Raw genomic sequence first — 456,920 nt, forward strand, 5'->3', positions numbered from 1 at the left:
TCGAAAGACGACTCGGCACACCGAATTTCTTGACGACCATAGAGCATTGGAACCACCTGATCCCATCCCGAACTCAGAAGTGAAACGATGCATCGCCGATGGTAGTGTGGGGTTTCCCCATGTGAGAGTAGGTCATCGTCAAGATTAAATTCCGAAACCCCAATTGCGAAAGCAATTGGGGTTTTGTTTTTGCGCGACAAAAAATGCCTCATTCCTCGCAACACTCACGTTGGTCCTCTCAGCTGTCACCGCTGCGTGACAGTGCTAAGGTTCGGACCTAGCTTTTGCATTTTCCAAGGAAGCCCTTATGCCGGACGCCACGTCCCTCAGCGCTGGTTTTATGGTGGTTCACGGTAACCGCCTGGACGAGTTGCGCAGCCTGGTGGTCAGCTGGATGCGGCGTTACCCCTTGGCGCCGCTGGAGAATGAGATCGCCCTGGTCCAGAGCAACGGCATTGCCCAATGGCTGAAGCTGGCCTTGGCTGAGGATCCTGAGGATGACGACATGGGCGGCTGTGGCATCGCTGCTGCCATTGATGTGCAGCTCCCCGGCAGTTTCATGTGGCAGCTTTATCGCATGGTGCTGGGACGCGATGAGATCCCGCCCAAATCCCTGCTGGATAAAGCGCCGCTGACCTGGCGCCTGATGCGGCTTTTGCCCGAACTGATCGATCAGCCGCATTTCGAGCCCCTACGCCGTTTCCTTACTCACGACACGGATTTGCGCAAGCGCTATCAATTGGCCGAGCGCCTGGCTGACCTGTTCGACCAATATCAGGTCTATCGCGCCGACTGGCTGGAGGACTGGGCTGCAGGCAGGCATCAACTACGCAGCGCTCGAGGCGAAGCCAAGGCCCTGACCCCCGCCAACTGCTGGCAAGCCGAACTGTGGCGGGCGTTGTTGCTGGATGTGGGAGAGGCGGGCATGGCGCAAAGTCGCGCCGGCGTTCACCAACGTTTCATCGAACGTATTCTCAACCTGGAAACGGCGCCCCAGGGACTACCCTCGCGAGTGATCGTTTTCGGGATTTCCTCCCTGCCGGCGCAAGCCCTGGAAGCCCTGGCCGGACTGGCCCGCTTCAGCCAGGTACTGCTGTGTGTACACAACCCTTGTCGTCACCATTGGGCGGATATCGTCGCCGACAAGGACCTGCTGCGCCATCAATACAAGCGTCAGGCGCGCAAGACGGGAATGCCGGCGGTGCTCGATCCGCAGACCCTGCATCAACATGCCCATCCGCTGCTCGCCGCCTGGGGTAAACAGGGCCGCGACTACATCAACCTGCTCGACAGCTACGACGATCCCAACAGCTATCGTTCGGCTTTTCGCGACGGCCGTATCGACCTGTTCAGCGAGAGTCAGCCGCAGACCCTGCTGAATCAGTTGCAGGACGATATCCTCGAATTGCGCCCGCTGGAGGAGACCCGCCAGTTGTGGCCGGCGGTCGATCTGCACCAGGACAAGTCGATCCGTTTTCACATTGCCCACAGTGCCCAGCGCGAAGTGGAGATCCTCCATGACCAGCTGCTTGCGCGCTTCAGTGAGGACCCTGAATTGCGTCCGCGGGATGTGATCGTGATGGTCCCGGATATCGACAGTTACGCACCGCATATTCGCGCGGTCTTCGGCCAGTTGGAGCGTGACGATCGGCGTTTTATTCCGTTCACCCTGACGGACCAGGGCCAACGTGGCCGCGACCCACTGCTGATTGCCGTGGAGCATCTGCTCAAGCTGCCGGACAGCCGGTTCCCCGTCAGCGAAATCCTCGACCTGCTGGATGTTCCGGCATTACGCGCACGTTTTGGCGTTGATGAGGCCGATCTGCCGACCCTGCATCGCTGGATCGAAGGTGCCGGCATCCGCTGGGGTATGAACGCCGAACAACGGGCCGACCTGGGATTGCCGGAGGAACTGGAGCAGAACAGCTGGCGTTTCGGCCTGCGCCGCATGTTGCTGGGTTACGCCGTGGGACGCTCCGATGCTTGCGAGGGGATCGAGCCTTACGATGAGATCGGCGGCCTGGATGCGGCATTGATCGGACCGTTGGTGGCCTTGCTCGATGCCCTGGAGATGGCGTATCAGAACCTCACTTTGCCGGCTTCGCCGCCGCAGTGGGGCGAGCGCCTGCAAGCACTCACGCAGCAGTTCTTCCTGGCCAGTACCGAACATGACGACTACCTGCTGAGCCAACTCGAAGACTTGCGCGAAACCTGGCTGGAAACCTGCGAGTCGGTTGGCCTGCATGATGAGCTGCCGCTGACCGTGGTCCGCGAAGCCTGGCTGGCTGGCCTGGACCAGGGGCGCTTGTCCCAGCGTTTCCTGGCCGGTGCGGTGAACTTCTGCACACTGATGCCGATGCGCGCTATTCCCTTCAAGCTGGTGTGCCTGCTGGGGATGAACGACGGCGACTACCCGCGGGCGCAACCGCCGCTGGATTTCGACCTGATGGGCAGCGACTACCGGCCCGGTGACCGTTCGCGGCGCGAAGACGACCGTTACCTGCTGCTGGAGGCGCTGCTTTCGGCGCGGGATCAGCTGTACGTCAGTTGGGTCGGTCGCAGCATTCGCGACAACAGCGAACGCCCGGCCTCGGTGCTTATCGGCCAGTTGCGCGATCACCTGGCCAGTGGCTGGAAGCTGGCGAATGACCAGGACGATCTGCTCGACGCCATGACCCAGGAGCATCCACTGCAACCTTTCAGTGCCCGCTATTTCCATGAAGGCCATGGGCTGTTCAGCTATGCCCGTGAGTGGCAGCTGTTGCACCAGAACCAAGCGGCCACTCAAGCGCTCGAGCTTCTGACGCCCTATGTCCAGGAAGAGCCTTTGAGCTTGGGGCAGTTGCAGGACTTCCTGCGTAACCCGGTGCGGCATTTCTTCAGTCAGCGCCTCAAGGTGTTCTTCGAGGCGGCCGACGCGCCGTTGGCCGACGAAGAGCCTTTTGTGCTCGACGCGCTGCAACGCTACAGCCTGAGCGACAGCCTGCTGGAGGCGGCGTTGAACTGCGCCGATGATCCGGAGCAGGCCCTGCAGGCCCAGGCGCAACGGCTACAGGCCAGCGGCTTGTTGCCCATGGCCGGTTTTGGCGAGAGCCTGCAACGAGAGCTGATCGAGCCCTTGCCGGATCTGTTGATGCGCTATCGGCAATTGCTGGAGTTATGGCCAACGCCGGTCACCAGCGCCTTGCCGATTACCCTTGAACTCAAGGACGTGAAGCTCGAAGGCTGGCTGAGTGGGCTGCACCAACGTAGCGACGGCGGGCTGCTGTCGGTCACCACCATCCCCAATAGCATCGGCTCGCCCAAGACCCGCAAATGGCACCGCCTGACCCGGCCCTGGGTCAATCATCTGGTGGCCTGTGCCAGCGGCTATACCTTGACCACCGCGCTGGTGGCCAGCGACGACACCTTGTTGCTGCCGCCTCTGGACCGCGATGCGGCGCTGCAAATCCTGGGCGATCTGCTGCTGGCCTGGCAGGCGGGCATGTGCCAGCCGCTGCCGGTAGCCGTGAAAACCGCCTTTGCCTGGCTGGGCCAGAGCGATCCGGGCAAGGCCGAAGCGGCGGCGCGCAAAGCTTATGAAGGCGACGGCCAGACCAGCGATGGCGAACGTCGGGAAAGCCCGGCCCTGGCGCGCCAGTACCCGGACTACAACGCGTTGATCGCCGACGAAACCTTCAGCGGCTGGGTTGATGCGCTGTACCGCCCACTCTTACAGGCGCCCTGGCGCTCCGCGGCCAATGGGGAGGCTGACGTATGACCCGGCAAGCACCTTTGGCCCTGGCGTTCCCGCTGCGGGGCAGCCAACTGATCGAAGCCAGCGCCGGCACGGGCAAGACCTTTACCATCTCGGCGCTTTACCTGCGCCTGGTGCTGGGGCACGGCGGCGAGCCGGCCGGGTTCGGTCGCGAGTTGCTGCCACCGCAGATTCTGGTGGTGACCTTCACTGATGCGGCGACCAAGGAACTGCGCGAGCGGATCCGCACCCGCCTGGCTGAAGCCGCACGCTTCTTCCGCGATGAAACCGCCGCGCCCGACGCGCTGATCGCCGAGTTGCGCGATCAGTTCGCCGCCGAACAATGGCCGGGTTGCGCCAGCCGCCTGGACATCGCCGCGCAATGGATGGACGAGGCCGCGGTCTCGACCATCCACAGTTGGTGCCAGCGCATGCTGCGCGAGCATGCGTTCGACAGTGGCAGCCTGTTTACCCAGACCCTGGAAACCGACCACAGCGATCTGCTGGGCGAAGTGCTGCGCGACTACTGGCGGCTGTTTTGCTACCCGATGCAGGGTGATGCGCTGAACTGGGTGCGGGCCAACTGGGGTGGGCCCGCGGCCTTGCTGCCCAGGGTACGTGCGCTGTTTGGCAGCGAACGTGAAGTGGACCAGGAACAGACACCGGTGCAGTTGATCGAGTCCTGCTTGCTGGAGCGTCGCGCGGCGTTGGTGCAGCTCAAGGCGCCTTGGCGGCAATGGGCTGAGCAACTGCGGGAGATCTGCTTGCAAGGCGTCGCCAGCAAGGCCGTCGATGGCCGCAAGATGCAGGCGCGCTACTTCGAGCCCTGGTTCGAAAAGATCACCGCCTGGGCCGAAGACGAGTCCATAGAACAACTGGATATCGGTACCGGCTTCAGCCGCCTGACCCCCGAAGGCATGGCCGAGGCCTGGAAAGGCGATGCGCCGGATCATCCCGCGCTGGACGCCATGGCCGGGCTCAAGGTCGCGCTCGATGCCCTGCCGAGCCCCGACGCCGCGGTGTTGCAACACGCCGCGCGTTGGGTCGGCGCGCGCTTCGAGGAGGAGAAGCGCCGCCGTGCCGAGATGGGCTTCGACGACATGCTGCTGCGCCTCGACGCCGCGTTGCAGGCCGAGGGTGGCGAGCGCCTGGCGACGCTGATTCGCGAGCAGTTCCCGGTGGCCCTGATCGACGAATTCCAGGACACCGACCCGGTGCAGTACCGGATATTCGAAAGCATCTACCGCATCGAGGACAACAACCCCGAGACCGGGCTGTTCCTGATCGGCGACCCCAAGCAGGCGATTTACGCCTTCCGTGGGGCGGACATTTACACCTATCTGCGCGCTCGCCAGGCCACCAGCGGCCGCTTGCATACCCTGGGCACCAACTTCCGTTCCAGCCACGCCATGGTCAAGGCGGTGAACCACGTATTCGAGCGTGCCGAGTCCCGTGAACAGGGGCGCGGCGCGTTCCTGTTCCGGGAAAAGAACGGAGAGAACCCGGTGCCGTTCCTGTCGGTGGCCTCCCAGGGGCGCAAGGAGCAGCTACACAGAGAAGGGCAGGTGGTGCCGGCGCTGAATATCTGGCACCTGTCCTCGGAGCAAGCCATTTCCGGGGCGCTGTACCGGCAGCAACTGGCGGCGGCCTGCGCCAGCGAAATCGTCGCCTTGCTCAACGGCGGGCAGCAGGCCAGCGCCGGCTTCGCCCGTGACGGCCAGCCCTTCAAGGGCCTGCTGCCGGCGGACATCGCCATCCTGGTGCGCGATGGCAAAGAGGCCCAGGCCGTGCGCGGCGAACTGGCCGCGCGCGGGGTGCGCAGCGTGTACCTGTCGGACAAGGACTCGGTGTTCGCCGCCCAGGAGGCCCACGACCTGCTGGCCTGGCTCAAGGCCTGTGCCGAACCGGATATCGAGCGCCCGCTGCGCGCCGCGCTGGCCTCCATCACCCTGAACCTGCCGCTGGTTGAGCTGGAGCGCCTGAACCAGGACGAGCTGGCCTGGGAGAGTCGGGTCATGCAGTTCCGCGGTTATCGCCTGATCTGGCGTACCCAGGGTGTGCTGCCGATGTTGCGACGCCTGCTGCATGACTTCCAGTTGCCCCAGGCCCTGATCGCCCGCAGCGATGGCGAGCGGGTGCTGACCAACCTGCTGCACCTGTCCGAACTGTTGCAGCAGGCGGCTGCCGAACTGGATGGCGAACAAGCGCTGATCCGCCATCTGGCCGAGCACCTGGCCTTGTCCGGGCAGGCTGGCGAAGAACAGATCCTGCGTCTGGAAAGCGACGAACAACTGGTCAAGGTGGTGACCATCCACAAATCCAAGGGCCTGGAGTACCCGCTGGTGTTCCTGCCGTTCATCTGTTCGGCCAAGCCGGTGGATGGCAGTCGCCTGCCGCTGCACTACCACGACGAGTCGGGCAAGGCCCAGGTGACGCTACGGCCAACCCCGGAGCTGATTGCCCAGGCCGACGACGAACGCCTGGCCGAAGACCTGCGCTTGCTCTATGTGGCGCTGACCCGTGCCCAGCATGCCTGCTGGCTGGGTGTCGCCGACCTCAAGCGCGGCAACCACAACAGCTCGGTGCTGCACCTCTCGGCCTTGGGTTATCTGTTGGGCGGCGGTGCGTTGTTGAACGAGTCCAGCGGCCTGGCGCGCTGGCTGCAAGACCTGCAGCAAGGCTGCGAGGCCATGAGTGTCAGCGAAATGCCCAGCGTCTCCGACAGCCGCTTCCATCCGCCGCGCAACGACGCCACCCTGCTGGCACCCCTGGCTCCCAAGCGGCGAGCCGCGGAGAACTGGTGGATCGCGTCCTATAGCGCCCTGCGCATCAGCGACAGCCTGGGCGCCGGCAGTACCGAGGCGCCGGAAAGCCCGCAGGCGCAGAAACTCTTCGACGATGAACGCCTCGACCCCGATGCCCCGCGTGAAGTCGTGGCCAGCGGCGCGGACATCCATCGCTTCCCCCGTGGGCCGAATCCGGGGACCTTCCTCCACGGCCTGCTGGAGTGGGCCGGTGACGAGGGGTTCGCCGCCGACCCCGTCGCTATCGAGGACGCCATCGCTCGGCGCTGTAATCGCCGCGGTTGGCAAGGCTGGATCAAGACCCTGAGCGACTGGTTGCGGCACCTGTTGCAACTGCCTTTGCCAGCCGGGGCGGGGCGATCGCCGGTGGTGCTCGCGCAGTTGAGCCAATACCGGGTCGAGATGGAATTCTGGTTCGCCAGCCACAAGGTCGATGTGCTCAAGCTCGACGAGCTGGTGCGCCAGTACACCCATCAAGGCGTGCCTCGGGTGACCGCCGAACCAGTACTGCTCAATGGCATGTTCAAGGGCTTCATCGACCTGACCTTCGAGCATCAAGGGCGCTATTACGTGGCCGACTACAAATCCAACTGGCTGGGCGTGGATGACGCCGCCTATACCGAGCAGGCCATGGAACAATCGATTCTCGACAACCGTTACGACCTGCAATACGTGCTGTACCTGCTGGCCCTGCATCGCCAGTTGCGGGCGCGCCTGGCGGACTACGATTACGACCGGCATATGGGCGGTGCCCTGTACCTGTTCTTGCGTGGTACGGGCTCGGCCAGCCGCGGCGTGTTTTTCACCCGGCCACCCCGTGAGCTGATCGAACGCCTGGACCGTTTGTTCCAGGGCAAACCCGAGCAGCCCAGGGCCGAGCCGGCGTGGGAACAGGGAGTATTGCTGTGATCGAGGATCTGCTGACGCCGCTGGAACCCCAGCCCGACCTGGCGCCCCTGGTTCGGGCCGGCGATTTGCTGCTGTTGCTCGATCGTTGGGTTGAGCGCGGATGGTTGCGCGCCCTGGACAAGGCTTTCGTAGGCTTCCTCCATGAACTGGAGCCACAAGGCGATCCACTGGTGCTGATGGCCGCGGCGTTGACCAGCCATCAACTGGGCCACGGGCATGTTTGCCTGGACCTGTTCGAAACCCTCAAGGAGCCGGACTTCGCCCTGTCCCTGCCGCCGGAAGGCGACCTGCAAAGCACGGCGGCGGTACTGCCGTCGCAGGTGCTGGCGACGCTGGACGGCGCGCACTGGTGCAAGGCCCTGGCGGCCAGTCGCCTGGTGGCGCTGGCGGCCGACCAGAGCGAGCAGGCCCGCCAGCGGCCGCTGGTGTTGTCGGGCAAGCGCCTGTATCTGCGCCGTTACTGGGCCTATGAGCGGCGCATCGACAATGCCTTGCGCCAGCGCCTGGCGGTGCAGGAGGAAACCCCCGCGGATTTGGCCGAGCGCCTCGGCGGCCTGTTCGGCGCGGCCAAGGCGGCGGGGCCGGTGGACTGGCAGAAGCTTGCCTGTGCGCTGGCCACCCGAGGCGCCTTCAGCATCATTACCGGCGGGCCGGGAACCGGTAAAACCACCACCGTGGTGCGCCTGCTGGCCTTGCTCCAGGCCCCGGCTGTCGAAGCCGGCAAGCCTTTGCGCATCCGCCTCGCGGCTCCCACCGGCAAGGCGGCGGCGCGCCTCACCGAGTCCATCAGCCTGCAAGTGCGCTCCCTGTCGGTCGACGACAGTGTGCGCGAGAAGATCCCCAGCGACGTGACCACGGTGCACCGCCTGCTGGGCAATCGTCCGGGAACCCGGCACTTTCGCCATCACGCCGGCAACCGCTTGCCCCTGGATGTGCTGGTGGTCGACGAAGCCTCGATGATCGACCTGGAGATGATGGCCAATCTGCTCGATGCGCTGCCGGTGCACGCGCGCCTGGTGTTGCTCGGGGACAAGGATCAACTGGCCTCGGTGGAAGCCGGCGCGGTGCTTGGCGATCTGTGCCGCGATGCCGAGGCCGGCTGGTACAGCCCGCAGACCCGCAGCTGGCTGGAGGCCGTCAGCGGCGAGCAACTGGCGGACAGCGGTCTGCAGGAAGACAGCGCCGGCGCTCATCCGCTGGCCCAGCAGGTGGTGATGCTGCGCCACTCCCGGCGCTTCGGCGAAGGCAGCGGTATCGGCCAGCTGGCGCGCTGGGTCAACCAGCAGCAGGCCGAGGAAGCGCGCCGCCTGCTGGCCGCCCGCAGCCACGCCGACCTGTATGGCTTGAGCCTCAAGGGCGAGCAGGACCGCGCCCTGGAGCGCTTGCTGCTGGAAGGCCACGGCGACGGGCCGCAGGGTTACCGGCATTACCTGAGCCTGTTGCGCGGCCAGCGCCCGCCTGCCGATACAGCGCTGGAAGATCCGCGCTGGACCGCCTGGGCCCGCGATGTGCTGCTGGCCTTCGACCAGTTCCAGTTGCTCTGCGCGGTGCGCAAGGGGCCTTGGGGTGTCGAGGGGTTGAACCAGCGGATCACCGCCGCGCTGTTCAAGGCGCGGCTGATCGAAAGCGATCAGCAGTGGTACGAAGGTCGTCCGGTGCTGATGACCCGCAACGATTACGGCCTGGGCCTGATGAACGGCGATATCGGCATTGCCTTGAAGTTGCCCGAGCACGAAGGCACGCAAGACGGGCGCCTGGTACTGCGGGTGGCCTTCCCGCGCAACGACGGCCAAGGTGGCGTGCGTTTCGTGCTGCCGAGCCGGCTCAACGATGTGGAAACCGTGTACGCCATGACCGTGCACAAATCCCAGGGCTCGGAGTTCGCCCACACCGCGCTGATCCTGCCCGAGGCGCTGAACCCGGTGCTGACCAAGGAACTGATCTACACCGGTATCACCCGGGCCAAGGACTGGTTCAGCCTGATCGAGCCGCGGGCCGGGGTGTTCGAAGAGGCGGTGCGGCGCAAGGTCAAGCGCCTGAGCGGGTTGATGCTTGACCTGGGTTGAACGCCGAGGCACTGGCGTTCGGCACTCGATCAGAGCGCCGCTGCCAGTGCCGTCGCGCTTGGCTGCTCCAGCCCCATGAAGCGTCTGACCCGTTCCCCCGCCGCTTCTTCGCGGATCGCTTGCGGGCTGGCGTCCAGCTGGATATTGCCGCCCTCCATGAAGATCACCCGATCGGAAATCGACAGGGCGAAGTCCATCTCGTGGGTGACGATCAACATGGTCATGCCCTCTCGGGCCAGGTCGCGAATCACGTTCAACACATCGCCCACCAGCTCGGGATCGAGGGCCGAGGTCGGCTCGTCGAAAAGCATGATCTGCGGCTCCATCGCCAGGGCCCGGGCAATCGCCACGCGCTGCTGCTGGCCGCCGGACAGCTGGTGCGGGTACTTGTGGGCGTGGGCCAGCAGGCCGACCTTGTCCAGCAAGGCGTAGGCCTGCTGCTCGCTCAAGGCTTTGCTGCTGCCGTGGTAACGCGGCGCCAGGCAGATATTGTCGAGGATGCTGCGATGGGGGAACAGGTTGAAGTTCTGAAAGACCATGCCGATGTGCCGCACCCCCTCGCGCACCTGCGGGCTGTTGAGGTTGTCGCCGGCGCTGATGAAGCTGTTGCCGAACAGCACGATTTCGCCCTGGTCGATGCGCTCCAGGCCGTTGATGGTGCGGATCAGCGAGGTCTTGCCCGAGCCGGACGGACCGATGATGGAAATCACCTGGCCACTGGCGACGTTCAGGTCGACGCCCTTGAGCACCTGATGATCGCCGTAGCGCTTGTGGATGTTTTGCAGTTGCAGGGCCGGGGCGCTACCGGCTACCGGTCGTGGGCGAGGTCGGCTGTGCTGCGGTTGTGCCTGTTGCCGGAGCTGCTCGGTGCCGGCGTCATCCAGGGTTTGCGGGGTGCGCAGGTTCAGGTCCAAGTGGCGTTCCAGGCGCTGCAACAGCCAGGCGAACAGGGTGACGATCAGCACGTAGTACACCGCCACCGCGGCCAGGGTCTCCATCACCAGGAAGTTCTGCGCATACAGGCGCTGGCCGACGGTGAGCAGTTCGGTCAGGGAGATTACCGAGATCAGCGAAGTCAGCTTGACCACGGTGATGTACTCGTTGATCAGGGTCGGCAGGGAAATGCGGAAGGCCTGGGGGATGACGATCAGCCGTTGCAGACCGATCAGGCCGATGCCCAGCGCGCGGCCGGCTTCCTTCTGCCCCTTGGCCACCGAGATCAGCCCGCCGCGATGGATTTCCGCCATGTACGCCGCTTCGGTCACCACCAGGGCGAGCAGCCCCGAGTAGAAGGGGTTGGACAGCACCGAACCGGTGGCCGGAAACAGCTGGGGCAGGTTGTAGACGAAGACCACCAGCACCAGCAGCGGAATGCTGCGAAAGAACCAGATGTACAGCGCTGCCGGGGTTCTGATCCAGGCGGCCGTGGAGAGTTTGGCCGAGGCCAGGAGAAAGCCCAGCAGCATGCCGATGAACCAGGCCAGCGCGCTGAGCTGGACCACGGTGACGCAGGCGTGCCAGAAGCTGGGCAGGGAAAACAGGGAGATGAAGTAGGACCAGTCGAATTGCATAAACACCTCGGGCGGCTTCGGATCGCAGGCATCAGGACGGGCGCTGCGCGCTCGATCGGGGGCCGGTCACGGGCGCATCCCTGCGCCGCAGTGGCTTGTCAGTCAGTCACCGGTTCCAGGTTGTATTTGCCGAGGATCGCGGCGTACTCGCCGTTCTTGCGGCTCTCGGCGAAGGCTTCCTGCAGCGCCTTGTAGGTGGCGTCGTTGCCTTTCTTGACGAAGATGCCGAGGGTTTGCTGATAGATCAGGTGCTGGCTGGTGACCACCACCCGACCCTGGGTGCGTTCGGCGATCATCTTCGCCGCGCCGGCGATTTCCACCTGGGCCTGGATGTTCTTCGACAGCAGGGCCTGGGTCACCTCAGGTGCCGAGGGGTATTCGCTGACACTGATCGCGCCCTTGTTGTTCGGCACGCAGTAGTCGCTGGAGAGCTTCTGCAACTGGCTGACCCAGGTGGTGCCCTGTTCCAGCCCGACCTTCAGGCCGCACAGGTCTTCAGGGGTTTGCGGGTTCAGGCCGCTGTCCTTGGACGTCATGATCGCCGCGCCGGTTTTCGCATAGGCGATGGTCATGGCCTGGGTCTGCCGTTCCGGAGTGATGTACATGCCGGAAATGATCGCGTCGTAGCGACCGGCGTTGAGGCCGAGGATCAGGCTGGGAAACTTGGTGTCGACGAACTCGGCCTTGGCGTTCATGTGCCTGGCCAGGGCGTGGGCCAGTTCCGGATCGGAGCCGACCACGTTCTTCTCGCTGTCATAGGACTCGAACGGTGGGTAGGTGATTTCCATGCCGATCTTCAGCTGTCCGGGTGTCGCGGTCGAGGCCAGGCCTGCGGTGGCGCACAACAGGCCGGCGGTGAGCAGGGTCAGGCGAGCAACGTTGTTTTTGTTAAGCATCGTGGGTCTCTCCAGGGGATGGAAGCAAAGGGCAAAAGGGTGGTCAGGACGCTTGCGACTGGTGTTTCAGGTGGCCGAAGCTCGAAGGCTTGCGGGCTTTTTCCGGCAGGCGGATCTCGCCGTTCTCCACGCGCTTGCGCAGGTACTGGTAGGTCTGCAGGGCCTGGCCATACATGTGCTCGCCGATGGTGATCTGCTCATAGTCGTCCGAGGCCTTGGCGAACTGTGGCAAAGGCTTGATCTGGGTATGGAAGTCGCAGGCGTAGAACAGCGGGAACGAGTAGCGCTCCTCGCTGACGCTGCGCACCCGGTGGGCGGTGGCGACAAAGGCGCCGGCGGTCATCACCTCCAGCATGTCGCCGATGTTCACCACAAAGGCGTCGGCCAGCGGCGGGGCGTCGATCCACTGGCCCAGGTTGTTCATCACCTCCAGGCCCGGCTTGTCGGCCAGCAGGATGGTGAAGCACTCGTAGTCGGTGTGGGCGCCGATGCCGGGGGCATCCTGGGCTGCGTCGTCGAACGGGTAGTGGATCAGGCGCAGCTTGGAAGGCGGGCGGGTGACCAGGGCGTCGAAATAGTTTTCCTCCAGGCCCAGGGCCAGGGCGAACCCGCCGAACAGGCGCCTGCCGAGGGCGAAGACGGCCGCGTAATAGGCTTGCACCGCCTCCTTGAAGCCGGGCAGTTCTGGCCACTCGTTCGGCCCCAGCAGCGGCGTGTTGGCCAGGACCAGGGGATCGTCGGCCGCGACTTCGAAGCCGATGTCGAAGGCTTCCTTGTGATCCGGCTTGCCCTTGGAATACACCTCCTCGCCCTCGGGGACGAAACCCTTGTGGCTTTTCGAGGTGCCGATGTAGTGCTGCATCTTGCTGTCCAGGGGCTGGGCGAAATAGTCCCTGGCGGCCTGGCGCAGGCCGGCGATCAACTGCGGGTCGATGCCATGGCTGGTGATGTAGAGAAAGCCCACTTCGCTGGCGGCCGCTCCCAGCTGCTCGGCGACGGCCAGCCGGTGCTCCAGCTCGATGCTGAACAGGCCGGCGATGTCCACCACCGGAATGTGCTTGAAGTTGGCCTTGGCCGGGGTTTTATCGATTTTATCGGGCATGACGCAAGAACCTCACGGACGGGTTGAGTGGGTGACGCGGTCGAAGTGTTCGCGCTCGGTCCTGGCCATCCACTGGTTCAGCGACCAGAGGTCGGCCACCGGCACGTTGGTGAAGGGCAGGTGATGCAGGTAGCCGTCGGCGCCGAACTCCGGGGTCAGGGTGCTGACCTGGTAGCCCCGGGCCTTTTGCGAATGCCAGATGGCTTCCCAGTGCTGCTGGTGGAACGCCAGTTCACGGGCATATTCCGGGGCGGCGGGGTGCGGGACTTGCGGCCCCTGGTCATAGCCGACCCGGGCCTGGATATGGTGAACGCGCTCGACGAAGGCGCTCAGGTCATCGAAGGGGTCATCCAGCAGGCGTTCGCAGGTGACGACCCAGTGGCTGATATCGCTGGTGAAACGCAGGTCGGGCAATTGCCGGATCAGCTCCAGGGTGACCCAGGGATTGAACAGCGAACGGGCGCGGTGGGTCTCGAAGCTGCAGAACTGGCCATGCTTGCGCGCCAGCTCCATGGCCTGGCCGAAGAACTCGACTTGCTGGGCCAGGGGCCAGCGGTCGTTGCCGGCCAGCACATTGACGAAGCGCGGCGCCAGTTCGGCGGCCCAGGCGAGCTTGCGCTCCAGGTCCAGCAGGTGTTCCTGGAACGCGGCCGACTGTTTTGGCAGGACGTCGTAGGCGGTGAAAACCGTGCAGATGTAGGCGAGGCGATTGTCCCGCAGGAAAGTGCCGAATTCGCCGCGTTCGCGGGCTTGCAAAGGCAGGCGGGCTTCCATACCGTCGAAGCCGGCGGCCAGCAGCTCGTCGAGGGCCTGGGCCGGGCTGGCGGTATAGCCCCAGAGTGTGCGGAATATTTCCAGTTGCATCGGCTAACCTCAAAGATGTCTTGGGCTACTCATGGCACCGCAAAGGCACTGGGCCGAAGCGGCGATACTGGGCAGTAGCAAAAGACATTCCTTGAGCCGGGTCTCTGCGGATCCGGTCTCACCGAGGGCGGTCTGGACGGCTCGCTCTCTGGCGCCGATCTTAAGCAGGCGATGCAGGCATGAAGAATAGGAAGGTTCAAATCGTTACTTCATTTTTTTCTAAACCAATAGCCTGCTACCCATGCCTGGGAACCTCGCGGCGGTTTCACCGGCTGTGCTATCGTTGCGGCATCATTGTATGAAGATCAAAGAGAATCCCTGCATGAACGTGGCTGTCTCGGCGACAGAGCGCTTTTCGGGCTGGAGGCAGATACTGCTGTCCGCCCTGGTCTGTCTGCTGAGCACTTTTGCCGTCGCGCAACCCGAGCCTGCTGCCACCAGCCTGGCAGACCAGCGCGCCAAGGCGGTGACTCAAGTGGTGCTGGGGATTCTCAGTTATGCGCGCTGGCCGGTGGAGCCGGCGCAATTGCGTCTGTGCGTGGTGGGGCCGACCGAATACACCGACGACCTGGTCAAGGGCACGACCCAGGCCACGGGCCGCCCGGTTCTGGTGCGGCGCTTGCTGGCCGACAACCCGGCCATCGTCAACGAGTGCGATGCGGTGTACATCGGCAAGCTGACCGACGACCAGCGCGCCCGCCTGTTCACTTCCCTGGTCGGTCATCCGGTATTGAGCATCAGCGAGGGCGGCGACCAGTGCACGGTCGGTAGCCTGTTCTGCCTGCGCGTCAGTGACAATCAGGTGTCATTCGAGGTCAACCTGGATTCGGTGGCGCGCAGTGGCGTGCGGATTCATCCAAGCGTGCTGCAACTCTCCCGTCGTCGACCGGCGGCGCCATGAGCTTCTTCAAATCTCCTGCTCGCCCTACATTGCGTTCGGTCATTGGCCGCGGGCATCTGATTGTCGCCCTGCTGGCCATTTCCATGGCCAGCCTGTCCCTGACATTGCTCGGGGTGCTGGCGTTGCGGGTGTATGCCGATCACAACCTGCATCTGATCGCGCGTTCGATCAATTACACGGTCGAAGCGGCGGTGGTGTTCAACGACAGCGCCGCGGCGACCGAAGCCCTGGCCCTGATTGCCTCCACCGAAGAGGTGGCCGATGCCCAGGTACTCGATGCACGGGGGCGCGTGCTGGCCCATTGGGAGCGGCCGGAAATCGGTTTGCTGACCGATCTGGAAATGCAGATCGCCCGGGCCTTTCTCGAAAAGCCCATCACCGTGCCGATCATGCATCAGGGCCAGGAAATCGGCAGCATCGCCCTGACCGGGCACGGCGGCAGCCTGCTGCGCTTCCTGCTCAGTGGGCTGGTGGGGATTGTCCTGTGTATCGCGGTGAGCGCCTGGGTGGCGCTGTACCTGGCGCGCCGGCAGTTGCGCGGCATTACCGGGCCGCTGCGCAGCCTGGCCGATGTGGCCCATGCCGCGCGCCGCGAGCGGGCATTCGACGTCCGGGTGCCGCCGGCGGAAATTGCCGAGCTGGACAACCTGGGCAACGACTTCAATGCTCTGCTCGATGAGCTGGAAGCCTGGCAAACCCACTTGCAGAGCGAAAACGAAACCCTGGCCCACCAGGCCAGCCATGACAGCCTGACCGGGTTGCCGAACCGGGCGTTTTTCGAGGGCCGGCTGATTCGCGCGCTGCGCAGCGCCAGCAAGCTCAACGAACGGGTGGCGGTGTTGTTTCTCGACAGTGACCGTTTCAAGGGCATCAACGACAACTTCGGTCACGCCGCCGGCGACGCGGTGCTGATGGCGGTGGCGTCGCGGGTGCGTGCGCAGTTGCGCGAGGAAGACCTGGTGGCGCGCCTGGGGGGCGACGAGTTCGCCATTCTGCTGACCCCGCTGCACCGCATCGAGGATGCCGAGCGTATCGCGGAAAAAATCATCGCCAGCATGGAGATGCCAATTGCCTTGCCAGGCAGTACTTCGGTACTGACTTCACTCAGTATCGGTATTGCCGTCTACCCTGATCATGGCACCACCCCGGGTGCTCTGCTCAATGCCGCCGATGCGGCGATGTATCAGGCCAAGCGTGTCTCTCGAGGCGGGCAACACACCGCGGGGTCGGAGCCCCCCGTCGTTCACGTTCAATCCAGGAGCTAATTCTTTGTTTTCACTGACTCGACCTTTCTTGCGACTTTTCACCACCGGCCTGTTGCTGGCGCTGCTTTCATTGACCGGTTGCCAGAGCGTGCCGCCCAAGGGGCTGACCCCGCAGCAAGTAGCGGTGCTCAAGCAGGAGGGCTTTGAGCTGACGGACGAGGGCTGGGCCTTCGGCCTGTCCGGCAAGGTGCTGTTCGGCAGCGACATCGATAGGTTGAATGCCGCCAGCACCGGCATCGTTGAGCATATCGGCAAGGCGCTGGTCAGCGTGCACATCGACAAGGTCCGGGTCGATGGCCACACCGATGGCTCCGGCAGGGAAAGCTACAACCAGCAACTGTCCCTGCGCCGGGCGAAAAGCGTGAGCAAGGTACTGGTGGCCACGGGCATGCGCGAAGAAAACATCCAGCTGCGTGGCCTGGGTAGCAGCGAACCGGTGGCCTCCAACAGCACGGTGGCCGGACGCACCGAAAACCGTCGCGTCTCGATCGTGGTCATTGCCGACTGATGGGCGAAGACCATCACCGGGTCTGTCTTGCCAGTAGGCCCTGATTCTTCCTTTACACTGCGGTTCCCACAGTGGGGTGATCCGCTAGGTCTTCGCGATAGCAGGACCAGGCTGTGCCGAGTGGATTTTGCAGTGCTGCTGGCAGGTGACCTCATAGTGGTGATGCTTGGAGTTCTTAAGGATCAGCAGGGTCCGTAGTGCACTTCTTCAAGCGATCCGTATCCGTGCCGCTCTCTGGGCTGGTATCAATATTGCCATTTAGGTCGAGGTAAATATCCGTTCTTCGCCATTTAGGGGTGATATTGACGCAATGATTACGGCCCGTATCACTCCACCAATAGAACTCCATGAAGAACCCGGCATCTGGAAAAATGTGGCCAAAGTCAGATGTCGCCTCGCCTGGAAATAGGCCCCCGCGTCCACTCCGATAAATTCGGTGTTCGGTATTCCAGGTCACAGAAAGCTTCTCTTTTCCCTCCTTGGAGTAGTGAACCGTGACCACTGGGGTCGCTACCCTCCAAAACACAAAGGGGGACAGCAGTAGCAGAAAGAGAATGCCCAAAATGTACCTGTATTTAATGGGCCTTACATTTGTGGACACGGATACCTTCCCCCCATTCCTTCGGTTGTACTGCAAGAACTTCGTCCATGATCATCTTTGCCGTTATGCCTCCGTTGGGGCGTTGTCGATAGAGCTTCACGCCGATACTAATGGATATTCGGTCAGGTGCATCATCCCAGGCCCTCATGCCCTCGATATCAGCAGAGCGATGCGGACCGGGCCGTTCCCATTCTGCTTTAGGTTTTTCAAAAATCTCTTCAACCTTCCGAGCAGCGTCCGACCCTATCTGCTCTATACCTGCGCCGTCCAAGAGGACGCTTTCAGAGAGTCCACCAGCCAGTCCAACATAGCCATAGTGGATGTTCGACCAGATGTCATAGAAGTAGTCGTAGCCCCCTTGTTTGTTCCAAACATCCTTGAACATCGCTTGCAGCTTCGGCTTGTGGTCCCAGGGCCGGCCCTGACCGACTCGCTCAGTCCAGATAGCCAAAGCCTTCGCTCTCTTCCCCAGCGCTAAGTTGTAGAAGTCAGGGCTTTGACCAAGACGAAGATAGAAAGGAAGTTCCTTATACTTCTTCATTTCAGCTGTTGGGCTAAAGCTATTCAAATCCTGCATCTGTCGCACAGACGGGCTGTTGATATTGGTATTCATCTCGCCCGCAATGTAGCTCGCCAGTTCTTCCATCTGGTCAGGGTCATTACAGACCTTTTCTTCTGGATTCTCTTCAGGAGCCTTAGAGGCCTCATTGGGATCGACTAAAGCATTTGCAGCGGCGGCCTTCTCGGTCAGCTTCGGATCAGCCAACAAGGTCGCCATCTTTTCATCGTCTACAGAGCCATCTGAGCGGAACACTCCGAGCGTTGCGAAGTTGATGATTGCGGCCCCCTCCATAGGCCCCATGACAAAGCCACCGAAGGTATCGCCTGATCCTGTGATGATCGTCCCGCCGTGACTGGTAGGACTCCCTAAGTGGGCCATGGGGCGACCATTCAGGATGATCGAAGGAAACCCTGTGGTAATGACTGCGCCACAGCCGCAAGTGTCACCGACTCGGGCTGCTCCCATGAAGTTGATGTTGATGTCACCAGAAGCGGAAGCAATAGGTGTCGTACCGTGACCGGGAAGCGGGCAGAGGTGTTTATCGCCCAGGCGAGCAGAAGAAAGCATTGATCGTCCTTGTGTGTTGGCGGGTCCGTGAGGCTCTTTGTCGAGCTTCGCGAACCTAGCAAGTGACGATGGACAAGGCTTTAGGACGATTCTGAACTTGGATGAAGCCCGCTCTCATTGCGATCGGCTTTCGCTATTCCGTACAGGCTATGAGTCGGCAAACACCATCTCCCGGCTCTGCCCCATCAGCAGGCCCTGATTCTGTTCGGTCACGCTGCGGATGTAATCCCACAACAGGGTGATCCGCTTGAGCTTGCGCAGGTCCTCGCGGCAGTACATCCAGAACTGCCGGGTGATGTCTATTTCCTCCGGCAGCACTGGCAGCAGGCGCGGGTCCTGGGCGGCCAGGAAGCAGGGCAGGATCGCCAGCGAGCGTCCTTGCTGGGCCGCTACGTATTGGGCGATGACGCTGGTGCTGCGCAGGTTGGCGCTGGCGCCGGGCAGCACGTTGGCCAGGTACAACAGCTCCGAGCTGAACGCCAGGTCGTCCACGTAGCTGATGAATTGATGCTCGCTCAAGTCCGCCGGGCGGCGGATCGGTGGGTGCTGGTCGAGGTATTCCTGGGTCGCATAGAGCTGCAGGCGGTAGTCGCAGAGCTTGCAGCAGACGTAGGGGCCATGCTCCGGGCGTTCCAGGGCGATGACGATATCGGCCTCGCGCTTGGACAGGCTGATGAAGTGCGGCAGCGGCAGGATATCCACCGAGATCGCCGGGTAAGCGTCGACGAAATGGCTCAGCTGTGGAGTGATGAAAAAGCTGCCGAAACCTTCGGTACAGCCCATGCGCACATGCCCGGACAGGGCCACGCCCGAGCCCGAGACCTGTTCGCAGGCCATGTGCAGAGTGCTTTCGATCGACTCGGCATAACCCAGCAGGCGCTGGCCCTCGGCGGTCAGGACAAAGCCATTGGTCCGGGACTTTTCGAACAGCAGGGTGCCCAGCGCGCCCTCCAGCGAACCGATGCGCCGCGACACCGTGGTGTAGTCCACCGCCAGGCGCTTGGCCGCGCTGCTGGCCTTGCGGGTGCGCGCCACTTCGAGGAAAAACTTCAGGTCGTCCCAGTTCAGCGAGCCGAGGGAGGTGATGTTTTTTTGCATGATGGACCGGCTTTTATGTGCGTTCTTATTAGAAGTTTGCACATCTATACTCCAAAAACAGTCCGACAACCAACTCGCGACGCACGCCTCATTTCAAGGCGGTCCCACGCCTTGGCTCCCTGCATAAGAACCTCAAGAAGTCAGGAGACCCGTATGAACGCATCCCTCAAGTCCGACGGCACTACCTTGCAGCAGGTCAAGCTGCTGATCGACGGCCAGTGGGTCGAATCCCAGACCCGCGAGTGGCACGACATCACCAACCCGGCCACCCAGCAGGTGCTGGCCAAGGTACCTTTCGCCACGGCGGATGAAGTCGACGCCGCCATCGAAGCCGCGCATCGCGCCTTCCAGACCTGGAAGCTGACCCCGATCGGCGCGCGGATGCGCATCATGCTCAAGCTGCAGGCGCTGATCCGCGAACACTCCAAGCGTATTGCCCAGGTGCTCAGCGCCGAACAGGGCAAGACCATCGCCGATGCCGAAGGCGACATTTTCCGCGGCCTGGAAGTGGTCGAGCATGCCTGTTCGATCGGCAGCCTGCAGATGGGCGAGTTCGCCGAGAACGTCGCCGGTGGCGTCGATACCTACACCCTGCGCCAGCCGATCGGTGTCTGCGCCGGGATCACCCCGTTCAACTTCCCGGCGATGATTCCGCTGTGGATGTTCCCGATGGCCATCGCCTGCGGCAACACCTTCGTCCTCAAGCCTTCGGAACAGGACCCGCTGTCGACCATGCTGCTGGTGGAGCTGGCGCTGGAAGCCGGGGTTCCGTCTGGCGTGCTCAACGTGGTGCATGGCGGCAAGGACGTGGTGGACAAGCTGTGCACCCACCCCCACATCAAGGCGGTGTCGTTCGTCGGCTCCACCGCGGTGGGCACCCACGTCTATGACCTGGCGGGCAAACACGGCAAGCGCGTGCAGTCGATGATGGGCGCGAAGAACCACGCCGTGGTGCTGCCCGACGCCAACCGCGAACAGGCGCTCAATGCCCTGGTCGGTGCCGGGTTCGGCGCGGCCGGCCAGCGTTGCATGGCCACCTCGGTGGTGGTCCTGGTGGGCGCGGCGAAACAATGGCTGCCGGACCTCAAGGCGCTGGCGCAGAAACTCAAGGTGAATGCCGGCAGCGAGCCGGGCACCGATGTCGGGCCGCTGATTTCCAAGCGCGCCAAGGAGCGTGTGCTGAGCCTGATCGAAAGCGGCATCAAGGAAGGCGCCAAGCTGGAGCTGGACGGTCGCGACGTCAAGGTGCCGGGGTTCGAGCAGGGCAACTTCGTCGGCCCGACCCTGTTCTCCGGGGTGACCACCGACATGCAGATCTACACCCAGGAAATCTTCGGCCCGGTGCTGGTGGTGCTGGAAGTGGACACCCTCGACCAGGCCATCGCCCTGGTCAATAGCAACCCCTTCGGCAACGGCACCGGCCTGTTCACCCAGAGCGGCGCGGCGGCCCGCAAGTTCCAGACTGAAATCGATGTCGGTCAGGTCGGGATCAACATCCCGATCCCGGTGCCTGTACCGTTCTTCAGCTTCACCGGTTCCCGTGGTTCCAAGCTGGGCGATCTGGGGCCCTATGGCAAACAAGTGGTGCAGTTCTATACCCAGACCAAGACCGTCACCAGTCGCTGGTTCGACGATGACAGCGTCAACGATGGCGTGAACACCACCATCCATTTGCGTTGAGGAGTCCGCTCATGAAAATCGCATTCATCGGTCTGGGCAACATGGGCGCGCCCATGGCGCGCAACCTGCTCAAGGCCGGGCATCAGTTGAACCTGTTCGACCTGAACCAGGCCGTGCTCAAGGAACTGGCCGAACTGGGTGGCAGCATCAGTACCTCGCCGCGCGCTGCCGCCGCAGACAGCGAGCTGGTGATCACCATGCTGCCGGCCGCGCCCCATGTGCGTAGCGTCTGGCTGGGTGACGACGGGGTGCTGGCCGGCATCGCCCGTGGCACGCCGGCGGTGGATTGCAGCACCATCGACCCGCAGACCGCCCGCGACGTCGCCGCGGCGGCCGCCAAGCAAGGCGTGGCCGTGGCCGATGCGCCGGTATCCGGCGGTACCGGCGGCGCGGCGGCGGGCACCCTGACCTTCATGGTCGGTGCCAGCGCCGAACTGTTCGCCACCCTGCAGCCGGTGCTGGCGCAGATGGGCCGCAATATCGTGCACTGCGGTGAAGTGGGTACCGGGCAGATCGCCAAGATCTGCAACAACCTGCTGCTGGGCATTTCGATGATCGGTGTCAGCGAAGCCATGGCCCTGGGCGATGCCCTGGGGATCGACACCAAGGTGCTGGCGGGCATCATCAACAGCTCCACCGGGCGTTGCTGGAGTTCCGACACCTACAACCCCTGGCCCGGCGTGATCGAAACCGCGCCGGCTGCCCGCGGCTACACCGGCGGCTTCGGCGCCGAGCTGATGCTCAAGGACCTGGGCCTGGCCACCGAGGCCGCCCGCCAGGCGCACCAGCCGGTGGTGCTGGGTGCCGTGGCGCAGCAGCTGTACCAGGCCATGAGCCAGCGCGGGGAAGGGGGCATGGACTTCTCAGCTATCGTCAACAGCTATCGCAAGCCCCAATAGGGGATTTTTCCGGGAGCCCGCGTCGGGCGGGCTCCCGGTTTTTTGCCATCTCTCTTACCTCAATGGACCTCGCTCCCCTGTAGCCGCTGGCACGGGCCAGGATCGAGTGCGCCGTCCTCGGCAATCGCGCTTGTGCAGAAAAATCACATCGGTTTATGACCGTTCTTTACGGTCGAATATCGTCCGTAATATTGGCAAAGCAGGCGATGAAGATTCGCCAGTGGCTTTATCGCGACAATGTATAAGGCATGCTCTGGCAGTATCGGGATTGATAGCTAAGGTGACTTGTGTCGACAGCGTCTCTGTCGAATGACGACATGTCATGGATATGGCATGTATATGAGGTTTTATCAGGGAGATAGACCATGGCAGATGTCCTGAGATACGGAGACAAAGTTCATATCAAGAATGGTTACAATAGTTGGGATGGCGGTTATCTCGATACTTGTAACCATGCCACCGCCCCGAACAGTCTTTACGGCGTAGTCACCGCAACCACTCCTCATCGCGGCCCGGGTACTGGTACCTGGATCATCGAGTCCGCGACAGGCAAGGCAGTAGGAACCGAGGTTGAAAGTTGCGATGTGATTCTGCTGTGGAACCTCTACAACAACGAGGGTGGCTATCTGGACACCAATGGCCACGCGACAAAACCGTCGATCTACAACGTGGTCACAGCCCTCAAGGAATCGCGGCCGGCGGATACCCTGCACTGGCGAATTTTCGCCGATACCTCAGATCCCAAGGATTTCAAGGTGAGAGAGGGGGATGTCGTGCACTTCCTGAATGGCTACAACGATGTGCGCGGCGGGTTCCTGGATACCTGTGGGCATGCCAGTGGCGAGGGTGTCAAATATGCGGTATCGACGACCCCCTATCTGAATCGGGACGGCAATACCGGCTCATGGAAAATCTCGAAAGCCAACGATTAAGTGTCAGGTGCATCACCATCAAGCACTTTAATGTGCAAAAGGGGACGTTGAAATCGTCCCCTTTTTAGTCGTTGTATTAATAGACTTTCTAAAGTTTTAAATGCGGGTTGTCTGCTTGGTTTTTTTGTTTAAGCAAGCTTGCTGGAAGTTTAAATGGGCTGTCTGTATTCGCTGGGCTGAGATGGGTGAACTTCTGGTTGGCCAATATCATTAGGCCGGGAAGTGTATGACGGGGCGTCTGCCTTATTGCTGTGACTTTATAAAAAGAGGCGCTCCTCAATGATATGAGCGCCTCTTGATGTTTCGCGGAAAGTTCTTCGCCGGGCCGATCAGGCAGTTTGCAAAACTGCGGCCCGCATTTTCGGGTGTCAGGCGAACACGAAATACTTGCGCACGGTCTCGACCACTTCCCAGGTGCCTTTCATCCCCGGCTCGACCACGAAGATATCGCCGGCGCGCAGGTGGATCGGGTCCATGCCGTCCGGGGTGATCACGCAGTAGCCTTCCTGGAAATGGCAGTACTCCCATTTCACGTAGTCCACGCGCCATTTTCCGGGCGTGCAGATCCAGGTACCCATGATCTTGCTGCCGTCTTCGCTGGTGTAGGCGTTGAGGTTGACGGTGTGCGGGTCGCCTTCGAGTTTTTCCCATTTGCAGGCATCGAGCACCGGCAGCGGGTGAGTGTCGCGCAGAACGGTGATGGGGGCAGTCGCGGTCATGAGGACTCCGGGGTGTTGGCTGAGAACTGAAGTCGCACCCTATAGCGCCCGGCGCCCGGTCAGTTGTCTGTACTCGACATCGGGGTGCCCAGAAACGCAGTACCCGCCCGTGAAGTGTTGCCGCGGTTTGCATTGAAATTTCCGAGCGTGAATCAGTGATTTCCTGGCAGTTCATGCGAAAGATTTCGCGGTCGCTGGAGCATTTCGCAAGAATCTTCACGGGCATCGCTCGTATGATTCAGGTCGAAATGGCCGAGAGCAACGCTATGAGCACAACCCCAAGCTGGTGGGACATCAGCCCGCCCCTGAGTACCGCGACCCCGACCTGGCCCGGCGATACGCCATTCCAGGAAGAGCGGGTCTGGCAATACGGGCCCGAGTGCCCGGTGAACGTCGGGCGCATCACCCTGTCGCCGCACACCGGTGCCCATGTCGATGCGCCGCTGCACTACAGCGCCGATGGCGCGCCGATCGGCGAGGTGCCGCTGGATGTCTACCTCGGCCCGTGCCGGGTCGTGCATTGCCTGGGTTGTGGCCCGCTGGTCTTGCCCCGGCACCTGGAGGGGCACCTGGACAACCTGCCCGAGCGGGTGCTGTTGCGTACCTATCGACAGGCGCCCTTGAGCACCTGGGACCCGGATTTCAGCGCCGTGGCCAAGGAGACTGTCGAACTGCTGGCCAGCCACGGTGTGCGCCTGATCGGCATCGACACCCCGTCCCTCGACCCGCAGCAATCGAAAACCATGGAGGCCCATAACGCCGTGGCCCGCCATGGCCTGGCGATTCTCGAGGGCATCGTGCTCGACGAGGTGGCTGAAGGCGACTACGAACTGATCGCGCTGCCCCTGCGTTTCGCTCATTTGGATGCGAGCCCGGTGCGCGCCATCCTGCGGCCTTTGCCGCGATAATTCCTACAATAGTATTTACAACAACGAAGCTTCGACCCCGCGCGCCCTCGATCAAGGCCCGCGCCGGGTGATCGACCGGCCGCGACCTGACATGAGGAGCCCACGCGATGAGTCAATGTCCCTATTCGAACAACCCGCCGCCCGACAACTGGCATAACGCCGAGCTGAATTTTTCCGACTCCATGAGCTACGGCGACTACCTGGACCTGGGGCGCATCCTCAATGCCCAGCACCCCTTGTCGCCGGACCACAACGAAATGCTCTTCATCATCCAGCACCAGACTTCGGAGCTGTGGATGAAACTGATGCTGCACGAGCTCAAGGCGGCTCGCGAGCACGTGCACCAGGGGCAGCTGCCACCGGCATTCAAGATGCTGGCGCGGGTGTCGCGGATCTTCGACCAGCTGGTGCATGCCTGGGCGGTGCTGGCGACCATGACCCCGTCCGAGTACAAGTCGATCCGCCCGTACCTGGGACATTCGTCGGGCTTCCAGTCGTTCCAGTACCGCGAGATCGAGTTCATCCTCGGCAACAAGAGCGCGACCCTGCTGCGCCCCCATGCCCATCGGCCGGAACTGCTCAAGGAACTGGAGCTGGCGATCGCCACGCCGTCGCTGTACGACGAAGCCATCGGCCTGATGGCCAAGGCCGGGCTGGCCATCGACCCCGAGCGCCTGGCCCTGAACAGCCAGGCGCCGACCCAGCATGACCCGTCGGTGGAAGCCGCCTGGCGCGAGGTCTACACCGACCCGTCGCGCTACTGGGACCTGTACCAGTTGGCGGAGAAGTTCATCGACCTGGAAGACTCCTTCCGCCAATGGCGCTTCCGCCATGTGACCACGGTGGAACGTATCATCGGCTTCCAGCCCGGCACCGGCGGCACCGAAGGCGTCGGTTACCTGCGCAAGATGCTCGACACCGTCCTGTTCCCCGAGCTGTGGCGCGTACGTTCGACGCTGTAAGCGGCAGGCCAACAAAAAGGCCCGGCATTCATCGAATGCCGGGCCTTTTTGTTTATGCCAATCCCTGTAGCCGCTGCCGCAGGCTGCGATAGGTCCGCAGGACCTCCGGCGTCCTGCGACCGTACCGGTCGATCGCAGCCTGCGGCAGCGGCTACAGGGTCATGTGCCGCCGTTGTCAGGCCACCGCGCGAGCGCCGGACCTGGCCACCCGCAGGCGGTAGAACACCCAGATCAGCGCAACCCACACCGGGATCGCGTAGACCGAAACCCGGATCCCGGGAATCATCAGCATCACGCTGACGATCATCAGCATGAAGGCCAGGCACAGGTAGTTGCTGAACGGAAACCAGAAGGTCTTGAACGACGGCACTATGCCTTGCTGGCCCATGGACTTGCGGAACTTCAGGTGGGTCAGGCTGATCAGCGCCCAGTTGATCATCAGGGACGCGACGACCAGCGCCATCAACAGTTCCAGCGCTTCCTGCGGCGCCAGGTAGTTGACCACCACGCAGAGTAGGGTGATCAGCGCCGAGACGCCCAGGGCCAGCAATGGCACGCCCTGCTTGTTCAGCTTCATCATCGCCCTGGGCGCGTCGCCCTGTTCGGCCAGGCCGTAGAGCATGCGGCTGTTGCAGTACACGCCGCTGTTGTACACCGAGAGCGCCGCGGTCAGGACCACGAAGTTGAGGATGTGCGCCGCGGTGTCGCTGCCGATCAGGGCAAAGATCTGCACGAACGGGCTGCCGCTGTAGGAGTCGCCAGAAGCGTTGAGGGTCTGCAGCAACTGGTCCCAGGGGTACAGCGACAGCAGCACGGTGAGGGCGCCGACGTAGAAGATCAGCACCCGGTACACCACCTGGTTGATCGCCTTGGGGATTACCTTGCGCGGCTCGCTGGCCTCGGCGGCGGTGATGCCCACCAGTTCCAGGCCGCCGAAGGAGAACATGATGAAGGCCATGGCCATCAGCAGGCCGGTGCCACCATTGGGGAAGAACCCGCCGTGGCTCCACAGGTTGCTCACCGCCGCCTGTGGGCCGCCGCTACCGCTGGCCAGCATGTAGCAGCCCAGGGCGATCATGCCGATGATGGCCACCACCTTGATGATGGCGAACCAGAACTCGGCTTCGCCGAAGAACTTCACGTTCATCATGTTGATCAGGTTGACCAGCACGAAGAACACCGCCGCGCTGACCCAGGACGGGATTTCCGGCCACCAGAACTGCACGTACTTGCCCACGGCCGTGAGTTCGGCCATGCCCACCAGCACGTACAGCACCCAGTAATTCCAGCCGGCGAGAAAGCCGAAGTAACCGCCCCAGTATTTGTGCGCGAAGTGGCTGAAGGACCCGGCCACCGGTTCCTCGACGATCATTTCGCCGAGCTGGCGCATGATCAGGAAGGCGATGAACCCGGCTATCGCATAACCGAGGATCATCGAAGGGCCGGCGGACTTGAGCACGCCGGCGGAGCCCAGGAACAGTCCGGTGCCGATCGCCCCGCCCAGGGCAATCAGCTGAATATGGCGGTTCTTCAAGCCACGCTTGAGTTCGCCGGGTTTCAGGATGTCATCCACTAATCACGCTCTCTTCTCATTGTTATCGGATCTGTCCGTATTCGCGGCCAGATCGCGGCTGACGGCGGACGGATCAGATATTACTCTCGGTGAACTTCTCGTAATACAGCTGAACGCTCTCAAGTTGCTGATCTTGCAACCAGTTCCTGATCGACTCGACCATCGGTGGCGGTCCGCAGACGTACATGTCCACCGGAGCATCGCGCAATTCGCTGCAATCGAAATGCTCAGCGATATAACCGCGCTTGCCCGGCCAGTCCGCCGTCGGCTCGCTGATCACCGGAGTGTAGCGAAAGCCCGGCAGTTGGCCGGCATAAGCCTCGATACGCGCGGTTTCGCACAGGTCGGCGACGTTGCGCACCCCGTAGTACAGGTGCACCGGCTGGGTGCAGCCGTCGGCGACCAGTTGCTCGAGCATGGCCAGCAGCGCCGACAACCCGGTGCCGCCGGCCACCAGCACCAGCGGCCGGACGATATGGCGCAGGTAAAAGGCGCCCAGCGGCGCCTCCAGCTCGATGCGGTCGCCGACCTGGCAGCGTTCGCGGATGTAATTGCTCATCGCCCCGTCGGGCAGCAGGCGCAGGAGGAATTGCAGCTGCTGGCTGCCCGAGCGGTTGGCGAACGAGTAGGAGCGCTTGCTCGACGTGCCGGGGACCGACAGCCGGGCGTATTGCCCCGGCAGGAAGTCCAGCGCCGCCTGATCCTCGTCGAGCTGCAGTTGCAGGATCGCCGTGCTGTCGGAGACCTGACGTACCTCGCTAACGGTGCCGCCCAGCTGTGCAGGCCCCGCGGCGCTGCACAGGCTGGAGTCGAAGTCGAAGTAGAAGGTGGCATCGGACTGCACCCGGGTCTGGCAACTGAGCATCTTGCGCTGCTCCAGGTCGGCGCTGGAGAGGGCTTCCTCGTCCACGTAGTCCTGGCTGTAGTTGCCCGATTCGCAACGGCCCTGGCAGGTGCCGCAGACGCCCTCGCGGCAGTCGAGGGGGATCTTGATGCCGTTGCGCAGGGCGGCGTCGAGCAGTATTTCGTTGGCGTTTACAGGGAAGAACAGCGTCTTGCCGTCGGCAAAGCTGAACGCGACCTTGTGATTCATGCCCGGTCTCCGTCAGAGGTGGTAGAAATCGAGCACCGAATTGATGGTGTCGTTGAGCAGCAGCACATGCTTGCGAGTGATCAGCCAGCTGTCGCCGTGGGCCTTGAGGCTGTAGGTGGCATGGCCGAAGAATTGCTCGGCGGTGGCCAGGCGATAGAACAGCGTGTGCCAGTTCAGCCGTACTTGCAGGCTGCCGTCGGCCTGCTCGGCGATCCGCACGTTGCTGATGTTGTGCAGGGTGCGCGGCATCGGAATGGTCGAGGCGGCCTTGCCGGTGCGGATACGGAACACCCGATCTTCCAGGCCCGAGCGGTTGGCGTAGTAGATCAGCGACATGCCGCGTTTCGGGTCGGTGGTGTAGACATGCTCGGAGTCCCACTGCGGCAGGTGGAACTCGCTCTGCGGGTCGAAGAGTTCGAGGTAGGCGTCCCAGTCCTGGGCGTCGCACAGCTCGGACTTGCGGTAGAAAAACTGCTCGATACGGTATTGCAGTTGCGCACTCATGTTCACACCTCACGCAGTTTCAGGGATTGCCGGGCCAGCCCGTCGAGGAGGAATTTCTGCCAGTTGCGGTGCTGGTTGACGTACAGCCCTTCGTGGGTGAATTCGGTGCCGGTCATGGCCGGCTGGATACCGATGGCTTCGCTGTTGCGGGTCGGCCCGGTTGCCCAGCGGTGGCTGCCGCGGGAGATGTCGCTCCAGCGTTCCAGGCGGCCCTGGAAACCGCGCTGGGCTTCGCGGAATTCCACCAGGTCGTCGGGGGTGCCCATGCCCGAGACGTTGAAGAAGTCCTCGAACTGGCGGATGCGGTTTTCCCGGTCGGCGTCGGACTCGCCCTTGACCCCGATGCACTGGCTGATGATCTCGGTCTTGTTCCAGGCCAGCGGGCGGATGATCCGCAACTGCGAACTGATCTGGTCGAGGAAGAACAGGCTCGGGTAGACGTTGAGGTTGCGCAGGCGGTGCATCATCCATTCGGCCTTTTCCTGGCCGTATTCCTCCACCAGCCGCGGCATGATGGTGGCGTAGCCGGAGCGCACCGCAGGGTTGGGCATGTCGCTGAACAGCACGCTGTGGCCGTTGTTGAAGGCGAACCAGCCGTCGTCGGTGTTGGCGTCGCCGGCGCCGAGCTTGCTGTAGTCGAGGGTGGCGCTGGCGCCGCCGTTCTCGCTGTTGACCTGCTGGCGGTGCTGCACCGTGGCCACGTAGTTGTAGTGCACGGTGCTCACGTGATAACCGTCGAGGCCGTTCTCGTTCTGCAGTTTCCAGTTGCCGTCGTAGGTGTAGGCGGACTTGCCGGGCAGGACTTCCAGTTCACCGGTGGGCGACTGGGCGACCATCATGTCGAAGAACACCTTGGCGTCGCCGAGGAAGTCCTCCAGGGAGTTGTCGGCGTGGACATCGAGGCTGATGAAGACGAAGCCCTTGTAGCTGTCGATGCGGGCCTTCTTCAGGCCGCGGGTGGCCTTGTCGAAGCCTTCGGGGTATTCCCCCGGCGCCTTGACCTTCACCAGGCGTCCGTCGCTCTTGTAGCACCAGGCGTGGAACGGGCAGGTGAAGGTGGACTGGTTGCCCTTGCCGACCCGGGTCAGGGTGGTGCCGCGGTGCTGGCAGGCGTTGATCAGCGCGTTGAGCCGGCCTTCGCCGTCGCGGGTGATGATCATCGGCTGGCGCCCGGCGCGCATGGTGACGAAGTCGTGGTTGTTGGCCAGCTCGCTTTCGTGGCAGGCGTAGATCCAGTTCTTCTCGAAGATCAGTTCCATCTCCAGGTCGAACAGCTCGGGCTCGGTGAACATGTCCCGGGCGATGCGGAATACGCCGTCGTCCGGACGAAAATCCAGGCAGCCGTCGATGAAGCTTTTCCATTGTTCTGTGTTTCTTGCACCACTCATGAGTGAGTACCTTTCTTGTTCAGGCCAATCGGTGCATGCATTAGAGAGAGTGCGGGGCAGGGGTGGCTATCCGCTTAGTCGGCCAAGGCCATCCACAAAATTGCCCGGCCACCTGTAGCCGCTGCCGCAGGCTGCGATCGGCGACGCAGTCGCCGCAAAATCAGAACACACGATCTGACAGGAACACCGCGATAGGCGGTTTTACGCCTGCTGCGCCCGAACGCGGACCGAGCCGATCGCAGCCTGCGGCAGCGGCTACGGGGGCGGCGTTCGGGTGTGGTGGAAATACCCAGGTCCTGGGTGGCAGGCGATCAACGGCTGCACCGCGATGTCGCGATGAGCTACTGTTTGGCGCAGTCTTGCGTGGGTTTTGCGCACCGGGTGGACGGGTTCTATCCACTTAGTCGGCGATTGCTATCCAGTCGGTTGGCAGTGCCGGACGGTGGCGCAAAACTTGCTGTTGGCTGTTGCAAGCAAGCCAGTACTTCAAGCCAGACGCGCCGTCAGAGCGCGCAAAAAAATATTGCCGTGGGTGCGCCGTGATGAATAGCAAGGCTGATTCGCAGTTTCGCGATATTCGTATCGATCGCTACGACCTCGAGGGGGCGAGAAGCTGGATGTCTGGCATTTGCGGGCCGCATCGGCTCGAGACCGCGACCCCCGAGCGCATCCGCTTTCACCACAGCGCCAACGTGTTCAAGTCGCGGGCCACGACCCTGGGCACCATCGAATACGGCACCGACGTCACCATCGATATCGAAGACGCCGAGCGCTTCAGCAGCTACAGCCTGAGCCTGCCGCTGAGCGGCGATCAGGAACTGAGCAAGGACGGCCGGCTGCTGCGCTCCAACCGCGACCAGGGGGTGATCATCGCGCCCAATGAAAGTCAGATGCTGGCGATCTCCGGCGACTGCCGCAAAGTCCAGGTGGTGATTACCCGGGCGGCCATGAGCGAGGCCCTCGAAGCCTTGCTGCAACGCCCGCCACAAGAGCCGCTGCGCTTCGAGGCGGTGATGGATGCGGTGGAGGGGGCGTCGGCGTCCTGGTGGCGCATGGCGCGGTATTTCATCGCCGAGCTGGAGCGCAGCAGCGAGCTGTACGAACAGCTGGCCTTCACCCGGGACCTGGAAAACTCCTTGATCAAGGGCCTGATCCTGGCCCAGCCGAATAACTACTCGGCGGAGTTGCGCGAGGTGCTGGAGGTCAAGTTGCCCCACTACCTGGTCCGCGCCCGCCAGTACATTCACGCCAACGCCCGCGAACCGCTGGGCCTGGAAGACCTGGAAGCCGCCGCCGGAGTTTCGCGCTTCAAGCTGTTCGAGGCCTTCAAGAAGTACTTCGCCCTGTCGCCGATGGTCTACCTGAAGAAGTACCGGCTCAACGCGGTGCGCCAGGAGATCCTCGAACACGGCTCGGCGCGGACCATTTCCGAGATCGCCCTGGGCTGGGGCTTCAGCCATCTAGGGCGGTTCTCCGCCGAATACCGCAAGCTGTTCGGCGAGTCGCCCAGCGTCACCCTGCAGCGCCACGATGCGCGGCGCCTGGGTGGTTTCTAGCAGTTACTTGCGCAATACCAGGTCCAGCAGGCCGTCCTGCTCCTTGATTTTCTGCAGGACGATTTCCGAGCGGATGTCGGTGACCCCGGACGTGCGGTTCAGGTGATTGACGATGAAATCCGAGAAGTGCTTGAGGTTGCGCGCCTGGACCCGCAGCACATAGTTGCTGGCGCCGGTGACCACATAGGCGGTCACCACTTCCGGCCACTGCTGGACCTTCTTGATAAAGGTCTCGTGCCAGTCCGCCACGTCCTGGCGCAGCGACACATGAACGATGGCCTCCAACTCGATCCCCAAACGCTCGGCATTCAATACCGCGCGATAGCCGCTGATGATGCCTTCGCCCTCCAGCAGGCGCAGGCGACGCAGGCAGGCCGAGGGCGAGAGGGCGACTTTCTCCGCCAGCTCCTGGTTGCTGATACGGCCGTCCTGTTGCAGGAAGTGCAGGATTCGCAGGTCTGTCGAGTCGAGAATCATGGTTGGCATTTATCCGCGTTTTTTTAAGTTGTAGTCGAATAATCTTCGAGACTGTGCCGCTCTCATAGCGCATTTTGCACGAAAATTCTCCAGGGCTTCGTTCATTATTTCTTCACCGCGCAGCCGTCGATGCCGCCCCTGGCATGGCGTGTGCCGCCGCATGCCTTAGTGAAAACAGGACTTCCCATGACAACAAGAAACCACTGCCTGGCCCTCGATGCACAGGACCCGCTGGCACCGCTGCGCAACCAGTTCGCGCTGCCCGACGGGGTGATCTATCTCGACGGCAACTCCCTCGGCGCCCGCCCGGTCGCGGCCCTGCAACGGGCGCAGCAAGTGATTGCCGAGGAATGGGGCAATGGCCTGATCCGCAGTTGGAACACTGCCGGCTGGCGCGACCTGTCGCAGCGCCTGGGCGACCGCCTGGCCAAACTGATCGGCGCCGATGCCAACGAAGTGGTGATCACCGACACCACCTCGATCAATCTGTTCAAGGTGCTCAGCGCCGCCTTGCGGGTGCAGGCGCTCAAGGCGCCGCAGCGGCGGGTGATCGTCAGCGAGAGCAGCAACTTTCCCAGCGACCTGTACATCGCCGAAGGCCTGACCGAGATGCTGCAGCAGGGTTATTCCCTGCGCCTGGTGGACAGCCCCGAGGAGTTGCCCCAGGCCATTGGCGAAGACACCGCGGTGGTCATGCTGACCCACGTCAACTACAAGACCGGCTACATGCACGACATGCAGGCGGTGACCGCGCTGACCCACGAATGCGGCGCGCTGAGCCTGTGGGACCTGGCCCACTCCGCCGGCGCGGTGCCGGTGGACCTGAAGCAGGCCGGCGCCGACTACGCCATCGGCTGCACCTACAAATACCTCAACGGCGGCCCGGGCTCGCAAGCCTTCGCCTGGGTCTCGCCGGCCGTCTGCGACCTGGTCAGGCAGCCGTTGGCCGGCTGGTTCGGCCATGCGCGGCAGTTCGACATGGACGTGCAATACCAGCCGAGCAGCGGCATCGCCCGCTACCTGTGCGGCACCCAGCCGATTACGTCGCTGGCCATGGTCGAGTGCGGCCTGGAGATCTTCGAGCAGACCGACATGGCCAGCCTGCGGCGCAAGTCCCTGGCCTTGACCGACCTGTTCATCGAACTGGTGGAACAGCGCTGCGCGGCCCATGGCCTGAAGCTGGTCACCCCGCGCGAACACGACAAGCGCGGCAGCCATGTCAGCTTCGAACACCCTGAAGGTTATGCGGTGATCCAGGCCCTGATCGCCCGGGGGGTGATCGGCGACTACCGCGAACCGCGGATCATGCGCTTCGGCTTCACGCCGCTGTACACCCGCTTCAGCGAAGTCTGGGACGCGGTGCAGGTCCTCGGTGAAATCCTCGACCAGAAAACCTGGTCCCAAGCGCAGTTCCAGGTGCGCCACAGCGTCACCTGATACCCCTGGCCTCGTTGTCCTGCCGTGGCGATTTTTTCGGCGGCGGGGCTTCGGTCGCCTCCAATAAAGCGTTCTGAGAAAACATAATAATAAGGAACATGCAGAATGAAACCGCCCCTCTGGTCAGCCTTGCCGCTTGCCATCAGTACCTGTCTCGGCCAACTGGCGTATGCCGCCTCCGACCATGGATTCGTCGAAGACAGCCGCCTGACCCTGACTAACCGCAACTTCTATTTCTATCGCAACAACCTCAACAACCCCGGCGCCCAGAATTATCGGAACGAGTGGGCTCATGGGGTCCTGCTGGATTACCGATCCGGCTATACCCAGGGAACCGTGGGCTTCGGCATCGACGCCTTCGCGCAGGTGGGGATTAAACTCGACAGCGGCAAGGGGCGTAGCGGTACGGGTTTGTTGCCACTCGACTCCGACGGTCGCGCCGAGGATGAATACTCCGAAGCGGGCGGTGCGCTCAAGATGCGGATCTCGAAAACCGAACTCAAATACGGCAACCTGACACCGCTCAACCCGGTGTTCGGCACGGGCAACGCGCGACTGTTCACCCAACAGGCTAACGGCTTTCAACTGACCAGCAACGAGTTGAACGGCCTGCTGCTCGACGCCGGGCACTTCACTTCAGGCAACGACAGTGCATCGACCAATGACGACGGCGCCCTCAAAGCCTTGTATGCCGGCGTGGAAACCCGCAGCGTCGATTACCTGGGTGGCGTCTATAGCCTGAACGACCAGTTACGCGTCAGCCTGTACGGCTCGCAGTTCACCGATATCTGGCGGCAGTACTATGCCAATGCCAGCTACACCTACCCAGTAAGCGCAAGCCAGTCGCTGAACCTTGACTTCAATATCTATCGCACCAACGACACCGGCCAGAGCCTGGCCGGGAAGATCGACAATACCACCTGGTCGCTGGCCGGTTCCTACAAGGTCGGCGCACATCGCTTGACCCTGGCCTATCAACGCGTCGATGGCGATGAACCGTTCGATTATCTGGGTTTCGATCAGCAGCCGGGCACCTCGATTTTTCTCGCCAACTCAATACAGATCGTTGATTTCAATGCACCCAACGAACGTTCCTGGCAATTGCGATATGACTTGGACATGGCGCCTTTCGGTGTGCCGGGGCTGAGTTTCATGTCGCGGTATGTCAGCGGCGATCATATCGACGACAGCCACTATGACGGTGGCGTCAATGGCGCCTATGGACGTTACGGTAGCGACGGAAAGCGCTGGGAACGGGACATTGAAGCGCGCTACATCGTGCAGTCCGGCAAGGCCAAGGACCTGTCGGTGCGAGTGCGCCAGGGCTCGCTGCGTTCAACCAGCCAGGTGGCTCGAGCGGATACCACCGACAACAATGAAGTTCGACTCATTATCGAATATCCGCTGAGTATTTTCTGATCCATTCGCTGCCGTATATGACGGCCCCAGGCATCACCCCCAACGATGTGCTCTCTTCAAGAAAGACAATATTCAGAGGACAGAAACATGAACGATAACACCGGCTTTGAAGCCATATCCAAGCGTGAGCATGGCCTCAGGCGCCAGCTCACAGCCGGGCAGATGAGCATGATTGCCATCGGCGGGGCGATCGGCACCGGCCTGTTCATGGGTAGCGCCTACGCCATCGGTTACGCCGGGCCCAGCGTGCTGCTCAGCTACGCCATCGGCGCGCTGATCACCCTGCTGCTGATGGGCTGCCTGGCGGAAATGACCGTGGCCCATTCCACCTCCGGCTCCTTCGGTGCCTACGCCGAGTTCTACATCAGCCCGCTGGCCGGGTTCCTGGTGCGCTATGCCTATTGGGCGGCCATCGTGCTGGCGGTCGGCGCCGAGGTCACGGCCATCGCCATGTACATGAAGTACTGGTTCGCCCACGTGCCGGAATGGGTGTGGATCGTCTCGTTCTCCAGCGTGCTGATCCTGCTCAACGCCATCAGCGTGAAAACCTTCGGCAACTTCGAGTACTGGTTCTCCACCATCAAGATCGCCGCCATCGTCGGCTTCATCATCCTCGCGGTGTACGTGGTGTTCGGCTCCGGCAATGCCGACTACGGCCTGCACAATTACACCGCCCACGGCGGCTTTTTCCCCCACGGTGTGCAGGGCATGTGGATCGCGGTGATCGTCTCGATCTTCAGCTACCTGAGCGTGGAGATGATCGCGGTGGCCGCCGGCGAAGCCGAGGATCCGCAGCGGGCGGTGAAAAAGGCCTTTCGCGCGACCATGGTGCGGCTGGTGGTGTTCTACCTGCTGACCCTGGCTTTGATGCTGGCCATCGTGCCCTGGGTCCAGGCCGGCAAGGCGCAGAGCCCGTTCGTCACGGTGATGCAGACCATCGGCATTCCCGGCGCCACCGGGGTGATGAACTTCGTGATCCTGATCGCCGCGCTGTCGGCGATGAACAGCCAGCTGTACATCACCACGCGCATGATGTTCAGCCTGTCCCGCGGCGGTTATGCGCCCAAGTCCATGGGCGCCCTGAGCAAGAGCGGCATCCCGTTGAACGCCTTGCTGCTGTCCAGCTCGGGCATCGGCCTGGCGACGCTGATCAACGTGCTGTACCCGGAAAGCTCGTTCACCCTGATGATGGCGATCTCGATGTTCGGCGCGATCTTCACCTGGTTCATGATCTTCCTCACGCACTACTGCTTCCGCCGCTACCACCAGCGCCATGGCGAGCAACCGCTGTCGTTCCGCATGCGCCTGTTCCCCTGGAGCACGTTGCTGGGCCTGGTGCTGATGGGCGCGGTGATGATCACCACCTACTTCACCGAGGCCTTCAAGATGACCCTGGTGTTCGGCGTGCCGTTCCTGCTGATCCTGACGGCGGTTTACTTCGCCTGCTTCAGAAAACCCCGGGCCGCCGCCGAGCTGAACCCGTCCAAGGTCTGACCCCAAACCTGTAGGAGCGAAGCTTGCTCGCGATCCGCGCAGCGACCATTCACCGCAGCGTCGCGACGAACGCTATTCGCGAGCAATCGAGCGTCGACCGGCTGCTCCTACAGGTGGCCCAGGGTTTCCAGGAGGGCCTTGGCGTAGGGCGGCAGGGCGTTGAAGTCGCGGGCGCAGAGCAGCAACTTGCGTTGCGCCCAGGCCTCCACCAGCGGCAGCACGTTGAGCGATGCATCCGGCCCCCGGCGTTCGATGGCGGCCCGGGGCACCACGGCCAATCCGGCGCCCCGGGCGACCATGCGCATCACCCCGTCGAAGCCGTCGGCGCGGATGCGGATCGGCATCCGCAGCCCCAGGTGCAAGGCCTGTTCTTCCAGGTACACGGCCAGGGCGCTGTGGGCGGCGAGGCCGACATAATCGTGGTGCAGGCTGTCGCTGAAACTCACCGCCCGGCCGTCCGCCAGCGGGTGGTGGGCAGGCAGGACCAGCACCAGCGGGTCGTCGCGAAACACCAGGGTCTGCAGGTCCTGGGTATCCACCGCGTCGGAGACTATCCCCAGGTCCGCCGCGCCCTGGCGCAGGGCGTGGGTGATGCGCAGGCTGGGCAGTTCCTGCAGGTCGATGTCGAGGTTGGGGTGGGCGCAGAGAAAGTCCGCCAGCGGCTCCGGCAGGTATTCGGTGATCGCCGTGGTGTTGCACAACAGGCGCACCTGGCCTTTGACGCCCCGGGCGTATTCGGCCAGGTCCTGGCGCAGGTGCTCGGCCTGTTGCAGCAGGCCGCGCGCGTGCTGGGCCAGGGCCTGGCCGGCGGGCGTCGGGGTCACGCCTCGGCGGCCGCGCTGCAGGAACTCGGTGCCCAGGGACGCCTCCATGGCGCGGATTCGTGCGCTGGCCGCGGCCAGGGACAAATGGCTGCGGCTGGCGCCGGCGGTGATATTGCCGGCGTCGAGGATGTTCAAGTACAGGCGCAGGTCGGTCAGGTCGAAGTGCATGGGGTGTCCTTGATAACGCCGCTGTGCGGCTATCGCGGGCAAGCCTCGCTCCTACAGATGATGGTCTTCTGTAGGAGCGAGGCTTGCCCGCGATAGGGCCATCACAGCCACTGAAAATCTACAGCCTCTCGTCAAACAAGAGGCTGCCTCAGTATATGGCAGATTTTCAGCCCACCGCCGAGGGCGCAGGATAGCGCCATGAACACTTCTCTCGCGTTTTACCAGAACCTCGGTTTGCTCCTGTCCCTGCTGGTGATCGGCACCTTTGTCCTGGCCGGCATGATCAAGGGTGTGATCGGCCTCGGCCTGCCGACCATCGCCATGGGCCTGCTCGGCCTGGCTATGGCGCCAACGCAGGCTGCGGCCCTGTTGATCATCCCGGCGACCCTGACCAATGTCTGGCAGCTGGCATTCGGTGGGTATCTGTGGACGTTGCTCAAGCGCTTGTGGCCGCTGCTGCTGGCGATATTCATCGGCACCGGCCTGGGCAGCCTGTGGCTGGGGATCGACGGTGGGCATTGGGTGGTGCGGGCGCTGGGGGCGGCGTTATTGCTCTATGCCCTGAGCGGGTTGCTGCTGCCGACCCTGCGGCTGCGGCCGCGAATGGAAACCTGGCTGGGCCCGGCCTGTGGCCTGGTGACGGGCGTTATCACCTCGGCCACCGGGGTGTTCGTGATTCCGGCGGTGCCTTATCTACAGGCGTTGGGGCTGCACAAGGACGAACTGGTGCAGGCCCTGGGGCTGTCGTTCACCGTCTCGACCCTGGCCCTGGCGGCCGGCCTGTACTGGCGCGGCGCCCTGGGCGGCGGCGAACTCAGCGCCTCGCTGCTGGCCCTGATCCCCGCCCTGCTCGGCATGTGGCTGGGCCAGGCACTGCGCCAGCGCATCAGCGCCGTGTTGTTCAAGCGGGTGTTTTTCAGCGGCCTGGTCCTGCTTGGTGCCCATCTACTAATCAGCGGCTAGCGGACGACGGGCTGAGCATGTCGATGCGGCGGATATCGAAGTCGCGCTCCAGGTAATCCATGCGCTTGTCGAAGAACGCCTTCATGTGCGGCAGGTTGGAGTGCACGTCCAGGTGCGCCTGGGATTCCCAGATCTCATAGAAGATGAACAGGCTCGGGTCCTGCTGGTCGCGCAGCATGTGGTATTCGATGCAGCCGGGTTCGGCGCGGCTCGGCTCGACATAGGCGCGAAACAGCGCCTCGAAGGCCTCGGCCATTTCCGGGCGGGTCTTGGCGTGAAGGATAAAACCGTGCTGTTCGGACATGCTGCGTTCCTGGGTAAAGGGAGTTTTAAAAATTCTACGACACGAATCCGCCGCCTATTCGTGCGTATTGGTCAAATGCTTTTTGCCTGGATCGCGCTTATTCATATCGTCTTTCAACGATATTCTCCGCCCCATCGTTTTTTAATCTTCTCGACCCGGCCCTGCAGCGCAGCGCCAAAGGGTTGTTCCTGATGAGGCTGGATCATGAAAAAAGTACTGTTGCTCAACGGTGGCAAGAAGTTCGCCCACTCCGACGGCCGCTACAACGCGACCCTGCATGAAGCCGCGGTGGCGGTGCTGGACCGTGGCGGCGTGGACGTCAAAGTCACCCACATCGACGAGGGCTACGACATCCAGGAAGAAGTGGCCAAGTTCCTCTGGGCCGACGTGATCGTCTACCAGATGCCGGGCTGGTGGATGGGCGCGCCGTGGATCGTGAAAAAGTACATCGACGAAGTCTTCACCGAGGGCCACGGCAGCCTCTACGCCAGCGATGGCCGCACCCGTTCCGATGCCTCGCAGAAGTACGGCAGCGGCGGCCTGATCCACGACAAGCAGTACATGCTGTCGCTGACTTGGAACGCTCCACAGCAAGCCTTCGACGACCCGAGCGATTTCTTCGAAGCCAAGGGCGTGGACGCGGTGTACTTCCCGTTCCACAAGGCCAACCAGTTCCTTGGCATGCGCGGCCTGCCGACCTTCCTCTGCGTCGACGTGATGAAGCGCCCGAACATCGAAGCCGACGTGCAGCGCTACGAAGAACACCTCAAGGCGGTGTTCAACCTCCCCGCGTAAATCCGGCTACTATCGGTGGCGTGCCACAAGCCTGACACAGGATGTAGCCGCTGCCGCAGGCTGCGATCGCCACCGAAGGGGGCGCAAGGGCGTGAGATCGCTGAAGGCCTTCGGCCTTATCGCAGCCTGCGGCAGCGGCTACAGGCGCCCAACCGAGATAGAGGACTTACGTGAAAGCCAGATCCGACGAACTCCAGATCTTCGTCTGCGTCATCGAGTGCGGTTCGATTTCCGCGGCGGCCGAGCAGGTCGGGCAGACGCCGTCGGCGGTCAGCCGCACCCTGTCGCGCCTGGAAGCCAAGCTCGACACCACGCTGATCAACCGCACCACGCGGCGCATGGACCTGACCGAGGAGGGCAAGTATTTCTTCGAGCAGGCCAAGCTGATCCTCGACCAGATGGACGAGCTCGAAGAGCGCCTGTCGTCCCGCCAGCAGACGCCGTCCGGGCGCCTGCGCATCAACGCCGCCTCGCCGTTCATGCTGCATGCCATCGTGCCCTACATCGCTGAGTTCCGAAGCCTGTACCCGGACATCCAGCTGGAGCTCAACAGCAACGACCTGATCATCGACCTGCTGGAACAGAGCACCGATATCGCGATCCGCATCGGCACCCTGGCGGACTCGACCCTGCACGCGCGTTCGCTCGGTTGCAGCCCGCTGCACATCCTCGCCAGCCCCGACTACCTGAAGCGGCACGGCACACCCGCCAGCGTGGCCGAGCTGAGCGACCATACCCTGCTGGGTTTCACCCAGACCGAAACCCTCAACCACTGGCCGCTGCGCCATGTGCACGGCGACCGCTGGCCGATCCAGCCGGGCATCAGCGCCTCCAGCGGCGAGACGGTTCGCCACCTGGCGCTGGCAGGGCAGGGCATCGCCTGCCTGTCGCACTTCATGACTATCGACGACATCCGCGCCGGGCGCCTCACGCCGCTCCTCGCCCAGTTCAACAGCGGCTATCGCCAGCCGATCAACGCCGTGTACTACCGCAACTCGCAGCTGGCCCTGCGCATCCAGTGCTTCCTCGACTTTATCCAGGGCAAGCTGGCCGAGTACGCCAACCCGCAGTTCGAAGGCTGAGGCCTTTCTGCTGTAGGAACCGGCTCGCCTTGCACCGCCCGGGCAGGCACTATCGCTGGCAAGCCGGCTCCTACGGCGGTCAATCTCGGTGGGAAGACCGATCCCTGATTCGTGATCCCTGCGCAAGAGTGATTTGGGCCAACCTGCCTGTTTCGGCAGGAGTCGCCCGTCGATACTGGCGCCATCACTTATCCACCCAGGGAGTTTCTCCATGAATGTATTCGTCACCGGCGCCGCGGGTTTTATCGGCGGCTCCATTGCCACCGGCCTGGTCCGGGCCGGCCATCAAGTCACCGGCCTGGTGCGCAGCGCCGAACAGGCCGCCGAACTCAGCGCCCTGGGCATCCAGCCGGTACTCGGCAGCCTGGACGACAGCGCCGTGCTGACCGAACAGGCCCGCGCCGCCGACGCGGTGATCAACGCGGCCAGCAGCGACCATCGTGGAGCGGTGGAAGTCCTGCTCGCGGCCCTCAAGGGCTCCAATAAAGTCTTCTTGCACACCAGCGGTTCGAGCATCGTCGGAGACGCTTCGGGCGGCAAGGTCAGCGACGTCGTCTATCAGGAAAACAACCTGCCAGAGCCCACCGTCGACAAGGCCGCGCGCGTGGCCATCGACAACCTGGTGCTGGCCGCGGCCAAGGATGGGGTGAACTCGGCGGTGCTCTGCAACACCCTGATCTACGGCCACAGCCTCGGCGTGAAACGCGACAGCGTGCAGCTGCCGCGGCTGCTCAAGCAGGCGCGCAACAGTGGCGTGGTGCGGCATGTCGGGCCGGGGCAGAACATCTGGTCCAACGTGCATATCGAAGACGTGGTGGCGCTGTACCTGCTGGCGCTGACCCGCAACATCCCGGGCACCTTCTACTTCGTCGAAAGCGGTGAAGCCTCCTTCATCGACATGACCACCGCCATGGCCCAGGCCCTGCACCTCGGCGCGCCGCAGGACTGGCCGCTGGCCCAGGCCGAAGCCGAATGGGGCTATGAAATGGCCAACTACGGCCTGGGTTCCAACAGCCGCGTGCGGGGCAAGAACGCCCGCGAATTGCTGGGCTGGGTACCGCGGCGCACCTCGGTGCTGGAGTGGATTCGCCACGAGATGGTCTGAGCCGCTATCCCTGTAGCCGCTGTCGAGCGCCAGCGAGGCTGCGCTCGGCGGCGTAGCCGTCGTAAACCGGCTGGCGCGTTTTTCCAGGCAGTTCGTGGATTCAGGTTTTGCGGCAACTGCGTTGCCGATCGCAGCCTCGCAGGCTCGGCAGCGGCTACACGGGCAGCGTGATCCTGTAGCCGCTGCTGCAGGCTCGGGTCGCGTTCGGACGATCGACCGGTACGGTCGTGACGGCCTCAAGCGCGGCACCGTAGCCACCGTCACTCGTCCCCTCGCCAGACGGCCGCTTCAAGCGGCCGTTTTTATTTGCCGATTGCTCCGCCCCCGATCTTGCCCCTATCGTTCGACCTGCCAAAAAACAATAAAAGGACGGACCTTATGCGCATTGTTCTATTTAAGACCTTGGCTCTGACAGCGGCCATCGCCGCCAGCTCGCCGACCTTCGCCGCGTTGCTGGAAGGTGGCGCGGTCGCCGCGCCGAACCAGTATGGCGCCGATGTCGCGGCGCAGGTTCTGAAGAAGGGCGGCAACGCGGTGGACGCCGCGGTCGCCACCGCGTTCACCCTGGCAGTGACCTACCCCGAGGCCGGCAACATTGGCGGCGGCGGTTTCATGACCCTGTTCATCGACGGCAAACCTTATTTCCTCGACTACCGCGAAACCGCGCCCAAGGCCGCGACCCGCGACATGTACCTGAATGACAAAGGCGAGGTGATCGAGAACCTCAGCCTGGTCGGCGCGCGCGCCGCCGGGGTGCCGGGCACGGTGATGGGCCTGTGGGAGGTGCACAAGAAGTTCGGCAAGTTGCCCTGGAGCGAACTGATCACCCCGGCGGTGGGCTATGCGAAAAACGGTTTCAAGGTCGCCGACAAGCAGTACCAGTACCGCGAGGACGCGCTGAAGCTGTTCAAGGACAGCACCAATTTCGGCGACTATTTCGGCAGCATGAAAGTCGGCGAAACCTTCCGCCAGCCGGAGCTGGCCGCGACCCTGGAACGCATCGCCGACCAGGGCGTCAAGGAGTTCTACGAGGGCAAGACCGCCGACCTGCTGGTGGCGCAGATGCAGGCCGACAAAGGCCTGATCACCAAGCAGGACCTGCAGGACTACAAGGTCGCCTGGCGTGAGCCGCTGCAGGTCAACTGGCGCGGCAATACCCTGTACACCGCGCCGCCGCCCAGCTCCGGCGGCGTCGCCCTGGCACAACTGATGACCATCAAGGAAGAACGCACGGCGGACTTCAAGGGCGTCGAGCTGAACTCGGCCAAGTACATCCACCTGCTGGCGGAAATCGAAAAACGCGTGTTCGCCGACCGCGCCGATTACCTTGGCGACCCGGCGTTCTCCGAGGTGCCGGTCAAGCAGCTGATCGACCCGGCCTACCTGAAAAAACGCGCCGCCGAGATCAACCCGACGGCCATCTCGCCCACCGAAAAAGTCCGCCCGGGCCTGGAGCGGCACCAGACCACCCACTTCTCCATCGTCGATGCCGACGGCAACGCGGTGAGCAATACCTACACCCTCAACTGGGACTACGGCAGCGGCGTGGTGGTCAAGGGCGCGGGCTTCCTGCTCAACGACGAAATGGACGACTTCAGCGCCAAGCCCGGGGTAGCCAACGCCTTTGGCGTGGTCGGCGGCGACGCCAACGCCATCGCGCCGGGCAAGCGCATGCTGTCGTCCATGAGCCCGAGCCTGGTGACCCGCGATGGCAAGGTCACCCTGGTGCTGGGCACGCCGGGCGGGTCGCGGATCTTCACCTCAATCTTCCAGGTGCTGAACAACCTCTACGACTTCAACCTGCCGCTGGAAAAAGCCGTGGCCGCGCAGCGCGTGCATCACCAGTTGCTGCCCAAGGACACCATTTACTACGACGCCTACGCGCCGCTCACCGGCAAGGTCGCCGACGAGCTGAAAGCCTTGGGCTACACCCTGGAAGACCAGGGCTGGGAGATGGGTGATATCCAGGCGATCCGGGTCACCGGCAGCCAGCTGGAAACGGCCTCCGACCCACGCGGACGTGGCGTGGGCAAAGTCGTCAAATAACCTGTCCCTGTAGGAGCGAGCTTGCTCGCGATGGCGTCCTGCCTGACCCACCGCGTGGTCCTGATCGCGAGCAAGCTTCGCTCCTACAGAAAGCCATTCCTCCCCGTGGCCACTGGCTGCGGGGTTCTGCTCCTTGCGCTACAGCGGATGAAAATACCCCTCGCCGATTTTCATTATTCGCGACACGACTTGTCTGTTCGCGACAAAGCGTGTCTCTGTGCGAAAGTTACTTTCATGTGGTTTGAAAATCCGGTCACGAAATGATTTATGAGTTTCACAAGCATTCGACGTGACCCTTTTTCGAGGAGTACCGCATGACACCTGCATCGGGCTACTGGCTGCTGGGCTATGCCGCCATCGCCATCATCGCGCTGATCGTCCTGATCGCGCGTTACCGGATCAATCCGTTCATTGTCATCACCCTGGTCTCGGTGGGCCTGGCGCTGATGGCCGGGATGCCGCCGTCCGGCGTGGTCGGGGCCTACGAGGCGGGTGTCGGCAAGACCCTCGGGCATATCGCCCTGGTGGTGGCGCTGGGCACCATGCTCGGCAAGATGATGGCCGAGTCCGGTGGCGCGGAGCAGGTGGCGCGAACCCTGATCGACCGTTTCGGCGAGCGCAACGCGCACTGGGCGATGGTCTGCATCGCCTTCCTGGTGGGCCTGCCGCTGTTCTTCGAGGTCGGTTTCGTGTTGCTGGTGCCGATCGCCTTTACCGTGGCGAAGCGTGTCGGCGTGTCGATCCTGATGGTCGGCCTGCCGATGGTCGCCGGCCTGTCGGTGGTGCATGCCCTGGTGCCGCCGCACCCGGCGGCGATGCTGGCGGTGCAGGCCTACCAGGCGTCGGTGGGGCAGACCCTGCTGTACGCGATCCTGATCGGCATTCCCACGGCGATCATCGCCGGCCCCCTGTACGCCAAATTCATCGTGCCGCGCATCCAACAGCCGGCGGAAAACCCGCTGGCGCGCCAGTTCATCGAGCGTGAGCCGCGCACCCGGTTGCCCAGTTTTGCGGTCACCATGGCCACCATTCTGTTGCCGGTGGTGCTGATGCTGATCGGCGGCTGGGCCAACCTGATTTCCACCCCGGGCAGCGGCCTCAACCAGTTCCTGCTGTTTATCGGCAACTCGGTGATCGCCCTGTTGCTGGCGACCCTGCTGAGCTTCTGGACCCTCGGCCTGGCCCAGGGCTTCAACCGCGAATCGATCCTCAGGTTTACCAACGAATGCCTGGCGCCGACCGCCAGCATTACCCTGCTGGTGGGCGCCGGCGGCGGCCTCAACCGGATCCTGGTGGATGCCGGGGTCACCGACCAGATCGTCGGCCTGGCCCATGAATTCCAGCTGTCGCCGCTGCTGATGGGCTGGCTGTTCGCCGCGTTGATGCGCATCGCCACCGGCTCGGCCACCGTGGCCATGACCACCGCCTCGGGCGTGGTGGCGCCGGTGGCCATCGGCCTGGGCTATCCGCACCCGGAACTGCTGGTGCTGGCCACCGGCGCCGGCTCGGTGATCTTCTCCCACGTCAACGACGGCGGCTTTTGGCTGATCAAGGAATACTTCAATATGACCGTCACCCAGACCTTCAAGACCTGGACGGTGCTGGAGACCCTGATCTCGGTGGTCGCCTTTGCCCTGACCGTCGGTCTTGCCCAACTGCTTTGAGCCCAGGTGCCGTCCATGGACATCCTCTACCAGATCCGTTCCCGCCAGGATTCCTTCAGCGCCGGCGAAGGCCGCATCGCGCGCTTGATGCTCGATGACGTCGGTTTCGCCGCCTCGGCCAGCCTGGAACAGCTGGCGCAGCAGGCGGAGGTCAGCGCCGCCACCCTGTCGCGGTTTGCCCGCAGCGTGGGTTGTCGCGACCTGCGCGACCTGCGCCTGCAACTGGCCCAGGCCAGCGGCGTCGGCAGCCGTTTTCTCGACCCGGCGGGCACCCCGGAGCAGTCGGGTTTCTACCGGCAGATCGTTGGCGATATCGAGTCGACCCTGCACCAGCACCTGGCGGGGTTCGACGAGTCGCGCTTCAGCGATGCGGTGCGCTTGCTGGGCAAGGCGCAGATGATTCACGCCTTCGGCATGGGCGGCTGTTCTACCTTGTGCAGCGACGAATTGCAGGTGCGCCTGGTGCGCCTCGGCTACCCCATCGCCGCCTGCCACGACCCGGTGATGATGCGGGTGACCGCCGCGGCCCTGGGCCCGCAACACGCGCTGATCACCTGCTCCCTGACCGGCATCACCCCCGAATTGCTGGAGACCGTCGAACTGGCCCGCAGCTACGGCGCCAGGGTGCTCGCCATCACCCTGGCCGACTCGCCGCTGGCGGAACTGGCCGACGTGCTCCTGCCGCTGCAGAACGCCGAAACCTCCTTTATCTACAAACCCACGGCCGCGCGCTACGGCATGCTGCTGGCCATCGATGTGCTGGCCACCGAGCTGGCGCTGGCCCTGCCCGAAGACAACCAGGAACGCCTGCGCCGGATCAAACTGGCCCTGGACGATTACCGCGGCGGCGACGATTGCCTGCCGCTGGGAGACTGACATGCGCTACGACACCCTGATCCGCAACGCCCTGGTGATTGACGGCAGCGACCGCCCGGCTTACCCCGCCGATGTCGCCCTGCTCGAGGGCCGCATCGCCCGCATCGGCGACTTGCAAGGCGCCCGGGCCAGCGAAGAAGTCGACGCCGCCGGGCGGGTGCTGGCCCCCGGTTTTATCGACGTGCACACCCACGACGACACCGTGGTGATCCGCCAGCCGCAGATGCTGCCCAAGCTCAGCCAGGGCGTGACCACGGTGATCGTCGGCAACTGCGGTATCAGTGCCTCGCCGGTGAGTTTGCGCGGCGAGCCAGCGGACCCGATGAACCTGCTGGGCAGCCAGGCGGCCTTCGTCTACCCGCGTTTTCGCGACTACCGCGCGGCGGTGGACGCCGCGCAGCCGGCCGTCAATGTGGCGGCGCTGATCGGCCACACAGCGCTGCGCAGCAACCATCTGGACGACCTGTATCGCACCGCCACGGCCGAGGAAATCGCCGCCATGCGCGAGCAGTTGCGGGCCAGCCTGGAAGACGGTGCCCTCGGCTTATCCACAGGCCTGGCCTACGCCAGCGCCTTCTCGGCCGAGACCGACGAGGTGCTGCAACTGGCTGCGGAACTGAGCGCCTTCGGCGCGGTGTACACCACCCACCTGCGCAGTGAATTCGAGCCGGTGCTGGAGGCCATGGACGAAGCCTTCCTGATCGGCCGCCAGGCCAAGGCGCCGGTGATCATTTCCCACCTCAAATGCGCGGGCGCGGGCAATTGGGGCCGCAGTCCGCAATTGCTGGCGTCCCTGGAGCAGGCGGCGAAAGACCATCCGGTAGGCTGCGACTGCTACCCCTACGCGGCCAGTTCCTCGACCCTCGACCTCAAGCAGGTCACCGATGCCTTTCGCATCACCATCACTTGGTCCACCCCGCACCCGGAACTGGGCGGCCGCGACCTGATGGACATCGCCGCCGAGTGGGGCACGACTCTGCTGGAGGCCGCGCGGCGCCTGCAACCGGCCGGTGCGGTGTACTACGGCATGGACGAAGCCGATGTGCGGCGCATTCTTGCCCACCCGCTGTCGATGATCGGTTCCGACGGCTTGCCGGAAGACCCGTTCCCCCATCCACGGCTGTGGGGCGCTTTCCCGCGGGTGCTCGGGCACTTCAGCCGCGACCTCGGCCTGTTCCCGCTGCACACCGCGGTGCACAAGATGACCGGGCTGTCGGCGGCGCGTTTCGGCCTCAAGCAGCGTGGCGAAATCCGCGAAGGGCACTGGGCCGACCTGGTGCTGTTCGATCCGGCGCGGGTCCGCGATGTGGCCGACTTCAAAAGCCCGCAACAGGCGGCCGAGGGGATCGACGGCGTGTGGGTCAACGGCGTGCGCAGCTATGCCGAAGGCCAGGCCAATGGCCGCCGGCAAGGGCGCTTCCTGGCACGGCAAGGGGATTTGCGCGAAGGGTTCAACGGCTGAAGGCGTGCGGCGTCGAATAGGTGAACGCCGTCACAGTGATGGCCTGATGATATTAAAGAAAGCCTTGGCCTAGCCGAAGTGCTGACATCCACCTGCTATACCGTGGACATCTTTCATCAGGGAGTCGCGCAATGAGCTTTGGCAAAACCACCCCCATCCTGCGGATCTTCGACGAGGCCAAGGCGCGGGAGTTTTATATCGACTTCCTGGGCTTCACGCTCGACTGGCAGCACCGCTTCGAAGACAACTTCCCGCTGTATATGCAGGTGTCGCGTGGGGAGTGCGTGCTGCACCTGTCGGAGCACCATGGCGACAGCACGCCGGGCTCCGCGTTGCGCATCGAGACCGACGAGCTGGAAGTCTTCCAGCAGCAGTTGCTGGCCAAGGATTATCGCTTCGCCCACCCACAGATCCAGGCCATGCCCTGGGGTAGCCAGGACCTGACGGTGCTCGATCCGTTCGGCAATCGGCTGGTGTTTACCAACGCCATTTGCGTCTGAGCCAGCGCTTCGCATCTTGCGCCTGGACCTTGTAGCCGCTGCCGAGCGCAGCGAGGCTGCGACAGGACCGCAGGTCCTCCAGCGGTCTCAAGAACCTTGCGCCCCCTGCGGGGACGATCGCAGCCTCGCAGGCTCGGCAGCGGCTACAGGGAATGGGGCGATGCACCTCGCCTTGCGCCTGGACCTTGTAGCCGCTGCCGAGCGCAGCGAGGCTGCGACAGGACCGCAGGTCCTCCAGCTGTCTCAAGAACCTTGCGCCCCCTGCGGGGACGATCGCAGCCTCGCGGGCTCGGCAGCGGCTACAGGGAATGGGGCGATGCACCTCGCCTTGCGCCTGGCACCTTGTAGCCGCTGCCGAGCGCAGCGAGGCTGCGACAGGACCGCAGGTCCTCCAGCGGTCCCAGAAGCTTGCGCCCCCTGCGGGGACGATCGCAGCCTCGCAGGCTTGGCAGCGGCTACAGGGTTAGGGGGTTCGCTGGGTGTGGCGGAATTCTCCCGGGGTCATGCCGGTGCGGCTTTTGAAGGTCCGGTGAAAGGAGCGCTGTTCGGTAAAGCCTAGGTATTGGGAAATATCGTGAATCGCCAGATCGCTGTGCAGCAGGTAATGCTCGGCGAGCTCCTGGCGCAGGTCATCGAGAATCTGCTGGTAGCCGGTGCCGGCCTGTTGCAGTTGGCGCTGCAGGGTGCGCACGGAGGTGGCCAGTTGTTTCGCCACCTGCTCCTTGCGTGGCAGGCCTTCCTTGAGCAACTGGCGCAGGACGTTTTTCACCTGCTGCGGCAGCGGCGCATCGCTTAGCGAGGCCATCAGGCCCAGGGCATGTTCCTCCAGGGTACGCAGCAACTGGGCGTCGGCCTGGCGCAGGGGCAACTGCATGTATTGCGCAGGCGCGATCAGCGCCGAATAGGCTTGGTCGAACAGCACCGGGCTACCGAAAAATGCCTCGTACTGGGCCAGCTCGGCCCCCGCCGGCAGCGAATGCTCGAACCACACGGCGATGGGGCTCAACCGGGTATCGGCGATCCACTGTGCGTACAACAGCCACGACGCCAGCACGTTCTCCACCATGTGCCGGCGCGAGGTGGGGCGCTGGTGGCGGCAGCTCCAGGTCAAGTGGATTTGCCCGTCGACCTGCTCGGCGCGGCTGACGCCCATGTCGCCCACCAGCTTCTCGAACGGCATGATCCGGTTCATCGCGTCGCCCAGGGTCGCGCAGTTCATGGTGATGTAGCCCAGCACGTTCCACGAGTTGGGCAGTACGAACCGCGCCGAGTTGAGCCCGAACAACGGGTCTGCCGAATGCTCGCAGAAATAGTCCAGCAAACGCTCATGGGCCTCGCCGGGCAGGCGCAGGCTGTTGTCGCTCAATTGCCCGGCCTGCAAGCCCGCGGCCGCCAGCGCAGGTTCGATGGCGATACCCAGCTGCTCGGCATAGCGCAGGTACTTGAGCAGCGGTGGGACCGAGGTGTAGCCGAGGCTGTGCATGGTGGGTTTCCTGGCGCCGGAACGTGGATGGACGCGCGCGGGAACCGAGTGGGAGGCTGTTCCAGCAGGCGTCGGCGCCCTGAAAGGTAATTTGAAAGCGGGACTAAAGTAAATGCTTCGGGCCCCTTGTCCCCGGCTGACCCAATTGGCTACTCGAACTGGCCTGATACGACCGTGACACCCATGCGCCGCGAACTAGTATGGAGGCCTTGCAAACCAACACTTACAAGCACGACACAAGGGGCACAGGCATGCGACGCTGGAACGGCTGGGGCGAACAAAGCACGGTGGTCGAATTGCCCGCCCAGGGTGCGGGGTTTCTTGCGCAGCGTATCGGCGCGGGGAGCCGGCTGGCGGATGCTTCGCTGGAAACCGCGTTGGCCCGGGTGCCGCCGTCGCGGCTGAGGCCCCATGCGCTGTACAGCATCGAGGCCCCTGACCGGCTGCTGCATGCCCGCGGCCAGAGCCTGCCGGACTGGCTGGCCCTGCGCGAAGGCACGCTGGAGCGCTACCCGGACGGCGTGGCCTTTCCCGACAGCGCCGAGCAGGTTCGCCAGCTGCTGGCCCTGGCCGAACAGCAGGACCTGTGCCTGATCCCCTACGGCGGCGGCACCTCGGTGGCCGGCCACATCAACCCGCCCGTTTCGACGCGGCCGGTACTGACCGTGTCCATGGCGCGGATGAATCGCCTGCTGGAGCTGGACGAAAGCAGCCTGATCGCCACCTTCGGCCCCGGCGCCAGCGGCCCGCAGGTGGAAAGCCAGTTGCGCGCCCGCGGCTATACCCTGGGGCACTTCCCGCAGTCCTGGGAGCTGTCGACCCTGGGCGGCTGGGTCGCCAGCCGCTCCAGCGGCCAGCAGTCCCTGCGCTACGGGCGCATCGAGCAGTTGTTCGCCGGCGGCACCCTGGAAACCTTCGCCGGCCCCTTGCAGATTCCCGCCTTCCCGGCGTCGGCCGCGGGGCCGGACCTGCGCGAGGTGGTGCTGGGCTGCGAGGGCCGCTTCGGGATCATTTCCACGGTCAAGGTGCGGGTCAGCGCGCTGGTCGAGGACGAGCGCTTCTATGGCGTGTTCCTGCCGGACTGGCCCAAGGCGCTGCAGGCCATCCGCCAACTGGCCCAGGCCCGGGTGCCGCTGTCCATGCTGCGGCTGTCGAACGCGGTGGAAACCGAGACCCAGCTGGCCCTGGCCGGCCATCCGCGGCAGATCGCCTGGCTGGAGAAATACCTGAAGCTGCGCGGGGCGGGGCAGGGCAAGTGCCTGCTGACCTTCGGCGTGACCGGCAACCGCCAGCAGAACGCCCTGTCCCTGCGCCAGGCCAGGCAGCACCTGAAGGCCTTCGGCGGGGTGTTCACCGGCACCTTGCTGGGCAACAAGTGGGCGCATAACCGCTTTCGTTTTCCCTACCTGCGCGAGAGCCTCTGGCATGCCGGCTATGTGGCCGACACTCTGGAGACCGCCACCGACTGGAGCAATGTCGACAACCTGTTGCAGCGCATCGAGGCCAGCCTGCGCGATTGCCTGGCGGCCGAAGGCGAACAGGTCCATGTCTTCACCCACCTGTCGCATGTCTACGGCGAAGGCTCGAGCATCTACACCAGCTACGTGTTCCGCCCGGCCGCGGATTACCCGGCCACCCTGGCCCGCTGGAAGGCGCTCAAGCATGCGGCCAGCCAGACCATCGTCGAGCACGGCGGCACCATCAGCCACCAGCACGGCGTGGGCAAGGACCACGCGCCCTACCTAGTGCACGAAAAAGGCGAACTGGCGATCGCCGCCCTGCGCAGCCTCAGCCGGCACTTCGACCCTGCCGGGCGTCTCAACCCCGGCACCCTGCTGGAGGAATAAGGCCCATGAGCACGGATTGGAATGCGCAATGGCGCCAGGCACAGCTGCCGACCCTGGCGGGCCAGAGCTGGGACCTGATCGTGATCGGCGGCGGTATCAGCGGGGCCGGGATCCTGCGTGAGGCGGCGCGGCGCGGCTGGCGCTGCCTGCTGCTGGAGCAGCGCGATTTTGCCTGGGGCACTTCCAGCCGTTCCTCGAAAATGGTCCATGGCGGCCTGCGCTACATCGCCAAGGGCCAATGGCGCCTGACCCGCGATTCGGTGCGCGAACGCCAGCGCCTGCTCGACGAAGCGCCCGGGCTGGTGGAGCCCATGAGCTTTCTGATGCCGCACTATCGCGGTGTATTTCCCGGGCCGCGGGTGTTCGGTGGCCTGCTGGCGGTGTACGACGCCCTGGCCGGGCGGCGCAACCATCGTTTCCACGACGTCGAGCAGATGCGTTACCTGGCGCCTGGTATCAAGGCCGAAGGCTTACTGGGCGGCTCGTGTTTTCTCGATGCCCTGACCGACGATGCCCGGCTGGTGATGCGGGTGCTGGCCGAGGCGCGGGCCGATGGCGCCCAAGCGTTCAATGGCCTGCGTGTGCAGCAGGTGCTGCGCGAACGGGGGCGAGTGTGCGGAGTGTCGGTCGAGGACGTGGAAAGCGGCCAGTCGCTGACCCTGCGTTGCGCGGTGCTGGCGGTGGCGAGTGGGGCCTGGGCCGGGCGTTTCGCGCCGCCTGGCGAGAACCGCCACTTGCGGCCCCTGCGCGGCAGCCACCTGTTGCTGCCCGGCTGGCGCTTGCCGGTGGCCCAGGCATTCAGCTTCCTGCATGACAGCGATCGGCGCCCGGTGTTCGTGTTTCCCTGGGAAGGCGCCACCGTGGTCGGCACCACCGACCTCGATCACCGCGAAGACCTCGACCAGAGCGCGCGCATCAGTGTCGAGGAGCTGGCCTATCTGCTGGCGGCCTGCGAGCAGCAATTTCCCGAGGCGCGTATCGGCGCTGCCGATGTGCTGTCGACCTGGTCCGGGGTGCGCCCGGTGGTGGGCAGCGCCGACGCGGCGGGCAAGCCTTCCAATGAAACCCGCGAGCATGCGCTGTGGTGCGAGCCGGGCTGCGTGACCCTGGCCGGCGGCAAGCTGACCACCTTTCGTACCCAGGCCATCGAGGTGTTGCAGGCCTGTGCGGCGATGCTCGGGCGCCCTCTGGACGATGCCGACGCGGCGGTGTTCGCGGCCGTGCCGGCGGTGGAGGTCGCGGGCCTGAGCAGCGGCCAGCTGCGCCGCCTGGCCGGGCGCCATGGGCGCGACCTGCCGCGACTGGCGCAATGGCTGGCGCAGCTGGGATGCGGCTGCGTCGCCAGCAGCGACACCTTGTGGGCCGAGCTGGCGTTTGCCGCCCAAAGCGAGATGGTCCTGCACCTGGACGACCTGCTACTGCGCCGCACCCGCCTGGGCCTGTTGCTGGCCAACGGCGCGGCGGCCGAGCTGCCGGCGATCCGCGCCCTGTGCCAGCCCCTGCTCGGTTGGGACGACGCGCGCTGGGAACAGGAACAACAGCGTTATAACGACCTGTGGCTGCGTTATCACAGCCTGCCCGAGGTTGCCTATAGAAGCCTAGCCAAGAGCCATCCATGAACAACGACAAGCCCTATCTGCTGGCGATCGACAATGGCACCCAGAGCGTGCGGGCCCTGTTGTTCGACCTGCAAGGCAACCTGCTGGGCAAGGGCAAGGTCGAGTTGCAGGCCTACTATTCCAGCCAGCCCGGCTGGGCCGAACAGGACCCCGATTACTACTGGCGCAAACTCGGCGAGGCCTGCCAGCAGTTGTGGCAGCAGACCGGCATCGATCGCCGGCAGATCCGCGGCGTGTCACTGACGACCCAGCGCGGCACCCTGATCAACGTCGATGCCGACGGCAAGCCCTTGCGTCCGGCGATCCTCTGGCTCGACCAGCGCCAGACCGAAGTCGAGGGCGACATCAAGGGCCCCTGGAGCTGGCTGTTCAAGCTGATCGGGGCCCAGGCCACGGTGGATTACTTTCGCGCCCAGGCCGAGGTCAACTGGATCGCCCGGCACCAGCCCGAGGTCTGGGCGGCCACCGACAAGCTGTTGCTGCTGTCGGGCTTTCTCACCCATCGGCTGACCGGAAACTTTGTCGACTCGGTCGGCTGTTGCGTGGCCTTTTTGCCCTTCGACTACAAGCGCCTGCGCTGGGCCGCGCCCCATGACTGGAAATGGCAGGCCCTGGCGGTGCGCCCCGAGCAGCTGCCGAGCCTGCGCAAGCCGGGCGAGGTCCTGGGGCATATCAGCGCCGCGGCCAGCCAGCTGACCGGGATTCCCGAAGGCCTGCCGCTGATTGCCGCGGGGGCCGACAAGGCCTGTGAAGTGCTGGGTTCCGGGGTGCAGGACAGCAGCACTGCCTGCCTGTCCTACGGCACCACGGCGACCATCACCACCACCCGGTCCCGCTACCGGGAAATCATCCCGCTGATCCCGCCTTACCCCTCGGCGATGCCCGACCATTACAACTGCGAAGTGATGATCTATCGCGGCTACTGGATGGTCAGCTGGTTCAAGCAGGAGTTCGGCCTGCGGGAAATGCAGCAGGCCCGCGAGCAGGGGCTGGAGCCGGAGGTGCTGTTCGATGCGTTGGTCAACGCGGTGCCGCCCGGCTCCATGGGGCTGATGCTGCAACCTTACTGGTCGCCCGGAATCCGCGAGCCGGGCGTCGAGGCCAAGGGCGCGATGATCGGCTTTGGCGATGTGCACACCCGGGCGCATATCTACCGGGCGATTCTCGAGGGCCTGGCCTACGCCCTGCGCCAGGGCAAGGAACGCATCGAGCAGCGCACCCGCACCCCGATTACCTGCTTGCGGGTGGCCGGCGGCGGTTCCCAGAGCGACGCGGCCATGCAATTGACGGCGGACATTTTTGGCCTGCCCGCCGAGCGTCCGCATGTGTACGAAGCCTCCGGGCTCGGCGCGGCGATTGCCTGTGCGGTCGGGCTGGGCCTGTACCCGGATTTCCCCACGGCCATTGCCGGCATGACCCGCGTCGCCGAGGTCTTCCAGCCGCAACCCCAGGCGCAGCAGCTCTATCAGCGGCTGTACCGCGAGGTGTATGTGCGCATGTACCGCCAGCTCAGCCCGCTGTACCGCAGTATTCGCGAGATCACCGGTTACCCGGCCTGAACCTGGCCGCACGCCAGCGGTGGTCGCGCCCGGGTTTTGCCGGCGCGCGCCGAACCTGGCGTACGACACGCCGATCGCGGCGTCCGACGGTTTGCGCACGGCCGACGACATGCCGTCGGCGTTGCGCTTGCGCGGGACCCGGTAAGGGGCGGCTTCGTCTTGCCTCGGGCTGGCTGGCGCGGCGGCGCAGGGTTCAAGACGCTGCCGTGGGTGCCGATACGCAAGAGGCAGGCACGCGTTGGGGGGCGTGAAAGCTCCCCTGACCCTTTCAGGAACGGAGTCCAAAAAAATGAACACAGCCATTGCATGGCCGGAGGTTTTTCTCGGGGCGTTTGATGCGATCAGCGAGCGCATGGCGCAGGTGCTGGAGCTGAGCGATTGCCGGGAACACTGGATTCAGGCCGAGCTCAGCCTGTATGCCTGGCAGCACGATTATCCGGATATCTGGACCAGCGGTAAGGCCGGAGGACGTACGAAAGTCGACCTGTACACGGAAGATCTCGACATGGCGGCCGAGGTGAAATGCCTGGGGGATGTGTCTTTTGCCAGGTGCCTGATGGGCAAGGGGATGGGCGAGACCCGATCGGTGTTGCGAGAGGATGGCGATGGCCGGCTCTGGTTTCCTCAAGTCGATCCGGGTGAGTCTCTGGTCTGGTCGGTGTTTGCCGATCTGCATCGGTTGCGACGGATGGAGGGGGTTCGGAATAAGTTTCTGATTCTGGTGATTGCCAAGGATTATGTGGCTGAGACGGAGATGGGGGAGACGCTGCGGCGGCTTCGTTTGTCGCAAGAGGAGTGGTCGTTGGAGTTAAAGAATGCCACGGTGCGGATTTGGCGGGTCGAGTAATTCGGGCATCTGTAGGAGCGGCCGGTCGACGTTTGATTGGCCGCGATGGCGTCTGTTCTGGCGCTGCATTTTTTGGACGGGGTACATATCCGTTTCTGCGGTCACGGCTGCTGGCGGTTTCGCCCTTACGGCGACTCACTTTTTACAGACGCCTAAAAAGTAAGCAAAAACGCTTGCCCCTGCGTACGGCCTTCGCTGCGCTCAGGTTCCCTCGCTCCGGCGTCCATCAGGGGGCATCGACTCCGGTCGGCTTCGCTTCGACCTCCATACGATGTCCTCGACTGCGTCGAGGGGCGCTGCGCGCCATCCCCCTGATGAACACCGGAACGAAGCCTCCCGATGGGGCGGGTAGATCAAAAGCCAAAGCTGCACCATGCGCGACCTACCGGTCGGCGCTAACCCTTGTAGCCGCTGCCGAGCCCGCGAGGCTGCGATCGGCCGCGCAGCGGACGCAGGGTCTTGAGACCGCTGGAGGACCTTCGGTCCTATCGCAGCCTGCGGCAGCGGCTACAGGGGTTGTGAGCGTTAGTTCGTGTATGGAGCTGTCTGAGAGTGAGGTTCTTCCCGATAGGGCGGCTGGATCAAGATCAAAAGCTGCGCCATGCGCGACCTACCGGTCGGCGCTAGCCCTGTAGCCGCTGCCGAGCCCGCGAGGCTGCGATCGGCCGCGAAGCGGACGCAGGGTCTTGAGATCGCTGGAGGACCTTCGGTCCTATCGCAGCCTGCGGCAGCGGCTACAGGGACCGCGGTTATATCGGGGCCTTTTGTAGGAGCGAGCTTGCTCGCGATCAGGTCCCGCGGCTGACAGGTTTGTCGTGTAGGGCGCTGTCTGAAAGTGAGGCGCTTCGCTTTCTTTTGTAAGGCTTTTCCGAGAAACTCCGGGGCGCTTGCGTCTGGGAAGGGCGCTGTCTAGCCTCGGGTTCGTCACCGGTTTTTCGGTGATCGGGTTTAGCAGCTCGAGGAAAATCCAGACGTACAAGCTCCCTATCTAACTCGTTGGCATCTCTTGTCGACTTGTCTGTTATGGCAGCTGTGCGCGGGGCACCCTTGGGTGCGCTGGGTCTCTGGAGTCCTGGTCTGCTAACCCGCGTATAGCTGCCACCCTATTTTCGTTTAGCAGCGACGGGTGATGGCTCCACTACTCCGGAGTTACGTCATGAAAAAGCTCTTCCCCGATCCACCTGTTTCCCTTCCGTGCTCGCGTAGAAATCCTGAGCATGATCGTGCCAACGAAAGCATTCTTCAGGCGCTGTGCCGGCATCGTGGTGATGGTTCGCCGATGGATGCGCTCAAGCCAACCGTGGGCACTGTCGTTGGCCAGGATTCGTTGTTTTGTGTACGTGAAGGCATCAGCGCCGAGGAGGCGTTGCTTCACGTTTCGATCCTGCTCAAGGCGGCCGAAGAGGTGTCCGATGAGATCACCGAGCGGGCCAGCGGTGTGGAGCGTGGCCTGATCTGGTCGTTGATCCATAACGTGGAGATGGCGCGGGGTGTGGTGGACGCGTTGCTCGACGGCAGCCGCCCGCCAACGCAGGCCTGAACCCGGACCCCGAACCTTGGAATCTGGAACCCGAACCCGAACCCGAACCCTGTAGCCGCTGCCGAGCCCGCGAGGCTGCGATCGGCCTGGGCGGCATTCCGACGAAGCGGACGCAGGGTCTTGAGACCGCTGGAGGACCTTCGGTCCTATCGCAGCCTGCGGCAGCGGCTACAGGGATTGGGGAGGGTGGGCGGCCTATCGCGAGCGAGGTTGCTCGCGACAGGGCCTTGAGGGTCAGACGCGGAAGTGGCTGACCATCATTTGCAGCTGGTTGCCCAGGCGCGCCAGTTCGACGCTGGAGGCGGCGGTTTCATCGCTGGCGGCGGCGGTCTGTTCCGAGACGTCGCGCACGTTGATGATGCTGCGGCTGATTTCCTCGGCCACGGCGCTCTGCTCCTCGGCAGCGGCGGCGATCTGCTGGTTCATCGACTGGATGTTCGACACCGTGCGGGTGATGTTCTCCAGGGAGACACCGGCCTTGCGGGTCAGGTCGACGCTGCTGTCGGTCAGGCTGCGGCTGTTGTTCATCACGTTGGCCACTTGCTGGGTGCCGTTCTGCAGGCCGGCCACCAGGCCTTCGATTTCCTCGGTGGATTTCTGCGTGCGTTGCGCCAGGGCGCGGACTTCGTCGGCGACCACGGCGAAACCACGACCGGCTTCACCGGCGCGGGCGGCTTCGATGGCGGCGTTCAGCGCCAGCAGGTTGGTCTGTTCGGCCACGGCCTTGATCACGTCCATGACGCTGCCGATCTTCTGGCTTTCCTGTTGCAGCACGCTCATGGCGTCGGTGGAACGCACCACTTCGCTGGCCAGGCGTTCGATCTGGGCGATGGCTTCGGCCACCACCTTGTCGCCTTCGCGGGCTTCGCCGTCGGCGGCTGCCGCGGCTTGCGAGGCTTCTTCGGCGTTGCGCGCGACTTCCTGCACGGTGGCGGTCATCTCGTGCATGGCGGTGGCCACCTGGTCGGTCTCGACCTTCTGGCTGTTGACCCCGGCGCTGGTTTCTTCGGTCACCGCCGACAGCTCTTCGGCGGCGCTGGCGATCTGGGTCACGCCGTCGCGGATGCCCGTGATCAGTTCGCGCAGGGTCACGCCCATGCGGCCGATGCCTTGTTGCAGCACGCCGAGTTCGTCGCGGCGGGTGACGCGCACATCCTGGGTCAGGTCGCCGGACGCGATGCGCTCGACCACGGTCATGGTTTCACGCAGTGGACGGGTGATCTGGCGGGTGATGATCACCGCGGCCAGGATGCCCACCAGCAGCGCCAGCAGGGTGCTGATCAGTTGCAGGCTGCGGGCCTGGACGCTTTCTTCGTCGCGGCGGTCGAGCTGGAACTGGTACAGCTCTTCGCTCTGGCTGACGATCAGGGCGCCCTGTTCGGTCATTTCCTTGCGCGCCTGGCCGGCTTCGCTGACCGCGGCCTTGAAGGTCAGCAGGGAGGTGCGGTAGTCATCCAGCGCTGTTTTCAACTGGCGCAGGGCATCGCCCTGGGTGCTGCTGAAATGGCTGTCCAGGCCACCCAGCGCGGCAATCGCCGCGTTCATCTGGGCGGCGGCATTGCGTTCGGCTTCCGCGGTGCTGTTGTAGATGTATTCACGGACTTCGAAGCGCGCCAGCAGGAACTCCTCACGGGCCTTGGTGATGGCCTGGAACTGTTCGAAGCGCTGGTCGCTCAGGGGCATTTGCTGAACGCGCGTGGTGATGCTGTTGATCAGGTTGCGCGCCGTTTCCGAGTTGCCGTTCATCACCGCGCGGGCGGCATTGGCGTTGCGGTAGGCGTTGCGCATCTTGTTCAGGGACGCCTGGTAGGCGCTGATGGTGGTGCCCTGTTCCTTGAGCAGCTTGATGTTGGCCGGGTTCTTGAAGCTGTTCTGCAGCTTCTGTTGCTGGGCCGAGAAGTCGTCCAGGGAGGCCTGCACATTCTGCGCGGCGGTTTCGTCGCCGTTGGTCAGCATGTATTGCAGGCGGGTCACGCGCAGCTTGGTCAGCCCGGCGTTCAATTGGGTGATGTCGCTCATCCAGTTGCTGCGGTCGATCAGACCGCCCAGGCTGGTCCAGCCCGTGATGGCGAGGATGGTAGTCAGGGCCAGGACCAGGCCGAAGCCCAGGCCCAGCTTGAGATTGACGCTGATGTTGCCGAACCAGCTATTCATGCAATTCCTCCAGGAACGTTGTGCTGCTTGATCATGTATCGCTGGAAGATTGTTGTTATTGGTGGCCAGCAAGGATTTGTTCGCAGGTGTGTATCGGCGGCAAGGGCAATAGCTGAAACGATTTCGTCGCATTAGTTTTTTGCACCATTTTGGGGCTTTCCAAGGGCCTGATTTCGCTCCAGAAACCGCCTGGCCGATTGAGCTTTTTTTCACATCCGTTTCACTGGGCGGCCACGCCTCGCTGCCTAAAGTCCGACCCTCGATCGGGTGCCTCGCACTCGATTTGTCATGAGCGGCGGTTAGCGTCTGCTGCGCTGCTCAACTCAATGTCTGGTGGTCATATAGGGGCGGCTCGCACGTGGCGTCAGGACTCAGTCTTCCGGTGGCAAAGCCCGCGCTCGTCGCGAGCCGTTTTGCCCGTTATCGCAATAGCCTGGTGATCGCCCTGGTGGCCTTGCTGGTGCTGCCGCTGGTGTTCTTTGTGCTCAAGCCCGCGGCGGTGCCGGACCTGGCCCATGGCAACCTGGCCGGCGCCAGGGCCTTGAGCGCCGGCTGGGCCAAGGGCCAGATGATTGTGCTGATTCGTCACGTCGAGCGTTGCGACCATTCCAGGGCCGCCTGCCTGAACGTGCCCGACGGCATCACCGACCGTGCCCGTGACGTGGCGGTGGGGGTCGGCGCGCAGTTCGAGCACCTGGGGCTGGACCAGGCCGACATCTACCACAGCCCGCTGACCCGCGCGGTACAGACCTCGAGTTATATGTTCAGCAAGGCCGGCAGTGGCGAAGACTGGCTGTTCGACTGCAAACGCAGCCTGTTGCGCGATGCCCTGGCGCACAAGGTGGCCGGGCGCAACCTGGTGCTGGTGACCCACAGCGAATGCATGGCCGCGCTGGAGAAGGCGCTGAAGCTGCCGTCTTCGACCCTGGGCTACGGCGCCTCGTTGTTCGTCTCCACCGATACCCTCGACGGGCGTCCGCACATGCTCGGCTTCATCGAAGCCAGCGACTGGCGTTCCGTCGCCTTCAATCGCCCCTGACCGTCCCTTGTCCGAGACTCTGCATATGCCGGCGTTTTCCCGTTCCCGCTTTACGGCCTGGAGCTTTTATAAATGGAACCTCGGCCTGCCGCTGCTGTGCGCGGCGCTGGTGTTCCTGATGTTCGACATGACCCGGATCGACATCGCCTTCAGCGACCTGTTCTTCGATCCGCTGAGCCAGACCTTCCCGCTGGATCACTCCCATCTGTTCGAGAAGATCACCCACAAGTGGGCGCGGATCATCCCCAACTGGACCGGCGAGCTGGCGCTGATCGGGCTGCTGCTGTCGTTTGTCTGGCCGCTGTTCAAGGGCGCAAGGTTCGGCCGCGGCAAGGCCCTGTTGGAGAAGCTCCGCGTGGCGCCGGTATTGCGTTTTACCGCGCGCCATCGCCGGGACCTGCTGTTCGTGGTGGTGGCCTTCGCCCTCTGCACCGGGGCGATTCACTACCTCAAGGGCCACACCAGCGTGTACTGCCCGGTGGAAACCACCCAGTACGCCGGCAAGATCGAGCACAAGGAGTGGTATGAGAACTTCGAGCTGTTGAAGACTGCCGGTGACGGCCGCTGCTGGCCGGGCGGCCATGCCTCGGGCGGTTTCACCCTGCTGGCGCTGTACTTCGTGGCCCGGCGTTATCGCTGGCGCCACGCCAAGGCGCTGCTGTACGGCTCGCTGCTGCTGGGTTTCGTCTATGGCACCACCCGGGTGCTGCAGGGCTGGCACTACATGTCCCATACCTTCTGGGCGGGGATCGTGGTGTGGCTCACCTGCTTGCTGACGGCGCTGCTGTTTTATGGCCGCGCCCGTCTGGAACAACCGGTGCTGGCGCACACTGAACCGGGGGCCGAGCAGTCCGCGGCGCTGATCGATAACGGCGCTTCAGTAGCTGACTGAATCGTCAGTGCGAGGCGCCTGGCGGGAGAGGGCCCCGGCGCAATTATTGGCGCTTGCCGATGTTTTTTGGGTGACCAGAACTGTTAGGGTGCGCGCCCCCGGAGAAAAGAGTTCCCGGGTTCCTGGTTTATGGAGTCATGCATGAAACACTTGAGCAAAATCGCCGCCTCGGCGCTGGTTGTCCTGGTTCTGGCCGGCTGCACCGGCACCGCGATGAAAACTCAGCAACTGGATAGTAGCCAGTACACCGTGGTCGGTCACAGCGAAGCAACGGCTACCGGCATCATGCTGTTCGGGGTCATTCCAATCCGGCAGAACAACCGCTTCGTCCGCGCCCAGACCGCGGCCATCCAGGCCAAGGGCGGTGACGCAATGATCAACACCCAGATCCAGGAAAACTGGTTCTGGGCCTGGGTATTGAGCGGTTACACCACCAAGGTCTCCGGCGATGTGGTCAAGCTGAAAACCGTTCAGTGAGCCATGCCGGCGCCGGTGCGAAAGCCTGGCGACGAGATAAAAAAAGGCACCCATGAGGGTGCCTTTTTTATGGGCGCTCACTGTGCCGGTCAGTGGCCGACAAAGTAGTAGGCCTGGCGACTGACCGTGACCTTCTTCAGTACCTTGAGCGGTGGCTTGGGGGCTTCCTGCAGGGCCATGACCGCAACGTTGTTCGGCGAGGTGCCGAGGAACTCATTCAGTTGGGCTTCGGTCTGCACATCCTTGAGCAGGCTCTGGGTGTAGAACACGCTGGCGCCGGCCGCGCGTTCGTTGGCCTGATACAGCGCCACCTGCTGCCCGGCGGCCTGCAGCGTCTGGATCTCGCTGATCAGCGGCACAAAGGACAGCTGGCGATCGGCGCGTGGCGCGGCCCACTGCGCGGCCACCAGGTAACTGCACACCACCAGCGTCAGCACGCCAATGGCCAGGCCGCGGCGCCGACGCCCCACGACGCTCCAGAACCCATCGCCCGCGGCGCGTTGGCGCAGGCGTTCGTACAGCACTGCCGCGTATTCGGCCGCCAGCACCGCCGCGGCCGGGGTCAGCGACATCAGGTACACGGTGCGCTTGCTCGACGCCAGGCACAGCAGGGTGAACTGGGCTACGAGCCACAGGCTGAAAAACAGCAGGTAGCGGTTTTTCACCAGGCTTTTGCGAAAGTGCCACAGGCCCAGGTAGACCAGGATGTTCCACGGCAGGAAGGCCTGCGGCAGCTTGGCCAGGTAGTAATAGAAGGGCTCGTAGTGCCCGGCCTCGACAAAGGAGCCATCGAAGCGCCCGACGCTGTTGGTCCACAGCACTTCGCCCAGGGCTTGCAGGCCCCCGCGCTGGTACAGGAAGTACAGCCAGATCAGCAGCGGCACCAGGCCGAGCAGGGTCAGCAGGGCGGGTTTGAGCCAGTGGCCGAGGGCGAAGCGCTTTTCGATCAGGCTGTCGGCCAGCAGCCAGGCGAAGATCACCACGCCCGGCATCGCCAGGCCCAGCACGCCCTTGCTCAGGGTGGCGATGGCGATGCCGAGGGCGAACAGCAGCCAGCCCAGGGGGGCCGGCTGGCGTTCGGCCTGGCGCCGTTGGGTGTGGAAAAACGCCAGCAGCGCCAGGGTCACGCCGAGGCTGAGCAGGGCGTCTTCACCGACCCCGCGCACATTGCCCCAGTAACTGGCCATGGTCGCCAGCATGGCGCCGGCCACCCAGGCCACTACCTTCGGGCGGCCGAAGCGGCGCAGCATGGCGTACAGCAGCATCACGCTGAACAGCCCGGCGAAGGCCGAGGCCAGGCGCACCGCCCACGGCGTGCCTCCGAATACGCGGATGGCGCTGGCATCGAGCCACAGGCTCAGCGGCGGTTTTTCCAGGAAGGGTTGGCCGAACAGGCGCGGCGTCACCCAGTCATCGTCCAGGTGCATCTGCATGGCGATCCCGGCGACCCGGGCTTCGGTGGAGCCCTGCAACTGGTGGTTGCCCAGGGCGAAGAAGAACAGCAGGGCGGCAAGCAGAAACAACAGCGGTGCGGGTCGCGACATGAGGGGACTGCCGAAGAGGTTGCGCCGGGGAGGATCAGGCGGTCCGAGTATACGGAGGCGATTCTTAACAAATCGTGAACGAGGGAGGATTGGGTAACAGCAGGTTCCTACCTGTTTTCCTTGTTGAACGGGGTGTACCGCATGGGGTTGAACGACCGCAAGCAGGTTGTCGCAATCGTCACTACGCTGGGAGGTGCGCCCGGCGGGTGATTGATCTTTGAAAACGCCCTGGGCGTCTTTCTTTCCTGCGGCTGAACAGGTGCCTTGAACATGCGCAAACTGTGGCGAAAGTATCTGGACCTGCTGGACGGCGACCTGAACACGCGGGTCTTCGACAACGTCAAGAACCTGCTGGTCTGCGCCTTGCTGTTCGCCGCCGGGACCAATGCGCTGCACAGCGACCACCACCTGTTCCTGGGCCTGTTCGGCTCCGGCCTGACCGGCTGGGGGCTGATCGGGGTGTCGGCGCTGCTGATGCTGCTCAATGTCAGCGACGGCCTGCGCCGCTTGGCCAGGCTGCCCTATCACCGGCTGCTGCAGGTCGCGCTGTTTCTGGTGTACCTGATATTGGCGGTGCGGGTGGTGGAGATCGTCTGGAACTTCCGGGCCGAGTAGCGCCAGTCATACCAGGGCGTCGTTGACCCGCGCGGTGAGCACATGATCCTGCCAGCGCCCGGCGATTTGCAGGTAGGCCCTGGCATAACCTTCGCGCTCGAACCCCAGGCGTTCCAGCAATGCGGCACTGCTCTGGTTGTCGGGGATGTAGTTGGCCATGATCCGGTGCAGCTTCAGTTCGTCGAACATATGGCCGATGGCGGTCTGCAGCGCCTCGTGCATCAATCCCCGGCCCTGATGGGTCGCGGCAAGGGAATAACCCAGGTAACAGGCCTGGAACGCCCCGCGCATGATCCCGGTGAAATTGCACGTGCCGATCATCTGGCCGCTGGCCTTTTCCAGCAGGGCGAAATGCACGGCATTGCCAAAACCATAGGCGACCGCCTGCTGTTCCAGGCGCAGGCGTACCTGTTCGGTGCTGTAGTAGTGGGCCGGTCGTAACGGCGACCAGGGCGCCAGGTGCTGCTGGTTGTCCAGGTGGTAGGCGCTTTCGAGTTCGGCCTGGGCCTGGGCCGGGGCCAGCACCACCAGGTCGAGGCGGGCGCTGTGGAGTTCAAGGAGGGCCATGGATGCATCTCGAATAAGGAGGACAAAGGCTTGCCGGGGTGTCATCGCGACAACACACACACAAACTCTACAAAAAACGCGTGTCGACCACCCCGGAAATACCCTATACAGAGAGCGGCTCGCAATCGTCCATGGCGTTCGCGGGCGCCCGTACCACCCACCACGCAGGAGATGGACATGTTCAGGTTCCTCACGGTCACTGAATTAGAGCAAACCCCTCGGCATCGTCATGGCGGCTCCGTCAGCGGAGCCATTGCTGCCTGGGAGCTGAAAAATCTGGCTCTCAATACCAAGGGGTTTGTCATATGTCCAAAGAATTACTCGGAGTTTCTGCTGTAGGGTTGATGGTGCTGGGCGAGTTCTGCGCGATCTACAGCGAAGTGGTCGCCGCCCGCCTGGCGCAGACGGGCAACACGTCATGGCCGGACCTGGCCTTTCCCGTACTGATCATGTGTTTCGCCGGTATCTGCCTGATTGGCGCCTATTGGCTGGGCTATTTGGCGGTCGGCGATATCTGGATGATCACGGTGGTGTCGGTGACCTCGCTGTTGCTGCTCGAACCGCTGGTGATCTGGTCGGTGTTCCGTGAGTTGCCGGGGCGCGGCACGCTGATCGGTTGTTGCCTGGGCGCGCTGGGCATGCTCTCGGCGGTCTTTCTGTAACTCGCGCAATGACTCGAATACGGCCTGGCGGCGATCCCGCCGGGCCGTTTTTTTGTCCGCGATTGGCTGCTCGCAAGTGTTAAGTGGCCGCTTCGGTTTGCGCATCGAAAGCCGCCATGGCCATGGGAATCATCGCTAATAGGCGCGGCTTGCCGATGCCATCACGGGCCTGCACCGACAGCCCATGCAGCACCGTGGCATAGCAGTCCCCGAGGGACATCACGTCGGTGCGCTTGGGCAGCTCGCCAGAGCGCACGGCCTGCTCCAGGCGCTCGATGATGGAGCGGGTCCTGTCGCGACGGTGCTCGGCCAGCCATTCTCTGATGCCGTCGTTGTCCGCCGAGCAATTGGTGGCGGAGGACACCACCATGCAGCCCAGTGGCCGGTCGGGCTGGGTATAGAGTTCGACGGCTTCCCTGAGCATGCGCTCGATGGCATCGCGGGCACTGATGTCGTCGCCCAGGGCGGCGTCGGCAAAGGCGCCGTCGCCTGATTCGTAGACTTCGATGGCCTCGCGAAACAACGCTTCCTTGGAGCCAAAGGCCGCATAGATGCGCGCCGAGGCGATGCCCAGTGCGTCCACCAGATCGGACATGGACGTGGCCTCGAAGCCGCGCTGCCAGAACACATCGCGCGCCTTGTACAGGGCCTGCTTTCGGTCGAATTCGCGGGGTCTGCCTGCCATGTCCAGTTCTCGATGCAAAGGGAGTGGTGCTAATTATTGGTCGATCGACAAAAAAATCAAGCCATCGTATTGACGGGGTGTTGAGGGCAGCCCTATTGTTTGTCGAACGACAAATAATAGGGCGTTAACCATGAAAACCCTCAAGGGACCGAGCCTGCACCTGGCTCAATTCAGTGATGCGGCACCGCCATTCAATACCCTGCCCGCCATTGCCGCCTGGGCGGCGGGGCTGGGGTTCAAGGCGCTGCAAGTACCGGCCTGGGATGAGCGCCTGTTCGATGTCCGCCTGGCGGCCAGCAGCCAGGATTATTGCGATGAGGTCAGCGGCACCCTGGCCGAACACGGGCTGGTGATCAGCGAACTGACCACCCACCTGTTCGGCCAGTTGGTGGCGGTGCATCCCGCCTACGACAGCCTGTGCGATGGCTTCGCCCCGGCGGCTCTGCGGGGCGACAGTGGCGCCAGGACCCAGTGGGCCCTCGAACAGCTGAAACTGTCCGCCAAGGCTTCGCGCCGGTTGGGCCTCAGCGATATGGGGAGCTTTTCTGGCTCGTTCGCCTGGCCCTATTTCTTTCCCTTTCCACAACGCCCGGAAGGCCTGGTCGACTCGGCGTTCAATGAGCTGGCCAAGCGCTGGCTGCCGATTCTCGACGCCTGTGACGAGCAGGGGGTGAACCTGTGCTACGAGATCCACCCGGGCGAGGACCTGCATGACGGCGTGAGCTTCGAGATGTTCCTGGAGCGGGTCGGCAACCACCCGCGCTGCAAGATGCTCTTCGACCCCAGCCATTTCGTCCTGCAGCAACTCAATTACCTGGACTACCTGGATATCTACCACGAGTTCATTCGCATGTTTCATGTGAAGGACGCCGAGTTCAATCCCACCGGTCGCCAGGGCATTTACGGCGGTTATCAGCCCTGGGCCGAGCGGGCCGGGCGGTTCCGGTCGCTGGGCGACGGGCAGGTGGATTTCAAGGGGATCTTTTCCAAGCTGGCGCTTTATGACTATGCCGGCTGGGCGACTCTGGAATGGGAGTGCTGCCTGAAAGATCAGGAGCAGGGTGCGCGCGAAGGCGTGGCCTTTATCAACGAACACATCATCCAGGTGACGGACAAAGTCTTCGACGACTTCGCCGGCGCGCCGCTGGACCAGGCCCAGATCAACCGACTGCTGGGCATTGCCCAGCCCTCCCATCAAGGACGCTGAGCATGGATCTTTTCGAGCAGCAGGCTTTTGCCGGGCGTGACTACCGCCATGGCTACGTACAGGTGGACGGCGGGCGCATTCACTATGTCAGTGAGGGCCAGGGCAAGCCTGTGCTGTTGATCCCCGGGTGGCCGCAGACCTGGTTCACCTGGCGCCATGTCATGCAGGCGCTGGCCGGGCAGGGTTACCGGGCGATCGCGGTCGACCTGCCCGGCATGGGCTTGTCCGATCGCCCCGAGCAGGGCTATGACACCGGCACCACGGCGTCTCGCCTGCAGGCCTTGATGCTGGCGCTCGGTTACAGCCAGTACTCGGTGGTGGGGCACGATGTCGGCATGTGGGTGGCCTATGCCCTGGCCTGTGACTATCCGCAGGCGGTGGAGAAACTGGCCCTGACGGAGGCGGTGATTCCCGGTCTGGCGGAGGCGCCGGCGATCTTCGCGCCTGCGGGGCAGAACATCTTTCTCTGGCACTTCATGTTCAACCAGTTGCAGGACCTGCCGGAGATGCTGATCGCCGGGCGAGAGGCGCAGTACCTGGCTTACATGTTCGAAAAGTGGTCGGTGCATCAGGAGCGGGTCGCGGTCCAGACCTATGTCAAAGCCTACTCGGTGCCCGGTGGGCTGCGGGGCGGGTTCGCCTATTACCGGGCCATCCCCGAGAGCATCCGGCAGAACCGCGAGCGTGCCAGCCGCCCACTGGCAATGCCGGTCCTGGCGATTGGCGCCGAACACGCCACTAACGATGCGCCGCTGCTGACGATGAAGGGCAATGCCCTGAGACTTCAGGGGGCGATAGTGCCGGGGTGTGGTCACTTCATTACCGAGGAGGCGCCCGAGGCCTTTATTACTCATCTGCTGCCATTTCTGCGGCAGGAGAACTGAGTACGCCAGGCTGAGCGATCAGGAGGGAGTGGGACGCCAGCCTGTCTTTGCGAGTAGGGCTGATGGAAGGGCCGGGATTTTTTGCGGCCTGTTCAGGGATGGTTCAGGGCCTGCGGCTGCAACATGGCAGCCGGCATGCCCAAGCCTTCGGGCAACGCACCCTCTGACGGATCATCCATGGACCACCACCGCATTCGCATCGAGATGTTGGGCGTCTTTCTGCTCGCTTTGTTCCTGTTCACTTTCGGCATCTGGGACCAGCCAGCGCAAGGCTTCGACGGGCGCTGGTGGTTGTTCCTGCAGGAGATGTTCCGCCACGGCGCGAGCCTGTTTCCCACCACCTACGGCGAGCCTTACCCGGACTATCCGGGCACCGCCACCTTGTTCAGCTATGGCTTTGCCCAGCTGTTCGGCGCCCCTAACGAATTGGCCAATATCCTGCCCACGGCGCTGGCCTCGGCCGGGGTGCTGGCGCTGCTGTACCGCCTGCTGGCGCCGTTCGACCGCACCTGGGCGCTGCTGGCAGTGCTGCTCACGGCGCTGACCACCCAGTGGCTGGAGAAGTCGCGCTCGGTATGCCTGGACCAGATGGTCTCGCTGCTGTGCCTGGGCTGTTTTTACCTGCTGCACAGCGGCGAGCAGCTGGGTTCCAAATGGCGCCAGTACGCGATTTTTCCGCTGTTCGTCATCGCCTTCGCCATCCGCGGCCCCCTGGGGCTGATCGAGGTCTGCGGCGTGGCCTGTACCTACTGGGCATTGAGTATTTGCCGGGCACCGGGCGACGGCTGGCGACTGTTGAGCAAGGTACTCGCCCATGGGCTGATCGGCCTGATCCTGCTGGCCGCCTGCTGGTGGGTGTTGATGCAACTGGCGCAGTTCAGTGGCGGCGAAGCCTTCGCCCGGCAGGTCTACCAGATGCAGGTCGGCGGGCGCCTCGATGAAAGCGGCGAGCCGCTGTATTTCTACTTTCAGCTCAGCCTCTACCGGTACTTCCCGGTGGTGCCGCTGGCGCTGGCGACCCTGTTTGTCCTGCGTCGGCAATGGGGCGCGCGGCATGCGGACGATCAACTGCAACTGCTGGTGCGCTTGGGCGCCTGCGGACTGATGATCCTGCTCGGCTTGTCGGTGCCGCACTTCAAGCGTGCGTATTACATCCTGCCCATGGTGCCGATGTTCGCGGCGGTCGCGGCTTACGGCCTGCTCCATCCGCAGCGCTGGCTGCTCAGGGTGCGCTGGTTTTATCTCGGCCTGGTGGTGCTGTTGCCGGGCTTGTGCGCCGTGGTGCTGCTGGTCTGCCGGCACAGTTGGCAGAAGCACGGTTACTGGCCGGCGCTGTCATTGCCGCTGATGATGGCGGTGTTTTTCGGCCTGCAGGTGCTGGCGCTGCATGCCTGGCAAACCACTCGCAATGCGCCGGGGCGGCGCCTGGTGCTGCTCAGCTTGTTGGCCCTGGCGGCGCAGTGGTGGCTGCTGGTGAAGGTGATCGAGCCGGCCAAGGACCTGCAATTCGCCACCCGGGGTTTTGTCGGGCAGGTCGAGCAACTGCGTGGGGAGGACCGCGGCATCCTGGTGTTTCTCAACCTGGGCAAAGACACCTGGGCGGTGCGCTACATGATGAACCTGGACCACGACGAGCAGCCGCGGTTTATCGGCAAGGACGACCTGTCGCCGCTGGCGTCGCTGCCGCGTCCGGCCTGGGTGATCCTGGCGCGCAAGGATCGGGCATTGTTGGCGGGAACTGCACTGGAACAGGCGACCCCGGTGTTCGAGGGGCGCTTGAATGACAATCCCTGCCTGGTGTTCGAGCTGAAGTGAAGGCCAGGCAGCCCCAGGGCGGGGCTGCCTGAGGGCGGATTATTTATCCGACTTGATGCTGGTCCAGACCCGGGTCCGCACGCGCTCCAGCTTTTGCGGCAGCGGTTGCACCACATAGAGCTTCTTCAGGGCTTCGGGGGTTGGCGTCAGGTCGGTATTGCCGGTGATCTCCTTGTTGATCAACGCAATCGAATCCTTGTTGGCGTTGGGGTAACCGAGGAAATCACTGATGGGCGCGATGACTTTCGGGTCCAGCAGGGTGTTGAGGAACTCATGGGCCTCGGCGACATTCTTCGCGCTCTTGGGAATGGCGAAGGTGTCGAACCAGATCGGCGCGCCTTCCTTGGGCAGGCGCCAGTCCACCACCACCCCGTTGCCGGCCTCTTTGGCGCGATTGCCGAACTGGTAGAAGCTGCCGGAGTAGCCGATGGCCACGCAGATGTCGCCATTGGCGATATCGGTCATGTATTTGGCCGAGTTGAAGTAGGTGACGTAGGGGCGGATCTTCAGCATCAGATCCTTGGCTTTTTCATAGTCCTGCGGGTTCTGGCTGTTGGGGTCCAGGCCCAGGTAATGCAGGGCCAGCGGCAGGATTTCCGACGGCGAGTCGAGCATGGCCACGCCGCAGGACTTGAGCTTCTCCATGTTCTCTGGCTTGAACACCAGGTCCCAGCTGTCCACCGGCGCGTTGTCGCCCAGCGCGGCCTTGACCTTGGCAGGGTTGAAGCCGATCAGCACCGTGCCGTACATGTAGGGCACGCCGTACTGGTTGCCCGGGTCGTTGCTGTCCAGCAGCTTGAGCAGCTCGGGGTCCTGGTGCTTCCAGTTGGGCAGCTTGGACTTGTCGAGCTTCTGGAACACCCCGGCCTTGATCTGGGTGTCGAGGAACTGGTTCGACGGCACCACCAGGTCGTAGCCCGAGTTGCCGGTCAGCAGCTTGGCTTCGAGGGATTCGTTGGTGTCGAAGGTGTCCCAGGTGACCTTGATGCCGCTGTTCTTGGCGAAGTCCTTGGGCACCGACGGCAGGATGTAGTCGGCCCAGTTGTACACCCGCAGCTCACGCTGCTCGGCCTGTGCCGCGCCGGCCAGCAGCGACAGCCCACAAACGGTGGCACTCAGTATGCGTTTCATAGTGGCCATGAATGGTTTCCCCAGCGTGGCGATGGTTTTTATGTTCTGTACGCGGCAGGCGGTCCTTGAAAGGGCAAAGGACAAAGAGGGTCAAGGTTCACAAGGGCGGTTCTGGTGACAGCCTGGGCCACCGAGTCAGTGGTCCGGGTTCGATTCTTGCCGACGGCCCCTGGGATTCACAGCACGGGGTTGGCCAAAAGGGGATCGTAATGGCCATTGATCGTGTCCATGGCAGGCAACGCGCTGGCCCTGGGTTCAGGGAGTGAAGCCCGGTAACCGCGCCACCCGCTCGGCCAGGTACTCCATGAGCAAGCGCACGCGCAGGGGCCGGTAGCGGCGCTCGGGGTAGATCAGGAATGCCTCGTTGGCTGGCCCGCTCCAGTCGGGCAGGACCCGCATCAGCTGGCCGCTGTCCAGCAGGTCGCTGACCAGCCAGGCCGGGGTGATGCAGAGCCCGGCGCCCTGCAGCACGCCGTCACGGATGGCCAACGAGCTGTTGCTCCGGTAGCGCCCTTGGGGGGTGACGCTGACCTTCTCGCCGCTCGGGCCGCTCAGCTCCAGGCGGTCGCCCGCCGCCAGCCAGGCGAAGCGCAGGAAGTTGTGTGCGCCCAGGTCGGCCGGGCTGTTCAAGGGCGCATGCTGGCGCAGGTACTCGGGTGCCGCCACCAGGTAGCGCGGCGACGTGGCGATGCGCCGGGCGATGGCGTTGGGCGGCAGGTCCCCGCCCAGGCGCAGGGCCAGGTCGACGTTCTCCTCGGTGAGGTCGACGAAGCGATCGTTGAAGATCAGCTCCACCTCGATGTCCGGGTATTGCGCCATGAATGCCAGCAGCAAGGCATTGAGGTGCAACAGCCCCAGGCTCACTGGCACGTTAACCCGCAGCACGCCCTCGGGGCGCTCGGTCAGGCCGCGCACCTCGGCCACCGCTTCGCTGTATTCCTCCAGCACGGCTTTCGCCCGCTCGTAGAAACGCTTGCCCTGTTCGGTGGGCGTCAGCCCGCTGGTGCCGCGGATGAGCAGGCGGGTGCCCAACTGCTGTTCCAGGGCCGCCACCAGCTTGCTGACGGTGGGTTGCGTGCTGCCCAGCTCCCGGGCGGCCGATGACAGGCTGCCCAACTCGACGGCGCGGACGAAGCAATGCATCGCTTTGAGGCTGTCCATGGGTATTCGATATCGGAATGGGCTGTATGAGGTTATGCCTTCTATCACGGTTATTTCGAATGGAGCAATCTGGCTCGCCTCAGCCTTACGGCCTCAAGGAGCTACCCGGATGAAAGCCCTGCACTCAAGATTTTCCCTGCCGCTGATAGTCACGGCCCTGCTTGCCGCAGGTCCTGCCCTGGCCCAGGACAACTGGCTCACCACTTGGATGGCCAGCCCGCAACCGACCTGGGGCAACGAGCTGCCGCTGCCCACGCGGATTCCCGAGGCCCTGGCCGACAGCACCGTCCAGCAGAAGCTGCGCGTCAGCGTCGGTGGCAGCCGGGTACGGGTGGTGGTGTCCAACGAATACGGCCAGCAGCCTCTGCTGATTGGCGCGGCGCGGGTCGCGGCCGTGGAGGAGGGCGAGTCCGTTCGTGCAGGTTCCGGGCACATCCTGACGTTTGGCGGCAAGGAACAGGTCAGCATTGCACCAGGTGAAACCCGCACCAGTGACCCGGTCGCGTTGGCGGTGCCGGCCCTCGGCGAGCTGCGGGTCTCGCTGTACCTTCCACAGCCCACGCCGTTGACCACCTTCCACTGGGACGGCAAGCAAACCGCCTTTATCGCTGCGGGCAACCACGTCGACACTCAGCAGTTAGCGGGTGAGCGGCAAGTGGAAGCGCGGCTGTTACTCAGCGACATCCTGGTGGACGCCCCGCCCGACAGCCGGGCGCTGGTGGTGCTCGGCGACTCCATTACCGACGGCAACGGCTCGACCCTGGACAGCAACCGCCGCTGGCCCGACTTCCTCGCCCAGCGCCTGGCCGCCGAAAACATCGCCGTGCTCAACGGCGGCATATCCGGCGCGCGCCTGCTCGAAGATGGTATGGGCGCCAGCGCACGGGCACGTTTTGAACGCGACGTGCTGAGCAAACCCGGGGTGAAAAGCGTGGTCGTCATGCTGGGAATCAACGACATCAGCTGGCCCGGAACCGCCTTCGCGCCCAACGCACCCTTGCCTGCACTGGACAAGCTAATCGCCGGCTATCGACAACTGATCGACCAGGCGCACCGCCACAACCTGCGCATCATCGGCACCACGCTGCTGCCCTTCGAAGGCGCCCTGGAAGGCAGCAGCATCGAGCACTACCACAGCCCACAAAAGGAACAACTGCGCCAGGCGCTCAACCAGTGGATACGCACCGGCCAGGCATTCGACGCGGTGATCGACTTCGACCGGATGACCCGTGATCCGCGGCATCCGACCCGGTTGTTGCCACTTATGGATTCGGGCGATCACCTGCATCCGGGGGATGCGGGGAATAGGGCGATGGCGGAGGGGGTGGATTTGAAGGTGTTTTTTTGAGTGTTTGGCGAGGGCGTTGAATTCGAATGCGGCCAGCATTCCAGGCCCGTTCAGGCCGTGTCTGTTTTCCACATGCGCAGGTGATGTCATTAAGGAACAGCGCGGCAGGTCATGCTGCCGCGCCGTGCGTTCGCGGGGTGTTCTACTTCAGCGATGGCGTGTGGCGACAGCCATCGAGCAAGGCGTCTACCACGGCCCGTGCCATCTCCACCGAGTGCACCAGGGACCAGATCAAACCGCGCTCGATGCCACTGCCGCGCTCAGTGATTTCATCGGAAACCTCCTCGGCGCTTTTCAGCAGCAGGGAGACATGGAGCAGGGCTTCTTCGGCGTTGATGCCTTCCCGGACCGAGAACAAGGAATCGCGGCTCACCGGGATACTGACGGTTTTTTTGAGCGACTGAATCAGAGACACATCAGCAGGCTGAACTGACAGTTTCTGCCGGATGTGCTGATTGGCCTGGTCGTGTTCGAGGTTCCTGACGCGGTGGGTAGCAGTACGGGGCGGATCAGGGACGAGCTTTTTCATGGTGTAACTCCTAGTACAGAGATAGGAGCCATCACCGTCGCTGCTAAACGATAGGGTGGCGGCCGTTCGCAGGTTAGCAGACCGGTGACTAGGACCCCGGCGCACCCGAAGGTGCCCTGCGCACGGCCGCCATAAAGCGGAGCCAAAAAAAGCGCCACGTAATGGGGGCGCCATGCGCCTAGTTACACGTCGAGCTGCTAAACCCGGTCACTGAATTTGCAGTGACGAATCGAGGCTAGCCAGTGCAGGGCGGTAGGCGCAAGCGGCTGGGAGTTTCTAGGAAAATTCGCACAATAGAAAGAGACTTAACGCTGCTTCAGGGGAAGGAAGGCTCGGCACTGTGAGTGCGGGGAGGGGGCGGTGGGCGATGGTGGCGGAACGTTAAGGCCAGAAACAACAAAGCCCGCACAAGGCGGGCTTTGTTGGTGCTTCGTTTGGTGGAGCCGGGGGGATTTGAACCCCCGTCCGCCAGTACTCCGCTGTCGGTACTACATGCGTAGCCGTGTCTATTGAGTTAACCCTCAGCGACCCGACGGGCAGGGTGCTTTGGGCGAGTTGTGTAAGTTTTAGCCGCTTCGTCCACAACGTACTGCACGGCGATTCTGTTCTGTATGACAATCATTTCGGGTTTACAGACATCCCCTGATGATTGCTGGACCCGAAGGTACCAGAAGGAAGGCTAGCGCCGCTTACGCAGCGAGAGCGTATTCCCCGTAGGTTTCGTCATTGGCAACTATAGGAAGTTGCAACAGTGGATTTACGAGTTCTGTTACCAACTCGGCATGCACCTAAAGTTTCGCAACCGGCGTCGAATCCTAAACGGCCCCGAACCTGCTGTGCATTACCAGCAGGTTTGTAGAGTCTACGCCAAAATGGCCCGCAAGGCCATCCCGAAGGCGGGGCCCGTTAGCCGCCGCCTTCACCCTTGGCGCTGTTCTGGATGCTCTGGATCGCGCGGGTGGTTAGGGCGATGCATTCCTTGGTGCCTTCCTCGGTGTTTTTCGCCTGGGCCGCCTGGGCTTGTTGCACGGTGGCGTCGATGTTGGCCTGCAGGTCCGCGGCCTGGATGGTGGTCCGTGCATCACGGATGGTTTGCAGGTTCACCTGGCACAGGTCTTCCTGGTTCCCGGCGAAGCCGGGGGAAGCCAGGATCGAAGCGGTGACGAACAGGCCTAACAGTACAGAGCGTTTCATAGGCGTCTCCTTGAACTGAAGGGCCAAGCACTGCTGGCCATCAGCACGAACTGCCGAGATTTCAGGAAGCTCCCGTTTTCGGGAGCTTGATCGGTGGACTGCGGTGGTTCGCCAGGGTTCTATTTTTCTGCCCAGGGTCGCGACCACTGAGCCTGCGGGCGCAAAAAAAGGGGCGAAACACCTAATGCCTGTGTAGGAGCGAAGCTTGCTCGCGATGGTCGTTAACGGTAGCGCGTATTGACTGGGTAAATGCAGTGCTCTCACGTCCATCGCGAGCAAGCTCGCTCCTACAGTTGGTACATGGCGATCAAGCCGTTCTAGCCTGGGTCACCCGGTCCACCAGATAGACCAGCCCGTGATAATCGATCCCGCCATGCTGGCTCAGGCCGATTTCACAGGTGCGGCTGGTGGAGATGCCTTCGCTGCAGTACTGCACCGCATCCTTGAGACTACGCAGGGAATGAGCGTTGAGCTCTGGTGTGGTGAACCCTTTATCGCCCGCGAAGCCGCAGCAATGGATGCCTTCCGGGATCACCACATTGTTGCTGCAACGCCGCGCCAGGTCGATCAGCGCCTGGCTTTCGCCCAGGTGTTGGGTGCTGCAGGTGACGTGCACGGCGACCGGCGCTTCCTGCGGGGTGAACTCGAGCTTGTCCATCAGGTGGGTGCGGATGAAGCGCACCGGGTCGTACAGGTCCAGGCGCACGTCGCCCAGGTCCTGCACCAGACGCAGGGTGCAGGGGCTGGTGTCGCAGTAGATCGGGTCGAGGCCGCCGCGGCTGGCGTGGAGCAGGGCGCCGATCAGTTCCTGGCGCTTGTGCTCGGCCTGTTCCGCGTAGCCCTTGGAGGCGAACGGCTGGCCGCAGCACAGGCTTTCGACGTTGTCCGGAATCACCACCTGGTAACCGGCTTTTTCCAGCAGGCCGCGGGTCTTGTCGTAGAGCGAGCTTTGCTCTTTGTCCCCGGCCGCCGGGCCCATGACCCGCGATACACAGGCCGCCAGGTAGACCACCCGTGGCCGCTGATCGCTGACGGCCGGGCTGAAGCGAATGGCCCGTTCCGGCTGCGGCATGGCGCTGGTCCATTGCGGCACCTGGCCCTTGGACAGTTTGCTCAGCGCCGCGGAAACCCTGGCCAGGCGTGGTGCCCCCAGCAGCATCCGCGCGCCGTTGGCCACGTGCAGGGTGAACCGCGCGCCCTGCAGGGTGGTGGCGAAGTGCGAGCCGAGCCAATCGGCCGCCTTGGCGTGAGTGGCGTGCTGGCTGCGCAGCTTCTTCACCAGCTCGCCGGTGTTGATGCCCACCGGGCAGCGCTGGGCGCACAGGCCGGTGGCGGCGCAGGTGTCGATGCCCTGGTACTGATAGGCCGCTTCCAGTTCCGTGGTGTCGACGCCGGCGCGCTTGCGGGCCTGGATATCACGCCAGATCACAATGCGCTGGCGCGGGCTCAGGGTCAGCCCCTTGGACGGGCACACCGGTTCGCAGAAACCACACTCGATGCACTTATCCACAATCTCGTCGGCCGCCGGCAGCGGCTTGAGGTGCTTGAGGTGGATCTGCGGGTCTTCGCTGAGCACCACGTCCGGGTTGAGGATGCCGTTGGGGTCGAGCAGGCGCTTGAGTTGCCACATCAACTGGTAGGCATCGCTGCCCCATTCCAGCTCGACGAAGGGCGCCATATTGCGCCCGGTGCCGTGTTCGGCCTTGAGCGAGCCGCCGAACTCCACCGCCACCAGTTGCGCCACGTCATCCATGAAGGCCTGGTAACGCGCCACTTCCTCGGCGCTGTTGAAGCCCTGGGTGAAGACGAAATGCAGGTTGCCCTCCAGCGCATGGCCGAACAGGATCGCTTCGTCGTAGCGGTGTTTGTCGAACAGCGCGATCAGGCGATTGACGCCGATCGCCAGTTGCTCCACCGGGAAGGTCACGTCTTCGATGATTACCGTGGTGCCGGTCTTGCGCACCGCGCCGACGGCGGGGAAGGTGTCTTTGCGGATCGCCCAGAGCCGGGCGTTTTCCTTCGGGTCTTCGGTGAAATCGACCTGTTTTTCCACCGGGAAGGAGGCGAGGGACGCCATGATCTGCGCCAGTTGTTCCTGGAGTAGCGCGGAAGATGCGGCGCGGGATTCGATCAGCAGCGCACAGGCATTGGCGGACAGTTGCTGGACGAAGGCCGGCATCCCGGGTTTGTCCTGCACCGAGCGCAGGCTGCGGCGGTCCAGCAGTTCCACAGCGGATACCGGCTGGTTTTTCAGCACGGTTACCGCGTTGCAGCAGGTTTCCACATCCGGGAAGACGATCAGCGCTGAGGCTTTGTGCGGGTGGTCGATCACCGTGTCGTAGGTCACCGCGCTGATAAAACCCAGGGTGCCTTCGGAGCCCACCAGCAGGTGGCTGAGGATGTCCAGCGGCTCATCGAAATCCACCAGGGCATTGAGCGACAGGCCTGTGGTGTTTTTCAGCCGGTACTTGTGGCGGATCTTCGCCGCCAGTTCACTGTTGGCGCGGGTCTCGCGGCCGAGGCTGGCCAAGCGTTCCAGCAGCTCGCCGTGGCTGCTGCGGAAGGCCGCGACGCTGGCGGCGTCTTCGGTGTCCAGGCGAGTGCCGTCGGCCAACACCAGGCGCAGGCCGGCCAGGGTGTGGTAGGTGTTTTGCGCGGTGCCGCAGCACATGCCGCTGGCATTGTTGGCGACGATGCCGCCGATCTTGCAGGCGTTGATCGAGGCCGGATCGGGGCCGATCTTGCGTCCGAACGGCGCCAGCCAGGCGTTGGCCTGGGCGCCGATCACCCCCGGTTGCAGGCGGATCTGCTGGCCCTGGTCGCGGATCTCGCGGGCATTCCAGTTATCGCCGAGCACCAGCAGCACCGAATCGCTGATGGCCTGCCCCGACAGGCTGGTGCCGGCGGCGCGGAAGGTCACCGGTACGCGGTCGCGCTGGGCCAGCTTGAGCAGGGCCACCACCTCGTCTTCGGACTCGACACGGATCACCAGTTGCGGAATCAACCGATAAAAGCTCGCATCGGTGCCGAAGGCCAGGGTGGAGAGCGGGTCGTCGAAACGCCGTTCCTGGGGGATCAGTTGTTGGGCATCACGCAGAAAAGCCGTCGGTAGACTCATTGGTCCTCCAGGATCAGCACCACCAGGTCTTTCGGGCCATGGGCGCCGTAGGCCAGGACTTGCTCGATATCGGCGGTCTTCGACGGGCCGGACACCAGCAGCGCGTTGGTCGGCATGCCCTGGGCCCAGGCGTATTCCTGCTGGACCTGATAGAAGTTGTCGCGGATCTCGCTGGCCTTGAGCAGGGCGAAATGCACCGGCGGCACCAGGCTCATCAGCCGCGGTTCTTCGCGGGTCGGCCAGAGGATCAGGCTGCCGGTGGCGGCGATGGCGCCGAGGGTGGTGGTGAGGCTGGCCGGGGTGTCGTTGAACAGCTCGGCTTTCCATTCCTCGACGGGCCGATCATAGGCCTTCAACGTCGGCAGCCCGGGATGCTCGGCCCAGTATTGGCTGACGCGCTGGCCGTGGGGCGTGGTCGGTGCGATCAGCAGGCTCGGCAACTGGCGTTCGCCTAGCAGGCGGGCGAGCAGCGCCGGCCAGTCCTGGGCGGTGGTCTGATGAATCTCGGTGTGCACCGCTTCCATCTGCTTGCGCAGTTGCGGGATGCGTTGTTCCGGTGTGTAGGTGTAAGGCTCGGTGACCAGGGCCTCATCGAAGTTATCCACAAGCGGCGTGGTGCCGGTCAGGCTGGTGCGCAGCTTGGCGAGGATGTTCTGTTTGGCGCTCATCAACGTTCTCCCTGTTTGGCCAGATGCTCGCGGGCCAGGTCGTGCAAGGACCGGGCGGCGGGTTTCGGTGCGCTGTGGTTTTGCGTCCAGGGGCCGACGTTGTTCGGGGTCAGCGCGCGCAGGCGGGTGGCCGCCAGGCTGAACAGGCGATACAGGGTCGGCGAACTGTTGAGCCTGGCCCAGGCGTTCCAGATAAAACGTTCCTTGCGCGAGTACTTGCTGCCCTGGCCGCGCATCACCTGATGGGGGCCGTCCGGAGCCTTGACGTTCTCTTCGCGCAGGCGACGCAGCAGGCTCGGGATCGGGATCTTCACCGGACACACTTCGCCGCAGGCGCCACACAGCGAAGACGCGCTCGGATGGTCCGGCACCTTGGCCAGGCCGACCATGTGCGGGGTGATGATCTTGCCGATGGGGCCGGGGTAGACCTCGCCGTAGGCGTGGCCGCCGATGCGGGTGTAGACCGGGCAATGGTTCATGCAAGCGCCGCAGCGGATGCAGTTCAGGGTCTGGCGCAATTCGCTGTCGGCGAAGGCCTGGCTGCGACCGTTGTCGAGCAGCACCAGGTGCACTTGCTGCGGGCCGTCCAGCTCATGCTCCTTGCGCGGGCCGGAGATCATGTTGACGTAGGTGGTGATCGGCTGGCCCAGCGCCGAGCGGGTCAGCAGCGACAGCAGCGGCACCACGTCGCGCAGGTTCTCGACGACTTTCTCGATGCCGGTGACGGCGATGTGCACGGGCGGCACCGTGGTCGACATGCGGCCGTTGCCTTCGTTTTCCACCAGCAGCAGGGTGCCGGTCTCGGCCACGGCGAAGTTGACGCCGGAGACGCCGATGTCCGCTTCGAAGAATTTCTGCCGCAGGACCCTGCGACCGATCTGAATGAGTTGGTCAACGTCCTTGGTGTACTCCACGCCGAGTTTGTCGTGGAACAAGGACGCGACCTGACCGGCGTTCTTGTGGATCGCCGGCATGATTATGTGTGAAGGCTTTTCAAAGTCGAGCTGGACGATGAACTCGCCCATGTCCGACTCAAGGCATTCAATGCCTTGTTCAGCGAGGACATGGTTCATCTCCATCTCTTCGCTGACCATCGATTTGCCCTTGATCACTTGCCGCGCCTCGTGAGCCCGGATGATCGAGAGGACGATGCCATTGGCCTCGTCCACCGTTTCCGCCCAGTGCACTGTCACACCGTTGCGGGTCAGGTTCTGTTCAAGCTGCTCGAGCAGGTCGGGCAGCTTGGATAACGCACGGGCCTTGATCGCATTGCCCAGGGCCCGCAGGTGTTCGCGCTCGTGGGCATCGCTGAACGACGCCGCACGTTTGGCCATGAGGGAATCCATGGCGCTGCGAAAGTTGTTTCGCAGTTGTCGGTCGCCCAGGGCCTGGTGAGCCCGGGTGCGAAAATCGTCCGACACGGTCAGGGTCGGAATAAGCTCCGGGGCGCTCATCGGGCACCTCCGGTACGCTGCCAGAGGAAGCTGGCCAGGTGTTGGCCGCGCAGCGCTTCCCGTTGTTTCTCCAGCGAACCGTTGATGTTCATCAAGCAGCCGCAGTCGGCGCTCAGCACCTGGTGGGCGCCGGATTCCTTCAGCGCGCGGGTCTTGTCCGCGACCATCGCGCCGGAGATGTCCGGCATTCGGACGCTGAAAGTCCCACCAAAGCCACAGCATTCGCTTTCGTGGTCGTGTTCTACCCGCTCCACGTTGCCCAGTTGTGCCAGCAGCTCACGACCGTGCAGGTGGGTGTTCATCTCACGCCGTGCCGAGCAGGAGGTGTGCAGCGCCACCTTGATCGGCTCGCCACTGTCCTTGAGCTGCACCTTGCATACGTGCAACAGGAACTCCGCCAGCTCGTAGGTGCGTTCGGCCAGGGCCTGCACCTGCTTCAAGGTCTGCGGCTCGTCCTTGAACAAGTCCGCGTAGTGCTCGCGCAGCATGCCCGCGCAGGAACCCGACGGCACCACCACCGGATAGTCGCCGGCGAACAGCGCCAGTTGCGAGCGGGCCACGGTGCGCGCCTGCTCGGTGTAACCCGAGGTGTAGGCCGGTTGTCCGCAGCAGCTTTGCCCTTGCGGGTACTCCACGCGAATGCCTTCGCGTTCGAGCAAGTGAATCGCATCCATCCCGGCTTCGGGATAGAACAGGTCGACCACACAGGTGCCGAACAGGTAGACCCGCGACGGTTTCTCACTGGGGTACTGGCGCGGTTCGGCCAAGGGCGGTGCGACACGGGTCGCGTTAGGCACGGCGTTGTAAAAAAGCTCGCTCATCAGGCGTGTCTCCGGGTGGGCCCGGTTATCCGTCTGCGGCGGCTGCTGAATATAGAGAGACAAGCTTTCAGCAGCCTTGCAGACCGGGTTGTGAGTTGCAGGCGCCGGGTGGGTGCTCCGGCGCCGGTTCTTTCGGTGTCGCGATCAGTGCACCAGCATGCCGGTGAACCAGTAGGCCTGGGCCAGGGTGATCAGGCCGACGATGGTGGCAAAGAATAGGCTGTGCTTGAGGGTGAAGCGGAACAGGTCCGATTCCTTGCCTACCAGGCCGGTGGCGGCGCAGGCCACGGCGATCGATTGTGGCGAGATCATCTTGCCGGTCACGCCGCCGCTGGTGTTGGCCGCCACCAGCAGGGTGTCGTTGACGCCGATCTGGTGCGCGGTGGTGGCTTGCAGCGAGCTGAACAGGGCGTTGGACGAAGTGTCCGAACCGGTCAGGAACACCCCCAGCCAGCCGAGGAACGGCGAGAAGAAGGGGAACGCTGCGCCGGTGCCGGCCAGCACCAGGGCCATGGTCGAGGACATGCCGGAATAGTTGGTGACAAAGGCGAAGGCCAGCACCATGCCGATGGACAGGATCGGCCAGCGCAGTTCGTAGAAGGTCTCTTTCAAAGTGGTCAGACCAGTTTTGAAATTGATCTTCAGCACCAGCATCGAGATCAGCGCGGAGAAGAAAATCGCTGTGCCGGTGGCGGAAATCGGGTCGAGCTTGAACACCGCCGGAATCGCGGTCGGAGTGGCGACGATTGGCGCGCTCTTGATCACCAGCTGATCCAGGTGCGGAATCGCGAAGTTGAATACCCAGCTGTACATCGAGCCGCCGGCGGCGAACATCGCCTTGAACGGCTTGAGGGTCCAGATGGTGACCAGCACGGTGAGAATCAGGAATGGCGACCAGGCCTTGAAGATTTCACCGAAGCTGTAGGGTGAAGGCTGAGTGGTGCGCGGCTGGCCGAAACCGCCGTTGCGCACGGCAGCGGCGCCGACGCTGGCGGTGGCCGCGGCGAACGAACGCTTGGGTTGCCAGACCTTGAGGAACAGCGTCAGGGAAACCAGGCTGGCCAGGGCCGAGGTGATGTCCGGCAGCTCCGGGCCGATGAAGTTCGAGGTGAAGTACTGGGTCACGGCAAAGCTCAGGCCGGCCACCAGCGCCGCGGGCCAGGTCTCTTTGACGCCACGCAGGCCGTCCATCATGAACACCAGCCAGAACGGCACGAACAGCGACAGCAGCGGCAGCTGGCGGCCGGTCATGGCGCCGATCTTGAACGCGTCGATGCCGGTTACCTGGCCCGCCACGATGATCGGGATGCCCAGGGCGCCAAAGGCCACCGGGGCGGTGTTGGCGATCAGGCACAGGCCGGCGGCGTACAGCGGATTGAATCCCAGGCCCACCAGCAGCGCGGCGGTAATGGCGACCGGCGCGCCGAACCCGGCGGCACCTTCGAGAAAGGCCCCGAAGCAGAAACCGATCAGCAGCACCTGCAGGCGCTGGTCGTCGGTGATCGACAGCACGGAGCTGCGGATGACCTCGAATTGGCCGCTCTTGACCGTCAGTTTGTAGAGGAACACGGCGGCGACGATGATCCAGGCGATGGGCCACAGACCGTAGGCAAATCCATAGCCAGCGGCGGCAAGCGCCATGTCGGCGGGCATTTGGAAGGCGAAGATCGCCACCAGAATCGATAGCCCCAGGGTGATGCTGCCGGCGACGTGTCCTTTGAGGCGGAACACGGCCAGAGCCAGGAAGAAGAAGACGATCGGGATGACGGCGGCGAGGGCGGACAGGCCGAGGCTGCCGAGCGGGCTGTAAAGCTGTTGCCAGGTTTGCATATGGGGTGGCCCCTAATTGTTGTTGGTCAGGCACTGGTCAGCGTATTTGGTTAATTGGTAAGACCAATTTACAATCGCTGTTGGCTAGGGTAAAAGCCTTGTGAGCGGTGTGTCAATTTGCCGCCCTAAAACTTTTGTCGAAGGTGCGGTGCAGATGGCATCTGATCCGCTCGCCGACATGCGTTCTGATAGGTGCTGGCGCAGCCCCGATAGGCCAGAATAGAGAGCCCGGCGCGCGGTCGGGATCGTGGAGAGTGAGTTATGGGGTTTGATCAGATTCGTCAGCGCCGTTTGTCTGACGATATTGTCGAGCGGCTCGAGGGGATGATCCTCGAGGGCACGCTGAAGTCCGGTGAGCGCCTGCCGGCGGAGCGTGCGTTGGCGGAGCAGTTCGGTGTCTCGCGACCGTCGTTGCGCGAGGCGATCCAGAAACTCACGGCCAAGGGCTTGCTGGTCAGTCGCCAGGGCGGCGGTAACTATGTGGTGGAGTCGCTGGGCTCGACCTTCAGCGATCCGCTGCTGCAGTTGTTGGAAAGCAACCCTGAAGCCCAGCGTGACTTGCTGGAGTTTCGCCACACCCTGGAAGCCTCATGTGCCTATTACGCAGCATTGCGTGCCACCGAGGTGGATCGTGAACGGCTCACCGCGGCCTTCGAGGAGCTGCAGGATTGCTATTCCCGGGCCGGGGATGTGAGCCGGGCGGAAGAGGGTGCGGCAGACGCGCAATTTCACCTGGCGATTGCCGAGGCCAGTCACAACGCTGTCTTGCTGCACACCATTTGCGGGCTGTTCGATCTGCTCAAGCGCAACGTGGTGACCAACATTGGCGGCATGTACAAGCAGCGCACCGAAACCCGCGACATGCTGATCAGCCAGCACCGCGATCTGTACCAGGCGATTATCGAAGGACGTGCCGAGCAGGCGCGCGAAGTCTCCAGCCGGCACATTCTGTATGTGCAGGAAGTGCTGGAAGAGGTGCGTCAGGAAGTGCAGCGCATGGCCCGGGCGGAGCGGCGCAAGGGGATTTAGTTGGGAGATTCATCGCTGGCCAGCTCGCTCCTGGTAGGAGCGAGATGGTTCGCGATCATGGCATCAAGGCAGAAGAGCGTTACTCTTCCTTGCCCTTGTTGCGCACCGCGCGATGCAGCTCACGATCGGAGTCGCGCTCGCGTTCGGTATGACGCTTGTCGTATTCCTTCTTGCCCTTGCCGAGTGCGATCTCGCACTTGACCATGTGCTTGCTCCAGTAGAGCGACAGGCACACGCAGGCATAACCCTTCTGCTGCACGGCAGCGAACAGCTTCTCCAGCTCGCGCTTGTTGAGCAGCAGTTTGCGCGAGCGCACGGGGTCGGCGATCACATGGGTGCTGGCGGTGGTCAGTGGCGTGAAGTGGCTGCCCAGCAGCCAGGCTTCGCCGTCCTTGAGCAGCACGTAACTGTCGACCAGTTGTGCCTTGCCCGCACGCAGACTCTTTACTTCCCAGCCGGCCAGGACCATGCCAGCCTCGAACCGATGTTCGATGAAGTAATCGTGACGCGCCTTTTTATTTTGCGCGATGGTCCCTGTTGGGTGTTTCTTCTGTTTAGCCATAGGGGCGGCATTATAGGCAGTTGCACGCGTGTCGGCTACGGTGAAGCTGCGTGCTTGAGCAGGTTGAGTGAATCCCGGACAATGCGCCCTCTTTTTTCTCGGTTGGGCGCGTTTTTGATGTCGACGGACAAGGTTTCTGTCCACGGCGGCTGGGCCAGTCGCTGGGTTTTCATACTCGCTGCGACTGGTTCTGCCGTGGGCCTGGGAAGTATCTGGAAATTCCCCTATATGGTCGGCGTCTACGGTGGCGGCGCCTTTGTCCTGGTATTTCTCGCCTGCATCGCGCTGATCGGTGTGCCGGTGATGCTGGCGGAAACCCTGATCGGCCGTCGCGCCCGGCAAAGCCCGGCCAATGCCTTGAAGGCGCTGGCCCTGGAGGCCGGGCATTCGGCCAAGTGGTCCTGGGGCGCGTTCGCCGGGATGATCACGGCCTTGTTGATTCTTTCCTTCTACAGCGTCGTGGGTGGTTGGTCGCTGGACTACATCATCGATATGGGCCGTGGTGATTTCCAGGGCGTGACGGCGGATCAGGTCGGCGCCTATTTCGGCACGGTGATTGCCGACCCCTGGCGGCTGACGCTGTGGCACACGCTGTTCATGCTGTTGTCGGCGGCGGTCATCGCCAAGGGCGTGGTGGCCGGGCTTGAGCGCAGCCTACGGATCATGATGCCGCTGTTGTTCGTGATGCTGCTGATCCTGCTGGGTTACAGCCTGACCACCGGGCATTTCATGGAAGGCGTGCATTTCATGTTCGACTTCAGCACCGACAAGCTGCTCGACGGCCTGTTGCCGGCCATGGGGCATGCGTTCTTTTCCCTGAGCGTCGGTGTCGGTTCCATCATGATCTACGGCGCTTACATGCCGAAGCATTCGTCCATTTCCGGCACTATTGTCGGCGTGGCGCTGCTGGACACCTTCGTTTCGCTGCTGGCGGGGCTGGCGCTGTTCCCGATCGTATTTGCCGCGGGGCTGAACCCGAGTGAAGGTCCAGGGCTGATGTTTGTCAGTTTGCCTTTTGCCTTTGGTAATGTGGCGTTCGGCCAGCTGATGGGCGTGGTGTTTTTTGTCCTGGTGGCCATTGCCGCCTGGAGCTCGGCGATCTCGCTGCTGGAGCCGATGGTGGCTTACCTGGTGGAGCGGACTCGAATCCGTCGCGGCTGGGTGACATTCTGGCTGGCGTTTACCTGCTGGTTCGTCGGATTGGGAACGGTGTTCTCCTTCAATATCTGGCAGCAGGCCAAGTTTTTCGTGAACGAAGGTGGGGCTTTCCACCTCTACCAATGGGGGGCGGCGGGTGGTCTGGATTTCTTCGGGGTGATCGATTTCTTCACCTCGCGGATCATGTTGCCCTTGGGTGGCCTCTGCTTTGTGGTGTTCGCGGGTTGGGTGATGGGGCGCGAGGCGGTTCGTGATGAGCTGTCGATCCGCAGTCCGCTGCTTTTTGCCCTGACCCTGTTTTTGATGCGCTATGTGGCGCCCATCGGCATTCTTATAGTGTTTGCCGCCCAGTTGTGGAAATGACGCTGACATGACGACACATATTCAACGCTCGGCCCTGTTGCCTTATCCGGCGCAGTTTTTGTACGACCTGGTCAACGACGTGGCGCGCTACCCGGAGTTTTTACCCTGGTGCTCGTCGGCCGAGGTGCTGGAGAGCAGTGAGGTGCAGATGCGCGCCAGCCTGGCCGTTGCCAAGGGCGGGCTCAGCCAGCATTTCGTGACGCGCAATACCCTGGTGCCGGGCCAGTCGATCGAGATGAACCTGGAGGAAGGGCCGTTCAACCAGTTGCACGGCGTGTGGATTTTCAAACCGCTGGGCGAGAAGGCCTGCAAGATCAGCCTGGATTTGTCGTTCGACTACGCCGGTCCACTGGTTCGCGCGACCTTGGGGCCTTTGTTCAACCAGGCGGCCAACACCCTGGTCGATGCGTTTTGTCAGCGGGCCAAGCAGTTGCATGCTTGAGCCAATGATCGAAGTCGAGGTGGTGTATGCCGCGGTCGACCGGCAGGTATTGCTCAGTGTTGCGGTGCCAACGGGGACTACTGTTCGTGCGGCAGTGAAAGGCTGTGGGATAGGCGCGCAATTTCCAGAATTGGATCTGGACAATTGTCCGCTGGGGATCTTTGGCAAAGCGGTTGCGGACCCAGGGAAGCAGCCGGTTCGGGCGGACGACCGCATCGAAATCTACCGCCCGCTGCTGGCTGACCCTAAAGAGGTCCGACGTCTGCGCGCGGCAAAGGCGGCGCAGGCCCGGGCTCGTAATTCAGAGTCCTGAGCAAATTGACAGGCAACAAAAAGCCCGGACTCGCCGGGCTTTTTTATTCCACCACAAATTATTGCGGCGAGGTGTCCAGAGGTTCTGGTGTTGGCACCGGAACGGTCTCGACGTTGTCGACGTCCTTCTGGATCTGATCGAGCAGAGAGCCAGGCTTGGCCGGTTTTTCCGGTTTTGGCTGTTCGGCGTTTTCAGTCGGGGCGGTCACGGTGGTGCCACTGTCCTTGCCCAGGATGGCTTCGTCGCGGCTTACGCCAGGCATGAAGTCACCGGAAAGGCTGACCAGTTGGTCGTTACCGTTGAAGATAACGCTGACGCGCTCCTGCTGGCGTTCACCGCCACCTGGTTGCAGGCTGTACAGATAATCCCAGCGATCGGCGTGGAACGTGTCGGTCAACAGAGGGTTGCCCATGATAAACCGTACTTGCCGGCGGGTCATTCCCGGGCGTAACTGGTCTATCATGTCCTGCGTGACGACATTGCCCTGCTGGATGTCGATTTTGTAAACCCCGGGGAATGAACAACCGGCGAGTGCGAGCAGTCCCACGAAGGTGAAACTGGTTAGCAAGAGCTTGGTGTTTTGCATCGGTGGGCGACTTCCACTATCTTGGCTGGGACAACGTAAACCCCGATCATACCCGCATTAAGAGAAGCTGCGAAGCAGCATCCGCGAGAAAGCTGACCATGGTTGAAAATAGCGAACTACGTAAAGCCGGCCTTAAAGTGACTCTGCCACGGGTCAAAATTCTACAAATGCTCGATTCCGCCGAGCAGCGACACATGAGCGCCGAGGATGTTTACAAGGCGCTGATGGAAGCTGGCGAGGATGTCGGTCTGGCCACGGTTTACCGTGTTCTGACCCAGTTTGAAGCAGCAGGCCTTGTGGTACGCCACAACTTTGATGGCGGTCATGCTGTATTCGAACTGGCTGACGGCGGTCACCACGACCACATGGTCAACGTGGATTCCGGTGAGGTGATCGAATTCTTCGACGAAGAAATCGAGAAGCTTCAGAAGGCGATTGTCGAGAAGCATGGCTTCGAGTTGGTGGATCACAACTTGGTGCTGTACGTACGCACGAAGAAATAAGCATGTCACGCGGACATAGTCCGCGAAACGATCGAAGGCGACCCAAGGGTCGCCTTCGTGCTTTCTGCTCTTTATTAAAGTGGCAGGGACTCAAGCCTTGGCGGTAACCACCATTTTTTTCGCGTGAGCCAGCGACTCCTTGGTCAGGTCGATGCCGCCCAGCATCCGCGCTACCTCTTCGATCCGCTCGGTCTTGCCCAGTTTGGAAACCGCGGTGTGAGTCGCATCGCTGCCGCGCACCTTGTGCACAAAAAGATGTTGATGGCCCTGGGCTGCCACCTGCGGCAAGTGGGTGACCGTCAATACCTGGCCGCGCTCGCCGAGGCGACGTAGCAGTTGGCCGACGATCTCCGCGGTCGGGCCGCCGATGCCGACGTCCACTTCGTCGAATACCAGGGTCGGGACACGAGAGGTCTGCGCGGTAATCACCTGGATTGCCAGGCTGATCCGCGACAGTTCGCCCCCGGATGCGACTTTAGCCAGGGCCTTGAGCGGCTGGCCGGGGTTGGCGCTGACCAGCAGCTCGACCTGCTCGAGGCCGTTGGGCTGTAGTTCATCGCCGCTGTTGGCGTGCAGTTCGATGGTGAAGCGGCCGCCAGGCATGCCCAGGCGCTGGATTTCCTGTTCGACGGCGCTGGCCAGGCTGGTTGCGGCCTGCTGGCGCAGCTCGCTCAGCTCCCTGGCTTTTTCGTGATAGTGCCGGGCAAAGGATTTCAGCTCATCGCCCAGGCGCTCAATGGATTCGTCATTGGCATCCAGAGTTTCGATTTCCTCCAGCAGTTTCTGCTGCATGGCTGCCACCTCGGTGGGCTGGATCCGGTGTTTGCGGGCCAGGGTATAGATGGCGTCCAGCCGCTCCTCCAGTTGTTGCAGGCGCGCCGGGTCCGCATCGAAATGGTCGACGAAGCGATTCAGTTCGCCGACGGCTTCTTCGACCTGGATTTGCGCGCTGGCCAGCAGGTTGGTGGCTTCCGCCAGGGCGCCGGAGGTGTTGCCGATGCTCGACAGGCGATTGAGGCTCGCTGTCAGGGCGCTGAGGACGTTGCCCGAATCACTTTCGCTGCAATGCTCGACGACCTGCCGGCAGATGCCCAGCAGGCTTTCGGCATTGGTCAGGTTCTTGTGTTCGAGTTCCAGTTGTTCGAGTTCGTTTTCACCCAGGGCCAGGTTTTCCAGTTCCTCCAGCTGATAGCTGAGGAGCTGGTGGCGAGCCCGCTGCTCGTCCCCGGAGTTGGACAGGCGCTCCAGTTCCTGGCGGGTCTGGCGCCAGCGCTGGGCTGCCAGCGATACCTGGCGAGCCAGGTCGGTGGCGCCGGCGTACTCGTCGAGCAGGCGGCGGTGGGTGTCGGTTTTCAGCAGCGACTGGTGTTCATGCTGGCTGTGGATGTCGATCAGCAGTTCGCCGAGGGCCTTGAGGTCTCCTAGCGGGCAGGGGGAGCCGTTGATGTAGCCTCGGGAACGGCCTTCGGCGGTGATGACCCGGCGCAGGATGCATGGGCTGTCGTTGTCCAGGTCGCGTTCGGCGAGCCAGGTGCGGGCCTCGGGAATGTCTTCCAGGTCGAAGGTGGCGAGAATGTCGGCCTTGTCGGCACCTGGGCGTACTACGCCACTGTCGGCGCGATCACCCAGGGTCAGTCCCAGGGCGTCGAGCATGATCGATTTGCCGGCGCCGGTTTCACCCGTGATGACGCTCATCCCGCGATCCAGTTCCAGATCGAGATGTTCAACGATGGCGTAGTTGTGTACGGACAGGTGCACCAGCATAAAGGCCGCTCCCAAGCTTTAGGTCTGGTTATTTATACAGTGTTTTGTTTTCGGCTGACAATGCCCGCCCTTAGCTCGATTCGCTTGCTTGGCGGATTTTTTTATCGTGTGCGGGAATAGTTAGCGACCGGCGTTTGGGGGCGTCCAATGATTTTTGCCGAGGGCACGGCCCTTGAACCTGGAAAATGCGACCCCATATATCGGGGCAGAAGCGTGAGTTGAGCTCGCGGACGATATTGAAAGGAGAATTTTATGGCTGACGAACAGACGCTGGATACGCAAAATCTCGACGCCAATCAGGCCCCCGAGACTTCGGGCGAAGATCTGGCGGCTCGTGTGCAAGTGCTCGAAGAGCAGTTGGCTGGCGCTCAGGATCAGGCATTGCGTGTTGCGGCTGATCTGCAGAACGTCCGCCGCCGTGCCGAGCAGGATGTAGAAAAAGCTCACAAATTCGCCCTCGAGCGTTTTGCTGGCGACCTGCTGCCAGTAATCGACAGTCTCGAGCGCGGTCTTGAGTTGTCCAGCCCGGACGACGAAAGCATTCGCCCGATGCGTGAAGGTATCGAACTGACCCTGAAGATGTTCCAGGACACCCTGAAGCGTTATCAGCTGGAAGCGATCGATCCGCATGGCGAACCGTTCAACGCTGAACAGCACCAGGCGATGGCCATGCAGGAAAGTGCCGACGTCGAGCCGAACAGCGTTCTCAAGGTGTTCCAGAAGGGCTATCAGCTCAACGGTCGCCTGCTGCGCCCGGCCATGGTCGTGGTCAGCAAGGCACCCGCACCGGTTTCGCCTTCGATTGACGAGAAGGCTTGAAATCGCGCGCAGGGCCCCCATTTATAGGTCAAGCGTTTAAGTGCTACCGCAGTCGGCCACCACTGCTGCGGCAACAAAATCTAAAGTTTCGGGAGAGTTAACATGGGCAAAATTATCGGTATCGACCTGGGGACTACCAACTCCTGCGTCTCCATTCTTGAAAACGGCAACGTAAAAGTTATCGAAAACGCTGAAGGCGCGCGTACCACGCCGTCCATCATCGCTTACGCCAACGATGGCGAAATCCTGGTTGGCCAGTCGGCCAAGCGTCAGGCCGTGACCAACCCGCACAACACCCTGTACGCGGTGAAGCGTCTGATCGGTCGCCGTTTCGACGAAGAAGTCGTACAGAAAGACATCCAGATGGTCCCTTACAAGATCGTCAAGGCTGACAACAACGACGCCTGGGTTGAAGTGAACGGCCAGAAAATGGCTCCGCCACAGATCTCGGCTGAAATCCTCAAGAAAATGAAGAAGACCGCCGAAGACTACCTCGGCGAGGCTGTGACCGAAGCTGTGATCACCGTTCCGGCCTACTTCAACGACAGCCAGCGCCAGGCGACCAAAGACGCCGGCCGCATCGCGGGTCTGGACGTAAAACGTATTATCAACGAACCGACCGCGGCCGCTCTGGCTTACGGCATGGACAAGGCCAAGGGCGATCACACCGTGATCGTTTATGACCTGGGTGGCGGTACCTTCGACGTATCCGTGATCGAAATCGCTGAAGTCGATGGCGAGCATCAGTTCGAAGTACTGGCAACCAACGGTGACACCTTCCTCGGTGGTGAAGACTTCGACATCCGTCTGATCGACTACCTCGTGGACGAGTTCAAGAAAGAAAGCGGCATGAACCTCAAGGGTGACCCGCTGGCCATGCAGCGCCTGAAAGAGGCCGCTGAAAAAGCCAAGATCGAGCTGTCCTCGAGCCAGCAGACCGACGTCAACCTGCCGTACATCACTGCAGACGCCACCGGTCCTAAGCACCTGAACGTGAAGATCTCCCGCGCCAAGCTGGAGTCGCTGGTTGAAGACCTGGTTCAGCGCACCATCGAGCCTTGCCGCATCGCCATGAAGGACGCCGGTATCGACGTCAGCAAGATCGACGACGTGATCCTGGTCGGCGGTCAGACCCGCATGCCGCTGGTGCAGAAGCTGGTGACCGATTTCTTCGGTAAAGAAGCACGCAAGGACGTGAACCCGGACGAAGCCGTTGCCATGGGCGCAGCCATCCAGGGCGCGGTATTGGCCGGTGACGTGAAAGACGTACTGCTGCTGGACGTCAGCCCGCTGACCCTGGGTATCGAAACCATGGGCGGCGTGATGACCGCGCTGATCGAGAAAAACACCACGATTCCTACCAAGAAATCGCAAGTGTTCTCGACTGCCGACGACAATCAGGGCGCAGTGACCATTCACGTGCTGCAGGGCGAGCGTAAGCAAGCCGCGCAGAACAAGTCCCTGGGCAAGTTCGATCTGGCCGAGATTCCACCAGCTCCACGTGGCGTGCCGCAAATCGAAGTGACCTTCGACATCGACGCCAACGGCATCCTGCACGTAGGTGCGAAAGACAAGGCGACCGGCAAGACCCAGTCGATCGTGATCAAGGCCAACTCCGGTCTGTCCGAGGAAGAAATTCAGCAGATGGTTCGTGATGCTGAAGTCAACGCCGAAGAAGACCGCAAGTTCGAAGAGCTGGCCAGCGCGCGTAACCAAGGCGATGCCCTGGTTCACTCGACTCGCAAGATGATCGCTGATGCGGGCGACAAAGTGACTGCTGAAGAGAAGGCTGCGATCGAAGCTGCCGTGGTTGCCCTTGAAGCCGCTATCAAGGGCGATGACAAGGCTGCCATCGACGCCAAGGTCGAAGAGCTGTCGAAGGTGTCGGCTCCGGTCGCTCAGAAGATGTACGCCGAGCAGGCTCAGCCGGCAGAAGGCGCAGCTTCGCAGGCCGAGTCGGCCGAGAAAGCCGATGACGTCGTCGACGCCGAGTTCGAAGAAGTAAAAGACCACAAGTAAGACTGCTTGTTGGTCGGCCGGTTGACTGCCTTTGTGCGGTGACTGGTAGGATGTCGCCGCGCGGGAGCTTGCTCCCGCGTTGGCGTGTCTGGAGCAAGCGAATTTTTTACGGTGTGCGATTCTTTTCGCGCGCCGGCGGTACGGTCGGAAATGCTCCTGCTTTCCGTTCGGGATTACCGCAGTTGTCGGCCAGTCTGTTGGTCGTCTATCCAAGACCAGGATCGTTGAATTGACGTGAGTTGGGTCCGGGCCTGTATTGGGGCTCAACGAGTTTGGCGAGGCTCAGGAGAGCATTGTCGAACGTCCTCAAGAGTGTGAAGACTTATGGCAAAGCGTGACTATTACGAAGTATTGGGTGTGGAGCGAGGCTCGAGCGAAGCCGACCTGAAAAAGGCTTACCGCCGCCTGGCGATGAAGCACCACCCGGACCGTAATCCCGGCGACAAAGCGTCGGAAGATATGTTCAAGGAGGCCAACGAGGCCTACGAAGTATTGTCTGACTCGAGCAAGCGCGCGGCTTATGACCAATATGGTCATGCCGGTGTCGATCCGAGCATGGGTGGCGGTGGCGCCGGTTTCGGTGGCCAGAATTTCTCCGACATCTTTGGCGACGTCTTCAGTGATTTCTTTGGTGGCGGTCGCGGCGGCTCCCGTGGCGGGGCTCAGCGTGGCAGCGACTTGCGCTACACCCTGGAGCTGAACCTGGAAGAGGCGGTGCGCGGCACCACCGTGAATATCCGCGTTCCGACGCTGGTCAACTGCAAGCCTTGCGACGGCTCGGGCGCCAAGAAAGGCTCCTCGCCTGTGACCTGTCCGACCTGTGGCGGTATCGGCCAGGTGCGCATGCAACAGGGCTTCTTCTCGGTGCAGCAGACCTGCCCGCGTTGCCATGGCCAGGGCAAGATCATTTCCGATCCGTGCGATTCCTGTCATGGCGAAGGTCGCGTCGAAGAGTACAAGACGCTGTCGGTGAAGGTGCCGGCGGGTGTCGATACCGGCGACCGCATTCGTCTGTCCGGCGAAGGAGAGGCGGGGACCCAGGGCGGCCCTACGGGCGACCTGTATGTGGTGATCAATGTGCGTGAGCACTCGATCTTCCAGCGCGACGGCAAGCACCTGTTCTGTGAAGTGCCTATCAGCTTCGTTGACGCGGCGCTGGGCGGCGAGCTGGAAATCCCGACGCTGGATGGCCGGGTCAAGCTGAAGATCCCTGAGGGCACCCAGACCGGCAAGCAGTTCCGTGTGCGTGGCAAGGGTGTGGCTCCGGTGCGTGGCGGCGGTGCTGGCGACTTGATGTGCCGGGTTGCGGTGGAAACGCCGGTGAACCTGAGTCGTCGTCAGCGTGAATTGCTCGAAGAGTTGCGTGGTTCCCTGGCGGACGACAATACCCACTCGCCGAAAACCACTGGCTGGTTCGAAGGCGTGAAGCGCTTCTTCGGCGACCTGTAAGGAGCGAAGCATGCGACGTATAGCTGTGATGGGCGCCGCAGGGCGCATGGGTAAGAACCTGGTGGAGGCCGTGCAACAGCGCTCGCCGCTCTCCGGACTTACCGCGGCGATCGTGCGGCCTGGCAGTTCGTTGGTCGGTGCCGATGCTGGCGAGCTGGCATCGCTGGGGCGCATCGGTGTGCCGATGTCCGACAGCCTGGAAAAGGTTGTCGATGAATTCGATGTGTTGATCGATTTCACGCTGCCGGAAGTGATGCTGAAGAACCTGGCGTTCTGCCGCAAGGCGGGCAAGGCCATGGTGATCGGTACCACGGGCTTGGGCGCCAAGGAAAAGCAGGTGCTGGCCGAGGCAGGCAAGGATATTCCGATCGTGTTCGCCGCCAACTTCAGCGTTGGCGTCAATCTGTCGCTGAAGCTGCTCGACATGGCAGCCCGTGTGCTGGGCGATGATGCAGACATCGAAATCATCGAGGCGCATCACCGGCACAAGATCGACGCACCTTCGGGAACCGCTCTGCGCATGGGTGAGGTGATTGCCGATGCGCTGGGGCGTGATCTGCAGAAGGTCGCGGTGTATGGCCGTGAAGGCCATACCGGCGCTCGTGAGCGTGAAACCATTGGTTTCGCCACGGTCCGGGGTGGTGATGTGGTGGGCGATCACACGGTGTTGTTCGCTGCTGAGGGTGAGCGTCTGGAGATTACCCATAAGGCTTCCAGTCGCATGACTTTCGCCAAGGGTGCAGTACGTGCTGCGTTGTGGCTGGACGGTCGTCCGGCGGGTCTTTATGACATGCAGGATGTGCTGGATCTGCGTTGAGATGCATCCAAAACAGGGCCAGGCTTCGCGCTTGAGCCCTGTTTTACCCCGCTAAGCGATGTTCTGTCGCATTCCTCTGCCTTTAAGGCTCTTTAGCGGTGGACCAAAAAAGCCTTTTTCTGTAAGCTACAGCTTTAGTGTGTCCACTAAAAGCGCGCAGAATAATTCAGTGAAGAAGCGGGGTGACGTGTCCATACGTCACTCCGCTTTTTTACAACCTGCGATCGCCCTTTCAGGCTTTATTTACGGGAGGTCTTCTTGACTAAGCCAGCCATACTCGCCCTTGCTGATGGCAGCATTTTTCGCGGCGAAGCCATTGGAGCCGACGGTCAAACCGTTGGTGAGGTGGTGTTTAACACCGCAATGACCGGCTATCAGGAAATCCTTACCGATCCTTCCTACGCCCAACAGATCGTTACCCTGACTTACCCGCATATCGGCAATACCGGCACCACGCCGGAAGACGCCGAGTCCGATCGTGTCTGGTCGGCCGGTCTGGTGATTCGCGACCTGCCACTGGTTGCGAGCAACTGGCGTAACACCCTGTCCCTGTCCGACTACCTGAAAGCCAACAACGTTGTGGCGATCGCCGGTATCGACACCCGTCGCCTGACGCGCATCCTGCGCGAGAAAGGTGCGCAGAACGGCTGCATCATGGCCGGTGACAATATCTCCGACGAAGCGGCGATTGCCGCAGCGCGCGGCTTCCCTGGCCTGAAAGGCATGGATCTGGCGAAGGTCGTCAGCACCAAGGAAAGCTACGAGTGGCGCTCCAGCGTCTGGAGCCTGAAGACCGACAGTCATCCGACCATCGAGGCTTCCGAGCTGCCGTACCACGTGGTTGCCTACGACTACGGCGTCAAGCTGAACATCCTGCGCATGCTGGTCGAGCGCGGTTGCCGCGTGACCGTAGTGCCTGCGCAAACTCCGGCCAGCGACGTCCTGGCACTCAAGCCTGACGGCGTGTTCCTGTCTAACGGCCCTGGCGACCCCGAGCCTTGCGATTACGCCATCCAGGCGATCAAGGACGTGCTGGAAACCGAGATCCCGGTCTTCGGTATCTGCCTGGGCCACCAACTGCTGGCACTGGCCTCCGGCGCCAAGACGGTGAAGATGGGCCACGGCCACCACGGTGCCAACCACCCGGTCCAGGACCTGGACAGCGGTGTAGTGATGATCACCAGCCAGAACCACGGTTTTGCGGTGGACGAAGCCACCCTGCCAGGCAACGTGCGGGCGATCCACAAATCGCTGTTCGACGGTACCCTGCAAGGCATCGAACGTACCGACAAGAGCGCGTTCAGCTTCCAGGGTCACCCTGAAGCGAGCCCGGGCCCGAACGATGTGGCGCCGCTGTTCGATCGTTTCATCAACGAGATGGCCAAGCGACGCTGAGTGCTCGCCCCTGAAGGTGGCCCCGGCCTCGGCGGCCCCTTCAGCGCTTCAGAGATTTGATCAAGACGGCTTGCCGACTGACCTGCGGATTTGAGTGACAACCCATGCCAAAACGTACAGACATTAAAAGCATCCTGATTCTCGGCGCTGGCCCGATCGTGATCGGCCAGGCTTGCGAATTCGACTACTCCGGCGCCCAGGCCTGCAAGGCCCTGCGCGAAGAGGGTTACCGGGTCATCCTGGTGAACTCCAACCCGGCGACCATCATGACCGACCCGGCCATGGCCGACGCCACCTACATCGAGCCGATCAAGTGGCAGACCGTTGCCAAGATCATCGAGAAAGAACGTCCGGACGCTCTGCTGCCGACCATGGGTGGCCAGACTGCGTTGAACTGCGCCCTGGACCTGGAGCGTGAAGGCGTTCTGGAGAAGTTCGGCGTGGAAATGATCGGCGCCAATGCCGACACCATCGACAAGGCCGAAGACCGTTCGCGCTTCGACACCGCGATGAAGGCGATCGGCCTGGAGTGCCCGCGCTCCGGTATCGCCCACAGCATGGACGAGGCCAATGCGGTCCTCGAGAAACTGGGCTTCCCGTGCATCATCCGCCCGTCCTTCACCATGGGCGGCACCGGTGGTGGCATTGCCTACAACCGTGAAGAGTTCGAAGAGATCTGCGCCCGCGGCCTGGACCTGTCGCCGACCAAGGAACTGCTGATCGACGAATCGCTGATCGGCTGGAAAGAATACGAGATGGAGGTGGTCCGCGATAAGAAGGACAACTGCATCATCGTTTGCTCGATCGAAAACTTCGACCCGATGGGCGTGCACACCGGTGACTCGATCACCGTGGCTCCGGCACAGACCCTGACCGACAAGGAATACCAGATCCTGCGCAACGCCTCCCTGGCGGTACTGCGTGAGATCGGCGTGGAAACCGGTGGCTCCAACGTCCAGTTCGGCATCTGCCCGAACACTGGCCGCATGGTGGTGATCGAGATGAACCCGCGGGTATCCCGTTCTTCGGCCCTGGCTTCGAAAGCCACCGGCTTCCCGATCGCCAAGGTCGCCGCCAAGCTGGCCGTGGGTTACACCCTGGACGAGCTGTCGAACGACATCACCGGTGGCAAGACCCCAGCGTCCTTCGAGCCGTCCATCGACTACGTCGTGACCAAGCTGCCACGCTTCGCCTTCGAGAAATTCGCCAAGGCCGATGCCCGCCTGACCACTCAGATGAAGTCGGTGGGTGAAGTGATGGCCATCGGCCGGACCTTCCAGGAATCCCTGCAGAAAGCGCTGCGTGGCCTGGAAGTGGGTGTCTGCGGTCTGGATCCGAAGCTCGACCTGAGCAACCCGGAAAGCATGAACGTGCTCAAGCGCGAGCTGACCGTGCCGGGCGCCGAGCGTATCTGGTACGTGGCTGATGCGTTCCGTGCCGGCATGACCGTCGAGCAGATCTTCGGCATGAACATGATCGACCCTTGGTTCCTGGTGCAGATCGAAGATCTGATCAAGGAAGAGGAGAAGGTCAAGACTCTGGGCCTGTCGGCCATCGACCGCGACCTGATGTTCCGCCTCAAGCGCAAAGGCTTCTCCGACCAGCGTCTGGCCAAGCTGCTGGGCGTGACCGAGAAGAACCTGCGTACCCACCGCCACAAGCTGGAAGTGTTCCCGGTCTACAAGCGCGTCGACACCTGCGCGGCCGAGTTCGCCACCGATACCGCCTACCTGTACTCGACCTATGAGGAAGAGTGCGAGGCTGCACCTTCGGGTCGCGACAAGATCATGATCCTGGGTGGCGGCCCGAACCGTATCGGCCAGGGCATCGAGTTCGACTACTGCTGCGTGCACGCGGCACTGGCGCTGCGTGACGATGGTTACGAAACCATCATGGTCAACTGCAACCCGGAAACCGTTTCCACTGACTACGACACCTCCGATCGCCTGTACTTCGAGCCAGTGACCCTGGAAGACGTACTGGAAATCGTCCGCGTCGAGAAGCCAAAAGGCGTGATTGTCCAGTACGGCGGCCAGACTCCGCTGAAACTGGCGCGTGCCCTGGAAGCGGCCGGCGTGCCGATTATCGGTACCAGTCCTGACGCCATCGACCGTGCCGAAGACCGCGAACGCTTCCAGCAGATGGTCGAGCGCCTGAACCTGCGTCAGCCGCCAAACGCCACCGTGCGCAGCGAAGACGAAGCGATTCGTGCTGCGGCCAAGATCGGCTACCCGCTGGTGGTGCGTCCGTCCTATGTACTGGGCGGCCGGGCGATGGAAATCGTTTACGAAGAAGAAGAGCTCAAGCGCTACCTGCGTGAAGCGGTGCAAGTGTCCAACGACAGCCCGGTGCTGCTGGACCACTTCCTCAACTGCGCCATCGAGATGGACGTGGACGCGGTCTGCGACGGCAAGGATGTGGTGATCGGCGCGATCATGCAGCACATCGAACAGGCTGGCGTGCACTCCGGTGACTCCGCTTGCTCGCTGCCGCCGTACTCGCTGCCTGCGCACATCCAGGACGAGATGCGCGAACAGGTCAAGAAGATGGCCCTGGAGCTGGGCGTGGTCGGCCTGATGAACGTGCAGTTGGCCTTGCAGGGCGAGCAGATCTACGTCATCGAAGTGAACCCGCGTGCTTCCCGTACCGTGCCGTTCGTTTCCAAGTGCATCGGTGTCTCCCTGGCGATGATCGCCGCGCGCGTCATGGCGGGTAAGACCCTGAAAGAGCTGGGCTTCACCAAGGAAATCATTCCTAACTTCTACAGCGTCAAGGAAGCGGTGTTCCCGTTCGCCAAATTCCCGGGTGTCGACCCGATCCTCGGCCCGGAGATGAAGTCGACCGGCGAAGTGATGGGTGTCGGTGACACCTTCGGCGAAGCCTTCGCCAAGGCCCAGATGGGCGCTAGCGAAGTGCTGCCGACTGGTGGTACCGCGTTCATCAGCGTGCGTGACGACGACAAGCCGTTGGTTGCGGGCGTGGCTCGTGATCTGATCAACTTGGGCTTCGAAGTGGTCGCTACTGCTGGTACTGCCAAGCTGATCGAGGCGGCAGGCCTGAAGGTGCGCCGTGTGAACAAGGTGACTGAAGGTCGTCCGCACGTGGTCGACATGATCAAGAATGACGAAGTCACGCTGATCATCAACACCACCGAAGGTCGTCAGTCGATCGCTGACTCTTATTCCATTCGTCGTAACGCCTTGCAGCACAAGATCTACTGCACCACCACCATTGCTGCGGGCGAGGCCATCTGTGAAGCGCTCAAGTTCGGTCCGGAAAAGACCGTGCGCCGCTTGCAGGATCTACATGCAGGATTGAAGGCATGAATAAATACCCAATGACCGTCCAGGGCTCCAAGGCCCTGGAAGAAGAGTTGACGTTCCTAAGCAAGGTCGAGCGGCCACGCTTGAGCCAGGCCATCGGTGAGGCTCGAGAACTCGGTGACCTCAAGGAAAACGCTGAATACCATGCTGCCCGCGAGGAGCAGGGAATGGTTGAAGCGCGCATCCGTGATATTGAAGGCCGCCTGCAAAACTCGGTTGTCATCGATGTGACGAGCATTCCTCATACAGGCAAGGTGATTTTCGGCACTACCGTCGAAATCGCCAACGTCGAAACCGATGAGAGCGTCACTTACCAGATCGTTGGTGAGGATGAGGCTGATATCAAGCTCGGAAAGATCTCTGTAGGTTCGCCCATTGCCCGTGCCTTGATCGCCAAGGAAGAGGGTGATGTGGTTGCCGTTAAAACGCCTAGCGGCGTGATCGAGTATGAGATTGTCGAAGTCCGCCACGTCTGAACGAGGGCGCCTGCTGAATGCAGGCGCTATGCTTTGGCAACTGACTCAGATGTTGTGGGTCGGTGGTGTGTGGTTGTTGCATGTCGGCTTGTTGCCGGTGCTGGGCCAGATTGGCCTGGCGCCGCTGCTGATCGAAGAGATCGGTAATGCGCTGAGTGCGCTGCTGGTTGGTTTTTCAGCGGTATGCATCGTTCTTCAGGTGCTGGTATTGGTGCGTGCTGAAGGGCTGGCGAGCCTGTGGCGGGATATGCGAGGGCAGCTGCTGTTGGTGGCGTTATGTGCGTGCACGATGTATTTCGTGGTGCGTTTCGGGCTGTCGGATGTCGAGCGCTGGCAGCTGTTCAGCTATCTTGTCTTGGCTTTTTCCGGTCTGGTGCTGGTATTGCAGCCGGTGCCTGGGTGGAGTGGCAGGGCGCGCGAAGCACGCCCTTGACCCCTGTCGACGTCAGTGGAAGCGATGGACGTTGGACAGTTGCTTGTTTACCTTGGCGTTCTTGCGATAAATCAGCGCCATTTTGCCGATGACCTGCACCAGATCCGCTTTGCCGGCCTTGCACAGTTCGGCAATGGCTTCCAGGCGGGACTCGCGTTCGAGGATGTTGAGCTTGATCTTGATCAGCTCATGATCGCTCAAGGCGCGTTCAAGTTCGGCCAACACACCTTCGGTCAAACCGTTGTCAGCCACAGTCAATACTGGTTTCAGATGGTGGCCAATGGATTTGTACTGTTTCTTCTGCTCTTGAGTGAGCGGCATAATCTGACCCCTGCGTCTGATCTTGTAAAAAGCGGCGGCCAGTTTACCCGAGCGCGTCCGGGACCGCCCAGTTAATCACGACCCGTTTTATTTTTTGAGGTGGCCCGTGGCCCGTTCCAAGACAAGCCATAACTGGCTGAAAGAGCACTTCAACGACCCATTCGTCAAAATGGCGCAAAAAGATGGGTACCGTTCGCGTGCCAGCTACAAGCTGCTGGAAATCCAGGAAAAGGATCGCTTGATCCGTCCTGGAATGAGTGTTATCGATCTGGGCGCGGCGCCAGGGGGCTGGTCGCAGGTGACCAGTCGTCTGATCGGCGGGCAGGGGCGACTGATCGCTTCCGACATTCTGGAAATGGATAGCATCCCTGATGTCACCTTCATTCAGGGCGACTTCACCGAAGATGCAGTGTTGGCTCAAATCCTCGAGGCGGTCGGAAATTCCCAGGTGGACCTTGTGATTTCCGATATGGCCCCCAATATGAGTGGTACGCCTGCCGTAGATATGCCGCGGGCGATGTTTCTGTGCGAGTTGGCACTTGATTTGGCGGGGCGGGTTCTGCGTCCCGGTGGCGACTTCCTGATAAAGATTTTCCAGGGAGAAGGTTTCGACGAATACCACAAGAACGTTCGCAAGATGTTCGACAAGGTGGTGATGCGCAAACCGAGTTCTTCCCGTGATCGTTCTCGCGAGCAGTATCTGCTGGGACGTGGCTTTCGCGGGCGTATCGAGTAAAGGTTGTTTTTGACCGGGTTGATAGTTTTTTCGTATTTCGCCCCGGGGGCTTAAGCGAATATTGTGTAATCTGGGTTTCACAAAGGGTTACAGACAGCGCCTGCCAGAGCTGTAGGTAATGTAGTAAGTTAGGTCGGTGAATATCATGCGAAGCGCGCGCCAGCAGCGGAGCTTGCTTCAGAGGGTAGTTAATTGAACGATATGGCAAAGAATCTGATCCTGTGGTTGATCATCGCGGCTGTCCTGGTGACGGTGATGAACAACTTCTCCAGCCCTAACGAGCCGCAGACCCTCAACTATTCCGACTTTATCCAGCAAGTTAAGGATGGCAAGGTCGAGCGCGTAGCCGTTGATGGTTATGTGATTACCGGCAAGCGCAACGATGGCGATAGCTTCAAGACCATTCGTCCTGCGATTCAGGACAACGGCCTGATCGGTGACCTGGTAGATAATCACGTGGTCGTCGAAGGCAAGCAGCCTGAGCAGCAAAGCATCTGGACCCAACTGCTGGTCGCCAGCTTCCCGATCCTGGTGATCATCGCCGTCTTCATGTTCTTCATGCGGCAGATGCAGGGCGGTGCTGGTGGCAAGGGCGGGCCGATGAGCTTCGGTAAGAGCAAGGCGCGCCTGTTGTCCGAAGATCAAGTGAAAACCACATTGGCGGATGTCGCGGGTTGCGACGAGGCCAAGGAAGAAGTGGGTGAGCTGGTCGAGTTTCTCCGCGATCCGGGCAAGTTCCAGCGCCTGGGCGGTCGTATTCCTCGCGGCGTGCTGATGGTTGGCCCTCCTGGTACCGGTAAGACCTTGCTGGCCAAGGCCATCGCCGGTGAAGCCAAGGTTCCGTTCTTCACCATCTCCGGTTCCGACTTCGTCGAAATGTTCGTTGGTGTGGGTGCCAGCCGCGTTCGCGATATGTTCGAGCAGGCCAAGAAACATGCTCCGTGCATCATTTTCATCGACGAGATCGATGCCGTTGGTCGCCATCGTGGTGCCGGCATGGGTGGTGGTCATGATGAGCGCGAACAGACTCTCAACCAGCTGCTGGTAGAGATGGATGGCTTTGAAATGAACGACGGCATCATTGTTATTGCCGCCACCAACCGTCCTGATGTGCTGGACCCGGCGCTGCTGCGTCCAGGCCGCTTTGACCGTCAGGTTGTGGTTGGTTTGCCGGATATCCGTGGCCGTGAGCAGATTCTGAAAGTTCACATGCGTAAAGTGCCGATGGGTGAAGATGTCGCACCGGCCGTGATTGCCCGTGGTACGCCCGGCTTCTCTGGTGCCGACCTGGCCAACCTGGTGAACGAGGCGTCGCTTTTCGCTGCCCGTAGCGGCAAGCGCATCGTCGAAATGAAAGAGTTCGAGCTGGCAAAAGACAAGATCATGATGGGCGCGGAGCGCAAATCCATGGTCATGTCCGAGAAGGAAAAGCAGAACACGGCTTATCACGAAGCGGGTCACGCCATTGTCGGTCGCGTAGTGCCTGAGCATGATCCGGTCTACAAGGTTTCGATCATCCCGCGTGGTCGGGCTCTGGGTGTAACCATGTTCCTGCCGGAAGAGGATCGCTACAGCCTGTCCAAGCGTGCGCTGATCAGTCAGATCTGCTCGCTCTACGGCGGTCGTATCGCTGAAGAAATGACATTGGGCTTCGATGGTGTAACTACCGGTGCTTCCAACGACATCATGCGCGCGAGCCAGATTGCGCGGAACATGGTGACCAAATGGGGGCTTTCCGAAAAACTGGGTCCGTTGATGTACGCCGAAGAAGAGGGTGAGGTCTTTCTGGGGCGCAGTGCTGGCAGTCAGCATGCAAGCCTGTCTGCGGAAACCGCCAAGCTGATCGACTCCGAAGTTCGTAGCATCATCGACCAGTGCTATGGCACCGCCAAGCAGATCCTCACGGATAACCGCGACAAGCTGGATGCGATGGCCGATGCCTTGATGAAGTATGAAACCATCGATGCCGAGCAGATCGACGACATCATGGCTGGTCGTACCCCTCGCGAGCCTCGCGATTGGGAGGGCGGCTCGGGTACCACGCCTCCGGTGGTGCAGAACGAACGTCCAGAGACACCGATCGGCGGCCCGGCTGCTGACCACTAAGGTTTGAAATGACTTCTATGTCGTCCTCGACCCGGTTGCCTTGCGGCAACCGGGTTCTTGATTTGGCCCATACGCATGTCATGGGCATTCTTAATGTAACTCCCGACTCCTTCTCTGATGGTGGCCGTTTCAGTCAGCTTGATGCTGCCTTGCGCCATGCCGAAGGTATGGTGCTGGCGGGCGCGACGCTCATCGATGTGGGGGGCGAGTCCACTCGTCCTGGTGCACGGGCAGTATCGCCGCTTGAAGAGCTTGAGCGGGTAGCACCTATCGTCGAACGTATCCATCGTGAACTGGATGTCATTATTTCGGTCGATACATCCACGCCTGCGGTCATGCGTGAAACTGCGCGTCTAGGCGCTGGATTGATCAATGATGTCCGCTCGTTGCGGCGGGATGGCGCGCTGGATGCTGCAGCAGCTACAGGTTTACCGGTCTGCCTTATGCATATGCTCGGCGAGCCTGGCGATATGCAGGACAATCCGCAGTATCGGGATGTAACCAAAGAAGTGGGGGAATTCCTGGCTGACCGTATGGCTCAGTGTGCAGCATTGGGTATCGGATCGGAACGGATCATTCTGGATCCGGGTTTTGGCTTCGCGAAGACCCTGCAGCACAACTTGAGCCTGTTCAAGCATATGGATGCCCTGCATGCCCTTGGTCGACCTCTGCTGGTCGGAGTTTCACGAAAGAGCATGATAGGTCAGGCATTGAGTCGCCCCGTCGGCGAGCGGCTGTATGGCGGACTGGCTCTTGCCGCTCTGGCAATGTCCAAAGGGGCAAGGATCCTGCGGGTCCATGATGTGGCCGAGACGGTGGATGTCGTGCGGATGATTACAGCTGTGGAATCAGCCGAATAAGAATGATGGAGCACTTATGAGCAAGAAATACTTTGGCACTGACGGCATTCGCGGTCGTGTGGGTGTATACCCGATTACCCCTGATTTCATGCTCAGACTTGGTTGGGCTGCAGGAATGGCCTTCCGCAGTATGGGTGCCTGTCGTGTGTTGGTGGGCAAAGACACGCGCATTTCCGGTTACATGTTCGAGTCTGCGCTTGAGGCGGGCCTGTCCGCTGCCGGTGCGGATGTAATGCTGCTGGGTCCGATGCCTACTCCTGCCATCGCCTACCTGACCCGCACTTTCCATGCCGAGGCGGGGATCGTGATCAGCGCGTCGCATAATCCTCACGATGACAACGGCATCAAGTTCTTCTCGGGTGAAGGCACCAAGCTCCCGGATGAAGTCGAGTTGATGATCGAAGAGTTGTTGGACACGCCGATGGCTGTGGTGGAGTCCAGCAAGCTGGGTAAGGTATCGCGCATCAATGACGCCTCGGGCCGTTACATTGAGTTCTGTAAGAGCAGCGTTCCTTCCGGTACCAGCTTTGCGAGTCTGAAGATTGTTGTCGATTGTGCCCATGGTGCGACCTACAAGGTAGCGCCAAGTGTTTTCCGTGAGTTGGGCGCCGAGGTGGTGGTGCTCTCCGCACAGCCTAACGGTCTGAATATCAACGACAATTGCGGCTCGACCCACATGGGGCAGTTACAGGCTGCGGTATTGGCCGAGCACGCCGATTTGGGTATCGCCTTCGATGGTGATGGCGACCGGGTGTTGATGGTTGACCATACAGGCGCCATTGTCGATGGTGACGAACTGTTGTTCATCATTGCCCGGGATCTGCACGCGCGTAACAAGCTGCAGGGCGGTGTGGTCGGTACCTTGATGAGCAATCTGGGTCTCGAGCTGGCCTTGGCTGATCTGGGTATTCCATTCGTGCGCGCCAATGTCGGTGATCGTTATGTCATTGCCGAGCTGCTTGAGCGCCAATGGCTGGTAGGCGGTGAAAACTCCGGCCATATCGTGTGCTTCCAGCACACCACCACGGGTGATGCGATCATTGCCGCCCTGCAGGTGCTGATGGCACTGAAGCGGCGTGATGAAGGCTTGGCACAGTCGCGTCAGGCGCTGCGCAAATGTCCGCAGATTCTGGTCAATGTCCGTTTTGGCGGTGGTGCCAATCCTGTCGAACATCCGGCTGTGAAAGAGGCCTGCGCGCGTGTCACTACCGCGATGGCTGGGCGTGGGCGGGTGTTGCTGCGCAAGTCGGGCACCGAGCCTTTGGTTCGCGTCATGGTCGAAGGTGATGATGAAGCCCAGGTCCGTGGCTATGCTGACGAACTGGCAAAACTGGTTGCGGAAGTTTCTGCCTGATTTCGGCTTGCCAGTGTTGATGCGGTTGGGTAACATCTGCGCCCACTTTGACCGACGAGGTACAGCATGCGTCGCCCTATGGTAGCTGGTAACTGGAAAATGCACGGTACCCGCGCCAGCGTCGCTGAGCTGATCAATGGCCTGCGTCATCTGGCCTTGCCTAGCGGTGTTGATGTCGCGGTATTCCCGCCTTGCTTGTATATCAATCAGGTGATTGATGGCTTGAAAGGCAAGTCGATTTCGGTCGGCGCGCAGAATTCTGCGGTGGAGCCCATGCAAGGTGCGCTGACAGGAGAGATTGCTCCAAGTCAGCTGGTGGATGCAGGTTGTTCCCTGGTGTTGGTTGGGCATTCCGAGCGGCGCCTGATGATGGGTGAGCGTGACGGTACGCTGAATCGCAAATTCGCAGCAGCACAGGCCTGTGGCTTGAAGCCGGTCTTGTGTGTAGGGGAAACCCTCGAGCAGCGCGAGGCCGGGAAGACTCTTGAAGTTGTCGGGCGTCAGCTGGGCAGCATTATCGAAGAGTTGGGTGTTGGTGCTTTTGCCAATGCCGTTATCGCTTACGAGCCGGTCTGGGCCATTGGTACCGGGCTGACTGCTTCGCCGCAACAGGCCCAGGATGTGCACGCAGCCATCCGGGCGCAGTTGGCGGCAGAGAATTCTGAAGTGGCACGAGGTGTGCGGCTTCTATACGGCGGCAGCGTGAAGGCGGCCAATGCGGTCGAACTGTTCGGCATGCCGGATATCGATGGGGGGCTCATTGGTGGAGCTTCCCTGAATGCAGATGAGTTCGGTGCGATTTGTCGCGCCGCGGGAAACTGAAAAAATGCTGGAAACAGTCGTAGTCGTTTTTCATCTGCTGGGTGCGCTGGGCGTAGTAGCCCTGGTATTGCTGCAGCAGGGTAAAGGTGCGGACGCTGGCGCGTCTTTCGGAGCAGGTGCTTCAAATACTGTGTTCGGAAGCCAAGGTTCCTCTACCTTTCTTAGTAAGTTTACTGCTATACTTGCCGCAGGTTTTTTCATAACCAGCTTAGGGTTAGGTTACTTTGCTAAAGAGAAAGCTCATGAGCTGACTCAAGTAGGTTTGCCAGATCCAGCAGTGCTTGAAGCGCCAAAGCAAAAACCGGCTTCTGATGATGTCCCGGTGCTCCAAGAGCAAAAGTCGGCAACCAATGCGACTGACGTACCTCCAGCTCAAGAGCAGAAGTAAGAAGAGTTTCACGCAGTAACGTAGTCTATGCCGAGGTGGTGGAATTGGTAGACACGCAACCTTGAGGTGGTTGTGCCCATAGGGTGTAGGGGTTCGAGTCCCCTTCTCGGTACCAATTATCAGGAGAGCCCGCTGTTGCGGGCTTTCTTGTAGGTGGAAGGTTACATTGACCCAAAAAGGGATCGGTCGTATACTTCCGCCCCAGCTTTGTCGCGGGGTGGAGCAGTCTGGTAGCTCGTCGGGCTCATAACCCGAAGGTCGTCGGTTCAAATCCGGCCCCCGCAACCAGTTTTAGCGGAGCCCCTTTTCAGGGGCTTTTTGTTAGCTGGACACTTTATAACGCCGCTATTCAACGGCGTTTCCGGGATGGGCGCTTCGCCCATTTTTTATTTGCACAAGCATGCACGAGGGGGTTCAGGTGTCGAGCAAGCTAGAACAGTTGCAGGCCTTGTTGGCCCCGGTGGTCGTGGCCCTTGGCTATGAATGCTGGGGTATCGAGTTTTCGGCTCAAGGTCGCCACTCGCTGTTGCGCGTTTATATCGATAAAGAAGGCGGTGTGCTGGTGGACGACTGTGCCATCGTCAGCCGTCAGATCAGCGGCGTTCTGGATGTCGAAGATCCGATCTCCGTTGAATACACCCTTGAAGTTTCCTCTCCTGGCATGGAACGCCCGCTGTTCACCCTTGAACAGTTTGCCAAGTATGTCGGTGAACAAGTGAAGATCAAGCTGCGCTCGCCTTTTGAAGGCCGGCGTAATTTTCAGGGCCTTCTCCGCGGGGTGGAGGAGCAGGACGTCGTGGTGCAGGTGGAAGACCACGAGTTCCTGTTGCCGATCGACATGATCGACAAGGCCCACATAATTCCCAGTTTTGACTGAGACGCGGATCCCGCGGATCCAATGGCTTGCGAAAGGCGAGGCGTACGATGAGCAAAGAAGTACTGCTGGTTGTTGAGTCGGTATCCAATGAAAAGGGTGTACCGGCAAGCGTAATTTTTGAAGCGCTGGAGCTGGCTCTGGCCACTGCTACCAAAAAGCGTTTCGAGGACGAAGTTGATCTGCGTGTGGAAATCAATCGCCACACCGGTGCTTACGAGACTTTCCGTCGCTGGACGGTAGTCGAGGAAGCCGATCTGGACGATCCGGCTGTGGAAACCTGGCCGAGCAAGGTCCAGGAAACCCATCCGGGCGCGAAAGTCGGTGATGTCGTCGAGGAAAAGATCGAGTCGATCGAATTCGGTCGCATTGCTGCGCAGACCGCCAAACAGGTCATCGTGCAGAAAGTCCGCGAAGCCGAGCGCGCTCAAGTCGTTGACGCTTACCGCGAGCGCTTGGGTGAAATCATCTCCGGCACCGTGAAAAAAGTGACCCGCGACAACGTGATCGTCGATCTGGGTAACAACGCTGAAGCGCTGTTGGCCCGTGAAGACATCATTTCCCGCGAGACTTTCCGTGTTGGCGTGCGTCTTCGTGCGCTGCTCAAGGAAATCCGCACCGAGAACCGCGGCCCTCAGCTGATCCTGTCGCGCACCGCGCCGGAAATGCTGATCGAGCTGTTCCGTATCGAAGTGCCGGAAATCGCCGAAGGCCTGATCGAAGTCATGGCTGCCTCCCGTGATCCGGGGTCGCGCGCCAAGATTGCGGTCCGTTCCAAAGACAAGCGCATTGACCCTCAGGGCGCGTGCATTGGCATGCGCGGTTCGCGCGTCCAGGCCGTTTCCGGTGAGTTGGGCGGTGAGCGAGTGGATATCGTCCTGTGGGACGACAACCCGGCGCAGTTCGTGATCAACGCCATGTCGCCGGCTGAAGTCGCGGCAATTATCGTCGACGAAGATGCCCATGCCATGGACATCGCCGTTGGCGCAGACAATCTGGCTCAGGCCATCGGTCGCGGTGGTCAGAACGTGCGTCTGGCCAGCCAGTTGACTGGCTGGACCCTGAACGTGATGACCGAATCGGACATCCAGGCTAAGCAGCAAGCTGAAACCGGCGACATCCTGCGCAACTTTATCGACGAGCTGGAAGTCGACGAAGAGCTGGCACAGGTGCTGGTTGATGAAGGCTTCACCAGCCTGGAAGAGATTGCCTACGTACCGTTGGAAGAAATGCTCAACATCGACGGCTTTGACGAAGACATCGTCAACGAGCTCCGCGCTCGTGCCAAGGATCGCTTGTTGACTAAAGCCATCGCTACTGAGGAAAAGCTGGCAGACGCCCATCCGGCCGAAGACCTGCTCTCGCTTGAGGGTATGGACAAGGATTTGGCGATGGAACTGGCGGTGCGCGGCGTAATTACCCGCGAAGACCTGGCCGAGCAGTCTATTGACGACCTGCTCGACATCGACGGCATTGACGATGATCGTGCCGGCAAGTTGATCATGGCCGCCCGAGCCCATTGGTTCGAGTAATAGGCGCGGCCTGAGGAGAGAAGTGCATGACGCAAGTCACGGTGAAACAACTGGCCGATGAGGTCAAAACACCGGTAGAGCGCCTGTTGCAGCAGATGCGTGAGGCAGGTCTGCCGCACACCGCCGCCGAGGAACATGTGACCGACAGTGAGAAGCAATCGTTGCTGACTCACTTGAAGAGCAGCCACAAGGCGAAAGTGGAAGAACCGCGCAAGATCACGTTGCAGCGTAAAACCACCAGCACCCTGCGTGTGGCTGGCAGCAAAAGCATCAGCGTTGAAGTACGCAAGAAGAAAGTCTTCGTACAGCGCAGCCCGGAAGAAATCGAAGCCGAGCGCCAGCGTGAACTGGAAGAACGTCGCGCAGTAGAAAATGCTGCACGTCAGAAGGCTGAAGAAGAAGCCAAGCGTCGCGCCGAAGAAGAAGCGCGTCGCCAGCCTGCTGCTGCGCAACCTGCTGCCGTTGAAGCGGTTGCCGCACCTGCGGTGGTTGTCGAGCCGATTGTTGAAGATGTCCCTGTTGTCGCTCCAGCGCCGGTCGCTGAAGTGCGCAAGAAGGACGAGCAGCGTCGCCCGGACAAGAGCCGTAACGACGACAACCGTCGTGGTGGCGATGGCGAGCGTAAAAACGCTCCGCATCGTGCTTCCGTCAAGGAAAAAGCTCCGGCTCCACGTGTTGCCCCACGTACCACCGACGAAGAAAGCGATGGCTTCCGTCGTGGTGGTCGCGGCAAGGCCAAGCTGAAGAAACGCAATGCTCACGGTTTCCAGAGCCCAACCGGCCCGGTCGTGCGTGAAGTGAAGATCGGCGAAACCATCACTGTTGGCGATCTCGCCCAGCAGATGTCGGTCAAGGCTGCCGAAATCATCAAGTTCATGTTCAAGCTGGGCACACCGGCCACCATCAACCAGGTACTGGACCAGGAAACTGCCCAGCTGGTTGCTGAAGAACTGGGCCACAAAGTGACCCTGATCAGCGACACCGCCCTGGAAGATTCCCTGGCCGAGTCCCTGAAGTTCGAAGGTGAAGCGGTTCCTCGTGCGCCAGTCGTGACCGTAATGGGTCACGTTGACCACGGTAAGACCTCGCTGCTCGACTACATCCGTCGTGCCAAGGTAGCGGCTGGCGAAGCCGGCGGCATCACCCAGCACATCGGTGCGTACCACGTTGAAACCGAACGTGGCATGGTCACCTTCCTCGATACCCCGGGTCACGCCGCGTTTACCGCCATGCGTGCTCGTGGTGCCAAGGCGACCGACATCGTGATCCTGGTGGTTGCAGCGGACGACGGTGTGATGCCGCAGACCGTTGAGGCCGTTCAGCACGCTCAGGCGGCTGGCGTACCTCTGGTGGTCGCGGTGAACAAGATCGACAAGCCGGGTGCCGACCTCGATCGCATCCGTAGCGAACTGTCGGTTCACGGCGTGACTTCCGAAGACTGGGGTGGCGATACCCCATTCGTTCCGGTTTCCGCGAAGATGGGTACTGGTGTCGACGAATTGCTCGAAGCCGTACTGCTGCAGGCCGAAGTGCTCGAACTGACCGCCACTCCTTCGGCTCCTGGCCGTGGTGTCGTGGTTGAATCGCGTCTCGACAAGGGCCGTGGCCCGGTCGCGACCGTACTGGTTCAGGACGGTACCCTGCGTCAAGGCGACATGGTGCTGGTCGGCTCGAACTATGGCCGCGTGCGCGCCATGCTCGACGAGAACGGCAAGCCGATCAAGGAAGCAGGTCCGGCCATACCGGTCGAGATCCTCGGCCTGGACGGTACCCCGGACGCTGGCGACGAGATGAGCGTGGTTGCTGACGAGAAGAAAGCCCGTGAAGTGGCTTTGTTCCGTCAAGGCAAGTTCCGCGAAGTCAAACTGGCTCGCGCTCACGCCGGCAAGCTGGAAAACATCTTCGAAAGCATGGGCCAGGAAGAGAAGAAGACGCTCAACATCGTCCTCAAATCCGACGTCCGTGGTTCGCTGGAAGCTCTGCAAGGCGCTCTGAACGGCCTGGGCAACGACGAAGTGCAAGTGCGCGTAGTCGGCGGCGGCGTCGGTGGTATCACCGAAAGCGACGCCAACCTGGCCCTGGCTTCCAACGCTGTACTGTTCGGCTTCAACGTGCGTGCCGATGCCGGCGCTCGCAAGATCGTCGAGCAGGAAGGTCTGGATATGCGTTACTACAACGTGATCTACGACATCATCGAAGACGTCAAGAAAGCCCTGACCGGTATGCTGGGCAGCGACGTTCGGGAGAACATCCTGGGTGTTGCCGAGGTTCGTGACGTGTTCCGTTCGCCGAAGTTCGGCGCGATCGCCGGTTGCATGGTGATCGAGGGTGTCGTTCACCGTAACCGTCCAATCCGTGTACTGCGTGAAGACATCGTTATCTTCGAAGGCGAGCTGGAATCCCTGCGCCGCTTCAAGGATGACGCTTCCGAAGTGCGTGCCGGCATGGAATGCGGTATCGGCGTGAAGAGCTACAACGACGTCAAAGTCGGCGACAAGATCGAAGTCTTCGAGAAGGTTCAGGTTGCTCGCAGCCTCTAACTCGCGCACTTCAAGAGCCATGATGGCCAGTTGTATGCAAATGCACGGCGCATCGTCAGGACTCTAAACGCAACGCCCGGTCTGGCTTCTGTCAGGCCGGGCGTTTGCCGCTTTCAGACCTTGCGGGTTTCACCGCGAGGCAGCAACAGGTAACAAGACATGGCAAAAGAATACAGCCGCACCCAACGTATCGGCGACCAGATGCAGCGTGAGCTCGCTCAGCTGATCCGTCGTGAAGTCAAAGATCCGCGCGTCGGCCTGGTCACCATCACCGCCGTTGAAGTCAGCCGTGACGTCGGTCACGCCAAGATCTTCATTACCGTGATGGGTCAGGACAACGCTGACGATATTGCTCAGAGCATCAAGGTGCTCAATTCGGCCGCCGGCTTCCTGCGTATGCAACTGGCTCGCGAGATGAAGTTGCGCAGCGTTCCACAGCTGCACTTCCACTACGACGAAAGCGTCGTGCGGGGTGCGCATCTGTCGGCCCTGATCGAGCGCGCCGTGGCCGAAGACAGCCAGCACGCCGCTACACCCGAAGACGCCAAGGAGTAAGCGGTGGCTCAGGTCAAGCGTATCCGTCGTAACGTCAGCGGTATCATCCTGCTCGACAAGCCGCTGGGGTTCACCTCCAACGCGGCGCTGCAGAAAGTCCGCTGGTTGCTCAACGCCGAAAAGGCCGGGCATACCGGCAGCCTCGATCCCCTGGCCACCGGCGTGTTGCCGTTGTGCTTTGGCGAGGCGACCAAGTTCTCGCAATACCTGCTCGATTCCGACAAGGGTTACGAAACCCTGATGCAGTTGGGCAAGACCACCACCACGGCCGATGCCGAGGGTGAAGTCCTGCAGACTCGCGAAGTGACCGTTGGTCGCGCCGATATTGAAGCGGTGCTGCCGGAATTTCGTGGGCAAATCAGCCAGATACCGCCGATGTACTCGGCCCTCAAGCGTGATGGCCAGCCACTTTACAAGCTGGCCCGTGCGGGCGAAGTGGTGGAGCGCGAAGCGCGTTCTGTTACTATTGCGCGCTTGGAATTACTGGCCTTTGAAGGCGATACTGCGCGGCTAGCGGTGGACTGCAGTAAAGGCACCTATATCCGGACCCTGGTGGAGGATATCGGTGAGAAGCTGGGTTGTGGTGCATACGTCGCGGAACTGCGTCGCACCCAGGCCGGCCCTTTCAGTCTGGCCCAGACCGTCACGCTGGAAGAGCTTGAAGCGGTACATGCCGAAGGCGGCAACGAAGCGGTGGATCGCTTCCTGATGCCATCGGACAGCGGCCTGCTGGATTGGCCGCTGCTGCAGTTCTCCGAACACAGCGCGTTCTACTGGCTCAACGGCCAGCCGGTACGGGCTCCCGATGCACCGAAGTTCGGCATGGTGCGGGTACAGGATCATAACGGTCGCTTTATCGGTATCGGTGAAGTGAGCGAAGACGGGCGCATCGCGCCGCGTCGACTGATTCGGTCGGAATGACCGAAACCAGCCTGTGTAACAGCAGGCTGGAGAGGGTGGCTGTTAACAGGCACGGTCACAGCTCATTTATAGATACGGGGATTTGTCCCTGGCCTGTTGGTGGCGTTTCTCGGAACGCTGCCTTTTGAGAGGAAAGCCAAATGGCACTCAGCGTTGAAGAAAAAGCTCAAATCGTAACCGACTACCAGCAAGCTGTTGGTGACACTGGTTCGCCAGAAGTGCAAGTTGCACTGCTGACCGCCAACATCAACAAACTGCAAGGTCACTTCAAGGCCAACGGTAAAGACCACCACTCCCGTCGTGGTCTGATCCGCATGGTTAACCAGCGTCGTAAGCTGCTGGACTACCTGAAAGGCAAAGACCTGAGCCGTTACAGCGCTCTGATCGGTCGCCTGGGTCTGCGTCGCTAATCAGCGATTGCGCTAGAGGTTGGTTGTTTGCCGTGCGTCAGTGGGTTTCCCGCAGGCGCATGGCAGGCTCCCAGCCTCAAGTTTTATCTGGACCGTAGTTTTACCTGGACAATAAAGGCCGGGCCGATTCCCGGGATTGCCCAAGAATTTCGCAAGAAACCAGTTCCCCCAAGAGCCACAAAGAAGGTAGGACACCGTGAACCCGGTAATCAAAAAATTCCAGTTCGGTCAGTCGACCGTTACCCTCGAGACTGGCCGTATCGCCCGTCAGGCCTCCGGCGCAGTATTGGTCACCGTTGACGACGACGTCAGCGTATTGGTGACCGTGGTTGGCGCCAAGCAAGCCGATCCAGGCAAGGGTTTCTTCCCTCTGTCTGTTCACTACCAGGAAAAGACTTACGCTGCCGGTAAGATCCCTGGCGGTTTCTTCAAGCGTGAAGGCCGTCCTTCCGAGAAAGAAACCCTGACTTCGCGTCTGATCGACCGCCCGATCCGCCCTCTGTTCCCAGAAGGCTTCATGAACGAAGTGCAGGTTGTCTGCACCGTGGTTTCCACCAGCAAGAAGACCGATCCGGACATCGCTGCGATGATCGGTACCTCGGCTGCGCTGGCGATTTCCGGCATTCCTTTCGATGGTCCGATCGGTGCTGCCCGCGTTGCTTTCCACGAAAGCACCGGCTACCTGCTGAACCCGACTTACGAGCAGCTTCAGGCATCTAGTCTGGACATGGTCGTAGCCGGTACCGAAGAAGCGGTACTGATGGTTGAATCGGAAGCCAAAGAGCTGACCGAAGACCAGATGCTGGGCGCCGTACTGTTCGCCCACGACGAATTCCAGGCCGTTATCCAGGCCGTCAAAGAGCTGGCTGCCGAAGCCGCCAAGCCAACCTGGGACTGGGCTCCGGCTCCAGAAGCCACCGACCTGCTGGGTGCTATCCGCTCCGAGTTCGGCGAAGCGATCTCCCAGGCTTACACCATCACCGTCAAGGCCGACCGTTATGCACGCCTGGGCGAGCTGAAAGACCAGGTCGTCGCCAAGCTGTCCGGCGAAGAAGGCCAGCCTTCCGCTGCCGACGTCAAAGCCGCTTTCGGTGAAATCGAATACCGCACCGTTCGCGAAAACATCGTCAACGGCAAGCCACGTATCGACGGCCGCGACACCCGCACCGTACGTCCGCTGAACATCGAAGTCGGCGTTCTGCCGAAGACCCACGGTTCGGCCCTGTTCACCCGTGGCGAGACTCAGGCCCTGGTCGTCGCGACCCTGGGTACCGCCCGTGACGCACAGCTGCTGGACACCCTGGAAGGCGAGAAGAAAGACCCCTTCATGCTGCACTACAACTTCCCTCCGTTCTCGGTGGGCGAGTGTGGTCGCATGGGTGGCGCTGGTCGTCGTGAAATCGGTCACGGCCGTCTGGCCCGTCGTTCGGTTCAGGCCATGCTGCCAGCCGCCGACGTGTTCCCCTACACCATCCGCGTGGTATCGGAAATCACCGAGTCCAACGGTTCCAGCTCCATGGCTTCCGTGTGCGGCGCTTCCCTGGCACTGATGGACGCTGGCGTGCCGATGAAGGCACCGGTTGCCGGTATCGCCATGGGCCTGGTTAAAGAAGGCGAGAAATTCGCCGTCCTGACCGACATCCTGGGTGACGAAGACCACCTGGGCGACATGGACTTCAAGGTAGCCGGTACCGCCAAAGGCGTCACCGCGCTGCAGATGGACATCAAGATCAAGGGCATCACCGAAGAAATCATGGAGATCGCCCTGGGCCAGGCCCTGGAAGCTCGCCTGAACATCCTCGGCCAGATGAACCAGATCATTGGCCAGTCGCGTACCGAACTGTCGGCCAACGCTCCGACCATGATCGCGATGAAGATCGACACCGACAAAATCCGTGATGTCATCGGTAAAGGCGGCGCGACCATCCGTGCGATCTGCGAAGAGACCAAGGCTTCGATCGACATCGAAGACGACGGCTCGATCAAGATCTTCGGTGAAACCAAGGAAGCCGCAGAAGCTGCGCGTCAGCGCGTTCTGGGTATCACTGCGGAAGCCGAGATCGGCAAGATCTACGTTGGCAAGGTTGAGCGCATCGTCGACTTCGGCGCATTCGTCAACATCCTGCCTGGCAAGGACGGTCTGGTTCACATCTCCATGTTGAGCGATGCTCGCGTCGAGAAAGTGACCGACATCCTGAAAGAAGGTCAGGAAGTGGAAGTGCTGGTGCTGGACGTGGACAACCGCGGCCGTATCAAGCTGTCCATCAAAGACGTGGCAGCAGCCAAGGCTTCGGGCGTTTAAGACCCCTGACGCTGTAAGCTGAACAAGCAAGCGCCCCGACTGGTTCGGGGCGTTTTGCTATCTGCCGTTTGGGCTTTGCTCCCTACCGGGCAGGCGATATGGCAAAACCCCGGTCCCGGTGCTAGGTTTAGCCCAGCGCCCGTGTAGCTCAGCAGGTAGAGCAGCGCACTCGTAACGCGAAGGTCGCAGGTTCGATTCCTGTCTCGGGCACCAGTTGGCAGTTCAAGACGTATAAACAACAAAGCCCGCATCGAGCGGGCTTTGTCGTGTTTATTGGCCTTGAATCACTTCACCTTGCTTCTCAGGTCCTCGAGGCTGCGTTTGAGTTGGTCCAGGTTCTGGCCCTGATTGCTGACCTCGCTCTTGAGGCTGGACAGCTCGCTGGAGCTCGAACTGGAGCTTGAGCTTGAGCTGCTGCCACGCTTGAGGTCATCGATCTGATTCGCCAGCTTGTCCAGAGTGCTGGCCTGGCTGCTGACTGTGCTCTTGAGGTTGGACAGCTCGCTGGAGCTCGAACTGGAGCTTGAGCTGCTGCCGCGCTTGAGCTCCTCGATCTGCTTGCCGAGCTTGTCCAATTCACTGGCCTGGCTACTGACCGTGCTCTTGAGGCTGTTCAGCTCGCTGGAGCTCGAACTGGAGCTTGAACTGCTGCCACGCTTGAGCTCCTCGATCTGTTTGCCGAGCTTGTCCAGTTCGCTGGCCTGGTCGCTGGTAACGCGCTTGAGGTTGTTCACTTCACTGGTGCTCGAACTGGAGCTTGTGCCGCTGTTGCGCTTGAACTCTTCAAGCTGGGTTTCCAGCTTTTTCAGCTGGTTGGCTTGCTCGCCGGTGGTTTTCTTGAGGTTGCTCACCTCACTGGCAGTGGAGCTGGAGCTGCTGCCGGTGTTGCGTTTGAGCTCTTCGATCAGGCGCGCCTGGCTGTTGACGATGTCCTTGAGCTTTTCCAGTTCGGCGCTGCTGCTCTTGAGGCTGTCCTGCAGCTTTTGCAGGTCGTCCACGGTGAAGCCGCTGGGGCGGACGGTGTACTTGAGGTCTACTTCCTGGTGCAGGGCCGAGATCCTGTCCGAGTACGAGGCGCTGCTGGAGTTGAATTCGACGGCCTGGGCGGAGAGTGACAGGCTGCTGAGGATCAGGGTGGAGAGGCTGGTGGCGAGGAAGGCGGACGAACGCTGAGTGCGGCTGAACATCACTGGGTTTCCTTGTGAAGTGCCGATATGGCACATCGCTATGACTGCGTCCTTGCCTTCTTGTTCCAGGGGCAAGAAGGTGGCTCGGGGAGTGGAATGTAACAACGTATTTTTCGTGAAAGTGCCTTGAGCGAACGGACAGGTTTTTTGTCGGTGCGCTGTAAGGATTCGTATGCATCCGCAGACAAAGGCCCTATATTCGCAGCCTGTCTGAATGGTTTTCAGATGATCCCGAATGGTTCACGGCCAGATAAATCGGCTTTCACAGCGCTTTTTTGCGGCAAAGAGATCCCAACGATCCAGATCCATCTTCCATTCCCATGATCAGAGAGAACGAGATGATTCCTAAAGAAGCCAGAATTGACGTAGCCCTTGAAAAGTACCTGGCTGCCACGCCTTCCTTGCAGGAAGAAATCAGCGCCCTGAGCCCGCAGGAGCAGAAGCAGCAGGCCCAGTGGGCGTTCGAGGACGAAGCGGAGTCGCGCGGCATCGAGCCGTGGGAGCTTGTGCTGGAGTTGGTGGCCGAGTCGCCCGAGGAGCTCAAGGCCATGCGCCTGGAGGTCCATCAGGAGGTCGCCGAGGCCCTGGGCATGGACCTTCAGGACTACCTGGAACTCAACGAAATCGACGACTGATGCAAAAACGCCAGCCTTTCAGGGGCTGGCGTTTTTCTTTGGGGGTATCGCGCAGGCTTTTGAAAATCAGAGGCTCAAGCGCATCGACAGGTCGACCGCCTTCACATCCTTGGTCATCGCCCCGATCGAAATGTAATCGACGCCGGTCTCGGCGATCGGGCGCAAGGTGCTTTCATTGATCCCGCCGCTGGCTTCCAGCTTGGCCTTGCCGGCATTCAGGCGAACCGCTTCACGCATGTCGTCCAGGCTCAACTCGTCGAGCATGATGATGTCCGCGCCCGCCGCCAGGGCTTCCTTGAGTTCTTCCAGGCTTTCCACTTCGACTTCCACCGGCTTGCCCGGGGCGATCCTGTGGGCGGCGCTGATCGCCTGGGCGATACCGCCGCACGCGGCAATATGGTTTTCCTTGATCAGGAAGGCGTCGTACAGGCCGATGCGGTGGTTGTGGCAGCCACCGCAGGTCACCGCGTACTTCTGCGCCAGGCGCAGCCCTGGCAGGGTCTTGCGGGTATCCAGCAACTTGACCTGGGTATCGGCGACGAAGTCGGCGTAATACTGCGCGCGGGTGGCCACGCCGGACAGCAGTTGCAGGAAGTTCAAGGCGCAACGTTCGCCGCTGAGCAGCGAACGGGCCGGACCTTCGAGGTGGAACAGGGCCTGGTTGGGGCTGACGCGCTCGCCGTCATGCACCTGCCAATGCACGGCGACCCGCGGGTCAAGCTGGCGGAACACCGCGTCGACCCAGGCCGTGCCACTGATGATCGCCGCTTCGCGGGTAATGATGGTGGCTTTGGCCAGGCGTTCGGCCGGGATCAGTTGCGCGGTGATATCGCCGCTGCCGATGTCTTCCAGCAACGCACGGCGCACGTTGGCTTCGATTTCGGCGGTCAGGTCGGCGAGGCGTAGATTCGGCATAGCGGGCTCCACAAACAAAGTGGCCCGATTATAGGGCCATGGCGCAAGCGAACCCAAGGCGGCGCCCCTCCAGTACCTGCATTTGGTCGCCTGGCATGAGCCGTTTGCGAGAAAGGGCGGTCGCTATATGAGCGCTATTTCAAAGCCCGCGCAGAGTCTGCTGGCACAAGAAGGGGCTTTTGCCAGATAATCCGACTTCTAATTGACGTCATAGCTTTGACGTTTGCTTGGCTCCCCACTATTTGAAATGCAGCGGTGCGTATCGATGCCCGCTGGGACTCGACTGTGAGCGTCGACCGATCTTTTCTTGCGCGGCAGAGAAAAACCTTTCAGGAGGCTTGGATGCACAACGACGGGAATGTAGTGCCTTTGCACAAGGCAGCTACGGATCAGGCGAACCCTTCGCCGCTCGCCCGCCTGCCTGTGATTCTGCTTCAGGTCCGTGACAAGGCCGCCCAGCAACTGCGCCATGGCCTGCAGGAACTGTTCGATAACGCCGACGACACCTTGTTCGAGATGGCCGACCGGGCCCAGAACAATGTCGACCAGAACACCTTTTTCGAAGCCATGCGCGACCTGCGCCTGAAACGCAAAAGCATCGAGCGCGGCTTCCTGGAAAAACTCTTCGAGGCCTTTGTCGACCTGGTCCAGTACGACCCTGCGCCGGCGATCGCCCAGGCCGCCGCCTACGTCCCACCCGCTGACACCTGCCAGGATGACCTGGAGCGCACCGTGGCCCTCGAGGCGATGGTCGCCAAGGCCGGCAACCGTGACGGCTTTGCCCTTGGCCAGCTCACCGCGCGCCTGAACGCGCTGCTGGGCAAGCGCCTGGATGACCGCAGCAACCCCTTGGGCCCGGCCATGCTCTGCGAGTATTTCCTCGAGTCTGGGCGCAGCCTGGGGGTGGAGATCAAGGTCAAGCTGATCATTCTCAAGCTGTTCGAGCGTTATGTGCTCAGCGAAGCCGACCAGCTGTACGCCGAAGCCAATCAGCTGTTGGCCGCCACGGGCGTGTTGCCGGAGCTCAAGCCTGCGCCGGCGCGCCGGTCTATCGACCAGGCGGCCGCGAGTATCCAGGCCACGCCGGAGTCCGGCGAGGCGCAGATGGACGAAAGCGTTCAGCAAGTGTTCGCCGCCTTGCAGGAGCTGCTGTTGCATGTCCGCGGCAGCGTGGTGCCGACCCTCGAGGCGAGCGCCGAAACCCAGCCTATTTCCACCCGTGACCTGCTGCGCCTGCTGTCTCACCTGCAGCACTACGTGCCGGCGGGCACCCAGGACGATTTCGACCTGCGCAACCACTTGGAACAGCTGCTGACCCGGGTCAGCGTGAAAAGCGGCAAGTCGCGGGTGGTCGGGGTGGCCGACGAGGATGTGATCAACCTGGTGGCCATGCTCTTCGAATTCATCCTGGCCGATCGCAACCTGCCGGAATCCTTGAAGACTTTGATCGGCCGCTTGCAGATCCCCATGCTCAAGGTCGCGGTGCTGGACAAGAGTTTCTTCAGCCGCAGCAGCCATCCCGCGCGCCGCCTGCTCAATGAAATTGCCGCCGCGGCCATGGGCTGGGGCAGCTGCGACGATTATCAGCGCGACAGCCTGTACCTGCGTATCGAGCAGGTGGTGCAGCGGTTGTTGAGTGACTTCGTCGACGACCCGGCGATCTTTTCCGAGCTACTCGCCGAGTTTCTCGCCTTCACCAGTGACGAGCGGCGCCGCAGCGAGCTGCTGGAACAGCGCACCCGTGACGCCGAAGAGGGCCGGGCCAAGGCTGAACTGGCGCGCCGTCGCGTCGAGCAGGCGTTGAACGAGGGGCTGGTGGGCAAGGTCCTGCCGCTGACAGTCGTCGGGTTCGTGCAACAGGCCTGGAGCAAGGTCTTGCTGCTGACCTGTCTCAAGCATGGCGAGCAGTCCAGCGAATGGCGCCAGGGGGTGCAGACCATGGAGCAACTGATCTGGAGCGTGCAGCGTCACACCGATCCGGAGGCCACCATGCAGCTGCTGGCGCTGGTGCCGGACCTGCTCAAGGCGCTGCGCGACGGCTTGAACAGCGCGGCGTTCGATCCGTTCGCCACCAGCGAGTTCTTCAGCCAGTTGGAAGCCTTGCACCTGCAGGCGTTCGAGCACTTTGCTCAGAACGCCGGGCCGCATCGGCCGGGCGTGGCGGACGAGCAGCCGGCGATGGTCGCGGTCGAGGAGCACATCATCCTGCCCTGTGCCGAAGAGGGCCCGCTGGAGGCCGCGCCCCTGGCGCTGGCGGCCAACGATCCCGGGTTGCTGCGGGTCGAACAGCTGCGGCTGGGGGCCTGGGTCGAATTCCTCGAGGACGAGGACAACAGCGTGCGCTGCAAGCTGGCGGCCATGGTTCAACCCGGCGACAAGTACATTTTCGTCAACCGCACCGGCATGAAGGTCCTGGAGCGCACCCGGGTCGGCCTGGCCCTGGAATTTCAGCGCGGGGCCGTGCGTGAGCTGGACGACACCTTGCTGTTCGATCGGGCGCTGGAGTCGGTGATCGGCAGTTTGCAGCGACTCAATCGCGGCAAGTGATCGCAACCTGGGTGTGGAACGCGGCATACTGAGCCGTCACAGGCTTCGTTGAAGGAATCGGTATGCAGTTGGACCCCGCAAGCGGCTGGTGTCACGGCGTTCGCCATTGCCCGTCACCCAATTTCAACGCACGCCCCGCGGATGAAATTTCCCTGCTGGTGATCCACAACATCAGCCTGCCGCCGGCCCAGTTTGCGACGGGCAAAGTGCAGGAATTCTTCCAGAACCGTCTCGATGTCACAGAGCACCCCTATTTTGCCGGGATCGCCGACTTGCGCGTGTCCGCACATTTCCTGATCGAACGTGACGGAACCGTGACTCAGTTTGTCTCCTGTCTGGACCGCGCCTGGCACGCTGGCGTGTCGTGGTTCGACGGGCGCGAAAGCTGCAATGATTTTTCCCTGGGGATCGAACTGGAAGGCACCGACGAGCTGCCATTCACCGATGCCCAGTACGACGCGCTGGTTGCCTTGACCCGGCAGTTGCAGCAGGCCTTCAAGGCCATTACCCCACAGAGGATTTGTGGGCACAGCGATATCGCTCCGGGGCGCAAGACCGATCCGGGGCCCGGATTCGACTGGGTACGCTATCGCGCGGCCCTGAACGAAGGGGAAGGACAATGAGTTTTCTGGTGTTGTTGCTGGCGGTCTGGATCGAGAAGTTCTCGGCCTTGCGCCAGCGCGTTCAGCATGACGAGCCGTGGCTGCGCCAACTGCTTGGGCAGGAAGCCAGCCCGCGTCTGGCCAAGCGTCCCTGGTGGGTGCTGGCGCTGCTGGTGCTGCTGCCGGCAGTGCTGCTGGGGTTGCTGTTGCTGGTACTGGAGCCGCTGGCCTACGGCCTGCTGGCGTTGCCGGTGCATCTGCTGGTGGTGATCTACAGCCTGGGGCGGGGCGACCTGCTGGGCGAACTCGGACCGTTCCGCGATGCCTGGCGCCGCGAGGACCTGCAAGCCGCGGCACATGTCGCCAAGCGCGACCTGGATATCTGCGCCGACAGTGGCGAGCAGTTGCTCGAGCGGGTTCAGGGGCACCTGCTGTGGCAGGCCTACCAGAGCTTTTTCGCGGTGATCTTCTGGTACTTCCTGCTGGGCCCGGTGGCCGCATTGAGCTATCGCCTGCTGGCGCTGGCCGCCGAGCACAGCAAGAACCCGGCGGTCGCCGAGCGCGCCGGGCAGCTGCGGCATGCCTTCGACTGGTTGCCGGTACGCCTGCTGGCGGCCAGCTTTGCCCTGGTGGGCAACTTCGTCGCGGTCAGCCGCGTGATGCTCCACGAACTGCTGAACTGGAACATCAGCGCCGCGCAGCTGGTGGAAAAGGTCGGCCTGGTCGCCGCAGAAATCCCCGCGCCGATCACCGGGCCGGACGGCATTCTCAGCCTGGACCGGATCTGGGAACTGTTGCTGCGGGCCGCGGTGCTCTGGTACGCCGGTTTCGCCCTGTGGACCGTGCTGCCCTGACGACGAGCAGCGAGTGAGCGCTGGCGAGCCCCGGTCTCGCCAGCGCAACTGAAGCCTTCCATCCGTCCGCCGTCCCCGCGGTTAACCTTAAGTTACAAACCCTTTTGCCGATTTGAGCTATACAGAAGCAGCGCCAAATAGTGGCTATCTGCCGTCTTCGCGCACCTGCCAATAAAAATAAAAGCAAAAAGGGAGACTTCTTGTGAAGAGCTTGCTCTATCCCGCCATTGCCCTGATGAACCGCCTGAGCTTCGGCATGAAGTTCAGCCTGATCAGCGTGCTGTTTTTCCTGCCGATGCTGGTCACCAACTTTTATCTGGTGCGCGATTCCTACCGTGAATTCCAGGGCACCCAGGTCGAGCTGCAAAGCCTGGACCTGTTGGGCAGCAGCCTGACCTTGCGCCGCGACCTGGAAACCCTGAACAACATGGTGCAGATCAACGCGACCCTGGGGCAGTCCGGCAAGGCCGGGGATATCGAGAGCAAGATAGGCACCCTGGAAAAGTCCGTGCTTGAGCGCTTGCAGGGCTTGGCTGCGGTCACCGTGGACCCCGAGCAGATCGGCGTGTTCGACGGCAAGCGCGATGAAATGATCGCCGCCTTCAAGGCGCAACAGGCGGAAAGCTCGCTGCAAAGCAAAAGCGCGCTGATCGGCAAGCTCCTGGGCAGTGCGCAGATTTTCAGCCAGATCATCGCCAGCCAGTCGGGCCTGAGCCGCGACACCCAGAGCGATGTGCGGCAGTTGAGCGAACTGCTGACCAGCGTCACGCCCCAGGTGACCCAGGTCCTCGGCGATGGGCGGGCGATGGGCGCGTATTCCCTGGGCCAGGGCTTTCTCAACTCATCCGCCAGCACCCGTTTCGACGAGTTGCTGGTGCAGATCGAAAAGCTCCAGGCCGAATACGGCCTGAAACTGCAGGATGCGCTGGGATCGAGCAAGGCCGCCCAGGGCGCGCTGGACGCCCAGGCCAGCGCCAGCAAGGGCAGCCTCAAGCAAGCCAGCGAGCTGTTCGAAGAACAGGTGGTGATGGCCGATACCCTGGATGCGCCCTGGCAGGGCTTTTACGACCAGGTCAGCGGGCTGATGGCGCAGACCTACCAGCTCAACGAGGCGACCCTGAAGTTCCTCGGCGAGGAACTGCAACAACGGCTGGGGCAGAACCGCACGCACATGGTGCTGCTGGTGGTGGCGCTGGCGGCGGTGTTCCTGCTGATCTTCTATCTCTACGGCGCGTTCTATGTCTCGACCCGCACCACCCTCAAACGCCTGGGTGCGATGATGGACAAGGTGGCGGCCGGCGACATGACCGTCACCTTCGATGCCCAGAGCCGCGATGAACTGGGGGAACTGGGCACTGTGTTCAATGGCACCGTGGCGAAGATCCACGACCTGATCGAGCTAGTGGGCAAGACCGTCGGCGAAGTCGAGCACCAGGCCGGGCAGGTGGAAGCCGTGTCGGCCCAGAGCAACCAGGCGGTGGCCGGGCAGCGCAGCCAGATCGAGCAGGTGGCGACGGCGATGAACCAGATGTCCGCCACTTCCCAGGAAGTCGCGCGCAGCGCCGCGGCCGCGGTCAGCAGCGCCCACAGCGTCAACGACGAGACCATCAGCGGGCGCGGGCTGGTGGAATCCCAGCAAGGCAGCATTGCCCAGTTGGCCAGCGAGATCGACCAGTCGGTGTTGGTGATCAATCAACTGGCCAGCGACAGCCAGGCCATCAGCCGAGTGCTGGAGGTGATCAAGAGCATCGCCGAGCAGACCAACCTGCTGGCCCTCAACGCCGCCATCGAAGCGGCCCGCGCTGGCGAGCAAGGCCGAGGCTTTGCGGTGGTGGCCGACGAAGTGCGGACCCTGGCCAAGCGCACCCAGCAATCGACCGAGGAAATCGAGCAGATGATCGTCAAGCTCCACGGCGGCGTGGGGGCTGCGGTCAAGGCCATGGGCATCAGCCACCAGATGGCCAATGGCACGGTCGGGCAGTCGGAAAAGGTCCAGCAGGCGCTGGAGAACATCCTCGGGGCGGTGGGCATGATCGTCGACCAGAACCAGCAGATCGCCGCGGCGGTGGAGCAGCAGACCGCGGTGGCCCACGACATCGATCAGAACATCGTCGAGATCAACCGCGCCGGCGAGCGCACCGCCGAAGGCGCGTACCAGACTGAAAACGCCAGCCGCCAGCTGTCCGCGCAGGTGGTGCAGTTGAAGCAGTTGATCAGCGCGTTCCGGGTCTGATTCAGGCGCGGTGGGGCCAGCCGAACAGCGCGCAAGCGTTGGCGGTACTGGCCGCCGCCAACTGTTCGGGGCTGATGGCCATGAGCTCGGCCAGGGCCGCGCAGATGTCGGGCAGGTGCTGTGGGCTGTTGCGCTGGCCGGGGTACATGGCCGGCGCCATGTCCGGCGAGTCGGTTTCCAGCACCACCGCGTCCAGCGGCAAGTCGGCGATGACCTTGCGCAGGCGCAGCGCTTGCGGCCAGGTTGCGGCGCCCCCCAGGCCCAGTTTGAACCCCAGCTTGAGGTACTCGCGGGCTTCCTCGCGGCTGCCGGCGAAGGCGTGGATGATGCCGGCGCGCTTGAGCTTGAAGCGCTTGAGGGTGGCAATCACCGCGGCATGGCTGCGTCGTACGTGGAGCAGGGCCGGTAGCTGGAAGTCCGCGGCCAGTTGCAGTTGTGCTTCGAACAGTTGCTGCTGGCGCTGGCGATCCAGCTGCTCGAGAAAATAATCCAGGCCGATCTCGCCCACCGCGCACAGCTGCGGGTGGCCCGCCAGGCGGCTCAGCCAGTCGCCCAGCTCAATCAGGTCGGCTGGGCTGTGCTCGTCGAGATAAACCGGGTGCAGGCCGAAGGCGGCGTGCAGGTTGGCATCGCTCTGCACCAGCTCCCAGAGCCGCTGCCAATTGCGCTGATAAACCCCCAGCACCACCATCCGCCGCACGCCGAGGGCGCGGCTGGCAGCCAGCAGCGCCTGACGATCCGCGTCGAAATCCGGAAAATCCAGATGGGTGTGGCTGTCGATCAGTTCCACGTTCAAGCCTCGTGAATGCGCTGCTTGAAGGTCCGGGCGATGGCGTTCACGCCGGGTTGGTAATGGGCTTCTTCAATGGCGGCCAGGGCCAGTTGCAGGGCCTTGTCGGCGATCAGCTGGTGCTGCTGGGCCATGGCATTGACCGGCAGCGGCAAAAAGTCCAGAAGCTGGGTATCGCCGAAGGTGCCCAGGCGCAGCGGCCGCGACTTGAGCGGAAAGTCATGCAGCGCGTCGAACACCCCTTGCAGCAACACATAGGAGGTGGTCACCAGGGCATCCGGCAGATGGCCCAGGCGCTCCAGCAGCGCTACCATCAACTGGCGCCCGCAGTCACGGCTGAAGGCTTCGCCCTGTTCGATCAGCACCTGGCCGTCGAAACCTTCCAGCGCCTGTTTGAAGCCGGCGGCGCGTTCGCGGCTGATGCCCAGCTCGGGGCGGGCGCCGATCAGGGCGATCTGCCGCGGCTGGGGCTGTAGCAGGCTGCGGGTCAATTGCAGACTGGCTTGCTGGTCGTCGCTGATCACCGAGCAGAAAAACTCCGGCTCCATCACCCGATCGATGGCGATGATCGGCAGGCCCTGGGCCTGCAACAGGCGATAGGTGTCATCCTCCGGCGGCAGGCAACTGGCGACGAACAGCGCATCGCAGCGGCGCGCGCGGAACAGTTGCAGCAACTGCCGCTCGCTGTCCGGGGCATCGTCGGAGCTGGCGATCAGCAACTGGTAGCCACGGGCGCGGGCGCCTTGCTCGAGCAACTTGGCAATGCGCGCGTAACTGGGGTTTTCCAGGTCCGGCAGGATGAAACCCAGGGTCCGGGTCCGCCGGCTGCGTAGCCCGGCGGCTTGAGGGTTGGGCGTGAAGCCATGTTCCTCGACCACCGCCCGGACCCGTTCGACGGTCGCGTTGCTGATGCGTTGCTGTTCGGCCTTGCCGTTGATGACGTAGCTGGCGGTGGTGACGGACACACCGGCCAGTCTGGCGATATCGCTGAGTTTCAACCCGGGTTTTCCTTGTTTTCTGGAGCTTGCCCCGACATTTTCGCCAATCCTAACCGATATGGGCAGGCGACCAATGTCGGAACGTGCAACCGACAGGTAGGACTTCAAGGATGATTGATTATCGAGTAACGTGCCCGTCATTGTAGATTAAACGTTTCAGCACGCGTATTTTCTAGGAATATGAGCAAACGGAAACAGGGCCTTGCCAAGCCGACGGTCCCGTTTGTGGCATTAACGCCGCCTGACTGATTCACTCAAAACAATACCTAGCGCCCCAGCGCTAAATAGGAGAAAGCATGCTCGAGCTCACTATTGAGCAGATATCCATGGGCCAGTCGGCTGTGGATAAGTCCGCCGCACTGCACCTGCTCGCCGACAAACTGGTGGCCGACGGCCTGGTCGCCGAAGGTTACCTGGCTGGCCTGCAGGCCCGCGAAGCCCAGGGCTCGACCTTTCTCGGTCAAGGTATTGCCATTCCCCACGGCACCCCGGAAACCCGCGACCAGGTGTTCGCCACTGGCGTGCGCCTGCTGCAATTTCCCGAGGGCGTGGACTGGGGCGATGGCCAGATCGTCTATCTGGCGATCGGCATCGCCGCCAAATCCGACGAACACCTGCGCCTGCTGCAACTCTTGACCCGCGCCCTCGGCGAAACCGACCTGGGCCAGGCCCTGCGTCGCGCCAGCTCGCCCGAAGCCCTGCTGAAACTGCTGCAAGGCGCGCCGCAGGAGCTGGCGCTGGATGCGCAGATGATCGGCCTGGGCGTGGCCGCCGAAGATTTCGAAGAACTGGTATGGCGCGGCGCCCGCCTGCTTCGCCAGGCCGATTGCGTCAGCAACGGTTTTGCCGCGGTGCTGCAACAGGTCGAGGCACTGCCCCTGGGCGATGGCCTGTGGTGGCTGCACAGTGAGCAGACCGTCAAGCGCCCGGGCCTGGCCTTCGTCACCCCGGACAAACCAATTCGTTACCTCGGCCAGCCCCTGGCCGGGCTGTTCTGCCTGGCCAGCCTGGGCGAGGCCCACCAGGCCCTGCTTGAGCGCCTGTGCGCGCTGCTGATCGAAGGCCGTGGCCATGAACTGGGCCGGGCGACCAGCAGCCGTGCGGTGCTGGAAGTACTGGGCGGCGAACTGCCGGCCGACTGGCCGAGCGCGCGCATCGTGCTGGCCAACGCCCACGGTTTGCATGCGCGCCCGGCGAAGATCCTGGCGCAGTTGGCGAAAAGCTTCGAGGGCGAGATCCGCGTGCGCATCCTCGACACACCGGGCTCCGCCGTCTCGGTGAAGAGCCTGAGCAAGCTGCTGAGCCTCGGCGCCCGCCGTGGCCAGACCCTGGAGCTGATCGCCGAACCGAACATCGCCGCCGACGCCCTGCCAGCCTTGCTGGCGGCCATCGCCGAAGGGCTGGGGGAAGAAGTCGAGCCGGTGGCGCAAGCCAGCGCGCCCCAGGAAGTGCCGGAAGAAATCGAGGTGCCCATCAGCGCGCCGGCTTCCGGCAGCCTGGTCCAGGCCATCCCGGCGGCGCCCGGCATCGCCATCGGCCCGGCGCATATCCAGGTGATCCAGCCATTCGACTACCCGTTGCGCGGCGAATCCACCGCCAGCGAGCGCGAGCGTCTGCAACAGGCCCTGGCCGAGGTCCGTCATGACATCGACGGCCTGATCCAGCGCAGCAAGGCCAAGGCGATTCGCGAGATTTTCGTGACCCACCAGGAAATGCTCGACGACCCGGAACTGACCGACGAAGTCGACACCCGCCTCAAGCAGGGCGAAAGCGCCGCAGCGGCCTGGATGACGGTGATCGAAGCCGCCGCCCGGCAACAGGAAGCCTTGCACGATGCGCTGCTGGCCGAACGTGCCGCCGACCTGCGGGACATCGGCCGCCGGGTGCTGGCCCAGCTGTGCGGAGTGCAGACCCCGGTCGAGCCGGATGAACCCTACATCCTGGTGATGGATGAGGTTGGCCCGTCGGACGTGGCGCGCCTCGATCCGGCGCGGGTGGCCGGCATTCTTACCGCCCGTGGCGGTGCCACCGCCCACAGCGCGATCGTCGCCCGCGCCCTGGGGATTCCGGCGCTGGTCGGCGCCGGGGCTGGCGTGCTGCTGCTCAAGCCGGGCACGCCGCTGCTGCTCGATGGTCAGCGCGGTCGCCTGCATGTGGACGCCGATGCCGGCACCCTGCAACGGGCCACCGAAGAGCGCGATACCCGCGAGCAACGGCTCAAGGCCGCCGCCGAACAGCGCCATCAACTGGCGCACACCACCGATGGCCATCACGTCGAGGTCTTCGCCAATATCGGTGAAAGCGCGGGCGTGACCAGCGCCGTGGACAACGGCGCCGAAGGCATTGGCCTGCTGCGCACCGAGCTGATTTTCATGGCCCACCCACAAGCGCCGGACGAAGCCACCCAGGAAGCCGAATACCGCCGCGTGCTCGATGGCCTGGCCGGGCGGCCGCTGGTGGTGCGCACCCTGGATGTCGGCGGCGACAAACCGCTGCCGTACTGGCCGATCGCCAAGGAAGAAAACCCCTTCCTCGGCGTGCGCGGCATCCGCCTGACCCTGCAACGTCCGCAGATCATGGAAGCCCAGCTGCGCGCGCTGCTGCGCTCGGCGGACAACCGCCCGCTGCGGATCATGTTCCCCATGGTCGGCAGCGTCGACGAATGGCGCGCCGCCCGCGACATGACCGAGCGCCTGCGCCTGGAGATCCCGGTGGCCGACCTGCAACTGGGGATCATGATCGAAGTGCCGTCCGCCGCCTTGCTGGCGCCGGTGCTGGCCAAGGAAGTGGACTTCTTCAGCGTCGGCACCAACGACCTGACCCAATACACCCTGGCCATCGACCGTGGTCACCCGACCCTGTCGGCCCAGGCCGACGGCCTGCACCCGGCGGTGCTGCAACTGATCGACATCACCGTGCGCGCGGCCCATGCCCACGGCAAGTGGGTCGGTGTGTGCGGCGAGCTGGCGGCCGATCCGCTGGCGGTGCCGGTGCTGGTCGGCCTGGGTGTGGACGAACTGAGCGTCTCCGGACGCAGCATCGCCGAGGTCAAGGCACGCATTCGCGAACTCAGCCTGACCCAGGCGCAAACCCTTGCTGAACAGGCCCTGGCCGTCGGCAGCGCGAACGATGTGCGCGCCCTTGTGGAGGCCATGTAATGGCAAAGATTCTTACCCTGACCCTGAACCCGGCGCTGGACCTCACCGTCCAGCTGACGCGCCTGGAACCGGGGCAGGTCAACCGCAGCGAAGCCATGCACACTCACGCCGCCGGCAAGGGTGTGAACGTGGCCCAGGTGCTGGCCGACCTTGGCCATCAGCTGACCGTCAGCGGCTTTCTTGGTGCAGACAATCCCCAGGCCTTCGAGGCGTTGTTCGCCCGGCGCGGTTTTGTCGACGCCTTTATTCGCGTGCCCGGGGAAACCCGCAGCAACATCAAGCTGGCCGAACAGGATGGGCGCATCACCGATCTCAACGGCCCCGGCCCGGAGGTCGACGCGGCGGCGCAACAGGCGCTGCTCGAGCGCCTGGAACAGATCGCCCCGGGGCATGACGCGGTGGTGGTGGCCGGCAGCCTGCCGCGCGGCGTCAGCCCGCAATGGCTGCACGCCTTGCTGACCCGTCTCAAGGCACTGGGGTTGAAAGTGGCGCTGGACACCAGCGGCGAAGCCCTGCGCGCCGGCCTGGACGCCGGGCCCTGGCTGGTCAAGCCGAACACCGAGGAACTGGCCGAGGCCCTGGGCAGCCCGCTGCTGTCGCTGGCGACCCAGGCCGCAGCCGCCAGGCGCCTGCACGCCCAGGGCGTCGAGCATGTGGTGATTTCCCATGGCGCCGAAGGCGTGAACTGGTTCAGTGCCGCGCCGGCCCTGCAGGCGTTGCCGCCGAAGGTCAGCGTGGCCAGCACCGTCGGTGCCGGCGACTCGTTGCTGGCCGGCATGCTCCACGGCCTGCTCAGCGCCCACGCTTTTGAACAGACCCTGCGCACCGCCACGGCCATCGCCGCCATGGCCGTGACCCAGATTGGTTTCGGCATCACCGATGCCGCGCAGTTGGCACAGCTTGAACAGGGGGTGCGCGTTCATCCCCTCATAGAACAATAAGAGGGTTGGTCATGAAGTTAGCCATTGTTACCGCCTGCCCGAACGGCATGGTCACCAGTGTGCTGTGCGCCCGGTTGCTGGACGCCGCGGCCCAGCGCCAGGGCTGGAGCACCAGTGTCGAAGTGCATGACGAGGCGCACCCGGAACGGCAGTTGTCGGCCGCCACCCTCGAAGCGGCCGAGTGGGTGCTGGTGGTCAGCACCGGGCCTTTGGACATGTCGCGTTTCGTTGGCAAGCGGGTGTTCCAGAGCTCGCCCTCCGTGGCCCTGCAGGACGTCGACGGCGTGCTGCGCCGTGGCGCCGAGGAGGCCCAGGTGTATGTCGCGGCCGAAGCCGTGGCCGAGCCGGCGCCGGCCAGCAAGAACGCCCCCCGGCTGGTGGCGGTCACCGCCTGCCCGACCGGCGTGGCCCACACCTTTATGGCAGCCGAGGCCTTGCAGCAGACCGCCAAGCGCCTGGGTTATGAGCTGCAAGTGGAAACCCAGGGCTCGGTGGGCGCGCGCAACCCGTTGAGCGCCGAGGCCATCGCCGCGGCGGACGTGGTGCTGCTGGCCGCGGACATCGAAGTGCCCACCGAGCGCTTCGCCGGCAAGAAGATCTACCGCTGCGGCACCGGCATCGCCCTCAAACAATCGGAGGCGACCCTGAACAAGGCCCTGGCCGAAGGCCAGGTGGAATCGGCAGCGGCGGGCGCTGGCGCGGCGCCGGCCAAGCAAGAGAAAACCGGGGTCTACAAGCACCTGCTGACTGGTGTGTCGTTCATGCTGCCGATGGTGGTGGCGGGGGGCTTGATGATCGCCCTGTCCTTCGTCTTCGGCATCACCGCGTTCAAGGAGGAGGGGACCCTGGCCGCGGCGCTGATGCAAATCGGCGGCGACACCGCGTTCAAGCTGATGGTGCCGCTGCTGGCCGGTTACATCGCCTATTCCATCGCCGACCGCCCGGGCCTGGCGCCGGGGATGATCGGCGGCATGCTTGCCAGCACCCTGGGCGCGGGCTTTATCGGCGGGATCATTGCCGGTTTCATCGCCGGCTATGCGGCCAAGGCCATCAGTAAATACGCGCGCTTGCCCCAGAGCCTGGAGGCCTTGAAGCCGATCCTGATCATCCCGTTGCTGGCCAGCCTGTTCACCGGCCTGGTGATGATCTATGTGGTGGGCAAGCCGGTGGCGGGAATGCTCGCCGGCCTGACCCACTTCCTCGACAGCATGGGCACCACCAACGCGATCCTGCTGGGGGTGTTGCTCGGCGGCATGATGTGCGTCGACCTTGGCGGGCCGATCAACAAGGCGGCCTATGCCTTCTCCGTGGGGCTGCTGGCGTCGCAGAGTTATGCACCGATGGCGGCGACCATGGCCGCCGGCATGGTGCCGCCGATCGGCCTGGGTATCGCGACCTTTATCGCCCGGCGCAAGTTCGCCCAGAGCGAGCGGGAAGCCGGCAAGGCGGCCTTGGTGCTGGGGCTGTGCTTTATCTCGGAAGGGGCGATTCCGTTCGCCGCCAAGGACCCGTTGCGGGTGATCCCGGCGAGCATCGCCGGCGGCGCGCTGACCGGGGCGCTGTCGATGTATTTTGGCTGCAAGCTGATGGCGCCCCATGGTGGGTTGTTTGTGATGTTGATTCCGAATGCGATCAATCATGCGTTGTTGTATTTGCTGGCGATTGTGGCGGGGAGTTTGTTGACGGCGGTGGTGTATGCGCTGGTGAAGCGGCCGGAGGCGGCTGAGCTGGCGCTGGAGCCGGTCAAGGCTTGACGGCTGTTCTGCGTTGACTTCGATGGCGCCCGGGTGGCGCCATTGTTGTTTCTGGTGATTGCTGACTCTGTAGGAGCGAGGCTTGCCCGCGATGGCGCCCGCTCCGGCGCTGCATTTTTTGGACGGGGTACATATCCGTTTCTGCGGTAACGGCTGCTGGCGGTTTCGCCCTTACGGCGACTCACTTTTTTCAGACGCCGGAATGCCGGCCCAGCAAAAAGTAACCAAAAAACGCTTGCCCCTGCGTACGGCCTTCGCTGCGCTCAGGTTCCCTCGCTCCGGCGTCCATCAGGGGGCATCGACTCCGGTCGGCTTCGCTTCGACCTCCATACGATGTCCTCGACTGCGTCGAGGGGCGCTGCGCGCCATCCCCCTGATGAACACCTCCACTCGGCCTCCCGATGGGGCGGGTAGATCAAGATCAAAAGCTAAAGCCTGGCGCGACCTACCGGTCGGCGCTAACTCCTGTAGCCGCTGCCGAGCCCGCGAGGCTGCGATCGGCCGCGCAGCGGACGCAGGGTCTTGAAACCGCTGGAGGACCTTCGGTCCTATCGCAGCCTGCGGCAGCGGCTACAGGGATCGCGGTTATATCGGAGCCTTTTGTAGGTGCGAGCTTGCTCGCGATCAGGTCCCGCGGCTGACAGGTTTGTTGTGTAAGACGCTGTCTGAAAGTGAGGCGCTTCGCTTTCCTTTGTAAGGCTTTTCCGAGAAACTCCGGGCCGCTTGCGTCTGGTAACGGCGCTATCTAGCCTCGGGTTCGTCACTGACTTTTCGGTGATCGGGTCTAGCAGCCCGGGTCAAGACGCAAGTCGCACCATCAGCACTGCATTTTCCATTTGCAGTGTTCTGTTATGGCGACTGTGCGTGGGAGCGCCTTCGGGCGCGCCGGTTTCCTTGACCCGGTCTGCTAGCCCGCGTACAGCCGCCACCTTTCTATGCCGTCTAGCAGCGGTGGGTGGTGGCTTCATGTCGAGGAGCCACACCATGAAAAAACTCGTCCCCGATCCACCCGTTTCCCTGTCGTTCTCACGCCGCAATCCAGACCACGACCAGGCCAATGAGCAGGTCCGTCAGGCGCTGGCCAACCATCCGGTGGAAGGTTCGTTGCTCGCAGCCTTGAAACCCACCGCGGCGGGGCCTGCGGGTAACGACTCGCTCTTCACCGTCCGTCCTGGCATCAGCGCCGAAGAGGCGTTGCTTCACGTTTCGATCCTGCTCAAGGCAGCCGAAGATGTGTCCGATGAGATCACCGAGCGGGCCAGTGGCGTGGAGCGTGGCCTGATCTGGTCGCTGATCCATAACGTGGAGATGGCGCGAGGTGTGGTGGATGCGTTGCTCGACGGCAGCCGCCCGCCAACGCAAGCCTGAACCCTGAACCCTGAACCCTGAACCCTGAACCCTGAACCCTGAACCCTGTAGCCGCTGCCGAGCCCGCGAGGCTGCGATCGGCCTGGGCGGCATTCCGACGAAGCGGACGCAAAAGTCTTGAGACCGCAGGAGGACCTTCGGTCCTGTCGCAGCCTGCGGCAGCGGCTACAGGGCGTGCCGTCTTTGGGGCAGTGTCATACGGAGTTCATTGCCGCTGGCTAAAGTTGCCTTTTCACTTTGGGTCGGAGGGATCCACGATGAGCGATTTCACTCTCGGTCGGCGGCGTTTGATTCAGGTGGCGGGGGCGGGGTTGTTGCTGCCGGGGCTGGCGCCGGCGGTGATCGCGTCGCCCAAGGACCGGCCGAAGATGGTCGATGGCGTGCAGTCCGGGGACTTGCTTGGCGACCGGGCGATGGTCTGGAGCCGTACCGACCGGCCGGCGCGGATGGTGGTGGAGTGGGATACCCGCAGCCTGTTCAGCAACCCGCGCAAGTTTGTCTCGCCGCTGGCCGATGCCCGCACCGACTTCACCGCGCGGGTCGAGCTGGGCGGGCTGCCCACCGATCAGGCGATTTTTTATCGGGTGTATTTCGAGGACGCGCAGACCGGCGTGCGCAGCAAGCCCTGGTTCGGCCATTTGCGCAGCGTGCCGCAGACTCGCCGCGATATCCGTTTTGTGTGGAGCGGCGACACCGTCGGCCAGGGTTTTGGCATCAACCCGGACATTGGCGGCATGCGTATCTACGAGGCCATGCGCCGGCGCCTGCCGGACTTTTTTATCCACAGCGGCGACACCATTTACGCCGACGGCCCGGTGCCGGCGCAGCTGACCACCGAGAACGGCCGGGTATGGCGCAATATCACCACCGAGGCCAAAAGCAAGGTCGCCGAGACCCTCGACGAATACCGCGGCAACTACCGCTATAACCTGCTGGACGAGAACGTGCGGCGCTTCAACGCCGAGGTGCCGCAGATCTGGCAGTGGGACGACCATGAGGTGGTCAACAACTGGTCGCCGAGCAAGGTGCTGGATGAGCGCTACACCAGCAAAGATATCCACACCCTGGTGGGGCGCGCGCGGCAGGCCTGGCTGGAATACGCTCCGATGCGCTTGCAGAGCGCCGACCAGGGCGGGCGCATCTATCGCAAGTTGAGCTACGGGCCGCTGCTGGATGTGTTCGTGCTGGACATGCGCAGTTATCGCGGCGGCAACGACGACAACCTTGGCGCGGCCAAGCCGTTTCTTGGCCGCGAACAGCTGGACTGGCTCAAGCAGGGGCTCAAGCACTCCAAGGCGCAGTGGAAGGTGGTGGCGGCCGACATGCCCATCGGCCTTGGCGTGCCGGACGGCGAGGTCAGCCCCGGCGTGCCGCGCTGGGAGGCGATCGCCAACGGCGACCCGGGCCCGGCCCAGGGCCGCGAGTTGGAGATCGCCGAGTTGCTGGCGTTCCTGCGCAAGCACAAGGTGCGCAACCATGTGTGGCTGACGGCGGATGTGCACTACTGCGCGGCGCACCATTACCACCCGGACCGCGCGGCGTTCCAGGATTTCGAACCGTTCTGGGAATTCGTCGCCGGGCCTTTGAATGCCGGCAGTTTCGGGCCCAACGCGCTGGACCAGACCTTCGGCCCGGAGGTGGTGTTCCAGAAGGCGCCGCCGGCGCAGAACACCTCGCCGTTCGCCGGGTTCCAGTTCTTCGGCGAGGTGCAGATCGAAGGGCAGAGCGGGGAGTTGAAGGTGACGCTGCGGGACTTGGACGGGGTGGCGGTGTTCGAGCGCAAGTTGCAGCCGGTGTAGTCATGTAGGAGCGAGGCTTGCCCGCGATGGCGGTATCAAGGCCGCTACCGGCCTTTGGCCTATCGCGAGCAAGCTTCGCTCCTACAGAAGCGTGGAGTGGGTCAGTAGACGTCGCGGCGATAGCGGCCTTGCTCGATCAGCCGTTCGACGACCTCGGCGCCCAGCACTTCGTTGAGCATCTGGTCCACGCCCGAGGCCATGCCTTGCAGGCTGCCGCAGATGTAGATCGCGGCGCCGTCGGCCAGCCATTGCTTGAGGCGTTCGGCCTGTTGGCGCAGGCGATCCTGGACGTAGATTTTCTCGACCTGGTCGCGGGAGAACGCCAGGTCCAGGCGGCGCAGGTCGCCGGCGGTCAGCCATTCCTGCAGCTCGTCCTTGCAGTAGAAGTCATGCTCGGCGTTGCGCTCGCCGAAGATCAGCCAGTTGTCTTGCTGGCCGTCGGCGATGCGCGCCTTGAGCAGGCTGCGCAAGCCGGCCAGGCCCGTGCCGTTGCCCAGCAGGATCAGCGGGCAAGGCTCGGCCGGCAGATGGAAGCCGCTGTTGCGCCGCACCCGCAGGCTGATGACCGAACCGACCGGCGCATGCTCGGTGAGCCAGCCGGAGCCGATGCCCAGGCTGCCGTCGGGGTGACGTTCCTGGCGCACCAGCAACTCCAGCTGGCCATCGCTGGCAATCGAGGCGATGGAGTATTCGCGCATGGCCAGCGGCACCAGGGCATCCACCAGCGCCTGGGCATGCAGGCCCACCAGATGGGCACGGTTTTCCGGGAGCTGGCGGCTGGCCAGGGCCTGGGTCAGGGTTTCCGTCAGGCCGTCGAGCTGTACCGTGGCGCTGCCGTCCAGGCCGAGGCCGTCGAGGAAGAACTCGATGGCCCATGCGCAATTGCGCGGCAGCACTTCTACCAGGTCGCCGGCCAGCCAGCTGTTTGGCTGCGGTGGGGTGAGGCCCAGCAGGTAGACGCCCGAACCGCTGCTGTCCGGGTTTAACAGCTCGCGTTGGTTCAGGGTCCAGTTGTCGTAGGCGGGCGCCTGCCACAGGTCCACCGGCGCCTGGCCGATCAACTGGCCCAGTTGCTGCTGCCAGTGGCGCAAGGCGTAGCTGTCGCCGCTGTCGACTTCCACCGGGGCGAACAGGGTGTTGCCGCCATGTTCGGCCAGCCAGCCATGCAGGCGCTTGGCAAAACCGCAGAAGTGCGGGTATTGCCGGTCGCCCAGGCCCAGTACGGCGTACTTGAGGTTGTCCAGGGACAGGGCGCGGCCCAATACCTTGCGCTCGAAGCCCCGGGCGCTGTCCGGCGCTTCGCCGTCGCCGAAGGTGCTGACCACGAACAATGCGTTCTGGGTATTGAGCAGGTCCTGCTCGCTGACGCTGGCCAGCGGCTGGACCTTGGTCGGTACGCCGGCGGCCTGCAATTGCCCGGCGGTCTGCCAGGCCAGTTGTTCGGCGAAACCGCTCTGGCTGGCGAAGCCGATCAGCCAGGCCGAGGCATCGCCGGTGTCGGTGCTCAGGCCCTGGCGCGCGTCCTTGATCTGGCGTTTCTTGCGCCGGCGATCCAGGTACAGCAGCCAGCCGGTGATAAAGAACAGCGGCATGGTCAGCGAAGCAATGGTCACCAGAATCCGCCCGACAATGCCGAAGTAGCTGCCCACGTGCAGGGCATAAATGCTGGTCAGCAACTGTGCCTTGAGGCTCTTGTCGCTATAGCGGTCATGGCGGCTGACTACGCCGCTGTTGGGGTCGATGGTGATCTGGTTCAGCGCCCGGTCATGGGGCGAATTCTTCAGCAGGTAGAACACGGTCGCCGGCTGGCCGGCCACCGCCGGCATGCGGATGTTGTAGGAGCTCAGGTCCTTGCCAGCGGTGCTGTAGATGCCCAGCCACATGGCGTTGTAGTCGGCGGTCGGCGCCGGGCCCTGGGGCGGCGCGCCTCGGCCGCCCTTCATGCGTTGGCTCTGTGGCGAGTCGGCCAGCAGCTTGTTCAGGCCCTTGTTGTACCACTCGTAGGACCAGGACAAGCCAGTCAGCGCCGCCAGTAGATAGAACAGCAGGCACCAGGTCCCGGCCACGGCGTGCAGGTCCCAGTTGAAGCCGCGGCCTTTTTTCGCCCAGTCCAGGGTCAGCCAGGCACGCCAGCTCGCCACCTGGCGCGGCCAGCGCAGGTAGAGGCCGGACAGGCAGAAGAAAATCAGGATCAGGGTGCAGGCGCCGGTGATCTGCCGGCCGCTGTCGCCCATGGCCAGGAAACGGTGCAGTTGCAGCATCAGGCCGAAGAAGTCCTGGCCCAGGGCGGCGCCCATGAATTCGCCGGTGTAGGGGTCGAAATAACGCATTTCGCCACGGCGCTGGCCCGGTGGCGGGGTGAACCAGACGCGGGCGGCGTTGCCGCTGTCGGCTTCCACGGTGAGCATCGACACGGTCTTGCCCGAGGCCGCCTGGATTTTTTCCACCAGCTCGGCGGGCGGCAGGACCCCGGCCGGCTGCTTTTCCACCTGCAGTGTGGAGGGGTTGAGGGCACGCAGGATTTCATCCTGGAACGACACGGTCGCTCCGGTAATGCCCATCAAGGCCAGGACCAGGCCGGCGCTGATGCCGAAAAACCAGTGCAACTGGAACAGGGTTTTCTTCAACACATCGACCGCCTCGTTGGTTCTTAAGTCTGTGCCACGGCGCGCATTATGCCGTGAGTTGTCGAGAAACATTCTTTCTTACGCACAAAAGCCCCACTTGCCGAAACAGGTGGGGCTCATGCGTTTGTAGCCGCTGCCGAAGGCTGCGATAGGACCGCAGGTCCTCCAGCGATCTTGAGATCCTGCGCCTCCTGCGGCAGTGGCTACAGGTCCACCGTGTAGCCGCTGCCGAGCCCTGGCGAGGCTGCGATCGGCTTGGGCGGCATTCCGACGCAGCAGTCGCCAAACCCGACGCCCGTACAGGTCAGGCATACCGCAGCGCCAGCTTTGCGGGGCTGCGCCCCGATCGCAGCCTGCGGCAGCGGCTACAGGTGAAACCCGCCGCGTTCCACCTCGTCAGAAGTGGAAGTTGGTGGTGAACAAGGCGGTACGGCCGGCTGCCTGGTTGGCAAAGTGCGCCGAGTAGGCTTTGTCGTAGTAGGTCTTGTCGGTCAGGTTCTGCACGTTCAGCTGCAGGTCGACGTTCTTGCTCAGCTTGTAGCTGGCCATGGCGTCGTAGCGGGTGTAGGACGGCACATACACGGTGTTGCCGGCATCGCCATACACTTCATCGACATAGAACGCACCGCCACCGACGGTCAGCTTCGGTAGCACTTCATAAGTGGTCCACAGGCTGAAGCTGTTTTTCGGTGTGTTCGGCATTTCATTGCCTTTGTTCGAACCGGCGCTGACGACCCCGTTACGCCCGTTGAGGCCGGCGTCCACCAGCTCGCTTTTCAGGTAGCTGTAGCCGGCGAAGACTTGCCACTTGTCGGTGATCTTGCCGCTGGCCGACAGCTCCAGGCCGTCGACGCGGGACTCACCGGCGTTCTGGTAGGTCAGGGCATCGACCAGGATGCGGGTGTTTTTCTTCTCGGTACGGAACACCGCGGCGGTCAGGGACAGGCGATCGTTGAACACGTCCCACTTGGTGCCCAGCTCGTAGTTGACGGTTTCTTCCGGTTGCAGATCGCTGACGCTGGCGCCGGCGGACAGCGGGTTGCCGTCCGCGCCTTCACCCACCAGGCCGCCCGCTGGCGAGGCCGAGGTGGCGTAGGAGGCATAAACGCTGCCGTTGTCCGTCGGTTTCCACACCAGGCCGGCCTGCCAGTTCCAGAACTGGCTGTCGTCCTTGATCTTGGTGCGCCCAGTGGCGGTGTCGGTATTGGCCACGGTGTCGAAAGTGTCGTAGCGCAGGCCGACGTTGAGCAGCCATTGCGGATCGAGCTCGATGGTGTCGAACACATAGGCCGCGCGGCTGGTGGCTTTGGTGTTGGTGCCGTAGTAGTTGCGGCTGATCGCGCCGGTCCAGGCATCGTCCGGGTTCGGGTTGCTCAGCGAGGTGCAGCTGGGGATGCTGCCCGGGTTACAGACCTTGGCGGTGTTGCCGGCGATGTTGTAGCTGCTGACGCGAGTCTCTTCGCCAGTGAACTCAAGGCCGGTGGAGTAGGTGTGCTTGAAGCCCAGGGCCTGGAATTCGCCGAACAGGTCGGTCTGGTTGGTGGTGGTTTCGGTGGTGGACACCCGCGAGTTGGCGCGACGCCACACGGTGCCGTACTTGTTGACGTTGAACTTGCTGTCGTCCGGCTGGGTGAGGATGTAGTCCTGGCCGGTGTTGCCATGACGCAGGGTGTTTTTCAGCGTCATGTTGTCGTTCAGGTCGTGCTCGATGGAGACGGTGCTGATGTCCGCGCGGGTCTTGCGGAAGTCCCGATCCTTCAAGCCATAGAAGTTGTCGCTGTCGCCGCCGTCGGTGGGTTTGTCGTGCTTGTGGGCGGTGGCGCTGGCCGAGCTGTAGCCGTAGGGAATGCCCGAATCCGGCAGGTCGTCGCTTTCCATGTGGTAGTAGCTGAAGTTGACGCGGGTCGGGGTGCCCAGGCCGAAGGTCAGGGACGGTGCCACGCCCCAGCGGTCGTAGTTGACGGCGTCGCGACCGGCCACGTTCTGCTCGTGGCTCATCAGGTTCAGGCGGAAGGCGGCGCTGTCGAGGAACTGGCGGTTGACGTCCAGCACATAACGGCGGGTCTGGTCGGAGCCATAGGTGAAGCCGCCGTTGAGGAAGTCTTGCTGCTTGGGCGTCTTGCTCACCAGGTTGAGGCTGCCGCCGGCCGAGCCGCGACCGCCGAAGGAGGAGTTGGGCCCCTTGCTGACTTCGATCGATTCGATGTCGAAGATCTCGCGGCTCTGGCCGCCGGTATCGCGCACGCCATCGAGGTAGGTGTCGCCCTGGGCATCGAAGCCACGGATGAACGGACGGTCGCCTTGCGGGTTGCCGCCTTCGCCGGCGCCGAAGGTAATGCCCGGCACGGTGCGCAGCGCATCCTGCAGCGAGGTGGCGGCGGTGTCCTTGAGCACTTGTTGAGGCACCACGGTGACCGAGCGCGGCGTGTTGACCAGCGGCGCGGTGTACTTCTGCGACGAGGCTTTTTCGACCTGGTAGGACGTCTGGTCCTGGGCTTCGCCGGTGATGCTGGTGGCGTCCAGGGAAATGGCATTGCCGGCGGCTTTCTTCTCGGTGTTTTCCGCGGCAAAAGCCATATGGGCTGCGGAGCCGGCGGTGATTGCCACGCCAATCGCAGACGCCAGCAGGCGTGGTGAACCGAGCGGTAATTGTGGTGGTTGGCGCGACATGGTGATTCCCCTCCCCAAGGATTTGAGGCGGCGGAATATAAGGCGAACAAGTCTATGTATCAATTGCGAAATATTGCTATTCGCACGGAATTTACATTCTTTACAATTTCGCTTTACGGTTTTTACGCTTTCATTCGTCTGCGCATTTTACATTTGCAATAAGAATCAATATCATTTGCACCCCCTTTGCTTTCAGGTATTGCCTCATGCTCCTGCATATTCCCGGCCTGTTCTCCCGTGAAGAAGTGCTGCGTATCCGTGAGGCCCTGGAGCAGGCGGACTGGGCCGACGGCAAGATCACCGCCGGTTACCAGTCGGCCAAGGCCAAGCACAACCTGCAACTGCCCGAAGGCCACCCGCTGGCCCAGGAGATTGGCGCGGCGATGCTCGAGCGCCTGTGGCAGCACCCGCGCTTCATGTCGGCGGCGCTGCCGCACAAGGTTTTCCCGCCGCTGCTCAACTGCTACACCGCCGGTGGCAGTTTCGACTTTCATATCGACAACGCCGTGCGCCAGCCCAAGGGCAGCGTCGAGCGGGTGCGGACCGACCTGTCGTCGACCCTGTTTTTCAGCGACCCGGAGGACTACGACGGCGGCGAGCTGGAAATCCAGGACACCTTCGGCACCCAGCGGGTGAAGCTGCCGGCCGGCGACATGGTGCTGTACCCGGGCACCAGCCTGCACAAAGTCAACGCGGTCACCCGCGGCACCCGTTACGCGTCGTTCTTCTGGACCCAGAGCCTGGTGCGCGAAGACAGCCAGCGCGCCCTGCTGTTCGAGATGGACGAGGCGATCCAGCAACTGACCCGCGACATGCCGGAGCATCCGTCGTTGATCCGCCTGACCGGCACCTACCACAACCTATTGCGTCGCTGGGTCGAGGTGTAAGCCGTGAGTTTCCAGTTACGCCGCGAGGAAGTCCTCGACGGCGAGCAACTGCGCGCCATGCTCGAACAGAGCCCGGCCCGGGCCGCCCAGGCGATCCTGCTGGCAGCCGGGGAGGGCGTGCCGGATGCCCAGGCGCTGCTCGGGCAGATCCTGCTCGACGGCCTGGGCATCGAGCGCGACCAGGCGCTGGCGCTGCGCTGGTTTGCGATCGCCGCCAAGGGCGGGCAGCTGATGGCGCGCAACATGCTGGGGCGTTGCCACGAGCATGGCTGGGGCTGCGAGGCCGATGCCCAGGCCGCCGCCGGGCATTATCGCCAGGCCGCCGAAGCCGGGCTGGACTGGGCGCTGTACAACTACGCCAACCTGCTGGCCACCGGTCGCGGGGTCGCTGAAAACCAGGCCCTGGCCTTGAGCTGCTACCAGCGGGCGGCCACTATGGGGCACGCCAAATCCATGAACCTGTTGGGCCGTTATCTGGAGGAGGGGCGTCACTGCCCCAGGGATGTCGCGGCGGCCTGTGACTGGTATCGCCGTTCCGCCGAAGGCGGGGATTTTCGTGGGCAGTTCAGCCATGCCGCGGTGCTCGCCGATGCCGGGCGTATCGACGAGGCGCTGGGTTGGCTAAACAAGGCCCTGGAAGGCGGCAACTTGAACTTCTTGCGGGTCGCCCGCGGCGCCTTGTTGCAGGCTGCCCATCCACAGATTCGTGGCCTGGCCCTGGCGTATCACCAGCGTGCGGCGCAGTTGGGGGATGAAACCGACCGCGAGGCATTAGCCCGGCTGTAGCTTCTGTAGGAGCGAGGCTTGCCCGCGAAGGCGGCATCAAGGCCACCACCGGCCTTCGGCCTATCGCGAGCAAGCTTCGCTCCTACGGAGGCATTTTTTCAGCGTTTATCGCGCAGGCATAAAAAAAAGCCCATGACTGGTCATGGGCTTTTTCGTTGCGGCGTATCGCTTACACGTAGAAGGATTTCAGGGGCGGGAAGCCGTTGAATTCCACGGCGCTGTAGCTGGTGGTGTAGGCACCGGTGGACAGCCAGTACAGGCGGTCGCCGATGGCCAGGTTCAGCGGCAGGCCGTACTTGTAGTTCTCGTACATGATGTCGGCGCTGTCGCAGGTCGGGCCGGCGATTACCACTTCTTCCGTCTCGCCTTTCTTCTCGGTCCAGATCGGGAACTTGATGGCTTCGTCCATGGTTTCGATCAGGCCGGAGAACTTGCCCACGTCGGTGTAGATCCAGCGTTCCACGGCGGTCCGGGATTTACGCGCCACCAGCACCACTTCGCTGACCAGGATGCCGGCGTTGGCGATCAGCGAACGGCCTGGCTCGAGGATGATTTCCGGCAGCTCGTCGCCGAAGTCTTCCTTGAGGAAGCGAATGATTTCCTCGGCGTAGGTTTCCAGGCTGTTGGTGCGGGTGATGTAGTTGGCCGGGAAGCCGCCACCCATGTTGATCAGCTTGAGGTGGATGCCGTCTTCTTCCTTCAGGCGTTCGAAGATCACCTTGACCTTGGCGATCGCCGCATCCCAGACGCTAATGTCGCGCTGTTGCGAACCCACGTGGAACGACACGCCGTAAGGCACCAGGCCCAGGTCGCGAGCCAGAATCAGCAAGTCCATGGCCATGTCGGTCTGGCAGCCGAACTTGCGCGACAGCGGCCAGTCAGCGGTGGTCGAGCCTTCGGTGAGGATGCGCACATAGACTTTCGAGCCCGGCGCGGCCTTGGCGATGTTGCGCAGGTCGGCTTCGGAGTCGGTGGCATACAGACGCACGCCCTTCTCGTAGAAGTAGCGGATGTCCTTGGATTTCTTGATGGTGTTGCCGTAGCTGATCTGGTCCGGGCTGACGCCGCGGCCCAGCACCTTGTCCAGCTCGTAGATCGAGGCGATGTCGAAGTTCGAACCTTTTTCCCGCAGCAGGTCGATGATTTCGACGGCCGGGTTGGCCTTTACCGCGTAGTAGACCTTGGCGAACTCGAAACCGGCACGCAGGTCATCGTAGGCCTGGGCGATCATCTGGGTGTCGATGACCACGAACGGGGTTTCTTGCTTGTCGGCGAACGCCTTCATTTTCTGAAAGGTTTCGCGCGCGAAATAGTCTTCGACCTGAATCGACATACCTGGGAGCTCCTAATGGCAAACGGGTAAAAACAATGGGTGCAAATGAACGTCCTCCGTATCCCCACTTTGGTTCGCCTACTTCCCAAGGCATTGCCGCCGAAAGCAAAAAGGCCACCCAGATCGTTTGAGAGCTACTGCGTGCTGTGCGCCTTCGGCGCTACGCGAGCAATACTGTGTTGGGAAGAGGCTCGGAATGCTCATTTACAACCAGTAAATTCCGCTTCCTCGCCTCTTCCCGCCTTGTCTTGCCTGCGCTCGCTACGCTCTCAAACGATCTGCAAAAGGTTTCCCTATGGCCTTGCTGTCTCGTCGTCAGTACTTGAGCCGGATGGATCGTTTCCAGCATGGACGTTCGGCGCGAACTTTAGGGCGTGAGGGGCCTGAGATCAACAAAAAATGTCGCGTTTTTGCACGCGTTCGTCGCGTGGTCCGAGCCAGTCATTTATGTAACCGACCCAGATGACAGGCTGATGTTCCCCAGGGTGGGGAATCCGTGGCGTGAGGGGCCCAGTGCGGGCTGGTGTCGCGAGGCACTGTAGCCGCTGCCGAGGCACGAGGCTGCGATCGACTGCGAAGCAGGCGCAGACCCGGCACCTCGGTATATCAGGGCACCGAGGGCAGGGCGGCACGGCCGCTTTGCGGCCGATCGCAGCCTCATTCTTCGGCAGCGGCTACAAGATCCGGCCGATGCGGCAGGTCAGGCCAGTGCAGTCTCGGCCGGCGAGACGATGTTGGTCTTCATGCCGCGCGAGCGCCCGGAGCTGAGGTAGGCGGCAATCGATTCCTGGGTCACTTCGCCGAGGAACACCCGCTCGGCATCCAGCACCGGCAGCCACGAACGGTTGAATTCGTACATCCGCGACAGCAGGATCCGCAGGTGTTCGTCGTAGGCCGCGGTGGCGTTGAATTCGCGCAGGTACTGGGCGCAGGTGCCGGCCTGGCGGTGCAGGTCGCGGCGGCGCACATACCCCAGGGCCTTGTTGTCGGCGCAGGTCACCACCAGGTAGCGGCGGTCGTGTTCGTCCATCAGTTCCAGGGCGTCGGCCACCGGGGTGTCCGGGCTCACCGACGGCGCGTTGTCGGCGGCGTCCTCGGCCTTCACCAGCAGCAGGCGCTTGAGGGTGCTGTCCTGGCCGACGAAGTTGCTGACGAACTCGTCCGCCGGATGGGCCAGCAGGGTGTCCGGATGGTCGATCTGCAATAGCTTGCCGGCGCGGAAGATGGCGATCTTGTCGCCGAGCTTGATGGCTTCATCGATGTCGTGGCTGACCATGATCACGGTCTTGTTCAGCGCCCGCTGCATTTCGAAGAACTCGTTCTGGATCATCTCGCGGTTGATCGGGTCGACCGCGCCGAAAGGTTCGTCCATCAACAGCAGCGGCGCATCGGCCGCCAGCGCGCGGATCACCCCGATCCGCTGTTGCTGGCCTCCCGACAGTTCCCGTGGGTAGCGATGCAGATATTGCTTGGGTTCGAGCTTGATCATGCTCATCAGCTCGCGGGCGCGGTCATGGCATTTCTGCTTGTCCCAACCCAGCAGCTTGGGCACCACCACAATGTTTTCCTCGATGGTCATGTTGGGGAACAGGCCGATCTGCTGGATCACGTAGCCGATGTTGCGGCGCAGGGTCACTTCGTCGAGGCCAGTGGTGTCTTCGCCATTGATCAGCACCTTGCCCGAGGTCGGCATGATCAGGCGGTTGATCATCTTCAGCGTGGTGCTCTTGCCGCAGCCCGATGGACCAAGGAACACACAGATTTCGCCTTCATTGACGGTCAGGCTTACGGAGTCAACGGCGGTGATGGTCTTGCCGTTGCTTTGGAAGGTCTTGGTCAGGTTTTGAAGTTCGATCATTTGAGCAGTCCTTTTGGAGTCAAGGAGCGTTGCAGCCATTGCAGAAGCAGGTCGGCGAAGATGGCCAGGAGGCTGACCAGCACCGCGCCGACGATCAGCATCGACATGTCGCTGCGGCTGATGGAAGCAAGAATGAGCACACCCAGGCCGCCGGCGCCGATGGTGGCGGCGATGGTCATGACACCGATGTTCATCACCACCGCGGTACGCACGCCGGCGAGGATCACTGGCACGGCGATCGGCAGCTCGACCATGCGCAGGCGCTGGCCGAAGGTCATGCCGATGCCGCGGGCGGCTTCGCGAATCCCCGGCTCGACGCCGGTCAGCGCCAGGTAGGTGTTACGCATGATCGGCAACAGGGAGTAGAGAAACACCGCGGTGATCGCCGGCAGCGGCCCCAGGCCCTGGCCGAACCTGGAGTAGAACGGCAGCAGCAGGCCGAACAGGGCAATCGACGGAATGGTCAGCAGCACGGTGGCGCTGGCTTGCAGCGGGCCGGCGAGGGTCGGGAAGCGGGTCATCAGGATGCCCAGGGGCACGCCGAAGAGGATCGCCAGGGTCACGGCGATGCCCACCAGGGTGATGTGCTGCCAGGTCAGCTGGATGACTTGCTGCCAGTCGAGATGGGAAAAGGCGTTGAGAAATTCCATGGCTCTTTCCTCCCTCAATTCAGTGGGTGCTGGCGCAGGAAATCTGCGGCAACGGCGGATGGGCTTTCATGGTCGACGTCGACCCGGGCGTTGAGCTGGCGCATGGTTTCGTCGTCGAACAGTTCGGCCAGCGGCTTGAGGTCGGCGGCCAGTTGCGGGTGGGCGTCGAGGTAGGCCTGGCGTACCACGGGGGCCGCGGTGTAGTCGGGGAAGTAATGCAGGTCGTCGTTGAGCAATTTCAGGTTGAAGGCATTGAGCCGGCCGTCGGTGGTGTACACCAGGCCGGCGAACACCTGGCCGTTGCGCAGGGCGGTGTAGACCAGCCCTGCGTCCATCTGCCGGATGTTCTTGCGGGTCAGGTCCATGCCGTACAGCTTGACCATGCCTTGCAGACCGTCAGAGCGGTTGGCGAACTCGGTGTCCAGGGCGATCAGGTGGTGGTCCTGGCGTTCGGCGTCGAGGACGTGTTTCAGGTCGCTGACGCTGTTGATCTGCGGGTATGCGTCCGCGACGTTTTTCGGCAGGGCCAGGGCGTAGGTATTGCTGAATTTCGACGGGGTCAGCCAGACCAGGCCTTTTTTCCCGTCGAGTTCCTTGACCCGGTCGTAGGACTGTTGGCTGTCGAGTTTTTCCGTCACGTGGTTGTAGGCCACCAGGGACACCCCGGTGTATTCCCAGAGCATGTCCAGCTGCCCGCTTTCGTGGGCGCTGCGTGCCAGGTTGCTGCCCAGGCCGCCGGTGACCCGGGTGTCGTAACCCTTGCTACGCAGGTACTGCGAGGTGATTTCCGCCAGCAGCGTCTGCTCGGTGAAGACCCGGGCGCCGATGCGGATCACCGGCTTTTGCGCGGCCTGGGCAATTCCCGCGCACAGCAGGACGCAGCCTATGATCAAAGCTATTTTTTTCATGTGAATTCCTTCGCGCAGGCTTAAGACGGGCGCAGGCCGCGTTCCAGCCAGAGGCGGCTGGCCAGTGTCACCAGGCCGTCGAGCAGCAGCGCCAGCAAGGCGGTGCAGGCCGCGCCGAGCAGCAGTTGCGGCTGATTGTTCAGGGCGATGCCGGGGAAGATCAGGCTGCCAAGGCTGTTGGCGCCGATCAGGAAGGCCAGCGGCGCGGTACCGACGTTGATCGCCAGGGCCACGCGCACGCCACCGATGATGATCGGCACGGCGTTGGGCAGCTCGACTTTCCACAGCACCTGGCGCGGCGTCATGCCGATGCCGACGGCGGCTTCCTTGAGGGAACCCTGGACGTTTTTCAGGCCTTCGTAGGTGTTGCGCACGATGGGCAGCAAGGAGGCGAGGAACAAGGCGAAGATGGCCGGCCCGCTGCCGATGCCGAGGATCCCCAGAGCGATGGCCAGGACGGCCAGGGGAGGGACGGTGTTACCGATGTTGAACACCTGCATGAAGCGCTCGGCACGCCCGACCATTTGCGGTCGGCTGAGGAAGATGCCGGCGGGTATCCCCACCACGAGGGCGGCGAATATTGAAGCGAGTACCAGGTATAGATGGGCTTGCAGGTAAAACAACAGATCGTCGCGGTAGTGTTCGATCGTACTGATGCCGATCCAGTGGACCAGCAGGGCCAGGAGAGCGATGACCGCCGCGCCTCCTATCAGCCCTTTGCCATAGCGAATAGCCACAGGCGGACTCCTTTTTCATGTCGGCGAGCATTCTTTCGTGTGGCAAGGCCATACCTGGCTGCCAAAAGAACGGTCGCGAGAAGCAGCTCGTCGATGCGCTGGAAACAGCGCGGGATCGAGCCATACGCATAGCCTCGTCAGGCTAACTTGCTGATTTTTCTACCCCTGACGAAAGCCCGTAACAGGGGAGTGGACGCCTCCACCTTTTAAAAGGTTCCATATTTGGCAGCGTTTGGCCACCCTCAATCCCATAACTCCGATATCTCTGATGCCTGGCTGCCCGTAGCCGCTGCCGAGCGCAGCGAGGCTGCGATCGGCGGCGCAGCCGTCGCAGAACCTGCCTCCTCGGCATACCTGACAGAGCAACATCGCAATGCCGCCCAGCCTGATCGCAGCCTCGCGCTGCTCGGCAGCGGCCACAGGGGCAAGGGTTGCAGGGGCGAGGGCCGAACGGTGGTCCGTGGAGCTTGCTTTGCGCTATACTCGCCGCCCTTTTTTTGAATCACCTGCCAGGCGATTTCCCATGACCAAACAGGCCGCCGAAGTCGCGAAACGCCGCACTTTCGCCATTATTTCCCACCCGGATGCGGGTAAAACCACCATCACCGAGAAGCTCTTGCTGATGGGCAAGGCGATTGCCGTTGCCGGTACGGTGAAGTCCCGCAAGTCCGACCGCCACGCCACCTCCGACTGGATGGAGATGGAGAAGCAGCGCGGTATTTCCATTACCACGTCGGTCATGCAGTTCCCTTATCGCGAACACATGATCAACCTGCTCGACACCCCGGGCCACGAAGACTTCTCGGAAGACACCTACCGCACCCTGACCGCGGTGGACTCGGCGCTGATGGTGCTCGACGGCGGTAAGGGCGTAGAGCCACGGACCATCGCCCTGATGGACGTCTGCCGTCTGCGCGACACGCCGATCGTCAGCTTCATCAACAAGCTCGACCGTGACATCCGCGACCCGATCGAACTGCTCGACGAAATCGAAGCGGTCCTGAAGATCAAGGCGGCGCCCATCACCTGGCCGATCGGTTGCTACCGCGACTTCAAGGGTGTGTACCACCTGGCGGGCGACTACATCATCGTCTACACCCCTGGCCACGGTCACGAGCGCACCGAAACCAAGATCATCGAGAAGCTCGATTCCGATGAAGCCCGCGCCCACCTGGGCGACGAGTACGAGCGCTTCATCGAGCAGCTGGAGCTGGTGCAGGGCGCCTGCCATGAGTTCGACCAGCAGGCGTTCATGGACGGCCAGCTGACCCCGGTGTTTTTCGGTACCGCCCTGGGCAACTTTGGTGTGGACCACGTGCTCGACGCCGTCGTCGACTGGGCGCCGCTGCCGCTGGCGCGCGTGGCCAACGAGCGTACCGTGGAGCCGCAGGAAGAGAAGTTCACAGGCTTCGTGTTCAAGATCCAGGCGAACATGGACCCCAAGCACCGCGACCGTATCGCCTTCATGCGCATCTGCTCGGGCAAGTACGAGAAAGGCATGAAGATGCGCCACGTGCGCACCGGCAAGGACGTGCGCATCGGCGATGCGCTGACCTTCTTCTCCTCCGAGCGTGAACAGCTCGAAGAAGCCTACGCCGGCGACATCATCGGCTTGCACAACCACGGCACCATCCAGATCGGCGACACCTTCACCGAAGGCGAAGCCCTGGGCTTCACCGGTATCCCGCACTTCGCCCCGGAACTGTTCCGCCGCGTGCGCCTGAAGGACCCGCTGAAATCCAAGCAACTGCGCCAGGGCCTGCAACAGCTGGCCGAAGAAGGCGCGACCCAGGTGTTCTTCCCCGAGCGCAGCAACGACATCATCCTCGGCGCCGTCGGTGTGCTGCAGTTCGATGTGGTCGCCAGCCGCCTGAAAGAGGAATACAAGGTCGAGTGCTCCTACGAGCCGATCACCGTGTGGTCCGCGCGCTGGATCGATTGCAGCGACAAGAAGAAACTCGAGGAATTCTCCAACAAGGCCGTGGAAAACCTGGCACTGGACGGTGGCGGTCACCTGACCTACCTGGCCCCGACCCGAGTCAACCTGGCGCTGATGGAAGAGCGCTGGCCCGACGTGAAATTCCGCGCGACCCGCGAGCATCACTAAGGTCTGAGCCAAGCCTCACAAAAAAGCCCCGCTGTGCAAACAGCGGGGCTTTTTTATATCCGTGGATAGGTGATGCACGCACACCTGTGGGGCATAACCCGAGGTTTTAGGGGCTAGTCGAAAGCGGTCTATCCAATGGCGGAATCGCTAGCTTCCTATCTGGAAAAGCGCCAGCTTCGGGGCTAGGTTTCAGGGGCAAGGTTTCATACGAAAGCGCGCCTTGCAGGTCAGGGTCTGTGGCCATCATTGATTCACCTACATAAAGGGACGGAATCAACATGAATGTCTTCCAACGGGGTGTGCTGTTGCTCAAGGTGCTGGTGCTGTTGTCGCTGGGCATATCCGCGGCCTGGGCCGGCGACCAGGCCGCACGGGTGCCGGGTTTCTGGGGGCCGGGGCATTTGCAGAACGGGGTGCAGATGATCGCCAAGTCGGAATCCGAGCCGGGCGACCAGGGGCAGGGTGGTAGCGAGGGCGATGACGATTCGACCACCGACGAGCCGGATCCCGACAGCGACGACGAGGCTAGCCAGGGCTGAGCCAGGCTGGCGGAAAAAGAAACCCCTCCTGCCGGACTGATGCGCAATCCGGCAGAAGGGGTTTGGTCAACACAGATGAGGCGCCGCGGGTCACCGCGGCGCCTTTTTTTGCCGGCTCAGCCGAGGAACTGTTCGGCGTAGTGGCAGGCCACCTGGCGGGTGTCGAGCAGGCGCAGGGCCGGCTCTTCGCTGCTGCAACGCTCGGTGGCGTATGGGCAGCGCTTGTGGAACGCACAGCCGGATGGCGGGTTCAGCGGGTTGGGCAATTCGCCGACGATCTTGATCTTCGGTTTGTCCGGGTCCGGGTGAATGGTCGGCGTGGCCGACAACAACGCCTGGGTGTAAGGGTGCAGCGGACGGGTGTAGATGTCCTCTTTCGGGCCCATTTCCACCGGCCGGCCGAGGTACATCACCATCACGTGGTCGGCGACGTGACGCACCACCGCCAGGTTGTGGGAGATGAACACATAGGCGGTGTTGAACTCCTGCTGCAGGTCCATGAACAGGTTCAGCACCTGGGCCTGGATCGACACGTCGAGGGCCGAGGTCGGTTCGTCCGCCACCAGCACTTTCGGTTGCAGCATCATCGCCCGCGCCAGGGCGATACGCTGGCGCTGGCCGCCGGAGAACATGTGCGGGTAGCGCTGATAATGCTCGGGGCGCAGGCCCACCTGCTTCATCATCGCCTGGACCTTTTCCCGTCGCTCGCTGGCCGACAGCCGGGTGTTGATCAGCAGCGGCTCGGCCAGTTGATCGCCGATCTTCTGCCGTGGGTTGAGCGAGGCGTAGGGGCTCTGGAACACCATCTGCACGTCTTTGCGCAGTTGCTTGCGCTGGGCCTTGTCGGCGCCGGCGACTTCCTGGCCGGCGATTTTCAAGGAGCCGGAAGACGGTTCTTCGATCAGGGTCAGGGCCCGGGCCAGGGTGGATTTGCCGCAGCCGGACTCGCCGACCACGGCAAGGGTCTTGCCGGCTTCCAGCTCGAACGACACGCCGTTGAGGGCGCGCACGGTGGCGTGGCCCTTGAACAGGCCGCGGGACACTTCGTAGTGACGGGTCAGGTTGCGGGCGGTAAGAACGACGGCCATTACGCCACCTCCTGATTCAGCGGGTAGAAGCAGCGGGCGAGGCTGGCGGCTTTCGGATCGAGGCCTGGACGCTGCTGGCGGCAGTTTTCCTGCACGTACGGGCAGCGCGGCGAGAGCAGGCAACCTTGCGGACGGTCGTAGCGACCGGGAACGATGCCCGGCAACGTCGACAGGCGCGCGGCGCCCATGCTGTGCTCGGGAATCGCTGCCAGCAGCGCTTCGGTGTAGGGATGGGCGGGGATGTCGAACAACTCCGGCACCTGGCCCACTTCCACCGCTTGCCCGGCGTACATCACGCACACGCGCTGGGCGGTCTCGGCGACCACCGCCAGGTCGTGGGTGATCAGCACCAGGCCCATGTTCTGCTCGCGTTGCAGGTTGAGCAGCAGCTCCATGATCTGCGCCTGGATGGTCACGTCCAGGGCGGTGGTCGGTTCGTCGGCGATCAGCAGCTTCGGCTCGCCGGCAATCGCCATGGCAATCGCCACGCGCTGGCTCATGCCGCCGGACAGTTGGTGCGGGTAGGCGTCCATGCGGCTGGCGGCGCCCGGGATCTCGACTTTTTCCAGCAGTTCGATGGCGCGCTTGCGGGCCGCCTTGCCGGACATCTTCAGGTGCAGGCGCAGCACTTCCTCGATCTGGAAGCCCACGGTGTAGCTCGGGTTCAGCGCGGTCATCGGGTCCTGGAACACCATGGCCAGGTCCTTGCCGACGATCTGCCGGCGTTGCCGGGCGCTGAGCTTGAGCATGTCCTTGCCGTCGAAGCTGAGGGCGTCGGCGGTGACGATGCCGGGATGCTCGATCAGCCCCATCAGCGCCATCATGGTCACGGACTTGCCGGAGCCGGATTCGCCGACGATGGCCAGGACTTCGCCCTTGTCCACGTTCAGGTCCAGGCCATCCACCACGGGAACGGCCTGGGCGTCGCCGAAGCGCACGTTGAGATTCTTGATTTCTAGCAGTGACATGGGAATCTCCTCAGGCGGCGTTCTTGAGTTTCGGGTCCAGCGCGTCGCGCAGGCCGTCGCCCATCAGGTTGATTGCCAGCACGCTGAGCAAAATGGTCAGGCCGGGCAGGCTCACCACCCACCAGGCGCGTTCGATGTAGTCGCGGGCCGAGGCCAGCATGGTGCCCCACTCAGGGGTGGGCGGCTGGACGCCAAGGCCGAGGAAGCCCAGGGCCGCGGCATCGAGAATCGCCGAGGAGAAGCTCAGGGTCGCCTGGACGATCAGCGGCGCCATGCAGTTGGGCAGCACGGTGATGAACATCAGGCGCGGCAGGCCGGCACCGGCCAGGCGCGCGGCGGTCACGTAGTCGCGGTTGAGCTCGCCCATCACCGCGGCGCGGGTCAGGCGCACGTAGGAGGGCAGGGACACCACGGCGATGGCGATCACGGTGTTGATCAGGCCTGGGCCGAGGATGGCGACGATCGCCACGGCCAGCAGCAGGGACGGCAGGGCCAGCATGATGTCCATCAGACGCATGATGGTCGGGCCGAGCAGGCGTGGGAAGAAGCCGGCGAACAGGCCCAGGAGGATGCCCGGGATCAGCGACATGACCACCGACGACAGGCCGATCAGCAGCGACAGGCGCGAACCGGTGATCAGGCGCGACAGCAGGTCGCGGCCCAGTTCGTCGGTGCCGAGGATGAACTGCCATTGGCCGCCTTCGAGCCAGACCGGCGGGGTCAGCAGGAAGTCGCGGTATTGCTCGCTCGGGTTATGCGGGGCGACCCAGGGTGCGAAGATCGCGCAGAAAATCACCAGCAGCATGAACAGCAGGCCGGCCACCGCGCCCTTGTTGCGCGAGAAGGCCTGCCAGAATTCCTTGTACGGCGACGGGTACAGCAGGCTTTGATCCACGGCCACGGCGGATACGGCTACTGAGGAGGTTGGAGTGCTCATGAGTATTGTCCTCAGCGCTGGTGGCGAATGCGTGGGTTGGCAAAGCCGTAGAGGATGTCCACCACGAAGTTGACCAGGATCACCAGGCAGGCGATCAACAGGATGCCGTTCTGCACCACGGGGTAGTCCCGGGCGCCGATGGCTTCGATCAGCCATTTGCCGATGCCGGGCCAGGAGAAGATGGTTTCGGTCAGGACCGCGCCGGCCAGCAGGGTGCCGACTTGCAGGCCGACCACGGTCAGCACCGGGATCAGCGCGTTGCGCAGGCCGTGCACGAACACCACGCGCGCCGGCGACAGACCCTTGGCCTTGGCGGTGCGGATGTAGTCTTCGCGCAGCACTTCGAGCATCGAGGAACGGGTCATCCGCGCGATCACCGCCAGCGGAATGGTGCCGAGCACGATGGCCGGCAGGATCAGGTGGTGCAGGGCGTCGAAGAAGGCGCCGGTGTCATCGGCCAGCAGGGTGTCGATGAGCATGAAGCCGGTTTTCGGCTCGATGTCGTAGAGCAGGTCGAGCCGCCCGGAAACCGGGGTCCAGCCCAGGCTTACGGAGAAGAACATGATCAGGATCAGGCCCCACCAGAAGATCGGCATCGAATAGCCGGCGAGGGAGATGCCCATCACCCCGTGGTCGAACAGGGATCCTCGTTTCAGCGCGGCGATCACCCCGGCCAGCAGGCCGATCACGGCAGCGAACAGCATCGCGGCCGAGGCCAGTTCCAGGGTTGCCGGGAACAGGGAGCTGAACTCGCTCCACACACTCTCGCGAGTCCGCAGAGATTCACCCAGGTCGCCCTGGGCGAGTTTGCCGATGTAGTCCAGGTACTGGGCATACAGCGGTTTGTTCAGACCAAGGCGTTCCATTGCCTGGGCATGCATCTCAGGGTCGACCCGGCGCTCGCCCATCATGACTTCCACGGGATCGCCGGGAATCATGCGAATCAATGCGAACGTCAGCAAGGTGATGCCGAAGAATGTGGGAATCAACAACCCCACACGGCGGGCAATAAAACTAAACATCTTCTGGTGTACCTCATCAGCCGGTTAGGCGTGTCCGGCATCCCTGGGGTCAGGGATGCCGGGCGTTTCTTATCTACTTCACCTGGGTGGTAGCGAAGTTGTTGGTGGTCAGGGGGCTCTGGTGGTAGCCCTCGACGTTCTTGCGCATTGCCGTGAACATTTTCGGATAGGCCATGGGGATCCAGGGTTGTTCCTTGTCGAAAATGTCCTGGGCCTGTTCATAGAGTGCGGTCCGTTTGGCCGGCTCGGATTCGGCGCGGGCCTGATCGATCAGGCTCTGGAACGCTTTATTGCACCAGCGAGCGTAGTTTTCGCCGTTTTTGGCGGCCTCGCAACTGAGGTTGGGGGTCAGGAAGTTGTCCGGGTCCCCGTTATCCCCCGCCCAGCCGGCGGAAACCATGTCGTGCTCGCCGTTCTTGGCGCGCTTGAGCATCTCGCCCCATTCCATGACGCGGATATCGATCTTGAGGCCGATCTTCGCCAGGTCGGACTGCATCATCTGTGCGCCGAGCAGCGGGTTGGGGTTGGTCGGGCCACCGCCGTTGCGGGTGAACAGGGTGAAGACCGTGCCTTCCGGCACGCCGGCTTCCTTGATCAGGGCGCGGGCCTTGTCCAGGTCGCGGGCCGGGTTGCCCAGGCTGGTGTTGAAGCCCAGCAGGGTCGGCGGGTAGGGGCCGGTACCGACCACCGCGTTGCCCTTGCCGTACAGGCTATTGACGTAGGCTTCCTTGTCGAAGGCGATGTTGATGGCCTGACGGACACGCGGGTCGCTCATGTACTTCTTGGTGGTGTTCAGGGCCACGTAGCCCACGGTCATGGCGGCCAGGTCGTCGACCTTCAGGTTGGTGTCGGCCTTGATGCTCGGGATGTCGTCCGGCTTCGGATACAGGGCGACCTGGCACTCATTGGCCTTGAGCTTCTGCAGGCGCACGTTGTTATCAGTGGTGATCGCCAGGATCAGTGCGTCGGCCGGTGGCTTGCCACGGAAGTAGTCCGGGTTGGCCTTGAACCGCACCTGGGCATCCTTGGCGTAGCGCTGGAAGATGAACGGGCCGGTGCCGATCGGCTTGCTGTTGAGGTCGCCGGGCTTGCCGGCCTTGAGCAGCTGGTCGGCGTATTCGGCCGGGAAGATCGAGGCGAAGGCCATGGCCACGTCGGCCAGGAACGGTGCTTCGCGCCGGGTCAGGGTGAAGACCACGGTGTGATCGTCGGTTTTCTCGACGCTTTTGAGCAGTTCCTTGAAGCCCATGCTCTCGAAATAGGGGAAGCCCACGCTGGACTTGTCATGCCACGGGTGTTTCGGGTCCAGCTGACGCTGGAAGCTCCAGAGCACGTCGTCGGCGTTCATCTCGCGAGTCGGCTTGAAGTAATCGGTGCTGTGGAACTTGACGCCTTTGCGCAGGTGGAAGGTGTAGGTCAGGCCGTCCGGGCTGATCTCCCAGGACTCGGCCAGGGCCGGCTCGATGTCCGTGGTGCCGGGCTTGAAGTCCACCAGGCGGTTGAAGATGGTTTCCGCCACCGCGTCGGCAGTGACTGCAGTCGTGTACTGGACCATATCGAAGCCTTCCGGGCTGGCTTCGGTACAGACCACCAAGGGCTTGGCCGAGACGCCTGCGACGACGCTCAGCAGTGCGGCGGCGATGGCCGCTTTCAGGGGAAGCATTTTCATCTAGAACCCTCTGCAATCGGTTGAACCAGAGTAGCTGGAATGGCGAATTCGTCATGAATTCGCCAACCAGCCGATGTGTTTTTAGAGAATCTTGAACGGGATGGTGGTAACCAGGCGGAACTCGTTGATGTTGCCGTCGGCCTGGTTTTCGCTGGCCCGGTGCGTGGTGTAGGTCGCACGAATGGCGGTGGCCTTGAGCGGACCACTCTGAACTGCATAAGACGCGCCAATACCGTATTCGTAGTGGGTTTCGCCATCCATCAGGCTCAGGTCGCCGCGTTGGGCGCCTGGGTCGGTGTAAGCGGTGCCGCGGTAGTGGGTACCGTCGATGCCCCAGCCGCGTGCCGAGTAGATGTTGAACTTCAGGCCTGGCACGCCGTATTCGGCCATGTTCAGACCGTAGGCGATCTGGAAGGACTTCTCGTTCGGGCCGTTGAAGTCCGAGAGCAGGGAGTTGGCCAGGTAGATACCGTTGGTTTCATGCAGGTAGTCGAAGTACTCGTTACCGTTCACTTGCTGGTAGGAGAAGGTCAGGCTGTGGGCCTGGTGAGCCAGGCCGAGCGACAGCGAGTAGGTGTCGTTGTCGATCTCGCCCATCAACTTCTTACCTTCGTCGACGGTCTTGTAGTAGTTCAGGCCGGTGGTCAGGCTCAGTACCTGGCTGTCACCCAGCTCGTGGGTGGCGCCGAAGTAGTACTGGTTCCAGAAGTCTTTGACGTTGGCGCCATACAGGCTGGTTTTCAGGCTCTTGAACGGCTGGTAGTTCACACCTGCGGTGTAGACCTTGTCGGTTTCCACGCCGGTGGCGGAGTACTCGGTGCGGAATTTCGACAGGCTCTGTTCGGTACGCGGCGAAACGCGATCGAAACCGGCCAGATCGAACGACAGGTTGTTGAACTCTTCGCTGTGCAGGCTCACACCTTCGAAACTTGAAGGCAGGGCACGGTTGCCGATGACGTCGACGATCGGCGTGCTGAAGTTCTGGCGACCGGCGGTCAGGGTGGTGTTGGAGACGCGGAACTTGACGTTGGCCAGGCCCAGTTTGCTCCACTGGCCGACAGCGTCGCCGTCGGAGTGGGTCAGGGTACGGTTGTTCTTGCCGGCGATGTCCTTGCGGTCACGATCCAGCGCGATGGCGTTGTAGGCGGCCACCTCGGTGCTGACCCCGACAGTACCTTCGGTGAAGCCCGAGCTGTAGTTGAGGATGGTGCCCTGGACCCAGTTGATCCGGCGTGGGGTCGAAGTCGGCTGGCCGTTGTGGTTGTAGGAGAAGCGGTCGTCACGACGCTTCAGCTCGTTGGCGTACCAGTTGCGGGTCGTGCCCGACAGGCTCTGGCCTTCGACGAAGCCCTTGGCCTCCGCCTGGGCGCTGGTGCCGTTCAGTTCGGTCGGGACGAATTCCTGGCTCACGCTTTCCGCATGGGCCATGGCCGTGATGCTGCTGATGGCCAGGGCCAGTAACGCGGTGTTGCTCGGTTTCATGGGTGAAGCTCCTTTGCTTTCTTTATTTTTATGCCGGTCTTTTTGGGTTGACCGGCTTTTGCTTTACAACTCATTCAAGGCATCGCAAACGTTTGCATGAGGCTTGATCGCCGAATTCAGGCAACAGATTTGCGTGGGGGCGAATATCGCCCCCAGCGGCCTGGCTAATCATTTATTGGTCGATGCTGACGCCCGAGAACACGTTGCGGCCGAAGGGGCTGACCTTGAATCCTTCGACTTTGGCGCTCAACGGCTGGTTGACCGTCGAGTGGGCGACCGGGGTGATCGGTACCTGCTGCTTGAGCAACTGCTGGGCCTGTTGGTAGAGCACCGTGCGCTGTTCGCGATCGGTGACGATCTTGGCCTGCTTGATCAGCTTGTCGTACTGCGGGTCGCACCACATGGAGTAGTTGTTGCCGCCAATGGCGTCGCAGCTGTACAGGGTGCCGAGCCAGTTGTCCGGGTCACCGTTGTCGCCGGTCCAGCCGATCAGGCTGATGTCGTGCTCGCCATTCTTGGTGCGCTTGATGTACTCGCCCCACTCGTAGCTGACGATCTTCACTTTCAGGCCGATCTTGCCCCAGTCGGACTGGAGCATTTCGGCCATCAGCTTGGCGTTGGGGTTGTAGGGACGTTGCACCGGCATGGCCCAGAGGGTGATTTCCGTGCCTTCCTTGACCCCGGCGGCCTTGAGCAGCTCACGGGCCTTTTGCGGGTTGTAGGCGGCGTCCTTGATGCTGGTGTCGTAGGACCACTGGGTTGGCGGCATGGCGTTGACCGCCAGCTGGCCGGCGCCCTGGTACACGGCGTTGAGGATGCCCTGCTTGTTCACCGCCATGTCCAGCGCCTGGCGCACTTCGAGCTGGTCGAAGGGCTTGTGGCGAACGTTGTAGGCGATGTAGCCGAGGTTGAAGCCGGGCTTTTCGATCAGTTGCAGTTTCGGGTCTTTTTTCAGCGCTTCGACATCGGCTGGCCGCGGGTGCAGGGTGACCTGGCATTCGCCGGCCTTGAGTTTCTGCACGCGCACCGAGGCATCGGTATTGATGGCGAAAATCAGCTGGTCGAGCTTGACCCGGCTCGGGTCCCAGTACTGCTTGTTGGCGGTGTAGCGGATGTTCGAGTCTTTCTGGTAACTCTTGAACACGAACGGCCCGGTGCCGATCGGCTTCTGGTTGATGTCGCTGGGTTTGCCGGCCTTGAGCAACTGGTCGGCATATTCGGCCGAGAGAATCGCGGCGAAGCTCATGGCGATGTTCTGGATGAACGCGGCGTCCACCGAGTTCAGGGTCATCACCACGGTCAACGGCCCGGTCTTCTCGACCTTGGCGATGTTCTTGTTCAGGCTCATCCCGTTGAAGTAGGGAAACTCGGTGGGGTAGGCCTTGCGGAAGGGCTGCTCGGGATCGAGCATGCGGTTGAAGGTGAAGAGCACGTCGTCGGCGTTGAAATCACGCGTCGGCTTGAAGTACGGCGTGGTATGGAACTTCACCCCCTCGCGCAGATGGAAGGTGTACTGCAGGCCGTCCGCGGAAATATCCCAGCGGGTGGCCAGGCCCGGCACCACATTGGTCGCGCCTTTTTCGAACTCCGCCAGGCGGTTGTACAGCGGCTCTGCCGCGTCGTTGTCGGTGGCGGTGGTGTATTGCGCGGTGTCGAAACCGGCCGGGCTGCCTTCGGAGCAGAACACCAGGCTGTTGCCGGCCGCCAGGCTGGCGGAGGTTGCGGTCAACAGACCGGTGCCCAGCAGGGCGGATAAAACCAGGGAATGACGCATGACGATCCCTCTTCCTTTTTATTGTTTTGATCGATGAGCAGTCGCCCCATCCGGAGGCGGTCATGCCATTGATCCCAAGTCTCGCTTGCAGCAAATGCCGGGCAATGGATGCACCACTCCATGCTTTGACGGTAGGGGTCGCCGCATGGGTAGTAAATGCCAAAGAGCCTGAAAGACATGTAAGGAACTTCCGAAATGCCCGTACTCACCACGATGGGGCGCAGCAAGAGGAAGAGCGTTCGAGTTCCGGCAGTCCTGGCAGGTAAGGCAACGGCGACGTCAGCTGACGTCGCCGTTGCAGACCCTTATTTGCTGATGCTGACGCCGTAGAACGAGTTCAGGCCAAAGGGGCTGATCTTGAAGTCCTGCACGTTGGCGCGCATGGGTTGGAACACCGTCGAGTGGGCGATAGGTGTCATCGGGACCTGGTCTTTGAGGAGGTGTTGCGCCTGCTTGTACAGCTCGGTGCGTTTGGCCACGTCCGGGGTGGCCTTGGCTTGCTTGATCAGTGCGTCGTACGGCTTGTCGCACCATTTGGAGAAGTTGTTGCCGTTCATGGCGTCGCAGCCGAACAGGGTGCCGAGCCAGTTGTCCGGGTCACCATTGTCGCCGCTCCAGCCGATGATCATCGCCTGGTTCTCGCCACCCTTGGAGCGCTTGATGTACTCGCCCCATTCGTAGCTGACGATGTTGACCTTCAGGCCGATCTTCGCCCAGTCGGACTGCAGCATTTCAGCCATCAGCTTGGCGTTCGGGTTGTACGGACGCTGCACCGGCATGGCCCACAGGGTGATCTGGGTGCCTTCCTTGATGCCGGCTTCCTTGAGCAGCGCCTTGGCTTTCTCGGGGTCGTACTTGGCATCCTTGATGGTGTCGTCATAGGACCACTGGGTCGGTGGCATGGCGTTGACCGCCAGCTGGCCCGCACCCTGGTAGACCGAGTCGATGATCTGCTGCTTGTTCACCGCCATGTCCAGCGCCTGGCGGACCTTGAGGTCGGCCAGCGGGTTGGCGTCGGTGCGGCCCTTGAGCACAGGCATCACGTTGTAGGCGATGTAGCCGAGGTTGAAGCCGGCCTGCTGCGGCAGCTTGAGGGTCTTGTCCTCGCCCAGGGCCTTGAGGTCGGCCGGGCGCGGGAACAGGGTGACCTGGCATTCGTTCTTTTTCAGCTTCTGGATGCGTACCGACGGGTCGGTGGTGATGGCGAAGATCAGGTTGTCGATCTTCACGTCCTCAGGCTTCCAGTACTCCTTGTTGCCGGTGTAACGGATGTTGGAGTCTTTCTGGTAGCTCTTGAACACGAACGGGCCAGTGCCGATTGGCTTCTGGTTGATGTCGCCCGGCTTGCCTTCCTTGAGCAGCTGGTCGGCGTACTCGGCGGACTGGATGGAGGCGAAGCTCATCGCCAGGTTCTGGATGAACGCGGCGTCTACGGTTTTCAGGGTGAACTTGACGGTCTTGTCGTCGACTTTCTCGACCTTGGTGATGTTGGTGTCCATCCCCATGTCGGTGAAGTAAGGGAATTCGGTGGGGTACGCCTTGCGGAACGGCATGTCCTTGTCGAGCATGCGGTTGAACGTGAAGAGCACGTCGTCGGCGTTGAAATCACGAGTCGGCTTGAAATACGGCGTGGTGTGGAACTTCACCCCATCGCGCAGATGGAAGGTGTAAGTCAGGCCATCGTCGGCAATGTCCCAACTGGTCGCCAGGCCAGGAACGACGGCGGTGCCGCCACGCTCGAACTGGCTGAGGCGGTTGAAGATGGTTTCTGCTGAGGCGTCGAAGTCGGTTCCGGTGGTGTACTGGCCTGGATCGAAACCGGCCGGGCTCCCTTCGGAGCAGAACACCAGGTTAGTCGCCGCCTGGGCGAAGGGTGCGCTGGCGAGCAAGCCGGCGCTGACTAAAAGCGGAATGACTGCTTGTTTGAACATGGTTGCCTCATGATTTGTTGTCATTTTTGGTGTAGAGGGCGACCTTATGAGTCGACCCGCCGATACTTATGCAGGCCCCATACCCAATGCAAGATGCGGGGCCGTCACAAGTATCAAGGAGTGGAACGAACGTACAGGAATGACGCATTTGTATAAATATTGGCGCATTTGACCGTGTGCGCTGGTTTTTTCTGGTGCATGGGTTGCCTTCTTTCGGGGCATCCGGAGCGAGTCGTGCCTCCGCTTGGTGCGTCGCTGGGGCGGGTGTCGACCGGCTTCTGGTTGAGCCGCCTGTCCTTGCCTGCCTGGCGCAAGTGTTTGGCGCATTGGGTTGACCGGATGAAGTAGGACGGCTTGGTGAGGGAGGCCGTGGAGAACGGATGCCCGGGATCTTGCAGGCGATGGCGGATGCACAGCACATCGTCGGCGGCGTTGACATTGTGGCTCGCAGTGAAGTTGTCACTGTGGAGGTTGCGGGTGGCGTGCGACAGTGGGATGCCGAGGATCAGCCTCGCTGTCTGCCAAACCTGGAGCGGAAAGGTCTTACGCATGCAAACCTCATTTTTTCTTTTTCTAGGGCATATCTGAGGATTGGCCTTGTGGGCCGGGGCAACTCGCCTTCTATGGGGAGTGGATGCAGCCCCATGGACCCTGTGCGGCGATGGCGATCGCTTTGTTGTGGGGGTGATTGACGATTCGCCGATGCCGAAATTAAGTCATGCTGAAATCGTGGTCAACGAAAATTAAGCGTGACTAACATTTCTCTTGCGCGCGGGGTGTCTGTGAGGTTGCGCAGGCGGCCACGGGGCGGGTTCAGGCCGCTGAATGGTCGTCGAACAGGCCCATGGTCGTGACGGTCAATACTTCTGCCGGGCCGTTGCCGGCGTTAGCCAGGTAGTGCGGTTTGGTCGAGTCGAAGTGCACCGAGTCGCCGGCGCCGAGGGGATACTGCTGCCCCTCGATGGTGTAGACAATTTGCCCCGAAAGAACGTAGGAGAACTCGGCGCCATCATGGGAAATCAGTTCCGACTGGTAGCCCACCGGTATGTTCATCTTCACCGCGTTGATCAGGTTGCCGGGAAAGGAACTGGACAGCCGCTCGTAGGCCAGGGGCTGGCCTTCGATGGTGTAGCGCACCCGCTTGCCGTCGTGGGAGTCGGGTTGTGCCTGGGTCGGCTGGTCGAATAGGGCGTTTAGCGGAACGTTCAGAGACTTGGCAATGTTGACCAGGGAGGAGATCGAGACGCCGGTGAGATTGCGTTCCGCCTGGGAGAGGAAACTGGCGGTCAGACCGGATTCGCTGGCGATCTGGCGCAGGGTTTTCTTGGCGGCGCGGCGATAGCGACGCAGGCGTTCGCCGATGCGGTCTGCGGTCATTGGAGAGACTCTTATAGGAAAGGCGCAGTATACCCGGTGGACGTCAATGGCGTCTGATAGGCGCCATACCGGGGCTGTAACTTTAGCATCACCGATGTGGCCGAGTTCACCCCCTCCACCCCAAAAAAAGGCGAGTCCCTCGGGCTGGGTTGAAACAGTGGGTAGCAAAAAAAACGCGGTAACCTCATTGGTGCTGGAGGTCACCGCCGTTTTTTTGGGGACGGGCAGGGAAACGTTACGGCATCAGGACTTCGATCGAGCCGTCGGCGGTCATGCTGACCTGGCTGGTGCCGGCCTCGACTTCCGGAGTGACCGGCGCCGCATCCATGCCCGCGGCTTTCATCATCACCGGCCCGCGCAGATACGGTTGTGGATAACCGTTGCTGTTGAGGTTCAGGTTGACGATCTTGTAGCCCTTGCCGCCCAGCGCTTCGGTGGTCAGCTGCGCACGAGCCTTGAAGGCATCGACCGCTTCCTTGAGCAGCTTGTCTTCGCTGGCCTTGCGGGTCGGGTCGGCGATGGCGAAATCCATCCCGCCCATCTTCAGATCGGTCAGCAGTTCGCCGGTGAGCTTGGACAGCGCGGCGAAGTCCGAGCTTTCCAGGCGCAGTTCGGCGCGCTCGCGCCAGCCGGTGATCTTCTGGCCCTTGGTGTCGTAGATCGGGTAGCTGTTGCGGCTGCCCTGGCGCAAGGTGATGTCCTTGACCTGGCGTGCCTGGCCCAGGGCCTTGTTCATGGTGGTGGTGATTTCCGCGGCGAGCTTGGCCGGGTCGGCGTTCTGCAATTCGCTGTAGAGGGTGACGATCATCAGGTCGCGGGCCACTTCCTGACTGACTTCGGCGCGCAGGGAGATCTGGTTGTAATGAAGCTCATCGGCGGCCAGGGCCGGCAGGCTGGCAAGGGTGCCGGCGCTGAGGGCGAGAAGGGCGGCGCTGCGACTGAATGTATGCATGAAAACTCCTTGAGTGCGGTCCGCAGGTATTGGGTCCCAGCCTGCGTGAAACCATCAGACTCTAGCTTTTATTGTCTGGTTCGACCCGTTAACAACTTCTATACATCTATTACCCAACACCAACTGCGGGGGGGCTTTGGTAGCCGCTGGCGAAGCCTGCGCCCGACTGCGCAGCAGTCGTAATCTGTTCTCGAGCCGGACTCTGAGATGGGGATGGCGAGCGCTTTGCGCTCTATCGCGGGCAAGCCTCGCTCCTGCAGGCCGGTGGTGTTTTTGCAGGCAAGGCTTGCCCGCGATTGGCCATTGCCCAAGACTGTGGCGGTTTGCCGCAGTTTTGCCTGTCTGGGCCGCTGCTTGGTTATACTCGTCGCGATCCGCCTGGAGCGCTCATCAGGAGAGCTCATGCTCGCCCCCGTACAACTGCTTTCCGCCACTCGCCAGAACCTCTGGCGTCTGACTTTCATCCGCATCCTGGTTCTGGCCGCTCAGGCCGGCTCGGTGGGGCTCGCCTACTGGTTCGACCTGCTACCGCTGCCCTGGCTGCAACTGGCCGTCACCCTGGGCCTGTCGCTGATCCTCTGCGCCTTCACCGCCATTCGCCTGCGCACCTCGTGGCCGGTCACCGAGCTGGAATATGCCGTGCAACTGGCTTGTGATTTGTTTATCCACAGCGCCCTGTTGTATTTCTCCGGCGGCTCGACCAATCCCTTCGTCTCCTATTACCTGGTGCCGCTGACCATCGCCGCCGTGACCTTGCCATGGCGCTATTCGGTGGTTCTTTCCGGTATCGCGCTGACCATGTACACCTTGCTGCTGGCGCAGTTCTACCCGCTGCAGACTTTTCCCATCGCCCGGGAGAACCTGCAGATCTACGGGATGTGGCTGAGCTTCGCCCTGGCCGCGGCGGTGATCACCTTCTTCGCCGCGAGAATGGCCGAGGAACTGCGGCGGCAGGAGGAGCTGCGTGCGATCCGCCGCGAAGAGGGCCTGCGCGACCAGCAGTTGCTGGCTGTCGCGACCCAGGCCGCTGGCGCCGCCCACGAGTTGGGAACGCCCCTGGCGACCATGAGCGTGCTGCTCAAGGAAATGCGCCAGGACCACCTCGACCCAATGCTGCAAGATGACCTGGGCGTGCTCCAGGACCAGGTCAAACTGTGCAAGGAAACCCTGCAACAGTTGGTGCGCGCCGCCGAGGCCAACCGCCGGCTGGCGGTGGAGATGCAGGATGTCACCGTCTGGCTCGACGAAGCGCTGAACCGCTGGCACCTGATGCGCCCCGAAGCCAGCTACCGCTTCCAATTGCTGGGCAAGGGCACGATGCCGCGGCTGGCGCCGCCGCCGGACCTGACCCAGGCGTTGCTCAACCTGCTGAACAATGCAGCCGATGCTTGTCCGGAAGGGCTGGAAGTCCAGTTGGATTGGGACGCCGAGAACCTGACCATCAGTATTCGTGACCACGGCGCCGGTGTGCCGCTGGCCATCGCCGAGCAGATCGGCAAACCGTTTTTTACCACCAAGGGCAAAGGTTTCGGCCTGGGCCTGTTTTTGAGCAAAGCCAGCGTGACACGCGCCGGCGGCTCAGTGAAACTCTACAGTCATGAGGAAGGCGGCACGCTCACCGAGCTGCGCCTGCCCCACGGCGCCCGAGGAGACCAACATGAGTGACGAAATCCAAGTCGAAGGCGAAGAACTGCCGCATCTGTTGCTGGTGGATGACGACGCCACCTTCACCCGGGTGATGGCGCGGGCCATGAGCCGTCGCGGCTTTCGCGTCAGCACCGCGGGTTCCGCCGAGGAAGGCCTGGCCCTCGCCCAGCAGGACCTGCCGGACTTCGCCGCGCTGGACCTGAAGATGGACGGCGACTCCGGCCTGGTGCTGCTGCCCAAGCTGCTTGAGCTCGATCCGGAAATGCGCGTGGTGATCCTCACCGGTTATTCGAGCATCGCCACCGCGGTCGAAGCGATCAAGCGCGGCGCCTGCAACTACCTGTGCAAACCGGCGGACGCCGACGACGTACTGGCCGCGCTGCTCTCCGAGCACGCCGACCTCGACACCCTGGTGCCGGAAAACCCGATGTCGGTGGACCGCCTGCAATGGGAGCACATCCAGCGGGTGCTGACCGAACACGAAGGCAACATCTCCGCCACTGCCCGCGCCCTGGGCATGCACCGTCGAACGCTGCAACGCAAGTTGCAGAAGCGCCCGGTTCGTCGCTGAACCGCGACTGAACGAATGTCCTCAGGACAAGTGAAAAAACGAGCCGATCCTCTATGATCGGCTCGATGCTTGTCCCTATCCCAATCGAGCCTTGATGATGAATCAGAACGCTGAGTATTCCGCGGTCAACGATGCTGTGCGCGGGCAGTTTTTCCGTCGTGTCTGGGAAATGACTACGCCTTACTGGCGCAGTGAGGAGAAGGGCAAGGCCTGGTTGCTGCTGTTCGCGGTGGTGGCCCTGACCCTGTTCAGCGTGGCGATCTCGGTGTGGATCAACAGCTGGTACAAGGATTTCTACAACGCCCTGCAAAAGAAGGACGAGGCGGCGTTCTGGCAGCTGATCCTGTATTTCTGCGGAATTGCCGCGGTGGCCATCCTGGCCGCGGTCTACCGGCTCTACCTGACCCAGATGCTGACCATTCGCTGGCGCGCCTGGCTCACGGAAAAACACTTCGCCCGCTGGCTGGGCCACAAGAACTACTACCAGCTGGAGCAGGGCGGCTACACCGATAACCCGGACCAGCGGATTTCCGAAGACCTCAACAGCTTCACCAGCAATACCCTGGGGCTCGCCCTGGGCCTGCTGCGTACCGTGGTCAGCCTGGTGTCGTTCTCGATCATCCTGTGGGGCGTGTCGGGCAGTATCGAAGTCTTCGGCTACACCATTCCCGGCTACATGTTCTGGTGCGCCCTGGTGTACGCCGCCGTCGGCAGCTGGCTGACCCACTTGATCGGTCGACGCCTGATCGGCTTGAACAACAACCAGCAACGTTTCGAGGCAGACCTGCGTTTTTCCATGGTGCGGGTGCGGGAGAACGCCGAGAGCATTGCCCTGTATGACGGCGAACCGAATGAGAACAAACGCCTCAGCGCTCGCTTCGGCATGGTCTGGCACAACTTCTGGGACATCATGAAAGTGTCCAAGCGCCTGACCTTCTTCACCTCGGGCTACGGCCAGATCGCGATCATTTTCCCCTTCATCGTCGCGGCCCCGCGTTACCTGACGGGCAAGATCGAACTGGGCGAGCTGATGCAGATCAACTCGGCATTCGGCAACGTCCAGGAGAACTTCAGCTGGTTCATCACCGCCTATTCCGAGCTCGCGGCATGGCGCGCCACCTGCGACCGGCTGCTGAGCTTCCGCCAGGCCATGAGCGAAAACGAAGAGCGCGCGCCAGCCATCGACGTGCAGAGCCAGGGTGAAACCCTGCAGGTGCATAACCTTGGCCTGGACCTGGCGGACGGCCGGCACCTGCTGGTCGGTGCCGAGATGACCGTGACTCCCGGTGAGCGCCTGATGCTCAGCGGCCGTTCCGGCAGTGGCAAAAGTACCCTGCTGCGGGCGATGGGGCGGCTCTGGCCGGCCGGTCACGGCAGCATTCGCATGCCAGCCGAGCGTTATCTGTTCCTGCCGCAAAAGCCTTACCTGCCGATCGGCAGCCTGCGCGAAGCCTTGAGTTATCCACAGTCGGGCGACACCTACCCGCAGGAGCATTACGTGCAGGTGCTGGAAACCTGCCGACTGCCGCACCTGGTGTCTCGCCTGGACGAGAGCAACCACTGGCAGCGCATGTTGTCCCCGGGCGAGCAGCAGCGCCTGGCCTTTGCCCGTGCGTTGCTCTATGCGCCGCAATGGCTGTACATGGATGAGGCCACCTCGGCCATGGACGAAGAAGACGAGGCGACCCTGTACCAGGCGCTGATCGACCAGTTGCCGGGGCTGAGCATTGTCAGCGTCGGGCATCGCAGCAGTCTCAAGCGTTTCCACCCGCGGCACATCCGCATCGAGCGCGGGCATCTGGTCGACCAGGCGGTGACGGTGTAGTCAACAGTGATCGTACAACCCGGCTGAGCTATGATGCGTCATCAGTTTTCGGAGAAAGAACTTCACCATGGACAACCAGAACACGGCGCCCCGCCTTCCACGCAAGCGCCGTAGCCTCGCCCAGGAACTGGTGACCGTGCTGTCGGAGCAGATTCGCGACGGTCAGCTCAAACGCGGTGACAAGTTGCCCACCGAGTCGGCGATCATGGAGGCCCATGGCGTCAGCCGGACCGTGGTGCGCGAAGCCATTTCCCGCTTGCAGGCCGCCGGCCAGGTGGAAACCCGCCACGGTATCGGCACCTTTGTGCTCGACACGCCGAGCCCGAGCGGCTTCAGGATCGATCCGGCGACCGTGGTGACCTTGCGCGATGTGCTGGCGATCCTGGAACTGCGCATCAGCCTGGAAGTGGAGTCGGCCGGGCTGGCCGCGCAGCGGCGCAGCACCGAGCAACTGGCGGCGATGCGGGCGGCGCTGGATGCCCTCAATGAAAGCGCGGCCCACGACAGCGATGCGGTGGCCTCGGATTTCCAGTTCCACCTGCAGATTGCCCTGGCCACGGGTAACCGCTATTTCACCGACATCATGACCCACCTGGGGACCAGCATCATTCCGCGCACCCGCCTGAATTCGGCACGTCTGGCTCACGACGATCAGCAGCACTACATGAGCCGCCTGAGCCGCGAGCATGAAGAAATCTATGAAGCCATTGCCCGCCAGGATTCGGACGCGGCCCGGGCGGCCATGCGTCTGCACCTGACCAACAGCCGCGAACGGCTGCGCCATGCCCATGAAGAGGCAGAGGCGCAGCGCGGATAAGCGCAACAGGCGCCAGACCGGGGAGGTTGGGCGCCTGTCGTTACGTTATCGCGGCAAGTCGGATCGCCGCCCGCTCGCTCCTACAGAAACACTGCCTGGCTTCGGTAGGAGCGAAGCTTGCCCGCGATGCTTTTAGCGGTTTTTGAGAATCGAGCGATCCACCCTCACGGCCAGTTGCCCGGCGCCGGGTTTGGCATTGAAGGTCACATGCCCTTGCTGGTCGACGGTTGCCCGTGCGACGGGAGCGCCGTTGACCAGCAGTTCCAGGGGCGCGCCCTGCAGGGATTGGCCCGAGGCCAGTTCTAGAGTCAGATTGATAGCCATGTCGATGTCCTTATCAGGCATTGCGGTCGATGTAAGTGGTGGCGGCCTTGTCGATCGAGGCGATCAGCTCCGGCGAGCCACCGCGGAACTGGCGGAAAATGTTGCGCCCGCTGGAACCGCCGCTGGTGTCCACCGGCACATTCAGGGTCGGCTGGAAGCGCTCGCTCAGTTCGGCGTAGGCGGACCACGGGCCGATGTACGACTCGTTCAAACCGTTGGTGTAGCTGAAGGCATAACGCACGGCATTGCCGGGCAGCCAGTTGGGTTCGCTGGGTGTCTGGCTCTGCCAGCCATCGGCCTGGATGCTCGGGGCAAGCGTCGGTGCTTCCAGGTAGCCCGCCGGTTTGTTGGGCTTGTAGTCCTTGAGCAGCAGGTAGGTGCTCCAGCCCCACCAGTTGTCGATGGTCTTGGTGTCGTTCAGGTTGTTCACGTCGCTGCGTCGCAGCACCTTGTCGCCCTGCATCACGAACAGTGGTGAAAAGTTGCCGCTCTTCGCCGCGTTCAGGTCCGGCAACAGCTTCAGCGCCGTGAAGTTGCCGGGCGTCGGGGCCGCACCGCTGAGGTAGCTTTCGAAGATTTCGTCCGCCGAGCGTTGCACGGCCAACTTGACCTGCTTGCGGTTGTTGCTGTCGAGGGTGTCGAAATAACGCTTGTCGCCATAGGCATGCCAACGGTCGCCCTGGGCGTTGCTGACGTTGAGGCCGAACTTGCTGTCCTCGTCGTGCATGAAGCGGGTGATCAGCGAACCCAGGTCGCTCGGCGTGACCACTGCCGCCAGTTGCTTGCGCGGTACCCGTACATGGCCGGCGGAGAACAGGTCGGTGAGGAAGTGATCGGCGAAGGCGTTCATGGCGTAGGCCAGTTCCAACTGCTTCTCGTCGGCGTTCTTGTGCGCCAGCACCGCCTGCTGCAGGGCCGCGGTGTGCCCGGCGATATAGGCCAGCAGCGCCCACTCGCCGAAATGGTCGGCATTGTTGGCCGCCAGCTTCAGGTAGCGGCCCAGGGGGAACAGCGCCGAGGCGAAGCTGCCGCCGCCGGTGATCTTGTTCCACTCTTCGGACAACGTATCTCCCAGGGCGTCATAGGCCTCGTGAGGTTGCCTGCCGTCCTTGAGCGCCTGGTTGGCGGCGGCGATTTCCTTCTGCATTACCGCGAGAATCTGTTTCGCCTCGTCCTTGGCCGCCGGCAACACGGCGAGCGAGTTGAACGCGGCGGTAAAACGCTGCAAACGATCCACTGGCGTCGCGCCTTCGCAGATCGGCTGGTCGGGGATGCCATAGAAATCGCCGCCCAGTGCCACCACCTGGCCGTAGGTCAGGGCCAGGCCATTGGGCAGGTGCAATTCGACCTGCCAGGCTGGAACGCCGGGGGCGTCCTTGACGAAACGCAGCAGGGTGGCATCGCCGATGGCGGTGTGCTCGCCACCCTCGAAACGCAGCTGGGGCAGGGCCTTGAGGTTTTTGCCAGGGGCCGCGGGGAGAAGCCCGGGCTGGTGATACTTGATGGTGTGATGACCGTCGGCGATCAGCACCAGGTGGTCGCCATCACCGGAAATGGCAATGCCGCGTTCGCTGAAAAGGCTGTCCAGATCGGAAACGACCTGGCTTTTGTGCTGCAGCTGTTCCCGCTGCTGAGTGTGTAGACCTGACATTTCTAGCTCCTTGATATGTCATAGGTATTTCAAGAAATTAACTGTATGTATATACAGTTGATTGCGAGCATAAAGCAAAATCCTGACTCGTCAAGCAGGTATTTTTTGCCGCGTATTTTGGCGATGGCTGACGAATTGCTGTTGACGATTGTTTTTTAAGTTGTACGATGACTTACAACTTCGGCCAAGGCTGATGTGTTTTTCATCACAATGTGCGTCCCAGGGTGTTCGAATAATGAATCCACAAGAACTGAAGTCCATCCTCTCCTCCGGCCTGCTGTCTTTCCCGGTGACCGATTTCAACGCCCAGGGCGATTTCCATCGCGCGGGCTATATCAAGCGCCTGGAATGGCTGGCCCCATACGGCGCCTCGGCGCTGTTCGCGGCAGGCGGCACCGGTGAGTTTTTCTCCCTGGCGGCCAGCGAATATTCGGAAATCATCAAGACTGCGGTCGACACCTGCGCCACCAGCGTGCCGATCCTGGCCGGCGTCGGCGGCTCGACCCGCCAGGCCATTGAATACGCCCAGGAGGCCGAACGCCTGGGTGCCAAGGGCCTGTTGCTGCTGCCGCACTACCTGACCGAAGCCAGCCAGGATGGGGTCGCCGCTCATGTGGAGGCGGTGTGCAAATCGGTGAAGATCGGTGTGGTGGTCTACAACCGCAACGTCTGCCGCCTGACCGCGCCGCTGCTGGAGCGCCTGGCCGAGCGCTGTCCGAACCTGATCGGCTACAAGGACGGCCTGGGCGATATCGAGCTGATGGTGTCGATCCGTCGCCGTCTCGGCGATCGCTTCAGCTACCTGGGCGGCCTGCCGACCGCCGAAGTCTACGCCGCGGCCTACAAGGCCTTGGGCGTGCCGGTGTATTCCTCGGCAGTGTTCAACTTCATCCCGAAAACCGCGATGGATTTCTACCACGCCATTGCCCGGGAAGATCACGCCACGGTCGGCAAGATCATCGATGACTTCTTCCTGCCTTACCTGGATATCCGCAACCGCAAGGCCGGTTATGCCGTGAGCATCGTCAAGGCCGGAGCCCGCATCGTCGGCCATGACGCAGGCCCGGTGCGGGCGCCGTTGACCGACCTGTTGCCGGAAGAATATGAAGCGCTGGCGGCGTTGATCGACGCCCAGGGCGCGCAGTAATCCATCCCCGGGGCCGCTGAGCAATCAGCGGCCTTTTGCGTAAGGCTTTTGTGTAAGGAGAGGGCGCGTGGCAGAGGTAAAACGCTTCGATAACTACATCGGTGGCCAATGGCTTGCCGGTGCCGACTACTCGACCAATATCAACCCGTCCGAGTTGTCCGATGTCATTGGCGAATACGCCAAGGCCGACCTGGCTCAGGTGCATGCGGCGATCGATGCGGCGCGCGATGCATTCCCGGCCTGGTCGACTTCCGGTATCCAGGCGCGCAGCGATGCCCTGGACAAGGTCGGCAGCGAGATCCTCGCCCGCCGCGAAGAGCTCGGCACCCTGTTGGCCCGGGAGGAGGGCAAGACCCTGACCGAAGCTATCGGCGAGGTGACCCGCGCCGGCAACATCTTCAAGTTCTTTGCCGGCGAGTGCCTGCGCCTGTCGGGGGATTACCTGCCGTCGGTGCGTCCGGGGGTCAACGTCGAAGTGACCCGCGAAGCCTTGGGCGTGGTCGGCCTGATCACCCCGTGGAACTTCCCGATCGCCATCCCGGCGTGGAAGATCGCCCCGGCCCTGGCCTACGGCAACTGCGTGGTGCTCAAGCCCGCCGAGCTGGTGCCGGGCTGTGCCTGGGCCCTGGCGGAAATCATCTCCCGCGCCGGCTTCCCGGCCGGGGTGTTCAACCTGGTGATGGGCAGCGGCCGGCTGGTCGGCGATGCCCTGGTCAACAGCCCGAAAGTCGACGGCATCAGCTTCACCGGTTCCGTGGGCGTGGGCCGGCAGATCGCCGTCAGCTGCGTCTCGCGCCAGGCCAAGGTGCAACTGGAGATGGGCGGCAAGAACCCACAGATCATCCTCGACGATGCCGACCTCAAGCAGGCGGTGGAGCTGGCGGTACAAAGTGCCTTCTATTCCACCGGGCAGCGTTGCACCGCTTCCAGCCGGCTGATCGTCACTGCGGGCATCCACGACCGGTTCGTCGCGGCGATGGCCGAACGCATGGGGTCGATCAAGGTCGGCCATGCGCTGCGGGCCGGCACCGATATCGGTCCGGTGGTGTCCCAGGCGCAGCTCGAACAGGACTTGAAATACATCGATATCGGCCAGTCCGAAGGGGCGCGGCTGGTCAGCGGTGGTGGCCTGGTGACCTGCGATACCGAAGGTTATTTCCTCGCGCCGACCCTGTTCGCCGACAGCCAGGCCTCGATGCGCATCAGCCGCGAAGAGATCTTCGGCCCGGTGGCCAACGTGGTACGGGTGGCTGATTACGAGGCGGCGCTGGCCATGGCCAACGACACCGAGTTCGGCCTGTCGGCGGGCATCGCCACCACGTCGCTGAAATACGCCAACCACTTCAAGCGCCATTCCCAGGCCGGGATGGTCATGGTCAACCTGCCGACGGCCGGCGTCGATTACCACGTACCTTTTGGTGGCCGCAAAGGTTCATCCTATGGTTCCCGCGAGCAAGGTCGCTACGCGCAGGAGTTCTACACCGTGGTGAAGACTTCCTACATCGGATCCTAAGCCCCGCCGTACCCCCGCCGGCCGTTGCCTGAGGCTCGGCGGGGTCGATGAAACGCATGTTTACCCGCATAAAAATAACTAGTGGGAGTACATCCATATGCAAGCGACCAAGCCGACTCGCGTCCGCTACCTGATCCTGTTCATGCTGTTTTTGGTGACCACGATCAACTATGCCGACCGCGCCACCATCGCCATCGCGGGTTCCAGCCTGCAAAAAGACCTCGGCATCGACGCCGTCACCCTCGGTTATATCTTCTCCGCATTCGGTTGGGCTTATGTAGCGGGGCAGATCCCCGGCGGCTGGCTGCTCGACCGCTTCGGCTCGAAAAAAATCTATGCCCTGAGCATCTTCACCTGGTCGCTGTTCACCGTGCTGCAGGGTTATGTCGGTGAGTTCGGCGTCTCCACCGCGGTGGTGGCGCTGTTCATGCTGCGCTTCCTGGTGGGGCTGGCTGAGGCACCGTCCTTCCCCGGCAACGCGCGGATTGTCGCGGCCTGGTTCCCCACCGCCGAGCGCGGTACGGCTTCGGCGATCTTCAACTCGGCGCAGTATTTCGCCACGGTGCTGTTCGCCCCGCTGATGGGCTGGATCGTCTATCACTTCGGCTGGCAGCACGTGTTCATCGTGATGGGGGTGATCGGCATCGTCTTCTCGCTGGTCTGGCTCAAGGTGATCTACAGCCCGCGCCAGCACCCGCTGATCAACGAGGCCGAGTTCAAGCACATCGCCGACAACGGCGGCATGGTCGACATGGACCAGGACGGCAAAGGCAAGCGCAGCGACGGCCCGAAATGGGACTACCTGCGCCAGTTGCTGACCAACCGCATGATGCTCGGCGTGTACCTGGGCCAGTACTGCATCAACGGCATCACTTACTTCTTCCTGACCTGGTTCCCGGTGTACCTGGTGCAGGAGCGTGGCATGACCATTCTCAAGGCTGGCTTCATCGCCTCCTTGCCGGCCATCTGCGGCTTTATCGGTGGGGTGCTGGGCGGGGTGATTTCCGACTACCTGCTACGCAAGGGGCATTCCCTGACCTTCGCCCGCAAGGCGCCGATCATCGCCGGCCTGCTGGTCTCCAGCAGCATCGTGGCCTGCAACTATGTGGACATCGAATGGATGGTGGTGGGCTTCATGGCCCTGGCGTTCTTCGGCAAAGGCGTGGGCGCGCTCGGCTGGGCGGTGGTGTCCGACACTTCGCCGAAGCAGATCGCCGGCTTGAGCGGCGGCCTGTTCAACACCTTCGGCAACCTGGCGTCGATCACCACGCCGATCGTCATCGGCTACATCATCAGTTCCACCGGCTCGTTCAAATGGGCGTTGGTGTTCGTCGGCTGCAACGCGCTGCTGGCAGTGTTCAGCTACCTGGTGATCGTCGGTCCGATCAAGCGCGTGGTGCTCAAGGATCCACCGAGCAACGGCCCCGAGCTGAGCCAACTTTCCCAAGCGCATTCCTGAAGGGGCGGCGTCATGCAGTTGATTGAACATTCCGATTCGCCGCGCTACATCCGCCTGCACGAGCGGGACAACGTGGTGGTTGTGGTCAATGACCAGGGCGTACCGGCAGGCACGGCGTTCGCCGACGGCCTGGTGACCCTGGACTTCGTCCCCCAGAGCCACAAGGTGGCGCTGGAGGATATCGCCGAAGGTGGCCCGGTGATCCGCTACGGCCAGACTATCGGTTATGCCTTGCAGCCGATCCTGCGCGGCAGCTGGGTCAGGGAAGAGCAGTTGCGCATGCCCAGCGCGCCGCCGCTGGACAGCCTGCCGCTGTCCACCGAGGTGCCGGCGGCCCAGGCGCCCCTGGAGGGTTTCACCTTCGAGGGTTATCGCAATGCCGACGGCACGGTCGGCACGCGCAACATTCTGGGGATCACCACCACCGTGCAATGCGTGGCCGGGGTGCTCGATCATGCGGTCAAGCGCATCAAGGACGAACTGCTGCCCAGGTATCCCCATGTCGACGATGTGGTGGCGCTGACCCACAGCTATGGCTGCGGCGTGGCGATCACCGCCACCGATGCCTATATCCCGATCCGCACTGTGCGCAACCTGGCGCGCAACCCGAACCTGGGGGGCGAAGCCCTGGTGATCAGCCTGGGCTGCGAGAAGTTGCAGGCCGGGCAGGTGATGCACGAAGGCGACAGCTCGGTGGACCTCAGCGAGCCCTGGCTGTACCGCCTGCAGGACGCCAGCCACGGTTTTACCGAGATGATCGAGCAGATCATGCAGTTGGCCGAAGTGCGTTTGCAGAAGCTCGACCAGCGGCGCCGGGAAACCGTGCCGGCCTCGGAGCTGGTCCTTGGTATGCAATGTGGTGGCAGTGATGCCTTTTCCGGAATCACCGCCAACCCGGCCCTGGGCTATGCCTCGGACCTGTTGCTGCGGGCCGGCGCGACAGTGATGTTTTCCGAAGTCACCGAGGTGCGCGATGCCATCTACCTGCTGACTTCCCGCGCCGAATCCACAGAAGTGGCCCGGGAGCTGGTGCGCGAGATGGACTGGTACGACCGCTACCTGGCCAAGGGCGAGGCCGACCGCAGCGCCAATACCACGCCGGGCAACAAGAAGGGCGGGTTGTCGAACATCGTCGAGAAGTCCCTGGGGTCCATCGTCAAGTCCGGCAGCAGTGCGATCAATGGCGTGCTGGGGCCGGGCGAGCGCTTTACCCGCAAGGGCCTGATCTTCTGCGCGACGCCGGCCAGCGACTTTGTCTGCGGCACCTTGCAGCTGGCGGCGGGGATGAACCTGCATGTGTTCACCACCGGGCGTGGCACGCCTTACGGGCTGGCGATGGCGCCGGTGGTCAAGGTCTCGACCCGCTCCGAACTGGCCCAGCGCTGGCCGGACCTGATCGACATCGACGCCGGGCGCATCGCCACCGGGCGGGCGAGTATCGAAGAGCTGGGCTGGGAGCTGTTCCACTTCTACCTGGACGTGGCCAGTGGCAGGCAGCAGACCTGGGCCGAACGGCACAAGCTGCACAACGACATCACCTTGTTCAATCCGGCGCCGATCACCTGAGCCGTAATGGCTGCTGCAGGAGGCGATATTCAGCGTGGCTGAGTACGCCAGCGCCCCTTCGGGTCGATCGCAGCCTGCGGCAGCGGCTACCCGGATTGCGACCTGCCAATCAACCGAGCCCGACACAAACCCTGTAGCCGCTGCCGCAGGCTGCGATCGACCGCGTCGCGGGCGTGGCCTTTGATGGCCGCGAGCGCCTGCGGCCCGATGGATCTGCTTATGGTTAGGGCAAATCCATCGGGCTTAAGCGCGCGGGCTGGCTTATCATTAGCCGCCTAACGACAGGTTCAAGGTTGACCCGGCATGCTGGCCATTTTTCTCGAAACGCTGAATATCACCGCGCCGGTATTCACCATGTTGTTTCTCGGTGTGCTGCTCAAGCGCATCGGCTGGATCAACGACGGTTTTATCCACACAGCGTCGGCCCTGGTGTTCAACGTCACCATGCCGGCGCTGCTGTTTCTCGGGATTCTCCATGCCGACCTGCATTCGGCGCTCAAGCCCGGGCTGCTGATCTATTTCGCCGTGGCCACCCTGGCCAGCTTTGCCTTCGCCTGGGGCTGGGCGATCTGGCGCTGCCCGCGGGAAGACCGCGGCATCTACACCCAGGGCGCCTTTCGCGGCAACAACGGGGTCATCGGCCTGGCGCTCGCGGCCAGCATGTATGGCGACTACGGTATCTCCCTCGGGGCGATTCTCGCGGCGCTGGTGATCCTGTTCTACAACACCCTGTCGACCATCGTCCTGGCGGTGTACAGCCCGGTGATCAAGTCCGATCCGTGGAGCATCTGCAAAAGCGTGGTCAGCAACCCGTTGATCATCAGCGTCCTGGCGGCAGCGCCTTTCGCCGTGTTCCAGATCGGCCTGCCGACCTGGCTGGAGACGTCTGGCCAGTACCTGGCGCAGATGACCCTGCCGCTGGCCTTGATCTGCATTGGTGGCACCTTGTCCCTGGCGGCGCTGCGCGAGAGCGGCGACCTGGCCTTGAGTTCGAGCCTGGTGAAAATGGTCGGCCTGCCGATCCTAGCCACCCTGGGGGCCTGGCTCTGCGGATTCCGCGGGGCGGAACTGGGGATTCTGTTCCTGTATTTCGGCAGCCCGACCGCGGCGGCGAGTTTTGTCATGGCCCGGGCGGCCAATGGCAATCATCAGCTGGCGGCGGCAATCATCGTCATCACCACGCTGATGGCGGCGGTGACCACCAATATCGGGATCTTTCTGCTGCAGTGGGGCGGGTGGATCTGATCGGGGTTCTGTAGGAGCGAGCGGGCGGCGATCCGACTTGCCCGCGATAGCGACCCGCCTGACACACCACCATCGCGGGCAATCGAGCGTCGACCGGCCGCTCCTGCAAGGGAATCATTCCGCTTTCTGGTAAGTGTCGATCACTTCCTGGGCGGCGCGGAACGCGTCGATCGCCGCCGGTACGCCGGCATACACCGCGCAATGCAGCAGCGCCTCGCGAATCTCTTCCACGGTGCAGCCGTTATTCAGGGCGCCGCGGACATGACCCTTGAGTTCCTGCGGGCACTTGAGCGCGGTCAGGGCGGCGAGGGTGATCAGGCTGCGGGTTTTCAGCGGCAGGCCTTCGCGGTTCCAGACGCTGCCCCAGGCATGTTCGTTGACGAAATCCTGCAGTGGCTGGCTGAACTCGGTGGCATTGCCCAGGGCGCGATCGACGAAGGCGTCGCCCATCACCTGGCGGCGCATTTCCACGCCCTGCTTTTTATTCTCGGTCATTGCGCTTCCCCTTTTTTATGTTGGCGGCGCCAGGCCCGCAGCGAACTGAACAGCAGGAACGCCACCAGCACTGGCAGGACAAAAAACAGCATCAAGTCTTCCAGCTTGCCGGCCAGCGGCATGCCGGTGGTGAAAGACACCACGTGCAGCCCATAGGCCAGGTACAGGCCGAGAAACAGCAGGCCTTCGGCGCGGGTGACCCGATAACCCGAATAGAACACCGGCAGGCACAGCACCGCGACGCCAAGCATTACCGGCAGGTCGAAGTCCACGGCATTGGGCGATACCGACAAGGGCGTCGGCGCCACCAGGGCGGTGAAACCCAGGACCCCCAGCAGATTGAACAGGTTGCTGCCGATGACGTTGCCCACGGCAATGTCGCGCTGGCCACGCAAGGCCGCGATCAGCGAGGTGGCCAGGGCCGGCAGAGAGGTGCCGACGGCGACTATGGTCAGGCCGATGATGCGCTCGGACAGCCCCAGGTCGGTGGCGACTTCCACCGCCGCCTCGACCAGCAGATGGCCGGCGAACACCAGCAGGAGCAGGCCGCCGATCATCCACAGCAGGCTGCTCAGCCAGTGCGCGCGGGGTGCGTCGGAACCTTGCTGGGACTGTGGGCGCGCCGAGTGCCGCGACTGGCGCAGCAGTAATCCCAGGTAGAGGATCAGGGTCGCCAGCAGGATCAGGCCGTCGAGGGGCGTCAGTTCTTTGTTGTAGGCCAGGGCGAACACCAGCAGGCTGGCGAGGATCATCAACGGGATATCCAGCCGCACCAGCTGGCGCGATACCCGCAGCGGAATGATCAGGGCGGACAGGCCGAGGGTCACCAGGATGTTGAAGATGCCGCTGCCGATCACACTGCCGACGGCGATATCGGTGTTTTCCGCCAGGGTGGCTTGCAGGCTGACGGCCATCTGCGGGGCGCTGCTGCCGAAGGCGACGATGCTCAGGCCGATGATCAGTGCCCGTACACGCAGGCGGGCGGCGAGGCGGACCGCGCCGCGTACCAGCAATTCGGCGCCGGCGACCAGCAGGACCAGGCCGCTGAACAATTGAAGGACGCTGAGCAGCGGTAAATCGGTTAATCCGAAAATGATCAGGGCTCCGTGGGTCAGTCGCTGATGGCTTGCACGCGCACCTTGGCGGTGCCGCTTCTGATCATACCCAACTGTTGCGCGGCGGCACGCGACAAATCGATCAGGCGGCCACGGGTATGCGGGCCGCGGTCGTTGATCCGGACCACGACGCTCTTGTCGTTATTGAGGTTGGTGACTTTGACCCGGGTGCCGAATGGCAGCTCGCGGTGCGCGGCGGTCATGCCGTGCTGGTTGAAGGGTTCGCCGCTGGCGGTGCGTTTGCCATGGTGCTTGGCGCCGTAATAGGAAGCGACGCCGGTCTTGTCGTAACCCCGCGGGTCGATGACATGACTGGCGCAGCCGGCCAGGAGTGAGAAAAGGGCCAGGCAGCCCAGCAAGCGTTTCATCAATACGGGACCCCAGATACAAGAGTAGGAGCGAGCGTGCTCGCGATAGCGTCCTGTCTGAGACAACGCAATCGCGAGCACGCTCGCTCCTACAGGGGCGGAATATTCGAACTCCGCCATCAACACTGCAGTCAGCCTTCGAGTTTGCTTTTCAGCAATTCGTTCACTTGCTGCGGGTTGGCCTTGCCTTTGGAAGCCTTCATCGCCTGGCCGACGAAGAAGCCGAACATCTTGCCGCGCTTGGCTTCATCGGCGGCGCGATACTGTTCGACCTGCTCGGCGTTGGCCGCCAGCATTTCGTCAAGCACGGCGGAGATGGCGCCGGTGTCGGTGACCTGCTTGAGGCCGCGCTTGTCGATGATTTCGTCGGCGCTGCCTTCGCCATTGGCCATGGCTTCGAACACGGTCTTGGCGATCTTGCCGGAGATGGTGTTGTCCTTGATCCGCAGCAGCATGCCGCCCAGCTGTTCGGCCGAGACCGGCGCCTCGTCGATTTCCAGGCCCTGCTTGTTCAGCAGGCTGCCCAACTCGACCATGACCCAGTTGGCGGCGAGCTTGGCATCACCGGCGATGCTCGCGACCTTCTCGAAGTAGTCCGCCTGTTCGCGGCTGGTGGCCAGCACGCTGGCGTCGTAGACCGACAGGCCGAACTGCGCCTGGAAGCGCTCGCGTTTCTGCGGTGGCAGCTCGGGCAGGGTGGCGCGTACCTGGTCGAGGAACGAGTCCTCGATGACCACTGGCAGCAGGTCCGGGTCGGGGAAGTAACGGTAGTCGTTGGCTTCTTCCTTGCTGCGCATCGGACGGGTCTCGTCCTTGTTCGGGTCGTACAGGCGGGTCTGCTGGATCACCTTGCCGCCGTCCTCGATCAGTTCGATCTGACGCTGGACTTCCGAGTTGATGGCTTTCTCGATGAAGCGGAACGAGTTGACGTTCTTGATCTCGCAGCGAGTGCCGAACTCGGCCTGGCCTTTGGGGCGTACCGAGACGTTGCAGTCGCAACGCAGGGAGCCTTCGGCCATGTTGCCGTCGCAGATTCCCAGGTAGCGCACCAGGGCGTGGATCGACTTGACGTAGGCCACGGCTTCCTTGGCGCTGCGCATGTCCGGCTCGGAAACGATTTCCAGCAGCGGGGTGCCGGCGCGGTTCAGGTCGATGCCGCTGGCGCCGTTGAACTCTTCGTGCAGGCTCTTGCCAGCGTCTTCTTCCAGGTGCGCGCGGGTGATGCCGACGCGTTTGACCGTGCCGTCTTCCAGCGGGATGTCCAGGTGGCCCTTGCCGACGATCGGCAGTTCCATCTGGCTGATCTGATAGCCCTTGGGCAGGTCGGGGTAGAAGTAGTTCTTGCGGGCGAACACGTTGTGCTGGCCGATCTCGGCGTCGATGGCCAGGCCGAACATGACCGCCATGCGCACTGCTTCCTGGTTCAGCACCGGCAGTACGCCGGGCATGCCCAGGTCCACCAGGCTGGCCTGGGTGTTGGGCTCGGCACCGAAGGCGGTGGAGCTACCGGAGAAAATCTTCGATTTGGTGGTGAGCTGGGTGTGAATCTCCAGCCCGATCACGACTTCCCATTGCATGTGTTTCTCCTCAGAAGCCGGTTGGTGTGCGGGTGTGCCAGTCAGTGTTCAACTGATACTGGTGGGCAACGTTCAACAGACGGCCTTCCTGGAAATACGGGGCGAGCAGTTGCACGCCGACCGGCAAGCCGTCGACGAAGCCGGCGGGCATGGACAAGCCCGGCAGACCCGCGAGGTTGGCGGTGATGGTGTAAACGTCTTCCAGATACGCAGCGACCGGGTCGCTGCTCTTGTCGCCGATTTTCCAGGCCGGGTTCGGCGTGGTCGGGCCAAGGATGATGTCGACTTCATTAAAGGCAGCCATGAAGTCGTTCTTGATCAGGCGACGGATCTTCTGCGCCTTCAGGTAGTAGGCGTCGTAGTAACCGGCCGACAGGGCATAGGCACCGACCATGATCCGGCGCTGCACTTCGCTGCCGAAACCTTCGCCACGGGAGCGCTTGTACAGGTCTTCCAGGTTTGCCGGGTTCTCGCAGCGGTAGCCGAAGCGCACACCGTCGAAACGCGACAGGTTGGAGGAGGCTTCCGCCGGCGCGATCACGTAGTACGCCGGGATGGCGTGCTGCATGTTCGGCAGGCTGATTTCCTTGATCACGGCGCCGAGCTTTTCCAGCTCCTTGACGCTGTTGTGGATCAGCTCGGCGATGCGTGGGTCGAGGCCGGCGCTGAAGTATTCCTTGGGTACGCCGATGCGCAGGCCCTGCAGCGAGCCGTTGAGGCTGGCGCTGTAGTCCGGTACCGGTTCGTCGATGCTGGTGGAGTCCTGCGGGTCGAAGCCGGCCATGCCTTGCAGCAGGATCGCGCAGTCCTCGGCGGTGCGCGCCAGAGGGCCGCCCTGATCGAGGCTGGAGGCGTAGGCGATCATGCCCCAGCGCGAAACGCGACCATAGGTCGGTTTCAGGCCGGTGAGGTTGGTCAATGCAGCCGGCTGGCGGATCGAGCCGCCGGTGTCGGTGCCGGTGGCGGCAGGCAGCAGGCGCGCAGCGACCGCGGCCGCCGAACCGCCGGACGAACCGCCCGGAACGCGTTCCAGGTTCCACGGGTTTTTCGCCGCGCCGTAATAGCTGGTCTCGTTGCCCGAGCCCATGGCGAATTCGTCCATGTTGGTCTTGCCCAGGGTCACGGTCCCGGCGGCGGCCAGCTTGGCGACCACGGTGGCGTCGTAGGGCGCCTTGAAATTGTCGAGCATCTTCGAGCCGCAGCTGGTGCGGATGCCCTGGGTGCAGAACAGGTCCTTGTGGGCGATCGGCGCGCCGAGCAGGGCGCCGCTCTCACCGTTCGCGCGACGGGCGTCAGCGGCCTTGGCCTGCTGCAGCGCGAGATCTTCGGTGAGGCTGATGAAGCTGTTGAGCTGCGGGTCGAGCTGGGTGATGCGCGCCAGCAGGGTCTTGGTCAGCTCTTCGGAGGAAAACTTCTTGTCGGCGAGTCCGCGGGCGATCTCGGCCAGGGTCATGTGATGCATTGCAGGCTCTTTCCCTTTAGTCGATGACTTTCGGAACCAGGTACAGGCCGTTTTCGACCGCTGGTGCGATGGACTGATAGGCCTCGCGATGATTGGACTCGGTCACAACGTCTGCGCGCAGGCGCTGGCTGGCTTCCAGCGGGTGGGCCAGGGGCTCGATACCGTCGGTATCGACTGCCTGCATTGCATCCACCAGCCCGAGAATGCTGTTCAGGTCGCAGGTGATATGTGGAAGATCGGCTTCATTGAGGCCAAGGCTGGCCAGATGAGCGATTTTTTCCACGTCGGAGCGTTCAAGCGCCATGGGATTCTCCAGTGGAAAACAGAACGGATCTCGTCCGTGTGTTAGATTGTCGGAACACTACCGCATTTCTACGGTCATAAGGCCGCGATTGTGGGGGTTGGTGCACAGAAAAGCGGTCAATTTAACATATTGGCGCCTTGCCCAAAATCCCTGTCGTTGTTAGAGTTTGCCGCACTTTTTTACCCACGCGTTGCCTAGGGTCCCTTTCCCATGTTCAAGAAACTGCGTGGCATGTTTTCCAGCGATCTTTCCATTGACCTGGGCACTGCCAACACCCTTATTTACGTGCGCGAGCGCGGTATTGTCCTGAATGAACCATCGGTTGTGGCCATTCGGACCCACGGTAATCAGAAAAGTGTCGTGGCTGTCGGTACCGAAGCCAAGCGCATGCTCGGTCGTACTCCGGGCAACATTGCTGCCATTCGTCCGATGAAGGACGGCGTGATCGCCGACTTCAGTGTCTGCGAAAAGATGCTGCAATACTTTATCAACAAGGTTCACGAAAACAGTTTTCTGCAGCCCAGCCCTCGTGTGCTGATCTGCGTTCCATGCAAGTCCACCCAGGTCGAGCGTCGTGCCATCCGTGAATCGGCCCTCGGTGCCGGTGCCCGTGAAGTGTTCCTGATCGAAGAGCCGATGGCGGCCGCGATCGGTGCCGGCCTGCCGGTCGAAGAAGCCCGCGGTTCGATGGTCGTGGATATCGGTGGCGGTACCACCGAGATTGCCCTGATTTCCCTGAACGGTGTGGTTTACGCCGAATCCGTACGTGTCGGCGGCGACCGTTTCGACGAAGCGATCATCACCTACGTGCGTCGCAACTACGGCAGCCTGATCGGCGAATCCACCGCCGAGCGCATCAAGCAGGAAATCGGTACTGCCTACCCGGGTGGCGAAGTCCGTGAAGTCGACGTTCGTGGCCGTAACCTGGCCGAAGGCGTGCCACGCGCATTCACCCTGAACTCCAATGAAGTGCTGGAAGCTCTGCAAGAGTCCCTGGCAACCATCGTTCAGGCCGTGAAAAGCGCGCTGGAGCAATCGCCTCCGGAACTGGCTTCGGACATCGCCGAGCGCGGTCTGGTGCTGACCGGTGGTGGCGCCCTGCTGCGTGACCTGGACAAGTTGCTGGCCCAGGAAACCGGTCTGCCGGTGATCGTCGCCGAAGACCCGCTGACCTGCGTAGCCCGCGGCGGTGGCCGTGCATTGGAAATGATGGACAAACACACCATGGACCTGCTCTCCAGCGAATAATCGCGCCGGGTGCATCCATGTGTTCCGCTCGCAGGCAGCACTTTGCAGTGCTGCCTGTTGGCGTTTATCTTCTGTCATTCTGCTCCAGGCCGGTTTGAAGCCGTATGAATAAAGAGAACATTTGCCTGGGAGGAGCGGCTTATTAAACCGCTTTTCGCCAAAGGCCCCTCATTGGGCGTACGCCTGTTGGTGCTGGTCGTGCTATCGGTCGCGCTGATGGTGGTCGATGCCCGCTTCACACTGCTCAAGCCAGTGCGTAGCCAAATGTCGCTGGTGCTGATGCAGTCCTACTGGATCACCGACCTGCCACAACGGCTATGGCAGGGTGTGGCCAGCCAGTTTGGCAGCCGCACCGAACTGGTCGCCGAAAACGAAAAACTCAAGACCGAAAACCTGTTGCTCCAGGGCCGCATGCAAAAGCTCGCCGCCTTGACCGAGCAGAACGTTCGCCTGCGCGAGTTGCTCAACTCCTCCGCGCTGGTCAACGAGAAGGTCGAAGTGGCCGAGCTGATCGGCATGGACCCCAACCCCTTCACTCATCGCATCATCATCAACAAGGGTGAGCGCGACGGCGTGGTGCTCGGGCAACCGGTACTCGATGCCCGTGGCCTGATGGGGCAGGTGGTCGAGCTGATGCCTTACACCTCTCGCGTGCTGCTGCTCACCGACACCACTCACAGCATTCCTGTCCAGGTGAACCGCAACGGTCTGCGGGCGATTGCCAGCGGTACCGGCAATCCGGAACGCCTTGAGTTGCGTCATGTGGCCGACACCGCGGACATCAAGGAAGGCGACCTGCTGGTCAGTTCCGGCCTGGGCCAGCGTTTCCCGGCGGGTTACCCGGTGGCGACGGTCAAGGAAGTGATCCATGACTCCGGCCAGCCGTTTGCCATCGTGCGCGCCGTGCCGACGGCCGCCTTGAACCGCAGCCGTTACCTGTTGCTGGTGTTCAGCGATAACCGCACCGCCGAAGAGCGTGCCAACGATGCCGCCCAGGCTCAGGAAGCGCAGGACCAGCAGGGCGGCACCGCCACGCCGGTGGTCCCGGCGACCGTGCCCAAGCCTGTCGTGCCCACGACGCCGGCCACCGCGACCGCTCCTGCCGCACCGGCCGCTGCACCCGCGACGCCAGCCGCCACGACGCCGGTCAAACCCGTGGCCCATCCGGCTCCGGTCAAGCCTGCCGCCACCAGACCCGCCGCGCCCAAGCCGCCTGCAGCGGCCCCGGCCCCCACGGGAGGAAGAGAATAATGTCCCGAAACGGCTGGATGGTCTGGCTGACCTTCGCCATCGGCATGCTGCTTAGCGTGTCGCCTTTGCCACAATTCATGGAAATCCTGCGCCCACTCTGGCTGGCCTTGCTGCTGGCGTTCTGGGCCCTGGCCCTGCCACATAAAGTCGGCATGGTCACGGCCTGGTGCCTGGGGCTGGCCGAGGATGTGCTGTACGGCACGTTGCTGGGGCAGAACGCGCTGATCCTGACCCTGATCACCTTCCTGGTGCTGTCGTTGCAACAGCGCTTGCGCATGTTCCCGATGTGGCAGCAAAGCCTGGTGATCCTGGTGATTTTCGGCCTGGCGCAACTGGTCCAGCTGTGGCTCAGCGCCTTGACCGGCAACCGTCAACCGACCCTTGCACTGGTGCTGCCGGCATTGGTCAGTGCCTTGCTCTGGCCTTGGGTCAGCTTCGGTTTGCGCGGGTTGCGCCGACGTTTCAAAATCAACTGATTCGGTCAGGCATTTGCCCGTACCTCGACAGGGAGATGTCTTGATGAAATCGCTTTACCTCGCCTCAGGCTCGCCGCGTCGACGGGAACTGCTCACGCAGATCGGCGTGTCTTTTACCGCCATCAGCGCGGATATCGATGAAACCCCTCTCCCTGATGAAAACCCAGCGGCCTATGTCGAGCGCCTGGCGCGCGACAAGGCGGCGGCCGGGTATGCGCTGATCGCCGATGGCCAGTCTGCGGCCTGTGTCCTGGGCGCCGACACCGCGGTGGTCCTTGATGGGCAGATCCTGGGCAAACCGCTGGACCAGGCCGATGCGCAGTCGATGCTCATGGCCCTGTCGGGGCGCGAACATGAAGTGCTGACCGCCATTGCCGTGCTCGATGGCCAGCGCTGCGAGTCGCGGGTGGTCCGCAGCCTGGTGCGCTTCCGGGCGATCGGCGATGACGAGGCGGCCCGCTACTGGGCCAGCGGCGAGCCCCGCGACAAGGCTGGCGGCTATGGCATCCAGGGGCTTGCGGCGGTATTCGTGGCAGGGCTCAATGGCAGTTATTCCGCTGTCGTCGGCTTGCCGGTATGCGAAACCGCAGAATTACTTGACCATTTCGGCATACCCTGTTGGCAAAACCTTGCAGTGCGCTAAGCGCCGTACCTACCGATGCGGCCATCCATAGTGAATATGCCTGAACGAGACCCTGCCATGAGTGAAGAGATTCTGATCAACATCACGCCGATGGAGTCGCGCGTGGCGGTGGTCGAAAACGGTGTGCTGCAAGAAGTCCATGTCGAGCGGACCCAGCGTCGCGGGATTGTCGGCAATATCTATAAAGGCAAGGTGGTCCGGGTTCTGCCCGGCATGCAGGCGGCGTTCGTCGATATCGGCCTGGATCGCGCGGCATTCATTCATGCCTCGGAAATCTCCCTGCGCGAAGGGCCGGCGGTGGAAAGCATCGGCGCCCTGGTCCATGAAGGGCAGAGCCTGGTGGTGCAGGTGACCAAGGACCCGATCGGCTCCAAGGGCGCGCGCCTGACCACCCAGCTGTCGATCCCTTCGCGCTACCTGGTGTACATGCCGCGCACCGCCCATGTCGGCATCTCTTTGAAGATCGAGGACGAAGCCGAGCGCGAGCGCCTGAAACAGGTGGTCAGCGATTGCGTGGCCCAGGAAGGCATCAAGGAAGCCGGTGGTTTCATCCTGCGTACCGCCGCCGAGGGCGCGGGCGCCGACGAAATCATGATGGACATCCGTTACCTGCGCCGCTTGTGGGATCAGATCGGCGCGCAGATCAAGACCATCGGCGCCCCCAGTGTCATTTACGAAGACCTGGGCCTGGCCCTGCGTACCCTGCGTGACCTGGTCAGCCCGAAGATCGAGAAGATCCGCATCGATTCCCGGGAAACCTTCCAGAAAACCACGCAGTTCGTCGCCGAACTGATGCCGGAAATCGCCGATCGCCTGGAACACTATCCGGGCGAGCGACCGATCTTCGACCTGTATGGCGTCGAAGACGAAATCCAGAAAGCCCTGGAACGCAAGGTACCGCTCAAGTCCGGCGGTTACCTGGTGGTCGACCCGGCGGAAGCCATGAGCACCATCGACGTCAACACCGGTGCTTTCGTCGGTCACCGCAACCTCGAAGAAACCATCTTCAAGACCAATCTCGAAGCGGCGACCGCTATTGCCCGCCAGCTGCGCCTGCGCAACCTGGGCGGGATCATCATCATCGACTTCATCGACATGGAAGATGAAGAACACCAGCGCCAGGTGCTGCGCACTCTGGAAAAACAGCTGGAGCGCGATCACGCCAAGACCAACATCATTGGCATTACCGAGTTGGGCCTGGTGCAGATGACCCGCAAGCGTACCCGGGAAAGTCTTGAGCAGGTGCTCTGCGAGCCCTGCAGCAGCTGCCAGGGCCGCGGCAAGCTGAAAACCCCGGAAACCATCTGCTACGAAATCTTCCGGGAAATCCTGCGTGAGGCGCGGGCCTATCAGGCCGAAGGTTATCGGGTCCTGGCGAACCAGAAAGTGGTCGACCGGCTGCTCGACGAAGAGTCGGGCAACGTCGCGGAGCTGGAGGCCTTTATCGGCCGGACCATCCGTTTTCAGGTCGAAACCATGTATTCCCAGGAACAATACGACGTGGTGCTGCTCTGAGTCCGCGTACCCTACATTTACCGGATACAGCTGGCCCCGGTTTTCACATGACTCTTGCCACGGGGGCCAACTGACATGGAGCGTCTGATGCGCTTTCTCGCTGCTCTGACCCGCTGGGGGCTGGGGCTTTGTGCGTTACTGCTGGTGCTGACGGCCTTGTACGTCAGCCTGGGTCGGGAGCTGACCCCGCTGGTGGCTGAATATCGGGCCGAGGTCCAGGCCAAGGCTCAGGAAGCCTTGGGCATGCCGGTGCAGATCGGCCGGCTGGAAGGCAGCTGGAGCGGTTTCTCGCCCATCCTGCTGGCCCACGATGTGACAGTCGGCGAGGGCGCCAACGCCTTGCGCCTGGATCAGGTGCGGGTGGCGCCCGACCTGCCTGGCAGCGCCCTGGCGCGCCAACTGCGGGTCAAACACCTTGAGTTCAGCGGCCTCAACCTGAGCCTGAAGGAAGGTCCGGATGGGCGCTGGGCGCTCGAAGGCCTGCCGGTGCAGGATAACCAGCCTCTCGACCCCGAGCAGTTGCTCAACCGCATGCAGATGGTCAGTGAGCTGTCGGTGCTCGACAGCCAGGTGACCCTGCAACCGCTCGATCATCCCGCGATTGCCTTGACTTACGTCGGCCTCAATCTGCGTGTCGGCTCCGGCCGTCAACGCCTGGATGCACGCCTGACCCTGCCGGACGGTCAGCCCCTGGCTGTCAGCTTGCGCACGCGAATTCGCGCCAACGCCTGGCGCGAAGGGCAGGCCGACGCCTACCTGAGCCTGCCGCAAAGCGACTGGGCGAAATGGCTGCCGCCGCGCGTGACCCAACAGTGGACGTTCTCCGAACTCAAGGCTGGTGGCGAGTTCTGGCTCAGTTGGGGCGATGGCCTGCTGCAGAGCATGGTCGCACGCCTGAACGCGCCGCAGGTCAGCGGGGCCTATGACGAGCGCAAACCGGTCACAGTGAAGAACCTGGCGCTCAATGCCTATTTCCAGCGCAACGAGCAGGGCCTCAGCGTCGCCTTCGACTCGCTGGCCATGAACATCGGCGAGACGCGCTGGGAGTCCCGCCTGCACCTGCAGCAGACCGGTACCGTCAACAGTGCCGAAGAGCTCTGGCACTTGCAGGCCGACCGCCTCGACCTGACGCCGATCACGCCGGTCCTGGATGCCTGGGCGCCGTTGCCGGAAAAGGCCGCGACCCTCATCGACAACCTCAAGGTCACGGGCGCGCTGCGCAATATCCTGTTCGACTTCCGGCCGCAGGTCAGCGGCGATCAGCGCCTGAGTTTTGCCGCCAACCTGGAGCAGGTCGGGTTCAACGCCTATCGCGGCGCGCCGGCGGCCCGTAACGTCAGCGGCAGCATCAGCGGCGACCTGGGGCAGGGCGAGCTGCGCATGGACAGCAAGGACTTTGCCTTGCACCTGGACCCGATCTTCGCCAAGCCCTGGCAATACCTGCAGGCCAATGCCCGGCTGACCTGGAAGCTCGATCAGCAGGGGTTCACCCTGATCGCGCCGTACCTCAAGGTCCTGGGCGAGGAGGGCAAGATCGCTGGCGACTTCCTGATCCGCCTGCATTTCGACCACACCCAGGAAGACTATATGGACCTGCGGGTCGGTCTGGTCGATGGCGACGGTCGTTATACCGCCAAGTACCTGCCCGAGGTGCTCAGCCCGGCCCTGGACGAATGGCTGCGCACGGCAATCCTCAAGGGCGCGGTGGATGAAGGTTTCTTCCAGTACCAGGGTTCGCTGAACCATGGTGCAGCCGACACCGCGCGCAGCATCAGCCTGTTCTTCAAGGTGCACGATGCCGAGCTGGCCTTCCAGCCGGGCTGGCCGCACATTGGTAAGGTCAGCGGCGATGTGTTCATCGAAGACAGCGGTGTGCGCATCCTGGCCAGCCAGGGTCAGTTGCTCGACACCCAGGTGAAGGATGTCTACGTCAATATTCCCCATGTGCCCGCCGGGCAAAGCCCCCACATGTTTATCGACGGCGAGTTCGCCGGCGGCCTGGGCGATGGCTTGAAGATCCTTCAGGAAGCGCCGATCGGCACGGGCCCGACCTTTGCCGGCTGGCAGGGCGATGGCGACCTGCAGGGCAAGCTGAAACTGGATATCCCGCTGGTCAAGGGCGAAGAACCGAAGGTGCTGGTGGACTTCAAGACCAGCAAGGCACGGCTCAAGTTGAGTGAGCCGGAGCTGGAGTTGAGCCAGCTCAAGGGCGATTTCCGCTTCGACAGCAGCAAAGGGCTGAGCGGCCAGGGCATCAGCGCCCAGGCCTTCGAGCGCCCGGTGACCGCGCAGATTTTTGCCGACGGTCGCCCCGGCAAGCTCGATACCCGGGTCGTCGCCAAGGGCCAGGTGTCGGTCAATAAGCTCACGGAGTGGCTGAAATACAACCAGCCACTGCCGGTTTCCGGTGACATTCCCTACCAGTTGCAGCTCAACCTCGATGGCGCGGACAGCCAACTGATGGTCAGCTCCAGCCTCAAGGGGGTTGCCGTCGACTTGCCAGCGCCTTTCGGCATGACGGCCAGCCAGGGACGTGACAGCGTATTGCGCATGACCTTGCAGGGCGCCGAGCGGCGTTACTGGTTCGATTACGGCGATCTGGCCAACTTTACCTTCGCCGCGCCGAGCGGCAATTTTGCCGATGGCCGTGGCGAGTTGTTCCTCGGCGAGGGCGATGCCGTGCTGCCGGGGGCCAAGGGCCTGCGGGTACGCGGCGTACTGTCGGAACTGGACGTGGAGCCGTGGAAGGCGCTGGTCGATCGGTATGCCGGGCAGGACGCGGGCGGTAGCGCCAAGCAGCTGCTCAGCGGCGCCGACTTCCGGGTCGGCAAGCTCAGCGGTTTCGGCACGACCCTGGACGAGGCCCGTGTGCAGTTGACGCGCAAGCCGTCCTCCTGGGCCCTGCAGCTCGACAGCCTGCAAGCCAAGGGTAACGTGGCGATTCCCGATGCCAAGGCGGCGCCGATGGCAATCAATCTGCAGTATGTGCGCCTGCCGGCCGCCGATCCGACGGTGCAGGCCGACGAGAATGCACCGGACCCGCTGGCCTCGGTCGACCCGAAGAAAGTCCCGGCGCTGGATCTCTCTATCAATCAGCTGTACCAGGGCAACGACCTGATCGGCGGCTGGTCGCTGAAGGTGCGCCCGACCGCCAAGGGCATGGCTTTCAACAGTCTCGACCTGGGCCTCAAGGGCATGGTCCTGCAAGGCTCCGGCGGCTGGGAAGGCGAACCCGGCGCGGCCACCAGCTGGTACAAAGGCCGCCTGGGCGGCAAGAACCTGGCGGACGTGCTCAAGGGCTGGGGCTTTGCGCCGACCGTGACCAGTGAAGAGTTCCACCTGGATGTGGACGGGCGCTGGCCTGGCTCGCCGGCCTGGGTCGGGCCCAAGCGGTTCTCGGGCAGCCTGGATGCGACCCTGCGCAAGGGCCAGTTCGTGGAAGTCGAAGGCGGGGCGCAGGCCTTGCGGGTATTCGGCCTGCTGAACTTCAATTCCATCGGCCGGCGCCTGCGCCTGGACTTCTCCGACCTGTTCGGCAAGGGCCTGAGCTACGACCGGGTCAAGGGGTTGCTGGTGGCCAGCAACGGTGTCTACGTGACCCGCGAACCCATCACCCTGACCGGGCCGTCGAGCAACCTGGAGCTCAATGGCACCCTGGACCTGGTGGCCGACCAGGTGGATTCGAAGCTGCTGGTGACGCTGCCGGTGACCAACAACCTGCCGATCGCCGCGCTGATCGTCGGTGCGCCGGCGGTCGGCGGGGCGCTGTTCCTGATCGACAAGCTGATCGGCGACCGGGTGTCGCGCTTCGCCAGCGTCCAGTACAGCGTCAAGGGGCCCTGGAAGGACCCGAAAATCACCTTCGACAAACCTTTTTGAAAAACCGCGGCCCGGGCCTATGGAGTAGCATGGCCACATATCCAACCTGGAGTGCGCCATGTCCCTTGCGGTGATTCAGATGGTCAGCCAGAGCGACGTGCTAGCCAATTTGCAGCAGGCGCGAAACCTGCTGGAGCAGGCTGCTGCCGGCGGTGCGCGACTGGCCGTGCTGCCGGAGAACTTCGCCGCCATGGGCCGCCGCGACGCGGCGGCCATCGGTCGGGCGGAGGCCCGGGGCGAAGGCCCGATCCTGCCCTGGTTGAAACAGGCCGCCCGCGACCTCAAGTTATGGATAGTCGCCGGTACCTTGCCGCTGCCTCCGGTGGACCAGCCGGAGACCAAGGCCCGGGCCTGCTCGCTGCTGATCGACGAGCACGGCGAGCAAGTGGCGCGCTACGACAAGCTGCATCTGTTCGACGTCGACGTGGCCGACAATCGCGGCCGTTACCGGGAGTCGAATGACTATGCTCATGGAGAACAGGTGGTGGTGGCTGATACACCGGTGGGCCGGGTTGGCCTGACCGTGTGCTACGACCTGCGTTTTCCGGAGCTGTACAGCGAATTGCGAGCCGCCGGGGCGGAGCTGATCAGCGCTCCTTCGGCGTTTACCGCCGTGACCGGCGCGGCGCATTGGGACGTATTGATCCGCGCCCGGGCCATCGAAACCCAGTGCTACCTGCTGGCAGCGGCGCAAGGCGGCATTCATCCGGGACCCCGGGAGACCTTCGGCCATGCGGCCATCGTCGACCCCTGGGGCCGGGTGCTGGCGCAGCAGGATCAAGGCGAGGCCGTGCTGCTGGCCGAGCGCGACAGCAGCGAACAGGCGTCCATCCGGGCGCGCATGCCGGTGGCCAGTCACCGGCGCTTTTTCTCGCAAGGCGCGCAGCGACTTGCTTAAGAACGACGAATTTAAGGCGTAAAGCATATGAGCGGGTTGTTATCTTCAGTCAGTGAACACCTTCTGGCGCCCGGTGGCGTGACCCTGGAAAGCCTGCAGGGCGTGCTCGGCGATCTGGCCGGCCCGGGTATCGATGCCGCCGACCTGTATTTCCAGGGGCAGATTTCCGAGTCCTGGTCGCTGGAAGACGGCATCGTCAAGGAAGGCAGCTTCAATCTGGACCAGGGCGTTGGCGTGCGGGCGCAGTCGGGTGAGAAAACCGGTTTTGCCTACAGCAATGCCATCACCCTCGAAGCGCTTGGGCTGGCTGCCCGAGCCGCACGCTCGATTTCCCGCGCCGGGCAGAACGGTACCGTGCAGGCCTTTACCACCCAGGACGTGGCCCAGCTGTATGCGCCGGACAACCCCCTGGAAGTCATCAGCCGCGCGGAAAAGGTCGAGCTGCTCAAGCGAGTCGACGCCGCGACCCGTGCTCTCGATCCACGTATCCAGCAGGTCAGCGTCAGCATGGCCGGGGTCTGGGAGCGCATTCTCGTAGCCTCCACCGATGGCGGCCTGGCGGCGGATGTGCGGCCTTTGGTGCGCTTCAACGTCAGCGTGATCGTCGAGCAGAATGGCCGTCGCGAGCGTGGCGGTCATGGCGGCGGCGGGCGTACCGACTACCGTTATTTCCTCAGTGAAGACCGCGCCATGGGCTACGCCCGTGAGGCATTGCGCCAGGCCCTGGTCAACCTGGAAGCCATCCCCGCGCCAGCCGGCACCTTGCCGGTGGTACTGGGTTCCGGCTGGTCCGGCGTGCTGTTGCACGAAGCAGTGGGGCATGGCCTGGAAGGCGATTTCAACCGCAAGGGCAGCTCGGCCTACAGCGGCCGCATGGGCGAAATGGTGGCCTCGAAACTCTGCACCATCGTCGACGACGGCACCCTGGCCGGGCGGCGCGGCTCGCTGAGCATCGACGACGAAGGCACCCCGACCGAGTGCACCACCCTGATCGAGAACGGTGTGCTCAAGGGCTACATGCAGGACAAACTCAATGCCCGCCTGATGGGCGTGGCCCGCACCGGCAACGGTCGTCGCGAGTCTTATGCGCACCTGCCGATGCCGCGCATGACCAACACCTACATGCTGGGTGGCGAAAGCGATCCGGCGGAAATCATTGCTTCGGTGAAAAAGGGCATCTATTGCGCCAACCTGGGTGGCGGTCAGGTGGACATCACCAGTGGCAAGTTCGTGTTCTCCACCAGCGAGGCGTATCTGATCGAAGACGGCAAGATCACCGCGCCAGTCAAGGGCGCGACCCTGATCGGCAACGGGCCGGAAGCCATGAGCCGGGTGTCGATGGTCGGTAACGACCTGGCGCTGGACAGTGGTGTGGGGACCTGTGGCAAGGATGGGCAGTCGGTGCCGGTAGGTGTCGGCCAGCCGACCTTGAAGATCGATGCGATCACCGTGGGTGGCACGGGCGCTTAAGAAGTGAAGCGGCGGGTGAGTTGCCGGGCAACCCACCCGAGTCGAGGCTCAGCGCAGGCCGCGTTGAGTCTCGTCCAGCTCGCGGATGTATTTGAAGATTTTACGGCTGGAGGCAGGCGGCTTGTTATGGGCCACCTCATGCTGGGCCTGACGGATCAGGGAACGAAGCTGCTGACGATCCGCTTGCGGATAGTCGGTGACGAACTTTTCCAGGACCGCGTCATCGCCCGCGATCAAGCGATCACGCCAGCGCTCCAGGCCATGGAAACGTTCGTTGTACTGGCGAGTCGAGGCGTCGAGTTGGTCCAGCAGCACCAGGATCGCGCTGGTGTCCTGATCGCGCATCAGCTTGCCGATGAATTGCAGGTGGCGTTTGCGCGCGATATGGGCGACATGCTTGGGCGCATCCGCCAGGGCCCGGCGCAGAGCGTCGGTCAACGGCAGTTTGTTCAGCAAGTCGGGCTTGAGTGTTGTAAGGCGCTCGCCGAGGTCAACCAGAGCATGCAGCTCGCGTTTGACCTGGGATTTGCTTTTCTCCCCATCGAGGGAGTCGTCGTAAGAATCAACCATGGTGGCAGTCCGCAAAGAAACGCCGCCATGATAACCAGTCGGGGGCCGCTTGTCCGGCCCGGTCGCTCGAAGGCCTTAACCGAAAGCAGAATTTGAGTGGAGAAAACCATGAGTGCAGCACAAAGCGTCGGCCCGCAGGCTTTGCCGGCACTGCAGGAACAAGTCGAGCAGATCATCGCCGAGGCCAAGCGCCAGGGCGCCAGTGCCTGCGAAGTGGCGGTTTCTCTGGAGCAGGGCCTATCGACTTCGGTTCGCCAGCGGGAAGTGGAAACCGTCGAGTTCAATCGCGACCAGGGGTTTGGCATCACGTTGTATGTCGGCCAGCGCAAGGGCTCGGCCAGCACCTCGGCCAGTGGTCCCGAGGCGATTCGCGAAACCGTCGCCGCGGCCCTGGCCATCGCCAAACACACCTCGGAAGACGAAAGCTCGGGGTTGGCCGATGCCGCCCTGATGGCCCGGGACGTGCCGGACTTCGACCTGTTCCACGCCTGGGACATTACCCCGGAGCAAGCCATCGAGCAGGCGCTGGCCTGTGAGGCTGCGGCCTTTGCCGCCGACAGCCGGATCAAGAACGCTGACGGCACCACCCTGAGCACCCACCAGGGCTGCCGTGTGTACGGCAACAGCCACGGTTTTATCGGCGGTTATGCTTCGACTCGGCACAGCTTGAGTTGCGTGATGATCGCCGAGGCCGACGGCCAGATGCAGCGTGACTATTGGTATGACGTCAATCGCCAGGGCCATCTGTTGACGGACCCGGTGACCATCGGCCAGCGCGCTGCGCAACGTGCTGCGAGCCGCCTGGGCGCCCGCCCGGTGCCGACCTGCGAAGTGCCGGTGCTGTTTTCCGCGGAACTGGCCGGCGGCCTGTTCGGCAGCTTCCTGGGGGCGATTTCCGGCGGCAACCTGTACCGCAAATCGTCCTTCCTCGAGGGCGCGCTGGGGCAGCGACTGTTCCCCGAGTGGCTGACCATCGATGAGCGTCCGCACTTGATGCGCGCCCTGGGCAGTTCGGCGTTCGACGGCGATGGCCTGGCCACTTACGCCAAGCCTTTCGTCGAGAACGGCGAACTGGTGTCCTACGTGCTGGGGACTTATTCCGGGCGCAAGCTCGGCCTGCCCAGCACCGCCAACGCCGGTGGCGTGCACAACCTGTTCGTGACCCATGGCGAGGAAGACCAGGCGGCCTTGCTGCGCCGCATGGGCCGGGGCCTGCTGGTCACCGAACTGATGGGCCACGGGCTGAACATGGTCACCGGCGATTACTCCCGGGGCGCGGCCGGTTTCTGGGTGGAAAATGGCGAAATCCAGTTCGCTGTCCAGGAGGTGACCATTGCCGGCAACATGCGTGACATGTTCAAGCAGATCATCGCCGTCGGTAACGACCTGGAGTTGCGCAGCAACATCCGCACCGGTTCGGTATTGATCGAACGCATGACGGTCGCTGGCAGCTAAGTCGTAACGGCGTCAGCTAAAGCGCGCGTCCCGCCCGGGGCGCGCGCTTTTTTATTGCCCGGCTTTTGAACATTGACCAACCCTAGCCACCTGTGCAGGGACGCTTGGTCTTGAGCTTGTTTTGATTCTCAATATCATATAATAATAAATCTCATTATCGAATGAGCCCAGGTCATGAGTTCTGCCTTGCACGAGCAGCCTTATCTCGAAAGCTGGCGTTGGATGAGTCGCCAGATCCGTTGTGCCCTCGATCCGGACGAGCCGCGCCTGATCGAGCATTACCTGGCCGAAGGGCGCTATCTGGCGTGTTGCACCGCCACCTCGCCCTGGCTGATCGCTGAAACTTCATTCCGCCTGCTGCTCGACACCGCCACCGATACCGCGCTGCCCTGGCATTGGCGCAGCCAGTGCCTGGACCAGGCCTGGCGCCCGTTGCGTGACCTGGAACGCCTGTCTTTCTGCAAATGCCGGCTCAAACGCTGGCAAAGCCATGCCTGGCAACTGGCGACTTGCTCGTTGCTGCCATCCATTCCCCTTATCGAACTGGTGCAAGGATTTCCCGATGAGTAATACCCGTATCGAACGCGACAGCATGGGCGAACTGCATGTTCCGGAGCAGGCGCTGTATGGCGCGCAAACCCAGCGCGCGGTGGATAACTTTCCCATCAGCCACCAGCGCATGCCGGCGCAGTTCATCCGTGCGCTGATCCTGGCCAAGGCGGCCGCGGCCAAGGCCAACGTCGAACTCAAGCAACTGAGCGAATCCCAGGGCAAGGCCATAGTCGATGCTGCCCAGGGCCTGCTGGAAGGCGACTTCATGCAGCATTTCCCGGTGGATATCTTCCAGACCGGGTCCGGCACCAGTTCCAACATGAACGCCAACGAAGTCATTGCCACCCTGGCCAGCCGTTTGCTCGGCGAACCGGTCAACCCCAACGACCATGTGAACTGCGGGCAGAGCAGCAACGACATCATTCCGACCACCATCCACGTCAGCGCCGCGCTGGGCTTGCACGAACAACTGCTGCCGGCGCTGGTGCATCTGGTGCAAGTCATCGAGCGCAAGGCGGTCGAGGTCCATCCCTTCATCAAGACCGGCCGCACTCACTTGATGGACGCGATGCCAGTGCGTATGAGCCAGGTGCTGGAAGGCTGGGCGCAGCAGCTCAAGGCCAATATCGGTCACCTGCAGGATCTGCTGCCGAGCCTGCAATCCCTGGCGCAGGGTGGCACGGCCGTGGGCACCGGGATCAACGCTCACCCGCAATTCGCCGCGGGTTTCAGCCGGCAGTTGAGCAGCCTGACCCAGGTGCAGTTCACCCCGGGCAAGAACCTGTTCGCCCTGATCGGCTCCCAGGACACCGCGGTGGCGGTCTCGGGCCAGCTCAAGGCTATCGCGGTCACCTTGATGAAGATCGCCAACGACCTGCGCTGGATGAACTCCGGGCCGTTGGCCGGCCTCGGCGAAATCGAGCTGGAAGGGCTGCAACCGGGGTCTTCGATCATGCCCGGCAAGGTCAACCCGGTGATTCCGGAGGCTACGGCGATGGTGGCGGCCCAGGTGATCGGCAACGACACCACGATCACGGTGGCGGGGCAGTCGGGCAACTTCGAGCTGAACGTCATGCTGCCGATCATCGCCCAGAACCTGTTGAGCAGCATCGAGTTGCTGGCCAATTCCAGCCGCCTGCTGGCGGACAAGGCGATTGCCAGCTTCAAGGTCAACGAGCCCAAGCTCAAGGAGGCGCTGTCGCGCAACCCGATCCTGGTCACGGCGCTCAACCCGATCATCGGCTACCAGAAGGCCGCTGAAATCGCCAAGACCGCCTACAAGCAGGGGCGCCCGGTGATCGATGTCGCCCTTGAACACACTGATCTGTCACGCAGCCAGCTGGAGATCCTGCTCGACCCGGAAAAACTCACCGCGGGCGGCGTGTAAATCCCGACATTGCTTTGGAGGTTCACCATGGAGCACTGGAAACGCACGATCGAAAGGGCAAACCGTTTCTTCATGCAGGGCGACCTGGTGGATGCCCGCGAGTATTACTTGCAGGCCCTGGCCCTGGCGCAGGTGTTGTTCGAGCGCTGGAGCGATGCCGACGAAGCGGTGGCGGCTTGTGTCATCTCCCATCACAACCTGGCGGACCTGCACCTGCGCCTGAATCAGCCGGAGGAGAGCGCGGAGTACCTCTGCGCCATCCATCAGCGGTTGTTGCAGACCATGCAGGACAGCCGCCTGGCGCCGGCGCTGCGGGAAGCCGCGCTGCGCCAGAGCAGCAAGACCTATGTCGAGTTGCTCAACTTCATCAGTGAGCACGGTGAATACCCCCGTACGCATCGCCTGCTGGAGAGCAATGTCGCGCAATCGACTGCCGGCACCGCGACCCCGAATGCCCCTCATTACGGAGCACATTGAGATGTCCTTTACCTTGCCTGCATTGCCCTACGCCTACGACGCCCTGGAACCGCACATCGATGCGCAGACCATGGAAATTCACTACACCAAGCATCACCAGACCTATATCAACAACCTCAACGCGGCCGTGGAAGGCACCGAATGGGCCGACTGGTCGGTGGAAAAGCTGGTGGCCGGGGTCCAGCAATTGCCGGAGAAGCTGCGTGCAGCGGTGATCAACCAGGGCGGTGGTCACGCCAACCATTCGTTGTTCTGGGCGGTGATGGCGCCGAGCGGCGGAGGCAAGCCGAACGGTGCGCTGGGCCAGGCGATCGACGAGCAGCTGGGCGGTTTCGAGAGTTTCAAGGAGGCCTTCACCAAGGCCGCGCTCACGCGTTTCGGCAGCGGTTGGGCCTGGCTCAGCGTGACCCCGCAAAAGACCCTGGTCGTCGAGAGCAGCGGCAACCAGGACAGCCCATTGATGAACGGCAATACCCCGATTCTCGGTCTGGACGTGTGGGAGCACGCCTATTACCTGCGTTACCAGAACCGGCGGCCGGAATACATCAATGCGTTCTACAACGTGATCAATTGGCCTGAAGTAGCCCAGCGCTATCAGGTCGCAATGGTTTGAGCTCCCTCCTATAAAAAGACCTAAGGCTGACTATGGGCACTGAAACACTGACGATCAGCAGCGGGCGTATGTTTCGTTACGCATTCGGTTCGCTGTTGCTGTTGGCGGGTACTGCATTGCTGGTTGCCCAGGGCTTGTCCTGGTTGGACCTGGAGCCGCGTTTGTTGCGTGCGTTGCAGGGTGGGGCGGTCTGTGCCCTGGGAACCGCGCTGGGGGCAGTGCCAGTGTTGGTCATTCGCAAGATGCCGCTGGCGCTGAGTGACACCCTGTTGGGATTCGGTGCCGGGGTGATGCTGGCGGCTACGGCCTTTTCGTTGATCGTGCCCGGGATCGCCGCGGCGGAAAAGCTCGGACTGTCGCCCTGGGCATCGAGTGGCCTGATCAGCTTCGGCATCATGCTCGGTGCCTTGGGGTTGTTTCTGGTGGACCGCAAAGTCTCGGGGGGCAACCCGGAGAAACTGGTGGGTACCCTTGAGCACCCGGTCATCCCGCCGCGAATCTGGCTGTTTGTGTTTGCCATCATCGCCCACAACATTCCCGAAGGAATGGCCGTGGGTGTTTCCGCGGGTGGTGGCATGCCGGAGGCGGACAGCCTGGCCATGGGCATCGCCTTGCAGGATGTGCCGGAAGGGCTGGTGATTGCTTTGGTGCTGGCTGGCGCCGGCATGTCCAGGGTCAAGGCATTCCTGATCGGCGCCGCTTCAGGCTTGGTGGAGCCGGTGTTCGCGTTGCTTTGTGCGTGGCTGGTGAGCCTGGCCGAGATGCTGTTGCCGCTCGGGCTGGCGTTGGCGGCGGGGGCGATGCTGCTGGTGGTGACCCACGAAGTGATTCCCGAATCACGACGCAACGGTCATGAGAAGCTGGCCAGCCTGGGTTTGTGTGTCGGCTTTTGCCTGATGATGGTCATGGATACGGCACTCGCTTGAGTGCCTTTGCGGCAGGTTTGCCCTGCCGACCTTACTCGCCTTCGTCGAAGAAGTTGTTGATCAGTGCCACCAGCGCTTCCAGCGCCTCCTGCTCCTGTTCGCCTTCGGTCTTCAGATGAATCCTGGTGCCCTTGCCGGCGGCCAGCATCATCATTGCCATGATGCTCTTGCCGTCGACCATCGACTCCGGCGTTCTCCCAGCGCGGATCTGGCAAGGAAACTGACCGGCCACGCCGACGAACTTTGCCGAAGCACGGGCATGCAGGCCCAGTTTGTTGATGATTTCAATTTCCAGAGCAGGCATCGCGGGGTAGATCCTTTCAGCTAAGGTCGCGGTGGCGAACCTGGACGTTCTTCAGGGACTTTTGCAGGACTTGGCCCAAGCGTTCGGTCAGGTAGACCGAGCGATGGTGGCCGCCCGTGCAGCCAATGGCAATAGTGACGTAGGCGCGGTTGCTGGCGGCGAAACGGGGCAACCATTTCAGCAGGTAGCTGGAGATGTCCTGGAACATTTCCTCGACGTCCGGCTGGGCGGCCAGGTATTCGGCAACCGGCTGGTCGAGCCCGGACTGGGCACGCAACTCGGGTTTCCAGTACGGGTTGGGCAGGCAGCGCACATCGAACACCAGGTCGGCATCGACCGGCATGCCACGCTTGAATCCGAAAGACTCCACCAAAAAGGCGGTGCCCGGTTCCGGTTGGTTCAACAGGCGCAACTTGATGGTATCGCGCAGTTGATAGAGGTTCAGGTTGGTGGTGTTGATCTTGAGATCGGCCAGGTCGGCGATCGGTCCCAGCAGATGGCTTTCGTCCTGGATCGCCTCGGCCAGCGAGCGATTGTTGCTGCTCAAGGGATGGCGGCGTCGCGTTTCGGAAAAGCGCTTGAGCAGGGTTTCTTCGTCAGCGTCCAGGTACAGCACATCGCACTGGATATGCCGGCTGCGGACTTCCTCGAGCAGTTCGGGGAAGCGCGACAGGTGGCTGGGCAGGTTGCGGGCGTCGATCGACACGGCGACCAGTGGCTGTGTCAGTTCGGTATGGATCAGCGCCCGTTCGGCCAGCTCGGGCAGCAGCCCGGCCGGCAGGTTGTCGATGCAGTAATAGCCATTGTCCTCGAGTACATCGAGGGCGGTGCTTTTACCTGAGCCGGACCGGCCGCTGACGATGATCAAGCGCATGATTACTGACCGTTCTGTTCGTCCAGGACAACCTTGTACAAGGCTTCGTTGCTGGTGGCGCTGCGCAGTTTGTCGCGCACCTCTTTGCGGTCCAGCATGCTGGCAATCTGCCGGAGCAGTTCCAGGTGCGCATCGGTAGCGGCTTCCGGGACCAGCAGTACGAACAGCAGGTCGACCGGTGCGCCGTCGATGGCGTCGAAATCGATGGGAGCGTCCAGGTGCATCAGGGCACTGATGGGCGACTCACAGCCTTTGAGGCGGCAGTGTGGAATGGCGATGCCGTTGCCAAAACCGGTAGAGCCCAGTTTTTCACGGGCAATCAGGCTTTCGAAGACATCTTGCATCTCCAGATCAGGCACTTCGCGGCTGATCAGGTTGGCAATTTGTTCGAGGGCACGTTTTTTACTGCCGCCCGGCACGTTCACCAGGGAACGGCCGGGGGTCAGGATGCTTTCAAGTCGGATCATGGGAGGGGAGTGTTAGCGACCCGTGCCTTGGAGAAGGTGGAGTTGCTTTTCCTTATGCTTTTTCAGTTGGCGGTCAAGCTTGTCCGTGAGCAAGTCGATTGCGGCATACATGTCGTCATGTTCTGCATTGGCGACGACTTCCCCACCATGGATGTGCAGCGTGGCCTCGATTTTCTGCTTCAGTTTTTCGACGGCCAGCGTTACCTGCACATTGGTAATCTTGTCAAAGTGCCGCTCAAGTCGGTCGAGTTTTTCGCCGATGTAAGCGCGCAGAGGTTCGGTCACTTCCAGTTGGTGTCCACTGATGTTGACTTGCATACAGCTTCTCCTTCGTTGCCAGTGCATAAAGCGGCAGGTCGATTGACCTGCCACTGGAACGCTGTGGCGAGCCCGGCGGCTACATCAACCGCTTCCGTTCGCTGGAAGGCGCGATCCCCAGGGATTCACGGTACTTGGCGACGGTACGACGGGCTACCTGAATGCCTTGTGCCTCCAGTAAACCAGCGATCTTGCTGTCACTCAACGGCTTTTTCTGATTTTCCGCGGCGACCAGTTTTTTGATGATCGCGCGGATCGCCGTGGACGAGCATTCACCGCCTTCGGAGGTACTTACGTGGCTGGAGAAAAAGTATTTCAGTTCATAAATGCCCCGTGGGGTATGCATGAATTTTTGCGTGGTCACCCGTGAAATCGTCGACTCGTGCATGCCGACTGCTTCGGCGATGTCATGCAGGACCAACGGTTTCATCGCCTCATCGCCGTACTCGAGGAAGCCGCGCTGATGCTCGACGATCTGGGTGGCGACTTTCATCAGGGTTTCGTTACGGCTCTGCAGGCTCTTGATGAACCAGCGGGCTTCCTGCAGCTGGTTGCGCATGAAGGTGTTGTCGGCGCTGGTGTCGGCGCGCCGCACGAAGCCGGCGTACTGTGGGTTGACGCGCAGGCGCGGCACGGACTCCTGGTTCAACTCCACCAGCCAGCGTTCGTTGTCCTTGCGCACTATGACGTCGGGGACCACGTATTCGGCTTCGGTGGATTCGATTTGCGAGCCCGGCCGTGGGTTGAGGCTCTGTACCAGTTCGATGACTTGGCGCAGTTCGTCTTCCTTGAGCTTCATGCGGCGCATCAGCTGGCTGTAGTCGCGGCTGCCGAGCAGGTCGATGAAGTCGCTGACCAGGCGCTTGGCTTCAGTCAGCCAAGGGGTCTTGGCAGGCAGCTGGCGCAGTTGCAGCAGCAGGCATTCGCCCAGGTTGCGGGCGCCGATGCCGGCGGGCTCGAATTGCTGGATACGGTGCAGGACGGCCTCGATTTCGTCGAGTTCGATGTCCAGTTCCGGATCGAAGGCTTCGAGGATTTCCTCGAGGGTTTCGTCCAGATAGCCCTGATTGTTGATGCAGTCGATCAGGGTCACGGCGATCAGGCGATCGGTGTCGGACATGGGCGCCAGGTTCAACTGCCAGAGCAGATGGCTCTGCAGGCTTTCGCCGGCCGAGGTGCGGGTGGTGAAATCCCACTCGTCGTCATCGTTGCTGGGCAGGCTGCTGGCGCTGGTCTGGTAGACGTCTTCCCAGGCGGTGTCGACCGGCAGGTCGTTGGGAATGCGTTCGTTCCATTCGCCGTCCTCGAGGTTGTCCACCGTCGGGGCGGTTTCCTGGTAGGAGGGTTCCTGGATATCGGTATTGGGTTTCTGCTCGGCGTTGTCGGCCAGCGGATCGGTGTTATCGAAGTCGTCGCCTTCTTCCTGGCGCTCGAGCATCGGGTTGGACTCCAGGGCCTCCTGGATTTCCTGTTGCAGGTCCAGGGTCGACAATTGGAGCAGGCGGATGGCCTGTTGCAGCTGCGGTGTCATCGTCAGCTGCTGGCCCATTCTGAGGACTAGCGATGGTTTCATGGCAGGGGCTTAACACCTTATTCGCCGGCGCACATGCGCCATCCACTACAGGGCGCGTGAGCGCCAAACATAAGCAAATTATATGCCTGAAACTGAAGTGTTTGCCTAGAGCGCTGTAACAATAAAAACAGCAGGGTTTTATTGGGGCGGGCGCTCTGGCGACCAGCCAAACACCTCAGGGCTTACAGGCGGAACTCATGGCCCAGGTAAACTTCCTTGACCAGCTCGTTGGCGAGGATGGTTTCGGCGTCGCCTTCGGCGATCAGTTGACCGTCGTTGACGATGTAGGCGGTTTCGCAGATATCCAGGGTTTCACGGACGTTGTGGTCGGTGATGAGCACGCCGATACCCTTGGCCTTCAGGTGATGAATGATCTGCTTGATGTCGCCTACCGAGATCGGGTCCACGCCGGCGAAAGGTTCGTCGAGCAGGATGAACTTGGGGGCGGTGGCCAGGGCGCGAGCGATTTCCACGCGGCGACGTTCGCCGCCGGAAAGGCTCATGCCCAGGTTGTCGCGAATGTGGTTGATGTGGAACTCCTGCAGCAGGCTTTCCAGCTCCTGGCGACGGCCGGCCTTGTCGAGCTCCTTGCGGGTCTCGAGGATGGCCATGATGTTGTCGGCCACCGAAAGCTTGCGGAAGATCGAGGCTTCCTGCGGCAAGTAGCCGATCCCGGCGCGGGCGCGGCCGTGCATTGGCTGGTGGCTGACATCTAGGTCGTCGATCAGGATGCGACCCTGATCGGCCTGGACCAGGCCGACGATCATGTAGAAGCAGGTGGTCTTGCCGGCGCCGTTGGGGCCGAGCAGGCCGACGATCTGGCCGCTGTCGATGGACAGGCTGACGTCACGCACGACCTGGCGGCTCTTGTAGCTCTTGGCCAGGTGCTGAGCTTTCAGAGTTGCCATTACTGGGCCTTTTGCTCGTCAGTTTTCTTTTTCGGCTGGATGACCATGTCGATCCGTGGGCGCGACTCGGTGACCTTGCTGCCGGTGGCGCGACCGGCGCTGGCCAGCTTCTTGTTGGTGTCGTAGACGATTTTCTCGCCCTGGGTGATGTTGCCGTCCTTGTCGACGACTTTGGCGCGGTCGATCAGTACGACGCGGTTCTGCGCGGCGTGGTACTGGATGGTCACACCGTAGCCCTGGACCGGCTTGGTGTCGCCCTGGGTTTGAATCTGCTCGAAGTAGGCCAGGTTGCCCACCGAGGTCACCACGTCGATATCACCGGTCTGGGTGCGGGTGATGGTCACGGTATTGCCGGTGACCTTCATCGAGCCCTGGGTGATGATCACGTCGCCTCTGTAGGTGGCTACGCCATTCTTGTCGTCCAGTTGAGCGTCGTCGGCCTGGATGCGGATCGGTTGCTGGCTATCGTTCGGCAGAGCCCAGGCGCTCACGCTTCCCAGTGCTGCGCCCAGACCGAGCAAAATAGGGAGGGTTTTAACGAGCCTCATACTGTCCTCTTACGTTCGATAGCAGGTTCATCCTGCCGTCTTTCAAATACGCTTTCATTCCCTTGCCAGTCGTCACGCCGCCGGCGCCGTCGATTCTAACGTCTTGATCGGTCTGCGCATATTGCTTCTGCGGGAATACTGTCATGCGGGTCGTGGTGATCAGCAGGTTGCGATTTTTCTCGTCGGTGCGCGAAACCCGTACCGAATCGATCAACTCGACCTCGGTGCCGTCCGGGTTGACTTCGCCACGCTCGCTCTGGACATGCCAGGGGAAGGTGGTACCGCGATACATCTGCAGGTCCGGCTTGGTCAGCAGGGTCACCTCGGTGGCCTTGAGGTGCTCGACCTTGTCGGAAGTCATTTCGTACTGCAGCTTGCCGTCGGGCAGGTACTGCACGCTACGGGCGTTGATGGCGTAGTAGTCGATGGCGCTTTCGTCGACCTGCGCGACCGGCTTGTCGAGGAAGCGTTCCGGGCTGATGTTCCAGTACCCCACCGCCAGGAACAGCACGGTGATGATGCCGAAGATCAGTATGTTGCGAATCTTTTTGCTCAGCATGGGAGGCTCTATAAGTAGGCGGCGTGGGCTGCTTCAAGGCTGCCTTGGGCGCGCAGGATCAACTCGCAGAACTCGCGGGCGGCGCCTTCGCCGCCACGGGCCTGGGTGACGCCATGGGCGTGTTCACGGACAAAACTGGCGGCATTGGCGACGGCCATGCCCAGGCCGACCCGGCGGATCACTGGCAGGTCGGGCAAGTCGTCGCCCAGGTAGGCGACCTGCTCATAGCTTAGGCCCAGTTGGGCAAGAAGCCCGTCCAGCACCACCAGTTTGTCTTCGCGACCCTGAAACAGGTGGGGAATCCCCAGGTTTTTCGCCCGACGCTCGACCACCGGCGTCTTGCGGCCGCTGATGATCGCCGTCTGCACGCCCGTGGCCATCAGCATCTTGATGCCCTGGCCGTCGAGGGTGTTGAAGGTCTTGAATTCGCTGCCGTCTTCGAGGAAGTACAGGCGACCGTCGGTCAGTACGCCGTCGACGTCGAATACCGCCAGCTTGATGTTCTTGCCGCGTTGCAGCAGATCCGTGCTCATTACATGACTCCCGCGCGCAGCAGGTCGGACAGGTTGAAGGCGCCGATCGGGCGATCGTCCTTGTCCACCACGACCAGTGCGTTGATTCGATTGTCCTCCATGATCTTCAGGGCTTCGGCCGCGAGCATTTCGGCGCGGGCGGTCTTGCCGTGAACGGTCATGACTTCATCGATAGTGGTGTGGTGGATGTCGATGGTGCGGTCCAGGGTGCGGCGCAGGTCGCCATCGGTGAAGACCCCCGCCAGACGCCCGTCGGCCTCGACAATGACGGTCATGCCCAGGCCCTTGCGGGTCATTTCCATCAAGGCGTCCTTGAGCAACGTGCCACGCTGGACCTGCGGCAGTTGCTCGCCGGCATGCATGACGTTCTCGACTTTCAGCAGCAGGCGCCGGCCCAGCGCGCCGCCCGGATGGGAGAAGGCGAAGTCTTCGGCGGTAAAGCCGCGGGCTTCCAGCAGCGCCACGGCCAGGGCGTCGCCCATGACCAGGGCGGCGGTGGTCGAGGAGGTCGGAGCCAGGTTCAGCGGGCAGGCCTCTTGCTCGACCTGGACGTTGAGGTTGACCTCGGCGGCCTTGGCCAGTGGCGAATCAGGGTTGCCGGTGATGCTGATTAACTGGATGCCCAGGCGCTTGATCAGCGGCAACAGGGTCACGATTTCATTGGTCGAGCCGGAGTTGGACAGGGCCAGGATCACGTCGTCCCGGGTAATCATGCCCATGTCGCCATGGCTGGCTTCGGCCGGATGGACAAAAAACGCGGTGGTGCCGGTGCTGGCCAGGGTGGCGGCGATCTTGTTGCCGATGTGCCCGGACTTGCCCATGCCGACCACTACTACGCGGCCTTTGCTGGCCAGAATCATCTCGCAAGCGCGTACGAAATCTGCGTCGATATGTGGCAGCAAGCCTTGTACGGCTTCTATCTCGAGGCGGATGGTGCGTTGTGCCGATTGAATCAGGTCGCTGGATTGGCTCATGTCAGAAATCGTATAGCCTGATGAAAAGGCGGCGATTATAGCGGTAATGATCGATTCCCTCACGCAAGTTCGTCAGCCTTTGTCCTTCTATAGGTAGGAATTGTCCTGTAAAGCCTGTTTTAGGCTGTCGTGATCCTGAATGCGGATGGCTTCGGCCTTGGGGGCTCCGTATCAGCAGTGATATAGTTCGCCGCCAGTTCGGCCTGCCCTGGGTGCATGTACTCCCGGCAGGGAGCCAAGCGTCCGAGTGAGAGGCTGCATCGCAAGGAGTTTAGATGAGTGCCGATAACGCCTACGCGGTCGAGCTGAAGGGACTGTCCTTCAAGCGCGGTGCGCGCAGCATCTTCAATAATGTCGATATCCGTATTCCGCGGGGCAAGGTCACCGGCATCATGGGGCCTTCCGGTTGCGGCAAGACCACGCTCCTGCGGTTGATGGGCGCGCAATTGCGTCCCAGCAGCGGTGAAGTCTGGGTCAATGGCCAGAACCTGCCCAAATTGTCGCGCGGCGATCTGTTCGACGCCCGCAAGCAGATGGGCGTGCTGTTCCAGAGCGGCGCGCTGTTCACCGATCTCGATGTGTTCGAGAACGTTGCCTTTCCGCTGCGTGTTCATACCCAGCTACCGGATGAAATGATCCGCGATATCGTCCTGCTCAAGTTGCAGGCGGTCGGGTTGCGCGGTGCCATCGACCTGATGCCCGACGAGCTGTCCGGTGGCATGAAGCGTCGCGTGGCCCTGGCCCGGGCCATCGCCCTGGACCCGCAGATCCTCATGTACGACGAGCCGTTCGTAGGCCAGGACCCCATTGCCATGGGCGTGCTGGTGCGCCTGATCCGTCTGCTCAATGACGCGCTGGGTATCACCAGCATCGTGGTTTCCCATGACCTGGCGGAAACCGCGAGCATCGCCGACTACATCTATGTGGTGGGCGATGGCCAGGTGCTGGGGCAGGGCACGCCCGACGAGCTGATGGATTCCGATAACCCGCGGATCCGCCAGTTCATGAAAGGCGACCCCGACGGTCCGGTACCCTTTCACTTTCCAGCGCCGGACTACCGCGCAGATCTTCTGGGGAAGCGCTGATGCGCAAAGTATCTTTATTGGAGCGAATTCGTCTGTTCGGCCACTCGGGCATCGACGTTCTCGCGGTGCTCGGGCGTTCGAGCCTGATGCTGTTTCATGTGTTGTTCGGCCGCGGCAGTATCGGCGGCGGCTTCGGCCTGTTGGTCAAGCAGCTGCATTCGGTGGGCGTGATGTCCCTGGTGATCATCGTGGTCTCCGGGATATTCATCGGCATGGTACTGGCGCTGCAGGGCTTCAATATCCTGTCCAGCTACGGTTCGGAGCAAGCGGTGGGGCAGATGGTGGCCCTGACCTTGTTGCGTGAGTTGGGGCCGGTGGTCACGGCATTGCTCTTCGCCGGCCGGGCCGGCTCGGCGCTGACCGCGGAAATCGGCAACATGAAAGCCACCGAGCAGCTCTCCAGCCTGGAGATGATCGGTGTCGACCCGCTCAAATACATTATCGCGCCACGGCTGTGGGCCGGTTTCATTTCCCTGCCGTTGCTGGCGATCATTTTCAGCGTGGTGGGCATCTGGGGCGGTTCGTGGGTGGCCGTCGACTGGCTGGGAGTCTATGAAGGTTCCTACTGGTCGAACATGCAAAACAGCGTGACGTTCAGCGATGACGTGCTCAATGGCATCATCAAGAGCATCGTTTTCGCCTTTGTCGTGACCTGGATCGCCGTATTCCAAGGCTATGACTGCGAGCCCACTTCAGAGGGGATCAGTCGTGCCACTACCAAGACCGTTGTGTACGCCTCGTTGGCCGTACTCGGCCTGGACTTTATTCTGACCGCCTTGATGTTTGGAGATTTCTGATGCAAAACCGCACCCTGGAAATCGGTGTCGGCCTTTTCCTGCTGGCTGGCATCCTGGCTTTGCTGTTGCTTGCCTTGCGGGTCAGTGGCTTGTCCCCGACCTCGAGCACCGATACTTATAAACTTTACGCATATTTCGACAATATCGCCGGTTTGACGGTCAGAGCTAAAGTGACCATGGCCGGTGTGACCATCGGCAAGGTCACGGCTATCGATCTGGACCGCGACAGTTTCACCGGTCGGGTCACGCTGCAGTTGGAAAAACGCGTCGATAACCTGCCGACCGACTCCACTGCATCTATCCTGACCGCTGGGTTGCTCGGCGAGAAATACATTGGTATCAGCGTCGGCGGCGAAGACACGTTGCTCAAGGATGGCGGGACCATCCATGACACCCAGTCTTCACTGGTGCTTGAGGACCTGATCGGTAAATTCCTGCTCAATACCGTTAGCAAAGACGCCAAATGAGGATTTTTTCATGATCTCTACCTTGCGACGTAGCCTGTTGGTATTACTGGCGGCGTTGCCGTTGATGGCTCACGCCGTGGCGGCGCCTTCCGCGCATGATCTGGTACAGGACACCACCAACCGTCTGCTGGCCGACCTGGCCGCCAACAAAGAAAAGTACAAGCAGGACCCGCAGGACTTTTATGCGGCGCTGAACAGCATCGTGGGGCCGGTCGTGGATGCCGAAGGCATTTCCAAGAGCATCATGACGGTCAAGTACTCGCGTAAAGCCACGCCGGAACAGATGCGCACCTTTGAAGAGAACTTCAAGAAGGGCCTGTTCCAGTTCTATGGCAACGCCTTGCTGGAGTACAACAACCAGGGCATCGTCGTTGACCCTGCCAGGGACGAGTCGGGTGACCGTACCAGCGTCGGCATGACGGTCAAGGGCAGCAACGGTGCGATCTATCCTGTGTCGTACACGCTGGAGAAGATCAGCGGTGAGTGGAAGCTGCGCAACGTGATCATCAACGGCATCAATATCGGCAAGCTGTTCCGCGATCAGTTCGCCGATGCCATGCAGCGCAACGGCAATGATCTGGACAAGACCATCAACAACTGGGCTGGCGAAGTGGCCAAGGCCAAGGAATCGACCGAAAACTCTCCAGAGAAGGTCGTGAAATGAGTGAGTCGGCCGTCCGTCTGGGTGAAGCCGGCGAACTGCTGATCAGCGGTGTGCTGGACTATCGTTCCGGCCCGGGCCTGCGCAAGCAGGGGCAGACCCTGATCGCCTCCAGCACTGCGGCGGCGCTGGTGCTCGACTGTTCGGCGGTGGAGAAGTCCAGCAGCGTCGGCTTGTCGTTGCTGCTGGCCTTCATGCGTGATGCCGCGGCAGCCGGCAAGGCCGTCAGCATCCGTGCGTTACCTGAAGACATGCGCGAAATCGCCGAGGTTTCCGGTTTGACCGAGCTGCTGGCGCAGCCTTAGTAACCCATCGACAAGCAAGCCCCCCGTCAGAGTCCTGCTATGCGGGGTTCGCAGGCGCGGGGCTTTTTTGTATGATGTCCGACCCGCGCGCACAGGGCGCCGATTGAGGTTGAGCATGCAGGCCAACGAAGTGAAGAGCTTCCTTGAAGGAAAGCTGTCCGAGACTCTTTCATCCGTTCAGGTAGAAGTTGAGGGCGAAGGCTGCAACTTTCAGCTGAACGTGATCAGTGACGAACTGGTGGCCTTGAGTCCGGTCAAGCGTCAGCAGAGCATCTATGCCCATTTGAACCCGTGGATCGCCGATGGCAGCATCCATGCGGTCACTATGAAATTTTTCAGCAGCGCGGCTTGGGCCGAGCGCACCTGAGCCCAAGGGCGTCGAGATTCTTATGGATAAATTGATTATTACCGGCGGCGTTCGTCTTGATGGCGAAATCCGCATTTCCGGGGCAAAGAACTCTGCCCTGCCGATTCTGGCTGCAACCCTGCTGTGCGATGGCCCGGTCACGGTCGCCAACCTGCCGCACCTGCACGACATCACCACCATGATCGAGCTGTTCGGTCGCATGGGCATTGAGCCTGTGATCGACGAGAAACTCAGCGTCGAAATCGACCCACGCACCATCAAGACCCTGGTTGCGCCGTATGAGCTGGTCAAGACCATGCGTGCCTCGATCCTGGTGCTGGGCCCGATGGTTGCCCGTTTCGGCGAAGCCGAAGTCGCGCTGCCTGGCGGTTGCGCCATCGGTTCGCGTCCGGTCGACCTGCACATCCGCGGCCTGGAAGCCATGGGCGCGGTGATCGACGTCGAAGGCGGCTACATCAAGGCCAAGGCGCCTGAAGGCGGCCTGCGCGGCGCGCACTTCTTCTTTGATACCGTGAGTGTGACCGGTACCGAGAACATTATGATGGCAGCGGCCCTGGCCAAGGGGCGCAGCGTGCTGCAGAACGCCGCCCGCGAACCGGAAGTGGTCGACCTGGCAAACTTCCTCAACGCCATGGGCGCCAAGGTTTCCGGCGCCGGTACCGACACCATCACCATCGACGGTGTCGAGCGCCTGCACTCGGCGACCTACAAGGTCATGCCGGACCGTATCGAGACCGGGACCTACCTGGTCGCCGCTGCCGTGACCGGTGGCCGCGTGAAGGTCAAGGACACCGATCCGACCATCCTCGAGGCCGTCCTGGAAAAACTCAAGGAATCCGGCGCCGAAGTCACCACCGGCGAGGACTGGATCGAGCTGAATATGCACGGCAAGCGTCCGAAGGCGGTCAACGTGCGTACCGCGCCGTACCCGGCGTTCCCGACCGACATGCAGGCCCAGTTCATTTCCCTCAACGCCATTGCCGAAGGCACTGGCGCGGTGATCGAGACTATCTTCGAAAACCGCTTCATGCACGTTTACGAACTGCACCGCATGGGCGCGAAGATCCAGGTCGAAGGCAACACTGCCATTGTCACCGGTACCGAAATCCTCAAGGGCGCCCCTGTCATGGCCACCGACCTGCGGGCTTCGGCCAGCCTGGTGATCTCGGCCCTGATGGCCGAAGGCGACACCCTGATCGATCGCATCTACCACATCGACCGTGGTTACGAGTGCATCGAAGAGAAGCTGCAGATGCTCGGCGCCAAGATCCGCCGCGTACCGGGCTAGTTTGCGTGATGGGCACAGGGACGTGCCCCAAGGTTTCGTTCCAAGTCGAGCCTGTGTTCAGGCTCGATGCGTGTCTGGCGCCATTTGCGACCGGGCATGAGTATCCTGATAAGGACTTACGTTTCCCATGTTGACCATCGCACTGTCCAAGGGCCGCATCCTTGATGACACCTTGCCGCTTCTGGCTGAAGCCGGCATCGTGCCCACCGAGAATCCGGACAAGAGCCGCAAGCTGATCATCCCCACGACCCAGGCCGACGTGCGCTTGCTGATCGTGCGCGCCACCGACGTGCCGACCTATGTCGAACATGGTGCCGCCGACCTCGGCGTTGCCGGCAAAGATGTGCTGATGGAATACGGCGGCCAGGGCCTGTACGAGCCGCTGGACCTGCAGATCGCCCAGTGCAAGCTGATGACCGCCGGTGCCATCGGCGCGGTCGAGCCCAAGGGCCGACTGCGTGTCGCCACCAAGTTCGTCAACGTTGCCAAGCGTTACTACGCCGAGCAGGGTCGTCAGGTCGACATCATCAAGCTGTACGGCTCGATGGAACTGGCGCCGCTGATCGGCCTGGCGGACAAGATCATCGACGTGGTCGACACCGGCAACACCCTGCGGGCCAACGGCCTGGAGCCCCAGGAGCTGATTTCCATGATCAGTTCCCGTCTGGTGGTCAACAAGGCCTCCATGAAAATGCAGCACGCCCGCATCCAGGCACTGATCGATACCCTGCGCAAAGCAGTGGAGTCGCGACACCGCGGTTGATTCACTCGCGCGGCGCGAGCCGCGCCCGTCTATCCGTGTCATAGCCAATTTTCTCAGGTGCCCGCGCGAATGGACTGGTAGCTTAGGGTGCCTGAGCATTAGCCATTCAATGAGGCCCTCGCTATGACCGCTCCCACTGCAATTCGCCGACTCAACGCTGCTGACCCGGATTTCGCGCATCATCTGGATCATCTGCTGAGCTGGGAAAGTGTGTCTGACGACTCGGTCAATCAGCGGGTGCTGGACATCATCAAGGCGGTGCGCGAGCGCGGCGACGCGGCGCTGGTGGAATTCACCCAGCGTTTCGACGGCCTGCAAGTGGCATCCATGGCCGACCTGATCCTGCCGCGCGAGCGCCTGGAACTGGCCCTGACCCGGATCACCCTGGCCCAGCGCGAAGCCCTGGAAAAAGCCGCGGCGCGGGTGCGCAGCTACCACGAAAAACAGAAGCAGGACTCCTGGAGCTACACCGAGGCCGACGGCACGGTGCTGGGCCAGAAGGTCACGCCGCTGGACCGCGCCGGCCTGTATGTGCCGGGTGGCAAGGCGTCTTATCCCTCCTCGGTGTTGATGAATGCCATCCCGGCCAAAGTGGCGGGCGTCACCGAGGTGGTGATGGTGGTGCCGACCCCGCGCGGCGAGGTCAACGAACTGGTGCTGGCCGCGGCCTGCATCGCCGGCGTCGACCGGGTGTTCACCATCGGTGGCGCCCAGGCCGTTGCCGCCCTGGCCTACGGTACCGAGAGCGTGCCGCAGGTGGACAAGGTGGTCGGCCCGGGCAACATCTATGTGGCCACCGCCAAGCGTCACGTGTTCGGCCAGGTGGGTATCGACATGATCGCCGGCCCTTCGGAGATCCTGGTGGTGTGCGACGGCCAGACCGATCCGGACTGGATCGCCATGGACCTGTTTTCCCAGGCCGAGCACGACGAAGACGCCCAGGCGATCCTGGTCAGCCCGGACGCCGCGTTCCTCGACCAGGTCGCCGCCAGCATCGCCAAGCTGCTGCCGACCATGGAGCGCGCGCAAATCATCAATACCTCGATCAACGGCCGTGGCGCGCTGATCCAGGTGCGCGATATGCAGCAGGCCATCGACGTGGCCAACCGCATCGCTCCGGAGCACCTCGAACTGTCCGTCGCCGATCCCCAGGCCTGGCTGCCGCAGATCCGCCACGCTGGCGCGATCTTCATGGGCCGTCACACTTCCGAGGCCCTGGGCGACTACTGCGCGGGCCCGAACCATGTGTTGCCGACTTCCGGCACGGCGCGGTTCTCCTCGCCGCTGGGGGTGTATGACTTCCAGAAACGTTCGTCGATCATTTTCTGCTCGGAGCAGGGCGCTTCCGAACTGGGCAAGACCGCCTCGGTGCTGGCCCGTGGCGAGTCGCTGAGCGCCCACGCCCGCAGTGCGGAATACCGGATCATCGCTGACCAGGAACAGGGGCAATAAGCATGAGTAAATTCTGGAGTCCGTTCGTCAAGGACTTGGTGCCCTACGTGCCGGGCGAACAGCCGAAGCTGACCAAACTGGTCAAGCTCAACACCAACGAAAACCCTTACGGTCCGTCGCCCAAGGCGCTGGCCGCGATGCAGGGCGAACTGAACGACAACCTGCGCTTGTACCCGGACCCCAACAGCGACCTGCTCAAGCAGGCGGTGGCCCGCTATTACGGGGTACAGAGCCACCAGGTGTTCCTCGGCAACGGTTCCGACGAAGTGCTGGCGCACATCTTCCACGGCTTGCTGCAGCACGACCGGCCGCTGCTGTTCCCGGACATCAGCTACAGCTTCTATCCGGTGTATTGCGGCCTGTACGGCATCGACTTCGAGGCGGTGCCGCTGGATGAGCAGTTCCAGATCCGCCCAGCCGATTACGCCAGGCCGAACGGCGGGATCATCTTCCCCAACCCGAACGCGCCGACCGGTTGCCTGCTGGCCCTGGAGGCCGTCGAGCAGATCCTCAAGGCCAGCCCGGACTCGGTCGTGGTGGTGGACGAGGCCTACATCGACTTCGGCGGTGAAACCACCATCAGCCTGGTGGATCGCTATCCGAACCTGCTGGTGACCCAGACCCTGTCCAAGTCCCGTTCGCTGGCTGGCCTGCGGGTCGGCCTGGCGGTGGGGCACCCGGACCTGATCGAGGCGCTGGAGCGGATCAAGAACAGCTTCAACTCCTACCCGCTGGATCGCCTGGCGATCGTTGGCGCCGCGGCGGCGTTCGACGATCGCGAGTACTTCGCCAAGACCTGCCAGCTGGTGATCGACAGCCGCGAGCAGGTGGTGGCGCAGTTGCGCGCCAAGGGCTTTGAAGTGCTGCCGTCGGCGGCCAACTTCATCTTTGCCCGTCATCCACAACACGATGCGGCGGGCCTGGCGGCCAAGCTGCGGGAGCAGGGGGTGATTGTCCGGCACTTCAAGCAGGAGCGGATTGCCCAGTTCCTGCGGATCAGTATCGGCACGCCGGAGCAGAACCAGGCCCTGATCGACGGCCTGGGCGAGCTGTAAGCCCTATCGCCAGCCAGCTCTCTCCTGTTGGAGCGAGCTGGCTCGCGATGCTTTTACTCTTTTTCCTTGACCGGCGCCGGTGGCGGGCGCAGGCCGATTTCGGCGGTGAGCTTGAGCTCCTTGCCGTTGCGCATTACCTGGATGCTGACCTTGTCGCTGGGTTTGATCCGCGCCACTTGGTTCATCGAGCGACGGCCATCGCCGGCCGGTTCGCCATCGATGCTGAGAATCACGTCACCCAACTGCATGCCGGCCTTTTGCGCCGGACCGTCGCGGAATATCCCCGCCACCACGATGCCCGGGCGCCCGGACAAGCCGAATGATTCGGCCAGTTCCTGGGTCAGCGGCTGCACCTCGATACCCAGCCAGCCACGAATCACCTGGCCGTGCTCGATGATCGACTTCATCACCTCCATGGCCAGCTTGATCGGGATGGCGAAGCCGATACCCTGGGAACCGCCGGACTTGGAGAAGATCGCCGTGTTGATCCCGGTCAGGTTGCCGTTGGCATCCACCAGCGCGCCGCCGGAGTTGCCCGGGTTGATCGCCGCGTCGGTCTGGATGAAGTCCTCGTAGTTGTTCAGGCCCAGCTGATTGCGCCCGGTGGCGCTGATGATGCCCATGGTCACGGTCTGGCCGACCCCGAACGGGTTGCCGATGGCCAGGGTCACGTCGCCGATGCGGATGCTGTCGGAGCGCCCGACGGTGATCGAAGGCAGGTTCTTCAGGTCGATCTTGAGGACCGCCAGGTCGGTTTCCGGATCGCTGCCGATCACATGGGCCAGGGTTTCACGACCGTCCTTGAGCGCCACCACAATCTGTTCGGCACCGGAGGTCACGTGGTTGTTGGTCAGCAGATAACCTTCGGGACTCATGATCACCCCGGAACCCAGGCTCGATTCCATGCGCTGCTGCTTGGGCAGGTTGTCGCCGAAGAAGCGGCGGAACTGCGGGTCCTCGAACAACGGGTGCGCCGGTTTGTTGATGACCTTGGTGGTGTACAGGTTGACCACCGCCGGCGCGGCGATCGCCACGGCATCGGCATAGGACACCGGGCCTTGTCGAAGCGCCTTGGTTTGTGGGGCTTGCTGTAGGTTGACGTCCAGGCTGGGCAGGCCGACCCATTGCGGGTAGCGCTGAATTATCAGCAACGCGATAAGCACGCCGGCCAACAGTGGCCAGCCAAAAAAACGCAGAGCCTTGAGCATTGAGCAAGTCCTGAGAGGTTGCAGGCCGCCCGGGACGGCCCATAATGTCGCGCATTATACGAGGCCGCGCGCGCCTCTGAACGGGATATTTAGGAGTCTTTTATGGCCGTTGCCCTGAGCACTCTGGTAGAGGAAGCGGACCGCTACCTGGGCAGTTCGCGAATCGCCGATTACTGCCCCAATGGCCTGCAGGTCGAAGGCCGGCCACAGGTGCTGCGCATCGTCAGCGGCGTCACGGCCAGCCAGGCGTTGCTCGATGCCGCGGTGGAGGCCAATGCCGATCTGGTGCTGGTGCATCACGGCTATTTCTGGAAAGGCGAGAACCCCTGCATCACCGGCATGAAGCAGCGCCGGCTGAAAACCCTGCTCAAGCACGATATCAGCCTGCTGGCCTATCACCTGCCGCTGGACCTGCACCCGGACGTCGGCAACAACGTGCAGCTGGCGCGGCAACTGGATATCACCGTGGAAGGTCCGCTGGACCCGGACAACCTGAAGATCGTCGGGCTGGTCGGCTCCCTTGCCGAGCCCATGACCACGCGGGACTTCGCGCGCAAGGTCCAGGAGGTGATGGGGCGCGAGCCGCTGGTGGTCGAAGGCAGCAAGATGATCCGGCGTGTCGGCTGGTGCACCGGTGGTGGCCAGGGCTACATCGACCAGGCGGTGCTGGCCGGGGTCGATCTGTACCTGAGCGGTGAGGCCTCGGAGCAGACCTTCCACAGCGCCCGGGAAAACGACATCAGTTTCATCGCCGCCGGCCATCACGCCACCGAGCGTTACGGCGTGCAGGCGCTAGGGGATTACCTGGCCCGCCGCTTCGCCCTCGAACACTTGTTCATCGACTGCCCGAACCCTATATAAAGCCTTGTCCTGTAGCCGCTGCTGCGCAGTCGATCGCAGCCTGCGGCAGCGGCTACAGAGAGGCGTAAACACAGCAAACAGGCGGGTATATTCATATACCGTTTCGATCTAGCTGGCGTCCTGATTAGAAGAGGTCGCTGTGCTAGCATGCCCCGCTCGAACACGGCCCGCAGGCCGTCCATAAGAAAGCTTTCGTGAGTAGCCATGGTCGACAAACTGACGCATCTGAAACAGCTGGAGGCGGAAAGCATCCACATCATCCGCGAGGTGGCCGCCGAGTTCGACAACCCGGTGATGCTGTACTCCATCGGTAAAGACTCCGCCGTGATGCTGCACCTGGCGCGCAAGGCGTTCTTCCCGGGCAAGCTGCCGTTTCCGGTGATGCACGTCGACACCCAGTGGAAATTCCAGGAGATGTACAAGTTCCGCGATCGCATGGTCGAAGAGCTGGGCCTGGAACTGATCACCCACGTCAACCCGGAAGGCGTTGCGCAGGGCATCAACCCCTTCACCCACGGCAGTGCCAAGCACACCGACATCATGAAAACCGAGGGCCTCAAGCAGGCGCTGGACAAGTACGGTTTTGATGCGGCGTTCGGCGGTGCCCGGCGCGACGAAGAGAAGTCCCGGGCCAAGGAGCGTGTGTACTCGTTCCGCGACAGCAAGCATCGCTGGGACCCGAAGAACCAGCGCCCCGAGCTGTGGAACGTCTACAACGGCAAGGTCAACAAGGGCGAGTCGATCCGCGTCTTCCCGCTGTCGAACTGGACCGAGCTGGACATCTGGCAATACATCTATCTGGAAGGCATCCCGATCGTGCCGCTGTACTTCGCCGCCGAGCGCGAAGTGATCGAGAAGAACGGCACCCTGATCATGATCGACGACGAGCGCATCCTCGAGCACCTCTCCGACGAGGAGAAGGCCCGCATCGTCAAGAAGAAGGTGCGTTTCCGTACCCTTGGCTGCTACCCGTTGACGGGCGCGGTGGAGTCCGAGGCCGAAAGCCTGACGGACATCATTCAGGAAATGCTCCTGACGCGAACTTCCGAGCGCCAGGGCCGGGTCATCGATCACGATGGCGCCGGTTCCATGGAAGACAAGAAACGTCAGGGCTATTTCTAAGTAGGGTCTAACATGTCGCATCAATCCGAATTGATCAGCGAGGACATCCTCGCCTACCTGGCCCAGCACGAACGCAAAGAACTGCTGCGCTTCTTGACCTGCGGTAACGTCGACGACGGCAAGAGCACCCTGATCGGGCGCCTGCTGCACGATTCGAAGATGATCTACGAAGACCATCTGGAAGCCATTACCCGCGACTCGAAAAAAGTCGGCACCACCGGCGACGATATCGACCTGGCATTGCTGGTCGACGGCCTGCAGGCCGAGCGCGAGCAGGGCATCACCATCGATGTCGCCTACCGCTACTTCTCCACCGCCAAGCGCAAATTCATCATCGCCGACACCCCCGGCCATGAGCAGTACACCCGCAACATGGCCACCGGTGCTTCCACCTGTGACCTGGCGATCATCCTGGTGGATGCCCGCTACGGTGTGCAGACCCAGACCCGTCGCCACAGCTTCATCGCCTCCCTGCTGGGCATCAAGCACATAGTCGTGGCCATCAACAAGATGGACCTCAAGGACTTCGACCAGGGCGTGTTCGAGTCGATCAAGGCCGACTACCTGAAGTTCGCCGAAGGCCTGAAGATGAAGCCCACCAGCCTGCACTTCGTGCCGATGTCGGCCCTCAAGGGCGACAACGTGGTGAACAAGTCCGAGCGCTCGCCGTGGTACACCGGCCAGTCGCTGATGGAAATCCTCGAGACCGTGGAAGTGGCGGGCGACCGCAACTTCAGCGACCTGCGCTTCCCGGTGCAGTACGTGAACCGTCCGAACCTGAACTTCCGTGGTTTCGCCGGGACCCTGGCCAGCGGCATCGTGCACAAGGGCGACGAAGTTGTGGTGCTGCCGTCGGGCAAGAGCAGCCGGGTGAAATCCATCGTCACCTTCGAAGGCGAGCTGGAGCATGCCGGCCCGGGCCAGGCCGTGACCCTGACCATGGAAGACGAGATCGACATCTCCCGTGGCGACCTGCTGGTGCATGCCGACAACGTACCGCCGGTGACCGACAGCTTCGAAGCCATGCTGGTCTGGATGGCCGAAGAGCCGATGCTGCCGGGCAAGAAATACGACATCAAGCGCGCCACCAGCTACGTGCCGGGTTCCATTGCCAGCATCGTCAACAGGGTCGACGTGAACACCCTTGAAGAAGGTCCGGCCAGCGCCCTGCAACTGAACGAGATCGGCAAGGTCAAGATCGCCCTCGACGCGCCGATTGCCCTCGACGGTTACGACAGCAACCGCACCACCGGTGCCTTCATCGTCATCGACCGCTTGACCAACGGCACTGTCGGCGCCGGCATGATCGTCGCCCAGCCTGTGGTGCATGGCAGCAGCACGCACCATGGCAAGCTGGCCCATGTCGCCACCGAGGAGCGTGCCCAGCGCTTCGGCCAGCAACCGGCCACCGTGCTGTTCAGCGGCCTGTCCGGCGCCGGCAAGAGCACCCTGGCCTACGCGGTCGAGCGCAAGCTGTTCGACCTGGGCCGCGCGGTATTCGTCCTCGACGGCCAGAACCTGCGTCACGACCTGAACAAGGGCCTGCCCCAGGATCGCGCCGGGCGTACCGAGAACTGGCGGCGTGCCGCGCACGTGGCGCGCCAGTTCAACGAAGCCGGCCTGCTGACCCTGGCGGCGTTCGTTGCGCCGAGTGCGGAAGGTCGTGAACAGGTCAGGGACCTGATCGGCAAGGAACGTCTGCTGACGGTCTACGTCCAGGCCTCGCCGGCGGCTTGCGCCGAGCGTGATCCGCAGGGCTTGTACGCTGCGGGCGGGGATAACATCCCGGGCGAGTCCTTCCCGTACGACGTGCCGCTGGATGCCGATCTGGTGATCGACACCCAGTCCGTGTCGCTGGAAGAGGGCGTCAAGCAAGTGCTGGAACTGCTGCGCAAGCGTGGCGCGATCTAAGCCTTAGCGGCCACAAAAAAGCCCGCCGTCGAGTGATCGACGGCGGGCTTTTTTGTGGCCTTGAGAAAGCTATCGCGGGCAAGCCTCGCTCCTACACAGGAGCAATACGCTTGCTTCCGTAGGAGCGAGGCTTGCCCGCGATGAGGCCCTTGCAGGCGCCCCTTTATTTACCGGGATACTCCCGATGCATCTGCGCAAGCAATGCATCCTTGTTCTGCCACAGCTGGTTGATCCAGCCCTGGAACTCCAGGCGGTACACACCATCCTGGTCGTAGTTCTTGCCGATGAACTGCGGCGGGATCGGCAGCTCCTCGAAATGCACCACCACCTCGTTGACCTTGCCGCACAGCAGGTCCCAATAACCCGGCTGGCCCGCCGGATAATGAATGGTGACGTTGACGATGGATTCCAGCTGCTCGCCCATGGCGTCCAGCACGAAGGCGATGCCGCCGGCCTTGGGCTTGAGCAGGTAGCGGAACGGCGAGGCCTGTTGCGCGTGCTTGGCCTGGGTGAAGCGTGTGCCTTCGACGAAGTTGAAGATGCCCACCGGGTTGTCGCGGAATTTCGCGCAGGTCTTGCGAGTGGTCTCCAGGTCCTTGCCCTTTTTCTCCGGGTGTTTTTCCAGGTAGGCCTTGGAGTATCGCTTCATGAATGGGAAGCCCAGGGCCCACCAGGCCAGGCCGATCACCGGCACCCAGATCAGCTCCTGCTTGAGGAAGAACTTCAGCGGGCGGATACGCCGGTTGAGCACGTACTGCAGGACCATGATGTCGACCCAGCTCTGGTGGTTGCTGGTGATCAGGTACGAGTGCCGGTAGTCCAGGCTGTCGAGCCCGCTGAGGTGCCAGCGGGTGTGCCCGAGCAGGCTCATCCAGGCCTTGTTGTTGCTGATCCAGGCTTCATGGATGTGGCTCATCAGCCAGTCGGTGAAGCGCTGGGCCGCTGGGAAGGGCAGCAGCAACTTGAAGATCGCCACCACGAACAGCGGGGTGCAGCAGACGATGGTGTTGAGCGCCAACAACAGCGAGGCGATCACGCCTCGCAGCGGTGCAGGTAGAAAATCCAGCATTTACACATCCAGGGGTCGGTTGGCGGCTTGAATCGCGGTCAGGGCGATGGTGTAGACGATGTCGTCGACCTGGGCGCCGCGCGGCAGGTCGTTCACCGGCTTGCGCAGGCCTTGCAGCATCGGCCCGAGGCTGACGCAGTCGGCGCTGCGTTGCACGGCCTTGTGGGTGGTGTTGCCGGTGTTCAGGTCGGGGAACACGAACACCGTGGCCTTGCCCGCGACCAGGCTGTTGGGCGCCAGTTGCTGGGCCACGGCCTCGTTGGCCGCGGCATCGTATTGCAACGGACCGTCGATCAGCAGCGAGCTCTGGGCTTCATGGGCCAGCAAGGTGGCTTCGCGGACTTTCTCCACCTCTTCGCCACTGGCCGATTCGCCGCTGGAGTAGCTGATCATCGCCACCCGCGGGGTGATGCCGAACGCGGCCGCCGAGTCGGCGCTTTGCAGGGCGATCTCGGCCAGCTCGCTGGCGCTCGGGTGCGGGTTCATCACGCAGTCGCCGTAGACCAGCACCTGCTCGGGGAACAGCATGAAAAACACCGACGACACCAGGGTGCAGCCCGGCGCGGTCTTGATCAACTGCAGGGCCGGGCGGATGGTATTGGCGGTGGAGTGGATCAGGCCGGACACCAGGCCATCGACTTCGTCCAGGGCCAGCATCATGGTGCCGATCACTACTGGGTCTTCCAGTTGCTGTTCGGCCATCGGCGCGTTGAGGCTCTTGCTCTTGCGCAGCGCCACCATCGGCTCGACGTAACGCTCGCGGATCTGGTCCGGATCGATGACTTCCAGGCCGGGCGGCAGCTCGATGCCCTGGGCCCGGGCGACCGCCTCGACATCCGCCGGCTTGGCCAGCAGCACGCAACGGGCGATGCCGCGCGCCTGGCAGATCGCCGCGGCCTGCACGGTCAGCGGCTCGCTGCCTTCGGGCAGGACGATGCGCTTGTTGGCTTCCTGGGCGCGCTGGATCAACTGATAGCGGAACACCGCCGGCGACAGGCGCATTTCCCGCGGCGTGCCGCAGCGCTGGTGCAACCACTTGGCGTCCAGGTGGCTGGCGACGAAGTCGGTGATGATCTCCGCGCGCTCGCGGTCATCGATGGGGATTTCCTTGTTCAGGCCGTTCAACTGGTTGGCGGTGTCGTAGGAGCCGGTGCTTACCGACAGCACCGGCAGGCCGGCATTCAAGGCGCCGCGGCACAGCTCCATGATCCGAGGGTCGGGCAGGGTGTCGCTGGTCAGCAGCAACCCGGCCAGGGGCACGCCGTTGATCGCGGCCAGGCTCACGGCGAGGATGATGTCGTCGCGATCGCCGGGCGTCACTACCAATACGCCGGGCTTGAGCAGTTCCACGGTGTTACGCATGGTGCGCGCGCAGATGATGATTTTGGTCATGCGCCGGCTTTCGTAGTCGCCGGCGTTGAGCACCTGGGCGCCCATCAGGTCGGCGACGTCGCGGGTGCGCGGCGCGTTCAGTTCCGGCTGGAAGGGGATGCAGCCGAGCAGGCGGAAGTCGCCGCTGCGCAGCAGGGGCGAGTGCTCTTTCAGGCGGGCGGAAAAGGCTTCCATGCTTTCGTCGGTCCGCACCTTGTTGAGGATCACCCCCAGCACTTTCGGATCGCGCGGGCCGCCGAACAGTTGCGCCTGCAACTCCACGCGACCGGACAGCTCGGTGAGCACTTCGTTTTCCGGGGCGGACACCAGGATCACCTCGGCATCCAGGCTTTTCGCCAGGTGCAGGTTGACCCGCGCGGCATAGCTGGCGCTGCGGGTCGGCACCATGCCTTCGACCACCAGCACGTCCTTGCCGACGGCCGCCTGCTGGTACAGGGTGATGATTTCTTCCAGCAGTTCGTCCAACTGGCCGTCGCCGAGCATCCGTTCGACATGGGCCAGGCCCAGTGGCTGCGGCGGTTTCAGGCCATGGGTGCGGGCCACCAGCTCGGTCGAGCGTTCAGGGCCGGTATCGCCTGGGTGAGGCTGGGCAATGGGTTTGAAGAAGCCGACCTTGAGGCCGGCCCGTTCCAGAGTACGCACCAGCCCGAGGCTGATGGAGGTCAGACCCACACCAAAATCGGTGGGCGCGATAAAAAAAGTTTGCATGCGGATTCTCGACGGGTGCATGGCCACGGTGAGTCGCTTATGTTTACTGCTCTACCGGAAATTCAGGCGCCAAGGTTAGCGCTAACCGAGCCTTGTGCGCACCAACCGCAGGCAAAGGGCTGGCCTATTTTTTCCGCACGCTTGAGCGGATCCAGGATCCAGGCCCGGGATTGCCAGGGCGGCTGGTGGCGCAGGTGCTGGGTGTGGCCACAGGACAGCTCGACGACCCAGTGGCCGTCTTCATCCTGATGAAAGCCGACGATCGTCGAGCCAGGCGTCAGGTTCCGTTTGTCCGGGTTCCGTTCGCTTTCGGGCGATTGCTTCGCTAAACTTGGACGTTCTTCATTCTTATGCAAAAGGTCTCGCCCCATGCTGATCGCCGCCAACAAGGCTGTCTCCATCGACTATACCCTCACCAACGACGCTGGTGAGGTCATCGACAGCTCCGCCGGCGGCGCACCGCTGGTCTACCTGCATGGCGCAGGGAACATTATTCCAGGCCTGGAAAAGGCCCTGGAAGGCAAGAACGTCGGCGACGAGCTGAGCGTTGCCGTTGAGCCGGAAGATGCCTATGGCGAATACGCCGCCGAACTGGTCAGCACCCTGAGCCGCAGCATGTTCGAAGGCGTCGACGAACTGGAGGTGGGCATGCAGTTCCACGCTTCCGCTCCGGACGGCCAGATGCAGATCGTCACCATCCGTGACCTGGACGGCGACGACGTGACTGTCGACGGCAACCACCCGCTGGCCGGCCAGCGCCTGAACTTCAAGGTCAAGGTTGTCGACATCCGTGACGCCAGCCAGGAAGAAATCGCCCATGGCCACGTCCATGGCGAAGGTGGCCATCACCACTGATTTCTGCGCTAAGCTCAAGTCTGACTGGAGAGGCGCCCGAGGGCGCCTTTTTAGTCGGCGGCTTTTATCGCCGGGCAACAGGCGGTACTGTCGAGTGGCTGTTTTCTGCAAGAACACGGGAATTTGGAGTTCGTCATGAGTGCTTTTCACGACCTTAAATTGAAAGCCCTGGATGGTCAGGAGCTACCGCTCGCGCCTTTCAAGGGGCACGTCGTGCTGGTGGTCAACGTCGCCTCCAAGTGTGGTCTGACACCACAATACGCGGCGCTGGAGAACCTCTACCAGCAATACAAGGGCCAGGGGTTCAGCGTGCTGGGCCTGCCGTGTAATCAGTTCGCCGGGCAGGAGCCGGGCTCCGAGCAGGAGATCCAGGAATTCTGCAGCCTCAACTACGGGGTGACCTTTCCGTTGAGCAGCAAGCTGGACGTCAACGGTCCGGAGCGCCATCAGTTGTACCGTCTGCTGGCGGGCGAAGGGGCGGAGTTTCCGGGCGACATCACCTGGAATTTCGAGAAATTCCTGCTGGGCAAGGACGGCCGCGTCCTGGCACGTTTCTCCCCACGCACCGCGCCCGACGATTCGACGGTCATCCAGGCCATCGAAAAAGCCTTGAGCTGAATCTGCACGCCGGGCCCCGCTGCCCGGCCGGTTTTACCGCGCGTTCGCGCACCTTCGCTTTCCTCCGCTTTGGCACCTTAATCACCCCGATCAATAGTGCTGGGCGTTGCCTGGAGCACGGAATATTATCGCCATCATAAGGCCGTCGGTGTACCCGCCCGACTTGCCATTTCCCGCGATTAAGACCGTCAGCCTGGAGTACCGCATGCCCGTTCAAGCCTTGTTCAAACCCTTTCAGCTGGGTGCCCTGGAGCTGTCGACCCGGGTGGTGATGGCGCCGATGACCCGTTCGTTTTCCCCAGGTGGCGTGCCGAACTCGAAAGTCATCGAGTACTACCGTCGTCGCGCCGCGGCCGGGGTCGGCCTGATCATCACCGAAGGCACCACGGTCGGGCACAAGGCCTCCAACGGCTATCCGAACGTTCCGCGCTTTTATGGCGAAGCGGCCCTGGCCGGCTGGAAGAAGGTGGTGGACGCGGTGCACGCCGAAGGCGGCAAGATCGTTCCGCAGCTGTGGCATGTGGGCAATGTGCGCCGCCTGGGCACCGAGCCGGACGCCAGCGTGCCGGGTTACGGCCCATCGGAAAAACTCAAGGACGGCCAGGTGGTGGTCCACGGCATGACCCAGGACGACATCGGCGAAGTGATCGCCGCCTTCGCCCAGGCCGCCAAGGATGCCCAGGACATCGGCATGGACGGCGTGGAGATCCACGGTGCCCACGGCTATCTGGTCGACCAGTTCTTCTGGGAGGGCAGCAACCAGCGTACTGACGAGTACGGTGGCGACCTGGCCCAGCGTTCGCGGTTTGCCATCGAGCTGATCCAGGCCGTGCGCGCCGCGGTGGGCCCTGGCTTTCCGATCATCTTCCGTTTTTCGCAGTGGAAGCAGCAGGACTACAGCGCCCGCCTGGTCCAAACCCCCGAGGCCCTGGGCGAGTTCCTCAAGCCGCTGGCGGACGCTGGCGTGGACATCTTCCACTGCTCCACCCGGCGTTTCTGGGAGCCGGAGTTCGAGGGTTCCGAGCTGAACCTGGCCGGCTGGACCCGTCAGCTCACCGGCAAGCCGACCATCACCGTGGGCAGCGTCGGCCTCGACGGCGAGTTCCTGCAGTTCATGGTCAACACCGACAAGGTGGCGCAGCCGGCGAGCCTGGAAAAGCTCCTGGAGCGTCTGAACAACGACGAATTCGATCTGGTAGCGGTAGGGCGCGCGTTGCTGGTGGACCCGGACTGGGCGCAGAAGGTGCGGGACGGGCGCGAGCAGGACATCCTGCCGTTCAGCCGTGAGGCGTTGATGACGCTGGTCTGAGTGCAGCCGGGAAACGTTATCGCGAGCAAGCTCGCTCCTGCAACGGGCACTGTCTAGGTAGGAGCGAGCTTGCTCGCGATGTTTTCAGGGCAACAACCGCCCCTCAGGCACCACCACTTCTTCCGTGCAAGCGCCGCGCAGCTGGGTTTCAAACTGCTCGATGATCGCCGCCCAGCCCTGGCGGCTGGCGTGCTGGCGGGCATTGAGGCGCACCCGGCGCAAGGTCTCGGGATCTTCCAGCAGCCAGCTGGCGGCATCGCAGAACGCGCATTCGTCCCCGGGCATCGCCAGCACACCGTTGTAGCCATGGCGAATATGCTGGGCCGCCGCGGCCTGGTCGTAGGCCACCACGGCCAGCCCCGAGGCCAGGGCCTCCAGCACCACGTTGCCGAAGGTTTCGGTCAGGCTCGGGAACAGGAACAGATCCCCCGACGCGTAGTGACTGGCCAGCGCTTCGCCGCGTTGCGAGCCGCAGAACACGGCGTCCGGCAACTCCTTCTGCAGGACCGCGCGTTGCGGGCCATCGCCCACCACGATCAATTTCATCGACTGCTGTGGATAAGTGTCCTGCAGCTGAGCGAAGCAGCGTTTGAGCAGGCCCAGGTTCTTCTCCGGCGCCAGGCGGCCAACGTGAATCACCGCGATATCGTCGTTGCCCAGACCCCAGCCTTGGCGTAGTTCGTTGAGGCGCTTGGCCGGGTGGAACAGCTGGCTGTCGACCCCGCGCGACAGCAGCGCCAGGCGTTCGAAGTTGCGCCGCTCCAGCTCCAGGCGCTGGCTGGCGCTGGGCACCAGGGTCAGCTTGGAACGGTTGTGGAACCAGCGCAGGTAGTGGGTCAGCAGGCGGGTCAGCAAACCCAGGCCGTACTGGCTGGAGTACTGCTGGAAGTTAGTGTGGAAACCGCTGACCACGGAGATCCCCAGGCGCCGCGCCGCCCGCAGCGCGGACAGGCCCAGCGGGCCCTCGGTGGCGATGTACAGCACATCCGGGCGATGACGTTTCCAGCGCCGCAACAGCTTGTGCATCGACGACTGGCCCCATTGCAGCCCCGGATAACCCGGCAGCGGCCAGCCACGGCACAGCAGCAGGCCCTCATCGCTGATCCGGCTCTGATCGGCGCCCTGACGTGGGCGGATCAGTTCCACCTGGTGTCCACGGGCGCGCAATCCATCGCACAGGCGGCCAAGGGTATTGGCCACGCCATTGATTTCCGGTGGGAAGGTTTCGGTGATCAGAGTGATATGCAGAGCTGTCGTCATGGCCTCAGTGTCAGCCGAGGCCATGTCGTCATTGTGACGTTGCGATGATGGATTTGTGACCTGCTCAGCGTTGCTGGGTCACCAGGCTTTCCGCGCCGCGCTCACGCACCCAGAACAGCGTCGCTCCGGCCACCGCCGCCGGCATCATCAGGATGTTGACCACCGGGATCAGCAGCACCAGATAGACGATCCCGCCAAAGCTCATGCTCTGCCAGCGCTTTTCCCGCAGCCAGGCGAGCATCTCGTTCCAGCCCAGCTTGTGGTTGTCCGCCGGGTAGTCGATGTACTGGATCGCCATCATCCATACGCCGAACAGCAGCCACAGCGGCGCGGCCACCAGGTTCACCACCGGAATGAAGGACAGGATGAACAGGCCGATGGCCCGCGGCAGGAAATAACCCAGCTTGCGCATTTCCCGGGCCAGGGTGCGCGGGATCATGGCCAGCAGTTCGGCCCAACTGAAGGGCGGGAAATCGTCGGTGCCACGGACCACCACTTCGACTTTCTCCGCGAGAAACCCGTTGAAGGGCGCGGCAATCACGTTGGCCAGCATGGTGAAGGTGAAGAACACCATCAGCAGCACCAGCACCACGAACAGCGGCCAGAGGATGTAGCTGAGAAAGCTCAGCCATTCCGGCAGGGACGGCATCAGGGTGTCGACCCACAGGCTGAACTGGTGGCCGGCGAAATAGATCAATCCGACGAACAGCACCAGGTTGATGGCCAGGGGCAAAAGGACGAACAGACGCAGGCCGGGGCTGAGCACCAGCTTGAGGCCTTCGCGCAGATATTGCGGGCCGGACAGAACGGGGGCGGGCATAAGGAGCTCCGTGCAAGGGGAAAACGCGCCGACCTTACCGGCTTTGCCCCACCGGCGAAAGCGCGGTCGCAAGGTCGACATCAACTGTAACAAAGGCGCCGGTAAATACGCCGATACCGGATAGAGACCTCCTATGAGCTGGATTGTTAAACCGTATTTCCTTAATCTTCGCCCCCTCTATACGCTGCACCCATTATTTTTCGGACGGGCGAACCTGAAGCCTTCCCCAAGTGCTTTCGCCGTCCTTTTTTATTCCAGCCGGCAATCCGGCGTTCCGCGCCAGTGATCCGGGCCGGTCGATAGGAGTGAGTCATGTCTGATGTACGTCATTCGCGTGTGATTATTCTCGGTTCCGGCCCTGCCGGTTACAGCGCCGCGGTCTATGCCGCCCGCGCCAACCTGAAGCCGCTGCTGATTACCGGCATGCAGGCCGGCGGTCAGCTGACCACCACCACCGAAGTCGACAACTGGCCGGGCGACGTCCACGGCCTGACCGGCCCGGCGCTGATGGAGCGCATGCGTGAACACGCCGAGCGTTTCGAGACCGAAATCGTCTTCGATCACATCAATGCCGTGGACTTCGCCGCCAAGCCTTACACCCTGACCGGCGACAGCGCGACCTACACCTGCGACGCCCTGATCATCGCCACCGGCGCCAGCGCCCGTTACCTGGGCCTGCCTTCGGAAGAGGCGTTCATGGGCAAGGGTGTGTCGGCCTGCGCGACCTGCGACGGTTTCTTCTATCGCAACAAGCCAGTGGCCGTGGTCGGTGGCGGCAACACCGCTGTCGAAGAAGCCCTGTACCTGGCCAACATCGCCAGCAAGGTCACCCTGATCCATCGTCGCGATACCTTCCGCGCCGAGAAGATCCTGATCGACAAGCTCAATGCCCGGGTTGCCGAAGGCAAGATCGAACTCAAGCTGAACGCCAACCTGGACGAAGTGCTGGGCGACAACATGGGTGTCACCGGCGCGCGCCTGAAGAACAGCGACGGCAGCTTCGACGAAATCAAGGTCGACGGTGTGTTCATCGCTATTGGCCACACCCCGAACACTTCGCTGTTCGAGGGCCAGCTGGAGCTGAAGGACGGCTACCTGGTCGTGCAGGGCGGCCGTGAAGGCAATGCCACCGCCACCAGCATCGCAGGCATCTTCGCCGCCGGCGACGTGGCCGACCACGTGTACCGCCAGGCCATTACCTCGGCCGGCGCCGGTTGCATGGCCGCCCTGGATACCGAGCGTTACCTGGACGACCTGCAGAACGCTTGATTCTCAGACCGTTGCAATGAAAAAACCGGCCCAGGCCGGTTTTTTTGTATCTGCTTCTTCTGTAGGAGCGAGCGGGTCAGCGGCGCTTGAGTGGCTGCTGCGCAAACTTCACACCCGCCAGGCCATGGGCGATCAGCGCGCGGATATTGCCGTGGTCGCTGCCTTCAGGGGTGGCCAGCACCGAGCGGTAATGCTCACCGAACGCCAACAGCGCTTCTTCGTCGCTCAAGCCTTCCAGCAGGGCCAGGCCCAGGGTCTTGCACGAACCTTCGTTCTGCCCGGCGGCGTTTTCCACGCCACCGTTGTTGAAGGCCTGTGGCTGGTAGTCGTAGCCGGCGGCGATAAAGGCCAGGGTGTCGGCGAAGGCGTGCTCGCCGCTCTTGAGGCTGGCGCGCAGGGTGTTCAGATCAGTCATGGGGTTTTCCTTTGGCGAACGCCGCTTGCTGCTCGGCGCTGGCTTCCTTCTGGTAGAGGTTCTTCCACTCGGCGTAGGGCATGCCATACACCACTTCACGGGCGTCATCGAGGCTGACCTCGATCTGGCGCTCGTCGGCCTCGGCCTTGTACCACTTGGAGAGGCAGTTGCGGCAGAAGCCGGCGAGGTTCATCAGGTCGATGTTCTGCACGTCCTTGCGGCTGTCCAGGTGCGCGACCAGGCGGCGGAAGGCGGCGGCTTCGAGTTCCAGGCGTTGTTGCTCGGTCATGTTCGGCTCTGTGCGATCAAATGTGGCGCGGATGATATCAGCGGCTGGCCGCGAGGGTGATCGACACCGACTCGGCGAAACGCAGGGCGTGGGGTTTGTCGACTTCGACCTCGGCGTACAGCACCGATTCGTTGGCCATGATCAGATCGAGGATTTCCTGGGTCAGGCGCTCGAGCAGGGCAAAGCGGTTGCCCTCCACGTGGGCGATGATCGCCTTGGTGATGGTGCGGTAGTTCAGCGCATGGTCGATGTCGTTGTCGCGTACGGCTTCTTGCGCGGCATACAGGATGGTCAGGTTGATCAGCACATCCTGCTTGTTGAGGATCTCGTCCTCGTTGATTCCGATGAAGGTCCGCAGGCACAGGTCCTTGACCCGGATGCGAGCCATTCCTGGCTGAAGTTGTGGCATTGCTACTTGCTCCGTCCGATCAATTGCAGGAATTCCTGGCGCGTGGTACTCGAATCGCGAAAGGCGCCGAGCATCACCGAAGTGTGCATGGTCGAATTCTGCTTCTCGACTCCGCGCATCATCATGCACATGTGCTGGGCTTCGACGACCACCGCGACGCCGGCGGCCTGGGTTACCCGCTGCACCGCGTCGGCGATTTCCCGCGTCATGTTTTCCTGGATCTGCAGGCGGCGGGCGAACATGTCGACGATCCGGGCGATCTTCGACAGGCCCAGCACCTTGCCGGTGGGAATATAAGCCACATGGGCCTTGCCGATGAAGGGCAGCAGGTGATGTTCGCACAGGGAATAGAGTTCGATGTCGGCGACTATGACCATTTCATCGTTGTCGGAGGCGAACAGCGCGCCATTGACCACCTCGTCCACCGACTGGCTGTAGCCATGACACAGGTACTGCATGGCCTTGGCCGCGCGTTGCGGGGTGTCGAGCAGGCCTTCGCGCTCGGGGTCTTCGCCGAGACCCTTGAGGATCTCGCGGTAGTGCTGGGGCAGGGAAAGCGTCATGCAACGTCCTCGCGGGAAGCCTTACTTGAGGTGCCGCCCGCCGTTGACGGTCAGGGTCGTGCCGGTGACATAAGGGTTGTCGAGCAGATAACGCAGGCTCTGGTAGACCACCTCGCAACCGGGTTCGATGCCCAGGGCGGACTTGGCCAGGGCCTTGGCGCGGTACGCCGCGTCGTCGTCGGGATTGAACATTAACAGAGCCGGGGCGATGCTGTTGACCTTGATCGTCGGGGCATATTTCGCCGCGAAGGACAGGGTCAGGCTGTCGAGGCCGGCCTTGGTGGCGCAATAGGCGATGTGCTTGCTGCTGCCGCGGCGCGTGACGTCGTCGCCGATGTGCACGATGTCGGCGGGGCTGGAGCGCCGTAGCAGGTCGGCGCAATGCAGGTTGATCAGGTAGGGCGCGAGCATGTGCACGCTGAACATGTCGGCGAAGGCCGCGCTTTCCTGGCCGGGCGTTTCCTCCAGCCATTGCGAGGCGTTGTGCACGATCGCCCGCAGGCTGTCGGTGTGCTCGTGCAATTGGCTGATGAAGGCCTGGATCCCGGCTTCGCAGGAGAAGTCAGCGAACAGGGCTATCGCGCCACGCTCGCGCAAGGCCTGCACGCCGGGGCGTTCGGTGCGATAGCTGATGATCACCCGGTGACCGTCTTCCAGCAGGCGCAATGCGCAATGCAGGCCGACACGCTGGCCGGCGCCGGTGATCAGGATCGGGGCAGGGGAAGTAGTCATGAACGGCTCGCGTCGCAGGTAGAGCAAAACTATACCAGCGCGGGGCGGGGTTCGCCCAAGCCGCTGCAGGAGCGAGCGGGCGGTGATCCGACTTGCCCGCGATGATGGCGCCGCGGTCTGTCTGGCAGACCGCGTTATCGTTCATCGCCGGCCAGCCGGTGCTACACGTGGCTCTGTGGGGAAGGTGCTGCCGGCAGCGGACGGGGCGGCGTGCTGTTCAGCCACCCGGACAACAGGCGGGTGGATAGCGGAATGAACCAGTAGACCATCAGCGGCGTCAGGGCCAGGGTGCTGACGAGCACCCGCGGCGCCAGGCTGAGTTCGCCCAGCAACGGGCTGAGGATGAGGTTGAAGATCAGCGACACCGGGAAGAACGCCAGCCAGATGGCCACCGCCTGCTTCCAGCGCGGAGGGCGCTGGCCGGCCGCGCCGAACCAACCGTCGATGCCGCTGACCCGATGTTCATGGGGATGGGCGAACAGGTCGCTGCCGCGGGCCAGCCAGGCGGTGCGCGAGGCGGAGTGCTCCCAGACGTGCAGGGTCTGCTCGTCGGCGAAGCGGAAGATGATCTGGAATTCGTCATCGTCGGGCGGCGGAGCGAGCACGCCGGAGCCGAGATAACCGGGGAAGTCGGTGGCCAATTGTTCGCCTTCGCGCAGCCAGGCGATCAGGTCCTGGTAACGGCCATCGGCGACACGCCGGGCGACCATCAGGGTGACGGGTGAGGTAGACATTATGTATCTCCGTAAACCAATGCGCTGCCTGGGTAAGGCCGTACGCCGGACGCAGCACCGGGGTGTTGGGCTGCGTCGTGAAAGCAAGCAAGGATTATTCCTGATTGTGACAAATACACCAGAGGCAGCGGTCGATTCGCCCTGTGTTGAAGAACTGTCACCGATGGGGAGTAGAATGGCCGTCACTTTATCCATCGGTGTTTTCTGCCCAGATGCCCGTTATTACTGAACTTTCCCGCCCGACACAGCCCCTCGACCAACCCTCGCAGGACGATCTGTTTCCAATCCGGGAAGTTTCACGGTTGACGGGGATCAACCCGGTGACCCTGAGGGCCTGGGAGCGTCGTTATGGATTGATCCAGCCGACGCGCACCGAAAGTGGGCATCGTTTGTATTCGATGCACGATGTCGAGACGGTCCGCGAGATCCTCGGCTGGATCGATCGGGGTGTCGCGGTCAGCAAGGTCGGCAAGATCCTCGCCAAGACCCGGGCCGCCCGCGAGGCGCCGCAGGCCATGCCGGGCGACAGCGCATCGGGCGATTACCTGCAGTGGCAGGGGCAACTCAAGCGGGCGGTCGGCGGCTTCGACGAGCCGCACCTGGAGCGGCTGTACGGCCAGATCTTCTCCAGCTATTCGCTGTCGGTGGTGTTCCAGGACATCCTCATGCCGTTCTGGCGGCAGCTGGCGCAGCACCAGGAACCTTACGGCCACACCAGCGAATGGCTGTTCTTCGATCACTTCCTGCGTTCGCGGGTCTCCCAGCGCCTGCTGTTACAGCGCGGCCAAGCGCTGCGCCCGGTGCTGCTGGCGGCGCTTGCCGGGCAATGCCGGGAACTGGAATTGCTGGTGGCGGCGCTGATGCTGGGCAGTGCCGAGTTGGAAATCCGGGTGTTGGCGCTGGGGCAGCCGTTCGACGAGCTGACCCTGGTCTGCGAGAAGATCAAGCCCCAGGCGCTGGTGCTGTTTTCCAATCACGCGCCGGCGCCGGAGCTGCCTCGACGCTTGAACCGCATGGCGCTGACCCTGGAGTGTCCGCTGATGCTGGCGGGAGATGTCGCCGAGCTGGCCCAGGACAGCCTGAGCGCTTCGCCGGTGGGCTGTCTGGGGAGTGACGGGCGTTTGATGATGCAGCGCCTGCGGCAGTTTCTCAGCGGTACGCTCGATACCTGAACTCATACCCAGGCAGCCAAAAGCTGCGATTTCAGATATGCAGGTTGGGGTGTGCCAGGCGGTGCTGTTGCAGGATGAACTGGCGCAGGCGCTCGGTTTCATCCGTGTCGCTCTGGTTCAACCGATAGGCATAGAAGCCGGCGTCGGTCTGGCGTTCGAGGCGGCCGCGCAGGGCGATGCGCTCGTAGCCCGACGGACTGAACCACTGGGCGAACTGCTTTGGCGCTTTGGCCCGGTTGCGGATTTCCAGCAACACGCTGTTGAACGACACCTCATGCACCCACAGCGCAGTGGGCTGCCCCTTGGCGTTTTCCAAGGCCACCGGCTCCGCCAGCGTCAGGCGCCAGGGACGGACCCTCGGCCCGTCCTCGAAGATGCTCGGCACGCCCAGGCGCAGATGCAGCGCGTGGAACTCGTCTTCCACCAGATGCAGGGGAAAGGTCATCTGCTGGTTTTCAAAGTGCGCCTGAATAGTCACTTGCTCATTGGCCGCCAGGCGGGTGAGCAGGTCGCGGATCTGTGAGCCCCCATTCACCAGCAGGCTCGAGTTCGCATCCCGCATGTTGAGTTGCGGGTTGTGCTGCATGGTCTGAATGAAGTCCAGTTCATCCTGGGTGAGGAGAGCGTCACGGCGCATGATGTTGCTCGAAGGAGAAGGTGACAAAATCATTGGTGATTAAGCGTACTGACAACTAATTCGACATCTTGTTAGAGCCGCTCGTCGCCTGGAAAGCGGCGAGTTCCGCGCGGGTTTCGGCCAGCTCCTTTTCCACCTGCGCCAGCCGTTGCTGGGCCTTGACCTGGACCGTCACATCTTTCTGCACCCCGACAAAATAGGTCAACTGGTCGCTTTCGTTGAACACCGGGGTGATCGACAGTTCGTTCCAGAAGTGACTGCCGTCCTTGCGGTAGTTGCGCAGCACCTGGCGGCAGGGCTGGCCGCTATCCAAGGCCTGGCGAATCAGCGGGATTCCCGGCTGGTCCCGGTCGCCCGACTGGAGAAAGCGGCAATCCTGATACAGCACCTCGTCGGCGCTGTAGCCGGTGAGCCGTTCGAACGCCGGGTTGACGTAGATGATGATGTTGTCTTCGCCTTCCTGTTCGGCCACGACGATCCCGTCGTTGGAGGCGTTGATCACCAGTTGCAGCAGATGGGCGTTGATCATCGGAGGCTTTCCGCAGTCGATCGGCAGATGGCGGCAATTCTAAGACATGGCGCGAAGCTGTCCACTGGCCATTATGGGTAAATCGCGCTACAAGGCTGGATTTTTTCGCGCAACTGTTAATATCCCAGTCTTTTACTCAGCTTCAGGATCAGATTGATGAAAGTCGCCATCCTTTCCGGCTCGGTGTACGGCACGGCTGAAGAAGTCGCCCGGCACGCCGCCAAACTCCTCAATGCCGCAGGTTTCGAGGCCTGGCACAACCCGCGTGCGACCCTGGCGGATGTCCAGGCGTTCGGCCCCGAGGCGTTCCTGGCCGTGACCTCGACCACCGGCATGGGCGAGTTGCCGGACAACCTGCTGCCGCTGTATTCGGCCATTCGCGATCAACTGCCGGCGGCCTGGCGCGGTTTGCCCGGCGCGGTGATCGGCCTGGGCGATTCGAGCTATGGCGACACCTTCTGTGGCGGTGGCGAGCAGATGCGCGAACTGTTCGCCGAGCTGGGCGTGCGTGAAGTGCTGGCAATGCTGCGCCTGGACGCCAGCGAAAGCGTGACCCCGGAAACCGACGCCGAGCCTTGGCTGGCCGAGTTGATCAGCGCTCTGCGCGGCTGACCGGCCGCTCGCGCAAAAGCGCCAGCCAGGCTTGTGCGGCCTTGGACAGATAGGCGCCCTGGCGCCAGATGAAGGCGATGTCCCAGCGCAGGTAGTCGGGCGCTTGCAGCGTCAGGCGTACCACGCCGGGCCGCACCAGGCCGCGCGCCACCACGCTGGGCAACAGCACCACGCCTTGCCCGGCGGCCACCAGGGCGGCGAGAAAGTCCGCCTGGCCGCTGCGGCCACCTTCCTTCGGGGTGAACCCCACCTGCTGACAGGCCTGCAACAGCCGGTCGTTGAGCACGAAACTGCGCTGATAAAGCAGGAACGGCGTGTCCGCCAGTTCCTCCAGGCGCACCTGGGCCTTGATCGCCAGTGGATGATCGGCCGGTAGCAAGGTATCCAGAGGTTCATCGCAGAAAGGCTGGTAAGCGAAGGTCGGGTCCTTGGGCGTCAGGCTGCCGCCGATCTCCAGTTCGCCGTTGAGCACCGCCTGCTCGATGTTCAGGCTGCCGCCTTCAAGCAACTGCACGCTGATGTTCGGGTAGCGCCTGCGGTACTCGGCGAACAGGCCGGCGAACAGTGCGTCGCTGCCCAGCAGGGGCAGGCCCAGACGCAATTCCCCGCGGGCCAACAAGCTCAGGTCGTCAAGCTCGCTGAGCAGCTCATTGCGCAGGCGCAGCATGCCTTCGGCGCGTTGCAGCACCACGCTGCCGGCGGCGGTGAGATGAATGTGCGAGCCCTGGCGATCCAGCAATGGCGTGCCCAGGCTCTGCTCCAGCTGGGCGATCTGCTTGCTCACCGCCGACTGGCTGATATGCAGGGTCTTGGCGGCCTGGGTGAAACCGCCCTGGTGAATCACTTCGACAAAACTGCGCAGTTGTTTGAAGTCCATGTTTTGGGTCCGTGCTCTTGATTCCATTCTGGAATGGCTTCCAGTCTAACAATTCGCTTCGGTGATGGCAGGCGCTTGCCTAAAATGCAGGCCTGCGAGGACCGAATTCCATGAACGCTTCCACCTTGAAACACCTGGGTCGCCTGTTATCCGAACTGGCGGTGTTGCTGGCTATTTATCTGTTCGGCTGCCAGCTGGCCGGGTGGCTGGCGTGGCCGATTCCTGGCGGCGTGATCGGCCTGGCCCTGCTGTTGCTGGCGTTCGCCCTGGGCTGGGTCAAGCCGGCGGCGCTGCAAATGGGCGCGGGCCTGCTGATGGCCGAGATGCTGCTGTTCTTCATTCCGGCGCTGATGAGCCTGCTGGACTACGGCGGCCTGCTGCGCCAGGACGGCTGGCGGATCCTGCTGGTGATTGGCGTCAGTACGCTGATGGTGATGCTGGTCACCGCGTTCACGGTGGAATGGGTGTGCCGCTGGAGAATGCGCCATGACGCTTGAGCCCATGCCGATGTTCTGGCTGCTGCTGACGCTCGCGGCCTATCTGTTCAGCCGCTGGATCTACCGGCGCACCGGGCGCTACCTGCTGTCGCCGCTGATCCTGGTGCCGGCGCTGTTGCTGGCGATCGCCGTGCCGCTGCACACCGCCTATGCCGAATACGCCGCCAATACCCATTGGCTGATGCTGGTGCTGGGGCCGGTCACCGTGGCTTTCGCAGTGCCGATCTGGCAGCAGCGGCAGCTGTTGGTGCGGCATTGGTCGGCCTTGCTCCTGGGCATGCTGGCGGGCAGTGCGGCGTCCATCGCCAGCTCCTTCGGCCTGGCGCGGGTGCTGGCCCTGGACAGCTCGGTGACTATGTCCCTGGTGCCGCGTTCGATCACCACGCCCTTCGCCATGCCGCTGGCCCATGACCTGGGCGGCGTGCCCGAACTGACGGCGGTGTTCGTGATGTTCACCGGGGTGTTCGGCGCCATGCTCGGCGGTGTCCTGCTCAAGTGGCTGCCGCTGCGCAGTGCCCTGGCTCGCGGTGCTTTGTTCGGGGTCGGCGCCCACGGCGCGGGGGTCAGCCGCGCCCATGAAGTCGGCGGCGAAGAGGGCTCGGTGGCTGGGTTGGTGATGGTCCTCACGGGCCTGCTGAACCTGTTCGCCGCCCCTTTATTGGCGTCGTTGCTTTGACGTTTGACCTGTGCCGATTGCAACTAAAATAACCACTGACCCGCTCGGTCAGTAAGCTGGCTGCCAAGGCAACTACCTGAACCCGAGGGGCTGACTAGACTGACCCCACGTCCGGAAAAATAATAAAAAAACTGCCGTCACTGAGGTCCTTGCCGTGAGCCTATCCTCCGTTCAATCGACATCGAGTGTGAAAGACCAGGTCAGCACCGCCGAATGGCAAACCCGCGTCGATCTGGCCGCCTGCTACCGCCTGGTGGCGATGCATGGCTGGGACGATCTGATCTTCACCCACATCTCCGCCAAGGTCCCTGGCACCGAAGATTTCCTGATCAACCCGTTCGGCCTGATGTTCCATGAGATCACCGCCTCCAGCCTGGTGAAGGTCGACCAGGCCGGCAACAAGCTGATGGACAGCCCCTACGAGATCAACCCCGCCGGCTACACCATCCACAGCGCCGTGCACGAAGTGCGGCACGATGTGGCCTGTGTGCTGCACACCCACACCGCGGCCGGGGTCGCGGTGTCCGCGCAGCAGCAGGGGGTGTTGCCCATCAGCCAGCAATCGCTGTTCGTGCTGTCGAGCCTGGCCTATCACGCCTATGAGGGCGTGGCCCTGAACCACGAGGAAAAGGCCCGGCTGCAGGCCGACCTCGGCGACAGCAATTTCCTGATGCTGCACAACCACGGTCTGCTGACCTGTGGCGGCACCATCGCCGACACCTTCCTGATGATGTTCACCTTCCAGCGTGCCTGCGAGATCCAGGTGCTGGCGCAGAACGGTGCGGCGCAACTGATCGCCATCGAGCCGCAGATTCTGGCCGGGGCCAAGGCGATGATCGCCGGGGTCACCAAAAGCGCTCAAGGCATGGGCGGCGCGCTGGCATGGCCGGCACTGCTGCGCAAACTCGATAAACAAGACGCGGGTTATAAACTCTGATGCCTATGGCCGAGATTCCTCTGTGCGTGTGGCGCAAGCGCGGACATAGCTTCGCGTTTCGCGGCCATGCCATTCGCTACTGGACCGCGGGGCAGGGCGAGCCGCTGCTGCTGATCCATGGTTTTCCCACCGCCGCCTGGGACTGGCATTACCTGTGGCAGCCCCTGGCGCAGCGCTATCGGGTGATCGCCTGCGACATGCTGGGGTTTGGCGATTCGGCCAAGCCGCGGGACCACGAGTACAGCCTGCTGGAACAGGCGGACCTGCAGCAGGCCTTGCTCGAGCATCTGGGGGTCGATAGCCCCGTGCATCTGCTGGCCCACGACTATGGCGACAGCGTCGCCCAGGAAATGCTCGCCCGGCACTACGAAGAGCGTTGCAACATGGCCAGCTGTGTGTTCCTCAACGGCGGCCTGTTCCCGGAAACCCATCGCCCGGTGCTGACGCAGAAGCTGCTGCTCAGCCCGCTGGGCTGGATGCTCGGCCGCGCCTTCAGCCGTGAGGGCCTGGCCAAGAGTTTCAGCCAGATTTTCGGCCCGCAGACCCGGCCCAGCGAAAGCGTGCTGGATGACTTCTGGAGCCTGGTGGAGGCCAATAACGGCCCGCGGATCCTGCATAAATTGATCGGCTACATTCCCGAGCGCCGGGTGCAGCGCGACCGTTGGGTGAGTGCGATGCAGCGCGGCGAGGTGCCGCTACGGGTGATCGACGGCGCGGTGGATCCGATTTCCGGGGCGCACATGGTCGAGCGCTACTGCCAGCTGATCCCCGCCCCGGATACCGTGCTGCTGGCCGGGATCGGTCACTATCCGCAGACCGAGGCCCCGGTCCAGGTGCTCAAGCATTATCTGGCCTTTCGCGAAAGCCTGGAGTTTCCACCGCGAAAACTGGCCTGCTCCTGAGCGCCCCGCGCTGTCCGTAGCACCGGGGTTCTGCGGCCTTGGCCTGTGCATGCCAGACGCCGATGCAGCCCATGCCATCGTTCCCCCTCGATCATCCCCCTGCCTTATTGCGCACCATTCAGCTTCAGCCGTGTTTATTGTGACCGCCAGCCGCGTGCCTGACACTCGAAGCCATTGTCCGTCTGTTGTCCATCTGGCCTGTGGGAGTTCGGTATGAGTGAGTCTGTGCGCTTCGAGAATAAAGTCGTGATCGTCACCGGTGCCGGCGGCGGTCTGGGGCAGGCTCATGCATTGCTGTTCGCCCGGCACGGGGCGAAGGTCCTGGTCAACGACCTGGGCGGTTCGACCCAGGGCGAGGGCGCCAATGCCTCGGCGGCCGACCGGGTGGTGGCGCAGATTCGCGAAGCCGGCGGCATCGCCGAGGCCAACCACGATTCGGTGACCGACGGCGACAAGATCGTGCAGAACGCCCTGGATGCCTTCGGCCGGGTGGATGTGGTGGTGAACAACGCCGGCATCCTGCGCGACAAGACCTTCCACAAGATGGAAGACGCCGATTGGGACCTGGTGTACCGCGTCCATGTCGAAGGCGCCTACAAGGTGACCCGCGCCGCCTGGCCGCACATGCGCGAGCAGGGTTATGGCCGGGTGATCTTCACCGCGTCCACCTCTGGCATCTACGGCAACTTCGGCCAGTCCAACTACGGCATGGCCAAGCTCGGCCTCTACGGCCTGACCCGCACCCTGGCCATTGAAGGCCGCAAGAACAACATCCTGGTCAACGCCATCGCGCCAACCGGCGGCACGCGGATGACCGAAGGGCTGATCCCGCCCCAGGTGTTCGAGCAACTCAAGCCCGAGCTGGTCAGCCCGCTGGTGGTGTACCTGGGCAGCGAGAACTGCCAGGAGACCTCCGGCCTGTTCGAGGTCGGTGGCGGCTGGATGGGCAAGGTGCGCTGGGAGCGCAGCCTGGGCCTGGGCTTCGATCCGCGTGAAGGTTTTTCCCCGGAAGATGTCGCGGCGCACTGGCAGCAGATCTGCGACTTCGAGGGCGCGGCGCACCCCAAGGACAACATCGAAGCCTTGAAAGAGATGATGCAGAACCTGCAGAAATACGCGATCTGAAGCAGCGCCCGCCAACCCGAACAGCCGCGGCCTGCGCGGCTGTTCGCCTTATGCCTTCATCACTGCCTTCGGCCTGACCCTGGCGCTGTCAGTCCATCGCCTGTTGCAGCGTTTCCATTGCCACGGCGAGCAGACCTTGAGCATCGACCTGGCTTTCTACCGGGCATAAAAAAGGCCGCTGCAAGGCAGCGGCCGAAGGAAGACGTTAGATCAAGGAGCAACAAATCAACGTCAGTGAACACCCGGTGAAGATCTGAATATCGTTGCTTCAAACCTTCTGAATCCTCTTGCCCCCAAGGTGGCGTGATCACACCTCTGGGCGACTCTGCGTGGCTGTTTGCCGTGAGAGCGAGGCCAGAATAAGGGCTGGCTGTGCAATGAAAAATAGCGATTGTGGACAAGGACTGTTACAGCCTGGGCAATAGTAGTGCACGTCGCGCGGACATGCCCTGCAAGGGCGCAATCCATCCACCTGATACCCGTCCATCCAGCCCGTCGATGCACCGCGCAAAGGCCCGGCTGGCGAGGGCATTCATCCTTTCGGGCGACAACGCGAATACCTCCTTGGTGCGCTTATCGCTCCTGTGCGCCGGCAGTAGGGTGAGGCCTTCTGTCACTCACCGGGGAAGACGCATGACAAAAACAACAATGCGCGCCATCTTCACACCGCGGGCGCTGGCCGTCGCGGTGGCCTTGGGGGGCTGCGCCCAGGCGCAGGCCGTTTCATTCAACATCGGGGAGATCGAGGGGCAGTTCGATTCTTCGCTGTCCATCGGCGCCAGCTGGGGCATGCGCGATGCCGACAAGGACCTGGTGGGTGTGTCCAACGGCGGTCGCGGGCAGTCTTCCACCGGCGACGACGGGCGCCTGAATTTCAAGAAGGGCGAGACCTTTTCGAAGATCTTCAAGGGCATCCATGACCTTGAACTGAAGTACGGCGACACCGGCGTCTTCGTCCGTGGCAAATACTGGTACGACTTCGAACTCAAGGACGAAGACCGCGAGTTCAAGCCCATCAGCGACCACAACCGCAAGGAGGGCGCCAAGTCGTCCGGCGGGCAGATCCTCGATGCCTTCATCTATCACAACTACTCCATCGCCGACCTTCCGGGCACCGTGCGCGCCGGCAAGCAGGTGGTCAGCTGGGGCGAAAGCACCTTCATCGGCAACTCGATCAACAGCATCAACCCGATCGACGTGTCCGCATTCCGTCGTCCTGGCGCGGAGATCAAGGAAGGCCTGATCCCGGTGAACATGCTGTTCGCTTCCCAGGGACTGACCGACCAGTTGACCGTGGAAGGTTTCTATCAGCTGGAGTGGGACCAGACCGTGGTCGACAACTGCGGCACCTTCTTCGGCAACGACGTGGTGGCGGACGGCTGCACCACTGGCTACACCGTCGGCAGCCCGGCGATCCGCCCGCTGCAACCGATTGCCGCAGCGTTCGGCCAGGGCTTCACCGTGGCCCCCGAAGGCGTGGTGATCGGCCGCGCCGGCGACCGCGATGCCCGCGACTCCGGGCAGTGGGGCACCGCCTTGCGCTGGCTGGGCGACGACACCGAGTACGGGCTGTACTTCATGAACTACCACGCGCGCACCCCGACGGTTGGCACCATCACCGCCGGGAGCAGCACCTTGGCGAGCATCCCAGGGATCGTCAGCACCGCCAACCGCATCGCCCCGGGCACCGGTTCGGCCCTGGCCCAGAGCGTGATGCTCGGTCGCGGCCAGTACTACCTCGAATACCCGGAAGACATCCGCCTGTACGGCGCCAGCTTCTCCACCACGCTGCCCACCGGCACCGCCTGGACCGGCGAGATCAGCTACCGGCCCAACGCCCCGGTGCAGATCAACACCAACGACCTGACCCTGGCCCTGGTCAACCCCATCGCCGGTGGCCTGGCGTCGCCGGTGCGGACCTCGGCGGGCGCCGACAACACCGGTTACCGGCGCAAGGAAATCACCCAGGTCCAGAGCACCCTGACCCAGTTCTTCGACCAGGTGCTGGGTGCCGACCGCCTGACCCTGGTGGGCGAGGCGGCGATCGTGCATGTCGGTGGCCTGGAGTCGAAAAGCGAGCTGCGCTACGGCCGCGATTCGGTCTACGGCCAGTACGGTTTCGGTGGCGATACCGACGGTTTCGTCACCGCCACGTCCTGGGGTTATCGCGCCCGGGCGATCCTCGATTACAACAACCTGATCGCCGGGATCAACCTCAAGCCCAACCTGTCCTGGTCCCACGACGTCAACGGCTACGGCCCCAATGGCCTGTTCAACGAAGGCGCCAAGGCGGTGAGCCTCGGGGTCGATGCCGACTACCGCAACACCTACACCGCCAGCCTCAGTTACACCGACTTTTTCGGCGGTGACTACAACACCCTCAAAGACCGCGACTTCCTCGCGTTGAGCTTCGGCGTGAACTTCTGATCCGGCCCTAAAGAAGGACAACTTTATGCGCAAGACGATTTTGCAATGCGGCGCCCTGGCCTTGACCCTGCTGGCGGCCAACGTGATGGCGGCGGTCACCCCGCAGGAAGCGGACAAGCTCGGCACCAGCCTGACCCCGCTCGGCGCGGAAAAGGCCGGCAATGCCGACGGCTCGATCCCGGCCTGGACCGGTGGTATCGGCAAGAACGCCGGGGCGGTGGACGCCAAGGGCTTCCTCGCCGACCCGTTCGCCAGCGAGAAGCCGCTGTTCACCATCACCGCGGCCACTGTTGACAAGTACAAGGACAAGCTCTCCGACGGCCAGGTGGCGATGTTCAAGCGCTACCCGGAAACCTACAAGATCCCGGTCTACCCGACCCACCGCACGGTCGGCCTGCCGGCGGACATCTACGAGTCGGCCAAGCGCAGCGCGCTGAACGTCACCTCGATCAACGAAGGCAACGGCCTGGCCAATTTCACCGGCAACCGCTACTACGCCTTCCCGATTCCGAAGACCGGCGTGGAAGTGCTGTGGAACCACACCACCCGTTATCGCGGCGGCAACCTGCGCCGGATCATCACCCAGGCCACGCCGCAGACCAACGGCAGCTACACGCCGATCCGCTTCGAAGAAGAGGTGGCGGTGCCGCAGCAGATCCCCGACCTGGATCCGGAGAAAGGCGCCAACGTGCTGACCTTCTTCAAGCAGGCGGTGACCGCTCCGGCGCGCCTGGCCGGTAACGTGCTGCTGGTGCACGAAACCCTCGACCAGGTGAAGGAGCCGCGCCTGGCGTGGATCTACAACGCCGGCCAGCGCCGTGTGCGCCGCGCCCCGCAAGTGGCTTACGATGGGCCGGGCACCGCCGCCGACGGCCTGCGCACCTCGGACAACTTCGACATGTTCTCCGGCGCGCCGGACCGCTACGACTGGAAGCTGGTGGGCAAGAAGGAGATGTACATCCCCTACAACAGCTACAAGCTGGATTCGCCGAGCCTCAAGTACGACGACATCATCAAGGCCGGGCATATCAACCAGGACCTGACCCGCTACGAGCTGCACCGGGTCTGGGAAGTGGTCGGCACGGTCAAGCCGAGCGAGCGGCATATCTACGCCAAGCGCCACATGTACATCGACGAGGACAGCTGGCAGGTGGCGCTGGTGGATCACTACGACGGTCGCGGCCAGCTGTGGCGGGTGGCCGAAGGGCATGCGCAGTTCTATTACAACGCCCAGGTGCCGGCCTACACCCTCGAAGCGCTGTACGACATCATCGCCGGGCGCTACCTCGCCCTGGGGATGAAGAACGAAGAGAAGCACAGCTTCGAGTTCGGTTTTGCCGCCAAGGCCGCCGACTACACCCCGGCCGCCCTGCGCGCAACCGGCGTTCGGTAAGGCCCGGGATACAAACGATGGCAAAAGGCGACCGATCGGTCGCCTTTTTTATGGGCGCGGATCAGCGCGCTGAATACTTCTCAACAAGCACCGGCGACAAGGCTAGGGTGGGGGCACGCAGGCTAAAACTATAAAAAGGCACGCCGCAATGACCGCCATGACTCCCTGTCCTGGATTCCTGCCCCGTTTGTCCTCCCATCACCTGTCCCGCAGCCGTCTGAGTGCCCCGCTCCTGGCGTCGTCCGCCCGGGTGAAATTGCTTTGTGCGCCGGCTGGCAGTGGCAAGACGGCCCTGCTCGCCGAATGCCTGTTGCAGGCGCCGGCCGGGTGCCGGGTGTGCTGGTTGCCCCAGGCCGGGGCGGCGCAGACACCGCAGCAATTGTGCGGCGAGCTGGCGCGGGCGTTGGGCCTGGCCGTATCGGACGAGGCCGCCGTGCTGGACCATCTGGCGCAGGTGCAGAGCCCGACCTGGCTGTTCCTCGATGATTACTGCCGGGTCGCCGCGCCGCCGCTGGACCTGCTGCTCGACCGCCTGCTGGCGATCAGCAATCCGGCGCTGACCTGGTGGCTGGGCGGCCGCCGCCGGCCGCAATGCAACTGGCCGCGGCTGCTGCTCGACGACCAGCTCTACGAATGCACGGGGCCCGAGCTGGCGTTCACCCAGGAGGACATCGAGCGACTGCTGCAACAATTGCCGCAGCCTTTGTCGATCCACACCGCCAGCCGGATTTTCCAGCGCAGTGCCGGCTGGTGCGCCGGGGTGCGCATCGCCCTGCTCGAAGGCAGCGAGCTGGTGGCCACGCCATGCCGGCAGGGGCGACCCAATACCCTGCTGGAATACCTGGAGCACGAGTTGTTCAGGGTGTTGCCGGCGGAGCTGTCCGAGGTCTGGCATGTGCTGGCGCACCTGCCGCGCTTCAATGCCGCGTTGTGCGAGCACTTGTTCGGCGCCGGGGAGGGTGCCCAGTACCTGCGGACATTGCAGGAACTGGGCTGCTTCATCGAACCCTGGGAGGCTGCGCCGGAGTGGCTGCAAGTGTTCGCGCCCCTGGCCCGGCTGATGCGCGACGAGCCCTGGCCGGCGGGACGCTCCTGGCATCGCCGCGCCTGCCAGTGGTTCGCCGCGCAGGAGGACTGGCAGGCGGCGTTCGAGCAGGCGTTGCTGGCGCAGGAATACGAAGTGGCGGTCAGCCTGTTGCAGCACTTCAGTTTCGAGCACCTGTTCGAGCAGCAGAATGTGGTGTTGCTGTTGCGCCTGCATGAGCAGCAGGGTGAGGAACTGCTGCTCGGCAGCCCGCAGTTGGTCGGGCTGTTGACGGCGGCCTTGCTGTTCGCCGGGCGTTTCGACCAGGCGCAACACTGCGTGGCGCAGATGGCGCGTTTTACGCCGCAGCCGACGGCCTCCGGGCAGCGGCAACTGGTGGCGCGCTGGCAGGCGCAGCAGGGCTGGCTGCTGCATCTGCAAGGGTTGATGGAACCGGCGCGGATGCATTTTCTCGAGGCGCTGACCGAACTGCCGGCCCATGCCTGGCCGACCCGCCTGCTGTGCCTTTCGGGCCTGACCCAGCAGGCCTTGCTCCGGGGCGAACTGGACGTGGCGCAGATGCTCAACCGCGAGGCGCTGTGCCTGGCCAGGGCCCAGGGTTCATTGCTGTTCGAAGCGCTGCTGGAACTGGACCATGCCCAACTGCTGGAGCAGCGTGGGGCGCCCCACAGGGCGCAGAGCCTGCTGGACGATGTGCAGCAATTGTTGAGTCGCCAGGCTTATCGGGTCGGCCCGCTGCTGGGTCGTATCGCCTTGCGCCAAGGGCGCCTGGCCTTGCGCCAGGGGCAGGCGGAACAGGCCGCCGGGCATTTCCAGAGCGGGCTCGAACGCTGTCTGCTCAGTCATGACAAACGCGCCCTGTACGGGTTTCTCGGCCAGGCGTTCCTGGCCGCCAACCAGGGCGACTATGCCCACGCGTTTGTACGCCTGCGCGATGCCGAGCGGCTGATGCAGCAACGGCAGATCCCGGACACGGTGTACCGCGCCGTGCTGCTGCAGGTCAGCAGCGTGTTCTGGTTGCAGCAGGGGAGGCCGGAACTGGCCCAGGCGGCATTGAGCCGGGTGCTGCGCCACTACCGTGGGGCCCAGGCGCGCCAGGCGCCACCGGCCACCCTCGAGCTGATTCCGCGTATCGAGTACCTGCTGGTGCTGGCCGAGGTGTACCTGCAGCGTGCCGAGGCACCGGTGGCAAACTTGCAGCGCCTGCTCGAGCAGGCCCGGCAACGGGGCATGCTGTGCCTGCAGACCGAGTTGCACCTGGCCCTGGCCGAGGTCGCTTTCCTGCTGGGGGATCGGGCGTTGTCCGCCGGTGCCTTGCAGGAGGGGCTGGAGCTCGGTGCCCGGTGCAACCTGCACCAGGCGCTGCATGAATTGCGTCTGCGTCAGCCGCGGATGTTTGACGTCCAGCCGGTGGCCGAACCCGAAGCGCCCATGCCGCTGCCGGCGGCAGGGGAGAGCCCGCTGAGCCAGCGGGAGCTGGAGGTGCTGCAACTGATCGCCCTGGGCAGCTCCAACCAGCAGATCGCCGAGCAATTGTTCATTTCCCTGCACACGGTGAAGACCCATGCGCGGCGCATTCACAGCAAGCTCGGGGTGGAGCGCCGCACCCAGGCCGTGGCCAAGGCCAAGACGTTGGGATTGATGTAGTGGTTGGACAGATATCAGGGCCGCCAACCTGACAACGCGGCCTCCCGCCAAACCGTGCGGCCCGCTTTGACGACGGCTACGCCGCCGATCGCAGCCTCCGGCAGCGGCTACAGGGTTTTGTAGCCGCTGGCGCAGCCTGCGATCGGTCGCGCAGCGGCCGCAACCCCTGGCGACGCGGTGTTTCATCAAATGGCGTGGGTCTTTTTACGACGGCTACGCCGCCGATAGCAGCCTTCGGCAGCGGCTACAGGGTTTTGTAGCCGCTGGCGTAGCCTGCGATCGGGCGCGCAGCGGCCGCAAAGCTGACGATTGGATGGATCCGCGTCTAGGGCTGGTAACCCATGCGCCAGCTCACCGCCTGGGACGCGGCCAGCAGGCGTTGCGCTGCCGGGCCGTTTTCGTCGGCGTGGAACAGCGAGGTCGGGCCAACCACCGTCAGCACGGCGGCGACCTTGCCGGTGGCGTCGAACACCGGTGCCGACAAGGCATCTACGCCGGGCATCAGCAGGCCGTGCACATGGTGCAGGCCGCGCTGGCGGATCTGCTCGCATAGGGCGGCATAGGCCTGCTCGTCCGCCAGCGCATGGGGCGCGTGGGCCTTGAGTTCCTGCTCGCGCAAATCGACGGTTTCGCGATTCGGCAGGTAGGCGCCGAACACCAGCCCGGTGGACGAGCTGAGCAAGGGCAGCACCGAACCCAGTTGGGTCACCACCGTCACCGCGCGCACGGCCGGTTCGATATGCACCACGGTCGCGCCCTGGTTGCCCCATACCGCGAGGAAGCAGGTCTCGTTCAATTCATCGCGCAGCTCGGCCAGGGGCAGGGCGGCGACCTTCAGTACATCCATGCTGCCCAGCGCGGCCATGCCGACCCGCAAGGCCTCGCGGCCCAGGCCATAGTGGTTGGTGGCGGTGTTCTGTTCGGCGAAGCCACTGGCGATCAGCGCCTGCAGGTAACGGTGAACCTTGCTCGCCGGCATCTGTACATGTTCGGCCAGGCGCGACAGCGAGGTCGCCGGCGACAGCTCGGCCAGGGCCTTGAGGATGTCGGTGCCGACCTCGGCCGAGCGGACTTTCTGTTTACCGTTGCTGTCGCTGGTGCTGCGCGGCTTTTCCATGGAGGCGGTGTGATCCCGGGACGAATGGGCGTCTTTATAGCTTGACGGTCAATACCAATCAAATTACGTTATCCGTAATTGGATTACGATAAAAATAACGCTGGCGTGCCGAGAGCTCTCCCCATGGAGTCGCAGGCCGCTGCCAACTCCACTTCCAGGAGGCTCCATGAACCTCGATTCCACGGCGTCCGGGCTGGCGTACCAGTCGGGCTTCGGCAACCAGTTTTCCAGCGAGGCCCTGCCAGGCGCCTTGCCCGTCGGCCAGAACTCCCCGCAAAAAGCCCCTTACGGCCTCTACACCGAACTCTTCTCCGGCACGGCCTTCACCATGGCCCGCAGCGAAGCGCGGCGCACCTGGATGTACCGTATCCAGCCATCGGCCAACCACCCGGCCTTCGCCAAGCTGGATCGCCAGCTGGCAGGCGGGCCGCTGGGCGAGATCACGCCCAACCGGTTGCGCTGGAACCCGCTGGATATTCCGAGTGAGCCGACCGACTTCATCGACGGCCTGGTGAACATGGTCGCCAACTCGGCAGCGCAGAAACCCGCCGGGATCAGCATCTACACCTACCGCGCCAACCGCTCCATGGAGCGGGTGTTCTTCAACGCCGACGGCGAGTTGCTGCTGGTGCCCGAACAGGGCCGCCTGCGCATCGCCACCGAGCTTGGGGTGCTGGAAGTCGAACCGCTGGAGATCGCGGTACTGCCCCGCGGCCTGAAGTTCCGCGTCGAACTGCTGGACCCGCAGGCGCGCGGCTATATAGCCGAAAACCACGGCGCGCCCCTGCGCCTGCCCGACCTGGGGCCGATCGGCAGCAACGGCCTGGCCAACCCGCGGGACTTCCTGACCCCGGTCGCCTGTTACGAAGACCTCAAGCAGCCCACTACGTTGATGCAGAAATTCCTCGGCGAGCTGTGGGGCTGCGAGCTGGATCATTCGCCGCTGAACGTGGTGGCCTGGCACGGCAACAACGTGCCGTACAAATATGACCTGCGCCGTTTCAACACCATCGGCACCGTCAGCTTCGATCACCCGGACCCGTCGATTTTTACCGTGCTGACCTCGCCCACCAGCGTGCACGGCCTGGCCAACCTGGACTTCGTGATCTTCCCGCCGCGCTGGATGGTGGCCGAGAACACCTTCCGTCCGCCGTGGTTCCACCGCAACCTGATGAACGAATACATGGGCCTGATCCAGGGCGCCTACGATGCCAAGGCCGAAGGTTTCGTACCCGGCGGCGCTTCGCTGCACAGCTGCATGAGCGCCCACGGCCCGGATGGCGAAAGCTGCACCAAGGCCATCAACGCCGAGCTGCAACCTGCCAAGATCGACAACACCATGGCCTTCATGTTCGAGACCAGCCAGGTGCTGCGTCCTAGCCAGTACGCCCTGGAGTGCCCGCAATTGCAGAACGACTACGATGCTTGCTGGGCCTCGCTGCCCGCCACCTTCAACCCGAATCGGAAATAACCCATGAATCAGCCAACCATCACCCGCAGCTGGGTTGCCTCCGCCAACGACCATGCCGACTTCCCGCTGCAGAACCTGCCGCTGGGGGTGTTCAGCCACAAGGGTTCGGCGCCGCGCAGCGGCGTGGCCATCGGCGAGCACATCTTCGACCTGGAAGCGGCGCTCGACGCCGGGCTGTTCGAGGGCCCGGCCAAGACCGCGGTGCAAGCCACCCGTGGTGGCCAGTTGAATGCCTTTTTCGAACTGGGCCGCCCGGCCCGCGTGGCCCTGCGCGAGCGCCTGCTGGAATTGCTCGGCGAGGGCAGCAGCCTGCGCGGCAAGGTCGAGGCCCAGGGCGCGAAACTGCTGCCCCTGGCCGCCGATTGCCAGATGCACCTGCCGGCAAGGATCAATGACTACACCGACTTCTATGTCGGCATCGAGCACGCGCAGAACGTCGGCAAGCTGTTCCGCCCGGACAACCCGTTGCTGCCGAACTACAAATACGTGCCGATCGGTTACCACGGCCGCGCTTCCACCATCCGCACTTCCGGTGCCGACGTACGCCGGCCCAAGGGCCAGACCCTGCCCGCCGGCCAGAGCGAGCCGACCTTCGGCCCATGCGCGCGGCTGGACTACGAACTGGAGCTGGGCATCTGGATCGGCCAGGGCAATGAACTGGGCGAGCCGATCGCCATTGGCGACGCTGCCGAGCACATCGCCGGCTTCTGCCTGCTCAACGACTGGTCGGCGCGGGATATCCAGGCCTGGGAATACCAGCCGCTGGGCCCGTTCCTGTCGAAAAGCTTCATCACCAGCATCTCGCCCTGGGTGGTGACGGCCGAAGCCCTGGAGCCGTTCCGCCGTGCCCAGACACCACGTCCCGAAGGCGACCCGCAGCCGCTGCCGTACCTGCTGGACAAGCGCGACCAGGCCGCCGGTGGTTTCGACATCGAGCTGGAAGTGCTGTTGCTCACCGAAGCGATGCGCGAGCAAGGCCTGCCGGCCCACCGCCTGACCCTGAGCAACACCCAGTACATGTACTGGACCGTGGCGCAGATGGTCGCTCACCACAGCGTCAACGGCTGCCAGTTGCAGGCCGGCGACCTGTTCGGTTCGGGCACCCTGTCGGGCCCGCAAAGCAACCAGTTCGGCAGCCTGCTGGAAATCACCGAAGGCGGTAAGAAACCGATCGAACTGGCGTCCGGCGAAGTGCGTAAATTTCTTGAGGACGGCGACGAAATCATCCTGCGCGGCCGCTGCCGCCGCGAGGGTTTCGCCTCCATCGGTTTCGGCGAATGCCGCGGTAAAGTCCTGCCTTCCCGTTAAGAAGAGGTGCGCGTTATGGAGCTCTATACCTACTACCGTTCGACCGCGTCCTACCGGGTGCGCATCGCGCTGGCGCTCAAGGGCCTGGACTACCAGGCGCTGCCGGTCAACCTGCTGGCGGCCGGCGGCGGTGCGAACCGCCAGCCGCAATACCTGCAAATCAACCCGCAAGGCCGCGTGCCGGCCTTGCGCACCGACGACGGCGAGCTGCTGATCCAGTCGCTGGCTATCGTCGAATACCTGGAAGAACGTTATCCACAGGTGCCGCTGCTCTCCCAGGAGCTGGCGGCCCGCGCCCACGAACGGGCGGTGGCGTTGCTGATCGGCTGCGATATTCATCCGCTGCACAACTCCAGCACGCAGAACCTGCTGCGCCAGTGGGGCTACGATGAGGCACGGGTGCTGGAGTGGATCGGCCACTGGATCAGCACCGGCCTGGCGGCGGTCGAGCAGTTGATCGGCGAGCAGGGGTATTGCTTCGGCGAGCAACCGGGGCTGGCCGACACCTTCCTGATTCCCCAGCTGTACGCGGCCGAGCGCTTCAAGGTGCCATTGGACGCCTACCCGCGGATTCGCCGGGTCGCCGCCCTGGCCGCCGAACATCCGGCGTTCCAGAAGGCCCATCCGGCCAACCAGCCCGATACGCCCGCCTGACCTGTGTAGCCGCTGCCGCAGGCTGCGATCGACCGGAGCGGTCGCGAAGATCTCAGGATCGCTGAAGGCCTTCGGCCTTATCGCAGCCTGCGGCAGCGGCTACAGGAGACAGGTCCGCGGGAGCAACGTGTTCCCGCGCCTGAATGATGTACACAAGACCGATCCTTGTCGCCCAAGAGCAATGACGGTCTGCCGGCTCCCATAACCATAAAAAACAGCAGGTACCTTGCGATGCACAATCAGATTGCCAGCTTCCGGGCGGCCCTCGACGCCCGTCCGGTGTCGCGTTATCAGTGGTTGCTTCTTCTGCTCCTGGCCCTGTTGCTGGTCACCGACGGCTACGACGCCCAGGTGCTGGGTTATGTGGTGCCGGCCCTGGCCCAGGATTGGGGCCTGGAAAAGGCCGCGTTCGGTCCGGTGTTTAGCGCCAACCTGCTGGGCCTGACCCTGGGCTCGCTGGCGGTGACGCCGCTGGCGGACCGCTTTGGCGTGCGGCGGATTTTGCTGGCCTGCGTGCTGATCTACGCCAGCCTCACGGTGATGATGGTGTTCGCCGATTCGCTGAACAGCCTGATGGTCGCGCGTTTTATCTGCGGCATCGGCATGGGCGGGGCGATGCCCAGCGCCATGGCGCTGATGTCGGAATATTCGCCGCCGCGCCTGCGCACCCTGATGGTGACCCTGGCTGCCTGCGGTTTCTCTTTCGGCGGCGCGGCCGGCGGTTTTGTCGCCGCGGGTTTCATCGACCGCTTCGGCTGGCAGGCGGTGTTCCTCGCCGGCGGCGTCACGCCGTTGCTGCTGTTTCCCTTCCTGGCCTGGTTCCTCCCCGAGTCGTTGCCGCGCCTGCTGCGCGATCAGCCGCCTTATGCCCGCCTGCGCAAGGTCACCGCGCGCATGCTGCCGGACTGGCAACCACCGGCCGCCTCGGCCGCGCAGAACCAAGCCGAGCAGGGCAGCAAGCTTACGGTGATCGAGCTGTTCCGCCACGGTTATGCGCGCCCGACGTTGCTGATCTGGTCGACCTTTTTCGTCAGCCTGATCCTGCTGTATTTCATGATCAGCTGGTTGCCGTCGCTGCTGCTGGAAAGTGGCCTGGGCCTGAACGAAGCGAACCTGGTGACCTCGATGTTCCTGTTCGCCGGCACCCTGGGGGCGATCTGCATGGCCTGGTTCGCCGACCGCCTGCAACGCAAGGTACGGCTGCTCTCGGCGGTGCTGGCCGGGGCGGCGCTGTGCACCCTGCTGTTGGGCCTGAACCATGATAATCCGCGTTACCTGGTGGCCTTCGTCTTCGCCGCCGGCTTCTGCATCATCGGCGGCCAACTGACCCTCAATGCCTTCGCCAGCAACTTCTACCCGGCCCATGTCCGCGCCACCGGCACCGGCTGGGCCCTGGGCGTCGGCCGCTTCGGCTCGATCCTCGGCCCGCTGTTCGGCAGCCTGCTGCTGGCGATGCACATCCCGGTGCAGCAGATCTTTTTCTTCTGCGCGATTCCGGCGGTGATTGCGGCGCTGCTGATCATCCAGGTGCGCTCGCCCGAAGGCCTGCCAGCGAGCACGCCCGAACCCCTGGACTCGCTGGCCGCGAAGCTCGCCCGCGACCAACGCTAACGCTTGCCCCTGTGGGGGCCTTGCTGGCGATAGCGGCCGGCCTGATACACCGCGTCGTCTTCATCGCCGGCAAGTCGGATCGCCGCCCGCTCGCTCCTACAGAAACACTGCCCGTCTCTGTAGGAGCGAAGCTTGCTCGCGATGGCGCCCGGTTTGGCACACCACGTCATGTCCATCGTCGGCAAGAATGGGGGATGTCAGTGGACGATGCTATTGGGCGGCAAGTGCCCCAGGCGTTCGGTCAGGCGCAGGCGCTGGATCGGGTCTTCGCTGAGCAGCAGGGCGTGCTCCAGGTCGAAGCGTTCGGCGTTGGGGCAGTCCAGGTGCTGGTAGAGGCTGGCGCGGGCCAGGTAGTCGGAGGCGCTGCCATTGCCCAGTTCCAGGACCCGCTCGGCATCGATCAGCGCATTGAGGTGGTCGTCGTGGCTCAGGTGCAACTGGCGCAGGTTGCGCGACAGGCGCTGGAGCATCTGCTGCGGGCTGGCCGTGGCCAGGTGCTCGGCGGCCAGCTTGATGTTCGGCCCGTACTGGCGCTCCAGCAGCTCACGGCAGTCGTTGGGGTACAGGCGGCGCCCGCCGCAAGGGTCGAGCAGGTGATCGGCACCGGGCACGCGCAATAGAAAGTGCCCGGGGAAGTTGACCCCGACCATGGGGATCTCCAGGCGCCGCGCCAGCTCCAGGGCGATCAGCCCCAGCGCCAGCGGTTGCCCGCGCCGGGTGTGCAGCACCTTGTCCAGCAGCGCCGCCTGCGGGCGCAGCGGCAGGAACTCGTCCTGCTGGAACCCCAGGTCGTTCATGCGCCGCAGCAGCGGCTGGCCCAGTTCGCTGACTGGCAGCAGCGGCAAGCCTGTGCTGACCCGCTGTTGCAGCTCCTTGAAGTCCTGCAGCAACTGCTCGGGCGCCACCTCTTTGTCGTGCTCGGCGGCGATCCATAGCGCCGCCTCGAAAAGGGCGGGCGGGGACTGTTGCAGGCAGGCGAAAAAAGCTTGACGCGGGTTCATCGAAATCTCCGGCGAATGCCTCGTTTTAGCCCCGTCGCGGGCGTTCGTCCAGTGCCGCACACATGCCGTAGCAGGTTATTTCCTAAAGCCCGGAAAGGCACCGGGCTTATTCCCGCGCGCTCCAGCAATTTTCATGCACAAGCCTATACTGGCGACTACAAGAAGTGATTCGGGAGCCCGACGATGTTCGCTCTCATGCAAAGCACTCGCCTTGAATCGCTGCACCTGAGCGTCGACCCGGCCACCGGGTTGAAGGCGGTGATTGCCATTCATAGCAGCCGCCTGGGGCCTGCCTTGGGAGGCTGTCGTTACCTTGCCTACCCCGACGACGAAAGTGCCGTGGTCGATGCCGTGCGCCTGGCCCAAGGCATGAGCTACAAGGCCGCCCTGGCCGGCTTGCCCCACGGTGGCGGCAAGGCGGTCATCATCCGTCCGCCACACGTCGAAAGCCGTGCCGCCTTGTTCGAAGCCTTCGGGCGCTGCGTCGAGCAACTCGATGGCCGCTACATCACCGCCATCGACAGCGGCACCTCGGTCGCCGACATGGACTGCATCGCCCAAACCACCCAGCACGTCACCAGCACCACCGCCTCCGGCGACCCGGCGCCGCATGCCGCCATGGGGGTGTTCGCCGGCATCCGCGCCACCGCCATGGCCCGCCTGGGCAGCGACAACCTCGAAGGCTTGCGGGTGGCGATCCAGGGCCTGGGCAATGTCGGCTTCGCCCTCGCCGAACAGCTGCATGCCGCGGGTGCCGAACTGCTGGTCAGCGATATCGATTCCGGCAAGGTGCAACTGGCCATGGAGCAACTGGGCGCCCATCCGATCGCCAACGAAGCCTTGCTCAGCACCCCGTGCGACATCCTCGCGCCCTGCGGGCTGGGCGGCGTGCTCAACAGCCACAGCGTGGCGCAACTGCGCTGCTCGGCGGTCGCCGGCTCGGCCAACAACCAGCTGACCAACCTGCAGGTCGCCGACCAGCTGGAAAACCGCGGCATCCTCTACGCGCCGGACTACGTGATCAACGCCGGCGGGCTGATCTACGTTTCGCTCAAGCATCGCGGTGAAGACCTGGCGACCATCACCGCCCACCTGTCGAAGATCAGCCAGCGGCTCACCGAAGTCTTCGCTCACGCCCAGGCTGAAAAGCGCTCCCCGGCGCGGGTGGCCGACGACTTGGCGGAGCGCGTGCTGTACCGCTAGGCGCGAAGGCCTTACCCGGCATTTCGCCCTGTAGGCCCCGCGCCACAAGCACGGGGCGCAACGACCGCACGCTGACCCGGCGTGCCAGGAGCCATGTGATGCCGCACAAGGTTGCACTTCCCTATACCCGCTATTTGTCCCCGGACGGCCAGTTGCTCGGCGACCTGCCGGCCTGGGCCGACGACTTCAATCTGCTGACCCGGCTCTACCGGCAGATGGTCCTGACCCGCATGTTCGACCAGAAGGCCGTGGCCCTGCAACGCACCGGACGCATCGGCACCTACGCGCCGACCCTCGGCCAGGAAGCCATTGGCGTGGCCATCGGCAGCCTGATGCGACCCGAAGACGTGCTGGTGCCCTATTACCGCGACACCGCCGTGCAACTGATGCGCGGGGTGCGCATGGAGGAGATCCTGCTGTACTGGGGCGGCGACGAGCGCGGCAGCGATTTCGCCGACCCGGCGGTGGCCGAGGACTTCCCGATCTGCGTGCCGATCGCTACTCAGGCACTGCATGCCTGCGGCGTGGCCAGCGCGTTCAAGATCCGTGGCGAGCACCGGGTGGTGGTGACCACCTGTGGCGATGGCGCCACCAGCAAGGGCGACTTCCTCGAAGCCCTCAACGTGGCGGGCACCTGGCAGTTGCCGGTGGTGTTCGTGGTCAACAACAACCAGTGGGCGATCTCGGTGCCGCGACGTATCCAGTGCGGCGCGCCGACCCTGGCGCAGAAGGCCATCGGCGCCGGCTTCCACGGCGAGCAGGTCGATGGCAACGACATGCTCGCGGTGTACGACCGGGTGCAGGCGGCCCTGGAACGTGCCCGGCATGGCAAGGGACCGGTGCTGCTGGAATGCCTGAGCTATCGCCTGGGCGACCACACCACCGCCGACGATGCCACGCGCTATCGGGCCGCGGATGAGGTCAAGCAGGCCTGGCTGGAAGAACCGGTCAAGCGCCTGCAACGCTTCATGGTCGGGCAGAGCGTCTGGGACGGAAACCGCGAGCAGGCGCTGATGGTGGAATGCCAGGCGCTGGTGCAGCGTGCTGTGGATAACTTCGAGGCGGCGGGCACCCAGGCCCCTGAGTCGGTACTGGACTACGTCTACGCACAGTGGCCGGCGGCCCTGGCCGAACAGCGCGAGGTGTTCCTCGAACGGCTGGCGCGGCGTGCGGGAGGTGCGGACCATGAGTAACGGCACATTCAGCCTGCTGGAAGCGGTGAACCTGGCGTTGCACCGGGCCATGGCCGAGGACGAGAACGTGATTGTCCTGGGTGAGGACGTCGGCGTGAACGGCGGGGTGTTCCGCGCCACCCTGGGGCTGCGCGACAGTTTCGGCTTCAAGCGGGTGATCGACTCGCCGCTGGCGGAAACCATGCTCGGCGGGCTGGTGGTGGGCATGGCCGCCCAGGGCCTGAAGCCGGTGGTGGAAATCCAGTTCATGGGCTTTATCTACGCGACTATGGAGCACCTGGTGTCCCACGCCAGCCGCATGCGCAACCGCACCCGCGGACGCATTACCTGCCCGATGGTGTTGCGCACGCCCATGGGCGCGGGCATTCGCGCACCGGAACATCACAGTGAAAGCACCGAAGCGTTGTTCGCCCACATTCCGGGGCTGCGGGTGCTGGTGCCGTCCTCGCCGGCGCGGGCCTACGGCCTGCTGCTGGCGGCCATCGACGACCCCGACCCGGTGCTGTTCCTCGAGCCGACCCGCCTCTACCGCATGAACCCGCAACCGCTGGTGGACGACGGCAAGCGCTTGCCGCTGGACAGTTGCTTCACCCTGCGCGAAGGCAGCGACATCACCCTGGTCAGCTGGGGCGCGAGCATCGTCGAGACCTTGCAAGCCGCCAGCGCGCTGGCCGAGCAGGGCGTGTCGGCGGAGGTGATCGACGTCGCCTGCATCAAGCCGCTGGACCTCGACACCCTGGAAGCCTCGGTGCGCAAGACCGGGCGCTGCGTGATCGTGCACGAGGCGCCACGCACCTGCGGCGTCGGCGCGGAAATCGCCGCCAGCCTCTACGAGCGGGTGTTGCTGGAATTGCAGGCGCCGATCCTGCGGGTCACCGCGCCGGACATTCCACCGCCGCTGTATCGCCTGGAGTCGCTGTACATCCCCGGCGTCGAAGACATTCTTCACGCCTGCGACAGCACCCTGAACTTCGCCTGAGGAGGCTGCGATGAAATATTTCAAACTGCCCGATCTGGGCGAAGGCCTGCAGGAAGCGGAGATTGTCGAATGGCACGTCAGGGCCGGCGATGCGGTCAAGGCCGATCAGTTGCTGGTGTCGGTGGAAACCGCCAAGGCCCTGGTGGACATTCCCGCGCCCTATGACGGCGTGGTGGCGAAAACCTACGGCGCGCCGGGCGACATCCTGCATGTCGGCGAACCCTTGCTCGGCTACGAAGGCGAGGCGGATGCCGGCACCGTGGTCGGGCGCCTCGAAGGTGGCGGGGCCAGTCAGGAAGACCGGTTTTTTGTCGGCGCCGCGCCCTCGACCCGCGAGCATATGGCGGTCCGCGCCACGCCGGCGGTGCGCCAACTGGCCCGGCAACTGGGCGTGGACGTGAATGCCTTGAGCGGTTCGGCCAAGGATGGGCTGATCAGCCGAGGCGATGTGGAAAACGCCGCGCAGCAGGAACGGGAGCGGTTCGGCGGCGACCGGCTGCGCGGGGTACGTCGGAGCATGGCGCTGAACATGGCCCGCTCCCACGCCGAGGTGGTGCCGGTGACGATTTACGGCGATGCCGACCTGCACCGCTGGGGCCAGGCCCGCGATCCGCTGATCCGCCTGGCCAAGGCGCTGGCGGCGGCCTGCGCGGTGGAGCCGGTGCTCAACAGCGCGTTCGATGGCAAGAGCCTGTCGATCAAGCAGCACCAGCACCTCGACCTGGGCATTGCCGTGGACACCTCCGATGGTCTGTTCGTGCCGGTGCTGCGCAATGTCGGCCAGCGCGACGCGGCGGACCTCAAGGCCGGAGTGACGCGCCTGCGCGCCGACGTGCAGGCACGCTCGATTCCGCCCCAGGAGATGATGGGCGCGACCCTGACCCTGTCCAACTTCGGCACCCTGTTCGGCCGTTACGCCAACCCGGTGGTGGTGCCGCCGCAAGTGGCGATCCTCGCCGCCGGGGTGATCCGCGACGAACCGGTGGCCCTGAACGGCGCGGTGGTGGTGCATCCGCTGCTGCCGCTGTCCCTGACCTTCGATCATCGGGTGGTGACCGGCGGCGAGGCGGCGCGCTTCTTCAAGGCGCTGGTAGAGGCGCTGGAGCAACCCGAGCTTTAGTTTTCCACAGGCATGAAAAAGGCCCTGGGCGCAAACCCAGGGCCTGTTCAATTCGAGCCTGCTTACTTGGCGGCTTTGCTCGCCTTGGCGGGCTTGGCCGGTGCTGCGGGTTCAGCGGCTTCGGGCGCTGCCAGCGGAGCCTCTGGCTCGGCCGCCGCAACCGGCGCGCTGAGCAGTTCGGACAGGGCGTCCGGCTGGCTCTTGAAGGCCTTGGCGAACACATCGCGGTTCTTCGCCATGTAGATCCCGGCTTCTTCCACCTGTTGCTCGCTCAGGGACGGCACGGCTTTTTGCAACACTTGCGCCAGCAATTCAGCCAGTTCGAGCATTTTGTCATGACGGTCAGCTTCGGCTTTATCCATGAACAAGCGCTCCAGATCTCGGCTGCTGCGGTATACCACTTCGACGGCCATTCACCACCTCACATGCCTTCACGATAATGGGTATTTGCTACTACTGTATTTATATACAGGTGCGAAGAATAAGCGAATCCTGCTGCTTTGAATAGTGGCTTTTTAATCTAGACGGGTTTCCGGGTTTGTCAGGTGATTACGCGTCGATCCCCATCGCGGGCAAGTCGGATCGCCGCTCGCTCGCTCCTACAGCGAAGACGCCCTTGAAAGCCCCCACAGAAGTGTCCAGCCGACCCCGACCGCCATCTCATTCCCCAGACGCTGGCCTTTTTTCTGCATGCAGAACAACCGTCACGTCCAACCCGCATCATCCGGTCGAGTCGACCTAAGGAAAAACCATCGTGAAAATCAATTGGGCCGAGAAACTGCGGCAGAACGTCCATCAGTTGGCCGAGTCCCTGGGCAACCTGTTCGTGGAGACCTTTCACTACCTGGCGCTGTTCGCCATCGGCGCGGTGACGGCCTGGGCGGCGGTGATGGAGTTTCTCGGGATGCTCGAAGAAGGTCATATCAAGATCGATGACATTCTCCTGCTGTTCATCTACCTCGAACTGGGCGCCATGGTCGGCATCTACTTCAAGACCAACCACATGCCGGTGCGCTTCCTGATCTACGTGGCGATCACCGCGCTGACCCGCCTGCTGATCTCCAACGTGTCGCACCACAACCCGCCGGACCTGGGGATCATCTACCTGTGCGGCGGTATCCTGCTGCTGGCGTTCTCGATCCTGGTGGTGCGCTACGCCTCGTCGCAGTTCCCCTCGGTGAAAATCGAACACCCGCAACGCAAAGTCGGTGCGGGTTCCAGCGAGCACCCGGAAGTCGAGAAGGGCGAGCTTTAAATCGCCACGCTCAGGGGCGGCCGGCCCTTGGCGGCCGGCAGCGGCAGCTTGAAGCTGTCGCTGTTGGTCATGGCTTCGAGGATGGCCACGGCGCTGTGGCCCTGCTCGATGGCGATGCCGAACTGAATGCTTTGCACCAGGCGCTTGAGCCGCTGCGGATCGTTGCGCTGCTCGGCGCTGATCATGCGTTTGGCCACGACCCGGCCGGCCTTGGACAGGGTCAGCATGATGCTGCCGTCCAGGCCCTGGATGCTCAGGTTGACCCGGTATTCCGGGGCGAAGGCATCGGTAATCAGCTGAAAGGGGTTATCCATGTGCGTCACCGCCTGATTGTATCGTGCAGTCATTGACCGGCCGGGATCGGGATTAGTTCGCATTTCCAGACCACTGGCAGGCCGTTCGCTGAGGTTTGATAACGTCCGTATTCCTCAGGTCTTGCAAAGCAAAGGGCATGCCGGGAAAGCCGCCGACCAATAAACCCGGGGGCGAAAAAAAACGGACCAAAAGGTCCGTTTTTCTTTGGCTACCCGTTTCAGGGCATGAACGAATAAATGATCGCTGACAGTGCGATCAGACCGATCAGCACCACGAACAGATTCGACAGCTGGCCCGAATACTGGCGCAGCGATGGCACGCGCCGGGTCGCGTACATCGGCATCAGGAACAGCAGGCAGGCGATCACCGGTCCGCCCAGGGTTTCGATCATGCCGAGGATGCTCGGGTTGAAGGTGGCCACGGCCCAGCAGGTGAGGACCATGAACAGCGCGGTGCAACGTTCCAGCCAGCGCGACGACAGGCTCCGGCCGCGGCTGCGCAGGCTTTTCACGATCAGCCCCTGGAAACCTTCGCTGGCGCCGATGTAGTGGCCGAGGAAGGATTTGGTGATGGCCACCAGCGCGATCAGCGGCGCCGCATAGGCGATCACCGGCGTCTGGAAGTGGTTGGCCAGGTACGACAGGATCGAGATGTTCTGCGCCTTGGCCGCGGCCAGGTCGGCCGGCGACAGGGCCAGCACGCAACTGAAGCAGAAGAACATCACCGTCAGCACCATCATGCCGTGGGCCACGGCGAGGATGCCGCTGCTCTTGCCTTCGGCCTGGGCGCCGTAGTGGCGCTTCTGGTCGACGGCAAAGGCCGAGATGATCGGCGAATGGTTGAACGAGAACACCATCACCGGGATCGCCAGCCACAGGGTCTTGAGGAACAGCGGCATGGACATGCCGTCATTGGCCGAGGCGAAGAAGGCGCCGTTCCAGTTCGGGATCAGGCTGAGGGCCAGTAGCAACAGCGCGGCGACAAAGGGATAGACCAGCACGCTCATGGCCCGCACGATCACGCCCTGGCCGCAGCGCACGATGGCCATCAGGCCGAGGATCAGCACCAGCGACAGGATCGCCCGTGGCGGCGGGGTCATGTGCAGCTGGTGCTCCATGAAGCTGCCCAGGGTGTTGGTCAGCGCCACGCTGTACACCAGCAGGATCGGGAAGATGGCGAAGAAGTAGAGCAGGGTGATCAGCTTGCCGGCGCCGATGCCGAAGTGCTCTTCCACCACTTCGGTGATGTCGCCGGAGCGCCCGGACAACACGAAGCGGGTCAGCCCGCGGTGGGCGAAGAAGGTCATCGGGAAGGCCAGCAGCGCCAGCACGATCAGCGGCCAGAAGCCACCGACCCCGGCGTTGATCGGCAGGAACAGGGTGCCGGCGCCGATGGCGGTGCCGTACAGGCCGAGCATCCAGGTGGTGTCGTGCTTGCTCCAGCCCTGGCTGGCGGTCGTAGTGTCGCGGGCAGTTTCTACGGCAGGGTTTTCGGCAGCGGGTGTTCGTACATCGGTCATCGGTATCGCCTCGTTATTATTTTTGCTCGGGCTCACGTAGTACAGGCGGTCAGGCCGTTTGAAAACGTAGCGAGCGAAGGCAAGACAAGGCAAAAACAGGCGAGGAAGCGGAGTGTAGGGACCTACATGAGCATTCCGAGCCTGTTTTTAACGCAGTATTGCCGAGCGCAGTAGTTTTCATACGGCCTGGGGGAATGCTCCTCAGCACTCCACCCAGCTCACGGCCAGGCCGCCCCGTGAAGTTTCTTTGTATTTGTCGTGCATGTCGGCGCCGGTATCGCGCATGGTGCGGATCACCCGGTCCAGGGAAATGAAGTGTTTACCGTCGCCGCGCAGGGCCATCTGGGTGGCGTTGATCGCTTTCACCGCGGCGATCGCGTTGCGCTCGATGCAGGGCACCTGCACCAGGCCGCCGACCGGGTCGCAGGTCAGGCCGAGGTTATGTTCCAGGCCGATTTCGGCGGCGTTTTCCAGTTGCTCCGGGGTGGCTCCAAGCACCTCGGCCAGGCCGGCGGCGGCCATGGCGCAGGCGGAACCCACCTCGCCCTGGCAGCCGACTTCGGCGCCGGAGATCGAGGCGTTTTTCTTGCAGAGGATGCCCACCGCGGCGGCAGCGAGGAAGAAGTCGACCACGTCGTCGTCCGACGCTTCGGGGTTGAATTTCATGTAGTAGTGCAGCACCGCAGGGATGATCCCCGCCGCACCGTTGGTCGGCGCTGTCACCATGCGCCCGCCGGCGGCGTTTTCCTCGTTCACCGCCAGGGCGAACAGGTTGACCCACTCCATGGCCGACAGGGTCGAGCTGATGACGTTGGGCTTGCCGATTTCCAGCAGGTTGCGATGCAGCTTGGCCGCGCGGCGCGGCACATCCAGGCCGCCGGGCAGGGTGCCTTCGTGGCGCAGGCCCTGCTCGACGCATTCGCGCATCACCGCCCAGATGTGCAGCAGGCCGCTGCGGATTTCGGCGTCGCTGCGCCAGGCCCGTTCGTTGGCCATCATCAGTTCCGAGACCCGCAGCTGGTGCCGTTGGCACAGGGCCAGGAGCTCCACCGCGCTGTTGAAGTCGTAGGGCAGTTCGACGCCGTTGGCCACCGGGGCGCCTTCGGCCACTTCGGCCTCCTCGACGATAAAACCGCCGCCCACCGAGTAGTAGGTCTGCCGCCACAGCAGGCCGTCCGCAGCGAAGGCCGACAGCGACATGGCATTGGGGTGGTAGGGCAGGCTTTCGTCGAGCAGCAGCAGGTCGCGCTGCCAGTCGAAGGCGATGGTCGAGCGGCCGCCGAGGCTCAACTCGCCGCTTTCACGCAGTTGCTGGATGCGCGGGCCGATGCTGCGCGGGTCGATGCTGTCGGGCCATTCGCCCATCAGGCCCATGACGCAGGCGCGGTCGGTGGCGTGGCCGACGCCGGTGGCGGACAAGGAGCCGTACAGGCGGATTTCCACCCGCTGCACCTGCTCCTGCAACCCTTGCTCGAACAACCCCTGGGCGAAGGTCGCGGCGGCGCGCATCGGGCCGACGGTGTGGGAGCTGGATGGACCGATACCGACTTTGAAGAGATCGAAAACACTGATAGCCATGCTAAAGCCTTACAAGCAATGGAAGAGAAATCGCTGCCATTTTTTGTAGGCCGAGCGTCAGGTCGGCGATACTGCCTAGCTCGGTCAAGACTGACCAACGAATTTTCCTAAGACAGCCTTTAGCAGGACTAAACGATGAGTCGTCAGTTTCATGCCCAGACCTACGTCTGGCTGCATGTGTTTTCCTGTGCCGCGCGGCACTTGTCGTTCACCCGTTGCGCGGAAGAACTGCACATCACCCCGGGGGCGGTCAGCCAGCAGATCCGCCTGCTGGAAGAGCGGCTCGGCTTTCGCCTGTTTCACCGGCGCGCCCGTGGGGTGGAACTGAGCGCCGAGGGGCAGCGGCTGGCGATTACGGTGAACGAGGCCTATGGCAGCATCGACGCCGAATTGCGCCGGCTGGATGCCGGGATGATCAGCGGTACCTTGCGCCTGCGCTCGATCCCGTCGTTTCTCGGCAAATGGCTGACCCCGCGTTTGCCCCGGCTGCAGCAGCGTTTTCCGGACATTCAGCTGCGGCTGGTGGCCGAGGACAGCAGCGTGGCCTTGCACGAAGGCGATTTCGACCTGGCCATCGACCTCAACGACGGCAGTTATCCGGGGCTGTTATCCACAGCCCTGCTGGATGAACAGATCTTTCCGGTCTGTGCCCCGGGGCTGTTGCGCGGGCGGCCGCCGTTGCACGGCCCGGCGGACCTGGTGCATTTCCCGTTGCTGCACGACATTACCGCCTGGCGCGGCAGCTATGAATACGCGGAGTGGGAGTTCTATCTGAATGCCATCGGCTTCGAGGGCGCGGATGTGCGGCGTGGGCACACTTTCAATCGCAACCACCTGACCATCGAGGCGGCGATCGCCGGGATGGGGGTGGCGATTGCCCGGCGTACCCTGCTCAACGATGAGCTGGAGCGCGGCACCCTGATCGTGCCGTTCGGCCTCGCGGTGCCCAATCACAAGCGTTATGTGCTGCTGTATGCGCCGGGTGCGCTGAGCCATCCGGGCGTGCGCGCGGTGCACGACTGGCTGGTGGAGGAGGCGGGGATTTTTCGCAGCCAGCACCCTCTGGGAGAGGGGCAGTTATGAGTGAAAAAGGCCAGGGACAGGGGCGACCCAACTCCCGACATTAACAGCGCTTTTGCTCCTTGTCCGGCTTTATTTGCGAATAGATATTTATCTTTTTTAAGGGCTTGAATTGTTCCGCGCTCTGCCCAACTCTGTAACCAAGAGGCCGCAAAAAGTACGCCCTCAGGGGCACGCGGTTCCTCTCGCGAGCTAGCTGAAATAAGGGAAGAACTATGCAAATCCAGGTCAATAGCGATAACCATATTCAAAGCAGCATCCGACTGGAGGAGTGGGTACGTACTACCATTGAGAGCACGCTCGAACGCTACGAGGAGGACCTGACCCGAGTCGAGGTTCACCTGCGGGACGAGAACGGCGACAAGCCCGGTCCCCACGATTTGCGCTGCCAACTGGAGGCGCGGCCAAAAGGCCATCAACCGATTTCCGTGACCCACAAAGCCGAATCCCTGGAACTGGCCATCGAAGGAGCGGCCACCAAGCTGGAGAATTCCCTGGAACACCTGTTCGGCCGGTTGCGCAACAAGCGCGCCGCGGCAGCGCCAAGCGCCCGCGAAGGCCAGGCCGACGCCTTGCTTGAAGAGGAATTCCTGGAAAACGAACAGGCCGCGCTCAATAGCTGACGGCTGATTTCTCCACAGACAGGGCCTGCAATTGCAGGCCCTTTTTTGTGCGCCACGTTTCTGTAGGAGCGAGCGGGCGGCGATCCGACTTGCCAGCGATGAAGGCGGCGCGGTGTGTCAGGCCGGACGCTATCGCGAACAAGCTTCGCTCCTACTGCCAGGCGGTGGCTGTGGATCAGAACGCCACGGAGGTCTGTACGTACAAGGTCCGTGGTTCGCCCACGTACTTGCCTTTGTTGTTGTCGTCGAACGAACGGGTGAAGTACTGGTGGTTGAAGATGTTCTTCACCCCGACCGCCACGCTCAGGTCCGACAGTTGCGGGCCGAAGTCGTAGGCGGCGCGGCTGCTGAACAGCATGTAGCCGGGAATCCGCCCGGTGCTGCCGTCGGCGCTTTCGGCGGAGGTGTTGGCATTGTCGGCGAACTGGCTGCTCTGGTAGCTGCTGTCGAAGTTCAGCTTCCACGGGCCTTCGGTGTAGCCGATGCCGAGGGTGCCTTTGTGCTTGGACGAGAACGGCACGCGGTTGCCCTTGTTCGGCCCGTCTTCCCGAATGGTGGCGTCGACATAGGCGTAGGTGGCGTACAGATCGAAACCGGCCAGCGCCGGGCTCAGGCCGTCCAGCGCGTAATTGATGCTGGTCTCGATCCCCTGGTGACGGGTTTCGCCACGGGCGATCACCGAGTCGTTGGTCTGGTTGCTGTCGTACTGGTTGTCGAAGTTGATCAGGAACGCGCCGATCTCCGCCCGCAGGCTGCCGTCGTCATAGCGGGTGCCCAGTTCCCAGGTGCGGGCCTTCTCCGGTTTCACTTCGCCGCTGCTCACGCGGTTGGGCATCTGGCTGTACTGCACGCTGCCGAACGAACCCTCGGTGTTGGCGTAGAGGTTCCAGCTGTCGGTCAGGTGGTACATCACGTTCAGCGCCGGCAGCGCGGTGTTGTAGTCGCCCTTGTATTTGACGTTGGTCAGGTTGTTGGTCTGCTGGGACTCGATCATCTCGTAGCGGATGCCCGGGGTGAGGGTCCACTTGCCGATGTCGATGCGGTCGTCGACGAAGAATGCATTGGCCTCGGTGCCGCCGCGGGTATCGCGGTCGTTGCGGCTGCTGGTGCTGGGCAGTTGCTGGTTGGTGCTGATCGGCGTGCGGTAGCGCAGCTCGTGGCCGGCCTCGTTGACGTAGCGGTAGCCGATGCCCAGCTCATGGCTGGTCGGCCCCAGGTCGAAGCCCTGGGCGAAGCGGGTTTCGACGCCGCGCACCCAGTATTCGCGCGGCGACAACGACAGGAAGCTGCCCTGGTCCAGGTAGCCGCTGCGCAGGGTCTTGGTGAAGAAGCTGTTGACGGTGAATTCGCGGCGATCTTCCTGGTAGCGATAACCGAAGTTGATCAGCGTGCGGCGGCCCCAGAACTTGTCATACGGGCGGGTCGACTGATAGGGATCGGCCTTGTAGTCGGCGACGTTCAGGCCGCCGGGCATGTCGGCCTCGCCCTCGTAGTACTGGGCCATGGCGTTGAAGCTGTTGGCGTCGTCGAGCTGGTAATGGCCCTTGAGGATCAGGTCGTCGATTTGCGTGTCGCTGTGTTCGCGCCAGTCGCCGCCACGGGTGCCGGAGTACAGCAGGGCGCCGCCCAGGCCGTTGTCGGCGGTGCCGCCGGCCAGCAGGTTGCCAGTGGTCTTGAAACCGTCGTGGCTGGAGGACGGGCTGGTCTCGGTCTGGAAGCCGCCCTTGACCGTGGGTGCATCGGGGATGGCGCGGGTCACGAAGTTGACGATGCCGCCGACGTTCTGCGGCCCGTAACGCACCGCGCCACCGCCACGCACCACATCTACCGCGTCCATGTTGCCCATGCTGACCGGGGCGAAGGACAGCTGCGGCTGGCCATAGGGCGCGAAGGGCACCGGAATGCCGTCCATCAGTACCGTGGAGCGCGAGGCCAGGCGCGGATTGAGCCCGCGAATGCCGAAGTTCAGCGCCATGTCGTGGCTGCCGGTGCCGTTGTTTTCCGGGGCGTTGACCCCAGGGATGCGGTTGAGCACGTCGCGGGCCTGGGTCGCGCCCTGGCGTTCGAATTCTTCGCGGCGGATCACGTCCCGCGCACCCGGGTGTTCGAAGACGTTGGTCTGCGCCGCGTCGCCCAGCCAGTCGCCGACTACGCTGGAGGCGCCCAGCTCCAGGGCCGCCGGTGCGCCCTCGGCGCTCACCGGTTGCAGGCTGAAGGCATTGCCGCCTTCGGCGCGGGCTTGCAGGCCGGTGCCCTTGAGCAAGGCATTCAGACCTTCTTCGGTGGTGTAGCGGCCTTCCAGGCCCTGGCTTTGCACGCCGCGGGTGACCTGGGAGCCAAAGGAAATCAGCACCCCGGCTTCTCGGCCGAACTGGTTCAGGGCGTTTTCCAGCGCCGCCGCCGCGATGTGGTAATCGCGCGCCGGGCCGTCGGCGGCGAGGGCCAGTGGCAGGGCGGAAAAGCTCAGGCTGGTGCCCAGCAGCAACTGGCGCAGGGTACGGGCAAGGGGCGTAAGGCGAGTGGGGCGCTGGGGCATGGACATCGATCCTGAGAAGGTTGCAGTCAAGGGGGCTTTCCTTCTCTGTCACGCGAGTGCTGGAAAACGGCTCACACAAAATGAAAATAATTCGCACGTCGGAAAAAACATTGAATCGGTGCCGATTGGTAGCCGCTGCCGAAGGCTGCGATCGGCCCCGAAGGGGACGTGCTCTTGAGGTCCTCGAAGGCCCTTCGGGCCTTATCGCAGCCTGCGGCAGCGGCTACAGGTTTCAGGCGCGGGCTTCGACCGTGACCCAATAACGGGTGAAGCGCCGGACCTTCACCGGCAGGCTGATTTCCAGCAGGTCGAGGATCCGTTCGCTGTCGTCCAGTGGGTAACTGCCGGAGATCAGCAGGTCGGCGACCCGTGGATCGCAGTTGAGCTGGCCGCGACGGTAGCGGCCCAACTCGTCGAGGAAGTCCGCCAGGCGCATATGGGCGGCCACCAGCATGCCCTCGCTCCAGGCGCCGCTGCCGGCGTCCAGCGGCCGCGGGTTGTCCCAGGCGCTGCGGGTGAAGCTCAATTGTTGCCCCTTGCTTACCTGCAATGGCGCTGCCGAGTAATCCGACGGGCTGAGGCTGACGTTGCCCTCGAACACCGCCAGCTGGGTGCGCTGGCTGAACTGGCGCAGGTTCAAGCGTGCGCCTTGCGGGCGCAGCAGGCCCTGGGCGCTCAGGATCAGCAACGGCCGGCGGTCAGTCGCGGCGGTCAGCAGGATCTCCCCGGCCAACAGCCGGATCAGCCGTTGCTGGCCATCGAAACTCACGTCCACCGCGCTGTCGGTATTGAGCTGCAGCTGGCTGCCGTCGCTCAGTTGCAGCGTGCGCCGCTGGCCCACCGGGCTGCGGTAGTCGGCCATCAGCGGGGTCAGCGGATTGTGTTCGCGCAAGCCCCAGGCCGTGGCGGAACCGGCGCCGAGGATCAGCAGCAGCTTCAGCGCCTGGCGCCGGCTGGAGGACTTCGGCGCGTTGAGCGCGGCATGGGCCAGGGGCGAAGACAGGCCGCGCAGCCGCTGGTTGACCCGCTGGATATGCTCCCAGGCCCGTTGATGTTCGCTGTGGGCGTCGTGCCACTGCTGCCAGGCCAGTTGCTGGCGCGGGCTGAGCGGCCCCGCCTGCATTTCGAGCAGCCAGTGCACGGCCTGTTCGGCGACCTGGGCGCCGATGTCCGGCGGACGGGGGAGTGCAGCGTTCACAGGGCGAAGTAACAGCGCAGGGCTGCCTTGTGCAGGTGGCGCTTGACCGTGGCGATGGAAATCCCCAGTTCGCGGGCGATCTCGCCGTGTTTCAGGCCATCGACCTGGGCCAGCAGGAACGCGCGTTTCACCAGGCGCGGCAAACCGTCGAGCAACTGGTCCAGCTCCATCAGGGTCTGCAGGATGATCGCCTTGTCCTCCTCGGACGGCGCCAGCAGTTCCGGCATCTGCGCCAGCGTGTCGAGGTAGGCCTGTTCCAGGTCCTGGCGCCGGTAGTGGTTGCACAGCACCCGTTTGGCGATGGTGGTGAGGAACGCCCGTGGCTCGACGATCGACGGAGTTTCCCGGGCGCTGAGCACCCGCATGAAGGTGTCTTGGGCCAGGTCGGCGGCGCTGTCGGGGCAGCCGAGCCGACGCCGCAACCAGCCGTTCAGCCAGCTGTGATGGGCGTGATAGAGGACTTCGACGGTAGAGGAGTGAGCCAAGCCGAACGCTCCGGCAGCATGAAAACGCTTAAGAGAACAAGAATTGTTCGCATTGTAGTGGCCGGGCATGGCATTGGGCAATCAACCTGGACCGACGGAAGAGCCCTCGGTGGGTTGTGGATTTTTTGCGCATGAGAATATTTATCATTAATATTGCGCCGACTTGAGCCCGCGTGAGGTATTTGCCAATGCCGGGCTGTCCTGGTTTCAAGGTCGAAACATGAAAAGCAAAATTGCCGCGATCCCCGTTTCCTACCGCCTGGCCGTGACTTCACGGGTGCTGGCCGCTGTGTTCGGCGGTTACCTGCTGGCGGCGTTGTCCAGCCTTTGCATGACCCTGCTGCTCCCTGTGTCCCGCGCCGATGCGGTATTCGGCGGCATGATGGCGTCCTTCCTGTTCTACCTGGTGGCGGTGCTCTGGTGCTTCGCCTGCCGCACGGCCTGGCAGGCCTGGTTCGGGTTGCTGCTGCCGGCGCTGGTGTTGGCGGCGATTTCTGCGTTGGCGTATTGGATGAATCTCTCATGAAGGAGGGATTTCGCCAGTCCATGGCCTGGTTGCACACTTGGGTCGGACTGGTATTCGGCTGGCTGCTGCTGGCGATTTTCCTGACCGGCACCCTGGCCTACTTCAAGGATGAAATCAGCCATTGGATGCAGCCCGAAGTGCCGTCGCGCTCGGTCAGTAACGAAACCAGCCTGATCCTCGCCCAGAGCTACTTGCAGCAGCACGCCCAGGGCGCCTCGCGCTGGTTCATCAACCTGCCCGATGCCCGCGAGCCGGTGTTGTCGGTGATGTGGCAATTTCCGGGCAAGCCCGGCGAGCGCGGCGCCTTTACCCAGAAATTGCTGGACCCGGCCACCGGCGCCGAGCTGCAGGCCCGCGATACCCGCGGCGGCGAATTCTTCTACCGCTTCCATTTCCAGTTGCAGATGCCCTATCCCTGGGGCCGCTGGCTGTCCACCGCGGCGGCGATGCTGATGTTCGTCGCCTTGATCAGCGGCATCATCATCCACAAGAAAATCTTCAAGGACTTCTTCACCTTCCGCCCTCGCAAGGGCCAGCGCTCCTGGCTCGACGGGCACAACGCGGTGGGTGTGCTGGTATTGCCGTTCCACCTGATGATCACCTACAGCAGCCTGGTGATCTTCATGTCGATGGTCATGCCGGCGAGCATCCTGGCCACCTACGGCGAAGACAGCCGGGCACTGTTCAATGAGGCGTTTCCCGCCACCAACAACGCACCGGCCGCGGGCCGGCCGGCACCGCTGGTGCAGCTCGAACCGCTGTTGCAGCAGGCCCGCGAGCAGTGGCCGGGCGGCCGCGTGGGGCGTATCACGGTGAACAACCCCGGGGATGCCCATGCCTCGGTGAATATCATGCGCCACGGTGGCGATCAGGTGGTTCGCGATTTTGGCAGTGCGGTTTCGTTCGACGGCGTCAGTGGCAAGCTGCTGCAGGTTGCCCCGCCGCAGTCGCCGATCGTCGCTATCCGAGGCGGTTTCTACGGGCTGCACATGGGCCTCTTCGCCGGGCCGCTGTTGCGCTGGCTGTACTTTATCTGCGGCCTGGCCGCCACCGCGATGATCGGCACCGGGCTGGTGATCTGGCTCGGCAAGCGCCAGCTCAAGCATGCCAAGAGCGGCGTGACGCCCTTCGAGTTGCGGCTGGTGGAAGTGCTGAACATCGTCAGCATGTCCGGCCTGGTGCTGGCCGTCGCCGCCTTCTTCTGGGCCAACCGCCTGTTGCCGGTGAGCTTCGCCGAGCGGGCGGACTGGGAAGTGAACAGCTTCTTTATCGTCTGGGGCCTGAGCCTGTTGCACGCCGCGCTGCGTCGCGGGCGCAAGGCCTGGGTCGAGCAGTTGGGCCTGGCGGCGTTGCTGCTGGCCAGTGTGCCGCTGCTCGATGCGCTGACGGTGCCCGATGTGCTGGATGGTTTCCTGGTGCACGGCGACTGGGTCCGGGCCGGGTTCGACCTGACCTGCCTGGCGGCGGGGCTGTTCCTGGCCTGGGCGGCCTGGAAGATGTCGCGTCCTGCCGTCTATCCCTCCGCCGCCGCCCGCTTGCGACGGGCCGCCCTTGAAACCGAGGTGAACTGAATGCTCCTGGCGCTGCTGCTGTGTTACCCAGGATTTGCCGGGTTGTGCTTGTCGATGGACCGTCACCACGCCGAACTCCTGGGCTACAAACCCACGGCCCGGCGCCGCAGTGGCCTGCGCCTCGGCGGCTGGTTGCTGCTGGCCGGCTCGCTGTGGGCGGCGATCGCGGCGGCTGGCTGGGCTTTCGGCCTGGTGCAGTGGTGCGCGGCCTTGATGCTCAGCGCCTTGTCGCTGGTGCTGTTGTTGCCCTATCAGCCGCGCCTGGCGCTGCTGGCGGCCGGGCTGGGGCTGCTGGTCAGTCCGCTGGCCGCATTGGCGCAATGAGCGCTGCGCAACGCCCGGCCTGAGGCGTCGGCTGCGATTGTTCGTTGACACGGGCCCCTCGCCAATCGTTATCTGGGCGCCCGCCGCAGCCGCAAGGTTGTCGGCGGTGGGTTCGAGGTCATCAAGGAAATACCTTTCTCATGGGTTCAGTACATCGTTTTTACACTCGCGGGCTGGGGTTGTTCCTGGCCTTGTCGCTGGCGGCTTGCGCCAGCCATCCCGGCGCCCGGTACGCCGCCAACCTGGATCAGGTCCTGGCCGACCCGGCGCTCCAGGGCGCCACGGTATCGCTGACGGTGCGCGATGCCGAGAGCGGTGCGGCCTTGTATCAGCACAATCCCGACAGCCGCCTGATCCCGGCTTCGAGCCTCAAGCTGCTGACCACCGCCGCCGCGCTGGACGTCCTCGGCCCCGACTACCGTTTCGCCACCGCGGTGCTGGGCGACGGTGCGCAACAGGGCGAGCGGCTGCACGGCAATCTCTACCTGCGCGGCTCCGGCGACCCGAGCATGCAGGCCAAGGATTATCAGGAGTTGGCGGCGGCGGTGGCGCGTACCGGCATTCGTCAGGTCGCGGGTGACCTGGTGCTCGACGACACTGCCTTCGACGATCAACGACTTGGCGTCGATTGGGCCAGCGACGATGAAAGCCTGTATTACGCGGCGCAGATTTCCGCACTCAATATTTCTCCCAACGACGACTTCGACGCCGGCAGCGTACTGGTCGCGGTAACGGCACCGACGGTGCCGGGAGCGCCGCTGGCGGTTCGCGTCAGCCCGGAAAACCGGCTGATGAGCTTGCGCAACCAGGGCCGGGTTGGGACGGCGGACAGCCTGCAGGTCGGCCGTGAGCATGGCAGCAATCTGCTGCTGGTCAGTGGTGCCTTGCCGCCGGGGCAGTCGCGGCGCAATTGGGTCAGCGTGTGGGAACCGACCCGCCTGGTGGCGGACGTGTTCCAACAAGCGCTGGCCGAGCAGGGCGTGACGGTGCAGGGCCAGGTGCGCCTCGGCCAGCCCACGGCGCCTGCCGCCCGAGTGCTGGCCAGCCACTCGTCGATGTCGCTGGCGGGCCTGATCACACCCTTGCTCAAGCTGTCGAACAACAACATGTCCGAGGTGCTGCTCAAGGCCATGGGCCGCAAGACCGCCAATGCCGGCACCGCCGCTGCCGGGGTGGCGGCCATCGAGGGCTTCCTGCGGCGCCAGGGCCTGAGTCCGCAAGGGTTGGTGCAGGTGGACGGTTCCGGGCTGTCGCGGCGCAACCAGATTTCCAGCCAGAGCCTCAGCGACCTGTTGCTGGTGGCGCGCAAGCAACCCTGGTTCGCCACCTGGTACGCGGCGCTGCCGGTGGCTGGCGATGCCCAGCGCATGACCGGCGGCACCCTGCGTTATCGCCTGCAAGGCACCGGGGCTGTGGATAACCTGCACGCCAAGACCGGCTCGATGCAGGGCGTGTCGTCGCTGTCCGGGTATCTGCGAGCGGCCGATGGTCGCCGGTTGGTGCTGGTGATGCTGTCGAACAACTACCGTGCCGACGGCGCGCAGATCAAGGCCCTGGAAGACCGGGTGACGCGGGTGCTGTTGCAGTAAAAGCCTGGAACGACGGAGGGTAACCGATACACCGTCTTCGCGGGCAAGCCTCGGTCCTACAGGCGCCGCGTTCGTAGGGGCGAGGCTTGCCCGCGAAAAGGTGCGACGCGGTACGCCTGCCGATCACTCGCCGTCAGCCGAGAAACGCCTGGCGATATTCCCCGGGCGTGCCGCCCAGGGCCTGGCGAAAGCGGTTGGTGAAGTGGCTGGCGCTGGCGAAGCCGCAGGCCAGGGCAATCTCGCCCAGGGGCAGGCGGGTGCCGCGCAGCAGGTCGCGGGCATGTTTCAGGCGTCGCGCCAGCAGGTATTGATGGGGTGGCAGGCCGAAGCTTGCGCGGAACATCCGTGCGAAGTGGTATTCCGACAAGGCGCAGCGCGCGGCCAGTTGCCCCAGGCTGATCGGCTCGGCCAGCTGGCTGTCGATGTATTCCACCAGTTGCCGGCGTTGGTGCGCCGCCAGCCCACCCTTGAGGCGCAGGCCCTGGCGCTGGCCGACCTGGGTCAGCAGGGCGTGGCTGAGCATCTCGTGGGCCAGGCTGCTGGTCAGCAGGCGCTCGCCGGGTTCGTCCCAGTTCATCCGGATCAGTTGCCGAAAACGCTGGGCCTGCTGCGGGTCGTCGAGGAAGGTGGTTTCCTGCAATTGCAGCTCGCGGGGTTCGCGGTCCAGCAGGGTCACGCAGTCCAGGGCGAATTGTTCCGGGCTGAAATACAGGTGGGCCAGGCGGATCCCGCCATTGATCACCCAGGCAGACTGGTGCTCGGCGGGCAGGATGCACAGCTTGTCCGGGCCGCCCTTGGTCCCCGGCTGGCCGCGGCGAAAGGTCCCGGTGCCGCCGGCGATGTAGCACGACAGGGTGTGATGGCTCGGCGCTTCGTAGTCCTGGGCGTCGTGATGGTTGCTCCACAAGGCTGCGGCCAGGCCGTCACCGAGCTCGGCGCTGTGCTCCAGGCGAGCATTGGGCGAGCGGTTCAGGGCTTGAAAGACTTGCAGGGTTTCCAGTGCGGGCATGGCGGTCAGGTCTGAAATTGAACGGCATTCTGTAGCCACTGCCGATAGGCTGCGATAAGGCCGAAGGCCTTCAGCGATCTCAAGGGCACGTCTCCTGCGGAGCCGATCGCAGCCTGTCGGCAGCGGCTACACGATGTTCTGCATCCTACTCCGTGGGCGGCGCGCTGCCAGCCCGGCAACCGACAAAAGCGCAAGTTTATGCAAGCGCCCGAGCTGGCAATGGCCTGAGACTGGGTTGCCCTGCACAGGAGTCCCGCGCCATGAACCTCTCGCTTTATCTGCTCACCGTCCTGATCTGGGGCACCACCTGGATTGCCCTCAAGTGGCAGTTGGGGGTGGTGGCGATTCCGGTGTCCATCGTCTATCGCTTCGCCCTGGCGGCCCTGGTGCTGTTCGTCATGCTGCTGCTCAGCCGCAAGCTGCAGGTGATGAACCGCCGCGGGCACCTGATCTGCCTGGCCCAGGGGCTGTGCCTGTTCTGTATCAACTTCATGTGCTTCCTGCACGCCAGCCAGTGGATTCCCAGCGGCCTGGTGGCGGTGGTGTTTTCCACGGCGACCCTGTGGAACGCCCTGAATGCCCGGGTGTTCTTCGCCCAGAAGATCGCCCGCAACGTACTGCTGGGCGGGGCGCTGGGGCTGCTGGGGCTGGGCCTGCTGTTCTGGCCGGAACTGGCGGGGCATAGCGCCAGCCCGCAAACCCTGCTCGGCCTGGGCCTGGCGCTGTTGGGCACCTTGTGTTTCTCGGCGGGCAACATGCTGTCCAGCCTGCAGCAGAAAGCCGGCCTCAGGCCGCTGACCACCAACGCCTGGGGCATGGCCTATGGCGCGGCGATGCTGGCGGGCTATTGCCTGGTCAAGGGCATCCCTTTCGATATGGAGTGGAACGCGCGCTACATCGGCTCGTTGCTGTATCTGGTGATCCCGGGGTCGGTGATCGGCTTCACCGCCTACCTGACCCTGGTCGGCCGCATGGGCCCGGAGCGGGCGGCCTACTGCACCGTGCTGTTCCCGGTGGTGGCGCTGAATGTCTCGGCCTTCGCCGAAGGTTACCAGTGGACCGCCCCGGCGCTGGCCGGGCTGGTCTTGGTGATGCTGGGCAACGTGCTGGTGTTCCGCAAGCCCAGACTTGTGCCTGCATCTGCATCCGGATTTGAATCTGAATCTGTAGCCGCTGCCGAGCCTGCGAGGCTGCGAACGGCGGCGCAGCCGTCGCAAAACCAGGCGACCTGATTCTGCAGGTCTATCGCTGAAGGTCCTGCGGACCTTTTCGCAGCCTCGCAAGCTCGGCAGCGGCTACAGGGTGTGTGGGCGGCAGGGCTTCTGTAGGAGCGAAGCTTGCTCGCGATGGCGGCATCTCAGGCACAGCGCGTCGTTCCTGGAGCGGGCAATCGAGCGTCGGCCGGCCGCTCCTACAGAGGACAGCGCGGGTTTCAGCCCTTCCATACCTGCGGGTTGACCAGATCCTGCGGGCGTTCGCCGAGCAGGGCGCTGCGCAGGTTGGCCAGGGCGCGGTTGGCCATGGCGTCGCGGGTTTCATGGGTGGCCGAGCCGATGTGCGGCAGGGTCACGGCGTTTTTCAGCTGGAACAGCGGCGACTCGGCCAGCGGTTCCTTCTCGTAGACGTCCAGGCCGGCGCCGCGAATCGTGCCGTTCTGCAGGGCTTCGATCAGCGCCGGCTCATCCACCACCGGGCCGCGGGAGATGTTCACCAGGATCGCGCCCGGCTTCATCAGCGCCAGTTCGCGGTGGCTGATCAGGTGCTTGGTCTTTTCGCTCAACGGCACCACCAGGCAGACGAAATCCGCTTCGGCCAGCAACTGCTCGAGGCTACGCAGCTGCGCGCCCAGCTCCTGTTCCAGCGCGGTCTTGCGGCTGTTGCCGCTGTAGATCACCGGCATGTTGAAGCCCAGGCGCCCGCGTCGGGCGATGGCCGCGCCGATGTTGCCCATGCCGACGATGCCCAGGGTCTTGCCATGCACATCGCAACCGAACAGCGGCGCGCCGACGCTGGCCTGCCATTGCCCGGCCTTGGTCCAGGCATCCAGTTCGGCGACACGCCGGGCACTGCTCATCAGCAGGGCGAAGGCCAGGTCGGCGGTGCTTTCGGTGAGCACGTCCGGGGTATTGGTGAGCATGATCCCGCGTTCGTTGAAGTAGGCCAGGTCATAGTTGTCGTAGCCCACCGAGACGCTGGAGACCACTTCCAGCCGGCTGGCGTTTTCCAGCTGCGCGCGGCCCAGCTTGCGACCGACGCCGATCAGGCCGTGGGCGTGGGGCAGGGCTTCGTTGAATTGCGCGCCGATATCGCCCAGCTTGGGGTTGGGCACTATCACCTCGAAGTCCTGGCGCAGGCGCTCGATCATGTCCGGGGTGATGCGGCTGAAGGCAAGTACGGTCTTTTTCATCGCGGGAAAGCTCGTCAGGCAGAGGAGAATGCCAAGCAAGCTAACATTCCCCACGGGCTTTTTGTAGCGGCTGCGGCAGGCCGTGGGGGCGAGAAGGTTCTGGGAATGTAGCCGCTGCCGAAGGCTGCGATCGGCCGGCACGGCCGTGACGTTCCAGCGGCCGCAGGAGGTCCTGCGGACCTTTCGCAGCCTGCGGCAGCGGCTACAGGGGGATACCTGAGAAAGCCCCGATCAAGGGGCCAGGCGCACGCCGCTGAGTCCGCCGCTCAGTTCATAGGCCGTCAGCTCCGCCTGATGGGCGGCGAGAATCTCCGGCAGGGTGTTGCGCAGGTACTCGACCCAGGTCTTGATCTTGGCGTCCAGGTACTGGCGCGACGGGTAGATGGCGTACAGGTTCAGCTCCTGGGAGCGGTACTTGGGCATGACCCGCACCAGGGTACCGTTGCGCAGGCCCTCGATGGCCGCGTACACCGGCAGCACGCCCAGGCCCATGCCGCTGGTGATCGCGGTTTTCAGCGCGTCGGCGGAGTTCACCAGGAACGGCGAGCCGTTGAGGGTGACCCCTTCCTGGCCCTCGGGGCCGTCGAACAGCCATTTGTCCAGGGCGATCACCGGGCTCACCAGGCGCAGGCAGGCGTGGTTCGACAGGTCGCTGGGGCTGCTCGGGCAGCCATTGGCTTTCACGTAGGCCGGCGAGGCGCAGACGATGCTGTAGGTGATGCCCAGGCGCTGGGAGACGAAACCCGAGTCCGGCAGCTCGCTGGCCAGCACGATGGACACGTCGTAACCCTCGTCCAGCAGGTCCGGCACGCGGTTGGCCAGGGTCAGGTCGAAGGTCACGTCCGGGTGCGACTTGCGGTACCGGGCGATGGCGTCGATCACATAGTGCTGGCCGATGCCGGTCATGGTGTGCACTTTCAACTGCCCGGACGGCCGCGCGTGGGCATCGCTGGCCTCGGCCTCGGCTTCTTCGACGTAGGCCAGGATCTGCTCGCAGCGCAGCAGGTAGCGCTTGCCGGCCTCCGTGAGCGCGATGCGGCGAGTGGTGCGGTTGAGCAAGCGGGTTTGCAGATGGGCCTCCAGATTGGAGACCGCGCGCGAGACATTCGCCGTGGTGGTGTCGAGCTGGACGGCGGCAGCGGTGAAGCTGCCGGCTTCGGCGACACAGCTGAAGGCACGCATGTTTTGCAAAGTGTCCATGGGGTGCTCTCTGGGGAGATGGCAAATTGTGACACGAAGTAACAGATTGTTGGCTATTGCACCAAGGGATTATCGCGCGAACGGTAATAAAGATTCACAGGAATCCCAGCTTATCGCCGTAAAGCCCGCCGCCTAGAATTGCGCCGATCTGTAGGGGCCGGCTGCCGGAGCCCGTGCAATGCGGTGGCTCAGTGACACCGTCTCGCGAGCAAGCTCGCTCCTACAGGGATCCGCCTTCTCCCTATTTCAGGAATTCGCAGCAGTGCCGCGTCGCATCAGCAGAGAGCTGAAGACTCTCAGTGTTTGGGCTTTATCGTTAGCAATCAGCGGCTGCATCGGAACCGGGGGCATTGCCCCACAGGGCAAGGCACTACCGGCCAATACACTGGCCACCGACGAGGCGATCCAGAGCGCCGCGCGCGACGCCCGCTGGCCCGCCGCCCAATGGTGGCAGGCCTATGGCGATGCGCAGCTGAACCACTGGGTGACCCTGGCCGTGCAGGGCAGCCCGAGCATGGCCATGGCCGCCGCCCGGGTGCGCCAGGCGCGTGCCATGGCCGGCATCGCCGAGTCGGCCGAGTCGCTGCAGATCAAGGGCGACGCCACCCTCAAGCGCCACAACTGGCCCACCGACCAGTTCTACGGCCCGGGCGAACTGGCCAACAGCACCACCTGGGACAACAACGCCGCGCTCGGCTTCAGCTACGCCCTCGACCTCTGGGGCCGGGAAAGCAATGCCAGCGAGCGTGCCGTGGACCTGGCGCACATGAGCGCCGCCGAGGCGCGCCTGGCCCAGCTGGAGCTGCAGAACAATGTCGTGCGCGCCTATATCCAGCTGTCGCTGCAATACGCCCAGCGCGACATCGTCCTCGCCACCCTGAAGCAGCAGGAACAGATCCTCGAACTGGCGCAAAAGCGCCTGGCCGGTGGCATCGGCACCCACTTCGAAGTCAGCCAGGCGCAGACCCCGCTGCCGGAAACCCATCGCCAGCTGGACGCCCTGGACGAAGAAATCGCCCTGGGTCGCAACCAGATCGCTGCCCTGGCCGGCAAGGGACCGGGGGCGGGCGCGCAGTTGCAACGGCCAAGCCTGTCCCTGGCCGCGCCGCTGAAACTGCCGTCGGCGCTGCCCGCCGAACTGCTCGGCCAGCGCCCGGACGTGGTCGCCAGCCGCTGGCAGGTGGCGGCCCAGGCCCGCGGCATCGATGTTGCCCACGCCGGCTTCTACCCCAACGTCGACCTGGTGAGCAGCCTCGGCTACATGGCCACCGGCGGCGGGGCGCTGGAGTTCCTCACCGGCAAGAAGCTCAACTACAACGTCGGCCCGGCCATCAGCCTGCCGATCTTCGACGGCGGCCGCCTGCGCGCCGAGCTGGGCGAGGCCGCAGCCGGTTATGACATCGCCGTGGCCCACTACAACCAGACCCTGGTCAACGCCCTGAAGAACATCTCCGACCAGTTGATCCGCCGCGAGTCCATGGACAAGCAGGCCGAGTTCGCCGCCGAGTCGGTGGCGTCGGCGCAGAAGACCTACGACATCGCCATGGTCGCCTTCCAGCGCGGCCTCACCGACTACCTCAATGTGCTCAATGCCCAGGGCATGCTGTTCCACCAGCAGCAGATCCAGCAGCAGGTCCAGGCTGCGCGCCTGAGCGCCCATGCCGAGCTGGTGACGGCCCTGGGCGGCGGCCTGGAGGCGGGGCGCGATGTGCCCGAGGACAGCCGGACCCAACCGAGCAAGACTCCGGCGGCGCTGACCCTGCTTGACCATTAACAGCCGAGTACTTGGCACCGACTACACAAGCACCGACTACCGAGTAAGACCCGATGACTCCCTTGCCTGCACCCTTGCGCTGGCTGTACTCCCTTGAATGGCGCCGGGGTTTCTTCGACTGGGCACGCAGCGACGGCGTGACCTGGGTCTATATCTTCAAGGTCCTGGCCGCCGCGTTCCTCACCCTGTGGCTGGCCATGCGCCTGGAGCTGCCGCAACCGCGCACGGCGATGATCACCGTGTTCATCGTCATGCAGCCGCAGAGCGGCCAGGTGTTCGCCAAGAGCTTCTATCGGTTTCTCGGCACCCTGGCCGGGTCGGCGGTGATGGTGGCGCTGATCGCCCTGTTCGCCCAGAACACCGAACTGTTCCTCGGTTCGCTGGCGATCTGGGTCGGCATCTGCTCGGCCGGTGCCGCGCGTTATCGCAACTTCCGCGCCTACGGCTTCGTGCTGGCCGGCTACACCGCGGCGATGGTCGGTTTACCGGCCCTGGCCCATCCGGACGGGGCCTTTATGGCGGCGGTATGGCGGGTGCTGGAAATCTCCCTGGGGATTCTCTGCTCGACCCTGGTCAGCGCCGCGATCCTGCCGCAGACCGCCAGCGCGGCGATGCGCAACGCCTTGTACCAGCGCTTCGGGGTGTTCGCCCTGTTCGTCACCGACGGTTTGCGCGGCCGCAGCCAGCGCGATGCGTTCGAGAGCGGCAACGTGCGTTTCATTGCCGAGGCGGTGGGCCTGGAAGGCCTGCGCAGCGTCACGGTGTTCGAAGACCCGCACATGCGTCGGCGCAATGGTCGCCTGAGCCGTTTGAACAGCGAGTTCATGGGCATCACCACCCGTTTCAACGCCCTGCACCAGTTGCTCGAACGCTTGCGCAACAGTGCCGCCGAGTATGTGCTGGCGGCGACCAAACCGGGGTTGCAGGACCTCGCCGAACTGCTGGACGGTTTCTCCGGCCGCGCCCTGACCAGCCCCGATGCCGCGCGCCTGGCCGAGCAACTGGCGAGCTACAAGGCCGAGCTGCCGGCGCGGGTGCGCAGCATGCGTGCGCTGTTCCAGGAGCACGAGCCGAGCGATGCCGAGCAGCTGGATTTCCACACCGCCTATGAACTGCTCTATCGCTTCGTCGACGAGCTGCACAGCTATGCCCAGACCCACGCGTCCCTGGCCGAGCACAGCCATGAACGCGAGCGCTGGGACGAGCCCTTCACACCGCAGACCAACTGGCTGGCCTCGGCCGCCTCGGGGATCCGCGCCTCGTTCATCCTGATCGTGCTCGGCAGCTACTGGGTCGCCACCGCCTGGCCCAGCGGCGCCACCATGACCCTGATCGCGGCGGCCACCGTCGGCCTCTCGGCCGCCACGCCGAACCCGAAACGCATGGCCTTCCAGATGGCCTGCGGCACCTTGATCGGGGCCGTGGTCGGCTTCGTCGAGATGTTCTTCGTGTTCCCCTGGATCGACGGTTTTCCACTGCTGTGCGTGATGCTGGCGCCGGTGATCGTGCTCGGTTCGTTCCTCGCTTCACGCCCGCAGTACGCCGGGGTCGGCCTGGGGCTGCTGATTTTCTTCAGCACCGGTTCGGTGCCGGACAACCTGACCGTCTACAACCCCTACGCCTTCATCAACGACTACATCGCCATGGTCATGGGCATGCTGGTCTGCGCCGCTGCCGGGGCGATCATCCTGCCGCCCAACAGCCGCTGGCTGTGGCGCCGCCTGGAGCAGGACCTGCGCGGCCAGGTGGTGTACGCCATCAGCGGCAAGCTCAAGGGCCTGGCGTCGAGCTTCGAAAGCCGCACCCGCGACCTGCTGCACCAGGCCTATGGCCTGGCGGCGGGGCAGCCACAGGTGCAGCGCGAGCTGCTGCGCTGGATGTTCGTGGTGCTGGAGGTGGGCCACGCCATCATCGAGCTGCGCAAGGAGCAGGCGATCCTCCCGGTGCACCCGGCTTACGCCGAATCCCAGCCGTGGCGCCAGGCGATCCGGGTCATGGGCCGTTCGCTGGTGCGGCTGTTCCTGCAACCGGGCCAGAGCAACCTTGCGCGCGCGCTGGTCGCGGTCGATCACGCGATCGGCCGGGTCCAGGCCAGCGACGAACCCTTCGCCCCGCACTTCGATACCTCGGTCTTGCGCCGGGTGAAGAGCTACCTGCACTTCATCCGCAGCTCATTGCTCGACCCGCAATCGCCGCTGGCCGCCTATGCCGCGCCGCCAGCCGTACAGGCCCCGCCCCAAGGACTTGAACATGCCTCGTGAAATCGCCTTCCACGGCGTGTACATGCCGACCATGACCCTGATGTTCTTCATTGCCGCGGCCCTGGCCTGGGCCCTGGACCGCTTCATCTCGGGTTATGACCTGTACCGTTTTTTCTGGCACCCGGCGCTGCTGCGCCTGAGCCTGTTCTGTTGTCTGTTCGGCGCCATGGCGCTGACTGTCTACCGTTGAGAGTCCTTTGATGAAAAAGTTTTTCAGCCTGCTCGCGACCCTGCTGGTGCTGGCCCTGGCCCTGTGGATCGGCCGCACCCTGTGGGTGCATTACATGAACACGCCGTGGACCCGCGACGGCCGGGTGCGCGCCGACATCATCAACGTCGCCGCCGACGTCACCGGCGAAGTGGTGGACGTGCCGGTGCGCGACAACCAGCTGGTGAAAAAGGGCGACCTGCTGATGCAGATCGACCCCGAGCACTACCAGATCGCGGTCAAGCAGGCGCAGTCGCTGGTGGCTTCGAGAAAGGCCACCTGGGAGATGCGCAAGGTCAACGCCCACCGCCGCGCCGACCTGGACAACCTGGTGATCTCCAAGGAGAACCGCGACGACGCCAGCAACATCGCCGACTCGGCCCTGGCCGACTACCAGCAGGCCCAGGCGCAACTGGAGGCCGCCGAGCTCAACCTCAAACGCACCCAGGTGCGCGCCGCGGTCGATGGCTACGTGACCAACCTCAACGTGCACCGCGGCGACTACGCGCGCATCGGCGAGCCGAAGATGGCGGTGGTCGACAGGCATTCGTTCTGGGTCTACGGCTTCTTCGAGGAAACCAAGCTGCCCCATGTGCGCGTCGGCGATAAGGCCGAGATGCAACTGATGAGCGGCGAGGTGCTCAAGGGTCATGTGGAGAGTATTTCCCGCGGCATCTACGACCGCGACAACCCGGAAAGCCGCGAGCTGATCGCCGACGTCAACCCGACCTTCAACTGGGTGCGCCTGGCTCAGCGCGTGCCGGTGCGCATCCATATCGACGAGGTACCGGAAGGCGTGCTGCTGGCGGCGGGGATTACCTGCACGGTGGTGGTGAAGGAGGGTGGGGATGCGCAGTGATCGGGCCGCTGCCGGGCGTGCCTGGGCGGCATCTCTGGCGAGCCGGCTCCCGCGACATATTGCGGGAGCCGGCGGGCGACCAGGCGCTATCGAGCTGGAGAGCGAGGGTTACTTGTAGCTTTTCTGCATGATCGCCAGGGACTTCTTCGCCGTAGCCTCCAAGCCGTCGTCAACGTGGTTGATGGCGACCACCAGCTTTGGGTTCTGCAGCACGTCGACACCGGGGTAACGCTGCTGGGCCAGCCGCGAGACGATGATGTACTGGGTCACCGCATAATGCAGTTTGAACTTGCCGCTGTCCCGGGCCTTGGCGATGGCCGCTTTGACAAAGGCCTGGCGCTCGGCCGTCGTCATGCCCTTGAACAGGTCGGGGATATCGAAATGGATCTCGGCCGAGAAAATGGCCACCTCCTCGGCTCGCGCCTCGTCGTACATCACCTGCTTGCTGGTCACGCGCGCCTTCAGCTGGCTGAAGCGTTGTTCGCCTTCGGCCAGTTGCTCCGGGCTCATCTTGCCTTTCAAGGCATCCAGCTGGCTGGTGTCTTCGGTGTTATCGATGACCTTCAACCAGGCATAGGCCTTCACCAGGTCGCCAGACTCTTCGGCGGCGTCGGCCAGGCTCTGCTGTGGTTCCGGGTTGCCGTGCAGCGCCGAGCGCTCCAGCCAGCGCACCGCCAGCTGCCGGTCCTGGGGGATGTCCTTGTCGCCGAACCAGTAGGTGGCGTACATGCCGTACTCGGCGCACCAATCGTTCTGCGACGCCGAGTAGGCGATGTAGTTGAAGGACTCGCGGTCGCGCTCGGCCTTGGGTCTGTCCGTTTCCTGATCGGTGCTGGTGGACAGGTAGCAGAACGCCCGGGTGTAGTGCGGCGCGGCCATGGCGAAGCAGCTCTTGGCGTTCGTGTAGTCCTCGGCCTCGTACAGCTTGTAACCGGCGCCGTACAGCACATCGGCGTCCATGGCCGGGTTGCAGTACTCGTTGGCGCTGACCTTGGGCAAGACGCTTTCCAGCGTCAGCTTGGGCAGGGTGTCATTCAGTTCGGGGACTTTCGGCTCGGTTTTTTCTGGAGCCGTGGTGGCGCAAGCCGCCAGCAAGACAGCCAATGCCAGTGGCAGCACGTTGAACAATTTCAATGGATATTCCCTGATCTGCGATTGAATGAAGAGGCGCATGGAATGAAGCAGAGACAGGACGGGAGAGGGGGGAGCTTGAGCAGTTCCGTGCTTCAGTGTCGACGCCAGCGATTCCATGCTGTGTTGAGCGCAAACGCTCAAGAGGCGCGCATTCTACTGGGATTGCGAGGGGGCACAACCTCAGCATGAAGCTAGATTGCTGGAGGAACGGCCGGGGCCCTTCGTCGGCAAGCCGGCGCCTAAAAACAGCGGCCATACATAGGCCCCTATAGGTAGGCGCGGCCGGGCGGCGTTCCATGTGCCGACGAAGGCGCGGTTACAGGGCGGCCTGGCCGAGGATCACGTCGGCTTTCTTCACTGCCTCACTCACTTCCAGCTCTTTATCACTGAGCAGCTGCACGATCTGCGGGTTCTGCAGCACATCGACGCCGGCCTGCTTCAACTGGGCCTGCCGCGCGATGATCACATAGGCGTAAAGCTGGCCACGGGTGCTGAACTCGGGACGGGCGCTCACCGTGGCCACGGCCTGCTCCATGAGCGCATGACGCTCGGCCACCGACAGGCCCTTGAAGGTCTCGGGGTATTCCATATGGATGTTCGCCGAGTACACCGCGATGTTTTCCTCGCGGGCTTCCTTGCGCACCGCGTCCTTGCTGGTGACGTGCTTGCCCAGTTGCTCGAAACCTTGTTCGCCTTCGCTGAGTTGCTGCGGGTTCATCCGTTGTTTCAAGGCGTCGATCTGTGCGCTGTCATCCAGGACCCTGGCCCAGCTGTAGGCCAGCGGCAGATTGTTCTTGTTGCTGTGCAGGCGCACCAGGGTCTGTTGCGCGTCCGCATCGCCATGGCGCGCGGAGCGCTCCAGCCAGCGCAGGCCGAGGTCGCTGTCCGGGGTCTGCCCGCGCATGCCGTAGGTGAAGTTCTGGAACATGCCGAACTCGGCGCAGGAGTCGTTCTTCACTGCGGAATAGGCCATGTAGCCGAAGGCTTCGCGGTCGCGCTCGGCGCTGTCCTTGCTGCTGTCCTGTTCTGCGATGCTCGCCAGGTAGCACAGGGCCCGGTCGTGGGTGGGGGCGGCCATGATCAGGCAACTGCGCGCCTGCTCGGGTTTGTCGTCGTTGTACAGCTGGTAGCCGATGCCATACAGCAGATCGCTGTCCAGCTTGGGGTTGCAGTACTCGTTGGCGACGGCTGGCGGCAACAGCTCCTTGAGGCTGAGCTGGGGCAGGGTGGCGTTCAGTTCCTCGTCTGGCGACGGTGTACAGCCGATCAATACAGTGGCCAAGGCCAGCGGCAGCAGGTGTTGAGGTTTCAATGGATATTCCCTGATCGACGATTGAGTGACGGCGAGCATGGAAGGAGAGGGGGAGTTTCAGCGGTTCGCCAGCGATCCATGCGGCCTGATCGAGGCCCTGGGAGCCTCGAGTGCGCGCATTCTACTGGGATTGGGAGAGGGTACAACCTAGGCGACTAAAAGACGTTTTCTGGAACCCGTGGGAACGGCCGGGCGACGTTCCGCTGCCGGTGATCGGCCGTTACAGTTTTGCGCCCAGGCCAAAACGCTTCATCAGCGCCTTCTCCAGCAAACCCTTGGGCAACAGACTGGCCATCAAGGGCAACGCCCGGCTGCCATTACCGATCCGAACCAGGCGTGGCGGTTTGTCCTGCTGCACGGCCTTGAACAGCCTGGCGGCAAATTCGCCAGCGGGCGTCGGGTGGTCCTGGGAGGCCCTGGCCCGTGCGCGGATGCCTTCGCGCAATGGCCACCAGGGCGATCGTTCGGTCAACAGCTGTTCGGCTTCGTGCCCGGCATTCTTGGCAAAGCTCGAAGCGATGGCGCCGGGCTGGACCTCCATCACCCGGATGCCGAACGGCGCCAGCTCCATGCGCAGCGCATCGCTCAAGGCATGCACCGCCGCCTTGGAGGCGCAGTAGGCACCGGCAAAAGGCGTCACCAGGACGCCCGACACACTGCCGATATTCACCACCAGCCCGCGGCTGCGGCGCAGCACCGGGAACATGGCCCGGGTCACGCCGACCAGGGCGAACACATTGGTTTCGAACTGCCGCTGCATGGCCTCGACACCGCCATCCAGCAGCGGGCCCATGGCGCCGTAGCCGGCGTTGTTGATCAGCAGGTCGAGGCCGCCATATTGCTGGTTGATGCGTTCGCCCAGGGCAGTGAGCGCCGGGCCGTCGTTGACGTCCAGTTGCACCGCGTCAAAACCCGCGGCTTGCAGCATGGCCACGTCCTCGGCCCTGCGGGCGGTGGGCAGGACGGTGAAACCGGCGGCCTTGAAAACATCCGCCAGGGCGCGGCCGATGCCGCTGGAACAACCGGTGATCAGCGCAACGGGCATGGCGCGGTCCTTGTGCAAAAAGAGGGAAGGGGGGAATCAGTCGGAGAAACTGCCCTGCAAGCGCTCGGCGCGAAACTCCAGGGTTTGCGGGCGGTAGCCGGGGCGCAGCGGCGGCAGGGGCAGGCAGTCTTCCCAGTTGGCGCCGGCCTGCAACTCGCCGGGGCCGCGATAACGCGGGGCGCTGTACTGGTTGTCGGCCAGGTTCACGGTGTCGCCCGGGGCGTAGGCGGCGACGCGCCAGCGCAGTTCGGTCAGCGGCACATCGTTGCCGTTGTTCATCTTCAGCAGCAGCGGGCGATCCGCCGGGCAATGCTCGGGGGCATAGCTGATGCGCAATTCCAGGCGCGCCAGTTGCTGGGCTTCGCGGTTGTCCAGCCAGACCACCCACACCGCCACCAGGCCCAGGCCGACAGCGGCGGCCATGGACACCGGCAAGGCCTTGGCGGGGTAGCGGACCAGCAGGATCAGCCAGGTGATAACCAGCAGAACGCCGATGAACATGAGGTGAACCTCGGGGGGAAATAGAGCAGTCATCCTACCTAAGCGTAGGTGGGATTGGCCATGGTTGTGGTGGGCTGCGGCTGCCTCCGTACCCGTGCCACACCTCAGTGCTTAGTCAGTTTCAACAGCGCATACATAGTCGAGCCCCAGACCAGAAGCACGACATCCATCCAGTTTCTGATGGTCAGCAGGCGCTGGAGATGTGGCGGAAAATTGTCTATGTCTTCCTCGGAAAGAAAGCCTCTACGAACCGCCGGGGCAGGCCAAAGCATCGATCCTCGAACGGCGGCCAGCATTACAAAATGGGTGAACCATCCCTCGTAGGGAAGGCTCTCGGCCCAGCGATAAAAGTGTTGGCTCCGTTGCAGGGCCTCCAGCATTTCTCTCAGGTAGCGACGGCTCAGGTAGTAGCTGAACGAGAGGTTTATTACGCACAGTAGAAGCGGACTGGCGACCAGTACGAGGCCTAACCATGAATACCAAAAACTCTTTGCCATCATGGTCGGAGTACCCCGTAAATAACTTCCTCAGTTCTTTCCCGGCTCATCACCTGAATAACTGTCTTGGATGCTTTCATCCCACAAGACGTGTAAAGCTCCATAGAGGTCATCAGCTATCCAACTTCAAAAACGTATACACAATGGCTGTCCATAGGATCACAACGCCGTCCAACGTATTTTTTACAGTCAGAAGGTGTTTCAGTCGTGGAGGGAAATTGCGTACATCCTTTGCACAAAGAAAGCCTCTACGAACTCCGGCGTTAGGGAAGAGCATCATTCCTCGAACGCTGACAAACATCAGAATGCGCTCGAACCATCCCTGATAGGGAAGCTTGTCGAGCCATCCATAGAAGTAAGAACTCTCCTGCATGGCTACCAGCATCTCTTTCAAGTGGCGGCGACTCAGGTAGTAGCTGAATGTAAGACTTGCAAGAGCTAGCAGAACTGGACAGAGGAGCAGTACAAGCGCGATCCCTGAATACCAGAATTTCTCATCTACCATGGCTGATTGCGCTCATAAATGATTTCCCCAATCCTCTCCCCAATCACATCACCAGAATCTGTTCCCAGGGATGCTCCTACGCCTACCAAGGTTGCAACACATAGCACTCCGCCAATTGCGGTAGAGGCCCCGAGAGCAGCACAAATAAATCTGCTTCCTGCCATTGCGGTTTCAGTACCCAGTATTCCTCCAGCGGTTGCCCCGGCAAACTTCCCCGTCTCAGTAAACATCACCTTCCTGCAACTCTGATTATCTGACCCCCCCTGACAAACCTCCTGAACCTTCAACACCGACGAAACACCACCCAGCGCAATCCCTACATACCCACCCATCTGCATGTACTTCGCCGCGCGGCTGACCGATTTTACGTGGACGACATAGCCCGGTATCTGCCCGGGCCCACCGGCCTTGTCCCATTGATGGACCAGGCTGCGGCTGGAGAGGCCGAGGGCGGTTTTCAGCTTGGGGTGGTCGCCCAGGGTGGTGTAGCCGCGCAGGCGGGTGGAGTTCAGCAGTTGGGCGTCCAGTTGCCTGAGCAATTGCTGGCGCCGGGCGAAGAACTCGGGGGATTTGAGGTGGCCGTGTTGGCGGTAGCTGTCTTGATGCAGACGTTCCATGTCGTGCAGGGTCTCGCGCAGTTTGTCCAGGTGTTTGCCCATCGTCGCGGTGCCGATGCCCAGCCAGGTCGAGGCCTGGCCGGTAAAGCCGGCGATCTCGGCCTGATGGCGAACCATGAAGTCGGCGGCTTCGGGTGTCAGGGGGTCGAGGGCGATCTTAACCTGCTCGGCGGTGAACATGAGTTGTGCTTCCTCGTAGGTGCAGGCGTGGTTGGCGGGGGCGCTGAGCACGATCAGACTGCCGGCCTTGACCGTATCGCCAAGGCCTGGATTGAGGGCCAGGTATTTGGCCAGAACGTCGGATGAGGGGTTGTCGAACAGGCGGCGCTGCAACTCGCTCGGCGGCATGCTCCGGGGCACGATGTAGAAGCCTGGGGCGACAGGCGTAGAGGGTTGGACCTGTGAGGGTTTCGCAGGAGTGTCGAGGCCTTGAGGCGTGGTCAGTATCGAGGTGTTCTTTGTACGTGCGCCCGGCAGCGGTGGATTCGGGTTGGCCGGGCGCAGTACGCGCGGCATCGGTGTCGGTTCGCCGCGCGAATCGGTGGTGTATTTGTTGCCGGAGAGTTGCTCGGCCATCGCTGTGTTCGCTATGTGTTTGAGCCTCGCGAAACACTAATGAGCGGTATGGATGGAGTCGTTGAGAGCTATCTGAAACGCCCTGCGGTGTTTTCGAAATGTCGGGTAGGAATTGGCGAAACGACTGTAGCCGCTGCCGCAGGCTGCGATCGACCGCGAAGCGGGCGCAGGGTCATGAGATCGCTGGAAGGCCTTCGGCCTTATCGCAGCCTGCGGCAGCGGCTACAGGAGATCCTCGTTCAGGCGCGCGGACATAAAAAAGCCCCCGCCCAACCGCCTGCGGATAGGGGACGCAGTCGGTCGGACGGGGGGTGCAAGGACTTGCTGACAACGACTCCCTGCTTTTACTTGCAGCTTGCCGCTTGAAACTTGTCGCTGTGGTTACTGGGCGATGGTTTTCACCGAGATACCGCGTTCCACCGGGGTGGAGCGGCCGTAGATGTCTTCGAAGCGTTCGATGTCGTCTTCGCCCAGGTAGCTGCCCGATTGCACTTCGATGATCTCCAGCGGGATCTTGCCCGGGTTGCGCAGGCGGTGCACCGAGGCGATCGGGATGTAGGTGGACTGGTTTTCGGTGAGCAGGAACACGTTCTCGTCGCAGGTGACTTCGGCGGTGCCGCTGACCACGATCCAGTGTTCGGCGCGGTGGTGGTGCATCTGCAGGGACAGGCACGCGCCCGGCTTGACCGAGATGTGCTTGACCTGGAAGCGCCCGCCCATGTCCACCGAGTCGTAGGAGCCCCACGGACGGTAGACCTCGCAGTGGTTCTGGGTTTCGCTGCGGCCCTGTTCGTTGAGGGTGTTGACCATCTGTTTGACGCCTTGGACCTTGTCCTTGTGGGCGATCATCATGGCGTCCTTGGTTTCCACGACCACGATGTTTTCCAGGCCGATCACCGACACCAGCTTGCCGTTGCCGTGGATCATGCAGTTGCGGCTGTCCTGGATCACCACGTCGCCCTTGCTGACGTTGCCGTTGACGTCCTTTTCATGCACGTCCCATAGCGACGACCAGCAGCCCACGTCGCTCCAGCCGGCGCTCAGCGGCACCACGCAGGCGCGCTGGGTCTTTTCCATCACTGCGTAGTCGATGGAGTTGTCCGGGCAGCAGGCGAAGGTGGCCGGGTCGAGGTCCACGGTGTCGGCGTCCTGGGCACTGCGTTCCAGGGTCAGCAGGCAGGTGTCGTAGATGTCCGGGTCGTGCTTTTTCAGCTCTTCGAGGAAGCGGCTGGCGCGGAACAGGAACATGCCGCTGTTCCAGAAGTAGCCACCGGCCTCGACGAACTCGGCGGCGCGCTTGACGTCGGGTTTCTCGACGAAGTGCGAGACGCGGCTCACGCCTTCCGGCAGCAGCGCATCGTTGGTCGACTTGATGTAGCCATAACCGGTTTCCGGCTTGGTCGCCGGCACGCCGAACAGCACCATCTCGCCACGCTCGGCAGCCACGGTGGCCAGGGCCAGGGCGCGTTGCAGGGCTTTCTGGTCTTCCAGCACGTGGTCGGCCGGCAGCACCAGCATCAGTTCGTCGCGACCTTCGTTGACCAGCATCATCGCGGTCAGGGCCACAGCCGGCGCGGTGTTGCGGCCGAACGGCTCCATCAGGATGCGCTGGGCTTCGAGTTTGCGCGCCGCCAGCTGCTCGTTGACGATGAAACGGTGGTCCTTGTTGCAGACCACGATCGGCGTGTCCATGCCTTCGAACACCAGGCGCTCGAGGGTTTGCTGGAACAAGGTGTGTTCGCCGGTCAGGGCGAGGAACTGCTTGGGGAATTGCTTACGCGAAAGCGGCCAAAGACGTGAGCCACTACCACCTGACAAGATCACCGGAATCATGTTGTTACTCCTTCAAATACCGTTTGGGTTAGAGCCACGAAAGTTCTGTCGTTTCACTCTCTTGTTGTTGTCTCGGTGTAGCCGCTGCCGAGGTACGAGGCTGCGATGGGCTGCGAAGCGGCCCCTGAGGGCGGTCCTGCGGACCGCTTCGCAGCCTCGTACCTCGTCAGCGGCTACAGGTTCTTAACGTGTCGAGACCGGGCGCTTGACCCAGACTGGCGACAGGCTGCTGCCGTTGCCGGTGACGTAGAGCACCGCGGCTTCGCCGCGCTCCAGGGCGACCGGCTTGAGGTCGCTGACTTTTTTCTCGCCCTCGTACAGCGCGAAGCTGACTTTCACCGGGTTGATTTCACGTTCGCCACGGCCCTTGGCGGCCACCGACTGGACCACGTCGGTCTTGCCGTCGGCGGTCTTCAGGGTCAGGGCCTTGTCGCTCAGGTTTTGCACCCGGACCAGGGACTTCTGCTTGTTCTTGAACGGCGGTTCTTCGATCAGTTGCGGCTGGCCGCTAGCGTTGTTGACCAGGGTGTAATAGTGGTCGGCGGCGAGTTTCACCGGCACGCTCTGGCTGCCGACCTTGGCGGTGTAGTCGCCGCCGGGCATGAAGCTGAAGTCACTGCTGGCCAGCGGCGCGACGTCGCTGAGGCTGGTGCTGCCGACGGTGGCGCTGACTTCCTGGTTGCTGGCGTTGTAGATACGCACGAAGGACGAGCCTTTGGGCGCGGTCGGGCCGTACAGCGCGGCGTCGCCACCGGCGAAGGCCTGCATCGACAGCAGGCTCACACCGGCTACCAGTGCAAGAGACTTGGCGAGACGACGAGGAGTTGGAGTGAAAGTCATGGTGTACCTCTCTTTCAGTTTTGCGCCCGATCGGGCGTCTCGGATTTGTTGAGTGCAGCTACGTTCTGTTGGCGGGCGCCGGCTTGTTTGAGCTCTGCGACCCACTGCGGGTCGGCGTCGCCGATTTCGTTATTGACCGGCAGATATCGTTCGGGGAACTCCCAGATCAGCACCTGGGGCGGGCTGTTCTTGAAGGCATCGCTTTTCAGGTAGCTGAGCATCGGCAACACCGGGCCGTGGCCGTCTTCGGCGTAGCTGACCACGTCGCTGTGCAGGGCCTGCTTGAGCGCGCCGACGAAGTTCCAGTTCGGGTTGGCGCTGTAGCTGGTGCCCACCAGGGCCACCGGTACTTCGTTGTCGGCGAACAGCGCGTCGTCGGCGGCCGGCTGATCGTCGGCGGCGCGGGTCACGCGTTTTTGCAGCGGCTCCTTGGCCGGCATCAGGTTCTCGAACAGCGGGTCCAGGGGCAGGAACAGGCGCAGGTCGCCCTTGTGCACCACGGTCTGCTCGGCTTCGGTGACGAAGCGTTGCGGCTGGCCCATCAGCGGTGCCTTGTCGGCGATCGCCTTGGCCAACTGGTTGGCGGCGACTTCGGCGCCGGCCGGGGTCCAGTGGGTGTCGGTGCGCAGGAACACTTGCTGGCCGTTCTGCTTGGCCTGTTGCAGCGGGCCCAGCAGGTCGGGGGCGAGGATCTTGTCGGCCGCCACCCGGGCGTGGAAGTCCTGGTAGAGGTTGGCGTGGATGCTGGCCGGCTGGACGTCGCCCAGGTGTTCCGGGTACAGGCGCACCTTGGCCGGCACGATCGCCATCACCAATTTCACACCTTTCTCTTTCAGGGCCTGGCGCACGCCTTCGACCAGCGCGTAGTTGCCTTGCAGGTTGAGCTCTTCGTTGACGATCGGGTGGAACTCTTCATCGCTGTACAGCCACTGGTCGCGGCCGAGCACCACGCCCGGACGACCTTCGTTGAACAGCTTGAAGTCCAGGGCCGCCCACAGGTTGGTGCCCAGGCGCTTGATCGGGAACTCGTCGTCGTAGTGGGTTTCCACGGCCTTGGCCCAGCGACCGTTGAGCACGGTGGCGTCGTTGCTGGTGCTGAAGCCGAAGAAGCTGCGCACCGACCACAGGCCCAGGACCATCAGGGTCACCAGGAACAGGGCAATATAGAAGACGCGTAATGAGCGGGTCATGGTCAGATCCCTCAGAACTGGAAGTAAAGGAACGGCGAGAAGCTTTGCGCCGAGAGTTTGAGAATCGAAGCGATGAACAGCAGCAGCACCAGGGCGCGCATCACGTAACGCGGCCAGTCGGCGACCCAGTAGGCCGGCTGGACCTGGGCTTCGACGCCCACGGTGTAGCCCGGCTGGTGGATGCTGTCCGGCTTGTCCCCCGGTACGGCCTTGATCAGGCCCGGCTGGGCGGTGGCCGGACCGTCGGCCTCGGTGTTGATTTCAGGCTTGCTCTTGACCGGCGTCGGGTTGCGATACAGGTCACGCAGGCCGAAGAACGCCAGGGTGGCGTAGGCCACGACCAGGGTCGCCACTTGCAGGCCGGTGAGGCTGGCGCGGTTGAGTTCCGACAGCGACCAGTCGCCGAAGCTGAACATGGCGCCGTACATGCGACCGGCGACGTGCAGGTTCTCGGCGCGGAAAATCACCCAGCCCATTACCACCAGCAGGAAGGTCAGCGACCAGCGGATCGGGTTCAGGCTGCGTGGCGAAGTGTTGATGCCGAGCATCTTCTCGATCGCCAGCCACATGCCGTGCCAGGCGCCCCAGACCACGTAGGTGATGTTCGCGCCGTGCCACAGGCCACCGAGCAGCATGGTCAGGAACAGGTTGCGATAGGTCATCAGCGTGCCTTTGCGGTTGCCGCCCAGGGTGATGTACAGGTAGTCGCGCAGCCAGGTGGACAGGCTGATGTGCCAGCGCCGCCAGAACTCGGTGATCGACTGGCTGATGTAGGGCTGCTTGAAGTTTTCCATGAAGCGAAAACCCATCATCAAGCCCAGGCCGATGGCCATGTCGCTGTAGCCGGAGAAGTCGAAGTACAGCTGCGCGGTGTAGGCCAGGGCGCCCAGCCAGGCGTCGCCCGTGGTCGGGTTCTGCAGGGCGAAGCAATGGTCGGCGACCACCGCCAGGGTGTCGGCGATGAACACTTTCTTGATGAAGCCCTGCATGAAGCGCGTGCAGCCTTCGGAGAACTTGTCCAGGGTGTGGGTGCGGTTGTTGAACTGGTCGGCCAGGTCGCGAAAACGCAGCACGGGGCCGGCGATCAGGTGCGGGAAGATCGCCACGAACGCCGCGAAGTCGATCAGGTTGCGGGTGGCCGGGGTGTCGCCGCGGTAGACGTCGATGATGTAGCTGATGGACTCGAAGATGTAGAACGAGATACCGATCGGCAACAGCACGTGGGTCAGGATGAACGGCTCAAGACCGAACGAGGTCATGATCGCGTTGATGCTGTCCACGCCGAAGTTGGCGTACTTGAAGTAGCCGAGGATGCACAGGTCGACCGCCACGCCAAGCAGCAGCCAGCGCTGGGCCGGCTTGGTGCGTACACCGGCGGCGCCGACTTTCAGGCCGATCCAGTAGTTCCACAGGGTGACGCCGGCGAACAGCGCCAGGAAGTCCACCCGCCACCAGGCATAGAACACGTAGCTGGCGATCAGCAGCAGCAGGTTGCGATAGCGTTGCCCGCTCAGGTAGTACAAGCCGAGAAAGATCGGCAAGAACAGGAACAGGAACACATTGGATGAGAAAACCATCCCGATCTCTCCATGTTTGACCAACAGTAAAGGGCCAGAGCCCCCCCAAACCCCCCCCGTGAAAAACCGGGGGCGGCGTATTGCATTCGCCCGTAGCCGCTGCCGAGGTACGAGGCTGCGATCGGCCGCGAAGCGGTCGTGCTCTTGAGGACCTCGGAAGGCTCTTCGAGCCTTGTCGCAGCCTCGTGCCTCGGCAGCGGCTACAGGTGTCGCTTACGAACCCTTGTTGCCCTTCTCGTGCGAGGGGTCGTAGACCTTGGTCAGGTCGCCACCCAGGCGGAAGGTCTTGAACGGTTGCATCTTGTGCTTGCGTTCCAGTACATCCGGGGCGCAGGTGTAGAGGCTGCAGAAGGGTTCGAGCCAGGCGAATTTCGAGTCGACCTTGAGGTCGGTCATGTCCTGTTCCTTGCCGTTCTTTTCCTCGAACTCGTCCGGGTCTTTCACCCCGGCCAGCACCCGCTCGCCCAGGCGTTTCAGGGCGCCGTTGTTCTCCTGGCGCAGGTCGACGCCGTTGACCTGGGCGAAGCTGGCGATCATCGCCAGCGGCGGCAGGGCGTAGTTGTGATAGGCCAGGGCGCGTTGCTGGCGCTTGAGTTCGTTGGGCAGGAAGCCGTCGGCGTCGACCTGGTGGGCGCCGACTTTGTATTCCTTCACCGCCCAGTCGAACAGGTCGCGGCGGTTGGTCGCCACGGCGGTGGCCATCACCGACCAGGCGGCCCAGTACGAGTGGTTGTTGGTCTGCTCCAGTGGCAGGTTGTCCCAGTCGCTGACCACCTGGTCGGCCATCTTGCTGAACCAGGCCTCGATCTGCTGCGCCTGCTGCTGGTGAGTGTCCAGCGGATGGGAGTCGGAGAACTTCAGGCGCAGGTAGGCCGAAGCCATGCTGCCTAGGGCCCATTTGCGCATGGACTTGCCAGTGTGGTTGAAGTCCTTGGACATCAACGCATCGGCCTGGGCCCAGGCGCTCAGCCAGCTCAGGGTGCAGTCCAATTGTTCCGGACGGCCGTCGCGCATGAACTGCATCACCCGCTTGCTGGTGCCGCGCTCGATCTTGGTGATGTCGGCGGTGCTGTCGCGAAAGGCCTTTTCCGATTGCACGTTGAGGGTCGCGCGAGCCTTGTCCGAACCTTCGTACTTGCTGCGAAATTGCAGCGAGCCGGTGTAGGGCGCGGGCATGGCGTCGCAGCCTTCGCTGTGGTCGCCGCTCTTGAATTTATCCACCGGCGCGTAATAACCCTGGGGCGGGCGCAGTGGGGCCGCGGCCTGGGTTGCGCCTGCGAACATCGCCAGGCTCAACAGGCTCGGTGCCAGTAACTGTTTCAGCGTTTTGCTTTGCATAGGAACCTCATTGCCCGATTTGCGCGGTGCGTTGACCGGCATCCGGGAATACGTTGCGTTTGCAAATTTTCGCTTCGACTTTCTGTGCCGCGGCGTCGGCTTCCGGACCCTGGACTTCGACCGCCAGCAGGTTCTGCGAGGCCCAGTCTTCGTCGGTGCGCAGTTCAAAGGCGAAACGCCCGTCGGTGTCGGATGTTTCCGGTTTGTCGATCTTGATGTCCTCGTGGCGCCCGTTCATGTACCAGAGGGTGGCTTGCAGGGTTTTCACCGAGGTGTCGGCGAAGCGGATATCGACCTGGTGGCTGCTGTTACGCAGGTCCATGTTCTTGCTGTTGACCATCAGCTCGTTCTTGCCGGGCTTGAGGGTGGCGCTGGCGCTCATTTGCGCCGGCTTGCCTTCGCAGCCGTTGTCGAGCAGGGCCATCATCTGCCGGTAGATGGTTTCCTGGTCCAGGCGGTACAGCGGCGAGAATTCCCAGATCAGGATCTTCGGTGGCTTGGTCTGGAATTCCTCGCTGCCCAGGTACTGCAGCATGGAGCCTTCGAAGCCGCCGCCGGGGAAGGCGACGTTGAGAATGTCGGCGCCGATCTCTTCCTGCAGGAAGCCGGCGAAGTTGTAGTTCTTGCCACTGTGGCTGGTGCCCACCAGGGTGATCTCCGGGTTGCCGGAATCACCGAACAGGTCGCCGTCGCCGGCCTCGCCCTTGGGTTCGGTGGTGAACTGGTCCATGTACTGGATCGCGTAGCTGGTGCCGCAGAGCTGGCCGGCCATGTTGTGCAGGGTGCCGGTCTTGCCCATGCGCCCGGACTTGTGGGTCTCGAACTCACGCTTGGGAATGTCGGCGAAGGCCGGCAACTGCTTGACCTTCTGCGCCACGATCTTCGCCGTGCGCTGGGCGCCGTACGGGGTCCAGTGCTGGTCGCCGCGGAAGTAGAAGTCGTGGGCCGGCAGGGTCTCCGGCAGTTGCTCGTTGGTCAGCGGCGACAGGTCCGGCACCACGTAGCCCATCTGGGCGAAACGGCCGAGCATGCCCTGGTAGTTTTTCAGCGCCTTGTCGTAGTCGAAGCTGGCCTTCTCCTGCGGGTTGAGCTTGTTGCGGTTCACCAGGCCACGGGTCGGCTGGTAGACCAGCACCAGCTCCACGCCCTTGCTCTTGAAGGCATCGTGCAGCTGTTGCAGGCGGCGATAACCTTCCGGCGTGGTGTTGAATTCGGTACGCAGGTCTTCCTGGGTGCGGAACAGCCAGTCGCCCTGGGCTTGCACCAGGGTGGTGAAGTTCTGCTGGTAGCGGGTGGTGTAGTTCTTCGCGTCATGGGCCGCCGGGCACAGGTTGCAGCAGGGCTCGGCGGTGAACTTCGGTGCCTGGGTTTCGTCGGCGCGAGCGCTGTTGCTGGCGGCGAGAATGCCCGCGGTCAATGCCGAGAGGCTCAAGAGTTTGATCAGGTGTGGGCGCATGACAGTCATCCTCAATCGCGCATTTCGGTCTGGCGTTCGACAGGGTCGATCAGCACGGCTTTCTGCTGGCGCACCAGCAGGTCAAGAATTTCGTCCTGGCGCTCGCCGAGGATCCCCGAGAAGCTGATGCCGCTGCTCTTGGTCGGGGCGAGCATGGACACGCGGTACAGCTCGACGCTCAACGGCGAGTCGATGGACATCGGGCCGCTGCCATTGGCGGCCAGCTCGCCGCCGACCACGATCAGCGACACCTGGGCGTCGAACGGGTCGAGCTTGATGTCGCGGTCGGTGTCGGAGAGGTCCTTGATGTGGCCGTAGACGCCGGTCAGGCCGTTGGCCATGGCGACGTTCTCGTACAGGCGGATGTTCACGCTGTTGCGAATGCGGATGCCGTGGCGCCGGTTGCTGATCACCTTGTTACCCCACAGCAGGTTGTCGGCACTCTCGTAGAGGGTGATGCCGTCGGTGTGGTTGCGGTAGATCTCGTTGTCGGCGATCAGGTTGTTCACGCTGTTACGGTCGATCACCAGGCCCGAAAGGTTGTTCTCGTAGCTGCGGTTGTTGAAGATGAAGCTGTCGTTCACTTCCCGGGAAATGATGATCCCGTGCTTCTTCTTGGTCCCGTAGACGGTGTTGTCGGCGATGATCAGCCGGTGCGAACGGTCGTGGGGGTCGATGCCGTAGACGATGTTGTCCTTGTAGGTGTTGCCCTTGACCACGAAGTCGCGGGTCTCGTAGCAATAGAAGCCGTACCACATGTCCGAGAACTCAGAGCCGATGATCCAGCCGGTGGGTTCGGGGCGCTTGAGCACCTTGGCCATGTTCGGCGTGTACTGGGAAATACTCACGCCGTAGGACTTACTGTTGGCGTAGCCGAAGCTGGCCATCTTGCTGTTGACGATGTAGGTCTCGGTGCCGCCCCAGGCCAGCAGGAACGGACGGAATTCCTTGGGCGAGTTGAACGTCGCCGGGCCGTTGTCCTTCTCGCGCCAGCCGGTGACCTTGGTGTCGCGCACGAACAGCTGGCCGTCGTTGACCAGGAACGAACCGCCTTCCTGGGACAGGCGCAGTTCCTGGGTCTGCTGGTCGATTTCCAGGATGCCCTTGCGCCCGACCACGATCGGCAGCCGCGCCAGGTAAACGCCCGGCGAGGTTTCGCTGATGTACTGCTTGGGCAGCTTCTTCGCCAGCTCCTTGAGGTTGACGTAACCGTCGTCGATGAAGATCGCCTGGGGGATGCCGTGCTGGCGCACCACCCATTCGGCCATCTTGTTGTCACCGCCGATAAAGTCCTTCAGCGCGTCTTCCTGCATCATGCGGCGCACGCTGATCTTGCCGGGCTTGCTGCGCACGATCTTCGCCGCCGCCGCTTCGGCGGTGTAGCCGGAGAGGTCGGGCAGGGCCGGCTTGGCCAGGTTCAGCGGCGCGGTGGGCGCGCTGCTGACGGTGTAGGTCTTGGCCTGTTGCAGCTCCTTGGCCACGGTCGGCTGCTTGCCGGGCGCGGCGGCCGGGGCCGGTTCGACGTTGGCGAAGGCGGCGCTGCTGGCCAGCAGCATGGCGCCGGCCAACAGGCTGATCGAGCCTCTGATCGCTGGGCTGTTCATCGGGCTGTTCATCTCAGGCACTCCCTTGGCGACTCGCATCAGAAGCGCCAGATCACGTCGATAAAGGCGCGGTGCATGTACGAGTCGACGTTCTTGCCATAGGCATCGCCCGGCTTGAACACGCCGCCACGAAAGCGCACCAGCGCCGAAGGCTCGTCGATCGACTGGCTGAGCGCGGCCGGCAGCAGGCCTTGCTTGAAGTACTTGGTGACCACCAGGTCCACTTCCTGGCCTAGGTCTTTCTCGCCATCGCGCAGCGGCAGGGACGAGCTGGAGAGCAGGGCGCCGGTGGCGTCGTCGTAGTTGTTTTCCACGGCGTTGATACCGTTGCTGCCCACCGGCTTGTTGCCGTCCACGCGCCAGAACTTGTGGTAGATCAGGCTGGCGTCGTATTCATCGGCGAGCATCCAGGAACCGAACAGGGTGGCGGTCTGCATGTTGTTCATTTCGCCGCGGAAGGCTTCGCCGAAACGGTGCACCCGCGAGCGGGTCCCGGTGTAGTTCGAGCGGTTGCTTTCCAGGCCGTTCTGTTCGTAGTCGCCGCTGGCGCGGGCGTAGGCCGCGCCGACCTGCCATTTCGGGTCCAGGCGCAGGCGCACGCCGAGGTCGGTGGCCCAGCCGTCGAGGCTCTCGCCGCTCTTGGCCTGGGCCGGGCGGGTGCCGTCGGCGTTCAGCGCGTTGACCTTGTCGCGGTCGCCGCTCATGCCGGTGATGCTCGCCCAGTAGTTGACGGTGTTGGTGTTGCGCCAGTTGTAGGCGTCGCTGTTGGCTTCCAGGCCGAGCCAGGTCAGGTCGCCGTTCTGGCGCTTGTCCAGGGAGTCGGTGGCTTCGCCCGGAACCGGGTAGTCGAGCTTGCCGTCGTCGTGGCTGTGGTGCGCGCGCACGCCAGCCCAATGCCCCGGGGTCCACTGGTAGGCCACATCGCCGTAGACGTGCAGGCGATCCTTGTCTTCCGGCGCCAGCTCCTTGAGGTCGGTGCGGTACTCGCTGAAGCGCTCGGCGATGCCGACGTTGGCGCGCAGTAGGGTGGTGTCGAAGGTCCAGTTCAGGGCTTCGATGTTGGTGTCGCGCCATTGGCCGTCGTCGTTGCGCAGGCGCTGGCGACCGAACTTCAACTGCTCGCCCGGGTAGGGGGTGAGGCCGCTGTAGCCGATCCAGAACTCGCGCATCGCCAGGTAGTTCTTCTTGCTCTTGCGGTCGCTGTTGTTGCTGCTTTCGGTGCTGGCGCCGTCGGACTGCTGCAGGGTGTCGGTCTCGATGATATCGGTCGAGGTCACCGCCTGGCCCATGGCGTAGGCGCTCCAGTTGCCGCTTTCGCCGTAGACCCAGGGCCGCAGGTCGAGGCCGACGCCATTGACGTCGCCGCCGCCCAGGGTGCCGAGGTCACGGTCGTCTTCGGACTGGCCGGTGATCTTCACTTCCAGGCCGAAGTTCTTGGTGTCGGTGACGGCCGCCAGCGTCGGGTTGGACCAGGCCAGGGCAAAACCCAGGGCCACACCCAGCTTCGACAGGCTGAACAGTTTTCCCGTAGCCGCTGCCGCAGGCTGCGATCGGCTGCGCAGCAGCCGCAAAACCTGCGCACGCGGTGCCACTGACAGATCTCGGTCGCCCGGTTGGCGAGCGCTGCGCGCTCGATCGCAGCCTGCGGCAGCGGCTACAGGATTGGCGTGGCTGGATGGAGTGAACTTCATAGGGATTCCTCACCGTCTTCTTCCTGCAACGCGTGCAGTTCCAACGTGTTCTGGCTCAAGGCGCCACGCACGGCCTGCTCCTGTTGCAGCAGGCGTTGGGCCTCGGCGCGTTGGCCTGGCGGCAGTTGGGCTTCGAGTTGTTGCGCAAGCTCGTTGGCTTGCGGGGTGTCCTGGGTCTTGGCCAGCTGGCTGAAGACATAGGCGTTGAGCGGGTCGGGCTTGGTGCCCTTGCCCTGGGAGAACAGCTGGGCGATGGCGAAGTCGGCGCTGTTCTGGCCGTTGCGCGCGGCGGTCAGCAGGTGGTCCAGGGCTTTTTGCGGATAGACCTGGCCCAGGTAGCCGCGGCGGTAGATCTGGCCGAGGTAGTAATCGGCGGCGACTTCCTTGCCCTGGGCCTTCTTGAAGTGTTCTTCGGCGACCTTGGCGTCGGCCGGGACCATCTTGCCTTCGTAGTAGAGCTTGCCCAGCAGCAGTTCGGCGCGGGGCTGGTCGGCGGCGCGACCGTTGTCCAGGTACTGCATCATCTTGTCGACGTCGCCGAGTTCAGGGAAGTCGTAGAGCAGCTGCGCCAGGGTGACCCAGGAGGCCGGGTAGCCGGGAGCGATCGGCTCCAGCAGCGCCTGCGCGGTTTTCTCGTCGGTCTTGCCCAGGCTCGCATCGCCCAGCACCCGGGCCACGCTGTCGACCCGTTGCGCGCTGATGACGCCGCGGGCGTGGCCGGCCTGCAGCTGCTTGAGCAGCTCGGCCTGTTGCTCCGGCTGGCCGCGTTTCTGGTAGACGGTGGCCAGTTCGACGTAGCAGATATCGGTGACGTTCAGCGCCGCCTTGCAGATGGTTTCCACCTCGGCCAGGTGCTGGTCGTAGGTGCCCTGGGTGCGGTACAGCAGCACCTGGGCCAGGCCGGCTTCCGGGTAGCCTGCGCTGCGCCATTGGCTGATCTGCTGCTGGGCGTTGACCTTGGGGAAGCTCTGCGGATATTGCAGGTAGAGCATCGCCAGCGGGATCAGGGTGTTGCCTTCACCATTGGCGAAGGCCTTTTTCAACAGGCCTTCGGCTTCGTGGTGCTCGGCTTCGGTGGAGCCGGGCTTGGCCACCAGCAGGCGACCCAGGCGCGCCTGGGCCCGCGGCGAAGTGTCGGCCGCGGCGCGGTAGGTCGCCTCGGCTTGCTTGATCTTCGCCGGGTCGCGGGTTTCCATCTGGATATCGGCCAGGCCGACTTGGGCGTCGCTGTAACCCAGGTCCGCCAGCTGCCGGTAGTTCTGCTCCGCGAGCACGGTGTCGCCGCGCTTCAGGGCTTCGTTGGCCAGGCGCTGGTCGGGCAGGCCGGCGCAACCGGCCAGGGCCATGGCGGTCACCAGAGGCAACAGCAATGCCGAACCTTGTAGCCGCTGCCGCAGGCTGCGATCGGCCGCGTAGCGGACGGGTTCCGGACGGCGCGCTGTGTTCGCCAGACCGCATTCATCCCCTTCACGAGTGCGTTGCACTCGATCGCAGCCTGCGGCAGCGGCTACAGGGGCCGTTTTCGTCATCGGGAGTGGGGTATGAATAGTCATGGTTAGAGACCGGCAGCCATGGCTTTGTCGATCAGCCAGTTCACGGACGGGCCGCGGTCGCTGCTGACTTCCACCGGGCGGCCGGAGAAGGCGCTGCTCAGCGGGGCGTCGGGCTTGATCTGCACGCGAATGTCCGAGGACAGGTCGCTGCTGTTGAGGCTGGTGCTGCTGACGATGGTGCCGCTGCGCACCTCGTCTTCGCCGGCGATCTGGAAGCTGACCTTGGTCCCCGGACGCACGTCGGCGAACTGGCGGTAGGAGAAACGCGCTTCGACGTTGGCCTGGCTGTTACGCGGGACCAGCTGGAAGATCACGTCGCCCTTGCTGGCGTACTGGCCGTCGGCAACCATCTGCTGGGCCACGGTGCAGTCGCAGGGCGAGGTCAGGGTGCCGGTCATCTGCTTGCCGAACAGTTCCTCGACCTTGGCCGGTTGCAGCTGGTCTTCGTTCAGGTGGCCCTTGAGCACGTCGAGCATGCTGGTGCTGAAGGTCGCCAGCGGGGCGCCCTTGGCGGCCACGCCGTCGGCCTGGATCAGGCTCTGCACGGTGCCGTCGCGCGGCATCGTGACGTTCATCCCCGGCGCGCTGACCAGGCCGGCCTGGGCGTGGCTGACGAAGTACATGCCGTACACCGACTTGAGGATGAAGCCGAAGGCCGCCAGGCCAACGACGAAGATCCCGGCGCTGAAGGTCACCGCGCGCAGGCGGCCCAGGGCGCTCATGCCGTGGCCGGCGTCCTTGTTCTTGCGCGCCTTGGTGAAGTTGTCGCGCTGCAGGGTGGCGAGCACGTCGCCCATGGTCACGATGTCGCCGGCCAGGTGCGAGGTGATCAACTGGCGCAGGGTCGAGATGTCCTGGGGCTCGAGGTTCTGGAACTGGCAGCCGACCCGGCCGCTCTGGCGATCCACGGAGCGCACCTGCAACTCCACGTCCATGGCCAGCCCGAGGTTGTCGATGACGAACTGCAGGCGGCCCTTGTGCACGTCGCCGACCTTGATCGGCAACTGCCCGCAGTTGAAGCTCAGGCCGCCGGCGGAGAGGTCGATGACCCGCGCCTCGACCGGGGTTCGGTCGGGGCCGAAGAAGCGCAGCTTGGCCGGGATCTTGACCCGGGCGTGTTGGCGTTGGGCTTCGGATTCATGCACTACATTGACGTTCACGGCGGTGTTCATAAGGGCGATTTCCTAGTTAATTCAGGCAAGGCGGGTCAGACCATCAGCAGCAGCGCGGCGACGAAAATGCTGCCGGCGGAGAAGGTCATGGTCCGAGACGACCAGGTGTTGAACCAACGTTGAAAGCTGGCGAGGTCACGGGACAGAGCAGTCGGTTGGCGGGTCCAGGACTGTTGGTCGAGGCGGAAGAACACGTAGATCTTCACCAGGGCCCCGACGATCTGGTTGTAATAGAGGATCAAAGGGTAGGCCGGGCCGATCCGGTGCCCCGAGCAGGACAGCAGCAGGGTCAGCAGCAGGCGGGTGATACCGATCCACAGCAGGTACACCAGGATGAAGGCGGTGCCGTACTTGAAGCTGGCGATCAGGGCCACGGTCAGGCCGAGCAGGGAGGTCCACATCGACACGCGCTGGTCGAACAGCACCACGCTGGTGAACAGGCCCAGGCGCTTGAGACCCAGGCCCAGGGCCCGGGAGTTCTGCCGCAGGTTGTTGCCGTACCAGCGGAACATCAGCTTGCGGCTGGCTTTGATGAAACTCTTCTCCGGCGGGTGCTCCACGGTGTTGATCGCCGCATCGGGCACGTAGAAGGTGTCGTAGCCCAGGCGCATCAGGCTGAACCAGCTGGACTTGTCGTCGCCGGTGAGGAACTTGAAGCGGCCCAGGCGCCAGTGTTGCAGCGAGTCGCTTTCCACGTCGGCGATGAAGTCCGGGTTGGTGACCACGCTGGCGCGGAACACCGACATGCGTCCGGTCATGGTCAGCACGCGCTTGGACAGGGCCATGGAGCACATGTTGATGTGGCGCTGGGCGAAGCGCAGCTTGTGCCACTCGCTCATGATGTAGCCGCCGCGCACTTCGCAGAACTCGTTGGTGGTCAGGCCGCCGACGTTGCCGAACAGCTGGAACCAGGGCACGGTCTTGCGCACTACGCCTTCGCCGAGCACGGTGTCGCCGTCGATCACCGCTACCACGGCGCGGTCGTCCGGCAGGTGGCGGGAGATGGCGCGGAAACCGAAGGCCAGGCCGTCGCGCTTGCCGGTGCCGGGGATGCGCACGAAGTCGAGCTTGACGTGGGCTGGCGGGTTCATGCGGGCCCAGAGGCTTTTCACCAGCAGCTCGTCGGACATCTCCACGATCGAGCAGACCACGGTGGTAGGGAAGCCGCAGTCGATGGCTTCACGGATCACCGAGCCATAGACCTGGGCGGTGGTCAGGGCGTCGATCCGGAAGCTGGTGACCATCAGGTACACGTGGGACGGATCGGCGGCCTTGCCCAGCTTGCGGACCTTGCGGCGCAGGTGCGGGTAGACCACGTAGAGAAACAGCATGCCGCGCACGAAATGCGTGGCACCCATCGAGTAGCGCCAGATACCCACGGCGCCAATCAGGAAGATGAAGTCCTTCGATTCGGAGTCGAATGTGGACGCGGGCAACGCCAGGGCGAGACCCATCAGTAAACTCAAGAAAAACAGCCAACCTGCGGCCTGAAGTAGGCCGTGCTTTAGCCTGTGCATAATCTGCATCCGTCTCGATCTCGGGCGAGCCTGTGGGGTGGCCCGATGGGGTTAAGGCAGGCGAAAAAGCCGGGATGGCGTTGGCGCCCTGGCGGACGCCATCGCCAGCAAGCTGGCTCCTACAGGTGCGATGCGATCCTTGCAGGAGCGAGCTTGCTCGCGATCAACCGCGAAGCGGTTGCCGTGCTTCCCGAATCTGCCGGCTTACCAGCAGATACCTTCGGTCCGGCCGCTCGCGCTGGTGGCCTTGGACATGAACCCGACCAGGTCGATGACCTGTTTGCCATGCGGCACTTCTTCGGCCAGGGCGCGGAACTTCTCGTCGCGGTTGCCGAGGATGATCACGTCGGAGTTGTCGATCACCGAGTCGAAGTCCGCGTTGAGCAGGGACGAGACGTGGGGGATCTTGGACTCGATGTAGTCCTTGTTGGCACCGTGGACGCGGGCGTACTCGACGTTGCTGTCGTAGATGCTCAGGTCGAAGCCCTTGCCGATCAGCATTTCCGCCAGCTCCACCAGCGGGCTTTCGCGCAGATCGTCGGTACCGGCCTTGAAGCTCAGGCCGAGCAGGGCGACTTTGCGCTTGTCGTGGCTGGAGACGATGTCGAAGGCGTTCTGCACCTGGGACTCGTTACTGCGCATCAGCGAGTTGAGCAGCGGTGCTTCGACGTCCAGGGAACCGGCGCGGAAGGTCAGGGCGCGCACATCCTTGGGCAGGCAGGAACCGCCGAAGGCGAAGCCTGGGCGCATGTAGTACTGGGACAGGTTGAGGGTCTTGTCCTGGCAGACCACGTCCATCACTTCACGACCATCGACGCCGACGGCCTTGGCGATGTTGCCGATCTCGTTGGCGAAGGTGACCTTGGTGGCGTGCCACACGTTGCAGGTGTACTTGATCATCTCGGCGACAGCGATGTCCTTGCGGATGATCGGTGCGTCGAGTTCTTCGTACAGCGATTGCAGGACGTCGCCCGAGGCCTTGTCGAATTCGCCGATCACGGTCATCGGTGGGAAGTCGTAGTCCTTGATCGCGGTGCTTTCACGCAGGAACTCAGGGTTGACCGCGACGCCGAAGTCGACGCCGGCCTTCTTGCCGGAGCAGTCTTCGAGAATCGGGATCACTACGTTGGCGACAGTGCCCGGCAGTACGGTACTGCGCACCACGATGGTGTGGCGGGAGGTCTTGTCGCGCAGGACAAAACCGATCTCGCGGCATACCGCTTCGATGTAGTTGAGTTCCAGGTCGCCGTTCTTCTTGCTGGGCGTGCCGACACAGATCATCGACAAGTCGGTGTCGCGAATCGCCTCGGCGAAGTTGGTGGTTCCGCGCAGACGACCGGTTTGAATACCTTGCGCCAGAAGTTCACCCAGACCCGGTTCAACGATCGGCGATTTACCGGCGTTGATCATATCGATCTTGTCCTTGGCAACATCGACGCCAACGACCTCATGGCCCCGTGCAGACAGGCAACCGGCACATACTGCACCGACGTAACCCAAACCAAATATGCTGATGCGCATCGCATTTACCTCTGTGTTATTCACGCCATTAGATGGCCGGAGTTAATGTTTGCCAGCTGTAATTACGCACTCGGAAGTTCAACGAACAGGCGTTGAGATATCCAGTGCAGGCAGACTAAGTTCCGAGTGTCTAAATAAGTGCACTCAAGTTGTGCGCAACTTGGCCTTGTTGTAGGGGCTGCCCTTAAATGTTGCCGTCCTTCCTGTTGGAAGGCTGCTCCGAGGTTGGCGATAATCCTGATTTATAGGAACAGGTCCATGATAATCAGGTAGTTACACGCTCCCGGAAGCGCTTTAAGGCGGGCTATGCCATGGCCTTGTAGGGGATAGTAATGGTGCATTATCTCCTGTGTATTGACCCTGAGTTCGAGTTCCTGAGCAGTAGGTCAGGACAATATGACAACTTCGCTACTGTTGTTGGATCCCATGTAAGTCATCTCCTACAAACTCGCTGAGAATCGTTACCGGTGGTATGAGCGGTGGTTCAGGACATAGTTCCAGACCGCTGATCCTGTTTTCTGAAATTTCTTGAAATATTGCAAAAGATGGCACTGCTTTCATATTGATAGCACTTACCATTTCAGCCTTTAGTTATGGGGAGTTAAAGCGCGGGGATATTTTTATGCCACTACCGATAAAAAATTTGTGTGCCACTACTGAAAAAAATGACCTCTGTCGAGTGAAACAAAAGTTATAAATTCAGAAGAAGATATTTTGGCGCCAATTGTTTGGCGTTTTGGCGGGAGTCAAAGAGGAAAGTGACCGCTCGTCGACGCACTCGTTTGCGCGAAACCAGTGCATCGACCGCGTGCGTTATTCCGGTGCGTGATCGCGCAGGAAAACCAGATTGTCGGGTTTCGACTGTTCGGCGCTGTAGCGGTAACCCTGGACATCGAACTGCTTGAGGGCCGCCGGGTCGTTGATGCGTTCTTCTATGACGAAGCGGCTCATCATGCCCCGGGCCTTCTTGGCGTAGAAGCTGATGATCTTGTACTGGCCGTTCTTCAGGTCCTTGAACTCGGTATTGATGATCCGGGCGTTCAGGGCCGTGCGCTTGACCGCCGAGAAGTATTCGTTGGAAGCCAGGTTGAGCAGCAGCTCGTCGCCCTGTTCGGCCAGGGCTTCGTTGAGCCATTCGCTGATGCGCGTGCCCCAGAAGGCGTACAGGTCCTTGCCGCGGGCGTTGGCCAGCTTGGTGCCCATTTCCAGGCGATAGGGCTGCATCAGGTCCAGCGGGCGCAGCAGGCCGTACAGGCCGGAAAGCATGCGCAGATGCTGCTGGGCGTAGTCGAAATCGGCTTCGCTCAGGGTTTCGGCATTCAGGCCGGTGTACACGTCGCCCTTGAACGCCAGCAGCGCCTGCTTGGCGTTGGCCGGAGTGAAGGCCGGGGTCCAGCTGCCGAAGCGCGCGGCGTTGAGGCCGCCGATCTTGTCGGAGACGTGCATCAGTTCGCTGATTTGCGCCGGGCTCAGTTCGCGCAATTGCAGGATCAGTTCCTGGGAGTGATCGAGGTACTGCGGCTGGGTGAAGTGTTGAGTGACGGGCGGGGTCTCGAAATCGAGGGTCTTGGCGGGTGAAATCACCATCAGCATGAAGTCGTCTCCTGTAAGCGTCGGGGGATTCTAGGGGCTTGAGCGCTTTGACTCCACCTATGAAGGCAATAGGGGGGCCGCCGGTCGTCCGTCGATCGGCGATGGCCTGCTGCGGGGAGGCGCGTGTCCGCTTTCTATAAAGGGAAGGGGAGCGGCCTAGGCAATAGGGCCGAGAGGCCGGCATCGGCTATAGTGCCGCGCGGGTTTTGTTATGGAGACATCCCTTTGCGCAGCGCGTTTTTTCTTTCGATCTGGCTGTTGAGTTTCGGCGCCCTGGCGGCGCCGAACGAGGTGGCGACCCTGGATCGCAGCACCTGGCCGGAACAACTCGGCAACCCGACCCTGTTCGACGTGGCGTCGCGGGCGGAGATCCTCACCTTCGCCCGCGCCCTGCTGGACAGCGAGGCCTGGGATGAAGCCTCGTTGAAGCAGCGCCTGGGCCTGCGGATCATCAACATGGCGTCGATCGATGCCGTCCGCCAGCGGCTCTGGCGGCAATTGCTGAGCAACTACAACTTCGCCCAGCAGAGCTGCGACCAGGACGCTTCCTTCTGTTTCCTGGTGGAAGACATGGACACCCTGCGCGAGCAGGCCGGCAAGTTCCAGTTGGGCGACGACTCCTATTACGCCCGCTGGGCCGAGCCGAGCCGGACCTTCCATGAACAGTATCTGGACGAGCTGCTGCGCAAGGCCGCGCTGTTTCCCCAGACCGCCAGCGAGATCGAGCGTTTTGGCGACTACGAGCGCAATGGCGACGAGCTCAATGACCGGCTGTTTTTGCTGACCTTCGACAGCGCCGCCAATCTCGCCCCGGACAACACCCCGTGGCTGACCGAATACCTGCGCAAGTCGAACATGAACGGCACCTTCTTCGTGCTTGGCAGCGAGTTGCAGAGCCGCCTGGAGCAGCGTTCGGTGGCCAGCCTGCAGGCCCTGTATTCGCAGCAGTGCGTGGGCGTGCAGGGCTGGGAGTATCGTTCCCACAGCCATTGGCAAGACTGGCAGGACTCGATCGAGCGCAGCGTCGAACTGGCCAAGGGCAAGCTGCCGGAAAACTACGTGCCGCTGTTTCGCCCGCCCTACGGCCAGCGCCGGGCGGATGCGCAGGGCTTCTTTAATGCACAAGGCTTGCAGGTGGCGCTGTGGGACATCGATCCGCAGGACGGCGCCGGCAAGCTCAAGGGCGAGCAGAGCGGCCAGCGGGTGTTGACCCTGATGCTGTTGTGGCGGCACGGAGTGATCAATTTCAACGCCCGGCAGGACGCGGTGAAGACGGCATTGCCCTGGTTGCTGACGCAGACGGCGCAGAGCGGAATCGGTTGGGAGGATTGTCAGGACGCGTTTCGCTAGAAACGACGAAAGGTCCGTATTTACGGGGGGAGAGGAGGTTTTTGCCGATTTTGGCCAGGATTTCGAGGCAGGCGGACTTACGACTTTAACGGTGCCGGGGCAGCGCGCCAAGGGCTATTCGTCACTCTGCAAAATAAACTTAAAAAAAGCGTCAAAGTGCTTTTTCCTGTCACAGGTTTTGGAGTATTACGAAGTCAGACCGCCGAAACCTGCAACACAGGTGGCGTCTCCCAAGACTCCTTTTGTGTGCACTTCACTCGAACCCCAGCGGGTGAATTCGACGGTCAATTCGAGGCGCAGCACCGCCATGGTATTGCGTCGACTGGCCCCCACATAAGGTGACCGAGTATGGATGACCACGGACGTAGCCCTTCCTCCAACCAGCCAATCCTTTATGTACTCGATACCAATGTATTGATTCACGATCCAAACGCCCTGCTGAACTTCGAAGAACACCATGTGGCGATCCCGATGATCGTCCTGGAGGAACTCGACAAGCTCAAGAGCGGCCATCACAGCGTTGCAGCGGAATGCCGCCAGGCCATTCGCCTGATCGACAAGACCCTGGGTGAGGCCTCGCCTGAAGACGTCGAGCTGGGTGTGCCTATCCAGCGTGGCAAGAGCGGCCCCAAAGGCCTGCTGTCGATCCTCATGAGCAAGCGCTCCGAGCCCAACAGCCTGCTGCCGGAAAACCTCAACGACAACATCATCATCAACCAGTTGATCGACCTGCACGCGCGCGACAAGGAGCTGCGCGTGGTGCTGGTGACCAAAGACATCAACATGCGCCTCAAGGCGCGCGCCTGCGGGATCGCCGCCGAGGACTACAGCACCGACCAGTTGGTCGACGACGTGGCTTTGCTGCCCAACGGCTTCCACAACATGACCGGTTCCTTCTGGGACCGTGTGAGCAAGGTGGAAACCCGCCAGGATCACGGCCGCACCTGGCACCAGGTGCAACTCACCGACAACCTGCCGGCGGTGCACATCAACGAGTTCATCATCGACGAACAGGGTTTCGTCGGCTGGATCAAGGAGATTCGCGCCGATGTGCTGCTGATTCTCGACCTGCATCAGGAACCCCTGTTGCACCAGGAAGCCTGGGGCCTGAAACCGCGCGACATCTATCAAGGCCTGGCGCTGTTCGCCCTGCTCGATCCGGACATCCATCTGGTCAACCTGTCCGGGGCTGCCGGTTCAGGCAAGACCATCCTGGCCCTGGCCGCGGCCATCGAGCAGACCATGGTCAGCAAGCGTTATCGGCGCATCATCGCCACCCGCAGCGTGCAGGGGCTGGACCAGGAGATCGGCTTCCTGCCGGGCACCGAAGCGGAAAAGATGGAGCCCTGGCTCGGCGCCATCACCGACAACCTCGAAGCCCTGCACATGGATGACGAAAGCACCCATGGCAGCGTCGACTACATCCTCAGCAAGGTGCCGCTGCAGTTCAAATCCCTCAACTACATTCGTGGCCGCAGCTTCCAGCAGAGCCTGATCCTGATCGACGAATGCCAGAACCTCACCCCGCACCAGATGAAAACCATCATCACCCGTGCCGGCGCCGGTTCCAAAGTGGTGTGCCTGGGCAACCTGGCGCAGATCGATACCCCTTACCTGTCCGCGACCAGCTCCGGGCTGACCTACCTCACTGAACGCTTCAAGGACTTCCCCAACGGGGTGCACATCACCCTGCAAGGGGTGCCACGCTCGATTCTGGCCGAATACGCCGAATCCCATTTGTAACCCTAGCCAGACGGGCGGCCGCGAGGCCGCCCGTTTTTTGTGCCTGGATGAAACTTCTGTAGCCGCTGCCGCAGGCTGCGATCGGCTGCGCAGCAGACGCCAGAGGACTTGTTGCGTTTCACCGGTAACCCTAGGGAAGTCCGGATCACGTCCGCTACGCGGCCAATCGCAGCCTGCGGCAGCGGCTACAAGGATCGCGTAATCAAACGTGCGGAAATTTGACCCTCGGGTTTACAATCGCCTTTCCTGATCAGGAGTAAGGCTGTGCTGACTCATCTCGATTCCCAAGGTCGCGCCAATATGGTCGACGTCACCGACAAAGCCGTGACGTCCCGCGAAGCCACGGCCGAAGCCCGGGTGCGCATGCTCCCGCAAACCCTGCAAATGATCGTCAGCGGCGGTCACCCCAAGGGTGATGTGTTCGCCGTGGCGCGCATCGCCGGCATCCAGGCGGCGAAAAAGACCAGCGATCTGATCCCCCTGTGCCATCCGCTGATGCTTACCAGCGTCAAGGTCGAGCTCAGCGCCGAAGGCGAGGACAGCGTGCGCATCGTTGCTCGCTGCAAGCTGGCCGGGCAGACCGGGGTGGAAATGGAAGCCCTGACCGCCGCCAGCGTCGCCGCGCTGACCATCTATGACATGTGCAAGGCCGTGGACCGCGGCATGACCATCGAAGGCGTGCGCTTGCTGGAGAAGCTGGGCGGCAAGAGCGGTCATTACCAGGCGGATGAACAATGAACCTGACCGTGAAGTTTTTCGCCCGCTACCGCGAGGCGCTGGGCGTGGATTCGCTGCGGGTCGCCGGTGATTTCGCCACGGTCGACGATGTGCGCGCCCTGCTGGCCCAACGCGAGGGCGCTGAGGTGCTCAGCGAGCAGAACCTGATGTGCGCCCGCAACGAAGATCTGTGCCAGCTCGACGAGCCGGTGAGTGATGGCGACGAAGTGGCGTTTTTTCCTACCGTGACCGGGGGCTGACATGGCGATTCGTGTGCAATCGGGCGCCTTCGATCCGGGGGCGGAAGTCAACGCCATGCATGCGGCGAATGTCGGCGTCGGCGCGGTGGTGAGCTTTGTCGGCTACGTGCGTGATTTCAACGACGGCCTGGATGTGGCCGGGATGTTTCTCGAGCATTACCCGGGCATGACCGAAAAGGCCCTCGGCAAGATCGCCGCCGAGGCCGAACAGCGCTGGCCGCTGCTCAAGCTGGAAGTGCTGCATCGCGTCGGCGCGCTGGAGCCGGGCGAGCCGATCGTCTTCGTCGGCGCCGCCAGCGCCCACCGCCAGGCGGCGTTCGACGCCTGTGCCTTTGTCATGGACTACCTGAAAACCCGCGCACCGTTCTGGAAAAAGGAAACCACCGCCGATGGCCCGCGCTGGGTGGAAGGTCGCGACAGCGATCATGCGGCGGCGGATCGTTGGAAAGAATGACGGCCTGATCCCTCTGTATTGACCGCAAGTCCGTTATCGCGGGCAAGCCTCGCTCCTACAGAAGCACCTGGCCATGTAGGAGCGGCCGGTCGGCGCTCGATTGCCCGCTATTGGCCTTCAGCTGCACCCTCCATTTCCCTGCTTTTCCCATTTCTGTCTCTCGACCAAAGGCCGGTTGAACCGCGTCCGCTGCGTTGACGAGATATACGTAAAAGTCCAGTATGGATTTACAAGTACAAACAAGGCTCCACCGTTTCACTCCTTTCTTCTGTCTTGCCAAACCAACAACAACCCGCGAGAGAACGAATATGAAGAAACTCCCCCTCATCAGTGGCCTGGCCCTGAGCCTGTTGGCGTGCAGCAGCCTGTTCGCCGCCGAGAAAACCCTGCGCATCGGCATCGAGGCGGCTTATCCGCCGTTCGCCTCGAAAACCGACAAGGGCGAGATCGTCGGTTTCGACTACGACATCGGCAATGCCCTGTGCGCGCAGATGCAGGTCAAGTGCCTATGGGTCGAGGGTGAATTCGACGGCCTGATTCCTTCCTTGAAAGTGAAGAAGATCGACATGGCGCTGTCGTCGATGACCATCAACGAAGACCGCAAGAAGTCGGTCGACTTCACCCACAAGTACTACTTCACTTCCTCGCGGCTGGTGATGAAGGAAGGCGCCACGGTCGATGACCAGTACGCCAGCCTCAAGGGCAAGAACGTCGGTGTGCAACGGGCGACCACCACTGACCGCTACGCCACCGAGGTGTTCGAGCCCAAGGGCATCAACGTCAAGCGCTACAGCAACAACGAAGAGATCTACATGGACCTGGCGGCCGGGCGCCTCGATGCGATTTTCGCGGACACCATCCCGCTGAATGATTTCCTGTCGATGCCGCGCGGCAAGGGCTATGCGTTTGTCGGGCCGGAACTGAAGGACCCGAAATACGTGGGTGAGGGCGCGGGAATCGCGGTGCGCAAGGGCAATGCCGAGCTGGTCAGCCAGTTGAATAGCGCCATCGATGGCATTCGCGCCAGTGGCGAATATCAGAAGATTTCCGAGAAGTACTTCAAGTCCGACATCTACGGCGACTGATGTCGTGTGGCGTTCGTGAGGACGCCATCGCGGGCAAGCCTCGCTCCTGTGGTTTGTAGGAGCGAGGCTTGCCCGCGATGCTTTTAGAGGCTGTCAGCCCTTCAATTCCTTCAGGTGCTTGTACACCGTCGCCCGCCCCATGTTCAGCACGTTGGCCACATAGTTGGCGGCGCTTTTGCCCTTGAACGCGCCTTCGGCGTGCAGCGCCAGCACCAGTTCGCGCTTGTGTTCGCGGGTCAGCAGGTTCAGGCCCAGCTGCCGTTCGCGCAGCCAGTTGTGCAGGAAGGTGTTGATGCGCTCCTGCCAGTCGTCGCGAAACAGCGAGTCCGGTTGCGGGATCAGTTTGCTCGGCGAGAGGAACAGGTCCAGCGCCGCCTTGGCATTCTCGAACAGCGAAATATTCAGGTTGATGCACAGCACCGCCAGCGGCTGGCCGCTGCCGTCGCGTAGCACGCTACTGAGACTGCGGATCTTCTGGCCGTCCCAGTTGAGCTTTTCGTAGGGGCCGATATTCCGCTCATTGGCGTCCTCGCCGAGCATGTCTTCGAGGGCGGAGTCGTCGCCCACTTCGCGCTTGGAGATGTTGTTGGCGATGTAGTCGATCTTCTGCGTGCGCAGATCGTGGATGACCACCTCGGCATGGGGGAAGAACAGCGTGGCGATGGCATCGGCGATCGCCCGGAAGTTATCCAGGACAGGGTCCTGCGCGGGTGAGGTCATGGGTGGTTCTCCAGGCGGTGTCAGCGCCCTGCGAGGCAGGGCGCTGCGAGTGTGCCGCAATCGTTGGGGCGCGTCACTGCGCGGGGTCAGCTGAGGCGGGCGGGGGAGAGCATGGCGGCGTCCAGGCCAAAGCGCGCCAGCTGCTCCGGCAAGGCTTCGCCACGCACCAGGGCGGCGCTGGCCTGGCCCATGGCCGGCGAGGTCTGGATGCCGTAGCCGCCTTGCGCGGCGACCCAGAACAGGCCCGGTACCTGGGGGTCGAAGCCGGCCAGCAGATCGCCGTCGCTGACAAAACTGCGCAGGCCGGCCCAGGTGCGGGTCGGGCGGCGAATGGTCAGGGTGGTGGCCTCTTCGATCTGGTAGATGCCCATGGCGATGTCCAGCTCTTCCGGCTGTACATCGTGGGGCTCCACCGGGTCGGCGTTGGCCGGCGAGCCAAGGAACATGCCGGCGTCGGGCTTCATGTAGAAGGATTCGTCGAGGCTCACCAGCATCGGCCAGTGGTGGATATCGACGCCTTCGGGGCCGGCGAAGATAAAGGCTGCGCGGCGTTTCGGCTGCAGGCCCAGGGGCCGGGCGCTGGCCATGGCGCCGACCTGGTCGGCCCAGGCGCCGGCGGCGTTGATCAGGATGGGTGCGCTGAAGGTCTGGCCGGCAGTCTGTACCTGCCATTGGCCTTGTTCGTCGTGGCTCAGCCCCAGCACTTCACAGTCGGTACGCACCTCGCCCTGGTTGCGCCGGATGCCGCGCAGGTAACCCTGGTGCAGGGCGTCGGTGTCGATGTCGCTGGCGCTTGGGTCGTAGAGGGCGCCGTGGACCTTCTCGCGACGCAGGATCGGCAGGCGCGCGCAGGCTTCGTCAGCGCTCAGCAGCTGCATCTCCGGCACCGTGGCCTTGGCGCTCAGGTACTGGTTGTTCAGCTCGCTGGGGTCGCCGGTGAAGTCCACGGTCATTTCACCGCGCGGGGTCAGCAGCGGGTGCTCGCAGAACCCTTGCGGGGGGGCATCGAAAAAGTCCCGGCTGGCCAGGGTCAGGGCGCGTACCTGGGGTGTGCCATAGGCGGCGGTATAGAGCGCCGCGGAGCGCCCGGTGGAGTGGTAGGCCGGATGCGATTCGCGTTCCAGCACCAGTACCCGGCCATGGCGCGACAGCCAGTAGCCGGTGGAGGCACCGGCAATGCCGCCGCCGATGATGATGAAGTCTGCCTGGGTCATTCGAGCCTCCAAAAAAGGGGATAACGCGCGTCTGTAGGAGCGAGGCTTGCCCGCGATCGATCCTGAGCCTGTCACCGTGGTTTGCTCGGGGCCGTCGATCGCGAGCCAGCTGGTGTTCCATTGGTATTTAGTGAGTGCACTGCAAGCGGTACAGCGCATTGGCCAGGGCGATGTCTTCCAGGCCCAGGCCGATGGAGCGGAAGAACACGTGGCGCCCCGGCTCCGGTCGTTGCGCCAGGTCGCTGAGCAGTTCGGGCAGGTCGCCGAGAATCGCCGCCTTGTCCCAGCCATGCCGTTCGCCGGCGATCAGCATCTCGCCGGCCGAGCCGGGGGTGGTCTGACGATAGTCGCAATACACCTGCATGTCCTTCAGCGCGGCGGGCGGCACTTCATGGGCCCGTGGCGCGTTGGTGCTGATGGAGGTGATCAGCGCCGGCTTGCGCAAGGTGTGCGGGTCGATCACCGGGCCGGCGGAGGAGGTGCAGAGCATGATGACGTCGGCGTCCTGCAGGGCGTCATCGAGCTGGCTGGCGACCTGCAGGCGCGGGTCGAGGGCCTTCAGGCGCGCGATGTCCTCGATGGATTTTCCGGCCAGGCCAGGGGAGTACAGGCGGATGGATTGCCACTCGCGCAGGGCTTGCACGTAATGCAGGTGGGCCTGGGCCACGGGGCCGCTGCCAATGATCGCCAGGTACCTGGCGTCGGCCGGCGCCAGGGCGTCGACGGCCACGGCGGTGGTGGCCGCGGTGCGCGCGGTGGTCAGTTCGCCAGCGTCACAGAGCAGCAGCGGCTGGCCGCTGTCCATGGACATCAGCAGGGTCCAGGCGGTGACCAGCGGGCCTTCGGCGCGGACGATATAGGGCGAGGTCTTGACCCCGTAGACCCGCTCTTCGGCCAGCACGCCCAGGTAGTTGATAAAGTCTCCGGCGCCCTGGGGAAACTCCACCAGTTGCTGCGCCGGCTGCACGGCAAGCCCGGCGGCCAAGTCGTGGAACAGCTTGCGCAAAACCTGCGGCACGTCGACCTGCGCCAGCAACTGGCGGGCTTGAGGCTGGGTAATCACGCAAGGCGTGCTGGACATGCGGGTGCTCCCAAGAGATAAACTAATTTGTCCATTATGGACTTTTAGTTTTGTTGGGCAATATCCAGGCGAAAAAAAACGCAGCCTGTGGTCGGGCTGCGTTTTTTGCGAGCAGGCTTGTATCTTTAGGAGCGAGGCTTGCCCGCGAGGCGTCATTGCTGACACCGCGCGTTATCGTTCATCGCGAGCAAGCTTCGCTCCTACAACGATGCTGCTCAGGCTTTCGGGCGTTTGCGCTCCACGGGGCGCAGCAGCTCGGTCGGCGGCATTTCGCAACTGATCTTGCGACCCAGCAGCGCTTCGATCGACGGCAACTGATAGGAGTCGTCCTCGCCGGCGAAGCTGATGGACACGCCGTCGGCGCCCGCCCGGCCAGTGCGGCCGATACGGTGCACGTAGTCGTCCGGCACTTCCGGCAGGGTGAAGTTGATCACATGGCTGATGCCGTCGATGTGGATGCCACGCCCGGCGACATCGGTGGCCACCAGCACGCGTATCTTGCCTTCACGGAAGCCTTCCAGGGTCTTGATGCGCTTGTGCTGCGGCACGTCGCCGGACAGCTGGGCGGCGTTCACGCCGTCGCGTACCAGGCGTTCCTCGATGCGCCGTACTTCATCCTTGCGGTTGGCGAAGACCATGACCCGTTCCCAGCCGTTGTCGTTGACCAGGTTGTACAGCAGCTTGTACTTGTCGGCGCCGGCCACCGCGTAGATATGCTGTTCGACGTTGGCGTTGGCCACGTTCTCGGCTTCGATCTCGACGATGGCCGGGTCGGTGGTCCACTGCTTGGCCAGGTTCATCACGTCGTCGGTGAAGGTGGCGGAGAACAGCAGGGTCTGGCGTTCGCTTTTCGGCGGGGTCTGGCGAATGATCTGGCGTACCTGGGGGATGAAGCCCATGTCGAGCATGCGGTCGGCTTCGTCCAGCACCATCACTTCGACCATGTCCAGGTGCACGTCGCCGCGCTGGTTGAAGTCCAGCAGGCGGCCCGGGGTGGCCACCAGAATGTCGCAATGCCGGGCTTCGAGGTGCTTGAGCTGTTTGTCGAAGTCCATGCCACCGACAAAGGTCATCACATTGAGACCGGTGTATTTGGTCAGGCTGGCCGCATCCTTGGCGATCTGTACCACCAGTTCGCGGGTCGGCGCGATGATCAGCGCCCGCGGCTCGCCCATGTAGCGCTCTTTCGGCGGTGGGGTCTGCAGCAGCTGGGTGATGATCGAGATCAGGAACGCGGCGGTCTTGCCGGTACCGGTCTGGGCGCGGCCGATGGCGTCTTTGCCGGCCAGGGTGAACCCCAGTACCTGCGCCTGGATCGGCGTGCAGTAGGGGAAACCCAGGTCGTGGATCGCGTGCATCAGTTCCGGCGCGAGTTTGAAGTCGTGGAAGCGGGTCTTGCCTTCCTGCGGTTCGACGACGAAGTCTTCCAGTTTCCAGGTGCTCACCGGTGGTTTCGGCGCGCGTGGGCGGCGCGGCTGTTCGGCCTTGGGCTTGTCGCTGCGCGGCGCGGTCTGGGCCGTCGGGGCGGCTGGGGCCACCGGCTCTTGCCTGGCCACGGAGGCGGGCGCGGTCCGTTCCGGCTGATGGCCGTCGGTACGGCTGCTGGGGCTGGAGGAAGATGGGCTGGAGCCTGGCGCGAGCTGCTCAGCCTCGCTTTTACCGAAGATTTTCTTGAGTGCTTTGAGCACGGTCATCTCATCAATTGGTTAAGGAATGTACGCCGGGCAGTGTAATGCAAGAATCGGGCGCGGCGTAGTGGATTGCTCAACGGGCTACCTAACTTATCGATTCAGCGCAAACGCTCGCCGAGCCAGGCGCCGATATCGCGAATTTCTTCGGGTAACACTTCGTGGCCCATTGGGTATTCCTGCCATGTCACGGTGACACCATGGTGTTTCAGGTACTCGTAGGCGGTGCGACCCATGGCGTTCTGTACCACTTCGTCGTACTGGCCGTGCAGGCACAAGGTCGGAATCCGCTGCTGGCTGGCCGACAGTTCCAGTTCATCGCTGAAAGTCGGGGCATAGGTGGAGAGGGCAAGCACGCCACCCAGCGGGCCCTGCCATTTAAGGAAGGCGGTGTGCAGGACGACCGCGCCACCCTGGGAAAAACCGGCGAGGAAAATTCGCGAAGGGTCTATTCCGCTGGCGCGCTGTTCTTCGATCAGGTCGGTCAGGCGTTTGGCCGACTCGTCCAGCTGTTCGCGGTTGATCGCGCGCGCCGGGCTCATGGCCAGAATGTCGTACCAGCTGGGCATGGCATAACCGCCATTGATGGTCACGGCGCGGGTCGGTGCCTGGGGCAGGACGAAGCGGGTGGTCAACAGGCTTTCCTGCAGCGCTTCGGCCACCGGCAGGAAGTCGTAGCGGTCGGCGCCCAGGCCATGGAGCCAGATCACACAGGCGTCGACGGGCTTGCTGGGCTGAAGAATCAAGGGCTCGGTCATGGTTGCTCCAAATATGTGCGCACGCGCCCAAGCGGGGCGTGATCGAGGTGCGCGGTCGGTTGATCAGTGAAGAAGATGTCGCAAGGCTGCAAGTTTTGCTCTTGACCCCGGGCTGAACCGCTTTAGCCGGCACTCTGGTATGGGCTTTGCTATAGCCGTTGCGTGAAGTGATTGCGTTCACCCTGCCGGTAACACTATCAGGCTACTGGCGGGTGTGGGATAGCAAAGATCCGATGATGGACGTTCGCCAGTGGCCGCTACGGGCTTCGCGAACATGCAAGGGCTACAGCCCGTTCGGTCGCTTGGTGAGTATGGGTTTTCTCTTAAATGGATTTTCTCCTACTAGACTCATAGCTAAAGTCCTACGCCGCTTGACCCCATAAAAAGCCAACACGGGTCAACAGTGCCTCATAAGGGTGCGGCAGGACTCAAGCTCCGACACAACAAGAGCAAAACTGGAGGTTTGAATGAAGATGTTGAAATCCACCCTGGCTGTGGTTACGGCCGCTGCGGTACTGGGTATGAGCGGCTTCGCGCAGGCGGGTGCGACCCTGGATGCGGTGCAGAAGAAAGGCTTTGTGCAGTGCGGTGTGAGCGACGGTCTGCCGGGCTTCTCGGTACCGGACGCCACCGGCAAGATCCTCGGCATCGACGCTGACATCTGCCGCGCCGTGGCCGCCGCGGTATTCGGCGACGCGACCAAAGTGAAATTCAGCCAGTTGAACGCCAAGGAGCGTTTCACCGCGCTGCAATCGGGCGAAATCGACATCCTGTCGCGCAACACCACCATGACCAGTTCCCGCGACGCGGGCATGGGCCTGAAATTCCCGGGCTTCATCACCTACTACGACGGCATCGGTTTCCTGGTGAACAACAAGCTGGGCGTCAAGAGCGCCAAGGAACTGGACGGCGCGACCATCTGCATCCAGGCCGGCACCACCACCGAGCTGAACGTGTCCGACTACTTCCGCGGCAACGGTCTGAAATACACCCCGATCACCTTCGATACCTCCGATGAAAGCGCCAAGTCGCTGGAGTCCGGGCGTTGCGACGTGCTGACCTCCGACAAGTCCCAGCTGTTCGCCCAGCGCAGCAAGCTGGCTTCGCCGAAGGACTATGTGGTTCTACCGGAAACCATTTCCAAGGAACCGCTGGGCCCGGTCGTGCGTAACGGCGACGACGAGTGGCTGGCCATCATCCGCTGGACGGGCTACGCCATGCTCAACGCCGAAGAGGCCGGCATCACGTCGAAGAACGTCGAAGCCGAAGCCAAGTCCACCAAGAACCCGGACGTTGCGCGTCTGCTGGGTGCTGACGGTGAATACGGCAAGGACCTGAAGCTGCGCAAGGACTGGGTGGTACAGATCGTCAAGCAAGTCGGCAACTACGGCGAAGTGTTCGAGAAGAACCTCGGCAAGAGCACTCCGCTGGAGATCGATCGCGGCCTGAACGCGCTATGGAACAACGGCGGCATTCAATACGCACCACCAGTGCGCTGATGGTTCTATCGCCCGGCGGGCCAACCGCCGGGTGATGTTCTTGTTCCATTATTTCCGGGGCACTTCATGCAAAACTCAATCGGCGCACCTAAGCAGAGGCTCAGTCTCAGCGATCCACGAGTGCGTGCGTGGCTATTCCAGATCATTACTGTCGTAGCCGTGATCTCGCTTGGCTGGTACTTGTTCGATAACACGCAAACCAACCTTCAGCACCGGGGGATTACCTCCGGCTTCGACTTTCTCGAGCGCAGCGCCGGCTTCGGCATCGCTCAGCACCTGATCTCCTACACCGAAGCGGACAGCTATGCCCGGGTGTTCGTGATCGGCCTGCTCAACACCCTGCTGGTGACGTTCATCGGCGTAATCCTGGCGACCATCCTCGGGTTCATCATCGGTGTGGCGCGCCTGTCGCAGAACTGGATCATCAGCAAACTGGCGACTGTGTATGTGGAAGTGTTCCGCAACATTCCGCCGCTGCTGCAAATCCTGTTCTGGTATTTCGCGGTGTTCCTGACCATGCCGGGGCCGCGCAACAGCCACAACTTCGGCGACACCTTCTTCGTCAGCAGCCGTGGCCTGAACATGCCGGCGGCCCTGGTGGCCGACGGCTTCTGGGCGTTCGTGATCAGCCTGGTGGTGGCGATTGTCGCCATCGTGCTGATGTGCCGCTGGGCCAACAAGCGCTTCGAAGACACCGGCGTGCCGTTCCACAAGTTCTGGACCGGCCTGGCGCTGCTCCTGGTGATCCCGGCGCTGTGCACGCTGGTGTTCGGCGCTCCGCTGCACTGGGAAATGCCCGAGCTCAAGGGCTTCAACTTCGTCGGTGGCTGGGTGCTGATCCCGGAACTGCTGGCCCTGACCCTGGCCCTGACCGTCTACACCGCGGCGTTCATCGCCGAGATCGTGCGTTCGGGGATCAAGTCGGTGAGCCACGGCCAGACCGAGGCGGCCCGCTCCCTCGGCCTGCGCAACGGTCCGACCCTGCGCAAGGTGATCATCCCGCAAGCCCTGCGGGTGATCATTCCGCCGCTGACCAGCCAATACCTGAACCTGGCGAAGAACTCGTCCCTGGCGGCGGGTATCGGTTATCCGGAAATGGTTTCGCTGTTCGCCGGTACCGTGCTCAACCAGACCGGCCAGGCCATCGAAGTCATTGCCATCACCATGAGCGTGTACCTGGCGATCAGCATCAGCATTTCCCTGCTGATGAACTGGTACAACAAGCGCATTGCGCTGATCGAGCGGTGAGGAAACGCGCATGAGCACTCATACTTTCAAACCCGACATGCCACCGCCGAGCAGCAGCATCGGGATCGTGGCGTGGATGCGGGCACACATGTTCTCCAGCTGGATCAACACCCTGCTGACCCTGTTTGCCTTCTATCTGATCTACCTGGTGGTGCCGCCGATCCTCAGCTGGGCGATTTTCGACGCCAACTGGGTGGGCACCACCCGCGCCGACTGCACCAAGGAGGGTGCCTGCTGGGTGTTCATCCAGCAGCGCTTCGGCCAGTTCATGTACGGCTACTACCCGGCGGACCTGCGCTGGCGCGTGGACCTGACCGTGTGGCTGGCGGTGATTGGCGTGGCGCCCTTGTTCATCGCCCGGGTTCCGCACAAGGCCATTTATGGCCTGAGTTTCCTGGTGCTGTACCCGATCATTGCCTACTTCCTGCTGCATGGCGGCCTGTTTGGCATGGCCAACGTCGCCACCAGCCAGTGGGGCGGCCTGATGCTGACCCTGGTGATCGCCACCGTCGGCATCGCCGGCGCCTTGCCGCTGGGCATCGTGCTGGCCTTGGGGCGACGCTCGAACATGCCGGCGATTCGTGTGGTCTGCGTGACCTTCATCGAGTTCTGGCGTGGCGTGCCGTTGATCACCGTGCTGTTCATGTCCTCGGTGATGCTGCCGCTGTTCCTGCCCGAAGGCATGAACTTCGACAAGCTGCTGCGGGCGCTGATCGGGGTGATCCTGTTCCAGTCGGCCTACATCGCCGAAGTGGTGCGCGGCGGGTTGCAGGCGATTCCCAAGGGGCAGTACGAAGCGGCTGCGGCCATGGGCCTGGGCTACTGGCGCAGCATGGGCCTGGTGATCCTGCCGCAAGCCCTGAAGCTGGTGATCCCCGGCATCGTCAACACCTTCATCGCCCTGTTCAAGGACACCAGCCTGGTGATCATCATCGGCCTGTTCGACCTGCTCAACAGCGTGAAGCAAGCTGCCGCCGACCCGAAATGGCTGGGCATGGCCACCGAAGGCTATGTCTTCGCGGCCCTGGTGTTCTGGATTTTCTGTTTTGGTATGTCCCGCTACTCCATGCATCTGGAGCGTAAGTTGGACACAGGCCACAAGCGTTAGGAGTATCTCCATGAGTGAAGCGATCAAAAAGCCTGTGAGCCCTGAAGGCATTATTCAGATGCAGGGCGTGAACAAGTGGTACGGCCAGTTCCACGTGCTCAAGGACATCAACCTCAACGTCAAGCAGGGCGAGCGTATTGTCCTGTGCGGGCCTTCGGGCTCGGGCAAGTCCACCACCATCCGCTGCCTGAACCGCCTGGAAGAACACCAGCAGGGCCGCATCGTGGTCGATGGCGTGGAGCTGACCAACGACCTCAAGCAGATCGAGGCGATCCGCCGTGAAGTCGGCATGGTGTTCCAGCACTTCAACCTGTTCCCGCACCTGACCATCCTGCAGAACTGCACCCTGGCGCCGATGTGGGTACGCAAGATGCCCAAGCGCAAGGCCGAGGAAATCGCCATGCATTACCTGGAGCGCGTGCGCATTCCGGAGCAGGCGAACAAGTACCCGGGCCAGCTCTCCGGCGGTCAGCAGCAGCGCGTGGCGATTGCCCGGGCGCTGTGCATGAAGCCGAAGATCATGCTGTTCGACGAGCCGACGTCAGCCCTCGACCCGGAAATGGTGAAAGAGGTTCTGGACACCATGATCGGCCTGGCCGAAGACGGTATGACCATGCTCTGCGTGACCCACGAAATGGGCTTCGCGCGCACCGTGGCCAACCGGGTGATCTTCATGGACAAGGGTGAAATCGTCGAACAGGCCGCGCCTAACGACTTCTTCGACAACCCGCAGAACGAGCGGACCAAGCTGTTCCTGAGCCAGATTCTGCACTGATCCAGGTACCGTCTTGAAAATGAACCCGGCCTGGCGCCGGGTTTATTTTTGCCTGGGATTTCACGACGTCGCGCTGCGTGCCTGGTGCGGATCGTTGTCGGCCGCGGGCGCTTGTTGTTCGCTGAGTGCCTGCACGTCGGCCATCAGTTGCGGATGACGATCGAGCAGGCGCATCAACATGAACAGCGGCTGGGGCGGGGCGACCTCGCCGCGTTCGTAGCGGGAGAAGGCGTTGTGCCCGCCGCCGGAGAGCAGCTTTACCGCATCCTTCTGCGAGAGGTGCAGCTTGCGGCGGATGCGTTTCATCTCGCTGGCCATGAACTGCCGGCAATCTTCCAGCAATTGGTCGCCGGCGCTGGCGTAGCGTTCGGCGCTGGCCGGGTCGAATTCGACTTCCCCACAGGCCTGGCACTCCCAGCCATCCAGGCCGTCGATTTGCCGCAACAGGTGCTTGTAATCGATCAGCTCGCTGCGATTGTTGAACGGCTGCATGCCGGCCGGGGCACCGCAGCTGACGCATTGTCTTTGTTTCATGGGTGTTTCTCCTTGAAGGAGATCACTGGGGGACCGCCGCCGGGGCGGTAAGTGACTTTGATGTACAGCTCCACGGAATCGATGTGCGTGTAATACACGTCCTGCCAGATTCGATGATCGAGATAGCTGGTCATCGACTTGTAGAGCATTTTCCCCTGCAGCCCGGCAATCACCTGCTGCATGTCCCGGCAGGTCAGGCCGAGATGCCGGCCGCTGACCAGGGCGGTTCGGGTAAAGGCGGCTGCCCCCAGCCGGGCGACATCCGCCTTGATCACCGACAGGTCGTAATGAGGTGTGTGCTTTTCCATAAGACACCTGGAGTCGAGATGAAATTACCCTTAAAGGGTTTTTTTAGCAATCGGATTTCCTTTCCGCTTGCTACATGCATGCATCGGCTTTGTTGTTCACCCATGCGAAGCTGACTAATATGCCAAAAAAATTCATCCGATGATTGGATGAAAAGGCGACAGCACATGACAGAAAATTCTCCTTTGATTAAACGTTCCCTGGTCGATCAGGCCCTGGAACAGCTGCGCCAGCGCATCAATGACGGTGCATGGAGCATCGGCCAGCGCCTGCCGACCGAGCCGGAGCTGGCGGCGGAGCTGGGCATCAGCCGCAATACCGTGCGCGAAGCCATGCGGGTCCTGGCGTTTTCCGGCCTGGTGGAGATTCGCCAGGGCGACGGTAGTTACCTGCGTGCGGTGGTCGATCCGCTGGACACCCTCAAGGCCCTGTCCCAGTGCTCCCTGGAGCAGGCGCGCGAAACCCGGCAGATCATCGAGACGGAGGCCATCGGCCTGGCGGCCCTGCGGCGTACCGACCAGGACCTGCTGGCGTTGCGCGAAGCCCTGGCTCTCAGCGGCGATCACTATCACGGCGATCTGGAGAGCTATATCGCCTGCGACCTGGTGTTTCACGGGCGCCTGGTGGACGCCGCGCATAACCCCACCCTCAGCGAGCTGTACCGCTATTTCTCCAGCGTGGTCGGCGCGCAACTGCGCCAGACCCTGAGCATCCATCCCCGGCGCCAGGCGGTGTTCGATCTGCACATCGACCTGCTGGACGCCGTCGAGCAGCGCGACCCGGAGCGGGCCAAGGCCATTTCCCGGCAGTTGATCAATGAACCTTGAGACCGAGAGCACCATGTCCAGCCACCAGGCCAATAACCCGCCACCTATTGCTGTCCCTCGACGCGAGGCCGAGCTCGAAGAGTTGTTGATCGACGCCGAAGCCGACGATGCCGAGGTCCAGCAGAGTCACCCGGCGCCGAGTCACCCGTGGCTGTTGCTGCTGGGGCTGATCCTGGTGGCGCTGAACCTGCGTCCGGCACTGTCGAGCATGGCGCCGCTGCTCAGCGAGGTGTCGCGCAGCCTCGGGCTGTCGGCGGCCCAGGCCGGCCTGCTGACCACCTTGCCGGTGCTGTGCCTGGGCCTGTTCGCGCCGCTGGCCCCGGTGCTGGCGCGGCGCTTTGGCGCCGAGCGCGTGGTGCTTGGCATCCTGCTGACGCTGGCAGGCGGGATCATCCTGCGCAGTTCCCTGGGAGACGTCGGACTGTTCGCCGGCAGCATCCTCGGTGGTGCCAGCATCGGTGTGATCGGGGTGTTGCTGCCGGGCATCGTCAAGCGCGATTTCGCCAAACACGCGGGCACCATGACCGGCGTCTACACCATGGCCCTGTGCCTGGGCGCGGCGATGGCCGCGGGGGCGACCGTGCCCTTGAGCCAGCACTTCGATAACAGCTGGGCGCTGGGCCTCGGCTTCTGGGTGCTGCCGGCGCTGGTAGCGGCGCTGTTCTGGCTGCCCCAGGTCGGCAAGCGGCAGGGCGTGCACCATGTGGCCTATCGGGTGCGCGGTTTGCTGCGCGACCCGCTGGCCTGGCAAGTGACGCTGTACATGGGCCTGCAATCCTCGCTGGCCTACATCGTATTCGGCTGGTTGCCGTCGATCCTTATCGGTCGCGGCCTGAGCCCGACCCAGGCGGGGCTGGTGCTGTCCGGCTCGGTGATCGTCCAGCTCGCCAGTTCGCTGGCCGCGCCCTGGCTGGCAACGCGGGGCAAGGATCAGCGCCTGGCGATCGTAGTCGTGATGCTGCTTACCCTCGGCGGCCTGTTCGGCTGCCTGTATGCCCCGCTCGATGGCCTGTGGGGCTGGGCGATCCTGCTGGGCGTGGGGCAGGGCGGTACTTTCAGCCTGGCGCTGACCCTGATCGTCCTGCGTTCGAAGGACGCCCATGTGGCGGCCAATCTGTCGAGCATGGCCCAGGGCTTTGGCTACACCCTGGCCTCCATGGGGCCGTTCGCGGTCGGCCTGGTGCACGACTGGACCGGTGGCTGGACGGCCCTGGGCTGGATTTTCGCGGTGATCGGCCTGGGGGCCATAGTCGCCGGCCTGGGGGCCGGGCGCTCGCTCTATGTGCAGGTCGAAAGCGAAAAAATCTGAGCCAACCCACTGTCGGTATTTGCGCGGCGAATGCCGATAGTGTTTCCCGGGTTTGCAGACTATCGTGCAGGCATCTTTCCCCGAGTCGGAGCCTGTTTCATGAGTGACGCCCACTGCGCCTTGATCACTGAGTTCTATAGCGCCTTCCAGCGCCTGGATGCCGAGGCCATGGCCGCCTGCTACACCGAGGACGTGCTGTTCAGTGATCCGGCGTTCGGCGAACTGCGCGGCCGCGATGCCGCTGACATGTGGCGCATGCTCACCACCCGGGCCAAGGATTTCTCCCTGGTCTTCGACAAGGTCCGCGCTGACCAGCGCAGCGGCGAAGCCCACTGGGTGGCGACTTACCTGTTCAGCCAGACTGGCAATACCGTGGTCAACGATATCCAGGCGCGTTTCGTGTTCCGTGACGGCAAGATCTGCGAGCACCACGATCATTTCAATATGTGGCGCTGGGCCCGCCAGGCCCTGGGGACCAAGGGCCTGATCCTCGGCTGGACCCCGCTGCTGAAAAACGCCGTGCGCGCCCAGGCCCGCAAAGGCCTGAAAGCCTTCCAGGCCGGCCGTTGAGTCTTCGCCTCTGGTAAGATCGCGGCTTGTTATCCACACGCCGCGATCACCGTGACCCGCCCCAGCCCATCCCCCGCCAGCGATTCCGAGCCTGTCTCTGTGGTGAGCAAACCCTGGTTTGTCTACCTGGTGCGCGCCGCCAACGGCGCCCTGTATTGCGGCATCAGCGACGACCCGGTCAAGCGTTTCGCCAAGCACCAGAGCGGCAAGGGCGCACGCTTCTTCCTCTCCAGCCCGGCCGTCGCGCTGGTCTACACCGAAGCCTGCCGCGACAAGAGCGAAGCCCTGCGCCAGGAACGGTTGATCAAGAAACTCCGGAAAAGCGCCAAGGAGTGCCTGGTGGCCTCGGCCGTCGTGGCTTATCAAACTGACTGATACGTTGCCATCAGGCAGAGCGGTGGGCTGCCAGGCGTTTGCACGCTAAGCTGGTTCTTCCTACTTATCCGGTGGACCCCAGCATGTCAGAGTTGATTCTGCATCATTACCCGACCTCGCCTTTCGCGGAAAAAGCCCGCCTGTTGCTAGGCTTCAAGGGCTTGTCCTGGCGCTCGGTGAAGATCTCGCCGGTGATGCCCAAACCCGATCTCACCGCGCTGACGGGTGGTTATCGCAAGACCCCGGTGTTGCAGGTCGGTGCCGATATCTATTGCGACACGGCGCTGATCGCCCGGCGGTTGGAGCAGGAAAAGGCCTCGCCGGCACTGTTTCCCGAAGGCCGGGAAATGGTCAGCGCGACCTTCGCGGCCTGGGCCGATGCGGTGGTGTTCCAGCATACGGTGAGCCTGGTGTTCCAGCCGGAGTCGGCGGCCGTGCGTTTCGGCCATTTGCCGCCGGAAGCGGTCAAGGCTTTCATGACCGACCGCGCCGGGCTGTTCAGCGGCGGCAGTTCCACCCGTGTGCCGCTGGAGTTGGCCAAGCATCAATGGCCGACGCTCATGGCGCGCCTGGAGCTGCAGTTGCAGCGTGAGGAGGGCGACTTCCTGTTCGGTGAGCCGTCGATTGCCGACTTTGCCATGGCCCACCCCCTGTGGTTCCTCAAGGGCACGCCGGTGACTGCGCCGCTGGTGGACGCCTATCCGGCGGTGTCGGCGTGGCTGGCCCGGGTACTGGGGTTCGGTCATGGTGCTTCGAGTGCCATGACTTCCGAAGAGGCACTCGAAGTGGCGCGCAGGGCTACACCGGCAGCCTTGCCGGATGAAGCCTTCATAGACCCGAACGGTTTCCAGGCTGGCCAGCAGGTGCGGATCGCGGCGACCGACTATGGCGTCGATCCGGTGGAAGGGGAGTTGCTATTTGCCGGGCGCGAGGAGCTGATCCTGCGCCGCGAAGACCCACGCGGCGGATTGGTGCATGTGCACTTCCCGCGTTTCGGGTTCCGTATCGAGGCGCTATAAGGCGGCAGGTCTATCGCAAGCAAGCTCGTTCCGACAGAGGTTGTTCGGCCCTTGTAGGAGCGAGCTTGCTCGCGATGCGTTTAGCGTTGCAACGCCGCCATGATCCCGTCGGGGTCATAGGTACGGATCAAGGTGCCATTGACGTCCAGGATCGGAATTCCGGCGCCGCCCAACTCGGTATAGGCCTTGCGCGCCTCGGCATCCTTCTCGATATCGAACTCGCGAAAGGCAATGCCCTTCTGATCGAGAAAGCGCCGGGTGGCCTTGCAGTAGCCACACCAGTCGGTGGCGTAGAGCACCACCCGGGCATTGGCCTGGACCTGCTCGGAGGCGGCCTGCGAGGGGTTGAACAGGTGCTCGAGCTTGCCCCAGTTCTGGTACGCCACGACCACCAGCAGGATCAGCAGGAATTTCTTCAGCACGCCCTGCAACATCAGTTGCGGCGCTTGAGCTGATCGGTCAGTTGGGTCGGCAGGCCCTTGATGATCAGGGTCCCGGCCTCTTCGTCATACTCGATCTTCGAGCCCAGCAGGTGCGCCTCGAAGCTGATGGACAGGCCTTCGGCGCGGCCGGTGAAGCGGCGGAACTGGTTGAGGGTGCGCTTGTCCGCCGGGATTTCCGGCGACAGGCCGTAGTCCTTGTTGCGGATGTGATCGTAGAACGCCTTGGGGCGGTCCTCGTCGATCAGTTCCGAGAGTTCTTCCAGGCCCACGGGTTCGCCGAGCTTGGCCTGGCTGCTGGCGTAGTCCACCAGGGCCTTGGTCTTTTCCCGGGCGGACTCTTCCGGCAAGTCTTCGCTTTCGACGAAGTCGCTGAACGCCTTGAGCAGGGTACGGGTCTCGCCCGGGCCGTCGACGCCTTCCTGGCAGCCGATGAAGTCGCGGAAGTACTCCGAGACTTTCTTGCCGTTCTTGCCCTTGATGAACGAGATGTACTGTTTCGACTGTTTGTTGTTCTGCCACTCGGAGACGTTGATCCGTGCGGCCAGGTGCAGCTGGCCCAGGTCCAGGTGGCGCGACGGGGTCACGTCCAGCTCGTCGGTCACCGCCACGCCTTCGCTGTGGTGCAGCAGGGCGATGGCCAGGTAGTCGGTCATGCCTTGCTGGTAGTGGGCGAACAGCACGTGGCCGCCGACCGACAGGTTGGATTCTTCCATCAGCTTTTGCAGGTGCTCGACCGCGACGCGGCTGAAGGCGGTGAAGTCCTGGCCGCCATCGAGGTATTCCTTCAGCCAGCCGCTGAAGGGAAACGCGCCGGACTCCGGGTGGAACAGACCCCAGGCTTTGCCCTGTTTGGCGTTATAGCTTTCGTTGAGATCGGCGAGCATGTTCTCGATGGCCGCGGATTCAGCCAGTTCGGAATCGCGGGCGTGCAGAACTGCGGGTGTGCCGTCGGGTTTTTTGTCGATCAGGTGGACGATGCAATGGCGGATCGGCATGGGCTTCTCGGCTGGTTGGCGGGAGAGGGCGTGACTCCCCGAAAAAGTGCCCAGTGTACCGCACCCGTTGGTTTTGGCGCTGTTTGAAGGGTGTGGAAGGCGGCCTGGGTCAAGCTTATGCATTTTTTTACGGATTTAGAGCAATAAAGCTGACCAAATGGCTAGGTAGAGGCGGATATTTCCCCGTCTCTGTGCTAGTTTTGCCCCGTCTTACGCGATGTCTCGGCGTTAAGCGTGCATTCAGCATTTGTCAGGTCGAACCAAACCCTGATTTCGGTATCTATAACCCCGATCTTTCGTGGTTGTGACCGGGGTGCCAGATCCACAAGATCTGGCTCGATGGCTGACACTGCACTCTGCAATCCAAATGAATTTGATAGGGAAGGAACACCACAATGGCTATTACTAAAGACCAACTGATCGCTGATATCGCTGAAGCTATCGACGCGCCGAAAACCACCGCGCGTAACGCTCTGGACCAACTGGCCCAGATCGTTGCTGATCAATTGGAAAATGGCGGCGAAATCACTCTGCCAGGTATCGGCAAACTGAAAGTGACCGAGCGTCCTGCCCGTACTGGCCGTAACCCATCGACTGGCGCTGCCATCGAAATCGCTGCCAAGAAAGTTATCAAGCTGGTTGTGGCTAAAGGCCTGACCGACTCGATCAACAAGTAAGACTGCAGTAAGACCGTGCCTCGGAACGCTTCCGGGCACGGTTTTCAGGCTCTAAGGCCGCAACGATTTACGCAAGGTAAATCGCCGTTTTGCCCCTCGTATCTATCCCTTTTGAACCCAACGCTCCTGGCGCCAGGCCTGTTGCTGTGCCTTGTCCTTGAAGGTCCAGGCGACGAAGCGGCTCTGTTTTTGCCCCTGTGACATTTCCACCACCTGGCTCTCCAGGGCTCCAGCTTTTTTCAGCGCGGCCTGAATCGCCGGCAGGTTCGAGGCTTTCGACACCAGGGTGCTGAACCACAGCACCTGTTGCGCCACCTGGGCGCTTTCGCCGATCAACTGGGTCACGAAGCGCGCTTCGCCACCTTCGCACCACAATTCCGCCGCCTGGCCGCCAAAGTTCAGTACCGGCAGCTTGCGCTTGGGATCGGCCTTGCCCAGCGCTCGCCATTTGCGCTGGCTGCCGCGCGTGGCTTCCTCCAGGGAGGCATGGAAGGGCGGGTTGCACAGGGTCAGGTCGAAGCGTTCGTCGCTTTCCAGCAGCCCCAGCAGGATCTGCTTGCGGTTGCTCTGCTGGCGCAGGCCGATGGCCTTGGTCAGGCCGTTGGCCTGGACGATCGCCTTGGCGGCGGCGAGGGCCGTGGTGTCGATGTCGGAACCGAGGAACTGCCAGCGGTAATCGCAGTGGCCGATCAGCGGGTAGATGCAGTTGGCGCCGACCCCGATGTCCAGCACCCGCACCGCCGCGCCGCGGGGAATTAGGCCTTCGTTACGCTCGGCCAGCAGGTCGGCCAGGAAATGCACATAGTCGGCACGACCGGGGACTGGAGGGCAGAGGAAGTCGACCGGAATATCCCAATGGGCGATGCCGTAGAACGCCTTGAGCAATGCCCGGTTGAACACCCGCACCGCCGCCGGGTTGGCGAAGTCGATGCTCTCCTTGCCATAGGGATTGATGATCACGAAAGCCCCCAGCTCCGGGGTGTTCTTGATCAACTGGGGAAAGTCATAGCGGCCTTGATGGCGATTGCGCGGGTGCAGGCTGGCCTTTTCCCGTGGCGCGACGGCCTTGGCCGGAGCTGCAGGTTGAGGCTTGATGCGCGAAGCTTTGGGAGGGCGGGGGGCAGTCATGGGCGAAATCGGTTCGGGTATGGCTCAAAGTGGCGCGCATTGTCCCATATCTGCCCAGGCCGCGTGGCCTCTGTAGGTGCGAGGCTTGCCCGCGAAGCGTTATTCCTGGCACGCCGCGTTACCTTTATCGCCAGCAAGCTGCGCTCCTACAGAAGCGCCAAGCCTGTCGGTCAGGCACAAAAAAGGGAGCCCCTTTGCAGGGCTCCCTTTTTTTTACCGCTCGAATCGCCGTTACAGGCTGGAGATCCGTGCGTGCTGCTCGGCCAGCTTGCCCAGGGCCTGTTCGGCCTCGGCCAGTTTGGCGCGTTCCTTGTCGATGACTTCGGCCGGGGCCTTGTCGACGAAGGCGGCGTTGGACAGCTTGCCGCCGACCCGCTGGACTTCGCCTTGCAGACGCTGGATTTCCTTGTCCAGGCGCGCCAGTTCGGCACCCTTGTCGATCAGTCCGGCCATCGGCACCAGCACTTCCATCTCGCCGACCAGGGCGGTGGCGGACAGCGGTGCTTCGTCTCCGGCCTTCAGCACGGTGATCGATTCGAGTTTGGCCAGCTTCTTCAGCAGGGTCTCGTTTTCGCTCAGGCGACGCTGGTCTTCGGCGCTGACGTTCTTCAGGAACAACGCCAGTGGCTTGCCCGGACCGATGTTCATTTCGGCACGGATGTTACGGGTGCCGAGCATCAGGCCCTTGAGCCATTCGATGTCGTCTTCGGCCGCCTTGTCGATGCGTGCTTCATTGGCCACCGGCCAAGGCTGCAGCATGATGGTCTTGCCTTCGGCCCCGGCCAGCGGCGCCAGGCGCTGCCAGATTTCTTCGGTGATGAACGGCATGAACGGGTGGGCCAGGCGCAGCGCCACTTCCAGTACGCGCACCAGGGTGCGGCGGGTGCCGCGCTGGCGCTCGACCGGCGCGTTTTCGTCCCACAGTACCGGCTTGGACAATTCCAGGTACCAGTCGCAGTACTGGTTCCAGATGAACTCGTACAGCGCCTGGGCCGCCAGGTCGAAGCGGAACTGGTCCAGCTGGCGGGTCACTTCGGCTTCGGTGCGCTGCAGCTGGGAAATGATCCAGCGATCGGCCAGCGACAGCTCGTAGGCTTCGCCGTTCTGACCGCAGTCTTCGCCCTTGTCCAGCACGTAGCGCGCGGCGTTCCAGATCTTGTTGCAGAAGTTGCGATAGCCTTCGACGCGGCCCATGTCGAACTTGATGTCGCGGCCGGTGGACGCCAGCGAGCAGAAGGTGAAGCGCAGGGCGTCGGTGCCGTAGCTGGCGATGCCGTCGGCGAACTCTTGGCGGGTCTGCTTCTCGATCTTCTTCGCCAGTTGCGGCTGCATCATGCCGGTGGTGCGTTTCTGCACCAGGGTTTCCAGATCGATGCCGTCGATGATGTCCAGCGGGTCAAGGACGTTGCCCTTGGACTTGGACATCTTCTGGCCCTGGCCGTCGCGAACCAGGCCGTGGACGTACACGGTCTTGAACGGAACCTGCGGCGTGCCGTCTTCGTTCTTCACCAGGTGCATGGTGAGCATGATCATCCGGGCGACCCAGAAGAAAATGATGTCGAAACCGGTCACCAGCACGTCGGTCGGGTGGAAGGTCTTGAGGAATTCGGTCTGCTCCGGCCAGCCCAGGGTGGAGAAGGTCCACAGGCCCGAACTGAACCAGGTGTCGAGGACGTCGTTGTCCTGTTGCAGTGCAACCTCAGGCCCGAGGTTGTGCTTGGCGCGCACCTCGGCTTCGTCGCGGCCTACATAGACCTTGCCCGACTCGTCGTACCAGGCTGGGATGCGGTGGCCCCACCACAGCTGGCGGCTGATGCACCAGTCCTGGATGTCGCGCATCCAGGAGAAGTACATGTTTTCGTACTGTTTTGGCACGAAGGCGATGCGGCCGTCTTCCACGGCGGCAATGGCCGGCTCGGCCAGGGGCTTGGTGGAGACGTACCACTGGTCGGTCAGCCACGGCTCGATGATGGTGCCGGAGCGGTCGCCTTTCGGCACTTTCAGGGCGTGGTCGTCGACGCTGACCAGCAGGCCGGCGGCGTCGAACGCAGCGACGATTTCCTTGCGCGCCTGGAAGCGGTTGAGACCGGCGAACTCGGCCGGGATCTTACCGTCGATGCTTTCGTTCAGCGTGCCGTCCAGGTTGAACACCTGGGCGGCCGGCAGCACTTCGGCGTTCTTGTCGAAGATGTTCAGCAGCGGCAGGTTGTGGCGCTTGCCGACTTCATAGTCGTTGAAATCGTGGGCCGGGGTGATCTTCACGCAGCCGGTGCCGAATTCAGGGTCGCAGTAGTCGTCGCCGATGATCGGGATGCGACGACCCACCAGCGGCAGCTCGACGAACTTGCCGATCAGCGCCTTGTAGCGTTCATCGTTCGGGTTAACGGCCACGGCGGAGTCGCCGAGCATGGTTTCCGGACGGGTGGTGGCAACGATCAGGTAGTCCAGGCCTTCAGCAGTCTTGGCGCCGTCGGCCAGCGGGTAGCGCAGGTTCCACAGCGAGCCTTTCTCGTCGTGGTTTTCCACTTCGAGGTCGGAGATCGCGGTGTGCAGCTTGGTGTCCCAGTTGACCAGACGCTTGCCGCGGTAGATCAGGCCATCTTCGTGCAGGCGCACGAAGGCTTCTTTAACGGCTTCGGAGAGGCCGTCGTCCATGGTGAAGCGCTCGCGGCTCCAGTCGACGGACGAGCCCAGGCGGCGGATCTGACGGCTGATGTTGCCGCCGGACTGATCTTTCCACTCCCAGACTTTCTCGAGGAATTTTTCCCGACCCAGATCGTGACGATTCAGGCCCTGGGCTTCGATCTGACGCTCCACCAGCATCTGGGTGGCGATACCGGCGTGGTCGGTACCCGGCTGCCACAGGGTGTTGCGGCCCTGCATGCGGCGGAAGCGGATCAAGGCATCCATGATTGCGTTGTTGAAGCCATGGCCCATGTGCAGGCTGCCAGTGACGTTCGGTGGCGGAATCATGATGGTGTACGAGTCGCCCGCGCCTTGCGGGGCGAAGTAATTCTCTGACTCCCAGGTCTGGTACCAGGAAGTTTCAATGGCGTGCGGCTGGTAGGTCTTATCCATGCGCGGCGGGACCCTATTGGCATTTATTCAGGAAAAGCCGGGAAGTATAGCGGGGATGAGCCGATGCGCGTAGAGCAGGCTGACGGCGGGAGGGCAAAAGTTGCCCACTGAACGGGGTTTTTGCTTGCCGCCAGGGTGTCATCACGGGCAAACCTCGCGCCTACAGACGCTGGGTGGCCTGTAGCGGCGAGGTTTGTCCGCTGAATAAGGCAGGGGATCAGGCGTCGTACTGGCTCAGCAAACGTTCCATCCGCGCATCGAGGCGGCGCTTGATCTCGGTTTCGATATGCGGGGCGAAGTCGTCGATCACATCTTGCATGATCAGTTGCGCGGCAGCGCGCAGTTCGCTGTCCAGGTGCAGCAGGGCATCCTGGCTCTTGGGTGCTGGTGCTGGTGCGGGTTTTGGTGTCGGTGCCGGTGTAGGGGCTGGCGCGGCAACTACGGGGGCAGGTTGCGGTTCGACCACCGGAGCGGAAGCCGGTTGTGGTTCTGCCGGCGCCTCTTCGTGGGTTTCGACGGCAGGCTTGCCGCCGACCATGTCGAACAGCAGCGGAATCTGCACTTCGCCGTCGACGGTCTCGGTCAGCAGCGGAGGTTGCAGGTCGTCATCGCCGAGCAGTTGGCGGATGGACTCGAGGTCATCCAGCAGGTGCGCGGACTTTTGCGGCGGTTTGGGAGTGTCCATCGATGGCTCAGAGTCGCTGTAAACGGTGATCTTGCAGAGGATAGCCCTGTTCGCGGTAGAAACGGAAACTCTCGCGAGCGGCCTGGCGGATAGTCGGGTCTTCCACCACCACTTCGGCGATGCGGGCGAAACGCTGGGCAAATGCCGGGACTTTCAGGTCCAGGTTGACCAACAGGTCATGGTGCTCGCCGGGGTCATCGCCCAGGCCGAGAACGATCAGGCCATCCGGTTCGCTTTCGGCGGGGCCGTGGGGCACGAAGGTTTCGCCCTTGAAGCGCCACAACCGGGCATCGAGCTCATCGCGCTGGGCCGCGTCGCTGCAATGCAGGTAGATGCGGTGCCCCATGCGCCAGGCCTTGTCGGTGAGCTTGCAGGCGAAGTCCAGACGCGCCGAAGGATCCGCGCTGGGAAGGATATAGAAGTCGACTTTGGTCATTGCGGTTCCTGAACCCGGGAGTGCGCCGCGTGTGGGCGGCGCACCCCGAGGTCATAGGTTTCAGGCTTTGGCGCGGTCCAGCAGGTACTGGGTCAGCAGAGGAACCGGACGGCCAGTGGCGCCCTTGTCCTTGCCGCCGCTGGTCCAGGCGGTACCGGCGATATCCAGGTGCGCCCAGTTGTACTGCTTGGTGAAGCGCGACAGGAAGCAGGCAGCGGTAATGGTGCCGGCTTTCGGCCCGCCGATGTTGGCGATGTCGGCGAACGGGCTGTCCAGCTGTTCCTGGTACTCGTCGAACAGCGGCAGTTGCCAGGCACGGTCGTCAGCCTGGACGCCGGCGCTCAGCAACTGGCCGATCAGTTCGTCGTTGTTGCCCAGGAGGCCCGAGGTGTGGGAACCGAGGGCGACCACGCAGGCGCCGGTCAGGGTGGCGATATCGATCACCGCCTGTGGCTTGAAGCGCTCGGCGTAGGTCAGGGCATCGCACAGCACCAGGCGGCCTTCGGCGTCGGTGTTGAGGATTTCCACGGTCTGGCCGCTCATGGTGGTGACGATGTCGCCCGGACGCGAAGCGGTGCCGCTCGGCATGTTCTCGGCGCAGGCCAGGATGCACACCAGGTTGATCGGCAGCTTGAGTTCCAGCACGGCGCGCAGGGTGCCGAACACGCTGGCGGCGCCACCCATGTCGTACTTCATTTCATCCATGCCGGCGCCGGGCTTGAGGCTGATGCCGCCGGTGTCGAAGGTGATGCCCTTGCCGACCAGGGTGTACGGCTTCTCGGACTTCTTGCCGCCGTTGTATTGCATGACGATCAGGCGCGGCGGCTGGGCGCTGCCCTGGCCCACGGCATAGAACGAGCCCATGCCCAGTTCCTTGATCTTCTTCTCGTCGAGGACTTCGACTTTCAGGGCCTTGAATTCCTTGCCCAGGGCCTTGGCCTGTTCGCCGAGGAAGGTCGGGTGGCAGATGTTCGGCGGCAGGTTGCCCAGGTTGCGGGTGAACGCCATGCCGTTGGCGATGGCCTTGGCGTGGGCCACGGCGCGCTCGACTTCGGCCTGCGCGGCCTTGATGGTCAGCAGGGTGATTTTCTTCAGGGCGCGCGGTTCGGCTTTCTGGCTCTTGAACTGGTCGAAGCTGTATTCGCCGTCCACCAGGGTTTCCGCCAGCAGGCGGGTCTTGCCATAGCTGTCGCGGCCCTTGACCACCACTTCGTCCAGCGCCAGTGCGGCATCGCTGCCACCCAGGCCCTTGAGGGTATTGAGGATGCCACTGACGATCTTGCGGAACGGGCGGTCGCCCAGTTCGGCGTCCTTGCCGGTGCCGACCAGCAGGACGCGTTCGGCCTTCAGGTTCGGCAGGGCGTGCAGCAGCAGGCTCTGGCCGACCTTGCCGTCCAGGTCGCCGCGCTTGAGTACCGCGCCGATGGCGCCGCCACTGAGCTCGTCGAGTTGTTTGGCAACGCTGCCGAGCTTGCGGCCTTCGCCGACGGCGACCACCAGGGTGGCGGTCTTCAACGTTTCCGGGCTAACGCTTTTTACAACCAGTTCCATGTCCGGGTCCCTGAATTAATGGTCAAAGAGCGCAGGGCCAATGCCGTGCGCCGGGCTTGTCATGTATGCAGCTTTTATAAGGAAGAGGCGTCGGCAGCGGCCAACGACAGGGCCGCCAGTTTGAACCCCGGCGGTCGAGGCTGACAACCCTCCCATGAGCGAACTTCGCCGCTTTAGAGGCCTGCATGAGCATGCGCAGTGACAGGCGCATGCAATCACAGGATAATGCGCCATCTTTTTCGGCGGCTCGGCTTCACGGGCCGTGTTTGCTTGTTTGGCCGCCTTAGCCTGACAACCCTGGAGTGTCTGGTTTGATCGTCTTCCGTTATCTATCCCGCGAAGTGTTGCTGACCCTGAGCGCCGTGAGCGCTGTACTGCTGGTCATCATCATGAGCGGACGTTTCGTCAAATACCTCGCGCAAGCGGCCTCGGGCGCACTGGACCCGGGCTCGCTGTTCCTGATCATGGGGGTCCGCATGCCGGGCTTCCTGCAATTGATCCTGCCCCTGGGGCTGTTCCTCGGCATTCTGCTGGCCTATGGCCGGCTGTACCTCGAAAGCGAAATGACTGTGCTTTCGGCCACCGGCATGAGCCAGCAGCGCCTGCTGGGCATGACCATGATTCCGGCGACCCTGGTTGCCTTGATCGTGGCCTGGCTGAGCCTGAGCCTGGCGCCTCAGGGCGCCAACCAGTTCCAGCTGATCCTCAACAAGCAGGATGCGCTGACTGAGTTCGATACCCTGGTGCCAGGCCGTTTCCAGGCCCTCAACGACGGCACGCGGGTGACCTACACCGAGCAATTGTCCGATGACCGGACCAACCTCGGTGGCGTGTTCATTTCGGAAAAACGCCTGAGCCAGGACAAGAAGGATCAGGGCATCTCGGTGCTGGTGGCGGAGAAGGGGCACCAGGACGTTCGTCCGGACGGCAACCGCTACCTGATTCTGGAAAACGGTTATCGCTACGACGGTAATCCGGGCCAGGCCGATTACCGGATCATCAAGTACGACACCTACGGCGTGTTGCTGGCCAAGCCGGATGTCAGTGAAGAAGTTACCGACCGTGACGCCATGCCGACCCGCGATCTGATCGGCAACCCGGACCTGCGCGCCCATGCCGAGCTGCAATGGCGTATTTCCCTGCCGCTTCTGGTGTTTGTCGTGACCCTGATGGCGGTGCCGCTGTCCCGGGTCAACCCGCGCCAGGGCCGTTTCCTCAAGCTGTTGCCGGCGATTCTTCTTTATATGGCTTACCTGACCATCCTGATCGCGGCCCGTGGCTCGCTGGAAAAAGGCAAGCTGCCACAGGCGCTGGGCCTGTGGTGGGTACACGGACTGTTTCTATTGATTGGCCTCGGGTTGCTGTACTGGGAACCCTTGCGCCTGAAACTGGCGAGCCGCCGTAGCATGAAGGAGGTGGCTCGTGGTTAAGCTCGATCGCTACATCGGTAACAGTGTCCTGCTGGCCATCCTGGCGGTACTGGGGATCATTCTCGGCCTGGCGTCGCTGTTCGCCTTCATCGACGAGATGGGCAGTGTCAGTGACAACTACACCGTGATGGATGTGTTGAGTTTCGTGGTCATGACGGCGCCTCGCCGGCTCTACGAAATGCTGCCGATGGCGGCCCTGATCGGCTGCCTGATCGGCCTGGGCAGCCTGGCCAGCAACAGTGAGCTGACCATCATGCGGGCTGCTGGCGTGTCCATCGGGCGGATTGTCTGGGCGGTGATGAAGCCGATGCTGTTCCTGATGGTGGCCGGTGTGCTGATCGGCGAGTACGTCGCTCCTGCCACGGAAAGCCAGGCGCAGGCCAGTCGTGCGCTGGCCCAGGGTTCGGGCGACGCGCAAAGTTCCAAGCGCGGCCTGTGGCACCGCCAGGGTGAGGAGTTCATCCACATCAACGCCGTGCAACCCAACGGTCTGCTGTATGGCGTGACCCGTTATCACTTCGACGATCAGCGGCACATGCTGTCCTCGAGCTTCGCTCGCCAGGCCCGTTTCGAAGAGAACTACTGGCAGCTGAGCGACGTCACCACCACCTATTTCCGCGAGGGCAGCACCGAAGTCATCAACGTCCCGCAGGAACGTTGGGACGTGGCCTTGAGCCCGCAATTGCTGAGCACTGTGGTGATGGCGCCGGAGTCGCTGTCGATCAGCGGTCTGTGGGGCTACATCCACTACCTGGCCGATCAGGGCCTGAACAACGGTCGCTACTGGCTGGCGTTCTGGGTCAAGGTGCTGCAACCGCTGGTCACCGCGGCCCTGGTATTGATGGCGATCTCGTTCATTTTCGGTCCGCTGCGTTCCGTGACGCTCGGCCAGCGGGTGTTCACCGGCGTGCTGGTGGGGTTCACCTTCCGCATCGCCCAGGACCTGCTGGGGCCGTCGAGCCTGGTATTCGGTTTCTCGCCGCTGTTCGCGGTGCTGGTTCCTGCCGGGATCTGTGCCCTGGCCGGGGTCTGGCTGTTGCGCCGGGCCGGCTGACCGGCGCCAATGCCGCCAGTCTTACGCAAAACGCCCCTGTCGAAAGACCGGGGCGTTTTGCGTTTGCGCGCCCCTGACAGGCGAACGTGACGCTTGCGTCGTCTATCAGGTACAATTCCCGGCTATTTTTCGGCGGGCTATGCCTGCAGCCTTTTTGAGTGTTGATCCGTGAGTGATTTGAGTCATATCCGCAATTTCTCCATCATCGCCCACATTGACCATGGCAAGTCGACTCTGGCCGATCGCTTCATCCAGATGTGCGGCGGCCTGGCCGAGCGTGAAATGGAAGCCCAGGTCCTGGACTCCATGGACCTTGAGCGGGAACGCGGGATCACCATCAAGGCCCACAGCGTTACCCTCTATTACAAAGCCCGCGACGGCATCACCTACCAGCTGAACTTCATCGACACCCCTGGTCACGTGGACTTCACCTATGAAGTCAGCCGGTCGCTGGCGGCCTGTGAAGGCGCCTTGCTGGTGGTCGACGCCGGCCAGGGCGTGGAAGCGCAGTCGGTCGCCAACTGCTACACCGCCATCGAGCAGGGCCTGGAGGTCATGCCGGTGCTGAACAAGATCGACCTGCCGCAGGCCGATCCGGACCGGGTCAAGGAAGAGATCGAGAAGATCATCGGTATCGATGCCACCGACGCCGTGACCTGCAGCGCCAAGACCGGCCTGGGTGTCGACGAGGTGCTGGAGCGCCTGGTAACCACCATTCCCGCGCCGACCGGCAACATCGAGGATCCGCTGCAAGCGTTGATCATCGACTCCTGGTTCGACAACTACCTGGGCGTCGTGTCCCTGGTTCGCGTGCGCCATGGCCGCGTGAAGAAGGGCGACAAGATCCTGGTCAAATCCACCGGCAAGATCCACCTGGTGGACAGCGTCGGTGTATTCAACCCGAAACACACCGCCACCACCGACCTGAAGGCCGGTGAAGTAGGCTTCATCATCGCCGGTATCAAGGACATTCACGGTGCGCCGGTAGGTGACACCCTGACCCTGAGCTCGACTCCCGATGTCGAAGTGCTGCCCGGCTTCAAGCGCATTCAGCCGCAGGTCTACGCCGGCCTGTTCCCGGTCAGCTCCGATGACTTCGAAGACTTCCGCGAAGCCCTGCAAAAGCTCACGCTGAACGACTCGTCGCTGCAATACACCCCGGAAAGCTCCGACGCACTGGGCTTCGGCTTCCGTTGCGGCTTCCTCGGCATGCTGCATATGGAAATCATCCAGGAGCGCCTGGAGCGCGAGTACGACCTGGACCTGATCACCACGGCGCCGACGGTGATTTTCGAACTGCAACTGAAGAATGGTGAGACGATCTACGTCGATAACCCATCGAAGTTGCCGGATCTGTCGTCCATCGAAGATATGCGCGAGCCGATCGTGCGGGCCAATATCCTGGTGCCGCAGGAGCACCTGGGTAACGTCATTACCCTGTGTATCGAGAAGCGCGGCATACAGCACGACATGCTGTTCCTCGGCAGCCAGGTCCAGGTGACCTACGACCTGCCGATGAACGAAGTGGTCCTGGACTTCTTCGACCGCCTCAAATCCACCAGTCGTGGCTATGCTTCGCTGGATTATCATTTCGATCGCTACCAATCGGCTAATCTGGTCAAGCTGGATGTGCTGATCAACGGTGAGAAGGTCGACGCCCTGGCATTGATCGTGCACCGTGACAACGCGCACTACAAAGGGCGTGCGTTGACCGAAAAGATGAAGGAACTGATTCCTCGGCAGATGTTCGACGTGGCAATCCAGGCCGCCATTGGTGGGCAGATTGTGGCGCGGACAACCGTCAAGGCGCTCAGAAAGAACGTGCTGGCCAAATGCTACGGTGGTGACGTTAGCCGTAAGCGCAAGCTGTTGGAAAAGCAGAAGGCCGGTAAGAAACGCATGAAGCAAGTGGGTAACGTGGAGATTCCACAAGAAGCCTTCCTTGCTGTGCTCAGGTTGGATAGTTAGGTCCTATGTCGCTAAATTTCCCGCTGTTGCTGGTCATCGCCGTCGCCGTCTGCGGCCTGTTGGCGTTGCTCGATCTGGTCTTTCTGGCGCCGCGCCGGCGTGCCGCCATTACCAACTATCAGGGCAGCGTCAGCCAGCCGGATGGGCTGGTCATCGAGAAACTGAACAAGGAGCCGATGCTGGTCGAGTACGGCAAATCGTTCTTTCCGGTACTGTTCATCGTGCTGGTGCTGCGTTCGTTCCTGGTGGAACCGTTTCAGATTCCTTCGGGATCGATGAAACCGACCCTGGATGTGGGCGACTTCATCCTGGTGAACAAGTTTTCTTACGGGATCCGCCTGCCGGTGATCGACAAGAAAATCATCGAGGTCGGTGATCCGCAGCGCGGCGATGTGATGGTGTTCCGCTACCCGAGCGATCCGAACGTCAACTACATCAAGCGTGTGGTCGGCCTGCCGGGCGACGAAGTGCGCTACACCAGCGACAAGCGCCTGCTGGTCAACGGCCAGTCGGTCGCTGAGCAGTTGGTCGGCTCCGAGCCGGGTACCCTGGGCAGCGCGGAGCTCTACAAGGAAAAACTCGGCGCCGCCGAGCACCTGATCCGCAAGGAAATGAGCCGCTACCGGGCCACCCCGGATCGTCAATGGACCGTGCCTGCCGGGCACTACTTCATGATGGGCGACAACCGCGACAACTCGAATGACAGCCGCTACTGGGATGACCCAAGCATTCCCAAGGACCTGCTGGGCATGGTTCCCGACAAGAATATCGTCGGCAAGGCCTTCGCAGTCTGGATGAGCTGGCCCGAACCGAAACTCAGCCACCTGCCGAATTTCTCGCGGGTTGGCCTGATCAAGTAATCAAACACGGCGCTGTTGAACACAGCGCCGAATGCTTTTCTGGATCTTGTAGAACACCGGCCCGCCAGGTTCGGCAGCCTCCCAGGCGTCACCAGAAGCAGCAGTCAACGATATTCAGGATGTGGATTTGAACACAGCGTTAATTGCCACAGGCACCTCGTGCCTTGTCTCCAAGGTGGTGAAATTCAACCACGAACTCAGCGTGGGTAAACCGTGAGCGTTTCTTTGAGCCGTCTCGAGCGTCAGCTCGGTTATACCTTCAAGGACCAGGAACTGATGGTCCTGGCCCTCACTCACCGCAGTTTTGCCGGGCGCAACAACGAGCGCCTGGAGTTCCTCGGTGACGCCATCCTCAACTTCGTCGCCGGCGAAGCGCTGTTCGAGCGTTTTCCCCAGGCTCGCGAAGGCCAGCTGTCGCGTCTGCGCGCGCGCCTGGTGAAGGGGGAAACCCTGGCCGTACTGGCCCGTGGTTTCGATCTGGGCGAATACCTGCGCCTGGGTTCCGGTGAGTTGAAAAGCGGCGGCTTCCGCCGTGAGTCGATCCTCGCCGATGCCCTGGAAGCGCTGATTGGTGCGATCTATCTGGATGCCGGCATGGAGGTCGCGCGCGAGCGCGTGCTGTCCTGGCTGACGTCCGAGTTCGACAGCCTGACGCTGGTCGACACCAACAAGGACCCCAAGACCCGCCTGCAGGAATTCCTGCAGTCGCGTGCCTGTGAGCTGCCCCGCTACGAAGTGGTGGATATCCAGGGTGAGCCCCATTGCCGGACGTTCTTCGTCGAATGTGAAATCACCCTACTGAACGAAAAAAGCCGAGGTCAGGGTGTGAGCCGTCGCATTGCCGAACAGGTAGCGGCCGCCGCAGCACTGATTGCCCTGGGCGTGGAGAATGGCCATGACTGATACAACCGCAACACGCTGTGGCTATGTTGCCATCGTCGGCCGTCCGAACGTGGGCAAGTCCACGCTGCTGAACCATATCCTGGGGCAGAAGCTGGCCATCACCTCGCGCAAGCCGCAGACCACTCGGCACAACATGCTCGGCATCAAGACCGAAGGCGCCATCCAGGCGATCTACGTCGACACCCCGGGCATGCACAAGAGCAACGAGAAGGCGCTGAACCGCTACATGAACAAGACCGCCTCGGCGGCCTTGAAAGACGTCGACGTGGTGATTTTCGTCGTTGACCGCACCAAGTGGACCGACGAAGACCAGCTGGTGCTGGAGCGTGTGCAGTACGTGCAGGGCCCGGTGATCCTGGCGATCAACAAGACCGACCGCATCGAGGACAAGGCCGAGCTGATGCCGCACCTGACCTGGTTGCAGGAGCAGTTGCCGAATGCCGAGATCGTCCCGGTGTCGGCCCAGCAAGGCCACAACCTGGAAGCCCTGGAAGGCCTGATCGCCAAGCACCTGCCGGAAAACGATCACTTCTTCCCGGAAGACCAGATCACCGACCGCAGCAGCCGTTTTCTCGCCGCCGAACTGGTGCGCGAGAAGATCATGCGCCAGCTGGGTGCCGAGCTGCCGTACCAGATCACCGTGGAAATCGAAGAGTTCAAGCAGCAGGGCAAGACCCTGCACATTCATGCCTTGATCCTCGTCGAACGCGACGGCCAGAAGAAAATCATCATTGGCGACAAGGGTGAGCGCATCAAGCGCATCGGCATGGAAGCGCGCAAGGACATGGAGCTGCTGTTCGACTCCAAGGTCATGCTCAACCTGTGGGTCAAGGTCAAAGGCGGTTGGTCCGACGACGAGCGCGCCCTGCGTTCGCTGGGCTACGGGGACCTGTAATCCTGCCTCGTCACCGGCGCCTCGTTCCTGCAACGTGCAGGGCGAGCCGCTGGCGATAAAGGTTCAACGAACCTTCCCGTGGACCTGTCACTTTCTCAAGCCTTGAGATCCCCCGACACCTATGTCCAGTAACGCTCCCATCGGCCAGCCCGCTTATGTCCTGCACAGTCGCGCCTATCGCGAGAGCAGTGCATTGGTGGACTTCCTCACGCCCCAGGGGCGGCTGCGCGCGGTGTTGCGCGGCGCGCGGGGCAAGGCCGGGACCCTGGCGCGGCCGTTCGTGCCGCTGGAAGTCGAATTTCGTGGGCGCGGCGAGCTGAAGAACGTCGGGCGCATGGAAAGCGCGGGAACCTCCACCTGGCTCAACGGCGAGGCGCTGTTCAGCGGCCTCTACCTCAATGAGCTGCTGATCCGCCTGCTGCCCGCCGAAGATCCGCATCCGGCGATCTTCGAGCACTATGCGGCAACCTTGCTGGCTTTGGCCGAAGGCCGTGCCCTCGAACCCTTGCTGCGTGCGTTCGAATGGCGCCTGCTGGACGACCTGGGCTACGGCTTCGCCCTGGACATGGATATCCACGGCGCGCCGATTGAGGCGCAGGGCATGTATCGCCTGCAGGTGGATGCCGGTCTGGAGCAGGTTCACCTGTTGCAACCAGGCCTGTTCAACGGCACCGAGCTGCTGGCCATGGCGCAAGCCGACTGGAGCGCCCCTGGCGCGCTGGCGGCGGCCAAGCGCCTGATGCGCCAGGCACTGGCGGTGCACCTGGGCGGTCGGCCCTTGGTCAGTCGCGAATTGTTTCGCAAGCCCTAGTCGTCCCATTACGCCAATACGCTCGAATCCTGCCTGGCTTGCTCGTGCGACCGAAAGCCGGCAGTTATTTTCGCCAGCGGACACTATATGCTGTGCACCGAATCTCTAACTCCTCAGGAGCGCTTCCGTGACCACCAGCAATCGCATTCTTCTTGGCGTGAACATCGACCACGTAGCCACCCTGCGTCAGGCTCGGGGCACCCGTTACCCTGACCCGGTCAAGGCGGCGCTGGACGCGGAAGAGGCGGGGGCCGACGGCATCACCGTGCACCTGCGCGAGGACCGCCGGCATATCCAGGAGCGCGACGTGCTGCTGCTCAAGGACGTGCTGCAAACCCGCATGAACTTCGAGATGGGCGTCACCGAGGAAATGATGGCGTTCGCCGAGCGCATCCGTCCGGCGCACATCTGCCTGGTTCCGGAAACCCGCCAGGAGCTGACCACCGAGGGCGGCCTGGATGTCGCCGGGCAGGAAGCGCGGATCAAGGCCGCCGTAGAGCGGCTGTCGAAGATCGGCGCCGAAGTGTCGCTGTTCATCGACGCCGATGAGCGGCAGATCGCCGCCTCTCGCCGCGTGGGCGCGCCAGCCATCGAGCTGCACACCGGGCGTTATGCCGATGCCGAAACGCCGAGCGAGGTGGCCGAGGAACTGCGGCGCGTGGCCGACGGCGTGGCTTTCGGCCTGGGCCAGGGCCTGATCGTCAATGCCGGCCACGGCCTGCATTACCACAACGTCGAGGCGGTCGCGGCGATCAAGGGCATCAACGAGTTGAACATTGGCCATGCGCTGGTGGCCCATGCGCTGTTCGTCGGTTTCAAAGGCGCAGTGGCGGAGATGAAGGCGCTGATCCTGGCGGCGGCCAAGGCCTGACGGAGACTCTGTAGCCGCTGCCGCAGGCTGCGATCGACCGGAACGGTCGTGGCGATTTTACGGTTGTCCAGGCCCTGTGGGCCTATCGCAGCCTTCGGTAGCGGTTACGACAGAGGGTTTAAAGCGGCGGGGTTTCCTGGGTCGGCTTGGTCTTGTCCACGCCCGGCACGTGCAGGTTGCCCTCGGCCACCTGGTCGCCTTCCAGCTGCGGCTGCGTGACCCAGGTCAGGATGTCGTAGTAGCGACGGATGTTGGCGACGAAATGCACCGGCTCGCCGCCCCGGGCGTAGCCATAGCGGGTCTTGCTGTACCACTGCTTCTGCGAGAGACGCGGCAGCATCTTCTTCACGTCCAGCCACTTGTTCGGGTTCAGCCCTTCCTTTTGCGCCAGCTTGCGGGCGTCGTCCAGATGGCCGCTGCCGACGTTATAGGCGGCGAGGGCGAACCAGGTGCGGTCCGGCTCTTCGATCTTGTCGTCCAGCTGATCCTTCATGTACGCCAGGTACTTGGCGCCGCCCTGGATGCTTTGCTTGGCGTCCAGGCGGTTGGACACGCCCATGGCCTGGGCGGTGTTCTGGGTCAGCATCATCAGGCCGCGCACGCCGGTCTTGGAGGTGACGCTCGGTTGCCACAAGGATTCCTGGTAGCCGATGGCCGCCAGCAGGCGCCAGTCGACCTTTTCTTCCTTGGCCGAGGCCTTGAAGTGCTTCTCGTATTTGGGCAGGCGCTGCTGCAGGTGCTGGGCAAAGGTGTAGGCGCCGACATAACCCAGGACGTCCACATGCCCGTAATAACGGTCCTTCAGGCGCTGCAGGGTGCCATTCTTCTGCACCTTGTCGAGGAAGGCGTTGATTTCGTTGAGCAGGCTGTTGTCTTCGCCGGCGGCCACGGCCCAGCTCTGGTTGCTGGCATCGCCAAGGTCGAAGGCCACGCGGATATTGGCGAAATACACCTGGTTCATCGCCACTTCGTTGGAATCCACCAGGGTCAGGTCGATCTGCCCCTCGTCGACCATGCGCAGCAGGTCGACCACTTCGACCTCGTCGGACTCTTCGTATTGAATGCCGGGGTATTTCAGCTTGAGTGCGGCCAGTTGCTCGGCGTGGGTGCTGCCCTTGAGCACCATGATCTTCTTGCCGACCAGGTCGCCCGCGTCAGTGGGGCGGGACTGGCCGTTGCGGTAGATGATCTGCGGGGTGACTTCCAGATAGGTGTGGGAAAACCGGACTTGCTGCTTGCGTTTCTCGCTGCTGACCAGACCGGCAGCAGCCAGCACCGGGCCGTTAGGTTTACCCAACTGGTCGAAGAGGTCGTCGAGGTTGTCTGCGGTTTCGATCTTCAGCGTCACCCCCAGGTCGTCGGCGAAACGTTTCACCAGCTCGTATTCGAAGCCGGTTTCACCGTTGCGATCCTGAAAGTAGGTGGCCGGGCTGTTACGGGTGACCACCCGCAGCACGCCATCCTCCTTTACTCGCTCGAGCGTGCTGGGTTTCTCAACGCAGGCACTGAGCATCAGGAAGAGTCCGGTTGCGATGAGCCATCGGGCACAGCGCGGACGTAAAGCCATAGGGGAAAACATCTGCGCAGTATACGCAAAGGACAACAACCGCCATATCTCGACAGCGAAGGGCTTGTCTGCTAGAGGTTCCAGCCCCCGGCCAGAGCCCTCGGGAATGGGTCTTCGGGGCCCGTGGAGAGGGGTGAAATAACCCTGCTGAATGGTCCTGACGAGCCTTTGTCACAGGGTGCTACGCGCGGGCCGACGTCTGGCCGCGCTCGGGCGTGCCGTTTCGGGTGCCGTCGCGGGCGGTTTACGCTAGAATGCACGGCCTCAAAGCACACCCCCTTCCCGAGGCTGTCCCGAAGATGTTGATCCTGCGCGGCGCTCCTGCCCTTTCTGCCTTTCGCCACAGCAAACTCCTTGAGCAACTGAGCCAGAAGGTTCCAGCTGTCAGTGGCCTGTATGCTGAATTCGCTCACTTCGCCGAAGTTACCGGCGTCCTGACCGGCGACGAACAGCAGGTGCTTGCGCGCCTTCTGAAGTACGGCCCAAGCGTACCGGTGCAAGAACCTACCGGTCGTCTGTTCCTGGTGCTGCCGCGTTTCGGCACCATCTCGCCATGGTCGAGCAAGGCCAGCGATATCGCCCGCAACTGTGGCCTGAGCAAGATCCAGCGCCTGGAGCGCGGCATTGCCTTCTATGTGGCCGGTGAATTCAGCGACGCGCAAGCGCAGTTGATCGCCGACACTCTGCACGACCGCATGACCCAGATCGTGCTGGGCAACCTGGAGCAGGCTGCCGGCCTGTTCAGCCATGCCACGCCGAAGCCGTTGACCGCCATCGATATCCTCGGTGGTGGCCGCGCCGCGCTGGAACAGGCCAACACCGAACTGGGCCTGGCCCTGGCCGAAGACGAAATCGATTACCTGGTCAACGCCTTCCAGGGCCTCAAGCGCAACCCGCATGACATCGAACTGATGATGTTCGCCCAGGCCAACTCCGAGCACTGCCGTCACAAGATCTTCAACGCCAGTTGGGACATCGACGGCCAGAGCCAGGAAAAAAGCCTGTTCGGCATGATCAAGAACACCTATCAGATGCACAACGAAGGTGTGCTGTCGGCTTACAAGGACAACGCCTCGGTGATCGTCGGCAATGTCGCCGGCCGTTTCTTCCCGAACCCTGAAACCCGCCAGTACGGCGCGGTGCAGGAGCCGGTGCACATCCTGATGAAGGTCGAGACGCACAACCACCCGACCGCCATCGCCCCGTTCCCGGGCGCATCCACCGGTTCCGGTGGCGAGATCCGCGATGAAGGTGCAACCGGGCGTGGCGCCAAGCCAAAGGCCGGCCTGACCGGTTTCACCGTATCCAACCTGCAGATCCCAGGCTTCGAACAGCCGTGGGAAGTGCCGTACGGCAAGCCTGAGCGCATTGTCACCGCGCTGGACATCATGATCGAAGGCCCGCTGGGCGGCGCCGCGTTCAACAACGAATTCGGTCGTCCGGCCCTGACCGGCTACTTCCGTACCTTCGAACAGTCGATCGCCACCCCGCACGGTGACGAGGTTCGTGGTTACCACAAGCCGATCATGCTGGCCGGCGGCATGGGCAACATTCGCGAAGAGCACGTCAAGAAAGGCGAGATCGTCGTCGGCTCCAAGCTGATCGTCCTCGGTGGCCCGGCGATGCTCATCGGTCTGGGTGGCGGCGCCGCTTCCTCCATGGCCACCGGCACCAGCTCGGCGGATCTGGACTTCGCTTCCGTTCAGCGTGAAAACCCGGAAATGGAGCGCCGTTGTCAGGAAGTCATCGACCGTTGCTGGCAGCTGGGCGACAAGAACCCGATCAGCTTCATCCACGACGTCGGCGCGGGCGGTCTGTCCAACGCCTTCCCGGAACTGGTCAACGACGGCGACCGCGGTGGCCGTTTCGAACTGCGCAACATTCCAAACGACGAGCCGGGCATGGCCCCGCACGAAATCTGGAGCAACGAATCCCAGGAACGCTACGTTCTGGCCGTCGGCCCGGCCGACTTCGAGCGCTTCCAGGCCATCTGCGAACGTGAGCGTTGCCCGTTTGCCGTCGTCGGTGAAGCCACCGCCGAACCGCATCTGACTGTCACGGACAGCCACTTCGGCAACAGCCCGGTGGACATGCCACTGGAAGTGCTACTGGGCAAGGCGCCGCGCATGCACCGTTCGGTGGTTCGCGAAGCCGAGCTGGGCGACGATTTCGACCCGTCGAACCTCGACATCGGCGAAAGCATCGAGCGCGTCCTGCATCACCCGGCCGTCGCGAGCAAAAGCTTCCTGATCACCATCGGCGACCGCACCATCACCGGCCTGGTGGCCCGTGACCAAATGGTCGGCCCATGGCAGGTTCCGGTGGCTGACGTGGCCGTCACCGCCACCAGTTTCGACGTCTACACCGGTGAAGCCATGGCCATGGGCGAGCGTACTCCGCTGGCGCTGCTGGACGCCCCGGCGTCGGGCCGCATGGCCATCGGCGAAACCCTGACCAACATCGCCGCGTCGCGCATCAACAAGATCTCCGACATCAAGCTGTCGGCGAACTGGATGTCCGCCGCCGGCCACCCGGGCGAAGACGCACGGCTGTACGACACCGTGAAAGCGGTCGGCATGGAGCTGTGCCCTGAGCTGGGTATCACCATTCCAGTGGGCAAGGACTCGATGTCCATGGCCACGCGCTGGAACGACAAAGGCGAAGAAAAAACCGTGACCTCGCCGATGTCGCTGATCGTGACCGGTTTCGCGCCTGTGGCGGACATCCGCCAGACCCTGACCCCGCAACTGCGCATGGACAAGGGCACCACCGATCTGGTCCTGATCGACCTCGGTCGTGGCCAGAACCGCATGGGCGCCTCGATCCTCGCCCAGGTGCACGGCAAGCTCGGCAAGCAGGCCCCGGACGTCGATGACGCCGAAGACCTGAAAGCCTTCTTCGCGGTGATCCAGGGCCTCAACGCCGACGGTCACCTGCTGGCTTACCACGACCGTTCCGACGGTGGCCTGCTGACCAGCGTGGTGGAAATGGCCTTCGCCGGTCACTGCGGCCTGAACCTGAACCTCGACGCCCTGGCCGAGAGCTCGGCCGAGATTGCCGCCATCCTGTTCAACGAAGAGCTGGGTGCGGTGATCCAGGTGCGCCAGGACGCAACCCCGGATGTGCTGGCGCAGTTCAGCGCCGCCGGCCTGGGCGACTGCGTGGCGGTGATCGGCCAGCCGGTCAACAACGGCCATATCAACATCACCTTCAACGGCGAGAATATCTTCGCCGGCGAGCGTCGCCTGTTGCAGCGCCAGTGGGCTGAAACCAGCTACCAGATCCAGCGCCTGCGGGACAACGCCGACTGCGCCGAGCAGGAGTTCGACGTCCTGCTGGAAGAAGACAACCCGGGCCTGAGCGTCAAGCTGAGCTTCGACGTCAACCAGGACATCGCCGCGCCTTACATCAAGAAAGGCGTGCGTCCCCAGGTTGCCGTGCTGCGCGAGCAGGGCGTCAACGGCCAGGTGGAAATGGCCGCGGCGTTCGACCGTGCCGGCTTCAACGCGATCGACGTGCACATGAGCGACATCCTCGCCGGTCGCGTCGACCTGAACGACTTCAAGGGCATGGTCGCCTGCGGCGGCTTCTCCTACGGCGACGTACTCGGCGCCGGCGAGGGCTGGGCCAAGTCGGCACTGTTCAACAGCCGTGCCCGCGACGCCTTCCAGGGCTTCTTCGAGCGCAGCGACACCTTCACCCTCGGCGTGTGCAACGGTTGCCAGATGATGTCCAACCTCCACGAGCTGATCCCGGGCAGCGAGTTCTGGCCGCACTTCGTGCGCAACCGGTCCGAGCAGTTCGAGGCCCGTGTGGCGATGGTCCAGGTCCAGGAGTCGAACTCGATCTTCCTGCAGGGCATGGCCGGTTCGCGTATGCCGATCGCCATCGCCCACGGCGAAGGCCATGCGGAATTCGAAAGCGCAGAAGCGCTGCTTGAAGCCGACCTGTCCGGTTGCGTGGCCCTGCGTTTCGTCGACAACCACGGCAAGGTCACCGAAAGCTACCCGGCCAACCCGAACGGCTCGCCGCGCGGGATCACTGGCCTGACCAGTCGCGACGGCCGCGTCACCATCATGATGCCGCACCCTGAGCGGGTATTCCGCGCCGTGCAGAACTCCTGGCGTCCGGAAGAGTGGAACGAAGATGCGGCGTGGATGCGCATGTTCCGTAACGCTCGCGTGTGGGTGAACTAAGACCCGTGTACAAGCTCAGCTTTTTCGTCCCGCCCAGCCACGTGGATGTGGTCAAGAACGCCGTATTCGCCGCCGGTGGCGGACGGATCGGCGCTTACGACCAGTGCGCGTGGCAGGTGCTGGGCCAGGGCCAGTTTCGCCCGTTGGACGGCAGCCAGCCGTTTCTCGGGCAGACCGGCCTGGTCGAGCAGGTGCAGGAATGGAAAGTCGAGCTGGTGGTGGCCGACGAGTTGATCCGTAGCGTGGTGATGGCCCTCAAGCAGAGCCATCCCTACGAGACACCGGCTTATGAAGTCTGGCGTCTGGAAGACTTCTAAGGCCCCACCCATGAAAAAGCCCGCTGAACCGGTAACGGTCAGCGGGCTTTTTTGTGCCTGCTCTCCGGCAGGAGAGGGTCAGACCTTGACGCTGACCTCGCTGCGGTTGATCAGGCTATCCAGTGCTTGGCTCAGGCTCGCGGCCTTTTCCCCGATCAGCAGGTGCCAGACGCCATCGTCGAGCTGGCTGGAACCCTGGCAGCCGAGGTTCTTCAGCTGGCATTCCGACAGCGCCTTGTTGTCGCCCAGTTGCACCCGCAGACGGGTCATGGCCACGCAGTCCAGTTGCAGCACATTGTCGCTGCCACCGAAGGCGTCCAGCCATTTCACGGCTTCCTGGGGCGCAATGCTCACCGCTGGCGGTGCTTCGAAGGCGGCGGCAGGGCCTGGCTGTTCCAGTGGCTTGCCGCCGCTGGGCATGGCCAGGCGGATTTCATCGGCGATGCTGTCGGCCAGCGGACCGACCACCACCTGCAGGCTGCCGCCCTTGCCGGGACGCACCACGGCCATGGCGCCAAGAGCCTTGAGGGCACTGTCCGATGCTTTGCTGCGGTCGGCCAGTTCCAGGCGCAGGCGGGTGGTGCAGGCACCGACGGTTATCAGGTTGTCCGCGCCGCCCAGGGCCTGGATATAGGCACCGGCGCGCTGATTGTTGGTCATGGCGGCTTTTTCGCTGCCCGGGGTGTCTTCGCGGCCCGGGGTTTTCAGGTTGAAGCGTTTGATGCAGAAGTCGAACACCAGATAGTAGATCACCGCGTACAGCAGGCCCACCGGGAACACCAGCCAGCCGTTGGTGGAGCGGCCCCAGCCGAGGGCCATGTCGATGGCGCCGCCGGAAAAGGTGAAGCCCAGGTGGATGTTCAGCAGGTTGGTCAGGGCCATGGACAGGCCGGTCAGCAGGGCATGCACCAGGTACAGCATGGGGGCGAGAAACATGAAGGCGAATTCGATCGGCTCGGTGACCCCGGTCAGGAACGAGGTCAGGGCCATCGACAGGAAAATCCCGCCCATCACCTTGCGCCGCTCCGGCAGTGCATTGCGGTACATGGCCAGGCACGCCGCCGGCAGGCCGAACAGCATCATCGGGAACATGCCGGTCATGAACTGGCCGCCCTTGGGGTCGCCGGCGAAGTAGCGGGTCAGGTCGCCGGTGACCACGGCGCCAGTGGCCGGGTCGGTGAAACTGCCGAAAATGAACCAGGCCATGTTGTTCAGGATGTGGTGCAGGCCGGTGATGATCAGCAGGCGGTTGAACACACCGAAAACGAAGGCACCGAGGCTGCCGCTTTCCATCAGCAACTGGCCGAAGCTGTTGATGCCGTGCTGGATCGGCGGCCAGATCAGGCCGAACACCACCCCCAGGCCGACGGCGCTGAAGCCGGTGACGATCGGCACGAAGCGCCGCCCGCCAAAGAACGCCAGGTATTCCGGCAGCTTGATGTCCTTGAAGCGGTTGTACAGGGCACCGGCCAGCAGGCCGCTGATGATCCCGGCGAGCATGCCCATGTTGATACTGGCATCGAGCACCTTGAGGGTCGCCACCATCACCAGGTAGCCGATGGCCCCGGCCAGGCCGGCGGTGCCGTTGTTGTCCTTGGCGAAGCCCACGGCGATGCCGATGGCGAAGATCAGCGCCAGGTTGGCGAAGATGGTCTGGCCGGCATCGTGGATGATCGCGATGTTCAGCAGGTCGGTGTCGCCCAGGCGCAGCAGCAGGCCGGCGATCGGCAGGATCGCGATCGGCAGCATCAGGGCGCGGCCCAGGCGCTGCAGGCCTTCGATGAATAATTGGTACATGGCGTGTCTCCCGGTGTTCTTGTTATTCAGCTCAGGGGCCAGTGTTGGTGGCAGGCATGACGCACCGCCGAGGCACTGCTCAGGTTCAGCAGGTCATGGCTGAGGCGTCGGCATTGCGCAGCGTCCAGTTGGCGGACCCGCTCCTTGATTTCGCCCACTTGCGGTGGGCTCACCGACAGCTCGCTGACCCCCAGGCCGATCAGCACCGGCGTCGCCAGCGGGTCGGAGGCCAGGGCGCCGCACACGCCGACCCAGCGCCCATGCCTGGCCGCGCCGGTGCAGGTCTGGGCGATCAGCCGCAACAACGCCGGGTGCAGCGCATCGACCCGGGCGGCCAGGCCGGCATGGTCACGGTCCATGGCCAGGGTGTATTGCGACAGATCGTTGGTGCCGATGGAGAGGAAGTCGGCGTATTCGGCCAGTTGCTCGGCGAGCAGGGCGGCGGCCGGGACTTCGATCATCACCCCCAGCTCCGGGCGCTGGCTGATCCCCAGCTCGGCGCACAGGCAATCGATGCGTTCGCGGATATGCAGCAGTTCGTCGAGCTCGCTGACCATCGGCAGCAGGATGCGGCAGCGTTGCAGCGGGCTGACCTGCAGCAGGGCCCGCAGTTGCTGGTCGAGCAGTTCCGGGCGGGCCTGGGCCAGGCGAATGCCGCGCAGGCCCAGCACCGGGTTGGCTTCCACCGGCAGCGGCAGGTAGTCCAGTTGCTTGTCGCCACCCACGTCGATGGTGCGGATGATCACCGACTTGTCGCCCATGGCGTCGAGCACGGCCTGATAAGCCAGGCGCTGCTCCTGTTCGTCGGGGGCGGTATGCCGGTCGACAAACAGAAACTCGGTACGCAGCAGGCCGACGCCATCGGCACCGTTGGCATGGGCGCCCTGGGCTTCCTGGCTGGAGGCGACATTGGCGGCGACCTCGATCGCCTGGCCATCGAGGGTCCTGGCCGGCAGTTGGGCCTGTTGCTGTTGTTGCTCGCGGCGTTGCTGGCGGAGCAGATGGTTCTGCCGCACCTGTTCGATACGCGTGCTGTCCGGTGTCAGTTCCAGGCGCCCGTGGTCGGCATTCAGCACCACTTGCTGGCCTTGCGGTACATCGAGAAGCTCCGAGCCCAGGGCCACCAGGCAGGGCAGGCCCTTGCCGCGCGCCAGGATCGCCACATGGGAGGTGGCGCCGCCGGCCGCCATGCACAGGCCGGCAGCGCCTTGCTCGCTCAGTTGCAGCAGGTCGGACGGGGTCAGTTCGTGGGCCGCGACTATGGCGCCGGCCGGCAACTGGTAATGCCAGGCCTCGCCGAGCAGGGCGCGCAGGACCCGCTGTTGCAGGTCGCGCAGGTCGTTGGCGCGTTCGGCGAGCAGGGCATTGCCCAGTTGCAGCAGGACCTCGCACTGTTCGCCGATGGCGTCGCTCCAGGCGTGGGTGGCGGCGCGTCCCTGGCCGATGCTCTGGCGGGCGGCGTCCAGCAGCGCCGGGTCTTCGAGCAGGGCCAGATGGGCGGCGAAGATCGCTTCTTCCTGGTTGTCCTTGCGTTGCCGGGCGTGCTCCAGGGTGCCGCGAATGTCGCTGCGAACCTTGTCCAGGGCCAGGTCCAGCGCCTGCAGTTGCTCCTGTGGCGGGTGACCGCCGCTGTCTTCGGGCAGGGTCATGGCGGTCAGGTGAAACAGCGGCCCGCAGACCAGCCCGGGGGCGGCGCAGACGCCCTGGATCACCCCGGCTTCGGCGGGGCGCTGGGGCGCGACGGCCTTCACCGCTGGCGCCGCGGCATGGGCGTCTTCGGCCATCGGGGTGGCGAGGGCGTCCAGCAGCGCCAGCAGGGCGGCCTTGCAGTCCTTGCCCTGGCAACTGACCCGCACCTCGTCCTGCTCGCCGACCCCCAGCCCCATCAGGCTGACCAGGCTGTCGCAGGACGCCGACTTGCCGTTGAAATGCAGGTGCGCCTTGCTGCTGAAACCCTGGGCGGTCTGGCGGATCAGCGCGGCCGGCCGGGCATGCAGGCCGCCGCGATGATTGACCCGGGTCTGGCCTTCCACCTCGTCGGTCGAGGTGTCACCCGCTTCCGCCTGGGCCGTATTGGCCGCGCGTGGAACGATGTGCAGCAGCGGTTCGCCGACTTTCACCGATTTCAGGGTGATGGGCAGGGTCTGGAAGTGTTCGCTGTTGGTCAGGATCATCAGGCTGATCAGGCTTTTGCTGTTGCGCGCGACCTGGTCGAGATCGAAGCGCAGCAGGGCCTGGCCGCTGCTGACCCGGGCGCCTTCCTGCACCAGCATGGAGAAACCCTCGCCTTGCAGCTGGACCGTGTCCAGGCCCAGGTGCAGCAGCAGTTCCGCGCCATTGTCGGCGCGCAGGGTCACCGCGTGGCCGGTGCGGGCGGCATGCACCACCACGCCGGCGCAGGGGGCGTGCAGGGTGTTGTTCAGCGGGTCGATGGCGATCCCGTCGCCCATGGCGCCGCTGGAAAACACCAGGTCGGGCACCCTGGCGAGGGTGAGCACCGGGCCGCTCAAGGGAGCGCCGAGCGTCAGGTCTTTATTGTTGTTGTGCATGGCGCAGTACTCATCCGTTGAAGGAAAGGCTCAGTGGGTGCGGGTCACTTTGCTCAGGTGCCGTGGCTGGTCCGGGTCCATGCCCCGGGCCTCGGCAAGGCTTGCGGCCATGCCGTAGAAACTCTGGATCGCCAGGATCGGATCGAGGGCCGGGTGTTCGGCCCGTCCCAGGGTCAGGTCGCGTTCGACGATGTCGTCCGGCGCCGCCAGCAGCACCCGGGCGCCACGCTGGCGCATGTCGGCGGCAAGGCTGATCAGGCCGGCCTGCTCCGCTCCCCGTGGGGCGAACACCAGCAGCGGGTAGTTGTCGCCGATCAGCGCCATCGGACCGTGGCGAACCTCCGCGCTGCTGAAGGCTTCGGCCTGGATCGCCGAGGTTTCCTTGAGTTTCAGCGCCGCTTCCTGGGCGATGGCGAAACCGGCGCCACGGCCGATCACCATCAACCGTTGGCTATCGCGCAAGGCCTCGACGGCCGGGCTCCAGTCCTGGGTCGCGGCTTCGCGCAGGCCCTGGGGCAGGGCGAGGCCGGCTTCCAGCAACTGCGCGTCCTGTTTCCAGTGGGCGATCAGGCGGGCGCTGGCGCTGAGGGTGGCGATAAAGCTCTTGGTTGCCGCCACGCTGCGTTCGGCGCCGGCGTGCAGCGGTAGGCAGAATTCGCTGGCGGCTTCCAGTGGGGTGTCCTGGGCGTTGACCATGGCCACGCTCAAGGCCCCGCGTTTGCGCAGCAGGCGCATGCTGTTGACCAGGTCGGGGCTCTGCCCGGACTGGGAAAAGGCGAATGCCGCCTGGCCGCTGACCCGCAGCGGCGCCTGTTGCATGGTCACCACCGACATCGGCAGGGATGCGACCGGGAAGCCCAGATGCTGCATGGTCAGGTAGGCGAAGTAGCTGGCGGCATGGTCGGAGCTGCCGCGGGCGACGGTCATCACTACTTGTGGCGGCTGGCGGTTCAGGCGCCCGGCCACCTCGATCAGTTGCGGGTCCAGGTGCTGCAACTGGCCTTCGACGGCCGCGGCGGCGGACAGCGCCTCTTCAAGCATTTTTGAAGTCAATGTCTTCTCCTTCGACCATCACGGCGGTCAGTGTGAGTGAGCGGTCCAGGCACACGCAGTCGGCCCAGCTGCCGACCTGCAAGCGCCCGCGTTCGGCCAGGCCGAGATAATCGGCGGGAAACTGTGACAAGCGTTGCGAAGCCTCGGCCAGGGGCAGGCCGATCTTCACCAGGTTGCGCAAGGCCTGGTCCATGGTCAGGGTGCTGCCGGCCAGGGTGCCGTCCGGCAGGCGCACGCCGCCCAGGCATTTGGTCACGGTGTGGCTGCCGAGCTTGTATTCGCCGTCCGGCATGCCGGCCGCCGCGGTGGAGTCGGTCACGCAGTACAGGCAGGGGATCGAGCGCAGGGCCACGCGCATGGCGCCGGGGTGCACGTGCAGCAGGTCGGGGATCAGTTCCGCGTACTGGGCGTGGGCCAAGGCGGCACCGACTATGCCGGGCTCGCGGTGATGCAGTGGGCTCATGGCGTTGTACAGGTGGGTGAAGCTGGTGGCCCCGGCGTCGAGTGCGGCCACGCCTTCCTCATAGCTGCCCAGGGTGTGGCCGATCTGCATGCGGATGCCGCGGGCGCTGAGAGCGCGGATCAAGGCGTCATGGCCGGCGATTTCCGGGGCGATGGTGATCACCCGGATCGGCGCCAGGCGCAGGTATGCCTCGACTTCGGCCATCAGTGCGGTGTGGGCGAAATTGGGCTGGGCACCGAGCTTGCCCGGGTTGATGTACGGGCCTTCCAGGTGCACACCGAGTACCCGGGCGCTGCCGCTGGGGCGCTGTTCGCAGTATTCGCCCATGGCGCCCAGGACCCGGGTGATCTCCTCGGTCGGCGCGGTCATGGTGGTGGCCAGCAGCGAGGTGGTGCCAAAACGCACGTGGGTGCGGGTGATGGTCTCGAACGCCGGGGCGCCTTCCATGATGTCCTTGCCGCCGCCGCCGTGCACATGCAGGTCGATGAAGCCCGGCAGCAGGTAGGGCAGGTCGTTGTTCGTCGGGTCGCAGGGGCTGCCTTCGATGCCGGTGACCTTGCCGTCCCGGTGGTTCAGGTGGCCGCGAATCCAGCCTTGCGGGGTGAGGATGTTGTGTTCGGACATGGGCAGCTCTCTGGGACGGGTTCTTGGCGACTTGGCGGCCTGGCTCGGCGGCCTGGTTTAGCGACGTAGCTCGGCGACGAAGTCGTAGTAGTCGTTGCGGCAATAGGTGTCGGTGACTTCGATCGGGGTGTTGTCCTCGAGGTAGCCGACACGGGTCATCAGCAGCATCGCAGTGCCGGGGGCGATGCCCACCAGGGCGGCGAACTCGGCGGAGGCGTTGATCGCCTGGATATGCTGCAGGGCACGGACCACCGGGCGGCCGATGCCATCGAGGTAGGCGTAGAGCGAGTCGCCCACGGCATCCGGCTGGGCAATGATCGTGGCCGGCAGGGTGCTCATTTCGATCGCCATCACCGTGTCGTCGGCTTTGCGCAGGCGCTTGAGGCGCGCCACCTTGTCGTTCGGCGACAGGCCGAGGCGGATCAGTTCTTCGTGGGTCGGCGTGGTGATTTCCCGCTCCAGCCATTGGGAGCCGGGCACGAAGCCCTTGAGGCGGAGCATTTCGCTGAAGCCCGACAGCCGCGACAGCGGTTGTTCCAGGCGCGGGGTAATGAAGGTGCCGGAGCCCTGGCTGCGGCGGATCAGGCCTTGTTCGAACAGCACTTCCAGGGCCTTGCGCGCGGTGACGCGGGAGATATTGAGCATCTCGCTCAGGTTGCGTTCCGAGGGTAGGGCCTGTTCGGCTTTCCACTGGCCGGCATGGATCGCGGCTTCAAGGTTGCGCGCCAGTTGCAGGTACAGCGGGGTCGGCTGGGTATCGTCAGGGCGCAGGGCCAGGATGTGGTTCATCTGTCGAGATTCCGATGCGTTATTGGTTTGTTGTCGCCCGGTAATGTGGCGAAAACTAATACCACTTAAATACCATGTCAACGCCAGTAGTGTGACGATGACGCACGAAGACAGGCGCTTTATGGGCGTTGGCGGGGATGGTTTGGGGAAGTGGTATTAGGGCGGTCTGGCCGTGAATGCGAAAATCGCAGGGGCGGCGGTTTTTCGAACGGGAATTGGTATTCACCTTTCGAAGCCGGCGCGGCCTGCGATTTTTTTTGTAACTGAGGTGTTTTAGCGGCGTTTCAGCGAGAGGTCAGGGGCGGATTTCGATCATCGTGCCGTCCGGGACCAGGCCCCAGACTTCGCGCATGTCGACGTTGCGCATGGCGATGCAGCCGTCGGTCCAGTCCAGGGTATGGAAGTACTGCTCCGGGTAGTCTTCGCTGTCCGGAGTGCCGTGGATCATGATCATGCCGCCGGGCTCCACGCCCTCGCGGCGCGAGCGGGCGGAATCGCTGATGTTCGGGTAGGAGATATGCATGGCCAGGTTGAAGCGGTCGCTAGTCTTGCGCCAGTCCAGCCAGTAGAAGCCTTCCGGAGTGCGCTTGTCGCCTTCCATGAGCTTCGGCCCCTTGGGTCGTTTACCCAGGGAAATGCGGTAGGTCTTGATGGGTTTGCCGTCGTTGATCAGTTGCAACTGATGGGCCGACTTGAGGACCAGGACTTTTTCGATGACCTTGCCGTTCAGGGTATCCGTCGCGGAGGCGTGGGAGACCGCGATAACCGAGTAGCAGAAAAGAGCGAGCAACCAGCGCATGAAACGATATCCCTAAGAGTACACAGGTGCCGCGTACGTTTTGTTGTTTAAGTGAGGGCAGGCTGAGCCAGGGGCGGAATGGACTCGGAACGCACGGGGTATTGCTCGTTCCGCCGGTCAGCGAAGAAACATTCTAAGGTACGCCCGACCGTGCGAAAAGCCAGCTCGGACCAGGGAATGTCGGCTTCTTCGAAAAGCCGGACTTCCAGGCTCTCTGCGCCAGCGGCGAAATCCAGGTCCGCCAGTTCGGCGCGGAAGAAGACATGCACCTGGCTGATGTGCGGGACGTCGATCAGGGTATAGATGCTCAGGTTGCGGACCCGGGCGCAGGCCTCCTCGAACGTCTCGCGAATCGCCGCCTGTTCGACGGTCTCGCCGTTCTCCATGAAGCCGGCCGGCAGCGTCCAGTAGCCACGACGCGGCTCGATCGCGCGCCGGCACAGCAGCACCTGGGTACCCCAGGTAGGCAGGCAGCCGGCGACTATGTTCGGGTTCTGGTAATGGATGGTCTGGCAGTTGTCGCAAACAAAACGCAGGCGCGAATCGCCTTCGGGAATGCGTTGGGTGACCGGGTGACCGCACTGGCTGCAGAATTTCATGCTGGGTATCCGAAAAGGCTGCGCCTATCTTGGCGTGCACGGGGCTTTGTCGGCAAGTTGTCGTTACGCGACATGGCGTGGATCGGGGCTTGGGCGGTCGGTTTGTTTGGTGCATGATGCAAGGTAGTCGACAGATCGAGAAGACTCATGCTGGACGAGCTACTGCACCGGGTAAGCAACCATACGCCGCGACCGCTGGAGACGGATCGACGTTTCCCCGAGGCCGCCGTGCTGGTGCCCATTACCCGCAGTGACGAGCCTGAGCTGGTGCTGACCCTGCGCGCCAAAGGATTGTCCACCCACGGCGGCGAAGTGGCCTTCCCCGGCGGCCGCCGCGACGCGGAAGATCCCGACCTGGTTTTTACCGCCCTGCGCGAAGCCGAAGAGGAAATCGGTCTGCCCCCGGGGCTGGTGGAGGTGATCGGCCCTTTAAGCCCGCTGATTTCCCTGCACGGGATCAAGGTCACGCCCTATGTCGGGGTGATTCCCGATTACGTCGAGTACCTGGCCAATGACGCCGAGATCGCCGCGGTATTCAGCGTGCCGTTGGAGTTTTTCCGCCAGGACCCGCGCGAGCATACTCACCGCATCGATTATCAGGGCCGCAGCTGGTACGTGCCGAGCTACCGCTTCGGCGAGTACAAGATCTGGGGCCTGACGGCGATCATGATCGTCGAGCTGATCAACCTGCTGTATGACGCCCAGATCAGCCTGCACCAACCGCCCAAAAGCTTTATCAATATTTGAAGCCATCGCTCGTATGGCCTGACCCCACTGTGTATATGAACCTGCCTGGCCTTGAGGACAACAATATGAAATACCGCCTGGGCGACGCCCGTGTCGAAACCCACCCGCAAAGCTGGGTCGCACCCAATGCCACGCTGGTGGGCAAGGTCAAGCTGGAGGAGGGGGCCAACGTCTGGTTCAACGCGGTGCTGCGTGGCGACAACGAGCTGATCCTGATCGGCAGGAACAGCAATGTGCAGGACGGCACGGTGATGCATACCGACATGGGCTTTCCGCTGACCATCGGCACCGGCGTGACCATTGGCCACAACGCCATGCTGCATGGCTGCAGCGTCGGCGACTACAGCCTGATCGGCATCAACGCGGTGATTCTCAACGGCGCGAAGATCGGCAAGAACTGCATCATCGGCGCCAACTCGCTGATCGGCGAAGGCAAGGAGATCCCTGACGGTTCGCTGGTGATGGGCTCGCCGGGCAAGGTGGTCCGTGAACTGACCGAGCAGCAGAAGAAGATGCTCGAAGCCAGCGCCGCGCACTATGTGCATAATTCCCAGCGTTACGCCCGCGATCTGGCCGAGCAAGAACAATGACCGAACCCGAAAAACCCGTCCGTTCGCCCTGCGTGAGCATTTGTGCGCTGGACGATGACGATATCTGCACCGGTTGCCAGCGCACGGTGAGCGAGATCACCCGCTGGAGCCGCATGGACAACGCCGAGCGCCGTGAGGTGCTGGCGCTGTGTCATGAGCGCGCCAAGTCCAGCGGGGTGCTGTGGATGATCGGCACCCAGTCCGGCTAGACGGCTATCTCGGGCCAGCTCCCGTCTGGCCCATCCCATCCGCCTGAAGTACCCTGTGCGCCTTACTGACAGGTACTTTTCGCCCCATGCTCTTCCTGATCGCCTATATCGGCAGTGTCGTACTGATCAACTACGCTTTTTCTACCGCTCCGCACCTGGACATCATCTGGTCGGCCTGGGGCGGGCTGGTGTTCGTCCTGCGGGACATGGTGCAGACCCGCTTCGGCCATGGCGCGCTCGTCGCCATGCTGGTGGCGCTGGTGCTGTCCTACGTGACCTCCGAGCCGGCCATCGCCCTGGCCAGCGCCACGGCGTTCGCGGTCTCCGAGTGCATCGACTGGCTGGTGTTCAGTATCACCAAGCGCCCACTGCACGACCGCCTGTGGATAAGTTCGGCGTTGAGCATTCCCTTGGACACCTTTATCTTTTTCGGCCTGATAGACGCCTTGACCCCGGGCGTGATCCTCACGGCGCTGGGGTCGAAGTTCGCCGGCGTGACCGTGGTCTGGCTGGCCATGGCCTGGCGTTTGCGCAAGGCGGCGTGCGCCAGCTGAGGCCAAAGTGCGCGGTTCATGTAAAATGCCGCGCTTTCTTCCCCATGGGCCGCCTGCCTGGTGCGCGACCCTCGATGATCCGCTCCTTTTTGAGGACTTTCAGATGACCCGTATCGGAACTCCATTGTCGCCAACCGCGACCCGCGTTTTGCTGTGTGGCTGTGGTGAGTTGGGCAAGGAAGTGGTGATCGAGCTGCAACGCCTGGGCGTTGAGGTGATTGCCGTGGATCGCTACGCCAATGCGCCGGCGATGCAGGTCGCCCATCGCAGCCATGTGATCAACATGCTCGACGGTGCCGCGCTGCGTGCAGTGATCGAGGCGGAGAAGCCGCACTTCATCGTGCCGGAGATTGAAGCCATCGCCACCGCCACCCTGGTGGAGCTGGAGTCCGAAGGGTTCACCGTGATCCCGACCGCCCGGGCCGCCCAGTTGACCATGAACCGTGAAGGCATCCGTCGCCTGGCCGCCGAAGAACTGGACCTGCCGACCTCGCCTTACCACTTCGCCGACACCTTCGAAGACTACCGCAAGGCGGTGGACGACCTGGGCTTCCCTTGCGTGGTCAAGCCGGTGATGAGTTCCTCGGGCAAGGGCCAGAGCCTGTTGCGCAGCGTCGACGACGTGCAGAAGGCCTGGGACTACGCCCAGGAAGGCGGGCGTGCCGGCAAGGGCCGGGTGATCATCGAAGGTTTCATCGATTTCGATTACGAAATCACCCTGCTGACCGTGCGCCACGTTGGCGGTACCACCTTCTGCGCGCCGGTCGGCCACCGCCAGGAGAGGGGCGATTATCAGGAGTCCTGGCAGCCCCAGGCCATGAGCCCGAAAGCCCTGGCCGAGTCCGAGCGCGTGGCCAAGGCCGTGACCGAGGCCCTGGGTGGCCGAGGCCTGTTCGGCGTCGAGCTGTTCGTCAAGGGCGACCAGGTCTGGTTCAGCGAAGTGTCGCCGCGTCCCCATGACACCGGCCTGGTGACCCTGATTTCCCAGGACCTGTCGCAGTTCGCCCTGCATGCGCGGGCGATTCTCGGCCTTCCGATCCCGTTGATCCGTCAGTTCGGCCCGTCGGCTTCGGCGGTGATCCTGGTGGAAGGCCAGTCGACCCAGACCGCTTTCGCCAACCTGGGCGCGGCCCTGAGCGAGCCGGATACGGCCCTGCGCCTGTTCGGCAAGCCCGAAGTCAACGGCCAGCGCCGCATGGGCGTGGCCCTGGCGCGCGACGAGTCGATCGAGGCCGCGCGGGCCAAGGCGACCCGCGCTTCCCAGGCGGTCGTTGTAGAGCTGTAAAAGCATCGCGGGCAAGCCTCGCTCCTACCTACAGAAGATCGCGCTCTTCTGTAGGTAGGAGCGAGGCTTGCCCGCGATAACAATCTCTCAGCCGACCTGGTTCAGGTCGTTATTGCGCGTTTCCTTCAGGCACAGCACAGCGATCAGGCTGAGCACCGCTGCCGCCGACACATAGCCGCCAACCCAACTCAATCCCCCCATCGCCACCAGCTTCTGGGCGAAGAACGGTGCCGCCGAGGCGCCGACAATGCCGCCCAGGTTATAGGCCGCCGATGCGCCGGTATAACGCACGTGGGTCGGGAACAGCTCGGGCAGCAGGGCGCCCATCGGGGCGAAGGTCACGCCCATCAGGAACAGCTCGATGCACAGGAACAGCGCCACGCCCCAGGTCGAGCCCTGGGTCAGCAGCGGTTCCATGGTGAAGCCGGAGAGAATCGCCAGCAGGCCGCCGATGATCAGCACCGGCTTGCGTCCATAGCGGTCGCTGGCCCAGGCCGACAGCGGCGTGGCCGCGGCCATGAACAACACCGCGAAGCACAGCAGGCCGAGGAAGGTTTCGCGGCTGTAGCCGAGGGTCGCGACGCCGTAGCTCAGCGAGAACACCGTCGAGATATAAAACAGCGCGTAGCACACCACCATCGCCGCAGCGCCCAGCAGCACTGGCAGCCAGTACTGGCTGAACAGCTCGACCAGCGGCATCTTGACCCGCTCCTGGCGGGCGATGGCGTTGGCGAATACCGGGGTTTCATGCAGCTTCAGGCGCACATACAGGCCGACCAGCACCAGGGCGGCGCTGAGCAGGAACGGGAGCCGCCAGCCCCAGGAGCGGAACTGTTCGTCGCTCAGGCTCATGGCCAGGGTCAGGAACAGGCCGTTGGCCGCGAGAAAACCGATCGATGGTCCCAGCTGCGGGAACATGCCGAACCAGGCGCGTTTGCCTTTGGGCGCGTTTTCCGTGGCGAGCAGCGCGGCGCCGCCCCATTCGCCGCCCAGCCCCAGGCCCTGGCCGAAGCGCAGCAGGCACAGCAGGACCGGTGCCCAGGCACCAATGCTGTCATAGCCGGGCAGCACGCCGATCAGCGTGGTGCACACGCCCATCAGTAGCAGCGATGCCACCAGGGTCGACTTGCGGCCGATCCGGTCGCCGAAGTGGCCGAACAGCGCCGAGCCCAGAGGGCGGGCGAGGAAGGCAATGCCGAAGGTCAGGAACGCCGAGAGCATCTGGGCGGTGCCGGACGTCTGCGGGAAGAATACCGGGCCGATCACCAGTGCGGCGGCGGTGGCATACACGTAGAAGTCGTAGAACTCGATGGCGGTGCCGATAAAGCTGGCGGTGGCCACGCGGCTGGCGGAGTTGGTCGGCTGGGCAGGCACGGAGGCGCTGTAAGTGGTGCTGGTCGTCATGCGGTTATCCCTGACAGTCATGTGCTCCATGGGAGCGAATTATTATGGTCGAACACCCAGGGATGTGGGTTTGGCGCGGGCGCGGCTCGGGGTGGGAGCGAAGCCTGCCAGAAGCGGGCGGAGCAGGGCAGAAGCCGCTGGGTGCGGGTAGCACGCGGGTGCTGCGGGGCTTGGGTAAGCGGATCGATTATAGGAAGGCCCCTAACGATCAAACAAGCGGGACTTGAAACCCTGTAGCCGCTGCCGAGCCTGCGAGGCTGCGATCGACCGCGAGTCGGTCGCAAACCCTGTATCTGCGTTCTGCCTGATACAGCGTATTGGCAGGTTTTGCGCCGGCTGCGCCTTCGATCGCAGGCTGCGCCAGCGGCTACAGGGCTACAGGGCTACAGGGCGGGCGCGGTGAGCGGCTTGGTGTGCCAGATCAGCACGCGACTGACCCGGTTGTCCTCGGTTTCGAGGATTTCCAGGCGGTAGCGGCCGATCTTCAGGCAAACGGCGCTGTCGGGGATGGTCTCCAGCGCTTCGGTGACCAGGCCGTTGAGAGTTTTCGGGCCGTCGCAGGGCAGGTGCCAGCCCAGGCTCTTGTTCAGTTCGCGAATCGAGGCCGCGCCTTCGATCACGAAACGTCCGTCGGCTTGGGGATGGATATGCGGGTTGTCGAGGCTGTGTTCGCTTTCAAATTCGCCGACGATTTCTTCGAGGATGTCTTCCAGGGTGACGATGCCCAGCACTTCGCCGTACTCGTCCACCACCATGCCCAGGCGGCGCTGCTGCTTGTGGAAGTTCAGCAGTTGCAGCTGCAGTGGGGTGCTTTCCGGCACGAAGTAAGGTTCGTGGCAGGCCGCCAGCAGCGCCTCCTGGGTCAGGCTGGCATCCGCCAGCAGGTGACGGATCTGGCGGGTGTTGAGGACCGCCTCGACCTGGTTGATATCGCTGTGGAACACCGGCAGGCGGGTGCGCTTGGACAAGCGCAGCTGTTCGATGATGTCGGCGATGGGGTCGTCGAGGTTGATCCCGTCGACCTCGCTGCGCGGCACCAGGATGTCATTGACGGTGATGTTGTCCAGGGCATGGATGCCCGACACCGGGTGCGGACGGCCGTTGGCATGTTCCTCGGCGCCGTCCGGGGCGGCGGCCTGCTCGTCTTCGCTCTGCTTGACGGCGCCAGCCTTGCGGGTGAAGGGGCGCAGCAACAGCTGGCTGATGCTGTGGAGCAGCCAGGCCGCGGGGTAGATGATCTTCAGCGGCACGCCCAGCAGGGTATTGCCCAGGCTGAGGATCGCATCCGGATAGCGGGTGGCCAGGGTGCGCGGGAGGTAGTCGGCGAGTACCAGCAACACGCTGGTGGCGATCAGGCAGGCCAGCCAGGGGCCGTTTTCCGCCCACTGCAGGAGCGCCAGCAAAGTACTGATGATGACCGCCAGCACCCGGCACAGGGTGTTGCAGAGAATCAGGCTGTCGCGCGGGAAGCTCAGGCGCGCCAGCGGTTTGTCGCCGGAGCGCGAAGCGGTGCGCAGGGTCAGCAGGTGTTGCTGGGCGGCTTCGATGGCGGTGAACAGCCCCGACCACAGCACCAGCAAGGCCAGGACCACGAGCATCGGCTCTATGGGCAGGTTGTCCATTATCGCCGCTCGTCAGATATGCAGGATGTATTCACGGACCAGCTTGCTGCCGAAGTACGCCAGCATCAGCAGGCAGAAGCCGGCCAGGGTCCAGCGAATCGCCTTGTGTCCGCGCCAGCCGAGGCGGTTGCGGCCCCACAGCAGCACGCTGAACACCACCCAGGCCAGGCAGGCCAGCAGGGTCTTGTGCACCAGGTGCTGGGCGAACAGGTTCTCGACGAACAGCCAGCCGGAGATCAGCGACAGCGAAAGCAGGGTCCAGCCGGCCCAGAGGAAGCCGAACAGCAGGCTCTCCATGGTCTGCAGCGGCGGAAAGTTCTTGATCAGCCCGGACGGGTGCTTGTGCTTGAGCTGGTGGTCCTGCACCAGCAGCAACAGGGCCTGGAACACGGCGATGGTGAACATGCCGTAGGCGAGGATCGACAGCAGGATATGGGCGAGGATGCCTGGCTCTTCGTCGATCACCGGCACCGTGCCGGTGGGCACGAACTGCGCCAGCAGCACGGTCAGCGCCCCCAGCGGAAACAGCAGGACCAGCAGGTTCTCCACCGGAATGCGCGAGCAGGCCAGCAGGGTCAGGGCTATCACCGCGGCGGCGATCAGGCTGGCGGCGCTGAAGAAGTCCAGGCCCAGGCCCACGGGCGTCATCAGGTGGGTCAGGAGGCTGGCGCTGTGGGCGAGCAGGGCAAGGATGCCGAGCGAGACCAGCAGGCGCTTGTTCGTCTTGGCGGCTTGAGCCAGACGAGTGCCTTGATAGAGGGTCGCAGCGGCATAGAGACAGGCGGCGGCGAGGGTGGTTAGCAAGCTGGGTGACAAGGGGAGCATAAATCCTGTTAGGCAAGCCCGAAAGTCGTTGAGTTTGGCATAGAACCGCCATCACACGAAAGACCGTGCAACCAGACGGCGGCTGTGCGTCGCACGCAGTCTTCGCTATAATCCGCGACCTGCCCACGGAGCACCTCTTTATATAGGGGCCCCGAGCCGCCATTACCTCGGTCTACTTAGGGCCTGAAAGGATCGCGCATGTTTGAAAACCTAACCGACCGTCTCTCGCAGACGCTGCGCCATGTCACCGGCAAGGCCAAGCTGACCGAGGACAACATTAAAGACACCCTGCGCGAAGTGCGCATGGCGTTGCTCGAAGCCGACGTCGCCCTGCCGGTGGTCAAGGACTTCGTCAACTCGGTGAAGGAACGTGCGGTCGGCACTGAAGTGTCGCGCAGCCTGACCCCGGGCCAGGCGTTCGTGAAGATCGTCCAGGCCGAACTCGAAAGCCTGATGGGCGCGGCCAACGAAGATTTGAACCTGAGCGCCGTGCCGCCTGCCGTCGTGCTGATGGCCGGTTTGCAGGGCGCCGGTAAGACCACCACCGCCGGCAAGCTCGCACGCTTCCTTAAAGAGCGCAAGAAGAAGAGCGTGATGGTGGTATCCGCCGACGTTTACCGTCCGGCGGCGATCAAGCAGCTCGAGACCCTGGCCAACGACATTGGCGTGACCTTCTTTCCGTCCGACCTGAGCCAGAAGCCGGTCGCGATCGCCGAAGCGGCTATTAAAGAAGCCAAGCTCAAGTTCATCGACGTGGTCATCGTCGACACCGCCGGTCGTCTGCACATCGACGCCGACATGATGGACGAGATCCAGGCGTTGCACGCGGCGGTCAAGCCGGTGGAAACCCTGTTCGTGGTCGACGCCATGACCGGCCAGGACGCTGCCAACACGGCCAAGGCCTTTGGCGACGCACTGCCGCTGACCGGCGTGATCCTGACCAAGGTCGACGGCGATGCCCGCGGCGGTGCCGCACTGTCGGTGCGTGCGATCACTGGCAAGCCGATCAAGTTCATCGGTATGGGCGAGAAGAGCGAAGCGCTCGAACCATTCCACCCTGAGCGTATCGCTTCGCGCATCCTCGGCATGGGCGACGTGCTCAGCCTGATCGAGCAGGCCGAACAGACCCTCGACAAGGAAAAAGCCGACAAGCTGGCGAAAAAGCTGAAAAAAGGCAAAGGCTTCGACCTCGAAGACTTCCGCGATCAGCTGCAACAGATGAAGAACATGGGCGGCCTCGGTGGCCTGATGGACAAGCTGCCGAATATCGGTGGCGTGAACCTGGCGCAAATGGGCAATGCCCAGGGCGCGGCCGAGAAGCAGTTCAAGCAGATGGAAGCCATCATCAACTCCATGACCCCGGCCGAGCGCCGCGACCCTGAGCTGATCAGCGGTTCGCGCAAGCGTCGGATCGCCATGGGTTCCGGCACCCAGGTGCAGGACATCGGTCGCTTGATCAAGCAGCACAAGCAGATGCAGAAGATGATGAAGAAATTCTCCGCCAAGGGCGGGATGGCGAAAATGATGCGCGGCATGGGCGGAATGTTGCCCGGCGGCGGCATGCCGAAGATCTGAAGAATCCACGCCGGCAGCCATGCCGGCGTTTCCCGCGGGGACGCGGGACCTCCAGCAAACCCGCGCTTGGCGGGAGCTGACTTGCCGTTGTTGCCAACGGCCCTATAGCAAATCTGGATGGCAGCCGGTAGGCGCCGGAAAAAGTCATTTGCAAAAGTCCGGATATTCCTTAGAATATGCGGCCTTTCGGGCACCCATGCCCGCTGTGCATTTAGATTTGCAGCACCGACTACAGGAACGATGTTCACATGCTAACAATCCGTCTTGCCCTTGGCGGCTCCAAAAAGCGCCCGTTTTACCACTTGACCGTGACCGACAGCCGCAACCCACGCGACGGTTCGCACAAAGAACAAGTTGGCTTCTTCAACCCGATCGCTCGTGGTCAAGAAGTCCGCCTGTCCGTGAACCAAGAGCGCGTAGCCTACTGGCTGAGCGTTGGTGCACAACCGTCTGAGCGCGTTGCTCAGCTGTTGAAGGAATCGGCTAAGGCTGCAGCCTGAACCCTATGAACGCGACGCCTGCTCCTGCTGATGATTTGATCGTTATCGGCAAAATCTACTCTGTTCACGGCGTTCGCGGCGAAGTGAAGGTTTATTCCTTTACTGATCCGATTAAAAACCTGTTGGATTACAAAACCTGGACGCTCAAGCGCGAAGGTAGCGTGAAACAGGTTGAGCTGGTCAGCGGACGCGGGAATGAAAAATTCCTGGTCGCAAAGCTCAAGGGTCTCGATGATCGTGAAGAAGCGCGTCTTCTGGCCGGTTATGAGATCTGCGTGCCGCGCAACCTGTTCCCTGAACTGATCGACGGCGAGTACTACTGGTACCAGCTGCAAGGTCTCAAGGTCATCGACACTCACGGACAACTGTTCGGGAAGATCGATCACCTGCTGGAGACCGGCTCGAACGATGTAATGGTGGTCAAGCCTTGCGCTGGCAGCCTGGATGATCGCGAACGCCTGTTGCCCTATACCGAGCAATGCGTGTTGGCCGTCGACCTGGCAGCGGGCGAGATGAAGGTGGATTGGGACGCGGACTTCTGAACGTGGCTAGCCTGCGCGTAGAAGTGATCAGTTTGTTTCCCGAGATGTTTTCCGCCATCAGCGACTACGGCATAACCAGCCGCGCGGTGAAACAGGGGCTCTTGCAGCTGACCTGTTGGAATCCGCGAGACTACACCACGGATCGACATCACACTGTGGACGATCGCCCATTTGGCGGTGGCCCGGGCATGGTGATGAAGATCAAGCCCCTGGAAGATGCTCTGGTTCAGGCCAGGCAGGCAGCCGGGGAGGGCGCGAAGGTGATCTACCTGTCGCCCCAAGGCCGCAAACTGACTCAGTCGGCGGTACGCGAGTTGGCGAATGAGGATGCATTGATCCTGATTGCCGGTCGTTATGAAGGCATTGACGAGCGTTTTATTGAAGCTCATGTCGATGAAGAGTGGTCGATTGGCGACTATGTACTCTCCGGTGGCGAGCTGCCGGCGATGGTCCTGATTGATGCGGTTACGCGACTGCTGCCCGGAGCTTTAGGGCATGCGGATTCCGCGGAGGAGGATTCCTTCACGGATGGTCTGCTGGATTGCCCGCACTACACCCGACCGGAGGTGTATGCGGATCAGCGTGTTCCCGACGTGTTGCTAAGTGGCAACCACGCACACATCCGGCGTTGGCGTTTACAGCAGTCCCTTGGTCGGACCTATGAACGACGCGCCGATCTTCTGGAAAGCCGCTCGCTTTCTGGAGAAGAGAAGAAGCTGCTCGAGGAATACATCCGCGAGCGGGACGATAGTTAACAACGTATCGATGGTAGATCCGACGATTTACCTTAGGAGCACAGCATGACCAACAAAATCATTCTTGCACTCGAAGCAGAGCAGATGACCAAAGAGATCCCAGCCTTTGCCCCGGGCGACACCATTGTCGTTCAGGTGAAAGTGAAGGAAGGCGATCGTTCCCGTCTGCAAGCGTTCGAAGGCGTTGTAATCGCCAAGCGTAACCGCGGCGTGAACAGTGCATTCACCGTTCGTAAAATCTCCAACGGTGTTGGCGTAGAGCGTACTTTCCAGACCTACAGCCCGCAAATCGACAGCATGGCTGTCAAGCGTCGCGGTGACGTACGTAAAGCCAAGCTGTACTACCTGCGCGACCTGTCGGGTAAAGCAGCTCGCATCAAGGAAAAACTGGTTTAAGTCCAGCTTCCGATGCAGAAAAAAGCAGCCTACGGGCTGCTTTTTTGTTGCCCGTCATTTATCCCCGAATTGTGTTTCAGGCAGTAGAACCATGAGCCCCCGCGAGCAAGAAATCCAACGCCGGACCGAGCTGTCGGTGACCCGCGTGACCAAGGCGGTATTCCCGTCGACCACCAACCACCACAACACCCTGTTCGGCGGCACGGCGCTGGCCTGGATGGATGAAGTGTCGTTCATCGCTGCGACCCGTTTCTGCCGGTTGCCGCTGGTCACCGTGTCCACCGACCGTATCGACTTCAATCACCCGATTGCCGCCGGCTCCATCGTCGAGCTGGTGGGACGGGTGGTAAAGGTCGGCAATACCAGCCTCAAGGTCGAGGTTGAAGTGTTCGTCGAGAGCATGAGCTGCGATGGGCGAGAGAAGGCCATCCATGGCCTGTTCAGCTTTGTCGCCATCGATGACGACAAGCGCCCGGTACCGGTGCTGCCGGGGTTTGTCGACTGATAGTGGATTGATCAAAAGCAAGCTCGCGGTTACAGGCGCGAGCTTGCCGGCGATATGTTTCAGCCCGCCGTCGTATCCTTCTGAATCAACGCCACCAGGGTCCATCCCGCGGAGGGCTTGAGGGCGCTGCCTGGCGTCAGCACATGCACCCAGCCGCTGTTGTCGCGAGCGAACAGCAGAGTCGCCCGCTCACCATGCAGCGCCTGGTAATCCTCCCAGCCAAAACCTTCGGTCAGGTTGGTGCTGTACAGCTCCGCACCCTGTCCCAGCAGGCTGGCCAGTTTGCTGTAGGACAGCGTCTCGTTACCCAGCAGGTGCCCGCGATGTTCATGGCTGGCCCGGTGCTTGTCGGTGCGCCGGCTTTCCTGGCTGTTGGCCAGGCCGAACAGGCGCTGATGGCCGAAGTCGTGGCGAAAACGCATGGAGGCCAGGGTGTTCAATTCGCCGGAGGGTGACAGCGCCAGCAGATGGCCAAGCCCCACCAGGTCCAGATGGGCATCGGCATGTTGCGATGCCGGGTTGCCGAAATAGGTCGGCAGGCCGTCCATGCGCGCGGCACGGATGTTTTCCCAGCTCGAGTCGGTCAGCAGTACGCGGCTGCCCAGTTGTTGTAGAGCCTTGCCGATGGTCCGTGCCGGAGCGTTCGCACCGACGATCAGGAAGCCGCTCGGCGCTGGTTCCGCGACCTTCAATAGGCGGGCCAGCGGCCGCGCAGTGGCACTTTGCAGCACCACGGTGCCGATGATCACGGCAAAGGTCAGCGGCACCAGCAGCAGCGCCCCTTCGTGACCGGCCTGGTCCAGGCGAATGGCGAAGATCGCCGAGACCGCCGCGGCAACGATGCCTCGAGGCGCGATCCAGGCCAGCAGGGCCCGCTCGCGCCAGCTCAGGTTCGAGCCAGCGGTGGACAGCAGTACGTTCAATGGCCGGGCGATGAACTGGATCACCAGCAGCAGAATCAACACCAGCGGCCCCAGGGCGATCAGGGCATGCAGGTCCAGGCGCGCCGCCAGCAGGATGAACAGCCCGGAAATCAGCAGCACGCTGAGGTTTTCCTTGAAGTGCAGGATGTGCCGGACGTCGACGTCCTTCATGTTGGCCATCCACATGCCCATCAGGGTCACGGCCAGCAGGCCGGACTCATGCATCACCTGGTTGGCACCGATGAAGATGCCCAGCACCGCCGCCAGCGTGGCCAGGTTGTGCAGGTACTCCGGCAACCACTGGCGGCGCATGATGGTGCCCAGTACCCAGCCGCCGACGATGCCGAACAGGCTGCCGCAGAGGATCACCCCGCCGAAGGTCATCAGGCTGTGCTGCAGGCCCTGGCCCTCGGCGCTGGCGATGATGAAGCTGTAGACCACCACCGCCAGCAGGGCACCGATCGGGTCGATGACGATGCCTTCCCAGCGCAGGATGTTGGCGATCGACGCCTTGGGCCGCACCACCCGCAGCATGGGCACGATCACGGTGGGGCCGGTGACCAGGGTCAGGGTGCCGAACAGCAGCGCCAGCAACCAGTCGAAGCCCAGCAGCCAGTGGGTGGCCAGGGTGATCACTGCCCAGGTCGAAAGGGCGCCGATGGTCACCAGCCGGTGCACCACCTTGCCGATCTCGCGCCACTCCGACAGGTGCAGGGTCAGGCTGCCTTCAAACAGGATCAAGGCCACCGCCAGCGACACCAGTGGCATCAGCAGCGGTCCGAACAGTTCCTGCGGGTCGAGCCAGCCCAGGACCGGGCCGGCGAGAATGCCGCTCAACAGCAGGAACAGAATGGCCGGCAGTTTCAGGCGCCAGGCCAGCCATTGGCAGCCCACTGCAGCCACGCCTATGCCGCCAAAGGCCAACAGAATCTGTTGTTCGTTCATTGAAGCTCCCTGTTCCTTGAAATAGCGGGCTATGAAAGACTAGTGACCCTCTGCACAGTTCACTATTTATTTGCGCCCGGTCTCAAGGCCGCGCCTTTCGAGTATTTATGCCTGCCATCGACCATCCCCTGATAGACCGTTTCCTCGATGCGCTATGGCTGGAAAAGGGTCTTTCGGACAACACCCGCGAGGCTTATCGCAGTGATCTGGCGTTGTTCAACGGCTGGCTACAGGAAAAGGGGCTGGAGCTAGTAAATGCCGGCCGCGAGCTGATTCTCGACCACCTCGCCTGGCGGGTGGAGCAGGCCTACAAGCCACGCTCGACCGCGCGTTTTCTCTCCGGGGTGCGCGGCTTCTATCGTTACCTGCTGCGGGAAAAGCTGATTGCCGTGGACCCCACGCTGCAAGTCGACATGCCGCAGCTGGGGCGGCCATTGCCCAAGTCGCTGTCGGAGGCCGATGTCGAAGCCCTGCTGGCCGCTCCCGACCTGAGCGAGGCCATCGGCCAGCGCGATCGCGCCATGCTTGAAGTCCTGTATGCCTGCGGTCTGCGGGTCACCGAGCTGATCAGCCTGACCCTGGAGCAGGTCAACCTGCGCCAGGGCGTGCTGCGGGTGATGGGCAAGGGCAGCAAGGAGCGCCTGGTGCCGATGGGCGAGGAAGCGATTGTCTGGGTCGAGCGCTACATGCGCGATGCCCGTGGCGAGCTGCTCGGCGGGCGGCCCAGCGATGTGCTGTTCCCCAGCCAGCGCGGCGAGCAGATGACCCGGCAGACCTTCTGGCACCGGATCAAGCATCAGGCCAAGGTCGCCGGGATCGGCAAGTCGCTGTCGCCGCATACCTTGCGACATGCCTTCGCCACCCATCTGCTCAACCACGGCGCCGACCTGCGGGTGGTGCAGATGCTGCTGGGCCACAGCGATCTGTCGACCACCCAGATCTACACCCATGTCGCCCGGGCCCGTTTGCAGGACCTGCATGCCAAGCACCATCCCCGCGGTTGAGTGAGGTGTCGGTCGCCGCGAATGCCGGCTGCGGCGACCCGGGAGCGGTTCCGCGCCGATCGGCAAATGACCGGCTTGGCTCAGCGGGAGCCCGCCAGGCGGGCCTTATGTGGTAGGCTTTGCCGGTTTACAAAGTGGGCCGTTATGACCCGGTGTTCCAGTACGGGCGTTCTGACCGTCCCATTTGTCCGCCTTCAGGAGTTCCCAATGCGCGTGACCCAGATAATCGCCGCCGCAGCCATTGCGTTGGCCAGTACCTTTGTTATGGCCGATGACGCCGCCGAAAAAGCGATTCGTAAAAGCCTCCAGGGCCTGCAACTCGAAGTCCCGGTAGAAAGCATCAGCGCCAGCCCGCTGCCCGGTGTCTATGAAGTCAAGCTCAAGGGCAGCCGCGTGCTGTACGCCAGCGCCGACGGCCAGTTCGTGATGCAGGGCTACCTGTTCCAGCTCAAGGACGGCAAGCCGGTCAACCTGACCGAAAAGACCGAGCGCCTGGGCGTGGCCAAGCTGATCAACGCCATTCCGGTCGCTGAAACCGTGGTCTACCCGGCCATCGGCGAAACCAAGACCCACATCACCGTCTTCACCGACACCACCTGCCCGTACTGCCACAAGCTGCACGCCGAAGTGCCTGAGCTGAACAAGATGGGCGTGGAAGTGCGTTATGTCGCCTTCCCGCGCCAGGGCCTGGGTTCGCCGGGTGACGAGCAATTGCAGGCGGTCTGGTGCTCGGCCGACAAGAAAGCGGCCATGGACAAGATGGTCGATGGCAAGGAAATCAAGGCCGCCAAGTGCGCCAACCCGGTTTCCAAGCAATTCGCCCTGGGCCAGTCGATCGGGGTGAACGGCACGCCGGCCATCGTTTTGGCCGACGGCCAAGTGATTCCGGGCTACCAGCCTGCGCCACAAGTCGCCAAACTGGCGCTGGGCGCGAAATAATCCTGCGTCGTCGAGCCTTTGACGATCATGACGCGGCGGTTGTGGCCGACGCGTCATTAATAGAGAGCCGTGTGGTTTGCGGCTGTTTTCCACGGCCGACCTAGTGTCGGCCGTTTCATGGGGAGTTCAGAGTGAATCCGGTCAAAGTGGGCATCTGTGGGCTGGGTACCGTCGGTGGCGGTACCTTCAATGTACTTCAGCGTAACGCCGAGGAAATTGCTCGTCGTGCCGGGCGTGGAATCGAAGTGGCACAAGTTGCCATGCGCACGCCAAAGCCTCAGTTCCAAACGACCGGTATTGCGATTACCAACGATGTGTTCGAAGTGGCCACGAACCCTGAGATCGACATCGTCATAGAGCTGATGGGCGGCTATACCGTTGCCCGCGAGCTGGTACTCAAGGCCATCGAGCATGGTAAACATGTGGTCACCGCCAACAAGGCGCTTATCGCCGTACACGGTAACGAAATTTTCGCCAAGGCCCGTGAGAAGGGCGTGATCGTGGCGTTCGAGGCCGCCGTGGCGGGTGGTATTCCAGTCATCAAGGCGATCCGCGAAGGCCTGTCGGCCAACCGTATCAACTGGGTGGCCGGGATCATCAACGGCACTGGCAACTTCATCCTCACCGAAATGCGCGAGAAGGGTCGCACCTTCGAAGACGTGCTGGTCGAGGCCCAGGCCCTGGGTTATGCCGAAGCCGACCCGACCTTCGACGTCGAAGGCATCGACGCCGCGCACAAGCTGACCATCCTGGCATCCATCGCCTTTGGTATCCCGCTGCAGTTCGACAAGGCCTACACCGAAGGCATCACCAAGCTGACCACCGCCGACGTGAACTACGCCGAGGCCCTGGGCTATCGCATCAAGCACCTGGGCGTGGCCCGCCGCACCGATGCCGGCATCGAGCTGCGCGTGCACCCGACGCTGATCCCGGCCGATCGCCTGATCGCCAACGTCAATGGCGTGTTCAACGCGGTGATGGTCAACGGCGACGCCGTCGGCTCCACCCTGTACTACGGCGCCGGCGCCGGCATGGAGCCGACCGCTTCGTCGGTGATCGCCGACCTGGTGGACGTGGTTCGCGCCATGACCAGCGACCCGGAAAACCGTGTGCCGCACCTGGCCTTCCAGCCGGACTCGTTGTCGGCGCACCCGATCCTGCCGATCGAGGCCTGCGAAAGCGCCTACTATCTGCGGATCCAGGCCAAGGATCACCCGGGCGTACTGGCCCAGGTGGCGAGCATCCTGTCCGAGCGCGGCATCAATATCGAGTCGATCATGCAGAAAGAGGTCGAAGAACACGACGGCCTGGTGCCGATGATCCTGCTGACCCACCGTGTGGTGGAACAGCGCATCAACGATGCGATCACCGCGTTGGAAGCCCTGCAGGGCGTGGTCGGTCCGGTCGTGCGGATCCGTGTCGAACATCTGAATTAATTCAGCGGCAAGCGCCAAGCCGCAAGCTGCAAGTAAAAGCCGATTCGCTTTGACTTGTCGCCTGTCACTTGAAGCTTGCAGCTCCACACCAAAGGTTTGCTTATATGCGTTACATCAGCACCCGCGGCCAGGCACCGGCCCTGAATTTCGAAGACGTCCTGCTGGCCGGCCTGGCGAGCGACGGCGGTCTGTACGTACCGGAAAACCTGCCACGTTTCACCCAGGAGGAAATCGCTTCCTGGGCCGGCCTGCCGTATCACGAGCTGGCGTTCCGGGTGATGCGCCCGTTCGTCACCGGCAGCATTCCGGATGCCGACTTCAAGAAAATCCTTGAGGAAACCTACGGCGCTTTCTCCCACAACGCCATCGCTCCGCTGCGCCAGCTGAACGGCAACGAGTGGGTCCTGGAGCTGTTCCACGGCCCGACCCTGGCGTTCAAGGACTTCGCCCTGCAACTGCTGGGTCGCCTGCTGGATTACGTGCTGGAGAAGCGCGGCGAGCGCGTGGTGATCATCGGCGCCACTTCCGGTGATACCGGTTCGGCCGCCATCGAAGGCTGCAAGCGTTGCGACAACGTCGATATCTTCATCCTGCACCCGCACAACCGTGTGTCCGAAGTGCAGCGCCGGCAGATGACCACCATCTTCGGCGAGAACATCCATACCATCGCCATCGAAGGCAACTTCGACGACTGCCAGGAAATGGTCAAGGCCAGCTTCGCCGACCAGGGCTTCCTCAAGGGCACCCGCCTGGTGGCGGTGAACTCGATCAACTGGGCGCGGATCATGGCCCAGATCGTCTACTACTTCCACGCAGCCCTGCAGCTGGGCGGCCCGGCGCGTTCGGTGGCGTTCTCGGTGCCGACCGGCAACTTCGGCGATATCTTCGCCGGTTACCTGGCGCGCAACATGGGCCTGCCGATCAACCAGTTGATCGTCGCCACCAACCGCAACGACATCCTGCACCGCTTCATGAGCGGCAATCAGTACGTCAAGGAAACCCTGCACGCCACCCTGTCGCCGTCGATGGACATCATGGTCTCGTCGAACTTCGAGCGCCTGCTGTTCGACCTGCACGGTCGCAACGGTGCCGCGCTGGCTCAGCTGATGGACTCCTTCAAGCAGGGTGGCGGTTTCAGCGTTGAGCAGGAGCGCTGGACCGAAGCGCGCAAGCTGTTCGACTCCCTGGCTGTGGACGACGCGCAGACCTGCGAGACCATCGCCGAAGTCTTCGCCCAGACTGGCGAAGTGCTCGACCCGCACACCGCGATCGGCGTCAAGGCCGCCCGTGAGTGCCGTCGCAGCCTGGACATCCCGATGGTGGTGCTGGGTACCGCGCATCCGGTGAAGTTCCCGGAAGCGGTGGAGCAGGCCGGGATCGGCAAGGCCCTGGAATTGCCAGCGCACCTGTCCGACCTGTTCGAGCGCGAAGAGCGTTGCACCGTCCTGGCCAACGACCTGAAGGCCGTCCAGGCCTTCGTCAGCCAGCACGGCAATCGCGGCAAACCGCTCTGATCGACTGACATCGATCGTCAACAAGGCCCGTCTCTGACGGGCTTTGTCTTTTTATACACAGGCTGTTTATCGCGGCGTGCCTTCAATGACGGAACTCAAGGACGGAGCTTAAGGCCAGAGCTCAAGGACAGAGCATCTAGAATAGGGCGGCGACGCGTCGAGGATCACCCACAGGATGCTTATGTTGCTGCGCCCGGTTTTGTGCACATTGATGGTTTTGGCGACGCTGGCCCTGGCCCCGTGCCTGATGGCGGCGCAGAACCTGCCCTTCAAGCTGGTGCCGGCCTTCGTCGAACTGGAGCCGCTCACCCTGGCCCCGGTCGAACGGCAATGGCTGGCGGGCCGTGGCACCTTGAAGGTGGGCATTTCGATCGATGACTACCAGCCGATCGACATCACGCGCGACCGCAATCGTTACCAGGGCATCAGCGCCGACTACCTGAGCCTGGTCGGCGAACGCCTGGGCATGCCCATGGAGGTGTTGGGGTTCTCCGAGCGCGAGCAAGCGGTCGAGGCGCTGCGCAATGGCACGATCGACATCCTCACCAGCGCCAACGGTTACGAGCGCGGGGTCGCCGGGCTGCACTTTTCCAGCGACTACATGCCCGACCGGGCGGTGGTGGTCGTACGCCGGGACGAGGCCCAGATCCCCGAGGACCTGGCCGGCAAGAAAGTGGTGCTGCTGGAAGGGTATGCGGACGCGAAGGTCGCCCACGCGGCTTATCCCCACAGCCAGATCATTCTCTCGCCCAATCTGTACAGCGGCCTGGAAGCGCTGAAGCAGGGGGATGTCGATGCCTTTATCGGCAATGAGGTGATCGTTCGTGCCTACAAGGCGCTGCGCCCTTACCTGGGGTTGCAGATCCGCACCGAAAGCCGGCTGCCGCCGATCGGCTTTGCCTTCGCCACGCGCCAGAGCGACCCGTTGTTGAGCCGCCTGATCGAGCGAGCGCTGGAGAGCATCGACGACTCCACGGATCGGGAGATCCTGGCCCGCTGGACCACCGGGCTGGGCGCCAGCACCAGCGACGAACGGATCAAGTTGAGCAAGGCGGAGCGCGCCTGGCTGCTCGAACATCAGCATGTGGTGGTGGCGTCCCAGCAGTACCCACCCTACGTGTTCAAGGACAAGGACGGCCAGTGGACCGGACTGAACATCGACCTGCTCAACCGCATCTCGAGAATGACCGGCCTGCAGTTCATCCAGGAGGAAAGCTTTTCCACGACCCATACCCTGGACCTGCTGCTCAAGGGCCGGGCCCAGATGAACACCACCTTGTCGGCCAATGACGAGCGCTGCGGCTTCCTCGACTTCACCCACCCCTTTGGCGGTTCGGCCTGGGTGTTCGTGGTCCGCCCCGAGGACATCCAGCTCAACACCTTCAGCCAGTTGGCGGGCAGGGTGCTGGCGCTGCCGGCCAAGCATGCGCTGGAAAGCTACGTCCGGCAGAACTACCCGAAGGTCCGCCTGCGTTCGGTCGCTACCTATCAAGAGGCGCGGGCCCTGGTGGCCAATGGCGAGGCCGACGCGACCATCCAGAATGAAGTCGAGGTGCAGGGTTATCCGGCGAACGGGCTGCGCATCGGCCGCAGCGTCGAAGGCAAGTGGTCGGCCGACGAGTTGTCGGTGCGCCGGGACCAGCCCGAGCTGCTGAGCATTCTGAATAAGGCCCTGGAGGCCTTCCCGGTGGCCGAGCTCAGCGCCATCCGCCTGAAATGGCTGGGGGTGACGCCAGTGCCGGTGCCCATGTGGCAGCGGGTGCCGGTGTGGATCTACTGGGTCACCTTCACCGCCATCCTGTTCGGCCTGCTGTCCCTGGCTTGGAACACCCGGCTCAAGGGGCAGATCCGCCAACGCCTGCAAGCCGAGCAACGGCTCAACGACCAGGTGGCGTTCAAGCGCGCCTTGCTCGACGGTATCCCCAACCCGATCTTCGTCCGCGACCTGGCCGGGCGCCTGATCACCTGCAACAAAAGCTACGAAACCCAGACCGGCATGCGCCTGGAACAGATCAAGGGGCTGTGCCTGACCGAGCTGGATGTCTTGCCCGAGGCCACGGCCCGGCAGTTGCACCGCGAGTTCCTGGAGCAGCTGGAGTCCCAGGAGTCGGTGTTCGTCGACCGTCAGATCGAGTCCAGAAGGGGCCCGGTGCATGTCTATCAATGGACGGTGCCGTTCTACAGCGCCCAGGGTGAATTGCAGGGGTTGCTGGGGGGCTGGATCGATATCACCGAGCGCAAGCGCCTGGAGGAAGAGCTGCTGCAAGCGCGTCGTGCGGCGGATCAGGCGAACTACGCCAAGAGCGCCTTTCTCTCGACCATGAGCCACGAAATACGCACGCCGATGAATGCGATCATCGGTTTGCTGGAACTGGAAAAGGAACAGGCGCGCCTGCGCGGCATGCCGTTTTCCGATGCGCTGCGCGTGGCCTACCAATCGGCACAGGAGCTGGTCGGCCTGATGGGCGATAACCTCGACCTGGCCAAGATCGAGGCCGGGCACATGCAGCTGGCGCCGCAGACCGTGGCCCTGCGAGGCTTCTTCGAAGACATACAGCAATTGTTCGAGGTCACCGCGCGCAACAAGGGGCTGCATCTGACGCTGGCCTTCGACAAGGCGGCGGACGGCTTCTACTGGCTCGACCCGCTGCGCCTGCGCCAGGTGCTGCACAACCTGCTGAGCAATGCCCTGAAATTCACCCAGGCTGGTGAGGTGCGGGTGTCCGTGGAGCGCCAGGCCGATGAACATGGCGCCGACCGTTTGTGCATCAGCGTGGCCGACACCGGGTCGGGCATCAGCCCCGAGAAGCAGGCGAGCCTGTTCGATCCGTTCATCCAGGCCCATCTGCAGACGACGCCGGAGCAGGGCGGCACCGGCCTGGGCCTGAGTATCTGCAAGCAACTGGTGGAGCTGATGGGCGGGCGCATTCTGCTGCAAAGCCAACCTGGCGCGGGAACCACCGTGACCCTTGAGCTTTACCCGGAACAGGTGGTCGAGGATTTCAGCCAGTCGCCCCAAGTGACCCGCGAGCGCCCGCAGAGCCGTCGCATGTCGGTGCTGGTGGTCGACGACGTGCGCGCCAATCGCATGGTGCTCAGCCAGCAACTGATGTTCCTCGGGCACAAGGTGGTGGCGCTCGACAGCGCCGAGGCGGCGCTGGCGCGCTGGCAGGGCGAGGCGTTCGACCTGGTGATGACCGACTGCCACATGCCGGGCATGAGCGGTTATCAGCTGAGCGAAGCGATACGGCAGATCGAGGCCCGGGAAGGGCGTGACGCCTGCCCGCTGATCGGTTGCACGGCCAATGCCTTCGAGGATGAGCAGCAGCGCTGCGAGCAGGCCGGCATGGATGAACTGCTGGTCAAGCCGGTGACCCTGGACCAGCTGGCGCAGATGCTTGCGCGCTTCTTGCCGCCGCCGTCCTTCGACATCCAGACCCTGCGCTCCATGACCCAGGCGGACGAGCCGATCCTGCAACGCATGCTGCGCGAGCTGTGGAGCAACCTGGGGCAGGAGCAGGCGGCCCTGGAGTCGGCGGTGCTGGAGCAGGACTGGGCGCGTATCGGCGCGTCCACGCACCGCCTCAAAGGGGTGTGCTGCCTGATCGATGCGCTGCCGCTGGCCCAGGTCTGCATCGACCTGGAGGCCGTTGCCCGGGCCCACTCGACGGCGGTGCTGGCGGAGCACTGGCTGCGCCTGAAGGAGGCCATCGGCTGCTTGCGCAGCGATATCGAGCCGCATCTGGGTAGCGATTAAGACTTGTCTTATGGGGCGGCCTGCCCGCTGCGATTAACGTACCGGCCCGCTGCGGATTCTCGCCGCTCTCGCCGTATCGGAGGTCGTTCCATGCACAGGTTGAAAGTGCTCGTTCTTGAAGACAATTCGTTCCAGTTGATGGCCCTGCACCAGATGCTCAACGCCAATGGCGTGTTCAACGTGTTGAATGCCGAAAGCGTTGCCGCCGCCCGGCAATCCCTGGACAGCAAGGGGCCGGTGGATATCGCCATCTGCGATCTGTACCTGGAGCAGGCCGACGGGCTGGAACTGATTCGCTACCTGGCAGAGCAGCAACGGGCGAGGGCGCTGATCATTCTCAGCGACGCGCAAGCGGATGTCCGCGAAGGCGCCGCGGCGATGGCCCGGCAGCAGGGCCTGAATGTGCTGGGCTGTCTGCCCAAGCCGGCCTCGGTCACCCTGCTCAATGAACTGCTGGGCCTGTACCAGCAATGCTTCGAGCCTGGGCCGCAAGACTTGTCGCTGGCCCAGGTGCGCGAAACCCTGGCCCTGGATGTGTTCCAGCCGGAGGTGCCGACCGCCGAGGAAGGGCAGGCGGCGGTACAGCGCCATGGGGTCGCGCATTTCCAGCCAGTGGTCAGCCAGGACGGCGAGGTCCTGGGCGTCGAGGCGCTGGCGCGCTGGCAGCACCCGGAACACGGCTTGATGCTGCCTGCCGAGTTCCTGCCAGTGATCGAATTCGCCGGCCTGGAGGAAGCCTTCACCTGGCTCATGCTGGAGCAGGCCCTGCAATTGTCGGCCGGGGTGCGCCTGGTCATGGGCCGTTCGCTGGCGATCTCGGTGAATATCCCGGTGGGCATGCTGGAACTGCCGAACTTCGCGCGCCAGCTGGAAACCCTGCTACGGCGTTTTGAAGTGCCGGCACGCCTGCTGACCCTGGAAATCGTCGAGACCACCGAACTGGAAACCGATATCGCCCATGTGGAGGCCCTGCTGCGCCTGCGCATGATCGGCTGCAAGCTGTCGATTGGCGACTTCGGCACCGGCGGCACCAGCCTGCAGCGCCTGTTGGAATTGCCGTTCACCGAGCTGAAGATCCCGCCGGCCTTCGTCTGCGGGCTGGCTGACGATGAGCGCAAGGCGGCCGTGGTGGCCGGCGCCATGAGCATGGCCCGGCGCATGTCGCTGGGCGTGGTGCTGGCGGGTATCGAGAGCGCCGCCGACTACCAGGCGGCCAAGAAGCTGGGGCAGGCACGCCTGCAAGGCTGTTTCATCGCCGAGCCCATGAGCGCCGTCGCCGTGCGCCAGTGGATCGCCCGGCGCTTGCATGACGACCTCGACGAGCAGGCCGGCTGAGCCGGGCTCAGGCGAGCCCGTGTTCCTGCACGTAGATGTACAGCGCCGCGGCGCTGGACAGGCCGAGCTTGCGCATGGCGCTGACCTTCTGGGTGCTGACGGTCTTTTTGCTGCGGCTGAGCTTCGCGGCGATTTCCCCGACCGTCAGCCCGGCCGCCAGCAGGCGGATGACTTCGAGCTCGCGGGGCGACAGCTGTTCCCCGGACAACAAGCGATCCGGCCCGACCTCGCCCGCCAGGCTGAGAAGTTGCTGGATGGCCTGGGCGACAAACACCTTGTCGCGGCGCACATGGCTGATCGCCGCCGGCAGCTCGTCGGCCAGGCTGGCCTTGCTCAGCAGCCCCGAGACGCCCAGGTCGAGAATCGAACGGAACAGCCCGGCATTGTTGAGCATGGTCACCACCACGATCGGTAGCTGGGGATGATGCCGGCGCAGTTGCTCGATCAGACGCAGGCCATCGTTCTGCTGTTCGCCCGGCATCATGAAGTCGGTGACCAGTACGTCGCAGGGACAGCTTTGCAGCAGTTCGCCGAGGGCGGTCGGGGAGCTGGCTTCGCCGACGATCTCCAGGTTGTCGTCGCGCTCCAGGACGGCCCGCAGGCCGATGAGGAAAATCGGGTGATCGTCGGCCAGGACGATCCGCAGTTTTTTATTGGACGTTTGATTCAAGACTCGCTCCGGTGAGAAGGCAGCATTTCGGACAGGCCCTGCAACCGGGCAACCATCATCGCTGCGCCGCCGGGCTTTGCCAACCGCTCGAGGAGAGGGCCCCCATGGCCACACCCCCACCTGCCAGAAAGACCTGCGCCAGGCCTGAAAATCCGCCTCGGGAGCAGGTCGCGATACCGGTTCGGATCGACCCTCGGCGCTATTCCTGCCAACAGGCGGTATTGCGCTACAAGAAAGTCGAGGCGCTGATCGATCAGCCGGCACCGTCGCGTTCGTTTCTGGTTTGAGTGCCGATTCTAGTCTGATCCGGCCTGTTTTTTATCTGTCATGTTTTGCGGGCATGCTGGATCGACTCAGGTCGGCAACCGCCAGCGGTTGCGAACTTTCTTCTCTGGGCGATGGTCACTTGAATGCCAGAAAGCTACCGGCATTGGTGTATTCGAGCCTTAATTCCAGCTATTGAGTGGTGATCGAGATGGAAAGTATCAGCCTATTGTTGGGTGAAGCTTTGAGCCCGTATCAGGTAACTCTGACCCCGCGCGCGCAGGGGGAATGCCTGGTGAGCCTGAAGAATGCCTTGGGGGCCATCGTGGTCGAGCGCGAGTTCAGCCAGGCCCAGTTGACCGACAAGCGTCAGTTGACCGATGTCGTCGACGGTCTGCATCGCGACGTATTGATCGCCGAAGGTCGCCTGGAACCCTGTGTCATCGCGGCCTTGCGCAATGTGGCCCAAGAGAAGGCGTTCGACAGCGCACGCTGATTGGAAATTTTCGGGAACCTTCGCTTCAGCCCATCAGTCAGACCCTTGGCAACAGGATCGAGCATTGTGCTCCGGTGCTTGTCGCTTGTTGCACGGGTCTGGTTTCAGACCACGTTTAACCCCGAGTTGTCTCCCCACTGCTCGGGGTTTCTTTTTGCCCGGATTTTTTAGCGCTGCGGCGCGTCGTGGAAAAACGCCAGGGCATCGCTGCGGTATTGCTCGCGCAGCGACGGTTCCAGCCACTGGGCATAAAGCTCCAGCAAGGTGTCCGGGCGCAGTTCGAGCAGCGCGCGGTTGATGCGTTCCACCGCCTGTCGGCCCTGCGCAGTGTTCGAGCAGCCGACATTCACCGACTGATACCTGGGCATGCCCTGGATCGGGTAGAACTCCAGTTCATCGGGATCGATCCCTTGCTGTTGCGCCTGGAAACGGATTTCTGTCTGGTAACCGATCAAGGCTTTCAGGCGCCCGTGGCGTTGCATCTGCAGCAGGTTGCCGATGGCGCTGTTGCCGTAGTGGGCCATCAGCGCGCCGAGCGGAGCCTGTTTGAGCAGGCTGTCGATCGGTTCGCCATAACTGCGCTCGGCCACCACGCCCACATTGTGCAGGGGGCTGACCAGCAGTGCGCCCAGGTCGATCTGGCCGTCATGGATAAACGGCAGCAGGTCGGGACGGTCCTGGCGCCGTACCGCCAGGCCGTTGCTGAATATACGAAAAGTGGTGATGGAAAACGCCAGCCATTGTGCTCGCTGCGGGGTGAACAGCAGCGCCGGATCGCAGACGAAGGGCAGTTCCCGGAGCATCTGCATGGCCCGGGCGCGGTTGACGTGCACGAACTGATGGTCGTACTCCGGCAGGCTGGCCATCAGCACGGGCAGGGCCTGATCGATCACGCCCAGGCCTTTTTGCGGACCTTCGAAAATCGTCATCGGCGGCAGGTCGCGCAACACCCAGATCAGCGTGTCCCGGGCCTGGCTGACCGGTGACCAGGCGCCGAGCGCCAGCAGCATCGACAACAGGCGTATGCCACGAATCATTCGCCTGCTACGGCATGGGGTCATCAGGCTGCTGATCCTTGTCGGTAAAAGGCATAGTTTTTCAAACTAGATCGCGCCGTTGTCACGCAGGCTTTTGATCTGCTGCTCGTCGTAGCCCAGGGCGCCCAGTACCTGGGCATTGTGTTCGCCGAGCGCGGGGCCGACCCATTCGGACGAGCCCGGGGTGTCCGAGAGTTTCGGCACGATGCCGGGCATCTTGAATGCCTTGCCGTCCGGCAGCTTGGCCTGGAGGAACATTTCCCGGGCGAGAAACTGCGGATCGCTGAACATGTCCTCGGCGCTGAAGATGCGGCTGGCAGGGACTTGTGCCTGGTTCAGCAATTCGAGCACATGCTCCAGCGGCAGCGAGTTGACCCAGCGATCGATGACTCCGTACAGCTCGTCGCGCCGGCTGTCGCGGCCGTCGTTGCTGGCCAGGGCCGGGTCGTTGGCCAGGTCGTCGCGGCCGATCAGCAGCATGAAGCGCTTGAAGATCGCATCGCCGTTGGCGCCGATCTGCACATGCTTGCCATCGGCGCTGGTGTGAATGGAGGAGGGCGTGATGCCGGGCATGATGTTGCCGGTGCGTTCGCGGATGAAGCCGAAGACATCGAACTCCGGGACCATGCTTTCCATCATGGCGAAGATCGCTTCGTACAACGCCACGTCCACCACCTGGCCCTGGCCGCCATTGACCTCACGGTGCCGCAGGGCCATCAGCGCGCCGATCACGCCCCACAGGGCGGCAATCGAGTCGCCGATGGAAATGCCGGTGCGCACCGGCGGACGGTCCTCGAAACCGGTGATGTAGCGCAGCCCGCCCATGGATTCGCCGACCGCGCCGAAACCGGGCTGGTCCTTCATCGGTCCGGTCTGGCCGAAGCCGGACAGGCGCACCATCACCAGCTTGGGATTGAGCGCGTGCATGGTGTCCCAGCCCAGGCCGAGTTTTTCCAGGACCCCGGGGCGAAAGTTCTCGATCAGGATGTCGGCCTCGGCCAACAGCTTCTTCAGCACCTCCAGGCCGTCCGGGTGCTTGAGGTTCAGGGTCAGGGACTTTTTGTTGCGCGCCTGGACGAACCACCACAGGGATGTGCCTTCATACAGCTTGCGCCACTTGCGCAGCGGGTCGCCGCCGTCCGGCGATTCGACCTTGATCACCTCGGCGCCGAATTCGGCGCAGATGCGCGAGGCGAACGGGCCGGCGATCAGGGTGCCGAGTTCGACGACTTTCAGGCCGGCAAGGGGTTTGGCGGTAAGCGGCATGGAAGATCCTTGTAGGACAAAGATTGGACGGTAGAGCGTTTTAACATAGCCCGGCGTTCCCTCGCCAAAGGATGATGGTGCGCGATTCGTGGATTGGCTCGTGCATCGGTTAGACTTGCCGCCTTTCCTCGTATCAAGAAGCCCCGTCCATGGCCCAGCCGTCTACCACCTACAAGTTTGAATTGAACCTGACTGACCTCGATCGCGGGGTGTACGAAAGCGTCAAGCAAACCATCGCCCGCCATCCGTCGGAAACCGAAGAGCGCATGACCGTGCGTCTGCTGGCCTACGCCCTTTGGTACAACGAACACCTGTCGTTCGGTCGTGGCCTGTCGGAAGTGGATGAGCCGGCCCTGTGGGAAAAAAGCCTGGACGACCGCGTGCTGCACTGGATCGAAGTCGGCCAGCCGGACGCCGAGCGCCTGACCTGGTGTTCGCGCCGTACCGAGCGCACCAGCCTGCTGGCCTACGGCAGCCTGCGCGTGTGGCAGACCCGCGTAGTGGACGCGGTGAAGAACCTGAAGAACCTCAATATCGCCGGCGTGCCCCAGGACGTCCTGGAAGTCCTGGCCAAGGACATGCCGCGCGTTATCAAGTGGGACGTGATGATCAGCGAAGGCACGATCTTCGTCACCGACGATCGCGGCCAGCACGAAGTCCAGCTGGAATGGCTGTTGGGCGAACGCTGAGTTCGCCACGCCGCGTTGTTTCGCCGTATCCCCCGTATCGAAGAGAAGCTTCTGTCACCCCATGCGTATCGAACCTCGTGAGTTGCCCGCCACCCTGCCGTTTCTCGGTGATCTGCCGCCGTTGCTGACCCGCCTGTACGCCGCCCGTGGCGTGCAGTCCGAGGCCGAGCTGGACAAGAGCCTGGCGCGGCTGATCCCGTTCCAGCAGCTCAAGGGCATCGAGGCGGCAGTCGACTTGCTGGTGACGGCGCTGGAGCAGCGCGAACGCATCCTGATCGTCGGCGACTTCGACGCCGACGGCGCCACCGCCAGTACCGTGGGCATGCTCGGCCTGCGCCTGCTGGGCGCGGCCCATGTCGATTACCTGGTGCCGAACCGTTTCGAATATGGCTACGGCCTGACCCCGGAAATCGTCGCGGTGGCCCTGGAGCGCAAGCCCCAGCTGCTGATCACCGTGGACAACGGCATCTCCAGTGTCGAGGGCGTGGCGGCGGCCAAGGCGGCCGGTCTGAAAGTGCTGGTCACCGACCACCACTTGCCGGGCCACGAGTTGCCGGCGGCCGACGCCATCGTCAACCCGAACCAGCCCGGCTGCGAGTTCCCGAGCAAGGCGCTGGCCGGCGTCGGGGTGATCTTCTATGTGCTGATGGCGCTGCGCGCCCGCCTGCGCAGCCTTGGCTGGTATGAAACCAAGCCGCAACCGAATATCGGCGAGCTGCTGGATCTGGTGGCGCTGGGCAGCGTGGCCGACGTGGTGCCGCTGGACGCCAACAACCGCATCCTGGTGCACCAGGGGCTGGAGCGGATTCGCGCCGGGCGCGCGCGGCCGGGGATCAAGGCGATCCTCGAAGTGGCCAAGCGCGAGGCGTCGCGCATCACCTCCACCGACCTGGGCTTCATCCTTGGCCCACGGTTGAATGCCGCCGGTCGCCTGGACGATATGAGCCTGGGCATCGAATGCCTGCTCAGCCATGACATGGCCCTGGCGCGGCAAATGGCCAGCCAACTGGACGAGTTGAACCAGGATCGCAAATCCATCGAGCAGGGCATGCAGCGCGAAGCCCTGGCCCAGCTCAAGGACTTGCCGGTGGAGTCGATGCCGTTCGGCCTGTGCCTGTTCGAGCCCGACTGGCACCAGGGGGTGATCGGGATTCTCGCTTCGCGGCTGAAAGAGCGTTACCACCGGCCGACCATCGCCTTTGCCGACGCCGGCGAAGGCATGCTCAAGGGTTCGGCGCGTTCGGTGCCGGGCTTTCATATCCGCGATGCCCTGGACGCGGTGGCGGCCAAACATCCGGACCTGATCAGCAAGTTCGGCGGTCACGCCATGGCTGCCGGCCTGTCGCTGCCGGAGCAGAATTTCCCGGCCTTCGCCGAGGCCTTCGATGCCGAGGTGCGCCGCCAGCTGCGCGAGGAAGACCTGACCGGGCGCCTGCTGTCGGACGGCACCCTGGCGGTGGAAGAGTTCCACCTCGAACTGGCCCGCGCCCTGCGCCATGCCGGGCCCTGGGGCCAGCACTTTCCCGAGCCGCTGTTCCATGGCGTGTTCCAGCTGGTGGAGCAGCGCGTCGTCGGCGAGCGCCACCTCAAGGTGGTGCTGCGCAGTGAATGTGGTTCGGTGAAACTCGACGGCATTGCCTTCGGCATCGACCGCGATATCTGGCCGAACCCGACCATCCGCTGGGTGGAACTGGCCTACAAGCTGGACCTCAACGAGTTCCGCGGCCAGGAAACGGTGCAACTGATGATCGCCCATATCGAACCGCGCTGACCCGCGCGGACGCTTTCGCGGGCAAGCCTCGCTCCTACGAACGGTGGGCGCTGCTTCTGTAGGAGCCAGGCTTGCCGGCGAAGAGGACGCTGCGGTGTACCAGGCCGGGCACTGACAAAGTGCATCGGAACCCTGCTGGTCGCGCCGTTGTCGACTAGGCTCTAAACACTGCTTGATTGGCCTTGTGACGTTTTGTCCTTTTTCTCCCGCGGGGGCGGGCGCTGTTCCTTTCCAGTCACTCGTCGACTTTTCAAACAGAACCCTGGAGCCTGACCACTGATCGAGAGGTGCCCCATGAGTCTGCTGCTTGAGCCCTATACCCTTCGTCAACTGACCTTACTCAACCGCATCGCGGTATCGCCCATGTGCCAGTACTCCAGCGTAGATGGACTGGCCAATGACTGGCACCTGGTGCACCTCGGCAGTCGTGCCGTGGGTGGCGCCGGACTGATTTTCACCGAGGCCACGGCGGTCACCGCCGACGGGCGCATCACCGCCCAGGACCTCGGCCTGTGGAACGACGAACAGATCGCACCCTTGCAACGCATCACCCGGTTCATCACCGCCCAGGGCGCGGTCGCCGGCATCCAGCTGGCCCACGCCGGACGCAAGGCCAGCACCCATCGGCCATGGCTGGGCAAGCATGGCAGCGTCAAGCCCGAGGAGGGCGGCTGGGTCCCGGTTGGCCCTTCGCCGATTGCCTTCGACCCGCAACATACGCCGCCGACCCAGCTCGACGAAGGGCAGATCGCCGCGATCGTCCAGGCCTTCGTCGATTCGGCCAAACGTGCCCTGGTCGCCGGTTTCAAGGTGGTCGAAGTGCATGCTGCCCACGGCTACCTGCTGCATCAATTCCTCTCGCCCCTGAGCAATCAGCGCCGCGACCAGTACGGTGGCTCCTTCGATAACCGCATTCGCCTGGTCCTGCAGGTGTGTGAGGGGGTGCGGGCGGTCTGGCCGGAAGAATTGCCGCTGTTCGTCCGGGTGTCGGCCACCGACTGGGTGGAGGACGGCTGGAATCCGGACGAAACCGTCGAGCTGGCCTGCCGCCTGAAAGCATTGGGGGTGGACCTGATCGATGTCTCGTCGGGCGGCACCGCGGTCAATGCCGAAATCCCCACCGGCCCGGGCTACCAGACCCGATTCGCCGAACGGGTGCGCAAGGAGTCGGGGATCGCCACCGGCACCGTGGGCATGATCACCGAGCCGGCCCAGGCCGAGCATATTCTGCGCACCTGCCAGGCCGACATCATCTTCCTCGCCCGGGAGCTGCTGCGCGACCCGTACTGGCCGCTGCATGCCGACGACGACCTGAGCGGGCACAAGGCGATCTGGCCGGCGCAATACCAGCGCGCGACCCATCGCGACCAACCGATTCACGAGTCGGATCTGCGCGAGTAGGCTGGCTCGGCAATAAAAAAACCGGCCCGCGAGGGCCGGTTTTTTGTGCTGGCGGGCAACCTGTAGTCGCTGCCGCAGGCTGCGATCGACCGGGAACCGGTCGCAAATCGGGCGGCGCGGATCGACTGAAGAGCCTGGGTCCGCTGCGCGGCCCATCGCAGCCTGCGGCAGCGGCTACAGATAGTGCTGCATCAGCTGTACTTGCGCTTGTCCGGTGCCGGCGGGAAGTACTGGTACAGCCAGGTTTCGCTCAGGGTGCGATCGTTGCTGCGAATGAACAGCCGCAGTTCCACCGGATCGACGCTGTCGTTGGTCGGGTACCAGTCGAAGAGCACGCGATAACCCTGGATCTCGTCCAGCTTCAGCACGTGGAAATCCTTGACCTGACCGTTCGACGCGGTGACCACCGGCTCGATGCCGGTGCCCTCCGGCAGCCGCTCCAGGCCGCCGCCGTTGAAGTCCACGGCGAAGCGCCGGGCCCAGACCGGCGGATAATGCTCGCCCGGGGCCCAGCCCTCGACGAAGCCGCCCATGCCCGAACGGGTGGCGTTGACCCGCGCCAGCGGCGTGCCCACCGGTGGCAGGGCGCTCCAGTACAGCTTGTAGCCGTAGTTCAGCGAATCCCCGGCGGCCAGCGGTGTTTTCGGGGTCCAGAAGGCCACGATATTGTCCAGGGTCTCGCCGGTGGTGGGGATCTCCAGCAGGTCGACCGAGCCTTCGCCCCAGGCGGTGGTCGGCTCGACCCACAGGCTCGGGCGCCGGCTGTACCAGTCCACGGTGTCCTGGTAGTTGGCGAACTCATGGTCGGTCTGCACCAGGCCGAAACCCTTCGGGTCCTTGTCGGCGAAGGCGTTGAATTGCAGGGTCGCCGGGTTGTTCAGCGGGCGGCAGATCCACTCGCCGTTGCCGCGCCACATGGCCAGGCGGTCCGAGTCGTGGATCTGCGGATGGATGGTGTCACACATGCGCCGCTCATGGGTGCCGCAGCTGAACATGCTGGTCATCGGCGCGATGCCCAGTTGTTCGATGGCGGTGCGGGCGTTGACGTGCGCATCGACGTCCATCACCACGCGCTCGGCCTGGCAGTCGATGTCGAAGCGGTAGGCGCCGGTGGCGCTGGGCGAATCGAGCAGGGCATAGACCACGAAACGGGTGCTGTCCTTGTCCGGGGTCTCGAACCAGAACTGGGTGAAGTCGGGGAATTCTTCACGCTTCTTGGCGTAGGTGTCGATCGCCAGGCCGCGGGCCGAGAGGCCGTACTGGCCGGTCTTGTCCACCGCGCGGAAATAGCTGGCGCCGAGGAAGGACACCACATCGTGCCTGTCCAGCTCCGGGGCCTTGAACAGCTTGAAGCCGGCAAAACCCAGGTCGCCCTTGAGCTGCGCGGTGTCGACGCTGGTGTTCTGGTAGTTGAACAGCGACGGGCGGAAATGCACTTCCCGCGCCTGCCGGGTCTTGGCGTCGACGCTGTGCATGCGCACCGGCTGCTTGAAGCCCATGCCGACGTGGAAGAACTGCACGTCCAGCTGGCCGTTCAGCTCCTTCCACAGCGAGTGGTTGCCGTCGTACCGGATCGCGTTGAAGTTCTGCGGGGTCATGGTCGCCAGGGTCGGCGGCAGCACCTGCTTGGTGTCCACGTAGGGCTTGCCGGCCAACTGCTTGGCCCGGGCCTTGAGAATCTCGAAATCGAAGGCCTGCGCCTCGCCGTCGGCGGCGCCTGCGCCTGCGCCTGCCCAGGCCCGGGTGGCCAGCAGACCCGTGGCCGACAGGCCGGTGTAGGCGGCCAGCGCCATGGATGCTTTCAGAAGATGCCTGCGATGCATAAGTGAACCTTGTCAGGAGATCCCGAGCCCTTCCTGGCTGCGCTGGATCGGAAATGGAGGTTCGGTCATGCCTTCGGCCAAACACAACGGACTTTTAACAGCGGGCGGATAGAATAATCGGTTCGCCCGAGGCAAAAAATGCCCCGCGTGTATCGATACGTAAAACCACGGACGGCTTCAGGAAAACCCACATGCTCAATGAACGCCTTTTGACCTCGCAAGACATCCCGCTGTTCAAACTGATTGATCGTGCAGAGCTGATCGAGGCGTTCTACCGCCTGCAGGACGGGCAACTGCTGGGTTATCCCCAGCGCGAGGTGGTGACCGGCTGGCCGCCCGGCGAAGCCGAGCATGACGCGCGGGTCTTGCGGGCGTGTGAACAGCGCGGCGGCTGGCTGTATGGGGTGTTCGACGAACACCGGCTGGTGGCCGCGGCGGTGGTCGATTGCCTGGTGATCCACAACGCCGGCCTGCGGCTGCGGCAGTTGAAGTTCCTGCATGTCAGCCAGGCGTATCGCGGGCGCGGCCTGGGCCAGCGCTTGTTCGGCCTGGCCGCCGAGCAGGCACGGCGCATGGGCGGCGAGGGGCTGTATGTCTCGGCCACGCCGTCGCGCAATACCGTGGATTTCTATCGCCGTCTGGGCTGCGAGCTGTTGGCGGCCCCCGATCCAGAGCTGTATCGCCTGGAACCCGAGGACATCCATCTGTACCTCAGGTTGCCCTGATTTCAGCGGATTGACACCAGGTCAGCCGGTTGGATGAACGGCATCAGTGATTCGTGGGCTCCTACTGACTCAAGGGCATGAGCCACGGCACGGCACACAGCACCAGCACGCAGCCCAGCCACAGGCCCAGCCAGCGATAGTGGGCCGGCATGCCGAAGGCGTGCCAGCCTTTGGCGGCGGCATACACCAGGCTGATCTGGATCAGTACCAGGGACAGGACCCCGGTGGGAATCGCCAGGGCCGAGACAAAGGGCGCGGCGACGGCGCGGGTCAATACCAGGCCCAGTTGCAGGGCGGCGAACGGCAGCACCAGCCAGACGGCCACTTGCAGCATCAGGCTGACGATTCGCGAGGGCATGGGCGCATCCTGGCTGCCGAAGAAGTTTCAGCGCCACGGGCTGCGGAGCCAGGCGCTTTGTGGCGGCGGATGGTGCCGCAACTTGATCGGCTTGGCCAGACCTCGTTCAATAGCCGCCTTTCAAGGAGATCGGGCAAATGAATTGCAGTTTTTCGGCGGGCGCGCGATGAAGTACAGGAAGACGCTGACGGTGCTGGTTTTACTGCTGTTCGCCTGCGCGCTGGTGTTCGTCTGCGCCTTGAACACCGTGCTTGAGCGCAAGCCCTATTCGAGCACCAGCCCCTCCGGCCGTTACCTGCTGCAGCATGCCTCGGCCGGTGGCCTGCTGGTGCCCTTCGGCGGCCTGGGCTACTTGCAAATCATCGACCTCAAGGAGCCGCAACGGGTCTATCGCACGCCCTTGATCGAAGACTGGTCGCTGGACCTGCGGATGTACGAGGACGACAACAGCATCAGCATCTTTGGCCTGGAGTTCATCAAGGCCAGCAAGACCTACATCATTCAGTGGCCGGACTGGGAGCACCACTGGCTCGATAGGTTCATCAGCAACACGCCCTACGAGTTCTGTGCTGAAACCGACGGTAATTGCTATTAGCCGGGCCGGCGGAGGTGCCGCCGGGCCTGGCCACATCGTTCTTTCATGCGTGTCGTGACCATCGCGGGCAAGCCTCGTTCCTACGAACCTGTACAACCCGTAGGAGCGAGGCTTGCCCGCGATGCCGGTCAGTGCTTGAACATCACATGGCGCACGACGGTGTAGTCCTCCAGCCCGTACAGGGACATGTCCTTGCCGTAGCCGGAGAGCTTCTGCCCGCCGTGGGGCATTTCGCTGACCAGCATGAAGTGGGTGTTGACCCAGGTGCAGCCGTATTGCAGGCGCGCCGAGAGGCGGTGGGCGCGGCCGACATCGGCGGTCCACACCGAGGAAGCCAGGCCGTACTCCGAGTCGTTGGCCCAGCCCAGGACCTGGGCCTCGTCGGCGAAGCGGGTGACCGAGACCACCGGCCCGAACACTTCGCGGCGGACGATTTCGTCGTCTTGCCGGGCGTCGGCCAGCACCGTCGGTTCGAAGAAGAAGCCGTTGCCGTCCACCGCCTTGCCGCCAGTGACCAGGCGGATGTGCGGCTGGGCGATGGCGCGCTCGACGAACCCGGCCACCCGGTCGCGGTGCTGGGCGCTGATCAGTGGGCCCAGTTCGGTGCCCGGGTCGCCCTGCAGGCCGTACTGGATGCTGGCGACCGCCGCGCCGAGCTTCTCGACGAAGCGCTCATAGATACCCTCCTGGGCATAGATGCGGCAGGCAGCGGTGCAATCCTGGCCGGCGTTGTAGAAACCGAAGGTGCGGATGCCTTCCACGGCGGCGTCGATGTCGGCGTCGTCGAAGATGATCACCGGTGCCTTGCCGCCCAGTTCCATGTGCAGGCGTTTGACGCTGTCGGCGGTGCTGGAAATGATGTTCGAGCCGGTGGCGATGGAGCCGGTGAGCGACACCATGCGCACCTTCGGATGGGTCACCAGCGGTTGGCCCACGGTGGCGCCGCGGCCGAAGACCAGGTTCAGCACGCCGGCGGGAAAGATCGCCGCCGCCAGTTCGGCCAGGCGCAGGGCGGTCAGCGGGGTCTGCTCCGAGGGCTTGAGCACCACGGTATTGCCGGCGGCCAGGGCCGGGGCGATTTTCCAGGCGACCATCATCAGCGGGTAGTTCCACGGCGCGATGGAGGCGATCACCCCCACAGGGTCGCGACGGATCATCGAGGTGTGCCCCGGCAGGTATTCGCCGCCGGCCGAACCGCTGAGGCAGCGGCTGGCGCCGGCGAAGAAACGGAACACGTCGGCAATCGCCGGGATCTCGTCGTTCAAGGCCGCGCTCAGCGGCTTGCCGCAGTTGTCCGACTCCAGCCGGGCCAGCTCCTCGCCATGGGCTTCGATGCTGTCGGCCAGCTTGAGCAACAGCAGCGAACGTTCTTTCGGCACGGTTTGCGACCAGCTCTGGAACGCCGCGTCGGCGGCGCGCACCGCGGCATCGACCTGGGCTTCGCTGGCCTCGTTGATTTCCACCAGCACCTTGCCCAGCGCGGGGTTGAATACCGGCTGGGCAGGGCCTTCGCCGCTGACCAGTTGGCCGTTGATCAAGAGTTTGGTTTGCATGGCTGTTCTCCTGAAATATCTGTTGGATGTTCTGCGATCTGTAGCCGCTGCCGCAGGCTGCGATAAGGCCGAAGGCCTTCAGCGAACCGGAGGGCGCCACGACCCTGCGGGTCGATCGCAGCCTGCGGCAGCGGCTACAGGGTTATTTCCCGCCGCTGCCTGCCACGCTCTCGCCGCCGCGGGTCAGGTAATAGGCGCCGAGGATCGGCAGCATGGTCACCAGCATCACCAGCATGGCGACGACGTTGGTCACCGGTACGTCCCGCGGCCGGCTGAGCTGGTTGAGCAGCCACAGCGGCAGGGTGCGTTCATGGCCGGCGGTGAAGGTGGTGACGATGATTTCGTCGAACGACAGGGCGAACGCCAGCATGCCGCCGGCCAGCAACGCCGAGCCGAGGTTCGGCAGGATGATGTAGCGGAAGGTCTGCCAGCCGTCGGCGCCCAGGTCCATCGAGGCTTCGATCAGGCTGTGGGAGGTGCGGCGCAGGCGGGCGATCACGTTGTTGTAGACAATCACCACGCAGAAGGTCGCGTGGCCGACGATGATGGTGAACATCCCCGGCTCGATCCCCAATGTCTTGAAGGTTGCCAGCAAGGCGATGCCGGTGATGATCCCGGGCAGGGCGATGGGCAGGATCAGCATCAGCGAAATCCCCTGTTTGCCGAAGAAGTCCCGCCGGTACAGCGCCGCCGAGGCCAGGGTGCCGAGGACCATGGCGATCAGGGTGGCGATGGCGGCGATCTGCAACGACAGTTTGATGGCCTCGAGCACGTCAGGGCGGGCGAAGGCCACGCTGAACCACTTCAGGGTGAAGCCCTGGGGCGGAAAGCTGAAGGCTGCGTCTTCGGTATTGAAGGCGTAGAGGAAGATGATCAGGATCGGGAAATGCAGGAACAGCAGCCCGCCCCACGCGGCAAGGCGCAGGCCCAACGAGGCGTGTTCTCCATGCTTGGCTGAGTCAGAGTGCATCGAAGGCCCCCAGGCGTTTGACGATGGACAGGTAAATGGCGATCAGCACGATCGGCACCAGGGTGAAGGCGGCGGCCATCGGCATGTTGCCGATCGCCCCTTGCTGGGCGTAGACCATGCTGCCGACGAAGTAGCCGGGTGGGCCCACCAGCTGCGGCACGATAAAGTCGCCCAGGGTCAGGGAGAAGGTGAAGATCGAGCCGGCGGCGATGCCCGGCACCGACAGCGGCAGGATCACCTGCATGAAGGTCTGGCGCGGCTTGGCGCCGAGGTCGGCGGAGGCTTGCAGCAAGGACGGCGGCAGGCGTTCCAGGGAGGCCTGGATCGGCAGGATCATGAACGGCAGCCAGATGTAGACGAACACCATGAAGCGCCCCAGGTGTGAGGTCGACAGGGTGCTGCCGCCGACCCCGGGAATCCCCAGGATGAACTGCAACAGCGGCTCCAGACCCAGGTGCTGGACGAACCACTGGGCCACGCCGCCCTTGGCCAGCAGCAGGGTCCAGGCGTAGGCCTTGACGATGTAGCTGGCCCACATCGGCAGCATCACCGCGATGTAGAAGAACGCCTTGGTCTTGCCGCTGGTGTAGCGCGCCATGTAGTAGGCGATGGGGAAGGCGACCACGGCGCTGGCGAGCGATACGGCGATGGCCATGCTCAGGGTGCGCAGGATGATGTCGAAGTTCGACGGTTGGAACAGCGCGGCGAAGTTGGCCAGGGTCAGGTCCGGGGTGACCGCCATGGTGAAGTCGTCGAAGGTGTAGAAGCCCTGCCAGAGCAGGATCAGCAAGGAGCCCAGGTAAATCGCGCCGAACCAGAGCAGCGGCGGCACCAGCAGCAGCGCCAGGTACAGGTTCGGCCGTCGGTACAGCAGGTTGGAAAAGCGCCGCAGCGGCGAGCCGCCGGGGCTTTGGGAAATGATCGCCAGGGTGTTCATGTCACACCCCGCTCGCCAGGGTATCGGCCAGCGGGATCATCGCTGCGCGGGCCCAGCGCGCGCTGAGGCGTTGCCCGGTCTGGTGCTGGGCGCCGCTGTCCAGCCATTGGTCGTTGGCCCGGCTGATGCTGAGGGTCTGGCCGTTGTCCAGTTGCAGTTCGTAGCGGGTGGCGCTGCCCTGGTACTGGATATCGTGCAGCAGGCCGCTGACTTCGATCTCATGGCTGGGCAGCGGGCCTTCGGCGAAACGCACATGTTCCGGGCGGATCGAGAAGGGCCGCTGGCTGCCGCTCAGGCGTTCGGCCAGTTCGCCGCGAATCACGTTGGAGGTGCCGACGAACTCGGCGACGAAGGTGGTGGCCGGTTTCATGTACAGGTTGCGCGGGCTGTCGACCTGCTCGATGCGGCCCTTGTTGAACACCGCCACGCGGTCGGACATCGACAGGGCTTCGGTCTGGTCGTGGGTGACGAAGATGAAGGTGATGCCGAGCTGGCGCTGCAGCTTCTTCAGTTCGCCCTGCATCTGTTCGCGCAGCTTCAGGTCCAGCGCCCCCAGGGGTTCGTCCAGCAGCAGGACCCGCGGCCGATTGACCAGCGCCCGGGCCAGGGCCACGCGCTGGCGCTGGCCGCCGGACAGCTGCACCGGCTTGCGCTCGCCGTAGCCTTGCAGGGCGACCATGGCCAGGGCCTCTTCGGCGCGCTTGAGGCGTTCGGCCTTGGCGACGCCTTTGACTTTCAGGCCGTAGGCCACGTTGTCGCGCACGTTCATATGGGGAAACAGCGCGTAATCCTGGAACACGGTGTTGACGTCGCGCTGGTAGGGCGGCAACCCGGTGGCTTCGGCCCCGTGGATGTGGATCGAGCCGGCGCTCGGCTGTTCGAAACCGGCGATCAGGCGCAGGCAGGTGGTCTTGCCCGAGCCGGAAGGGCCGAGCATGGAAAAGAACTCGCCGTCCTGGATATCGATGGACACCCGGTCAACGGCTTTCACCTCGCCAAACTGCCGGGAAACGTTGGTGAACTGGACTGCAAGCGTCATGGTGCGGTGCTCCGGGAAAGCGCGGAATCAGGTTTGGCGAAGAGCGCAGGAACCTGTAGCCGCTGCCGAAGGCTGCGATCGACCCCGAAGGGGGCGCAGGATCTTGAGATCGCTGAAGGCCTTCGGCCTTATCGCAGCCTGCGGCAGCGGCTACAGGGAACTCACCTGCCGCCCATGATTGCGATGTAATCCTGGGTCCAGCGGCTGTACGGCACGAACTTGCCGCCCTCGGCCTGCGGGGTTTTCCAGAAGGCGATCTTGTCGAACTGGTCGAAGCCGTTGGTCTTGCAGCCCTCGGCGCCCAGCAGTTGGCTTTCCTGGCAGGCCGCCGGCACGGCTGGCAGCGAGCCGAACCAGGCGGCGACATCGCCCTGGACCTTCGGCGTGAGCGACCAGTCCATCCACTTGTAGGCACAGTTGGGGTGCTTGGCCTCGCTGTGCAGCATGGTGGTGTCGGCCCAGCCGGTGGCCCCTTCCTTGGGAATGGTCGAGGCGATTGGCTGTTTCTCGTTGATCAGGCCGTTGACCTGATACGGCCAGGAGCTGGCGGCGACCACGCCTTCGTTCTTGAAGTCGCTCATCTGTACCGTGGTGTCGTGCCAGTAGCGGTGGATCAGCGGCTGCTGGGCGCGCAGCAGGTCGAGCACCGCCTTGTACTGGGCTTCGGTCAGTTCGTAGGGGTTCTGGATCCCCAGTTCCGGTTTCGCGCTCTTGAGGTACAGCGCGGCATCGGCGATGTAGATCGGCCCGTCATAGGCCTGCACGCGGCCCTTGTTGGGCTTGCCGTCCGGCAGGTTCTGCGCGTCGAACAGCACGCTCCAGCTGGTCGGTGCCTGCTTGAAGACGGTGGTGTTGTACATCAGCACGTTCGGGCCCCACTGGTAGGGCGTGCCGTAGGTCTGCTTGTCGACCACGTACCAGGGCGCGTCCTTGAGGCGCGGGTCGAGGTTTTTCCAGTTGGGAATCAGCGCGGTGTTGATTGGCTGCACGCGCTTGCCGACGATCAGCCGCAGGGAGGCGTCGCCGGACGCGGTGACCAGGTCGTAGCCGCCCTTGGCCATCAGGCTGACCATCTCGTCGGAGGTGCCCGCGGTCTTGACGTTGACCTTGCAACCGGTCTCCTTCTCGAAGCCGGTGACCCAGTCGTAATTCTTGTCGCTTTCGCCACGTTCGATGTAGCCGGGCCAGGCCACGATATCCAGCTGGCCTTCGCCGGCACCGACGGCCTTGAGCGGTTCGGCGGCCTGGAGGCTGGCGCTGGCCAGCAGGGCGGTGGTGATTGCACTGAGCAGTGCGGTCTTGTGCACGAACATGGGGAAACCCTCTTCTTCAAATTATGGTCGGGGCAGTTGTGAACGTGATGGAGCGCGCCCTAAGGGCTTGTTATCAGCTTAGTGCCGTTATTCCAGGTCATTGCCGTGGCGGGCCATGATGTGGCGCACCACGCTGTAGTCCTGCAGCGAATCGCTGGACAGGTCCTTGCCGTAGCCGGAGCGTTTCAAGCCGCCGTGGGGCATTTCGCTGGCCAGCATGAAATGGCTGTTGATCCAGGTGCAGCCGTATTGCAGGCGGGCTGCCACCTGCATGGCTTTGTCCAGGTTCTGGGTCCAGACCGATGAGGCCAGGCCGTATTCCGAGTCGTTGGCCCAGTCCACCGCCTGCGCCAGTTCGTCGAAACGGGTGACGGTGACCACCGGGCCGAACACTTCGCGCTGGACGATTTCATCCTGCTGCCGACAGCCGGCCAGCAGGGTCGGCTGGTAATAGAAGCCGGCGCCCGAATGCACCGCCGCGCCGGTCACCCGTTCGATATGCGGCTGGCCCAGGGCGCGTTCGACGAAGCTGGCCACGCGGTCGCGCTGGCGAGTGCTGATCAGCGGGCCGATCTCGTTGTCGGCATCGCGCTTGCCGGCGAACCGCAGGCTGCTCACGGCGGCGCCCAGTTCGGCCACCAGACGGTCATGGATCCCGCCCTGGGCATAGATCCGGCAGGCCGCGGTGCAGTCCTGCCCGGCGTTGTAATAGCCGTAGTTGCGCACGCCCTCGACCACGGCCTGCAGGTCGGCGTCGTTGCAGACGATCACCGGGGCCTTGCCGCCCAGTTCCAGGTGCGTGCGTTTCAGGGTTTTCGAGGCGGCCTGGAGGATCTTCTGCCCGGTGACGATATCGCCGGTCAGCGACACCATGCGTACCTTGGGGTGGCTGACCAGGTGGCTGCCCACGCCTTCGCCACCGCCGCAGACAATGTTCAGCACGCCGCGCGGCAGCAGTTCGGCCAGGGTCGGCGCCAGGGCCAGGATCGACAGCGGGGTATGCTCCGACGGCTTGAACACCAGGGTATTGCCAGCGGCCAGGGCCGGGGCGATCTTCCAGGCGGCCATCATGATCGGGTAGTTCCACGGCGCGATGGACGCCACCACGCCGATAGGGTCGCGCCGCACCATGCTGGTGTAGCCCGGCAGGTACTCGCCGGCGAGCTGGCCAGTCTGGCAGCGCACGGCACCGGCGAAAAAACGGAACACGTCGACGGTGGCGCCCAGATCGTCCTGGCGTGCCAGGTGCAGCGGCTTGCCGCAGTTCAGCGATTCCAGGCGAGCCAGGTGGTCGGCCTGCTTTTCCACGGCATCGGCAATCGCCAGGAGGATGTTCGAGCGTTGCTGGGGCGTAGTGCGCGACCAGTCGGTAAAGGCGCGGTGGGCAGCGAGGATCGCGCCTTCCACCTGTTCGCTGCTGGCCTCGGCGATCCGGGTCAGCACTTCGCCGGTGGCCGGGTTGAGGATCGGCTCGACAAGCCCTTGGCCGGCGACCAATTCGCCATCGATCAACAAAGCGGTGGACAACGGAGTCTGCGCGCCAGCCATTTTCCGGGTTCTCTTTTCTTGTATGGCCATGGTGCTCTCCAGTGACGGAGGCCCGGCCCTCTCTGGACGGATGATCAGAGACTAGTGGCGGGGCCGGTGCTCGACAAATACCAAATACTGAATGCGGCGTTCGATTAAATAGATGGCTTGCGCCCGCCGTGGGGCTGTTCACGAGCCACGGTCAGGAACGGGTCGACCAACGCCGGGCGCGCCGTGCCCCGGCGCCAGGCCAGGCCGACATCGAGGGTCTGGCTGAGGTCGGCGATGGGCCGGGCCTCGATGATGTCGCCCTCCAGCGACCAGGGGCGATAGGTCATGTCCGGCTGGATCGACACCCCAAGCCCGGCCGCCACCAGGCTGCGCACCGCTTCCGTGGAGGCGGTGCGCAGGGTGATGCGTGGTTGCAGGCCGGCGCCGGACCACAGGCGCTGGGCATTGCGGTCCATTTCATCGACGTTGAGCTGGATCAGCGGCTCGCGAGCGACATCCGCCAGGCTGATGCTGTCGTGTTCCAGCAGCGGGTGCTGGGCGGGCAGCCACAGGCGGTGGGGGGAGTGGGTCAGCACTTCGGTCTGCAGGGCGTGGCGGTCCTCGAGATTGGAGAGGATCAATACCCCGACGTCGATTTCGCCGCTGACCAACAAGTGCTCGATGTAGGGGCGCTCATCCTCCATCACGCGGATTTCCACATTGGGGTAGGCGCGCTGGAAACGTGTGAGCAAGTCCGCCAGGTAGTAACCGGCGACCAGGCTGGTCACGCCGACGATCAACTGGCCGGCCACCTGGTCGGTGCTCTGTTGCAGGCTGCGCTTGGCATTGTCGACCGTGGCCAGGATCAGGTGCGCCTGGCGCAGGAACTGGTGGCCCTGGTGAGTCAGGGTCATGCCCTTGGCATGGCGGTTGAACAGGTTGACGCCGATTTCCTGTTCGAGCTGCTGGATCGCCAGGGTCAGAGTCGACTGGGAAATGAACACCGCCTGGGCGGCGGACGAGATCGAGCCGGTCTCGGCCACGGCGATAAAGTGACGGATCTGGCGCAAGGTCATCATGGGCAATCACCGGTCAGGCGGTTTTATCGATTTTTTCGAGTGTATATCTTTTTAATCGAAGGGCTGCCCAGGCATACGACCGAGCCTGGCGAAGCAACATCTGGAAGCACACTCGAGCCCAGGATCGGGGCACTTCGATCTAGGCTGGTGGCCTTATTGATTCGATCAACTCAAGTTGCTGGAGGTTTGGATGAACACCCGTGGATTGCTCGATCAATTGCTCAGGTCTGGCCAGGACCTGTTGCAGAATAAGGCCGGGGCGCAGCAGAACAAGGCATCCGCTGCCGACAAGGGCGCGCTGGGCGGGTTGCTCGGTGGCGGTTCCGGCGGGCTCGGCAGCCTGTTGTCCGGTGCTGGCGGCGGGGCGTTGGCGGCCGGCGCCATGGGCCTGCTGCTGGGCAATAAAAAAGCCCGCAAATTCGGCGGCAAGGCGCTGACCTATGGCGGCCTGGCGGCGCTGGGCGTGATCGCCTACAAGGCCTACGGCAACTGGCAGGCGCAGCAGGCCGGCGCGCCGAAAAGCGAGCCGCAGACCCTCGACCGCCTGCCCGCGCAACAGGTCGAACAACACAGCCAGGCGATCCTCAAGGCGCTGGTGGCCGCGGCCAAGGCCGATGGCCATATCGACGAGCGCGAGCGCGCCCTGATCGAAGGTGAGTTCACCCGGCTGGACAACGATCAGGAGCTGCAGCACTGGCTGCACGCCGAACTCAACAAACCCCTGGACCCGGCGGATGTGGCGCGGGCCGCCGGGACGCCGGAAATGGCCGCGGAAATGTACGTCGCCAGCGTGATGCTGGTGGACGAGGAAAACTTCATGGAAAAGGCCTATCTGGATGAGCTGGCGCGTCAACTCAAGCTGGAGCCGGGGTTGAAACTCGAACTGGAAAAACAGGTGCGCCAGGCCAATCTTTGACGCCAGTCGGGCGTGCGCTGGAGAAAGCTTCGCACGCCCTCTTTGATGGCAGAAATGCCCTCTGCTTGTGCCGGATCATCACTGGCGGCGCTCGAGTCATCTGGCGGAAAGTAGCCCTCCAGAGCGGACCCTGCCTTTCGCTCTGAGTGAGACGTGGTGCGCAATACGCTGATAAATGATGGCACGCCCTCGGCTATACTCCCCACCATTTGAATGGCCCCGAGGACTGACTGTGAAGAACTGGACGTTGCGCCAACGCATTTTGGCGAGCTTTGCGGTGATTATCACCATCATGCTGCTGATGGTCATAGCCTCGTACTCCCGTTTGTTGAAGATCGAGGCCGGCGAAGACCGCATGCGCTCCGATGCCATTCCCGGGGTCTATTTCAGTTCGATGATTCGCGGTTCGTGGGTCGACAGTTTCCTGCATACCCAGGAAATCATCGGTCTGAACGAAGGCAAGGGCGTCAGTGCCAAGGATGAGGCCGATTTCAAAAGCTTCGAGCAACGCCTGCAGAAATACATGGCCAGCTACAAGGACACGCTTCGCGGTGAGACCGACCAGCTGGAGTTCGACGAGTTTGAAAAACGCCATCAGGAATTTCTCAAGATCCAGGCCATGGTCCTGGATCTGCATCGGCGTAATCAGGAAGCCGAGGCTGTCCGCGTGTTCCATGACCAGTTGACGCCCACCTGGATCGCCGGTCGGATGAAACTCAACGACATTATCGACGAGAACAAGGGGGTCGCCGATTCGGCCGCCTTGCAGATCGACGATGCGGTGGCCGCGGCTAAAGTCACCATGGGCGTTTCCCTGCTGGTGGCGGTGCTGGCGGCGGGCCTGTGTGGCCTGTTGCTGATGCGCGCGATCATGGCGCCGATGAACCGTATCGTGAAGATCCTCGACGTCATGCGCACGGGCGATCTGACCAGCCGCCTGAACCTGGAGCGCAAGGACGAATTCGGCGCCGTGGAAACCGGCTTCAACGACATGATGACCGAGCTCAACTCCCTGGTGTCCCAGGCGCAGCGTTCCTCGGTCCAGGTCACCACCTCGGTCACCGAGATCGCCGCCACCTCCAAGCAGCAACAGGCGACCGCTACCGAGACCGCGGCGACCACCACCGAAATCGGTGCGACCTCCCGGGAAATCGCGGCCACCTCTCGCGATCTGGTGCGCACCATGACCGAAGTCTCCACCGCCGCCGACCAGGCTTCGGTGCTGGCCGGCTCCGGCCAGCAGGGCCTGGCGCGGATGGAAGAAACCATGCATTCGGTGATGGGCGCGGCCGACCTGGTCAACGCCAAGCTGGCGATCCTCAATGAGAAGGCCGGCAACATCAACCAGGTGGTAGTGACCATCGTCAAGGTCGCCGACCAGACCAACCTGCTGTCGCTCAATGCCGCGATCGAAGCCGAGAAAGCCGGCGAGTACGGGCGCGGCTTTTCCGTGGTAGCCACTGAGGTGCGGCGCCTGGCGGACCAGACCGCGGTCGCCACCTACGATATCGAGCAAATGGTCCGGGAGATCCAGTCGGCGGTCTCGGCCGGGGTCATGGGCATGGACAAGTTCTCCGAAGAAGTGCGCCGCGGCATGGCCGAGGTGCAGCAGGTCGGCGAGCAGCTGTCGCAGATCATCCATCAGGTCCAGGCCCTGGCGCCGCGGGTGTTGATGGTCAACGAGGGCATGCAGGCCCAGGCCACCGGTGCCGAGCAGATCAACCACGCCCTGGTGCAACTGGGCGATGCCAGCAGCCAGACCGTCGAGTCGCTGCGCCAGGCCAGTTTCGCCATCGATGAACTGAGCCAGGTGGCGGTGGGGCTGCGCAGCGGCGTCTCGCGTTTCAAAGTCTGATGAACGAGCTCGCAGCGAAAGGCGGCGCAGGGACGGCGACGAAAGACACGCTGTTCCTGGTGTTCCGCATCGGTACCGAACGTTACGCCTTGCAGGCCATCGAGGTGGTCGAGGTATTGCCGCGCCTGCAACTCAAGCCGATTCCCCGGGCGCCGTCCTGGGTGGCCGGAGTCTTCGCCCATCGCGGCGCGGTGGTGCCGGTGCTCGACCTGAGTGCCCTGACCTTTGGCGAGCCGGCGCAGGAGCGCACCAGCACCCGCCTGGTGCTGGTGCATTACCGCCCGCAGGCGGCGCAGCCCGCGCAGTTGCTGGGGCTGATCCTCGAGCAGGCCACTGACACCCTGCGTTGCAACCCGCAGGACTTCAAGGCCTACGGCCTGGATAACCGCAATGCGCCGTACCTGGGCCCGGTCTACGAAGACGCCCAGGGCCTGCTGCAATGGGTGCGTGTCGACGATCTGCTGGATGCCGAGGTGCGTGCGCTGCTGTTTCCCTCGCCGCCGCTGGATCCGGCGTTGCTCGGGGAGTCGTCATGAGCAGCGACCAGCGATTTTTCGATTTTCTCAAGGAGCGCATCGGTCTCGATGTGGCCTCGGTGGGCCCGGCGATCATCGAGCGCGCGGTGCGCCAGCGCAGCATCGCCCAGCAGGCGCCCAGCGCCGATCATTACTGGCAGACCCTGCAAGGCTCGCGGGATGAACAGCAGGCCCTGATCGAAGCGGTGATCGTTCCGGAAACCTGGTTCTTCCGTTACCCGGAATCCTTTGCGACCCTGGCCAAACTCGCTCGTTCGCGGCTTGCCGAACTCAAGGGCATGCGCGCCTTGCGCATCCTCAGCCTGCCGTGTTCCACCGGCGAGGAGCCGTACTCGATTGCCATGGCCCTGTTCGATGCCGGGCTGGCCCCTCATCAGTTCAAGGTCGAGGGGTTCGATGTCAGCCCGCTGTCGGTCGAGCGGGCCAGGCAGGCGGTGTACGGCAAGAACTCCTTTCGCGGCCAGCACAGCGATTTTCGCGAACGGCATTTCACCGCCGAAGATGAGCGCTACAGCCTCAGCGAGCGGGTGCGCGAGCAGGTGCGCCTGCAGGTCGGCAATCTGCTGGACCCGACCTTGCTGGCCAATGAGCCGCCCTACGATTTTGTCTTCTGTCGCAACCTGCTGATCTATTTCGATCAGCCGACCCAGCGCCAGGTGTTCGAAGTGCTCAAGCGCCTGACGCATGTCGACGGCGTGCTGTTCATCGGCCCGGCCGAAGGCAGCCTGCTGGGTCGCCTGGGCATGCGCTCGATCGGCATTGCCCAGTCCTTTGCCTTCAGCCGGCATAATGAACCCGAGCCCGAACCCGCGCCGGCCTTTGTCCCAAGCGCATTGCCGGCGCGCCAGCCGGTGCGCGGCATCGCGCCTCCCGTGCGCAGCCGACCGTTCTCCAGTGCCGCCGTGGCGAGCCAACGCCCCGCGCCGACCAGGCCGGCCAGCGATGCCACGACGTTGCTGGCGAGCATCGCGGCCCTGGCCAACGAAGGCAAAAGCGCAGAGGCCCGGGTGGCTTGCGAGCATTACCTGGACACCCACGAGCCGGTGGCGCAGGTGTTCTATTGGCTGGGGCTGCTCAGCGACGTGGCGGGCAGCGCCCTGGAAGCCCAGGGTTTCTATCGCAAGGCCCTGTACCTGGATCCGCAGCACGCCGAAGCGCTGGCGCACCTGGCCGCCTTGCTGGCTTCCCAGGGAGACGTCGCCGGTGCCCGTCGATTGCAGGAGCGCGCGGCCCGCAGCGGCCGTGCAGCAGACAGTGAGCGTAAATCATGAGCGGCTCTGTTTCGTTGAACGTGACCCACGAAGATGCGCAGGCCATCGACGATTGCTGGAACCGTATCGGTATCCACGGCGACAAGAGTTGCCCGTTGCTGGCCGGGCATGTGCATTGCCGCAATTGCTCGGTGTATTCCGCCGCGGCCACCCGCCTGCTCGACCGCTATGCGCTGCAGCAGGAGCGCCATGAGCAAGCGGTCGAGGCCGATACGGATGTCGTCACCCGTTCGTTATTGATGTTCCGCCTGGGCGAGGAATGGCTGGGCATTGCCACCCGTTGCCTGGTGGAAGTGGCGCCGCTGCAGCCGATCCATTCCTTGCCGCACCAGCGCTCGCGGCCCTTGCTGGGCGTGGCGAATGTGCGTGGCGCACTGGTGGCCTGCCTGTCGTTGGTGGAGCTACTGGGGCTGGACACCACCAGCACGGTCGTGTCGGGGGCGCGGGTGATTCCGCGGATGCTGATCATCGCCGCCCAGGGCGGTCCGGTGGTGGTGCCGGTGGACGAGGTGGAGGGCATCCATGCCATCGACGAGCGCACCCTGGACGCCGCCGCGGTTTCCGGTCAGCAGGCCAGTGCCAAGTACACCCGTGGCGTCCTGCAATGGAAGGGCCGTAGCCTGCGTTGGCTGGATGAAGAGCAGTTGCTGTCCGCCGTGACCCGGAGCCTGACATGACCCCCGATCAAATGCGCGACGCCTCGCTGCTCGAACTCTTCAGCCTGGAAGCCGAAGCCCAGACCCAGGTGCTCAGTGCCGGCCTGCTGGCGCTGGAGCGCAATCCGACCCAGGCCGACCAGCTGGAAGCCTGCATGCGCGCCGCCCACTCGCTCAAGGGCGCGGCGCGGATCGTCGGGGTCGACGCCGGGGTCAGCGTGGCCCATGTGATGGAAGATTGCCTGGTCAGCGCCCAGGAAGGGCGGCTGTACCTGCGGCCCGAACATATCGATGCGCTGCTGCAGGGCACCGATTTCCTGATGCGCATCGCCACGCCGGGCAGCGAGGTCAGTGAGCAGGACATTGCCGCCTATGTGGCGCTCATGGAGCAGTTGGTCGGCTCGCCGGGCGCGGCGCCTGCGGGCGTTGTCCTGCCCCGGATCGAGCCGCACCTGCCGCCCATGGCCGAGCTGCAAATGCAGGCTCCGCGGGTCGAACCCGAACCACAGGTCCCGCCGTTCGAGATGCCGCAGGAGGTATTGCAGGAAACGCTGCAAGAGACAGCCGCGGCGATTACGCACAAGGGCAAGAAGCTCGCCGAGGGGGGCGAACGGGTGTTGCGGGTCACGGCCGAACGCCTGAACAGCCTGCTCGACCTGTCGAGCAAGTCGCTGGTGGAAACCCAGCGCCTGAAGCCCTACCTGGCGGCCCTGCAGCGCCTCAAGCGCCTGCAGAGCAACGGCCTGCGCGCTTTGGAAAACCTCAATGGGCATCTCAAGGAGCAGGTGCTGGGCCTGGAGGCCCTCGAAGCCCTGGAAGATGCGCGACGCCTGCTGGCGGAGTCCCAGCAGGTGCTGACGGAGAAAACCGCCGAGCTGGATGAATTCGGCTGGCAGGCCAGCCAGCGCGCCCAGGTGCTCTACGACACCGCGCTGGCCTGTCGCATGCGGCCGTTCGCCGATGTGCTGGTGGGCCAGGTGCGGATGGTTCGCGACCTGGGGCGCAGCCTGGGCAAGCAGGTTCGCCTGGAGGTCGAGGGCGAGAAGACCCAGGTCGATCGCGACGTGCTGGAAAAACTCGAGGCGCCGCTGACCCACCTGCTGCGCAACGCGGTCGATCATGGCATCGAAACGCCCGAACAGCGGCTGCTGGCGGGCAAGCCGGCCGAGGGCCTGATTCGCCTGCGCGCTTCCCACCAGGCCGGGCTGCTGGTGCTGGAGCTGAGCGATGACGGTAATGGCGTCGACCTGGAACGGGTGCGCCAGAGCATCGTCGAGCGCCAGTTGTCCCCCGCCGAGACTGCTGCCCAGTTGAGCGAAGAAGAGCTGCTGACCTTCCTGTTCCTGCCGGGCTTCAGCCTGCGGGACAAGGTCACCGAGGTCTCCGGGCGCGGTGTCGGCCTGGACGCGGTGCAGCACATGGTGCGCCAGTTGCGTGGCGCGGTGCAGCTGGAGCAGGTGGCGGGGCAGGGCAGTCGTTTCCACCTCGAAGTGCCGCTGACCCTGTCGGTGGTGCGCAGCCTGGTGGTGGAGGTCGGCGAAGAGGCCTATGCCTTCCCGCTGGCGCATATCGAACGCATGTGCGACCTGGAGCCCGACGACATTGTCCAGCTGGAAGGGCGCCAGCATTTCTGGCACGAAGGCCGCCACGTCGGCCTGGTCGCGGCCAGCCAGTTGCTGCAACGCCCGGCGGGGCAGAACAATGAGTCCACGCTCAAGGTCGTGGTGATTCGCGAGCGCGACGCGGTCTACGGCGTGGCGGTCGAGCGTTTCATCGGCGAGCGGACCCTGGTGGTGCTGCCGCTGGACGACCGCCTGGGCAAGGTCCAGGACATTTCCGCCGGAGCCTTGCTCGATGACGGCTCCGTGGTGTTGATCGTCGACGTCGAGGACATGCTGCGTTCGGTGGACAAGCTGCTCAATACCGGCCGCCTGGAACGCATTGCCCGGCACAATCGCCATCAGGCCGAGACGGCGCGCAAGCGCATCCTGGTGGTCGACGACTCGCTCACCGTGCGTGAGCTGCAACGCAAGCTTTTACTCAACCGTGGTTATGACGTAGCGGTCGCCGTCGACGGCATGGATGGCTGGAACGCCTTGCGTTCGGAAGACTTCGACCTGCTGATCACCGACATCGATATGCCCCGAATGGATGGGATTGAATTGGTCACACTCCTGCGCCGTGACAATCGCCTGCAGTCGTTGCCGGTGATGGTGGTTTCCTACAAGGATCGCGAAGAGGACCGGCGCCGTGGACTGGATGCCGGGGCCGACTATTATCTAGCCAAAGCCAGTTTCCATGATGACGCCCTGCTGGATGCGGTGGTGGAGCTGATTGGAGGAGCGCGGGCATGAAAATCGCGATCGTCAATGACATGCCCATGGCCGTGGAGGCCCTGCGCCGGGCCTTGGCTTTCGAACCCGCGCACGAAGTGGTGTGGGTCGCGACCAATGGCGCCGAGGCGGTCGAGTACTGCGCCCAGCTAACGCCCGACCTGATCCTGATGGACCTGATCATGCCGGTGATGGACGGCGTGGAGGCGACCCGCCGGATCATGGCCGAAACCCCTTGCGCTATCGTGATCGTCACGGTGGACCGCCAGCAGAACGTGCATCGAGTGTTCGAGGCCATGGGGCATGGCGCGCTGGACGTGGTCGATACACCGGCCCTGGGGGCCGGCAATGCGCAGGAAGCGGCGGCGCCTTTACTGCGCAAGATCCTCAATATCGGCTGGCTGATCGGCCAGCAGCGCGGCAACCGCGTGCGTTCGGTACCGGTGCCGATGCGCACCATGGCGCAACGCCAGGGCCTGGTGGCGATCGGTTCGTCCGCCGGTGGCCCGGCGGCGCTGGAAGTGTTGCTCAAGGGGCTGCCCGCCCATTTCCCGGCCGCCATCGTGTTGGTGCAGCACGTCGACCAGGTGTTCGCCGCGGGCATGGCCGAATGGCTGAGCAGCGCCTCCGGGCTCAAGGTGCGCCTGGCCCGCGAAGGCGAGCCACCGCAGAGCGGTACGGTTCTGCTGGCCGGGACCAACCACCATATCCGGCTGTTGAAGAACGGCACCCTGGCCTACACCGCCGAGCCGGTAAACGAGATCTATCGGCCATCGATCGATGTGTTTTTTGAAAGTGTCGCCAATTACTGGAACGGCGATGCGGTCGGCGTACTGCTGACCGGCATGGGCCGCGATGGCGCTCAGGGCCTGAAACTGATGCGCGACCAGGGTTATCTGACCATCGCCCAGGACCAGGAGAGTAGTGCGGTGTATGGCATGCCCAAGGCGGCCGCTGCCATCGACGCTGCCGTAGAGATTCGCCCACTGGACAAGATCGCTCCACGATTGCTGGAGATATTTGCCAAATGACCGACAAACGCAGCTGTCCTGGCCAGGTAGCAACTCAGGTGACAACCCATGAATGATTTACAGCTCGACGATTTTAAAACCGATGAAAATGCTGCGATGGTGCTGCTGGTCGACGACCAGGCAATGATCGGTGAGGCTGTGCGGCGTGGGTTGGCGAATGAAGAAAACATCGACTTCCACTTTTGTGCCGACCCGCACCAGGCTATTGCCCAGGCGATCCGCATCAAGCCGACGGTGATCCTGCAGGACCTGGTGATGCCGGGCCTGGACGGGCTGACGCTGGTGCGCGAGTACCGCAACCACCCGGCGACCCAGAACATTCCGATCATCGTGCTTTCGACCAAGGAAGACCCGCTGATCAAGAGTGCGGCCTTCGCCGCCGGGGCCAACGATTACCTGGTCAAGCTGCCGGACAATATCGAACTGGTGGCGCGCATCCGTTACCACTCGCGCTCCTACATGACCCTGTTGCAGCGGGACGCGGCCTATCGCGCACTGCGGGTCAGCCAGCAGCAGTTGCTCGACACCAACCTGGTGCTGCAGCGCCTGATGAACTCCGATGGCCTGACCGGCCTGTCCAACCGCCGGCATTTCGACGAGTACCTGGAGCTGGAATGGCGCCGGGCAATGCGCGACCAGACCCAGTTGTCGCTGCTGATGATCGATGTCGATTACTTCAAGTCCTACAACGACAACTTCGGTCATCTGGAAGGCGATGAAGCCCTGCGCAAGGTGGCGACGGCGATCCGCGAAGCCAGCAGCCGACCGTCGGATCTGCCGGCGCGTTACGGCGGGGAGGAGTTTGCCCTGGTGCTGCCGAACACCTCGCCCGGCGGGGCGCGGCTGGTGGCCGAGAAACTGCGCCAGACCGTGGCCGCGCTGAAGATTCCGCATATCGCGCCGACCGAAGGGGCGAGCCTGACCATCAGCATCGGTCTGTCCACCATGACGCCGCAGCCGAGCACCAGTTGCCGGCAATTGATCTCGGCCGCCGACAAAGGCCTGTATCTGGCCAAGCACAATGGCCGCAATCAGGTGGGGATCGAGTGAAAAAAACCGCCACCGCGGGGGCCTAAAGCCGCCAGGCGGGCTGCCGCACCAGCTTGATTACGTTATACTCGCCGGCTTTCAAAAGTTCGCCAACGAGTGCTGCCTGCCATGGAAATCAACCCGATCCTTAACACTATCAAGGACCTGTCCGAGCGCTCCGAAACTATTCGGGGGTATCTTTGACTACGATCAAAAGCATGAGCGTCTGACCGAGGTCAACCGCGAGCTTGAAGATCCGAACGTCTGGAACAAGCCTGAATACGCCCAGGAACTGGGCCGCGAGCGCTCCGCGCTGGCACAGATCGTCGAGACCCTGGACGAGTTGTCCGGTGGCCTGGCCGATTGCCGCGATCTGCTGGAGATGGCCGTTGAAGAGAACGACGAAGGCGCGGTAGGCGATGTGGTCGCCGAACTGACCCGTCTCGACGAGGCCCTGGCCAAGCTGGAATTCCGTCGCATGTTCAGCGGCGAAATGGACATGAACAACGCCTACCTGGACATCCAGGCCGGCTCCGGCGGCACCGAAGCCCAGGACTGGGCCAACATCCTGCTGCGCATGTACCTGCGCTGGGCCTCCAAGCGTGGCTTCGACGCCACCATCATGGAACTGTCCGAAGGCGAAGTCGCCGGGATCAAGGGCGCCACCGTGCACATCAAGGGCGAGTACGCCTTTGGCTGGCTGCGCACCGAGATCGGCGTGCACCGCCTGGTGCGCAAGAGTCCGTTCGACTCCGGCGCTCGCCGCCACACCTCGTTCTCGGCCGTATTCGTCTCGCCCGAGATCGACGACAAGGTGGAAATCGAGATCAACCCGGCGGACCTGCGCATCGACACCTATCGTTCCTCCGGTGCCGGTGGCCAGCACGTAAACACCACCGACTCGGCCGTGCGTATCACCCACGTACCGACCAACACCGTGGTCAGCTGCCAGAACGAACGTTCCCAGCACGCCAACAAGGACACCGCCATGAAGATGCTGCGGGCCAAGTTGTACGAGCAGGAAATGCAGAAGCGCAACGCCGCTTCCCAGGCGCTGGAAGACACCAAGTCCGACATCGGCTGGGGTCACCAGATCCGCTCCTACGTGCTCGATGCCTCGCGGATCAAGGATCTGCGTACCAACATCGAACGCAGTGACTGCGACAAGGTGCTCGACGGCGACATCGACGAATACCTGGTGGCCAGCCTGAAATCGGGGCTGTAAGCCGCGACACCCATGCCGCGGGCACGGCGCGCTTCTGTAGGAGCGAGGCTGGCCCGCGATCCCTTGCCACAGGCAAGGGGCAACGTACCTGTGATGGAAAATTTAAAGACATGAGCGACCTACAACTCGACCAGGCCCTGCAACAGGAAGAAAACACCCTGATCGCCCTGCGCAAGGAAAAGCTTGCTGCCGAGCGCGCCAAGGGCAATGCCTTCCCGAACGACTTCCGCCGCGACAACTACTGCAACGACCTGCAGAAGCAATACGCGGACAAGACCAAGGAAGAGCTGGCCGAGGCTGCAATCCCGGTCAAGGTTGCCGGTCGCATCATGCTCAACCGTGGCTCGTTCATGGTGATCCAGGACATGACCGGGCGGATCCAGGTCTACGTCAACCGCAAGACCCTGCCGGAAGAAACCCTGGACGCGGTCAAGACCTGGGACCTGGGCGACATCATCGCCGCCGAAGGCACCCTGGCCCGTTCCGGCAAGGGCGACCTGTACGTCGAGATGACCCAGGTACGCCTGCTGACCAAGTCGCTGCGTCCGCTGCCGGACAAGCACCACGGCCTGACCGATACCGAGCAGCGCTATCGCCAGCGCTACGTCGACCTGATCGTCAACGAAGACGTACGCGAAACCTTCCGCGTGCGTTCGCAAGTCATCGCCCATATCCGCAGCTTCCTGATGAAGCGTGATTTCCTGGAAGTGGAAACGCCGATGCTGCAGACCATTCCCGGCGGTGCGGCGGCCAAGCCGTTCGAGACCCACCACAACGCCCTGGACATGGAAATGTTCCTGCGTATCGCCCCGGAGCTGTACCTCAAGCGCCTGGTGGTCGGTGGCTTCGAGAAAGTGTTCGAGATCAACCGCAACTTCCGTAACGAAGGCGTTTCGACCCGGCACAACCCTGAATTCACCATGTTGGAGTTCTACCAGGCCTACGCCGACTACGAAGACAATATGGACCTGACCGAAGAACTGTTCCGCGAACTGGCGCAGCTGGTCCTGGGCAGCACCGACGTGCCGTACGGCGACAAGGTGTTCCACTTCGGCGAGCCGTTCGCCCGCCTGTCGGTGTTCGACTCGATCCTCAAGTACAACCCCGAGCTGACCTTTGAGGACCTGAACGACATCGACAAGGCTCGCGCCATCGCCAAGAAGGCCGGTGCCAAGGTGCTCGGCTTCGAAGGCCTGGGCAAGCTGCAGGTGATGATTTTCGAAGAGCTGGTCGAGCACAAGCTGGAGCAGCCGCACTTCATCACCCAGTACCCGTTCGAAGTCTCGCCGCTGGCCCGTCGCAACGACGAGAACCCGAACGTGACCGACCGTTTCGAGCTGTTCATCGGTGGTCGCGAAATCGCCAACGCCTACTCCGAGTTGAACGACGCGGAAGACCAGGCCGAGCGTTTCATGGCCCAGGTGGCCGACAAGGACGCCGGTGACGACGAAGCCATGCACTACGATGCCGACTTCGTTCGCGCCCTGGAGTACGGCATGCCGCCGACCGCCGGTGAAGGTATCGGCATCGACCGCCTGGTGATGCTGCTGACCAACTCCCCGTCGATCCGCGACGTGATCCTGTTCCCGCACATGCGGCCGCAAGCGTAAATATGTTGAATAAAAAGCCGCCGCTAACAGGCGGCTTTTTATTGTCTGTGTGGCACTGACGTACTGCTTTTTTCATTTTTTATGTGAGAGGAATACCTGTCGTGAACCGTGCAATTGCTCAAGAAGGTGCAGCTGGCATCGCCACTGCGGTCGCTGAAAGTGTTCAGTACCAGGGCCGCAAGGCCAGCCGACAGGGCAGTGAGCAACGTCGCCAGGATATTCTCGACGCGGCCATGCGCATCGTCGTGCGCGATGGCGTGCGCGCCGTGCGCCATCGCGCGGTCGCCGCCGAAGCCGGTGTGCCGCTGTCGGCCACCACCTACTACTTCAAGGATATCGATGACCTGCTCACCGATACCTTCGCCCAATACGTCGAGCGCAGCGCCGCCTTCATGGCCAAGCTGTGGGCCAACAACGAGGGCTTGCTGCGGGAGATGGTCGCCTATGGCGACGGCAGCCCGCAGTCCCGCGCGCAACTGGCCGATGACATTGCGCGCCTGACCGCCGATTACGTGCAGCGCCAACTGCACAACCGCCGCGAGCATCTGATGGCCGAGCAGGCGTTTCGCCAGGAAGCGCTGCTCAACCCGCGCCTGGCGCTGCTGGTGCGTTCCCACCAGCAGATCCTGCTGCAGGGCACCTGCCAGTTTTTCCAGGTATTGGGTTCTCGCGAGCCGCAACAGGATGCCAAAGTGTTGACGTCTATAATCGGACGGATGGAATATCAGGGCCTGCTCAACGGGGCAGAGCCTCTGGCCGACGAAGACATGCTGGGCATTCTGACCCGGTACATGCACCTGGTATTGGCCTCGGTGTGATCCGCCCGCCCGAACGCAGGCTGCGCTAGCGGCTACGGGTCGACTGCTGATAGGGAGTGTTGAATGAAAGCCTGGCGCGTTGTGATCGCCTTGTCGTTCCTGCTGCTCAGTGGCTGCCTGGTGTCCTTCAAGGAACCCTTGCCGGCCGATCAGGCGGCGCCCGCGGCGCTGCTCGGCAAATGGACCAGCAAGAATGCCTGGGGCGAACCGCTCACCCTGCAACTGAGCCGCATCGGCAACAACCGCTATAAGGCCGTCACTTCCGTCAAGGCCAAGCCGCAGCAGCACGATACTTACGAGTTCACCGTTTCCCGCCACGGCAGCCGCTGGTATCTCTCGGCGGCGGTGCCCCAGGCGCTCGGTGGGCACTTCACCATCGCCGGTTTCGAGTTGACCGACGAACACGAGCTGGTGCTCTACCAGCTCGATCTCGAGCAGATCAATCAGGCCCGCGGGCAGAACGCCCTGCGGGGCGAACCGTTCGACACCAAGGACGGCGAGGGCGTGCTGATCGACAGCGCGCTGCCACAGGTTTTCGCCTATCTGGACGATCCCGCCAACTCCGACGTGTTCGTCGAGGCGGCGCGCTTCCAGCGGGCAGGCAAGTAAACGCAGTACAGACGTTTTAACGGGAGTTTTGGGGTGGACGATTACCAGCAGACGATACGCACCTTGTCCGATCGCATTGTGCTGGCACAGACGCCGATCCGCGTACTGGATGCGGTGAAGTGGGATGACAACATCCGCAAAGGTTTCCTCAAGGCCAAGGGCAAGGAAATGCCGGCGGTGGACCGCGCCTATTACGAAGGCCGGCCGCTGTCTTTCGACTCCAGCGCGGTGAAGCTGGAGTTCCAGAACATCGAGCGTGACATCACCCGCCAGCTGGGCCAGTTCAACCCGGTGGGGCAGATCATGCGGCGCATGTGCAAGGAGTACCGCATGGTGGTGCGGATGCTCGAGGCCCGTGGCACCGAGGACTTCGGGCTGATTTCCCAGGAACTCTACGGCGCGGCCTCCGACGCCTTTCATGCCGGCGACCCGACCTTGGCCGACCTGGGCCTGATGCTCTCGGATTACCTGAACAATATCGACGGCCGTGGCGATCTCAAGGACGAACCCAAGACCCTGAGCGCCAAGGAAGCGGTGAACCTGCTGCAAAGCCGGCTGAACAAGGTGTTCGGCGAGGCCGAGGAAACCATCCGGGTCTTCGAGTCCGATGGCATAGTCGCGGACGCGGCGGCCGGTGCCGACTACATCAAGATCCGCGCCGACGCGCTGTTCAACGATCGCGATGTGCGCGCCCTGGAAGTCCACGAAGGCCTGGTCCACGTGGGCACTACTCTCAACGGCCTGAACCAGCCGATCTGCACCTTCCTGTCCAAGGGCCCGCCCTCGTCGACCGTGACCCAGGAAGGCCTGGCGATCCTGATGGAGATCATTACCTTCGCCTCCTACCCGAGCCGGCTGCGCAAGCTGACCAACCGCACTCGCGCCATTCACATGGTGGAGGAGGGCGCGGATTTCATGCAGGTGTTCGAGTTCTTCCGCGAGCAGGGTTTCGAAATGGCCGAAAGTTACGGCAATGCCAGCCGGGTGTTCCGCGGTTCGGTGCCGACGGGTCTGCCATTCACCAAAGACTTGTCCTATCTCAAGGGCTTCATCATGGTTTACAACTACATTCAGTTGGCCGTGCGCAAGGGCAAGCTCGAGCAGATACCTTTGTTGTTCTGCGGCAAGACCACCCTGGAGGACATGCGGACCCTGCGCCAGTTGGTCGACGAAGGCCTGGTGGTGCCGCCCAAGTACCTGCCGGACCAGTTCCGCGACATGAACGCGCTGTCGGCCTGGATGTGCTTCTCCAACTTCCTCAATCACCTGAGCCTGGACCGGATCGAGGCGGATTACTCGAACATCCTCTGACGCATACCCTGTAGGAGCGGCCGATCGACGTTAGATTGCCCGCAATAAAGGCGCCGCGGTTTTTCCGAGCCACCGCGCCATCGGTTATCGCGGGCAAGCCTCGCTCCTACGGAAGTATCCTTTTCATCCCCTGTCGCGAGGCTTCAAACGGATGCGAGTCCTCAGCATTGTCTGCCTGCTGCTGACCCTGAGCGGTTGCAGCTCGCTGCTGTTCTATCCCGAGCGGGGCCTGCCGTTCACCCCGGACAAGGCCAGGCTCGACTACCGCGACGTCACCCTGACCACCGCCGACGGTACGCGCTTGCACGGCTGGTGGCTGCCGGCCAAGGCCGGGGTGCCGGTCAAGGGCACGGTGCTGCACCTGCACGGCAATGGCGGCAACCTGTCCGGGCACCTCGGCGGCAGCTGGTGGTTGCCGGAGCAGGGCTACCAGGTGCTGCTGGTGGACTACCGTGGCTACGGGGTGTCGCAAGGCAAACCGAGCCTGCCGGCGATCTACCAGGACATCGACGCGGCCTTCCAGTGGCTGGACCGGGCGCCCGAGGTCCAGGGCAAGCCGCTGATTGTCCTGGGCCAGAGCCTGGGCGGCGCCCTGGCCATCCACTATCTGGTGGAACAGCACCCGGAGCGCCAGCGCCAGCTCAAGGCCATAGTCTTCGACGGGGTGCCGGCCAGTTACCGCGAGGTGGGTCGTTTTGCCCTGAGTACGTCCTGGATGACCTGGCCGTTCCAGGTGCCGCTGTCCTGGCTGGTGCCGGATGGCGACAGTGCGATCAAGGCCATCGCGCGCCTGGATGGCGTGCCCAAGCTGATCTACCACAGCATCGACGATTCCCTCGTACCGCTTTCCAACGGCATCCGTCTGTATCAAGCTGCGCCCCCGCCCAGGGTGCTGCAGCTGACCCGAGGCGGTCATGTGCAGACCTTCGCCGACCCGGTCTGGCGCCAGGTGATGTTGCGTTACCTTGAGGACCCGCAGCATTTCAACGGCCTGCGCCGCCTGGGCGAAATCCCCAATTACCCCACACCTTTGAATCCAGTCGTAGAACCTCCAGAGAGTCCGCAATGAGCGAAGAACGTAACGCCATCCCCCTGATCATCACCGGTATCTGCAGCATCCTCGGCACCGTGGCGTGCCTGTGGTACTACGGCTACCTGCATTTCGCCAAGCCGGAGGATGCGTTGCTGCTCAACGATTTCACCATGCTCAAGACCGTGCCCGGCGAAGACTACAAGGTGTCCCTGGAGCCGGCGGCCGAGGTGGCGCAATGCATCGATGGCGTGCTGGTGCTGTTCGACACCGAGCAGAAGGGGCTGACGGGCGTGCTGATCAACAACAAGAAGCGGGCCGTGCGCTGCATGGGCCAGGAAACCCCGAAGCTGGAGCAGTGACCGGTCGGCATGCCAGCGCAAGCCGCGATCCGGTTGCCGGATAAAAAAGCCCCGCCGATCAAGGCGGGGCTTTTTATTGGCTGCGCGGTTTATCGCGCGGGGCCGGGCTTAGTTGGCGCTGATGGCCGAACGTGGCGCGACCGGCTGGTTGTCGTTGGAAATGGTCACTTCCACGCGACGGTTCATGGCGCGTCCGGAAACACTGCCGTTGTCGGCAACCGGGTATTGCTTGCCATAACCCTGGGCGACGATGCGTGCCGGATCGACACCCATCTTGATCAGGGCGACCTGTACCGAAGTGGCGCGACGCTCGGACAGCGACTGGTTGTAGGCCGCGCTGCCGGTGCTGTCGGTGTAGCCTTCGACTATCACTTTGCGGTCAGGGTTGTCGCGCAGGAACTGCGCCAGCTTGTTGATGTTGACCAGGCCGCTGGATTTCAGGTCGGCCTTGTTGGTGGCGAACAGTACGTCACCGAAGGTCACCAGCGTACCGCGGTCGGTCTGCTTGGCGTTGAGGCTCGATTGCAGTTGCTTGATCTGTGCGTCACGGGCATCCAGAAGCGCCTTGGCGCGCTGGTCGCCGGCGTCCTTGAGCTGGGTTTCCGCGGTGCGCAGGGCGATGGTCTGCTTGGCCACTTCAATCCGCTGGTTGGTCAGGTAGGCCAGTTGGTCGACCTTCTTTTCATCCTCCTTGTTCAGATAGGCCTTGTCGGCCTTGTCCAGCCATTCGCTGGCGTCCTTGGTCTCCAGGGCAGCCACCTTGGTGGCCTGCGGGTTGGCCTGCAGGGCCGAGTAGTTGGTCCGGGCGTTTTCCAGGTTGGCGTTAGGCGGGGTGGAGCATGCCGCCAGCGCTACGCTCAGGGCCAGCAGGGCAGGGATCATCAGTTGTTTACGCATAATGGTTTCGTCCTTTTATCGATTGCGAATACGTGGGAATCGGCGCCCGCGGCTCATTGCACGCTGCGCATGCCTTCCTGACGTAGTTCCTGAACGCCTTTCTGAGAGTCCTTCAATGCCTGTTCGGCCTTGGCTGCCTGAGCCTTGCGCTCGGCGACGCGGGCGTCCCATTCGGCCTGCTCGGCCAGACGCCGGGCTTCGTCGTAGTTCTTGTCGTGCATGGCGAGCTCGGCTTGCTTGAGCTTGTCCTGAGCCGATTTCATTTCCACCGCGGCAAATTCGGTACCGCCTGCGCTGACTGCGCTGTTGACCGCAGATTGCGTCACCGCGTATTGCTCGCTTGGCGGATTACCGGCGCAACCGGCCAGGACCAGGCTGCTACCGAGAGCCAGCGCGGCCAGTTTCAGCCCGCGCAGAGAGGTTGACGAGGATTTGGCAGTGCTGATCTTCATGGTCTTCAACTCCATTGGATAACTCCTGAAAAACATCAAAATCCATCCCGGTTCCGACGCCGTAACGCTGAGTGACGACAAGGCTGGGGGCGTTGAAAATGAAACGGCCGTTCCAGTGATGGTTATTGGCTGTGACCCGAGGCTTTTTTGAATAGTTCAGAGAAGATGGCCTATCGCCCGGAAATTTCCTGACTGTGTGGACAAGGCTCTAAATAAGGAACTTTTGCCGTGCGCAGGGGTACTCCTGACCCGATCCGGGGTCAGGAATAACGCTCGTATCGGTGAGAAATGCAGGCGTGGATCAGTGTTTCTGCTCGTCTGCCTGAGCCGACAGATCGTGCAGATAACGCCGCGACAGGGCGAGAAAACGCGGGGTAGGGCCGATGTCTTCGTAGAGTGGATCGCCTTCTTCATCGGTAGCGACCACATGCTGGCCCTGGACATAAGGGAAGCTGGTCTCGAGTTCCTCCAGGGCGGCCCCGATCAGTTCGCCGAGCAGTTCCTCGGTCCGGCGTTTGGGGTACATCTCGGAAATTGCCGCCAGGCGTGCGGCGGCTTCGACATCCAGGTAGATCGTGTAGCCGGTCTGGGTCAGGCGACCCTTGGCGTTTTCTTCCCAGTGTTGCGCGAGCTCACGGATTTTCATGGCAACCTCAATGAACACCTGCTTGTGGCAGGGCTTGGTGAGTGACCGGCCTGTGCCGGCGCTAAGCCGTTGTGCGGCTTACTCTTGAGACTAGCTCCATCGTGCAAGGTTTAAAGGCGCTTCGTCGTGCACCGGCGTTGCCCGCAGCCGTTCGCGTCAAGACCGCCCTTGCTAATAGCCATGTGCTGGCGGCACTCTTGGGGCTTACCAGGAGCCCCGAGTCCGCTGGAGAACAGGTAGATGACCGATATTGATGCGCGCTTGCGCGAAGATGTTCACCTGCTGGGTGAGCTGTTGGGCAACACCATTCGTGAACAGTATGGCGAGGGTTTCCTCGACAAGATCGAACAGATTCGCAAGGGTGCCAAGGCCGACCGACGCGGTTCGCTGGATGCCGAACTCAGCGCCAGCCTCAACCAGCTCAGCGAGGAAGAGCTGCTGCCGGTGGCGCGGGCGTTCAACCAGTTCCTCAACCTGGCCAACATCGCCGAGCAGTACCAGTTGATTCACCGTCGCGAGGAGTCGCAGCCGGCACCGTTCGAGTCGCGGGTGCTGCCGGAACTGCTGGCGCGCCTGCGGGCCGAAGGCCATGGTGCCGAGGCGCTGGCCCGGCAGTTGGGACGGCTGGAGATCGAGCTGGTGCTGACCGCCCACCCCACCGAAGTCGCCCGCCGCACGCTGATCCAGAAATACGATGCCATCGCCGCGCAGTTGGCTGCCCAGGACCATCGCGACCTGACCTCGGCCGAGCGCGCGCAGATCCAGACACGCTTGCAGCGGCTGATCGCCGAGGCCTGGCACACCGAAGAAATCCGCCGGACCCGGCCGACCCCGGTGGACGAAGCCAAGTGGGGCTTCGCGGTGATCGAGCATTCGCTGTGGCAGGCCATCCCCAACTATTTACGCAAGGCCGACCAGGCTTTGCACGCGGCCACCGGCATGCATTTGCCGCTGGAGGCGGCGCCGATCCGCTTTGCTTCGTGGATGGGCGGCGACCGTGACGGCAACCCCAATGTCACCGCGGCGGTGACCCGCGAGGTGCTGTTGCTGGCACGCTGGATGGCCGCCGACCTGTACCTGCGCGATGTCGATCAACTGGCGGCCGACCTGTCCATGCAGCAAGCCAACGCGACATTGCGGGCACTGGCCGGCGACAGCGCCGAGCCGTATCGCGCGGTGCTCAAGCAATTGCGCGAGCGCCTGCGGGCCACCCGCAACTGGGCCCAGGCCTCGTTGAGCGGTAGCGTGCCGGCGACTGCCCAGGTGCTGCAGAACAACCGCGAGCTGCTGGACCCGCTGGAGCTCTGCTACGAGTCCCTGCACGAATGCGGCATGGGCGTGATCGCCGACGGTCCGTTGCTCGACTGTCTGCGCCGCGCGGTGACCTTCGGCCTGTTCCTGGTGCGCCTGGACGTGCGCCAGGACTCCTCGCGGCACACCGCGGCCATGACCGAAATCACCGACTACCTGGGCCTGGGCCGCTACGGCGACTGGAGCGAGCAAGAGCGCATCAATTTCCTGATGCGCGAACTGGGCAGCCGTCGTCCGCTGTTGCCCGGTTATTTCAAGCCCTCGGCCGACACCGCCGAAGTGCTGGCGACCTGCCGGGAAATCGCTGCGGCCCCGGCGGCTTCGCTGGGTTCCTATGTGATCTCCATGGCCGGCGCGGCATCCGATGTGCTCGCCGTGCAACTGCTGCTCAAGGAAGCGGGCGTGCTGCGGCCGATGCGCGTGGTGCCGCTGTTCGAAACCCTGGCCGACCTGGACAACGCCGGCCCGGTGATCGAGCAGTTGCTGCTTCTGCCAGGCTATCGTTCGCGCCTGCAGGGCCCGCAGGAAGTGATGATCGGTTATTCCGACTCGGCCAAGGATGCCGGCACCACTGCTGCCGCCTGGGCGCAGTACCGGGCCCAGGAAAAACTGGTGGATATCTGCCGCGAGCAGCAGGTTGAGCTGCTGCTGTTCCATGGTCGCGGTGGCACCGTGGGGCGTGGCGGCGGCCCGGCCCACGCGGCGATTCTGTCGCAGCCGCCGGGGTCGGTGGCGGGGCGCTTCCGTACCACCGAGCAAGGGGAAATGATTCGTTTCAAATTCGGCCTGCCGGACATCGCCGAGCAGAACCTCAATCTCTACCTGGCGGCGGTGCTGGAAGCGACCTTGCTGCCGCCGCCCCTGCCGCAGCCGGCATGGCGCGACCTGATGGACGAACTGGCCGACGATGGGGTGAAGGCCTATCGCGCGGTGGTGCGGGAGAACCCGCAGTTCGTCGAGTATTTCCGCCAGTCCACACCGGAGCAGGAACTGGGGCGCCTGCCACTGGGCAGCCGGCCGGCCAAGCGGCGCGCCGGCGGCATCGAAAGCCTGCGGGCCATCCCATGGATTTTCGGCTGGACCCAGACCCGCCTGATGCTGCCGGCCTGGCTGGGCTGGGAAACCGCCCTGAGCAAGGCCCTGGAGCGCGGGGAGGGCGAGTTGCTGGGGCAGATGCGCGAACAGTGGCCGTTTTTCCGCACGCGCATCGACATGCTGGAGATGGTGCTGGCCAAGGCCGATGCGGATATCGCCCGTTCCTACGACGAACGATTGGTCGAACCGGCGCTGCTGCCATTGGGTGCGCATTTACGCGACTTATTGTCGCAGGCGTGTTCGGTGGTCTTGGGGCTGACCGGTCAGTCGCAGTTACTGGCACATAGCCCCGACACCCTGGAGTTCATTCGCCTGCGCAATACCTACCTGGACCCGCTGCATCTATTGCAGGCCGAACTGCTGGCTCGTTCGCGACGCCAGGACGGCGCCCAGGACAGCCCGGTGGAACAGGCGCTGCTGGTGTCTGTGGCGGGGATTGCCGCCGGTTTGCGCAATACCGGCTAAGGTAATTGCCGGGGTTTTCAGTGGCTTGGCACGGTACTTCGAGCGCTGGCCCGAGAGGGCTGGCGACCGTCGCCAGGCGACACTTTGTTATGGGGTTGCGACCAGCAATACCCTGTCGCCAGGGCATAAAGGCGGCGGGTTGCTCCGACTTTCGGCTGCTTGTGTGCGCTGTGTCGGCTGTGTATCTTGATCAGCCTTTGGCCGTTTGGGCGGCCACTATCCCATTTCCGAGATTGGCCCCACGAGGCGAATCCGAGCGTTTCTAAATAAAAAATTGAGGAGCACATCGATGCGCGTAATTCTGCTGGGAGCTCCCGGGGCCGGTAAAGGTACTCAGGCAAAGTTCATCACCGAAAAATTCGGCATTCCGCAAATCTCCACCGGCGACATGCTGCGCGCAGCGGTCAAGGCCGGCACCGAGCTGGGCCTGAAAGCCAAGAGCGTGATGGACGCCGGTGGTCTGGTCTCCGATGACCTGATCATCAACCTGGTCAAGGAACGCATCAGCCAGGCCGATTGCGCCAAGGGTTTCCTGTTCGACGGCTTCCCACGCACCATTCCTCAGGCCGAAGCGCTGGTCAAAGCCGGCGTCGAGCTGGACAACGTAGTCGAGATCGCCGTCGACGACGAAGAGATCGTCCAGCGTATCGCCGGTCGCCGTGTGCACGAGGCCTCTGGCCGCGTTTACCACACCGTCTACAACCCGCCGAAAATCGCCGGTAAAGACGACATCACTGGTGAAGACCTGGTCCAGCGTAAAGACGACACCGAAGAAACCGTGCGTCATCGCCTGTCGGTCTACCACTCCCAGACCAAGCCGCTGGTGGAGTTCTACCAGAGCCTGGCCGCCAGCCAGGGCAAGCCGAAGTACAGCCACATCGCGGGCGTCGGTTCGGTCGAGTCGATCACCGGCAAGGTGCTCGAAGCGCTGAGCTGATCAGTCGTACCAGCTTGATCTTCAACGGCCCGCTTGCGGGCCGTTGCTGTTTATAATGCGTCACTTTTTTCAACTTCCTCTGCCTTATGGATACATCGATGAGCACCTTGCTGGCCCTGGACACCGCGACTGAAGCCTGCTCGGTCGCCTTGCTGCACGACGGCAAGGTGACGAGCCACTACGAGGTGATCCCGCGCCTGCATGCACAGAAGCTGCTGCCGATGATCCAGAAACTGCTGGCCGATGCCGGCACCAGCCTGCAGGCCGTCGATGCCATTGCCTTCGGTCGCGGGCCTGGGGCCTTTACCGGTGTGCGGATCGCCATCGGCGTGGTCCAGGGCCTGGCCTTCGCCCTGGAGCGCCCGGTGCTGCCGGTGTCGAACCTGGCGGTGCTGGCGCAGCGCGCATTGCGCGAACACGGCGCGACCCAGGTGGCCACCGCCATCGATGCGCGAATGGATGAGGTCTACTGGGGCTGCTACCGCGAAGTGGCGGGCGAGATGCGCCTGGCAGGGGCCGAAGCGGTGCTGCCGCCGGAAGCCGCTGCGTTGCCGGCGGACGCCAGCGGCGACTGGTTCGGCGCGGGCACCGGCTGGGGCTACGCCGAGCGTATCGGGGTCAATCTCAGTGGCCAGGACGCGGGCATGCTGCCCCACGCCGAAGATTTGCTGACCCTGGCGTGCTTTGCCTGGGAACGCGGCGAGGCGATCCCGGCGGACGAGGCGCAACCGGTGTATCTGCGGGACAAGGTGGCGACGCCAAAAGCCCGCTGACAGGCCGCTGCAGAGCTGTTCGCCATCACGAGTCCGCGTGGCGAGCGTGTCAATCGTCAGGTTTTCGTGCCAGTTTCCGGTGGCTTTTAAACCTTTTGCATTTTCTGTGTTCTAGTTATCACTCGGCATTTGCGTAGTCGGCGAGGTGCCGCTAAATTGCCATCATCGATATCGAGCATGTGATTATGCGCATAGACGGCATTTCCTCTCAGTCCTACCCCATCAAGCGCAAGCCTCGCAAAGGCAGCGTGCTGCTGGACGACTCCCTCGAGGACGCAGATGCCGTCGAAGTCCAACCCGAGACTCCTGCCCAGGCGCGCTCCCAGGCTTCCGCCGGGCGCACCAGCAACCTGCCCGCCCGTCCGCAGGACATGATCTTCCACCGCGCCATGAAAAGAAGCGTGGCCAATGCTCTGGCCAGCTACCTGACCACCGCCGGTTTCGTCGATTGGGATATGGAAGTGGTGGGTCTCGACCTGCACATCTGATGTTGCTGCCTTATTACCTCGGTTGTCCTTCCTGGAGCGAAAACGCCTGGCGTGAGTACCTGTACCCGGAAAGCGCGCGGCCGACGGATTTTCTCGGCCTGTATTGCCAGGTCTTCAATGCCGTGGAAGGCAATACCACCTTCTATGCGCGCCCCGCCGAGGCCACGGTGCAGCGCTGGGCGCAGACCATGCCCGAACATTTCCGCTTCACCGCCAAGTTTCCCGGCGACATCAGCCATGGCGGCGACCTGCGCGAACAATTGGGCGCGGCCGAGAGCTTCCTGCAGTTGCTCAGCCCGCTGGGCGAACGTGTTTCGCCACTGTGGCTGCAACTGCCCGCGAGCTTCACACCGCAGCGCCTGGCGGAATTGGCGGGCTTTATCGACGGCCTGGAGCGGCCGTTGGCGGTGGAAGTCCGGCATCGGGATTTCTTCGCCAAGGGCGATGCCGAGCGCATGCTCAACCGCCTGCTGCTGGATCGTGGGGTAGAGCGCATCTGCCTCGACCCGCGCGCCTTGTTCAGTTGCACTTCCAGCGAGCCGTCGGTGCTCCATGCGCAATCGAAGAAACCCAAGGTACCGCCGCGCCCGGCCGCCTTCACCCAGTTTCCCCAGGTGCGCTTTATCGGTCATCCGGAGCTTGAGGCCAACGATCCGTTCCTGGTGCCCTGGATCGACAAGGTCGCCGGCTGGGTCGAGGAAGGGCGAACCCCCTACATCTTCCTGCACACCGCCGATAACCGCCTGGCCGCCGAGCTGGCGCGGCGTTTCCATGCGCGCCTGATGGAGCGCCTGCCTGGATTGCCGGCCTTGCCTGAGCTATACAGAGAGCCCGCCGCGGAGCAACTCGGCTTGCTCTGAACGGGATCATTTCCCTGTCCAGGAGTCCGCCAATGGATGCGCAAACCCTTCGTGCCCAAACCTTCAAGGCCCTGCATGAGCGTGATCGGGCTTTCGTGATTCCCAACCCCTGGGACGCGGGCTCCGCCAAGATGCTGGCCAGCCTCGGCTTCGAGGCCCTGGCGACCACCAGCGCCGGTTTGGCTTTTTCCCTGGGGCGCCCCGACGCCGAAGGTGCCTTGTCCCTGGAGGACACCCTGGGCAACGTTCGCGCCATAGTCGGCGCCAGCAGCCTGCCGGTGGCGGTGGACCTGGAGAACGGTTTTTCCGACAGCCCCGAAGGCTGTGCCCGGACCCTGCGCCAAGCGGCCGCCTGCGGGGCGGTGGGCGGTTCCATCGAAGACGCCACGGGTCGGGCCGATGATCCGATCTATGACTTCAAACTGGCGGTCGAGCGTATCGAGGCGTCGGTCGCCGCAGTGCGGCAATTGCCTTTTCCCTTTGTGCTCACGGCACGGGCGGAAAACCTGCTGCATGGCCGGCAGGACCTGCCGGACACCCTTCGTCGCCTGCAAGCCTATGCCGAGGCCGGCGCCGATGTGCTGTATGCGCCTGGGTTGCGCTCGGCCGAGGAAATCATCGCCGTGGTCCGCGCGGTGGCGCCCAAACCGGTCAACGTGCTGATGTCGGGCGGCCTGAAATTGACCCTGGCGCAGTTGAGCGAGCTGGGGGTGAAGCGGATCAGCGTCGGTTCGGCCCTGGCGCGGGCCGCCTATGGCGCCTTCTATCAGGCGGCGCAGGAAATCCGCGACCACGGCAGCTTCGACTTTGCCGACCAGGCTTTGCCGTTCGGGCAGATCAATCGGTTGTTCAAGGGCTGAGCGGGGCGGGAAAGCGTCGTTGCTGGCCGCGCTCAGGCTAATGAGTGTCTGACGCGGCTGGTTGAAGGTCAGGCAGCGATCCGCAGGTTCTGCAGGATCAGCGGACGCGCCCAGCCGGTATCGAAATCGAACTGCTTCTGTTGCTCGATGAGCTCTTGCGGCGGGAAGGGCGGGAAGGGTTTGTCCAGCAGCTCCAGTTCGAATTCGGCGATCGGCAGGTGCAACGGCCGCGGTTGCGGCGCCGGGCCCGGCTCGGGCAGGGGCTGGCCGGCATTGAGGACAATGGGGCGTACCCAGCCGCTTTCGAAGTCTTGTTGGTGTTGCTGGGCGGCGATTTCTTCCGGCGGGAAGGGCGGAAACGGTTTGTCCAGCAGCTCGGTCTCGAACTCGGCGATCGGCAGGAACAACGGTTCCGGCGGGCGGATCTCGGTGTCCTGGACGTCGCAATGACGCTGGGTAACGATTTGCGCCAGCAGGTCGCTGCCGCCATGGGGTTCGGTCGGGCCGTCCACGGCCACCGGAGAATTGTTGTCAGTGACCTTCGTGCCATCGCCGCGTTGCTCGGCCAGCGCCTGGGCAAAAAAATCCTGCCACAGATGGCTGACGCCGCTCAGTGCCTGGGAATTTTTTAGGCCGTAATCGCCGTGGGGCGATATGACGCCAATGGATAGGCTTCGAATGTCTGACATTTCTCTCGGGTCGACGCTCAGCTCTGGCAAAATGCCGGATAGTTCTTTTATCGGCAGTTTTTGCCGATCATTAATTTTTTGAGCGTGTTTTCAGATGAGTGAGCAACCAGCGGCCTGCCGCATCAAAGTCGAGGCCTTGGCCGATGCATTCCAGCCGCAGGCGGCGCACTGGGCCGAGCGACTGGGGCTGCCATTGCAGATCGACGAGGCGGAGTTCGCCCTGCAGGTCGGCGAGCAGGGCTTGCAACTGCAGCAGCTCGGCGCCGATGCGCCAGGGCCGGTGCGGGTGGACTTTGTCGAGGGTGGCGCGGCGCACCGGCGGCTGTATGGCGGTGGTAGCGGGCAGATGATCGCCAAGGCGGTGGGCATTGCCCAGGGTGTGCGTCCGCGAATCCTGGATGCCACGGCGGGGCTGGGCAAGGATGCGTTCGTCCTGGCCAGCCTCGGCTGCGAGATGAGCCTGATCGAACGCCAGCCCTTGATCGGCGCCTTGCTGGAAGATGGCCTGGCCCGGGCGGGAGAGGATTTCGAGGTGGCGCCGATCGTGGCGCGCATGCACCTGCTCAAGGGCAACTCGATCGAGGTGATGCGCAACTGGGAGGGCGAGCCGCCCCAGGTGATCTACCTGGACCCGATGTTCCCGCATCGGGAAAAGACCGCGCTGGTGAAAAAGGAAATGCGCCTGTTCCGCCCACTGGTCGGGGACGACCCGGACGCCCCGGCGCTGCTGGAGGCCGCCCTGGCCCTGGCCAGCCACCGGGTGGTGGTCAAGCGCCCGCGCAAGGCGCCGTGCATCGCAGGCCCCAAGCCGAGCCATGCGCTGGATGGCAAATCCAGCCGTTACGATATCTATCCGAAGAAGGCGCTCAAGGCCTGATCTTCATCGGTTTTTCGCGAGCAAGCTCGCTCCTACAGGGACTGCGCATGACCTGTAGGACCGAGCTTGCTCGCGATAGGGTCTTCAGGCTCGATACGCCCGCATGAACAACCCCACCACTTCCCGCACATGCTCCTCGGCGGCTTCGTCGCTCAGCGGCTCGCCGCAGCCGTAGAGCAGGCGAAAGTTCGCCGCGCCCTTGAGCAGGCAGAAGAAATGCTCGGCGGCGTTGCGCGGCTTGTCGATGCGCAGGGCGCCGCTCTGGTCGACCCTGGTCAGCAGCCGCTCCATGCCTTGCACCATGCGTTGTGGCCCGGCCTCGAAGAAGATCTGCGAGAGCTTCGGGTCCTGGCTGCCCAGGGCCATGATCAGGCGATGCAGGTTCAGGGATTCTTCGCTGTTGATCAGCAGGTGAAAGCCCCGGCCAATGTTCAGCAACACGCTTTCGATCGGCATGCCGGCCGGCAGCTCGAAAATCAGCGTCGGCAACTGCTCCTCGCACTTGGCCATCACCGCGGCGGAGAACAGGGTCTCCTTGTCGTTGAAATGGCTGTACACCGTCAGCTTGGAAACACCGGCTTCGCCAGCCACCGCGTCCATGCTGGTGTTGGCGTAGCCATTGCTCAGGAACAGCGTTTTCGCGGCTTCGAGGATGGCCTGGCGTTTTGCCAGGTCCTTGGGGCGGCCGGGGCCGTTTGAGGTGGAAAGATTGTCGGACATTCTTCGCTTTAATACTGGACTGGTGAGTTTGCTATTAATAACATACCCGCCAGTATAATTAATCGAAGCACCCTTAGCGAAAGGTCCCCCGCCATGTTCCGCTATGCCTTACCCCTCGCGTTGCCCGTCAGCCTGGCCGTTCTGCTGTCCGCGTGCGGACATGAAGAAACCGCGCAAACCACCGTTCGCCCGGCCATGGTGGTGCAGCCAGAGCCCGCGGCGCAGGCCATGGACAGCTACCCCGGCGAGGTCCGGGCGCGTTACGAACCGGACCTGGCGTTCCGGATTGGGGGCAAGGTTAGCCGACGACTGGTCGATGAGGGGCAGCGGGTGAAAGCCGACCAGCCATTGGCCGAGCTCGACCCGCAGGACGTGCGGCTGCAACTGGAGGCCACCCGGGCCCAGGTGGCGGCGGCCGAAGCCAACCTGAACCTGGTGCGCTCCGAGCGTGACCGCTACAAGACCCTGATGGACCGGCAACTGGTCAGCCGGTCCCAGTACGACAACGCCGAGAACCTGTATCGCTCCGGCCTGGCCCGGCTCAAGCAGATCAAGGCCGAGTTCGACGTGGCCAGCAACCAGGCCGGTTACGCCGTACTGCGCGCGCCCCAGGATGGTGTCGTGGCCCGGCGCACGGTCGAGGTCGGACAGGTGGTCGCCGCCGGCCAGACCGTCTTTACCCTGGCTACCGACGGCGAGCGGGAAGTGCTGATCAGCCTGCCGGAGCAGGGTTTCGGCCGTTTCCGCATCGGCCAGCCGGTGTCGGTGGAGTTGTGGAGCCAGCCCGACCAGCGTTTCGCCGGGCAGATCCGCGAGCTGTCGCCGGCCGCCGACCCACGCTCCCGTACCTTCGCCGCCCGCATTGCCTTTACCGCCGGCAAGGTCCCGGCCGAGCTGGGGCAGAGCGCCCGAGTGTTCATCCAGGCCGCGGCCAGTGTGCCGTTGTCGGTGCCGCTGTCGGCGGTGACTGCGGAGAACGGTGCCGCCTATGTCTGGCGGGTCGACGCCAACAACACCCTGAAAAAGACCCCGGTGCGCCTTGGCGCCTTCGGCGAAAAGAGCGTGCCGGTGCTCGAAGGCCTCGGGGTCAGCGACTGGGTGGTGGCTGCGGGTGTGCATGTGCTCCATGAGGGGCAGCAGGTGCGCCCGGTGGATCGCTCCAACCGCGTAGTCAATCTGGCGGCCAAGGAGTAATCCCCGATGGGTTTCAATCTTTCCGAATGGGCGTTGCGCAACCGCCAGATCGTGCTGTTCCTGATGCTGTTGCTGGCCATTGTCGGGGCGCTGTCCTACACCAAGCTGGGCCAGAGCGAAGACCCGCCGTTCACCTTCAAGGCCATGGTGATCCGCACCAACTGGCCGGGCGCCACGGCCCAGGAGGTTTCCCGGCAGGTCACCGAACGCATCGAAAAGAAATTGATGGAAACCGGCGAATACGAGCGCATCGTCTCGTTTTCCCGCCCGGGCGAGTCCCAGGTGACCTTCATGGCGCGCGACTCGATGCACTCGAACCAGATCCCCGAGCTCTGGTATCAGGTACGCAAGAAGATCAGCGATATTCGCCATACCCTGCCGCCGGGTATCCAGGGCCCGTTCTTCAACGATGAGTTCGGCACCACCTTTGGCAATATCTATGCGCTGACCGGCGACGGTTTCGACTACGCGGTGCTCAAGGATTACGCCGACCGCATCCAGATCCAGCTGCAGCGGGTCAAGGACGTGGGCAAGGTCGACCTGCTGGGCTTGCAGGACGAGAAGGTCTGGATCGAGCTGTCGAACGTCAAGCTGGCGACCTTGGGTCTGCCCCTAGCGGCGGTGCAGCAGGCCCTGGAGGAGCAGAACGCGGTGTCCACCGCCGGTTTCTTCGAGACCAGCAGCGAGCGCCTGCAATTGCGGGTGTCCGGCAATTTCCAGAGCGTCGAGCAGATCAGCAACTTCCCGATCCGGGTGGCCGACCGCACCTTCCGTATCGGCGATGTGGCGGATGTGCGTCGCGGCTTCAACGATCCACCGGCGCCGCGCATGCGTTTCATGGGCCAGGACGCGATCGGCCTGGCCGTGGCGATGAAGGACGGCGGCGACATCCTGGTGCTGGGCAAGGCGCTGGAACTGGAGTTCGCCCGGATCCAGAAAAACCTCCCCGCCGGTATGGAGCTGCGCAAGGTCTCCGACCAGCCGGCCGCGGTGAAGACCGGCGTCGGCGAGTTCGTCCAGGTGCTGGTGGAAGCCCTGGCGATCGTGCTGCTGGTGAGCTTCTTTTCCCTGGGCGTGCGCACCGGCATGGTGGTGGCCCTGGCGATTCCGCTGGTGCTGGCGATGACCTTCGCCACCATGTACTACCTGGGGATCGGCCTGCACAAGATCTCCCTAGGCGCGCTGGTGTTGGCGCTGGGCCTGCTGGTGGACGACGCGATCATCGCGGTGGAGATGATGGCGATCAAGATGGAGCAGGGCTACGACCGGCTCAAGGCCGCCAGCTACGCCTGGACCAGCACGGCGTTCCCGATGCTCACCGGCACCCTGATCACCGCCGCGGGTTTCCTGCCGATCGCCACGGCGCAGTCCGGCACCGGCGAATACACCCGTTCGATCTTCCAGGTGGTGACCATCGCCTTGCTGGCCTCTTGGATCGCCGCGGTGGTGTTCGTGCCCTACCTGGGCGAGAAGCTGCTGCCGGACCTGGCCAAGCTGCATGCGGCCAAGCACGGCAGCGCCGACGGACAGCCCGATCCGTACGGCACGCCGTTCTATCAGCGGGTGCGGCGGATGGTGGAATGGTGCGTGCGCCGGCGCAAGACCGTGATCGCCTTGACCGTGCTGCTGTTCATTGCCTCGGTGATGCTGTTCCGCTTCGTGCCGCAGCAGTTCTTCCCGGCTTCCGGGCGCCTGGAGCTGATGGTCGACCTGAAGCTGGCCGAGGGCGCGTCCCTGAGCAACACCGCCGATCAGGTCAAGCGCCTGGAGGCGATGCTCAAGGATCATGCCGGCATCGATAACTATGTGGCTTACGTCGGCACCGGTTCGCCGCGTTTCTACCTGCCCCTGGACCAGCAACTGCCGGCGGCGAGTTTTGCCCAGTTCGTGGTGCTGGCCAAGACCATCGAGGAGCGTGAAAGCCTGCGCAGCTGGCTGATCGAAACCCTCGACGAGCAGTTCCCGGCCCTGCGTTCGCGGGTCACCCGCCTGGAGAACGGCCCGCCCGTGGGCTACCCAGTGCAGTTCCGCGTCACCGGCGAGCATATCGAAGAGGTGCGGGCCCTGGCGCGCAAGGTGGCGGCCAAGGTCCGCGAGAACCCCCACGTGGTCAACGTGCACCTGGATTGGGAAGAACCGAGCAAGGTGGTCTACCTCAATATCGATCAGGACCGTGCGCGGGCCCTGGGCGTGAGTACCGCCAACCTGGCGAAATTCCTGCAAAGCTCGCTGACCGGTTCCAGCGTCAGCCAGTACCGCGAAGACAACGAGTTGATCGAGATCCTGCTGCGCGGGACCTTGCATGAACGCACCGAGCTGTCGCTGCTGTCGAGCCTGGCGGTGCCCACCGACAACGGCAAGAGCGTGGCGCTGTCGCAGGTCGCGACCCTGGAGTACGGCTTCGAGGAAGGCATCATCTGGCACCGCAACCGCCTGCCGAACGTCACCGTGCGGGCCGACATCTATGGCAAGGAACAGCCGGCGACCCTGGTGCAGCAGATCCTGCCGACCCTGGGGCCGATCCGCGCCGAACTGCCGGACGGTTATCTGCTGGACGTCGGCGGCACCGTGGAAGACTCGGCGCGTGGGCAGAACTCGGTGAAGGCCGGCGTGCCGCTGTTCATCGTGGTGGTGCTGACCCTGCTGATGCTGCAACTGCGCAGCTTCTCGCGCACGGCGATGGTGTTCCTCACCGCGCCGCTGGGGTTGATCGGCGTGACCCTGTTCCTGATGGTGTTCCGTCAGCCGTTCGGCTTCGTGGCGATGCTCGGGACTATCGCGCTGTCGGGGATGATCATGCGCAACTCGGTGATCCTGGTGGATCAGATCGAGCAGGATATCGCTGCCGGGCTCACGCCGTGGCAGGCGATCATCGAGGCGACGGTCAGGCGTTTCCGGCCGATCGTGCTGACCGCGCTGGCGGCGGTGCTGGCGATGATCCCGCTGTCACGCAGCGTGTTCTTCGGGCCGATGGCGGTGGCGATCATGGGCGGGCTGATTGTCGCGACGGCGCTGACCCTGCTGTTCCTGCCTGCGTTGTATGCGGCGTGGTTCCGGGTCAGGAAAACCTGATTCGCCTGTAGGAGCGAGGCTTGCCCGCGATCTAGACGCCGCGGTGTGTCAGGCACACCGCGGTGTCTAGATCGCGAGCAATCGAGCGTCGACCGGCTGCTCCTACAGGGGATCGGGTGGCTTCAGAGGGTACCGAAGACTTTTTTCGCCAGGCTGGTGGCCGCTGCCGCCGGGTTCTCGCGAATGGTCGCTTCCTGTTTGCCGATCATCTCGAACAGGCCGTTGAGCGCCTGTTCGGTCACGTAGCTTTCGATATTCGCGTTCTTCGCATCCAGCACGCCGAAGGTGGCGGCCTGGCCGGCGAAGGCGTTGTACTGCTTGGCCAGGCCCACCTGGTCGGTGGCCTGTTTGACGATCGGCAGGAACTTCACGCGGATCTGTTCGCGGCTGGTCTTGCTCAGGTATTGGGTGGCGGAATCCTTGCCACCGTTGAGAATGCCCTTGGCGTCCTCCACGCTCATCTTCTTCACGGCATCCACCAGCAGCGCCTGGGCCTGCGGCACGGCGGCCTCGGCGGCCTTGTTCATGCTGGTCTCGAGTTCCTCGACCTGGGCGCCCATGCCGAACTGCTTCATTTTCTTCGCCACTTTGCCGAGGTTGCCCGGCAGTTCGATGCGCACATCCGGGTTGTTGCTGAAACCGCCGGCGGTGCCCAGTTGTTTGACCGCGACCTGGGCTCCCTGGGTCAGGGCATCCTTGAGGCCGCCGGTGGCGTCTTGCTGCGACAGGTCGCCGAGGGACAGCGCCAGGGCACTGGCACAGATCAGCAGGCCGGCGCACAGGCTGGTGAAGCGAAGGGAAGAACGGAGCATGGCAGCTTCCTTGTTCGAGAAAAGGGATTAGCGAACCGCGTCGACGCGGATTTTCAGCGGTTGCGGATCGCTGCCGTCGAGTTTCACCCCGTTGTGCTCGGTGGTGACGAACAGCAGTTTGCCAGCCACTTCGATCCGCGCACTGACCGAATAACGGTGCCCGGGTTTGACCTGGGCCGGGTCGTAGCTGAGGTGGAAGGGCAGCGGCACCTGGCCTTTGACCGGGCCCTTCTGTTCGGCCAGCAGCACCGCGGGGGCGTCGGCCAGCGACACGTCCTGCAGGCTGACGCTCAGGGTGGCGGCCGGCGGCAGGGCGATGCGTTGCAGGTAGAAGACTTCGCCATCGAGGCTGGCTTTGCTGGCAGGTTGCATGCTGTTACAGGCCCCGAGCAGGGTGGTAAGGGCGAGCAGGGTGAGCTTTTTCATGCTGGATCTCCGTATCGGGGGGCGCCAGAAACCGCCTGGCGCCGATAAGAATCTAGTCGCTTTGCTGCGGTGCGGCGACCTGCTCGGCAGCATCTTCGCTGCGATGCAGGGCCACCTGGCGGATCGACAGGCGAATCTCCGCCGGCAGCACGCGCTTGGCCGCGCCCTCGGCCAGTTCGCCGAGCAGTTCGTGGTAGCTCAACTTGCCGGCTTCGTCGCGGCGCAGCACGTCCTGCTCCAGCAAGGTCTGGATGAAGTGGCGGAACAGGCTCTTGTCGAAGAACTCCGGGGCATTCAGGCCATGCAGGATCGACAGGCGCTGGGCCATGACCGTGCACAGGTCTTCCAGCTCTTCGGCGCTGATGCTGCGCTGGCCGCTGTTGAGCAGCAGCGAGATGGCCATGTAGAAGCGCTGTAGGGTCTGGGCGATGCTCTTGGACAGCAGGGTCAGCAGCACGAAATGCCGCGAGCTTGGGGCCGGACGCAGGTACAGGTCCTTCTCGAAGCGCAGCAGGCCTTGCTCGACGAAGGCCTCCAGCCATTGGTCGATCACCCCGTCCAGCTCGTCCAGGGACCAGCGGATGAACAGCTCCGACTGCAGGTAGGGGTACAGCGCCCGGGTGTAGCGCAGGATCTGTTCGCGGCTCATGCGCGACGAGCTCTGGAAGAAGCTCGCCAGCAACGCCGGCAGGGCGAAGATGTGCAGCACGTTGTTGCGGTAGTAGGTCATCAGGACGGCGTTCTGCTCGTCCAGGTAGAGGATCTTGCCCAGGGCATCGCTCTGCTCGGACAGCAGGTCCATGTCCTTCACATGCTCGATCAAGGCCCGGCCATCGCCTTCCGGCAGGGTGGTGTGGGGCGAGTAGGGAACCTTGCGCAGCAGCGCCAGGTACAGGTCCAGGACCCGGGCCATGGCGCGGTCGTCGAGGGCCAGGCGGCTGGTGGACAGCAGCGCCAGCGCCACCAGGTTGACCGGATTGATCGCCGCCGCCTCGTTCAAGTGCTGGGCGACTTTTTCACCCAGGCGGTTGGTGGTTTCGTTGAGCCAGGCCGGTTTGAACTGCGGGCCCAGCTCCTGGGCGCGCCAGCCTGGCTGTTCCTGGTCGAGGAACTCGGCCAGCTTGATCGGCTCGCCGAAGTTCACCGCCACCTGGCCGAAACGCTGCTTGAGGGCGCCGATGACCTTGAAGATGTCGAAGATCGACTCTTTCTTCTTGCTCGCGCCGCGCAGCTCGCCCAGGTAGGTGCGGCCTTCCAGCACGCGCTCGTAGCCGATGTACACCGGGACGAAGACGATCGGCATGCGCGAGGAGCGCAGGAAGCTACGCAGGGTGATGGCCAGCATCCCGGTTTTCGGTTGCAGCATGCGCCCGGTGCGCGAGCGCCCGCCCTCGACGAAGTACTCCACCGGGAAACCCTTGGTGAACAGGGTGTGCAGGTATTCGTTGAACACCGAGGTGTAGAGCGGGTTGCCCTTGAAGGTGCGGCGCATGAAGAACGCTCCACCCCTTCGCAGCAGGCTGCCGATCACCGGCATGTTCAGGTTGATCCCGGCGGCGATGTGCGGCGGGGTCAGGCCGTTGCGGAACAGCAGGTAGGACAGCAGCAGGTAGTCGATGTGGCTGCGGTGGCAGGGCACGTAGATCACTTCGTGGCCCGGGGCGACTTTCTGCACGCTTTCGATGTGGTTGACCTTGATCCCGTCGTAGATCTTGTTCCAGAACCAGCTCAGCACCACTTCGAGGAAGCGGATCGCGGTGAAGGTGTAGTCCGAGGCGATCTCGTTGCCATAACGCAAGGCTACGGCCTTGGCTTTTTCCGGGGAGATCTTTTCCCGTTCGGCTTCGTCGAGGATTGCCTGCTTGACCAGCGGCTGGTTCAGCAGGCCCTTGACCAGGTTGCGCCGGTGGGAAATGTCCGGGCCGATCACCGCGGCCTTCAGGTTGCGAAAGTGCACCCGCAGGATGCGCTGGGCCATGCGCACGGTACGCTCGTGGCCCTTGTTGTGCTCGATCAGTTCGCGCAGGTGGATCGGAGCGGAGAATTGCACCCGGGTCTTGCGGCCCAGGATCATGATGCTCAGCAGCCGGCGCAGGCGCCCGGTGACTGCCCAGCTGTCGGCGAACAGCAGTTTCCATGGGCTCGATTCGCTGTCGGGCGACTGGCCCCAGAATACGCTGACCGGAATGATCTGCGCGTCTTCGGCGGCATTCTGGCTCAGGGCGCTGACCAGGCGGGTCAGGGTCGGTGGCGCGCCACGCTTGTCCTGGCGGCCGAGCCAGTCCGGGGCCGGGGTCAGGTAGAAGAACGCGGCGGGTTCCAGCAGGTTACCCACCGAGACCGGCAGCACCGGGCGCGGCAACCCGGCCTTGGTGCACTCGGTATCGACCACGGCAAGGTCGGTGAGCGAAGGGTTTTGCAGGACGTAGAACACCGGACGACTGCGGTCGAGGTTGAGGGTGAAGGACGACTGGTTGATCGTCTCCGAGCGAACCCAGAGGTACAACAGTCGGCGCAAGGTGCCAAACACAAGACGGCGGAACGGGGAGCGGGTCATACGGCTTCTGCTTTAGTGGAAAAAACCGAGCAGTTGCTCGGGGCGGCTAGTGTGCCGGATTCACCGAAAATCGGCAAAAAAGCGGCAAACAAGATTGAGTTGAGAGTTTTTCTGCCTGTCATATACTCGCCCGACTGACGCCTGGGCATGCGGGGCCCATCAATAGAAACCCAGGTCCAGGCGAAAGTTCTCACGGCTTCGTTTCAGTAAGCCGACTGATAATAAAAAGACGGAGGATGGATTGATGGCAACTCGCGAGACCGGCAGCGTGAAGTGGTTCAACGACGCCAAGGGCTACGGCTTCATTCAGCGTGAAGGTGGTGCCGATGTATTTGTCCACTACCGTGCTATTCGTGGTGAAGGCCACCGCTCGCTGACCGAAGGGCAGCAGGTTGAATACGCCGTGGTAGAGGGGCAGAAGGGTTTGCAGGCAGAGGATGTAGTCGGCTTGTAAGCGCTGTGCCTTGTAGGAGCGAAGCGTGCTCGCGATAACGCTATCGCGGGCAAGCTTCGCTCCTACAGTAATCAGAGTCAGGCGGTACGCCAGGTAATCTCTTCTTCCCCGTCGGCGCTGATGCGAATCCAGCGGTCGGCCGATTCCTCACCTTCTTCCTCGACCCAGCTGCCCGGTGCGCAGCGCACTTCGACGTTCAGCGCGGCGAAGGCGGCGCGGGCGCAGGCGATGTCGTCGTCCCACGGCGTCTGGTCGCTTTCCAGGTACAGGCTGTTCCATTTGCCCACGGCTTTCGGCAGCCAGGTCACTGGCACGCTGCCCGCCTTGCATTTGTAGGTCTGGCCTTTCTGCACCCAGTCGCTGCACGGGCCCAGGGCCGCGCCGAGCCAGGCGGCGATGGCCTTGTGGTCGACGTCGGCGTCTTTCAGGTAAATCTCGATATCCGGTTGGCGCATGGATGTCCTCACTGCGGGTCTGAAAAATCCATTCGCGGATTTATTCGGCCTCGAGTCGCTGCTCGAGGCCGTGGATTAATGGGTTATTGCAGTACGAAGTAATCGTAGCGCATCGACACGCTGACCTCGAAGGGCTCGGCCTGCTCGATCACGCTGGCCCGGCGTTCGGCACTGGCGCGCCAGCCGTGGGGCGTCATGGCCAGCAGGTTGGCGCGATCCTGCGGATGGCTCAGCGTCAGCTTGAAGTCCAGGGTTTCACTGTGTTGCAGCGCCATGCCCGCGGGCACCAGCGCCAGGTGTTTGTCGTCGGTGTATTCGCGGACCTCGTCGTACAGGCGCTCGCGCAATTCCATCAGGTGGCCGCTGGTCGGTCCGACCTTCATCAGGCCGCCGCCAGGGCTGAGCAGGCGCTTGGCTTCCTGCCAGTCCAGCGGGCTGAAGACACTGGCGAGGAACTGGCAGCTGGCGTCGGCCAGGGGCACCCGGGCCATGCTGGCGATCAACCAGGTCAACTGCGGGGCACGGCGACAGGCGCGCTTGACCGCTTCCCGGGAGATGTCCAGGGCATAACCGTCCGCCTGGGGCAGGGCTTCGGCTATCTGGGCGGTGTAGTAACCCTCGCCGCAACCGATATCGACCCAGCGCTGCGGAGCGCGCTCGGCGGCCAGTTCGGCCAGGCGCCTGGCTACCGGGGCGTAATGGCCGGCATTGAGAAAGTCGCGGCGGGCTTCGACCATGGCCTGGTTGTCGCCCGGGTCACGGCTGTTCTTATGCTGCACCGGCAGCAGGTTCAGGTAACCCTGGCGGGCGCGGTCGAAGCGGTGCCCGGCGGGGCATACGACACCGTTGTCGACGGCGCTCAGGGGCGCTGCGCAGATAGGGCAGGCAAGCATCAGGCGAGCAACTTGATCAGGGTCTGGTAGTAGATTTCGGTCAGCACGTCGAGGTCGCTGGCCAGCACGCGCTCGTTGACCTGATGGATGGTGGCGTTGACCGGGCCCAGCTCGACCACCTGGGTGCCGAGGGTGGCGATGAAACGCCCGTCGGAGGTGCCGCCGCTGGTGGAGGCCTTGGTCTCGCGGCCGGTGACGTCCTTGATGCTGGCCGACACCGCGTCGAGCAGGGCGCCCGGTTCGGTGAGGAACGGCAGGCCCGACAACGCCCACTCCACATGCCAGTCCAGGCCGTGCTTGTCGAGGATGGTGGCCACGCGCTGTTGCAGGCCTTCGACCGTGGATTCGGTGGAGAAGCGGAAGTTGAACACCGCCACCAGCTCGCCAGGGATCACGTTGGTCGCGCCGGTGCCGGAATTCAGGTTGGAAATCTGGAAGCTGGTGGGCGGGAAGAAGGCATTGCCGTCGTCCCAATGCTCCGCGGCCAGTTCGGCCAGGGCCGCTGCAGCCAGGTGGATCGGGTTCCTGGCCAGGTGCGGGTAGGCCACGTGGCCCTGCACGCCGCGCACTGTGAGTTTGGCGCCGAGGGAGCCGCGACGGCCGTTCTTGACCACGTCACCGACCAGGCTGGTGCTCGACGGCTCGCCGACGATGCACCAGTCCAGGCGCTCCTTGCGCGCCGCCAGGCGCTCGACCACCGCCTTGGTGCCGTGGTGGGCCGGGCCTTCTTCGTCGCTGGTGATCAGGAAGGCCACCGAGCCTTTGTGCTCCGGGTAGTCGGCGACAAAACGCTCGGCCGCCACCAGCATCGCCGCGAGGCTGCCTTTCATGTCCGCCGCGCCGCGCCCGCAGAGCATGCCGTGCTCGTCGATCAATGCGTCGAACGGGTCGTTCTGCCAGGCCTGGACCGGGCCGGTGGGTACCACGTCGGTATGGCCGGCGAAACACAGCACCGGGCCTTCGTGCTTGCCATGGCTGGCCCAGAAGTTATCCACATCCTCGATGCGCATCGGCTCCAGCTTGAAGCCGGCATCGCCCAGGCGCTGCATCATCAGCTTCTGGCAGTCGGCGTCGACCGGCGTCACCGACGGGCGGCGGATCAAGTCACAGGCGAGTTGCAGGGTCGGCGAAAGGTCGGCGTGGGCCGTCATGGGGAAACTCCGGTGCAAGGCGTTATGTGTAGGCGCGAGGCTTGCCCGCGATGGAAAACCTGAGGCGTCTCAGGCAAACCGCGTCGTGGCTATCGCGGGCAAGCCTCGCTCCTACGGTAATGGGGCAAGGCGCGCAAAATGGCGGATATCTTAAAGCAAAACGGCGGCCAGAGGCCGCCGTTTAGTGCTTTGCCGCGATTTATGCCGCCGCCACCGCTGTGCTTTCGGCAAGCGGTTTTGGCAGCGACGACAGGAAGGCCATGACCAGTGCCGCCACATACGGCAGCGACTGCACCAGCAGCATGGTCACCCAGAAGCGCATGTCGTTGCTCGGCAGGCCGCCCTGCACCAGGTAGATGCCCAGCGCCGCGCCCCACAACAGCAGCATGATGAACAGCTCTTCCCGGGCTTCCGAGATCGCCACCCAGAAGCCGTGGTTGTCGGCGTTCTTCGGTGTGCGGATGAACGGAATGTTGCTGGTGAAGAAGCCATACAGCACTGCCTTGGCGATGGTGTGGGACAACGCCAGGCCCGCCACGGCCGCGCAGAACGCGTCCTTGAGGTTGACCCCGACCGCCCGGCGGTAGAGGAAGATGATCTTGCCGACCTTGAACACGAACAGCGCCAGGGGCGGGATCGCGAAGATCAGCAACGGCGGATCGACGCGCTGCGGCACGATGATCATCGCCGCCGACCAGAGCAGGGCGCCGAGGGTGAAGAAGATGTTCATGCCGTCCGCCACCCACGGCAGCCAGCCCGCGAGGAAGTGGTAGCGCTGGCCACGGGTCAGCTCGGTGTCCTTGCCGCGCAGCAGGCTGGCGGTGTGGCGCTTGATGATCTGGATCGCCCCATAGGCCCAGCGGAAACGCTGTTTCTTGAAGTCGATGAAGGTATCCGGCATCAGGCCTTTGCCGTAGCTGGTGTGGTAGTACGCCGCCGACAGGCCTTTCTCGAACACCCGCAGGCCCAGCTCGGCGTCTTCGCAGATGCACCAGTCGGCCCAGCCCAGTTCTTCCAGGACCGAACGGCGGGTCATGGTCATGGTGCCGTGCTGGATGATCGCGTCACGGTCGTTGCGGGTGACCATGCCGATATGGAAGAAGCCCTTGTATTCCGCGTAGCAGAGCTTCTTGAAGGTGCTTTCGTTCTGGTCGCGGTAATCCTGCGGCGATTGCACCACGGCGATTTTCGGGTCGGCGAAGTGCGGCACCATGTGCTTGAGCCAGTTGCGATCGACGCAGTAGTCCGAGTCGATCACCGCGATCACTTCGGCGTCCTTGGCGGTGTGCGGGATCAGGTAGTTCAGCGCGCCGCCCTTGAAGCCGGCCAGGGGTGCGACGTGGAAGAACTTGAAGCGCGGGCCGAGGGTTTCGCAATAGGCCTGCACCGGCTCCCAGACCGCCGGGTCCTTGGTGTTGTTGTCGATGATCAGGACTTCGAAGTCCGGGTAATCGAGGTTGGCCAGGGCATTGAGGGTCTGTTTGACCATCTCCGGCGGCTCGTTGTAGCACGGCACATGGATCGAGACTTTCGGCCGGTAGTTGGAGTCGCCTTCGACCGGCAGGAACTCGCGCCGGCGCTTGTGTACCCAGACCGCCTCGGCCAGTTCATGGGCCTCGGTGAGCAATACGATGAACACCCCGAGCGCACCCAGGGCGAGCAGGAAGCCCACCGTCAGGCTGAACCAGGTGCTGTATTGCTGGCTGTAGTCGTAGCCGATCCACACCAGCACCGAGCCGCAGAGGAAGGCGATGAAGGTCAGGAAGGTCCGCCCGCGCTGGCGCAGGGCCGAGCCGTCGATCATCAGCAGGGTCAGGGACAGCAGCGCCAGGACCACCGAGCCGATGGCCAGCACGCGCCATTGCGGGATCGCCACCACCGGGCCTTCGAAGTTGAATTTCTGCTGGCGCGCGGCGTTGAACACGCCCCAGTAGGCGCCTACCGAACCTTCGTCGCTGGCCTTCCACGGCTGGTCGAAGGCTTCGATCACAAAGTAGTTGTAGCCCTGGCGGTTGAGCTTGTTGACCAGGTTACGCAGGTAGATCGCCTGGTCCGCCGGGCTGGCGTCGGCGCCGCCACGCATGCGGCCGTTGCTCGGCCAGCCCACCTCGGACAGCAGCAGCGGTTTTTTCGGGAACATCTGTTTCAAGTCGCGGGCGCGGTCGAGGACGAACTGCCCGGCCTTGTCCATCGGGATGGACTCCCAGTAGGGCAGGACGTGGGCGGCGATCAGGTCGGTGTGCTGGGCCAGTTCCGGGTGTTCTTTCCAGACGTGCCACTGCTCGGAAGTGGTGACCGGGACCTTGACCGCGGCCCGCACGCGATCGAGCAGGACGCTCAACTGGTCGGCGGTGATTTCCTTGCGGAAGATCGCTTCGTTACCGACCACCACGCGCACCACACTGCGCGAGTTGTTGGCGATGTCGATGGCGCGGGTGATTTCACGCTCGTTGCGCTCCAGGTCCGGGCTGATCCAGATCCCGAGGGTCACGCGCAGGCCGAACTCTTCCGCCAGCTTGGGGATGTTCTCCAGCGTGCCGTCGACCGAGTAGGTCCGAATGTTGTCGGTCAGCTTGCTCATGATCTCCAGGTCGCGACGCATTTCGTCGTCGGTCGGGAACTGGTCTTTCTGCGGGAACTGGCCCAGCTGGAAAGGCGAGTAGGAAAAGCCGGAGATTTGTGCAGGCCAATTGGGGGCGGAAACCGGGCGGTTGACCAGTGCCCAGAAGCCGGTGAACAGGGCGGCGATTGCCAGAACCACCACCAGATTGAGTCCAAATTTACGCGATGACATAGCTATTTCGGGTTCCAAAGGGTGTGGAACGGGGGAACGGTCGGCATGCGCCAAGCGGCGCGCATCCTACACTGGCCTTCGACTGAGCGTACAGCGCACAGGGGAAAGCCGCAGGTTGGGCAATCCAACTCGATTTAAGTTCTCGGCGACGAAATTTTCAGATTGTTCCCTCATTAAAGCAGCCCCGACTGCCATTCATAGGGCAAAGATGCTCTTGACGGACATCGGCCCTATAATGCGCGCCGGTTTTTGGGGTAATGGTCATGAGTACAGAAGATCCGCGGTTTGCTGGCGTCGCCCGGTTGTATGGCATCGAGGGGCTGGAACGCTTGCGCGCCGCCCATGTGGCGATCGTCGGGGTCGGCGGGGTCGGCTCCTGGGCGGCGGAAGCCATTGCCCGTTGCGGTGTGGGCGAGATCTCGCTGTTCGACCTGGACGACGTCTGCGTCAGCAACAGCAATCGGCAGCTGCACGCCCTCGACAGCACGGTCGGCAAGGCCAAGGTCGAGGTCATGGCCGAGCGCCTGCGCGGGATCAATCCGGCCTGCACCGTGCATGCGGTGGCGGACTTCGTCACCCGCGAGACCATGGCCGAATACATCACGCCGAACATCGACTGCGTGATCGACTGCATCGACAGCGTCAACGCCAAGGCGGCGCTGATCGCCTGGTGCAAACGGCGCAAGATCCAGATCATCACCACCGGCGGCGCGGGCGGGCAGATCGACCCGACGCTGATCCAGGTTTGTGACCTGAACCGCACCTTCAACGACCCGCTGGCCTCGAAAGTGCGCTCGACCCTGCGGCGCGACTACGGTTTTTCCCGCACCGTGACCCGTCACTACAGCGTGCCTTGCGTGTTTTCCACCGAGCAACTGCGCTACCCGAAACCGGACGGCAGCATCTGCCTGCAGAAGAGCTTTGTCGGCGATGGCGTGAAACTCGACTGCGCCGGCGGTTTTGGCGCGGTGATGATGGTCACCGCGACTTTCGGCATGGTCGCGGCGACCAAGGCGGTGGACAAGCTGGTGGCAGGCGTGCGGCGCCCGGCGGACAGAATCAAACCCATCTGACGCAATAGATTCCTGTAGCCGCTGCCGCAGGCTGCGATAAGGCCCGAAGGGGCTTCCGGGGGCCTCAAGAGCACGTCTCCTGCGGAGTCGATCGCAGCCTGCGGCAGCGGCTACAGAGATTCGGGGCGGGTAGATCGCGATTGGATCAGTAGTTGCCAGCCAGCTCGCGCATCCGCTGCAATACCGCGTTCAGCCCATTGCTGCGCGACGGCGACAACTGGCGCGACAGGCCCAGCTGATTGAACCAGTCCGGCAAGTCCACCCGTTGCAGTTCCTCGGCGGACAAGCCGTTGACCCGCGCCAGCAGCAGGGCCACCAGGCCACGGATCAGGCGTGCATCGCTGCTGGCGGCGAACTGCCAGTGACCGTCCTGCAAGGTGCCCACCAGCCAGACCTGGCTTTCACAGCCATGCACCCGATTGGCCTCGACCTTGTCGGCGTCGCTCAGCGGTGCCAGGCGTTCGCCCCATTGCATCAGCAAGCGTGCGCGCTGTTCCCAACCGGGAGCGCCCTGAAAGCTGTCGAGGGCGGCCAGGGCCTCGGCGGGCAGGCTCATCGCAACAGCTCCAGCGCCTGATCGAGGGCCTCGAAGAAGCGCTCCAGGTCCTCGGAGTCGTTGTACAGCGCCAGGGATACGCGGATCGCACCCGCCAGGCCGAAGCTTTTCAGCAGTGGCATGGCGCAGTGATGCCCGGCGCGCACGGCGATGCCCTGTTCGGTCAGCAGGTGAGCCAGGTCGGCGTTGTGCACGCCATCGACCACGAAGCTGACCAGCGCCAGTTGCGGCTTGCCCAGCAGGCGCAGGCCTTTGCGGGCCAGCAGGCCGTGCAGCAGGTAGTCGTGCAGCGCGGCTTCATGGGCGCTGACGGCGTCCTGGTCGAGACCGCTGAGGTAATCCAGGGTCGCGCCCAGGCCAATCACGCTGGCGATCGGCGGCGTACCGGCTTCGAAACCCAGCGGGGCGGGGCGGAAGCTGGCGTGCTGGTATTCGGCCTGCTGGACCATCTCGCCACCAAACTGCCAGTGACGCAGGCCTTGCAGCGCCTCGGTGCGCCCGTACAGCACGCCGACACCGTCCGGGCCATAGAGCTTGTGGCTGGAGAACACATAGAAATCGCAGCCCAGCGCCTGCACATCGTGGCGGCCGTGGACCACGCCCTGGGCGCCGTCGACCACGGTCAGGGCGGCGTGCGCCTTGGCCAGGGCCAGCAGCTGCGGCAGGGGCTGCCAGGCACCGAGCACGTTGGACAGCTGGCTGACGGCCAGCAGCCGGGTGCGCGGGCCGATCAGGCGTGCCGCAGCGTCGAGATCGATCAGGCCGTCGTCGTCCAGCGGCAGGACCACCAGGTTGAGGCCGCGGCGGTGCGCCAGTTGCTGCCAGGGCAGCAGGTTGGCGTGATGCTCCAGGGCGCTGATGACGATTTCGTCGCCCGGGTTGAATTGGTGTTCCAGGCCATAGGCCAGGAGGTTCAGCGCGGAGGTCGCGCCGTGGGTAAGGATGATCTGCCCGCTGTCACCACTGTTCAGCCACTGCGCCACCTTGTGGCGGCTGTTCTCGAACGCCTGGGTGGCGTGAGCGCCGGGCAGGTGCTGCGCGCGATGCACATTGGCCGCGCCATTGGCGTAGTAGTGCGCCAGGGCATCCAGCAGGGCTTGGGGTTTTTGCGTGGTAGCGGCGTTGTCCAGGTAGGTCTGGTCCTGCCGTTGCAGGGCGGCGATGGCCGGGAAGTCGGCACGCCAGGGAGAAGGAATCATCATGCTATCGGGCCCTGGTGAACATGGGCGGGTATACGCCGGACCTGTAACCGGTAGGAGCGAGGCTGCCTGCCAAGGGGGCCTCGAGGCAGCCCAAAGCTTTGCGGGCCAGCCTCGCTCCTACAGGTAGAGGTGCGTGACGCTTAGTTGTGAGCGTGCAGCGCTGCGTTCAGTTCGATGGCCGATTTGTGGGTCTTGCACTCCACGGCACCGGTCTCCGAATTGCGACGGAACAGCAGGTCAGGCTGGCCGGCCAGCTCGCGGGCCTTGACCACCTTGACCAGCTGGTTGTTCTCGTCCAGCAGCGCCACCTTGGTCCCGGCGGTCACGTACAGGCCCGATTCCACGGTGTTGCGGTCGCCCAGTGGGATACCGATACCGGCGTTGGCGCCGATCAGACAGCCTTCGCCGACCTTGATCACGATGTTGCCGCCGCCCGACAGGGTGCCCATGGTCGAGCAACCGCCGCCCAGGTCCGAACCCTTGCCGACGAATACGCCAGCGGACACCCGGCCTTCGATCATGCCCGGGCCTTCGGTGCCGGCGTTGAAGTTGACGAAACCTTCGTGCATCACGGTGGTGCCTTCGCCCACGTAGGCGCCCAGGCGGATACGCGCGGCGTCAGCGATGCGCACGCCGGCCGGTACCACGTAGTCGGTCATTTTCGGGAATTTGTCCACCGAGAACACTTCCAGCAGCTCGCCACGCAGGCGGGCTTCCAGTTGACGCTCGGCCAGTTCGCCGAGGTCCACCGCGCCCTGGTTGGTCCAGGCCACGTTCGGCAGCAGCGGGAAGATCCCGGCCAGGTTCAGGCCGTGCGGCTTGACCAGGCGGTGGGACAGCAGGTGCAGCTTCAGGTAGGCCTCCGGGGTGGAGGTCAACTGGGCGTCTTCGGCCAGCAGGGTGGCGACCAGCGGCTTGTGGCTCTCGGCCAGGCGGGTCAGCAGCGCGGCCTGGGTGGCGTCGATGCTTTTCAGGGCGTCGGCCAGTTCTGCGGCCTGGGTGGTGGTGAAGGTGATGGCCTGGTTGCCTTCGCTGTAACCCAGCACCGGGGTGATGGCGGCAACGATTTCCGCGGACGGCTTGAGCAGGGGCGCGGCGTAAAACACTTCCAGCCACGCGCCTTGACGGTTTTGAGTGCCGACACCAAAGGCCAGGCTGAACAGGGTAGTGGACATGCTGTTACCTCTTACAAAATTGAGCGGGCAGGCGTTATTTGATTTCTGCCGCGTAGATATCGGGCTTGAAGCCAATCAGGGTTCGGTCGCCGAGATCGAGCACCGGGCGCTTGATCATCGAGGGTTGCGCGAGCATCAGTTCGATCGCTTTCGCCTGGTCGAGATCGGCTTTGCGTTCGTCGTCGAGTTTGCGAAAGGTCGTGCCCGCACGGTTCAGCACCACCTGCCAGCCGTGCTCGTTGCACCACTGGGCCAGGTGTTCGCGGTCGATTCCGGCCGCTTTGTAGTCATGGAAGTCATAGCTGACAGCGTGTTCATCGAGCCAGGTGCGCGCCTTTTTCATGGTGTCGCAGGCTTTGATGCCGAAAAGGTGCAACGTTTTGCTTGAAGCGGTCAAGGAATTGCCCCCTTTTGAGATGCTGGAGTTAAAGGTCACGGATTATGCCATGCCCGCGCCGGTTCGGCGTCGGCGAAGGCCCGGCTTTGTAGCTTTGTGTGACAGTGGCATAGGCCGCTTGCGACTTTTGTGCAGCGGCGAGGCCCCAGCTTAAGCGGCTAATATGGCACTTCGACGGTAACCTGTTGCCTGAAGTCCGCTGCTGATCGATTGGGAAAACCGCTTTATGCAAACCGCTTATACCGTCCTTATCCTGCTGATGCTGGTGAGTCTCTCGCGGCTGGTCGGACGGGTGATTCCGTTGCCGTTGCCGCTGCTGCAGATCGCCGCCGGGGCCTTGCTGGCCTGGCCCACCCTGGGGCTGCACGTGGCGCTGGACCCGGAATTGTTTCTGTTTCTGTTCCTGCCACCGCTGCTGTTCTCCGATGGCTGGCGTATGCCCAAGCGCGAGCTGTGGCGCCTGCGCGGGCCGATCCTGACCCTGGCCGTGGGCCTGGTGCTGTTCACCGTGGTGGGGGCCGGTTATTTCATTCACTGGTTGCTGCCGACCATTCCCTTGCCGGTGGCCTTCGCCCTCGCGGCTGTCTTGTCGCCGACCGACGCCGTGGCGGTCTCGGCGATTTCCCAGAACCGCCTGCCGACGCCCTTGATGCACATGCTGCAGGGGGAGGCGCTGATGAACGACGCCTCCGGCCTGGTGACCTTCAAGTTCGCCCTGGCGGCGGCCGTGACCGGGGTGTTTTCCCTGGCCAATGCCAGCCTGACTTTTGTCCTGGTGGCCGTCGGCGGCCTGGCGGTCGGCGTGGCCCTGAGCTGGCTGGTGGGGCGCTTGCGGGCCTGGATGATCGCCCGCGGCTGGGACGACCCGGCGACCCATGTGGTGTTCATGCTGTTGCTGCCGTTCGCCGCCTACGTGCTGGCCGAGCGCCTGGGAGCCTCGGGCATCCTCTCGGCGGTGGCGGCGGGGATGATGCAGAGCTGGCTCGATCTGTTGCCCCGGCAGACCAGCACGCGTTTGCTCAACCGCAGTGTCTGGTCGCTGCTGGAGTTCGCCTTCAACGGCCTGATCTTTCTGCTGTTGGGCCTGCAACTGCCGGACATCATCAAGGCCGTGGTCAGCCACGAAACCACCTTGTGGCCGACCCTGTTCTATCGCTGCCTGGATGTGGGAGCGATCTTCCTGGTATTGCTGGTACTGCGGTTCATCTGGGTACAAAGCATCTGGCGCCTGTCCGGCCTGTTGCGCCGCTGGCGCGGCAAGGGCGAACTGACCCTGGTGCCGACCGCGCGTTCCTGCTGGTTGCTGACGGTGGGCGGGGTACGCGGGGCGGTGACCCTGGCGGGCGTCATGTCGGTGCCGCTGTTGCTGGGAGCGGGCGAGGCTTTTCCCGAGCGCGACCTGCTGATCTTCATTGCCGCCGGGGTGATCCTGTTGTCGCTGGTGGCCGCCTGTATCGCCTTGCCGCTGTTGCTGCGGGGCATCCAGAAGAGTCCTGACGAGAAGCGGCATGCCGAAGTGCGTGACGCCTGGCGCAAAACCGCCGAGGCGGCGATCCATGCCCTGGAGGCCGAGGAAGTGGCCGATGGGGCCAGCTCGCCGGATGCGGCCCAGGCGGCGCTGGCCACCGAGCTCAAGGGGCGGCTGATGTCGGAATATCGCCATCAACTGGAGGTGTTCAACGATTCCGCCGAAGCCCAGGCGCTGGCGTTTCAGATGGATTTGCTGGAGCGTAAATTGCGTTTGAAAGCGCTGCGGGCGCAGCGGCTGGAGTTGTATCGGTTGAGCCGCCAGCACCAGATCGGCGACGACGTGTTGCGCGAGGTGTTGGGCGAGCTGGACCTCAGCGAGGCCAATCTGGGGCAGGTGAAATAACGTCTGTCTTCTTGTAGGAGCGAAGCTTGCTCGCGATGAACGATAACGCGGTGTATCAGTTGTACGGCGTCGTTTCTATCGCGGGCAAGCCTCGCTTCTACGGGGGGTTACTTACGGCGCTGAACGAAATCGCGGATCCGCTCGGCGGCTTCCACGCATTCGGCCAATGGCGCTACCAGGGCCATGCGCACCCGACCGGCTCCCGGGTTGCTGCCGTCGACGTCGCGTGACAGGTAGGAGCCCGGTACCACGGTCACATGTTCCTGTTCGTACAGGTCGCGGCAGAACGCCGTGTCGTCGCCCGCCACGTTCGGCCACAGGTAGAAGCTGCCGTCCGGGCGCTGCACGTCGAGTACCGGCGCCAGGATCTCCAGCACCGCATCGAACTTCTCGCGATACAGCGCGCGGTTGGCGCGCACATGCACTTCGTCGTTCCAGGCGGCGATGCTGGCCAGCTGGGTCTGAACCGGCATGGCGCAGCCATGGTAGGTGCGGTACAGCAGGAAGCCCTTGAGGATCTCGGCGTCGCCGGCGACGAAGCCGGAGCGCAGGCCCGGCAGGTTGGAGCGCTTGGACAGGCTGTGGAACACCACGCAACGCTTGAAGTCCTGGCGTCCCAGCTCGGCGCAGGCGCTGAGCAGGCCGGGTGGCGGGGTCTGCTCGTCGAAGTACAGCTCGCTGTAGCACTCGTCGGCGGCGATCACGAAATCGTACTGGTCGGCCAGGGCGATGAGTTTCTTCAGGGTTTCGATCGGGATCAGCGCGCCGGTCGGGTTGCCCGGCGAGCACAGGAACAGGATCTGGCAACGCTGCCAGATCTCGGCCGGTACCGCGTCGAAGTCCGGATTGAAGCCGTTTTCATCCAGGCACGGCAGGTAGTGCGGCTTGGCGCCGGCGAGGAAGGCCGCGCCTTCGTAGATCTGATAGAAGGGGTTCGGGCTGACCACCAGCGCGTCGTCGCCACGGTTGACCACGGTCTGGGTGAAGGCGAACAGCGCCTCGCGGGTGCCGTTGACCGGCAGCGCATTGCGCGCCGGGTCGATCCAGCCGTCGGGCACGCCAAAACGCCGTTCGCACCAGCTGGCGATGGCTTCGCGCAGGGCTGGAAGCCCCAGGGTCGTCGGATACACGGCCATCTGGTCGAGGTTATTGGCCAGGGCCTCGGCGACAAAGCTCGGCGAGCGGTGCTTGGGTTCGCCGATGGACAGCGCGATAGGGCGCTTGTCGGGGTTGGGCTGGACGCCGCCGAGCAGGGCGCGGAGTTTCTCGAACGGGTAGGGCTGCAGCTGGTTCAGAGCGTTGTTCATCGGGGCGGTGTCTCACTCAAAGCGGGTCGTGGCGCGTGGTCAGAAGCTCAGGCGCGTCAAGGCGGTAGGCGGTTCTTGGCTGACGCTCAGCTGTTCGACGATGGCGTCCTGCAGTCGGCTGCACAGCTGGGGATCGGACAGTTGCTGGTTATGCGCGTCGGTAATGAAGAACACGTCTTCCACGCGCTCGCCCAGGGTGGCGATCTTGGCGTTTTGCAGCGACAGGTCGAACTCCAGGAAGATCTTGCCGATGCGCGCCAGCAGGCCGGGGCGATCGGGAGCGCTCAGTTCGAGCACGGTGACCGGGCGCTGGGCGTCGTTGTGGATAGTCACTTGCGGCGGGAAGGCGAAGTGTTTGAGCTGACGCGGTACTCGACGCTGGATGATGGTTGGGTAGTCGTCAGGATTGCGCAGGGCCTCGGTAAGGCCGTCGCGGATCTGTTTGACGCGTTGCGGGTTGTTGCCGATCGAGCCGCCGTCGTTGTCGAGCACGATATAGGTGTCGAGGGTGAACTGGCTGCTCGAGGTGATGATCCGGGCGTCATGGATGTTCAGGTTCAACTGGTCCATCGCGGCCACGGTCACGGCGAAGAAATCGTGCTGGTCCGGGGCGTAGATGAAGATCTGCGTGCCACCCTCGAATTCGCGCTGGGTGGTTTCCTTGATCAGCACCAGCGGGCCGCCGTCGGCCGGCTGCTGGAGGATCGCATCGCTGTGCCAGGCCACATCGCCGGCGGTGTGGCGCAGGAAGTAGTCGTCACCCAGTTGCGCCCAGAGCTGCTCGACGTCGTCCGGGTCGGTGCCGGCGCGGACCAGAATGTCCAGGGCCGCGCTTTGCGTCTGGCGGATCTGCTCTTCGCGGTCCACCGGGTTTTCCAGGCCGCGGCGCAGGGCGCGCTTGGTCTCGGTGTAGAGCTGGCGCAACAGGCTGGCGCGCCATGAGTTCCACAGCGTCGGGTTGGTCGCGTTGATGTCGGAAACCGTCAGCACGTAGAGATAGTCCAGGCGGGTCTGGTCGACCACGACCTGGGCGAAGTCATGGATGACTTGCGGGTCGGACAGGTCCTTGCGCTGGGCGGTGGTCGACATCACCAGATGGTTCTGCACCAGCCAGACAATCAGGCGCGTGTCCCACAGTGGCAACTGGTGGCGGATGCAGAAGGCTTCCGCGTCCACGGCGCCGATATCCGAATGGTCACCGTGCCGGCCCTTGCCAATGTCATGGTAGAGCCCGGCGAGGTAGATCAGTTCGGGCTTGGGCAGCTTGGCCATGAGCTTGCTGGCCAGCGGGAATTTCTCCGAAACCTGGGTGTACTGCAGTTTGCGCAAGTGTTTGATCAGGTTCAGGGTGTGGGCGTCGACCGTATAGATGTGGAACAGGTCATGCTGCATCTGCCCGACGATATGGCCGAACTCCGGCAGATAACGCCCGAGAATGCCGTAGCGATTCATCCGCCGCAGGTTGCGGTGGATGCCGATCTCGCACTTGAACAGCTCGATGAACAGGCTGGTATTGCGAATGTCATGGCGGAAATCGTCGTCGATCAGGTGGCGATTTTCGCGCAACAGGCGAATGGTGTCGGCGCGTACGCCCTTGATCTCCGGGTGCTGAGCCATGAGCACGAAGATTTCCAGCATGGCGAATGGCGTGCGGCGGAACACGTTGGCGTTGATCGCCTCGATGTAGCCGTCGTGCAGCTGGAAGCGCGAGTTGATCGGCTGCGGCGGCGCTTCGTCTTCCGGGGCGAGGATGACTTCCTCGAAGTGCTGGATGATCAGGTCGCTGAGCTGGGCGATGCTCATCACCACCCGGTAGTACTGCTGCATGAAGCTTTCGATGGCCTGCTTGGCATCGTTGCCCTCGAACCCCAGCAGCTTGGCGATCGAGCGCTGGTGATCGAACAGCAGGCGGTCTTCGGCGCGCCCGGCGAGCATGTGCAGGGCGTAGCGGACTTTCCACAGGAACTCCTGGGACGAAGCCAGCAGCGCGTTCTCGCTTTCCACCAGGAAACCTTCGCCGGCCAGGGCCCGCAGGTTCAGCGTGCCGTATTGGCGACGGGCGACCCAGAGGATGGTCTGGATGTCTCGCAGGCCGCCGGGCGAGCCTTTGACGTTGGGTTCCAGGTTGTATTCGGTGTCGTTGTACTTGTGGTGCCGCGCTTTCTGTTCGGCGCGCTTGGCCAGGAAGAAGTCCTTGCTCGGCCACATGTGTGCCGTGCTGGTGACGTCGAGCATACGCTGGCGCAGGCGTTCGGGGCCGCAGATGGTGCGGCTTTCCATCAGGTTGGTAACCACCGTCAGGTCGGCGCGGGCCTCTTCGGCGCATTCCTCCACCGAGCGCACGCTTTGCCCTACTTCCAGGCCGATGTCCCAGAGCAGGGTCAGGAAGCGTTCGATGGAGTCGCGGAAAATCTCGTGGTCGGCGCTGTCCAGCAGGATCAGCAGGTCGATGTCGGAGTAGGGGTGCAGCTCGCCGCGACCGTAGCCGCCGACCGCCACCAGGGCGATGTCGGCGTCGTCGCTCCAGTCGAACTGGTCCCAGGCCTTTTGCAGGATGTTATCGACGAACCAGGCGCGGTCCTCAATGAGCCGGCGGATATCCCGTCCGCTGCGAAAGCGCTCGTCGAGCACTTCACGTGCCTGACGAATGGCTTTCTTGAAGGCAGCGATAGGGCTTGCCTTCAGGGCCAGTTCCGCCTGGAACTGGCCGCGGTCGAACAATTCGGGATCCACCTGCGGCATTGATTGGCTTTCCTTTCTATCTATAGGTCAGGGCGCAGCTGCGTGG

General features: G+C 63.2%; 399 protein-coding genes, 3 tRNA genes, 1 rRNA gene, 1 other RNA gene and 3 pseudogenes. 229 read left to right on the plus strand and 178 right to left on the minus strand.

Features of this window, described 5'->3' with window-relative positions; translation table 11 throughout:
- The first annotated feature begins 28 nt into the window (after window positions 1-28).
- From rrf to recD, 4 genes are all read left to right on the plus strand, one after another.
- Window positions 29-144, plus strand: a 5S ribosomal RNA gene (rrf, locus tag AC07VU_RS00005).
- A gap of 163 nt (window positions 145-307) precedes the next feature.
- Window positions 308-3,760 (plus strand): exodeoxyribonuclease V subunit gamma, encoded by a 3,453-nt coding sequence (gene recC / locus AC07VU_RS00010; RefSeq protein WP_457275580.1) that lies wholly within the window; start codon window positions 308-310, stop codon window positions 3,758-3,760.
- The gene (gene recB / locus AC07VU_RS00015; RefSeq protein ID WP_457275581.1) at window positions 3,757-7,449 is read left to right on the plus strand and encodes an exodeoxyribonuclease V subunit beta; all 3,693 of its coding nucleotides are present in this window, start codon (window positions 3,757-3,759) and stop codon (window positions 7,447-7,449) included. Before recC ends, recB begins: the two co-directional genes overlap by 4 nt.
- Window positions 7,446-9,515, plus strand: a complete 2,070-nt coding sequence (gene recD, locus AC07VU_RS00020; protein WP_457275582.1) for an exodeoxyribonuclease V subunit alpha — start codon at window positions 7,446-7,448, stop codon at window positions 9,513-9,515. Before recB ends, recD begins: the two co-directional genes overlap by 4 nt.
- 29 nt (window positions 9,516-9,544) lie before the next feature.
- Here the strand turns inward: recD and AC07VU_RS00025 are convergent, their stop codons facing one another.
- From AC07VU_RS00025 to AC07VU_RS00040, 4 genes are all read right to left on the minus strand, one after another.
- Window positions 9,545-11,086 (minus strand): amino acid ABC transporter permease/ATP-binding protein, encoded by a 1,542-nt coding sequence (locus AC07VU_RS00025; protein ID WP_277587813.1) that lies wholly within the window; start codon window positions 11,084-11,086, stop codon window positions 9,545-9,547.
- Window positions 11,087-11,184: 98 nt separating this feature from the next.
- Complete coding sequence (locus AC07VU_RS00030) at window positions 11,185-11,982, minus strand: ABC transporter substrate-binding protein (RefSeq protein WP_053259545.1); 798 nt, start codon at window positions 11,980-11,982, stop codon at window positions 11,185-11,187.
- 43 nt (window positions 11,983-12,025) lie between these two features.
- The gene (locus AC07VU_RS00035) at window positions 12,026-13,084 is read right to left on the minus strand and encodes an isopenicillin N synthase family dioxygenase (protein ID WP_495029371.1); all 1,059 of its coding nucleotides are present in this window, start codon (window positions 13,082-13,084) and stop codon (window positions 12,026-12,028) included.
- Window positions 13,085-13,096: 12 nt separating this feature from the next.
- Window positions 13,097-13,948, minus strand: a complete 852-nt coding sequence (locus AC07VU_RS00040) for a sugar phosphate isomerase/epimerase family protein (RefSeq protein WP_495029372.1) — start codon at window positions 13,946-13,948, stop codon at window positions 13,097-13,099.
- Between the two features lie 322 nt (window positions 13,949-14,270).
- Here AC07VU_RS00040 and yfiR point away from each other — a divergent pair, with 322 nt between their 5' ends.
- From yfiR to yfiB, 3 genes are read left to right on the plus strand one after another with little or no spacing between them, the layout of a single operon-like run.
- Window positions 14,271-14,849: a regulatory sequestration protein YfiR gene (gene yfiR, locus AC07VU_RS00045; protein WP_277587814.1), complete on the plus strand. Its 579-nt coding sequence runs from the start codon at window positions 14,271-14,273 to the stop codon at window positions 14,847-14,849.
- Window positions 14,846-16,114 (plus strand): diguanylate cyclase DgcN/YfiN, encoded by a 1,269-nt coding sequence (gene dgcN, locus AC07VU_RS00050; RefSeq protein ID WP_053259549.1) that lies wholly within the window; start codon window positions 14,846-14,848, stop codon window positions 16,112-16,114. Before yfiR ends, dgcN begins: the two co-directional genes overlap by 4 nt.
- Window positions 16,115-16,118: 4 nt before the next feature.
- Window positions 16,119-16,622, plus strand: a complete 504-nt coding sequence (gene yfiB, locus AC07VU_RS00055) for an outer membrane lipoprotein YfiB (RefSeq protein ID WP_007922157.1) — start codon at window positions 16,119-16,121, stop codon at window positions 16,620-16,622.
- Window positions 16,623-17,197: 575 nt separating this feature from the next.
- Here the strand turns inward: yfiB and AC07VU_RS00060 are convergent.
- Window positions 17,198-18,352, minus strand: coding sequence for a polymorphic toxin type 44 domain-containing protein (locus AC07VU_RS00060; RefSeq protein WP_274305439.1), 1,155 nt, complete (start codon window positions 18,350-18,352; stop codon window positions 17,198-17,200).
- Window positions 18,353-18,499: 147 nt separating this feature from the next.
- On the minus strand, window positions 18,500-19,450 hold the full coding sequence (locus tag AC07VU_RS00065) for a LysR family transcriptional regulator (protein ID WP_009042050.1): 951 nt from the start codon (window positions 19,448-19,450) through the stop codon (window positions 18,500-18,502).
- Window positions 19,451-19,603: 153 nt separating this feature from the next.
- On the opposite strand from AC07VU_RS00065, the gene AC07VU_RS00070 reads away from it, so the two are divergent.
- From AC07VU_RS00070 to AC07VU_RS00080, 3 genes are all read left to right on the plus strand, one after another.
- On the plus strand, window positions 19,604-21,130 hold the full coding sequence (locus AC07VU_RS00070) for a CoA-acylating methylmalonate-semialdehyde dehydrogenase (RefSeq protein ID WP_277587816.1): 1,527 nt from the start codon (window positions 19,604-19,606) through the stop codon (window positions 21,128-21,130).
- Window positions 21,131-21,141: 11 nt separating this feature from the next.
- Window positions 21,142-22,029, plus strand: coding sequence for a 3-hydroxyisobutyrate dehydrogenase (gene mmsB / locus AC07VU_RS00075; RefSeq protein ID WP_053259553.1), 888 nt, complete (start codon window positions 21,142-21,144; stop codon window positions 22,027-22,029).
- A 365-nt stretch (window positions 22,030-22,394) separates the two neighbouring features.
- Complete coding sequence (locus AC07VU_RS00080; protein ID WP_495029373.1) at window positions 22,395-22,961, plus strand: hypothetical protein; 567 nt, start codon at window positions 22,395-22,397, stop codon at window positions 22,959-22,961.
- A gap of 368 nt (window positions 22,962-23,329) precedes the next feature.
- Here AC07VU_RS00080 and AC07VU_RS00085 read toward each other — a convergent pair whose 3' ends face one another.
- Window positions 23,330-23,680, minus strand: a complete 351-nt coding sequence (locus tag AC07VU_RS00085; protein ID WP_007922165.1) for a cupin domain-containing protein — start codon at window positions 23,678-23,680, stop codon at window positions 23,330-23,332.
- 266 nt (window positions 23,681-23,946) lie between these two features.
- Here AC07VU_RS00085 and kynB point away from each other — a divergent pair, with 266 nt between their 5' ends.
- Both kynB and kynA read left to right on the plus strand, forming a co-directional pair.
- Entirely contained in the window at window positions 23,947-24,588 is a 642-nt protein-coding gene (gene kynB / locus AC07VU_RS00090) for an arylformamidase (protein ID WP_037033901.1), read from the plus strand.
- A gap of 107 nt (window positions 24,589-24,695) precedes the next feature.
- Window positions 24,696-25,550, plus strand: coding sequence for a tryptophan 2,3-dioxygenase (kynA, locus tag AC07VU_RS00095; protein ID WP_053259555.1), 855 nt, complete (start codon window positions 24,696-24,698; stop codon window positions 25,548-25,550).
- Window positions 25,551-25,725: 175 nt separating this feature from the next.
- On the opposite strand, the gene AC07VU_RS00100 is transcribed toward kynA, so the two are convergent.
- The 4 genes from AC07VU_RS00100 to antA all read right to left on the minus strand — a co-directional run bounded on the left by AC07VU_RS00100 (window position 25,726) and on the right by antA (window position 30,108).
- Complete coding sequence (locus AC07VU_RS00100; protein WP_495029374.1) at window positions 25,726-27,123, minus strand: amino acid permease; 1,398 nt, start codon at window positions 27,121-27,123, stop codon at window positions 25,726-25,728.
- A gap of 73 nt (window positions 27,124-27,196) precedes the next feature.
- A complete protein-coding gene (gene antC / locus AC07VU_RS00105; RefSeq protein ID WP_495029375.1) occupies window positions 27,197-28,216 on the minus strand; it encodes an anthranilate 1,2-dioxygenase electron transfer component AntC in 1,020 nt (339 codons plus the stop codon).
- Between the two features lie 12 nt (window positions 28,217-28,228).
- On the minus strand, window positions 28,229-28,720 hold the full coding sequence (gene antB, locus AC07VU_RS00110) for an anthranilate 1,2-dioxygenase small subunit (RefSeq protein ID WP_007927395.1): 492 nt from the start codon (window positions 28,718-28,720) through the stop codon (window positions 28,229-28,231).
- Window positions 28,721-28,722: 2 nt separating this feature from the next.
- Entirely contained in the window at window positions 28,723-30,108 is a 1,386-nt protein-coding gene (antA, locus tag AC07VU_RS00115) for an anthranilate 1,2-dioxygenase large subunit (RefSeq protein ID WP_009042058.1), read from the minus strand.
- Between the two features lie 542 nt (window positions 30,109-30,650).
- On the opposite strand from antA, the gene AC07VU_RS00120 reads away from it, so the two are divergent.
- Window positions 30,651-31,664 (plus strand): AraC family transcriptional regulator, encoded by a 1,014-nt coding sequence (locus AC07VU_RS00120; RefSeq protein WP_274305452.1) that lies wholly within the window; start codon window positions 30,651-30,653, stop codon window positions 31,662-31,664.
- Window positions 31,665-31,667: 3 nt separating this feature from the next.
- Here the strand turns inward: AC07VU_RS00120 and AC07VU_RS00125 are convergent, their stop codons facing one another.
- Window positions 31,668-32,141 carry an Lrp/AsnC family transcriptional regulator gene (locus tag AC07VU_RS00125; RefSeq protein ID WP_007927404.1) on the minus strand — a complete coding sequence of 158 codons (474 nt, stop codon included), beginning with the start codon at window positions 32,139-32,141 and terminating at the stop codon, window positions 31,668-31,670.
- A gap of 186 nt (window positions 32,142-32,327) precedes the next feature.
- Between AC07VU_RS00125 and kynU the strand changes: the two genes are divergently transcribed.
- The 3 genes from kynU (at window position 32,328) to AC07VU_RS00140 (ending at window position 36,491) form a co-directional block, all read left to right on the plus strand.
- Window positions 32,328-33,578 carry a kynureninase gene (gene kynU / locus AC07VU_RS00130; protein ID WP_495029376.1) on the plus strand — a complete coding sequence of 417 codons (1,251 nt, stop codon included), beginning with the start codon at window positions 32,328-32,330 and terminating at the stop codon, window positions 33,576-33,578.
- A 105-nt stretch (window positions 33,579-33,683) separates the two neighbouring features.
- Entirely contained in the window at window positions 33,684-34,997 is a 1,314-nt protein-coding gene (locus tag AC07VU_RS00135; protein WP_495029377.1) for an OprD family porin, read from the plus strand.
- Between the two features lie 87 nt (window positions 34,998-35,084).
- Window positions 35,085-36,491 carry an amino acid permease gene (locus AC07VU_RS00140; RefSeq protein ID WP_495029378.1) on the plus strand — a complete coding sequence of 469 codons (1,407 nt, stop codon included), beginning with the start codon at window positions 35,085-35,087 and terminating at the stop codon, window positions 36,489-36,491.
- 107 nt (window positions 36,492-36,598) lie between these two features.
- On the opposite strand, the gene AC07VU_RS00145 is transcribed toward AC07VU_RS00140, so the two are convergent.
- Window positions 36,599-37,483: a LysR family transcriptional regulator gene (locus AC07VU_RS00145; RefSeq protein WP_495029379.1), complete on the minus strand. Its 885-nt coding sequence runs from the start codon at window positions 37,481-37,483 to the stop codon at window positions 36,599-36,601.
- Window positions 37,484-37,681: 198 nt separating this feature from the next.
- On the opposite strand from AC07VU_RS00145, the gene AC07VU_RS00150 reads away from it, so the two are divergent.
- A complete protein-coding gene (locus tag AC07VU_RS00150; protein WP_495029380.1) occupies window positions 37,682-38,446 on the plus strand; it encodes a sulfite exporter TauE/SafE family protein in 765 nt (254 codons plus the stop codon).
- Here the strand turns inward: AC07VU_RS00150 and AC07VU_RS00155 are convergent.
- Window positions 38,436-38,750, minus strand: a complete 315-nt coding sequence (locus AC07VU_RS00155) for a putative quinol monooxygenase (protein ID WP_053259565.1) — start codon at window positions 38,748-38,750, stop codon at window positions 38,436-38,438. The two genes, AC07VU_RS00150 and AC07VU_RS00155, sit on opposite strands and share 11 nt — an antisense overlap.
- A gap of 204 nt (window positions 38,751-38,954) precedes the next feature.
- On the opposite strand from AC07VU_RS00155, the gene mdaB reads away from it, so the two are divergent.
- From mdaB to AC07VU_RS00195, 8 genes are all read left to right on the plus strand, one after another.
- Window positions 38,955-39,545, plus strand: a complete 591-nt coding sequence (mdaB, locus tag AC07VU_RS00160; RefSeq protein WP_495029381.1) for an NADPH:quinone oxidoreductase MdaB — start codon at window positions 38,955-38,957, stop codon at window positions 39,543-39,545.
- A gap of 170 nt (window positions 39,546-39,715) precedes the next feature.
- On the plus strand, window positions 39,716-40,627 hold the full coding sequence (locus AC07VU_RS00165) for a LysR substrate-binding domain-containing protein (protein WP_495029382.1): 912 nt from the start codon (window positions 39,716-39,718) through the stop codon (window positions 40,625-40,627).
- Between the two features lie 211 nt (window positions 40,628-40,838).
- Window positions 40,839-41,732, plus strand: a complete 894-nt coding sequence (locus AC07VU_RS00170) for an NAD-dependent epimerase/dehydratase family protein (RefSeq protein ID WP_274335765.1) — start codon at window positions 40,839-40,841, stop codon at window positions 41,730-41,732.
- Window positions 41,733-42,110: 378 nt separating this feature from the next.
- The gene (gene ggt, locus AC07VU_RS00175; protein ID WP_495029383.1) at window positions 42,111-43,778 is read left to right on the plus strand and encodes a gamma-glutamyltransferase; all 1,668 of its coding nucleotides are present in this window, start codon (window positions 42,111-42,113) and stop codon (window positions 43,776-43,778) included.
- A 314-nt stretch (window positions 43,779-44,092) separates the two neighbouring features.
- Window positions 44,093-45,442 carry a GntT/GntP/DsdX family permease gene (locus AC07VU_RS00180; protein WP_495029384.1) on the plus strand — a complete coding sequence of 450 codons (1,350 nt, stop codon included), beginning with the start codon at window positions 44,093-44,095 and terminating at the stop codon, window positions 45,440-45,442.
- A 15-nt stretch (window positions 45,443-45,457) separates the two neighbouring features.
- Window positions 45,458-46,318 carry a MurR/RpiR family transcriptional regulator gene (locus AC07VU_RS00185; protein ID WP_495029385.1) on the plus strand — a complete coding sequence of 287 codons (861 nt, stop codon included), beginning with the start codon at window positions 45,458-45,460 and terminating at the stop codon, window positions 46,316-46,318.
- A gap of 1 nt (window position 46,319) precedes the next feature.
- On the plus strand, window positions 46,320-47,780 hold the full coding sequence (locus AC07VU_RS00190) for an N-acyl-D-amino-acid deacylase family protein (RefSeq protein ID WP_495029386.1): 1,461 nt from the start codon (window positions 46,320-46,322) through the stop codon (window positions 47,778-47,780).
- Between the two features lie 131 nt (window positions 47,781-47,911).
- Window positions 47,912-48,280, plus strand: coding sequence for a glyoxalase superfamily protein (locus AC07VU_RS00195; RefSeq protein ID WP_277587829.1), 369 nt, complete (start codon window positions 47,912-47,914; stop codon window positions 48,278-48,280).
- A 463-nt stretch (window positions 48,281-48,743) separates the two neighbouring features.
- On the opposite strand, the gene gliR is transcribed toward AC07VU_RS00195, so the two are convergent.
- Window positions 48,744-49,763, minus strand: a complete 1,020-nt coding sequence (gene gliR / locus AC07VU_RS00200) for an AraC family transcriptional regulator GliR (RefSeq protein WP_101336780.1) — start codon at window positions 49,761-49,763, stop codon at window positions 48,744-48,746.
- A gap of 251 nt (window positions 49,764-50,014) precedes the next feature.
- Between gliR and AC07VU_RS00205 the strand changes: the two genes are divergently transcribed.
- From AC07VU_RS00205 to AC07VU_RS00230, 6 genes and pseudogenes are all read left to right on the plus strand, one after another.
- Window positions 50,015-51,610, plus strand: a complete 1,596-nt coding sequence (locus AC07VU_RS00205; protein WP_495029387.1) for an FAD-binding oxidoreductase — start codon at window positions 50,015-50,017, stop codon at window positions 51,608-51,610.
- 5 nt (window positions 51,611-51,615) lie between these two features.
- On the plus strand, window positions 51,616-53,229 hold the full coding sequence (locus tag AC07VU_RS00210) for a glycerol-3-phosphate dehydrogenase/oxidase (RefSeq protein ID WP_495029388.1): 1,614 nt from the start codon (window positions 51,616-51,618) through the stop codon (window positions 53,227-53,229).
- Window positions 53,226-54,788, plus strand: a complete 1,563-nt coding sequence (locus AC07VU_RS00215) for an FGGY-family carbohydrate kinase (RefSeq protein WP_495029389.1) — start codon at window positions 53,226-53,228, stop codon at window positions 54,786-54,788. The genes AC07VU_RS00210 and AC07VU_RS00215 overlap by 4 nt, the downstream gene beginning before the upstream one ends.
- A 40-nt stretch (window positions 54,789-54,828) precedes the next feature.
- Window positions 54,829-54,897 (plus strand): annotated as a pseudogene (locus AC07VU_RS00220) (DUF1329 domain-containing protein); the annotation flags it as partial.
- A 180-nt stretch (window positions 54,898-55,077) separates the two neighbouring features.
- Window positions 55,078-55,635, plus strand: a complete 558-nt coding sequence (locus AC07VU_RS00225; protein ID WP_495029390.1) for a hypothetical protein — start codon at window positions 55,078-55,080, stop codon at window positions 55,633-55,635.
- A gap of 1,156 nt (window positions 55,636-56,791) precedes the next feature.
- Entirely contained in the window at window positions 56,792-57,175 is a 384-nt protein-coding gene (locus AC07VU_RS00230) for a hypothetical protein (protein WP_495029391.1), read from the plus strand.
- A 234-nt stretch (window positions 57,176-57,409) separates the two neighbouring features.
- On the opposite strand, the gene AC07VU_RS00235 is transcribed toward AC07VU_RS00230, so the two are convergent.
- The gene (locus AC07VU_RS00235; protein ID WP_420801067.1) at window positions 57,410-58,273 is read right to left on the minus strand and encodes a methyl-accepting chemotaxis protein; all 864 of its coding nucleotides are present in this window, start codon (window positions 58,271-58,273) and stop codon (window positions 57,410-57,412) included.
- A 42-nt stretch (window positions 58,274-58,315) separates the two neighbouring features.
- Window positions 58,316-59,461 (minus strand): annotated as a pseudogene (locus AC07VU_RS00240) (methyl-accepting chemotaxis protein); the annotation flags it as partial.
- A 250-nt stretch (window positions 59,462-59,711) separates the two neighbouring features.
- Here AC07VU_RS00240 and pmrG point away from each other — a divergent pair.
- The 3 genes from pmrG to AC07VU_RS00255 all read left to right on the plus strand — a co-directional run bounded on the left by pmrG (window position 59,712) and on the right by AC07VU_RS00255 (window position 61,737).
- Entirely contained in the window at window positions 59,712-60,368 is a 657-nt protein-coding gene (gene pmrG / locus AC07VU_RS00245; protein WP_457275606.1) for a lipopolysaccharide core heptose(II)-phosphate phosphatase PmrG, read from the plus strand.
- 25 nt (window positions 60,369-60,393) lie between these two features.
- Window positions 60,394-61,260, plus strand: a complete 867-nt coding sequence (locus AC07VU_RS00250; protein WP_457276736.1) for a phosphatase PAP2 family protein — start codon at window positions 60,394-60,396, stop codon at window positions 61,258-61,260.
- Window positions 61,261-61,401: 141 nt separating this feature from the next.
- The gene (locus tag AC07VU_RS00255) at window positions 61,402-61,737 is read left to right on the plus strand and encodes a hypothetical protein (protein WP_063428261.1); all 336 of its coding nucleotides are present in this window, start codon (window positions 61,402-61,404) and stop codon (window positions 61,735-61,737) included.
- Between the two features lie 89 nt (window positions 61,738-61,826).
- On the opposite strand, the gene AC07VU_RS00260 is transcribed toward AC07VU_RS00255, so the two are convergent.
- A complete protein-coding gene (locus AC07VU_RS00260) occupies window positions 61,827-63,281 on the minus strand; it encodes an ArnT family glycosyltransferase (protein WP_495029392.1) in 1,455 nt (484 codons plus the stop codon).
- 270 nt (window positions 63,282-63,551) lie between these two features.
- Between AC07VU_RS00260 and AC07VU_RS00265 the strand changes: the two genes are divergently transcribed.
- Window positions 63,552-63,896 carry a hypothetical protein gene (locus AC07VU_RS00265; RefSeq protein WP_087091193.1) on the plus strand — a complete coding sequence of 115 codons (345 nt, stop codon included), beginning with the start codon at window positions 63,552-63,554 and terminating at the stop codon, window positions 63,894-63,896.
- A 6-nt stretch (window positions 63,897-63,902) separates the two neighbouring features.
- Here AC07VU_RS00265 and AC07VU_RS00270 read toward each other — a convergent pair whose 3' ends face one another.
- On the minus strand, window positions 63,903-64,463 hold the full coding sequence (locus AC07VU_RS00270) for a GNAT family N-acetyltransferase (protein ID WP_495029393.1): 561 nt from the start codon (window positions 64,461-64,463) through the stop codon (window positions 63,903-63,905).
- A 344-nt stretch (window positions 64,464-64,807) separates the two neighbouring features.
- Between AC07VU_RS00270 and AC07VU_RS00275 the strand changes: the two genes are divergently transcribed.
- Entirely contained in the window at window positions 64,808-65,125 is a 318-nt protein-coding gene (locus AC07VU_RS00275) for a hypothetical protein (RefSeq protein WP_101336790.1), read from the plus strand.
- 79 nt (window positions 65,126-65,204) lie between these two features.
- Here AC07VU_RS00275 and AC07VU_RS00280 read toward each other — a convergent pair whose 3' ends face one another.
- Entirely contained in the window at window positions 65,205-65,810 is a 606-nt protein-coding gene (locus AC07VU_RS00280) for a TetR/AcrR family transcriptional regulator (protein WP_053259585.1), read from the minus strand.
- Window positions 65,811-65,940: 130 nt separating this feature from the next.
- Between AC07VU_RS00280 and AC07VU_RS00285 the strand changes: the two genes are divergently transcribed.
- The 3 genes from AC07VU_RS00285 (at window position 65,941) to AC07VU_RS00295 (ending at window position 69,716) form a co-directional block, all read left to right on the plus strand.
- Entirely contained in the window at window positions 65,941-67,017 is a 1,077-nt protein-coding gene (locus tag AC07VU_RS00285) for a sugar phosphate isomerase/epimerase family protein (RefSeq protein WP_087091197.1), read from the plus strand.
- 2 nt (window positions 67,018-67,019) lie between these two features.
- Complete coding sequence (locus AC07VU_RS00290; protein ID WP_495029394.1) at window positions 67,020-67,901, plus strand: alpha/beta fold hydrolase; 882 nt, start codon at window positions 67,020-67,022, stop codon at window positions 67,899-67,901.
- Window positions 67,902-68,078: 177 nt separating this feature from the next.
- Entirely contained in the window at window positions 68,079-69,716 is a 1,638-nt protein-coding gene (locus AC07VU_RS00295; RefSeq protein WP_495029395.1) for an ArnT family glycosyltransferase, read from the plus strand.
- Window positions 69,717-69,755: 39 nt separating this feature from the next.
- On the opposite strand, the gene AC07VU_RS00300 is transcribed toward AC07VU_RS00295, so the two are convergent.
- Both AC07VU_RS00300 and AC07VU_RS00305 read right to left on the minus strand, forming a co-directional pair.
- A complete protein-coding gene (locus AC07VU_RS00300) occupies window positions 69,756-70,856 on the minus strand; it encodes a polyamine ABC transporter substrate-binding protein (protein WP_495029396.1) in 1,101 nt (366 codons plus the stop codon).
- Between the two features lie 246 nt (window positions 70,857-71,102).
- The gene (locus AC07VU_RS00305) at window positions 71,103-72,008 is read right to left on the minus strand and encodes a LysR family transcriptional regulator (protein WP_495029397.1); all 906 of its coding nucleotides are present in this window, start codon (window positions 72,006-72,008) and stop codon (window positions 71,103-71,105) included.
- A 109-nt stretch (window positions 72,009-72,117) separates the two neighbouring features.
- Here AC07VU_RS00305 and AC07VU_RS00310 point away from each other — a divergent pair, with 109 nt between their 5' ends.
- Window positions 72,118-73,356 carry an SGNH/GDSL hydrolase family protein gene (locus AC07VU_RS00310; RefSeq protein ID WP_495029398.1) on the plus strand — a complete coding sequence of 413 codons (1,239 nt, stop codon included), beginning with the start codon at window positions 72,118-72,120 and terminating at the stop codon, window positions 73,354-73,356.
- A gap of 142 nt (window positions 73,357-73,498) precedes the next feature.
- On the opposite strand, the gene AC07VU_RS00315 is transcribed toward AC07VU_RS00310, so the two are convergent.
- The 8 genes from AC07VU_RS00315 to AC07VU_RS00350 form a co-directional block, all read right to left on the minus strand.
- Complete coding sequence (locus AC07VU_RS00315) at window positions 73,499-73,885, minus strand: DUF6124 family protein (protein WP_495029399.1); 387 nt, start codon at window positions 73,883-73,885, stop codon at window positions 73,499-73,501.
- A gap of 435 nt (window positions 73,886-74,320) precedes the next feature.
- Window positions 74,321-74,712: a transfer-messenger RNA gene (gene ssrA / locus AC07VU_RS00320) on the minus strand.
- A gap of 79 nt (window positions 74,713-74,791) precedes the next feature.
- Window positions 74,792-75,079, minus strand: a complete 288-nt coding sequence (locus AC07VU_RS00325) for a PA2433 domain-containing protein (protein WP_492569182.1) — start codon at window positions 75,077-75,079, stop codon at window positions 74,792-74,794.
- A 307-nt stretch (window positions 75,080-75,386) separates the two neighbouring features.
- Window positions 75,387-78,197 carry an FAD-binding and (Fe-S)-binding domain-containing protein gene (locus AC07VU_RS00330; protein WP_495029400.1) on the minus strand — a complete coding sequence of 937 codons (2,811 nt, stop codon included), beginning with the start codon at window positions 78,195-78,197 and terminating at the stop codon, window positions 75,387-75,389.
- Entirely contained in the window at window positions 78,194-78,865 is a 672-nt protein-coding gene (locus AC07VU_RS00335) for a LutC/YkgG family protein (protein ID WP_495029401.1), read from the minus strand. Before AC07VU_RS00335 ends, AC07VU_RS00330 begins: the two co-directional genes overlap by 4 nt.
- Window positions 78,865-80,319, minus strand: a complete 1,455-nt coding sequence (locus AC07VU_RS00340; RefSeq protein ID WP_495029402.1) for a LutB/LldF family L-lactate oxidation iron-sulfur protein — start codon at window positions 80,317-80,319, stop codon at window positions 78,865-78,867. Before AC07VU_RS00340 ends, AC07VU_RS00335 begins: the two co-directional genes overlap by 1 nt.
- Window positions 80,316-81,140, minus strand: coding sequence for a (Fe-S)-binding protein (locus AC07VU_RS00345; protein ID WP_009042111.1), 825 nt, complete (start codon window positions 81,138-81,140; stop codon window positions 80,316-80,318). The genes AC07VU_RS00340 and AC07VU_RS00345 overlap by 4 nt, the downstream gene beginning before the upstream one ends.
- A gap of 144 nt (window positions 81,141-81,284) precedes the next feature.
- Window positions 81,285-82,970 (minus strand): lactate permease LctP family transporter, encoded by a 1,686-nt coding sequence (locus AC07VU_RS00350; RefSeq protein ID WP_053259598.1) that lies wholly within the window; start codon window positions 82,968-82,970, stop codon window positions 81,285-81,287.
- A 261-nt stretch (window positions 82,971-83,231) separates the two neighbouring features.
- On the opposite strand from AC07VU_RS00350, the gene AC07VU_RS00355 reads away from it, so the two are divergent.
- Window positions 83,232-83,999, plus strand: a complete 768-nt coding sequence (locus tag AC07VU_RS00355) for an FCD domain-containing protein (protein ID WP_495029403.1) — start codon at window positions 83,232-83,234, stop codon at window positions 83,997-83,999.
- Window positions 84,000-84,078: 79 nt separating this feature from the next.
- Here the strand turns inward: AC07VU_RS00355 and smpB are convergent, their stop codons facing one another.
- Window positions 84,079-84,561, minus strand: a complete 483-nt coding sequence (smpB, locus tag AC07VU_RS00360) for an SsrA-binding protein SmpB (RefSeq protein WP_009042112.1) — start codon at window positions 84,559-84,561, stop codon at window positions 84,079-84,081.
- Between the two features lie 117 nt (window positions 84,562-84,678).
- On the opposite strand from smpB, the gene AC07VU_RS00365 reads away from it, so the two are divergent.
- From AC07VU_RS00365 to AC07VU_RS00375, 3 genes are read left to right on the plus strand one after another with little or no spacing between them, the layout of a single operon-like run.
- On the plus strand, window positions 84,679-86,082 hold the full coding sequence (locus tag AC07VU_RS00365; RefSeq protein WP_101336805.1) for a sodium-dependent transporter: 1,404 nt from the start codon (window positions 84,679-84,681) through the stop codon (window positions 86,080-86,082).
- Window positions 86,083-86,089: 7 nt separating this feature from the next.
- Window positions 86,090-86,524: a type II toxin-antitoxin system RatA family toxin gene (locus AC07VU_RS00370; protein ID WP_007920838.1), complete on the plus strand. Its 435-nt coding sequence runs from the start codon at window positions 86,090-86,092 to the stop codon at window positions 86,522-86,524.
- On the plus strand, window positions 86,517-86,837 hold the full coding sequence (locus AC07VU_RS00375) for an RnfH family protein (RefSeq protein WP_172963016.1): 321 nt from the start codon (window positions 86,517-86,519) through the stop codon (window positions 86,835-86,837). The genes AC07VU_RS00370 and AC07VU_RS00375 overlap by 8 nt, the downstream gene beginning before the upstream one ends.
- A 58-nt stretch (window positions 86,838-86,895) precedes the next feature.
- Here the strand turns inward: AC07VU_RS00375 and AC07VU_RS00380 are convergent, their stop codons facing one another.
- Window positions 86,896-87,423, minus strand: coding sequence for an outer membrane protein assembly factor BamE (locus tag AC07VU_RS00380; protein ID WP_007920839.1), 528 nt, complete (start codon window positions 87,421-87,423; stop codon window positions 86,896-86,898).
- A gap of 98 nt (window positions 87,424-87,521) precedes the next feature.
- Between AC07VU_RS00380 and fur the strand changes: the two genes are divergently transcribed.
- Complete coding sequence (fur, locus tag AC07VU_RS00385; RefSeq protein WP_007920840.1) at window positions 87,522-87,926, plus strand: ferric iron uptake transcriptional regulator; 405 nt, start codon at window positions 87,522-87,524, stop codon at window positions 87,924-87,926.
- Window positions 87,927-88,016: 90 nt separating this feature from the next.
- Here the strand turns inward: fur and recN are convergent, their stop codons facing one another.
- Window positions 88,017-89,690: a DNA repair protein RecN gene (gene recN / locus AC07VU_RS00390; RefSeq protein ID WP_092422177.1), complete on the minus strand. Its 1,674-nt coding sequence runs from the start codon at window positions 89,688-89,690 to the stop codon at window positions 88,017-88,019.
- 252 nt (window positions 89,691-89,942) lie between these two features.
- On the opposite strand from recN, the gene grpE reads away from it, so the two are divergent.
- From grpE to AC07VU_RS00430, 8 genes are all read left to right on the plus strand, one after another.
- The gene (grpE, locus tag AC07VU_RS00395; RefSeq protein WP_009042116.1) at window positions 89,943-90,509 is read left to right on the plus strand and encodes a nucleotide exchange factor GrpE; all 567 of its coding nucleotides are present in this window, start codon (window positions 89,943-89,945) and stop codon (window positions 90,507-90,509) included.
- A 102-nt stretch (window positions 90,510-90,611) separates the two neighbouring features.
- Window positions 90,612-92,528 (plus strand): molecular chaperone DnaK, encoded by a 1,917-nt coding sequence (gene dnaK / locus AC07VU_RS00400; protein ID WP_009042117.1) that lies wholly within the window; start codon window positions 90,612-90,614, stop codon window positions 92,526-92,528.
- Between the two features lie 324 nt (window positions 92,529-92,852).
- The gene (dnaJ, locus tag AC07VU_RS00405) at window positions 92,853-93,977 is read left to right on the plus strand and encodes a molecular chaperone DnaJ (protein ID WP_007920853.1); all 1,125 of its coding nucleotides are present in this window, start codon (window positions 92,853-92,855) and stop codon (window positions 93,975-93,977) included.
- A gap of 10 nt (window positions 93,978-93,987) precedes the next feature.
- On the plus strand, window positions 93,988-94,794 hold the full coding sequence (dapB, locus tag AC07VU_RS00410; protein ID WP_274305512.1) for a 4-hydroxy-tetrahydrodipicolinate reductase: 807 nt from the start codon (window positions 93,988-93,990) through the stop codon (window positions 94,792-94,794).
- A gap of 258 nt (window positions 94,795-95,052) precedes the next feature.
- Window positions 95,053-96,189: a glutamine-hydrolyzing carbamoyl-phosphate synthase small subunit gene (carA, locus tag AC07VU_RS00415; RefSeq protein ID WP_007920857.1), complete on the plus strand. Its 1,137-nt coding sequence runs from the start codon at window positions 95,053-95,055 to the stop codon at window positions 96,187-96,189.
- A 104-nt stretch (window positions 96,190-96,293) separates the two neighbouring features.
- Complete coding sequence (gene carB, locus AC07VU_RS00420) at window positions 96,294-99,515, plus strand: carbamoyl-phosphate synthase large subunit (protein WP_007920860.1); 3,222 nt, start codon at window positions 96,294-96,296, stop codon at window positions 99,513-99,515.
- Complete coding sequence (gene greA / locus AC07VU_RS00425) at window positions 99,512-99,988, plus strand: transcription elongation factor GreA (protein ID WP_007920862.1); 477 nt, start codon at window positions 99,512-99,514, stop codon at window positions 99,986-99,988. The genes carB and greA overlap by 4 nt, the downstream gene beginning before the upstream one ends.
- A gap of 28 nt (window positions 99,989-100,016) precedes the next feature.
- Complete coding sequence (locus tag AC07VU_RS00430) at window positions 100,017-100,421, plus strand: MFS transporter (RefSeq protein ID WP_274305514.1); 405 nt, start codon at window positions 100,017-100,019, stop codon at window positions 100,419-100,421.
- 12 nt (window positions 100,422-100,433) lie between these two features.
- On the opposite strand, the gene AC07VU_RS00435 is transcribed toward AC07VU_RS00430, so the two are convergent.
- On the minus strand, window positions 100,434-100,742 hold the full coding sequence (locus tag AC07VU_RS00435; protein WP_007920867.1) for a YhbY family RNA-binding protein: 309 nt from the start codon (window positions 100,740-100,742) through the stop codon (window positions 100,434-100,436).
- Window positions 100,743-100,848: 106 nt separating this feature from the next.
- On the opposite strand from AC07VU_RS00435, the gene rlmE reads away from it, so the two are divergent.
- The 16 genes from rlmE (at window position 100,849) to AC07VU_RS00515 (ending at window position 116,355) form a co-directional block, all read left to right on the plus strand.
- The gene (gene rlmE, locus AC07VU_RS00440) at window positions 100,849-101,478 is read left to right on the plus strand and encodes a 23S rRNA (uridine(2552)-2'-O)-methyltransferase RlmE (RefSeq protein WP_007920869.1); all 630 of its coding nucleotides are present in this window, start codon (window positions 100,849-100,851) and stop codon (window positions 101,476-101,478) included.
- Between the two features lie 201 nt (window positions 101,479-101,679).
- A complete protein-coding gene (ftsH, locus tag AC07VU_RS00445; protein WP_009046930.1) occupies window positions 101,680-103,584 on the plus strand; it encodes an ATP-dependent zinc metalloprotease FtsH in 1,905 nt (634 codons plus the stop codon).
- Between the two features lie 8 nt (window positions 103,585-103,592).
- The gene (folP, locus tag AC07VU_RS00450; protein ID WP_495029404.1) at window positions 103,593-104,444 is read left to right on the plus strand and encodes a dihydropteroate synthase; all 852 of its coding nucleotides are present in this window, start codon (window positions 103,593-103,595) and stop codon (window positions 104,442-104,444) included.
- Window positions 104,445-104,460: 16 nt separating this feature from the next.
- Window positions 104,461-105,798 carry a phosphoglucosamine mutase gene (gene glmM / locus AC07VU_RS00455; RefSeq protein ID WP_274305516.1) on the plus strand — a complete coding sequence of 446 codons (1,338 nt, stop codon included), beginning with the start codon at window positions 104,461-104,463 and terminating at the stop codon, window positions 105,796-105,798.
- Between the two features lie 66 nt (window positions 105,799-105,864).
- Entirely contained in the window at window positions 105,865-106,620 is a 756-nt protein-coding gene (tpiA, locus tag AC07VU_RS00460; RefSeq protein WP_007920876.1) for a triose-phosphate isomerase, read from the plus strand.
- A gap of 4 nt (window positions 106,621-106,624) precedes the next feature.
- On the plus strand, window positions 106,625-107,008 hold the full coding sequence (gene secG / locus AC07VU_RS00465; protein WP_009042126.1) for a preprotein translocase subunit SecG: 384 nt from the start codon (window positions 106,625-106,627) through the stop codon (window positions 107,006-107,008).
- Between the two features lie 29 nt (window positions 107,009-107,037).
- A tRNA-Leu gene (locus tag AC07VU_RS00470) sits at window positions 107,038-107,123 on the plus strand.
- Window positions 107,124-107,219: 96 nt separating this feature from the next.
- Window positions 107,220-107,296: transfer RNA gene (locus tag AC07VU_RS00475), tRNA-Met, on the plus strand.
- A gap of 130 nt (window positions 107,297-107,426) precedes the next feature.
- A complete protein-coding gene (gene rimP, locus AC07VU_RS00480) occupies window positions 107,427-107,885 on the plus strand; it encodes a ribosome maturation factor RimP (protein ID WP_007920877.1) in 459 nt (152 codons plus the stop codon).
- 47 nt (window positions 107,886-107,932) lie between these two features.
- Complete coding sequence (gene nusA / locus AC07VU_RS00485; protein ID WP_007920878.1) at window positions 107,933-109,414, plus strand: transcription termination factor NusA; 1,482 nt, start codon at window positions 107,933-107,935, stop codon at window positions 109,412-109,414.
- A 26-nt stretch (window positions 109,415-109,440) separates the two neighbouring features.
- Window positions 109,441-111,954 (plus strand): translation initiation factor IF-2, encoded by a 2,514-nt coding sequence (gene infB, locus AC07VU_RS00490; RefSeq protein ID WP_274305517.1) that lies wholly within the window; start codon window positions 109,441-109,443, stop codon window positions 111,952-111,954.
- 159 nt (window positions 111,955-112,113) lie between these two features.
- Window positions 112,114-112,509, plus strand: a complete 396-nt coding sequence (gene rbfA / locus AC07VU_RS00495) for a 30S ribosome-binding factor RbfA (RefSeq protein WP_007920881.1) — start codon at window positions 112,114-112,116, stop codon at window positions 112,507-112,509.
- Between the two features lie 3 nt (window positions 112,510-112,512).
- Window positions 112,513-113,430, plus strand: coding sequence for a tRNA pseudouridine(55) synthase TruB (truB, locus tag AC07VU_RS00500; protein ID WP_007920884.1), 918 nt, complete (start codon window positions 112,513-112,515; stop codon window positions 113,428-113,430).
- Window positions 113,431-113,570: 140 nt separating this feature from the next.
- Window positions 113,571-113,840: a 30S ribosomal protein S15 gene (gene rpsO, locus AC07VU_RS00505; RefSeq protein WP_009042128.1), complete on the plus strand. Its 270-nt coding sequence runs from the start codon at window positions 113,571-113,573 to the stop codon at window positions 113,838-113,840.
- 196 nt (window positions 113,841-114,036) lie between these two features.
- A complete protein-coding gene (gene pnp, locus AC07VU_RS00510) occupies window positions 114,037-116,142 on the plus strand; it encodes a polyribonucleotide nucleotidyltransferase (protein WP_016701665.1) in 2,106 nt (701 codons plus the stop codon).
- A 137-nt stretch (window positions 116,143-116,279) separates the two neighbouring features.
- A tRNA-Thr gene (locus tag AC07VU_RS00515) sits at window positions 116,280-116,355 on the plus strand.
- A 71-nt stretch (window positions 116,356-116,426) separates the two neighbouring features.
- Here AC07VU_RS00515 and AC07VU_RS00520 read toward each other — a convergent pair.
- A complete protein-coding gene (locus AC07VU_RS00520; protein WP_495029405.1) occupies window positions 116,427-117,329 on the minus strand; it encodes a hypothetical protein in 903 nt (300 codons plus the stop codon).
- Between the two features lie 338 nt (window positions 117,330-117,667).
- Between AC07VU_RS00520 and AC07VU_RS00525 the strand changes: the two genes are divergently transcribed.
- Entirely contained in the window at window positions 117,668-117,964 is a 297-nt protein-coding gene (locus tag AC07VU_RS00525) for a DUF6388 family protein (RefSeq protein WP_007922267.1), read from the plus strand.
- 66 nt (window positions 117,965-118,030) lie between these two features.
- Here the strand turns inward: AC07VU_RS00525 and nadC are convergent, their stop codons facing one another.
- A complete protein-coding gene (nadC, locus tag AC07VU_RS00530) occupies window positions 118,031-118,879 on the minus strand; it encodes a carboxylating nicotinate-nucleotide diphosphorylase (protein WP_274305520.1) in 849 nt (282 codons plus the stop codon).
- A 342-nt stretch (window positions 118,880-119,221) separates the two neighbouring features.
- On the opposite strand from nadC, the gene AC07VU_RS00535 reads away from it, so the two are divergent.
- From AC07VU_RS00535 to AC07VU_RS00550, 4 genes are all read left to right on the plus strand, one after another.
- Entirely contained in the window at window positions 119,222-121,426 is a 2,205-nt protein-coding gene (locus AC07VU_RS00535; protein ID WP_495029406.1) for a DUF1631 domain-containing protein, read from the plus strand.
- Between the two features lie 62 nt (window positions 121,427-121,488).
- Window positions 121,489-122,049 carry a 1,6-anhydro-N-acetylmuramyl-L-alanine amidase AmpD gene (ampD, locus tag AC07VU_RS00540; protein WP_053259611.1) on the plus strand — a complete coding sequence of 187 codons (561 nt, stop codon included), beginning with the start codon at window positions 121,489-121,491 and terminating at the stop codon, window positions 122,047-122,049.
- Window positions 122,046-122,882 carry a regulatory signaling modulator protein AmpE gene (gene ampE / locus AC07VU_RS00545; RefSeq protein WP_007922276.1) on the plus strand — a complete coding sequence of 279 codons (837 nt, stop codon included), beginning with the start codon at window positions 122,046-122,048 and terminating at the stop codon, window positions 122,880-122,882. The genes ampD and ampE overlap by 4 nt, the downstream gene beginning before the upstream one ends.
- Window positions 122,883-124,410: 1,528 nt before the next feature.
- Complete coding sequence (locus AC07VU_RS00550) at window positions 124,411-125,115, plus strand: methyl-accepting chemotaxis protein (protein WP_370686828.1); 705 nt, start codon at window positions 124,411-124,413, stop codon at window positions 125,113-125,115.
- Between the two features lies 1 nt (window position 125,116).
- On the opposite strand, the gene AC07VU_RS00555 is transcribed toward AC07VU_RS00550, so the two are convergent.
- Together AC07VU_RS00555 and cra are read right to left on the minus strand one after the other, a co-directional pair.
- Complete coding sequence (locus tag AC07VU_RS00555) at window positions 125,117-125,905, minus strand: TatD family hydrolase (protein ID WP_495029407.1); 789 nt, start codon at window positions 125,903-125,905, stop codon at window positions 125,117-125,119.
- Window positions 125,906-125,907: 2 nt separating this feature from the next.
- Window positions 125,908-126,903: a catabolite repressor/activator gene (cra, locus tag AC07VU_RS00560; protein WP_009042138.1), complete on the minus strand. Its 996-nt coding sequence runs from the start codon at window positions 126,901-126,903 to the stop codon at window positions 125,908-125,910.
- A 296-nt stretch (window positions 126,904-127,199) separates the two neighbouring features.
- Here cra and ptsP (AC07VU_RS00565) point away from each other — a divergent pair, with 296 nt between their 5' ends.
- The 5 genes from ptsP (AC07VU_RS00565) to AC07VU_RS00585 all read left to right on the plus strand — a co-directional run bounded on the left by ptsP (AC07VU_RS00565) (window position 127,200) and on the right by AC07VU_RS00585 (window position 135,923).
- The gene (gene ptsP, locus AC07VU_RS00565; RefSeq protein ID WP_495029408.1) at window positions 127,200-130,061 is read left to right on the plus strand and encodes a phosphoenolpyruvate--protein phosphotransferase; all 2,862 of its coding nucleotides are present in this window, start codon (window positions 127,200-127,202) and stop codon (window positions 130,059-130,061) included.
- Window positions 130,061-131,002, plus strand: coding sequence for a 1-phosphofructokinase (gene pfkB / locus AC07VU_RS00570; protein WP_062823691.1), 942 nt, complete (start codon window positions 130,061-130,063; stop codon window positions 131,000-131,002). Before ptsP (AC07VU_RS00565) ends, pfkB begins: the two co-directional genes overlap by 1 nt.
- Window positions 131,003-131,013: 11 nt before the next feature.
- Window positions 131,014-132,756, plus strand: coding sequence for a PTS fructose-like transporter subunit IIB (locus AC07VU_RS00575; RefSeq protein ID WP_092422207.1), 1,743 nt, complete (start codon window positions 131,014-131,016; stop codon window positions 132,754-132,756).
- Between the two features lie 984 nt (window positions 132,757-133,740).
- A complete protein-coding gene (locus AC07VU_RS00580; RefSeq protein ID WP_495029409.1) occupies window positions 133,741-134,124 on the plus strand; it encodes a DUF6124 family protein in 384 nt (127 codons plus the stop codon).
- Window positions 134,125-134,381: 257 nt separating this feature from the next.
- Window positions 134,382-135,923: an alkaline phosphatase D family protein gene (locus tag AC07VU_RS00585; RefSeq protein WP_087091232.1), complete on the plus strand. Its 1,542-nt coding sequence runs from the start codon at window positions 134,382-134,384 to the stop codon at window positions 135,921-135,923.
- 101 nt (window positions 135,924-136,024) lie between these two features.
- On the opposite strand, the gene AC07VU_RS00590 is transcribed toward AC07VU_RS00585, so the two are convergent.
- Window positions 136,025-138,553, minus strand: a complete 2,529-nt coding sequence (locus AC07VU_RS00590; protein ID WP_495029410.1) for a PepSY domain-containing protein — start codon at window positions 138,551-138,553, stop codon at window positions 136,025-136,027.
- 393 nt (window positions 138,554-138,946) lie between these two features.
- Window positions 138,947-141,220: a TonB-dependent receptor gene (locus AC07VU_RS00595; protein WP_274305530.1), complete on the minus strand. Its 2,274-nt coding sequence runs from the start codon at window positions 141,218-141,220 to the stop codon at window positions 138,947-138,949.
- A 206-nt stretch (window positions 141,221-141,426) separates the two neighbouring features.
- Here AC07VU_RS00595 and AC07VU_RS00600 point away from each other — a divergent pair, with 206 nt between their 5' ends.
- Together AC07VU_RS00600 and AC07VU_RS00605 are read left to right on the plus strand one after the other, a co-directional pair.
- A complete protein-coding gene (locus AC07VU_RS00600) occupies window positions 141,427-142,107 on the plus strand; it encodes a Fe2+-dependent dioxygenase (protein WP_009042146.1) in 681 nt (226 codons plus the stop codon).
- Window positions 142,108-142,110: 3 nt separating this feature from the next.
- On the plus strand, window positions 142,111-142,893 hold the full coding sequence (locus tag AC07VU_RS00605) for a tetratricopeptide repeat protein (protein WP_495029411.1): 783 nt from the start codon (window positions 142,111-142,113) through the stop codon (window positions 142,891-142,893).
- Window positions 142,894-143,062: 169 nt separating this feature from the next.
- Here the strand turns inward: AC07VU_RS00605 and AC07VU_RS00610 are convergent, their stop codons facing one another.
- From AC07VU_RS00610 to AC07VU_RS00630, 5 genes are all read right to left on the minus strand, one after another.
- Complete coding sequence (locus AC07VU_RS00610; RefSeq protein WP_007923836.1) at window positions 143,063-144,226, minus strand: type III PLP-dependent enzyme; 1,164 nt, start codon at window positions 144,224-144,226, stop codon at window positions 143,063-143,065.
- 700 nt (window positions 144,227-144,926) lie between these two features.
- The gene (locus AC07VU_RS00615) at window positions 144,927-146,084 is read right to left on the minus strand and encodes an osmoprotectant ABC transporter ATP-binding protein OsmV (protein WP_274305532.1); all 1,158 of its coding nucleotides are present in this window, start codon (window positions 146,082-146,084) and stop codon (window positions 144,927-144,929) included.
- A complete protein-coding gene (locus AC07VU_RS00620; RefSeq protein WP_087091236.1) occupies window positions 146,081-146,734 on the minus strand; it encodes an ABC transporter permease in 654 nt (217 codons plus the stop codon). The genes AC07VU_RS00615 and AC07VU_RS00620 overlap by 4 nt, the downstream gene beginning before the upstream one ends.
- Before the next feature lie 14 nt (window positions 146,735-146,748).
- Window positions 146,749-147,642, minus strand: coding sequence for a glycine betaine ABC transporter substrate-binding protein (locus AC07VU_RS00625; RefSeq protein ID WP_274335808.1), 894 nt, complete (start codon window positions 147,640-147,642; stop codon window positions 146,749-146,751).
- 20 nt (window positions 147,643-147,662) lie between these two features.
- Window positions 147,663-148,379 carry an ABC transporter permease gene (locus AC07VU_RS00630; RefSeq protein WP_274305534.1) on the minus strand — a complete coding sequence of 239 codons (717 nt, stop codon included), beginning with the start codon at window positions 148,377-148,379 and terminating at the stop codon, window positions 147,663-147,665.
- A 523-nt stretch (window positions 148,380-148,902) separates the two neighbouring features.
- Here AC07VU_RS00630 and AC07VU_RS00635 point away from each other — a divergent pair.
- The gene (locus AC07VU_RS00635; protein ID WP_007923830.1) at window positions 148,903-150,486 is read left to right on the plus strand and encodes a peptide chain release factor 3; all 1,584 of its coding nucleotides are present in this window, start codon (window positions 148,903-148,905) and stop codon (window positions 150,484-150,486) included.
- A gap of 278 nt (window positions 150,487-150,764) precedes the next feature.
- Window positions 150,765-151,025, plus strand: coding sequence for a hypothetical protein (locus tag AC07VU_RS00640; RefSeq protein ID WP_053259629.1), 261 nt, complete (start codon window positions 150,765-150,767; stop codon window positions 151,023-151,025).
- A gap of 116 nt (window positions 151,026-151,141) precedes the next feature.
- On the opposite strand, the gene AC07VU_RS00645 is transcribed toward AC07VU_RS00640, so the two are convergent.
- From AC07VU_RS00645 to AC07VU_RS00695, 11 genes are all read right to left on the minus strand, one after another.
- The gene (locus AC07VU_RS00645) at window positions 151,142-152,113 is read right to left on the minus strand and encodes a peptide ABC transporter ATP-binding protein (protein ID WP_007927025.1); all 972 of its coding nucleotides are present in this window, start codon (window positions 152,111-152,113) and stop codon (window positions 151,142-151,144) included.
- Entirely contained in the window at window positions 152,113-153,081 is a 969-nt protein-coding gene (locus tag AC07VU_RS00650) for an ABC transporter ATP-binding protein (protein WP_009042158.1), read from the minus strand. The genes AC07VU_RS00645 and AC07VU_RS00650 overlap by 1 nt, the downstream gene beginning before the upstream one ends.
- A gap of 10 nt (window positions 153,082-153,091) precedes the next feature.
- Complete coding sequence (locus AC07VU_RS00655; RefSeq protein WP_007927027.1) at window positions 153,092-154,018, minus strand: ABC transporter permease subunit; 927 nt, start codon at window positions 154,016-154,018, stop codon at window positions 153,092-153,094.
- 11 nt (window positions 154,019-154,029) lie between these two features.
- Window positions 154,030-155,040, minus strand: a complete 1,011-nt coding sequence (locus AC07VU_RS00660; protein WP_053259631.1) for an ABC transporter permease subunit — start codon at window positions 155,038-155,040, stop codon at window positions 154,030-154,032.
- A gap of 73 nt (window positions 155,041-155,113) precedes the next feature.
- The gene (locus AC07VU_RS00665; RefSeq protein ID WP_277587866.1) at window positions 155,114-156,709 is read right to left on the minus strand and encodes an ABC transporter substrate-binding protein; all 1,596 of its coding nucleotides are present in this window, start codon (window positions 156,707-156,709) and stop codon (window positions 155,114-155,116) included.
- An 81-nt stretch (window positions 156,710-156,790) separates the two neighbouring features.
- Complete coding sequence (locus AC07VU_RS00670) at window positions 156,791-158,191, minus strand: OprD family porin (RefSeq protein ID WP_009042160.1); 1,401 nt, start codon at window positions 158,189-158,191, stop codon at window positions 156,791-156,793.
- Between the two features lie 172 nt (window positions 158,192-158,363).
- Window positions 158,364-159,965 (minus strand): ABC transporter substrate-binding protein, encoded by a 1,602-nt coding sequence (locus tag AC07VU_RS00675; protein ID WP_277587867.1) that lies wholly within the window; start codon window positions 159,963-159,965, stop codon window positions 158,364-158,366.
- 305 nt (window positions 159,966-160,270) lie between these two features.
- Complete coding sequence (locus AC07VU_RS00680) at window positions 160,271-161,896, minus strand: ABC transporter substrate-binding protein (protein WP_092417994.1); 1,626 nt, start codon at window positions 161,894-161,896, stop codon at window positions 160,271-160,273.
- A 113-nt stretch (window positions 161,897-162,009) separates the two neighbouring features.
- Window positions 162,010-162,447, minus strand: a complete 438-nt coding sequence (locus tag AC07VU_RS00685) for a hypothetical protein (RefSeq protein ID WP_495029412.1) — start codon at window positions 162,445-162,447, stop codon at window positions 162,010-162,012.
- Window positions 162,448-162,709: 262 nt separating this feature from the next.
- Window positions 162,710-163,273, minus strand: coding sequence for a cupin domain-containing protein (locus AC07VU_RS00690; protein ID WP_007927037.1), 564 nt, complete (start codon window positions 163,271-163,273; stop codon window positions 162,710-162,712).
- 235 nt (window positions 163,274-163,508) lie between these two features.
- The gene (locus AC07VU_RS00695; protein WP_277587868.1) at window positions 163,509-164,225 is read right to left on the minus strand and encodes an SIMPL domain-containing protein; all 717 of its coding nucleotides are present in this window, start codon (window positions 164,223-164,225) and stop codon (window positions 163,509-163,511) included.
- Between the two features lie 402 nt (window positions 164,226-164,627).
- Between AC07VU_RS00695 and AC07VU_RS00700 the strand changes: the two genes are divergently transcribed.
- The 4 genes from AC07VU_RS00700 (at window position 164,628) to AC07VU_RS00715 (ending at window position 169,085) form a co-directional block, all read left to right on the plus strand.
- Window positions 164,628-165,890, plus strand: a complete 1,263-nt coding sequence (locus tag AC07VU_RS00700; protein WP_007927040.1) for an ATP-binding protein — start codon at window positions 164,628-164,630, stop codon at window positions 165,888-165,890.
- Complete coding sequence (locus tag AC07VU_RS00705) at window positions 165,883-166,443, plus strand: response regulator transcription factor (protein ID WP_009046975.1); 561 nt, start codon at window positions 165,883-165,885, stop codon at window positions 166,441-166,443. Before AC07VU_RS00700 ends, AC07VU_RS00705 begins: the two co-directional genes overlap by 8 nt.
- 97 nt (window positions 166,444-166,540) lie before the next feature.
- Window positions 166,541-168,268, plus strand: coding sequence for an ABC transporter ATP-binding protein/permease (locus AC07VU_RS00710; protein ID WP_274305541.1), 1,728 nt, complete (start codon window positions 166,541-166,543; stop codon window positions 168,266-168,268).
- Window positions 168,269-168,335: 67 nt separating this feature from the next.
- Window positions 168,336-169,085, plus strand: coding sequence for a FadR/GntR family transcriptional regulator (locus tag AC07VU_RS00715; protein WP_009042168.1), 750 nt, complete (start codon window positions 168,336-168,338; stop codon window positions 169,083-169,085).
- 132 nt (window positions 169,086-169,217) lie between these two features.
- On the opposite strand, the gene AC07VU_RS00720 is transcribed toward AC07VU_RS00715, so the two are convergent.
- Together AC07VU_RS00720 and AC07VU_RS00725 are read right to left on the minus strand one after the other, a co-directional pair.
- Window positions 169,218-169,409, minus strand: a complete 192-nt coding sequence (locus tag AC07VU_RS00720; RefSeq protein ID WP_009042169.1) for a hypothetical protein — start codon at window positions 169,407-169,409, stop codon at window positions 169,218-169,220.
- 13 nt (window positions 169,410-169,422) lie between these two features.
- Window positions 169,423-171,060, minus strand: coding sequence for a phospholipase (locus AC07VU_RS00725; protein WP_274305542.1), 1,638 nt, complete (start codon window positions 171,058-171,060; stop codon window positions 169,423-169,425).
- A gap of 235 nt (window positions 171,061-171,295) precedes the next feature.
- On the opposite strand from AC07VU_RS00725, the gene kdgD reads away from it, so the two are divergent.
- The 5 genes from kdgD (at window position 171,296) to AC07VU_RS00750 (ending at window position 177,990) form a co-directional block, all read left to right on the plus strand.
- The gene (gene kdgD, locus AC07VU_RS00730) at window positions 171,296-172,207 is read left to right on the plus strand and encodes a 5-dehydro-4-deoxyglucarate dehydratase (RefSeq protein ID WP_009046979.1); all 912 of its coding nucleotides are present in this window, start codon (window positions 171,296-171,298) and stop codon (window positions 172,205-172,207) included.
- Between the two features lie 67 nt (window positions 172,208-172,274).
- Window positions 172,275-173,720, plus strand: a complete 1,446-nt coding sequence (locus tag AC07VU_RS00735) for an aldehyde dehydrogenase family protein (protein ID WP_274305543.1) — start codon at window positions 172,275-172,277, stop codon at window positions 173,718-173,720.
- Between the two features lie 97 nt (window positions 173,721-173,817).
- Window positions 173,818-175,179, plus strand: a complete 1,362-nt coding sequence (locus AC07VU_RS00740) for an MFS transporter (RefSeq protein ID WP_274305544.1) — start codon at window positions 173,818-173,820, stop codon at window positions 175,177-175,179.
- 12 nt (window positions 175,180-175,191) lie between these two features.
- Window positions 175,192-176,745, plus strand: a complete 1,554-nt coding sequence (gene garD, locus AC07VU_RS00745; protein WP_274305545.1) for a galactarate dehydratase — start codon at window positions 175,192-175,194, stop codon at window positions 176,743-176,745.
- A gap of 303 nt (window positions 176,746-177,048) precedes the next feature.
- On the plus strand, window positions 177,049-177,990 hold the full coding sequence (locus AC07VU_RS00750) for an AEC family transporter (protein ID WP_274305546.1): 942 nt from the start codon (window positions 177,049-177,051) through the stop codon (window positions 177,988-177,990).
- Window positions 177,991-178,104: 114 nt separating this feature from the next.
- Here AC07VU_RS00750 and AC07VU_RS00755 read toward each other — a convergent pair whose 3' ends face one another.
- The 6 genes from AC07VU_RS00755 to gatC form a co-directional block, all read right to left on the minus strand.
- Window positions 178,105-178,485 (minus strand): carboxymuconolactone decarboxylase family protein, encoded by a 381-nt coding sequence (locus AC07VU_RS00755; protein ID WP_097305610.1) that lies wholly within the window; start codon window positions 178,483-178,485, stop codon window positions 178,105-178,107.
- On the minus strand, window positions 178,482-179,555 hold the full coding sequence (locus AC07VU_RS00760) for a calcium/sodium antiporter (protein WP_495029534.1): 1,074 nt from the start codon (window positions 179,553-179,555) through the stop codon (window positions 178,482-178,484). Before AC07VU_RS00760 ends, AC07VU_RS00755 begins: the two co-directional genes overlap by 4 nt.
- Before the next feature lie 41 nt (window positions 179,556-179,596).
- Window positions 179,597-179,968, minus strand: coding sequence for a septal ring lytic transglycosylase RlpA family protein (locus AC07VU_RS00765; protein ID WP_037035547.1), 372 nt, complete (start codon window positions 179,966-179,968; stop codon window positions 179,597-179,599).
- Window positions 179,969-180,099: 131 nt separating this feature from the next.
- Complete coding sequence (gene gatB / locus AC07VU_RS00770) at window positions 180,100-181,545, minus strand: Asp-tRNA(Asn)/Glu-tRNA(Gln) amidotransferase subunit GatB (protein ID WP_087091251.1); 1,446 nt, start codon at window positions 181,543-181,545, stop codon at window positions 180,100-180,102.
- A gap of 10 nt (window positions 181,546-181,555) precedes the next feature.
- Window positions 181,556-183,007: an Asp-tRNA(Asn)/Glu-tRNA(Gln) amidotransferase subunit GatA gene (gatA, locus tag AC07VU_RS00775; protein WP_007929915.1), complete on the minus strand. Its 1,452-nt coding sequence runs from the start codon at window positions 183,005-183,007 to the stop codon at window positions 181,556-181,558.
- A gap of 16 nt (window positions 183,008-183,023) precedes the next feature.
- Entirely contained in the window at window positions 183,024-183,311 is a 288-nt protein-coding gene (gene gatC / locus AC07VU_RS00780; RefSeq protein ID WP_007929913.1) for an Asp-tRNA(Asn)/Glu-tRNA(Gln) amidotransferase subunit GatC, read from the minus strand.
- A gap of 210 nt (window positions 183,312-183,521) precedes the next feature.
- On the opposite strand from gatC, the gene mreB reads away from it, so the two are divergent.
- The 8 genes from mreB to tldD all read left to right on the plus strand — a co-directional run bounded on the left by mreB (window position 183,522) and on the right by tldD (window position 194,691).
- Window positions 183,522-184,559 (plus strand): rod shape-determining protein MreB, encoded by a 1,038-nt coding sequence (mreB, locus tag AC07VU_RS00785; RefSeq protein WP_002555108.1) that lies wholly within the window; start codon window positions 183,522-183,524, stop codon window positions 184,557-184,559.
- 189 nt (window positions 184,560-184,748) lie between these two features.
- Window positions 184,749-185,810, plus strand: coding sequence for a rod shape-determining protein MreC (gene mreC, locus AC07VU_RS00790; RefSeq protein ID WP_420801068.1), 1,062 nt, complete (start codon window positions 184,749-184,751; stop codon window positions 185,808-185,810).
- Window positions 185,810-186,286, plus strand: coding sequence for a rod shape-determining protein MreD (gene mreD / locus AC07VU_RS00795; protein WP_009042183.1), 477 nt, complete (start codon window positions 185,810-185,812; stop codon window positions 186,284-186,286). The genes mreC and mreD overlap by 1 nt, the downstream gene beginning before the upstream one ends.
- Window positions 186,287-186,329: 43 nt before the next feature.
- Window positions 186,330-186,929: a Maf family protein gene (locus AC07VU_RS00800; protein WP_277587874.1), complete on the plus strand. Its 600-nt coding sequence runs from the start codon at window positions 186,330-186,332 to the stop codon at window positions 186,927-186,929.
- A gap of 57 nt (window positions 186,930-186,986) precedes the next feature.
- Window positions 186,987-188,444: a ribonuclease G gene (gene rng, locus AC07VU_RS00805; protein ID WP_007929907.1), complete on the plus strand. Its 1,458-nt coding sequence runs from the start codon at window positions 186,987-186,989 to the stop codon at window positions 188,442-188,444.
- 75 nt (window positions 188,445-188,519) lie between these two features.
- Window positions 188,520-192,323, plus strand: a complete 3,804-nt coding sequence (locus tag AC07VU_RS00810; RefSeq protein WP_495029413.1) for a YhdP family protein — start codon at window positions 188,520-188,522, stop codon at window positions 192,321-192,323.
- Between the two features lie 58 nt (window positions 192,324-192,381).
- Complete coding sequence (locus AC07VU_RS00815) at window positions 192,382-193,221, plus strand: carbon-nitrogen hydrolase family protein (RefSeq protein WP_495029414.1); 840 nt, start codon at window positions 192,382-192,384, stop codon at window positions 193,219-193,221.
- Between the two features lie 27 nt (window positions 193,222-193,248).
- Window positions 193,249-194,691, plus strand: a complete 1,443-nt coding sequence (gene tldD, locus AC07VU_RS00820; RefSeq protein ID WP_007929903.1) for a metalloprotease TldD — start codon at window positions 193,249-193,251, stop codon at window positions 194,689-194,691.
- A gap of 48 nt (window positions 194,692-194,739) precedes the next feature.
- On the opposite strand, the gene yjgA is transcribed toward tldD, so the two are convergent.
- Window positions 194,740-195,261 carry a ribosome biogenesis factor YjgA gene (gene yjgA, locus AC07VU_RS00825; protein WP_007929901.1) on the minus strand — a complete coding sequence of 174 codons (522 nt, stop codon included), beginning with the start codon at window positions 195,259-195,261 and terminating at the stop codon, window positions 194,740-194,742.
- 108 nt (window positions 195,262-195,369) lie between these two features.
- On the opposite strand from yjgA, the gene pmbA reads away from it, so the two are divergent.
- The 6 genes from pmbA (at window position 195,370) to AC07VU_RS00855 (ending at window position 200,671) form a co-directional block, all read left to right on the plus strand.
- Window positions 195,370-196,716: a metalloprotease PmbA gene (gene pmbA / locus AC07VU_RS00830; protein ID WP_007929896.1), complete on the plus strand. Its 1,347-nt coding sequence runs from the start codon at window positions 195,370-195,372 to the stop codon at window positions 196,714-196,716.
- Window positions 196,717-196,890: 174 nt separating this feature from the next.
- Window positions 196,891-197,286 (plus strand): hypothetical protein, encoded by a 396-nt coding sequence (locus tag AC07VU_RS00835; RefSeq protein WP_007929895.1) that lies wholly within the window; start codon window positions 196,891-196,893, stop codon window positions 197,284-197,286.
- Window positions 197,279-198,655, plus strand: coding sequence for a class II fumarate hydratase (locus AC07VU_RS00840; RefSeq protein ID WP_007929894.1), 1,377 nt, complete (start codon window positions 197,279-197,281; stop codon window positions 198,653-198,655). The genes AC07VU_RS00835 and AC07VU_RS00840 overlap by 8 nt, the downstream gene beginning before the upstream one ends.
- Window positions 198,656-198,682: 27 nt before the next feature.
- Window positions 198,683-199,132, plus strand: coding sequence for a DUF2753 family protein (locus AC07VU_RS00845; RefSeq protein WP_007929886.1), 450 nt, complete (start codon window positions 198,683-198,685; stop codon window positions 199,130-199,132).
- Window position 199,133: 1 nt separating this feature from the next.
- A complete protein-coding gene (locus AC07VU_RS00850; protein WP_495029415.1) occupies window positions 199,134-199,745 on the plus strand; it encodes a superoxide dismutase in 612 nt (203 codons plus the stop codon).
- 32 nt (window positions 199,746-199,777) lie between these two features.
- Entirely contained in the window at window positions 199,778-200,671 is an 894-nt protein-coding gene (locus AC07VU_RS00855) for a ZIP family metal transporter (RefSeq protein ID WP_063428373.1), read from the plus strand.
- Between the two features lie 31 nt (window positions 200,672-200,702).
- On the opposite strand, the gene AC07VU_RS00860 is transcribed toward AC07VU_RS00855, so the two are convergent.
- The 10 genes from AC07VU_RS00860 to AC07VU_RS00905 form a co-directional block, all read right to left on the minus strand.
- The gene (locus AC07VU_RS00860; protein WP_007929877.1) at window positions 200,703-200,975 is read right to left on the minus strand and encodes an HPr family phosphocarrier protein; all 273 of its coding nucleotides are present in this window, start codon (window positions 200,973-200,975) and stop codon (window positions 200,703-200,705) included.
- A 16-nt stretch (window positions 200,976-200,991) separates the two neighbouring features.
- A complete protein-coding gene (rapZ, locus tag AC07VU_RS00865) occupies window positions 200,992-201,849 on the minus strand; it encodes an RNase adapter RapZ (protein ID WP_123411079.1) in 858 nt (285 codons plus the stop codon).
- Between the two features lie 2 nt (window positions 201,850-201,851).
- A complete protein-coding gene (ptsN, locus tag AC07VU_RS00870; protein WP_007929873.1) occupies window positions 201,852-202,316 on the minus strand; it encodes a PTS IIA-like nitrogen regulatory protein PtsN in 465 nt (154 codons plus the stop codon).
- Between the two features lie 12 nt (window positions 202,317-202,328).
- Window positions 202,329-202,634 carry a ribosome hibernation-promoting factor, HPF/YfiA family gene (gene hpf, locus AC07VU_RS00875; protein ID WP_007929872.1) on the minus strand — a complete coding sequence of 102 codons (306 nt, stop codon included), beginning with the start codon at window positions 202,632-202,634 and terminating at the stop codon, window positions 202,329-202,331.
- Window positions 202,635-202,713: 79 nt separating this feature from the next.
- A complete protein-coding gene (locus tag AC07VU_RS00880) occupies window positions 202,714-204,207 on the minus strand; it encodes an RNA polymerase factor sigma-54 (RefSeq protein ID WP_009042194.1) in 1,494 nt (497 codons plus the stop codon).
- Window positions 204,208-204,389: 182 nt separating this feature from the next.
- Window positions 204,390-205,115, minus strand: coding sequence for an LPS export ABC transporter ATP-binding protein (gene lptB / locus AC07VU_RS00885; RefSeq protein ID WP_007929870.1), 726 nt, complete (start codon window positions 205,113-205,115; stop codon window positions 204,390-204,392).
- Window positions 205,115-205,663, minus strand: coding sequence for a lipopolysaccharide transport periplasmic protein LptA (gene lptA, locus AC07VU_RS00890; RefSeq protein WP_009042195.1), 549 nt, complete (start codon window positions 205,661-205,663; stop codon window positions 205,115-205,117). The genes lptB and lptA overlap by 1 nt, the downstream gene beginning before the upstream one ends.
- Window positions 205,650-206,222 carry an LPS export ABC transporter periplasmic protein LptC gene (gene lptC, locus AC07VU_RS00895; RefSeq protein ID WP_053259656.1) on the minus strand — a complete coding sequence of 191 codons (573 nt, stop codon included), beginning with the start codon at window positions 206,220-206,222 and terminating at the stop codon, window positions 205,650-205,652. The genes lptA and lptC overlap by 14 nt, the downstream gene beginning before the upstream one ends.
- Before the next feature lie 8 nt (window positions 206,223-206,230).
- Complete coding sequence (locus tag AC07VU_RS00900) at window positions 206,231-206,755, minus strand: KdsC family phosphatase (RefSeq protein WP_007929867.1); 525 nt, start codon at window positions 206,753-206,755, stop codon at window positions 206,231-206,233.
- Window positions 206,755-207,729: a KpsF/GutQ family sugar-phosphate isomerase gene (locus AC07VU_RS00905; RefSeq protein WP_007929866.1), complete on the minus strand. Its 975-nt coding sequence runs from the start codon at window positions 207,727-207,729 to the stop codon at window positions 206,755-206,757. The genes AC07VU_RS00900 and AC07VU_RS00905 overlap by 1 nt, the downstream gene beginning before the upstream one ends.
- A gap of 275 nt (window positions 207,730-208,004) precedes the next feature.
- On the opposite strand from AC07VU_RS00905, the gene AC07VU_RS00910 reads away from it, so the two are divergent.
- The 10 genes from AC07VU_RS00910 (at window position 208,005) to hisC (ending at window position 215,969) form a co-directional block, all read left to right on the plus strand.
- Window positions 208,005-208,814: an ATP-binding cassette domain-containing protein gene (locus AC07VU_RS00910; protein WP_009042197.1), complete on the plus strand. Its 810-nt coding sequence runs from the start codon at window positions 208,005-208,007 to the stop codon at window positions 208,812-208,814.
- Window positions 208,814-209,611 (plus strand): lipid asymmetry maintenance ABC transporter permease subunit MlaE, encoded by a 798-nt coding sequence (gene mlaE / locus AC07VU_RS00915; protein ID WP_007929864.1) that lies wholly within the window; start codon window positions 208,814-208,816, stop codon window positions 209,609-209,611. Before AC07VU_RS00910 ends, mlaE begins: the two co-directional genes overlap by 1 nt.
- Window positions 209,611-210,078 carry an outer membrane lipid asymmetry maintenance protein MlaD gene (gene mlaD, locus AC07VU_RS00920; protein WP_007929863.1) on the plus strand — a complete coding sequence of 156 codons (468 nt, stop codon included), beginning with the start codon at window positions 209,611-209,613 and terminating at the stop codon, window positions 210,076-210,078. Before mlaE ends, mlaD begins: the two co-directional genes overlap by 1 nt.
- A gap of 10 nt (window positions 210,079-210,088) precedes the next feature.
- Window positions 210,089-210,742: an MlaC/ttg2D family ABC transporter substrate-binding protein gene (locus AC07VU_RS00925; RefSeq protein WP_009042198.1), complete on the plus strand. Its 654-nt coding sequence runs from the start codon at window positions 210,089-210,091 to the stop codon at window positions 210,740-210,742.
- Entirely contained in the window at window positions 210,739-211,044 is a 306-nt protein-coding gene (locus AC07VU_RS00930; RefSeq protein ID WP_274305553.1) for an STAS domain-containing protein, read from the plus strand. The genes AC07VU_RS00925 and AC07VU_RS00930 overlap by 4 nt, the downstream gene beginning before the upstream one ends.
- Window positions 211,045-211,159: 115 nt before the next feature.
- Entirely contained in the window at window positions 211,160-211,411 is a 252-nt protein-coding gene (locus tag AC07VU_RS00935) for a BolA family protein (RefSeq protein ID WP_007929860.1), read from the plus strand.
- A gap of 22 nt (window positions 211,412-211,433) precedes the next feature.
- The gene (gene murA, locus AC07VU_RS00940; protein WP_007929859.1) at window positions 211,434-212,699 is read left to right on the plus strand and encodes a UDP-N-acetylglucosamine 1-carboxyvinyltransferase; all 1,266 of its coding nucleotides are present in this window, start codon (window positions 211,434-211,436) and stop codon (window positions 212,697-212,699) included.
- Between the two features lie 127 nt (window positions 212,700-212,826).
- Window positions 212,827-213,462: an ATP phosphoribosyltransferase gene (gene hisG / locus AC07VU_RS00945; RefSeq protein ID WP_007929858.1), complete on the plus strand. Its 636-nt coding sequence runs from the start codon at window positions 212,827-212,829 to the stop codon at window positions 213,460-213,462.
- Between the two features lie 123 nt (window positions 213,463-213,585).
- Window positions 213,586-214,914 carry a histidinol dehydrogenase gene (gene hisD, locus AC07VU_RS00950; protein WP_007929857.1) on the plus strand — a complete coding sequence of 443 codons (1,329 nt, stop codon included), beginning with the start codon at window positions 213,586-213,588 and terminating at the stop codon, window positions 214,912-214,914.
- 2 nt (window positions 214,915-214,916) lie between these two features.
- Complete coding sequence (hisC, locus tag AC07VU_RS00955; protein WP_495029416.1) at window positions 214,917-215,969, plus strand: histidinol-phosphate transaminase; 1,053 nt, start codon at window positions 214,917-214,919, stop codon at window positions 215,967-215,969.
- 53 nt (window positions 215,970-216,022) lie between these two features.
- Here hisC and algW read toward each other — a convergent pair whose 3' ends face one another.
- Complete coding sequence (gene algW / locus AC07VU_RS00960; protein ID WP_025806436.1) at window positions 216,023-217,177, minus strand: Do family serine endopeptidase AlgW; 1,155 nt, start codon at window positions 217,175-217,177, stop codon at window positions 216,023-216,025.
- A 102-nt stretch (window positions 217,178-217,279) separates the two neighbouring features.
- On the opposite strand from algW, the gene AC07VU_RS00965 reads away from it, so the two are divergent.
- The 3 genes from AC07VU_RS00965 (at window position 217,280) to cysN (ending at window position 221,071) form a co-directional block, all read left to right on the plus strand.
- Complete coding sequence (locus AC07VU_RS00965) at window positions 217,280-218,038, plus strand: Nif3-like dinuclear metal center hexameric protein (protein WP_277587877.1); 759 nt, start codon at window positions 217,280-217,282, stop codon at window positions 218,036-218,038.
- A gap of 204 nt (window positions 218,039-218,242) precedes the next feature.
- Window positions 218,243-219,160 carry a sulfate adenylyltransferase subunit CysD gene (gene cysD / locus AC07VU_RS00970; protein ID WP_007929849.1) on the plus strand — a complete coding sequence of 306 codons (918 nt, stop codon included), beginning with the start codon at window positions 218,243-218,245 and terminating at the stop codon, window positions 219,158-219,160.
- Between the two features lie 12 nt (window positions 219,161-219,172).
- A complete protein-coding gene (gene cysN, locus AC07VU_RS00975) occupies window positions 219,173-221,071 on the plus strand; it encodes a sulfate adenylyltransferase subunit CysN (RefSeq protein WP_274305555.1) in 1,899 nt (632 codons plus the stop codon).
- 163 nt (window positions 221,072-221,234) lie between these two features.
- Here cysN and yihG read toward each other — a convergent pair whose 3' ends face one another.
- From yihG to AC07VU_RS00990, 3 genes are all read right to left on the minus strand, one after another.
- Window positions 221,235-222,140, minus strand: coding sequence for a 1-acylglycerol-3-phosphate O-acyltransferase, YihG family (yihG, locus tag AC07VU_RS00980; RefSeq protein WP_274305556.1), 906 nt, complete (start codon window positions 222,138-222,140; stop codon window positions 221,235-221,237).
- On the minus strand, window positions 222,141-224,240 hold the full coding sequence (gene pta / locus AC07VU_RS00985) for a phosphate acetyltransferase (RefSeq protein WP_009042204.1): 2,100 nt from the start codon (window positions 224,238-224,240) through the stop codon (window positions 222,141-222,143).
- Window positions 224,241-224,302: 62 nt separating this feature from the next.
- Window positions 224,303-224,641 carry a DUF3565 domain-containing protein gene (locus AC07VU_RS00990; protein WP_081002212.1) on the minus strand — a complete coding sequence of 113 codons (339 nt, stop codon included), beginning with the start codon at window positions 224,639-224,641 and terminating at the stop codon, window positions 224,303-224,305.
- Between AC07VU_RS00990 and AC07VU_RS00995 the strand changes: the two genes are divergently transcribed.
- The 3 genes from AC07VU_RS00995 (at window position 224,610) to AC07VU_RS01005 (ending at window position 227,022) form a co-directional block, all read left to right on the plus strand.
- Window positions 224,610-225,095 carry an FKBP-type peptidyl-prolyl cis-trans isomerase gene (locus AC07VU_RS00995; protein WP_007929845.1) on the plus strand — a complete coding sequence of 162 codons (486 nt, stop codon included), beginning with the start codon at window positions 224,610-224,612 and terminating at the stop codon, window positions 225,093-225,095. The genes AC07VU_RS00990 and AC07VU_RS00995 overlap by 32 nt on opposite strands.
- Before the next feature lie 135 nt (window positions 225,096-225,230).
- Window positions 225,231-225,713, plus strand: coding sequence for a glutathione peroxidase (locus tag AC07VU_RS01000; RefSeq protein WP_009042206.1), 483 nt, complete (start codon window positions 225,231-225,233; stop codon window positions 225,711-225,713).
- A 205-nt stretch (window positions 225,714-225,918) separates the two neighbouring features.
- Window positions 225,919-227,022, plus strand: a complete 1,104-nt coding sequence (locus AC07VU_RS01005) for an NADH:flavin oxidoreductase (protein ID WP_085529845.1) — start codon at window positions 225,919-225,921, stop codon at window positions 227,020-227,022.
- A gap of 84 nt (window positions 227,023-227,106) precedes the next feature.
- Here AC07VU_RS01005 and AC07VU_RS01010 read toward each other — a convergent pair whose 3' ends face one another.
- Together AC07VU_RS01010 and cysZ are read right to left on the minus strand one after the other, a co-directional pair.
- Entirely contained in the window at window positions 227,107-228,306 is a 1,200-nt protein-coding gene (locus AC07VU_RS01010; protein WP_274305557.1) for a glycosyltransferase family 4 protein, read from the minus strand.
- A gap of 40 nt (window positions 228,307-228,346) precedes the next feature.
- Window positions 228,347-229,102, minus strand: coding sequence for a sulfate transporter CysZ (gene cysZ, locus AC07VU_RS01015; protein ID WP_150049055.1), 756 nt, complete (start codon window positions 229,100-229,102; stop codon window positions 228,347-228,349).
- Window positions 229,103-229,414: 312 nt separating this feature from the next.
- On the opposite strand from cysZ, the gene trxB reads away from it, so the two are divergent.
- Entirely contained in the window at window positions 229,415-230,371 is a 957-nt protein-coding gene (gene trxB, locus AC07VU_RS01020) for a thioredoxin-disulfide reductase (RefSeq protein WP_457275644.1), read from the plus strand.
- Window positions 230,372-230,447: 76 nt separating this feature from the next.
- Here trxB and AC07VU_RS01025 read toward each other — a convergent pair whose 3' ends face one another.
- The 6 genes from AC07VU_RS01025 to AC07VU_RS01050 form a co-directional block, all read right to left on the minus strand.
- Window positions 230,448-230,786, minus strand: coding sequence for a HopJ type III effector protein (locus AC07VU_RS01025; protein ID WP_053259665.1), 339 nt, complete (start codon window positions 230,784-230,786; stop codon window positions 230,448-230,450).
- Window positions 230,779-231,075 carry a DUF1244 domain-containing protein gene (locus AC07VU_RS01030; RefSeq protein WP_007929830.1) on the minus strand — a complete coding sequence of 99 codons (297 nt, stop codon included), beginning with the start codon at window positions 231,073-231,075 and terminating at the stop codon, window positions 230,779-230,781. The genes AC07VU_RS01025 and AC07VU_RS01030 overlap by 8 nt, the downstream gene beginning before the upstream one ends.
- Window positions 231,076-231,112: 37 nt before the next feature.
- Window positions 231,113-231,484, minus strand: a complete 372-nt coding sequence (gene folX / locus AC07VU_RS01035; protein WP_007929829.1) for a dihydroneopterin triphosphate 2'-epimerase — start codon at window positions 231,482-231,484, stop codon at window positions 231,113-231,115.
- Window positions 231,485-231,486: 2 nt separating this feature from the next.
- Window positions 231,487-232,047: a GTP cyclohydrolase I FolE gene (gene folE, locus AC07VU_RS01040; RefSeq protein WP_274305560.1), complete on the minus strand. Its 561-nt coding sequence runs from the start codon at window positions 232,045-232,047 to the stop codon at window positions 231,487-231,489.
- A gap of 21 nt (window positions 232,048-232,068) precedes the next feature.
- Complete coding sequence (folM, locus tag AC07VU_RS01045; protein WP_277587880.1) at window positions 232,069-232,779, minus strand: dihydromonapterin reductase; 711 nt, start codon at window positions 232,777-232,779, stop codon at window positions 232,069-232,071.
- Between the two features lie 161 nt (window positions 232,780-232,940).
- Window positions 232,941-233,513 (minus strand): antibiotic biosynthesis monooxygenase, encoded by a 573-nt coding sequence (locus AC07VU_RS01050; RefSeq protein ID WP_495029417.1) that lies wholly within the window; start codon window positions 233,511-233,513, stop codon window positions 232,941-232,943.
- A gap of 212 nt (window positions 233,514-233,725) precedes the next feature.
- Here AC07VU_RS01050 and AC07VU_RS01055 point away from each other — a divergent pair, with 212 nt between their 5' ends.
- Window positions 233,726-234,685 (plus strand): MerR family transcriptional regulator, encoded by a 960-nt coding sequence (locus tag AC07VU_RS01055; RefSeq protein WP_007929823.1) that lies wholly within the window; start codon window positions 233,726-233,728, stop codon window positions 234,683-234,685.
- 31 nt (window positions 234,686-234,716) lie between these two features.
- On the opposite strand, the gene AC07VU_RS01060 is transcribed toward AC07VU_RS01055, so the two are convergent.
- Window positions 234,717-235,322 (minus strand): hypothetical protein, encoded by a 606-nt coding sequence (locus tag AC07VU_RS01060; protein ID WP_102678622.1) that lies wholly within the window; start codon window positions 235,320-235,322, stop codon window positions 234,717-234,719.
- A 55-nt stretch (window positions 235,323-235,377) separates the two neighbouring features.
- Window positions 235,378-235,851 (minus strand): PAS domain-containing protein, encoded by a 474-nt coding sequence (locus AC07VU_RS01065; protein ID WP_085529851.1) that lies wholly within the window; start codon window positions 235,849-235,851, stop codon window positions 235,378-235,380.
- A gap of 156 nt (window positions 235,852-236,007) precedes the next feature.
- Between AC07VU_RS01065 and AC07VU_RS01070 the strand changes: the two genes are divergently transcribed.
- On the plus strand, window positions 236,008-236,463 hold the full coding sequence (locus AC07VU_RS01070) for a flavodoxin (protein WP_053259670.1): 456 nt from the start codon (window positions 236,008-236,010) through the stop codon (window positions 236,461-236,463).
- Here the strand turns inward: AC07VU_RS01070 and AC07VU_RS01075 are convergent.
- Complete coding sequence (locus AC07VU_RS01075; protein WP_495029418.1) at window positions 236,444-237,340, minus strand: LysR family transcriptional regulator; 897 nt, start codon at window positions 237,338-237,340, stop codon at window positions 236,444-236,446. The two genes, AC07VU_RS01070 and AC07VU_RS01075, sit on opposite strands and share 20 nt — an antisense overlap.
- A 110-nt stretch (window positions 237,341-237,450) precedes the next feature.
- On the opposite strand from AC07VU_RS01075, the gene AC07VU_RS01080 reads away from it, so the two are divergent.
- The 8 genes from AC07VU_RS01080 to AC07VU_RS01115 all read left to right on the plus strand — a co-directional run bounded on the left by AC07VU_RS01080 (window position 237,451) and on the right by AC07VU_RS01115 (window position 247,989).
- Window positions 237,451-237,837, plus strand: a complete 387-nt coding sequence (locus tag AC07VU_RS01080) for a CidA/LrgA family protein (RefSeq protein ID WP_007929806.1) — start codon at window positions 237,451-237,453, stop codon at window positions 237,835-237,837.
- Window positions 237,827-238,513 carry an LrgB family protein gene (locus AC07VU_RS01085; protein ID WP_277587881.1) on the plus strand — a complete coding sequence of 229 codons (687 nt, stop codon included), beginning with the start codon at window positions 237,827-237,829 and terminating at the stop codon, window positions 238,511-238,513. The genes AC07VU_RS01080 and AC07VU_RS01085 overlap by 11 nt, the downstream gene beginning before the upstream one ends.
- Window positions 238,514-238,667: 154 nt before the next feature.
- The gene (locus AC07VU_RS01090) at window positions 238,668-239,450 is read left to right on the plus strand and encodes a class II aldolase/adducin family protein (protein WP_053259672.1); all 783 of its coding nucleotides are present in this window, start codon (window positions 238,668-238,670) and stop codon (window positions 239,448-239,450) included.
- Window positions 239,450-240,352, plus strand: coding sequence for an alpha/beta fold hydrolase (locus AC07VU_RS01095; RefSeq protein WP_101336862.1), 903 nt, complete (start codon window positions 239,450-239,452; stop codon window positions 240,350-240,352). Before AC07VU_RS01090 ends, AC07VU_RS01095 begins: the two co-directional genes overlap by 1 nt.
- A 213-nt stretch (window positions 240,353-240,565) precedes the next feature.
- Window positions 240,566-241,477 carry an SDR family oxidoreductase gene (locus tag AC07VU_RS01100; RefSeq protein ID WP_007929802.1) on the plus strand — a complete coding sequence of 304 codons (912 nt, stop codon included), beginning with the start codon at window positions 240,566-240,568 and terminating at the stop codon, window positions 241,475-241,477.
- A 633-nt stretch (window positions 241,478-242,110) separates the two neighbouring features.
- On the plus strand, window positions 242,111-243,904 hold the full coding sequence (locus tag AC07VU_RS01105) for a DUF1302 domain-containing protein (protein ID WP_007929801.1): 1,794 nt from the start codon (window positions 242,111-242,113) through the stop codon (window positions 243,902-243,904).
- A 25-nt stretch (window positions 243,905-243,929) separates the two neighbouring features.
- Window positions 243,930-245,297 (plus strand): DUF1329 domain-containing protein, encoded by a 1,368-nt coding sequence (locus AC07VU_RS01110; RefSeq protein ID WP_277587883.1) that lies wholly within the window; start codon window positions 243,930-243,932, stop codon window positions 245,295-245,297.
- A gap of 148 nt (window positions 245,298-245,445) precedes the next feature.
- Window positions 245,446-247,989 carry a LuxR C-terminal-related transcriptional regulator gene (locus AC07VU_RS01115; RefSeq protein WP_495029419.1) on the plus strand — a complete coding sequence of 848 codons (2,544 nt, stop codon included), beginning with the start codon at window positions 245,446-245,448 and terminating at the stop codon, window positions 247,987-247,989.
- Window positions 247,990-248,314: 325 nt separating this feature from the next.
- Here AC07VU_RS01115 and AC07VU_RS01120 read toward each other — a convergent pair whose 3' ends face one another.
- Window positions 248,315-249,106: an IclR family transcriptional regulator gene (locus AC07VU_RS01120; RefSeq protein ID WP_007930806.1), complete on the minus strand. Its 792-nt coding sequence runs from the start codon at window positions 249,104-249,106 to the stop codon at window positions 248,315-248,317.
- A 166-nt stretch (window positions 249,107-249,272) separates the two neighbouring features.
- On the opposite strand from AC07VU_RS01120, the gene hmgA reads away from it, so the two are divergent.
- The 4 genes from hmgA (at window position 249,273) to AC07VU_RS01140 (ending at window position 254,150) form a co-directional block, all read left to right on the plus strand.
- Complete coding sequence (gene hmgA / locus AC07VU_RS01125) at window positions 249,273-250,577, plus strand: homogentisate 1,2-dioxygenase (protein ID WP_274305566.1); 1,305 nt, start codon at window positions 249,273-249,275, stop codon at window positions 250,575-250,577.
- A 3-nt stretch (window positions 250,578-250,580) separates the two neighbouring features.
- Window positions 250,581-251,885, plus strand: coding sequence for a fumarylacetoacetase (gene fahA / locus AC07VU_RS01130; protein ID WP_274305567.1), 1,305 nt, complete (start codon window positions 250,581-250,583; stop codon window positions 251,883-251,885).
- Window positions 251,886-251,900: 15 nt separating this feature from the next.
- Complete coding sequence (gene maiA / locus AC07VU_RS01135) at window positions 251,901-252,539, plus strand: maleylacetoacetate isomerase (RefSeq protein WP_053259678.1); 639 nt, start codon at window positions 251,901-251,903, stop codon at window positions 252,537-252,539.
- Between the two features lie 231 nt (window positions 252,540-252,770).
- Window positions 252,771-254,150, plus strand: a complete 1,380-nt coding sequence (locus tag AC07VU_RS01140) for an MFS transporter (RefSeq protein WP_457275654.1) — start codon at window positions 252,771-252,773, stop codon at window positions 254,148-254,150.
- A gap of 197 nt (window positions 254,151-254,347) precedes the next feature.
- On the opposite strand, the gene AC07VU_RS01145 is transcribed toward AC07VU_RS01140, so the two are convergent.
- Window positions 254,348-255,151 carry a SirB1 family protein gene (locus tag AC07VU_RS01145; RefSeq protein ID WP_495029420.1) on the minus strand — a complete coding sequence of 268 codons (804 nt, stop codon included), beginning with the start codon at window positions 255,149-255,151 and terminating at the stop codon, window positions 254,348-254,350.
- 183 nt (window positions 255,152-255,334) lie between these two features.
- Here AC07VU_RS01145 and AC07VU_RS01150 point away from each other — a divergent pair, with 183 nt between their 5' ends.
- The 4 genes from AC07VU_RS01150 (at window position 255,335) to AC07VU_RS01165 (ending at window position 259,646) form a co-directional block, all read left to right on the plus strand.
- Window positions 255,335-256,354, plus strand: coding sequence for a Leu/Phe/Val dehydrogenase (locus AC07VU_RS01150; RefSeq protein ID WP_007932382.1), 1,020 nt, complete (start codon window positions 255,335-255,337; stop codon window positions 256,352-256,354).
- Window positions 256,355-256,452: 98 nt separating this feature from the next.
- Window positions 256,453-257,547 carry a pyruvate dehydrogenase (acetyl-transferring) E1 component subunit alpha gene (pdhA, locus tag AC07VU_RS01155; protein ID WP_495029421.1) on the plus strand — a complete coding sequence of 365 codons (1,095 nt, stop codon included), beginning with the start codon at window positions 256,453-256,455 and terminating at the stop codon, window positions 257,545-257,547.
- A complete protein-coding gene (locus tag AC07VU_RS01160; protein ID WP_053259683.1) occupies window positions 257,540-258,526 on the plus strand; it encodes an alpha-ketoacid dehydrogenase subunit beta in 987 nt (328 codons plus the stop codon). The genes pdhA and AC07VU_RS01160 overlap by 8 nt, the downstream gene beginning before the upstream one ends.
- A 10-nt stretch (window positions 258,527-258,536) precedes the next feature.
- Window positions 258,537-259,646 carry a dihydrolipoamide acetyltransferase family protein gene (locus AC07VU_RS01165; RefSeq protein ID WP_277587888.1) on the plus strand — a complete coding sequence of 370 codons (1,110 nt, stop codon included), beginning with the start codon at window positions 258,537-258,539 and terminating at the stop codon, window positions 259,644-259,646.
- A 155-nt stretch (window positions 259,647-259,801) separates the two neighbouring features.
- Here AC07VU_RS01165 and AC07VU_RS01170 read toward each other — a convergent pair.
- Window positions 259,802-260,059: pseudogene (locus tag AC07VU_RS01170) on the minus strand (YebG family protein); the annotation flags it as partial.
- 341 nt (window positions 260,060-260,400) lie between these two features.
- Here AC07VU_RS01170 and AC07VU_RS01175 point away from each other — a divergent pair.
- The gene (locus tag AC07VU_RS01175; protein ID WP_009042237.1) at window positions 260,401-260,901 is read left to right on the plus strand and encodes a phosphate-starvation-inducible protein PsiE; all 501 of its coding nucleotides are present in this window, start codon (window positions 260,401-260,403) and stop codon (window positions 260,899-260,901) included.
- On the opposite strand, the gene AC07VU_RS01180 is transcribed toward AC07VU_RS01175, so the two are convergent.
- The 3 genes from AC07VU_RS01180 to AC07VU_RS01190 form a co-directional block, all read right to left on the minus strand.
- Entirely contained in the window at window positions 260,898-261,215 is a 318-nt protein-coding gene (locus tag AC07VU_RS01180) for a DUF3509 domain-containing protein (protein ID WP_007932393.1), read from the minus strand. The two genes, AC07VU_RS01175 and AC07VU_RS01180, sit on opposite strands and share 4 nt — an antisense overlap.
- Window positions 261,216-261,433: 218 nt before the next feature.
- Window positions 261,434-262,735: a serine/threonine transporter gene (locus AC07VU_RS01185; RefSeq protein WP_277587889.1), complete on the minus strand. Its 1,302-nt coding sequence runs from the start codon at window positions 262,733-262,735 to the stop codon at window positions 261,434-261,436.
- Window positions 262,736-262,936: 201 nt separating this feature from the next.
- Window positions 262,937-264,313: an L-serine ammonia-lyase gene (locus tag AC07VU_RS01190; protein WP_495029422.1), complete on the minus strand. Its 1,377-nt coding sequence runs from the start codon at window positions 264,311-264,313 to the stop codon at window positions 262,937-262,939.
- A gap of 135 nt (window positions 264,314-264,448) precedes the next feature.
- On the opposite strand from AC07VU_RS01190, the gene AC07VU_RS01195 reads away from it, so the two are divergent.
- Window positions 264,449-265,396, plus strand: a complete 948-nt coding sequence (locus AC07VU_RS01195; protein ID WP_023969654.1) for a LysR substrate-binding domain-containing protein — start codon at window positions 264,449-264,451, stop codon at window positions 265,394-265,396.
- 212 nt (window positions 265,397-265,608) lie between these two features.
- The gene (locus tag AC07VU_RS01200) at window positions 265,609-266,016 is read left to right on the plus strand and encodes an HPF/RaiA family ribosome-associated protein (RefSeq protein WP_007932409.1); all 408 of its coding nucleotides are present in this window, start codon (window positions 265,609-265,611) and stop codon (window positions 266,014-266,016) included.
- A gap of 175 nt (window positions 266,017-266,191) precedes the next feature.
- Here the strand turns inward: AC07VU_RS01200 and fecA are convergent, their stop codons facing one another.
- The 3 genes from fecA to AC07VU_RS01215 form a co-directional block, all read right to left on the minus strand.
- Complete coding sequence (gene fecA / locus AC07VU_RS01205; RefSeq protein ID WP_495029423.1) at window positions 266,192-268,552, minus strand: TonB-dependent Fe(3+) dicitrate receptor FecA; 2,361 nt, start codon at window positions 268,550-268,552, stop codon at window positions 266,192-266,194.
- Window positions 268,553-268,784: 232 nt separating this feature from the next.
- Complete coding sequence (locus AC07VU_RS01210) at window positions 268,785-269,750, minus strand: FecR domain-containing protein (protein ID WP_495029424.1); 966 nt, start codon at window positions 269,748-269,750, stop codon at window positions 268,785-268,787.
- Window positions 269,747-270,235, minus strand: a complete 489-nt coding sequence (locus AC07VU_RS01215) for a sigma-70 family RNA polymerase sigma factor (RefSeq protein ID WP_150049096.1) — start codon at window positions 270,233-270,235, stop codon at window positions 269,747-269,749. Before AC07VU_RS01215 ends, AC07VU_RS01210 begins: the two co-directional genes overlap by 4 nt.
- Window positions 270,236-270,455: 220 nt before the next feature.
- On the opposite strand from AC07VU_RS01215, the gene AC07VU_RS01220 reads away from it, so the two are divergent.
- The 4 genes from AC07VU_RS01220 to dacB all read left to right on the plus strand — a co-directional run bounded on the left by AC07VU_RS01220 (window position 270,456) and on the right by dacB (window position 274,245).
- Complete coding sequence (locus AC07VU_RS01220) at window positions 270,456-270,761, plus strand: DUF3649 domain-containing protein (protein ID WP_495029425.1); 306 nt, start codon at window positions 270,456-270,458, stop codon at window positions 270,759-270,761.
- The gene (locus AC07VU_RS01225; RefSeq protein WP_495029426.1) at window positions 270,758-272,332 is read left to right on the plus strand and encodes a PepSY-associated TM helix domain-containing protein; all 1,575 of its coding nucleotides are present in this window, start codon (window positions 270,758-270,760) and stop codon (window positions 272,330-272,332) included. Before AC07VU_RS01220 ends, AC07VU_RS01225 begins: the two co-directional genes overlap by 4 nt.
- Window positions 272,333-272,656 (plus strand): DUF3325 domain-containing protein, encoded by a 324-nt coding sequence (locus AC07VU_RS01230; protein WP_007929380.1) that lies wholly within the window; start codon window positions 272,333-272,335, stop codon window positions 272,654-272,656.
- Between the two features lie 140 nt (window positions 272,657-272,796).
- The gene (dacB, locus tag AC07VU_RS01235; RefSeq protein ID WP_495029427.1) at window positions 272,797-274,245 is read left to right on the plus strand and encodes a D-alanyl-D-alanine carboxypeptidase/D-alanyl-D-alanine endopeptidase; all 1,449 of its coding nucleotides are present in this window, start codon (window positions 272,797-272,799) and stop codon (window positions 274,243-274,245) included.
- Between the two features lie 133 nt (window positions 274,246-274,378).
- Here the strand turns inward: dacB and AC07VU_RS01240 are convergent, their stop codons facing one another.
- Window positions 274,379-275,254 (minus strand): helix-turn-helix domain-containing protein, encoded by an 876-nt coding sequence (locus AC07VU_RS01240; protein ID WP_495029428.1) that lies wholly within the window; start codon window positions 275,252-275,254, stop codon window positions 274,379-274,381.
- Window positions 275,255-275,514: 260 nt separating this feature from the next.
- Here AC07VU_RS01240 and AC07VU_RS01245 point away from each other — a divergent pair, with 260 nt between their 5' ends.
- Window positions 275,515-276,486, plus strand: a complete 972-nt coding sequence (locus AC07VU_RS01245) for a DMT family transporter (RefSeq protein WP_053259695.1) — start codon at window positions 275,515-275,517, stop codon at window positions 276,484-276,486.
- A 200-nt stretch (window positions 276,487-276,686) separates the two neighbouring features.
- Here the strand turns inward: AC07VU_RS01245 and AC07VU_RS01250 are convergent, their stop codons facing one another.
- Window positions 276,687-277,661: a 2-hydroxyacid dehydrogenase gene (locus AC07VU_RS01250; protein WP_277587897.1), complete on the minus strand. Its 975-nt coding sequence runs from the start codon at window positions 277,659-277,661 to the stop codon at window positions 276,687-276,689.
- Window positions 277,662-277,892: 231 nt separating this feature from the next.
- The gene (locus AC07VU_RS01255; protein WP_007930066.1) at window positions 277,893-278,861 is read right to left on the minus strand and encodes a LysR family transcriptional regulator; all 969 of its coding nucleotides are present in this window, start codon (window positions 278,859-278,861) and stop codon (window positions 277,893-277,895) included.
- A 262-nt stretch (window positions 278,862-279,123) separates the two neighbouring features.
- Between AC07VU_RS01255 and AC07VU_RS01260 the strand changes: the two genes are divergently transcribed.
- Genes AC07VU_RS01260 through AC07VU_RS01275 form a run of 4 tightly spaced genes read left to right on the plus strand, consistent with a single transcriptional unit; the run spans window position 279,124 to window position 283,963 of the window.
- Window positions 279,124-280,635 carry an efflux transporter outer membrane subunit gene (locus tag AC07VU_RS01260; RefSeq protein ID WP_495029429.1) on the plus strand — a complete coding sequence of 504 codons (1,512 nt, stop codon included), beginning with the start codon at window positions 279,124-279,126 and terminating at the stop codon, window positions 280,633-280,635.
- Window positions 280,636-280,688: 53 nt separating this feature from the next.
- Entirely contained in the window at window positions 280,689-282,896 is a 2,208-nt protein-coding gene (locus tag AC07VU_RS01265) for an FUSC family protein (RefSeq protein WP_085529873.1), read from the plus strand.
- A complete protein-coding gene (locus AC07VU_RS01270) occupies window positions 282,886-283,086 on the plus strand; it encodes a DUF1656 domain-containing protein (protein ID WP_007930063.1) in 201 nt (66 codons plus the stop codon). The genes AC07VU_RS01265 and AC07VU_RS01270 overlap by 11 nt, the downstream gene beginning before the upstream one ends.
- A 10-nt stretch (window positions 283,087-283,096) precedes the next feature.
- Window positions 283,097-283,963, plus strand: a complete 867-nt coding sequence (locus tag AC07VU_RS01275) for an efflux RND transporter periplasmic adaptor subunit (protein ID WP_274305581.1) — start codon at window positions 283,097-283,099, stop codon at window positions 283,961-283,963.
- A gap of 108 nt (window positions 283,964-284,071) precedes the next feature.
- On the opposite strand, the gene AC07VU_RS01280 is transcribed toward AC07VU_RS01275, so the two are convergent.
- The 20 genes from AC07VU_RS01280 to yaaA form a co-directional block, all read right to left on the minus strand.
- Entirely contained in the window at window positions 284,072-285,097 is a 1,026-nt protein-coding gene (locus AC07VU_RS01280) for an SEL1-like repeat protein (protein ID WP_274305582.1), read from the minus strand.
- Between the two features lie 316 nt (window positions 285,098-285,413).
- Window positions 285,414-286,409, minus strand: coding sequence for an SEL1-like repeat protein (locus AC07VU_RS01285; protein ID WP_277587901.1), 996 nt, complete (start codon window positions 286,407-286,409; stop codon window positions 285,414-285,416).
- Window positions 286,410-286,629: 220 nt separating this feature from the next.
- The gene (locus tag AC07VU_RS01290; RefSeq protein WP_457275666.1) at window positions 286,630-287,454 is read right to left on the minus strand and encodes an SDR family oxidoreductase; all 825 of its coding nucleotides are present in this window, start codon (window positions 287,452-287,454) and stop codon (window positions 286,630-286,632) included.
- 36 nt (window positions 287,455-287,490) lie between these two features.
- Entirely contained in the window at window positions 287,491-287,955 is a 465-nt protein-coding gene (locus AC07VU_RS01295) for a hypothetical protein (protein ID WP_009042259.1), read from the minus strand.
- Window positions 287,956-288,059: 104 nt separating this feature from the next.
- Window positions 288,060-288,455, minus strand: coding sequence for a hypothetical protein (locus AC07VU_RS01300; RefSeq protein WP_457275667.1), 396 nt, complete (start codon window positions 288,453-288,455; stop codon window positions 288,060-288,062).
- A 109-nt stretch (window positions 288,456-288,564) separates the two neighbouring features.
- Window positions 288,565-288,957, minus strand: a complete 393-nt coding sequence (locus AC07VU_RS01305) for a hypothetical protein (RefSeq protein ID WP_009042263.1) — start codon at window positions 288,955-288,957, stop codon at window positions 288,565-288,567.
- Entirely contained in the window at window positions 288,951-290,150 is a 1,200-nt protein-coding gene (locus AC07VU_RS01310) for a hypothetical protein (RefSeq protein WP_457275668.1), read from the minus strand. The genes AC07VU_RS01305 and AC07VU_RS01310 overlap by 7 nt, the downstream gene beginning before the upstream one ends.
- A 381-nt stretch (window positions 290,151-290,531) precedes the next feature.
- Entirely contained in the window at window positions 290,532-291,983 is a 1,452-nt protein-coding gene (locus tag AC07VU_RS01315; RefSeq protein ID WP_274305587.1) for a mannose-1-phosphate guanylyltransferase/mannose-6-phosphate isomerase, read from the minus strand.
- A 183-nt stretch (window positions 291,984-292,166) separates the two neighbouring features.
- The gene (locus tag AC07VU_RS01320; protein ID WP_274305588.1) at window positions 292,167-292,823 is read right to left on the minus strand and encodes an alginate O-acetyltransferase AlgF; all 657 of its coding nucleotides are present in this window, start codon (window positions 292,821-292,823) and stop codon (window positions 292,167-292,169) included.
- A gap of 14 nt (window positions 292,824-292,837) precedes the next feature.
- On the minus strand, window positions 292,838-294,013 hold the full coding sequence (locus AC07VU_RS01325) for an alginate O-acetyltransferase (RefSeq protein WP_062823613.1): 1,176 nt from the start codon (window positions 294,011-294,013) through the stop codon (window positions 292,838-292,840).
- A gap of 11 nt (window positions 294,014-294,024) precedes the next feature.
- The gene (locus tag AC07VU_RS01330) at window positions 294,025-295,590 is read right to left on the minus strand and encodes an MBOAT family O-acyltransferase (protein ID WP_495029430.1); all 1,566 of its coding nucleotides are present in this window, start codon (window positions 295,588-295,590) and stop codon (window positions 294,025-294,027) included.
- A 213-nt stretch (window positions 295,591-295,803) separates the two neighbouring features.
- A complete protein-coding gene (locus AC07VU_RS01335) occupies window positions 295,804-296,928 on the minus strand; it encodes a mannuronate-specific alginate lyase (RefSeq protein ID WP_009042269.1) in 1,125 nt (374 codons plus the stop codon).
- Window positions 296,929-296,935: 7 nt separating this feature from the next.
- Window positions 296,936-298,384, minus strand: coding sequence for an alginate O-acetyltransferase (locus AC07VU_RS01340; protein WP_495029431.1), 1,449 nt, complete (start codon window positions 298,382-298,384; stop codon window positions 296,936-296,938).
- An 11-nt stretch (window positions 298,385-298,395) separates the two neighbouring features.
- Complete coding sequence (gene algG / locus AC07VU_RS01345) at window positions 298,396-300,000, minus strand: mannuronan 5-epimerase AlgG (protein ID WP_495029432.1); 1,605 nt, start codon at window positions 299,998-300,000, stop codon at window positions 298,396-298,398.
- Window positions 300,001-300,026: 26 nt separating this feature from the next.
- The gene (locus AC07VU_RS01350; RefSeq protein ID WP_495029433.1) at window positions 300,027-301,679 is read right to left on the minus strand and encodes an alginate export family protein; all 1,653 of its coding nucleotides are present in this window, start codon (window positions 301,677-301,679) and stop codon (window positions 300,027-300,029) included.
- On the minus strand, window positions 301,676-303,208 hold the full coding sequence (algK, locus tag AC07VU_RS01355) for an alginate biosynthesis TPR repeat lipoprotein AlgK (RefSeq protein WP_062823611.1): 1,533 nt from the start codon (window positions 303,206-303,208) through the stop codon (window positions 301,676-301,678). Before algK ends, AC07VU_RS01350 begins: the two co-directional genes overlap by 4 nt.
- A gap of 26 nt (window positions 303,209-303,234) precedes the next feature.
- Window positions 303,235-304,404, minus strand: coding sequence for a PilZ domain-containing protein (locus tag AC07VU_RS01360; protein WP_495029434.1), 1,170 nt, complete (start codon window positions 304,402-304,404; stop codon window positions 303,235-303,237).
- Between the two features lie 35 nt (window positions 304,405-304,439).
- Window positions 304,440-305,921: a mannuronan synthase gene (alg8, locus tag AC07VU_RS01365; RefSeq protein ID WP_009042274.1), complete on the minus strand. Its 1,482-nt coding sequence runs from the start codon at window positions 305,919-305,921 to the stop codon at window positions 304,440-304,442.
- Window positions 305,922-306,125: 204 nt separating this feature from the next.
- Entirely contained in the window at window positions 306,126-307,442 is a 1,317-nt protein-coding gene (locus AC07VU_RS01370) for a nucleotide sugar dehydrogenase (protein WP_087091309.1), read from the minus strand.
- Between the two features lie 813 nt (window positions 307,443-308,255).
- Window positions 308,256-309,035, minus strand: coding sequence for a peroxide stress protein YaaA (gene yaaA / locus AC07VU_RS01375; protein WP_495029435.1), 780 nt, complete (start codon window positions 309,033-309,035; stop codon window positions 308,256-308,258).
- A gap of 225 nt (window positions 309,036-309,260) precedes the next feature.
- On the opposite strand from yaaA, the gene AC07VU_RS01380 reads away from it, so the two are divergent.
- From AC07VU_RS01380 to AC07VU_RS01405, 6 genes are all read left to right on the plus strand, one after another.
- Window positions 309,261-310,385, plus strand: coding sequence for a polysaccharide deacetylase family protein (locus AC07VU_RS01380; protein ID WP_367602470.1), 1,125 nt, complete (start codon window positions 309,261-309,263; stop codon window positions 310,383-310,385).
- Window positions 310,386-310,733: 348 nt separating this feature from the next.
- Window positions 310,734-312,128: a PhoH family protein gene (locus AC07VU_RS01385; RefSeq protein WP_007929389.1), complete on the plus strand. Its 1,395-nt coding sequence runs from the start codon at window positions 310,734-310,736 to the stop codon at window positions 312,126-312,128.
- Between the two features lie 264 nt (window positions 312,129-312,392).
- Window positions 312,393-312,866, plus strand: coding sequence for a cyclic pyranopterin monophosphate synthase MoaC (gene moaC, locus AC07VU_RS01390; protein ID WP_009047097.1), 474 nt, complete (start codon window positions 312,393-312,395; stop codon window positions 312,864-312,866).
- Window positions 312,863-313,105, plus strand: coding sequence for a molybdopterin converting factor subunit 1 (moaD, locus tag AC07VU_RS01395; RefSeq protein ID WP_007932097.1), 243 nt, complete (start codon window positions 312,863-312,865; stop codon window positions 313,103-313,105). Before moaC ends, moaD begins: the two co-directional genes overlap by 4 nt.
- A gap of 1 nt (window position 313,106) precedes the next feature.
- Entirely contained in the window at window positions 313,107-313,559 is a 453-nt protein-coding gene (gene moaE / locus AC07VU_RS01400) for a molybdopterin synthase catalytic subunit MoaE (RefSeq protein ID WP_274305594.1), read from the plus strand.
- 308 nt (window positions 313,560-313,867) lie between these two features.
- Window positions 313,868-314,644: an ABC transporter substrate-binding protein gene (locus AC07VU_RS01405; RefSeq protein ID WP_277587906.1), complete on the plus strand. Its 777-nt coding sequence runs from the start codon at window positions 313,868-313,870 to the stop codon at window positions 314,642-314,644.
- A 93-nt stretch (window positions 314,645-314,737) separates the two neighbouring features.
- Here AC07VU_RS01405 and AC07VU_RS01410 read toward each other — a convergent pair whose 3' ends face one another.
- The 5 genes from AC07VU_RS01410 to AC07VU_RS01430 form a co-directional block, all read right to left on the minus strand.
- Complete coding sequence (locus AC07VU_RS01410; protein ID WP_009042281.1) at window positions 314,738-315,364, minus strand: helix-turn-helix transcriptional regulator; 627 nt, start codon at window positions 315,362-315,364, stop codon at window positions 314,738-314,740.
- Between the two features lie 86 nt (window positions 315,365-315,450).
- The gene (locus AC07VU_RS01415; RefSeq protein WP_495029436.1) at window positions 315,451-316,578 is read right to left on the minus strand and encodes an NAD(P)/FAD-dependent oxidoreductase; all 1,128 of its coding nucleotides are present in this window, start codon (window positions 316,576-316,578) and stop codon (window positions 315,451-315,453) included.
- A 127-nt stretch (window positions 316,579-316,705) separates the two neighbouring features.
- Window positions 316,706-317,659, minus strand: a complete 954-nt coding sequence (locus AC07VU_RS01420) for an ornithine cyclodeaminase family protein (RefSeq protein WP_495029437.1) — start codon at window positions 317,657-317,659, stop codon at window positions 316,706-316,708.
- Window positions 317,660-317,874: 215 nt separating this feature from the next.
- Window positions 317,875-319,353, minus strand: coding sequence for an ATP-dependent RNA helicase RhlB (gene rhlB, locus AC07VU_RS01425; protein ID WP_007932105.1), 1,479 nt, complete (start codon window positions 319,351-319,353; stop codon window positions 317,875-317,877).
- 95 nt (window positions 319,354-319,448) lie between these two features.
- Window positions 319,449-320,105: an alpha/beta hydrolase gene (locus AC07VU_RS01430; RefSeq protein ID WP_007932106.1), complete on the minus strand. Its 657-nt coding sequence runs from the start codon at window positions 320,103-320,105 to the stop codon at window positions 319,449-319,451.
- Between the two features lie 467 nt (window positions 320,106-320,572).
- Between AC07VU_RS01430 and AC07VU_RS01435 the strand changes: the two genes are divergently transcribed.
- From AC07VU_RS01435 to AC07VU_RS01450, 4 genes are all read left to right on the plus strand, one after another.
- Entirely contained in the window at window positions 320,573-321,604 is a 1,032-nt protein-coding gene (locus AC07VU_RS01435; protein ID WP_007932108.1) for an amino acid ABC transporter substrate-binding protein, read from the plus strand.
- A gap of 66 nt (window positions 321,605-321,670) precedes the next feature.
- Window positions 321,671-322,852, plus strand: a complete 1,182-nt coding sequence (locus AC07VU_RS01440; protein WP_495029438.1) for an amino acid ABC transporter permease — start codon at window positions 321,671-321,673, stop codon at window positions 322,850-322,852.
- A gap of 10 nt (window positions 322,853-322,862) precedes the next feature.
- Window positions 322,863-323,960, plus strand: a complete 1,098-nt coding sequence (locus AC07VU_RS01445; protein WP_007932114.1) for an amino acid ABC transporter permease — start codon at window positions 322,863-322,865, stop codon at window positions 323,958-323,960.
- A 10-nt stretch (window positions 323,961-323,970) separates the two neighbouring features.
- Window positions 323,971-324,735, plus strand: coding sequence for an amino acid ABC transporter ATP-binding protein (locus AC07VU_RS01450; protein WP_007932116.1), 765 nt, complete (start codon window positions 323,971-323,973; stop codon window positions 324,733-324,735).
- A 60-nt stretch (window positions 324,736-324,795) separates the two neighbouring features.
- Here the strand turns inward: AC07VU_RS01450 and AC07VU_RS01455 are convergent, their stop codons facing one another.
- Both AC07VU_RS01455 and AC07VU_RS01460 read right to left on the minus strand, forming a co-directional pair.
- Complete coding sequence (locus AC07VU_RS01455; protein WP_277587908.1) at window positions 324,796-325,269, minus strand: type II toxin-antitoxin system MqsA family antitoxin; 474 nt, start codon at window positions 325,267-325,269, stop codon at window positions 324,796-324,798.
- Window positions 325,266-325,577: a type II toxin-antitoxin system MqsR family toxin gene (locus tag AC07VU_RS01460; protein WP_009042289.1), complete on the minus strand. Its 312-nt coding sequence runs from the start codon at window positions 325,575-325,577 to the stop codon at window positions 325,266-325,268. Before AC07VU_RS01460 ends, AC07VU_RS01455 begins: the two co-directional genes overlap by 4 nt.
- A 165-nt stretch (window positions 325,578-325,742) precedes the next feature.
- Here AC07VU_RS01460 and AC07VU_RS01465 point away from each other — a divergent pair, with 165 nt between their 5' ends.
- The 5 genes from AC07VU_RS01465 to AC07VU_RS01485 all read left to right on the plus strand — a co-directional run bounded on the left by AC07VU_RS01465 (window position 325,743) and on the right by AC07VU_RS01485 (window position 329,675).
- Window positions 325,743-326,402: a FadR/GntR family transcriptional regulator gene (locus tag AC07VU_RS01465; RefSeq protein WP_274305601.1), complete on the plus strand. Its 660-nt coding sequence runs from the start codon at window positions 325,743-325,745 to the stop codon at window positions 326,400-326,402.
- The gene (locus AC07VU_RS01470; protein ID WP_495029439.1) at window positions 326,392-327,711 is read left to right on the plus strand and encodes a CynX/NimT family MFS transporter; all 1,320 of its coding nucleotides are present in this window, start codon (window positions 326,392-326,394) and stop codon (window positions 327,709-327,711) included. Before AC07VU_RS01465 ends, AC07VU_RS01470 begins: the two co-directional genes overlap by 11 nt.
- 99 nt (window positions 327,712-327,810) lie before the next feature.
- The gene (locus AC07VU_RS01475; protein WP_274305603.1) at window positions 327,811-328,281 is read left to right on the plus strand and encodes a nuclear transport factor 2 family protein; all 471 of its coding nucleotides are present in this window, start codon (window positions 327,811-327,813) and stop codon (window positions 328,279-328,281) included.
- 51 nt (window positions 328,282-328,332) lie between these two features.
- Window positions 328,333-328,656 (plus strand): GIY-YIG nuclease family protein, encoded by a 324-nt coding sequence (locus AC07VU_RS01480; RefSeq protein WP_274305604.1) that lies wholly within the window; start codon window positions 328,333-328,335, stop codon window positions 328,654-328,656.
- 83 nt (window positions 328,657-328,739) lie between these two features.
- A complete protein-coding gene (locus AC07VU_RS01485; protein ID WP_495029440.1) occupies window positions 328,740-329,675 on the plus strand; it encodes a glutathione S-transferase family protein in 936 nt (311 codons plus the stop codon).
- A gap of 80 nt (window positions 329,676-329,755) precedes the next feature.
- Here AC07VU_RS01485 and AC07VU_RS01490 read toward each other — a convergent pair whose 3' ends face one another.
- On the minus strand, window positions 329,756-330,109 hold the full coding sequence (locus AC07VU_RS01490) for a glutaredoxin domain-containing protein (protein WP_495029441.1): 354 nt from the start codon (window positions 330,107-330,109) through the stop codon (window positions 329,756-329,758).
- Window positions 330,109-331,113 (minus strand): nucleoid-associated protein YejK, encoded by a 1,005-nt coding sequence (yejK, locus tag AC07VU_RS01495; RefSeq protein ID WP_007932136.1) that lies wholly within the window; start codon window positions 331,111-331,113, stop codon window positions 330,109-330,111. Before yejK ends, AC07VU_RS01490 begins: the two co-directional genes overlap by 1 nt.
- A gap of 395 nt (window positions 331,114-331,508) precedes the next feature.
- Here yejK and AC07VU_RS01500 point away from each other — a divergent pair, with 395 nt between their 5' ends.
- Window positions 331,509-331,790, plus strand: a complete 282-nt coding sequence (locus AC07VU_RS01500) for an HU family DNA-binding protein (RefSeq protein WP_007932138.1) — start codon at window positions 331,509-331,511, stop codon at window positions 331,788-331,790.
- A 102-nt stretch (window positions 331,791-331,892) separates the two neighbouring features.
- Here the strand turns inward: AC07VU_RS01500 and rlmF are convergent, their stop codons facing one another.
- From rlmF to AC07VU_RS01525, 5 genes are all read right to left on the minus strand, one after another.
- Window positions 331,893-332,918, minus strand: a complete 1,026-nt coding sequence (rlmF, locus tag AC07VU_RS01505) for a 23S rRNA (adenine(1618)-N(6))-methyltransferase RlmF (RefSeq protein WP_495029442.1) — start codon at window positions 332,916-332,918, stop codon at window positions 331,893-331,895.
- Between the two features lie 231 nt (window positions 332,919-333,149).
- A complete protein-coding gene (locus tag AC07VU_RS01510) occupies window positions 333,150-335,996 on the minus strand; it encodes a valine--tRNA ligase (RefSeq protein ID WP_495029443.1) in 2,847 nt (948 codons plus the stop codon).
- 217 nt (window positions 335,997-336,213) lie between these two features.
- Complete coding sequence (locus AC07VU_RS01515) at window positions 336,214-336,681, minus strand: DNA polymerase III subunit chi (RefSeq protein WP_495029444.1); 468 nt, start codon at window positions 336,679-336,681, stop codon at window positions 336,214-336,216.
- Between the two features lie 7 nt (window positions 336,682-336,688).
- On the minus strand, window positions 336,689-337,117 hold the full coding sequence (locus AC07VU_RS01520; RefSeq protein ID WP_007932146.1) for a DNA polymerase III subunit chi: 429 nt from the start codon (window positions 337,115-337,117) through the stop codon (window positions 336,689-336,691).
- A gap of 60 nt (window positions 337,118-337,177) precedes the next feature.
- Window positions 337,178-338,668 carry a leucyl aminopeptidase gene (locus AC07VU_RS01525; protein WP_053259736.1) on the minus strand — a complete coding sequence of 497 codons (1,491 nt, stop codon included), beginning with the start codon at window positions 338,666-338,668 and terminating at the stop codon, window positions 337,178-337,180.
- 311 nt (window positions 338,669-338,979) lie between these two features.
- Here AC07VU_RS01525 and lptF (AC07VU_RS01530) point away from each other — a divergent pair, with 311 nt between their 5' ends.
- The 8 genes from lptF (AC07VU_RS01530) (at window position 338,980) to pdxJ (ending at window position 347,460) form a co-directional block, all read left to right on the plus strand.
- On the plus strand, window positions 338,980-340,098 hold the full coding sequence (gene lptF, locus AC07VU_RS01530) for an LPS export ABC transporter permease LptF (RefSeq protein ID WP_007932149.1): 1,119 nt from the start codon (window positions 338,980-338,982) through the stop codon (window positions 340,096-340,098).
- Window positions 340,091-341,152: an LPS export ABC transporter permease LptG gene (lptG, locus tag AC07VU_RS01535; protein WP_007932151.1), complete on the plus strand. Its 1,062-nt coding sequence runs from the start codon at window positions 340,091-340,093 to the stop codon at window positions 341,150-341,152. The genes lptF (AC07VU_RS01530) and lptG overlap by 8 nt, the downstream gene beginning before the upstream one ends.
- A gap of 168 nt (window positions 341,153-341,320) precedes the next feature.
- Complete coding sequence (gene lepA, locus AC07VU_RS01540; protein WP_007932152.1) at window positions 341,321-343,120, plus strand: translation elongation factor 4; 1,800 nt, start codon at window positions 341,321-341,323, stop codon at window positions 343,118-343,120.
- Between the two features lie 5 nt (window positions 343,121-343,125).
- Window positions 343,126-343,980 carry a signal peptidase I gene (lepB, locus tag AC07VU_RS01545; RefSeq protein ID WP_007932153.1) on the plus strand — a complete coding sequence of 285 codons (855 nt, stop codon included), beginning with the start codon at window positions 343,126-343,128 and terminating at the stop codon, window positions 343,978-343,980.
- A gap of 213 nt (window positions 343,981-344,193) precedes the next feature.
- Window positions 344,194-344,883, plus strand: coding sequence for a ribonuclease III (gene rnc, locus AC07VU_RS01550; protein WP_009042306.1), 690 nt, complete (start codon window positions 344,194-344,196; stop codon window positions 344,881-344,883).
- Window positions 344,876-345,778 carry a GTPase Era gene (gene era, locus AC07VU_RS01555; RefSeq protein WP_007932155.1) on the plus strand — a complete coding sequence of 301 codons (903 nt, stop codon included), beginning with the start codon at window positions 344,876-344,878 and terminating at the stop codon, window positions 345,776-345,778. Before rnc ends, era begins: the two co-directional genes overlap by 8 nt.
- A gap of 121 nt (window positions 345,779-345,899) precedes the next feature.
- Entirely contained in the window at window positions 345,900-346,589 is a 690-nt protein-coding gene (gene recO / locus AC07VU_RS01560; protein WP_007932161.1) for a DNA repair protein RecO, read from the plus strand.
- A 127-nt stretch (window positions 346,590-346,716) separates the two neighbouring features.
- Window positions 346,717-347,460, plus strand: a complete 744-nt coding sequence (pdxJ, locus tag AC07VU_RS01565; RefSeq protein ID WP_007932164.1) for a pyridoxine 5'-phosphate synthase — start codon at window positions 346,717-346,719, stop codon at window positions 347,458-347,460.
- A gap of 118 nt (window positions 347,461-347,578) precedes the next feature.
- Here pdxJ and mltF read toward each other — a convergent pair whose 3' ends face one another.
- Complete coding sequence (mltF, locus tag AC07VU_RS01570) at window positions 347,579-349,039, minus strand: membrane-bound lytic murein transglycosylase MltF (RefSeq protein WP_053259738.1); 1,461 nt, start codon at window positions 349,037-349,039, stop codon at window positions 347,579-347,581.
- Between the two features lie 287 nt (window positions 349,040-349,326).
- Here mltF and purL point away from each other — a divergent pair, with 287 nt between their 5' ends.
- Window positions 349,327-353,223 carry a phosphoribosylformylglycinamidine synthase gene (purL, locus tag AC07VU_RS01575; RefSeq protein ID WP_495029445.1) on the plus strand — a complete coding sequence of 1,299 codons (3,897 nt, stop codon included), beginning with the start codon at window positions 349,327-349,329 and terminating at the stop codon, window positions 353,221-353,223.
- 5 nt (window positions 353,224-353,228) lie between these two features.
- A complete protein-coding gene (locus AC07VU_RS01580) occupies window positions 353,229-353,540 on the plus strand; it encodes a YqfO family protein (RefSeq protein WP_007927731.1) in 312 nt (103 codons plus the stop codon).
- Window positions 353,541-353,618: 78 nt separating this feature from the next.
- Here AC07VU_RS01580 and nagE read toward each other — a convergent pair whose 3' ends face one another.
- The 7 genes from nagE to AC07VU_RS01615 form a co-directional block, all read right to left on the minus strand.
- On the minus strand, window positions 353,619-355,337 hold the full coding sequence (gene nagE / locus AC07VU_RS01585) for an N-acetylglucosamine-specific PTS transporter subunit IIBC (RefSeq protein WP_495029446.1): 1,719 nt from the start codon (window positions 355,335-355,337) through the stop codon (window positions 353,619-353,621).
- A 26-nt stretch (window positions 355,338-355,363) separates the two neighbouring features.
- Window positions 355,364-357,886, minus strand: a complete 2,523-nt coding sequence (gene ptsP / locus AC07VU_RS01590) for a phosphoenolpyruvate--protein phosphotransferase (RefSeq protein WP_495029447.1) — start codon at window positions 357,884-357,886, stop codon at window positions 355,364-355,366.
- A 30-nt stretch (window positions 357,887-357,916) separates the two neighbouring features.
- Window positions 357,917-358,939 (minus strand): SIS domain-containing protein, encoded by a 1,023-nt coding sequence (locus AC07VU_RS01595; protein ID WP_274305614.1) that lies wholly within the window; start codon window positions 358,937-358,939, stop codon window positions 357,917-357,919.
- Complete coding sequence (nagA, locus tag AC07VU_RS01600; protein WP_274305615.1) at window positions 358,920-360,026, minus strand: N-acetylglucosamine-6-phosphate deacetylase; 1,107 nt, start codon at window positions 360,024-360,026, stop codon at window positions 358,920-358,922. Before nagA ends, AC07VU_RS01595 begins: the two co-directional genes overlap by 20 nt.
- Before the next feature lie 57 nt (window positions 360,027-360,083).
- Window positions 360,084-360,815, minus strand: a complete 732-nt coding sequence (locus tag AC07VU_RS01605) for a GntR family transcriptional regulator (RefSeq protein WP_009042314.1) — start codon at window positions 360,813-360,815, stop codon at window positions 360,084-360,086.
- 295 nt (window positions 360,816-361,110) lie between these two features.
- Window positions 361,111-361,614 (minus strand): L,D-transpeptidase family protein, encoded by a 504-nt coding sequence (locus AC07VU_RS01610; protein ID WP_007927719.1) that lies wholly within the window; start codon window positions 361,612-361,614, stop codon window positions 361,111-361,113.
- Window positions 361,615-361,661: 47 nt separating this feature from the next.
- Window positions 361,662-362,213: an NUDIX hydrolase gene (locus AC07VU_RS01615; RefSeq protein ID WP_102679293.1), complete on the minus strand. Its 552-nt coding sequence runs from the start codon at window positions 362,211-362,213 to the stop codon at window positions 361,662-361,664.
- 147 nt (window positions 362,214-362,360) lie between these two features.
- On the opposite strand from AC07VU_RS01615, the gene AC07VU_RS01620 reads away from it, so the two are divergent.
- From AC07VU_RS01620 to purT, 5 genes are all read left to right on the plus strand, one after another.
- Window positions 362,361-362,960 carry a CoA pyrophosphatase gene (locus AC07VU_RS01620; RefSeq protein WP_277587946.1) on the plus strand — a complete coding sequence of 200 codons (600 nt, stop codon included), beginning with the start codon at window positions 362,361-362,363 and terminating at the stop codon, window positions 362,958-362,960.
- Between the two features lie 65 nt (window positions 362,961-363,025).
- Window positions 363,026-363,550 carry a gamma carbonic anhydrase family protein gene (locus AC07VU_RS01625; protein ID WP_457275697.1) on the plus strand — a complete coding sequence of 175 codons (525 nt, stop codon included), beginning with the start codon at window positions 363,026-363,028 and terminating at the stop codon, window positions 363,548-363,550.
- Entirely contained in the window at window positions 363,547-363,759 is a 213-nt protein-coding gene (locus tag AC07VU_RS01630) for a DUF1289 domain-containing protein (RefSeq protein WP_007927703.1), read from the plus strand. Before AC07VU_RS01625 ends, AC07VU_RS01630 begins: the two co-directional genes overlap by 4 nt.
- 86 nt (window positions 363,760-363,845) lie before the next feature.
- Window positions 363,846-364,313, plus strand: coding sequence for a VUT family protein (locus AC07VU_RS01635; protein WP_007927702.1), 468 nt, complete (start codon window positions 363,846-363,848; stop codon window positions 364,311-364,313).
- A gap of 103 nt (window positions 364,314-364,416) precedes the next feature.
- Window positions 364,417-365,598, plus strand: coding sequence for a formate-dependent phosphoribosylglycinamide formyltransferase (gene purT / locus AC07VU_RS01640; RefSeq protein ID WP_457275698.1), 1,182 nt, complete (start codon window positions 364,417-364,419; stop codon window positions 365,596-365,598).
- 87 nt (window positions 365,599-365,685) lie between these two features.
- Here purT and AC07VU_RS01645 read toward each other — a convergent pair whose 3' ends face one another.
- The 3 genes from AC07VU_RS01645 to AC07VU_RS01655 all read right to left on the minus strand — a co-directional run bounded on the left by AC07VU_RS01645 (window position 365,686) and on the right by AC07VU_RS01655 (window position 369,449).
- Entirely contained in the window at window positions 365,686-367,002 is a 1,317-nt protein-coding gene (locus tag AC07VU_RS01645) for an MFS transporter (protein WP_457275699.1), read from the minus strand.
- Window positions 367,003-367,385: 383 nt separating this feature from the next.
- Window positions 367,386-368,624 carry a transporter associated domain-containing protein gene (locus AC07VU_RS01650; protein ID WP_274305617.1) on the minus strand — a complete coding sequence of 413 codons (1,239 nt, stop codon included), beginning with the start codon at window positions 368,622-368,624 and terminating at the stop codon, window positions 367,386-367,388.
- Window positions 368,625-368,636: 12 nt separating this feature from the next.
- Window positions 368,637-369,449: a cytochrome C assembly family protein gene (locus AC07VU_RS01655; RefSeq protein WP_007927682.1), complete on the minus strand. Its 813-nt coding sequence runs from the start codon at window positions 369,447-369,449 to the stop codon at window positions 368,637-368,639.
- A 198-nt stretch (window positions 369,450-369,647) separates the two neighbouring features.
- Here AC07VU_RS01655 and ffh point away from each other — a divergent pair, with 198 nt between their 5' ends.
- The 6 genes from ffh (at window position 369,648) to AC07VU_RS01685 (ending at window position 373,722) form a co-directional block, all read left to right on the plus strand.
- On the plus strand, window positions 369,648-371,024 hold the full coding sequence (gene ffh, locus AC07VU_RS01660; protein WP_007927681.1) for a signal recognition particle protein: 1,377 nt from the start codon (window positions 369,648-369,650) through the stop codon (window positions 371,022-371,024).
- Window positions 371,025-371,272: 248 nt separating this feature from the next.
- A complete protein-coding gene (gene rpsP / locus AC07VU_RS01665) occupies window positions 371,273-371,524 on the plus strand; it encodes a 30S ribosomal protein S16 (RefSeq protein ID WP_007927680.1) in 252 nt (83 codons plus the stop codon).
- Window positions 371,525-371,529: 5 nt separating this feature from the next.
- A complete protein-coding gene (gene rimM / locus AC07VU_RS01670) occupies window positions 371,530-372,066 on the plus strand; it encodes a ribosome maturation factor RimM (RefSeq protein ID WP_457275700.1) in 537 nt (178 codons plus the stop codon).
- A gap of 2 nt (window positions 372,067-372,068) precedes the next feature.
- Window positions 372,069-372,821: a tRNA (guanosine(37)-N1)-methyltransferase TrmD gene (gene trmD, locus AC07VU_RS01675; RefSeq protein ID WP_007927678.1), complete on the plus strand. Its 753-nt coding sequence runs from the start codon at window positions 372,069-372,071 to the stop codon at window positions 372,819-372,821.
- Between the two features lie 45 nt (window positions 372,822-372,866).
- Window positions 372,867-373,217 carry a 50S ribosomal protein L19 gene (gene rplS / locus AC07VU_RS01680; protein ID WP_007927677.1) on the plus strand — a complete coding sequence of 117 codons (351 nt, stop codon included), beginning with the start codon at window positions 372,867-372,869 and terminating at the stop codon, window positions 373,215-373,217.
- A gap of 91 nt (window positions 373,218-373,308) precedes the next feature.
- Window positions 373,309-373,722 carry an acyl-CoA thioesterase gene (locus AC07VU_RS01685; RefSeq protein ID WP_007927676.1) on the plus strand — a complete coding sequence of 138 codons (414 nt, stop codon included), beginning with the start codon at window positions 373,309-373,311 and terminating at the stop codon, window positions 373,720-373,722.
- Window positions 373,723-373,781: 59 nt separating this feature from the next.
- On the opposite strand, the gene AC07VU_RS01690 is transcribed toward AC07VU_RS01685, so the two are convergent.
- Window positions 373,782-375,590 carry a cation:proton antiporter gene (locus AC07VU_RS01690; protein ID WP_277587947.1) on the minus strand — a complete coding sequence of 603 codons (1,809 nt, stop codon included), beginning with the start codon at window positions 375,588-375,590 and terminating at the stop codon, window positions 373,782-373,784.
- Between the two features lie 107 nt (window positions 375,591-375,697).
- Between AC07VU_RS01690 and xerD the strand changes: the two genes are divergently transcribed.
- From xerD to AC07VU_RS01720, 6 genes are all read left to right on the plus strand, one after another.
- Window positions 375,698-376,594, plus strand: a complete 897-nt coding sequence (xerD, locus tag AC07VU_RS01695) for a site-specific tyrosine recombinase XerD (RefSeq protein ID WP_009042324.1) — start codon at window positions 375,698-375,700, stop codon at window positions 376,592-376,594.
- Window positions 376,595-376,801: 207 nt separating this feature from the next.
- Window positions 376,802-377,533: a thioredoxin fold domain-containing protein gene (locus AC07VU_RS01700; protein WP_007927673.1), complete on the plus strand. Its 732-nt coding sequence runs from the start codon at window positions 376,802-376,804 to the stop codon at window positions 377,531-377,533.
- Window positions 377,534-377,664: 131 nt separating this feature from the next.
- Window positions 377,665-378,969, plus strand: a complete 1,305-nt coding sequence (locus AC07VU_RS01705) for a homoserine dehydrogenase (protein WP_274305620.1) — start codon at window positions 377,665-377,667, stop codon at window positions 378,967-378,969.
- A 104-nt stretch (window positions 378,970-379,073) separates the two neighbouring features.
- Window positions 379,074-380,483, plus strand: a complete 1,410-nt coding sequence (thrC, locus tag AC07VU_RS01710; protein WP_495029448.1) for a threonine synthase — start codon at window positions 379,074-379,076, stop codon at window positions 380,481-380,483.
- 181 nt (window positions 380,484-380,664) lie between these two features.
- Window positions 380,665-384,240, plus strand: a complete 3,576-nt coding sequence (locus AC07VU_RS01715; protein WP_457275701.1) for an ATP-binding protein — start codon at window positions 380,665-380,667, stop codon at window positions 384,238-384,240.
- Window positions 384,241-384,330: 90 nt separating this feature from the next.
- Window positions 384,331-385,575 (plus strand): EAL domain-containing response regulator, encoded by a 1,245-nt coding sequence (locus tag AC07VU_RS01720; protein WP_087091343.1) that lies wholly within the window; start codon window positions 384,331-384,333, stop codon window positions 385,573-385,575.
- A 7-nt stretch (window positions 385,576-385,582) separates the two neighbouring features.
- Here the strand turns inward: AC07VU_RS01720 and AC07VU_RS01725 are convergent, their stop codons facing one another.
- On the minus strand, window positions 385,583-386,245 hold the full coding sequence (locus AC07VU_RS01725; protein ID WP_007923029.1) for a response regulator: 663 nt from the start codon (window positions 386,243-386,245) through the stop codon (window positions 385,583-385,585).
- A 475-nt stretch (window positions 386,246-386,720) separates the two neighbouring features.
- On the opposite strand from AC07VU_RS01725, the gene AC07VU_RS01730 reads away from it, so the two are divergent.
- Window positions 386,721-387,005, plus strand: coding sequence for a DUF3509 domain-containing protein (locus AC07VU_RS01730; RefSeq protein WP_114759954.1), 285 nt, complete (start codon window positions 386,721-386,723; stop codon window positions 387,003-387,005).
- A 167-nt stretch (window positions 387,006-387,172) separates the two neighbouring features.
- On the opposite strand, the gene AC07VU_RS01735 is transcribed toward AC07VU_RS01730, so the two are convergent.
- Together AC07VU_RS01735 and AC07VU_RS01740 are read right to left on the minus strand one after the other, a co-directional pair.
- The gene (locus AC07VU_RS01735) at window positions 387,173-388,042 is read right to left on the minus strand and encodes a TIGR02285 family protein (protein WP_420801055.1); all 870 of its coding nucleotides are present in this window, start codon (window positions 388,040-388,042) and stop codon (window positions 387,173-387,175) included.
- Window positions 388,043-388,108: 66 nt separating this feature from the next.
- Window positions 388,109-389,308 carry a CaiB/BaiF CoA transferase family protein gene (locus tag AC07VU_RS01740; RefSeq protein ID WP_274305624.1) on the minus strand — a complete coding sequence of 400 codons (1,200 nt, stop codon included), beginning with the start codon at window positions 389,306-389,308 and terminating at the stop codon, window positions 388,109-388,111.
- Window positions 389,309-389,457: 149 nt separating this feature from the next.
- On the opposite strand from AC07VU_RS01740, the gene AC07VU_RS01745 reads away from it, so the two are divergent.
- From AC07VU_RS01745 to AC07VU_RS01755, 3 genes are all read left to right on the plus strand, one after another.
- Window positions 389,458-389,997: a YaeQ family protein gene (locus AC07VU_RS01745; protein ID WP_007923023.1), complete on the plus strand. Its 540-nt coding sequence runs from the start codon at window positions 389,458-389,460 to the stop codon at window positions 389,995-389,997.
- 61 nt (window positions 389,998-390,058) lie between these two features.
- Window positions 390,059-391,768, plus strand: a complete 1,710-nt coding sequence (gene recJ / locus AC07VU_RS01750) for a single-stranded-DNA-specific exonuclease RecJ (protein WP_495029449.1) — start codon at window positions 390,059-390,061, stop codon at window positions 391,766-391,768.
- Between the two features lie 294 nt (window positions 391,769-392,062).
- Window positions 392,063-393,169 carry an NADH:flavin oxidoreductase/NADH oxidase gene (locus AC07VU_RS01755; protein WP_274305626.1) on the plus strand — a complete coding sequence of 369 codons (1,107 nt, stop codon included), beginning with the start codon at window positions 392,063-392,065 and terminating at the stop codon, window positions 393,167-393,169.
- A gap of 191 nt (window positions 393,170-393,360) precedes the next feature.
- Here the strand turns inward: AC07VU_RS01755 and AC07VU_RS01760 are convergent, their stop codons facing one another.
- Window positions 393,361-394,992: a glucan biosynthesis protein D gene (locus tag AC07VU_RS01760; protein WP_495029450.1), complete on the minus strand. Its 1,632-nt coding sequence runs from the start codon at window positions 394,990-394,992 to the stop codon at window positions 393,361-393,363.
- Window positions 394,993-395,183: 191 nt separating this feature from the next.
- Between AC07VU_RS01760 and AC07VU_RS01765 the strand changes: the two genes are divergently transcribed.
- Window positions 395,184-395,717, plus strand: a complete 534-nt coding sequence (locus AC07VU_RS01765; protein WP_457275705.1) for a GNAT family N-acetyltransferase — start codon at window positions 395,184-395,186, stop codon at window positions 395,715-395,717.
- 61 nt (window positions 395,718-395,778) lie between these two features.
- Here the strand turns inward: AC07VU_RS01765 and AC07VU_RS01770 are convergent, their stop codons facing one another.
- Window positions 395,779-396,075 (minus strand): hypothetical protein, encoded by a 297-nt coding sequence (locus AC07VU_RS01770; RefSeq protein ID WP_495029451.1) that lies wholly within the window; start codon window positions 396,073-396,075, stop codon window positions 395,779-395,781.
- 166 nt (window positions 396,076-396,241) lie between these two features.
- Between AC07VU_RS01770 and AC07VU_RS01775 the strand changes: the two genes are divergently transcribed.
- Complete coding sequence (locus AC07VU_RS01775; protein WP_256583131.1) at window positions 396,242-396,670, plus strand: hypothetical protein; 429 nt, start codon at window positions 396,242-396,244, stop codon at window positions 396,668-396,670.
- Between the two features lie 128 nt (window positions 396,671-396,798).
- Here AC07VU_RS01775 and AC07VU_RS01780 read toward each other — a convergent pair whose 3' ends face one another.
- The 7 genes from AC07VU_RS01780 to AC07VU_RS01810 all read right to left on the minus strand — a co-directional run bounded on the left by AC07VU_RS01780 (window position 396,799) and on the right by AC07VU_RS01810 (window position 405,079).
- On the minus strand, window positions 396,799-398,223 hold the full coding sequence (locus tag AC07VU_RS01780) for a gamma-aminobutyraldehyde dehydrogenase (protein ID WP_274305629.1): 1,425 nt from the start codon (window positions 398,221-398,223) through the stop codon (window positions 396,799-396,801).
- 142 nt (window positions 398,224-398,365) lie between these two features.
- Entirely contained in the window at window positions 398,366-399,193 is an 828-nt protein-coding gene (locus tag AC07VU_RS01785) for an ABC transporter permease (protein WP_274305630.1), read from the minus strand.
- On the minus strand, window positions 399,183-400,130 hold the full coding sequence (locus tag AC07VU_RS01790) for an ABC transporter permease (RefSeq protein WP_495029452.1): 948 nt from the start codon (window positions 400,128-400,130) through the stop codon (window positions 399,183-399,185). Before AC07VU_RS01790 ends, AC07VU_RS01785 begins: the two co-directional genes overlap by 11 nt.
- Window position 400,131: 1 nt before the next feature.
- Window positions 400,132-401,169 (minus strand): ABC transporter ATP-binding protein, encoded by a 1,038-nt coding sequence (locus AC07VU_RS01795; protein WP_053259762.1) that lies wholly within the window; start codon window positions 401,167-401,169, stop codon window positions 400,132-400,134.
- A gap of 161 nt (window positions 401,170-401,330) precedes the next feature.
- Complete coding sequence (ydcS, locus tag AC07VU_RS01800; protein ID WP_009042344.1) at window positions 401,331-402,482, minus strand: putative ABC transporter substrate-binding protein YdcS; 1,152 nt, start codon at window positions 402,480-402,482, stop codon at window positions 401,331-401,333.
- 87 nt (window positions 402,483-402,569) lie between these two features.
- On the minus strand, window positions 402,570-404,060 hold the full coding sequence (locus AC07VU_RS01805; protein WP_081002215.1) for a gamma-aminobutyraldehyde dehydrogenase: 1,491 nt from the start codon (window positions 404,058-404,060) through the stop codon (window positions 402,570-402,572).
- Window positions 404,061-404,164: 104 nt separating this feature from the next.
- The gene (locus AC07VU_RS01810) at window positions 404,165-405,079 is read right to left on the minus strand and encodes a LysR family transcriptional regulator (protein ID WP_037035125.1); all 915 of its coding nucleotides are present in this window, start codon (window positions 405,077-405,079) and stop codon (window positions 404,165-404,167) included.
- Window positions 405,080-405,269: 190 nt separating this feature from the next.
- On the opposite strand from AC07VU_RS01810, the gene AC07VU_RS01815 reads away from it, so the two are divergent.
- The 15 genes from AC07VU_RS01815 to AC07VU_RS01885 all read left to right on the plus strand — a co-directional run bounded on the left by AC07VU_RS01815 (window position 405,270) and on the right by AC07VU_RS01885 (window position 421,671).
- Window positions 405,270-405,995, plus strand: a complete 726-nt coding sequence (locus AC07VU_RS01815; RefSeq protein ID WP_274305633.1) for a tellurite resistance TerB family protein — start codon at window positions 405,270-405,272, stop codon at window positions 405,993-405,995.
- Between the two features lie 232 nt (window positions 405,996-406,227).
- On the plus strand, window positions 406,228-407,850 hold the full coding sequence (locus AC07VU_RS01820) for a methyl-accepting chemotaxis protein (RefSeq protein ID WP_277587957.1): 1,623 nt from the start codon (window positions 406,228-406,230) through the stop codon (window positions 407,848-407,850).
- Window positions 407,850-408,386 carry a chemotaxis protein CheW gene (locus AC07VU_RS01825; protein WP_495029453.1) on the plus strand — a complete coding sequence of 179 codons (537 nt, stop codon included), beginning with the start codon at window positions 407,850-407,852 and terminating at the stop codon, window positions 408,384-408,386. The genes AC07VU_RS01820 and AC07VU_RS01825 overlap by 1 nt, the downstream gene beginning before the upstream one ends.
- Window positions 408,383-409,657: a CheR family methyltransferase gene (locus AC07VU_RS01830; RefSeq protein ID WP_277587958.1), complete on the plus strand. Its 1,275-nt coding sequence runs from the start codon at window positions 408,383-408,385 to the stop codon at window positions 409,655-409,657. Before AC07VU_RS01825 ends, AC07VU_RS01830 begins: the two co-directional genes overlap by 4 nt.
- Window positions 409,654-410,334, plus strand: a complete 681-nt coding sequence (locus AC07VU_RS01835) for a chemotaxis protein CheW (protein ID WP_274305636.1) — start codon at window positions 409,654-409,656, stop codon at window positions 410,332-410,334. Before AC07VU_RS01830 ends, AC07VU_RS01835 begins: the two co-directional genes overlap by 4 nt.
- A complete protein-coding gene (locus AC07VU_RS01840; protein ID WP_277587959.1) occupies window positions 410,331-412,667 on the plus strand; it encodes a hybrid sensor histidine kinase/response regulator in 2,337 nt (778 codons plus the stop codon). The genes AC07VU_RS01835 and AC07VU_RS01840 overlap by 4 nt, the downstream gene beginning before the upstream one ends.
- Window positions 412,664-413,677, plus strand: a complete 1,014-nt coding sequence (locus AC07VU_RS01845) for a chemotaxis response regulator protein-glutamate methylesterase (protein WP_274305638.1) — start codon at window positions 412,664-412,666, stop codon at window positions 413,675-413,677. Before AC07VU_RS01840 ends, AC07VU_RS01845 begins: the two co-directional genes overlap by 4 nt.
- 48 nt (window positions 413,678-413,725) lie before the next feature.
- The gene (locus AC07VU_RS01850) at window positions 413,726-414,727 is read left to right on the plus strand and encodes a response regulator (RefSeq protein WP_007927977.1); all 1,002 of its coding nucleotides are present in this window, start codon (window positions 413,726-413,728) and stop codon (window positions 414,725-414,727) included.
- A 108-nt stretch (window positions 414,728-414,835) separates the two neighbouring features.
- Window positions 414,836-415,931, plus strand: a protein-coding gene (gene prfB, locus AC07VU_RS01855) for a peptide chain release factor 2 (protein WP_097136878.1) whose coding sequence is annotated in 2 segments (ribosomal slippage) — window positions 414,836-414,907 and window positions 414,909-415,931 — 1,095 coding nt in all. Because the reading frame shifts where the segments join, the coding sequence is not laid out codon by codon here.
- A 110-nt stretch (window positions 415,932-416,041) separates the two neighbouring features.
- Window positions 416,042-417,541 (plus strand): lysine--tRNA ligase, encoded by a 1,500-nt coding sequence (gene lysS, locus AC07VU_RS01860; protein WP_007927975.1) that lies wholly within the window; start codon window positions 416,042-416,044, stop codon window positions 417,539-417,541.
- 101 nt (window positions 417,542-417,642) lie between these two features.
- Window positions 417,643-418,359: a TetR/AcrR family transcriptional regulator gene (locus AC07VU_RS01865; RefSeq protein ID WP_007927974.1), complete on the plus strand. Its 717-nt coding sequence runs from the start codon at window positions 417,643-417,645 to the stop codon at window positions 418,357-418,359.
- A 63-nt stretch (window positions 418,360-418,422) separates the two neighbouring features.
- Window positions 418,423-418,968 (plus strand): hypothetical protein, encoded by a 546-nt coding sequence (locus AC07VU_RS01870; protein WP_087091360.1) that lies wholly within the window; start codon window positions 418,423-418,425, stop codon window positions 418,966-418,968.
- Between the two features lie 33 nt (window positions 418,969-419,001).
- Window positions 419,002-420,279: a flavohemoglobin expression-modulating QEGLA motif protein gene (locus AC07VU_RS01875; RefSeq protein WP_053259773.1), complete on the plus strand. Its 1,278-nt coding sequence runs from the start codon at window positions 419,002-419,004 to the stop codon at window positions 420,277-420,279.
- Between the two features lie 151 nt (window positions 420,280-420,430).
- The gene (locus tag AC07VU_RS01880) at window positions 420,431-421,348 is read left to right on the plus strand and encodes an alpha/beta hydrolase (RefSeq protein WP_495029454.1); all 918 of its coding nucleotides are present in this window, start codon (window positions 420,431-420,433) and stop codon (window positions 421,346-421,348) included.
- Window positions 421,345-421,671: a PA3694 family proteiin gene (locus tag AC07VU_RS01885; protein WP_009042358.1), complete on the plus strand. Its 327-nt coding sequence runs from the start codon at window positions 421,345-421,347 to the stop codon at window positions 421,669-421,671. Before AC07VU_RS01880 ends, AC07VU_RS01885 begins: the two co-directional genes overlap by 4 nt.
- Window positions 421,672-421,779: 108 nt before the next feature.
- Here the strand turns inward: AC07VU_RS01885 and lptF (AC07VU_RS01890) are convergent, their stop codons facing one another.
- The 3 genes from lptF (AC07VU_RS01890) to AC07VU_RS01900 form a co-directional block, all read right to left on the minus strand.
- Window positions 421,780-422,568, minus strand: a complete 789-nt coding sequence (gene lptF / locus AC07VU_RS01890) for a lipotoxin F family OmpA-related lipoprotein LptF (protein WP_101336943.1) — start codon at window positions 422,566-422,568, stop codon at window positions 421,780-421,782.
- A 53-nt stretch (window positions 422,569-422,621) separates the two neighbouring features.
- Complete coding sequence (locus tag AC07VU_RS01895; protein WP_007927961.1) at window positions 422,622-423,035, minus strand: DUF4398 domain-containing protein; 414 nt, start codon at window positions 423,033-423,035, stop codon at window positions 422,622-422,624.
- A 286-nt stretch (window positions 423,036-423,321) separates the two neighbouring features.
- Complete coding sequence (locus tag AC07VU_RS01900) at window positions 423,322-423,666, minus strand: hypothetical protein (protein WP_007927959.1); 345 nt, start codon at window positions 423,664-423,666, stop codon at window positions 423,322-423,324.
- A gap of 240 nt (window positions 423,667-423,906) precedes the next feature.
- Here AC07VU_RS01900 and ppc point away from each other — a divergent pair, with 240 nt between their 5' ends.
- The 6 genes from ppc to AC07VU_RS01930 all read left to right on the plus strand — a co-directional run bounded on the left by ppc (window position 423,907) and on the right by AC07VU_RS01930 (window position 430,455).
- Window positions 423,907-426,537 carry a phosphoenolpyruvate carboxylase gene (gene ppc / locus AC07VU_RS01905; protein ID WP_495029455.1) on the plus strand — a complete coding sequence of 877 codons (2,631 nt, stop codon included), beginning with the start codon at window positions 423,907-423,909 and terminating at the stop codon, window positions 426,535-426,537.
- A gap of 289 nt (window positions 426,538-426,826) precedes the next feature.
- Window positions 426,827-427,474 (plus strand): adenylate kinase, encoded by a 648-nt coding sequence (adk, locus tag AC07VU_RS01910; RefSeq protein WP_007927955.1) that lies wholly within the window; start codon window positions 426,827-426,829, stop codon window positions 427,472-427,474.
- A gap of 98 nt (window positions 427,475-427,572) precedes the next feature.
- Window positions 427,573-428,247 carry a tRNA (adenosine(37)-N6)-threonylcarbamoyltransferase complex dimerization subunit type 1 TsaB gene (gene tsaB, locus AC07VU_RS01915; protein ID WP_274305642.1) on the plus strand — a complete coding sequence of 225 codons (675 nt, stop codon included), beginning with the start codon at window positions 427,573-427,575 and terminating at the stop codon, window positions 428,245-428,247.
- Window positions 428,248-428,432: 185 nt separating this feature from the next.
- Window positions 428,433-428,735: a hypothetical protein gene (locus tag AC07VU_RS01920; protein WP_009042362.1), complete on the plus strand. Its 303-nt coding sequence runs from the start codon at window positions 428,433-428,435 to the stop codon at window positions 428,733-428,735.
- A complete protein-coding gene (locus tag AC07VU_RS01925; RefSeq protein ID WP_274305643.1) occupies window positions 428,735-429,595 on the plus strand; it encodes a DUF72 domain-containing protein in 861 nt (286 codons plus the stop codon). The genes AC07VU_RS01920 and AC07VU_RS01925 overlap by 1 nt, the downstream gene beginning before the upstream one ends.
- Before the next feature lie 32 nt (window positions 429,596-429,627).
- Window positions 429,628-430,455, plus strand: a complete 828-nt coding sequence (locus tag AC07VU_RS01930; RefSeq protein WP_274305644.1) for an isocitrate lyase/PEP mutase family protein — start codon at window positions 429,628-429,630, stop codon at window positions 430,453-430,455.
- 68 nt (window positions 430,456-430,523) lie between these two features.
- On the opposite strand, the gene AC07VU_RS01935 is transcribed toward AC07VU_RS01930, so the two are convergent.
- The gene (locus AC07VU_RS01935; protein WP_277587963.1) at window positions 430,524-431,144 is read right to left on the minus strand and encodes an energy transducer TonB; all 621 of its coding nucleotides are present in this window, start codon (window positions 431,142-431,144) and stop codon (window positions 430,524-430,526) included.
- Window positions 431,145-431,238: 94 nt separating this feature from the next.
- Between AC07VU_RS01935 and AC07VU_RS01940 the strand changes: the two genes are divergently transcribed.
- On the plus strand, window positions 431,239-432,021 hold the full coding sequence (locus AC07VU_RS01940) for a class I SAM-dependent methyltransferase (protein WP_028681752.1): 783 nt from the start codon (window positions 431,239-431,241) through the stop codon (window positions 432,019-432,021).
- 84 nt (window positions 432,022-432,105) lie between these two features.
- Here AC07VU_RS01940 and AC07VU_RS01945 read toward each other — a convergent pair whose 3' ends face one another.
- Complete coding sequence (locus AC07VU_RS01945; protein WP_277587964.1) at window positions 432,106-432,741, minus strand: TetR/AcrR family transcriptional regulator; 636 nt, start codon at window positions 432,739-432,741, stop codon at window positions 432,106-432,108.
- Window positions 432,742-432,834: 93 nt separating this feature from the next.
- On the opposite strand from AC07VU_RS01945, the gene AC07VU_RS01950 reads away from it, so the two are divergent.
- Both AC07VU_RS01950 and AC07VU_RS01955 read left to right on the plus strand, forming a co-directional pair.
- Window positions 432,835-433,935: an efflux RND transporter periplasmic adaptor subunit gene (locus tag AC07VU_RS01950; protein ID WP_062823549.1), complete on the plus strand. Its 1,101-nt coding sequence runs from the start codon at window positions 432,835-432,837 to the stop codon at window positions 433,933-433,935.
- Window positions 433,936-433,941: 6 nt separating this feature from the next.
- A complete protein-coding gene (locus AC07VU_RS01955; protein WP_495029456.1) occupies window positions 433,942-437,007 on the plus strand; it encodes an efflux RND transporter permease subunit in 3,066 nt (1,021 codons plus the stop codon).
- A 122-nt stretch (window positions 437,008-437,129) separates the two neighbouring features.
- On the opposite strand, the gene AC07VU_RS01960 is transcribed toward AC07VU_RS01955, so the two are convergent.
- From AC07VU_RS01960 to plsB, 3 genes are read right to left on the minus strand one after another with little or no spacing between them, the layout of a single operon-like run.
- Window positions 437,130-437,819 carry a DUF4197 domain-containing protein gene (locus AC07VU_RS01960; protein ID WP_277587966.1) on the minus strand — a complete coding sequence of 230 codons (690 nt, stop codon included), beginning with the start codon at window positions 437,817-437,819 and terminating at the stop codon, window positions 437,130-437,132.
- Window positions 437,820-437,846: 27 nt separating this feature from the next.
- Complete coding sequence (locus AC07VU_RS01965; protein WP_062823547.1) at window positions 437,847-438,245, minus strand: YbaY family lipoprotein; 399 nt, start codon at window positions 438,243-438,245, stop codon at window positions 437,847-437,849.
- A gap of 52 nt (window positions 438,246-438,297) precedes the next feature.
- The gene (gene plsB, locus AC07VU_RS01970; protein WP_053277630.1) at window positions 438,298-440,802 is read right to left on the minus strand and encodes a glycerol-3-phosphate 1-O-acyltransferase PlsB; all 2,505 of its coding nucleotides are present in this window, start codon (window positions 440,800-440,802) and stop codon (window positions 438,298-438,300) included.
- A 244-nt stretch (window positions 440,803-441,046) separates the two neighbouring features.
- On the opposite strand from plsB, the gene AC07VU_RS01975 reads away from it, so the two are divergent.
- On the plus strand, window positions 441,047-441,256 hold the full coding sequence (locus AC07VU_RS01975) for a cold-shock protein (protein ID WP_007927922.1): 210 nt from the start codon (window positions 441,047-441,049) through the stop codon (window positions 441,254-441,256).
- A gap of 77 nt (window positions 441,257-441,333) precedes the next feature.
- Here the strand turns inward: AC07VU_RS01975 and AC07VU_RS01980 are convergent, their stop codons facing one another.
- The 4 genes from AC07VU_RS01980 to AC07VU_RS01995 all read right to left on the minus strand — a co-directional run bounded on the left by AC07VU_RS01980 (window position 441,334) and on the right by AC07VU_RS01995 (window position 446,549).
- Window positions 441,334-441,711, minus strand: coding sequence for a hypothetical protein (locus AC07VU_RS01980; RefSeq protein ID WP_007927921.1), 378 nt, complete (start codon window positions 441,709-441,711; stop codon window positions 441,334-441,336).
- Window positions 441,712-441,794: 83 nt separating this feature from the next.
- On the minus strand, window positions 441,795-442,604 hold the full coding sequence (locus tag AC07VU_RS01985) for a putative RNA methyltransferase (protein ID WP_495029457.1): 810 nt from the start codon (window positions 442,602-442,604) through the stop codon (window positions 441,795-441,797).
- On the minus strand, window positions 442,604-443,755 hold the full coding sequence (gene dapE, locus AC07VU_RS01990) for a succinyl-diaminopimelate desuccinylase (protein ID WP_092417879.1): 1,152 nt from the start codon (window positions 443,753-443,755) through the stop codon (window positions 442,604-442,606). Before dapE ends, AC07VU_RS01985 begins: the two co-directional genes overlap by 1 nt.
- A gap of 199 nt (window positions 443,756-443,954) precedes the next feature.
- Window positions 443,955-446,549 carry a glycosyltransferase gene (locus AC07VU_RS01995; protein ID WP_495029458.1) on the minus strand — a complete coding sequence of 865 codons (2,595 nt, stop codon included), beginning with the start codon at window positions 446,547-446,549 and terminating at the stop codon, window positions 443,955-443,957.
- Window positions 446,550-446,812: 263 nt separating this feature from the next.
- Here AC07VU_RS01995 and tcdA point away from each other — a divergent pair, with 263 nt between their 5' ends.
- A complete protein-coding gene (gene tcdA, locus AC07VU_RS02000; RefSeq protein ID WP_162805200.1) occupies window positions 446,813-447,622 on the plus strand; it encodes a tRNA cyclic N6-threonylcarbamoyladenosine(37) synthase TcdA in 810 nt (269 codons plus the stop codon).
- A gap of 145 nt (window positions 447,623-447,767) precedes the next feature.
- Here tcdA and AC07VU_RS02005 read toward each other — a convergent pair whose 3' ends face one another.
- From AC07VU_RS02005 to AC07VU_RS02020, 4 genes are all read right to left on the minus strand, one after another.
- Window positions 447,768-448,178, minus strand: coding sequence for a SufE family protein (locus tag AC07VU_RS02005; protein WP_007924086.1), 411 nt, complete (start codon window positions 448,176-448,178; stop codon window positions 447,768-447,770).
- A complete protein-coding gene (locus AC07VU_RS02010; RefSeq protein WP_495029459.1) occupies window positions 448,175-449,380 on the minus strand; it encodes an aminotransferase class V-fold PLP-dependent enzyme in 1,206 nt (401 codons plus the stop codon). Before AC07VU_RS02010 ends, AC07VU_RS02005 begins: the two co-directional genes overlap by 4 nt.
- A 140-nt stretch (window positions 449,381-449,520) precedes the next feature.
- Window positions 449,521-450,555 carry a 2,3,4,5-tetrahydropyridine-2,6-dicarboxylate N-succinyltransferase gene (dapD, locus tag AC07VU_RS02015; RefSeq protein WP_495029460.1) on the minus strand — a complete coding sequence of 345 codons (1,035 nt, stop codon included), beginning with the start codon at window positions 450,553-450,555 and terminating at the stop codon, window positions 449,521-449,523.
- A 34-nt stretch (window positions 450,556-450,589) separates the two neighbouring features.
- Complete coding sequence (locus AC07VU_RS02020) at window positions 450,590-450,898, minus strand: arsenate reductase (protein ID WP_238437447.1); 309 nt, start codon at window positions 450,896-450,898, stop codon at window positions 450,590-450,592.
- A 280-nt stretch (window positions 450,899-451,178) separates the two neighbouring features.
- Between AC07VU_RS02020 and AC07VU_RS02025 the strand changes: the two genes are divergently transcribed.
- Complete coding sequence (locus AC07VU_RS02025; RefSeq protein ID WP_087091377.1) at window positions 451,179-452,825, plus strand: Na+/H+ antiporter; 1,647 nt, start codon at window positions 451,179-451,181, stop codon at window positions 452,823-452,825.
- Between the two features lie 107 nt (window positions 452,826-452,932).
- On the opposite strand, the gene dapC is transcribed toward AC07VU_RS02025, so the two are convergent.
- On the minus strand, window positions 452,933-454,132 hold the full coding sequence (gene dapC / locus AC07VU_RS02030; RefSeq protein ID WP_495029461.1) for a succinyldiaminopimelate transaminase: 1,200 nt from the start codon (window positions 454,130-454,132) through the stop codon (window positions 452,933-452,935).
- A gap of 39 nt (window positions 454,133-454,171) precedes the next feature.
- Complete coding sequence (locus AC07VU_RS02035) at window positions 454,172-456,874, minus strand: [protein-PII] uridylyltransferase (protein WP_007924080.1); 2,703 nt, start codon at window positions 456,872-456,874, stop codon at window positions 454,172-454,174.
- Window positions 456,875-456,920 lie beyond the last annotated feature (46 nt).

It is taken from the genome of Pseudomonas sp. GW821-FHT02B10 (genome assembly GCF_059421865.1).

Bases quoted from the DNA above. Each gene is read 5' to 3' on its own strand.
- AC07VU_RS01405 (WP_277587906.1), top strand. From the start codon at position 313,868: ATGAAGAAACTCCCCCTCATCAGTGGCCTGGCCCTGAGCCTGTTGGCG.
- lysS (WP_007927975.1), top strand. From the start codon at position 416,042: ATGAGCGACCTACAACTCGACCAGGCCCTGCAACAGGAAGAAAACACC.
- AC07VU_RS00660 (WP_053259631.1), bottom strand. From the start codon at position 155,040: ATGTTTAGTTTTATTGCCCGCCGTGTGGGGTTGTTGATTCCCACATTC.
- ptsN (WP_007929873.1), bottom strand. From the start codon at position 202,316: ATGATCCGACTTGAAAGCATCCTGACCCCCGGCCGTTCCCTGGTGAAC.
- hpf (WP_007929872.1), bottom strand. From the start codon at position 202,634: ATGCAAGTCAACATCAGTGGACACCAACTGGAAGTGACCGAACCTCTG.
- AC07VU_RS01245 (WP_053259695.1), top strand. From the start codon at position 275,515: ATGAACCTCTCGCTTTATCTGCTCACCGTCCTGATCTGGGGCACCACC.
- algK (WP_062823611.1), bottom strand. From the start codon at position 303,208: ATGACGAAAACGGCCCCTGTAGCCGCTGCCGCAGGCTGCGATCGAGTG.
- AC07VU_RS01760 (WP_495029450.1), bottom strand. From the start codon at position 394,992: ATGCATCGCAGGCATCTTCTGAAAGCATCCATGGCGCTGGCCGCCTAC.
- recC (WP_457275580.1), top strand. From the start codon at position 308: ATGCCGGACGCCACGTCCCTCAGCGCTGGTTTTATGGTGGTTCACGGT.
- AC07VU_RS00125 (WP_007927404.1), bottom strand. From the start codon at position 32,141: ATGATTCTCGACTCGACAGACCTGCGAATCCTGCACTTCCTGCAACAG.
- AC07VU_RS00365 (WP_101336805.1), top strand. From the start codon at position 84,679: ATGTCGACGGACAAGGTTTCTGTCCACGGCGGCTGGGCCAGTCGCTGG.
- AC07VU_RS00995 (WP_007929845.1), top strand. From the start codon at position 224,610: ATGCTGATCGCCGCCAACAAGGCTGTCTCCATCGACTATACCCTCACC.
- plsB (WP_053277630.1), bottom strand. From the start codon at position 440,802: ATGACCCGCTCCCCGTTCCGCCGTCTTGTGTTTGGCACCTTGCGCCGA.
- kdgD (WP_009046979.1), top strand. From the start codon at position 171,296: ATGAATCCACAAGAACTGAAGTCCATCCTCTCCTCCGGCCTGCTGTCT.
- AC07VU_RS01025 (WP_053259665.1), bottom strand. From the start codon at position 230,786: ATGACTGATCTGAACACCCTGCGCGCCAGCCTCAAGAGCGGCGAGCAC.
- ampD (WP_053259611.1), top strand. From the start codon at position 121,489: ATGCAGTTGGACCCCGCAAGCGGCTGGTGTCACGGCGTTCGCCATTGC.
- ptsP (WP_495029408.1), top strand. From the start codon at position 127,200: ATGCTCGAGCTCACTATTGAGCAGATATCCATGGGCCAGTCGGCTGTG.
- AC07VU_RS01840 (WP_277587959.1), top strand. From the start codon at position 410,331: ATGACCCCCGATCAAATGCGCGACGCCTCGCTGCTCGAACTCTTCAGC.
- fahA (WP_274305567.1), top strand. From the start codon at position 250,581: ATGAATCAGCCAACCATCACCCGCAGCTGGGTTGCCTCCGCCAACGAC.
- moaE (WP_274305594.1), top strand. From the start codon at position 313,107: ATGGCGATTCGTGTGCAATCGGGCGCCTTCGATCCGGGGGCGGAAGTC.
- AC07VU_RS01055 (WP_007929823.1), top strand. From the start codon at position 233,726: ATGCCCGTTATTACTGAACTTTCCCGCCCGACACAGCCCCTCGACCAA.
- rpsO (WP_009042128.1), top strand. From the start codon at position 113,571: ATGGCACTCAGCGTTGAAGAAAAAGCTCAAATCGTAACCGACTACCAG.
- antB (WP_007927395.1), bottom strand. From the start codon at position 28,720: ATGAGTGCGCAACTGCAATACCGTATCGAGCAGTTTTTCTACCGCAAG.
- nagE (WP_495029446.1), bottom strand. From the start codon at position 355,337: ATGTACCAATTATTCATCGAAGGCCTGCAGCGCCTGGGCCGCGCCCTG.
- AC07VU_RS00315 (WP_495029399.1), bottom strand. From the start codon at position 73,885: ATGAAAAAGCTCGTCCCTGATCCGCCCCGTACTGCTACCCACCGCGTC.
- AC07VU_RS01940 (WP_028681752.1), top strand. From the start codon at position 431,239: ATGAGTGAGCAACCAGCGGCCTGCCGCATCAAAGTCGAGGCCTTGGCC.
- AC07VU_RS00910 (WP_009042197.1), top strand. From the start codon at position 208,005: ATGAGTGCCGATAACGCCTACGCGGTCGAGCTGAAGGGACTGTCCTTC.
- dnaJ (WP_007920853.1), top strand. From the start codon at position 92,853: ATGGCAAAGCGTGACTATTACGAAGTATTGGGTGTGGAGCGAGGCTCG.
- AC07VU_RS01115 (WP_495029419.1), top strand. From the start codon at position 245,446: ATGACCGCCATGACTCCCTGTCCTGGATTCCTGCCCCGTTTGTCCTCC.
- AC07VU_RS01350 (WP_495029433.1), bottom strand. From the start codon at position 301,679: ATGAAGTTCACTCCATCCAGCCACGCCAATCCTGTAGCCGCTGCCGCA.
- cysN (WP_274305555.1), top strand. From the start codon at position 219,173: ATGTCGCATCAATCCGAATTGATCAGCGAGGACATCCTCGCCTACCTG.
- AC07VU_RS01075 (WP_495029418.1), bottom strand. From the start codon at position 237,340: ATGGACTTCAAACAACTGCGCAGTTTTGTCGAAGTGATTCACCAGGGC.
- lptC (WP_053259656.1), bottom strand. From the start codon at position 206,222: ATGCTGAGCAAAAAGATTCGCAACATACTGATCTTCGGCATCATCACC.
- AC07VU_RS00260 (WP_495029392.1), bottom strand. From the start codon at position 63,281: ATGTCGCGACCCGCACCGCTGTTGTTTCTGCTTGCCGCCCTGCTGTTC.
- AC07VU_RS00645 (WP_007927025.1), bottom strand. From the start codon at position 152,113: ATGGCCGTCGTTCTTACCGCCCGCAACCTGACCCGTCACTACGAAGTG.
- AC07VU_RS01465 (WP_274305601.1), top strand. From the start codon at position 325,743: ATGACAGAAAATTCTCCTTTGATTAAACGTTCCCTGGTCGATCAGGCC.
- AC07VU_RS00800 (WP_277587874.1), top strand. From the start codon at position 186,330: ATGAAATCGCTTTACCTCGCCTCAGGCTCGCCGCGTCGACGGGAACTG.
- AC07VU_RS00265 (WP_087091193.1), top strand. From the start codon at position 63,552: ATGCGCAAACTGTGGCGAAAGTATCTGGACCTGCTGGACGGCGACCTG.
- AC07VU_RS00705 (WP_009046975.1), top strand. From the start codon at position 165,883: ATGAGTGACGAAATCCAAGTCGAAGGCGAAGAACTGCCGCATCTGTTG.
- AC07VU_RS01795 (WP_053259762.1), bottom strand. From the start codon at position 401,169: ATGACGCTTGCAGTCCAGTTCACCAACGTTTCCCGGCAGTTTGGCGAG.
- AC07VU_RS01945 (WP_277587964.1), bottom strand. From the start codon at position 432,741: ATGTCCGACAATCTTTCCACCTCAAACGGCCCCGGCCGCCCCAAGGAC.
- antA (WP_009042058.1), bottom strand. From the start codon at position 30,108: ATGAGTGGTGCAAGAAACACAGAACAATGGAAAAGCTTCATCGACGGC.
- AC07VU_RS01275 (WP_274305581.1), top strand. From the start codon at position 283,097: ATGAAAAAGTTTTTCAGCCTGCTCGCGACCCTGCTGGTGCTGGCCCTG.
- AC07VU_RS00040 (WP_495029372.1), bottom strand. From the start codon at position 13,948: ATGCAACTGGAAATATTCCGCACACTCTGGGGCTATACCGCCAGCCCG.
- era (WP_007932155.1), top strand. From the start codon at position 344,876: ATGACTGATACAACCGCAACACGCTGTGGCTATGTTGCCATCGTCGGC.
- gatA (WP_007929915.1), bottom strand. From the start codon at position 183,007: ATGCATCACATGACCCTGGCCGAGATCGCCCGCGGACTCGCCGACAAG.
- AC07VU_RS00600 (WP_009042146.1), top strand. From the start codon at position 141,427: ATGCTCCTGCATATTCCCGGCCTGTTCTCCCGTGAAGAAGTGCTGCGT.
- AC07VU_RS00305 (WP_495029397.1), bottom strand. From the start codon at position 72,008: ATGGACAGCCTCAAAGCGATGCATTGCTTCGTCCGCGCCGTCGAGTTG.
- AC07VU_RS01880 (WP_495029454.1), top strand. From the start codon at position 420,431: ATGCGAGTCCTCAGCATTGTCTGCCTGCTGCTGACCCTGAGCGGTTGC.
- AC07VU_RS01730 (WP_114759954.1), top strand. From the start codon at position 386,721: ATGGAAAGTATCAGCCTATTGTTGGGTGAAGCTTTGAGCCCGTATCAG.
- pfkB (WP_062823691.1), top strand. From the start codon at position 130,061: ATGGCAAAGATTCTTACCCTGACCCTGAACCCGGCGCTGGACCTCACC.
- AC07VU_RS01700 (WP_007927673.1), top strand. From the start codon at position 376,802: ATGCGCGTGACCCAGATAATCGCCGCCGCAGCCATTGCGTTGGCCAGT.
- gatB (WP_087091251.1), bottom strand. From the start codon at position 181,545: ATGCAATGGGAAGTCGTGATCGGGCTGGAGATTCACACCCAGCTCACC.
- AC07VU_RS01085 (WP_277587881.1), top strand. From the start codon at position 237,827: ATGACGCTTGAGCCCATGCCGATGTTCTGGCTGCTGCTGACGCTCGCG.
- AC07VU_RS01810 (WP_037035125.1), bottom strand. From the start codon at position 405,079: ATGATGACCTTGCGCCAGATCCGTCACTTTATCGCCGTGGCCGAGACC.
- AC07VU_RS00255 (WP_063428261.1), top strand. From the start codon at position 61,402: ATGAAACACTTGAGCAAAATCGCCGCCTCGGCGCTGGTTGTCCTGGTT.
- rpsP (WP_007927680.1), top strand. From the start codon at position 371,273: ATGCTAACAATCCGTCTTGCCCTTGGCGGCTCCAAAAAGCGCCCGTTT.
- AC07VU_RS01610 (WP_007927719.1), bottom strand. From the start codon at position 361,614: ATGCGCTGGTTGCTCGCTCTTTTCTGCTACTCGGTTATCGCGGTCTCC.
- AC07VU_RS01030 (WP_007929830.1), bottom strand. From the start codon at position 231,075: ATGACCGAGCAACAACGCCTGGAACTCGAAGCCGCCGCCTTCCGCCGC.
- AC07VU_RS00270 (WP_495029393.1), bottom strand. From the start codon at position 64,463: ATGGCCCTCCTTGAACTCCACAGCGCCCGCCTCGACCTGGTGGTGCTG.
- trxB (WP_457275644.1), top strand. From the start codon at position 229,415: ATGTCTGATGTACGTCATTCGCGTGTGATTATTCTCGGTTCCGGCCCT.
- AC07VU_RS01415 (WP_495029436.1), bottom strand. From the start codon at position 316,578: ATGACCCAGGCAGACTTCATCATCATCGGCGGCGGCATTGCCGGTGCC.
- hisD (WP_007929857.1), top strand. From the start codon at position 213,586: ATGACCGCTCCCACTGCAATTCGCCGACTCAACGCTGCTGACCCGGAT.
- AC07VU_RS00285 (WP_087091197.1), top strand. From the start codon at position 65,941: ATGAAAACCCTCAAGGGACCGAGCCTGCACCTGGCTCAATTCAGTGAT.
- AC07VU_RS00235 (WP_420801067.1), bottom strand. From the start codon at position 58,273: ATGGGCGTGACCCTGCGCGAACTGATCACGGGCATCCGCGACGGCGTG.
- AC07VU_RS00035 (WP_495029371.1), bottom strand. From the start codon at position 13,084: ATGCCCGATAAAATCGATAAAACCCCGGCCAAGGCCAACTTCAAGCAC.
- AC07VU_RS00070 (WP_277587816.1), top strand. From the start codon at position 19,604: ATGAACGCATCCCTCAAGTCCGACGGCACTACCTTGCAGCAGGTCAAG.
- yaaA (WP_495029435.1), bottom strand. From the start codon at position 309,035: ATGCTGATGGTGATTTCACCCGCCAAGACCCTCGATTTCGAGACCCCG.
- AC07VU_RS01830 (WP_277587958.1), top strand. From the start codon at position 408,383: ATGAGCAGCGACCAGCGATTTTTCGATTTTCTCAAGGAGCGCATCGGT.
- AC07VU_RS01805 (WP_081002215.1), bottom strand. From the start codon at position 404,060: ATGGCCATACAAGAAAAGAGAACCCGGAAAATGGCTGGCGCGCAGACT.
- AC07VU_RS00845 (WP_007929886.1), top strand. From the start codon at position 198,683: ATGGAGCACTGGAAACGCACGATCGAAAGGGCAAACCGTTTCTTCATG.
- AC07VU_RS01850 (WP_007927977.1), top strand. From the start codon at position 413,726: ATGAATGATTTACAGCTCGACGATTTTAAAACCGATGAAAATGCTGCG.
- AC07VU_RS00710 (WP_274305541.1), top strand. From the start codon at position 166,541: ATGAATCAGAACGCTGAGTATTCCGCGGTCAACGATGCTGTGCGCGGG.
- garD (WP_274305545.1), top strand. From the start codon at position 175,192: ATGCAGTTGATTGAACATTCCGATTCGCCGCGCTACATCCGCCTGCAC.
- AC07VU_RS01095 (WP_101336862.1), top strand. From the start codon at position 239,450: ATGCCTATGGCCGAGATTCCTCTGTGCGTGTGGCGCAAGCGCGGACAT.
- AC07VU_RS01950 (WP_062823549.1), top strand. From the start codon at position 432,835: ATGTTCCGCTATGCCTTACCCCTCGCGTTGCCCGTCAGCCTGGCCGTT.
- AC07VU_RS00725 (WP_274305542.1), bottom strand. From the start codon at position 171,060: ATGTCAGGTCTACACACTCAGCAGCGGGAACAGCTGCAGCACAAAAGC.
- AC07VU_RS00180 (WP_495029384.1), top strand. From the start codon at position 44,093: ATGACACCTGCATCGGGCTACTGGCTGCTGGGCTATGCCGCCATCGCC.
- AC07VU_RS01250 (WP_277587897.1), bottom strand. From the start codon at position 277,661: ATGAAAAAGACCGTACTTGCCTTCAGCCGCATCACCCCGGACATGATC.
- AC07VU_RS00550 (WP_370686828.1), top strand. From the start codon at position 124,411: ATGTCCGCCACTTCCCAGGAAGTCGCGCGCAGCGCCGCGGCCGCGGTC.
- infB (WP_274305517.1), top strand. From the start codon at position 109,441: ATGACGCAAGTCACGGTGAAACAACTGGCCGATGAGGTCAAAACACCG.
- AC07VU_RS01895 (WP_007927961.1), bottom strand. From the start codon at position 423,035: ATGGAGTTGAAGACCATGAAGATCAGCACTGCCAAATCCTCGTCAACC.
- AC07VU_RS01430 (WP_007932106.1), bottom strand. From the start codon at position 320,105: ATGACCGAGCCCTTGATTCTTCAGCCCAGCAAGCCCGTCGACGCCTGT.
- AC07VU_RS01935 (WP_277587963.1), bottom strand. From the start codon at position 431,144: ATGTCAGACATTCGAAGCCTATCCATTGGCGTCATATCGCCCCACGGC.
- dapC (WP_495029461.1), bottom strand. From the start codon at position 454,132: ATGAACAACGCTCTGAACCAGCTGCAGCCCTACCCGTTCGAGAAACTC.
- AC07VU_RS01200 (WP_007932409.1), top strand. From the start codon at position 265,609: ATGCAAATCCAGGTCAATAGCGATAACCATATTCAAAGCAGCATCCGA.
- AC07VU_RS00850 (WP_495029415.1), top strand. From the start codon at position 199,134: ATGTCCTTTACCTTGCCTGCATTGCCCTACGCCTACGACGCCCTGGAA.
- AC07VU_RS00190 (WP_495029386.1), top strand. From the start codon at position 46,320: ATGCGCTACGACACCCTGATCCGCAACGCCCTGGTGATTGACGGCAGC.
- AC07VU_RS01920 (WP_009042362.1), top strand. From the start codon at position 428,433: ATGCGCATAGACGGCATTTCCTCTCAGTCCTACCCCATCAAGCGCAAG.
- AC07VU_RS01980 (WP_007927921.1), bottom strand. From the start codon at position 441,711: ATGCGCCAACCGGATATCGAGATTTACCTGAAAGACGCCGACGTCGAC.
- AC07VU_RS01975 (WP_007927922.1), top strand. From the start codon at position 441,047: ATGGCAACTCGCGAGACCGGCAGCGTGAAGTGGTTCAACGACGCCAAG.
- hisC (WP_495029416.1), top strand. From the start codon at position 214,917: ATGAGTAAATTCTGGAGTCCGTTCGTCAAGGACTTGGTGCCCTACGTG.
- AC07VU_RS01420 (WP_495029437.1), bottom strand. From the start codon at position 317,659: ATGTCCAGCACGCCTTGCGTGATTACCCAGCCTCAAGCCCGCCAGTTG.
- AC07VU_RS01295 (WP_009042259.1), bottom strand. From the start codon at position 287,955: ATGTTCATCGGCGTTCTGCTGGTTATCACCTGGCTGATCCTGCTGGTC.
- AC07VU_RS00905 (WP_007929866.1), bottom strand. From the start codon at position 207,729: ATGAGCCAATCCAGCGACCTGATTCAATCGGCACAACGCACCATCCGC.
- AC07VU_RS00295 (WP_495029395.1), top strand. From the start codon at position 68,079: ATGGACCACCACCGCATTCGCATCGAGATGTTGGGCGTCTTTCTGCTC.
- AC07VU_RS00685 (WP_495029412.1), bottom strand. From the start codon at position 162,447: ATGCGTAAGACCTTTCCGCTCCAGGTTTGGCAGACAGCGAGGCTGATC.
- lptF (WP_101336943.1), bottom strand. From the start codon at position 422,568: ATGCGTAAACAACTGATGATCCCTGCCCTGCTGGCCCTGAGCGTAGCG.
- AC07VU_RS00345 (WP_009042111.1), bottom strand. From the start codon at position 81,140: ATGAGCGAGCTTTTTTACAACGCCGTGCCTAACGCGACCCGTGTCGCA.
- AC07VU_RS01165 (WP_277587888.1), top strand. From the start codon at position 258,537: ATGAAATATTTCAAACTGCCCGATCTGGGCGAAGGCCTGCAGGAAGCG.
- AC07VU_RS02020 (WP_238437447.1), bottom strand. From the start codon at position 450,898: ATGAAAAAGGCGCGCACCTGGCTCGATGAACACGCTGTCAGCTATGAC.
- AC07VU_RS01315 (WP_274305587.1), bottom strand. From the start codon at position 291,983: ATGATTCCGGTGATCTTGTCAGGTGGTAGTGGCTCACGTCTTTGGCCG.
- AC07VU_RS01650 (WP_274305617.1), bottom strand. From the start codon at position 368,624: ATGGACAACCTGCCCATAGAGCCGATGCTCGTGGTCCTGGCCTTGCTG.
- AC07VU_RS00625 (WP_274335808.1), bottom strand. From the start codon at position 147,642: ATGAAAAAAATAGCTTTGATCATAGGCTGCGTCCTGCTGTGCGCGGGA.
- AC07VU_RS01775 (WP_256583131.1), top strand. From the start codon at position 396,242: ATGAAGTACAGGAAGACGCTGACGGTGCTGGTTTTACTGCTGTTCGCC.
- AC07VU_RS01225 (WP_495029426.1), top strand. From the start codon at position 270,758: ATGAAGGAGGGATTTCGCCAGTCCATGGCCTGGTTGCACACTTGGGTC.
- recN (WP_092422177.1), bottom strand. From the start codon at position 89,690: ATGCTGGTGCACCTGTCCGTACACAACTACGCCATCGTTGAACATCTC.
- nagA (WP_274305615.1), bottom strand. From the start codon at position 360,026: ATGTCCGAACACAACATCCTCACCCCGCAAGGCTGGATTCGCGGCCAC.
- AC07VU_RS01000 (WP_009042206.1), top strand. From the start codon at position 225,231: ATGAGTGCTTTTCACGACCTTAAATTGAAAGCCCTGGATGGTCAGGAG.
- cysD (WP_007929849.1), top strand. From the start codon at position 218,243: ATGGTCGACAAACTGACGCATCTGAAACAGCTGGAGGCGGAAAGCATC.
- AC07VU_RS01525 (WP_053259736.1), bottom strand. From the start codon at position 338,668: ATGGAACTGGTTGTAAAAAGCGTTAGCCCGGAAACGTTGAAGACCGCC.
- folM (WP_277587880.1), bottom strand. From the start codon at position 232,779: ATGACTACTTCCCCTGCCCCGATCCTGATCACCGGCGCCGGCCAGCGT.
- AC07VU_RS00680 (WP_092417994.1), bottom strand. From the start codon at position 161,896: ATGTTCAAACAAGCAGTCATTCCGCTTTTAGTCAGCGCCGGCTTGCTC.
- AC07VU_RS00665 (WP_277587866.1), bottom strand. From the start codon at position 156,709: ATGAAAATGCTTCCCCTGAAAGCGGCCATCGCCGCCGCACTGCTGAGC.
- AC07VU_RS01370 (WP_087091309.1), bottom strand. From the start codon at position 307,442: ATGCGCATCAGCATATTTGGTTTGGGTTACGTCGGTGCAGTATGTGCC.
- AC07VU_RS00650 (WP_009042158.1), bottom strand. From the start codon at position 153,081: ATGTCACTGCTAGAAATCAAGAATCTCAACGTGCGCTTCGGCGACGCC.
- recJ (WP_495029449.1), top strand. From the start codon at position 390,059: ATGCGTATCGAACCTCGTGAGTTGCCCGCCACCCTGCCGTTTCTCGGT.
- gliR (WP_101336780.1), bottom strand. From the start codon at position 49,763: ATGCACAGCCTCGGCTACACCTCGGTCCCACCGCTGCTCAAGTACCTG.
- mlaE (WP_007929864.1), top strand. From the start codon at position 208,814: ATGCGCAAAGTATCTTTATTGGAGCGAATTCGTCTGTTCGGCCACTCG.
- dapD (WP_495029460.1), bottom strand. From the start codon at position 450,555: ATGTCCACTACCCTGTTCAGCCTGGCCTTTGGTGTCGGCACTCAAAAC.
- antC (WP_495029375.1), bottom strand. From the start codon at position 28,216: ATGAATCACAAGGTCGCGTTCAGCTTTGCCGACGGCAAGACGCTGTTC.
- AC07VU_RS00855 (WP_063428373.1), top strand. From the start codon at position 199,778: ATGGGCACTGAAACACTGACGATCAGCAGCGGGCGTATGTTTCGTTAC.
- pta (WP_009042204.1), bottom strand. From the start codon at position 224,240: ATGCAAACTTTTTTTATCGCGCCCACCGATTTTGGTGTGGGTCTGACC.
- AC07VU_RS01755 (WP_274305626.1), top strand. From the start codon at position 392,063: ATGAGTCTGCTGCTTGAGCCCTATACCCTTCGTCAACTGACCTTACTC.
- AC07VU_RS00930 (WP_274305553.1), top strand. From the start codon at position 210,739: ATGAGTGAGTCGGCCGTCCGTCTGGGTGAAGCCGGCGAACTGCTGATC.
- AC07VU_RS01265 (WP_085529873.1), top strand. From the start codon at position 280,689: ATGACTCCCTTGCCTGCACCCTTGCGCTGGCTGTACTCCCTTGAATGG.
- AC07VU_RS00310 (WP_495029398.1), top strand. From the start codon at position 72,118: ATGAAAGCCCTGCACTCAAGATTTTCCCTGCCGCTGATAGTCACGGCC.
- AC07VU_RS01845 (WP_274305638.1), top strand. From the start codon at position 412,664: ATGAAAATCGCGATCGTCAATGACATGCCCATGGCCGTGGAGGCCCTG.
- AC07VU_RS00330 (WP_495029400.1), bottom strand. From the start codon at position 78,197: ATGAGTCTACCGACGGCTTTTCTGCGTGATGCCCAACAACTGATCCCC.
- AC07VU_RS00350 (WP_053259598.1), bottom strand. From the start codon at position 82,970: ATGCAAACCTGGCAACAGCTTTACAGCCCGCTCGGCAGCCTCGGCCTG.
- AC07VU_RS01150 (WP_007932382.1), top strand. From the start codon at position 255,335: ATGTTCGCTCTCATGCAAAGCACTCGCCTTGAATCGCTGCACCTGAGC.
- alg8 (WP_009042274.1), bottom strand. From the start codon at position 305,921: ATGCACAGGCTAAAGCACGGCCTACTTCAGGCCGCAGGTTGGCTGTTT.
- cysZ (WP_150049055.1), bottom strand. From the start codon at position 229,102: ATGCCCGCCCCCGTTCTGTCCGGCCCGCAATATCTGCGCGAAGGCCTC.
- algG (WP_495029432.1), bottom strand. From the start codon at position 300,000: ATGAACAGCCCGATGAACAGCCCAGCGATCAGAGGCTCGATCAGCCTG.
- AC07VU_RS01995 (WP_495029458.1), bottom strand. From the start codon at position 446,549: ATGTCATCGCGTAAATTTGGACTCAATCTGGTGGTGGTTCTGGCAATC.
- rbfA (WP_007920881.1), top strand. From the start codon at position 112,114: ATGGCAAAAGAATACAGCCGCACCCAACGTATCGGCGACCAGATGCAG.
- AC07VU_RS01900 (WP_007927959.1), bottom strand. From the start codon at position 423,666: ATGAAAATCCGTGAGCTCGCGCAACACTGGGAAGAAAACGCCAAGGGT.
- AC07VU_RS01310 (WP_457275668.1), bottom strand. From the start codon at position 290,150: ATGGCCGAGCAACTCTCCGGCAACAAATACACCACCGATTCGCGCGGC.
- hisG (WP_007929858.1), top strand. From the start codon at position 212,827: ATGTTGACCATCGCACTGTCCAAGGGCCGCATCCTTGATGACACCTTG.
- AC07VU_RS01605 (WP_009042314.1), bottom strand. From the start codon at position 360,815: ATGAACCACATCCTGGCCCTGCGCCCTGACGATACCCAGCCGACCCCG.
- AC07VU_RS01510 (WP_495029443.1), bottom strand. From the start codon at position 335,996: ATGGATAAGACCTACCAGCCGCACGCCATTGAAACTTCCTGGTACCAG.
- AC07VU_RS01305 (WP_009042263.1), bottom strand. From the start codon at position 288,957: ATGGTAGATGAGAAATTCTGGTATTCAGGGATCGCGCTTGTACTGCTC.
- lptB (WP_007929870.1), bottom strand. From the start codon at position 205,115: ATGGCAACTCTGAAAGCTCAGCACCTGGCCAAGAGCTACAAGAGCCGC.
- AC07VU_RS00275 (WP_101336790.1), top strand. From the start codon at position 64,808: ATGGTGCTGGGCGAGTTCTGCGCGATCTACAGCGAAGTGGTCGCCGCC.
- AC07VU_RS01070 (WP_053259670.1), top strand. From the start codon at position 236,008: ATGAAAGTCGCCATCCTTTCCGGCTCGGTGTACGGCACGGCTGAAGAA.
- AC07VU_RS00025 (WP_277587813.1), bottom strand. From the start codon at position 11,086: ATGCAATTCGACTGGTCCTACTTCATCTCCCTGTTTTCCCTGCCCAGC.
- greA (WP_007920862.1), top strand. From the start codon at position 99,512: ATGAATAAATACCCAATGACCGTCCAGGGCTCCAAGGCCCTGGAAGAA.
- AC07VU_RS00370 (WP_007920838.1), top strand. From the start codon at position 86,090: ATGACGACACATATTCAACGCTCGGCCCTGTTGCCTTATCCGGCGCAG.
- AC07VU_RS00620 (WP_087091236.1), bottom strand. From the start codon at position 146,734: ATGGAATTTCTCAACGCCTTTTCCCATCTCGACTGGCAGCAAGTCATC.
- rplS (WP_007927677.1), top strand. From the start codon at position 372,867: ATGACCAACAAAATCATTCTTGCACTCGAAGCAGAGCAGATGACCAAA.
- AC07VU_RS01615 (WP_102679293.1), bottom strand. From the start codon at position 362,213: ATGAAATTCTGCAGCCAGTGCGGTCACCCGGTCACCCAACGCATTCCC.
- AC07VU_RS01435 (WP_007932108.1), top strand. From the start codon at position 320,573: ATGAAGATGTTGAAATCCACCCTGGCTGTGGTTACGGCCGCTGCGGTA.
- AC07VU_RS01010 (WP_274305557.1), bottom strand. From the start codon at position 228,306: ATGGCCTCGGCTGACACTGAGGCCATGACGACAGCTCTGCATATCACT.
- lepB (WP_007932153.1), top strand. From the start codon at position 343,126: ATGTCGCTAAATTTCCCGCTGTTGCTGGTCATCGCCGTCGCCGTCTGC.
- tldD (WP_007929903.1), top strand. From the start codon at position 193,249: ATGAGCGGGTTGTTATCTTCAGTCAGTGAACACCTTCTGGCGCCCGGT.
- AC07VU_RS01815 (WP_274305633.1), top strand. From the start codon at position 405,270: ATGAACACCCGTGGATTGCTCGATCAATTGCTCAGGTCTGGCCAGGAC.
- grpE (WP_009042116.1), top strand. From the start codon at position 89,943: ATGGCTGACGAACAGACGCTGGATACGCAAAATCTCGACGCCAATCAG.
- rhlB (WP_007932105.1), bottom strand. From the start codon at position 319,353: ATGACCGTGCTCAAAGCACTCAAGAAAATCTTCGGTAAAAGCGAGGCT.
- yejK (WP_007932136.1), bottom strand. From the start codon at position 331,113: ATGCCGATCCGCCATTGCATCGTCCACCTGATCGACAAAAAACCCGAC.
- AC07VU_RS01720 (WP_087091343.1), top strand. From the start codon at position 384,331: ATGCACAGGTTGAAAGTGCTCGTTCTTGAAGACAATTCGTTCCAGTTG.
- purT (WP_457275698.1), top strand. From the start codon at position 364,417: ATGACCCGTATCGGAACTCCATTGTCGCCAACCGCGACCCGCGTTTTG.
- fecA (WP_495029423.1), bottom strand. From the start codon at position 268,552: ATGCCCCAGCGCCCCACTCGCCTTACGCCCCTTGCCCGTACCCTGCGC.
- AC07VU_RS01080 (WP_007929806.1), top strand. From the start codon at position 237,451: ATGAACGCTTCCACCTTGAAACACCTGGGTCGCCTGTTATCCGAACTG.
- AC07VU_RS01500 (WP_007932138.1), top strand. From the start codon at position 331,509: ATGGCTATTACTAAAGACCAACTGATCGCTGATATCGCTGAAGCTATC.
- mlaD (WP_007929863.1), top strand. From the start codon at position 209,611: ATGCAAAACCGCACCCTGGAAATCGGTGTCGGCCTTTTCCTGCTGGCT.
- AC07VU_RS00170 (WP_274335765.1), top strand. From the start codon at position 40,839: ATGAATGTATTCGTCACCGGCGCCGCGGGTTTTATCGGCGGCTCCATT.
- AC07VU_RS01835 (WP_274305636.1), top strand. From the start codon at position 409,654: ATGAGCGGCTCTGTTTCGTTGAACGTGACCCACGAAGATGCGCAGGCC.
- mmsB (WP_053259553.1), top strand. From the start codon at position 21,142: ATGAAAATCGCATTCATCGGTCTGGGCAACATGGGCGCGCCCATGGCG.
- AC07VU_RS00135 (WP_495029377.1), top strand. From the start codon at position 33,684: ATGAAACCGCCCCTCTGGTCAGCCTTGCCGCTTGCCATCAGTACCTGT.
- AC07VU_RS00380 (WP_007920839.1), bottom strand. From the start codon at position 87,423: ATGCAAAACACCAAGCTCTTGCTAACCAGTTTCACCTTCGTGGGACTG.
- AC07VU_RS00695 (WP_277587868.1), bottom strand. From the start codon at position 164,225: ATGCATACATTCAGTCGCAGCGCCGCCCTTCTCGCCCTCAGCGCCGGC.
- dnaK (WP_009042117.1), top strand. From the start codon at position 90,612: ATGGGCAAAATTATCGGTATCGACCTGGGGACTACCAACTCCTGCGTC.
- purL (WP_495029445.1), top strand. From the start codon at position 349,327: ATGTTGATCCTGCGCGGCGCTCCTGCCCTTTCTGCCTTTCGCCACAGC.
- AC07VU_RS01620 (WP_277587946.1), top strand. From the start codon at position 362,361: ATGCTGGACGAGCTACTGCACCGGGTAAGCAACCATACGCCGCGACCG.
- AC07VU_RS01300 (WP_457275667.1), bottom strand. From the start codon at position 288,455: ATGATGGCAAAGAGTTTTTGGTATTCATGGTTAGGCCTCGTACTGGTC.
- nusA (WP_007920878.1), top strand. From the start codon at position 107,933: ATGAGCAAAGAAGTACTGCTGGTTGTTGAGTCGGTATCCAATGAAAAG.
- AC07VU_RS01450 (WP_007932116.1), top strand. From the start codon at position 323,971: ATGAGTGAAGCGATCAAAAAGCCTGTGAGCCCTGAAGGCATTATTCAG.
- AC07VU_RS01325 (WP_062823613.1), bottom strand. From the start codon at position 294,013: ATGACCCGCTCATTACGCGTCTTCTATATTGCCCTGTTCCTGGTGACC.
- mreD (WP_009042183.1), top strand. From the start codon at position 185,810: ATGTCCCGAAACGGCTGGATGGTCTGGCTGACCTTCGCCATCGGCATG.
- AC07VU_RS00595 (WP_274305530.1), bottom strand. From the start codon at position 141,220: ATGTCGCGCCAACCACCACAATTACCGCTCGGTTCACCACGCCTGCTG.
- secG (WP_009042126.1), top strand. From the start codon at position 106,625: ATGCTGGAAACAGTCGTAGTCGTTTTTCATCTGCTGGGTGCGCTGGGC.
- rimM (WP_457275700.1), top strand. From the start codon at position 371,530: ATGAACGCGACGCCTGCTCCTGCTGATGATTTGATCGTTATCGGCAAA.
- rng (WP_007929907.1), top strand. From the start codon at position 186,987: ATGAGTGAAGAGATTCTGATCAACATCACGCCGATGGAGTCGCGCGTG.
- mdaB (WP_495029381.1), top strand. From the start codon at position 38,955: ATGAAAAAAGTACTGTTGCTCAACGGTGGCAAGAAGTTCGCCCACTCC.
- AC07VU_RS00185 (WP_495029385.1), top strand. From the start codon at position 45,458: ATGGACATCCTCTACCAGATCCGTTCCCGCCAGGATTCCTTCAGCGCC.
- AC07VU_RS01180 (WP_007932393.1), bottom strand. From the start codon at position 261,215: ATGGATAACCCCTTTCAGCTGATTACCGATGCCTTCGCCCCGGAATAC.
- ampE (WP_007922276.1), top strand. From the start codon at position 122,046: ATGAGTTTTCTGGTGTTGTTGCTGGCGGTCTGGATCGAGAAGTTCTCG.
- AC07VU_RS00085 (WP_007922165.1), bottom strand. From the start codon at position 23,680: ATGACCGCGACTGCCCCCATCACCGTTCTGCGCGACACTCACCCGCTG.
- AC07VU_RS01385 (WP_007929389.1), top strand. From the start codon at position 310,734: ATGGATGACCACGGACGTAGCCCTTCCTCCAACCAGCCAATCCTTTAT.
- AC07VU_RS02005 (WP_007924086.1), bottom strand. From the start codon at position 448,178: ATGAGCCTGCCCGCCGAGGCCCTGGCCGCCCTCGACAGCTTTCAGGGC.
- AC07VU_RS01735 (WP_420801055.1), bottom strand. From the start codon at position 388,042: ATGATTCGTGGCATACGCCTGTTGTCGATGCTGCTGGCGCTCGGCGCC.
- AC07VU_RS01740 (WP_274305624.1), bottom strand. From the start codon at position 389,308: ATGCCGCTTACCGCCAAACCCCTTGCCGGCCTGAAAGTCGTCGAACTC.
- AC07VU_RS01965 (WP_062823547.1), bottom strand. From the start codon at position 438,245: ATGAAAAAGCTCACCCTGCTCGCCCTTACCACCCTGCTCGGGGCCTGT.
- AC07VU_RS01110 (WP_277587883.1), top strand. From the start codon at position 243,930: ATGCGCAAGACGATTTTGCAATGCGGCGCCCTGGCCTTGACCCTGCTG.
- AC07VU_RS01485 (WP_495029440.1), top strand. From the start codon at position 328,740: ATGTCAGAGTTGATTCTGCATCATTACCCGACCTCGCCTTTCGCGGAA.
- AC07VU_RS00860 (WP_007929877.1), bottom strand. From the start codon at position 200,975: ATGCCTGCTCTGGAAATTGAAATCATCAACAAACTGGGCCTGCATGCC.
- rlmF (WP_495029442.1), bottom strand. From the start codon at position 332,918: ATGACTGCCCCCCGCCCTCCCAAAGCTTCGCGCATCAAGCCTCAACCT.
- AC07VU_RS00280 (WP_053259585.1), bottom strand. From the start codon at position 65,810: ATGGCAGGCAGACCCCGCGAATTCGACCGAAAGCAGGCCCTGTACAAG.
- yfiR (WP_277587814.1), top strand. From the start codon at position 14,271: ATGAACGTGGCTGTCTCGGCGACAGAGCGCTTTTCGGGCTGGAGGCAG.
- nadC (WP_274305520.1), bottom strand. From the start codon at position 118,879: ATGCCGAATCTACGCCTCGCCGACCTGACCGCCGAAATCGAAGCCAAC.
- AC07VU_RS00840 (WP_007929894.1), top strand. From the start codon at position 197,279: ATGAGTAATACCCGTATCGAACGCGACAGCATGGGCGAACTGCATGTT.
- AC07VU_RS01690 (WP_277587947.1), bottom strand. From the start codon at position 375,590: ATGAACGAACAACAGATTCTGTTGGCCTTTGGCGGCATAGGCGTGGCT.
- AC07VU_RS00765 (WP_037035547.1), bottom strand. From the start codon at position 179,968: ATGAAACGCTTGCTGGGCTGCCTGGCCCTTTTCTCACTCCTGGCCGGC.
- AC07VU_RS00340 (WP_495029402.1), bottom strand. From the start codon at position 80,319: ATGAGCGCCCCGGAGCTTATTCCGACCCTGACCGTGTCGGACGATTTT.
- AC07VU_RS01230 (WP_007929380.1), top strand. From the start codon at position 272,333: ATGCTCCTGGCGCTGCTGCTGTGTTACCCAGGATTTGCCGGGTTGTGC.
- AC07VU_RS01145 (WP_495029420.1), bottom strand. From the start codon at position 255,151: ATGAACCCGCGTCAAGCTTTTTTCGCCTGCCTGCAACAGTCCCCGCCC.
- moaD (WP_007932097.1), top strand. From the start codon at position 312,863: ATGAACCTGACCGTGAAGTTTTTCGCCCGCTACCGCGAGGCGCTGGGC.
- AC07VU_RS02025 (WP_087091377.1), top strand. From the start codon at position 451,179: ATGCAAACCGCTTATACCGTCCTTATCCTGCTGATGCTGGTGAGTCTC.
- AC07VU_RS01635 (WP_007927702.1), top strand. From the start codon at position 363,846: ATGCTCTTCCTGATCGCCTATATCGGCAGTGTCGTACTGATCAACTAC.
- AC07VU_RS01930 (WP_274305644.1), top strand. From the start codon at position 429,628: ATGGATGCGCAAACCCTTCGTGCCCAAACCTTCAAGGCCCTGCATGAG.
- xerD (WP_009042324.1), top strand. From the start codon at position 375,698: ATGCCTGCCATCGACCATCCCCTGATAGACCGTTTCCTCGATGCGCTA.
- AC07VU_RS01715 (WP_457275701.1), top strand. From the start codon at position 380,665: ATGTTGCTGCGCCCGGTTTTGTGCACATTGATGGTTTTGGCGACGCTG.
- folX (WP_007929829.1), bottom strand. From the start codon at position 231,484: ATGCCACAACTTCAGCCAGGAATGGCTCGCATCCGGGTCAAGGACCTG.
- yjgA (WP_007929901.1), bottom strand. From the start codon at position 195,261: ATGGTTGATTCTTACGACGACTCCCTCGATGGGGAGAAAAGCAAATCC.
- dapE (WP_092417879.1), bottom strand. From the start codon at position 443,755: ATGACGGCCCACGCCGACCTTTCGCCGACCCTGCAACTCGCCTGTGAC.
- AC07VU_RS00750 (WP_274305546.1), top strand. From the start codon at position 177,049: ATGCTGGCCATTTTTCTCGAAACGCTGAATATCACCGCGCCGGTATTC.
- AC07VU_RS00065 (WP_009042050.1), bottom strand. From the start codon at position 19,450: ATGCAAAAAAACATCACCTCCCTCGGCTCGCTGAACTGGGACGACCTG.
- kynA (WP_053259555.1), top strand. From the start codon at position 24,696: ATGAGTCAATGTCCCTATTCGAACAACCCGCCGCCCGACAACTGGCAT.
- AC07VU_RS01470 (WP_495029439.1), top strand. From the start codon at position 326,392: ATGAACCTTGAGACCGAGAGCACCATGTCCAGCCACCAGGCCAATAAC.
- pmbA (WP_007929896.1), top strand. From the start codon at position 195,370: ATGAGTGCAGCACAAAGCGTCGGCCCGCAGGCTTTGCCGGCACTGCAG.
- AC07VU_RS01785 (WP_274305630.1), bottom strand. From the start codon at position 399,193: ATGCACTCTGACTCAGCCAAGCATGGAGAACACGCCTCGTTGGGCCTG.
- lptA (WP_009042195.1), bottom strand. From the start codon at position 205,663: ATGAGGCTCGTTAAAACCCTCCCTATTTTGCTCGGTCTGGGCGCAGCA.
- AC07VU_RS01770 (WP_495029451.1), bottom strand. From the start codon at position 396,075: ATGCCCTCGCGAATCGTCAGCCTGATGCTGCAAGTGGCCGTCTGGCTG.
- folE (WP_274305560.1), bottom strand. From the start codon at position 232,047: ATGACGCTTTCCCTGCCCCAGCACTACCGCGAGATCCTCAAGGGTCTC.
- AC07VU_RS00935 (WP_007929860.1), top strand. From the start codon at position 211,160: ATGCAGGCCAACGAAGTGAAGAGCTTCCTTGAAGGAAAGCTGTCCGAG.
- AC07VU_RS00300 (WP_495029396.1), bottom strand. From the start codon at position 70,856: ATGGCCACTATGAAACGCATACTGAGTGCCACCGTTTGTGGGCTGTCG.
- AC07VU_RS01790 (WP_495029452.1), bottom strand. From the start codon at position 400,130: ATGAACACCCTGGCGATCATTTCCCAAAGCCCCGGCGGCTCGCCGCTG.
- recB (WP_457275581.1), top strand. From the start codon at position 3,757: ATGACCCGGCAAGCACCTTTGGCCCTGGCGTTCCCGCTGCGGGGCAGC.
- tpiA (WP_007920876.1), top strand. From the start codon at position 105,865: ATGCGTCGCCCTATGGTAGCTGGTAACTGGAAAATGCACGGTACCCGC.
- recO (WP_007932161.1), top strand. From the start codon at position 345,900: ATGTCCAGTAACGCTCCCATCGGCCAGCCCGCTTATGTCCTGCACAGT.
- AC07VU_RS00195 (WP_277587829.1), top strand. From the start codon at position 47,912: ATGAGCTTTGGCAAAACCACCCCCATCCTGCGGATCTTCGACGAGGCC.
- AC07VU_RS00150 (WP_495029380.1), top strand. From the start codon at position 37,682: ATGAACACTTCTCTCGCGTTTTACCAGAACCTCGGTTTGCTCCTGTCC.
- algW (WP_025806436.1), bottom strand. From the start codon at position 217,177: ATGCTCAAGGCTCTGCGTTTTTTTGGCTGGCCACTGTTGGCCGGCGTG.
- AC07VU_RS01290 (WP_457275666.1), bottom strand. From the start codon at position 287,454: ATGCCCGTTGCGCTGATCACCGGTTGTTCCAGCGGCATCGGCCGCGCC.
- AC07VU_RS01050 (WP_495029417.1), bottom strand. From the start codon at position 233,513: ATGTCTACCTCACCCGTCACCCTGATGGTCGCCCGGCGTGTCGCCGAT.
- AC07VU_RS01270 (WP_007930063.1), top strand. From the start codon at position 282,886: ATGCCTCGTGAAATCGCCTTCCACGGCGTGTACATGCCGACCATGACC.
- AC07VU_RS00615 (WP_274305532.1), bottom strand. From the start codon at position 146,084: ATGATCGAACTTCAAAACCTGACCAAGACCTTCCAAAGCAACGGCAAG.
- AC07VU_RS01685 (WP_007927676.1), top strand. From the start codon at position 373,309: ATGAGCCCCCGCGAGCAAGAAATCCAACGCCGGACCGAGCTGTCGGTG.
- AC07VU_RS00120 (WP_274305452.1), top strand. From the start codon at position 30,651: ATGAATAGCAAGGCTGATTCGCAGTTTCGCGATATTCGTATCGATCGC.
- ppc (WP_495029455.1), top strand. From the start codon at position 423,907: ATGACCGATATTGATGCGCGCTTGCGCGAAGATGTTCACCTGCTGGGT.
- AC07VU_RS01065 (WP_085529851.1), bottom strand. From the start codon at position 235,851: ATGATCAACGCCCATCTGCTGCAACTGGTGATCAACGCCTCCAACGAC.
- AC07VU_RS00145 (WP_495029379.1), bottom strand. From the start codon at position 37,483: ATGCACTTCGACCTGACCGACCTGCGCCTGTACTTGAACATCCTCGAC.
- AC07VU_RS00610 (WP_007923836.1), bottom strand. From the start codon at position 144,226: ATGTCGATTCAGGTCGAAGACTATTTCGCGCGCGAAACCTTTCAGAAA.
- AC07VU_RS01655 (WP_007927682.1), bottom strand. From the start codon at position 369,449: ATGCTCCCCTTGTCACCCAGCTTGCTAACCACCCTCGCCGCCGCCTGT.
- AC07VU_RS00580 (WP_495029409.1), top strand. From the start codon at position 133,741: ATGAAAAAACTCGTCCCCGATCCACCCGTTTCCCTGTCGTTCTCACGC.
- AC07VU_RS01340 (WP_495029431.1), bottom strand. From the start codon at position 298,384: ATGCGCCCACACCTGATCAAACTCTTGAGCCTCTCGGCATTGACCGCG.
- folP (WP_495029404.1), top strand. From the start codon at position 103,593: ATGACTTCTATGTCGTCCTCGACCCGGTTGCCTTGCGGCAACCGGGTT.
- AC07VU_RS01985 (WP_495029457.1), bottom strand. From the start codon at position 442,604: ATGCTTGCCTGCCCTATCTGCGCAGCGCCCCTGAGCGCCGTCGACAAC.
- AC07VU_RS00230 (WP_495029391.1), top strand. From the start codon at position 56,792: ATGAAAAAGCTCTTCCCCGATCCACCTGTTTCCCTTCCGTGCTCGCGT.
- AC07VU_RS00520 (WP_495029405.1), bottom strand. From the start codon at position 117,329: ATGTTCAGCCGCACTCAGCGTTCGTCCGCCTTCCTCGCCACCAGCCTC.
- AC07VU_RS01520 (WP_007932146.1), bottom strand. From the start codon at position 337,117: ATGACCAAAGTCGACTTCTATATCCTTCCCAGCGCGGATCCTTCGGCG.
- AC07VU_RS01780 (WP_274305629.1), bottom strand. From the start codon at position 398,223: ATGCAAACCAAACTCTTGATCAACGGCCAACTGGTCAGCGGCGAAGGC.
- AC07VU_RS00355 (WP_495029403.1), top strand. From the start codon at position 83,232: ATGGGGTTTGATCAGATTCGTCAGCGCCGTTTGTCTGACGATATTGTC.
- AC07VU_RS01140 (WP_457275654.1), top strand. From the start codon at position 252,771: ATGCACAATCAGATTGCCAGCTTCCGGGCGGCCCTCGACGCCCGTCCG.
- AC07VU_RS00635 (WP_007923830.1), top strand. From the start codon at position 148,903: ATGACCAAACAGGCCGCCGAAGTCGCGAAACGCCGCACTTTCGCCATT.
- AC07VU_RS00675 (WP_277587867.1), bottom strand. From the start codon at position 159,965: ATGCGTCATTCCCTGGTTTTATCCGCCCTGCTGGGCACCGGTCTGTTG.
- AC07VU_RS00925 (WP_009042198.1), top strand. From the start codon at position 210,089: ATGATCTCTACCTTGCGACGTAGCCTGTTGGTATTACTGGCGGCGTTG.
- AC07VU_RS01255 (WP_007930066.1), bottom strand. From the start codon at position 278,861: ATGGACACTTTGCAAAACATGCGTGCCTTCAGCTGTGTCGCCGAAGCC.
- AC07VU_RS00640 (WP_053259629.1), top strand. From the start codon at position 150,765: ATGAATGTCTTCCAACGGGGTGTGCTGTTGCTCAAGGTGCTGGTGCTG.
- AC07VU_RS01100 (WP_007929802.1), top strand. From the start codon at position 240,566: ATGAGTGAGTCTGTGCGCTTCGAGAATAAAGTCGTGATCGTCACCGGT.
- AC07VU_RS01925 (WP_274305643.1), top strand. From the start codon at position 428,735: ATGTTGCTGCCTTATTACCTCGGTTGTCCTTCCTGGAGCGAAAACGCC.
- AC07VU_RS01885 (WP_009042358.1), top strand. From the start codon at position 421,345: ATGAGCGAAGAACGTAACGCCATCCCCCTGATCATCACCGGTATCTGC.
- AC07VU_RS01195 (WP_023969654.1), top strand. From the start codon at position 264,449: ATGAGTCGTCAGTTTCATGCCCAGACCTACGTCTGGCTGCATGTGTTT.
- AC07VU_RS00835 (WP_007929895.1), top strand. From the start codon at position 196,891: ATGAGTTCTGCCTTGCACGAGCAGCCTTATCTCGAAAGCTGGCGTTGG.
- AC07VU_RS00655 (WP_007927027.1), bottom strand. From the start codon at position 154,018: ATGAGCACTCCAACCTCCTCAGTAGCCGTATCCGCCGTGGCCGTGGAT.
- AC07VU_RS00290 (WP_495029394.1), top strand. From the start codon at position 67,020: ATGGATCTTTTCGAGCAGCAGGCTTTTGCCGGGCGTGACTACCGCCAT.
- pdhA (WP_495029421.1), top strand. From the start codon at position 256,453: ATGCCGCACAAGGTTGCACTTCCCTATACCCGCTATTTGTCCCCGGAC.
- dacB (WP_495029427.1), top strand. From the start codon at position 272,797: ATGGGTTCAGTACATCGTTTTTACACTCGCGGGCTGGGGTTGTTCCTG.
- kynB (WP_037033901.1), top strand. From the start codon at position 23,947: ATGAGCACAACCCCAAGCTGGTGGGACATCAGCCCGCCCCTGAGTACC.
- mltF (WP_053259738.1), bottom strand. From the start codon at position 349,039: ATGTTTTCCCCTATGGCTTTACGTCCGCGCTGTGCCCGATGGCTCATC.
- AC07VU_RS01460 (WP_009042289.1), bottom strand. From the start codon at position 325,577: ATGGAAAAGCACACACCTCATTACGACCTGTCGGTGATCAAGGCGGAT.
- tcdA (WP_162805200.1), top strand. From the start codon at position 446,813: ATGAGTACAGAAGATCCGCGGTTTGCTGGCGTCGCCCGGTTGTATGGC.
- AC07VU_RS00535 (WP_495029406.1), top strand. From the start codon at position 119,222: ATGCACAACGACGGGAATGTAGTGCCTTTGCACAAGGCAGCTACGGAT.
- AC07VU_RS00755 (WP_097305610.1), bottom strand. From the start codon at position 178,485: ATGACCGAGAATAAAAAGCAGGGCGTGGAAATGCGCCGCCAGGTGATG.
- AC07VU_RS00430 (WP_274305514.1), top strand. From the start codon at position 100,017: ATGCTTTGGCAACTGACTCAGATGTTGTGGGTCGGTGGTGTGTGGTTG.
- AC07VU_RS00740 (WP_274305544.1), top strand. From the start codon at position 173,818: ATGCAAGCGACCAAGCCGACTCGCGTCCGCTACCTGATCCTGTTCATG.
- AC07VU_RS00080 (WP_495029373.1), top strand. From the start codon at position 22,395: ATGGCAGATGTCCTGAGATACGGAGACAAAGTTCATATCAAGAATGGT.
- AC07VU_RS01490 (WP_495029441.1), bottom strand. From the start codon at position 330,109: ATGTTGCAGGGCGTGCTGAAGAAATTCCTGCTGATCCTGCTGGTGGTC.
- AC07VU_RS01445 (WP_007932114.1), top strand. From the start codon at position 322,863: ATGAGCACTCATACTTTCAAACCCGACATGCCACCGCCGAGCAGCAGC.
- AC07VU_RS00210 (WP_495029388.1), top strand. From the start codon at position 51,616: ATGAGCACGGATTGGAATGCGCAATGGCGCCAGGCACAGCTGCCGACC.
- tsaB (WP_274305642.1), top strand. From the start codon at position 427,573: ATGAGCACCTTGCTGGCCCTGGACACCGCGACTGAAGCCTGCTCGGTC.
- AC07VU_RS01955 (WP_495029456.1), top strand. From the start codon at position 433,942: ATGGGTTTCAATCTTTCCGAATGGGCGTTGCGCAACCGCCAGATCGTG.
- adk (WP_007927955.1), top strand. From the start codon at position 426,827: ATGCGCGTAATTCTGCTGGGAGCTCCCGGGGCCGGTAAAGGTACTCAG.
- AC07VU_RS00335 (WP_495029401.1), bottom strand. From the start codon at position 78,865: ATGAGCGCCAAACAGAACATCCTCGCCAAGCTGCGCACCAGCCTGACC.
- AC07VU_RS00670 (WP_009042160.1), bottom strand. From the start codon at position 158,191: ATGAAACCGAGCAACACCGCGTTACTGGCCCTGGCCATCAGCAGCATC.
- smpB (WP_009042112.1), bottom strand. From the start codon at position 84,561: ATGGCTAAACAGAAGAAACACCCAACAGGGACCATCGCGCAAAATAAA.
- AC07VU_RS01190 (WP_495029422.1), bottom strand. From the start codon at position 264,313: ATGGCTATCAGTGTTTTCGATCTCTTCAAAGTCGGTATCGGTCCATCC.
- AC07VU_RS01475 (WP_274305603.1), top strand. From the start codon at position 327,811: ATGAGTGACGCCCACTGCGCCTTGATCACTGAGTTCTATAGCGCCTTC.
- AC07VU_RS00585 (WP_087091232.1), top strand. From the start codon at position 134,382: ATGAGCGATTTCACTCTCGGTCGGCGGCGTTTGATTCAGGTGGCGGGG.
- AC07VU_RS01645 (WP_457275699.1), bottom strand. From the start codon at position 367,002: ATGACGACCAGCACCACTTACAGCGCCTCCGTGCCTGCCCAGCCGACC.
- AC07VU_RS01625 (WP_457275697.1), top strand. From the start codon at position 363,026: ATGAAATACCGCCTGGGCGACGCCCGTGTCGAAACCCACCCGCAAAGC.
- AC07VU_RS00140 (WP_495029378.1), top strand. From the start codon at position 35,085: ATGAACGATAACACCGGCTTTGAAGCCATATCCAAGCGTGAGCATGGC.
- ydcS (WP_009042344.1), bottom strand. From the start codon at position 402,482: ATGTTCGTGCACAAGACCGCACTGCTCAGTGCAATCACCACCGCCCTG.
- AC07VU_RS01440 (WP_495029438.1), top strand. From the start codon at position 321,671: ATGCAAAACTCAATCGGCGCACCTAAGCAGAGGCTCAGTCTCAGCGAT.
- AC07VU_RS00060 (WP_274305439.1), bottom strand. From the start codon at position 18,352: ATGCTTTCTTCTGCTCGCCTGGGCGATAAACACCTCTGCCCGCTTCCC.
- AC07VU_RS00575 (WP_092422207.1), top strand. From the start codon at position 131,014: ATGAAGTTAGCCATTGTTACCGCCTGCCCGAACGGCATGGTCACCAGT.
- AC07VU_RS01220 (WP_495029425.1), top strand. From the start codon at position 270,456: ATGAAAAGCAAAATTGCCGCGATCCCCGTTTCCTACCGCCTGGCCGTG.
- AC07VU_RS01410 (WP_009042281.1), bottom strand. From the start codon at position 315,364: ATGACCTCACCCGCGCAGGACCCTGTCCTGGATAACTTCCGGGCGATC.
- ffh (WP_007927681.1), top strand. From the start codon at position 369,648: ATGTTTGAAAACCTAACCGACCGTCTCTCGCAGACGCTGCGCCATGTC.
- AC07VU_RS00155 (WP_053259565.1), bottom strand. From the start codon at position 38,750: ATGTCCGAACAGCACGGTTTTATCCTTCACGCCAAGACCCGCCCGGAA.
- AC07VU_RS01330 (WP_495029430.1), bottom strand. From the start codon at position 295,590: ATGGTTTTCTCATCCAATGTGTTCCTGTTCCTGTTCTTGCCGATCTTT.
- AC07VU_RS01335 (WP_009042269.1), bottom strand. From the start codon at position 296,928: ATGCAAAGCAAAACGCTGAAACAGTTACTGGCACCGAGCCTGTTGAGC.
- AC07VU_RS01515 (WP_495029444.1), bottom strand. From the start codon at position 336,681: ATGGACACTCCCAAACCGCCGCAAAAGTCCGCGCACCTGCTGGATGAC.
- AC07VU_RS01745 (WP_007923023.1), top strand. From the start codon at position 389,458: ATGGCCCAGCCGTCTACCACCTACAAGTTTGAATTGAACCTGACTGAC.
- AC07VU_RS01005 (WP_085529845.1), top strand. From the start codon at position 225,919: ATGCCCGTTCAAGCCTTGTTCAAACCCTTTCAGCTGGGTGCCCTGGAG.
- carB (WP_007920860.1), top strand. From the start codon at position 96,294: ATGCCAAAACGTACAGACATTAAAAGCATCCTGATTCTCGGCGCTGGC.
- AC07VU_RS00810 (WP_495029413.1), top strand. From the start codon at position 188,520: ATGGAGCGTCTGATGCGCTTTCTCGCTGCTCTGACCCGCTGGGGGCTG.
- ptsP (WP_495029447.1), bottom strand. From the start codon at position 357,886: ATGCACAACAACAATAAAGACCTGACGCTCGGCGCTCCCTTGAGCGGC.
- dgcN (WP_053259549.1), top strand. From the start codon at position 14,846: ATGAGCTTCTTCAAATCTCCTGCTCGCCCTACATTGCGTTCGGTCATT.
- AC07VU_RS01765 (WP_457275705.1), top strand. From the start codon at position 395,184: ATGCTCAATGAACGCCTTTTGACCTCGCAAGACATCCCGCTGTTCAAA.
- AC07VU_RS00965 (WP_277587877.1), top strand. From the start codon at position 217,280: ATGGCCGTTGCCCTGAGCACTCTGGTAGAGGAAGCGGACCGCTACCTG.
- AC07VU_RS00900 (WP_007929867.1), bottom strand. From the start codon at position 206,755: ATGAGCACGGATCTGCTGCAACGCGGCAAGAACATCAAGCTGGCGGTA.
- AC07VU_RS00525 (WP_007922267.1), top strand. From the start codon at position 117,668: ATGATTCCTAAAGAAGCCAGAATTGACGTAGCCCTTGAAAAGTACCTG.
- AC07VU_RS00815 (WP_495029414.1), top strand. From the start codon at position 192,382: ATGTCCCTTGCGGTGATTCAGATGGTCAGCCAGAGCGACGTGCTAGCC.
- fur (WP_007920840.1), top strand. From the start codon at position 87,522: ATGGTTGAAAATAGCGAACTACGTAAAGCCGGCCTTAAAGTGACTCTG.
- gatC (WP_007929913.1), bottom strand. From the start codon at position 183,311: ATGGCGCTTGAACGCTCCGACGTGGAAAAAATCGCTCATCTGGCCAGC.
- AC07VU_RS01060 (WP_102678622.1), bottom strand. From the start codon at position 235,322: ATGCGCCGTGACGCTCTCCTCACCCAGGATGAACTGGACTTCATTCAG.
- AC07VU_RS00215 (WP_495029389.1), top strand. From the start codon at position 53,226: ATGAACAACGACAAGCCCTATCTGCTGGCGATCGACAATGGCACCCAG.
- AC07VU_RS01870 (WP_087091360.1), top strand. From the start codon at position 418,423: ATGAAAGCCTGGCGCGTTGTGATCGCCTTGTCGTTCCTGCTGCTCAGT.
- AC07VU_RS00880 (WP_009042194.1), bottom strand. From the start codon at position 204,207: ATGAAACCATCGCTAGTCCTCAGAATGGGCCAGCAGCTGACGATGACA.
- AC07VU_RS00715 (WP_009042168.1), top strand. From the start codon at position 168,336: ATGGACAACCAGAACACGGCGCCCCGCCTTCCACGCAAGCGCCGTAGC.
- AC07VU_RS00990 (WP_081002212.1), bottom strand. From the start codon at position 224,641: ATGGAGACAGCCTTGTTGGCGGCGATCAGCATGGGGCGAGACCTTTTG.
- maiA (WP_053259678.1), top strand. From the start codon at position 251,901: ATGGAGCTCTATACCTACTACCGTTCGACCGCGTCCTACCGGGTGCGC.
- dapB (WP_274305512.1), top strand. From the start codon at position 93,988: ATGCGACGTATAGCTGTGATGGGCGCCGCAGGGCGCATGGGTAAGAAC.
- rapZ (WP_123411079.1), bottom strand. From the start codon at position 201,849: ATGCGCTTGATCATCGTCAGCGGCCGGTCCGGCTCAGGTAAAAGCACC.
- AC07VU_RS01240 (WP_495029428.1), bottom strand. From the start codon at position 275,254: ATGCCCGCACTGGAAACCCTGCAAGTCTTTCAAGCCCTGAACCGCTCG.
- AC07VU_RS01320 (WP_274305588.1), bottom strand. From the start codon at position 292,823: ATGACTTTCACTCCAACTCCTCGTCGTCTCGCCAAGTCTCTTGCACTG.
- AC07VU_RS01960 (WP_277587966.1), bottom strand. From the start codon at position 437,819: ATGCTCCGTTCTTCCCTTCGCTTCACCAGCCTGTGCGCCGGCCTGCTG.
- yihG (WP_274305556.1), bottom strand. From the start codon at position 222,140: ATGCTGGATTTTCTACCTGCACCGCTGCGAGGCGTGATCGCCTCGCTG.
- murA (WP_007929859.1), top strand. From the start codon at position 211,434: ATGGATAAATTGATTATTACCGGCGGCGTTCGTCTTGATGGCGAAATC.
- AC07VU_RS01630 (WP_007927703.1), top strand. From the start codon at position 363,547: ATGACCGAACCCGAAAAACCCGTCCGTTCGCCCTGCGTGAGCATTTGT.
- AC07VU_RS02035 (WP_007924080.1), bottom strand. From the start codon at position 456,874: ATGCCGCAGGTGGATCCCGAATTGTTCGACCGCGGCCAGTTCCAGGCG.
- ftsH (WP_009046930.1), top strand. From the start codon at position 101,680: ATGGCAAAGAATCTGATCCTGTGGTTGATCATCGCGGCTGTCCTGGTG.
- AC07VU_RS00325 (WP_492569182.1), bottom strand. From the start codon at position 75,079: ATGAAACGCTCTGTACTGTTAGGCCTGTTCGTCACCGCTTCGATCCTG.
- kynU (WP_495029376.1), top strand. From the start codon at position 32,328: ATGACAACAAGAAACCACTGCCTGGCCCTCGATGCACAGGACCCGCTG.
- AC07VU_RS01185 (WP_277587889.1), bottom strand. From the start codon at position 262,735: ATGACCGATGTACGAACACCCGCTGCCGAAAACCCTGCCGTAGAAACT.
- AC07VU_RS00250 (WP_457276736.1), top strand. From the start codon at position 60,394: ATGCCGGCGTTTTCCCGTTCCCGCTTTACGGCCTGGAGCTTTTATAAA.
- AC07VU_RS00690 (WP_007927037.1), bottom strand. From the start codon at position 163,273: ATGACCGCAGACCGCATCGGCGAACGCCTGCGTCGCTATCGCCGCGCC.
- AC07VU_RS01160 (WP_053259683.1), top strand. From the start codon at position 257,540: ATGAGTAACGGCACATTCAGCCTGCTGGAAGCGGTGAACCTGGCGTTG.
- AC07VU_RS01105 (WP_007929801.1), top strand. From the start codon at position 242,111: ATGACAAAAACAACAATGCGCGCCATCTTCACACCGCGGGCGCTGGCC.
- hmgA (WP_274305566.1), top strand. From the start codon at position 249,273: ATGAACCTCGATTCCACGGCGTCCGGGCTGGCGTACCAGTCGGGCTTC.
- glmM (WP_274305516.1), top strand. From the start codon at position 104,461: ATGAGCAAGAAATACTTTGGCACTGACGGCATTCGCGGTCGTGTGGGT.
- AC07VU_RS00700 (WP_007927040.1), top strand. From the start codon at position 164,628: ATGCTCGCCCCCGTACAACTGCTTTCCGCCACTCGCCAGAACCTCTGG.
- AC07VU_RS00375 (WP_172963016.1), top strand. From the start codon at position 86,517: ATGCTTGAGCCAATGATCGAAGTCGAGGTGGTGTATGCCGCGGTCGAC.
- ggt (WP_495029383.1), top strand. From the start codon at position 42,111: ATGCGCATTGTTCTATTTAAGACCTTGGCTCTGACAGCGGCCATCGCC.
- AC07VU_RS00030 (WP_053259545.1), bottom strand. From the start codon at position 11,982: ATGCTTAACAAAAACAACGTTGCTCGCCTGACCCTGCTCACCGCCGGC.
- AC07VU_RS01120 (WP_007930806.1), bottom strand. From the start codon at position 249,106: ATGGAAAAGCCGCGCAGCACCAGCGACAGCAACGGTAAACAGAAAGTC.
- AC07VU_RS00435 (WP_007920867.1), bottom strand. From the start codon at position 100,742: ATGCCGCTCACTCAAGAGCAGAAGAAACAGTACAAATCCATTGGCCAC.
- AC07VU_RS01825 (WP_495029453.1), top strand. From the start codon at position 407,850: ATGAACGAGCTCGCAGCGAAAGGCGGCGCAGGGACGGCGACGAAAGAC.
- AC07VU_RS00205 (WP_495029387.1), top strand. From the start codon at position 50,015: ATGCGACGCTGGAACGGCTGGGGCGAACAAAGCACGGTGGTCGAATTG.
- AC07VU_RS00225 (WP_495029390.1), top strand. From the start codon at position 55,078: ATGAACACAGCCATTGCATGGCCGGAGGTTTTTCTCGGGGCGTTTGAT.
- mreB (WP_002555108.1), top strand. From the start codon at position 183,522: ATGTTCAAGAAACTGCGTGGCATGTTTTCCAGCGATCTTTCCATTGAC.
- AC07VU_RS02010 (WP_495029459.1), bottom strand. From the start codon at position 449,380: ATGATGATTCCTTCTCCCTGGCGTGCCGACTTCCCGGCCATCGCCGCC.
- thrC (WP_495029448.1), top strand. From the start codon at position 379,074: ATGCGTTACATCAGCACCCGCGGCCAGGCACCGGCCCTGAATTTCGAA.
- AC07VU_RS00720 (WP_009042169.1), bottom strand. From the start codon at position 169,409: ATGGCTATCAATCTGACTCTAGAACTGGCCTCGGGCCAATCCCTGCAG.
- AC07VU_RS01455 (WP_277587908.1), bottom strand. From the start codon at position 325,269: ATGAAACAAAGACAATGCGTCAGCTGCGGTGCCCCGGCCGGCATGCAG.
- AC07VU_RS01360 (WP_495029434.1), bottom strand. From the start codon at position 304,404: ATGAACACCGCCGTGAACGTCAATGTAGTGCATGAATCCGAAGCCCAA.